353 protein-coding genes, 6 tRNA genes and 3 pseudogenes are annotated in these 401,573 nt (G+C 65.0%); 192 read left to right on the top strand and 170 right to left on the bottom strand.

Translation table 11 applies throughout. The features are described from left to right. Window positions 1-134: 134 nt before the first annotated feature. Window positions 135-452: a hypothetical protein gene (locus tag QUG03_RS14325; RefSeq protein WP_107799994.1), complete on the bottom strand. Its 318-nt coding sequence runs from the start codon at window positions 450-452 to the stop codon at window positions 135-137. 270 nt (window positions 453-722) lie between these two features. Here QUG03_RS14325 and QUG03_RS14320 point away from each other — a divergent pair, with 270 nt between their 5' ends. Together QUG03_RS14320 and QUG03_RS14315 are read left to right on the top strand one after the other, a co-directional pair. Further along, window positions 723-1,973, top strand: a complete 1,251-nt coding sequence (locus tag QUG03_RS14320) for an MFS transporter (protein ID WP_107799993.1) — start codon at window positions 723-725, stop codon at window positions 1,971-1,973. Window positions 1,974-2,073: 100 nt separating this feature from the next. Beyond that, complete coding sequence (locus QUG03_RS14315) at window positions 2,074-3,471, top strand: NarK family nitrate/nitrite MFS transporter (RefSeq protein ID WP_107799992.1); 1,398 nt, start codon at window positions 2,074-2,076, stop codon at window positions 3,469-3,471. Between the two features lie 126 nt (window positions 3,472-3,597). Here QUG03_RS14315 and QUG03_RS14310 read toward each other — a convergent pair whose 3' ends face one another. Next, on the bottom strand, window positions 3,598-4,530 hold the full coding sequence (locus QUG03_RS14310) for a PAS domain-containing protein (RefSeq protein WP_107799991.1): 933 nt from the start codon (window positions 4,528-4,530) through the stop codon (window positions 3,598-3,600). Window positions 4,531-5,144: 614 nt separating this feature from the next. On the opposite strand from QUG03_RS14310, the gene QUG03_RS14305 reads away from it, so the two are divergent. Further along, window positions 5,145-6,473, top strand: a complete 1,329-nt coding sequence (locus tag QUG03_RS14305; RefSeq protein ID WP_235089667.1) for a sodium-dependent transporter — start codon at window positions 5,145-5,147, stop codon at window positions 6,471-6,473. A gap of 186 nt (window positions 6,474-6,659) precedes the next feature. Continuing rightward, a complete protein-coding gene (locus QUG03_RS14300; protein WP_500820290.1) occupies window positions 6,660-8,504 on the top strand; it encodes a methyl-accepting chemotaxis protein in 1,845 nt (614 codons plus the stop codon). On the opposite strand, the gene QUG03_RS14295 is transcribed toward QUG03_RS14300, so the two are convergent. The 4 genes from QUG03_RS14295 to QUG03_RS14280 all read right to left on the bottom strand — a co-directional run bounded on the left by QUG03_RS14295 (window position 8,501) and on the right by QUG03_RS14280 (window position 12,406). Further along, window positions 8,501-9,505, bottom strand: a complete 1,005-nt coding sequence (locus QUG03_RS14295) for an ABC transporter ATP-binding protein (RefSeq protein WP_500820289.1) — start codon at window positions 9,503-9,505, stop codon at window positions 8,501-8,503. The two genes, QUG03_RS14300 and QUG03_RS14295, sit on opposite strands and share 4 nt — an antisense overlap. A 12-nt stretch (window positions 9,506-9,517) precedes the next feature. Further along, a complete protein-coding gene (locus QUG03_RS14290) occupies window positions 9,518-10,336 on the bottom strand; it encodes an ABC transporter permease (RefSeq protein WP_107799988.1) in 819 nt (272 codons plus the stop codon). After that, the gene (locus QUG03_RS14285) at window positions 10,333-11,244 is read right to left on the bottom strand and encodes an ABC transporter permease (RefSeq protein WP_107799987.1); all 912 of its coding nucleotides are present in this window, start codon (window positions 11,242-11,244) and stop codon (window positions 10,333-10,335) included. The genes QUG03_RS14290 and QUG03_RS14285 overlap by 4 nt, the downstream gene beginning before the upstream one ends. A gap of 67 nt (window positions 11,245-11,311) precedes the next feature. Continuing rightward, window positions 11,312-12,406, bottom strand: a complete 1,095-nt coding sequence (locus QUG03_RS14280) for an ABC transporter substrate-binding protein (protein WP_199225895.1) — start codon at window positions 12,404-12,406, stop codon at window positions 11,312-11,314. Between the two features lie 209 nt (window positions 12,407-12,615). Between QUG03_RS14280 and QUG03_RS14275 the strand changes: the two genes are divergently transcribed. Continuing rightward, window positions 12,616-13,350 (top strand): GntR family transcriptional regulator, encoded by a 735-nt coding sequence (locus QUG03_RS14275; RefSeq protein WP_500820288.1) that lies wholly within the window; start codon window positions 12,616-12,618, stop codon window positions 13,348-13,350. Between the two features lie 40 nt (window positions 13,351-13,390). Further along, entirely contained in the window at window positions 13,391-14,389 is a 999-nt protein-coding gene (locus QUG03_RS14270) for an asparaginase (protein ID WP_107799984.1), read from the top strand. A 318-nt stretch (window positions 14,390-14,707) separates the two neighbouring features. Here the strand turns inward: QUG03_RS14270 and QUG03_RS14265 are convergent, their stop codons facing one another. Next, window positions 14,708-14,917: a hypothetical protein gene (locus tag QUG03_RS14265; RefSeq protein WP_227107275.1), complete on the bottom strand. Its 210-nt coding sequence runs from the start codon at window positions 14,915-14,917 to the stop codon at window positions 14,708-14,710. Here QUG03_RS14265 and QUG03_RS14260 point away from each other — a divergent pair. The 7 genes from QUG03_RS14260 (at window position 14,904) to QUG03_RS14230 (ending at window position 19,600) form a co-directional block, all read left to right on the top strand. Continuing rightward, window positions 14,904-15,443 carry an AAA family ATPase gene (locus tag QUG03_RS14260; protein ID WP_500820287.1) on the top strand — a complete coding sequence of 180 codons (540 nt, stop codon included), beginning with the start codon at window positions 14,904-14,906 and terminating at the stop codon, window positions 15,441-15,443. The two genes, QUG03_RS14265 and QUG03_RS14260, sit on opposite strands and share 14 nt — an antisense overlap. Before the next feature lie 200 nt (window positions 15,444-15,643). Beyond that, window positions 15,644-15,859 (top strand): RNA-binding S4 domain-containing protein, encoded by a 216-nt coding sequence (locus QUG03_RS14255; protein ID WP_107799982.1) that lies wholly within the window; start codon window positions 15,644-15,646, stop codon window positions 15,857-15,859. Next, window positions 15,856-16,044 (top strand): oxidoreductase-like domain-containing protein, encoded by a 189-nt coding sequence (locus QUG03_RS14250; protein ID WP_019101808.1) that lies wholly within the window; start codon window positions 15,856-15,858, stop codon window positions 16,042-16,044. Before QUG03_RS14255 ends, QUG03_RS14250 begins: the two co-directional genes overlap by 4 nt. A gap of 2 nt (window positions 16,045-16,046) precedes the next feature. Next, window positions 16,047-16,916, top strand: a complete 870-nt coding sequence (locus QUG03_RS14245) for a 3',5'-nucleoside bisphosphate phosphatase (RefSeq protein ID WP_227107281.1) — start codon at window positions 16,047-16,049, stop codon at window positions 16,914-16,916. A 5-nt stretch (window positions 16,917-16,921) separates the two neighbouring features. Then, window positions 16,922-17,542, top strand: coding sequence for an L-threonylcarbamoyladenylate synthase (locus QUG03_RS14240; protein ID WP_107799980.1), 621 nt, complete (start codon window positions 16,922-16,924; stop codon window positions 17,540-17,542). 47 nt (window positions 17,543-17,589) lie between these two features. Beyond that, window positions 17,590-18,228: a site-2 protease family protein gene (locus QUG03_RS14235; RefSeq protein WP_107799979.1), complete on the top strand. Its 639-nt coding sequence runs from the start codon at window positions 17,590-17,592 to the stop codon at window positions 18,226-18,228. 175 nt (window positions 18,229-18,403) lie between these two features. After that, a complete protein-coding gene (locus tag QUG03_RS14230; protein ID WP_107799978.1) occupies window positions 18,404-19,600 on the top strand; it encodes a tryptophan--tRNA ligase in 1,197 nt (398 codons plus the stop codon). A 673-nt stretch (window positions 19,601-20,273) separates the two neighbouring features. Here the strand turns inward: QUG03_RS14230 and QUG03_RS14225 are convergent. The 4 genes from QUG03_RS14225 to QUG03_RS14210 form a co-directional block, all read right to left on the bottom strand. Then, complete coding sequence (locus tag QUG03_RS14225) at window positions 20,274-20,741, bottom strand: YbaK/EbsC family protein (protein ID WP_486636746.1); 468 nt, start codon at window positions 20,739-20,741, stop codon at window positions 20,274-20,276. 72 nt (window positions 20,742-20,813) lie between these two features. Continuing rightward, on the bottom strand, window positions 20,814-21,602 hold the full coding sequence (locus QUG03_RS14220) for a methyl-accepting chemotaxis protein (RefSeq protein ID WP_500820286.1): 789 nt from the start codon (window positions 21,600-21,602) through the stop codon (window positions 20,814-20,816). A 35-nt stretch (window positions 21,603-21,637) separates the two neighbouring features. Continuing rightward, the gene (locus QUG03_RS14215; RefSeq protein ID WP_500820284.1) at window positions 21,638-21,940 is read right to left on the bottom strand and encodes a PAS domain-containing protein; all 303 of its coding nucleotides are present in this window, start codon (window positions 21,938-21,940) and stop codon (window positions 21,638-21,640) included. Between the two features lie 125 nt (window positions 21,941-22,065). Continuing rightward, the gene (locus QUG03_RS14210) at window positions 22,066-22,554 is read right to left on the bottom strand and encodes an Lrp/AsnC ligand binding domain-containing protein (RefSeq protein ID WP_107799975.1); all 489 of its coding nucleotides are present in this window, start codon (window positions 22,552-22,554) and stop codon (window positions 22,066-22,068) included. 136 nt (window positions 22,555-22,690) lie between these two features. On the opposite strand from QUG03_RS14210, the gene QUG03_RS14205 reads away from it, so the two are divergent. The 4 genes from QUG03_RS14205 (at window position 22,691) to QUG03_RS14190 (ending at window position 32,185) form a co-directional block, all read left to right on the top strand. Further along, window positions 22,691-23,998, top strand: a complete 1,308-nt coding sequence (locus QUG03_RS14205; RefSeq protein ID WP_488906697.1) for a D-amino acid dehydrogenase — start codon at window positions 22,691-22,693, stop codon at window positions 23,996-23,998. Window positions 23,999-24,000: 2 nt separating this feature from the next. Continuing rightward, complete coding sequence (gene alr, locus QUG03_RS14200) at window positions 24,001-25,068, top strand: alanine racemase (protein ID WP_500820283.1); 1,068 nt, start codon at window positions 24,001-24,003, stop codon at window positions 25,066-25,068. A gap of 322 nt (window positions 25,069-25,390) precedes the next feature. Beyond that, on the top strand, window positions 25,391-27,001 hold the full coding sequence (locus QUG03_RS14195) for a ShlB/FhaC/HecB family hemolysin secretion/activation protein (RefSeq protein ID WP_500820282.1): 1,611 nt from the start codon (window positions 25,391-25,393) through the stop codon (window positions 26,999-27,001). Window positions 27,002-27,247: 246 nt separating this feature from the next. Then, window positions 27,248-32,185, top strand: coding sequence for a hemagglutinin repeat-containing protein (locus QUG03_RS14190; protein ID WP_500820281.1), 4,938 nt, complete (start codon window positions 27,248-27,250; stop codon window positions 32,183-32,185). Window positions 32,186-32,252: 67 nt separating this feature from the next. Here the strand turns inward: QUG03_RS14190 and QUG03_RS14185 are convergent, their stop codons facing one another. From QUG03_RS14185 to QUG03_RS14155, 7 genes and pseudogenes are all read right to left on the bottom strand, one after another. Further along, window positions 32,253-33,113: a pirin family protein gene (locus tag QUG03_RS14185; protein WP_500820280.1), complete on the bottom strand. Its 861-nt coding sequence runs from the start codon at window positions 33,111-33,113 to the stop codon at window positions 32,253-32,255. Between the two features lie 26 nt (window positions 33,114-33,139). Then, window positions 33,140-33,988: a pirin family protein gene (locus tag QUG03_RS14180; protein WP_488906700.1), complete on the bottom strand. Its 849-nt coding sequence runs from the start codon at window positions 33,986-33,988 to the stop codon at window positions 33,140-33,142. A gap of 130 nt (window positions 33,989-34,118) precedes the next feature. Then, window positions 34,119-34,793: pseudogene (locus QUG03_RS14175) on the bottom strand (GntR family transcriptional regulator). 154 nt (window positions 34,794-34,947) lie between these two features. After that, a tRNA-His gene (locus tag QUG03_RS14170) sits at window positions 34,948-35,023 on the bottom strand. Between the two features lie 48 nt (window positions 35,024-35,071). Continuing rightward, window positions 35,072-35,147: transfer RNA gene (locus QUG03_RS14165), tRNA-His, on the bottom strand. 36 nt (window positions 35,148-35,183) lie between these two features. After that, window positions 35,184-35,260: transfer RNA gene (locus QUG03_RS14160), tRNA-Arg, on the bottom strand. A gap of 23 nt (window positions 35,261-35,283) precedes the next feature. After that, window positions 35,284-35,360, bottom strand: a tRNA-Pro gene (locus QUG03_RS14155). A gap of 229 nt (window positions 35,361-35,589) precedes the next feature. Between QUG03_RS14155 and folD the strand changes: the two genes are divergently transcribed. The 3 genes from folD to QUG03_RS14140 all read left to right on the top strand — a co-directional run bounded on the left by folD (window position 35,590) and on the right by QUG03_RS14140 (window position 38,057). Beyond that, window positions 35,590-36,441: a bifunctional methylenetetrahydrofolate dehydrogenase/methenyltetrahydrofolate cyclohydrolase FolD gene (gene folD / locus QUG03_RS14150; RefSeq protein WP_253315249.1), complete on the top strand. Its 852-nt coding sequence runs from the start codon at window positions 35,590-35,592 to the stop codon at window positions 36,439-36,441. Between the two features lie 162 nt (window positions 36,442-36,603). Next, on the top strand, window positions 36,604-37,467 hold the full coding sequence (gene purU, locus QUG03_RS14145) for a formyltetrahydrofolate deformylase (protein WP_048410466.1): 864 nt from the start codon (window positions 36,604-36,606) through the stop codon (window positions 37,465-37,467). Between the two features lie 8 nt (window positions 37,468-37,475). Beyond that, a complete protein-coding gene (locus QUG03_RS14140) occupies window positions 37,476-38,057 on the top strand; it encodes a hypothetical protein (RefSeq protein WP_107799966.1) in 582 nt (193 codons plus the stop codon). Window positions 38,058-38,136: 79 nt separating this feature from the next. Here QUG03_RS14140 and QUG03_RS14135 read toward each other — a convergent pair whose 3' ends face one another. From QUG03_RS14135 to QUG03_RS14125, 3 genes are all read right to left on the bottom strand, one after another. Continuing rightward, entirely contained in the window at window positions 38,137-38,607 is a 471-nt protein-coding gene (locus QUG03_RS14135) for an NUDIX hydrolase (RefSeq protein ID WP_048414591.1), read from the bottom strand. A 174-nt stretch (window positions 38,608-38,781) separates the two neighbouring features. Then, the gene (locus tag QUG03_RS14130; RefSeq protein ID WP_500820279.1) at window positions 38,782-39,603 is read right to left on the bottom strand and encodes an undecaprenyl-diphosphate phosphatase; all 822 of its coding nucleotides are present in this window, start codon (window positions 39,601-39,603) and stop codon (window positions 38,782-38,784) included. A gap of 77 nt (window positions 39,604-39,680) precedes the next feature. Further along, window positions 39,681-40,298, bottom strand: a complete 618-nt coding sequence (locus tag QUG03_RS14125; RefSeq protein ID WP_107799964.1) for a UPF0149 family protein — start codon at window positions 40,296-40,298, stop codon at window positions 39,681-39,683. Window positions 40,299-40,451: 153 nt separating this feature from the next. Here QUG03_RS14125 and cysS point away from each other — a divergent pair, with 153 nt between their 5' ends. The 4 genes from cysS (at window position 40,452) to QUG03_RS14105 (ending at window position 44,980) form a co-directional block, all read left to right on the top strand. After that, window positions 40,452-41,825 (top strand): cysteine--tRNA ligase, encoded by a 1,374-nt coding sequence (gene cysS / locus QUG03_RS14120; protein ID WP_500820278.1) that lies wholly within the window; start codon window positions 40,452-40,454, stop codon window positions 41,823-41,825. A gap of 113 nt (window positions 41,826-41,938) precedes the next feature. Continuing rightward, the gene (gene rpmE, locus QUG03_RS14115; RefSeq protein ID WP_043593861.1) at window positions 41,939-42,154 is read left to right on the top strand and encodes a 50S ribosomal protein L31; all 216 of its coding nucleotides are present in this window, start codon (window positions 41,939-41,941) and stop codon (window positions 42,152-42,154) included. Between the two features lie 134 nt (window positions 42,155-42,288). Then, a complete protein-coding gene (locus QUG03_RS14110; protein WP_500820277.1) occupies window positions 42,289-43,215 on the top strand; it encodes a hypothetical protein in 927 nt (308 codons plus the stop codon). 109 nt (window positions 43,216-43,324) lie between these two features. Next, the gene (locus tag QUG03_RS14105) at window positions 43,325-44,980 is read left to right on the top strand and encodes an ArnT family glycosyltransferase (RefSeq protein ID WP_474455917.1); all 1,656 of its coding nucleotides are present in this window, start codon (window positions 43,325-43,327) and stop codon (window positions 44,978-44,980) included. A 131-nt stretch (window positions 44,981-45,111) separates the two neighbouring features. Here QUG03_RS14105 and QUG03_RS14100 read toward each other — a convergent pair whose 3' ends face one another. The 7 genes from QUG03_RS14100 to QUG03_RS14070 form a co-directional block, all read right to left on the bottom strand. Beyond that, window positions 45,112-47,070 (bottom strand): acetoacetate--CoA ligase, encoded by a 1,959-nt coding sequence (locus tag QUG03_RS14100; RefSeq protein WP_500820276.1) that lies wholly within the window; start codon window positions 47,068-47,070, stop codon window positions 45,112-45,114. Between the two features lie 53 nt (window positions 47,071-47,123). Next, window positions 47,124-48,035, bottom strand: coding sequence for a hydroxymethylglutaryl-CoA lyase (locus tag QUG03_RS14095; protein WP_253315254.1), 912 nt, complete (start codon window positions 48,033-48,035; stop codon window positions 47,124-47,126). Window positions 48,036-48,047: 12 nt separating this feature from the next. Next, window positions 48,048-48,560, bottom strand: coding sequence for a GyrI-like domain-containing protein (locus tag QUG03_RS14090; RefSeq protein ID WP_500820275.1), 513 nt, complete (start codon window positions 48,558-48,560; stop codon window positions 48,048-48,050). A gap of 5 nt (window positions 48,561-48,565) precedes the next feature. Beyond that, window positions 48,566-50,533 carry an acetyl/propionyl/methylcrotonyl-CoA carboxylase subunit alpha gene (locus QUG03_RS14085; RefSeq protein WP_500820274.1) on the bottom strand — a complete coding sequence of 656 codons (1,968 nt, stop codon included), beginning with the start codon at window positions 50,531-50,533 and terminating at the stop codon, window positions 48,566-48,568. Between the two features lie 26 nt (window positions 50,534-50,559). After that, window positions 50,560-51,345 (bottom strand): enoyl-CoA hydratase/isomerase family protein, encoded by a 786-nt coding sequence (locus QUG03_RS14080; protein ID WP_500820273.1) that lies wholly within the window; start codon window positions 51,343-51,345, stop codon window positions 50,560-50,562. A gap of 18 nt (window positions 51,346-51,363) precedes the next feature. Then, window positions 51,364-52,962: a carboxyl transferase domain-containing protein gene (locus QUG03_RS14075; protein ID WP_081547843.1), complete on the bottom strand. Its 1,599-nt coding sequence runs from the start codon at window positions 52,960-52,962 to the stop codon at window positions 51,364-51,366. 109 nt (window positions 52,963-53,071) lie between these two features. Continuing rightward, window positions 53,072-54,241, bottom strand: a complete 1,170-nt coding sequence (locus QUG03_RS14070) for an isovaleryl-CoA dehydrogenase (RefSeq protein ID WP_081547845.1) — start codon at window positions 54,239-54,241, stop codon at window positions 53,072-53,074. 141 nt (window positions 54,242-54,382) lie between these two features. On the opposite strand from QUG03_RS14070, the gene QUG03_RS14065 reads away from it, so the two are divergent. The 6 genes from QUG03_RS14065 to QUG03_RS14040 all read left to right on the top strand — a co-directional run bounded on the left by QUG03_RS14065 (window position 54,383) and on the right by QUG03_RS14040 (window position 57,619). Continuing rightward, window positions 54,383-54,832, top strand: coding sequence for a YaiI/YqxD family protein (locus QUG03_RS14065; RefSeq protein ID WP_500820272.1), 450 nt, complete (start codon window positions 54,383-54,385; stop codon window positions 54,830-54,832). Between the two features lie 363 nt (window positions 54,833-55,195). Then, window positions 55,196-55,756: a PAAR domain-containing protein gene (locus tag QUG03_RS14060; protein WP_500820270.1), complete on the top strand. Its 561-nt coding sequence runs from the start codon at window positions 55,196-55,198 to the stop codon at window positions 55,754-55,756. Between the two features lie 5 nt (window positions 55,757-55,761). Further along, on the top strand, window positions 55,762-56,322 hold the full coding sequence (locus QUG03_RS14055) for a hypothetical protein (RefSeq protein WP_500820269.1): 561 nt from the start codon (window positions 55,762-55,764) through the stop codon (window positions 56,320-56,322). Next, window positions 56,319-56,585, top strand: a complete 267-nt coding sequence (locus QUG03_RS14050; RefSeq protein ID WP_500820268.1) for a hypothetical protein — start codon at window positions 56,319-56,321, stop codon at window positions 56,583-56,585. Before QUG03_RS14055 ends, QUG03_RS14050 begins: the two co-directional genes overlap by 4 nt. Window positions 56,586-56,734: 149 nt before the next feature. Next, a complete protein-coding gene (locus QUG03_RS14045; protein WP_500820267.1) occupies window positions 56,735-56,896 on the top strand; it encodes a hypothetical protein in 162 nt (53 codons plus the stop codon). 303 nt (window positions 56,897-57,199) lie between these two features. Next, entirely contained in the window at window positions 57,200-57,619 is a 420-nt protein-coding gene (locus tag QUG03_RS14040; protein WP_500820266.1) for a hypothetical protein, read from the top strand. Window positions 57,620-57,947: 328 nt separating this feature from the next. Here the strand turns inward: QUG03_RS14040 and QUG03_RS14035 are convergent, their stop codons facing one another. From QUG03_RS14035 to QUG03_RS14020, 4 genes are all read right to left on the bottom strand, one after another. Beyond that, window positions 57,948-59,162: an L-lactate MFS transporter gene (locus tag QUG03_RS14035; protein ID WP_500820265.1), complete on the bottom strand. Its 1,215-nt coding sequence runs from the start codon at window positions 59,160-59,162 to the stop codon at window positions 57,948-57,950. A 396-nt stretch (window positions 59,163-59,558) separates the two neighbouring features. After that, the gene (locus QUG03_RS14030) at window positions 59,559-60,287 is read right to left on the bottom strand and encodes a LytR/AlgR family response regulator transcription factor (RefSeq protein WP_048410449.1); all 729 of its coding nucleotides are present in this window, start codon (window positions 60,285-60,287) and stop codon (window positions 59,559-59,561) included. After that, the gene (locus QUG03_RS14025) at window positions 60,281-61,951 is read right to left on the bottom strand and encodes a sensor histidine kinase (protein ID WP_199225893.1); all 1,671 of its coding nucleotides are present in this window, start codon (window positions 61,949-61,951) and stop codon (window positions 60,281-60,283) included. Before QUG03_RS14025 ends, QUG03_RS14030 begins: the two co-directional genes overlap by 7 nt. A 498-nt stretch (window positions 61,952-62,449) precedes the next feature. Then, window positions 62,450-62,959, bottom strand: coding sequence for a MarR family winged helix-turn-helix transcriptional regulator (locus QUG03_RS14020; protein WP_500820264.1), 510 nt, complete (start codon window positions 62,957-62,959; stop codon window positions 62,450-62,452). 129 nt (window positions 62,960-63,088) lie between these two features. Here QUG03_RS14020 and QUG03_RS14015 point away from each other — a divergent pair. Further along, window positions 63,089-63,972, top strand: a pseudogene (locus tag QUG03_RS14015) (EamA family transporter). A gap of 45 nt (window positions 63,973-64,017) precedes the next feature. After that, a complete protein-coding gene (locus QUG03_RS14010; RefSeq protein WP_500820263.1) occupies window positions 64,018-64,635 on the top strand; it encodes a nitroreductase family protein in 618 nt (205 codons plus the stop codon). Between the two features lie 119 nt (window positions 64,636-64,754). Here the strand turns inward: QUG03_RS14010 and QUG03_RS14005 are convergent, their stop codons facing one another. Next, complete coding sequence (locus QUG03_RS14005) at window positions 64,755-65,153, bottom strand: MerR family transcriptional regulator (RefSeq protein WP_107799948.1); 399 nt, start codon at window positions 65,151-65,153, stop codon at window positions 64,755-64,757. Between the two features lie 147 nt (window positions 65,154-65,300). Between QUG03_RS14005 and QUG03_RS14000 the strand changes: the two genes are divergently transcribed. Together QUG03_RS14000 and QUG03_RS13995 are read left to right on the top strand one after the other, a co-directional pair. Beyond that, complete coding sequence (locus tag QUG03_RS14000; protein ID WP_500820262.1) at window positions 65,301-66,989, top strand: AMP-binding protein; 1,689 nt, start codon at window positions 65,301-65,303, stop codon at window positions 66,987-66,989. 93 nt (window positions 66,990-67,082) lie between these two features. Next, window positions 67,083-67,754: a UPF0149 family protein gene (locus tag QUG03_RS13995; protein ID WP_146176675.1), complete on the top strand. Its 672-nt coding sequence runs from the start codon at window positions 67,083-67,085 to the stop codon at window positions 67,752-67,754. A gap of 90 nt (window positions 67,755-67,844) precedes the next feature. Here QUG03_RS13995 and QUG03_RS13990 read toward each other — a convergent pair whose 3' ends face one another. The 4 genes from QUG03_RS13990 to QUG03_RS13975 form a co-directional block, all read right to left on the bottom strand. After that, a complete protein-coding gene (locus QUG03_RS13990; RefSeq protein WP_500820261.1) occupies window positions 67,845-68,267 on the bottom strand; it encodes a hypothetical protein in 423 nt (140 codons plus the stop codon). Window positions 68,268-68,699: 432 nt separating this feature from the next. Then, a complete protein-coding gene (nemA, locus tag QUG03_RS13985; RefSeq protein ID WP_107799944.1) occupies window positions 68,700-69,800 on the bottom strand; it encodes an N-ethylmaleimide reductase in 1,101 nt (366 codons plus the stop codon). Between the two features lie 48 nt (window positions 69,801-69,848). Next, complete coding sequence (locus tag QUG03_RS13980; protein WP_107799943.1) at window positions 69,849-70,589, bottom strand: NADPH-dependent oxidoreductase; 741 nt, start codon at window positions 70,587-70,589, stop codon at window positions 69,849-69,851. Window positions 70,590-70,680: 91 nt separating this feature from the next. Then, window positions 70,681-71,277, bottom strand: a complete 597-nt coding sequence (locus tag QUG03_RS13975; RefSeq protein ID WP_107799942.1) for a TetR/AcrR family transcriptional regulator — start codon at window positions 71,275-71,277, stop codon at window positions 70,681-70,683. Between the two features lie 345 nt (window positions 71,278-71,622). On the opposite strand from QUG03_RS13975, the gene QUG03_RS13970 reads away from it, so the two are divergent. The 8 genes from QUG03_RS13970 (at window position 71,623) to QUG03_RS13935 (ending at window position 80,869) form a co-directional block, all read left to right on the top strand. Continuing rightward, window positions 71,623-72,465 (top strand): ChaN family lipoprotein, encoded by an 843-nt coding sequence (locus QUG03_RS13970; RefSeq protein ID WP_500820260.1) that lies wholly within the window; start codon window positions 71,623-71,625, stop codon window positions 72,463-72,465. Between the two features lie 94 nt (window positions 72,466-72,559). Next, entirely contained in the window at window positions 72,560-73,327 is a 768-nt protein-coding gene (exbB, locus tag QUG03_RS13965) for a tonB-system energizer ExbB (protein ID WP_500820259.1), read from the top strand. Then, a complete protein-coding gene (gene exbD / locus QUG03_RS13960; RefSeq protein ID WP_107799940.1) occupies window positions 73,328-73,747 on the top strand; it encodes a TonB system transport protein ExbD in 420 nt (139 codons plus the stop codon). 1 nt (window position 73,748) lies between these two features. After that, window positions 73,749-74,513: an energy transducer TonB gene (locus tag QUG03_RS13955; protein ID WP_500820258.1), complete on the top strand. Its 765-nt coding sequence runs from the start codon at window positions 73,749-73,751 to the stop codon at window positions 74,511-74,513. An 86-nt stretch (window positions 74,514-74,599) separates the two neighbouring features. Next, on the top strand, window positions 74,600-76,735 hold the full coding sequence (locus QUG03_RS13950) for a S9 family peptidase (RefSeq protein ID WP_500820257.1): 2,136 nt from the start codon (window positions 74,600-74,602) through the stop codon (window positions 76,733-76,735). Window positions 76,736-76,894: 159 nt separating this feature from the next. Beyond that, complete coding sequence (locus QUG03_RS13945; protein WP_500820256.1) at window positions 76,895-79,150, top strand: TonB-dependent receptor domain-containing protein; 2,256 nt, start codon at window positions 76,895-76,897, stop codon at window positions 79,148-79,150. Window positions 79,151-79,320: 170 nt separating this feature from the next. Continuing rightward, window positions 79,321-80,169, top strand: a complete 849-nt coding sequence (locus tag QUG03_RS13940; protein WP_107799937.1) for a 5'-nucleotidase, lipoprotein e(P4) family — start codon at window positions 79,321-79,323, stop codon at window positions 80,167-80,169. 136 nt (window positions 80,170-80,305) lie between these two features. Further along, window positions 80,306-80,869 carry a MarR family winged helix-turn-helix transcriptional regulator gene (locus QUG03_RS13935; protein WP_107799936.1) on the top strand — a complete coding sequence of 188 codons (564 nt, stop codon included), beginning with the start codon at window positions 80,306-80,308 and terminating at the stop codon, window positions 80,867-80,869. Between the two features lie 10 nt (window positions 80,870-80,879). Here the strand turns inward: QUG03_RS13935 and QUG03_RS13930 are convergent, their stop codons facing one another. Next, complete coding sequence (locus tag QUG03_RS13930) at window positions 80,880-81,359, bottom strand: VOC family protein (protein ID WP_500820255.1); 480 nt, start codon at window positions 81,357-81,359, stop codon at window positions 80,880-80,882. Window positions 81,360-81,656: 297 nt separating this feature from the next. Between QUG03_RS13930 and pgaA the strand changes: the two genes are divergently transcribed. The 4 genes from pgaA (at window position 81,657) to pgaD (ending at window position 87,823) form a co-directional block, all read left to right on the top strand. Then, on the top strand, window positions 81,657-84,080 hold the full coding sequence (pgaA, locus tag QUG03_RS13925; RefSeq protein ID WP_500820254.1) for a poly-beta-1,6 N-acetyl-D-glucosamine export porin PgaA: 2,424 nt from the start codon (window positions 81,657-81,659) through the stop codon (window positions 84,078-84,080). Further along, window positions 84,080-86,038: a poly-beta-1,6-N-acetyl-D-glucosamine N-deacetylase PgaB gene (pgaB, locus tag QUG03_RS13920; protein ID WP_227107375.1), complete on the top strand. Its 1,959-nt coding sequence runs from the start codon at window positions 84,080-84,082 to the stop codon at window positions 86,036-86,038. Before pgaA ends, pgaB begins: the two co-directional genes overlap by 1 nt. A 67-nt stretch (window positions 86,039-86,105) precedes the next feature. Beyond that, window positions 86,106-87,353 (top strand): poly-beta-1,6-N-acetyl-D-glucosamine synthase, encoded by a 1,248-nt coding sequence (pgaC, locus tag QUG03_RS13915; RefSeq protein WP_500820253.1) that lies wholly within the window; start codon window positions 86,106-86,108, stop codon window positions 87,351-87,353. After that, window positions 87,350-87,823: a poly-beta-1,6-N-acetyl-D-glucosamine biosynthesis protein PgaD gene (pgaD, locus tag QUG03_RS13910; RefSeq protein ID WP_107799932.1), complete on the top strand. Its 474-nt coding sequence runs from the start codon at window positions 87,350-87,352 to the stop codon at window positions 87,821-87,823. The genes pgaC and pgaD overlap by 4 nt, the downstream gene beginning before the upstream one ends. Before the next feature lies 1 nt (window position 87,824). On the opposite strand, the gene QUG03_RS13905 is transcribed toward pgaD, so the two are convergent. Further along, window positions 87,825-88,400: a YIP1 family protein gene (locus QUG03_RS13905; RefSeq protein ID WP_500820252.1), complete on the bottom strand. Its 576-nt coding sequence runs from the start codon at window positions 88,398-88,400 to the stop codon at window positions 87,825-87,827. Window positions 88,401-88,482: 82 nt separating this feature from the next. Here QUG03_RS13905 and QUG03_RS13900 point away from each other — a divergent pair, with 82 nt between their 5' ends. Further along, window positions 88,483-88,905: a MarR family winged helix-turn-helix transcriptional regulator gene (locus tag QUG03_RS13900; RefSeq protein WP_486636772.1), complete on the top strand. Its 423-nt coding sequence runs from the start codon at window positions 88,483-88,485 to the stop codon at window positions 88,903-88,905. A gap of 115 nt (window positions 88,906-89,020) precedes the next feature. Here QUG03_RS13900 and QUG03_RS13895 read toward each other — a convergent pair whose 3' ends face one another. Continuing rightward, on the bottom strand, window positions 89,021-89,773 hold the full coding sequence (locus QUG03_RS13895) for a substrate-binding periplasmic protein (protein ID WP_500820251.1): 753 nt from the start codon (window positions 89,771-89,773) through the stop codon (window positions 89,021-89,023). An 80-nt stretch (window positions 89,774-89,853) separates the two neighbouring features. Beyond that, window positions 89,854-90,459 carry a LysE family transporter gene (locus QUG03_RS13890; protein WP_488877869.1) on the bottom strand — a complete coding sequence of 202 codons (606 nt, stop codon included), beginning with the start codon at window positions 90,457-90,459 and terminating at the stop codon, window positions 89,854-89,856. A 100-nt stretch (window positions 90,460-90,559) separates the two neighbouring features. Between QUG03_RS13890 and QUG03_RS13885 the strand changes: the two genes are divergently transcribed. Then, window positions 90,560-91,432 carry a LysR substrate-binding domain-containing protein gene (locus QUG03_RS13885; protein WP_107799927.1) on the top strand — a complete coding sequence of 291 codons (873 nt, stop codon included), beginning with the start codon at window positions 90,560-90,562 and terminating at the stop codon, window positions 91,430-91,432. Window positions 91,433-91,574: 142 nt separating this feature from the next. Here QUG03_RS13885 and QUG03_RS13880 read toward each other — a convergent pair whose 3' ends face one another. The 4 genes from QUG03_RS13880 to rtcR form a co-directional block, all read right to left on the bottom strand. Then, window positions 91,575-91,979 (bottom strand): hemerythrin domain-containing protein, encoded by a 405-nt coding sequence (locus QUG03_RS13880; protein ID WP_488877868.1) that lies wholly within the window; start codon window positions 91,977-91,979, stop codon window positions 91,575-91,577. Beyond that, on the bottom strand, window positions 91,976-93,067 hold the full coding sequence (locus tag QUG03_RS13875; protein ID WP_500820250.1) for a DUF8744 domain-containing protein: 1,092 nt from the start codon (window positions 93,065-93,067) through the stop codon (window positions 91,976-91,978). The genes QUG03_RS13880 and QUG03_RS13875 overlap by 4 nt, the downstream gene beginning before the upstream one ends. Continuing rightward, window positions 93,064-93,396 (bottom strand): metal-sulfur cluster assembly factor, encoded by a 333-nt coding sequence (locus QUG03_RS13870; protein ID WP_107799924.1) that lies wholly within the window; start codon window positions 93,394-93,396, stop codon window positions 93,064-93,066. Before QUG03_RS13870 ends, QUG03_RS13875 begins: the two co-directional genes overlap by 4 nt. Window positions 93,397-93,474: 78 nt before the next feature. Continuing rightward, a complete protein-coding gene (gene rtcR / locus QUG03_RS13865) occupies window positions 93,475-95,079 on the bottom strand; it encodes an RNA repair transcriptional activator RtcR (RefSeq protein ID WP_500820249.1) in 1,605 nt (534 codons plus the stop codon). A 548-nt stretch (window positions 95,080-95,627) separates the two neighbouring features. Here rtcR and QUG03_RS13860 point away from each other — a divergent pair. The 4 genes from QUG03_RS13860 to QUG03_RS13845 all read left to right on the top strand — a co-directional run bounded on the left by QUG03_RS13860 (window position 95,628) and on the right by QUG03_RS13845 (window position 100,058). Further along, a complete protein-coding gene (locus tag QUG03_RS13860) occupies window positions 95,628-96,854 on the top strand; it encodes an RtcB family protein (RefSeq protein WP_500820248.1) in 1,227 nt (408 codons plus the stop codon). 144 nt (window positions 96,855-96,998) lie between these two features. Then, complete coding sequence (locus tag QUG03_RS13855; protein ID WP_500820247.1) at window positions 96,999-97,823, top strand: nucleotidyltransferase domain-containing protein; 825 nt, start codon at window positions 96,999-97,001, stop codon at window positions 97,821-97,823. A 104-nt stretch (window positions 97,824-97,927) separates the two neighbouring features. Then, window positions 97,928-98,560, top strand: a complete 633-nt coding sequence (locus QUG03_RS13850; RefSeq protein ID WP_107799917.1) for a lytic polysaccharide monooxygenase auxiliary activity family 9 protein — start codon at window positions 97,928-97,930, stop codon at window positions 98,558-98,560. A 67-nt stretch (window positions 98,561-98,627) separates the two neighbouring features. Beyond that, window positions 98,628-100,058: a carbohydrate-binding protein gene (locus QUG03_RS13845; protein WP_500820246.1), complete on the top strand. Its 1,431-nt coding sequence runs from the start codon at window positions 98,628-98,630 to the stop codon at window positions 100,056-100,058. A gap of 66 nt (window positions 100,059-100,124) precedes the next feature. Here the strand turns inward: QUG03_RS13845 and QUG03_RS13840 are convergent, their stop codons facing one another. Continuing rightward, window positions 100,125-101,159 carry an ABC transporter substrate-binding protein gene (locus tag QUG03_RS13840; protein ID WP_500820245.1) on the bottom strand — a complete coding sequence of 345 codons (1,035 nt, stop codon included), beginning with the start codon at window positions 101,157-101,159 and terminating at the stop codon, window positions 100,125-100,127. Window positions 101,160-101,560: 401 nt separating this feature from the next. Further along, complete coding sequence (locus QUG03_RS13835; RefSeq protein ID WP_227107395.1) at window positions 101,561-102,145, bottom strand: cupin domain-containing protein; 585 nt, start codon at window positions 102,143-102,145, stop codon at window positions 101,561-101,563. Window positions 102,146-102,283: 138 nt separating this feature from the next. Between QUG03_RS13835 and QUG03_RS13830 the strand changes: the two genes are divergently transcribed. Next, entirely contained in the window at window positions 102,284-104,239 is a 1,956-nt protein-coding gene (locus QUG03_RS13830; RefSeq protein WP_500820244.1) for an oxidoreductase, read from the top strand. 6 nt (window positions 104,240-104,245) lie between these two features. Here the strand turns inward: QUG03_RS13830 and QUG03_RS13825 are convergent. Next, a pseudogene (locus tag QUG03_RS13825) lies at window positions 104,246-104,641 on the bottom strand (NAD(P)H-dependent oxidoreductase); the annotation flags it as partial. A gap of 152 nt (window positions 104,642-104,793) precedes the next feature. Next, window positions 104,794-104,865, bottom strand: coding sequence for an NAD(P)H-dependent oxidoreductase (locus tag QUG03_RS13820; RefSeq protein ID WP_370646608.1), 72 nt, complete (start codon window positions 104,863-104,865; stop codon window positions 104,794-104,796). Window positions 104,866-105,074: 209 nt separating this feature from the next. Between QUG03_RS13820 and QUG03_RS13815 the strand changes: the two genes are divergently transcribed. From QUG03_RS13815 to QUG03_RS13790, 6 genes are all read left to right on the top strand, one after another. Further along, window positions 105,075-106,010 (top strand): LysR family transcriptional regulator, encoded by a 936-nt coding sequence (locus QUG03_RS13815; RefSeq protein ID WP_107799912.1) that lies wholly within the window; start codon window positions 105,075-105,077, stop codon window positions 106,008-106,010. A gap of 726 nt (window positions 106,011-106,736) precedes the next feature. Further along, window positions 106,737-107,258 (top strand): hypothetical protein, encoded by a 522-nt coding sequence (locus QUG03_RS13810; protein WP_500820243.1) that lies wholly within the window; start codon window positions 106,737-106,739, stop codon window positions 107,256-107,258. A gap of 166 nt (window positions 107,259-107,424) precedes the next feature. Continuing rightward, complete coding sequence (locus QUG03_RS13805; protein ID WP_048410490.1) at window positions 107,425-107,901, top strand: FKBP-type peptidyl-prolyl cis-trans isomerase; 477 nt, start codon at window positions 107,425-107,427, stop codon at window positions 107,899-107,901. 516 nt (window positions 107,902-108,417) lie between these two features. After that, a complete protein-coding gene (locus tag QUG03_RS13800; RefSeq protein WP_019101444.1) occupies window positions 108,418-108,681 on the top strand; it encodes a type II toxin-antitoxin system Phd/YefM family antitoxin in 264 nt (87 codons plus the stop codon). Continuing rightward, window positions 108,681-108,935, top strand: coding sequence for a Txe/YoeB family addiction module toxin (locus QUG03_RS13795; RefSeq protein WP_081575981.1), 255 nt, complete (start codon window positions 108,681-108,683; stop codon window positions 108,933-108,935). The genes QUG03_RS13800 and QUG03_RS13795 overlap by 1 nt, the downstream gene beginning before the upstream one ends. A gap of 437 nt (window positions 108,936-109,372) precedes the next feature. Beyond that, window positions 109,373-109,618 (top strand): peptidylprolyl isomerase, encoded by a 246-nt coding sequence (locus QUG03_RS13790; RefSeq protein ID WP_500820242.1) that lies wholly within the window; start codon window positions 109,373-109,375, stop codon window positions 109,616-109,618. A gap of 711 nt (window positions 109,619-110,329) precedes the next feature. On the opposite strand, the gene QUG03_RS13785 is transcribed toward QUG03_RS13790, so the two are convergent. The 10 genes from QUG03_RS13785 to QUG03_RS13740 all read right to left on the bottom strand — a co-directional run bounded on the left by QUG03_RS13785 (window position 110,330) and on the right by QUG03_RS13740 (window position 119,226). After that, window positions 110,330-110,764 carry a hypothetical protein gene (locus tag QUG03_RS13785; protein WP_500820241.1) on the bottom strand — a complete coding sequence of 145 codons (435 nt, stop codon included), beginning with the start codon at window positions 110,762-110,764 and terminating at the stop codon, window positions 110,330-110,332. Continuing rightward, the gene (locus QUG03_RS13780; RefSeq protein WP_500820240.1) at window positions 110,754-111,503 is read right to left on the bottom strand and encodes a hypothetical protein; all 750 of its coding nucleotides are present in this window, start codon (window positions 111,501-111,503) and stop codon (window positions 110,754-110,756) included. Before QUG03_RS13780 ends, QUG03_RS13785 begins: the two co-directional genes overlap by 11 nt. Window positions 111,504-111,821: 318 nt before the next feature. Beyond that, window positions 111,822-112,502 carry a hypothetical protein gene (locus QUG03_RS13775; protein WP_500820239.1) on the bottom strand — a complete coding sequence of 227 codons (681 nt, stop codon included), beginning with the start codon at window positions 112,500-112,502 and terminating at the stop codon, window positions 111,822-111,824. A gap of 44 nt (window positions 112,503-112,546) precedes the next feature. Continuing rightward, entirely contained in the window at window positions 112,547-113,221 is a 675-nt protein-coding gene (locus tag QUG03_RS13770; RefSeq protein WP_500820238.1) for a hypothetical protein, read from the bottom strand. A 133-nt stretch (window positions 113,222-113,354) separates the two neighbouring features. Then, the gene (locus tag QUG03_RS13765) at window positions 113,355-114,950 is read right to left on the bottom strand and encodes a 5-guanidino-2-oxopentanoate decarboxylase (RefSeq protein WP_500820237.1); all 1,596 of its coding nucleotides are present in this window, start codon (window positions 114,948-114,950) and stop codon (window positions 113,355-113,357) included. Next, entirely contained in the window at window positions 114,947-116,149 is a 1,203-nt protein-coding gene (locus tag QUG03_RS13760; RefSeq protein WP_500820236.1) for a pyridoxal phosphate-dependent aminotransferase, read from the bottom strand. The genes QUG03_RS13765 and QUG03_RS13760 overlap by 4 nt, the downstream gene beginning before the upstream one ends. A 33-nt stretch (window positions 116,150-116,182) precedes the next feature. Beyond that, on the bottom strand, window positions 116,183-116,878 hold the full coding sequence (locus QUG03_RS13755) for an ABC transporter permease (RefSeq protein ID WP_488906441.1): 696 nt from the start codon (window positions 116,876-116,878) through the stop codon (window positions 116,183-116,185). Window positions 116,879-116,891: 13 nt separating this feature from the next. Continuing rightward, the gene (locus tag QUG03_RS13750; protein ID WP_205465673.1) at window positions 116,892-117,605 is read right to left on the bottom strand and encodes an ABC transporter permease; all 714 of its coding nucleotides are present in this window, start codon (window positions 117,603-117,605) and stop codon (window positions 116,892-116,894) included. Window positions 117,606-117,645: 40 nt separating this feature from the next. Next, window positions 117,646-118,416, bottom strand: coding sequence for a transporter substrate-binding domain-containing protein (locus tag QUG03_RS13745; RefSeq protein WP_488906443.1), 771 nt, complete (start codon window positions 118,414-118,416; stop codon window positions 117,646-117,648). A gap of 18 nt (window positions 118,417-118,434) precedes the next feature. Beyond that, entirely contained in the window at window positions 118,435-119,226 is a 792-nt protein-coding gene (locus tag QUG03_RS13740) for an ABC transporter ATP-binding protein (protein WP_500820235.1), read from the bottom strand. Between the two features lie 489 nt (window positions 119,227-119,715). Between QUG03_RS13740 and QUG03_RS13735 the strand changes: the two genes are divergently transcribed. Beyond that, window positions 119,716-121,134, top strand: coding sequence for a sigma-54 interaction domain-containing protein (locus tag QUG03_RS13735; protein ID WP_500820234.1), 1,419 nt, complete (start codon window positions 119,716-119,718; stop codon window positions 121,132-121,134). Window positions 121,135-121,674: 540 nt separating this feature from the next. Here the strand turns inward: QUG03_RS13735 and QUG03_RS13730 are convergent. After that, window positions 121,675-122,613 (bottom strand): PDR/VanB family oxidoreductase, encoded by a 939-nt coding sequence (locus QUG03_RS13730; protein ID WP_500820233.1) that lies wholly within the window; start codon window positions 122,611-122,613, stop codon window positions 121,675-121,677. Between the two features lie 15 nt (window positions 122,614-122,628). Further along, complete coding sequence (locus QUG03_RS13725; RefSeq protein WP_500820232.1) at window positions 122,629-123,774, bottom strand: aromatic ring-hydroxylating oxygenase subunit alpha; 1,146 nt, start codon at window positions 123,772-123,774, stop codon at window positions 122,629-122,631. A gap of 170 nt (window positions 123,775-123,944) precedes the next feature. Here QUG03_RS13725 and QUG03_RS13720 point away from each other — a divergent pair, with 170 nt between their 5' ends. From QUG03_RS13720 to QUG03_RS13700, 5 genes are all read left to right on the top strand, one after another. Then, window positions 123,945-124,901: a GlxA family transcriptional regulator gene (locus tag QUG03_RS13720; RefSeq protein WP_500820231.1), complete on the top strand. Its 957-nt coding sequence runs from the start codon at window positions 123,945-123,947 to the stop codon at window positions 124,899-124,901. A 196-nt stretch (window positions 124,902-125,097) separates the two neighbouring features. Next, the gene (locus tag QUG03_RS13715; protein ID WP_500820230.1) at window positions 125,098-126,624 is read left to right on the top strand and encodes a fumarate hydratase; all 1,527 of its coding nucleotides are present in this window, start codon (window positions 125,098-125,100) and stop codon (window positions 126,622-126,624) included. Window positions 126,625-126,908: 284 nt separating this feature from the next. Beyond that, window positions 126,909-128,627, top strand: coding sequence for a LytS/YhcK type 5TM receptor domain-containing protein (locus tag QUG03_RS13710; RefSeq protein WP_486636800.1), 1,719 nt, complete (start codon window positions 126,909-126,911; stop codon window positions 128,625-128,627). Then, the gene (btsR, locus tag QUG03_RS13705) at window positions 128,624-129,358 is read left to right on the top strand and encodes a two-component system response regulator BtsR (protein WP_500820229.1); all 735 of its coding nucleotides are present in this window, start codon (window positions 128,624-128,626) and stop codon (window positions 129,356-129,358) included. The genes QUG03_RS13710 and btsR overlap by 4 nt, the downstream gene beginning before the upstream one ends. Window positions 129,359-129,429: 71 nt before the next feature. After that, window positions 129,430-130,206 carry a type 2 periplasmic-binding domain-containing protein gene (locus QUG03_RS13700; RefSeq protein WP_146176666.1) on the top strand — a complete coding sequence of 259 codons (777 nt, stop codon included), beginning with the start codon at window positions 129,430-129,432 and terminating at the stop codon, window positions 130,204-130,206. A gap of 28 nt (window positions 130,207-130,234) precedes the next feature. On the opposite strand, the gene QUG03_RS13695 is transcribed toward QUG03_RS13700, so the two are convergent. The 3 genes from QUG03_RS13695 to QUG03_RS13685 are packed head-to-tail and all read right to left on the bottom strand — an operon-like array spanning window position 130,235 to window position 131,945. Then, entirely contained in the window at window positions 130,235-130,723 is a 489-nt protein-coding gene (locus QUG03_RS13695) for a hypothetical protein (protein WP_500820228.1), read from the bottom strand. Beyond that, window positions 130,720-131,346: a hypothetical protein gene (locus QUG03_RS13690; RefSeq protein WP_500820227.1), complete on the bottom strand. Its 627-nt coding sequence runs from the start codon at window positions 131,344-131,346 to the stop codon at window positions 130,720-130,722. Before QUG03_RS13690 ends, QUG03_RS13695 begins: the two co-directional genes overlap by 4 nt. 11 nt (window positions 131,347-131,357) lie before the next feature. Next, window positions 131,358-131,945, bottom strand: a complete 588-nt coding sequence (locus QUG03_RS13685; RefSeq protein ID WP_500820226.1) for a PAAR domain-containing protein — start codon at window positions 131,943-131,945, stop codon at window positions 131,358-131,360. A gap of 207 nt (window positions 131,946-132,152) precedes the next feature. On the opposite strand from QUG03_RS13685, the gene QUG03_RS13680 reads away from it, so the two are divergent. Next, window positions 132,153-133,961: a carbon starvation CstA family protein gene (locus tag QUG03_RS13680; protein ID WP_500820225.1), complete on the top strand. Its 1,809-nt coding sequence runs from the start codon at window positions 132,153-132,155 to the stop codon at window positions 133,959-133,961. A 482-nt stretch (window positions 133,962-134,443) separates the two neighbouring features. Here the strand turns inward: QUG03_RS13680 and QUG03_RS13675 are convergent, their stop codons facing one another. The 5 genes from QUG03_RS13675 to zigA all read right to left on the bottom strand — a co-directional run bounded on the left by QUG03_RS13675 (window position 134,444) and on the right by zigA (window position 140,047). Further along, complete coding sequence (locus QUG03_RS13675) at window positions 134,444-135,205, bottom strand: methyltransferase domain-containing protein (RefSeq protein ID WP_166451757.1); 762 nt, start codon at window positions 135,203-135,205, stop codon at window positions 134,444-134,446. A gap of 669 nt (window positions 135,206-135,874) precedes the next feature. Further along, the gene (locus QUG03_RS13670; RefSeq protein ID WP_500820224.1) at window positions 135,875-137,212 is read right to left on the bottom strand and encodes a dihydroorotase; all 1,338 of its coding nucleotides are present in this window, start codon (window positions 137,210-137,212) and stop codon (window positions 135,875-135,877) included. Beyond that, complete coding sequence (locus QUG03_RS13665; RefSeq protein WP_166451759.1) at window positions 137,213-137,773, bottom strand: LbetaH domain-containing protein; 561 nt, start codon at window positions 137,771-137,773, stop codon at window positions 137,213-137,215. A 151-nt stretch (window positions 137,774-137,924) separates the two neighbouring features. Beyond that, the gene (gene folE2, locus QUG03_RS13660) at window positions 137,925-138,809 is read right to left on the bottom strand and encodes a GTP cyclohydrolase FolE2 (protein WP_500820223.1); all 885 of its coding nucleotides are present in this window, start codon (window positions 138,807-138,809) and stop codon (window positions 137,925-137,927) included. After that, window positions 138,806-140,047 (bottom strand): zinc metallochaperone GTPase ZigA, encoded by a 1,242-nt coding sequence (zigA, locus tag QUG03_RS13655; RefSeq protein ID WP_500820222.1) that lies wholly within the window; start codon window positions 140,045-140,047, stop codon window positions 138,806-138,808. Before zigA ends, folE2 begins: the two co-directional genes overlap by 4 nt. A 310-nt stretch (window positions 140,048-140,357) precedes the next feature. Here zigA and QUG03_RS13650 point away from each other — a divergent pair, with 310 nt between their 5' ends. From QUG03_RS13650 to QUG03_RS13610, 9 genes are all read left to right on the top strand, one after another. Beyond that, window positions 140,358-144,059, top strand: coding sequence for a nitrate reductase subunit alpha (locus QUG03_RS13650; protein WP_500820221.1), 3,702 nt, complete (start codon window positions 140,358-140,360; stop codon window positions 144,057-144,059). Further along, window positions 144,056-145,606, top strand: coding sequence for a nitrate reductase subunit beta (gene narH / locus QUG03_RS13645; RefSeq protein ID WP_107798999.1), 1,551 nt, complete (start codon window positions 144,056-144,058; stop codon window positions 145,604-145,606). Before QUG03_RS13650 ends, narH begins: the two co-directional genes overlap by 4 nt. A gap of 11 nt (window positions 145,607-145,617) precedes the next feature. Then, a complete protein-coding gene (narJ, locus tag QUG03_RS13640) occupies window positions 145,618-146,259 on the top strand; it encodes a nitrate reductase molybdenum cofactor assembly chaperone (protein ID WP_107799000.1) in 642 nt (213 codons plus the stop codon). A 22-nt stretch (window positions 146,260-146,281) separates the two neighbouring features. Beyond that, a complete protein-coding gene (gene narI, locus QUG03_RS13635; RefSeq protein ID WP_235089546.1) occupies window positions 146,282-146,968 on the top strand; it encodes a respiratory nitrate reductase subunit gamma in 687 nt (228 codons plus the stop codon). Window positions 146,969-147,172: 204 nt separating this feature from the next. Beyond that, entirely contained in the window at window positions 147,173-147,499 is a 327-nt protein-coding gene (locus QUG03_RS13630) for a YMGG-like glycine zipper-containing protein (RefSeq protein ID WP_107799002.1), read from the top strand. Window positions 147,500-147,642: 143 nt separating this feature from the next. After that, window positions 147,643-149,622 carry a methyl-accepting chemotaxis protein gene (locus tag QUG03_RS13625; protein WP_500820220.1) on the top strand — a complete coding sequence of 660 codons (1,980 nt, stop codon included), beginning with the start codon at window positions 147,643-147,645 and terminating at the stop codon, window positions 149,620-149,622. Between the two features lie 237 nt (window positions 149,623-149,859). Next, window positions 149,860-150,834 (top strand): GTP 3',8-cyclase MoaA, encoded by a 975-nt coding sequence (gene moaA / locus QUG03_RS13620; RefSeq protein ID WP_500820219.1) that lies wholly within the window; start codon window positions 149,860-149,862, stop codon window positions 150,832-150,834. A 10-nt stretch (window positions 150,835-150,844) separates the two neighbouring features. Further along, complete coding sequence (locus QUG03_RS13615) at window positions 150,845-152,779, top strand: type IV pili methyl-accepting chemotaxis transducer N-terminal domain-containing protein (RefSeq protein WP_107799005.1); 1,935 nt, start codon at window positions 150,845-150,847, stop codon at window positions 152,777-152,779. A gap of 69 nt (window positions 152,780-152,848) precedes the next feature. Continuing rightward, on the top strand, window positions 152,849-153,517 hold the full coding sequence (locus QUG03_RS13610) for a response regulator (protein WP_500820218.1): 669 nt from the start codon (window positions 152,849-152,851) through the stop codon (window positions 153,515-153,517). A 52-nt stretch (window positions 153,518-153,569) separates the two neighbouring features. Here the strand turns inward: QUG03_RS13610 and kdpE are convergent, their stop codons facing one another. The 7 genes from kdpE to QUG03_RS13575 all read right to left on the bottom strand — a co-directional run bounded on the left by kdpE (window position 153,570) and on the right by QUG03_RS13575 (window position 162,324). Next, on the bottom strand, window positions 153,570-154,271 hold the full coding sequence (gene kdpE, locus QUG03_RS13605) for a two-component system response regulator KdpE (protein ID WP_319792925.1): 702 nt from the start codon (window positions 154,269-154,271) through the stop codon (window positions 153,570-153,572). Between the two features lie 14 nt (window positions 154,272-154,285). Beyond that, window positions 154,286-156,976 (bottom strand): DUF4118 domain-containing protein, encoded by a 2,691-nt coding sequence (locus QUG03_RS13600; RefSeq protein WP_500820217.1) that lies wholly within the window; start codon window positions 156,974-156,976, stop codon window positions 154,286-154,288. Between the two features lie 53 nt (window positions 156,977-157,029). Then, the gene (gene kdpC / locus QUG03_RS13595; protein ID WP_253315319.1) at window positions 157,030-157,602 is read right to left on the bottom strand and encodes a potassium-transporting ATPase subunit KdpC; all 573 of its coding nucleotides are present in this window, start codon (window positions 157,600-157,602) and stop codon (window positions 157,030-157,032) included. A gap of 20 nt (window positions 157,603-157,622) precedes the next feature. Beyond that, window positions 157,623-159,743 carry a potassium-transporting ATPase subunit KdpB gene (gene kdpB / locus QUG03_RS13590; protein WP_500820216.1) on the bottom strand — a complete coding sequence of 707 codons (2,121 nt, stop codon included), beginning with the start codon at window positions 159,741-159,743 and terminating at the stop codon, window positions 157,623-157,625. 22 nt (window positions 159,744-159,765) lie between these two features. Beyond that, the gene (gene kdpA, locus QUG03_RS13585; RefSeq protein WP_253315318.1) at window positions 159,766-161,589 is read right to left on the bottom strand and encodes a potassium-transporting ATPase subunit KdpA; all 1,824 of its coding nucleotides are present in this window, start codon (window positions 161,587-161,589) and stop codon (window positions 159,766-159,768) included. A 2-nt stretch (window positions 161,590-161,591) separates the two neighbouring features. After that, on the bottom strand, window positions 161,592-161,681 hold the full coding sequence (kdpF, locus tag QUG03_RS13580; protein ID WP_019103745.1) for a K(+)-transporting ATPase subunit F: 90 nt from the start codon (window positions 161,679-161,681) through the stop codon (window positions 161,592-161,594). A gap of 451 nt (window positions 161,682-162,132) precedes the next feature. Next, the gene (locus tag QUG03_RS13575) at window positions 162,133-162,324 is read right to left on the bottom strand and encodes a hypothetical protein (RefSeq protein ID WP_146176613.1); all 192 of its coding nucleotides are present in this window, start codon (window positions 162,322-162,324) and stop codon (window positions 162,133-162,135) included. A gap of 307 nt (window positions 162,325-162,631) precedes the next feature. On the opposite strand from QUG03_RS13575, the gene QUG03_RS13570 reads away from it, so the two are divergent. Then, the gene (locus QUG03_RS13570) at window positions 162,632-163,402 is read left to right on the top strand and encodes a sulfite exporter TauE/SafE family protein (protein ID WP_500820215.1); all 771 of its coding nucleotides are present in this window, start codon (window positions 162,632-162,634) and stop codon (window positions 163,400-163,402) included. 407 nt (window positions 163,403-163,809) lie between these two features. Here the strand turns inward: QUG03_RS13570 and alaS are convergent, their stop codons facing one another. The 4 genes from alaS to recA form a co-directional block, all read right to left on the bottom strand. Further along, a complete protein-coding gene (gene alaS / locus QUG03_RS13565; protein ID WP_107799010.1) occupies window positions 163,810-166,443 on the bottom strand; it encodes an alanine--tRNA ligase in 2,634 nt (877 codons plus the stop codon). A gap of 76 nt (window positions 166,444-166,519) precedes the next feature. Next, window positions 166,520-166,978 (bottom strand): SRPBCC family protein, encoded by a 459-nt coding sequence (locus tag QUG03_RS13560; RefSeq protein ID WP_500820214.1) that lies wholly within the window; start codon window positions 166,976-166,978, stop codon window positions 166,520-166,522. 2 nt (window positions 166,979-166,980) lie between these two features. Next, window positions 166,981-167,436, bottom strand: coding sequence for a recombination regulator RecX (recX, locus tag QUG03_RS13555; RefSeq protein ID WP_235089538.1), 456 nt, complete (start codon window positions 167,434-167,436; stop codon window positions 166,981-166,983). 8 nt (window positions 167,437-167,444) lie between these two features. Continuing rightward, window positions 167,445-168,497, bottom strand: a complete 1,053-nt coding sequence (gene recA, locus QUG03_RS13550) for a recombinase RecA (protein WP_043591738.1) — start codon at window positions 168,495-168,497, stop codon at window positions 167,445-167,447. 310 nt (window positions 168,498-168,807) lie between these two features. Between recA and hrcA the strand changes: the two genes are divergently transcribed. The 6 genes from hrcA (at window position 168,808) to recR (ending at window position 174,414) form a co-directional block, all read left to right on the top strand. Further along, window positions 168,808-169,830 (top strand): heat-inducible transcriptional repressor HrcA, encoded by a 1,023-nt coding sequence (gene hrcA / locus QUG03_RS13545; protein WP_107799013.1) that lies wholly within the window; start codon window positions 168,808-168,810, stop codon window positions 169,828-169,830. 130 nt (window positions 169,831-169,960) lie between these two features. Next, on the top strand, window positions 169,961-170,971 hold the full coding sequence (mltB, locus tag QUG03_RS13540; RefSeq protein WP_227107469.1) for a lytic murein transglycosylase B: 1,011 nt from the start codon (window positions 169,961-169,963) through the stop codon (window positions 170,969-170,971). A 73-nt stretch (window positions 170,972-171,044) separates the two neighbouring features. After that, window positions 171,045-172,934, top strand: a complete 1,890-nt coding sequence (dnaX, locus tag QUG03_RS13535; protein ID WP_500820212.1) for a DNA polymerase III subunit gamma/tau — start codon at window positions 171,045-171,047, stop codon at window positions 172,932-172,934. Between the two features lie 7 nt (window positions 172,935-172,941). After that, window positions 172,942-173,280 (top strand): YbaB/EbfC family nucleoid-associated protein, encoded by a 339-nt coding sequence (locus tag QUG03_RS13530; RefSeq protein WP_081547734.1) that lies wholly within the window; start codon window positions 172,942-172,944, stop codon window positions 173,278-173,280. 70 nt (window positions 173,281-173,350) lie between these two features. Beyond that, window positions 173,351-173,806, top strand: a complete 456-nt coding sequence (locus tag QUG03_RS13525) for an Rv1443c family protein (protein WP_500820211.1) — start codon at window positions 173,351-173,353, stop codon at window positions 173,804-173,806. A gap of 5 nt (window positions 173,807-173,811) precedes the next feature. Next, a complete protein-coding gene (gene recR, locus QUG03_RS13520; protein WP_048412399.1) occupies window positions 173,812-174,414 on the top strand; it encodes a recombination mediator RecR in 603 nt (200 codons plus the stop codon). Between the two features lie 256 nt (window positions 174,415-174,670). Here the strand turns inward: recR and hcnC are convergent, their stop codons facing one another. The 4 genes from hcnC to QUG03_RS13500 all read right to left on the bottom strand — a co-directional run bounded on the left by hcnC (window position 174,671) and on the right by QUG03_RS13500 (window position 178,862). Then, entirely contained in the window at window positions 174,671-175,942 is a 1,272-nt protein-coding gene (gene hcnC / locus QUG03_RS13515; RefSeq protein ID WP_107799018.1) for a cyanide-forming glycine dehydrogenase subunit HcnC, read from the bottom strand. A 2-nt stretch (window positions 175,943-175,944) separates the two neighbouring features. After that, window positions 175,945-177,342, bottom strand: a complete 1,398-nt coding sequence (locus QUG03_RS13510) for an FAD/NAD(P)-dependent oxidoreductase (RefSeq protein ID WP_107799019.1) — start codon at window positions 177,340-177,342, stop codon at window positions 175,945-175,947. Continuing rightward, entirely contained in the window at window positions 177,339-177,617 is a 279-nt protein-coding gene (locus QUG03_RS13505; RefSeq protein ID WP_304529379.1) for a (2Fe-2S)-binding protein, read from the bottom strand. Before QUG03_RS13505 ends, QUG03_RS13510 begins: the two co-directional genes overlap by 4 nt. Window positions 177,618-178,166: 549 nt before the next feature. Beyond that, window positions 178,167-178,862, bottom strand: a complete 696-nt coding sequence (locus QUG03_RS13500; protein WP_500820210.1) for a GntR family transcriptional regulator — start codon at window positions 178,860-178,862, stop codon at window positions 178,167-178,169. A gap of 353 nt (window positions 178,863-179,215) precedes the next feature. Between QUG03_RS13500 and QUG03_RS13495 the strand changes: the two genes are divergently transcribed. The 8 genes from QUG03_RS13495 to uhpC all read left to right on the top strand — a co-directional run bounded on the left by QUG03_RS13495 (window position 179,216) and on the right by uhpC (window position 188,947). Further along, window positions 179,216-180,217 (top strand): 4-hydroxyproline epimerase, encoded by a 1,002-nt coding sequence (locus QUG03_RS13495; RefSeq protein WP_227107477.1) that lies wholly within the window; start codon window positions 179,216-179,218, stop codon window positions 180,215-180,217. A 1-nt stretch (window position 180,218) separates the two neighbouring features. Continuing rightward, the gene (locus QUG03_RS13490) at window positions 180,219-181,463 is read left to right on the top strand and encodes an NAD(P)/FAD-dependent oxidoreductase (RefSeq protein ID WP_488878443.1); all 1,245 of its coding nucleotides are present in this window, start codon (window positions 180,219-180,221) and stop codon (window positions 181,461-181,463) included. Window positions 181,464-181,674: 211 nt separating this feature from the next. Continuing rightward, window positions 181,675-183,084: a Na+/H+ antiporter NhaC gene (gene nhaC / locus QUG03_RS13485; protein ID WP_107799024.1), complete on the top strand. Its 1,410-nt coding sequence runs from the start codon at window positions 181,675-181,677 to the stop codon at window positions 183,082-183,084. A 43-nt stretch (window positions 183,085-183,127) separates the two neighbouring features. After that, window positions 183,128-184,003, top strand: coding sequence for a 4-hydroxy-tetrahydrodipicolinate synthase (gene dapA / locus QUG03_RS13480; RefSeq protein WP_500820209.1), 876 nt, complete (start codon window positions 183,128-183,130; stop codon window positions 184,001-184,003). 12 nt (window positions 184,004-184,015) lie between these two features. Further along, window positions 184,016-185,497: an aldehyde dehydrogenase gene (locus QUG03_RS13475; protein WP_107799026.1), complete on the top strand. Its 1,482-nt coding sequence runs from the start codon at window positions 184,016-184,018 to the stop codon at window positions 185,495-185,497. 73 nt (window positions 185,498-185,570) lie between these two features. Next, window positions 185,571-186,704 carry a branched-chain amino acid ABC transporter substrate-binding protein gene (locus tag QUG03_RS13470; RefSeq protein ID WP_107799027.1) on the top strand — a complete coding sequence of 378 codons (1,134 nt, stop codon included), beginning with the start codon at window positions 185,571-185,573 and terminating at the stop codon, window positions 186,702-186,704. A 20-nt stretch (window positions 186,705-186,724) separates the two neighbouring features. Continuing rightward, the gene (locus QUG03_RS13465; protein ID WP_107799028.1) at window positions 186,725-187,525 is read left to right on the top strand and encodes an inositol monophosphatase family protein; all 801 of its coding nucleotides are present in this window, start codon (window positions 186,725-186,727) and stop codon (window positions 187,523-187,525) included. Window positions 187,526-187,597: 72 nt separating this feature from the next. Continuing rightward, window positions 187,598-188,947 carry an MFS transporter family glucose-6-phosphate receptor UhpC gene (gene uhpC / locus QUG03_RS13460; RefSeq protein WP_107799029.1) on the top strand — a complete coding sequence of 450 codons (1,350 nt, stop codon included), beginning with the start codon at window positions 187,598-187,600 and terminating at the stop codon, window positions 188,945-188,947. Between the two features lie 3 nt (window positions 188,948-188,950). Here uhpC and QUG03_RS13455 read toward each other — a convergent pair whose 3' ends face one another. From QUG03_RS13455 to QUG03_RS13425, 7 genes are all read right to left on the bottom strand, one after another. Then, window positions 188,951-190,345: an aminotransferase-like domain-containing protein gene (locus QUG03_RS13455; protein ID WP_158274263.1), complete on the bottom strand. Its 1,395-nt coding sequence runs from the start codon at window positions 190,343-190,345 to the stop codon at window positions 188,951-188,953. 113 nt (window positions 190,346-190,458) lie between these two features. Beyond that, window positions 190,459-191,820: a cytochrome c oxidase accessory protein CcoG gene (gene ccoG / locus QUG03_RS13450; protein ID WP_500820208.1), complete on the bottom strand. Its 1,362-nt coding sequence runs from the start codon at window positions 191,818-191,820 to the stop codon at window positions 190,459-190,461. A 288-nt stretch (window positions 191,821-192,108) separates the two neighbouring features. Further along, window positions 192,109-192,738 (bottom strand): MarC family protein, encoded by a 630-nt coding sequence (locus QUG03_RS13445; protein ID WP_019103674.1) that lies wholly within the window; start codon window positions 192,736-192,738, stop codon window positions 192,109-192,111. Window positions 192,739-192,881: 143 nt separating this feature from the next. Beyond that, the gene (gene dapE / locus QUG03_RS13440; protein ID WP_500820207.1) at window positions 192,882-194,015 is read right to left on the bottom strand and encodes a succinyl-diaminopimelate desuccinylase; all 1,134 of its coding nucleotides are present in this window, start codon (window positions 194,013-194,015) and stop codon (window positions 192,882-192,884) included. Next, window positions 194,012-194,362 (bottom strand): arsenate reductase, encoded by a 351-nt coding sequence (locus QUG03_RS13435; protein WP_500820206.1) that lies wholly within the window; start codon window positions 194,360-194,362, stop codon window positions 194,012-194,014. The genes dapE and QUG03_RS13435 overlap by 4 nt, the downstream gene beginning before the upstream one ends. A gap of 8 nt (window positions 194,363-194,370) precedes the next feature. Further along, on the bottom strand, window positions 194,371-195,498 hold the full coding sequence (locus QUG03_RS13430) for a PilT/PilU family type 4a pilus ATPase (RefSeq protein ID WP_233246666.1): 1,128 nt from the start codon (window positions 195,496-195,498) through the stop codon (window positions 194,371-194,373). A gap of 131 nt (window positions 195,499-195,629) precedes the next feature. Beyond that, complete coding sequence (locus tag QUG03_RS13425) at window positions 195,630-197,312, bottom strand: long-chain-fatty-acid--CoA ligase (protein WP_227107488.1); 1,683 nt, start codon at window positions 197,310-197,312, stop codon at window positions 195,630-195,632. 313 nt (window positions 197,313-197,625) lie between these two features. Here QUG03_RS13425 and rimP point away from each other — a divergent pair, with 313 nt between their 5' ends. The 8 genes from rimP (at window position 197,626) to QUG03_RS13385 (ending at window position 207,745) form a co-directional block, all read left to right on the top strand. Next, on the top strand, window positions 197,626-198,051 hold the full coding sequence (gene rimP, locus QUG03_RS13420) for a ribosome maturation factor RimP (RefSeq protein ID WP_048409119.1): 426 nt from the start codon (window positions 197,626-197,628) through the stop codon (window positions 198,049-198,051). A 51-nt stretch (window positions 198,052-198,102) separates the two neighbouring features. Then, window positions 198,103-199,581 carry a transcription termination factor NusA gene (nusA, locus tag QUG03_RS13415; protein WP_235089524.1) on the top strand — a complete coding sequence of 493 codons (1,479 nt, stop codon included), beginning with the start codon at window positions 198,103-198,105 and terminating at the stop codon, window positions 199,579-199,581. Between the two features lie 39 nt (window positions 199,582-199,620). Further along, window positions 199,621-202,554: a translation initiation factor IF-2 gene (gene infB / locus QUG03_RS13410; protein ID WP_486636818.1), complete on the top strand. Its 2,934-nt coding sequence runs from the start codon at window positions 199,621-199,623 to the stop codon at window positions 202,552-202,554. A gap of 208 nt (window positions 202,555-202,762) precedes the next feature. Further along, window positions 202,763-203,182, top strand: coding sequence for a 30S ribosome-binding factor RbfA (rbfA, locus tag QUG03_RS13405; protein ID WP_107800119.1), 420 nt, complete (start codon window positions 202,763-202,765; stop codon window positions 203,180-203,182). Continuing rightward, window positions 203,179-204,102: a tRNA pseudouridine(55) synthase TruB gene (gene truB / locus QUG03_RS13400; protein ID WP_500820205.1), complete on the top strand. Its 924-nt coding sequence runs from the start codon at window positions 203,179-203,181 to the stop codon at window positions 204,100-204,102. Before rbfA ends, truB begins: the two co-directional genes overlap by 4 nt. A 121-nt stretch (window positions 204,103-204,223) precedes the next feature. Further along, on the top strand, window positions 204,224-204,493 hold the full coding sequence (rpsO, locus tag QUG03_RS13395; protein WP_019104449.1) for a 30S ribosomal protein S15: 270 nt from the start codon (window positions 204,224-204,226) through the stop codon (window positions 204,491-204,493). 193 nt (window positions 204,494-204,686) lie between these two features. Then, the gene (pnp, locus tag QUG03_RS13390) at window positions 204,687-206,831 is read left to right on the top strand and encodes a polyribonucleotide nucleotidyltransferase (RefSeq protein ID WP_107800117.1); all 2,145 of its coding nucleotides are present in this window, start codon (window positions 204,687-204,689) and stop codon (window positions 206,829-206,831) included. Window positions 206,832-207,043: 212 nt separating this feature from the next. After that, entirely contained in the window at window positions 207,044-207,745 is a 702-nt protein-coding gene (locus QUG03_RS13385) for a hypothetical protein (RefSeq protein ID WP_488905297.1), read from the top strand. 79 nt (window positions 207,746-207,824) lie between these two features. Here QUG03_RS13385 and QUG03_RS13380 read toward each other — a convergent pair whose 3' ends face one another. Continuing rightward, window positions 207,825-208,502, bottom strand: a complete 678-nt coding sequence (locus tag QUG03_RS13380; RefSeq protein WP_227107495.1) for a DUF3313 domain-containing protein — start codon at window positions 208,500-208,502, stop codon at window positions 207,825-207,827. Window positions 208,503-208,784: 282 nt separating this feature from the next. On the opposite strand from QUG03_RS13380, the gene QUG03_RS13375 reads away from it, so the two are divergent. The 15 genes from QUG03_RS13375 to QUG03_RS13305 all read left to right on the top strand — a co-directional run bounded on the left by QUG03_RS13375 (window position 208,785) and on the right by QUG03_RS13305 (window position 229,815). After that, entirely contained in the window at window positions 208,785-211,406 is a 2,622-nt protein-coding gene (locus QUG03_RS13375; protein WP_500820204.1) for a family 20 glycosylhydrolase, read from the top strand. Between the two features lie 382 nt (window positions 211,407-211,788). After that, complete coding sequence (locus QUG03_RS13370; protein ID WP_500820203.1) at window positions 211,789-213,003, top strand: aspartate aminotransferase family protein; 1,215 nt, start codon at window positions 211,789-211,791, stop codon at window positions 213,001-213,003. A 159-nt stretch (window positions 213,004-213,162) separates the two neighbouring features. Then, window positions 213,163-214,194: an arginine/ornithine succinyltransferase subunit alpha gene (aruF, locus tag QUG03_RS13365; protein WP_253315265.1), complete on the top strand. Its 1,032-nt coding sequence runs from the start codon at window positions 213,163-213,165 to the stop codon at window positions 214,192-214,194. After that, window positions 214,191-215,225 carry an arginine N-succinyltransferase gene (astA, locus tag QUG03_RS13360; RefSeq protein ID WP_107800111.1) on the top strand — a complete coding sequence of 345 codons (1,035 nt, stop codon included), beginning with the start codon at window positions 214,191-214,193 and terminating at the stop codon, window positions 215,223-215,225. Before aruF ends, astA begins: the two co-directional genes overlap by 4 nt. After that, window positions 215,225-216,685 carry a succinylglutamate-semialdehyde dehydrogenase gene (gene astD / locus QUG03_RS13355; RefSeq protein ID WP_227107501.1) on the top strand — a complete coding sequence of 487 codons (1,461 nt, stop codon included), beginning with the start codon at window positions 215,225-215,227 and terminating at the stop codon, window positions 216,683-216,685. Before astA ends, astD begins: the two co-directional genes overlap by 1 nt. 150 nt (window positions 216,686-216,835) lie before the next feature. Continuing rightward, window positions 216,836-218,182, top strand: a complete 1,347-nt coding sequence (astB, locus tag QUG03_RS13350) for an N-succinylarginine dihydrolase (RefSeq protein ID WP_486636823.1) — start codon at window positions 216,836-216,838, stop codon at window positions 218,180-218,182. Window positions 218,183-218,781: 599 nt separating this feature from the next. Next, the gene (locus tag QUG03_RS13345) at window positions 218,782-220,092 is read left to right on the top strand and encodes a lysine N(6)-hydroxylase/L-ornithine N(5)-oxygenase family protein (protein WP_488878320.1); all 1,311 of its coding nucleotides are present in this window, start codon (window positions 218,782-218,784) and stop codon (window positions 220,090-220,092) included. Then, on the top strand, window positions 220,089-221,141 hold the full coding sequence (locus QUG03_RS13340; protein WP_500820202.1) for an NAD(P)/FAD-dependent oxidoreductase: 1,053 nt from the start codon (window positions 220,089-220,091) through the stop codon (window positions 221,139-221,141). Before QUG03_RS13345 ends, QUG03_RS13340 begins: the two co-directional genes overlap by 4 nt. 6 nt (window positions 221,142-221,147) lie before the next feature. Next, complete coding sequence (locus QUG03_RS13335; protein ID WP_235089505.1) at window positions 221,148-223,166, top strand: class I tRNA ligase family protein; 2,019 nt, start codon at window positions 221,148-221,150, stop codon at window positions 223,164-223,166. Further along, entirely contained in the window at window positions 223,163-224,785 is a 1,623-nt protein-coding gene (locus QUG03_RS13330; RefSeq protein WP_500820201.1) for an AMP-binding protein, read from the top strand. Before QUG03_RS13335 ends, QUG03_RS13330 begins: the two co-directional genes overlap by 4 nt. Before the next feature lie 36 nt (window positions 224,786-224,821). Continuing rightward, window positions 224,822-225,427, top strand: coding sequence for a GNAT family N-acetyltransferase (locus QUG03_RS13325; RefSeq protein WP_107800104.1), 606 nt, complete (start codon window positions 224,822-224,824; stop codon window positions 225,425-225,427). Between the two features lie 35 nt (window positions 225,428-225,462). Then, the gene (locus tag QUG03_RS13320; RefSeq protein ID WP_235089503.1) at window positions 225,463-226,191 is read left to right on the top strand and encodes an alpha/beta hydrolase; all 729 of its coding nucleotides are present in this window, start codon (window positions 225,463-225,465) and stop codon (window positions 226,189-226,191) included. A gap of 132 nt (window positions 226,192-226,323) precedes the next feature. After that, on the top strand, window positions 226,324-227,295 hold the full coding sequence (locus QUG03_RS13315) for a cupin-like domain-containing protein (RefSeq protein ID WP_107800102.1): 972 nt from the start codon (window positions 226,324-226,326) through the stop codon (window positions 227,293-227,295). A gap of 47 nt (window positions 227,296-227,342) precedes the next feature. After that, window positions 227,343-228,560 carry an ATP-grasp domain-containing protein gene (locus tag QUG03_RS13310; RefSeq protein ID WP_500820200.1) on the top strand — a complete coding sequence of 406 codons (1,218 nt, stop codon included), beginning with the start codon at window positions 227,343-227,345 and terminating at the stop codon, window positions 228,558-228,560. 37 nt (window positions 228,561-228,597) lie between these two features. Further along, a complete protein-coding gene (locus tag QUG03_RS13305; RefSeq protein ID WP_227107514.1) occupies window positions 228,598-229,815 on the top strand; it encodes an MFS transporter in 1,218 nt (405 codons plus the stop codon). 174 nt (window positions 229,816-229,989) lie between these two features. Here the strand turns inward: QUG03_RS13305 and QUG03_RS13300 are convergent, their stop codons facing one another. Next, window positions 229,990-230,415, bottom strand: a complete 426-nt coding sequence (locus QUG03_RS13300; RefSeq protein ID WP_107798585.1) for a BLUF domain-containing protein — start codon at window positions 230,413-230,415, stop codon at window positions 229,990-229,992. A 144-nt stretch (window positions 230,416-230,559) separates the two neighbouring features. After that, window positions 230,560-231,255 (bottom strand): GTP cyclohydrolase I, encoded by a 696-nt coding sequence (gene folE / locus QUG03_RS13295; RefSeq protein WP_500820199.1) that lies wholly within the window; start codon window positions 231,253-231,255, stop codon window positions 230,560-230,562. A gap of 496 nt (window positions 231,256-231,751) precedes the next feature. On the opposite strand from folE, the gene QUG03_RS13290 reads away from it, so the two are divergent. The 11 genes from QUG03_RS13290 (at window position 231,752) to QUG03_RS13240 (ending at window position 245,846) form a co-directional block, all read left to right on the top strand. Next, on the top strand, window positions 231,752-233,665 hold the full coding sequence (locus QUG03_RS13290) for a thiamine pyrophosphate-binding protein (protein WP_486636832.1): 1,914 nt from the start codon (window positions 231,752-231,754) through the stop codon (window positions 233,663-233,665). A 31-nt stretch (window positions 233,666-233,696) separates the two neighbouring features. Next, a complete protein-coding gene (locus QUG03_RS13285; RefSeq protein ID WP_500820198.1) occupies window positions 233,697-235,292 on the top strand; it encodes a flavin monoamine oxidase family protein in 1,596 nt (531 codons plus the stop codon). Window positions 235,293-235,561: 269 nt separating this feature from the next. Continuing rightward, window positions 235,562-237,214, top strand: a complete 1,653-nt coding sequence (locus tag QUG03_RS13280) for an ATP-binding cassette domain-containing protein (protein WP_500820197.1) — start codon at window positions 235,562-235,564, stop codon at window positions 237,212-237,214. A 328-nt stretch (window positions 237,215-237,542) separates the two neighbouring features. Continuing rightward, window positions 237,543-237,992: a hypothetical protein gene (locus QUG03_RS13275; RefSeq protein ID WP_107798579.1), complete on the top strand. Its 450-nt coding sequence runs from the start codon at window positions 237,543-237,545 to the stop codon at window positions 237,990-237,992. A gap of 92 nt (window positions 237,993-238,084) precedes the next feature. Continuing rightward, the gene (locus QUG03_RS13270; protein WP_500820196.1) at window positions 238,085-239,080 is read left to right on the top strand and encodes a radical SAM protein; all 996 of its coding nucleotides are present in this window, start codon (window positions 238,085-238,087) and stop codon (window positions 239,078-239,080) included. 27 nt (window positions 239,081-239,107) lie between these two features. Next, window positions 239,108-240,610: a radical SAM protein gene (locus tag QUG03_RS13265; protein ID WP_500820195.1), complete on the top strand. Its 1,503-nt coding sequence runs from the start codon at window positions 239,108-239,110 to the stop codon at window positions 240,608-240,610. Beyond that, window positions 240,607-241,503: a hypothetical protein gene (locus QUG03_RS13260; RefSeq protein ID WP_107798576.1), complete on the top strand. Its 897-nt coding sequence runs from the start codon at window positions 240,607-240,609 to the stop codon at window positions 241,501-241,503. Before QUG03_RS13265 ends, QUG03_RS13260 begins: the two co-directional genes overlap by 4 nt. Before the next feature lie 35 nt (window positions 241,504-241,538). Then, window positions 241,539-242,345, top strand: a complete 807-nt coding sequence (locus QUG03_RS13255; protein WP_500820194.1) for a hypothetical protein — start codon at window positions 241,539-241,541, stop codon at window positions 242,343-242,345. Continuing rightward, complete coding sequence (locus QUG03_RS13250) at window positions 242,329-243,480, top strand: aKG-HExxH-type peptide beta-hydroxylase (protein WP_500820193.1); 1,152 nt, start codon at window positions 242,329-242,331, stop codon at window positions 243,478-243,480. Before QUG03_RS13255 ends, QUG03_RS13250 begins: the two co-directional genes overlap by 17 nt. Next, the gene (locus tag QUG03_RS13245; RefSeq protein WP_500820192.1) at window positions 243,477-244,712 is read left to right on the top strand and encodes an aKG-HExxH-type peptide beta-hydroxylase; all 1,236 of its coding nucleotides are present in this window, start codon (window positions 243,477-243,479) and stop codon (window positions 244,710-244,712) included. Before QUG03_RS13250 ends, QUG03_RS13245 begins: the two co-directional genes overlap by 4 nt. A gap of 9 nt (window positions 244,713-244,721) precedes the next feature. Then, entirely contained in the window at window positions 244,722-245,846 is a 1,125-nt protein-coding gene (locus QUG03_RS13240) for a 2OG-Fe(II) oxygenase (RefSeq protein ID WP_253314091.1), read from the top strand. Window positions 245,847-245,876: 30 nt separating this feature from the next. Here QUG03_RS13240 and QUG03_RS13235 read toward each other — a convergent pair whose 3' ends face one another. Then, window positions 245,877-246,479, bottom strand: coding sequence for a TetR/AcrR family transcriptional regulator (locus QUG03_RS13235; protein WP_500820191.1), 603 nt, complete (start codon window positions 246,477-246,479; stop codon window positions 245,877-245,879). Window positions 246,480-246,591: 112 nt separating this feature from the next. Between QUG03_RS13235 and QUG03_RS13230 the strand changes: the two genes are divergently transcribed. From QUG03_RS13230 to QUG03_RS13220, 3 genes are read left to right on the top strand one after another with little or no spacing between them, the layout of a single operon-like run. After that, entirely contained in the window at window positions 246,592-247,647 is a 1,056-nt protein-coding gene (locus QUG03_RS13230; protein ID WP_500820190.1) for a sugar phosphate isomerase/epimerase family protein, read from the top strand. A gap of 31 nt (window positions 247,648-247,678) precedes the next feature. After that, window positions 247,679-248,557, top strand: a complete 879-nt coding sequence (locus tag QUG03_RS13225; RefSeq protein WP_500820189.1) for an alpha/beta fold hydrolase — start codon at window positions 247,679-247,681, stop codon at window positions 248,555-248,557. A gap of 1 nt (window position 248,558) precedes the next feature. Continuing rightward, entirely contained in the window at window positions 248,559-249,506 is a 948-nt protein-coding gene (locus QUG03_RS13220) for an alpha/beta hydrolase (protein ID WP_500820188.1), read from the top strand. A gap of 212 nt (window positions 249,507-249,718) precedes the next feature. On the opposite strand, the gene QUG03_RS13215 is transcribed toward QUG03_RS13220, so the two are convergent. From QUG03_RS13215 to QUG03_RS13190, 6 genes are all read right to left on the bottom strand, one after another. Next, a complete protein-coding gene (locus QUG03_RS13215; RefSeq protein ID WP_500820187.1) occupies window positions 249,719-250,384 on the bottom strand; it encodes a M15 family metallopeptidase in 666 nt (221 codons plus the stop codon). A gap of 397 nt (window positions 250,385-250,781) precedes the next feature. Then, on the bottom strand, window positions 250,782-251,093 hold the full coding sequence (locus tag QUG03_RS13210) for a DUF1484 family protein (RefSeq protein ID WP_107800302.1): 312 nt from the start codon (window positions 251,091-251,093) through the stop codon (window positions 250,782-250,784). After that, window positions 251,090-252,409: an MFS transporter gene (locus QUG03_RS13205; RefSeq protein WP_500820186.1), complete on the bottom strand. Its 1,320-nt coding sequence runs from the start codon at window positions 252,407-252,409 to the stop codon at window positions 251,090-251,092. The genes QUG03_RS13210 and QUG03_RS13205 overlap by 4 nt, the downstream gene beginning before the upstream one ends. A 12-nt stretch (window positions 252,410-252,421) precedes the next feature. After that, the gene (locus QUG03_RS13200) at window positions 252,422-253,753 is read right to left on the bottom strand and encodes an amidase (RefSeq protein ID WP_500820185.1); all 1,332 of its coding nucleotides are present in this window, start codon (window positions 253,751-253,753) and stop codon (window positions 252,422-252,424) included. Beyond that, complete coding sequence (locus tag QUG03_RS13195) at window positions 253,750-254,421, bottom strand: DUF2848 domain-containing protein (protein WP_107800299.1); 672 nt, start codon at window positions 254,419-254,421, stop codon at window positions 253,750-253,752. Before QUG03_RS13195 ends, QUG03_RS13200 begins: the two co-directional genes overlap by 4 nt. 13 nt (window positions 254,422-254,434) lie before the next feature. After that, window positions 254,435-255,088 carry a GntR family transcriptional regulator gene (locus QUG03_RS13190; protein ID WP_500820184.1) on the bottom strand — a complete coding sequence of 218 codons (654 nt, stop codon included), beginning with the start codon at window positions 255,086-255,088 and terminating at the stop codon, window positions 254,435-254,437. Between the two features lie 18 nt (window positions 255,089-255,106). Here QUG03_RS13190 and QUG03_RS13185 point away from each other — a divergent pair, with 18 nt between their 5' ends. From QUG03_RS13185 to QUG03_RS13175, 3 genes are all read left to right on the top strand, one after another. Next, window positions 255,107-255,346 (top strand): hypothetical protein, encoded by a 240-nt coding sequence (locus QUG03_RS13185; RefSeq protein ID WP_500820183.1) that lies wholly within the window; start codon window positions 255,107-255,109, stop codon window positions 255,344-255,346. A gap of 880 nt (window positions 255,347-256,226) precedes the next feature. Further along, a complete protein-coding gene (locus QUG03_RS13180) occupies window positions 256,227-256,748 on the top strand; it encodes a hypothetical protein (protein ID WP_488905322.1) in 522 nt (173 codons plus the stop codon). A gap of 45 nt (window positions 256,749-256,793) precedes the next feature. Further along, a complete protein-coding gene (locus QUG03_RS13175; protein WP_107800295.1) occupies window positions 256,794-257,426 on the top strand; it encodes a LysE family translocator in 633 nt (210 codons plus the stop codon). Window positions 257,427-257,597: 171 nt separating this feature from the next. On the opposite strand, the gene QUG03_RS13170 is transcribed toward QUG03_RS13175, so the two are convergent. The 5 genes from QUG03_RS13170 to QUG03_RS13150 all read right to left on the bottom strand — a co-directional run bounded on the left by QUG03_RS13170 (window position 257,598) and on the right by QUG03_RS13150 (window position 265,251). Further along, window positions 257,598-260,000, bottom strand: a complete 2,403-nt coding sequence (locus tag QUG03_RS13170; RefSeq protein ID WP_500820182.1) for a M66 family metalloprotease — start codon at window positions 259,998-260,000, stop codon at window positions 257,598-257,600. Window positions 260,001-260,648: 648 nt separating this feature from the next. Further along, the gene (locus QUG03_RS13165) at window positions 260,649-261,275 is read right to left on the bottom strand and encodes an LbetaH domain-containing protein (RefSeq protein ID WP_107800293.1); all 627 of its coding nucleotides are present in this window, start codon (window positions 261,273-261,275) and stop codon (window positions 260,649-260,651) included. A gap of 78 nt (window positions 261,276-261,353) precedes the next feature. After that, the gene (locus QUG03_RS13160) at window positions 261,354-261,923 is read right to left on the bottom strand and encodes a cysteine dioxygenase (RefSeq protein WP_107800292.1); all 570 of its coding nucleotides are present in this window, start codon (window positions 261,921-261,923) and stop codon (window positions 261,354-261,356) included. 175 nt (window positions 261,924-262,098) lie between these two features. Further along, window positions 262,099-263,433, bottom strand: coding sequence for a DUF3422 family protein (locus QUG03_RS13155; RefSeq protein ID WP_500820181.1), 1,335 nt, complete (start codon window positions 263,431-263,433; stop codon window positions 262,099-262,101). Window positions 263,434-263,793: 360 nt separating this feature from the next. Beyond that, entirely contained in the window at window positions 263,794-265,251 is a 1,458-nt protein-coding gene (locus tag QUG03_RS13150) for an NCS1 family nucleobase:cation symporter-1 (RefSeq protein WP_500820180.1), read from the bottom strand. Between the two features lie 314 nt (window positions 265,252-265,565). Here QUG03_RS13150 and QUG03_RS13145 point away from each other — a divergent pair, with 314 nt between their 5' ends. Continuing rightward, window positions 265,566-266,300, top strand: coding sequence for a GntR family transcriptional regulator (locus QUG03_RS13145; protein WP_253314103.1), 735 nt, complete (start codon window positions 265,566-265,568; stop codon window positions 266,298-266,300). Between the two features lie 26 nt (window positions 266,301-266,326). Then, window positions 266,327-267,058, top strand: coding sequence for an aspartate/glutamate racemase family protein (locus QUG03_RS13140; protein ID WP_500820179.1), 732 nt, complete (start codon window positions 266,327-266,329; stop codon window positions 267,056-267,058). A gap of 61 nt (window positions 267,059-267,119) precedes the next feature. Here the strand turns inward: QUG03_RS13140 and QUG03_RS13135 are convergent, their stop codons facing one another. From QUG03_RS13135 to QUG03_RS13125, 3 genes are all read right to left on the bottom strand, one after another. Further along, window positions 267,120-267,872 (bottom strand): hypothetical protein, encoded by a 753-nt coding sequence (locus QUG03_RS13135; RefSeq protein ID WP_500820178.1) that lies wholly within the window; start codon window positions 267,870-267,872, stop codon window positions 267,120-267,122. 14 nt (window positions 267,873-267,886) lie between these two features. Next, window positions 267,887-268,249 (bottom strand): 5-carboxymethyl-2-hydroxymuconate Delta-isomerase, encoded by a 363-nt coding sequence (locus QUG03_RS13130; RefSeq protein WP_227107564.1) that lies wholly within the window; start codon window positions 268,247-268,249, stop codon window positions 267,887-267,889. Between the two features lie 155 nt (window positions 268,250-268,404). After that, window positions 268,405-268,623 carry a hypothetical protein gene (locus QUG03_RS13125; protein ID WP_107800286.1) on the bottom strand — a complete coding sequence of 73 codons (219 nt, stop codon included), beginning with the start codon at window positions 268,621-268,623 and terminating at the stop codon, window positions 268,405-268,407. Between the two features lie 314 nt (window positions 268,624-268,937). Between QUG03_RS13125 and QUG03_RS13120 the strand changes: the two genes are divergently transcribed. Genes QUG03_RS13120 through QUG03_RS13110 form a run of 3 tightly spaced genes read left to right on the top strand, consistent with a single transcriptional unit; the run spans window position 268,938 to window position 271,064 of the window. After that, window positions 268,938-269,597, top strand: coding sequence for a helix-turn-helix domain-containing protein (locus tag QUG03_RS13120; RefSeq protein WP_107800285.1), 660 nt, complete (start codon window positions 268,938-268,940; stop codon window positions 269,595-269,597). A 4-nt stretch (window positions 269,598-269,601) separates the two neighbouring features. Next, a complete protein-coding gene (locus QUG03_RS13115) occupies window positions 269,602-270,321 on the top strand; it encodes a VUT family protein (protein WP_199225913.1) in 720 nt (239 codons plus the stop codon). Beyond that, complete coding sequence (locus QUG03_RS13110; RefSeq protein WP_107800284.1) at window positions 270,318-271,064, top strand: metallophosphoesterase; 747 nt, start codon at window positions 270,318-270,320, stop codon at window positions 271,062-271,064. Before QUG03_RS13115 ends, QUG03_RS13110 begins: the two co-directional genes overlap by 4 nt. 52 nt (window positions 271,065-271,116) lie before the next feature. Here the strand turns inward: QUG03_RS13110 and QUG03_RS13105 are convergent, their stop codons facing one another. From QUG03_RS13105 to QUG03_RS13075, 7 genes are all read right to left on the bottom strand, one after another. Beyond that, window positions 271,117-271,575: a hypothetical protein gene (locus QUG03_RS13105; RefSeq protein ID WP_107800283.1), complete on the bottom strand. Its 459-nt coding sequence runs from the start codon at window positions 271,573-271,575 to the stop codon at window positions 271,117-271,119. 175 nt (window positions 271,576-271,750) lie between these two features. Then, the gene (locus QUG03_RS13100; protein WP_227107566.1) at window positions 271,751-272,662 is read right to left on the bottom strand and encodes an AraC family transcriptional regulator; all 912 of its coding nucleotides are present in this window, start codon (window positions 272,660-272,662) and stop codon (window positions 271,751-271,753) included. A gap of 79 nt (window positions 272,663-272,741) precedes the next feature. After that, on the bottom strand, window positions 272,742-273,251 hold the full coding sequence (locus tag QUG03_RS13095) for a GNAT family N-acetyltransferase (protein WP_107800281.1): 510 nt from the start codon (window positions 273,249-273,251) through the stop codon (window positions 272,742-272,744). A gap of 1 nt (window position 273,252) precedes the next feature. Continuing rightward, complete coding sequence (locus tag QUG03_RS13090; RefSeq protein ID WP_500820177.1) at window positions 273,253-273,816, bottom strand: putative glycolipid-binding domain-containing protein; 564 nt, start codon at window positions 273,814-273,816, stop codon at window positions 273,253-273,255. Window positions 273,817-273,901: 85 nt separating this feature from the next. Next, window positions 273,902-275,092, bottom strand: a complete 1,191-nt coding sequence (locus QUG03_RS13085; protein ID WP_235089442.1) for an MFS transporter — start codon at window positions 275,090-275,092, stop codon at window positions 273,902-273,904. Window positions 275,093-275,123: 31 nt separating this feature from the next. Then, on the bottom strand, window positions 275,124-276,470 hold the full coding sequence (chrA, locus tag QUG03_RS13080; RefSeq protein ID WP_107800278.1) for a chromate efflux transporter: 1,347 nt from the start codon (window positions 276,468-276,470) through the stop codon (window positions 275,124-275,126). Between the two features lie 2 nt (window positions 276,471-276,472). Beyond that, a complete protein-coding gene (locus QUG03_RS13075; protein ID WP_227107571.1) occupies window positions 276,473-277,402 on the bottom strand; it encodes a chromate resistance protein ChrB domain-containing protein in 930 nt (309 codons plus the stop codon). Window positions 277,403-277,545: 143 nt separating this feature from the next. Between QUG03_RS13075 and QUG03_RS13070 the strand changes: the two genes are divergently transcribed. Further along, window positions 277,546-277,986: an anti-virulence regulator CigR family protein gene (locus QUG03_RS13070; RefSeq protein WP_227107573.1), complete on the top strand. Its 441-nt coding sequence runs from the start codon at window positions 277,546-277,548 to the stop codon at window positions 277,984-277,986. Window positions 277,987-277,996: 10 nt separating this feature from the next. On the opposite strand, the gene QUG03_RS13065 is transcribed toward QUG03_RS13070, so the two are convergent. Together QUG03_RS13065 and QUG03_RS13060 are read right to left on the bottom strand one after the other, a co-directional pair. Next, the gene (locus tag QUG03_RS13065) at window positions 277,997-278,461 is read right to left on the bottom strand and encodes a GNAT family N-acetyltransferase (protein WP_227107575.1); all 465 of its coding nucleotides are present in this window, start codon (window positions 278,459-278,461) and stop codon (window positions 277,997-277,999) included. Next, window positions 278,454-279,563 carry a methyl-accepting chemotaxis protein gene (locus QUG03_RS13060; protein WP_305883544.1) on the bottom strand — a complete coding sequence of 370 codons (1,110 nt, stop codon included), beginning with the start codon at window positions 279,561-279,563 and terminating at the stop codon, window positions 278,454-278,456. Before QUG03_RS13060 ends, QUG03_RS13065 begins: the two co-directional genes overlap by 8 nt. Before the next feature lie 220 nt (window positions 279,564-279,783). Here QUG03_RS13060 and QUG03_RS13055 point away from each other — a divergent pair, with 220 nt between their 5' ends. After that, entirely contained in the window at window positions 279,784-280,572 is a 789-nt protein-coding gene (locus QUG03_RS13055) for a DinB family protein (protein ID WP_500820176.1), read from the top strand. 136 nt (window positions 280,573-280,708) lie between these two features. Here QUG03_RS13055 and QUG03_RS13050 read toward each other — a convergent pair whose 3' ends face one another. The 12 genes from QUG03_RS13050 to QUG03_RS12995 form a co-directional block, all read right to left on the bottom strand. Then, window positions 280,709-281,476, bottom strand: a complete 768-nt coding sequence (locus QUG03_RS13050; RefSeq protein ID WP_500820175.1) for a type 2 periplasmic-binding domain-containing protein — start codon at window positions 281,474-281,476, stop codon at window positions 280,709-280,711. An 84-nt stretch (window positions 281,477-281,560) separates the two neighbouring features. After that, window positions 281,561-284,254, bottom strand: a complete 2,694-nt coding sequence (locus QUG03_RS13045; protein ID WP_500820174.1) for a nitrate reductase — start codon at window positions 284,252-284,254, stop codon at window positions 281,561-281,563. A gap of 16 nt (window positions 284,255-284,270) precedes the next feature. Continuing rightward, the gene (nirD, locus tag QUG03_RS13040) at window positions 284,271-284,600 is read right to left on the bottom strand and encodes a nitrite reductase small subunit NirD (RefSeq protein WP_048409167.1); all 330 of its coding nucleotides are present in this window, start codon (window positions 284,598-284,600) and stop codon (window positions 284,271-284,273) included. A 7-nt stretch (window positions 284,601-284,607) separates the two neighbouring features. Further along, window positions 284,608-287,040, bottom strand: a complete 2,433-nt coding sequence (gene nirB / locus QUG03_RS13035) for a nitrite reductase large subunit NirB (protein WP_500820173.1) — start codon at window positions 287,038-287,040, stop codon at window positions 284,608-284,610. A 19-nt stretch (window positions 287,041-287,059) separates the two neighbouring features. Then, on the bottom strand, window positions 287,060-288,262 hold the full coding sequence (locus QUG03_RS13030; protein WP_500820172.1) for an MFS transporter: 1,203 nt from the start codon (window positions 288,260-288,262) through the stop codon (window positions 287,060-287,062). 302 nt (window positions 288,263-288,564) lie between these two features. Then, window positions 288,565-289,662 (bottom strand): CmpA/NrtA family ABC transporter substrate-binding protein, encoded by a 1,098-nt coding sequence (locus QUG03_RS13025; protein ID WP_107800269.1) that lies wholly within the window; start codon window positions 289,660-289,662, stop codon window positions 288,565-288,567. 16 nt (window positions 289,663-289,678) lie between these two features. After that, window positions 289,679-290,269 carry an ANTAR domain-containing response regulator gene (locus QUG03_RS13020; protein WP_107800268.1) on the bottom strand — a complete coding sequence of 197 codons (591 nt, stop codon included), beginning with the start codon at window positions 290,267-290,269 and terminating at the stop codon, window positions 289,679-289,681. A 217-nt stretch (window positions 290,270-290,486) separates the two neighbouring features. Next, window positions 290,487-291,809, bottom strand: a complete 1,323-nt coding sequence (locus QUG03_RS13015) for a glycoside hydrolase family 19 protein (protein ID WP_500820171.1) — start codon at window positions 291,807-291,809, stop codon at window positions 290,487-290,489. Between the two features lie 439 nt (window positions 291,810-292,248). Then, window positions 292,249-292,470 (bottom strand): hypothetical protein, encoded by a 222-nt coding sequence (locus tag QUG03_RS13010; protein ID WP_048409173.1) that lies wholly within the window; start codon window positions 292,468-292,470, stop codon window positions 292,249-292,251. Between the two features lie 9 nt (window positions 292,471-292,479). After that, entirely contained in the window at window positions 292,480-292,749 is a 270-nt protein-coding gene (infA, locus tag QUG03_RS13005; RefSeq protein ID WP_019104365.1) for a translation initiation factor IF-1, read from the bottom strand. A 407-nt stretch (window positions 292,750-293,156) separates the two neighbouring features. Next, window positions 293,157-296,435 (bottom strand): sensor domain-containing protein, encoded by a 3,279-nt coding sequence (locus QUG03_RS13000; RefSeq protein WP_500820170.1) that lies wholly within the window; start codon window positions 296,433-296,435, stop codon window positions 293,157-293,159. Between the two features lie 202 nt (window positions 296,436-296,637). After that, the gene (locus QUG03_RS12995; RefSeq protein ID WP_107800265.1) at window positions 296,638-298,086 is read right to left on the bottom strand and encodes an aminotransferase-like domain-containing protein; all 1,449 of its coding nucleotides are present in this window, start codon (window positions 298,084-298,086) and stop codon (window positions 296,638-296,640) included. A 230-nt stretch (window positions 298,087-298,316) separates the two neighbouring features. On the opposite strand from QUG03_RS12995, the gene QUG03_RS12990 reads away from it, so the two are divergent. The 7 genes from QUG03_RS12990 to QUG03_RS12960 all read left to right on the top strand — a co-directional run bounded on the left by QUG03_RS12990 (window position 298,317) and on the right by QUG03_RS12960 (window position 303,797). Then, on the top strand, window positions 298,317-299,024 hold the full coding sequence (locus QUG03_RS12990) for a LysE family translocator (protein WP_227107592.1): 708 nt from the start codon (window positions 298,317-298,319) through the stop codon (window positions 299,022-299,024). Window positions 299,025-299,094: 70 nt separating this feature from the next. Next, complete coding sequence (locus QUG03_RS12985) at window positions 299,095-299,646, top strand: isochorismatase family protein (RefSeq protein ID WP_107800263.1); 552 nt, start codon at window positions 299,095-299,097, stop codon at window positions 299,644-299,646. Between the two features lie 108 nt (window positions 299,647-299,754). Continuing rightward, window positions 299,755-299,973 carry a DUF1737 domain-containing protein gene (locus QUG03_RS12980; protein ID WP_449727709.1) on the top strand — a complete coding sequence of 73 codons (219 nt, stop codon included), beginning with the start codon at window positions 299,755-299,757 and terminating at the stop codon, window positions 299,971-299,973. After that, window positions 299,960-300,868, top strand: coding sequence for an EamA family transporter (locus QUG03_RS12975; RefSeq protein ID WP_500820169.1), 909 nt, complete (start codon window positions 299,960-299,962; stop codon window positions 300,866-300,868). The genes QUG03_RS12980 and QUG03_RS12975 overlap by 14 nt, the downstream gene beginning before the upstream one ends. Next, on the top strand, window positions 300,858-301,775 hold the full coding sequence (locus QUG03_RS12970; protein WP_107800260.1) for a GlxA family transcriptional regulator: 918 nt from the start codon (window positions 300,858-300,860) through the stop codon (window positions 301,773-301,775). Before QUG03_RS12975 ends, QUG03_RS12970 begins: the two co-directional genes overlap by 11 nt. A 109-nt stretch (window positions 301,776-301,884) precedes the next feature. Continuing rightward, entirely contained in the window at window positions 301,885-302,526 is a 642-nt protein-coding gene (locus tag QUG03_RS12965) for an LPP20 family lipoprotein (RefSeq protein ID WP_227107597.1), read from the top strand. Then, window positions 302,526-303,797 carry a flagellar assembly protein T N-terminal domain-containing protein gene (locus QUG03_RS12960; RefSeq protein WP_235089432.1) on the top strand — a complete coding sequence of 424 codons (1,272 nt, stop codon included), beginning with the start codon at window positions 302,526-302,528 and terminating at the stop codon, window positions 303,795-303,797. The genes QUG03_RS12965 and QUG03_RS12960 overlap by 1 nt, the downstream gene beginning before the upstream one ends. 69 nt (window positions 303,798-303,866) lie before the next feature. Here QUG03_RS12960 and QUG03_RS12955 read toward each other — a convergent pair whose 3' ends face one another. The 4 genes from QUG03_RS12955 to sgrR form a co-directional block, all read right to left on the bottom strand. Further along, window positions 303,867-304,283: a RidA family protein gene (locus tag QUG03_RS12955; protein ID WP_500820168.1), complete on the bottom strand. Its 417-nt coding sequence runs from the start codon at window positions 304,281-304,283 to the stop codon at window positions 303,867-303,869. A 34-nt stretch (window positions 304,284-304,317) separates the two neighbouring features. Continuing rightward, the gene (locus tag QUG03_RS12950; RefSeq protein WP_500820167.1) at window positions 304,318-305,532 is read right to left on the bottom strand and encodes a cyanate transporter; all 1,215 of its coding nucleotides are present in this window, start codon (window positions 305,530-305,532) and stop codon (window positions 304,318-304,320) included. Then, complete coding sequence (locus QUG03_RS12945; protein ID WP_107800256.1) at window positions 305,529-306,074, bottom strand: MarR family winged helix-turn-helix transcriptional regulator; 546 nt, start codon at window positions 306,072-306,074, stop codon at window positions 305,529-305,531. Before QUG03_RS12945 ends, QUG03_RS12950 begins: the two co-directional genes overlap by 4 nt. A 108-nt stretch (window positions 306,075-306,182) precedes the next feature. Further along, window positions 306,183-307,865: an HTH-type transcriptional regulator SgrR gene (gene sgrR, locus QUG03_RS12940; RefSeq protein WP_500820166.1), complete on the bottom strand. Its 1,683-nt coding sequence runs from the start codon at window positions 307,863-307,865 to the stop codon at window positions 306,183-306,185. Between the two features lie 17 nt (window positions 307,866-307,882). Here sgrR and QUG03_RS12935 point away from each other — a divergent pair, with 17 nt between their 5' ends. Beyond that, complete coding sequence (locus QUG03_RS12935) at window positions 307,883-308,188, top strand: hypothetical protein (protein WP_146176695.1); 306 nt, start codon at window positions 307,883-307,885, stop codon at window positions 308,186-308,188. A gap of 8 nt (window positions 308,189-308,196) precedes the next feature. On the opposite strand, the gene QUG03_RS12930 is transcribed toward QUG03_RS12935, so the two are convergent. The 8 genes from QUG03_RS12930 to tgt all read right to left on the bottom strand — a co-directional run bounded on the left by QUG03_RS12930 (window position 308,197) and on the right by tgt (window position 318,917). Beyond that, window positions 308,197-310,575, bottom strand: coding sequence for a chitinase C-terminal domain-containing protein (locus QUG03_RS12930; protein ID WP_500820165.1), 2,379 nt, complete (start codon window positions 310,573-310,575; stop codon window positions 308,197-308,199). Between the two features lie 365 nt (window positions 310,576-310,940). Next, window positions 310,941-311,762 carry an MBL fold metallo-hydrolase gene (locus tag QUG03_RS12925; protein ID WP_500820164.1) on the bottom strand — a complete coding sequence of 274 codons (822 nt, stop codon included), beginning with the start codon at window positions 311,760-311,762 and terminating at the stop codon, window positions 310,941-310,943. A gap of 3 nt (window positions 311,763-311,765) precedes the next feature. Then, complete coding sequence (mutL, locus tag QUG03_RS12920) at window positions 311,766-313,661, bottom strand: DNA mismatch repair endonuclease MutL (protein WP_500820163.1); 1,896 nt, start codon at window positions 313,659-313,661, stop codon at window positions 311,766-311,768. A gap of 69 nt (window positions 313,662-313,730) precedes the next feature. Then, entirely contained in the window at window positions 313,731-314,375 is a 645-nt protein-coding gene (locus QUG03_RS12915) for a DedA family protein (RefSeq protein ID WP_107800251.1), read from the bottom strand. Window positions 314,376-314,482: 107 nt separating this feature from the next. Then, complete coding sequence (gene secF, locus QUG03_RS12910) at window positions 314,483-315,418, bottom strand: protein translocase subunit SecF (protein ID WP_107800250.1); 936 nt, start codon at window positions 315,416-315,418, stop codon at window positions 314,483-314,485. Between the two features lie 9 nt (window positions 315,419-315,427). Further along, window positions 315,428-317,275 carry a protein translocase subunit SecD gene (secD, locus tag QUG03_RS12905; protein WP_107800249.1) on the bottom strand — a complete coding sequence of 616 codons (1,848 nt, stop codon included), beginning with the start codon at window positions 317,273-317,275 and terminating at the stop codon, window positions 315,428-315,430. A gap of 68 nt (window positions 317,276-317,343) precedes the next feature. Beyond that, window positions 317,344-317,670 carry a preprotein translocase subunit YajC gene (gene yajC, locus QUG03_RS12900; protein ID WP_043633815.1) on the bottom strand — a complete coding sequence of 109 codons (327 nt, stop codon included), beginning with the start codon at window positions 317,668-317,670 and terminating at the stop codon, window positions 317,344-317,346. A gap of 131 nt (window positions 317,671-317,801) precedes the next feature. Beyond that, window positions 317,802-318,917, bottom strand: a complete 1,116-nt coding sequence (tgt, locus tag QUG03_RS12895; protein WP_107800248.1) for a tRNA guanosine(34) transglycosylase Tgt — start codon at window positions 318,915-318,917, stop codon at window positions 317,802-317,804. Window positions 318,918-319,077: 160 nt separating this feature from the next. Between tgt and QUG03_RS12890 the strand changes: the two genes are divergently transcribed. The 11 genes from QUG03_RS12890 (at window position 319,078) to QUG03_RS12840 (ending at window position 327,406) form a co-directional block, all read left to right on the top strand. Then, window positions 319,078-319,154 (top strand) — tRNA-Val (locus QUG03_RS12890). Between the two features lie 175 nt (window positions 319,155-319,329). Further along, the gene (thrS, locus tag QUG03_RS12885; RefSeq protein WP_500820162.1) at window positions 319,330-321,231 is read left to right on the top strand and encodes a threonine--tRNA ligase; all 1,902 of its coding nucleotides are present in this window, start codon (window positions 319,330-319,332) and stop codon (window positions 321,229-321,231) included. 41 nt (window positions 321,232-321,272) lie between these two features. Beyond that, complete coding sequence (gene infC, locus QUG03_RS12880) at window positions 321,273-321,797, top strand: translation initiation factor IF-3 (protein ID WP_081556240.1); 525 nt, start codon at window positions 321,273-321,275, stop codon at window positions 321,795-321,797. 167 nt (window positions 321,798-321,964) lie between these two features. Then, window positions 321,965-322,162, top strand: coding sequence for a 50S ribosomal protein L35 (gene rpmI, locus QUG03_RS12875; RefSeq protein WP_019103239.1), 198 nt, complete (start codon window positions 321,965-321,967; stop codon window positions 322,160-322,162). A 12-nt stretch (window positions 322,163-322,174) separates the two neighbouring features. Next, window positions 322,175-322,534, top strand: coding sequence for a 50S ribosomal protein L20 (gene rplT / locus QUG03_RS12870; protein WP_019103240.1), 360 nt, complete (start codon window positions 322,175-322,177; stop codon window positions 322,532-322,534). Window positions 322,535-322,689: 155 nt separating this feature from the next. Then, window positions 322,690-323,673, top strand: coding sequence for a phenylalanine--tRNA ligase subunit alpha (pheS, locus tag QUG03_RS12865; protein WP_107800246.1), 984 nt, complete (start codon window positions 322,690-322,692; stop codon window positions 323,671-323,673). Window positions 323,674-323,694: 21 nt separating this feature from the next. Continuing rightward, the gene (gene pheT / locus QUG03_RS12860; RefSeq protein WP_500820161.1) at window positions 323,695-326,052 is read left to right on the top strand and encodes a phenylalanine--tRNA ligase subunit beta; all 2,358 of its coding nucleotides are present in this window, start codon (window positions 323,695-323,697) and stop codon (window positions 326,050-326,052) included. Between the two features lie 75 nt (window positions 326,053-326,127). Then, window positions 326,128-326,430, top strand: a complete 303-nt coding sequence (locus QUG03_RS12855; protein ID WP_019103243.1) for an integration host factor subunit alpha — start codon at window positions 326,128-326,130, stop codon at window positions 326,428-326,430. Beyond that, entirely contained in the window at window positions 326,411-326,776 is a 366-nt protein-coding gene (locus QUG03_RS12850; protein ID WP_107800244.1) for a MerR family transcriptional regulator, read from the top strand. The genes QUG03_RS12855 and QUG03_RS12850 overlap by 20 nt, the downstream gene beginning before the upstream one ends. Window positions 326,777-326,794: 18 nt before the next feature. Then, a tRNA-Pro gene (locus QUG03_RS12845) sits at window positions 326,795-326,871 on the top strand. A gap of 235 nt (window positions 326,872-327,106) precedes the next feature. Further along, window positions 327,107-327,406 (top strand): putative quinol monooxygenase, encoded by a 300-nt coding sequence (locus QUG03_RS12840; protein ID WP_227107613.1) that lies wholly within the window; start codon window positions 327,107-327,109, stop codon window positions 327,404-327,406. A 175-nt stretch (window positions 327,407-327,581) separates the two neighbouring features. Here QUG03_RS12840 and QUG03_RS12835 read toward each other — a convergent pair whose 3' ends face one another. After that, complete coding sequence (locus tag QUG03_RS12835) at window positions 327,582-329,171, bottom strand: hypothetical protein (protein WP_500820160.1); 1,590 nt, start codon at window positions 329,169-329,171, stop codon at window positions 327,582-327,584. A 79-nt stretch (window positions 329,172-329,250) separates the two neighbouring features. After that, window positions 329,251-329,817, bottom strand: coding sequence for a GNAT family N-acetyltransferase (locus tag QUG03_RS12830; RefSeq protein WP_500820159.1), 567 nt, complete (start codon window positions 329,815-329,817; stop codon window positions 329,251-329,253). Window positions 329,818-329,896: 79 nt separating this feature from the next. Between QUG03_RS12830 and QUG03_RS12825 the strand changes: the two genes are divergently transcribed. The 3 genes from QUG03_RS12825 to QUG03_RS12815 all read left to right on the top strand — a co-directional run bounded on the left by QUG03_RS12825 (window position 329,897) and on the right by QUG03_RS12815 (window position 333,291). Next, window positions 329,897-330,673 (top strand): helix-turn-helix domain-containing protein, encoded by a 777-nt coding sequence (locus QUG03_RS12825; RefSeq protein WP_500820158.1) that lies wholly within the window; start codon window positions 329,897-329,899, stop codon window positions 330,671-330,673. 86 nt (window positions 330,674-330,759) lie between these two features. Next, window positions 330,760-332,163: an NAD(P)/FAD-dependent oxidoreductase gene (locus QUG03_RS12820; protein ID WP_500820157.1), complete on the top strand. Its 1,404-nt coding sequence runs from the start codon at window positions 330,760-330,762 to the stop codon at window positions 332,161-332,163. Window positions 332,164-332,193: 30 nt separating this feature from the next. Beyond that, window positions 332,194-333,291 carry a polyamine ABC transporter substrate-binding protein gene (locus QUG03_RS12815; RefSeq protein WP_227107621.1) on the top strand — a complete coding sequence of 366 codons (1,098 nt, stop codon included), beginning with the start codon at window positions 332,194-332,196 and terminating at the stop codon, window positions 333,289-333,291. Here QUG03_RS12815 and QUG03_RS12810 read toward each other — a convergent pair. Then, entirely contained in the window at window positions 333,269-334,024 is a 756-nt protein-coding gene (locus tag QUG03_RS12810) for an AraC family transcriptional regulator (protein WP_500820156.1), read from the bottom strand. The two genes, QUG03_RS12815 and QUG03_RS12810, sit on opposite strands and share 23 nt — an antisense overlap. 141 nt (window positions 334,025-334,165) lie before the next feature. On the opposite strand from QUG03_RS12810, the gene QUG03_RS12805 reads away from it, so the two are divergent. Beyond that, window positions 334,166-334,561, top strand: a complete 396-nt coding sequence (locus QUG03_RS12805; protein WP_500820155.1) for a nuclear transport factor 2 family protein — start codon at window positions 334,166-334,168, stop codon at window positions 334,559-334,561. A 191-nt stretch (window positions 334,562-334,752) separates the two neighbouring features. Here the strand turns inward: QUG03_RS12805 and fabI are convergent, their stop codons facing one another. Beyond that, window positions 334,753-335,541: an enoyl-ACP reductase FabI gene (fabI, locus tag QUG03_RS12800; protein WP_488877311.1), complete on the bottom strand. Its 789-nt coding sequence runs from the start codon at window positions 335,539-335,541 to the stop codon at window positions 334,753-334,755. Between the two features lie 225 nt (window positions 335,542-335,766). On the opposite strand from fabI, the gene trxA reads away from it, so the two are divergent. From trxA to QUG03_RS12785, 3 genes are all read left to right on the top strand, one after another. After that, complete coding sequence (gene trxA, locus QUG03_RS12795) at window positions 335,767-336,093, top strand: thioredoxin TrxA (protein ID WP_039755088.1); 327 nt, start codon at window positions 335,767-335,769, stop codon at window positions 336,091-336,093. Window positions 336,094-336,216: 123 nt separating this feature from the next. Further along, window positions 336,217-337,473: a transcription termination factor Rho gene (rho, locus tag QUG03_RS12790; protein WP_043591613.1), complete on the top strand. Its 1,257-nt coding sequence runs from the start codon at window positions 336,217-336,219 to the stop codon at window positions 337,471-337,473. Between the two features lie 183 nt (window positions 337,474-337,656). Then, window positions 337,657-338,325 (top strand): CoA pyrophosphatase, encoded by a 669-nt coding sequence (locus QUG03_RS12785; protein ID WP_500820154.1) that lies wholly within the window; start codon window positions 337,657-337,659, stop codon window positions 338,323-338,325. On the opposite strand, the gene QUG03_RS12780 is transcribed toward QUG03_RS12785, so the two are convergent. After that, on the bottom strand, window positions 338,303-340,183 hold the full coding sequence (locus tag QUG03_RS12780) for a sensor domain-containing diguanylate cyclase (protein ID WP_500820153.1): 1,881 nt from the start codon (window positions 340,181-340,183) through the stop codon (window positions 338,303-338,305). The two genes, QUG03_RS12785 and QUG03_RS12780, sit on opposite strands and share 23 nt — an antisense overlap. Before the next feature lie 86 nt (window positions 340,184-340,269). Beyond that, the gene (nadC, locus tag QUG03_RS12775) at window positions 340,270-341,115 is read right to left on the bottom strand and encodes a carboxylating nicotinate-nucleotide diphosphorylase (RefSeq protein WP_235089409.1); all 846 of its coding nucleotides are present in this window, start codon (window positions 341,113-341,115) and stop codon (window positions 340,270-340,272) included. A gap of 100 nt (window positions 341,116-341,215) precedes the next feature. Between nadC and QUG03_RS12770 the strand changes: the two genes are divergently transcribed. Together QUG03_RS12770 and QUG03_RS12765 are read left to right on the top strand one after the other, a co-directional pair. Further along, window positions 341,216-341,890 (top strand): energy-coupling factor ABC transporter permease, encoded by a 675-nt coding sequence (locus tag QUG03_RS12770; RefSeq protein WP_500820152.1) that lies wholly within the window; start codon window positions 341,216-341,218, stop codon window positions 341,888-341,890. A gap of 33 nt (window positions 341,891-341,923) precedes the next feature. Then, window positions 341,924-342,304 (top strand): MAPEG family protein, encoded by a 381-nt coding sequence (locus QUG03_RS12765; RefSeq protein ID WP_107800231.1) that lies wholly within the window; start codon window positions 341,924-341,926, stop codon window positions 342,302-342,304. Between the two features lie 11 nt (window positions 342,305-342,315). Here the strand turns inward: QUG03_RS12765 and QUG03_RS12760 are convergent, their stop codons facing one another. The 5 genes from QUG03_RS12760 to QUG03_RS12740 form a co-directional block, all read right to left on the bottom strand. Next, on the bottom strand, window positions 342,316-342,927 hold the full coding sequence (locus tag QUG03_RS12760) for an HAD family hydrolase (protein ID WP_107800230.1): 612 nt from the start codon (window positions 342,925-342,927) through the stop codon (window positions 342,316-342,318). A 44-nt stretch (window positions 342,928-342,971) separates the two neighbouring features. Further along, entirely contained in the window at window positions 342,972-343,997 is a 1,026-nt protein-coding gene (gene murB / locus QUG03_RS12755) for a UDP-N-acetylmuramate dehydrogenase (protein WP_500820151.1), read from the bottom strand. Next, the gene (locus QUG03_RS12750; RefSeq protein WP_235089406.1) at window positions 343,994-345,400 is read right to left on the bottom strand and encodes an MATE family efflux transporter; all 1,407 of its coding nucleotides are present in this window, start codon (window positions 345,398-345,400) and stop codon (window positions 343,994-343,996) included. The genes murB and QUG03_RS12750 overlap by 4 nt, the downstream gene beginning before the upstream one ends. Before the next feature lie 138 nt (window positions 345,401-345,538). Next, window positions 345,539-345,838, bottom strand: coding sequence for a hypothetical protein (locus QUG03_RS12745; RefSeq protein WP_107800227.1), 300 nt, complete (start codon window positions 345,836-345,838; stop codon window positions 345,539-345,541). 327 nt (window positions 345,839-346,165) lie between these two features. Beyond that, window positions 346,166-346,924: a hypothetical protein gene (locus QUG03_RS12740; RefSeq protein WP_500820150.1), complete on the bottom strand. Its 759-nt coding sequence runs from the start codon at window positions 346,922-346,924 to the stop codon at window positions 346,166-346,168. A 203-nt stretch (window positions 346,925-347,127) separates the two neighbouring features. On the opposite strand from QUG03_RS12740, the gene pcnB reads away from it, so the two are divergent. The 7 genes from pcnB to QUG03_RS12705 all read left to right on the top strand — a co-directional run bounded on the left by pcnB (window position 347,128) and on the right by QUG03_RS12705 (window position 352,524). Continuing rightward, on the top strand, window positions 347,128-348,486 hold the full coding sequence (pcnB, locus tag QUG03_RS12735) for a polynucleotide adenylyltransferase PcnB (protein WP_107800225.1): 1,359 nt from the start codon (window positions 347,128-347,130) through the stop codon (window positions 348,484-348,486). Further along, the gene (folK, locus tag QUG03_RS12730) at window positions 348,487-348,975 is read left to right on the top strand and encodes a 2-amino-4-hydroxy-6-hydroxymethyldihydropteridine diphosphokinase (RefSeq protein ID WP_107800224.1); all 489 of its coding nucleotides are present in this window, start codon (window positions 348,487-348,489) and stop codon (window positions 348,973-348,975) included. It begins immediately after the preceding gene. A gap of 14 nt (window positions 348,976-348,989) precedes the next feature. Then, complete coding sequence (locus tag QUG03_RS12725) at window positions 348,990-349,625, top strand: deoxynucleoside kinase (protein ID WP_081545536.1); 636 nt, start codon at window positions 348,990-348,992, stop codon at window positions 349,623-349,625. A 205-nt stretch (window positions 349,626-349,830) separates the two neighbouring features. Then, entirely contained in the window at window positions 349,831-350,622 is a 792-nt protein-coding gene (gene panB / locus QUG03_RS12720; protein WP_107800223.1) for a 3-methyl-2-oxobutanoate hydroxymethyltransferase, read from the top strand. Between the two features lie 25 nt (window positions 350,623-350,647). Next, complete coding sequence (panC, locus tag QUG03_RS12715; protein WP_227107637.1) at window positions 350,648-351,481, top strand: pantoate--beta-alanine ligase; 834 nt, start codon at window positions 350,648-350,650, stop codon at window positions 351,479-351,481. A gap of 22 nt (window positions 351,482-351,503) precedes the next feature. Beyond that, window positions 351,504-351,884 (top strand): aspartate 1-decarboxylase, encoded by a 381-nt coding sequence (panD, locus tag QUG03_RS12710; protein ID WP_107800221.1) that lies wholly within the window; start codon window positions 351,504-351,506, stop codon window positions 351,882-351,884. A 226-nt stretch (window positions 351,885-352,110) separates the two neighbouring features. After that, the gene (locus QUG03_RS12705) at window positions 352,111-352,524 is read left to right on the top strand and encodes a GFA family protein (RefSeq protein ID WP_107801915.1); all 414 of its coding nucleotides are present in this window, start codon (window positions 352,111-352,113) and stop codon (window positions 352,522-352,524) included. Between the two features lie 7 nt (window positions 352,525-352,531). On the opposite strand, the gene rraA is transcribed toward QUG03_RS12705, so the two are convergent. The 4 genes from rraA to rsxB all read right to left on the bottom strand — a co-directional run bounded on the left by rraA (window position 352,532) and on the right by rsxB (window position 356,025). After that, window positions 352,532-353,020, bottom strand: coding sequence for a ribonuclease E activity regulator RraA (gene rraA / locus QUG03_RS12700; protein ID WP_227107638.1), 489 nt, complete (start codon window positions 353,018-353,020; stop codon window positions 352,532-352,534). 114 nt (window positions 353,021-353,134) lie between these two features. Continuing rightward, on the bottom strand, window positions 353,135-354,616 hold the full coding sequence (locus tag QUG03_RS12695; RefSeq protein WP_500820149.1) for a DegQ family serine endoprotease: 1,482 nt from the start codon (window positions 354,614-354,616) through the stop codon (window positions 353,135-353,137). A gap of 69 nt (window positions 354,617-354,685) precedes the next feature. Then, window positions 354,686-355,333, bottom strand: a complete 648-nt coding sequence (gene nth, locus QUG03_RS12690; RefSeq protein WP_048413849.1) for an endonuclease III — start codon at window positions 355,331-355,333, stop codon at window positions 354,686-354,688. After that, window positions 355,330-356,025, bottom strand: coding sequence for an electron transport complex subunit RsxB (gene rsxB / locus QUG03_RS12685; RefSeq protein ID WP_235089400.1), 696 nt, complete (start codon window positions 356,023-356,025; stop codon window positions 355,330-355,332). The genes nth and rsxB overlap by 4 nt, the downstream gene beginning before the upstream one ends. A gap of 232 nt (window positions 356,026-356,257) precedes the next feature. On the opposite strand from rsxB, the gene QUG03_RS12680 reads away from it, so the two are divergent. After that, window positions 356,258-358,147, top strand: a complete 1,890-nt coding sequence (locus tag QUG03_RS12680) for a methyl-accepting chemotaxis protein (protein ID WP_253314134.1) — start codon at window positions 356,258-356,260, stop codon at window positions 358,145-358,147. Window positions 358,148-358,220: 73 nt separating this feature from the next. Here the strand turns inward: QUG03_RS12680 and acs are convergent, their stop codons facing one another. From acs to QUG03_RS12665, 3 genes are all read right to left on the bottom strand, one after another. After that, window positions 358,221-360,185 (bottom strand): acetate--CoA ligase, encoded by a 1,965-nt coding sequence (gene acs, locus QUG03_RS12675; RefSeq protein WP_500820148.1) that lies wholly within the window; start codon window positions 360,183-360,185, stop codon window positions 358,221-358,223. A 110-nt stretch (window positions 360,186-360,295) separates the two neighbouring features. Beyond that, window positions 360,296-361,975 carry a cation acetate symporter gene (locus QUG03_RS12670; protein ID WP_107800216.1) on the bottom strand — a complete coding sequence of 560 codons (1,680 nt, stop codon included), beginning with the start codon at window positions 361,973-361,975 and terminating at the stop codon, window positions 360,296-360,298. After that, window positions 361,972-362,283, bottom strand: a complete 312-nt coding sequence (locus QUG03_RS12665) for a DUF485 domain-containing protein (protein ID WP_107800215.1) — start codon at window positions 362,281-362,283, stop codon at window positions 361,972-361,974. Before QUG03_RS12665 ends, QUG03_RS12670 begins: the two co-directional genes overlap by 4 nt. Window positions 362,284-362,734: 451 nt before the next feature. Between QUG03_RS12665 and QUG03_RS12660 the strand changes: the two genes are divergently transcribed. The 5 genes from QUG03_RS12660 (at window position 362,735) to QUG03_RS12640 (ending at window position 367,427) form a co-directional block, all read left to right on the top strand. After that, window positions 362,735-363,628 (top strand): LysR family transcriptional regulator, encoded by an 894-nt coding sequence (locus QUG03_RS12660; RefSeq protein ID WP_500820147.1) that lies wholly within the window; start codon window positions 362,735-362,737, stop codon window positions 363,626-363,628. A gap of 116 nt (window positions 363,629-363,744) precedes the next feature. Further along, a complete protein-coding gene (locus tag QUG03_RS12655) occupies window positions 363,745-364,215 on the top strand; it encodes a hypothetical protein (RefSeq protein ID WP_146176693.1) in 471 nt (156 codons plus the stop codon). 393 nt (window positions 364,216-364,608) lie between these two features. Continuing rightward, window positions 364,609-365,262, top strand: coding sequence for an ABC transporter ATP-binding protein (locus QUG03_RS12650; protein ID WP_500820146.1), 654 nt, complete (start codon window positions 364,609-364,611; stop codon window positions 365,260-365,262). Beyond that, window positions 365,259-366,623, top strand: coding sequence for an ABC transporter permease (locus QUG03_RS12645; RefSeq protein ID WP_500820145.1), 1,365 nt, complete (start codon window positions 365,259-365,261; stop codon window positions 366,621-366,623). The genes QUG03_RS12650 and QUG03_RS12645 overlap by 4 nt, the downstream gene beginning before the upstream one ends. A 33-nt stretch (window positions 366,624-366,656) precedes the next feature. Further along, complete coding sequence (locus QUG03_RS12640; RefSeq protein ID WP_500820144.1) at window positions 366,657-367,427, top strand: outer membrane lipoprotein-sorting protein; 771 nt, start codon at window positions 366,657-366,659, stop codon at window positions 367,425-367,427. Window positions 367,428-367,442: 15 nt separating this feature from the next. Here QUG03_RS12640 and ppk2 read toward each other — a convergent pair whose 3' ends face one another. Continuing rightward, window positions 367,443-368,294 carry a polyphosphate kinase 2 gene (gene ppk2, locus QUG03_RS12635; RefSeq protein WP_199226031.1) on the bottom strand — a complete coding sequence of 284 codons (852 nt, stop codon included), beginning with the start codon at window positions 368,292-368,294 and terminating at the stop codon, window positions 367,443-367,445. A 382-nt stretch (window positions 368,295-368,676) separates the two neighbouring features. Here ppk2 and QUG03_RS12630 point away from each other — a divergent pair, with 382 nt between their 5' ends. From QUG03_RS12630 to QUG03_RS12595, 8 genes are all read left to right on the top strand, one after another. Next, a complete protein-coding gene (locus QUG03_RS12630; protein ID WP_253314138.1) occupies window positions 368,677-369,348 on the top strand; it encodes an ABC transporter ATP-binding protein in 672 nt (223 codons plus the stop codon). After that, window positions 369,345-370,721 carry an ABC transporter permease gene (locus tag QUG03_RS12625; RefSeq protein ID WP_500820143.1) on the top strand — a complete coding sequence of 459 codons (1,377 nt, stop codon included), beginning with the start codon at window positions 369,345-369,347 and terminating at the stop codon, window positions 370,719-370,721. Before QUG03_RS12630 ends, QUG03_RS12625 begins: the two co-directional genes overlap by 4 nt. Window positions 370,722-370,743: 22 nt before the next feature. Then, on the top strand, window positions 370,744-371,514 hold the full coding sequence (locus QUG03_RS12620; RefSeq protein ID WP_500820142.1) for an outer membrane lipoprotein-sorting protein: 771 nt from the start codon (window positions 370,744-370,746) through the stop codon (window positions 371,512-371,514). 2 nt (window positions 371,515-371,516) lie between these two features. Beyond that, a complete protein-coding gene (locus tag QUG03_RS12615) occupies window positions 371,517-372,749 on the top strand; it encodes a hypothetical protein (RefSeq protein ID WP_500820141.1) in 1,233 nt (410 codons plus the stop codon). Window positions 372,750-373,014: 265 nt separating this feature from the next. Then, window positions 373,015-374,301: a serine hydrolase domain-containing protein gene (locus QUG03_RS12610; protein ID WP_107800205.1), complete on the top strand. Its 1,287-nt coding sequence runs from the start codon at window positions 373,015-373,017 to the stop codon at window positions 374,299-374,301. Between the two features lie 156 nt (window positions 374,302-374,457). After that, the gene (locus QUG03_RS12605; protein ID WP_500820140.1) at window positions 374,458-379,005 is read left to right on the top strand and encodes a PAS domain S-box protein; all 4,548 of its coding nucleotides are present in this window, start codon (window positions 374,458-374,460) and stop codon (window positions 379,003-379,005) included. A 185-nt stretch (window positions 379,006-379,190) separates the two neighbouring features. After that, a complete protein-coding gene (locus tag QUG03_RS12600) occupies window positions 379,191-380,255 on the top strand; it encodes a beta-N-acetylglucosaminidase domain-containing protein (protein WP_500820139.1) in 1,065 nt (354 codons plus the stop codon). Between the two features lie 153 nt (window positions 380,256-380,408). Further along, window positions 380,409-380,822, top strand: a complete 414-nt coding sequence (locus QUG03_RS12595) for a hypothetical protein (RefSeq protein ID WP_227107660.1) — start codon at window positions 380,409-380,411, stop codon at window positions 380,820-380,822. Between the two features lie 108 nt (window positions 380,823-380,930). On the opposite strand, the gene QUG03_RS12590 is transcribed toward QUG03_RS12595, so the two are convergent. Both QUG03_RS12590 and QUG03_RS12585 read right to left on the bottom strand, forming a co-directional pair. Next, window positions 380,931-384,776 (bottom strand): EAL domain-containing protein, encoded by a 3,846-nt coding sequence (locus QUG03_RS12590; protein ID WP_500820138.1) that lies wholly within the window; start codon window positions 384,774-384,776, stop codon window positions 380,931-380,933. 204 nt (window positions 384,777-384,980) lie between these two features. Then, window positions 384,981-385,739 carry an SDR family NAD(P)-dependent oxidoreductase gene (locus tag QUG03_RS12585; RefSeq protein WP_107800199.1) on the bottom strand — a complete coding sequence of 253 codons (759 nt, stop codon included), beginning with the start codon at window positions 385,737-385,739 and terminating at the stop codon, window positions 384,981-384,983. A gap of 127 nt (window positions 385,740-385,866) precedes the next feature. Here QUG03_RS12585 and QUG03_RS12580 point away from each other — a divergent pair, with 127 nt between their 5' ends. Further along, complete coding sequence (locus QUG03_RS12580) at window positions 385,867-386,766, top strand: LysR family transcriptional regulator (RefSeq protein WP_107800198.1); 900 nt, start codon at window positions 385,867-385,869, stop codon at window positions 386,764-386,766. Between the two features lie 226 nt (window positions 386,767-386,992). Beyond that, window positions 386,993-387,910 (top strand): bestrophin family protein, encoded by a 918-nt coding sequence (locus QUG03_RS12575; RefSeq protein WP_107800197.1) that lies wholly within the window; start codon window positions 386,993-386,995, stop codon window positions 387,908-387,910. Window positions 387,911-388,021: 111 nt separating this feature from the next. On the opposite strand, the gene QUG03_RS12570 is transcribed toward QUG03_RS12575, so the two are convergent. The 4 genes from QUG03_RS12570 to QUG03_RS12555 form a co-directional block, all read right to left on the bottom strand. Beyond that, window positions 388,022-388,594: a cysteine hydrolase family protein gene (locus QUG03_RS12570; protein WP_486636882.1), complete on the bottom strand. Its 573-nt coding sequence runs from the start codon at window positions 388,592-388,594 to the stop codon at window positions 388,022-388,024. Between the two features lie 25 nt (window positions 388,595-388,619). Continuing rightward, window positions 388,620-389,078 (bottom strand): MarR family winged helix-turn-helix transcriptional regulator, encoded by a 459-nt coding sequence (locus QUG03_RS12565; protein ID WP_500820136.1) that lies wholly within the window; start codon window positions 389,076-389,078, stop codon window positions 388,620-388,622. A 78-nt stretch (window positions 389,079-389,156) separates the two neighbouring features. After that, entirely contained in the window at window positions 389,157-389,567 is a 411-nt protein-coding gene (locus QUG03_RS12560; RefSeq protein WP_107800194.1) for a VOC family protein, read from the bottom strand. A gap of 40 nt (window positions 389,568-389,607) precedes the next feature. Beyond that, window positions 389,608-389,931 (bottom strand): thioredoxin family protein, encoded by a 324-nt coding sequence (locus tag QUG03_RS12555; RefSeq protein ID WP_107800193.1) that lies wholly within the window; start codon window positions 389,929-389,931, stop codon window positions 389,608-389,610. Window positions 389,932-390,084: 153 nt separating this feature from the next. Here QUG03_RS12555 and QUG03_RS12550 point away from each other — a divergent pair, with 153 nt between their 5' ends. Further along, window positions 390,085-390,444, top strand: coding sequence for a translation initiation factor Sui1 (locus QUG03_RS12550; RefSeq protein WP_500820134.1), 360 nt, complete (start codon window positions 390,085-390,087; stop codon window positions 390,442-390,444). Between the two features lie 192 nt (window positions 390,445-390,636). Here QUG03_RS12550 and QUG03_RS12545 read toward each other — a convergent pair whose 3' ends face one another. The 3 genes from QUG03_RS12545 to QUG03_RS12535 form a co-directional block, all read right to left on the bottom strand. Then, complete coding sequence (locus tag QUG03_RS12545) at window positions 390,637-394,527, bottom strand: amino acid adenylation domain-containing protein (RefSeq protein ID WP_500820133.1); 3,891 nt, start codon at window positions 394,525-394,527, stop codon at window positions 390,637-390,639. Window positions 394,528-395,230: 703 nt separating this feature from the next. Further along, window positions 395,231-395,704, bottom strand: coding sequence for a single-stranded DNA-binding protein (locus QUG03_RS12540; protein ID WP_107800189.1), 474 nt, complete (start codon window positions 395,702-395,704; stop codon window positions 395,231-395,233). A gap of 47 nt (window positions 395,705-395,751) precedes the next feature. Continuing rightward, window positions 395,752-397,113 (bottom strand): MFS transporter, encoded by a 1,362-nt coding sequence (locus QUG03_RS12535; RefSeq protein WP_253314424.1) that lies wholly within the window; start codon window positions 397,111-397,113, stop codon window positions 395,752-395,754. Between the two features lie 177 nt (window positions 397,114-397,290). Between QUG03_RS12535 and uvrA the strand changes: the two genes are divergently transcribed. The 3 genes from uvrA to QUG03_RS12520 form a co-directional block, all read left to right on the top strand. Next, window positions 397,291-400,122, top strand: coding sequence for an excinuclease ABC subunit UvrA (gene uvrA / locus QUG03_RS12530; RefSeq protein WP_500820132.1), 2,832 nt, complete (start codon window positions 397,291-397,293; stop codon window positions 400,120-400,122). Between the two features lie 142 nt (window positions 400,123-400,264). Continuing rightward, a complete protein-coding gene (locus QUG03_RS12525) occupies window positions 400,265-400,711 on the top strand; it encodes a VOC family protein (RefSeq protein ID WP_081545504.1) in 447 nt (148 codons plus the stop codon). A gap of 341 nt (window positions 400,712-401,052) precedes the next feature. Beyond that, window positions 401,053-401,573 (top strand): cysteine peptidase family C39 domain-containing protein (locus QUG03_RS12520; protein ID WP_500820131.1); only part of this gene is annotated, 521 nt, incomplete at its 3' end.

The following is a 401,573-nucleotide window of genomic DNA, read 5'->3' as shown; positions in this document are numbered from 1 at the left end:
CATGTGAAAGTAGGACACCGCCAGACGCCCCATTGCAAAGCCCAGCTCAATCGAGCTGGGCTTTATGCATTGTGCTGTTGAACGGCGACACGGAAGCCTCCCCAAAGGGAGGCTTTGTTGCGTCCGCTGTCCGCTTACTTTTTGAGTTTGGCGGCTTTGCTCGCCGCCGGTTTGACTGCAGGGGTTTCCTGCGCTTTCGCCTGTCTGTCCGGTGCGATCTCGGTCAGCAACTGCTCCAGCAGTTTGCTGCGAGAGGCGATGTGATGGTCGAAGCGCCAGTCTTTCAGCAGGTCGATGGCGACGTCGAAGTAGCGCATGTCGATATCGTAGAGCAGGCTGAGGTCGAAAGAGCGGCCCATTTCCAGTGCGGTCGCCAGTTCCTTGAGCACTTGCATTTGCTGCGGGTCATGTCCTTCTTCGATGAAACGGCGAATCTTCTTGGCGGCATTCATGGGGGAGGCTCCCTTGTTGGCAATGCGCCTATCTTAGCCAATGTCGCCGGGGCTGTAACTTGCATTGGCGCAAAGCCGGACGGCTACGCCGCCTTCCCTCCCTTCTGCGGCATCGCCGCTGTCCTGAATACCACCCAAAAGAACTATTTCGATTAGATCGTTTTTCCTCGGTCTTGCCCACGTCTGGCGAATGGGTTTCCCGGCGCGCGAGCAGTATGGTGTGAGTATGGAGTTGGACTGACCGGCCGCCAGGCCGCTGAGGGAGGAAAGATGACATCCGCGGCGTACAAGCAGTATTCAGTGCTGGCCGTCAGCACTTTTGCTTTCACCGTCTGTTTCATGGTGTGGATGATGATGGGCGTGGTGGGCATTCCGGTGAAGCAGCAACTGGGGCTGAACGAGACCGAGTTCGGCATTCTGGTGGCGATGCCGGTGTTGTCGGGTTCGCTGGTGCGGGTGCCCTTGGGGATCTGGACCGACCGCTATGGCGGCCGCATCGTTTTGTTCTGCCTGATGCTGAGCGCGGTGCTGCCGATTTATCTGATGGAGTTCGCCTCCCAGTATTGGCATTTCTTGCTGATTGGGCTGTTCATCGGCTTGGCGGGCGGCAGTTTTTCGGTGGGCACGCCCTATGTGGCGCGCTGGTTCGACGCGCGGCATCAGGGTATGGCGATGGGCGTGTTCGGCGCGGGCAATTCCGGCGCGGCGGTGAATAAATTCGTGGCGCCGGCCTTGATCGCGCTGGGCGGCTGGACGCTGGTGCCCCAGGTTTACGCCGGGGTGATGCTGGCTGCGGCGCTGCTGTTTTGGTTTTGCAGTTATCACAATCCGGCGCACTTGAGCGGAGGGAGCCAGCGTTTCGTCGATCAACTGCGGGTGATGCGCGATCCCCGGGTTTGGCGCTACTCGCAGTATTACTCGGTGGTGTTTGGCGGCTATGTGGGCTTGTCGCTGTGGCTGACCAAGTATTTTGTCGGCGAGTACGGCTTTGATATGAAAACCGCGGCTTTTCTCGCCGCCTGTTTTTCCTTGCCGGGCGGCGTACTGCGCGCGATTGGTGGCTGGATGTCGGATCGCTTCGGCGCGTACCGGACCACCTGGTGGGTGATGTGGGTGTTATGGGTGTGCTTCTTCGTCTTGTCCTATCCGCAGACCGAGATGGTGGTGGCCACCGTCAAGGGACCGTGGAGCCTGCATATCGGTTTGAATTCGGTGCTGTTCACCGCGGTGCTGTTCATCGCGGGCGTGGCGATGGCGGTGGGCAAGGCTTCGGTGTTCAAGTTCATCGCCAATGATTTTCCCGACAATATCGGCGCGGTGTCCGGCGTGGTGGGCCTGGCCGGCGGACTGGCCGGTTTCGTGCTGCCGATTTTGTTCGGCGCGCTGGTGGACCTCGCCGGGGTGCGTTCCAGCTGTTTCATGCTGCTGTACGGCACGGTCTGCGTCAGCCTAGTCTGGATGCATTACTCGTTCAAGCCGGTGGCCGCGGAGCGTTTGCGTCTGGCCACCGCCAGTCGTTGAGTTTGAGTTGCATGGCGGCGCCTTGACGCGCGCCGCCTTTAAAAGATTGTCAAATAGCGCTGGTCTGGCCATGACTCGGGCCGGCGGGGAGGGTTGAGTCATGTCTTATGTCATCAAACGGTGGGAACCGGAAAGCGCCGAGTTCTGGCAACAAGAAGGCCAGAGCATTGCGCGGCGCAATTTGTGGATTTCGATTCCGTGTCTGACGCTGGCTTTCGTCATTTCGGTATTGTGGAGCGTGGTGACCTTGAACCTGCCGAACGCGGGTTTCAATTACACCAAGGATCAGCTGTTTTTGCTGACGGCGCTGCCGGCGCTGTCCGGCGCGACCTTGCGCATTTTTTATTCCTTCATGCCGTCCATAGTGGGCGGGCGCAAATGGACGACCTTGTCCACCGCCTCGCTGTTGATTCCGGCGATATGGCTGGGCTTTGCGGTGCAGGATCCCACGACGTCTTATCCGGTGATGCTGGCGATCGCCTTGCTGTGCGGGCTGGGCAGCGGCAATTTCGCCAGCTCCATGGCCAATATCGCTTATTTTTTCCCCAAGGCGCAGAAGGGCGCGGCCAATGGCTTGAACGCGGGTTTCGGCAACCTCGGCGTGTCCTTGGCCCAGTTCGTGATTCCGCTGGTGGTGACCGGCGGCATGTTCGGTGCCTTTGGCGGCGATGCGCAGCATTATGTCAAGGATGGGGTGGAAAAGAGCTTGTGGCTGCAGAACGCCGGCTTCGTCTGGGTGCCGTTCATTGTTTTGGCCACGGCGGCGGCCTGGTTCGGCATGAACGATCTGGCGGACGCCAAGGCCTCGTTCACAGAGCAGGCGGTGATTTTCCGCCGCAAGCATAATTGGCTGATGTGCTGGCTGTACATCGGCACTTTCGGCAGCTTCATCGGTTTTGCCGGCGCTTTCGCCCTGTTGACCAAGACACAGTTTCCGGAGGTGCCGGTGGCCAAGTTCGCCTTTATCGGCCCCTTGCTCGGCGCCCTGGTGCGCCCGATAGGCGGCGTGATCTCGGACAAGCTCGGCGGCGCGCGGGTGACCATGTGGGTGTTCGCGGTGATGGCCTTGGCGGTGGTGGGGGTGTTGCACTTCCTGCCGGCGCATGACGCGGCCGGGCAGTTGAGCGGCGGCAGCTTTGCCGGCTTCTTCGCCATGTTCCTCTTGCTGTTCACCATGGCCGGCGTGGGCAATGGTTCGACTTACCGAATGATTCCGACCATCTTCACCACCGGGCGGCTGCGCGCGGCGGCCGGTCGCGGCGAAGACGCGCGCAAGCAGGCCGAGGCGGATGGGGTCAAGGAGTCGGCCGCGGCTGGCGGCTTCATCAGTGCCATTGGCGCTTACGGCGGCTATTTCATTCCGCAGAGCTTTGGCGCGTCCATGAAGGCGACCGGCGGCGCGGAGCCGGCACTGTTGTGCTTCATTGTTTTCTATATCAGCTGCATCGCCTTGTGCTGGTGGTTCTATGCGCGCAAGAACGCGGAAGTGAGTTGCTGACAGGCTAAACGGCCGATGGAAACGAAACCGGCGAGGCGTCAAGACGATGCCTCGCCGGTTTGTCTTTATATAGGGCTGAAGCCGTTTGGCTTGAGCGCGGCGCTCCTGCCTAGCCGGACAGACGCTTCAGGGCAGTTTGACGATGTAGTTGGGACCGCCTTCCCGCGCTTTTTGCAGCGCTTCGTTCAAGCGTTCCAGCATGGGTTTGGGCGTGTTTTCGCTGCCGCGCAGAGCGCTCAGCCCGACGCAGGCGGCCGCCTTGCGCTCTTCTCCCTGGTAGACGAAGCTGAGCTGGCGCAGCGATTTGATCAGCCTGCGCGCCAGTTCGTTGGCGCCGCTTACGCCGGTGTTGGGCAGCAGAATGATGAAGGCGTCGTCTTCGCGCTGGGCCACCAGATCGCTGTCGCGCGTGCTTTGCAGGCACAGGCTGCCGGCCAGGCGCAGCAAGTGGCGGTGCGCCGAGCCCTCGTCAAGCTCCGGCATCGGCTCGGGCACGTTCATCAGGCTGAGGATCAGGCCGGAGACGGCGCCGCCGTAGCGGCGCGCGCGGCCGGTTTCGGCATGGGCGGCGGAGAGCAGGCGGTGCATGCCGGCCACGCCGGTCAATTTGTCGTCGTCGGCTTGCTTGTCTTCCGCGCGCAGGCTTTTCATCAGGCTGATCGAGCGCTCCACCAGATTGCGCTCAAAATCCAGCAACTGGCTCATGACCTTGGTTTCCGTCCGGTCGCTGAAGCTGTAGACCAGCATGAGCGCGCCTTCCAGCTCCACCTCGCGCAGCGACATCTGCACCTCGAAGCGGCGTCCGCCGCTGGCTTGCAAGGAGAGCGAGCGGTTGTAGATCATGCTGGTGCGGCGCAGTTCGCCGGCCAGCAGTTCGCTGTCCGCGGGGTCCGGCAGAAAGCGGGAGAAGGGCTGGCCAATCAGATCGCCGTGCGGAGTGGCCAGCAGGATGGCGGCCAACTGGTTGGCGCTGACGATCTGGCCGTCTGCGGGAAGCGCGATGATCAAGGCGCCCTGTACGGTGTCGATCAGCGATTGGAAGGCTTGCAGTATCGCCATAGGGGCTCTCCGTAAGTCGCGTGAGGCCGGCGAGTTCGCTCCTGGCGTGGCCAGGCGCGTAGCAGTGGGGCCGCTGGTCTTAAAGCGGCTGACAAACTCCAGGCGCCGCGTGGCATCGGCTCGCCGTCTTGCTTGCGCTGTCCGGCCGGCGCGCCTTGCTTGCCGCGTGGAACTGTTTTTTGTCCGCCGCTCTAAGTGTATTCCCTGAGTACAGATATTTCATGCTCAACTTAATTGAGAGTGGATTGTCATGCCCATCTTTGCCGGGAAATGACCGTACTTGCGCTGGGAGTCGGAATTAATTGCCTGCGTACGCTGGAAATTGCCATCAATCATGGTAAATTCGTGTTTGTACGCAAAATACACTAGCGAGAACCGTAGCCCGTCGCCACCCCTGACGCGGCTTTCGGCCCGCCCACACGGCGGTTTTCTCTCCCTTGCCCGGCTTGCCGGGTCCCTTCCGTTCGCTCCCGGGCTTCATGATCTGGCCTGGCGCGAGCCGCGCCTTACCGGCGCAAAACAGCACCTTTGCCGCTGCGGCGATCGCGTTTGGGCGCGGGCGTCGATCTCGGCGATTCAAGAACAAATATTCGGACAAAGAAGCAGACTGCATCATGGCAAGATCACAATGGGGCTCGCGCCTCGGTTTCATCCTCGCTGCCGCCGGCTCGGCCATTGGGCTGGGGGCGATCTGGAAATTTCCCTATGTCGCCGCCACCAATGGCGGCGGCGCCTTCCTGTTTATTTACCTGGGCATTTGCCTGACGCTGGGCCTGGCCCTGATGCTGGCCGAGATGGCCTTGGGGCGCGCGTCCAAGGCCGGCGCCGTCGGCGCTTTCCGGCAGTTGGCCGGCGGCGGCTGGCCCGTCATCGGTTATATGAGCGTCTTGGTGTGTTTCCTGATTCTGTCCTTCTACAGCGTGGTGGGCGGCTGGACCATCGCCTACATCGTCAAGGCGCTGGGCGGCGGCATCATGACGTCGGACGCCAAGACTCTGGGCGCCATCTTCAGCGGCTTCATCAGCGATCCGCTGGAGCCCATTGCCTATCACGCCGGCTTCGCCTTGCTGACGGTGTGGGTGGTGGCCGGCGGGGTGCAGAAGGGCATTGAAAACCTGTCCAAGTTCCTGATGCCGGCCTTGTTCGTGCTGATGCTGGTGCTGATCGCACGCGGCCTGACGCTGCCGGGCGCTTGGGAAGGCGTCAAGTATTTCGTGGCGCCGGATTTCTCCAAAGTCAGCAGCGCCATGCTGGTGGACGCCTTGGGGCTGGCCTTCTTTTCGCTGTCGCTGGGCCTGGGCATCATGATCACCTACGGTTCTTACGTCAGCAAAGAGTCCAATCTGCTGGGTTCGGCCCTATGGGTGATCGCCTTGACGGTGGCCACCTGCTTCCTGGCGGGCCTGATGGTGCTGCCGGCGGTGTTCGCCTTCGGCTTCGACCCCTCGGCGGGTCCGGGCCTGACCTTCATCACCATGCCGGCGGTGTTCGCCCACCTGCCGCTGGGGCAGGTGTTCGCGGTGATGTTCTTCTGCCTGCTGCTGCTGGCGGCGCTGACGTCTTCGGTGTCCTTGCTAGAGGTGGTGACCAGCTTCGCGATGGACGAGTTCGGCCTCAAGCGCACGCAATCCGCCTGGGTGATGACGCTGGGCATTTTCCTGCTGGGCATACCCGCTTCGCTGTCGCTGGGCGTGTGGAGCGATTACCTGCTGTTCGGCATGAGCTTTTTCGATTTTCTGGATTACCTCACTTCCAAGCTGCTGATGCCGGTGGGCGAGCTGTTGCTGGCCTTGTTCGTGGGCTGGAAGGCTTGGCCTGTGGTGCGCCGCGAGTTGAGCGGCGACGGCGCCGGCCGCGGCATGCGCCTGATGCGCGGCTTCTGCATGGCGATGGCGCCGGCCTTGATAGGCTGGATCATGATCGCCAGCCTGCGCGCGGCCTGATTGCCGCCGCCCCGCAACCCGCCGCTTTCGCGGCGGGTTTTTCTTTGCGCGCTCGCCCTGCCTGCGCGCGTCTCATGCCACTGTGTTTGCCTTGTCCAGCCATTGCCTATAGTTAGAGCGGTTGGCCGCTGCGTCAGGGTTGGGCTCCGGCGGTCCTTGGTCCATGGCTTGCGAACAGGATACCCGATGCACTTCCGTCTGAAGCTGGTGCACAAGCTGGCCTTGTTGATCGCTCCGCTGGTGCTGCTCTTGCTGTGCGGGGCCTTGTGGTTTGCCTTTACGCAGTGGCGGACGGTACAGGCTTTGCAGCGCGACCAGGCGCTGGTGGACGATGTGCAGCAAGTGGGGGCGCTGATTCACGCCTTGCAGATCGAGCGCGGCCTTAGCAACCGCTATCTGAACGAGCATAAGCCGATGCCGGCCGTCTTGCCGCGGCAAAAGGCGCAGGCCGACGCGCTGTTGACCCGCTTGCGCCAGCCGCCGGGCGACGAGTTGTCGCGCAAGGCCGGCCTGTTTCTTTCCCAGCAACTACCGGCGGCGGAGCTGCTCTCGACCTTGCGCCGCGATGTGGCGCAGCGCCATATTTCGCCGCTGCCGGCGTTTGAACGCTACACCGAAATCATCGAGCGGCTCTCCAAGGTCATCACCCTGTTCTATTCGCAAAGCGAGGACGTGCGCGCCTTGGTGCAGCAATGGTCCGCCTTGCACTGCCAGACGGAGTACACCGGCCGCGCCCGCGGCTTGATCGGCGGAGTGCTGGCGGTGGGCAGTTTCAATATCAACGAGTTCCGCCTGGCCAGCGGCATGGTGTCGCAGGAGGCGCTGTGCCGCAGCCTGTACCGGCAGAACGACGGCGACGAACGTCTGCTGGCCCAGGCGATGGACGCGAGCGGGGCGTACGAGTCGCTGCGCGACGCGGTGCTGGCGCGCGGCCCGGGCGCGATGCAGAGCTTGTCCAGCGAAGAGTGGTTCGACGTGGCCAGCCGGCGCATCGATGCTTTGCTGGAGGTGCAGAACGCGGTGTTGATCCGGATCCGCGACGCGCTGGCGGCGCAGCAGTCCGCCGCGCGCTGGCAAAGCTGGCTGGCGTTGGCGGTGTTGGCCGGGGTGTTGCTGCCCATCGCCGCCGCGCTGCTGCTGGCGCGCAGCATCCTGCGGACCTTGGGCGCGGAGCCGGACGAGGTGGCGCAGGGCATGCGGGAGCTGGCCGGCGGCCAACTGGACTTCCGGCTGCGGCTGGCTTCGTCTGACGACAACAGCCTGGCCGCGCACATCCGCCAGATGGGGCGGAAGCTGAGCGGGGTGATTCTGCAGGTGCAGCAGGACGCGGACGCGGTGGCCAATGCCTCGCTGCAATTGAACAGCGCATCGCAGGGCCTGTCCGACAGCGCCTGCCGCACTTCTTCCGACATCGAGCAAACCAGCCACGCGGTGGACGAGATCGCCGGGCAGATGTTCGCGATGGCTCGCGACGCCAGCCGCAGCGGCGATGTCGCCAGCGAAGCCGCGCGTCAGGCCGAGGAGGGCAGGCGGGTTGTCGGCGAAACCATAGAGGCGATGCATGTGATCGCCCAGCGTACCGACATCATCGACGACATCGCCTATCAGACCAATTTGCTGGCGCTCAACGCCGCCATTGAGGCGGCGCGCGCCGGCGAGCTGGGCCGCGGCTTCGCCGTGGTGGCCGACGAGGTGCGCAAGCTGGCGATGCGCAGCCAGACCGCGGCCAAGGAGATCGGCCAGGTGGCGGCCGGCAGCGTGAGGCTGGCGGAAGAGGCCGGCAAGAGCCTGAGCGCCATCGTCGAATCCAGCCAGCAAACCCGGCAGCTGGTGCGGGACATCTCCAAGGAGGCCGTGGCCCAGGCGCAGCACGTGGGCGGCATCAATCAGGTGATGCAGGGCTTGAGCCAGCTGTCCCAGGGCAACGCCGCCGCCAGCGAGCAATTGTCGGCGGCGGCGCAGGAAGTGTCGCAGCGGGCCGGCAGCCTGCGCCGGCAAATGGCCTATTTCCGGCGGCCAACCGACGTTTAGCGCACTTCGCGCATATCGTCGCGCTGGACGCGCAGCCGCACAGGTGCGCCGTCGGTCAGCAAATCCGCCGGGTTGCGGTTCAGCCGGTCCACCTGCAGCAGCGCGCCGGCGCTTTCCACCTGATAGCGGACGACATTGCCCAGCAACTGGCGCTGCTTCACCACCGCCGGCAGGCTGTCCGTTTCCGCGCTGTCGCCGGGCAGCAATTGAATGGACTCCGGGCGGATCGCCAGATGGCCCTGGATGTCCAGGCCGAACAGCGCCCGGCTGTCGCCGGCGGACAGCAGATTGTAATTGCCCATGAAGCGGGCGACGAACTCGGAGGCCGGCTGGGTGTAGATGGTTTCGGCGGCGCCCTCCTGCTCCACCTTGCCCTGATTCATCACGAAGATGCGGTCGGACAGGGTCAGCGCTTCTTCTTGGTCGTGGGTCACGAAAATAGTGGTCAGTCCCAGCCGGCGCTGAATGTCGCGGATCTGCTCGCGCAGATTCTTGCGGATGCGCGCGTCCAGCGCAGACAGCGGCTCGTCCAGCAGCAGAATGCGCGGCTCCACCACCAGCGCGCGCGCCAGCGCCACCCGCTGGCGTTGGCCGCCGGAGAGCTGGTGCGGGTAGTGGCCCTCCTTGCCGGACAGCTCCACCAGCGCCAGCGCGTCCGCCACCTTGCGGCGGATGTCGGCGGCCGGCCGCTTCTGCATCTTCAAGCCGAAGGCGATGTTTTCGCCGGCGTTCATATTGGGAAACAGCGCATAGCTCTGAAACACCATGCCGATGCCGCGCTTTTGCGGCGCGCAGGCGGTGATGTCCTCGCCCTGCAGGCGGATGGCGCCGCCGCTGGGGGTTTCGAAGCCGGCGATCATGCGCAGCACCGTGGTTTTGCCGCAGCCGGACGGGCCGAGGAAGGTGACGAACTCGCCGGCCTCCACTCGCATATTGAAGTCGTGCACCACCGTGTGCTGGCCGTAGCGCTTGTTGAGGTGCCGGATGTCCAGGTATGCCATATGGGGTCTCTCTTATTCTGTCGCCGTCGCCTCGCGCAGCGCGCGACGGTGACGGCCGGCCACCTGCAGCAGGCCCATGGCCGCCCAGGTGATCAAAAAGGCGATGATGGCCAGCGCCGCCGGCTCGTAGGCGCGGTTGGCGCCGATCAATTGCAGATAAGGGCCGAAGGCCGGCCGCGCCAGCAAGCTGGCCATGGTGAATTCGCCGATGACGATGGCGAAGGTCAGAAAAGCGCCGGACAGCAGCGCGGATTGGATATTGGGGAAGATCACCCGCAGCAGAATCACCCGCCAGCCGCCGCCCAGGCTTTGCGCCGCCTCGGCCAGCGAACGCACGTCGATGGCGGACAGGCCGGCGTCGATGGAACGGTATAGATAGGGCAGGGCCAGCGTCACATAGCTGCAGACCAGCAAGAGATCGGTGCCGCGCTCGCTGCCGGTCAGGGGCAGCCAGGCGTCGCTGCCGAACAGGCGCAGATAGCCGAACACGATGACGATGGCCGGAATCACCAGCGGCAGCAAGGTGATGAACTCCACCAGCGGACGCAGCCGCGGCAGGCGGAGCTGGATCCAGAAGGCGGTGGGCGCCACCAGCAGGAGGCCGATGACGATGGTGAACACGGCCATCAGCGCGGAATAGGCGAAGCTTTGCTGAAAGCCGGGGTCTTGCAGCACCAGCTTGTAGGCTTCGAAGCTATAGCCTTCGCGCAGCATCTTCAGGCTGAACTCGAAGGTGGCCAACAAGGGCAGCAAGAAGTACAGGCCGCCGGCGACGACGGCGATCCAGGCGCCCAGGCGCGACGACGGTTTGTGGACAGGCTGGCGTTTCATGCCCGGCTCCTTTCCGCGCGGCCGCGCAGCCAGATGTAGGCGGCGTTGGACAGGCCGGTCACCACGATCATGCCCAAGGCCAGCGCGTAGCCCAGGTTCTGGTCGTGCAGCACATCGCCGCGGATTTGCGCGTACAGCAGGATGGTGACGATGTTGAGCGAGCTGCCGGTCAGCGCGTAGGCGGTGGCCACCGCGCCGAAGGCGTTGGCGAACAGCAGCAGCGCCGCGCCCAGGATGCTGGGCCACAGCACCGGCAGCGCGATGCGGCTCCAGTAGGCGAAAGCGGAACCGCCCAGGCTGTCGCAGGCCTCGCGCCATTCGGTTTTAAGGCCGTCTATGGCCGGGCTGACGATCAGCACCATCAGCGGAATCTGGAAATACAGATAGGTCAGCGTCAGGCCGCTGAAGCTGAGAATGCTGAAGCCGCCGGCGTAGAGGTCGAAGTCCAGATAGCGGCGCAGCAACACCGTCACCAGGCCCATGCGGCCCAGCGTGGCCAGGAAGGCGAAGGCCAGCGGCACGCCGGCGAAGTTGGACGCCACGCCGGAAAAGGTGGCCAGCGTCGGGCGGATCCAGTCCGGCAGCCGGCCGCGGATCGCCGCCAGGGCCAGCAACAGGCCGAAGGCCGCGCCCAAGAGCGCGGAGGCGGCGCTGATCTGCAAGCTGATCTTGTAGGCGTCGAGAATCGCCGGCTCGAACAGCCGGGCGATATTGTTCAGCGTGAAATGGCCGTCGGCGTCCTGGAAGGCGCCCAGCAGCAGTCGGGCGGTGGGTAGCAGCAGGAAGAGCAGCGCAAACAGGAAGAACGGCGCCACGCCCAGCCAGGACAGCGAGACGAAGCCGCCACCGGCGCGGCGCGGCGACGCCGGGCCGGAACGGCCGGCGAGAGAGTCGGAAGATGCGGACATGAGGGCGTGTTTCCAAAGAGAGCCCGCGCGCGGCGACAGCGCCGCGCGCCAAGGGGATGAGGCCGGCTTACTTGACGTTGCTGCCCACCACGCCGTCCCACTGCTTGGTGATCACCGCCTTGTAAGCCTCTTGCTGTTCCAGCGTCGGGAACAAGGCCTTCTTATAGGCGGCGGCGTCCGGCATCCGGCTCAGCAAGTCCTGCGGGATTTTCTTGCGCGCGGCCAGATCGTTGAAGCGGGTGGGGTGGCAATAGCCCTTGAGCCAGGCCAGTTGGCCTTCGTCGGAGAACAGGTATTCCTGCCACAGCTTGGCGGCGTTGGGGTGCGGCGCGTAAGCGCTGATGCCCTGGGCGTAAACGCCGGCCACCACGCCGCTCTTGGGCACCACCACTTCCACCTTGGGGTTGCCCTTCAAGGTGTCGCGGTCGGCCAGCGCGTTGTAGTCCCAGCGGATCACGATGGGGGTGCTGCCCTGGGCCAGCGAAGCCGCCTTGCCGATCACCGGCACGAAATTGCCGCTCTTGTTCAACTGCGCGAAAAACTTGAGGCCGGCGTCGGCGGCCTTGGCCACATTGCCCTTGGACTGGGACAGGCCGGCGGCGAACACGCCCTGGATCGCCTGGTTGGCGGCGCGCGGGTCGCCGGCCAGCGCCACCGCGTTCTTGTACTCCGGCTTCAGCAGGTCGCTCCAGTCGGTCGGCGTCTTGGCGACCAGATCCTTGTTCACCTCGAAGGCCAGCACGCCGTAGTAATCGCCGTACCAATAGCCGTCCTTGTCCTTGACGCTGTCCGGAATGGTTTTCCAGTTGGAGACTTTGTACGGCTGCAACAGGCCGGCGGCCTTGGCTTGCGGGCCGAAGGACAGGCCCACGTCGATCACGTCCGGCGCCTGCGGGCCCTTATTGTTCTTGTTGGCCTTGATCGCCTCCAGTTCGTCGGCGGAGCCGGCGTCCGGATTGAGTTCGTTCACCTTGATGCCGTACTTGGCCTTGAAGCCGGCGATCACGCCGCCGTAGCCGCACCAGTCATGGGGCAGGGCGATCACGTTCAGCTCGCCCTCTTTCTTGGCGGCCTGGATCAGCGCGCTCAGATTATCGGCAAAAGCGGTGTTGGCCAGCAGGGCCAGCGCGCCCAGAACGGCGCAGCGCAACGGTGTATTCATGGCATCCATCCCTTTGGACTAGGTCAAATAAAAGCGATGCTGATGGTATTCCGTGTAGATGACATTCCGGTTTAGCTCGCATGGCAGTTTGATTGCATGTCGGTGACAAATCGGCGCAAGGCCGGCCGGCGGTGCTGGCGGCCAGTCATTTCCTTGTCATTTTTTCTTGGTAAAAAGCCGGCGGAGACCTGATTGCTGGACTAGTCCTGATGCCTGAATCGAAACCGCTTTCCCAGGCCGCGCGCATCCGCGCCGCCTTATTGCAGCAAATCGACGGCGGCCTGCTGCGGCCGGGCGGCCGCCTGCCGTCGGAGCGCGCGCTGGCGGAGTTGTTCGCCACCACCCGCATCACCTTGAAGGAGGCCTTGGGCGTGCTGGAGGCCGAAGGGCGGGTCTACCGCGAAGAACGGCGCGGCTGGTTTCTCGCGTTCCCGCGGCTGGAATACGCGCCGCTTTACGGCAACCATTTCCAGCGCATGGCCGACGCCCAGCAGCGCGCGGCGGAAACCCGGCTCTTGAGCGTGGAAACCGTTCTGGCCTCGCCCGAGCTGTGCCGGGCGCTGGCCGTGCCGCCGCTCAGCTCCTTGTGGAAAATCTGCCGTCAACGCAGCCTGGACGGCCGGGTGGCGCTATACGTGGAGCACTTCCTGAAACCGGAGCGCTTCCCGGACATCCAGGAGCTGGATTTGAGTCAATCGCTGACCGGTTTGTACCGCCGCCATTACGGCATCGAATACGCGGCGGCGGCTTTCGACATCCTGCCGGCGGCGGCGCAAGGCCGCGTGGCGCAAGCGCTGATGCTGGCCGAGGGCAGCCCCGTTCTGCTGGTGCGCCGGATCAATCGAGACGCCGCCGGCGAGACGCTGGACTGCGATTACGAGTACTGGCGGAACGACGCGGTGCGTCTGCGCGTGGACAGTCCTGCCGCGGTCGCGGCGAATTGAGCTACCATCGCGGCATTGGACACTGTTTGCAGGAGATCGCATGAGCCGCGTTTTAGTGTTGTACACCGGTGGCACCATAGGCATGACCGAAACCCCGGACGGCCTGGCGCCGTCTCCAGGCCTGTTGCCCGGCTTGCTGGAGCGTTTCCGCCGGCCCGGCCTGGATTTCGACGTGGTCGAGTTCGACGAGTTGATCGACTCCTCCGCCATCGAGCCGCGTCACTGGAACCGCATCATCGCCGCGCTGGCCGAGCGTTACGGCGACTACGACGGCTTCGTCGTCATCCACGGCACCGACACCATGGCCTATACCGCCGGCGTGCTGGCCTTCGCTCTGCGCGGGCTGGGCAAGCCGGTGGTGCTGACCGGCGCGCAGCTGCCGCTGCTGCACCCGCGCTCCGACGGCTGGAACAATGTCGCCGACGCGCTGGAGGCGGCCTGCCAGCCTGAGCTGCGCGAAGTCGTCATCGCCTTCGACCGCCTGCTGCTGCGCGGCAGCCGCGCCCGCAAGCTGGATGTGGAGCATTTCGCCGGCTTCGGCTCGCCCAACGCCGAACCGCTGGCCCGCTTCGCCATCCATCCGCACTGGAACAAGGCCGCCTGGTTGCCGGGGCAGGGCGAATTCCAGCCCAAGGCGCTGCGCGAAGACCTGAATATCGCCTGCCTGTTCCTGAGCCCGGGGCAGGGCGCGGCGCTGGCCGGCCGCCTGATGGCGGACCCGATGTTGGACGCGGCGGTGCTGATGAGCTACGGCAGCGGCAACGCGCCGGCCGATCCGGCGCTGCTGGACGGGGTGAAGGCCCTGACCGCGCGCGGCGGCGCCGTGCTCAACATCACCCAGGCGCCGCGCGGCGCGGTGGAGGTGGGCGCTTACGCCGCCAGCCAGCCGCTGGCGCGCGCCGGCGCGGTGGCCGGGGCGGACCTGACGCCGGAAGCGGCGCTGGCCAAGCTGCACGTGCTGCTGTCCGCCGGTCTCAGCGGACAGCAACTGGCGGCGCAATTGGCTAAGCCCTTGCGTGGCGAGATGAGCGCGCATTAAGACGCCGTGCGCGATCCGGGCTGCTCATTTTTTGAGCGGCCTTTTTTTGTGCCGGTTTTTCAGAGTCTTGCCGCGCTTGTCCACAACTCGCCCACACGGCTTTGCACCTTGGGTGTGGGCAAACGGGAAAATGGGCGCGACGGGGCCGGGCCGGCGATGGAAGGCGTGCGGCGCATGCCGTCGTCTTGAGTTTGCGCTGATTTTTGCTTAAAAAATAAGCAAAAGAAAATGCGCTTGGCGGAACAAGGACTTGGCCGCTTTATCCACAATTGTCCCACATGGCTTTTCACGCTGGATGTGGGTAATCCATCGGTCTGCCTATTTTTTGATCTTCACGGTCAAATCCATTTTGCGGCAAGGGCTTAGCTTCCTTGTCCACAGCTGGCGCACAGGGCTGTCCCCTTTGCTTGTTGAGAACAGCGGCCCGGCTGTTGATAGCGCGGCAAGCGGCGTATAATTGACCGCTTTTCCGTATTTTGAGAGCAGCCGGATGTCAGAAGGCGCGGCGCGGCCGTTGAAGATCGCCATCGTGGGGCCGGAGTCCTGCGGCAAGACCACGCTGGCGCGCGCGCTGGCGGCGGCGCTGAACGAGGCGGGCATCGCCGCAGCCTGGGTGCCGGAATACGCGCGCGATTATTTCGCCGCGCGGCCGTACCGCTCCACGCCGGAAATCATAGAGGAAGTGGCGCGTGGACAGTTGGCGGCGGAACAGTCCTTGGCCGGCGGCGTCCAAGTTTTGTTGTGCGACACCACCGCCTTGAATTGCAAGATCTGGAGCGAAGTGGCGCACGGGCATTGCAGCCCCGGCTTGCTCGCGCTGTGTCGGCCCGGCGATTACGCCTTGACCCTGCTGGCCGAGCCGGACATCCCCTGGGAGCCGGACCCGCTGCGCAGCCACCCGACCCAGCGCGATTGGCTGTTCGGCCTCTACCGGCAGGCGCTGCAAGACGCGGGCGTTGACGCGACGCGGGTGAGCGGCGCGCATGAAAGGCGCATGGCTCAGGCGCGGGCGGCGTTGGCCGCCCTCTGGTCGGGCGAGTTGCCTAAATTTTGAGCGCAAAGAATAAAGCGCTGGAAATTCAGCAAATTGCCGCAATTATCCACAACAGGCCCACAAGCTTGTCCTGCCATGGCGTGGATAGTTGTCGGCGATAGATTAAAAAATAAGCGACAGTAAAAAGGCTTGAAAAATGAAGGCGCTGCGGTTCTTGTCCACAGCCCGCTCACAGCCCTGTCCCAATCGAGTGTGCAAAAATGAACGAAACCTTTGAATTGAGCGGCGAATACATCGCCTTGTGCGACCTGCTGAAAATCTGCAATGTCTGCGATTCCGGCGGCGCCGCCAAACATTTCATCGCCGAAGGCAATGTGCGAGTGGACGGCCAGGAGGAACTGCGCAAGACCTGCAAGATCCGCGCCGGCCAGCAGGTCAGCGGCGAAGGCTTTTCCATCCGCGTCGTGGCGGCATGAACGACGACGACTTCGACCCGCCGCCGGAAGCGCCCGAGCCCCCGCCGGACGACGCTTGCTGCGGCAGCGGCTGCGACCCGTGCATCTGGGACAGCTATAACGCCTTGATGACGGAATACCGCGCCAAACTGGCCGCCTGGGAGTTGCGCGAAGCCGCGCGCCAGGCCGCCGCCAACGGACAATAAGCATGGCCAGCATCGATCTGCATTTCCACTCCCACGCCTCCGACGGCGCTTTGCCGCCGGAGCAGGTGATCGCGCGCGCCGCCGAGCGCGAAGCCACCCTGGTGGCGCTGACCGACCACGACTGCACCCACGGCCTGGCCGCGGCGCGGGCCGAGGCGGCGCGCCAGGGCCTGGCCTTCCTCAACGGCGTCGAAGTCTCTGTTACCTGGGGCAAGCACACCGTGCACATCGTCGGCCTGGGCATAGACCCGGACCAGCCGACCTTGGCCGCCGGCCTGCAATCCATCCGCGACGGGCGCGTCAACCGCGCGCGGCAGATGTCGGACGAACTGGTCAAGGTGGGCATTCAGGGCGCGTTCGACGGAGCGATGGCCTTGTGCGACAACCCGGAAATGATAGGCCGCACCCACTTCGCCCGCTTCCTGGTCAATAGCGGCCAGGTCAAGGACGTGCGCACCGTGTTCCGCAAATTCCTGACGCCGGGCAAGCCCGGCTACGTGGCGCACGAATGGGCCGGCCTGGAAGACGCGGTGGGCTGGATTCTGGCCGGCGGCGGCGAGGCGGTGATCGCCCATCCCGGCCGTTACGATATGGGCCGCACCCTGATAGAGCGGCTGATCAACGATTTCAAGCAGGCCGGCGGCCGCGGCATCGAAGTGGCCAGCGGCAGCCACAGCCTGGACGATATGCACAAGTTCGCCTTGCTGGCTGACCGCCACGAACTGTACTCCAGCGCCGGCAGCGATTTTCACGCCCCAGGCGAGGGCGGCCGCGACGTCGGCCGCACCGACGACCTGCCGCCGATCTGCAAACCCATCTGGGACGCGCTGGCCGCGCGCATCATTCGGCCGGCGGACCCGGCACAAGGCTGACCCACATGGCACAGTTTTTCATGATCCACCCGGACAATCCGCAAGCGCGGCTGGTGCGCGAAGCGGTGAAAATCCTGCGCGAGGGCGGGGTGGTGGTCTATCCCACCGACTCCTGTTACGCCTTGGGCTGCATGTTGGGCGACAAGCCGGCAATGGAGCGCATCTTGGAGATCCGCCAGCTGGACCTGCGTCACCACCTGACCCTGGTCTGCCACAATCTGTCGGAGCTGGCCAATTACGCCAAGGTGGACAACAGCCAGTTCCGCATGTTGAAGGCCGCCACCCCCGGCAGCTACACCTTCATCCTGCAAGCCACCCGCGAAGTGCCGCGCCGCACCCTGCACCCCAAGCGCTCCACCATCGGGCTGCGGGTGCCGGACCACAAGGTGGCGCTGGCCCTGCTGGAAGAGCTGGGCGAACCCATTCTGTCCTGTACCCTGATGCTGCCCGGCGACGAGGAACCGCTGACCGACCCGTATGAAATCCGCGAGCGGCTGGAGCACGCGGTGGACGCGGTGATAGACGGCGGCTGGTGCGGCACCGAGCCCACCACCGTGATCGACATGACCGAGGGCGTGGAGCTGCTGCGTCGCGGCAAGGGCGACCCGTCGCCGTTTGGTCTATAAACTCCGCTTTTGCCTCCCGACACCGTTTTCAACCCACAAGAGACATCATGGGCGACATTAACCTGATCCAGAAAATCACCATTTACGCGCTGCCGGTGCTGTTCGCCATCACCCTGCACGAGGCCGCCCACGCTTACGCCGCGCGCCGTTTCGGCGACAGCACCGCCTATATGATGGGGCGGATGACGCTGAACCCGCTCAAGCACATCGACCCGATCGGCACCGTGCTGCTGCCCTTGCTGTCGGTGACGCTGGGCGGCTTCATCTTTGGCTGGGCCAAGCCAGTACCGGTCAACTTCGGCGCGCTGCGCAAGCCGCGCGAGCACGGCCGGCTGGTGGCCGCCGCCGGGCCCGCCTCCAATCTGCTGATGATGCTGATGTGGGTGCTGCTGTTCAAACTGGCCATTGGCATGGATACCAGCTACAGCGAGCCGCTGGCGCTGATGAGCCAGGCCGGCATCGGCATCAATATCTCGCTGATGCTGCTCAATCTGCTGCCCATCCTGCCGCTGGACGGCGGCCGCATCGTGGAGAGCTTTCTGCCGCCCGGCATGGCCTGGAAGTACGCCAAGCTGGAGCCTTACGGCATGTGGGTGCTGCTGGCCTTGATCTTCACCGGCCTGCTGACCACCATTTTGCGGCCGTTCTACGGCCTGATGTACGGCCTGGTGCGCGCCCTGATCTAAGAGTGTGTTTACGATCTTGCGAGTTAGAGCGAGACAAGGCGTACACCCCGTGTAACGCTCCACGACGCGCAGCAGATCGTAAACCGACTCTCAAGCGCCTGGCTCACCCCAATCCTGACGCGCCGGACTTCGTTTCCGGCGCGGTCGCGCTTATTTTCTGAAACGGAATTCAAACATGTTCGCCAACCGCATTCTCTCCGGCATGCGCCCCACCGGCAGCCTGCACCTTGGCCACTACCACGGCGTGATCAAGAACTGGGTGCAGCTGCAAAGCACTCACGACTGCTACTTCATGGTGGCGGACTGGCATGCGCTGACCACCAATTACGACGACGTCTCCATCATCGGCAAGAGCGTGTGGGACATGGTGATAGACTGGCTGGCCGCCGGCGTGGACCCGGAACAGGCCACCGTCTTCATCCAGTCCAAAGTGCCGCAGCACGCGGAACTGCACCTGGCGCTGTCCATGGTGACCCCGCTGTCCTGGCTGGAGCGCGTGCCCACCTACAAGGACCAGATCGAAAAACTGTCCACCAAGGACCTGGGCACTTACGGCTTCCTCGGCTACCCGCTGCTGCAGGCCGCCGACATCCTGATCTACAAGGCCGGCCTGGTGCCGGTGGGCGAAGACCAGGTGCCGCACATCGAACTGACCCGCGAAGTGGCGCGCCGCTTCAACAACCTGTTTGGCCGCGAACCCAACTTCGAAGAACTGGCCCGCGCCGCGGTGAAGAAGATAGGCAAGGCCGGCAAGGAGTTCGACCGCCTGCGCACCGCCTATCTGCAAGACGGCAACGCCGAAGCCTTGGCCGGCGCGCGCGAAATCCTGGCCGCCAGCCAGAATCTGGGCGCGGCGGACCGCGAGCGGCTGTTCGGCTGGCTGGAGAACAAGGGCAAGAGCATTCTGGCCGAATGCGAGGCGATGCTGACCGAGGCGTCCAAGATGCCGGGCCTGGACGGCCAGAAGATGTCCAAATCCTACGGCAACACCATCACCATGCGCGAAGACCCGGCCACCGTCACCAAAAAAGTGCGGGCGATGCCGACCGATCCGGCCCGCGTGCGCCGCACCGATCCGGGCAGCCCGGACAAATGCCCGGTATGGCAGCTGCACCAGGTGTACAGCGACGCCGATACCCGCGAATGGGTGAAGCAGGGCTGTACCAGCGCCGGCATCGGTTGCCTGGACTGCAAGCAACCGGTGATAGACGGCGTACTCCGCGAACAGCAGCCGATGTTTGAACGCGCCGAGCAGTATCTGAGCAATCCCAAGCTGGTCAAGGAAGTGGTGGCCGCCGGCAACGCCAAGGCCGAGCAAGTGGCGCGCGCCACCATGCAGGACGTCAAGGCAGCGATGGGGCTGGGCTACTGAGCGCCTTCGTCTGGATGGATGTGAAACGCCCGGCTTGCCGGGCGTTTTTCTTGGCATGGCGGACGCCGGCGGCGCGGATCGCGCCGTCTTGACTTATCCATTGGCCTCGCCAACAATCCCCGCGTGCCGTCGCAATCTCGGCACAAGGGGTTTAGCAGCCCTTCTTGCATCTTGGCAGACCAAGCGACTTCGTCGTGGCTTGGTTTGTGTCGGCGCACGCGTACATGGCAGGCGCTGGCGGGGAGCCCCTCGTGGGCTGCCGGTTCCAAGATGCCGGTCTGCTAACCCTGTCAGGTGCCTGCCGCTCCCGTTTAGCAGCGGGAAGCAGGCTTAACCCATCTTGGAGGTGTAAGTCATGATTGATTCGAATCGCGTTCCGCGAACCTTGTTTTCCCTTGACCCTGACAGTCTGAAAGCCGGCTACCGCCGCGCCTAAGCGCTGACTCCTGGCTGCGTCTGCTCGGCCTGTATGTCGCCGCACCGTATGGCAAGACGGTGGCGGCGCCTTGGTTGGGATGCGCGGGCGTCTCAATAGCGCGCCGGCCTGGCGTGGCAGGCGGCGGGGATTCCGCCGCGGGAAAGCTTGAGCCGTCGTTTGGCGACAAACGGCGGCTTTTTGCATCGGTTCGGCCGCGCGGCTCGGGACGAGGCGCAGCGGAGCGTAAACCGCTTCCTAGGCAAAAGCCTGGCACACATCCACCCAGTCGGCCTGGGTGATGTGGTGCAGCTGCTGCGGCGACAAGCGCACCGCGCTGTGGACGGCGCCGGCGGCCGGCAGCACTTCGTCGTAGGCCTGTAGCGACACGTCCAGATAGACGGGCAGATCGGTGGCGAGGCCAAACGGGCAGACGCCGCCCACCGGGTGGCCGGTGATGGCCTCCACCTCGTCCGGCGGCAGCATCTTGCCCTTGCCGAAGGCGTCCTTGAACTTGCGGTTGTCGATGCGGGCGTCGCCGCGCGCCACCAGGATCACGTCGCGGCCGTCGTTCAGGCGGAAGGCCAGGGTCTTGGCGATGCGGCCGGGCTCCACGTCGTGGGCGGCGGCGGCTTCCGCCACGGTGGCGGTGCTGACTTCCAGCTCTATGATGGGGATGTCCAGCTGACGGGCGGCGAAAAACGCCTGGACGGACGCTAAGCTCATGTCTGGCCTCGAAGCGAAGGGTGGAGCGTTTCATTATTCCGCCCCATCCTTTGCTTGTGAAGCGTTTTTACTTCAGTCCTGCCGGGTGATGTCGCTGAGCTTATCGGCGATATCCTGCGAGGTGGCGGCCTGTTCTTCCGAGGCGTTGGCGATTTCCACCACGAAATTGCGCATGGTGTTGATCTCGCCGACGATGGTTTGCAGGGCGCCCTCGGCGCGCTGGAAGTCGTTTTCCGTGGTTTGAACCTGTTCGCGGCCCTGTTCGATGGCGCGCACGTTTTGCTGCACCTCGCCCTGGATCGCGCGGATCATGTCGCCGATTTCCTGGGTGGCCTTGGTGGTGCGTTCGGCCAGCTTGCGCACTTCGTCCGCCACCACGGCGAAGCCGCGGCCCATCTCGCCGGCGCGCGCCGCCTCGATCGCCGCGTTCAAGGCCAGGAGATTGGTCTGATCGGCGATGTCCTTGATCACGTTGACGATGTGGCCGATGGCTTCCGAGCGCTGGCCCAGCGAGACCAGGCTGTCCGCGGTCTGGCGCACCATGGCGCCCACCTGCTGCATGCCCTGATTGGTGTCGCTGACGATGGCCATGCTTTTCTTGGCCTCGCCCAGCATCAGCTCTGAGGATTCGGAGGCGGCGGCGGTTTGCACCGCCACGTTCTGGATGGTGGCGCTCATCGCCTGCATGTTTTCGGACAACTCGTTGATGCGGACCTCCAGGAAGTCGCGGCGCTGATTGCCCTGGTCCTGCAATTGCTGGGCGAGCATTTCGGCGGATACGTCCTGGAAGCTGGCCATGAAGCACAGCAGTTGATCGGGGTGGGCGGAGTCCCAGATCGGAAACACCTTGGTCTTGAACATGACTTCGCCCACCGGAATCATCGCGATATGCTGGTCTATCTTGCGGCTGGCAGGTCGGCCAGGATGCGGCGGTTGTACTCCGGATCGCGGTGGAATTGGTGGATGCTGTGGCCGTGGGCGTGGTTGACGTCGACGCCGGCGCGGAATTTCTGGTTCATCATTTCTCGATGCCGGCTCAGGATGTCGCGCGCGGTCTTGTTCATATAGAAGATCGCATTGTCGCGGCTGGTGTCGCACAGCATGATCAGATTGTCCGCGTGGTCCAGCACGCTTTCCAGTTGGCGCACCTGCCGCGCCGCGTCCGCGGTCTTGTCGACCGCCTTCATGAAGCCGAACATCCTCATCTCCCGCCTAGGTAGTTTTACGCTAGCAACAGCTGCTTGTGGTTTGGCTGAGGCGGGAGGGGAATGCAAGCCTTTTTTGATTTAAATCAAATACAAGAGTGTGATTTTAAACGGCTAATTTATTCTCCCAGCGGCAGAAGCAAGGTCTCCTTGACCTCTTCCATCACCACATAGCTTTTGGACTCCTTGGCCGAGGGCAGTTGCAGCAGGATGTCGCCCAGCAGCTTGCGGTACATCGACATGTCCGGGATGCGGGCCTTGATCAGGTAGTCGAATTCGCCGGAGACCAGGTGGCATTCCAGTATTTCCGGGATGCGCATGATTTCGCGGCGGAAGGCGTCGAAGATATTGCCGGATTTGGCTTCCAGCTTGATTTCCACGAACACCAGCAGCGCCGCGCCCATCGCGTGCGGATTGAGCCGGGCGTAATAGCCTTCGATGATGCCGTCGCGCTCCATCCGCCGTACCCGCTCGGTGCACGGCGTGGTGGAAAGTCCCACCTTTTCAGAGAGTTCCGTCATCGAGATGCGGCCGTTTTTCTGCAACAGGCGCAGGATTTTCAGATCGGTTTTATCCAGCGCTTTGTCGCCGCTTGAACTTTTCTTCATGTTTTCACTATGTCTATGAAAGTTTGCAGTTTAAAAATCTGTAGTCTGACGCTACTTTGGTGAAAAAACCCAGTGTTTCATTAATATACTACGCAAAATCACTATAGCCATGTAGTGCTGCAAACGGAGAGAGAAAATGAAGGTGATCGTGCTGGGCGGCGGTGTTCTGGGCGTGTCCACGGCTTGGTATCTGGCCAAGGCGGGCTGCGAGGTGACGGTGCTGGAGCGCCAGGAAGGCGTGGCTTTGGAAACCAGTTTCGGCAACGCAGGCCAGATTTCCCCCGGATACTCCACGCCCTGGGCCGCGCCGGGCATTCCGCTGAAGGCGGCCAAATGGCTGTTCCAGCGCCACGCGCCGCTGGCGGTGAAGCCGGACGGCAGCCTGTACCAACTGCAGTGGATCGCCAAGATGCTGGCCAACTGCAATGAAGACGCTTACGCGGTGAACAAGAGCCGGATGATGCGTCTGGCCGAATACAGCCGCGACAAGATGAAAGAGCTGCGCGCCGAAACCGGCATCGGCTACGAGGCGCGCCAGGGCGGCACGCTGCAGCTGTTCCGCAGCCAGGCCCAGGTGGACGGCGTCAGCAAGGATATCGCCGTGCTCAAGGAGTGCGGCGTGGATTTCAAAGTGCTGGACCGGGACGGCTGCGCCGAGGTGGAGCCGGCGTTGGCCAGCGTCAAGCACAAGCTGACCGGCGGCCTGCAACTGCCCAACGATGAAACCGGCGATTGCAATCTGTTCACCGCCCGCCTGGCCGAGATGGCGCGCGCCAAGGGCGTTGAGTTCCGCTTCGGCGTAAGCGTGGACGGCATCGAGAGCGACGGCAAGCGCATCACCGGCGTCCGCGTCGGCGACGATCTGCTGACCGCCGACCATTATGTGGTGGCGATGGGCAGCTTCTCCCGCGACATGGTCAAGACGCTGGGCATTGATATTCCGGTTTACCCGGTCAAGGGCTATTCGCTGACCGTGCCGATCACCAATCCGGCCGGCGCGCCGGTGTCCACGGTGCTGGACGAAACTTACAAGGTGGCGATTACCCGCTTCGACGACCGCATCCGCGTCGGCGGCATGGCCGAGTTGTCCGGCTACGATCTGTCGCTGAACCCGCGCCGCCGCGAAACGCTGGAAATGGTGGTGGGCGATCTGTACCCGAACGGCGGCGACATCCCGGCCGCCAGCTTCTGGACCGGTCTGCGGCCGATGACGCCGGACGGCACGCCCATCGTCGGCGGCACCCGCTTCGCCAATCTGTCGCTGAACACCGGCCACGGCACCCTGGGCTGGACCATGGGCGCCGGCTCCGGCAAGGTGCTGGCCGACATCATCACCGGCGCCAAGCCGGAGATCAGCCTGGACGGTCTGTCCATGCAGCGCTACGCCAAACAGGGCGAAACCCTGGTGGTGCCGGCCGCCCGGCCGGCCGTGGCGGGCGCCTGAGCATGCGGCCGCTGATCGCCACCATCCGCACCCAATACCTGCGCGACAACTATCTGCTGGCCAAGCGCCAGCATGGCGGGCGGGTATTGGCGGTGCTGAAGGCCAACGGCTACGGCCACGACGCGGCGCGTTGCGCCCAGGCGCTGGCCGATGTCGCCGACGGTTTCGCCGTCGCCTGCCTTGAGGAGGCGCTGCACCTGCGCGCCGCCGGCGTGAGCGCGCCCATCCTGCTGCTGGAAGGCGTTTTCGAGGCGGCCGAGCTGGCCGAAGTCGAGCGCCACCGGCTGTGGCTGGTGGTGCAGAGCGAAGAACAGCTGCGCATGCTGGAAGAGGCCCAGCCGGCCGCGCCGTTCCGCGTCTGGCTGATGCTGGACAGCGGCATGCACCGCGAGGGCTTTTTGCCGCGGCATTACCGCGCGGCCTGGGAGCGTTTGCAGGCCAGCGGCAAGGCGGAGAACATCGTCAAGATGACCCACTTCGCCCGCGCCGACGAGCCGACGGTGCCGATGACCTTGGCGCAGATCGAAAGCTTCGACGCCGCCACCGCCGGCCTGCCGGGGGAGGAGAGCGTGGCCAATTCCGCCGGCATCCTGTGTCATCCGCGTTCGCGCCGCGACTGGGGCCGCGCCGGCATCCTACTTTACGGCGCCAGCCCGCTGCCGGCGGGCTTCCCGGAGGGCGATGAGCTGAAACCGGTGATGCGGCTGAGCAGCCGCATCTTCGGCGTGCGCGAGCTGGCCGCCGGCGAGCCTATCGGCTACGGCGACAACTTCGTTACCGAACGGCCGACCCGGGTGGGCCTGATCGCCGGCGGCTACGCCGACGGCTATCCGCGGCTGGCGTCCAGCGGCAGCCCGGTGGCGGTGGACGGCCGCCGTTCGCGCATCATCGGCCGGGTGTCCATGGACATGATTACCGTGGACCTGAGCGACTTGCCCGCCGCCGGCATCGGCAGCGAGGTGGAGTTGTGGGGCGACGCGGTGTCGGTCAACGAGGTGGCCGCCGCCGCCGGCAGCATTTCCTATGAATTGCTGTGCAATATCAAGCGCGCCCACTTTGTGTTCGAATAAGTTTTTTCTGATCTTCTGAAAGATATTTCAGAATCAAACGACTAAGCGGAAAGCCCGGCCATTGGCCGGGTTTTTTTATTCGTATTGAATTTTATGTTGCGCTAAGGCCGCAAGGCTGGCATCAAGTCTGGGTAATAGTGTCATTATTTGATAATTATTCTCATTAGTCTGGACGCGTCATGGAATTTCTGTTTTCCTTTATTTAAAAATAGTTACGAATCCGATGATGATTAAATATAAAAAACCATCTCCAGCTCGGCTCTGGCGGATGGCGGGGATCGTTTGTTGGGGCGTGGCGGCGCAGGCCGCGGAAGTGCCCGGCATGTCTGGCAGCATGCATCAGCAAATGGAAAACGATTCGCGGCGCCTGTTGCAGGACAACAGCCGCCGTTTCGACGCCATCATTCAGCAGCAGCGGCTGCGGCAGATGCAGCCGGACAGCAATATGATGCGGAGGCCGCAAGCGGCCGATATGAGCGAGCTGGACTGCCTGCGCGTCAAGGGTGTGCGTCTGGCCGGCATCAAGCTGTTGAGCCGCAAGGAAGTGGCCTCGCTGGGCGAACTGGCCAGCGACTGCCTGAACAATGAAGAGTTGAACCGCTTCAGCCGCAGCTTGACCCAGCTCTATCTGAAAAAGGGCTATATCGCCGCGCGCGTGGCGGCCGAAGGGCCGGACGAGCAGGGCGTGCTGACCTTGCGCGTGCACGAAGGGCGGGTGGAGAAGATCGTCAGCGACGACCGGCGCAGCAATCCGGCCACCTTGTTTCCCGGCGTGGTCGGCCGGCCGCTGAACATCCACGACGCCGACCAGGGCCTGGACCAGGCCAACCGCCTGCCGTCCAGCAAGGCGACGCTGGACATCCTGCCCGGCGAAACCGTGGGCGGCTCCATTCTGAGCCTGCGCAACAATAAGGACGCGCCCTGGCGCTTGAACTTCAACGCCGACAACACCGGCCGCGACAGCACCGGCCGGGTGCAGGCCGGCGTGGGCCTGTCCTGGGACAGCCCGCTGGGTCTGTCCGATTTCGTCAGCGTGTCGGCGCAACGCACCAGCAACGACAATGCGGTGCGGCACAGCCGCAGCGAATCGCTGTTTTACTCCCTGCCTTACGGCTATTGGACGTTCAGCGCCTTCGCCAGCCGCGCCGATTATCTGAACACGCAACAGCTTCCCAATAATCTGGTGCAACTGTCCGGCAGCACCGCGCAGAGCGGCCTGCGCGTGGATCGGGTGCTGAGCCGCGGCCAAAACCAAACCACCTCGCTAATGGCGCAGCTAATCCATAAGCGGGTGCGCAATTATATTCAGGATACGGAGTATGCAGTATCCAGCCCCACGTTGAGCGTGGCCGAGTTGGGCCTGTCCCGGCTGCAATTGCTCAGCGGCGGCGTGCTGATCGCGGACGCCGGCGTGCAGCGAGGCACGCGCTGGCTGGGCGCGAATGCGCCGGATCCGCGTGTACCGGATGGTCCCAATCCGCAGTTCACCAAGTGGAAGGCTTCGCTGAACTGGTTTCAAAGTCTGGGCCTGCCCGGCGGGCCGTATCAGCTCAATAGCGCGCTGACCGGCCAGACCAGCCGCGATTATCTGCCCGGCGTCGAGCAGATGGACGTGTCCGACGCCAGCGCGGTGCGCGGTTTTCGCCGCAACTTTCTGGCCGGGGAAACCGCCTGGTCCTGGCGCAATACCTTGTCGCGCCGCTTTGAGCTGGCCGGCGTCGGCGTGACGCCGCGTATCGGTCTGGACGGCGGCCGGGTGCTGCCACTTGGTTCGGTCCAGCAGTGGCAAGGCATTGCCGGCGCCAGCCTGGGCCTGGCTTTCAGCTACCGCAAGGCCAGCCTGGACCTGGAATACAGCCGGCCCTTGTACAAGCCCGCCGGCTGGCAGCAGGAAGGCCATCAGCTGTTCGCCAAGCTGGCGCTGTCCTGGTGATGCTTTTGGCATTTATTTTTTATCGTGAATATTTTTTGAAAGAAATTAGCTGCGACGGCGACTAAGCGATATTGGCAGTATTTCATTTGAATTGATTTAAAAAGAGACGTAGATTCGAAATCAAACGTATGTTTCATTGTGGGCGGATCCGGCTGGCAGGCTGGAGATGCCCACGGAACATGGGGCGTTTGGATAGACGGTTTTGGACCGGATCTGCTTGTTCTCTGAATGAACGGGACTCAAATCATGAAGAAAAAAATAAATTTCGGCTTATCGGTAACGGGGAAAGTGGCCGCGGCGCTGACTCTGGCGTTTTGGGCGGTGGAAGCCGCGATGGCGGCCGGCATCGTCGCCGGCGGCAACGGCGCGCAGCCGCAGGTGAGCAATGCCGCCAACGGCGCGGCGGTGGTCAATATCGTGGCGCCCAGCGCCGCGGGCCTGTCGCATAACCAATACCAGGATTTCAACGTCGGCAAGCCCGGCGCGGTGTTCAACAACTCCGCCGCCGGCGGCCAATCGCAGCTGGCCGGCCAGTTGGGCGCCAACGCCTTGCTGGGCGGGCGCGAAGCCAGCGTGATCTTGAACGAAGTGATCAGCCGCAACCCGTCCTTGCTGTTGGGCAAGCAGGAAGTGTTCGGCAAGGCCGCCGACTATGTGCTGGCCAACCCCAACGGCATCACCTGCAGCGGCTGCGGCTTCATCAACACGCCGCGCGCTTCGCTGCTGGTGGGCAACGCCAATATCGAAAACGGCGCCATCGCCTCCTTGCAGGCGGCGATGAACGGCAACGCGCTCAGCGTCAACGGCGCCGGTCTGAGTGGCGTCAACGTGCTGGACCTGATCGCGCCGCGCATCGATGTGCGCGGCAATGTCGCCGCGCGCGAGCAGCTTAATGTCCGCGCCGGTTTCAACCTGGTGGATTACCAGGGTCAGGACGCCAAGGTGCTGCGCAGCGATAAGGCGCCGGAAGGCGTGGGCTCGCTGGACAGCGTGTTCCTGGGCGCGATGCAGGCCGGCCGCATCAATATCATCAGCACCGCCGACGGCGCCGGCGTCAATGTGGGCGGCAACCTGAACGGCGCGCAGGAAGTGTCGGTGGACGCGCGCCAGGGCAAACTGGCGCTGGAAGGCGCGCAGATCCGCGCCAGCGAAGGCAAGGTGGCCCTGGCCGCGCGCCAGATCGACAGCCGCGGCCGGGCGGAAACCTCCACCACCCAGGACAGCGGCCACGACGAGAGCTGGTTCATCTGGAAAACCGGTGAAACCAATACCGCCAGCAATGGCAGCGATACCCGCATCAAGCGCAGCGTCATCAGCGCGCGCGACGATGTGAGCCTCAGCGCCGGCGACTCGGCGACCTTGGCCGCCACCGACATCAGCGGCCGCAATGTGGCGCTCAGCGGCAAGGATTTGACGCTGGACAGCCAAGTGGCGGACAGCGCGTCCAGCAACAGCAATCACGCCTGGAAAAACTCCTGGGCCTATAACCGCGACCAGAGCGAAACCAGCCAGCGCCAGGAAGGCGTGCGCATCCGCGCCGAGCAGGACGCCACGCTGACCGCGGCGGCGACGGCGGCGGACAACCAGGCGGTGGACGGCGCGCAGCCGCGCGGCCAGATCGCCATCCGCGGCGGCAGCGTCAGCGCCGGCCAGGACATCCGCCTGCAGGCCGACGGCGGCGTGAAGCTGAGCGGCGTGACGGAAACCGATACCCGCAGCGACCGGGGCAACCGCAAGAACGACGGCGCCAGCCTGGAAACCGGCTCTTGGGACCATGCGTCCAGCGAGCAGCGCCTGGCGCAAAGCCAGTTGCGCGCCGGCCGTGATCTGGATATCCGCGCCAGCGGCGACATCGACGCCAAGGCGGCCAAGCTGGCCGCCGGCCGCGACGCCTCCCTGGGCGCGGGCGGCGCGCTCGGCCTGGGCGTGCAGCAGACGACGAACCAGAACAGCCAGCGCAACGACCAGGTGTACTGGGGCGGCATCGGCGGCGGCGGCAACCGCGACAACGGCAAGACCGACACCGTCAACAACGGCAGCGATCTGACCGCCGGCGGCAAGCTGACGCTGCGCGGCGACAGCGTGGCGATCGCCGGCAGCCGCGCCCGCGGCGAGCGGGACGCGGTGGCGATCAGCCGCAACGGCGACATCAGCATCGACAGCGTGGTCAACCAATCGCAAACCCGCACCGATCAGCGTAGCGGCACCGCCTTCAACATCACCAAGAGCAGCAGCAAGGGCAATGCCAGCCAGCAGCAGGCGGTCAACGCCGAGCTGAAGTCCGACACCAATCTGAGCATCCAGTCCGCCAAGGACGTGGCGATCAGCGGCAGCCAGGTGCGCGCCGGCGGCGAATTGAACGTGGCCGCCAACGGCGACATCAAGGTGGCGGCGTCGCAGACCCGCGACAAGGTAGAGAGCAAGGACACCGAGCTGGCGCTGCGCGGCGTCGGCGACATCACCGGCGACAAGCAGTACCGCGGCGGCGTGCGCATCGAGCACAGCAGCAGCAGCGTGGACCGCGACGCGACCCAGAACCAGGCGGCGACGTTGTCCGGCGACAAGGTGGCGCTCAATGCTCAGGGCGATCTGACGGTGACCGGCTCCAAGCTGAACGCCGGCGCCGGCGGCGCGGCCCTCAGCGGCCAGAACGTCAGCCTGAACGCGGCGCAGGACACGGTGAAGGAAAGCAAGAGCAGCAGCGTCACCGGCGGCGGCCTCTATATCGACGCCGGCCTGGACAAGACCGGGGTGGCGTTGGGCGTGGACCAGAAGAACAGCCGCAGCCAGTCCGACAGCAGCACGGCCCAGGTCAGCGCGATCAACTCCAAGGGCGGGGTCAGCATCGTCGCCGGCAACGGCGACGGCGACATCCGCAACCAGGGCGCCCAGGTCAAGGCTGATGGCGACATCAAGCTGGCCGGCGGCCGCATCGACAACCAGGCGGCCAACAGCAGCCAGAAAACCACCTCCGACAGCAGTCATTGGGGCGTGGAAGTGGGCGTCAACGCCGATTACAGCGGCGTGACCCGTCCGCTGGTGGCGGCAGGCGAGAAGGTGGCCAAGGGCGATGTGATCGGCGCGGCCGGCGCGGCCGGCGATCTGGGCGCGGCCAATCTGGGCGTGGATGTCGGCGTCAAGGCCGGCGTCGGCTCGGAAACCCGCCAGTCCAGCACCGCGCAGGCCAGCAGCCTGAACGGCGGCAATATCAAGGTGGACGCCAAGGCTGGGCTCAGCGATCAAGGCACCCAGTATCAGGCCGGCAACACGGTGGAGATCAAGGCGGACAGCCATCAGTTCAGCGCCGCGGCCAATACCCAGAGCCAGAGCGGCAGCAAGACCGAGGCCGATGTCGGCGTGCGCGTCTACACCACCACCGGCGAGGATGTGAACGTCAAGGCGGCCGGCAGCGGCAGCACGGTGACGAGCGCCTCGTCCAGCTCCACCGCGGTCACCGGCGGCATCCGCGCCGGCAACGGCGTCAAGGTGGACGTGGACAACAACGCCGCTTACCAGGGCGTGGCCATCGTCGGCGGCAAGGGCGCGGCCAGCGTCAACGCGGGCGGCGATCTGAGCTTCAGCCAGGCCAACAACAGCAGCAGCAGCGAGCAGCGCACCGTGGGTGGCAAGGCCAATCTGGCCATCACCACCAGCCCGATCGAAGGCGGCGGCAAGAATGTCGGCGGCAGCGGCGCGGTGGCGGTGAACGTGGACAAGCAGCAAGCCAAGTCCAGCACCGCCGTGACCGGCGGCGTGGACGCCGACGCCGGCGTGAGCTTGACGGCCGGCGGCAAGCTGGGTCTGCAGGGCGATAAGATCGCCAGCCGCGGCGACGTGACGCTGCAGGGCGACAAGGTGGAGTTCAAGGCCGCCGAATCCAGCGCCGACAAGTCCGGCAGCCAGTGGGGCTTCGATCTCAAGGCCGGCGGCAGCCAGAGCAATGGTCAGGAAAAGGCGAGCAAGGGCTTCAATGTGGGCGCCGGCGGCAATTACGCCAGCACCGACGAGTCCAGCCGCAGCCAGACCGGCGGCAGCGTGGTCAGCGGCGGCAAAGCCAGTATAGCGGCCGGCAGCGGCGGTATCCGCCTGAGCGGCACCCAGGTGCAGGGCGACAGCGCCAAGCTGGACAGCCAGGGCGATATCCGCCTGGAGTCGGCGCAGTCCAGCAGCCAGCGCAACAACTGGAGCGTGGCCGGCAATATCGGCGGCGGCAACAAGGCCAGCAGCGACAAGGAAAACGGCCAGATCAAGCCTGACAGCACCAAGAACGTGCATGACATCAAGGCTGGCCTGGAGGTGAAGGTGGATCAACAGGACAAGCTGAGCAACGCCAACGCCGCCGTGACCGCCAAGCAGCAAGTGGAACTGAACGCCGAAGGCAACGCCACTCTGGCCGGCGCCAATGTCAGCGGCAAGACCGTCACTGGCCAGGTGGGCGGCAAGCTGGCGCTGGAGAGCCGTCAGGACCGCGACAACAGCGTGAAGGTGGACGTGGCTCTGGGCGTCAACAGCTCCAACGGCAAGGAGGCCAGCCTGGTCGATCAGGCCGCCGACAAGGCCGGCCCGCTGAAGGACAAGGTGAAAGAGAAGGGCACCGAACTGGTCAACGCCGCGTCCGACAAGGTGAAGGAGAAGTACGACAGCCTGGCCTTCAACAAGGGCCTGAAGGAAGACACCACCAATGCGGTGAGCTTCAACGCCAACAGCGAAACCGTCACCCTGCCCGAGCAGCCGACCTCCGGCCCGGCCAAGTCCGGCACCCTGGATACCCTGGCGCGCAAAGGCGGCAACACGTTGAAGGACAAGCTGCTGAACGCCCAGGACAAGGGCACCGAGCTGAAGGCTGACGTGGACGTCAGCGTCAAGCGCGACAACTCGGTGGGCGTCGTTACCGGCATCGCCGGCGCCGACGGCGTGACCCTGCAAGTGGGCGGCAAGACCCAGCTGACCGGCGCGACCGTGTCGTCCGCCAACGGCAAGGTGGACCTGGGCGATTCCAAGGTGGAAACCGCCGACATCGCCACCGAGCGCTACAAGGGCGGCGGCGGGGTCAAGCTGAACAGCACCCCGTCAGGCATCCTGAAGCAGGCGGTCAGCGACGTGACTTCCGGCAAGGCGCCGCTGATCCGCGCCGAGCATGAGAATACGCCGACCGTGGTGAAAGGCGGCATCCAGAGCAAGTAAGACGCTTGATCCAAGCGAAAACCCCCGCCGGGCAACTGGCGGGGGTTTTGTTTTGGAGTGGCTGTTATTACAGGGGAATGAACTCGGTCTCGCCCGGCACCATCGGGAAACGCTGGGCGATCCAGTCCGCGCGCGCCTGGGCCAGCCGCTCGCGGCGGCTGGACACGAAGTTCCAGTCCAGATAGCGCGGGCTGGCCGGCGGCGTGCCGCCCAGCAGCATCACCCGGCTGTCGCGCCGCGCGATCAGTTCGCCGCCCTGGCCGGTTCGCAGCAGGCCCAATTCGTTGGCGTTCAGCGCGGCGCCGTCCACGTCCAGTTCGCCGGCGGCGACATAGGCGGCCAGTTCGTCCACGCCTTCCGGCAGCGCCAAGCGCGCGCCGGCCGGCATGGCGGCGCTGGCGTAGAACACCGGCAGCGGATAGGCGACCGGCGAGCGACGGCTCCAGCCTTCGCCCATCAGCAGGTTCAGTTCCACTCCGTCCTGGTTCCAGTGGGGCAAGTCCTCGGCCGGGTAATGCGCGAAGGCCGGCGCGCATTCCTCCAGTTCATCCGGCAGCGCCAGCCACAGCTGCATGCCTTCCACCGCCACGCCTTGCTGGCGAATGTCGGCCGGCACCCGCTCGGAGTGGGTGATGCCGCTGCCGGCGGTCATCAGGTTGACCGCGCCGGGCGCGATGCGCTGCACCGTGCCCAGGCTGTCGCGATGCATCATCGCGCCGGAGAACAGATAGGTGACGGTGGCCAGGCCGATGTGCGGATGCGGCCGCACATCGCCGGCGCTGCCTTCGGCGGCGAAACGGGCCGGGCCCATGTGATCGAGAAACACGAAGGGGCCGACGCGGCGCGCCTGGCGGGTGGGCAACAGCCGGCGCACCGGAAAGCCGATGTCGCGGTCCAGGCTGGCGATGGTTTGGGTAAGCAGCGGCATGGCGGCTCCAGCTTAGGGTTTGAGGGTCAGAAGCGGCCGTCCCGAAAATCGGCTATCGCTTCTTCCACTTGTTCGCGCGTATTCATCACGAAGGGGCCCCATTGCGCGATGGGTTCGCCCAGGGGCTTGCCGGCAATCAGCAGCAAGCGGCTGTCGGCCGCGGCGCGGAGGCTGACGCCGTCGCTGTCGGCGCGGTTGTCCAGTACCGCCATCTGCCTTGCCTTGACGCCGCGCTGTTGCGCGCCGACGGCGATCTCGCCCTGATAAACATAGAGGAAGGCGTTGTGGCCGGCGGGGATTTCCAGCGTCTCTTCGCTGCCGGCGTCCAGCCGCAGGTCCAGGTACAGCGGTTCGGTGGCTTCGCGTTCCACCGCGCCGGCCTGGCCGCGCCAGTGGCCGGCGATCAGTCGCGCCTCGCCTTGGGCCGGCGCAGACGGAATCTCGGCGGCGGGGATGTCGCGATACCACGGCGCGCACAGCTTGCGCTCCGCCGGCAGGTTCAGCCACAGCTGGAAGCCGTGCATCAGGCCATCCTCTTGTTCCGGCAGTTCGGAATGCACGATGCCGCGGCCGGCGGTCATCCATTGCACGCCGCCGGGGCCGAGCAGGCCTTCGTTGCCGGTATTGTCGCGGTGGCGCATGCGGCCGGCCAGCATATAGGTGATGGTTTCGAAGCCGCGGTGCGGATGGCTGGGAAAGCCGGCGATGTAGTCGTCGGGATTGTCGGAACGGAATTCGTCCAGCATCAGGAAAGGGTCCAGCCGCCTTTGCAGATCGGAGCCGAGCACGCGCAGCAGGCGCACGCCTGCGCCGTCCGACACCGCCTGGCCGTTGACCAGGCCTTCCGCTTCCCGGCTGATGAATGGGTGTTGCATGGCCATGTCTCCCTGTGGGGCCGGACTGGCGTCCGGCGGTTTACATGGCCGGATTATTGCGCGCCGCCGACGCGCTTGATAGCGCAAAGAATTGCGCGTCAGATTCAAAAAATCTGAACGCGCAGCGGCCTCAACTCAGGGCGGCTTGCTGGCTCTGTCCGCGCAGATAGTCTTCCAGCGCGTGGCCGGCGGACAGGATGTGGAAGCGGATGAATTCCGCCGCCTCGTCGGCCTTGCCCTGGCGGGACAGCTCCAGCAGCTTGCTGTGCTCCTCGTGCGCCCGCTCCATGGTGCGGGTGAACAGGATCTGCATCCGGGTGTAGCGGTCGGTCTTGTTGTGCAGCTGCTCGATCAGCGCCAGCGTGTTGGGCCGCTTGGCGGCGCGCTACAAGGCCAGGTGGAAGCGGGAGTTCAATTCCCCCCAGTGGCGCACGTCGTTGTTGCGCAGCGCTTGTTCGAATTCGCGCAGGGTTTGCTGGGCCAGATCGTGATCGGCCTTGGTGTGACAGGGGATGGCGGCTTTGAGCACCGAACCTTCCAGCATCGCGCGGATTTCCAGCAGCTCCAGCACGTCTTCCAGCGACAGCTTGGACACCAGCGCGCCCTTGTGGTCGATGATCTGGATCAGGCCTTCGGCTTCCAGCTGGCGCAGCGCCTCGCGCACCGGCACCCGGCTGACGCCGTATTCATTGGACAGCGCCTCTTGGCGCAGTTGTTGGCCATCGGCGAACTCTCCGGAGAGAATGCGCTGGCGCAGGGATTCGGTTACGGCACTGGTGAGCGTCTGGCGCTTGATCGGCTGCATGGTGGTCATGGTGGTGGGTGTCGTCGTCAGTCAAGCGGTGTCATGCAAATGTATTCGATTATACGGAGCTTGAACTGTCAGACAAGGCCCAAAACTGACCTTATGAGTCGCTAAAATGAAAAAACCCGGCATTTGGCCGGGTTTTTTTAAGATTTGGGGTGGATGATGGGGCTCGAACCCACGACAACAGGAATCACAATCCTGGACTCTACCAACTGAGCTACATCCACCGCCGAAAGCGGTGAGCCGACGCCATGAGGCGGCAACTTTAAATAGGGTGGGGTGGATGATGGGGCTCGAACCCACGACAACAGGAATCACAATCCTGGACTCTACCAACTGAGCTACATCCACCACTGAAAACAAGCACTGCATTGTACCACAATTACTTGGCGCGCCCGACAGGACTCGAACCTGTAACCCCCGGCTTAGAAGGCCGGTGCTCTATCCGGTTGAGCTACGGGCGCTCGGTCGGGCTTCGCCTTACTGCTGGTCGGGGCGGCGGGATTCGAACTCGCGACCCCCTGATCCCAAATCAGGTGCGCTACCAGGCTGCGCTACGCCCCGACGACAGAGACCGCAACTATACGGATGGCGATTTGGGCTGTCAACACCTGTTTGTAATTAAATTGCGGCCGGCCAGGGGCGCGATATTGGCCGGGCGGCGGGCTGGGCGGCACTTCCCTTTATTTATCTTGATCTTAAGTAAGTTTTGTTGCGCAGCGGCATTTCGGAGGCCGCCGAAAAATGCGAGAATATGCGCCTTCTTTTTCAGCCTCTATTATGGAACCGGCCCATGGCAGCACAACTGATTGACGGCAAAGCGGTAGCGGAAAAACTGATCGCCAAGGTGGGCGAGGGCGTGCAGGCGCGCCTGGCCGCGGGCAAGCGCGCCCCGGCGTTGGCGGTGATCCTGGTGGGCGAGGACCCGGCGTCCGCGGTCTACGTGGGCAGCAAGAAGCGCTCCTGCGAGAAAGCCGGCATCCGTTCGCTGGCCTATGATCTGCCGGCCGATACCAGCCAACAGGCGCTGCTGGACATCATCGACCGCTTGAACGCGGACGCGGAGGTGGACGGCATCCTGGTGCAGCTGCCGCTGCCCAAGCAGATCGACCCGCAGGCGGTGATCGAGCGCATCGACCCGAAAAAGGATGTCGACGGCTTCCATCCCTATAATATGGGCCGGCTGGCGATCAAGATGCCGTTGCTGCGTCCCTGCACCCCGCGCGGCGTGATGACGCTGCTGGAAGAATACGGCATCGATCCCAAGGGCAAGAAAGCGGTGATCGTCGGCGCGTCCAATATCGTCGGCCGTCCGCAGGCGCTGGAAATGCTGCTGGCGCGCGCCACGGTGACGGTGTGCCACAGCGCCACCGCCGATCTGGCCGCCGAAGTGGCCGCCGCCGACATCGTGGTGGCCGCGGTGGGCATCCCCAACTTCGTCAAGGGCGAGTGGATCAAGCCGGGCGCGGTGGTGATCGACGTGGGCATCAACCGTCTGGACAGCGGCAAGCTGTGCGGCGACGTGGCGTTCGCCGCGGCGGCCGAGCGCGCCGGCTTCATCACCCCGGTGCCGGGCGGCGTCGGCCCGATGACGGTGGCCACCTTGCTGCAGAACACTCTGGATTCCGCCAATATGCACGCTTGAACGGCGCGCCGTTCAGCCCAAAACGCCATCGCCGCTTCCGCTGCGGCGGCGTTTTTGTTTTATCGGCGCGCGATAGGGCCGGCGCTTGCAAACAAAGCGAGACGCTGGCGGCCCGGCTATCGTAAAATCGACGGTTTTAGTTAGCAGTAAGCAAATCCGATCATGAGTCAAGACAAGCAATCGGCCACGCTGTTGATCAGCGCGCCGGACAAGAAGGGCCTGGTGGCGGCCATCGCCAACTTCCTGATGACCTACAACGCCAACATCATGCACGCGGACCAGCATCAGGACACCAGCGAAAACCTGTTCCTGATGCGGGTGCAGTGGGATGTGGACGGCTTCACCCTGCCGATGGAGAACTTCGCCGCCGCCTTCCAGCCGATTGCCGACGAACACGCGATGAACTGGAAGGTGTCGCTGTCCACCCGCAAGCCGCGGATGGCCATCTTCGTATCCCAGTACGAGCACTGCCTGGTGGACCTGATGCACCGCTGGCGCATCGGCGAGCTGGACTGCGAGATCCCGCTGGTGATTTCCAATCACGAAACCTGCCGCCGGCTGGTGGAATTCAACGGCATTCCCTTCCATGTGATCAAGGTCACCAAGGACAATAAGGAAGAGGCCGAGGCCGAGCAGTTCCGCCTGCTGGAAGAGGCCGGCGTGGACTTCATCGTGCTGGCCCGCTATATGCAGATCCTGTCCCAGGGTTTCGTCGAGCGCTATCCGGACCGGGTGATCAACATCCATCACAGCTTCCTGCCGGCATTCGACGGCGCCAAGCCTTATCACCGCGCGTTTGCGCGCGGGGTGAAGCTGATCGGCGCCACCAGCCACTACGTGACCGAGGATCTGGACGAGGGCCCGATCATCGAGCAGGAAGTCACCCGCATTTCTCACCGCGACGAAGTGGACGACCTGATCCAGAAAGGCCGCGACCTGGAAAAAGTGGTGTTGTCGCGCGCCGTGCGCTGGCATATGGACAACCGCGTGCTGTCCTATAACAACAAGACGGTAGTCTTTGACTGAGAGCGGACATGCGCCTGCTGATTGACGATGTGGTGGATTTGCTGCGCTTCCGGGTCAAGCCCCTGGGCGAGTATCAGTATCCGCGCTGGCAGACCCTGTTGTTCCTGATCGCGCTGGGCCTGGTGGCCAGCGCCGACACCGCTGAGCTGGGCAACAACCTGACCGGCCGCATGCTGTTCATGGTGTTGTTCACGCTGGCGGAAACCCTGTGTTTCGCCGGCTTCATCGGCCTATGGCTGCGTTTTGCCAAGTGGGACGGCCATGGTTCGCTGTTCGGCCTGGTGGCGGTGGCCAGCGGCCTGCAGTTCGTGGAACCGCTGACCAGCTGGCTGCCGGACGACGCGGCGCTGGCGGTCAACGGGGTGTTGTCCATCTTCGGCATTCTGGTGTTGGTCAACGCGCTGGCCGTGGTGTCGGGCATTCACCGGCTGCGGGTGGCGCTGGGGGTGTTGTTGTTCGCGCCGGTGGCCATGGTCTTGCTGGCCGGGGCCTTGTCGCTGGGTTCGGCGGCGGGCTGGGTGGATTTGCCCGCCGGCGTGGCCGACGCCGCGCGTGGAGCGGAGAGCTCGGCGCCCGCAAGCGGCATCTGAGCCGCAGGCTGAAAAAAGAACAGGACATGCCAAGGCATGTCCTGTTTTGCATGGAGGGCGCGTGAACGGGCCGGCGCGCTCAATCCACCTTGGCGATGTAGCGGGCCAGGCCCAGCAGCGCGCGCAGCGCGTCGCCCTTGGCGGTGACTTCGCCGCGCAGCCGCGCGTAGCGGCGCAGGATGGCGCGGCCCTCTATGAACAGGTCCATGTCGGTGTCCGGCGAGGACACCAAGGCGATGCGTTCGATTTCCCCCTGCGGGCGCGGCTGGCCCTGCGCGATGCACAGGTAGACCTTGTGCGCGTTGAACGGGGTGATGTGATCGAACAGATACAGCATGGAGTTGATGCGCAAGCCGGTTTCTTCCCGCACTTCGCGGATCAGCGCCTGGGAACGCAGTTCGCCGCGGGCGGCCTTGCCGCCGGGAAGATTGTAGCGGCCGCCTTTGGCCGCGGTGACCAGCACGCCGTCGGGCAGTTCGATAATAGCGGTTGCGCGCCTGGCCAGGTCAGCCGGCAGGCGCTCGTTTCTTTTTTCTTCCAAAACACTCATTCTTCAAAAAAATTAGTTAGGGCCACCGGCGAGAGTGGCCCTGGATATTATTTTTCCATTCTAAAGCACTAGACCGATCAGTCCAATAAGCTGTGCTCAAAATTTACTCATATATCTGATTTGAATGAGATAAATCGTTCAGCCATTCAAATTGAAACCATGCGGTTTCCGCGCTCAAAGCAGTTTGGCCAATAAACCGCCCAGACCCACCAGCAGGCAGTAGTAGCCAAACGGGCGCAGCGACTCGATTTCGCTTTTCTTGAAGTAGCGCATCAGGAAGGCGGTGCTGGCGTAAGCGCAGGCGCCGGACAGCAGGCCGCAGGCCAGCAGCATTCCTGCGGAAACCTGGCTGTGCGCCAGCTTGGGCACTTCCAGCACGCCGGCGGCGGCGATGATGGGGGTGGCCAGCAGGAAGGAGAAGCGCGCGGACGAGGCGTAGTCCAGGCCGTGGGCGAGGCCGGTCACCAGGGTGGCGCCGGAGCGGGAGAAGCCGGGCAGCAGGGCCAGGGCCTGGCCCGCGCCTATCTTGATCGCGCCGGAGAAGCTGAGCCGCTCCAGGTCCAGATGGGCTTGCTTCCGTTTCAGGCGGTCGCCCCACAGCAGGAGCAAGCCGTTCAGGCTGAGGAAGATCAGCACCGCGGTGGTGCTGGTGAACAGCGCGCGCAGCTGTTTTTCCAGCAGCAGGCCCAGCAAGCCGGCGGGGATGGTGCCGGCGATCAGCAGCCACATCAGCCGGGCGTCCGGATTGGAGGCCTTGCCGCCGGCCTTGAGGAAGCCGCCTATCAGTTGTAGCCAGTCGCGGCGGAAGTACAGCAGCAGCGCGGCGGCGGTGCCCAGGTGCAGCACCACCATGAAGGGCAGGAAATCCGGGCTCATGCGGTTGATGGACCAATGCAGCCAGTCCGGTATCAGCACGCCGTGGCCCAGGCTGCTGACGGGAAAGAGTTCGCTGACGCCCTGTATGACGGCGAACAGCAGGGCTTCGATAGGGTTCATGGCGGGTCCTGTGGCGGTGGGAGGCGGCTTGCGCCGGCCTGCTTATCAACGCCGCCGCCGCGGACCGGTTGACCGGCTCAGTTGCGCTGCCGGCGTTCCAGCGCTTGTTCCTCCTCTTCCAGCCGCCGGCGAATGGCGGAGAAGAAGCGGTGGATGCCGTGCACGGATTCGGACAGCTCGGCCAGGCATTGTTGGCGCCGCTCGGGCGTCAGCGCGGGCATTTGCACTTCCGGGTCCGGATTGCGCTCGAAAGCCAGGGTCAGGATGGGCTCCAGCAGCGGCGCCTGCTCCGGATCGTCGAACAGCAGGCCCCAGTCCTCGTTCAGCAATTGCATGCCTTCGGAAAAGCCTTCGGCCCAGTCGTTGCCGCGGATCTCGCCGGCGGCGTCCGCTTCCAGCCAGGGTTGGAAGGCGTCGTCCTCGCGCAGCGCGGCGGAGACGTCCAGCCAATGCCCCATCAACAGTTTGGCGAACTGTTCCAGCGCCTTGTCGCTGGGAAAGGCGGCATCGTCGTCGAAGGCGTCGCCGATGATGGCGGGCAGGCATTCTGTCGGCTTGATCGGTTCCGGGCCGCAGAGCAGGGCGGCGAAGAAGCCGTCCAGATGTTCCAGATTCATGCCTTGCTGCGGCAGGAAGCGGTTCAGGGTGGCGGCCAGGCGTTGGTAGTCGGCGTCGGAAAGCGGGGTATGGCTCATGGCGGACCAGGGCTAGGGAGAAAAGCCCATTATCCGCCATCTGGCGGCCCAGCGCACCGCCGGCCGCGCGGCGCGTCGCAATCACGATGCGGAGGGCTTGACGGCTCTGTTACAATCGTTCTTTTTTGACCCAACCTCCAATAGGTTTCCATCATGTTGACCGTGTATAACACCCTGACCCGCCAGAAAGAAGAGTTCAAACCCATCGAGCCCGGCAAGGTGTGTATGTACGTGTGCGGCATGACGGTCTACGACCTCTGTCATATCGGACACGCGCGCATGTTGGCGGCCTTCGACGTGATCTATCGCTGGCTGGACGCGTCCGGCTACGACGTCACCTATGTGCGCAATATCACCGATATCGAGGACAAGATCATCAAGCGCGCCGCCGAGCGCGGCATTCTGCCGCAGCAGTTGGTGGAAGAGACCATCGCCGACATGCGCCAGGACGCCGCCGCGCTGAGCCTGTTGCCGCCGACGTTCGAGCCGCGCGCCACCCAGCATGTGCCGGGCATGGTGGCTATGATCGAAAAGCTGATCGCCAACGGAAAGGCCTACGCCGCGGACAACGGCGATGTGTATTACGCGGTGCGCGAGTTCGAGGGCTACGGCAAATTGTCCGGCCGCACCCTGGACAAGCTGCGCGCCGGCGAACGGGTGGAAGTGGACCCGCACAAGCGCGATCCGCTGGACTTCGTGTTGTGGAAAGCGGCCAAGCCGGGCGAGCCGTCCTGGGACAGCCCGTGGGGCGCGGGGCGTCCGGGCTGGCATATCGAGTGCTCGGTGATGAGCTGTCATCATCTGGGCGAGCAGTTCGACATCCACGGCGGCGGCGAGGATCTGCAATTCCCGCACCATGAGAACGAAATCGCCCAGTCCGAGGGCGCCCATGGCCACCAGTACGTTAATTACTGGCTGCACAACGGCTTCATCAATGTCGACGGCGAGAAAATGTCCAAATCGCTGGGCAATTTCTTCACCATCCGCGACGTGCTGGGCCATTTCGACGGCGAGGTGATCCGCTTCTTCATCGTGCGCAGTCATTACCGCAGCCCGGTGAACTACACCGACAGCATCCTGGTCGACGCCAAGCACGGCCTGACCCGGCTCTATACCGCCTTGCGCGGCCTGGAGCTGCCGGCCTCCGCCGGCATAGACTGGAAGGACCCGTTCGCCGCGCGCTTCCAGACCGCGATGAACGACGACTTCAATTCTTCGGAAGCGGTGGCGGTGTTGTTCGAGCTGGCCGGCGAAGTCAACAAGAGCCGCGATCCGCGTCAGGCGCGCCTGCTGAAGGATCTGGGCGGCGTGCTGGGCCTGCTGCAGCGCGACCCGGAAGACTTCCTTAAGGGCGGCGCCGGCGACGAGGAGTTGTCGGCCGAGGCGGTGGAAGCCTTGATTCAGGCGCGCAAGGATGCGCGCGCCGGCAAGAACTGGGCGGAGTCCGACCGCATTCGCGATGAGTTGACCGCCAAGGGCATCGTGCTGGAAGACAGCGCCCAGGGCACGGTCTGGCGCCGCGCCTGAGCCGCCGTTGACAGTGGATTTGGCACTTGTCAAGCGGCGGCAAAGCGCGGATAATCGATAGTTTCGCAAGCAGTACAGGCAAATCCCCTGTACCCGATTTGAAAGGAAGACACATGAAAACCGATATTCACCCGACTTACAAAGACCTGACCGTTACCTGCTCCTGCGGTAGCCAGTTCGTGACCAAGTCCACCATGTCCAAGGACGCGTTCGGCATTGAAGTTTGCTCCAACTGCCATCCGTTCTACACCGGCAAGCAAAAGATCGTCGACACCGCCGGTCGCGTTGACAAGTTCAACCAAAAGTTCGGCGGCTTCTTCAAGCGCTAAGCGCCGAGGATACGTTGGACACCCAGAAAAAGGCAGCTCAGGCTGCCTTTTTTCTATGATTCCGGCGCGGCGGCGGCAGGGTTTGGCAGATTCCGGCCGGCGGCGCGCGTACCTATATCTGCAAGGTTGAGGCCATGGCGATCCACATCGTTTACCTGTCCCACGGCGGCAAGAAATACTACGACCAGACCCGCTTTTCCGTGTTGAGCCTGTTGAATTTGCTGCTGAAGCAGCAGCGGCAGGACGTGAAGATCATGGTGTACACCGACGCGCCGGACAGCGTGCCCGCGCATCCCCTGGTCCGCACCGAGACCCTGAGCCGGGCGCAGTTGCAGGCGTATCGCGGCCAGTTCGACTATGTGCACCGCATCAAGCTGGAAGTGATGCTGAAGGCGGCGCGCGAACTGGGCACCGCCGTCTTGTACGTGGACTGCGACACCCGCTGGCTGCGCGTGCCGGACGAGCTGTTCGCCCGGCTGGAAGCAGGCAACGCCAGCTGCATGCACGTCAACGAAGGCGTGTTCGGCCCCGGTTTCTTCCCGGACTATCTGGCCGCGGTGGACAAGCACGGCGCCGAGCTGCGCAAGATGGGCGTGGCCGACGTTCAGGGCCTGGCGATGTGGAACGCCGGCGTGGTCGGCGCTTCCGCCGGCATGGTGCCCTTCTTTGAAACCGCCTTGCGCATCAACGACTTCCTGCTGCCGCGCGTGGAAGCGCGCAACTGGACAGAGCAGCTGGCCTGGTCGCTGGTGGCCTGCGACGGCCGTCAGCCGCTGGCGCTGGGGGATGCGCTGCATCATTACTGGAACTACAGTTACGAGGCGCCGCTCTACCTGGCTGAAGTGTTCGCCGGCATGGCGCCGGACTGGGATGTGGCGCGCCAGTCCCAGTACTGCGGCGAATTCGCCTGGGACGAGGCGAGGCTGAAGACGATACAGGCCGATCCCGATCACAAGCGCCAGCGCCGCCGCAACAAGTTGCGCAACTCCATCGCCAAGCGCAAGGTGGATTGGCGCATTCTGATCGCTCGCTTGCGCGGCGCTTTGCCGTCGGCTGATTGAAAGGGGCCTCGAACAATCGTCGCGAGCGGTTCGAGAGCAAGGCGCGCCGCAGCGCTCGGGCCGCGCGGTAGATCTTTCGAGCTCCCCTGAAACTGTTTGAACGAGACTCATGCTCACTTATTCGGAACAATCCCAAACCCTGGCCAAGCCCACGGAAAAACCGTGGATTCTGCTGCTGCTGTGCTTTGTCTGGCTGTGGCCGGGCATCTTGGGCCACGATCCGTGGAAGCCGGACGAGCCCTTCGTGCTGGCGGCGGTGCAGGGCATGCTGGACACCGGCAACTGGCTGCTGCCCACGGTGCAAGGCGCGCCCTATCTGGATAGCCCGCCGCTGTATTACTGGGTGGCGGCCTTCATGGTCAAGCTGCTGTCTCCCTGGCTGCTGGCGGCGCACGACGCCGCGCGGCTGGCCACGCCCTTGTTCATGGCGCTGGCCTTGCTGCTGGCCGGCATGGCCGGCCGCGATCTGATCGGCCGTCGTCACGGCCGCAGCGTGGTGATGGTGCTGATAGGCTGCGTCGGCCTGGTGGAAACCGGCCATCAGCTGACCTCGGTGGTGGCCGGTTTCGCTGGCTTCGCCGCCGCCTTCTACGCGCTGTCGCTGACCCTGCGTTCGCCCGGTCTGGCCGGCGCCTTGCTGGGCGCGGCCAGCGCGGCCATCTTCCTCAGCGCCAGCCTGATGGAGCTCTTGCTGCTGTGGATGGTGGTCTTGCTGCTGCCGGCCTTCTCCGCCTGGCGCAGCAAGCAATACGCGATCACCGTGCTGCTGGCCTTGCTGATCGCCGCGCCCACCTCCCTGGTGTGGCCGCTGGCGCTGGCCAAGAGCCATCCGGACGCGTTCAATCTGTGGTGGAACGAGTACTCGCTGGGCCAGCTCAACGGTTTTGGCCGGGTACAGCTGTTCCACGACTTCGGCTACTACAGCCTGAACGCCTTGTGGTTCGCCTTCCCGGCCTGGCCGTTGGCCGCCTGGACCTTGTACCGCAACCGGGAACGGCTGGATCAGGCGCGCTTGCAATTGCCGCTGATGTTCTTCGCCGTGGTGTTGATCCTGCTGACCTTGTCCAGCCGTCCCAATATGACTTACGCGATGCCGCTGCTGCTGCCGCTGTCCTTGCTGGCGGCGGTGGAGCTGGACAATCTCAAGCGCGGCGCGGCGGCCTTCCTCAACTGGTTCGGCCTGATGACCTTCGGCTTCTTCGCTATCCTGGTGTGGGCCGGCTGGGCGGCGATGAACTTCGGCTGGCCGCGGGGCCTGGCCGGGCGCGCCCAGTATTTCAGCCCGTATTATCAGGAGCACGTGTCCAGCCTGGCCGCGGTGTGCGCGGTGATCGCCACCCTGGTGTGGCTGTGGGCGCTGACGCGCAAGCATTTGCGCGGCCGCCAGGCCATCAGCAACTGGGCGGCGGGCCTGACCCTGCTGTGGGGTTTGGGCATGACCTTGTGGCTGCCGTGGTTCGACGCCGCCAAGAGCTACCGTCCGGTAGTGGAGCGGATGATGAAGGCGCTGCCGGCCAACGCCGCCTGCGTGGCGACCGAGAGCCGCAATCAGCTGGCGCTGATCAGCTGGCGCTATTACGCCGGCCTGGACCTGGTGTCCTATCCGGCGGGCAACGCCTCGCCCTGCGACTACCAGCTGGTGGTGCGCTCGGAGGACGAGGGCATCGCCGAGCCGGGTTGGGAAGTGCTGTGGTACGGCTCCCGGCCGCGCGAGCAGAATATGATGTTCGCGCTATTGCGGCGCATTCATCCGCATGAGCAATAAGAGCGGCGAGCAAACCCCCTGACGTGCGTGGCGCGCCTTGCCCCAGCGGTAAAACCGGGTTTTGTTAAGCAGGCTAAAAACCCCCGCATTCATTAATCAATGCGGGGGTTTTTCATGGGCCGCGCATGGGCTCAGCTTTGCAGTTCGTCCAGGTTCTCGAACAGCTTCAGCGCTTCCGGATTGGCCAGCGCGGTGAGGTTGCTGACCGGCTGGCCGTGGATCACGTTCTTCACCGCCAGCTCGACGATCTTGCCGCTGATGGTCTTGGGGATGTCGGCGACGGCGATGATCTTGGCCGGCACGTGGCGGGGGCTGGCGCCGGTCTTGATCTGCGCCTTGATCCGCTGCTGCAGGTCTTCGTCCAGCCGCGCGCCGGCGCGCAGGCGCACGAACAGCAGCACGCGCTCGTCGTCCTGCCACTGCTGGCCGACGGCGATGCTTTCCAGCACCTCGTCGAAAGCCTCCACCTGGCGATAGATCTCCGCGGTGCCGATGCGCACGCCGCCGGGATTGAGCACCGCGTCGGAACGGCCGTAGATGATCATGCCGTCGTGGGCGGTGAGTTCGGCGTAGTCGCCGTGGCACCAGATATTGTCGAAACGGCCGAAATAGGCCTGGCGGTACTTGCCGCCGTCGGGATCGTTCCAGAAGCCCACCGGCATCGACGGGAAGGGGCGGGTGCACACCAGCTCGCCTTTTTCGCCGCGCACCGGCCGGCCGTACTCGTTGTAGATGTCCACCGCCATGCCCAGGCCGCGGCATTGCAGCTCGCCGCGGTAGACCGGCAGGCTGGCGCAGCCCAGCGCGAAGCAGGACACGATGTCGGTGCCGCCGGACACCGAGGCCAGATTGATGTCGGCCTTGATGTTGGCGTAGACCCAGTCAAAGCTTTCCGCCACCAGCGGCGAACCGGTGGAGAACACCGCGCGCAGCGAATCCAGCTTCCATTCCCGGACCGGCGCGATGCCGCTCTTGCGCAGGCCGTCTATGTATTTGGCCGAGGTGCCGAAGTGAGTGAAGCGCTGCCGCTCGGCGTAGTCCCACAGCGTGCGGCCTTCGCCGACAAAGGGCGAGCCGTCGAACAGCATCAGCGCCGCGCCGGACGCCAGGCCGGACACCAGCCAGTTCCACATCATCCAGCCGCAGGTGGTGAAGTAGAACAGGCGGTCGCCATGGTGCACATCGCCGTGCAGCTGCTGTTCCTTCAGATGCTGCAGCAAGGTGCCGCCGGCGCCGTGGACGATGCACTTGGGCTTGCCGGTGGTGCCGCTGGAATACAGGATGAACAGCGGGTGCCGGAAGGGCCGCCGTTCAAAGCTCAGCGCTTGCGCTTGATACGCGGCGGTGAAGTCCGTCAGGGTGATGGCCTTGGGCACGTTTTCCGCGAACACGCCGGTTTCGCCCAGATAGGGCACCACGATGATTTGCCGCACCGAGGGCAGCGCCTCGGCCAGCGCCGCCATCTTGGCGCGGATGTCCACCGCCTTGCCGGCGTACCAATAACCGTCCGGGCAGAACAGCAGCTTGGGCTCGGTCTGGCCGAAGCGCTCCACCGCGCCGTCCGCGCCGAAGTCCGGCGAACAGCTGGTCCACACCGCGCCCAGGCTGTTGGCGGCCAGCATCGCGGCGATGGTTTCCGGCATATTGGGCATGAAGCCCGCCACGCGGTCGCCGGCCTGAATGCCGGCGCCGCGCATCGCTTGTTGCAGCAGCGACACCTGGGCGCGCAGCTCGCGCCAGCTCCAGCGCCGTTGCAGCTTGTCCTCGCCCCAGAACACCAGCGCGTCGCCGTCGTCGTCGCGGCGCAGCAGGTTTTCGGCATAGCTCAGCCGCGCCTCTGGGAAGAAGCGGGCGGCCAGCATATTGTCGCCGTCGCTCAGCGCGGTGGCGCCCTTGTCGCCGATCACGCCGCAGTAATCCCAGACCAAGGACCAGAAGCGCGCCGGGTCGGCCACGCTGGCGCGCCACAGTTCGGCGTAGCCGTTCAGTTTGCGGTCGTAGGACAGTTCGGCCAGCTTGGCGAAGGCGGTCAGGTGGGCGCCGGCCAGGCGGCCGGCGGAGGGGGTCCAGATGGGCGTGTCGGGGGTCATGCTTTCTCCTGATATTTTCTCCGCGCGCCGGCCCATGGACGGGCGGCGGCTTGTTATTGCTCCGGCCTGGCGCGGCGCTTGTCGCCGACGGCGTGCGCCAGCTTGGAGGCCGGCAGCTTGCCCAGCGCGCCGGCGATGAACCAGGCCGTGTCCACCAGCGCGGCCAGGTCGACGCCGGTGTCGAAGCCTTCGCCCTGCAGCAGATAGACCACGTCCTCGGTGGCGACGTTGCCGGAAGCTCCCTGAGCATAAGGGCAGCCGCCCAGACCGGCAACCGAAGAATCGAATGTCATCATTCCTGCGCGCAAACACGCATGAATATTGCTGATGGCCATGCCGTAAGTGTCGTGGAAGTGGCCGGCCAGCTGCGACATTGGCACAGTCTTGCTCACCGCTTCCAGCATCGCCAGCACGCTGGACGGCGTGCCCACGCCTATGGTGTCGCCCAGAGAAATCTCGTAGCAGCCCATGTCCAGCAGCCGCGCGGCCACCTCCGCCACCTTGGCCGGCGCGATGCGGCCCTCGTAGGGACAGCCCGCCACGCAGGACACATAGCCGCGCACCGGCACGCCGGCCGCCTGCGCGCGCGCCATCACCGGCGCGAAGCGCTGCAGGCTTTCGGCGATGCTGGCGTTGATATTGCGTTGGCTGAAGCTTTCGCTGGCGGCGCCGAACACGGCGATTTCGCGCGCGCCGGCCGCCAGCGCCGCGTCCAGTCCCTGCTCATTGGGCACCAGCACCGGGTGGGACACCGGCCCGGCCAGGTCCAGGCCGGCCAGCACCTCGGCGCTGCCGGCCATTTGCGGCACCCATTTGGGCGAGACGAAGGCGCCGGCTTCTATGGTGCGCAGGCCGCTGGCGGCCAGGCGGCGGATCAGCTCCAGCTTGACGGCGGTGCTCACCGGCTGTTTTTCGTTTTGAAGCCCGTCGCGCGGACCCACTTCCACTATCTTCACTTGCGGCACTTCGGCTCTCCGTTAGCGGCGGCGCGGCTGCACCGGGATGTAAATGTCCATCTGGCGTTGCGGCAGCCCCGGCGCGCAGCGGCCGTCGTAACGCTCGAAGGAGCCCAGCGGCGCTTGCTCCCATTGCTTGGAGGCCGGCAGCCAGTCTTGCATGATGTAGCGCCAGGCCGCCTGGATGGCCTGGCCGAACTCGGCGTCGCTGCCGGCCGGCTGGGTGGTGAACACCGCGTACTTGGCCGGCGGCGTGCGCCGCTGCGCGCAGCCGGGCGGCAGCGGCAAGGGCTGGGCGCACTCCATCCCTATCATATAGCCGAAGCGGCCGCTGTCCGGGTCGAAGTCGTGGATCAGCCCGTATTCCGCGGCGTCGGCGCGGCCCAGCGCCGCCAGCAGCGGCTGGCGCAGCGTGGCCGCGTATTCGCCCCAGAACTCGGGAATCTGGCGCAGATTGTCGCCGTTCTCCATCCGGGTGGCGATGCTGTAGCCGGCCAGATTCAGGCCGGGATGATTGATGATGATGGGGTCCATGGGTGTCACTCCGCTTCGAAGTCGACCAACTCGTCGCCGTCGTTGACCTGCTCGCCGGTGCCGAAATAGAAAGCCTTGACCACGCCGTCCGCCGGCGCGGGGATGGTGTGCTCCATCTTCATCGCCTCCAGGATCAGCAGCGGGTCGCCCTTGTTGAGTTTGACGCCGGTGGCGGCCAGCAGGGCGACGATGCGGCCCGGCATCGGCGCTTTCAAATGGGTTTCGCCGTGAACCTCCTCGGCGGCCACCGCCAGCGGGTCCAGCCACTGCGCTTTCAGCCGGCTGCCGGCGGCGAACAGCACCCGTTGCGGGCCGCTGCGGGCGACGACGGCTTCCCGTTGTTGATCGCCCAGCCGCGCGCGCAGCGTTCCGCCGTCCAGGCGGCCGCTGGCGGAGAACAGCCTGCCGGCGGCGGCGATCTCGCAGCCGTCGCCCAGATGGCGCAGCGTCACCGGATAGTCCTGGCCGGCGATGAGGAACACGAGCTTGCGGCTAAGCGCGCCGTTGAGCCGCCAGCCGGCGGCCACCGGGAAGCCGCCGGGCGCGGCCAGCGCCTCGGCCAGCGCCAGCAGCGCCAATTGCTCCGCGTCCGGCGCGGCGGGCGGCGGCAGCAGCGCGTCGTGGTGACGGGCGATCAGGCCGGTATCCACCTGGCCGCCGGCGAAGCTGGCGTGCTGCACGATGCGGCGCAGGAAGGGGATGTTGGTGGTGACGCCGGCCACCTGGTAATCGGCCAGCGCCGCGTCCAGCCGTTGCAGCGCCTGGCGGCGGTCCTCGCCCCAGACAATCAGCTTGGCGATCATCGGGTCGTAGAAGGGCGAGATGCTGTCGCCGGCGACGACGCCGGTGTCGATGCGCACGACGGCGGATTCCGCCGGCGCGCGCAGGTGGTAGAGGGTGCCGGTGGCGGGCAGGAAGCCCTTGTCCGGGTCTTCGGCGTAAATGCGCGCCTCGATGGCGTGGCCGCTGATGCTGAGCTGCTCCTGGGCCAGCGGCAGCGGCTGGCCGCTGGCGACGGCCAACTGCCAGGCCACCAGATCCTGGCCGGTGATCATCTCGGTGACCGGGTGCTCCACTTGCAGCCGGGTGTTCATTTCCATGAAGAAGAAGCGGCCGGGGCTGCCGTCGGCCAGCACTTCCATGATGAATTCCACGGTGCCGGCGCCGACATAGCCCACCGCGCGGGCGGCGGCGCAGGCGGCCGCGCCCATCGCTTCGCGGGTGGCCGGCGGCAAGTCCGGCGCCGGCGCTTCCTCCAACACTTTCTGGTGGCGGCGCTGCACCGAGCAATCGCGCTCGAACAGATACACGCATTGGCCGTGACGGTCGGCGAACACCTGGATTTCCACATGGCGCGAGCGCGGCAGGTATTTCTCCACCAGCACCTTGTCGTCGCCGAAGCTGGCGCGCGCCTCGCGCTGGCAGGAGGCCAACGCCGCTTCGAAGTCCGCGGAAGCTTCCACGATGCGCATGCCCTTGCCGCCGCCGCCGGCGCTGGCCTTGATCAGCACCGGGTAGCCGATGGCGTCCGCCTGGCCGCGCAGGAAGTCCGGCTCCTGGCGCTCGCCGTGATAGCCGGGCACCAGCGGCACCCGGGCTTGCTCCATCAGCGCCTTGGCCGCGGATTTGCTGCCCATCGCGGCGATGGCGGAGGCGGGCGGGCCGATGAAGGCGATGCCGGCGGCCTCGCAGGCGGCGGCGAAGTCCTCGTTTTCGGACAGAAAGCCGTAGCCGGGGTGGATGGCTTGCGCGCCGCTGCGGCGGGCGATGTCCAGGATCAAGTCCCCGCGCAGATAGGATTCCGCCGCCGGGGCCGGCCCCAGCCGGTAGGCCTCGTCGGCCAGCTTGACGAAGCGGGCGTCGGCGTCGGCGTCGGAATGGACGGCGACGGTGGCGATGCCGAGCGCGCGCGCGGTCTTGATCACGCGGCAGGCGATCTCGCCGCGGTTGGCGATGAGTATTTTATTGAACATGGTCCGTCCCTTGTTTCTTGTTCGTGTCATGACCAGTTCGGCGCGCGTTTTTCGAAGAAGGCGGCCAGGCCCTCGCGCGCCTCGGCGCCGGCGCGCACGCTGGCGATCTGGCCGGCGGTGTCCTCCAGCAATTGATCGTCCCAGGGCGAGCCCTCGCGCAGCATGGCCAGCAAGTCCTTGGCCGAGGACAGCGCCTGCGGCGCGCCCTGGGCCATTGCCTCGGCGATGTCGGCCACGCGCGCGTCCAGCGCCTCCGCCGGCACCAGCTCGTGCACCAGGCCGATGCGCAGCGCGGTGGCGGCGTCGATGCGCTCGGCGGACAGGAAATAACGCCGCGCCTGACGCCAGCCTATCGCGTCGGCCACATAAGGGCCGATGGTGGCCGGCACCAGGCCCAGCCTCACCTCGGTCAGGCCGAACTTGGCGGCCTCGGTGGCGATGGCCACATCGCAGACCGCTGCCAGGCCGGTGCCGCCGGCCAGCGCCGCGCCGTGGATGCGGGCGATCACCGGCTTCTTGCTGCGGTAGATGCTCTTGAGCATGGCCGCCAGCCGCTGCGCGTCGGCCAGGTTCTGCTCCTCGCCGTAGCCGGCGGCGCGGCGCATCCAGTCCAGGTCCGCGCCGGCGGAAAAGCTCTTGCCGCGGCCGGCCAGCACGATGGCGCGGCAGTCCGCCTGCAATTGCAGATGGGTGAAGGCGGCGGTCAGCTCGGCGATCAGGGTTTCGTTCATCGCATTGTGAACGTCCGGCCGGTTCATCCAGATCGTCGCGGTCTTGCCGCTGTGTTCGATTTCAAGCGTGGTGTAGCTCATCGGTATCGCCTTTCGCCGTCACATCCGGAACACGCCGAAGCGGGTGCTTTCCACTGGCGCGGACAAGGCCGCCTCCAGCGCCAGGCTCAGCACTTCGCGGGTTTGCGCCGGGTCTATCACCCCATCGTCCCACAAGCGCGCGCTGGCGTAATAGGGGTGGCCCTGACGTTCGTACTGCTCGCGCACCGGCGCTTTCAGCGCCTCTTCCTGCTCGGCGCCAAAGGCGTCGCCCAGTTGTTCCTTCTTCACCTGAGCCAGCACGCCGGCCGCCTGCTCGCCGCCCATCACCGAGATGCGGCTATTCGGCCACATCCACAGGAAGCGCGGCGAATAAGCGCGGCCGCACATGCCGTAATTGCCGGCGCCGAAGCTGCCGCCTATCAGCACGGTGAACTTGGGCACGCGGGCGCAGGCCACGGCGGTGACCAGTTTGGCGCCGTCCTTGGCGATGCCGCCGTTCTCGTACTTCTTGCCCACCATGAAGCCGGTGATGTTCTGCAGGAACAGCAGCGGAATGCCGCGCTGGCAGCACAGCTCGACGAAGTGCGCGCCCTTGAGCGCGGACTCGGAGAACAGGATGCCGTTGTTGGCGATGACGCCGACGCGGTAGCCGTTCAGCCGGGCGAAGCCGGTGACCAGGGTGGCGCCGTAGTTTTGCTTGAACTCGTCGAACTCGGAGTCGTCCACCAGCCGGGCGATGATCTCGCGCACATCGAAGGGTTTTTTCGGGTCCGCCGGGATCACGCCGTAGATTTCCTCGGCCGCGTAGCGCGGCGGGCGCGGCTCGGCGCGGTCCAGCTCGCCCTGCTTGCGCCAGTTGAGGCCGGACACGATGCGGCGGGCGATGGACAGCGCGTGGGCGTCGTTTTGCGCCAGGTGGTCGGCCACGCCGGACACGCGGGCATGCACGTCGCCGCCGCCCAGCTCCTCCGCCGTCACCACCTCGCCGGTGGCCGCCTTCACCAGCGGCGGGCCGCCCAGGAAGATGGTGCCTTGTTCCTTGACGATGACGGTTTCGTCCGACATCGCCGGCACATACGCGCCGCCGGCGGTGCAACTGCCCATCACCACCGCGATCTGCGGAATGCCGGCGGCAGACAGATTGGCCTGGTTGTAGAAGATGCGGCCGAAGTGCTCGCGGTCCGGAAACACCTCGTCCTGCAAGGGCAGGAAGGCGCCGCCGGAATCCACCAGATAGACGCAGGGAAGACGGTTGTCGCGCGCAATCTCTTGGGCGCGCAGATGCTTCTTCACCGTCATCGGGTAATAAGTGCCGCCCTTGACCGTGGCGTCGTTGGCGATGATCAGGCAATCCACGCCGGCGACGCGGCCGATGCCGCTGATCAGGCCGGCGCCGGGCGCGTCGTCGTCGTACATGCCGAAGGCGGCCAGCTGGGACAGTTCCAGGAAGGGCGCGCCGGGGTCCAGCAGCAGATCGATGCGCTCGCGCGGCAGCAGCTTGCCGCGGGCGGCGTGCTTGGCGCGCGCCTTGTCGCCGCCGCCCAGCGCGGCCTTGGCCACCTTGTCGCGCAGATCGGCCACCAGCGCGCGCATTTTGTCGGCGTTGGCCTGGAAATCCGCCGCGCGCGGCGAGAGTTTGGATTCGAGGATGGGCATATCGTTTTACCTTGTCATTCGCCGTCGACGAAGCGTGCGGTCAGTGAGCATTGGGCTTGCCGGGTGGGGCTGAAGCGCAACGCGGCATCAGGCACTGTATCCGCCGCGATTACCGGGTTTCCGCCATCAGCTCGCGGCCTATCAGCCAGCGGCGGATTTCGCTGGTGCCGGCGCCGATCTCGTACAGCTTGGCGTCGCGCAGCAGGCGGCCAGTCGCGTATTCATTGATATAGCCGTTGCCGCCCAGGCACTGGATGGCGTCCAGCGCCATCTGAGTGGCGCCCTCCGCCGCGTACAGGATGGCGCCGGCGGCGTCCTTGCGGGTCTGGCGGCCGGTTTCGCCGCGGTCCAGCGCCTGGCCCACCGCGTAGACATAGGCGCGGCTGGCGGACAGCTTGACGTACATGTCCGCCAGCTTGCCCTGCATCAGCTGGAAATCGCCGATGGCCTGGCCAAACTGCTTGCGGTCGTTCAGGTAAGGCACCGTGATGTCCATGCAGGCCTGCATGATGCCCAGCGGGCCGGCGGCCAGCACCGCGCGCTCATAGTCCAGGCCGCTCATCAGCACCTTGACGCCGTTGCCTTCGCCGCCCAGCACATTGGCGTCCGGCACGAAACAGTTGTCGAAGAACATGGGGTAGGTGTTGGAGCCGCGCATGCCCAGCTTGTCCAGCTTGCTGCCGTGGCTGAAGCCGGCGAAGCCGCGCTCCACGATGAAGGCGGTGATGCCCTTGGCGCCGGCGCTGACGTCGGTCTTGGCGTAGACCACCATCACGTCCGCGTCGCCGCCGTTGGTGATCCACATCTTGCTGCCGTTGAGCAGATAGCCGCCGTCGGCCTTGTCGGCCTTCAGCTTCATGCTGACCACGTCGGAGCCAGCGTTGGGCTCGGACATCGCCAGCGCGCCGACATGCTCGCCGGACACCAGCTTGGGCAGCAGCCGACGCTTTTGCTCGTCGTTGCCGTTCTTGTGGATCTGGTTGACGCAGAGATTGGAGTGCGCGCCGTAGGACAGCCCCACCGAGGCGGAGGCGCGGCTGATTTCTTCCATCGCGATCATATGGGCCAGATAGCCCATCTGGGTGCCGCCGTACTGCTCGTCCACCGTCATGCCCAGCAGGCCCAGGTCGCCGAACTTGCGCCACAGATCGGCCGGGAACAGGTTGTCGCGGTCGATGTCGGCGGCGCGCGGGGCGATTTCGCTTTGGGCGAAGTCGCGCGCGGTTTCACGCAACATGTCGTAGGTGTCGCCAAAGGCGAAGCGCAGGCTGCTGTACATGGTTTCTCTCCTCTGATGGGCGCGCGTAATTCGCGTGATATGCTCTATCATTACTTACGTTTACGTAAGCGTCAACATGGCGACGACGGAAACCGGCGTGAAACCGTTATCATGGCCGGGTTTGCATGCAGAGAACAGACAATGACGATATGGGTGGACGCGGACGCCTGCCCCAAGGTGATCCGCGAAACATTGTGCCGGGCGGCGCAGCGCACCGGCGTGGAGCTGGTGTTTGTCGCCAATCAGCTATTGACGGTGCCGAAAGCGCCCAATATCCGCGCCTTGCAAGTCCCCAAGGGTTTTGACGTGGCGGACAACGAGATTGTCCGCCGCATCGCGGCGAATGATCTCTTGATCACCGGCGACATCCCCTTGGCGTCCGAGGCCTTGGGCAAGGGCGCGCAGGCGCTGAACTGGCGCGGCGACGTGTATTCGCCGGACACCATCGCCGCGCAGCTGACGATGCGGGATTTCATGGACACGCTGCGCGCCAGCGGCGTGCAGACCGAAGGCCCGCCGCCTTTGAGCCAGGCGGACCGTCAGGCTTTCGCCCGCCAGCTGGATATCTGGCTGGCCAAGTGGCGGGGCTGAGGCGGCTGGTGTTAGCCTCCCCACCTTCAACGCCGCATTTACCATTTTCCTGGGTTTGAATCCGCTGCGCGGATGATGATTTAGGGCCGGTTCCGCTGTGACCGAGCGAGGCAAGCGCTGTGTCACGAGGGAATAAACGGAAAGGGGAATTTGGCCGAGCCCCCTGAAATACAGCGCCATCAACCTATTCAATCGCTGATTTAGATATTCATTAAATGAAGTGTCTGATAACTTGATATAAAAGTTAGAACTTCCGCGGGCCTATTTGGGACGAAGGCGGCTGTGCTGCCATTTTGGACAGTATCCTTTAAATGTGAATATGCTAACAATGTTTGGGGCATAACATTTTTGGCCTAGCTGAAGATGATACGATACTGGATATTACAGGGCGATCCGACTTCAAGTGGTGGGGTCGTAGTCGAAGCGACAGCCAAGGTTCGTGCTAATCCCGGCGACGGGGGCACAAGGCCGGTAGCTCTAATTGGAGGCTTGGCAACTTGTGGACTGTGTGGAAGCCCTGGAAAGATTATTGCGGCCTCTCCCCGCGTTTCGTGGATTCCTAAATTTAACGGCGTAGATGTGGCGCTGAGTGGCGACTATGTAGCCTGCAAGTGCGAGCGGCTTCCTGTTCTGATAAATACTTCTTACAAACAGTCGGTGAGCATTCATTCAGATGGCGTGGCTACTGTTCAGCCCCCATTTCAAGAGGTGCTCTCAAGTACTGGTGCCGCAGCAGCCTCCCTGTTTAGTGATAGATTCCAAGTCATTGATCAGCAGACAGGAAAGCCCGCAGCCTTTCAAAAGTATGCGATCCTTAGAGAAGGCGGTGATTTAGAGTATGGTGTAACTGATGAAAATGGGCATACCCATATTACTTCGAACGAGGTTGAATCGGAAGAACTAAACATCTACTTGGAAGGCTAAACTAAATGGCTAACTCACCCCCAAATCAATGCGTAATAGAACCAAAGAGCGGTAAAGAGCTTTTTCTGATTGCCAAGCGCTCAACCACACCGATAGATAACACAGAAGCCAAAAAGATATTTTTAAAGAGGGAACTGATAGAGGTAATTGTTAGCGATTCTCGCCTTTTAAGCTTGGGCTCACAGTGGGGGCATGTTGCTATTGTAATAGACGGTAAAGTATATTCGCGTTCTACTAGCGTGTACTTTACCACTACATATAGTGATTATATTTCCAGAAACTCTTATAGGGATTCGGCTGGGCTTTTATTGTCTGTTTCGAGTCGCGAAAAAAATATTGTCAAGAGAGAACTGGAGCGAAGGGTTGCAGTGAATGACAAGTATAGCCTTTTCTCTAACAGCTGCTCTTCTAACGTGGAAGATGTTTTGGAGATGATAAACATTTTGGCCCATGACCCTAGATGGATACCCTATTCTGTTACCCCTGCTGAAATTCTCGCTGTTGTTGGAAAGTCGAATCGATTTGTTAAGAAAAACATGTATCCTAAAAAAGTGTCAGCTCCATGAGATTTTTTTGTATTTTTATTTTGTCATCAATTTTGGTGGGGTGCACAATTGAGACTAATAAAATTTATGTGGCACAGAAATCTATAACCGTTTACAAAACAGCTACAGATGGTGGGAGTGATATTGCGTTTGTGCTTATGGCCGGGGATGAGTGCGAGTTTGTTGGAGAACAACAAAACAAGGTTTATTTATTCAAACAAGTACGCTGTGGAAGTAGGGACGGCTGGACAGCAGATTGGATGGAGTTTTCATTGAAGGAATGAAAAGCCACTTTTTATTAATGCGCTGGTTGCAATAGCCTCGGCAGGGGTAACGACTATCTACTTTTAATTTCAATACCCAAGATTTTGAGGTGAGAAGATGGAGGTTGAAGTTTGTCAAGTAAAAAATGAGGAAAAATGTTTACTCTTCTATGGAATTGATTGATGTTGGGCTTAAAATCAAAAATGGAGATAAGCGGTTTTTTATAAATGAGAATAGTCTTTTATTTGGTGAGCCAACAGCAGATTTGTTGTGGTATAAAAAGCTAATCTTGATGTGCCCAGAAAAGGGCGTTGGTTGGATTCAACAGTGAAGGATGAAGGATCCTAATCGTTTAAACCATTAGGAGAAGGGAGGGGAAGGTGAGCCTCACTCCAGTGAAAGCACAAATGCTGTTTGACTGTAATGTCCAGTTGGTCGCACTATCTGATGCGGAGGGCGTAGTCTTTCCTGAGAAAGTGGGTGGAGAGCGCTTCCCCAGCATCCTATTTACGAAAATACAAAACATCTCAATGCTCGCAGTGTATCTGAATGCCTTGGATGCCATGATTTCCTATCGAAGTATTTCAAATGGAGAACTGTTTGTCCCCTTTGATTTCAGAGGCTTAGATATACGGTGGCTGATGTTTGGGGCGCGCCGCTGCACTTGGCAATTAATCATGCTTATGTGGTACATCAGGGAAAGATCGTTGTGAGTGAAGAGGGCTATCCCTTCATGCTTTGTGAGGTTCAGCAGTTCGCATTTGATGTGAGTCTATTAAGCCAGGAAAAGAAAGCAACCCTTAAAATTAGTTCAAAAGTGATTGATCATATCAATGATTGTTACAATAAAGTTGATTGTCCGGATGAAGTTTCTGACTTGTACTTTGAAATGAATAATTGGAGCTATATAAAGCTAGAAGAGGCAGCGGAAGAAGCGCTTTCTCTGATGCCAGAAACAATGTCTGTGCGTGGGGAAGAATTGAAAGGACTGGTGGGGAGTCAGTTTGCAATTTATGATCCGTTTAATAAGGCGTGGCTTTTTGGTGAAGCGTAATGCTAAGTTAAATTGATCATGCGATATTTGAGCACTCTATTTGGGGTGCATTTTTTTTTGCCTGCTGAAAGGAGGTGGTATGAGTGATTGAGTTTAACTTTAAGATGAAAATGTTAAAGGTTACTCCAGCGGCTGGTGTTGCAACAACGTCCATTCTGGGTATTCCATTGCTGGATTAGGGTTACATAGTGACTGGTCTATACCGACTGCGCAAAGCTACCTTCCTGCCCGTCGCTAACCCCGGCAATGCAAAGCATCATCCGCGCAGCGGATTCAATCAAACAACAACGCCCCCAAAGCGGGGGCGTTGCAGAGAGCGATGCGGGAATCAGGCCTTGCCCAGATGCGGCTCGGCTTCTAACTCCGCTTCCTTGCTGCTGCCCGGCTGACGGATGGTCAGCGAGAACAGCAGCGCGACGATCAACAGCGCCAGGATCAGATGGAAGGTGGCCAGGAAGCCGCCGAACAGCGAAGCGACGATGGAGCCGACGATGCTGCCGATGCCGAAGCCCAGATAGATCACGCCGTAGTTCTTGGTCAGATTGTTGAGGCCGAAGAAATCGCTGACCAGCGACGGGTAGACGGTGATGGTGCCGCCGAAGCTGAAGGCGACGCAGGCGATGGCCAGGAAGAACAGAGTGGCGTTCAGCGGCACGAACAGCAGGGTCAGCATGCCGGCCAGCGCGGCAATCTGAGCGATGGTGATCACCCGGATGCGCGGCATCTTGTCGGAGAGAATGCCCAGCACCAGGCGGCCGGACAGATTGGCCACCGCGATCACCGCCACGGCGTTGGCGGCGGTCAGCGCCGGCAGGTGCACATAGCTTTCGCCGATGTCCTTGGCCACGCCGATCACGTACAGGCCGCTCATGCACACGGTCAGGAACATCAGCGCCAGCATCCAGTACTGCGGTTGGCGCATCGCCTCGGCCAGGGTGTAGTCATGGCTGGCGTTCTGCTGCGCGGCGGCTTGCTGCTGCGGCGCGTCGCGCATCAGCAGGCTGCCGGCCACCACCATGGCCATGGCGATCAGGCCCCACAGCTCAAAGGTGGTTTCCAGGCTGAAGCGGGCCAGCAGCGCCAGATTGATGTATTTGAAGCCCAGGCTGCCCAGGCCGTAAGCGCCGATGGCGCAGGCGGACACCAGGCCCTTGCGCTCCGGAAACCATTTGACGCAGTTGGACAGCGTCAGCAGGTAGCCGGCGCCGTCGGCCAGGCCCACCAGCACGCCGGCGCACAGATAGAGCATGACCAGATTATTGGCTTGGGCGGTGAGGAAGAAGCCCAGGCCCAGCATCAGGCCGGCGCCCAGGGTGACGCGCTGCACGCCGAAGCGTTCTTGCAGTTTGCCGGCCAGCGAGGAGGCCACCGCCAGCGCCAGGCTGAGCAGGCCGAAGGCGAAAGCCACCTGGCTGACCGGCTCGGACAGCTTGGCGGAGAGTTGGGCGTTGAACAGGCTCCAGGTGTAGACGGAGCCCAGAGCGAATTGGGTGAGGACGGTGCCGGCCAGGGTACGGTAGCGGATGGTGTTTGAGGCGTTCATGGCGCTGCTCGCTTAAAGTCATTACTGTTGGTGTGACTATAAGCCTGTGCTTATGTAGGGGGCGCGGCGGCGGCATGAGATGCAGGCAGCGCGGAATGAAGTGCAGACGGCGGCGAACCAGTTGCAGGCCCTGAAAATGGCGCGCGTGAGTGGATGGCATTTCCATTGCCAAGCCGGCTTGCCAATGGAATGTCTGGCCTTAGGGCCTGTTCAAAATCTTGCGAGCCAGAGCGAGACAAGGCGAAAACGGCTGAGAAAGCGGAGTGTATATAGGGTACATGAGCATTTCGAAGCCGGTTTCAACGCCGTATCGCCGCAGCGCAGCAGATTATGAACAGGTTCTTATTCAGGAGCCGGCTGGCAGCCGGTTTGATGCGCCGCTCGGGCGACCAACGCTCAAAGATGCATCAACTGCCGGAAGGCTTTGATATTGCTGCGGCTGACCGGAATCTCGGCTTTCAGGTCGTACAGCTTGATGATGTAGGTGCTGTTGAGCCAGGGCGCGATTTCGCGGATTTTGTGGATGTTGACGCAGTAGGAGCGGTGGCAGCGGAAGAAGCTGTCGGCCGGCAGGCGGGCGACGAATTCGCTGATGCTCATCGACATCACGTAGCGGTCGTGCGCGGTGTAGACCAGGGTGACTTTCTCGTCGGCCTCGGCGTAGTAGATCTGCTCGCAGGGGGTGACGATGATGCTGTCGCCCTTGACCAGGTTGACGGTGCGGCTGGCGGCCGGGGCTTCGGCCGGCGCGGCGGCGGCCGGCGGCGTCTGCGCTTCCAGCTTGGCCAGCAGATTGATGATGCGGGCCTCGTTGTAAGGCTTCAGGATGTAGTCGAAGGCCTCCACCTCAAACGCTTCCACCGCGAACTCCTTGTAAGCGGTGACGAAGACGATGCGCGGCGGCCGCGACGATTTGTGCAGGTTCTTGGCCAGCAGCAGGCCGTCTATGGATGGGATGTTGATGTCCAGGAACACCACGTCCACCTCGTGTTCCTGCAGGAATTTGAACGCTTCCAGCCCGTCTTCCACGCTGGCGACGATGTCGATGCGGCTGTGTTCGCGGATCAAATAGGCCAGCTCTTCGCGCGCCAGGTATTCGTCTTCCACGATCAGGGCTTTCAGCATGTCGGCTCCTCGGCGGCGGGCAGGTCGAAACAGACGGCGGTGCCGGGCTCCAGCCGGGTCAGCCGCAAGCCCTCGCCGTACAGCAGCTTGAGCCGCTGGTTGACGTTGCTCAGGCCGATGCTGCGGCTGGACAGCGTGCCGGCGGCCACGCCGTCCAGCACTTCCTGGCTGACGCCGTAGCCGGTGTCGCGCACGCAGACATGCACCTTGGCGCCGTCGCGCTTGACCGCGATGCTGACCCGCCCCGGCTCTTTGCGCGGCTGGATGCCGTGCAGGATGGCGTTTTCCACCAGCGGCTGCAAGAGCAGGCTGGGGATGCGCACGTGCACGTCGTCGATGTCGAAGTCCACCGTCAGCTTGGCGCCGAAGCGCGCCTGCTCTATCGCCACGTAGTCGCGCACTTGCTGCAGTTCTTCCTGGATGTCGATCAGCCGGTCGCCCAGCGACAGGTTGTAGCGCAGGTAGTCCGCCAGGTTGGCGATCAGTTGGCGAGCCTGCTGCGGCTGGATGCGGATCAGCGAGGAGATGGCGTTCAGGGCGTTGAACAGGAAGTGCGGGTTGATCTTGCTTTGCAGCGCGCTGAATTCCGCCTTGCGCGCCATTTCTTCCAGCTGTTTGACCCGCGACACTTCCATCTGGGTGGAGATCAGCTGGGACAGGCCCACCGCCACTTCGCGCAGCGGCGTGCTGATGCCGTGGCTCTTGCGGTAGAAGATTTTCAGGGTGCCGCTGACGCCGGCCTTTTCGCGCAGCGGGATGATGATCACCGAGTGGAAGTCCGCCAGGTGGTATTGCTGCAGATTGTTCTCGATGATGATCTGGTCGCCGGCAATGGCCTGGCGGGTGATGGCGCCGATGGCGGAGTGCTCGTCCATCTCGTAGTAGTCCTTGCCCAGGCCCACATAGGCCAGCACGTCCGAGGTGTTGGTGATGGCCACCGCGTCGGCGTCCAGCTGGTCGCGGATCACGGTGCAGACCTGGACCATGGCGTCGCGGTCCAGGTTCTGGAAATAGGGCAGGGTGCGGTTGGCGATGGTCAGCGCCAGCTTGGCCTGGCGCGCGGCCAGCAGTTCTTTTTCGTCGTTCAGGTCTTGCACCAGCTTGATGATCAGGCCGACGCAGACGGTGCCGACAATCATCGGGAAGGCGATGTGGCTGACGATGGGCACGCCCACCGCCGGCTCGGTCAAGAGCAGGATCAGGCCCATGGTCAGCCCTTCGCACAGCATGCCGGCCAGGATGCCGTACAGCCACAGCCTCCCCCGGTCGGCGCGGCAGTGTATCCAGGTGGCCAGCAGGCCGGCGCAGACGCTGGAGATCAGGCAGGGCAGCGAGGTGTAGCCGTTGATGTCGATCAGGTAGCGGTGCAGGCCGGAGACGATGCCGGCCGGTATCCCCACCCAGGGGCCGAACAGGATGCCGCCGGACAGGATGGCGATGATGCGCACATTGACCAGGGAGCCGTCCACCGGAATGCCGGTATAGGTGCTGAACACGGCGAACAGGCAGAACAGCAGCGACACCGCCGCCAGTTCGGCCGGGCTGTGGTCCTGTTTGCGCAGCAGGTGTTGAAACGGGCGGGTGCGGGTGAGGAAGAACAGCGCCATCAACATCAGCGCCGCCCGTTCGAACACCGCCAGCAGCATGGCTTGGTTTTCTATCATGGCGTCGGGAGTGGAGCGGCCGCGCCCGCTGGGGCCGGCCTCAAGCCCTGATTTTAAGCCATGCGGCGGGCTTTGGCCGCAGGCGGGCGCAGATTAGGCGGGCGTCATGACGGGAGCAGCTCTTATGGGCCGGATCACGGCTGTTGTACGTAGGTTGATGCATTGCGCAGATACGCAGGAAACCATGGATTCGATGCGCCCCTGGTCCCTTCAAGCCTGCCGTCGGGTGGCAGGCCCGAGGTTTTAAGCGGCTGCTTTGTTTGAGCGATTTGACGTTAGCAAATCGCGAGTTCAGCCGCGCCTCGGGCCTGACGGGCCCCGACGGGGAGCCGGAGGCCTGGCTTGCAGGGCGGCCTTTAGGGTAAAGGGAGATTTGGCCGCGCAAATCTCCCTTTCCGTTTGCCGGGCGGAACCGGCCCTAAATCATCATCCGCGAAGCGGATTCAATAGCCACAACGCCTTATCTCATTCTTACTCGCCGCGCTTTGAACAGGCATCTTAAGGGCGTGGTTCAAGCGCTGCCAGCAACTCCGCCAGCTTGCGGTCCAGCGCGTCCTGGCTGCGCTGGTTGAGGCCGGACAGGATGGCGTGCTCATTGGCCACGTGGGCGGTGACGGCGCGGTCTATCAGTTCCAGCCCGCTCTCGGTCAAGCGCACCAGGGTGCTGCGCGCGTCCTCGGCGCAGGCGGCGCGTTCGATCCAGCCCTTGCTTTCCAGCACTTTCAGCCGGTGGGTCATGGTGCCGGAGCTGATCATCAGCGAGGAGAACAGCGCGGTGGGCGCCAGGCTGTGCGGCGCGCCGGCGCGTCTGAGCGTGGCCAGCACGTCGAACTCCCAGCCGCTGAGGCCGAATTGCTCGAAAGTGGCGTCCAGCCTGTGCTGCAGCAGCACGGAGCAGCGGCGCAGCCGGCCGATCAGGCCCATCGGCGCCACGTCCAGGTCCGGCCGTTCCCGGTGCCATTGCGCCAGGATGGCGTCCACGGCGTCGCCGGCGTTCTGTTGCGTCATGCGCATTCCTTTATCTTGAATTCAAGATTTTATTTGTCTTGAATTCAAGGCAATGTTATCTTGAATTCAAGTCAGTTTTCGATGCGATTATAAGCGATTGCGAAAGGAATGCCCATGTCTGCGCGCCTGATGGCCTCCCGTTGGAGCGATGTGTTGTTGACCGCGCTGGCTCCGGCGATCTGGGGCTCCACCTATATCGTCACCACCCAGCTGCTGCCGCCGGACCGGCCGTTCACCGCCGCCTTGCTGCGGGTGTTGCCGGCCGGCTTGTTGTTGATCCTGGCCAGCCGCCACTTGCCGCGGCGCGGCGAGTGGGGCCGTCTACTGGTCTTGTCCGCCTTGAACATCGGCGTGTTCCAGGCGCTGTTGTTCGTGGCCGCCTATCGCTTGCCGGGCGGCCTGGCCGCGGTGCTGGGCGCCACCCAGCCGCTGCTGGTGATGGGCCTGGCCTGGGGGCTGGACGGCCGCCGCCCGGCGCGAGTGGCCGCCTGGGCCGGCATCGCCGGGGTGGCGGGCATGGCGGCCTTGCTGCTGTCGCCGGGCGCGGTCTGGGACGGTGTCGGCATGTTGGCGGCGCTGGGCGGCGCGGTGGCGATGGCCAGCGGCACTTATCTGACCCGGCGCTCGCCGCCTTGACCGGCTGGCAACTGGCCCTGGGCGGGCTGATGCTGGCGCCGCTGGCCTGGGCGCTGGACCCGGCCTTGCCGGCGCTGGGCGCGACGCAGTGGCTGGGGTACGGCTATCTCTGCCTGTTCGGCGCCTTGCTGGCCTATTTATTGTGGTTTCGCGGGCTGGCGCGGCTGCCGTCGGTGGCGGTGTCCTCGCTGGGCCTGCTCAGCCCGCTGACGGCGGTGCTGTTGGGCTGGCTGTTGCTGGGGCAGGCCTTGGGGCCCTTGCAGCTGGCGGGCCTGGCCACGGTGCTGGCCAGCGTGCTTGCGGTGCAGCGCAGCATGGCCGCGCCGCCGCCGGCGGAGAAGCAGATCATGGCCGGCGCGGCGCGCGCGCGGTCTTGAGCGGTAATGGAATCAATCAGCAGCAATCAGATAAGGAGTCTGTTCATGAAGAGCGCTTTGCAAACCCTGCTGGACCAGCGCGTGTCGGCCAATCACTTCGACCCCTCCCATGTGTTGGCGGACGCGGAGATCGAGCAGTTGCTGAACGCCGCCACCCGCGCGCCGTCGGCCTATCATTTGCAGAACTGGAAGTTCGTCGCGGTGCGCAGCGCCGAGGCCAAGCGCCGTTTGCAGGCGGCCAGCTACGGCCAGCAAAAAGTGGCGGACGCGGCGGTGACCTTCATCTGCTGCGGCACGCTGAACGCGCATCGCGGGCTGGAGGCGTCGCTGCGGCCGGCGGTGGAGGCCGGCATTCTGCCGCCGGAGGTCGGCGACAGCTGGCTGCGCGCGGCGGAGAACGCCCACCGGGACGACGCGCGCGCGCAGCGCGACGAGGCGATCCGTTCCGCCTCATTGGCGACGATGGTCTTGCTGCTGGCGGCGGAGGAACGCGGCCTGGCCAGTTGCGCGATGGGCGGTTTCGACGCGGCCGCGGTGGCGCGGGAGTTTGGCCTGGGCGCGGACGAGTTGCCGGTGATGCTGGTGACGGTGGGGAGGGCGGCGGCCGGCAACTGGCCGCAGAAGCCGCGTCGGCCGGTGGCCGAGGTGATGGTGTGGGCTTGATGGCCTGCTTGATCGTGAACTGGTTTTGAGAGCCAGCTCAATGTCCGCGTGGTACATGAGCATTTTGAGCTCGGTTCCAACGCGGTATCGTCGACGCGCAGCAGATCGTAAACAGGTTCTCAGGCGCTGCGCGCGGCCGGCGGCTGCGCCAGCACCGTGCGGCAGTGGCTTTCCAGGCGGGTGATTTCTTCCAGCACCGCGTCGATGTCTCGGCGCTGTTCTTCCAGCAGGCGGCGGCGTTCCAGCACCAGGTCCAGCAGTTTTTGCGACTGGCTGGCTTCGTCGTGGGCCTGCTCGTACAGGTCCAGGATTTCGCGGATGTCGGACAAGGACAGGCCGATGCGCTTGCCGCGCAGGATCAGCTTGAGCCGGGCGCGGTCGCGGCGGTTGAACACCCGCTGGCGGCCGTCGCGCTGCGGTTCTATCAGGCCCTGTTCCTCGTAGAAGCGGATGGTGCGCAGGGTGACGTCGAAGTCGCGCGCCAGGTCGGAGATGCTGAAGAATTCGGGTTCGGTCATGGTGTGTTCCAGGGCAAGCGGCGATTGTAGCTTTTTTTTAACGCGTTCTCAGCCCTAGCATGATTTACGTTTACGTAATCGTCAACTTGTGGGATGAATGAAAAAAACAAAAGCGATGCGTACCGTCCACCAGGAGAGAGAGATTCGATGACCTTGCCCAGCTATGTCCACGGCGCCAGTCCGCAAGCCTTGATCGGCCAGACCATAGGCCAGTTGTTCGACCAGACCTGCCGCGAGCACGGCCGCCGCGAAGCGCTGGTGGTGCGCCATCAGCAAATACGCTGGAGTTACGAGGAATTGCGCGAGCAGGTGGACCGGCTGGCCTGCGGCCTGATCCGGCTGGGACTCAAGCCCGGCGACCGCATCGGCATCTGGTCGCAGAACAACGCGGAATGGGTGTTGACTCAGTTCGCCACCGCCAAGGCCGGGCTGATCATGGTCAACATCAATCCGGCCTATCGCCGCTCCGAGCTGGAATACGCGCTGAGCAAGGTGGGCTGCCGCGCATTGATCCTGTCGCCCAGCTTCAAGAGCAGCGACTACCTGGCGATGGCGGCGGATCTGCTGCCGGAGCTGGCCGGCAGCGAGCCGGGCCGGCTCAAGTCCGCCGCCATGCCGCAGCTGGAAATCGTCATCCGTCTGGGGCGGCAGCGCACGCCGGGCATGTTTAATTTCGCCGATCTGATGGCCGCGCCGTCGGCCGAGGAGAAAGCCGGGTTGCAGCGCTTGGGCGAGACGCTGCAGTTCGACGACGTGATCAATATCCAGTTCACCTCCGGCACCACCGGCAGCCCCAAGGGCGCCACCCTGACCCATCACAACATCCTGAACAACGCTTACTTCGCCGGCGCGGCGATGGCCTTCGGCCCGGACGACCGGCTGTGCATCCCGGTGCCGCTTTATCATTGCTTCGGCATGGTGCTGGGCACCTTGCTGTGCCTGAGCCACGGCGCGGCCATGGTGTTTCCGGCGGAGAGCTTCGACGCGCAGGAGGTGTTGCGCACGGTGCAGGAGGAGGGCTGCACCGGCCTGCACGGGGTGCCGACGATGTTCATCTCGGTGTTGGATCGGCCGGACTTCTCCGATTACGACGTGTCCACGCTGCGCACCGGCATCATGGCCGGCAGCCCGTGTCCGATCGAGGTGATGAAGCGGGTGACCAGCCAGCTCAATATGAGCCAGGTGACCATAGGCTACGGCATGACCGAGACCAGCCCGCTGAGTTTCCAGAGCGCCACCGACACGCCGCTGGACAAGCGCGTGGCCACGGTGGGGCGCATCCATCCGCACGTGGAGGTGAAGATCGTGGACGTGGAAGGCCGCATCACGCCGCGCGGCCAGAGCGGCGAGTTGTGCACGCGCGGTTATTCGGTGATGCCCGGTTATTGGGGCGACCCGGCCAAGACCGCGGAGGCGATAGACGCCGCCGGCTGGATGCGCACCGGCGATCTGGCGGAGATGGACGCGGACGGCTACGTCAACATCGTCGGCCGGGTCAAGGACATGGTGATCCGCGGCGGCGAGAACATCTATCCGCGCGAGGTGGAGGAGTTTCTCTACCGCCATCCCAAGATTCAGGACGTGCAGGTGATCGGGGTGCCGGACGAGCGCTTCGGCGAGGAGTTGTGCGCGTGGATCCGGCTGCGCGACGGCGAGAGCGCCGACGCCGACGAAATCCGTGCTTTTTGCCAGGGGCAGATCGCGCATTACAAGATTCCGCGTTACATCGAATTCGTCGATAGTTTCCCGATGACCATCACCGGCAAGATTCAGAAATTCGTCATGCGAGAGAAGATGAAGGAGAAGTTGGGTCTGGCGGACGGCAAAACCGCCTGACCCGTCTCAAACAATGGGAGCAAAAGCCCCGGCTTGCCGGGGCTTTTTGGCTTACAATGCCGCCAGACTGATCTTTAAGCTGAGGAATCCATCATGACTACCGTATTCAACGACGCCGATCTGCTGCGTCTGGAAAACCTGCTGACCCCCTTGTCCGCCAGCGGCAGCACCATGCGCCCGGACGAAGTGCAGGGCTTTTTCGCCGCGCTGGCGTGCGGTCCGGACGCGGTGGACGCCGATTTCTGGCTGGAAGAAGTGCTGGGCGACGCGCCGGCCTTTGAAAACGCGGACGACGCGGCGGAACTGAAAACCCTGTTGCAGAAGCTGTACGACGCCACCGCCGCCGCGCTGGCGGCCGGCGATGAGCTGGATCTGATCCTGTACGCGGAAGACGACAGCGACAGCGACGAGCCGGACTACTGGCCGTGGGCCAACGCCTTCCTCTACGCGCTGGACGTGGTGGACACCGATTGGTTCGAAGTGGCCGACGAGGACGAGGGCTTTGAAAGCCTGATGATGCCGATGCTGGTGTTGGGCGGCGCTTTCGAGCAGGAAGACGGCGAAGACCTGCTGACCTTCAGCGACGAAGAAGTGGAAGGCTACAAGGAAGAAATGCTGGAAGCGCTGGCCGCGGTCCACACCTACTGGCGCGCCAAGGAGCAGGCGCCCAGTACCGTGCGCCGCGAAGGCGACAAAGTGGGCCGCAACGACGTCTGCCCGTGCGGCAGCGGCAAGAAGTACAAGGCCTGCTGCGGCCGCAACTGATTGTCCCGCGCGTTGCGCCGGGCGTTAAAAAAAGGAAGCCGGGAGGCTTCCTTTTTTCATGCCGGCGCGCCTTGGCGCTTGCTGAAATTGTTAAGTACCGGCCGCGGTGGCGGGCTTTAGCGCGCGTTCCGCGGCCTCCCGGGCGTTGAGCCGGTCGATGTAATCGAATACGTCCAGCAGCGAGGTGGTCAGCGCCAGCACTTGCTCAAGCAGGCTGAAGAAGCCTTCCCAATAGCCTTTGGCGGCGCTGTCGTCGCTAAAGTCTATGTCCGCGGCGATTTGGGCGAGCAGGTTTCGCAGCCCGTCGTCGGGATTGTCCTGCAGATACTTGATGAAATGTCCTGCGAATTCGCGGCCCAGCAAATGCGCGGCGTGTTGGTCGTCTATGGGCGGAACTTGCCAGCAATGAACGCCGCGCCGGTTGGACGCGTTGGCTGCAAACGGCAATTCCGCGCGGGACGTCGGGTCCGGGTCTGGACGGTAATGGCGGCGGGATGGGGTTTTGATCGACATAATCACCTCCGTGTAGCGGTTTTTCATTGCCACCCCCACGGCCAAGCGGAGGTGGCAGACCGAACAGGGTTGGCCGACCGGACTACACGACTCCGGCACACCCGCTAAGGTGTCCCCACCCGGCCCGCCATTGTGAGCGCGCACGAGTGCAGCGATCCAAACGCAAAGCTCAAGCGCTTGTTCGCAGTGTAGTTCGCCGGACGGCCAAGTCCGGTGCCGCGAGGAACGGCACGGCAGCGATTGTGCACAGTTGCCCGCTGCCCGGTCAAGGCGCAGGCCGGGCGTTAAAAGCCCGTCAATGCTCGCTTACGCGGCCGGTATCGGCCGCGGGCGGAAAATAGCCGGCCGGCAAGCCCGGATGGGTGCGGCCATGAAAAAGCGGCGCGCTCCCATGGGGGAGGCGCGCCGCGTGCCTGGCGGTGAGTGGTGGGCTTAGCCGTTCAGCGCCGGGTAGTCGGTGTAACCGCGCGCGTCGCCGCCGTAGAAGGTGGCCAGGTCCGGCGGGTTCAGCGGCGCGCCGCTTTGCAGGCGTTCGGCCAGGTCCGGGTTGGCGATATAGCTGCGGCCAAAGGCGGCGGCGTCGATATAACCTTGGCGGATCAGGGTTTCCGCCTTTTCCGCGGTGTAGGCGCCGGCGCCTATGATTACGCCCGGATAACGCTGGCGCAGCGCCTGGCGGAAGCCCTCGTCCAGCACTGGGCCGCCGGCCCAGTCCGGTTCCGAGATGTGCAGGAAGGCCAGTTTGCGCTTGGCCAGTTCCTCGGCCAGGTAGAGCGCCATCTCCAGCTGATCGGTATTGCTGATGCCGTTGAAAACGCCCAGCGGCGAGATGCGGATGCCCACGTGCTCGGCGTCCCATTCCGACACCACCGCGTCCACCACTTCCAGCAGGAAGCGCGCGCGATTGGCCACGCTGCCGCCGTATTCGTCGGTGCGGACATTGGCCTGCGGCGACAGGAACTGGTCCAGCAGATAGCCGTGGGCGCCGTGGATTTCCACCAGGTCGAAGCCGGCGCGGCGCGCGTTGTCGGTGGCGCGGCGATAGTCTTCCAGGATGTCGGCCAGTTCGGACACTTCCAGCGCGCGCGGGGTGTCGCACTGCTCGCGCACCAGGCTGCCGTCGGCGGCGCGGATATTGGTGCGGCTGTCGGCCTGGATCGCCGACGGCGCCACCGGCGCTTCGCCGTCCGGCTGCAAGGAGCGGTGGGAAATGCGGCCGGTGTGCCACAGTTGCAGCGCGGTCAGGCCGCCCTTGGCGTGCACCGCGGCGTTGACCTTGGTCCAGGCCGCCACTTGCGCCTCGCTGTAGATGCCCGGCGCGCCGGCGTAGCCCTTGGCGGTGGGGGAGATGTGGGTGCCTTCCGCCACGATCAGGCCGGCACCGGCGCGCTGGGCGTAATAGGTTTCCGCCAGCGCGGTGGGCACGTCGCCCGGCTCGGTGTTGCGCAGCCGGGTCAGCGGCGCCATCGCCACGCGGTTTTTCAGGGTCACGGCGCCTACGCGCAGCGGGGTGAACAGTTTGTCGGCTTGCATTGCGATGTCCTTGGCTCTATTTAAGCGGGGAAAAGTGGGCGGGCGCGATCACAGATCGAAACCGAAACCCTGTTTGCGCGCCACCGGCGCGACCTGCGGAAAATACACGTTGCGGTAATACTGCGCGGTGTTGGCGGACCAGGGCTGGCCGTCGGCGCGCTGAATGCTCTTCCAGTAATCCATGATGGACGCGTCGTACTGCGCGATCATAGCCGGCAGTTCCGCAGCCTGGTAGCGTTCGCGGTGCACAAAACTGGCGCGCGGCAGCCGCGGCTTGACCGCGCTGTCCTGATCGGCGTAGCCCAGCACCACGCCCACCAGCGGGAAGGTCAGTTCCGGCAGCTCCAGCAGTTCCACCATGGCTTGCGGGTCGCGGCGGATGCCGCCGATGGGCACCACGCTCAGGCCGGCGGAACGGGCCGCGGTCATGAGGTTGCCCAGGGCGATGCCGGCGTCCACCGCGCCGACGGCGAAGGCTTCCACGCTGTTGTGGATCACTTGCTCGGCGCCGGCTTTTTCCACGCCGATCCGGGTTTTGTAGAAGTCGGGAACAATGGCGACGAAGACCGGCGCCTGGGCGATCCACGGTTGGCCGCCGGCGATTTCGGCGATTTTTTGGCGACGCTCCGCGTCCTGCACCACCACCAGCGACACCTGCTGGCCGTTGATGGAGGTGGGGCCTTTCCAGGCGGCGTCCAGCACCGCGTCCAGCACCTCGGCGGGAATGGGTTTGTCCTGGTAGCTGCGCACGCTGCGGTGCTCTTGCATTAGTTCCAGTGTCGAGTTCATGCTTGGGACTCCTTCAAGTAGACCAGTCGTCTAGTTTTAATGTCAAAATAACCCGCTCCGGGGAGCGGGGGAGGGCGTGGCCTCGCCTTGGCTAGGGCGCGCGCAGAATTTGTTGCGTGTGCGCCATCGCCGCCAACAGCGGCGCGCGCGAATGTTGAGTCTTGAACAGCAGCGCGCTGCCCACCCACAGGCTGTACAGCGCGCTGGCGGTCTCGTCCGGCAGCAGGTCCGCGTCCAGCGAGCCTTCCTGCTGGCCGCGGCGGATGCAGGCGGCCAGATTGCGCACCACGAAACCCATGCCTTCCGCCAGCGCCTCGCGCATCGGCTCGGACAGGTCGGAGACCTCGGCGGCCAGCTTCACCGCCAGGCAACAGCGCTGCGGCTGATCGCAACGGTGGGTTTCCAGCCAGCCGTCGAAATAATGCAGCAGGCAATCGCGGGCGCTGCCGGCGTCCTTGGACAGAAAGCTCACCAGTCTGCCGTCGTATTTCTCAAAATAACGACGCAGCAGTTCCACGCCATAGCCTTCCTTGCTGCGGAAGTAATGGTAGAACGAACCCTTGGGCACGCCGGCCGCGCCGAGGATTTCCGCCAGGCCCACGGCGGAGAAGCTCTTGCCGAGGATGATGGCTTCGCCGGTGGCCAGCAGGTGTTCGCGAGTGTCTGAAAACTGGTTGGGACGTGACATGGGCTAAATTCTACTAGACCGGTCGTCTAGTTTCAAGAAATTTTTCAATCCTTGGAAGAGACGCGCGCTGGCGACAAGGGCGAGGCCGGCGAATCAGGCGGGCTTGGCATGCTTTTGGCATGGTAAATATTGATAATAAGAATCAATTGCAACTACAATGCCGGGTTTTACGCTAAGCGCCTGTTCATGATCCCGCGAGCAAGAGCGAGACAAGGCGAAAACGAGCGAAAAGCGGAAGGTACGCGTGGCACTGAGCATTTTGAGCGGGTGCTCACCATGTAACGCTGCACGAAGCGCAGCAGATTTTTGAACAGGTTCTAAGCCGACGATGCGAGAGGAAACCTTATGAAGTCAATCTGGAAGCTGCTGGCCATCGTCCTGCTGAGCGGCTGCGCGGCCCTGTCTCAGGAGGCCGAACCGGCCGGGGACCCGCCCGGCCGCATTGTGGACCTGCGCAGCGGCGAAGTTTTGCAGCCGGCGCAATTGTTGCAGCGGCTGGCCCCGGCGCCGCGGCTGCTGGTGGGGGAAAAGCACGACAACCGCGAGCACCACCGCATCGAACGCTGGCTGGCGACGGAATTGGCGGCGCGGCGGCCGCAGGGCAGCGTGCTGCTGGAAATGCTGACCCCGTCGCAGCAGGCCAAGGTGGAACAGGCGCAGGCCCGGCTGCGCGCCGGCCAGCCGCTGTCCGGCGCCGCGCTCGTCCAGGCGGTGGATTGGCTGCCGGGCTGGCCGTGGCCCTTGTACGGCAAACTGGCCGAGCATGTGATGCGCGCGCCTTATCCGGTGCTGGCGGCCAATCTGGACAGGAACGAGATGCAGGCGGTGTACCGCAGCCAGGTGCAATTGCCGGGCCAGGCCTCCACGCGGCCTGAGGTGCGCGCCAAGCTGAGCGAACTGATCCGCGAGGAGCACGGCGGGGAGGTCAAGGCCGAGCATCTGGCCTCGATGCTGGCGGTGCAGCAGGCGCGGGACCGGCGCATGGCCGAGCGGCTGCTGGCCGCGCCGGCGCCGGCGCTGTTGATCGCCGGCGCTTATCACGCCGCCGCCGACATCGGCGTGCCGCTGCATGTGCGCGATTTGCAGCCGCAAACGCCGCTGCGGGTGCTGATCCTGGCGGAAGAGGGCATGAAGCTGGACGCGCGCCAGGGCGATTACGCCTGGTTCACGGCGCCGGCCCGGCCTTGAGCGCGGTTGGGCTGCGCTTATATATTGATAATGATTCTCATTACGTATAACATTCTCAACTCGAACAAATAAAACTTCGCTTGGATTTCCGATGATGAACACCATGAAACGAGCGGCGACAGGCTGCGCGCTGGCAGGCGCGTGCTGGCCGCTGACGGCGCTGGCGGAAGCCGGCGCAGCCATGCCGGCCGACCTGAGCGCGCTGGGCATGTACCGCGCAGCCGACCCGGTCGTGAAGACCGTGATCCTGGGCCTGCTGCTGGCGGCGCTGGCCTGCTGGGTGGTGCTGCTGGTCAAGGGCGCGGCGCTGTGGCGCGCCGACCGCGCCACCGGCCGCGCGCTCAGCCTGCTGGGCGAGGCCGCCACGCTGAGCGAGGCCCGCGCCGGCTGCGCCGCGCAGCCGGCGCACGAGCCGGCCCGCGGCTTGCTGGCCGAAGCCGACGCCGAGCTGCGCTTGTCCTCGCCCGGCGCGCCGCGCGACAGCGTGCAGGCGCGGGCGGGCTTCCGGCTGGAGCAATGGCAGGCGGAGCAGGGGCGGCGCTTGGCCGCCGGCATCGGCCTGCTGGCCACCATAGGCGCGGTGGCGCCCTTCGTCGGCCTGTTCGGCACGGTGTGGGGCATCATGAACAGCTTCGTCGGCATCGCCCGCAGCGGCAGCAGCTCTTTGGCCACCGTGGCCCCGGGCATCGCCGAGGCCTTGCTCGCCACCGCCGTCGGCCTGGTGGCCGCCATCCCCGCCGTGGTGATCTACAACCTGTTCAGCCGCGCGCTGGCCCGGCACAAAGGCCGCAGCCAGCAGGCGGCCGGCCTGGCGCTCTTGCTGCTCAGCCGAGAGCTGGACGTCCGCGCGGAGAGCGCTTGAATGGCCGGCGGTTTTCCCAGCAGCCAGGACGAGGGCCTGGCGGAGCTGTCCGATATCAACGTCACCCCCTTCATCGACGTGATGCTGGTGCTGCTGATCATCTTCATGGTGGTGGCGCCGCTGTCCACCGTGGACACCCGGATCGAACTGCCGGCCTCCAGCGCGCGCCAGCAGCCGCGGCCGGACAAGCCCCTTTATTTGACGATGAATCAGGACCGCTCGCTGCAACTGGGCAAGCAGCCGGTGACGCTGGCGGAGCTGGCCGCGCGGCTGGACCGCGACAGCGGCGGCCGTCGCGACACCCCGCTGTTTTTCCAGGCAGACCGCCAGGCGCGCTACGAAGACGTGATGGCGGTGATGGACGCTTTGCGCGAGGCCGGCTATCTGAGCGTCGGCCTGGTCGCCCGCGAGGGCGGCTGAGATGGCCGTCGCCGCATGGGATCGTCCGCCGCTGCCGCTGGCCAGCTGGGGCAACGCCTGTCTGCTGACGCTGGGGGCGCCGCTGTTGGCGCTGCGCCTATACCTGTCCGTGGCCGAGCCGGTTCCGGCCCCGGCCGCGCCGGCCGCCGTGATGCGGGTGTGGGCCGCGGAGGTCAGCGCCGAGCCGTCCAGCCATCCGCTGCCCACCGGCGCGCAGCAAAGCCTGGCCGCCGCCGCCAGCCGGCCCAAGGCCGAGCGCCGTCCGGAGCGGCTGCCCAAACTGGCCGAGGCGGAAGCGCCGCGGCTGTTGGCGGCGCGGCAAAGCCGGGAACAGCCCGCGGACAAGGCGGAGGCGCGGGACAGCGAGCAGGCCTCGCAATCCGCGCCGGCCGCCAGCAGCGCCGCGCCGCGGGCCGACGCCGGGGAGGTCGCCGCCGCGCCGTTCAATAGCGAGGGCGCGGCGCGCGCGCTGAAGCAGAGCTGGGAGGGACGGGTGCAAAGCCATCTGGCGCGTTTCCGCCGCTATCCGGAAGACGCCAGCCGCCGCCGCCGCGACGGGGTGGTCAAGATGAGCTTCGTCGTCGACGCCGACGGCCGGGTTTTGTCCAGCCAGCAATTGGCCGGCTCCGGCACCGCCTCGCTGGACCGCGAGGCCGCCGCCATGTTGCAGCGCGCCCAGCCCTTGCCGGCGCCGCCGGCGGATCTGCTCAAGGGCGGCCGGGTCAGCGTCAGCCTGCCAATGCGCTTCGAGCTGAGCGAATCTTAAGCCCGGTTCCGCTCCCGTCCTGTAGCGCCTATCCATCCGGTTTTTCGCGTCGCCGCCGGCGGCGCGCATCCTGAATCGAGGTTCGCATGAAGTTGAATTCCCATCTGTCCGCGGCGGCGCTGGCCGGCGTCTTGCTGGCGTTCGCGCCGGCCGCGTCCGCGGACGCGCCGCCGCAGGCCGAACGCCGGCCGCAAAAGTTGGAAGCGCACGGCGATGTGCGCGTCGACGACTACGCCTGGCTGCGCGACGACAGCCGCAGCCGGCCGGACGTGCTGGCTCATCTGGAAGCGGAAAACCGCTACGCCGAAGCCCAGCTGGCGGCCGCCGAGCCGCTGCGCCGCACGCTGTTGGCCGAGATGCGGGCGCGCATCGGCGAGCGCGACAGCTCGCTGCCCTTTGTCGACGGCGGCTGGCGCTATCGCGAAAGCTATGCGCCGGGCGGCCAGCAGCCGCGGCTGGAGCGTCAGCCCGCCGCCGGCGGCCGCTGGCAGTTGCTGCTGGATGGGACCGAACGCGCCGCCGGCCAGCGTTACTACCGCTTGGGCGCCTGGAGCGTGGCCGCCGGCCGGCCCATGCTGGCGGCGGCGGAAGACCTGGGCGCGCGCGGCGCCTCGCGGCTGTCGCTGCGCGATCTGTCCAGCGGCCGCTGGCTGCCGGAAACGCTGGAGCAGGCGTCCGGCAGCCTGCAGTGGAGCGCAGACGGCGGCAGCCTGTTTTACGTCAAGCTGCACCCGCAAACCTTGCGTCCCTACCAGCTCTACCGCCATCGCCCCGGCCAGCCGCAGAGCCGGGACGCGCTGGTTTACCAGGAAGACGACGAGGCCTTCTCGCTGAACCTGTCCAATACCGCCTCGCGCCGCTATCTGCAATTGATCGCCAGCAGCGCCGACAGCTCGGAAACCTGGCTGCTGGACGCGCATGCGCCGGACGCGTCGCCGCGGCGTTTCGCCGCGCGCCGGCCGGGCCGCGAATACTATCTGGATCACTACCGCGACCGCTTCTACCTGCGTTCCAACCACGGGGGCGGGCGCTTCGGCCTGTACCGCGCGGCGGCGCCGGGCGCGGATTGGGAGGCGGTGCTGCCGCCCGACCCCAAGCGCGAGCTGGACAGCTTCCAGCTGTTCCGCCGCTACCTGGTGGTTAAGGAGCGCGCGGACGGGCTGACCCGCATCCGTCGCATCGCCTGGCGGGGCGGCGAGGAGCGCAGCCTGGCTTTCCCGGACCCGAGCTACCGCGCCTGGCTGGCCTACAACCCGGACCCGGACAGCGGCCGCCTGCGTTACGGCTATTCCTCGATGAGCACGCCGACCTCCACCTATGAATGGGACATGGCCAGCGGTGGCAGCCGTCTGTTGCAGCGCAAGGCGATCGCCGGCTATCGGGCCGGGGACTATCGCAGCGAGCGGGTCTGGCTGACGATGCGCGATGGCGCGCGCGCGCCGGTGTCCTTGGTCTACCGCAAATCCTTGTTCCGCAAAGGCGGCAATCCCTTGTTGGCTTATGGCTACGGCGCTTACGGCACCAGCATGGACGCCGCCTTCGGCAGCCAGCAGCTCAGCCTGCTGGACCGCGGCTTCGTCTTCGCCATCGTCCACGTGCGCGGCGGCGGGGAACTGGGCGAGGACTGGCACCGCCAGGGCAGGCTGGAACGCAAGAGCAACAGCTTCAACGATTTCGTGGACGCCGGCCGCGGCCTGCTGCGCCAGGGCTACGCCGCGCCCGGCCGCTTGTACGCGATGGGCGGCAGCGCCGGCGGCCTGCTGGTGGCCGCGGCGATGAACCAGGCGCCGGAGCTATTCCGCGCGGTGGTGGCGCAAGTGCCCTTCGTCGACGTGCTCTCCACCATGCAGGACCCTACGCTGCCGCTGACCACGGGCGAGTACGGGGAGTGGGGCAATCCAGAACGGGCCGACGCCTACAGCTGGATCAAGGCCTACAGCCCCTATGACAATGTGGCCGCGCGACGCTACCCACATCTGCTGGTCAGCGCCGGCCTGCACGACGGCCAGGTGCCGTACTGGGAGCCGGCCAAATGGGTGGCCAAGCTGCGCGAGCGGCAATGGCTGGGCCAGCGCCTGTTGCTGTTCACCGACATGACGGCCGGCCATCGCGGCCAGTCCGGCCGCTTGAACCGGCTGGAGGCGGCGGCGCGCGATTACGCCTTCCTGCTGACGGTGGACGCCGAGCCGCCGTCCCCGCCCGCGGCGCAAGCCGGAAGCTAATCTTGATCCCCGCCGCCGGCCGCGCCGGCGGCGGGCTGGAGCCTGTCGCCATGTCCATTTCGTCCCCCGCCTGGCCGCCTGGCCCGCGGCTCTCCTGTTCCAAGCCGTCCGTTTTCGCGCCTGACGCGGCGGACGGCGATCACTGTGGAGAGTTTGCTTGTGAAAAAGAAAATGATGGCCCGGCTGGTCGGCGCCGCGCTGGCGGTGGCAGCCGCTCCGGCCAGCGCGGCGGAGAACGCCGCCGGGCAGGGGAATGTTGAATTCAAACCTTTGGTGGTGTCCGGAGACGCGCTGAGCGACGAGCAGCGCGCGCTGGAGAAACCCGGCGCGGTCAGCAGCCGCGGTGAAAACACCAAGCTGCAATCGCTGGACAGCATCCTGCGCGGGATTCCCGGCACCTATACCCAGATCGACCCCGGCCAGGGCGCGGTCAGCGTCAATATCCGCGGCCTGAGCGGCCTGGGCCGGGTCAACACCATGATAGACGGCGTCAGCCAGAACTATTACGGTTCGGCGCCGTCTTCCTTGAGCCACGGCGCAGCGCCGTCAAGTTCCTTCGGCGCGCTGATCGATCCCAACTTCATCGTCGGCGTCGACGTCACGCGCGGCACCGGCGGCGGCGCCAGCGGCGTCAACGCGCTGGCGGGCAGCGCCAACTTCCGTACTCTGGGCGTGGAAGACGTGATCTTCGACGGCCAACAGCAGGGCGCGCGCCTGAAGTACAGCGTGGGCAGCAACGGCCTGGGCCGCAGCGGCATGGCGGCCGGCGCGGCGCGGACGGAACTGGCGCCCGGCGTGCGCTTCGGCCTGCTGGGGGCGATCAGCAGCAGCTCGATAGGCGGCAATTATCGCAACGCCCAGGGCGTGGACAGCGAGGCCTTCGGCTTCGGCTACGACGAGCACTTCACCCAGAACCCGCAGTCGCAAATGTTCAAGGCCAATCTGCGCGTGGGCGATGTTCACGAGGCGGAACTGTCCGCGCGGCGCTACCGCAACAACTTCGTGCGCCGCGACATCCAGAGCGACGACTTCTACCTGAAGTACAACTACACCCCGCATTCGGAATGGCTGGACTTTTCCGTGCTGGCCAGCCACGGCCGCGGCCGCCAGGCCTATCAGCGCGGTTCCCTGTTCAGCTTCTACAACAGCAGCACCGATAACATCGGCGACGCGCTGGAAGCGCGCAACAGCAGCCGTTTCAGCCTGGCCGGCGGCGACGCCACGCTGAGCGTCGGCGGCAAATGGATGCGCAACCGCTTCACCCGCAATGTGAACAGCATGGTGCAAAGCACCGACGACAACCCGGACGCCAACCAGCAGGCGATAGAAAACAATATATTCGCGCCGGCCGGCCGCCAGGAAATCCGCAGCCTGTTCACCGGCCTGGAGTTCCGCCGCGGCATTTACACGCTGCAGGCGGATCTCAACTACAGCCGCTTCGCGCTCAGCGGCCATAAACCGGCTTGCGATCCGCGCGTGGAATGCTTCCCGCAAGGCGCGGCCGACATCAAGCTGGAAGAAAGCGCGTTCAACCCCTCGCTCTTGCTGTCCGCCGAGATCAAACCCTGGTTCCAGCCCTTCGCCAGCTATGCGCGCACCATGCGCGGGCCGAATCCGCAAGAGGTCTTCTTCGCCAATTCCGGCGGTCAGTCGATGAACCCTTTCCTGAAAAGCGAACGCGCCGAAACCTACCAATTGGGCGTGACGTCGATGTTCCACGGCCTGCTGAGCGAGCGCGACACCCTGCGCACCAAGGCGCTGTTCTACCGCAGCCGCATCGCCGACTACATCTCCAGCCAGGCCTTCAATGTGTGCAAGGGCGGACGCAAGTGCACGCTGGACGAGTTTTGGTCCAATGGTTCCGACGACTACAACGACGGCATGACCATCTACACCAATTCGCTGACCCCGGTGCGCACCCGCGGTTTCGAGCTGGAGGCGGACTACGACGCCGGCTTCGTCTACGCGCGGCTGTCTTACAGCCGTGAGCACACCAGTCAGCCGACCTCCTTCGCCAGCGGCATGTTCTCCGTCGGCAATGTCAGCGAGCTGCCGGACGAGTACTACACGCTGGATCTGGGCAGCCGCTGGCTGGAGCGCAAGCTGGAAGTGGGTGCGCTGTTCAAGCGCGACGGCGCCAACCGCCGGCTGTCGCCGGACCAGTTGCAGGACGACAGTACCAGCGCCTATCTCAAGGAGGAGCAGAAGGCCAATCCGGTCATCATCGACCTCTACGCCAGCTATCGCGTCAACAAGCAATGGCTGATCCGCGCCGGCGTGCGCAACCTGGCCAACCGCAGCTACTCCGAGCCGCTGAACACCTTGAATTCGCTTCCGTCGCAGTCGCCCGATATCTCGCCCAACAGCACGGCGCGCGGCCGCAGTTATATGCTGGCCACCGAACTGCGCTTTTAAGAAGTTGCGTACGATCTGCTGCGCGCCGGCGATACGGCGTTGAAAACGCCTTGTCTCGCCTGAGCTCGCGAGATCATAAACAGGTTCAAAGCCAGGTCGTCTCAGGGTAGATTGTCCAGGTTCCGGCATGACCGGAACCTGGACAAGACCAAACGACAAAGGAGATCTCCATGAACAAGCTCAGCCGCGCGGCCATCGCCGCCTTGTGCGCGCTCAGCGTAGGACACGGCGCGCAGGCCGCCGAGGCCGACAATCGCAACGGCCCGTCCGGCAACGGCGGCAATAATCTGCTGATCGCCGCCGCGGCCTGGAAGCAGACCGCGGCGGAATACCGCGCGCTCTACCATCAGGCTTTCAATCTGGCGCGGATGCGGCTGGATCAGGCGCTGGCGGCGCGCAAGCCCGGCGACAAACCGCTGGCGGTGATCACCGACATCGACGACACCGTGCTCAACGCCGTCAATTACTGGGGCTATCTGATCCAGCAGGACCGGGATTTCTTCGACGACGCGATCTGGGACAAATGGATTCCGGAAAACAAGCTGACCGCCACGCCCGGCGCGCTGGACTTCTTCAACTACGCCCAATCCCAGGGCGTGGAAGTGTTCTACGTCAGCAGCCGCGATCAGGGCGACAAGACCTATGAATACGCTCTGGGCAATCTGCGGGCCGCCGGTTTTCCCTTCGTCGACGAAAAGCATGTGACCATTCTGCGCGACAGCTCCAACAAGGAGCCGCGGCAGAAGGAGATCGCCGCCCAATACCATGTGGTGGCGATGTTGGGCGACAATCTCAATGATTTTCAGCGCAAATACTATGTGAAGGATGTGGACGAGCGCGCGCGCTTGATGGAGGAGGACCGCGAGCTGTTCGGCCGCAAATTCATCCTGATGCCCAATCCCACCGACGGCCACTGGATGCGGGCGATTTTCGGTGACTCCGAGCCGCCGGCCACGGACCGCAACCGCGAGATCTTCAAGAAGGCGGCCAGCAAGTCCGCCTGGAAGCCGGCGCCCTGAGTGGCCGGGCCCGGCGGGCGTTTGCGTCGCGCCGGGCCGGCCACTATGATAGCCGCGGGAGCGCCGCGCGCTGCCCTCGCTTCCGCGGCCGGCAAGGCCCGCCGCGGGTTTGATTCCTCCTCAATGTCTTGAAGCCATGTCCGCCGACGCCACCGCCCCTCTTTCCCCGTCCGATTCTTCCGCCGCGCGCGAACTGGAGCCGGCCATCGCCCCTCATTTGCAATTGCTGGCGCACAGCGCCGGCGAGGAGGTGAGCCGGACCCGCGCCGGGCTCGGCCTGCTGCTGCTGTGGCTGAGCGACGATGTGCTGGGCGCGGTGAACGCGGATTTGCAGGCCTTGGACGTGACCGAGAGCAAGCTGAACGTGTTGATGCTGTTTTCGCTGCAAGAGCAGGGCTGGTGGCGGAACGGGCCGCTGACCCCGTCGGCGATCGCCGATTATCTGGGCGTGACCCGCTCCACCGTCACCGGCCAGCTGGACTGGCTGGAACGGCGCGGTCTGCTGCAACGGCAACTGCGCGACGAAGACCGCCGCAGCCTGGGGCTGAGCCTGACCGAGGCCGGCCGGGAACTGCTGAGACAGGCGCTGCCGGGCTTCTGGCGCGCCTGCCAGCGCCTGACCGAGGCGCTGGACGAGAGCGAATGCGCGGCGCTTTGGCCTTTGCTCGCCAAAGTGTGGTGCCGGCTGAAAGCGGACTGAGGCCGCTTTCTCAGCGCGGCGCGCTGGGCTGAGCGCCGGACGCCGCCAAGGCGTCCGCGCGGGCGCGGTCGCTAGCCTTGCAGCGGCAATGGCCGATCTGGTGCAGCTCTATCAGGTGGCCGGCCGGGTCGCGCAGGAACAACTGCGTCAATTCCGGCGCGGCGACGTTGGCCTGCCGCCAGTGGGCGATGCCTTGCCGCAGCAATTCCGCCTCCGCCTGGGCGATGTCCCGCACCGCCAGCGCCACATGATTGTCCACCGGATCCTGATCCGCGCCCTGAGCGTATGGCGACACGCCGTCGTTGCCCAGCAGATGGATCTGGCAGTCGTTGCCCAGGTCCAGGAAAAACCCGGGCACCCCGGGGATGTGCCAGCGGCCGGCGTCGGCGTCCAGGCCAAGCACGTCGCGGTAAAACGCGCCCATGGCCTCAACCAGGTTCAGAGGCATGCGCAAGCCATGATGGTGCAATTCCAATACTTCGATAGCCATTAGTGTGCTTCCTTAAGTGGAGGGTGACGATAGAGGCGGCCGCCTGTCGCTATATAGTACGTTATACGTATTATACGTCAAGCGTATTTTGAGCGGGACAGACGGAAACCTCAGCCAAGCCAGCAAGCCGCGCGCCAACGGCTATATTGCCTTCATGCAATGCGGGTAGTTTTTCATGCGGATTATTTTAAATAACAAATTTAAATAGAAAAAAAATTTGCTATCTAATTGGATGGAATCTAATATCTGTTTAATGACTTGTAACTTGATGTTGAGATAGACCTTGACGGGCCAAGCATGACGCGAAATCTATTCACCAGCCTGGCGGCTGGTTTGTTGTTGGCCGGCGGCGCGGCGGGAGCGGAAACGCCGGTCTGGAAACAGCCGGAGTACGCGGCGGCCATCGTCCAGGCCCGGGCGGGGCAGACCGCGCCGGCGCTGGCGCTATTGGAGCGGGAGCGCGCGCGTGGACCGCTGCCCGCGCCCTTGCTGGACGATTATCTGACCCTGCTGTGCTGGAGCGGACGCGGCGCGGAGGCCCTGCGGCTGCTGCCCGGACATGAGGCCGAGATGTCGGCGGACACCCTGGCGCGCTTGGCGCGAGCGGCGCGCGATCAGCGCGACGCGGCGGAAGCGACGCGGCTGTACCGCGTGTTGCTGGCGCGTCAGCCCGCGGCCGGCTATCGCGCCGGCCTGGCCATGGCCCAGGCCGAAGCCGGACAGGCCGCCGCCGCGCTGGCCACGCTGGACGCCGCGCCGCCCGGCGCGCCGGCCGACGAACTGGAGCTGAGCCGCGCGCGCGCTTACGTCTTGCTGCAAAGCGGGGACCTGACCCAGGCGCTGGATTATCTGATCCGCGCGCGGACGCGCTTTCCCGGTGACCCGGAACTGGAACGCAGCTATCTGGGCTGCCTGTTGCGCCTGGGCGCGCCATGGCAGGCGGACCAGGCGTCCGTCGCGGATCCCCGGCTGGCTTTGCAGATCGATTTCGACCGCGCGGCGACCTTGAGCCGTTGGGGACGCATTCAGGAAAGCCAGGACAGCGGGCCGGGCCGGCACACGCAAACCGACGCGGCGCTGAAGCTCAATCAGGACATCGCGGCGCGGCCGGAAGCCGCGCGGCCGCCGTTCGCCGCGCTGGCGGCGGACGACCGCGTGCAAATGCTGCAGCAGCGCGGCCTGTCGGCGCAGGCCGTCGCCCTGGACCGGCAGAGCGCCGGCCAGGCGTGGTCGCCGTACGCCCGCGCGGCCTTGGCCGACGCCTATCTCAACCAGCGCCAGCCGCTGCGCGCCGAGGAACTGTACCGCTCGGCGCTGCGCGACGCGCCGCAGGCGGACGAGGCCTTGGATTGGCGCATCGGCCTGGTCTACGCCCTGCTGGAGTCCGGCCAGCACGCGGCCTGCCGCCGGGAACTGACCGCCTTGCAAGCCGCCACGCCCCGGCAGAAGACCGAGCGCGCCAGCGGCCGGCGCGTGTTCAATCCGGCGTTTCAGCGCGTGGCCTTGCTGGACGCGATGGTCACCGCCTATCAAGAGGACACCCGCGGCGGCTGGGAGCGGATGGAAGCCCTGCTGGACGACGCCTCGTTCAATCCGGAGCTGCGGCAGAACCAGGGCAGCCTGGCCCTGATGCGCGGCTGGCCGCGGCGGGCGCGCGGCGTGTTCACCCGGCTGGGCGTGGACGAACCGGACCAGCCGGAAGCGGCGGCGACCGGCTTGGCCGGCGCGGCGCTGGACTTGCAGGAGCTGGACGAGGCGGACCGTCAGTTGCAACGGCTGAACGAACTGGACGTGGACAACGCCGGCGTGCGCCAGTTGCGGGAGCGCGCCCGGCTGGAACGGCGGCCGGAGCTGGTGCTGGAAGGGAAGAAGGATTTGAGCGGTGGCCAGGGCGCGGGCGAGCAGAACGCCTGGGAGAGCTCGGCGCGCTTGTATTCGTCGCCGTTCGGCCACTGGCGCTTGTTCGGCCTGCATCAGCTGCAACGCGCCAGTTATGTGAACGAGACGGCGTCGGCTCGTTACGAGGCGCTGGGCATGGGCGCGGAATGGCGGGGCGAGCAGGGGCGAGGCGAATTCGGCCTGACCGGCCAGATCGACGGCGGACGGCGCGGCGGCGCTTTCGCCGGCTACGACTGGACGCCGGACGACTATTGGACGCTGGGCGCGCGCTTTGAATTGAACAGCGCCGAAGCGCCGTTGAAAGGCCGCCTGGACGATGTGCGCGGCAACCGGACCCAGCTGAGCCTGCAGTACCGCGCCGACGACTACCGCAGCTACGCCTTGCAAGCCGAGGCCCTGTCCTTGTCCGACGGCAATCTGCGCCGCGCCGTGTCCGCCAACTGGGACCAGCGCTGGGTCAGCGGACCGCGTTACAAACTCAACACCATTTTGACGCTGGCGGCCAGCGCCAACGACGCGGTGACGTCCGCCCGCTATTTCAATCCGCGCGCCGACGGCGAGGCCTCGGTGACGGCGATGCAGGAATGGAAGCTGTGGGGCGAATACGAAACCACCTGGCATCAGCGCCTGGGGCTGACGCTGGGCACTTACACCCAGCGCGACTTCGGCGCCGGCGGCGTGTGGGGCCTGCTGTTGGAACAGGAGTGGCGTTGGGGCAGCCGCGGCAGCCTGCGTTACGGCTTTACCCGGGTGCGCCACCCCTATGACGGCAAGGCGGAAGCCGGCAACAAGGTTTATCTCAATCTGGATTGGCGCTTCTGATGAAAATGAAACAATGGCTGGCGGCCCTGACGACGGCCTGCCTGTTGTGGACCGGCTGGGCGCAAGCGGCGGCCGGGCGCTTGGTGATTCTGTGCTACCACGAGGTGGACAAGACCGACAGCGGCGCCTCGGACCCGTTCGCGGTGGACGCCCGCGCGCTGGTGAAGCAAATGGAGTGGATGCGCGGCCAGGGCTACAGCTTCGTCAGCCTGCAACAGGTGCTGGACGACCGCGCCGGCGGCAAGCCCTTGCCGGACAAGGCGGTGCTGCTGACTTTCGACGACGGCTACCGCAGCGTGTACACCAATGTCTATCCGGTGCTGAAGCTGTTCCGGGCGCCGGCCGTGATCGCGCTGGTGGGCAGCTGGCTGGAAGCGCCCGAGGGCAGCCAGGTCAGCTACGGCGACGGCGTGGCGGGGCGGAGCAAATTCCTGAGCTGGGCGCAGATCCGCGAAATGCGGGCCAGCGGCCTGGTGGAAGTGGCCAGCCACAGCTACGCCTCGCATCTGGGCGTATTGGCCAATCCCCAGGGCAATCTGGAACCGGCGCTGACCGCCCGCGCCTTCCGCGCCGGCGGCTATGAAAGCGAATCGGCCTATCTGGCGCGCATCCGCGACGATTTGCGCCGCAACAGCGCGCTGCTCAAGGCGCGGCTGGGCGTGGCGCCCAGGGCGATGGTGTGGCCCTACGGCAGCTACTCGCCGCAAGCGGCGGGGGTGGCGGCGCAGGAGGGCATGCCGGTGACCATGGGGCTGGGCGCGGGCATCAACGTCCGCGACACCCCGCTGTCCTCGCTGCGCCGGGTGTTGCTGGACGCCAATATGGATCTGGGCGATCTGGCTTATCAATTCAAGCAGCTGAACGGCTGGCCGGACGGCGTCCGGCCGGAACCCAGCCGCATCATGCACGTGGACCTGGACTACATCTACGATCCCGATCCCAAACGCCAGGACGAAAACCTGGGCCGGCTGCTGGACCGGGTCAAGGCCATGGGCGCGAGCACCGTTTACCTGCAGGCCTTCGCCGATCCCGACGGCGACGGCGTGGCGCAGGCGCTGTATTTCCCCAACCGCCACCTGCCGATGCGCGCGGACCTGTTCAACCGCGCCGCCTGGCAATTGCAGACCCGGGCCAATGTCAGGGTCTACGCCTGGATGCCCTTATTGGGCTTCGCGCTGCCGGCCGGCCATCCGCTGGCCGGCGAGCGGGTGCTGGCGGAGCAGGGCGGCGGCGCTCAGGCCAAGGTGCAGGGCTATGCGCGGCTGACCCCGTATTCGCCGCCGGTGCGCCAACTGATCCGCGAGATTTACGAAGACCTGGCGCGCAGCTCGCGTTTCAGCGGCCTGCTGTTCCACGACGACGCCACCTTGTCCGACTTCGAAGACGCCGGCCCGGCGGCGCGGCAGGCGCGGCAAGGGCGGGGCCTGGCCGCCAGCGTGGCCGACGTGCGCGCGGACCCGGAACAGATGGCGCGCTGGACGCGCGACAAAACCGCCTTGCTGGACGATTTCAGCATGGAGCTGGCGGCCGTGGTGCGCCAATACCAGCCGGATTTGCGCACCGCGCGCAATCTCTACGCCGAGGTGGTGCTCAATCCGGAGTCGGAAACCTGGTTCGCCCAGTCCTTCGACAGCGCGCTGAGCCGCTACGACCGGGTGGCGGTGATGGCGATGCCCTATATGGAAAACGCGGCCCAGCCCAAGGCCTGGTTGCGGCGGCTGTTCGACAAGGTGGCGGCCAAACCCGGCGCGCTGGAAAAAACCGTGTTCGAACTGCAGGCCGTCGATTGGCGCAGCCGCAAGCCGATTCCCACCGCGGAACTGGCGGCCACGGTGCGCGAACTCAACACCCTGGGCGCGCGGCACATCGCCTACTACCCGGACGACCTGTTCCAGGACCAGCCCAGGCTGAAGACGTTCAAGCGAGTGTTTTCGCTGACGGCGAGGCCGGAAGAATGAAGGCCGGCGGCGGGAGACCGCATGGACGATTGATGACCCGTCGCATCAAGGGGCGAGGAGAAGTGTTGTGAACCTGGCATTGATACTGCTGCTGGCATATGCCTTTTTTTATCCGTTGTTCATGGCTTATCTGTGGATGGTGGGGGCGGTGCATTACTACCTCCACTACGAAAGAAAAGATCCGCCGCTCAATCAGCCGCCGGCGCTGGACTATCCGCCGCTGAGCGTGGTGGTGCCCTGCTACAACGAGGAAGACAATGTGCGCGAGACTTTGGCCTACGCGCTGGCGCTGGACTATCCGGACTTCGAAGTGATCGCGGTCAACGACGGCAGCCGGGACGCCACCGGCGCCATCCTGGACGAACTGGCCGCCGCCCATCCGCGGCTGCGGGTGGTGCACCAGGCCACCAACCAGGGCAAGGCGGTGGGGCTCAACACCGCGCTGGCGCTGGCGCGCCACGAATACCTGCTGTGCATAGACGGCGACGCGCTGCTGGACCCGTACGCGGGCAAATGGCTGATGCGCCATTTCCTGACTTCGCCGCGCGTGGGCGCGGTCACCGGCAACCCGCGCATCCGCAACCGCACCACCCTGCTGGGACGGCTGCAGGTGGGCGAATTCACCGCCATCATCGGCCTGATCAAGCGCGCGCAGCGCACTTACGGCCGATTGTTCACCGTCTCCGGCGTGATCACCGCCTTCCGCAAGACCGCGGTTTACCAGGCGGGCTACTGGAGCGAGGACATGCTGACCGAGGACATCGACATCAGCTGGAAACTTCAGCTCAAGCACTGGAACGTGCGCTTCGAACCGCGCGCGCTGGTGTGGATTCTGATGCCGGAAACCCTGCGCGGGCTGTGGAAACAGCGGCTGCGCTGGGCCAAGGGCGGCACCCAGGCGCTGATGCGCAACGCCTGGGTGCTGCGCACCTGGCGCCACCGCCACATGTGGCCGGTGTATTCCGAGTACTTCCTCAGCGTGGTGTGGTCCTACACCATGGCCGGCATCATCGTCTATTGGCTGCTGAGCCTGGTGTTGGGCGACTGGCTGCCCCAGATGGGCACGCCGTTGATTCCGCGCTGGCACGGCATGGTGCTGGGCGGCACCTGCATGCTGCAATTCATGATCAGCAAGATGATGGACAGCCAGTACGACGCCAAGCTGGGCAAGAACTACTACTGGATGGTGTGGTATCCGCTGGTTTACTGGCTGCTCAACGTCTGCACCACCATCGTGGCCTTCCCGCAGGCGGTGTTCCGCAAAAAGGGCAAGCGCGCGCGCTGGGTCAGCCCGGACCGGGGGGTGAGGGTATGAGCCGGCTGGGAGACGGCCTGATCATCCAGGCCGCGCACAATATGAGCGCCTTGCAGCGGCTGCTGTCCTGGCTGATGACCCTGGCGTGCTGGCTGGCGTGGATCTATCTGTGGCTGCCGGCCCTGGCCTATGTCGGCTACCTGATCTGGGGCCGGGACGTGTTGCCGGCGGCGCTGCGCGCGCAGGACGCGCCGGAGCACCTGGGCAGGCTGCGCGATTACGGCTTCGAAATCGCGCTGATCGGGCTATGCCTGTTGCTGTGGTCGCGCATCAACTACTGGCGCTTCGCCGGCAAGCAGAAACGCAGCCCGATCCCCAACGTCACCCTGGAAAAACTGGCGGAAGACCTGGGCGTGTCTCCGGACGAGCTGCGCGAGGGCCAGGCCGCCAAGGTGGCGGTGGTCCATCATTGCGGCGAGGGCGGCATCGCCCGCATCGAAACCGTGACGCGGCTGCCGCCGCCCGGCTGAGTCACCAGCCGCCGAACAAGGGCAGCAGCACCAAGGCCAGCAACAGCGCCCAGGCGGCCGCGCCGGCGCACAGCGCGCTGTACGCGAAGTGCTGCGACTCCACCTCCTCCTCCAGCCCCAGCATGGCCGGCGCGCCGTGGTAGAGCAGGGCGAAGGCCGCGGCCAGGCCCAGCAGCGCGCCCAGCAGATTGAAGGCGAGATCCGGCGCCAGCAAGGCCAGGCTGGACAGCCACAGCGGCACCGCCGCGCCGGCCGCCAGCAAGAAGCAATCCTTGAAGCTCGCGGCCAGCTTGTGGCTGGCGGCCAGCGTTTGCAGCGTCCAGGCCATCAGCGGCACGGTGGCCAGTTCGGCGACGAAGAACAGCGCGGCGGCGGCGAGCCAGCGCTCTATGCCGGCGTCGGGCGCGTAAAGCCGGCCGTGAGCCAGTCCGGCGTAGCAAATCATCAGGGCGGGCAGCAGCGAGAACGGCAGCACCAGCTTCCACATCAGGCGGCGCGGCGACGGCGCGCGCCCGCGCAACTCGTCCCAGCCGCCGTGGCTGGAAAACAGCATCTTCGGATAATGGCTCAGTTTCATGGCGAAGCTCCTTGAGGACGGGACTGGCATGGCGGGCGGAACATACTCTCAATATGTATCATGATGTGATATAAATTCAAGCATGAATCCCTTTCCAGACTCCCCCATCCTGAGCAAGGCGGATTTTGAACGCCTGTCCGAATTCCGCCATCAACTGCGCGTGTTCCTGCGGTTCAGCGAAGACGCCTGCCGCGGCCACGGCCTGACGCCGCTGCAATACCAACTGCTCTTGCACGTGCAAGGCTATCCGGGCCGCGACTGGGCCACCGTGGGCGAACTGGCCGAGCGGCTGCAATCCCACCACCACGGCGTGGTGGCGCTGGTCAGCCGCTGCGAGGAGCTGGGCCTGGTGCAGCGCCGGCCCGGCCGCGAGGACCGGCGGCAGGTGGAAATCCATCTGACCGAGGCCGGACGCAATCAGGCGCAGGCGCTGGCCGCGCTGCACCGCGACGAAATCCGCCTGCTGCGCGACAAGCTGGCGCCGCCGGGCTTCGACCCGACTTAGATCCGGCTTAGACCCGCTAACAAAACCCCTGATCCTGCGTTGTACGGGTACTGTAGCTTCGCAGAAACTTCGTTTTCTGCGTCGGCGCGTCTCTGCGAGGTTTTGTTCGCGGCTCTCAATCGCCCAGATAGCGCCGGCGCAGCAGCCGCAGCCGGCCGTCGGCGGCGAGGCGGTTCAAGGCCTGCTGTAAACGCCGGGCGCGCTGCGGCGGCGCGGCCGGGTTGAGAGCGAACCAGTATTGGCCGCCGCCGTCCAGCAAATAGGCCGGCGCCGCCGTGCGCGGCGGCAGCTTCAGCTTGTCCAGATGCCAGCGCATCGCCCAGTCCAGCATCGCCACCAGATCGACGCGATCCAGCAGCAGCTTGTTCAGATTGGCCGCGTCGTCCTGGCCGGCGTCCAGCCCTTCGCGCCGCGGGTCCAGCGCCGCCAGCCGGTTGAAGGCGGCGGAGCCGGCCAGCGCTCCCACGCGATAGCGCCGCGCGTCCGCCGCGCCGCTCAGACGGATGTCGCGGCGGGCGGACAGCCGGTACAGGAAGACGCGGCGCGGGCCTATCGGCCCCACCCACTGGAATTGGGCTTCCCGCTCGGGCGTGCGCACCATGGCGAACAACAGCGCGTCCGGCGTTTTTCGCACCGTGGCGTAAGCGCGCAGCCAGGGCTGCACCTCGATTGCCAGGCTAAGCCCGGCTTCCGCCGCGACCAGGCGCAAAACCTCGGCGGCATAGCCCTTGACCTTGCCGTTTTCCACATAGCTGAGCGGCGGCAGGTCCTCGGTATAGGCCTTGATGTCGGCCGCCGCCGCCGTCAGCGCCCAGCATGCGCCGAGCGCCGCCAGCAGCGGGCGGATGAGAGTCCCCGATATGACCATTTCTTGTCCGTTATGCGTGATGGTTCACAGCATGGCAGTTTGCCAGACAAAAGGGCCGGTTTGATGACAAATGGGCGGTTTCAGCGCAGCGCCAGCGCGGCGCCCAGGCCGATCAAGGCGCAGCCTATGACGCGGTTCAAGCCGCGCTGACGGCGCAACATGCCGGCGTGCAGCCGCGGCTGGGTGAACAGCAAGGCCACCAGCGCGAACCAGGCCAGATGGGCGGCGGAGATGAACAGGCCGTAGCCCGCGCGCAGCGACAGCGGCGTGTCCGCGTTGACCGCCTGACTGAACAGGCTGAGCACGAACAGTGAAGTCTTGGGGTTGAGCGCATTGCACAGCAGGCCGGCGCGCAGCGCGGCCCAGGCGCTCTGCCGGCCGCCGCGGGCGGCGGGGCCGGCGGCCAGTGGCGGCTGGACGAAGGTGCGGTAGCCGATGTAGAGCAGGTAGGCGGCGCCCAGCAGCTTGAAGCCGGCCAGCAGCCAGGGCGTGCGGCTGAGCAGCAGACTGACGCCCAGCAGCGCGCACAGCACGTGGAATTGCACGCCCAAAGCGATGCCGAAAGCGCCCAGCAGCCCGTGGCCGCGTCCGTATTGCAGGCTGTTGCGGGTGATGACGGCGAAGTCGGCGCCGGGGCTGATCACGGCGAGCAGGGTCAGCAGGGCTACGGTCAGGAGTTCGTTCATCGCGACAAGGCTTTCAAAGGGAGACGCGGCGATTGTCGCGGGCTTGGCGCGCGGTGAAAATCGATTTATTGTCCTTGCATTGCGTGAGGAAAAATCACAGATGAGCTATCGCATTCCGGCCTTGACCGCCGTTCGCGCCTTTGAAGCCGCCGCCCGCCACGGCAGCTTCGTCAAAGCCGCCGCCGAGCTGTGCGTGACCCACGGCGCGGTCAGCCGCCAAGTCAAGCAATTGGAGGAAGGGTTGGGCGTGGCCCTGTTCGAGCGGCGCAACCGGGCGGTGTTTCTGACCGCGGCCGGCGAAAGCTTCCGCCAAAGCTGCGCCGAGGCGCTGCGCGTGCTGGAGCAAGGCGCGGCCCGCGCGCAAAGGCAGGCGGACGCGCCCTTGCGGCTGTCCTGCGAACCCACCATCGCGATGCGCTGGCTGATTCCGCGCTTGCCGGCCTTCCAGGCCGAACATCCCGACATCGAGCTGCTGCTGTCCGCCGCCGGCGGGAAAGTCGATTTTTCCTCACAGAGAATCGACCTGGCGCTGCGCCGCGACGACAGCGGCTGGAACCTGGGCGACCACGTGGCCGAAGTGGCGCGGGAACGGATGGGGCCGGTGTGCGCGCCGGCGCGGCTGCAGGCCGCGGGCGGAGACTGGCGCGCCTTGCCCCTGCTGCACGCGGACAGCCGGCCGGAAGCGTGGAGCCGCTGGCTGGCGGCGCAGGGAGAGGCGGCGGCGGGGGAGGCCGGACGCTTCGAGCATTTTTACCTCAGCCTGCAGGCGGCCGAGGCCGGTTTGGGGCTGGCCATCGCCTCGCTCTATATGGCGGCGGACGCGCTGGCGTTGGGGCAATTGACGGCGCCGGCCGGTTTTCGCGAGGACGGCTCCAACTATGTGCTGCTGTCGTCGCGGCCCTTCGATGGTGACCCGCGCCGGCGGGCGGTGCTGGATTGGTTGCGCCGGCAGATGGAGCGGAATCTGACTTAAGAACGTGTTTACGATCTCGTGAGCTCAGGGGAGACAAGGCGTTGCGGCGGAGAAAGCGGAATGTACGCGTGGTACATGAGCATTTCGAAAGGGGGCTCACCGTGTCACGCATCCACGATGCGCAGCAGATCGTAAAGCGGTTCTAAGAGCTGAGCGGATCGCCGGCCGGGAGACCCGCCTGAAAGCGTTCGAACAGCTCGCGCTCTTCGAAGCGCACATGGTCTTGCAGCAGCTCGGCGAAGCGCGCCAGCGTCGTCGCTTGCGGCGCGGCCAATTCCGCGATCAGCGCGCGCAGCCGGCGGTGTTCATCCAAGGCCCGGGCGGCCAGCGCCGCGTGTTCCGTCTGCGCCAGTTGCGGCAGCAGCGTCGCTTCTTCTTCCGCGAAATGCGGCTCCAGCGCCTCCGCGCTCCAGGCGCGCAGCGCGGTGGCCAGCTGGGTTTGCCGCTCCGGATCGCCGGATTCGACGGCCAGCCGGGCCTGGCGCGCCATTTTCAAGGCGTGGTGGTGTTCGCGGGACAATTCCAGCAGCGCGGGGTGTCGCTTCATGAGGTGGCTTCTTTCTGGCCTGGCTTCGCCGGCGCGCGGCCGCGCCGCAGGCTGCTCAGTAGCAGGATGATGAAAAACAGCAGGGTCAGCGCATTGAGCAGGCCGGCCGCGCGCCGCCAGGCGAAAGCGCCGTCCAGCATGCCGTACAGCCGCAGCAGCAAGGACAGATGCAGGGCCGCCAAGGGCGCGTAGAACAGCGGGCGGTAAGGCAGTTTCAGCCGCGTCAGCGCCGGAATGATGATGGGCGCGTGGCCGAACACCATGGAAAACACAAAGCCCAGGCCCACCGCGTGCAAGGCCGCGTCGCGCCAGGGATGGCCGGGCAGCAGCGCGCCGGCCAGGCCCAATGCGCCGGTGACGGCCAGCCAGCCGTAGCCGCAGAGCAGGGCGACGGCGATATAGCGGGTCAGCCCGCGCTGGCGCGCATTGCGCCGGGCGATGTCGTGGCGCAGCAGCCAGACGGCCAGCGCCAGCAAGGCCGCCGCGTACAGCCGCAGACCGGCGTCCGGCCGCCATAGCGACAGGACCGCGCCGCCGCCCAGCGTCAGCGCCGCCAGCGCGAAGCCGCGCCGGGCCGTGGAAGACAGCGGCAGCAAGCGGGTCAGTTCCAGCCGTTCGCCGGCAATGGTCAGGATCAGGAAGGCCAGCCACCAGGGCACGGCCGTCTGCAGATCGCCGCCCAGCTGCCAGGCCAGCGCGCCGATCAGCCAGCACAGCGCGGCGGCGGCCAGGGTCAGGGTGAAGGCGGCGGCCTGACGCCGCAGCACCTGGACGCTGCCGGCCAGCAAGACGGCGGCGGCCAGCGTTTGCAGCCACTGCGCCGCCGGCGGCGGCAGGCCGGCGATCAGGCACAGACCGGACAAGCCCGCGGCCGCCGGCGCCAGCAAGGCCCAGCCGCGGTTCAAGGCCACCGCCCGCTCCAGGCTGATCACGCCGCCGAAGAAGGCGCCTATCATCAGCGCGCCGTGCCAGCCGGCCAGCGCCGCGGCGGCGGCCGGCACGGCCCAGCCCAGGCGCGCCAGACCGGCCAGCGCGCCGCAGAGCAGGGCCAGCGCGGCCAGACCCAGCCAGGGCAGCCGGGCCTTCATGCCTGCCAGCCGAAATGGCGGCGGCTGTCCTCGCTCATTCTTTCCGGCGACCAGGCCGGCTCCCACACCAGATTGACGTGGATGCGGCGCTGCGGCGGCAGGCCGTGGGTAAGCGCGAACTCCACCTCGTCCAGAATCATTTCGCCCATCGGACAGGCGGGCGAGGTCATGGTCATCTCGATCAACAGCTGTTCCGCTTGCGGATCGATGCGATAGACCAGGCCGAGGTCGATGATGTTGACGCCGATTTCCGGGTCTATGACCTGGCGCAGCAAGCTGCGCGCCAAGTCCACTTCCTGTTGCTGTTCGGCTGAGAGCGGGTCCGGCATGGTGGTCGCCTTTAAAGGTATATGTTTATTACACCTTATGGATGCTACGCCGGCGGCGGGGAGCGGGCAATAGCCCGTTCAGCCTAAATCGCGGCGGCGCACTCGCTCCCAATCCAGGCCGAAGCGCGCCAGATACTTGCGCAGCCGGTCCGCGTCGTTGGGCTGGGCCTTGAGCTGGCGCGAGGCGGCGAACAGCCGGCGGCCGGCCTCGGACAGCGTGGCGGCGTCGCGACAGACGCGCAACACGCCTTCCAGCTGCATGCGGTCGAACAGGTCCAGCTGCGCCACCCGCTCCGGGTCCAGCGCCGCCAGCGCCTCGTCCCTTGCCTCGTCCTGCGTCTCGTCTTGCCAACCGTGACGCAGCCGCGCGATCTCCTCGCTGACGCCGTCCTCGTCGATGCGGCCGGCGTCGGCCAGCGTGGCCATGCGCGTCACCGAGGCGGACAGCTCGCGGAAATTGCCTTGCCAGCGCGCCTGCGGCGAGGCGGCGAAGGCGAGGTAGGCGCGGCGCGCCTCGGCGTTGAAGCGGGCGCGCAGGCCGTGCTGCTCGGCGTGGCGCGCCAGCTCGAACTCCAGATTGGGTTCGATGTCCTCGCGGCGCTCGGCCAGGCCGGGCAGATCGAAGCTCCACAGATTGATGCGCGCGTACAGGTCCTCGCGGAAGCGGCCGGCGCGCACCCATTGGCGCAAGTCCCGCACCGTGCCGCAGATCAGCTGGAAATTGCTGTGCACCTCGCAATCGCCGCCAAAAGGGAAGAAGCGCTTCTCCTCTATGGCCTTGAGCAGCATCGCCTGCTCGTCCAGGCCCAGCTCGCCTATCTCGTCCAGAAACAACATGCCGCCGTCCGCGCTGCGCAACAGGCCGGCGCGCTCGCCGTGCGCGCCGGTGAACGCGCCCTTCACATGGCCAAACAGGGCGGACATCGCGCTGTCGCCGCGCAGGGTGGCGCAATTGACCTCGACAAAGCGGCCGTCCAGCCGGTGACGCGTCTTTTTCAGCTGGTAGAGCCGGCGCGCCAGCTGGCTCTTTCCGGCGCCGGTGGGGCCGCTGAGCAGGATGGGCGCGTCGGAGCGCACCGCCACCCGTTCGATCTGCTCGATCATGCGGTTGAAGCGCGTGTTGCGGGTGGCGATGCCGGACTTGAGAAAGGACACGGTGTCGTCGCTCTCCTGACGGAAACGTTGCGCGATCTGGTCGTAGCGCGACAGATCCAGGTCGATGAGGCTGACCTCGCCGGCCAGGCGCTGGCCCTGGCGCGCCGGCGAACTTTGCAGCAGCCGCGCCGGCAGGTGGCGGGATTCGGTGAGCAGAAACCAGCAAATCTGCGCCACATGCGTGCCGGTGGTGATATGAACCAGGTAATCCTCGCGCTCGGTGTCGAAGGCGTAGTGCGCGGCGAAGTCGTGCAAGGCCGCGTACATCTCCTCGAAATCCCACGGGTCTTGCAGATTGACCGGATGCAGCCGCACCTCGGTGCCCGGCGACACCGCGGCGATATCCTGCGCCGTCAGTTGCGCCAGCCGCGCATGATGGTTGTCGTGCAGCAACTCCAGCCGCCGCAGCGGCATGTCGGGCTGCGCGCAAATGCCCACCGAGGGCCGCCATTTCTTCCAGCGCTCGGCGCCGTGGCCGCGCCGGTCCAGCACCGTGCCCAGGAAACCAATCGCCACTCTATCGTGCATATATTATCTATTTGGATAATTGAATAGACTATTTTATCAAAAAAGACTTGATGACGGTTTTGCCGAAACCGACGGCGCGGACCTGTGTGGAAGGATTGTTATTGTTAAATCAATGGCTTGAATGTTTAATTTCAAGTTGTCATGAAGCTGGCACGATTCTGGCAATACGCGGAACGGGTGCGGCGGCGCAAGCCTGCCCGCGCCTTGGGGCGAAGCGCGCCGGCGGCGCGCTAAGAACCTGTTCACGATCTGCTGCGCTTCGTGAAGCGTTGCTCGGTGAGCACAAGCTCAAAAATGCTCATGTACCACGAGTACATTCCGCTTTTTCGCTTGTTTTCGCCTTGCCTCGCTCTTGCTCGCGAGATCGTGAACAGGCTCTAAGACCCGCTAACAGAACCCCTGATCCTGCGTTGCGCCTCCTTGTCGCACGACTGGTGCTGTCGCTTCGCAGACACTTCGTTTTCTGCGTCGGCGCGCCTTGGCTCAGGTAGGCAGCGCGGTTTTGTTAGCGGCTCTAAAAACAGATATGCACAAAGAAAGACAAGAATATGACCGTGAATCCCTATCAAACCCTGCTGGCGGCCAACGGCGCGCCCATCAAGATGTGGACGCAAGGCGTGCCTGTGGAAGACGCCGCGCGTCAGCAACTGTTGCAAACCGCGCAACTGCCCTTCATCTTCCGGCACCTGGCGGTGATGCCGGACGTGCATCTGGGCAAGGGCTCCACCATAGGCAGCGTGATCCCCACGGTGGGGGCCGTCATTCCGGCGGCGGTGGGCGTGGACATCGGCTGCGGCATGATGGCGGCGCGCACCACCTTGAGCGCCGCGGACCTGCCGGACCAGCTGGGCGGCTTGCGGAGCGCCATTGAAGCCGCGGTGCCGCACGGCCGCAGCGCCCCCCGCTCCGGCCGCGACAAAGGCGCTTGGCAGCGGCCGCCGGCCGGCGTGGACGCCGCCTGGGCGCGGCTGCTGCCGGGCTTCGACGCCATCGCGGCCAAATACCCCAAGTTGGCGAAAACCAATAACCACCTTCACCTGGGCACGCTGGGTACCGGCAATCACTTTGTCGAAGTGTGCCTGGACGAGGCGGACCGGGTCTGGTTCATGTTGCACTCCGGTTCTCGCGGCGTGGGCAACGCCATCGGCAATCTGTTCATCGAACTGGCCCAGGCGGACATGCGCGGGCATATCGCCAATCTGCCGCACCGCGAGCTGGCCTATTTCGAAGAAGGCAGCCGTCATTTCGACGACTACGTGGAAGCGGTGGGCTGGGCTCAGGACTACGCGCGCCAAAACCGCCTGTTGATGATGCGCCAGGCGGTGGACGCCGCCCGCGGCGTGATAAGCAAGCCCTTCGACGCCGAAGTGGAAGCGGTGAACTGCCACCACAACTACGTGCAGCGCGAGACCCACTTTGGCCGCGAAGTGCTGGTGACGCGCAAGGGCGCGGTGGCCGCCCACAAGGGTCAGCTGGGCATCATTCCCGGCTCCATGGGCGCCAAGAGCTTCATTGTGCGCGGCCTGGGCAATGAGGAAGCCTTCTGTTCCTGCAGCCACGGCGCCGGGCGCGCGATGAGCCGCTCCGAAGCCAAGCGCCGCTTCGACCTGGAAGACCAGCGCCGCGCCACCGCCCATGTGGAATGCCGCAAGGACGCCGAGGTGATCGATGAAATCCCGATGGCTTACAAGGACATCGACGCGGTGATGGCGGCGCAGTCCAGCCTGGTGGAGGTGGCGCACACCTTGCGCCAGGTGGTGTGCGTGAAAGGATGAGCGGCGGTTCATGATCGGGCGCGCGGCGGGGCGGGCCAGCGCGGGAGCGGTTTTTAAGCTTCTTTGCTAGCCGTCCGGCCTGCGCGCGGCGGACATTGAACAGCAGCTAAAGCAAGCCCCTAGGCAGGGCTGGAGACAAAGATAATGCGAGAATTTTTATTTCAACACCCGCTGGAAGACGCGATGCGCGAGCGGGTGCGGCGCGAACTGGACGCGCTGGAAGGACGGCACCGGGTGCGAGTGCTTTACGCCTGTGAATCCGGCAGCCGCGCCTGGGGTTTTCCGTCGCCGGACAGCGATTACGACGTGCGCTTCATCTACGTGCACGAGCCGGAATGGTATTTGCGCGTGATGCCGCAGCGCGACGTGATCGAACTGCCGATCAACGATGAGCTGGACATCAGCGGCTGGGAGCTGCGCAAGGCGCTGCGCCTGCTGCAAGGCTCCAACCCCACGCTGTGCGAATGGCTGCAATCGCCGCTGGTGTACCGGGCGGACCCGCAGGCGCTGCGGCTGCTGCGCGGCCTGGCGCTGGACTTCCGCTCGGACCTCAAGTGTCGCTGGCACTACCTGGCGATGGCGCGCAAAAACTTCGACGCCCATCTGCAGGGCGACAGCGTGTGCCTGAAAAAATACTTGTACGTGCTGAGAGCCCTGCTGGCGGTGCGCTGGCTGGACGCCGGCCGCGGCATGCCGCCGACGCGTTTCGCCCAACTGGCCGCCGGCACCGTCGACGACGCCGAACTGGCCGCCGAGATCAACCGCCTGCTGGCGGTGAAGATCGCCTGCGGCGAGACCATGCGCGGACCGCGCCGCCCGCGGATCCACGCTTTCATCGAGCGGCAGCTGGCGGCGGCGGAACCGGCGCCGGCCCTGGCGCGGCCCAGCGGCGACAACGCGCGGCTTGACCAAGCCTTGTGGCGGCTGGCCAGGCCGCTAGACCATGAGCTGAAATTGGTGTCCAGCTGAAAGGACAGCATTGCGTATTCCATCGGGATAATAAGATGTGGGCGGCGGGCGGTCCGGACTTGCGCCGGACGCCGCCGTCCTGACATCAACCCGGGGGTATCCTGATGAGCTACACCAATGTCGAATCCAGGCCTGGCCAACAGCCGCGCCATGGCCAAGTGTTTAAGCCGGAATCGCGCGGCCAGTTCTGCGTGGACGGCGTCAACGCCCAATGCCCGCTGCAAAGCTGGCAGGTCAACGGCCTGGAAGGCGGCAAATTCTTCCCCGCCGGCGCGGGCGGCCTGCGCGACCCGCTGGCGCCGGACGACGTGGCCAATGTGGCCCCGCCGGCGGACGGCAAGATCGCCAGCGCTGGCCAGGCCTTCGCCGCGGTGCTGGACGAGCAGAGCGCCGAGCGTTGGCACAAGCACCCGGTCAAATCCGGCCAGGCGCAGGAATTCCATTGGAGCTATCACGCCGTCCACCTGACCCGGCGCTGGAACTACTTCATCACCAAGCCCGGCTGGAATCCCAACCAGCCGCTGAGCCGCGCCCAGTTCGAGTCCGAGCCTTTCTATAAAGTGGAACTGACCGCCCAGCCGTACTGGTCCCACGGCGCCGAACTGATGCCGCCGGACCCCACCATCCACAACGTCAGGCTGCCGGAGCGCCAGGGCTATCACGTGGTGCTGGCGGTCTGGGAAGTGGCCGACACCGGCAACGCCTTTTATCAGGTGATCGATTTCGACTTCAGCTGATCGACGCGCTTCGCGCAAGGCGCGGCGGCCTGGGCCGCCGCTGTCGTCTCCATGAAAGGAAGGGCAGATGAATCAATTCGCCAAGCCGGAACGGCGCGCGCTGAGCGACGACGCCTCATTGATGCCGGAGATCGCGGGCAACTTCTTGATGGGCTTCTGGCACAACTGGCCGTCGGAGCCGGGCAACGGCTACCAGCGCGGCCAGTCCGCGGACCTGCCGCTGGCGGAAACCCCGGCCGACTACAATATCGTGGCGGTGGCCTTCATGAAGGGCGCCGGCATTCCCACTTTCAAACCCTACAATCTGAGCGATCAGGCCTTCCGCGAACAAGTGGGCGAACTCAATCGCCAGGGGCGGGCGGTGCTGATCTCGCTGGGCGGCGCGGACGCCCACATCGAACTGCATGCCGGGCAAGAGCAAGCGCTGGCCGACGAAATCATCCGCCTGGTGGAAACCTACGGCTTTGACGGCCTGGACATCGATCTGGAGCAAAGCGCCATCGCCGCCGCAGACAACAGCGCGGTGATCCCGGCCGCGCTCAAACGGGTCAAAGACCGTTACGCCGCCGAGGGCCGCGGCTTCATCATCAGCATGGCGCCGGAATTCCCCTACCTGAAGACCGGGGACAAATACGCGCCTTACCTCGCCGCGCTGGACGGCTATTACGACTTCATCGCCCCGCAGTACTACAACCAGGGCGGCGACGGCGTCTGGGTGGACGAGCTGAACGCCTGGCTGTCTCAGGACAACCAGGAGCAAAAAGAAGACTTTCTTTATTACCTGACCGATAGCCTGATCAACGGCAGCCGCGGCTTCCTGCGCATTCCGGCGGACAAGTTCGCCATCGGCCTGCCGGCCAACAACGACGCCGCCGCCACCGGCTATGTGGCGGACCCCGGCGCGGTGTACCGCGCCTTCAGCCGCCTGGCCGCCGACGGCAATCCCATCCGCGGCTTGATGACCTGGTCCGTCAACTGGGACGCCGGACGCGACGCCGGCGGCCGGCCGTACGACTGGGGCTTTGTCCGCGACTACGCCGAACTGATCCACGGCGAAAGCGGCGGCAACCGGCCGGGCGCGCCGCAAAACCTCAAGGTGGACAGCCGCAGCGACACCGCCATCAGCCTGAGCTGGGAAGCCTCCCAGGGCGGTGAACAGCCGGTGGCGCATTACCAGCTGCACCGCGACGGCCAGCCGGCGGGGGAGACCAGCGCGCTCAACTACCTGGACAGCGGCCTGCGGCCCGGCACCGCCTACCGTTATTTCGTCACCGCGCTGGACGCCGCCGGCCACGCCTCCGGCCCCAGCAACAGCGTGAGCGCCAGCACCAGCGGCGGCGGGCCGGAGCCGGAGTTTCCGGAGTGGTTGAACGAGCACGACTACCAGGTGGATGACGGCGTCAGCTACCAGGGCCAGCTTTACCGCTGCCTGCAAGCGCACCGTTCCAACCCCGGTTGGACGCCGGACGTGGCCTTCACCCTGTGGCGGCTGGCCTGAGCCTAGCCTGGCGGCCCGCCGTTGCGGCGGCGGGCCGATTAAAGTTTGTGGGGTGAGCGGCGCCGCTTACGGCCGCTTGGCCGCCCAACTGGCGAAGCGCTGCTCCAGCGCCTCGCCGTGATCGGTCCAGAAGGCGGCGTCCATCGCCAGCGAACCGGCCATATTGGCCGGGTGGCTGGGCAGCTCGGACTGAACCGCTGCCGGCAACAGGCTGAGCGCTTTGCGGTTGCTGGGGCCGTAGGGCATCTGCTCCGAATACAGCTTTTGCTGCTCCGGCCGGCTGGCGAAGGCGATGAACTTCAGCGCCTCGTCCTTGTTGGGCGAGCCCTTGGGAATGGCCCAGTAGCTGAACTCGCTGATATTGTTGTGCCACACCATGCGCAGCTTGCGGCCCTCGCGCCGCGCCAGGCTGATGCGGCCGTTGTAGGAAGAACTCATCACCACGTCGCCGGACAGAAGGTATTGCGGCGGCTGCGCGCCGCTTTCCCACCACTGGATATAGGGCTTGAGCTGATCCAGCTTGCGAAAAGCGCGGTCCACCCCGGCCGGCGTGGCCAAGGTTTTGTAAACCTCGGCCGGCGGCACGCCGTCCGCCAATAGCGCGATCTCCAGCGTGTAGGGCGCGCCGCGGCGCAATGCCCGCTTGCCGGGGAAACGCTTCACGTCCCAGAAATCGCGCCAGCTTTGCGGCGCGGTTTTCAGCTTGTCCTCGTTGTAAGCCAGCACCATGGAGGCCAGGAACATGCCGATGGCGCAAGGCTGGGCCGCGCCGGGCACAAAGTCGGCCTTGTCGCCTATCCGCCGGTAATCCAGCCTCTCCAGCAAGCCCTCCTCACAGCCGCGCCCCTGCGCCGCGGCGTCCACCTCCACCGCGTCCCAGCGCGAGCGGCCGGTGGCCGCCATCGCCTTGATCTTGGCGAACTCTCCGTTCCAGGCGTCCGCGACGATGCGCACGCCGCTTTGACGTTGATAGGGCGCGTAATAGGCGCGCGATTGCGCCGCCTGGTTCTCGCCGCCGTAGGACACCACCACCAGCTGGTTGGCGGAGGCGACGCCGCCGGCCAGCAGGCAGGCGGCGATGCTCAGATGCGTCAATTTCATGATCGGTCTCCTCTGATGCTGCGTGGCCGGCTTATCCGCGCCGGCCGGGACAGTCTAGGAAGCGATCAAAAAAACTGTAAAATTTATTTTGATTTTATTAAAAAACTGTTGCGGCATCGGCAGGCTTTGAGCGGGCCGGGCGCTGCGCAAGCCCGTACGGGAAAAGACGAAAGCCGCTGAGCGAGCGGCTTTGCTGGGGGCGTGGGTATTTCGACGCGGTACTCGCCGTGCAACGCTTCACGACGCGCAGCAGATCGCAAACAGGCTCTTCAAAGTCTCGCGGGCTAAGGCGAGACAAGGCGAAAACGGCTGAGAAAGCGGAATATACACGTGCTACATGCGCATTCTGAAGATGGTTTCAACGCCGTATCGCTGAAGCGCAGCAGACTTTGGCCTGGTTCTCAGAAGCTGGGCGGAGTAATCACCCATATCACGATGGTCTCGCCGCTGCCCGGATTGCGGTAGCGGTGCGGCTCGCTGCTGGAATAGGCGAAGCTGTCGCCTTGTTCCAGATGAAACTGGCGCTCGCCCACAAACAACTCCAGCGATCCCTTGAGCACAAAGCCGGCTTCCTCGCCGTTGTGGCTGTAGCCCTCGTCGCAGCTGGCGCCGGGCGGGATCAGGCAATGGATCATCTCCAATTGGCGCTGGTTCTTGGGCGTCAGCAAGTGGTCGACGAAACCGCTCTGGTAATCCAGCCGCGGCCGCTGATCGCGGCGCACGATGTAGCCCTTCTCGTCCTCGGCCTGCTCGGCGGCGCCGTTGAAAAACCACTGCACCGTCACCCCCAGGCTGCGGGCGATATTCACCAGCGCGTTGATGGACGGTTGGGCCAGCTCGCGTTCGATCAGGCTGATGTGGCCCACGGACAGGCCGCTGGTTTCGGCCAGCCGGCTCAGCGTCAGGCCCTGGCGTTTGCGCAGTTGTCGGATGCGGGCGCCCAGCTGCAGCGGGGCGTCGGCGGCGGATGTTGCGTTTTTGCTCACGATGAAATCCTGTGCCGCGGCGTGTGTTCGCGGTTCTGACTTGTATTTTATTAAAAAAATTTGCAATAAATTTTAATTTAAGCAAAATCAAACTGCCATAGAGCTGGCGTCCGCCAAACCCGATCAAAGGTCCACGCGATGAGCACCTTGTTCCCCTTGCTGTTCTCCCCGCTGCGCATCGGCCCGGCGCTGCTGAAGAATCGTATCATGTCCACCGGCCACGACACCGTGCTGCCGGTGGACGGCCGGGTCAGCCCGGCGTTGGTGGCCTACCACCGGGCGCGGGCGCGCGGCGGCGTCGGCCTGATCGTGCTGCAAGTCTCCGGCGTCCACGAAACCGCGCACTACACCTCGCACGCCCTGATGGCCACCGACGACAGCTGCGTGCCCGGCTACCGGCAACTGGCCGAGGCGGTACACGCCGAAGGCTGCAAGCTGTTCGCCCAGCTATTTCACCCCGGCCGCGAAATCATGGAAAGCGCCGACGGCCTGCTGAGCGTGGCCTACGCGCCTTCGGCGACCCCCAGCGAGCGCTTCCACGTGCAGCCGCGCGCGCTGAGCCGCGAAATGATAGATGAAATCATCGCTGGCTACGGCGCGGCCGCAAGACGGCTGCGCGCCGCCGGCGTGGACGGCGCCGAGATCGTCGCCAGCCACGGCTATCTGCCGGCGCAATTCCTCAACCCCCAAGTCAACCGCCGTGAAGACGGCTACGGCGGCGACGACGCCGGCCGGCTGCGCTTCCTGCGCGAAGCGGTGGCCGCCGCCCGCGCCGGCGGCGGGCCGGGCTTTGTGGTGGGCCTGCGCATCTCCGCCGGCGAGGAAGAAGGCGAGGGTATGGACGCCGAGCGGGCGCTGGCGGCCACGCGGGCGCTGGAGAGCGAACTGGACTACGTCAGCCTGGTGGCCGGCAGCTCCGCTACCCTGGGCGCGGCTATCCACATCGCGCCGCCGATGGCGCTGCCGGCCGCCTACCTGGCGGCGCAAGCGGCGCGCTTCAAGCGTGCGCTGAGCATCCCGGTGCTGCTGGCCGGGCGCATCAACCAGCCGCAGGAAGCAGAACAACTATTGGCCGGTGGACAGGCCGATGCTTGCGGCATGACCCGCGCGCTGATCTGCGACCCGGAGCTGCCGGCCAAGGCCGAGCAGGGCCGGCAGGAGGACATCCGCGCCTGCATAGGCTGCAACCAGGCCTGTATCGGCCGCTTCCACCGCGGCCTACCCATCTCCTGCATCCAACACCCGCAAAGCGGCCGTGAACTGGAATACGGCGAACTGCGGCCGGCCGCCGCGCCGCGGCGAGTGCTGGTGGCCGGCGGCGGCCCGGCCGGCATGAAGGCGGCGGTGATCGCGGCGCAGCGCGGTCATCAGGTCAGCCTGTACGAAGCCGGCCCGCAACTGGGCGGCCAGGCGCTGTTGGCGCAACTGCTGCCCGGCCGCACGGAATTTGGCGGCCTGATCACCAATCTGGAACGGGAACTGCAACTGGCCGGCGTGGAAGTGAGGCGCAACGTCAGGGTGGACCGCGAACTGGTGCGGCGGCTGGCCCCGGACGCGGTGGTGGTGGCCACCGGCGCGCGGCCGCGCTGGCCGGCGCTGGAAGGCGGCGGCGCCATGCAAGTGCTGGATGCCTGGCAAGTGCTGCGCGGCGAGGCGGTGCGGGGCGGCAAGGTGCTGGTGGCGGACTGGCGCTGCGACTGGATCGGCCCCGGCATCGCGCTGCGGCTGGCCGCCGCCGGCCACCAGGTGAGGCTGGCGGTCAACGGCACCCATGCCGGCGAAGCGCTGCAAATGTATGTGCGCGACCACCTGGCCGGCCAACTGCAACGCGCCGGCGTGACGGTGACGCCGTACGCGCGCCTGTACGGCCACGACGACGACAGCGTGTACCTGCTGCACACCGCCAGCGAGGAAGCCATGGTGGAGAGCGAAGTGGACTGCCTGGTGCTGTGTCAGGGGCACCAGGCCGAGGATGGTTTATGGGAGGAACTGAGCGGCTGCGGCGCCGAACTGCACGCGATAGGCGATTGCCTGGCGCCGCGCACCGCGGAAGAAGCCGTTTATGAAGGCATGCGGCTGGGCTGGCGTTTGTAGCCGCCGTCAGCCGGCGATATGCGCCGTCAGGCCGCTGGCGGCCACCTGCTCGCCCAAAGTGTGGCCGTCCGGGTAATCGCCGCCGTTCTGGCGGCGGAAGGGAATGGGCGCTTCGTCGAACACCCCAAGCAGCCTTTGCCGCCAGGCGTCCTTGGCCGCGTCCATATCGGCGGCGGAAAGACGGTTGGCGTCGTACACCGCATGCGTGGGCAGCACCTCCATGCCGGGGTAGAACAGGCAGCCGTGTGTCACAGGAAACAACAGTTGCTCCAGCGGCCCGTTGATGCCGCGCGGGCCGTAGTCCCGCTCCTGTCCGCCCACCATCGCGGCCAGCATCGCGCGTTTGCCGCTTAGCGCGCCGTCGCCGTAGCGCCAGCGGTTGCCTTCGTTGCGATAGCCATAGGCGAAGCCGTAAAAACCTGTTTACGATCTTGCGAGCTAAGGCGAGACAAGGCGAAAACGGCTGAAGAAGCGGAATGTACATGTTGTACATGAGCATTCTGAAGACGTTTTCAACGCTGTATCGCCAACGCGCAGCTGATCGTGAACAGGTTTTAAGCGTAGACTCGGTCAATCCAACCTTTATGCAAGGCGGGAAGGGCGTACCACCATAGCGGAAACAGCATGATCAACAATCCGTCGCCAGCCGCTTGCGCTGCTTTGCCGCGCCAGCGCGGCGAATTGGGCGGTCAGCGACGCCGGGTCCGGGTGGGCGTGGATGATGAGAGCTTGTCGGTTCATGCGGCCTCCAAGAGTTTCACGGTGGAAAGCCGCCAGTCTGACGCGCGGTCAACTATTCGTGAAATCACGGTTTTTATTGCTTACTATTCATCAGATGGATACCAAACGACTCGACCTCAATCTGCTGGTAACGCTGGAAGCCTTGCTGGTGGAACAGAACGTGACGCGCGCGGCCGCGCGGCTGAGCTTGAGCCAGCCGGCGGTGAGCGCGCAATTGAACCGCCTGCGCGAGTTGTTTGACGACCCGCTGCTGGTGGCCGTCCACCGCGGCATGTATCCCACGGCCAAGGCGCTGGAAATGTTCGAGCCCTTGCGCAAGGCGCTCAACGAAGTGCGCGCCACCGTGGCCGGACATCAGGATTTTGAGCCGGCCAGCGCGGACCTGACCGTGGCCATCGCCTGCACCGATTACCTGCAAGCCGCGCTGCTGATCCCGCTGGCGCGGGAACTGCGCAAAAGCGCGCCCGGCGTGAGGGTGGCGGTGCGCGCGCTGGACCTGCACCGGCTGGAAGCGCAACTGGAGCAGGGCGATCTGGACCTGGCGCTGCTGACCCCGCCGGCCGCCCCGTCCAAGCTGCAAAGCTGCCGTCTGTTCGACGAACACTATGTGCTGATAGGCCGCCGCGACCACCCCACCCTGAAAGAAGGGCTGAGCGTGGAAGAATACGCGGCCTTGGACCACGTCATCGTGTCCTTGGACGGCAACGGCTTCTTCACCCCGGTGGACCGCACGCTGGCGGCGCTGGGCCTGCGCCGCAACGTGGCCTTGTCCGCCGCGTCCTTCCTGTTTGTGCCGGAAATGGTGGCCCAGTCCGACTTTGTCGCGCTGGTGCCGCAGCGCCTGGTGCAAGACCGCGGCGACGCGCTGAAGCAAGTGGAGTTTCCGCTGCCCACGGAAAGCTTTGAAGTGGGCATGGCCTGGCACGACCGCACCCAGCAGCACCCCGGCCATCGCTGGATGCGGGACTTCATCATCACCCTGGTCAATGCGCAGGCGGGGTTGGCGGCGGATGCGGTGCCTCTCTCTTAGACCCGCTAACCAAACCCCTGATCCTACGTTGCGCCTCCTTGCCGTACGACTTGTACGGCCTGCGTCGGCGCGCCTTGGCTCAGGTTCTCTGCGAGGTGTTGTTAGCGGCTCTTAGAACCGGTTTACGATCTGCTGCGCGTCGTGAGACGTGGCACGGTGAGTACCGCTTCGCAATGCTCATGTACCGCGCGTACATTCCATTTTCTCAGCCGCAACGCCTTGTCTCGCCTTAGCTCGCGAGATCGTAAACACGTTCTTAGAACCGGTTACGTTCCGCTGCGCTAATGGCTTGTTCCTGCCGGGGCTGGCGGCTGGTGGGTATCGCCTGCGGCTCCACCCACCCTACCCATGACGAGCGGCCGCGCGTAGGGTGGGTGGAGCGTAGCGATACCCACGCGGAACCCCGCTGCGCCGCACAAGATGATGGCGGCGATCCACCTTACCGGACCCCGCCGGCTTGACGCCCTCCCACTCCTCCTCAACAATAGCCCCCGCGCCGCAGCAATCGCGGCGCTCGGGATTAGCCTCCCGCTTATGAGTTCTTACTGCGGATGCGCTGTTTCCACAGCGTATCCGCTGCCATTGCTTTGCCTATTCGGGCGGGCCATGGCAAGTGGCGCCCTCGCGGGCGCGCCGGCTTTCGTAAGAACTCACCGGTAGGCTAACTCTTGTCATGTGCCCGCCCTGCCGCCTTGCGGCCGGGCCCTTCTGCTCAGGAGGTTGCAAATGGTAAAGCTAGTCCGTCCGGTGCTAGGCATCGAACTCACTCCATCCGCTGCTGAAACCCAAGACGTCCATCAGGACGCTTCTCCACTCCCGCCGCTAGGGCCGCGCTCCCGCTACCGGTTTGCCGGTCCCCACGCCAAAGACCTCAGCCTGCCCTTCATCCGCCGCATCAAAGGCCGCACCTACCCGCATTATTGGCAGCCGGCCGAGGCCAAGGATGAATGTGAAGCCCGCGCCTTGGGCCATCAGTACGCCGCCCATCTGGCGCAGATGCTGAAACTCAACCGCCAGCACTCCGCGCGCGGCCTGTTGTTCCGCATCGCCAGCGATATGGATTTCAGCCAACGCGGCCACCGCCGCCGCATGTGCAAGAGCTTCTTCAACTATCTGGAGTTGTTGTTGAACCTGGGGGTGGAGCAGGTGGACCTGCCGAGGCATGTGGAGGCGGTGAACCGCCTCCATCTCAGCCTGGACGAGTTGGAAGCCTTGCCGCGTAAGTTGGGGCGGAAGAAGAGGGGATAAGCTGGGAAGGGCAGCCGGCCCCGGGAGCGGGGCTGGCTATTGGGGAAGGAGAGGCTTTTCCCAGCAAACAGCCATATCCGTATCCAGCAAACTAAGGGTGTTTCGGTTGACACTCCCTCGCTGAACTGAGAACCTTCCCGCTTCCATTTTTTTGTTATTGCCCGCCATGAAAATCACCGCCAACACCGCCGTCACCCTGCGCATGAAAGTCACCGACAGCCAGGGCTTGGTTTACGACGATGGCAAGAAGCCCGTCTCCTACCTGCACGGCGATTACGACAACCTGTTCGCCAAGCTGGAAGCCGCGCTGGAAGGCCAGGAATCGGGTTTTCAAACCACGCTGGAACTGGCTACCGAAGACACCTTCGGTGAACGCGACGAAGCCCTGGTCACCACCATGCCCAAGTCGGACTTCCCGCCCGGCGTGAAGGTGGGCGGCCAAATCCAGCGCATTGGCCCGGATGGCGAGCCGCGTTATTACTTCGTCACCAAGATCAAAGGCCCCACCGTCTTGCTGGACGGCAACCACCCGCTATGCGGCAAAGCCCTGCGCTTTGTCGTCAAAGTGGTGGACGTGCGCGCGGCCACGGCCGAGGAAATTGCTCACCAGCATGTGCATGGCGAGCACGGGCATCAGCACTGATTTCCCCGCCTCATACAGACAAAGCCCTCCCCATTGGGGAGGGCTTTGTTTTGTCTGGACCCCACCTATTATTTGGCGTTGCTTATCGGCAGGGCGGCATTTTTCGGACTGCGGCCCGCAGGCTCTGACATATTCGGAGATGGAGGCGTGGGCACATGTCACCCGGCGGCGGCGCACTAGGAGGTAGGCCTTGCTTCGGCGTCTGGATAATGCGTACCTATTCATCCAAGCGATGGATGAAGGCGAGTTTATGCAAGATGTTCTTGAAGACGGCGAGGCCGCAGGCCTTGATGAGAATGCTTAGAACGTGTTTACGATCTCGCGAGCTAAGGCGAGACAAGGCGAAAATGGCTGAGAAAGCGGAATGTACATACGGTACATGAGCATTTCGAAGATGGTTTCAACGCTGTATCGCCGACGCGCAGCAGATCGTAAACACGTTCTTAGTGCGTGAACCATGCCGCCTTTGTTGTGCTATGATTTGTACAATCATTGTCGATTTGAGCGAGGAACACCGTGAAAGCGCTTACCTACAGCCACACCCGCCAGCACCTGGCCGAAGTCATGCGTCAAGTGAACGAAGACCGGGCGCCGGTGATCGTCACCACCCAGCGCGGTGAGCCGGTGGTGATCATGTCGCTGGCCGACTACAACGCGCTGGAAGAAACCGCCTACCTGACGCGCTCCCCTGAAAATGCCAAGCGTCTGGCCGATGCGGCGGCAAGGTTTCACAGCGGAGCGGCCAAAGAGAGAACGCTTCTCGAAGACGAGGGCGAGTAATGCAGATCAAGTTTGATGACAACGCATGGGAGGATTACCTCTACTGGCAGCAGAGCAGCAAGCCTACTCTCAAGCGCATCAACGCTCTGATCAAGGACATCCAGCGCAACCCGTTTGAGGGGATCGGCAAGCCAGAGCCGCTTAAGCACCAGTTTGCTGGCTTTTGGTCGCGTCGCATCGATGATGAGCATCGGCTGGTCTACGCTGTCCAGAGCAATGTTCTGACCATCTTGCAGTGCCGCTACCACTACTAAGGCCCGCTAACAAAAGCTCGCAGAGAAGCTGAGCCAAGGCGCGCCGACGCAGGCAGTACAAGTGGTACGACCAGGAGGCGCAACGCAGGATCAGGGGTTTTGTTAGCGGGCCTAAGAACCTGTTTACGATCTGCTGCGGCGTCGTGGACGCGTTACACGGTGAGTACGTCTTTAAAAATGCTCATGTACCACGCGTACATTCCGCTTTCTCAGCCGCAACGCCTTGTCTCGCCTTAGCAAGCGAGATCGTAAACACGTTCTAAGCACAATTGCCAAGGCATTGAGTCCGCTGCGCGGATGATGATTTAGTAGGGTCCGCGGCCTACCGTGCACGGCACACAGTGCGCGGCTACTTTCGTCTCGCAGGATGCCGCCGGCTTGACGCCCTCCCGCTCCTCGACACCTTCGGCGCGCGCGACGAAGCCCTGGTCACCACCATGCCCAAGTTGGACTTCCCGCCAGGTGTGAAGGTAGGCGGCCAAATCCAGCGCATCGGCCCGGACGGCGAGCCGCGTTACTACTTCGTCACCAAGATCAAAGGCCCCACCGTCTTGCTGGACGGCAAGCACCCGCTGTGCGGCAAAGCCCTGCGCTTTGTCGTCAAAGTGGTGGACGTGCGCGCGGCAACGGCTGAGGAAATCGCTCACCAGCATGTGCATGGTGAGCATGGGCATCAGCATTGATAGTACCGGCCTCATACAAACAAAGCCCTTCCCATTTGGGAGGGCTTTGTTTTGCGTGGGCCTGGCGGTTTGAGTGGTAGTGATTTGCTGGTGGGCTGCTCACCATCTATGTTTCTACACTTTCGCTATCGTTTTTCCGACAAGCACGCAAAAGATCTTTTGTTCGTCGCATAGAAGGTCGTAGCGGAAGAAGAAAGGGGTGTGTGTAGGGCTGCACTGCGTCCCAATAGTACCTTGGGGCGCTTTTTTTTAAACAGGCACGTAGAGGGTGCTTATTCAGTAATAGTGGATCATTCTGTGTGTTCGGTATTTTGGAGCTAATGAATGGCTATTAGTTTATGTCTGGGTTGAATGCTTTTTATACGGTCATCAGTGTGTCTAACTGTAATGCGTAGAATGTAGAAATAATTAAAATCAATCTGATTTGATTATTGTTGTCATTGCCTCTGCCTAGTAATATTTATAAATTGGATTTCTATATTTTTGGGTTTGTCTATAATTGCGGAAAATTGAAATTGTGAGTGCCATGCTCACTGAGGTGTATGAGTCTTCAGGTTTGAAGAAGGTCAGCTTTAAGATGGGAGATGGTGGTTAATGTGTTTGTATGAAATTTGGATATTTTTATTTGAATGAAACTACGGTGGGTATGGTGTGGTATAGGGGGTAGGGAAAGGCGTTGGTTGGGTTGAAAATGCTAGAGGATGGTGCATATTAGGTGATTGAAATCATGTCCCCAAAGGCATTGATTAATGCGCCAATAAAGCATAGTAATGGCCCCAACCAGCCTACGGCTTTTCTGGATTTCTCATCCTCTTTGACCGAATCTGGTATGGGCTCATTTTTCTTTTCATAGTGTCTTGAGCTATTGAAGAATTCACCGGTGTCTTGGGAGAGTATTGGAATTAGTAGTCCTTGGCCAATAATTGCAGGTCTCGCGATTAATATGATGCCTACACAACCTATAAGTGCTCCAAATCGTGATAGCCAGTGAAAGTCATTTTTGTATATGCTGATGCTAGCTCCAGAAATGGCAAGGAAAGTAGCTAGTACCATCATTGTGGTGTTATTTGTAAAAAAAAGACGAATTATATTTATAAGAGATTTTATTTTAAATATTGGCGTGATTATGTGGTAATTATGTTTCATCTTTAAACCATTTTCTATCGGCGTGGGTCTTAAATGTCTCCTCGAGAAAATAGTCGACCTTACGTAGGTCTGGTGTATGACGTTCTGCCATAACGTAGTACTGCCAGCTATTAATTTCGGATGGGTGGTTTGACACAATAAGCCCAACCCCAAGGCTGGCACAACAAAATTTTATTTCATCAAAAACATCATCTAGGTTACGATCAATATATGAATTGTGCGGAGGGTCGTAATAAAATAAAACGCTGTAGTTAGAGGCTCTAGTATGAGCAAGTGCCTCATATACGGCGGTTACATCAAACTGGGTTTCAGTATGTTTTACTTCAAACGAAACTACTTCGATAGTTGATGGCGCTGCATATGAAAACTTATGAGCGCATACTGTTGTGAAGTCAGGAGTGCTCCATTTTCCTGATAGTTTTATTTTGTGGGTTTCTTTGAAGTGATATTTTGTAGAGCCGTAGTTGCGATATATTGATTTTGCAATCCATGTCTGTACGTGATGAGCTATGTAAGGGTACGATTTTTTTTCATCACAGATGTTTTTTGTTATTGTCAATCCCCCTCCTTTCCCTGTTGAAATGATGTATTCTTCTTCGTCGTTAATTTCATCTATCAGAGATTTTAGCTCTGCTGGTTTCATGTTGAGCAATGGTGCGATAGTTTTTGCCGTTTTTTCCGGAGCTCCAGAGCATAAGTGACAAATGAGGGATTGGCGATTCATGGTATTGGCTTTCATGATTTAATAATGGGTTGTGGTCTAAGATGAGTTGAAAATAAATGATGGGAAGGTATTTTGGAGTGCTGTGTTTTATAAGTGTGGCTTGAGTTTTGTTGGCTGGTGTTGCAATAAGGAAGAGCCTTCTTGGTTTTGTTGGTGATGGATTGGTTAAAAATTATGTAATATGTGGTGCTTTATTTTTCAGGTGCTCAATTTTGAGTTTTCAAACGTAATATATGCGGATGGGAAATGCCTCTAATGTTGGGGGAAGTAGATCGCTGAGAAATAGAATAGATCACCTAATTTTTCTAACATTAGTTCTTCATTCTTCATTTGTCACCCCCCCGCCGCCACCTTCTCCAAACTCGGCAAGGTATGGGTATACAGCTTGGCCAAGTCCTTGGGGCTGGTGATGGTTTCAAAGTGCTCCATCTTGATGGCCAGGAATTGCCCCTTGCTGCCATTGCGTACTTCGCCCACTTCCATCGCTTTCAGCGCGCTGATCCAGTACCAGTTCTGACCCATGTTTTCCTTATCGCAATAGGCGTACCACAGCGGCAGGCGGAACAGCCGCTCGAAGGTGAGCGCTTTTTTGAGTTCTTCTTCCAGGCTGAGGGTGAGTTCGCCGCACCATGGGGTGTAGTTCTTGGCGTCGATGGCGATCATGCCCAGCGAGGGCAGCAGGAGCAGGAAGTCCGGCCGTTTGGCTGCGCCTTGGAATAGCGAGGCGAAGCTTTCCTTGTTCTGGCAGGTGCCCACATAGGCCAGTTTGTGTTGGTTAAACCAGGCGTTGAGCGCTTTCTCGCCCTCATGGCCTTTTTCCTCCGCCGTGTTGGGGGCGGCCTGGGCTGTAGCGGGCGGCGGATTAGGCGCGGGCGCTTGAGCTGGAACTGGTGTCGCGGCTTGGATAGGCGCCGTTGTTTGCGGCGGGGCGGGCGCGGCGTTGGATGTTGGGGCCGTCATTGTGGATGGTTTCAGTGAAAGGGTTTTTCTGATGCTTGCGAGCGAAAAGGCCATGGTGTCTGCTCAGATTGGGTTGGCTGGGCGGGGGTGGAAGCGATTCATCCCGCTTGCCTCGCTTGATCCGCCTGATACGCCGCCTCACGGTCGCTGAACAGGCCCAGGCGCACCAGGCGGGCGAGGATGGCGCCGCGGCTGCGGCCCAGTTGTTTGGCGATGGCCTGGCTGTCCGGCTGGGCCGGGCTGTGCCACAGGGTTTTCAGTTGCTGGTCGTCGGCCACGGTCCAGACCGCGCCTTGCTTGCCGGCTGTGGGCGGCGCGGCGGGTTTGGTGGGCGGCTTTTCCGCGGCGGCGGGTACGTCCCAGAGTGGCGGCAGGTCCAGCGTTTGCATGCGGGCGTTGTCGGCCTGCATCGCCGCTTGCTGGTGCTCGTACAGCCCCAGGTGGACCAACCGGGAGACGATGGCCAGCGGGCTGCGGCCCAGTTTTTCCGATAGTTGGCGTACCGGTGCGGGGGAGGCTTCCCACAGCAGGGCGAGGCGGTTGTCTTCGGCGATGGTCCAGCGCTGGCCCTGGCGCGCGCCGCCGGGGGCCGCTTGCGGCTCGGGCGCGGTGGGCGGGTCCGCGGCGTGTTGTTTGGCGACGCGCTTGAGTTGCTCGTAATACAGCGCGCGCGCCTTATCCAGCGCCGGGTCCTTGGGGGTGCCCAGCGGGTCGCGCCGGCCGGCCGGGTCTAGGCCCAGGACCAGTTGTTCGACAATTTCGAGTTCTCTCATAGGGATGCCCGGAGCCGGTCTCGCATTGCTTGCGGGGCGGGTGCCGCCGTGGATAAGCCATGTTATCGCCGCGGCCGGGGTCTATGCAAATTGAGTTTGCGGCGCGCGGCCCGGGGCCGGGCCGGCGCGCGCTTTAAGCTTCGATTTCTATCAGGGTGGGATTGGCGGCGGCGGCGGCCTGTTCCAGCGCCTGGCGCAGCAGCGGTTCGGGGGTGCCCAGCGCCAGGGTTTCGGCGCGCCAGCCGTAGGCACGGGCCAGCGCCGGGAAGTCCGGGGTGTAGAGGTCCACGCCCAGCGGTTCCATATCGGCGGCGCGCATCGAGCTTTTGATTTCGCCGTAGCCGCGGTTGTTGAGCAGCAGCACGATCAGGCGGGCGCGGGTTTCCATCGCGGTGCCCATTTCCGCCAGGGTGAACTGGAAGCCGCCGTCGCCGGCCAGGCAGAGCACCGGCCGGTCCGGTTCGGCCAGCGCGGCGCCGATGGCGGCGGGCAGGCCGTAGCCCAGCGCGCCGAAGCCGACGGAGGCGTTGAACCAGCTGTTGCCGCGCGGCGCGCAAAAGCCCAGGTTGCCGGCGTAGACCAGGCGGGTGGAGTCCCCCACCCAGCGCGCTTGCGGCAGGATGTCGCGCACGCGGTGCAGCCAGGCCAGGTCGGCGGCGTGTTCCGGCTCCATCTCGGCGGCGGCCAGGCGGCGGGCGGCGTCGGCGCGCTCTTCGCCCTGGCGGGCGGCGTCGGTCAGTTGCAGCGTCAGCAGTTGCAGGGTTTCTTTGGCGTCGCCCAATAGCGGTAGGTCGGCGCCGCGGCCGCGGCAGAGTTGTTCCGGGTCGATGTCGATGCGGATCAGCGCGCCGGGCAGGCGGAAGCCGCCGTCCACGTACATGTCGAAGTCGGTGGGCCCCAGTTCGCAGCCCACGGCCAGCACCACGTCGCTGGCGGCGATCAGGCGGCGCGCGGCCGGCAGCGAGGGGCTGCAGGACAGGGCCAGCGGGTGGCCGTCCGGCAGCGCGCCTCGCGCGTTGATGGTCATCAGCGCCGGCGCGTCCAGCATTTCCGCCAGCCGGCTCAGTTGCGGCGCGGCCTGGCGCGCGCCGCCGCCTATCAGCAGCAGCGGCCGTTCCGCGCTGGACAGCAGGCGGGCGGCGCGGTCGATGGCGGCGGGGGCGGCCGGCCCGCGCAGCAGCCGCATCGCCGGCGCTTGCGGCGGCGGCAGGCCGTCGGCGGGCGCGGCCATCAGGTCCAGCGGGATTTCGATGTGCACCGGGCGCGGGCGGCCGCCGTCGAACACGGCGAAGGCGCGCGCCAGTACTTGCGGCAGTTCCGCCGCCGCGGTCAGGGTGTGGCTGAAGGCGGTGATCTGGCTGGCCAGCGCGTGCTGGTCCGGCAGTTCGTGCAGGTGGCCGTCGCCGGAGCCCAGCTTGCCGCGCGCGTTGACGCCGGAGATGACCAGCAGCGGGATGGAGTCGGCGTAGGCCTGGCCCATGGCGGTGGCGATATTGGTGAGGCCGGGGCCGGTGATGACGAAGCAGACGCCGGGCTTGCCGCTGACGCGGGCGTAGCCGTCGGCCATGAAGCCCAGGCTTTGTTCGTGGCGGGCGGCGATGTGGCGGATGCCGCTGCCGGCCAGGCCGCGGTAGAGCTCGATGGTGTGGACGCCGGGGATGCCGAACACGGTGTCGACGCCGTAAGCCGCCAGCCAGGCGGTGAGGTAGCTGCCCAGGGTAGCGCTCATGCGGATTCCTTTTGTCTTGGCGCGGCGGCGCGCAGTTGGCCGGCGAAGCGGGCGATGCGGCGGCAGGCTTCGGCCAAGCGTTCGTCGTCCACCACCAGGCCCAGGCGGATGAAGCCGGCGGCGGTGGGGCCGAAGGCGGCGGCGTCCAGCACGGAGACTCCGGTGGCTTCAAACAGCTTCCAGGCGAAATCCCCGGCCTCCAGGCCGCAGCCGCGCACGTCCAGCAGCAGGAACATGCCGGCTTCCGGCAGCGGGCATTGCAGGCCGTCCACGCCGCTGAGCAGGCTGTGGGCCAGGTCGCGCCGCCGCCGGTACAGCGCGCGGACGGGGTCGACGAAGGCGTCGTAGTCTTGCAGCGCCAGCAGCGCGGCTTGCTGGATGAAGCCGGGGATGCCGTAGAGCATGCACAGGGCCAGCGTGCCCATGTGCTGGATCAGCGGGCGCGGGCCGGCGGCCCAGCCCAGCCGCCAGCCGGCCATGGCGTGGGATTTGGACAGGCTGCCCAGGGTCAGCGTGCGTTCCGCCATGCCGGGCAGGGCGGCGATGCTGTGGTGCGGGGCTTCGAAACTGAGGCCGGCGTAGACTTCGTCGGCCACCACCCATAGGTCGTGGCGGCGGGCCAGCGCGGCCACCGCGGCCAGTTCGTCCGGGCGCAGCGCCGCGCCGGTGGGGTTGCAGGGGGTGGCGAGGAAGATCGCGCGGCTGCGCGGGGTGACGGCGGCTTCCAGCGCGGCCAGGTCCAGATGGAAACCGTCCGCGGGTTTGACCGGCACCGGCACCAGCGCGGCGCCGCTGGCGCGGATGCTGGCTTCGTAGGTCAGGTACATCGGTTCCGGCACCAGCACTTCGTCGCCGGCCTGGCACAGGCAGAGCGCGGCGGAGAACAGGCCGTTTTGCGCGCCGGCCACCACGATGACGTTGTCGGCGTCCATCTCCAGGCCGGTGGCGGCGGCGTGGCGGCGGGCGATGGCGGCGCGCAGGTCGGCGCGGCCCTCCACCGGGCTGTAGTGGGTGTCGCCGTCGCGCAGCGCGGCCACGGCGCGTTCAATAATGGGGGCCGGGGTGGCGAACTCCGGATCGCCCACGCTGAGGATGATCACGTCCTCGCCGCGGGCGGCGGCTTGCTGCGCCGCCAGGTGGATGTTCCAGGCATCGACGCGTTCGCCGGCGATGCGTTCGACCAGGGGGGAAAAGCGCATGGGGGTCTCCGTAATAATGAGCTAGGGGCGGTGTCAGAAGGCGGTGCGGACCGGCAGTCTCTTTTCCAGCCTTAGGAAGACGCGTTCTATCAGCCAGGCCAGCGCGAAATAAATCAGCGCCACGGTCAGCAGCGGTTCGTAGGTGCGCAGGGTTTGCGCGCGCACCAGATTGGCCGCGCCCAGTACGTCCATCACCGCCACGGTGGAGGCCAGCGCGGTGGATTTGAGCAGCAGCACGGTTTCGCCGGCCAAGGACGGCAGCAGGATCAGCAGCGCGCGCGGCAGCCAGATGCGCCGCGCCGCGGTCAGCCGCGACATGCCCAGCGCGCGGGCGGCTTCCAGTTCGCCCTTGGGCACGGCGGCCAGGCCGCCGCGCACCACTTCGCCCACATAGCCGGCCACGCTCAACGCCAGCGCCAGCGCCACGTACCAGAAGCCTTCGCGCAGATAAGGCCACAGCAGGCTGTCGCGCAGCGCCGGAAAGCCGGCGAACAGGCTGCCCAGGCCGTAATAGAGCACGTAGATCTGCACCAGCAGCGGGGTGCCGCGGATCAGGTTGGTGAAGGACAGGCTGAGCCAGGCGAGGAAGGGTTGGCGGGACAGCCGGGCAAAGCCCACCGCCACCGCCAGCGCGAAGCCCAGGCCGCCGGAAAGCAGCAGCAATTGCACGGTGACGGCGACGCCGCGCCAGAGCATGGGGCCGTAGTCTTGCAGCCATTGGAAGTTCATGCGGGTCTCCCGTTCACAGCGCCGGCTGCCAGCGGCGGAAGCGGCGTTCAATCAGGCTGAAGCCGGCGTTGGACAGCAGGGTCATCAATAGGTAGATGGCGGCCACGGTCAGATAGAACAGCAGGTACTGGCGGGTGGAGCCGGCGGCCTGCTTGGTGGTGAACAGCAGTTCGCTGTAGCCCACCACGCTGATCAGCGCGCTGTCCTTGATCAGCACCAGCCACAGATTGGCCAGGCCGGCCAGCGCGTAGGGCATCATCTCCGGCAGGATCACGCGGCGGGCGGTCAGCCAGCGGCCGCAGCCGAAGGCGCGCGCGGCCTCGATGTGGCCGTGCGGTATCGCCTGCACCGCGCCGCGCATGATTTCCGCCGCGTAAGCCCCTTGCACGATGCCCAGCACCACGATGGCGGCGGCGAAGCCGTTCACCTCCACCTGCGGCTGGCCCAGCAGCGCCGCCAACGCGTTGATGGCGTCGCCGCCGGCGTAGTAGAGCAGCAGGATGAGCAGCAGCTCCGGCAGCGAGCGGCACACGCTGGTGTAGGCGTTGGCCAGCCGCTTGAGCAGCGGGTGGCCGCCCAGTTTGACGAGAGCGGTGGCCAGGCCGATGAGCAGGCCCAGCGCGAAAGCGCCCAGCGAGATTTCCAGCGTGACCACGGCGCCTTGCAGCAGGGCGGGGCCCCAGTCGCGGACTACGGCGTCGTAGGCTTGTTGCAGTGCATCCAGCATATAGGCTCTCCCTGGGGCGGCTCAGGCGGGCGGGTCGCTGTCACTTGGCGTCCGGCGAGATGTTGACCTTGAAGTATTTCTTCTGGATGGCGTCGAAGCTGCCGTCGGCGCGCAGTTGCAGGATGGCCTGGTCGAACTGCTGCTTGAGCGCGACGTCGGCCTTGCGCAGGCCGGCGCCGATGCCGGGGCCGAACAGCGGGTCCTTGGGCGCCAGGCCTTTGGATTCCAGCCCGGAACCGTCCTTGCCGCCAAGGAAATCGCTGGCGGCCAGCGCGTCCAGCAGCATCAGGTCCACGCGGCCGGCGACGAGGTCGGCGTTCAGTTCGTCCTGGGTGTTGTAGTAACGGATGACGGAGCCGGCGCCGTAGTATTTCTTCAGGAAGTTGGCGTTGGTGGTGGCGGATTGCACGCCCAGGGTCTTGCCCTTCAGGCCGGCCGGGCTGAGGACGGCTTTCTGGCCCTTGGGGCCGACGAACTCGGAGGCGGTGTAGTAATAAGGCAGGCTGAAAGCGATGACTTTTTCCCGCTCCGGGGTGATGGACATGGAGTTGAAGATCACGTCTATCTTCTTGCTGTTGAGCGCGGGGATGATGCCGTCCCAGGAGACTTCGGCGATCTGACAGCTTTGCTTGAGGCGCTGGCACAGCTTGCGCACCAGCTCCACTTCAAAGCCGCTCCACTGGCCGTTGCTCTGCTTGATGGTGAACGGCGGGTAGGGTTCGGCGGCGATGCCGATGCGCAGCGGGTTGGCGGCCGCGGCGGTACAGAACAGGACGGCGAAGGCGGCGATGAGGGCGCGGAATCGGTTCATGGAGTTTCTCCCTGGGTGTCAGGCGTTGACAAACTGGCGGCAGCGTTCGCTGCGCGGCGCGGCGAAAACCTGTTCCGGCGGGCCGGCTTCCTCGATGCGGCCCTGATGCAGGAACAGCACTTTGCTGGACACTTCGCGGGCGAAGGCCATTTCATGGGTGACCAGCAGCATGGTGCAGCCTTCATCGGCCAGCTGGCGTATCACCCGCAGCACTTCGCCCACTCGTTCCGGGTCCAGCGCGGAGGTGGGTTCGTCGAACAGCATCACCGCCGGCCGGGTCGCCAGCGCGCGGGCAATGGCCACCCGCTGTTGCTGGCCGCCGGACAAAAAGGCGGGATAGGCCTGGCGCTTGTCCGCCATGCCCACTTTCTCCAGCAGCGCCTCGGCCAGCGCCACCGCTTCGGCGCGCGGCTGGCGCAGGACGCGCACCGGCACCTCGATCAGGTTTTCCAGCACCGTCATGTGCGGCCACAGATTGAAGTTCTGGAACACCATGCCCAGCCGCGAGCGCAGCCGGTCCACCTGGCGCGGGTCGGCCGGCGCGCGCCGGCCGCGTTTGTCGGTGCGCAGGGCGATTTCCTCGCCGGCGATCAGCACTCGGCCGTCGTCCGGGACTTCCAGCAGGTTGAGACAGCGCAGCAAGGTGCTCTTGCCGGAGCCGCTGGCGCCGATCAGCGACACCACCTCGCCGGCGGAGGCGGCGAAGGAGACGCCGTCCAGCACGACTTGGCCGTCGAAGCGCTTGCGCAGGTTTTCCACCGCGACGATGGGCGCGGGGGGAGGGTGGATGGCGGGGGCGGGGTGATGCATGGGGCTCTCCTCCTTGCGGCTGTGGCAGCCTGCTGTAGTTGTGTGCCGCGCCTGTAGAGTGGCTAACAAATTCCTGATGCTGCGTTGCGCCGACTTGCCGTACTCAAGTACTGCCTGCGTCGGCGCGCCTTGCCTCAGACGTGAAACTGATTTTGTTAGCCGCTCTTAGCGCGACAGTGTAGGCGTGGCAACATCCATGCCAGCGGGTCTGTTTTTTAATTGCATGAATTTAAAAGGTTTTTGCGCTTGCTCGCGGCGACAAAAACCGTCAATACTGCAACTATTCATAAAAGCGCCGAATTCTTGGCGCCCGCAGTTTAAGCGGCTAAGAGCCTGTTCAAAGGCTAGCGAGCGAGGGCGAGACAAGGCGAAAACGAGCGAAAAAGCGGAATGTACACGTGGTACATGAGCATTTTGAGCTTGTTTTTAACGCCGTATCGCTGAAGCGCAGCAGACTTTGAACAGGTTCGTAAAGGAGAAGGGGGAGATATGGACAGGGACCTGAACCAGGGCATTGCGCTGTTTGGCGATTTTTTCGACGCGATCGGCCTGTCGGTGGCCATCATCGACCAGGACGGGCGCTACGCCTATTACAACCAGGAGTGCTCGCAGCTGGACGAATACACCGCGGAGCAGGCGCTGGGGGCCTATCTGCTGGAGCTGTACCCGGAGCTGGACGAGAACAGCAGCACGCTGTTGCAGGCGCTGCGGCAGGGCCGCAGCTACCGCAATCATTACCAGCGTTATCGCAATCCCAGGGGCAAGGCGGTGCATCAGGTGCACACCACGCTGCCGCTGAAGCGCGCCGACGGCCGCATCGTCGGCGCGGTGGAGCTGTCCCGCGATCTGACCGTGGTCAGCCCGCTGCATCAGGCGCTGGTGGATTTGCAGCAGAACGTGGAGGAGGAGGCCGACGGCGGGCTGATGGGCATCATCACCGACGACGCGGCGATGAAGCAGCTGATCCACCAGGCCCGGCGGCTGGCGCGCGCCGATGTGCAGGTGTTGATCCACGGCGAAACCGGCACCGGCAAGGAGTTGTTCGCCCGCTTGCTGCACCAGGAAGGGCCGCGCGCCGAGCGCCCCTTCGTGGTGCTCAATTGCGCGGCATTGCCGGAGCCGCTGTTTGAAAGCACCTTGTTCGGCACCGTGCGCGGCGCCTTCACCGGGGCCGAGGACCGGCGCGGGGTGCTGGAATCCGCCCATGGCGGCACCCTGTTTCTGGACGAGATCAACTCGCTGCCGTTGTCCATCCAGGGCAAGCTGCTGCGCGCCTTGCAGGAGGGCACCTTCAGCCGGGTGGGCTCCGGCGCGGAGGTGCGCGTGGACGTGAGGGTGGTGGTGGCCAGCAACGAGTCGCCGCAGCGGATGCTGGACGAGCGCAAGATCCGGCCGGACCTGCTGTACCGGCTGAACGTGGGCTGTCTGGCGGTGCCGCCGCTGCGCGAGCGGCTGCGGGATATTCCGCTGCTGGCGCAGGCTTTCTTGCGCAAGCATGGCAAGGTCACCGGCCACCGCGTGCAGCGCATCAGCCATGCGGTGATGGAGCGCATGCTGCGCTATCACTGGCCGGGCAATGTGCGCATGCTGGAGAACGTGCTGCTGCGCAGCCTGATCCTGTGCGAGGGCGGGGACGAACTGGATTTCCTGCTGCTGGAGGAAGAGGGCGAAGCGGCGCAGCGGCGCACGGAGGAACGTCGGCCGTCGGCGCCGGCCGCGCCGCCGCCGGACGGCGAGGGCACGCTGGAGCAGCGGATGGCGCGCTATGAGCGCCGGCTGTTGGTGGATTGCCTGGAGGGCTGCGCCAATCTGACCGAGGCGGCGCGCCGGCTGGGTCTGCCGCGCGCCACCTTGCAGTACAAGTTGAAGAAGCACGGGATACAGCTGGCGCGCACAGTGTTGGGATGAGCGGGGCGGGGCATATCCAAAAGAGGCATAGCAATAGGCGTGCTGAACAGCGTAAAGGAGCCATTATGCGCGGCCTGCAAGATCCATGTCAGGCTACGAGTGCAAGCTCTTGCGCCGGCTGTTGGGTTCTGGTCTCTGTAATGGATTTCTGCGTGGGTATCGCTACGCTCCACCCACCCTACCCATGGCGAGCGGCTGCGCGTAGGGTGGGTGGAGCCGCAGGCGATACCCGCCAGCGATCGCGGTTTCCCATATCGGCTGAGCTTTTAACCGTCTCTTAGAGCCTGTTTACGATCTGCTGCGCGTTGTGAAACGTTGCACGGTGAGGACGAGCTCAACATGCTCATGTACCACTTGTACATTCCGCTTTTGGCTCGTTTCCGCCTTGTCTCGCCTTACTCGCGAGATCGTAAACACGTTCTTAGGCCCGCTAGCAAAACCGCGCAGCGTACCTGAGCCAAGGCGCGCCGACGCAGGCAGTACAAGTCGTACGACCAGGAGGCGCAACGCAGGATCAGGGGTTTTGTTAGCGGGCCTTAGTTACAAATCCAGCACCAGCGGTCCGCTCCCCGCCGCCCGCGACACGCAGATCATGATGCGTTCCCGCCGCTCCGCCTCGTTCAAGTATTGGTCGCGGTGTTCGGCGTCGCCGGCCAGCAGCCTGGTCTCGCAGCTGCCGCAATAGCCTTCCCGGCATAGACAGTCCGGCCGCAGCGAGCTCTGCCGTTCTATCGCCGCCAGGATGGATTCGTCGGCGTCCACCCGCAGCCGCAGGCCGGAGCGGGCCAGTTCCACCTCAAAGCCGGCGCTCGCCGCCGCCGTGTCGGCGCTGAAGCGCTCATAGTGCAGCCGGCCGGCCGGCAAGCGCCGAGCGCAGGCGTCCGCCGCCGCCGCGATCAGCCGCTCCGGCCCGCAGACATACACCTGGCTGTCCGCCGGCGCGGCGGCGATCAGCGCGTCCAGGTCCAGCCTGCGGCCGGCCCGGCTCTCGTACAGGCGGATTCTGGCGTCGCCGCGCTCGCTTCGTTCGGCCAGCTGGGCGGCGAAGGCGGCGCCGGCGGCGTCGCGGAAGGCGTAGTGCAGCTGGTAGTTGGCGTCAGCGCCCAGCGCCGCCATATGGGCGATGAAGGGCGTGATGCCGATGCCGCCGGCGATGAACAGCCGCGGGCCGGGAGCGGCGGCCAGCGGGAAACGGTTGGCCGGCGCTTGCACCCGCAGGCGGCTGCCCGGCGCCAGCGCGTGCAGATAACGCGAGCCGCCGCGCGAATCCGGCTCGTGTTTGACCGCGATGCGGTAGACCCCGCCGCCGGGGTCCAGCAGCGAGTAGGCCGCGGGCCGGCCCGGCGGCGGCATCTCCACCACGATGTGGCTGCCGGACGGGCAGGGCGGGGCCGGGCCGTCCAGCGGCCGCAGGGTGAAGGCCTTGACGCCGGCGGCCACTTCTTCGATGGCGCAGACTTCGGTGACGATGGCGGGCATGCGCGGCGCTCCGGTTCAGCCGCGGTAGGCGGCGGCCACCATCTGGTGGAAATGGGCGATGCCGTGCTCGCTGATGCCGCTGCGCTGGCTGTCCGCCATGATGCGGCCCTGGCCGCGGTAGCCGCGAGATTGCAGCCCACGTTGCACGCTTTCCACCAGCCGCAGGTCTTCGGGGCGGAATTCGTCGCGCGCCCAGCTGACGAAGCGGCGCTGTTCCTCGCTCAAATCCTGGTTGAGGAAGAGGATGTCGTAATGCTGGACGGTGATGCCGGCGGATTCCGGAAATTCGTAGATCACCGTCATCGCCGCGTCGCCGGGCACCACGTTGAACATCACGCCGGGCCACAGCCAGTAGCCGTTGAAAGCCTGGTTGGCGGCCTCGCCGTCGAAGGCGTAGCTGCTGTCGCTGGATTGGGCGGCGCCGCGCTGCAAGGTCCAGCGGCCGTGAAGGCTGTGGGTGTAGCCGTCGGTGGACACCGATTGCGAGAAGCTGGGGTGGGCCGGCGCGCAGTGGTAGCACTCCATGTAGTTGTCGACGATGACTTTCCAGTTGGCCGGCGTGGTGGTGACCACGCGCTCGGCTACCTTCAGGTCCGCCACTCGTGGACACACTTGCATGAAGTGCTCGCGCAGGCCGGCGTATTCGACGTCGATGTCCGGCGCGTCCGGGTCCATGTTGACGAAGACGAAGCCGCAGTATTCGGCCACCCGCAACGGGCTCAGGTGACTGCCGGCCCGGTCGAAGTCCGCCACCTGCTCGCAGTTGCGAGCGTGCGCTAGTTGGCCGTCCAGCTTGAAGGCCCAGGCGTGGTAGGGACAGGTGATCACATTCCTGGCTTGGCCGCTGCCGCTGAGCAGCTCATGGCCGCGGTGCGGGCAGACGTTGTAGAAGGCGCGCAGCTCGCCGTCGCGGTCGCGCAGCAGCAGGATGTTCTCGCCTATCACCCGGCGGGTGACGTAATCGTTGGGCCGGGCCAGCTCGCTGCCGTGGCACAGGCAGAGCCAGGATTTGGCGAAGATCTGTTCTTTTTCGTACTGGAACACCTCGTCGGCGGTGTAGCAGCGCGCCGGCAGGGTGTGGGCGCGCTCGATGTCGCTGCAGAAGTCGGCGGGCAGGCGCGGCGCGGCGGGCGGGGGCTGGATGACGGCGTGTTGCTGCATGGCGGGGCTCCTTCAAAAGCCTTGAGTGGGGGACGGCTGTTGATGATTTAACGGTTTGCCGGCGGCGGCGGAGCGGATGGCGGCGACGCTTACTTTTCATTGCGCGCCAATTTGCATTGGCGCGAACTGGGCGCTCGCGCTTATGCTGGCCATTGAGCGTACTGGATTGAATGGGGAGCGCTGTGGTGGACGAATACCATTTCCTGCTGTTGCCGGAGTTTTCCTTCATCGGCTTCGCCGCGCTGATGGAGCCGTTCCGCATCGCCAATCGCTTTCAGCCCGGCGCCAGCCGCTGGCGGCTCTTGTCGGTGGACGGGCAGGCGGTGGCGGCCAGCAACGGCATCGCGCTGATGGTGGACGGCGCGTTGGCGGAGGCCGGGCCGTGCACCTGTCTGTTCGTGGTCAGCAGCTTTCATCCGTTGCGGCATTACACGCCGGAGCTGGGCGCGGCGCTGCGGCGGCTGGAGCGCGGAGGCGTGACCCTGGGGGCGATAGACACCGGCTGTTTCATCCTGGCCGAGGCCGGCCTGCTGCGCGGCGAGACGGTGACGCTGCACTGGGAGGCGATTCCGGCCTTCCGGGAACGCTACCCGCAAGTGACCGCCAGCCAGGAGCTGTTCCTGACCGAGCGGCGGCCCACCTCCGCCGGCGCGGCGGCCGGGCTGGACCTGGCGCTGGCCTTGCTGGCGCGCCGTCACGGCCGCGAGCTGGCGCTGGCGGTGTCCGAGCAATTGGTGCAGGGGCAGATGCGCAGCCCGTCCGAGCACCAGCGCCTGCAGGTGGCCAGCCGCTACCAGGTGCACAACAAGAAGCTGGCGCAGGCGATACGGCTGATGGAGGCGCAACTGGAGGAGCCGTGGCCGCCGGAGGAGCTGGCCGCGCGTTGCGGGACCACCCGCCGCCAGCTGGAGCGCTTGTTCCGCGCGCATCTCAAGGCCTCGCCGGCGGAGTTCTACCGCGCGCTGAGGCTGGACCGCGCCCGCTGGCTGCTGCGCCAGACCGAGCTGAGCGTGGTGGAAATCAGCGTGATTTGCGGCTTTGAGTCGCCGTCTTATTTTTCCCGCGCCTATCGCAAGCGTTTCGACCGCAGTCCGAGGGAGGATCGCGAGGACCGCAGCGGCGCTTGAGAAGCTGCTCTCAGCGGTTTTCGCCTGGTCTCGCGCTTGCTCGCGGGGCTTTGGACCGGTCCGGAGCGGGGGGGCATTGGCTGGCCGCGGATGGTTTTATCGGGTACTGTTGAGGGTTTGGATTGGCGCGGGCGGCGCGCCTCCATAAAATAACAGGGCAAACCCCAAAATCGCCCTACGCTGGAGAAACCCGAAAATGGCCATCATCCGTCAGGAAGACTTCGTGCAAAGCATTGCCGACGCCTTCCAGTTCATCAGCTATTACCATCCCAAAGACTATATCGACGCGCTGCACCAGGCGTATCTGAAGGAAGAGAGCCCGGCGGCCAAGGACGCCATGGCCCAGATCCTGATCAACAGCCGCATGTGCGCGGAAGGCAAGCGCCCGATCTGTCAGGATACCGGCATCGCCGTGGTGTTCCTGAAAGTGGGCATGAAGGTGCAGTGGGACGCTGAGCTGTCGGTGCAGGAGATGGTGAACGAAGGCGTGCGTCGCGCTTACCTGAACCCGGACAACAAGCTGCGCGCCTCGGTGCTGCTGGACCCGGCCGGCAAACGCCAGAACAGCAAGGACAATACCCCGGCGGTGGTGCATTTCGAGATCGTCGAAGGCGACGGCGTGGAAGTGACCTGTGCGGCCAAGGGCGGCGGCTCGGAGAACAAATCCAAGTTCTACGCGCTGAATCCGTCCGACTCCATCGTGGACTGGGTGCTGAAGACCCTGCCCACCATGGGCGCCGGCTGGTGTCCGCCGGGCATCCTCGGCATCGGCATCGGCGGCACGCCGGAAAAGGCGATGCTGCTGGCCAAGGAAAGCCTGATGAGCCATGTGGACATCCAGGACTTGAAAGCCAAGGCCGACAGCGGCGCGGAACTGAGCCGCGTGGAGCAACTGCGCCTGGAGCTGTTTGAAAAGGTCAACGCGCTGGGCATCGGCGCCCAGGGCCTGGGCGGCCTGACCACGGTCCTGGACGTGAAGATTCTGGATTACCCCACCCACGCGGCCAGCCTGCCGGTGGCGATGATCCCCAACTGCGCGGCCACCCGCCACGTGCACTTCCACCTGGACGGCAGCGGCCCGGTCGCGCTGGAAGCGCCCCGTCTGGAAGACTGGCCGGACATCACCTACGACAACTCCAACGGCAAGCGCGTCAACCTGGACGCCATCACCCCGGAAGAGGTGCAAAGCTGGCAGCCGGGCGACGTGCTGCTGCTCAACGGCAAGATCCTCACCGGCCGCGACGCCGCGCACAAGCGCATGGTGGACATGCTGAACAAGGGCGAGAAGCTGCCGGTGGACTTCACCAACCGCTTCATCTACTACGTGGGCCCGGTGGATCCGGTGCGCGACGAAGTGGTGGGCCCGGCCGGCCCCACCACCGCCACCCGCATGGACAAGTTCACCCGCCAGATGCTGGAGCAGACCGGCCTCCTGGGCATGATAGGCAAGGCCGAGCGCGGTCCCACCGCGATCGAGGCGATCAAGGACAACAAGGCGGTCTATCTGATGGCCGTCGGCGGTTCCGCCTATCTGGTGTCCAAGGCGATCAAGGCGTCCAAAGTGGTGGCCTTCGAAGAGCTGGGCATGGAAGCCATTTACGAGTTCGAGGTCAAGGACATGCCGGTGACGGTGGCGGTAGATTCCTGTGGATCCAGCGTGCACAACACCGGCCCGGCCGAGTGGCGCGTGAAGATAGGCAAGATTCCGGTCATCCCCGTCTGAGAACCTGCCTACGATCTGCTGCGCATCGTGGAGCGTTACATGGTGAGTACGACTTCGAAATGCTCATGTACCGTGTGTACACTCCGCTTTCTCAGCCGCAACGCCTTGTCTCGCCTTAGCTCGCGAGATCGTAAACACGTTCTGAGTCCGCATGAAAGAAACGGTCGCCTTCGGCGGCCGTTTTGGTTTGCGCCGGCGGCGCCTGAAAACGGTTTGATCCAGACCAAGGTCGGGTGGTGAACCGTCACCTATGCTCGGTGGCACACCCTTATTGTGCTGCCCGCATGTTGACCGAGTTTTCATTGATCCTGACCTTGTTGCAGCAGATGTGCGTTTACCTGGTGATCGCCTATCTCTTGTCCAAGACGCCGCTGTTTATCCCGCTGACCCAGGTCACCATCCGGCTGCCGCACAAGCTGGTGTGCTATCTGGTGTTTTCGGTGTTCTGCGTGATGGGCACTTATTTCGGCCTGCACATCGACGATTCCATCGCCAACACCCGCGCCACCGGCGCGGTGCTGGGCGGCATGTTGGGCGGGCCGTGGGTGGGGCTGGCGGTGGGTTTCACCGGCGGCCTGCATCGTTATTCGCTAGGCGGCGTCACCGCCGGCGCCTGCATGGCGTCCACCATGGCCGAAGGCCTGCTGGGCGGGCTGGTGCACCGTTATTTCGTGCGGCGCGGCCAGTTGGGGCGGGTGTTCGACCCGCTGGCGGTGGCCGCGGTGGCGCTGCTGGCCGAATGCATGCAGATGTTGATCCTGCTGGCGGCGGTCAAGCCCTTCGCCGCCGCCTGGCATCTGGTGCGCAGCATCGCGCTGCCGATGATGATCGCCAACACCCTGGGCGCGGCCATGTTCATGCGCATCCTGCTGGACCGGCGCGCGCTGGCGGAGAAGTATTCCTCCGCCTTCTCCTCCAAGGCGCTGCAGATCGCCGCCCGCGCCGAAGGCGTGCTGCGCCACGGCTTCGACCGCGACAACTGCATGACCATGGCGCGCATCCTGTACGAGGAGCTGGGCGTGGGCGCGGTGGCGCTGACCGACCGCGAGCGGCTGCTGGCCTTCATCGGCGCCGGCGCCGACCACCATCTGGCGGGCACGCCCATCACCTCGCCGCTGACCCAGCGCGCCATCGCCGCCAACCAAGTGGTGTACGCCGACGGCAATGAGACGCCATACCGCTGCTCCATCAGCCCGGCCTGCAAGCTGGGCTCCTCGCTGGTGATCCCCTTGCGCGGCGAGGACGAACGGGTGATCGGCACCATCAAGCTGTACGAGACGCGCAACAAGCTGTTTTCCGGGATCAACCTGACCCTGGGCGAGGGCATTGCCCGGCTGCTGTCCAACCAGATCCTGCAAGGCAAGTACGAGCAGCAGAAACAGCTGCTGGCCCAGACCGAGATCAAGCTGCTGCACGCCCAGGTCAATCCGCATTTCCTGTTCAACGCGCTCAATACCCTGTCCGCGGTGATACGCCGCAACCCGGAGCACGCGCGCCAGCTGGTGCAATACCTGTCCACCTTTTTCCGCAAGAACCTGAAGCGCTCCAGCGAGATGGCCACCCTGGGCGACGAGATCGACCACGTCAGCGCCTATCTGCGTATCGAGGAGGCGCGCTTCGCCGGCCGGCTGCAAGTGGAGATAGCCGCGCCGGAGGCGGCGCGCCGCGCCGAACTGCCGGCGTTTTCCCTGCAACCGCTGGTGGAAAACGCGATCAAGCACGGCACCTCCCAGCTGCTGGAGCCGGGGCGCATCCGCATCTCCGCCCGCTGCGACGCGCAAGGCCTGCGGGTGACAGTGGAGGACAACGCCGGCCTCTACCACAAGCCGGAACAGAGCGACGGCCTGGGCATGTCCCTGGTGGACCGCCGCATCCGCGCCCGTTACGGCGAGGCCTACGGGGTGGCGGTGGATTGCGCCCCTGAGCTTTACACCCGGGTCAGCCTGCTGCTGCCCTGTCGTTGCCCGCAGGCGGACGCGCGCCGCGCCGGAGCGGCGGCATGAGCGCAGCCGGCCTGCCCAGCGTGCTGCTGGTGGACGACGAGCCGCTGGCGCGCGACGAATTGCGCCAGCTATTGCAGGCCGCCGGCGGCCTGGACATCGTCGGCGAGTGCGGCAACGCGGTGGAGGCCATCGCCTTCATCCATCGCCGCAAGCCGGACGTGGTGTTCCTGGATATCCAGATGCCGCGCATCAGCGGCCTGGAAATGCTGGCGATGCTGGACCCGGAGGCCATGCCGCAAGTGGTGTTCGTCACCGCTTACGACGCCTACGCGCTGCAGGCTTTTGAAGAACACGCCTGCGACTACCTGCTGAAGCCGGTGGACCCGGCGCGCTTGGCCAAGACCCTGGCGCGGCTGCGCCAGCGCGCCGCGTCGCCGCCGGCGGCGGTATGCGCCTTGGCGCCGCTCAGCCTGATTCCCTGCCAGGGCGTCAACCGCATCGTGCTGTGCCGCTTAGAGGAGGTGGCCTATGTCTGCTCCCGGCTCAGCGGCGTTTACGTGGTGGACGCCGCCGGCGTGGAGCGCTTCACCGAGCTGACGCTGCGCACCCTGGAAGAGCGCACCGATCTGTTCCGCTGCCATCGGCAATACCTGGTGCGCTTGTCGGCGATCCGGGAAATCCTGTTCGGCGACAACGGCGTCGCCACCATCCATACGCTGGACGGCCACAGCCTGCCGGTCAGCCGCCGCTATCTGAAGCCCCTGAAGGACGCGCTGGGCATCGCGAGCTAGCGGCCGCCCGTCCAAATGCGCCGCGCATCCCCCTCCGCTGTGCTAAACCTCAGTCCAGGGGGAGACATTCGATGACAAAACAAATGCTGCTGTGCGCGGCCTGGGCGCTGGGCTGCGCGCCCGGCCTGCTTCATGCCTGCAACGGCACGGCAACCCAGGACAGCTCGCCGGACATCAACCGGCCGGATCTGCACGGCATCGCCGTGTTTCTGCCGCAATTGCTGGAGAACAACCAGAACAGCCCGTTCGCCGAACTGCTGCAAGTGGTGGCCAGACATTACAAGGAAGGCAAGATCAGTTTCAGCATAGAGCCGGTCAAGCGCGTCTATCTGGACGCCAGCGACAAGAACGCGGACTTCCGCTTTCCCATCATGAAGGTGAGGGAGGGCGCGGACGACGCCACGCCCTATCAGTTCACCAAGGAGATGCTGGGCAAGGTCACCTTCGTGCTCTACACCCACAAGACCAAGCCGCTGGACAAAGAGGACGTGCTGCGCATGGCCAATCTGGCCAAATACAATATCGAGGCGCCGCCGGTGAACTGGGGCTTTCCCAGCAAGAGCGTGGTCAATCTGGAACTCTCGTTGAAAAAGCTGAATCTGGGCCGGGTGGACGGGGTGCTGTGGGCGCAGGAGGAGGCGGATTATCTGGTGCGCAAGTTCAAGCTGAACAATATCCGCCGCGCCCGTTTCGACGACTACCCGGACGTGCTCTTCCTCAACTGCAACCGCCGCGGCGATTTCGTCCATCAGGCGCTGAACCGGGCCATCCGCGCCGCGCGCGCCAGCGGCGAACTGCAAAAAGCCTACGCCAAGGTGCATAAGCCCTATCAGGACTGGCAGCCCTGAGGGCCTGTAGACTAAAGACGCTGCATCTTTATGTTCTGCCTACGATAAAATACAAAATACGCTTGCCTGTTAGCTCAAGAATGTATGCATATTTGCTCTTTTGAAAGCTACCACTGCGGCCTATGCCATCAAAATTATCCGTTATGCAAAGATATTTCTTCGGACCCTCCTCAAGTAATGCCCAATAAGCTAATTCAACATGAACCACCGGCTTGCTCACCTTTTCTACTCCTGGAAGCAGCGTCGAGCGATTAATAGGCCAGAGTTTGCCCATGTAAAGTACCGCGCCTCCCTTTGGGGAGGTGGCAAAGCCAATGTCAATGCCCTCGTGTTTTACATACTCAGCAGTGTACCCTGGCTTATAGCCATCTTCTTGAATAATTTCATTTATCCGTATTTCAACCGAGCTTATGCCACCTCTAGCCTGTGTTTCTAGGCAACTACTGATCACATTGGCAGATGGCGCTGCGAATAGTGCGGTTGAAATTAAAGCCAATGCAATGCCAAGCGATTTCATTTATATTCCTTCGCCTTGGTAAACCGCAAATAGTCCGTGTTCTGCTTCCAAAAGATTGTTCCCCCATGGGCAGCCGTGGACTCATAGACGTGATCGTAGCGATAAAGCTCCTCCTTGTAAGTTTCTATTTTTCCGTTTGCTTTCTTTTTGGTGACTTTGTGTTTTATAACCAGCTTTGACGACTCATTGATATCATAAATGTTGTGCGATGGGTCGGTAAAACGAATGCCGACCCTTACCTTGAAATGTTTTTTGTAGTTGGATTTAATATCGGCGCCATCCCAAAACCAAGCGCCATTAGATTTGTCAGGGCCATTTGCCAGCGCATTTTCTGCGGCGGCTATAGCGATTTTCATCCCGGCGTTGGCCAGTATGTCCTCGTCTTTTGTCTTTTTAAAGTGGACATAACGCTTATTGCCATCCCCGACTACAAATGAAAAAGATGGTTCACCTGCCACAAACGCGGCCATGCTGGAATAACCCCGAGCATCTCTTTGACGCTTTAGCACGCTGGCCAAGGCGTACATTTCATCGGGACTATCCGCCAGATATGCTTCGCCATACGCCATGGCGGCTAACAGGCGAACCTCCGGGTTTATCCTCGGTTTGGCTATAGCTGTCATGATTTGAGTCCCTAATCACGTTTAGCGGAATCACGCTCCAGCCACATGACGAAGTCCGAGTCCCCTCCTTGGATCGCGTTTGTCTTGCCTGAGTTGAAGCTTCCTTTATGAGTGACGCGCTCTTTGTTTTGATAAAGATCGTAGCGATAGCCTTCAACGGGATGACCGGACTCATCTTCAAGTGTGTACCAATGCTCGATAATCTCATTTTCCAAAGCTGCGGCAGCAGCCGTCGCTACAAGTACAACAGCACGAGCTGTCCCTCCAACGCTTGCCGCACCGCTGGCTTCATAACTACGCCCAACCTCACCCAGTGTTGAGATCAAGGTAGCGCCACAGCTAACTTTGTGTCCTTCCAGTGCCGTTGCTTTACCGTCGATGATCCATGAGGGATCCCCTTCAACAATGACACAGCCAGTATGTCCCTGTTGTGGGCAGCTTACTGGGTCGCCAATCCGAGCGACAGGCTTCCCAAAGAAAGTCGTTGTGGGCGCTGCGCCCGTGACAAAACCGCCATGATCTGTCGGGTCGCCCAAGCGAATCACTCTCTTCATAGCCATATCATCAATATGGTTAATGAAGCAAAAACCGTAGATCATTTTTATTGATTAATCTGCTGGCCTTTTGACTAGTTTTTGAGCTGCGCTCATATGCTCGCGAGTTCGTGAGCTGACGCCTGCCTTGTGCCGCTCGCCCCGCTCTAGCCGCCGCTGGCGACGCCATGCGGCCGCTGAGCCGCTTTCCGCCCCACGGCGGCCGCGCCCGCGCGTAAGTTCCGGGTGAGACTATCACCGGAGCTGACAAAAATGGATCACGCATTGACCTTCGTGATCGCCACCCTTTGCATACTTGCCATTTGCTACCGCCTGTACGGGGTGTTCTTCACGCGCAAGGTATTGGGTGTCGATGATAGCGCCGTGACCCCGGCGCATGAATTAAAGGACGGCAAGGACTATGTGCCCACCAGCAAGTGGGTGGCGTTTGGCGGCCACTTCGCCGCCATCGCGGCGGCCGGCCCGCTGGTGGGGCCGGTGCTGGCCGCCCAGTACGGCTATCTGCCCAGCATGTTGTGGCTGCTGATAGGCTGTGTGATCGGCGGCGCGGTGCACGATACCGTGGTGTTGTTCGCTTCGATGAAGCATCACGGCAAATCCTTGTCGGAAGTGGCCAAGACCGAGCTGGGCCCCTGGGCCGGCTGGTGCACCGGCCTGGCCATGCTATTCATCATCACCATCACCATGGCCGGCCTGTCCATGGTGGTGGTGCACGCGCTGGAGCGCAATCCCTGGGGCGCGTTCGCGGTGAGCATGACCATTCCCATCGCCATCGCCGTCGGCCTGTGGGAGCGCGTCACCGGCAATATGAAGAACGCCAGCTATGTCGGCGTCGCCGCCATCATGGCCTGTGTGTTCGCCGGCCCCTACATCCAGGGCACCGCGCTGGGCGAGCTGCTGACGCTGAAGGCGTCCACCGTGTCCCTGCTGCTGCCCGTCTACGCCTTCTTCGCCACCGCGTTGCCGGTGTGGATGCTGCTGACCCCGCGCGCCTGTCTGTCCAGCTTCATGAAGATAGGCGTGTTCGGCCTGTTGGTGGTGGGCGTGGTGTTCATCAACCCGCAAATCCAGTTCCCGGCCGTTACCCAGTTCATCCACGGCGGCGGCCCGGTGCTGGCCGGCCCGGTATGGCCGTTCATCTCCATCACCATCGCCTGCGGCGCCATTTCCGGCTTCCACGCCTTCATCGGCTCTGGCACCACGCCCAAGCAGATAGACCGCTGGAGCGACATCCTGCCGGTGGGCTTCGGCGCGATGCTGGCCGAATGCGTGGTGGGAGTGATGGCCTTGATCGCCGCCACCGCCTTGCACCCGGCGGATTACTTCGCTATCAACTCCGCGCCGGACACCTTCGCCAAGCTGGGCATGCAGGTGGTGAACCTGCCGCAGCTGTCCCAGGAGATCGGCCTGGACCTGTACGGCCGCACCGGCGGCGCGGTGACGCTGGCGGTGGGCATGGCGGACATCTTCACCCGCATTCCCTGGTTCCATAATCTGGCGTCCTATTTCTTCCAGTTCATGGTGATGTTCGAAGCGGTGTTCATCCTCACCGCCATCGATTCCGGCACCCGCGTCGCCCGTTATCTGATCCAGGACTTCGTCGGCGACGCCTGGGCGCCGCTCAAGCGCACCGATTGGATGCCCGGCGGCATCGGCGCTTCGGTGGTGGCCTGCCTGCTGTGGGGCTATCTGCTGAACTCCGGCGACATCAATTCGGTGTGGGCCTTGTTTGGCGTGTCCAATCAGCTGATGGCGTCCATCGGCCTGATCATCGGCGCCACCATCATCCTGCGGCTGTCGCACAATCGCGCCTACATGATGACCTGCCTGCTGCCGCTGGCTTATCTCTATGTCACCGTCAATTACGCCGGTTACTGGATGATCAAGCACGTTTACCTGAACCCGGCGGCCAAGGGCTACAACCTGTTCAACGCCGCCATCTCCATCGCCATGCTGGCGCTGGGCCTGGTGATCCTGCTGTCCGCCTGCCGCAAGTGGATGGAGCTGCTGGCGCGGCCGGCACCGGATGCGCGGCGCGAACTGGCCGCCACGGAGGCTTGAGCCGCTTGATTAAAATTGGGGTAAGACTTGGCCCGCTGGAAACAGCGGGCTTTTTTTAGGACTTTAGTTCTTCTTTCGATCACATATGGGGGGGCGGGAAGCAAGCAAGGGGTGGACTGCGTAATAGTTATATGGGGTGTAATATTGTTTTTTCTTGCATGTATTAATTTTTGTTAGTGTTTTTCTAAAATTTTAAGAGCAGTGATGGCCCCAGTGATAGCTATTAAAAAGTCTATCGACGTTTTATGTGTGTTGGAAGGTGTAAGAGAGTATGTTAAGGCAATGGTTGAATTAAAGGTGGTGGCGCTTTTCTCTTGAGGTGGAGAAATAATTTTTAGGTAATGTATTTAATGGCCATGGGTGTGATGCCGGTACGAGTGGTATTTTTAATTAATATGTTTTCTATATTTTGTGAGTTTTAGGTAAAATATTTTTGTGTTCTGTTTTAGTGTTGCGGTTCTATGGGGTTTTTTGTTGTAAAGCTATTCTCTATTTTTAGTCGGATTTCTGTTTTTTATTGCAATAATTCTCTTTAGTCCATCAAGGCCAAGAAAACATAGTAGGTGAGAAATGATAGTTGCGGTCCAGAAGGGAAGCCAGGTGGGGAGCTTTGGATGGGGGATTGTATAGATGCAGAAGTGTAGATTGGGGCATAAACTTTTAACTTCATCCAGTATGGCAACTAAAGAGTTTGGATTGTTCCAGGCTTGGTAAATTACAATTGTGCCCAGAGGATTTAGTTGGGCAGAAAAGTATTCGAGAAATTTAGATTGCAGACTGGAGTCTTTGTTGCGAGTAAATGGATAAAATTCAAAACAAAATATGCAGTCGAATTTTCCAATTTTTTCTGAGCTGGGAGAAATGGCTAGGGACTTGAATTCGGCGTTGTGGAAATTTTGCTTTGCATACTCTATGGCATCTTCGGAAATGTCAATTCCAGTAACTTTACTTTTGATGAAGGTATTTGCAAGGGCCGTTGTGGTGTAGCCTAGGCCGCAGCCTGCATCAAGAATGTGGTTTGAATTGGAAAGTTTAAGTCTTTTTTTGATTAATTGTATTTTTCTAATTGGATTGATGTCGTTGTGGGATTTTATTTCGGAGGCTGATTTGTCCCCTGTTAACAGCATTTTTCTATAAGATCCAAAATCATTTTTTGTGTCAATTTCTGAAATATTTTTTATTGAGCGAAATTTTCTTTCGGTTATAGCCAGCTCATCAGGGGTCCACCAAGTTTTTTCTTTCATCTTTAAGGCCTTTTAAGATTGAGTAGATGGTTTTTCTTGAGTGCGGCTTACGGTTTTGCTTCTTCTATAATGCTCTTGTGAAACCAAGAGTGCAGTTAGTGCATTCTAGTTGGTTGCTGTTGCGAGATTGCATCGATGTTATCTGCTATTTTCTGCGGTGAACAGGCGTAGTGCTGGCCATTTTGCTAGGTTTTTTGGGAGGCAATCCATATTCTTGTGGCTATAGGTTGAAACAATACTCTCTTTATTGTTTTTCAAGGTAGTCTTGCTATGCAATAGTGGCCGCCGCACTCACCTCAGATCCGCATCGGCCATCACTCTGCAACTTCACGGCACTAACAGTGCTTGAATTCTATCAATATTGGAATAAGGGGGCGCGGTGGCTCGGCAGCCCGCGAGGGCGGGCTGGTTCCATGTTAGTAAAGCCCTGCAAGGTGCTTGCGGAACTGTCCTGCTAAGGCCGATTGTTAGGTGCAGTAGAACAAAGGCCACGGTGGAATGGCGAAGTGCTGGTGCCAAGAGGCGTTGGAAGTCGATCCAGAAATAGGGGCAGGGTCAGTTGGCCGGACTCTACCTCGTAGGCAGGCTGCTTAGACGAGGCGTAGCTGTAGCGCAGTGGTTGACCCGTGTAGTGTAAGGACTGTTTTATGGCAAACCTGTAACCGGCCCTCAGCGCATAAACCGCAGCGGCAGGCCCTGGCAGTCCGGCTGGATGCGGCCCTGGAACCAAGCCAATTGACCGGAAACGATGGTGGCGCTGACCGCGTGGCGGAAGGCCAGATGCGGGAAGGGGGTCCAGCCGCAATGAGCCAGCAGGGCGTCGCGGCAGACCGGGCGCGGCGCGGGCAGGCGCTGCACCAGCGTCAGATCGGCCCAATAGCCTTCGCGCAGATAGCCGCGTTCGGCGATGGCGAAGCGGGTGGCCACCGCGTGGCTGGTCTTGTCCACCAGTTGCGGCAGCGTCAGTTCGCCGTCGGCCACCAATTCCAGCAGCGCCGGCAGCGCGTGCTGGACCAGCGGCAGGCCGGCCGGGGCCTGGGCGTAGGGCTGCTGTTTTTCCTCCCAGGCGTGCGGCGCGTGATCGGTGCCGATCAGGTCGATGCGGCCGTCGCGCAGCGCCTGGCGCAGCGCGTCGCGGTCAGCGCGGCTTTTGATCGCCGGATTGCATTTGATCAGGTGGCCCAGGCGGGCGTAGTCGCCGTCGTCCAGCAGCAGGTGGTGGACGCAGGCTTCGGCGGTGATGCGCTTGCCGGCGACGGGGCCGGGCCGGAACAGCTCCAGTTCGCGCGCGCTGCTCAGGTGCAGCACGTGCAGCTGGCTGCCGTGGCGTTGCGCCAGCTCCACCGCCAGCCGGGTGGATTGGTAGCAGGCTTCGGCGTCGCGGATCAGAGGGTGCTGGTCCGGCGGGATGTCGTCGCCGAAGCGCAGCCGCCAGGCGGCTTCGCGCTCGCGGATGCGCGGCGTGTGTTCGCAGTGGGTGAGGATGGGCAGCGGGCAAGCGGCGAACAGCCGTTCCAGCGCGGCCGGGTCGTCCAGCAGCAGGTCGCCGGTGCTGGCGCCCATGAACACTTTGACGCCGGCGGCGCGGTTGGGCGGCAGCGCGGCGATCAGCGCTAGATTGTGGCGGGTGGCGCCCAGGTGGAAGCCGTAATTGGCCACCGAGCCGGCGGCGGCGCGGCTTTCCTTGTCCGCCAGCGCGTCCAGGCAGGTGGTGGCCGGCCGGGTGTTGGGCATGTCCATGAAGCTGGTGACGCCGCCGGCCACCGCGGCGCGGGATTCGCTGGCGATGCTGCCCTTGTGCGGCGCGCCGGGTTCGCGGAAGTGGACTTGGTCGTCGATCATGCCGGGCAGCAGCCATTGGCCGGCGGCGTCGATGTCGATGTCGCCGGGGCGGCCGGGCAGGCTGGCATCGATGCGGCGGATGCGGCCGTTGCCGACGCGCAGGTCGGCTTCCCACTCGCGGCCGTCGCTGACCAGGCGGGCGTTGCGGATCAGGATGTCGCTCATTCAGAACTCGTTTTGCAGCGCTTTGTAGCCGCGCACCAGTTCGCTGTTGGCGCGCAGCACGTCTTCGGAGAATTCGGCGGCGGACACGCTGGCCTTGGGCAGGCGCGCGGTGTCGCTGGCCGCGCCTATGCGTTCGGTGGAGGCCACGTAGCAGCCGGCCGGCAGTTCGCAGCCGTCCACCACCGCGTTGTGGCGCACCACGCAGCCGTCGCCGACGCGGCAGTTGAACAGCACGCTGTTGAAGCCGACGAAGACGCGTTCGCCCACGGCGCAGGGGCCGTGGATGATGGAGCGGTGGGCGATGGAGGTGTGCGCGCCGATGGCGACGGCGGCGCCGGCCTTGGAGTGGATGACCACGCCGTCCTGGATATTGGAGTGGGGGCCGATGACGATGGCTTCCATCTCGCCGTTGGCGTCCACTTCGTCGGCGCGGATCACCGCGTAGGGGCCGATGAAGACATGGTCGTGGACGATGATCTTGCCGCAGAGGATGGCGGTCTTGTCGACGTAGGCGGATTCGGCGATCACCGGCAGGTGGCCGGAGGGGTTTTTGCGTATCAAGCGCTGCTCCCTGAGAGAGTGTTCACGATCTGCTGCGCTGCGGCGATACGGCGTTGAGAACATCTTCGAAATGCTCATGTACCGAATGTACATTCCGCTTTCTCCGCTGTTCTCGCCTTGTCTCGCTCTTGCTCGCGAGATCGTGGATTGCTTATGAGAGTTGGCTGGCCGCCACCGCGTCGTGCGGGTGCAGGCTTTCCTGGTGGCGGACGTCGACTCGGCTCAGGCCGTGGCCGGCCAGCGCCGCTTGCAGCCGGCGCGCGGCGTCTTCCACATACATCAGATTGGCGCCGTTGAGCGCGGCGAAAGCTTGTTCGTCGGCGCGCTTGACCGCGGTTTGTACCGGGGTGGCCAGCGCCTGCTCGGCCAGGTCTATGCGCGCCGCCAGCTCCCAGCCGGCGGCGTCGGCGGGGATGTCGAAGCGCAGCCGCGCCTGGCTGCGCTGGCTGTGCGGGGTGGCCAGGGTGGCGTGTTCCAGCAGCCAGTCATAAACCGCGTCGGGCGTGGCCGCGCGCTCCTGTTGGCGGAAGGCGTCGGCGATCAGCCGGCGCGCCAGCGCGGCGGAGCAGGGGCAGGTGGAGGAGTAGGCGATTTCCACCTCGGCCCACAGCCGGCAGCCGTCGCCGTCGAGTTCGGCGCCCAGCGCGGCGGGGTAGGCCTTCCAGCCGGACAGGCCCGGCGTGGCCAGCGCCGGGCGCTGGCACAGCAGTTCGAAGCGGAATTCCGCGCGGGCGGCGTCGCTGCCGCAGTCGGCGTGGCTGTCCGCCATAGCCCGCAGCAGCCGGCTTAGGGCGGCCGGGCTGAGCGGCGCGGCGTCGGCGTGGGCTTGCAGCAGCCGGTAGAGCCGGGACATGTGTATGCCCTTGATCGCCGGCCGGGGCAGGTTGACTTGCACGCTGGCGCGGGCGGCGACGCAGCCGTGGGCGGCGTCCGCCAGCCGCAGCGGCAGCGCGATGCCGTCCATGCCCACCCAGTTCAAGGGCAGCAGCGCGGCGGCGGCGCCGTTGCGCGCGATATCGGGCAGCGGGGCGTTCATGCGGCGTCCTCGGCAAGGGTTTCCAGCGGCGGGAAGGGGTCCGGCAGCAGCGCCCAGGCGGCCGGGCCGGCGGCCATTTCGGCTTCGTCCAGCAGGCAGGCGTCCAATTGACGGCGTAGTTCGGCTTCGTTCATGGCGATGCCGATCAGCACCAGTTCCTGGCGCGCGTCGCCGATGCCGTCCCGCCAGTGGCTTTCTATCTGGCGCAGGCTGTCTTCGTCCTGCGGCCAGTGTTCGCGCGGGGTGGCGGCCCACCATTGGCCGGCCAGTTCGTGGCGGCACACCGCGCCGGCCTGCGACCACAGCTGGGCGTGGGCAGGGCGGCTGGCCAGCCAGAAATAGCCCTTGGAGCGCAGCACGCCCGGCCATTCCCGCTGCGCCAGTTCAAAGAAGCGCTGCGGATGGAAGGGGCGGCGCGCGCGGTAGACGAAGCTGGCGATGCCGTATTCCTCGGTTTCCGGCGTGTGCTCGCCGCGCAGCTCACTGAGCCAGCCGGGGGCGTCGGCGGCGGCGTCGAAGTCGAACAGGCCGGTGTTGAGCACCGCGTCCAGCGGCACCTGGCCGAAGCGGGCTTCGACGATGCGGGCGCGCGGGTTGAGCTGGCGCAGGATGCCGGCCAGCCGTTCCTTGTCCGCGGCGTCGATCAGATCGGTCTTGTTGAGCACGATCACGTCGCAGAACTCCACTTGTTCGATCAACAGGTCCGCCACCGTGCGCTCGTCGGCCTCGCCCAGGGATTCGCCGCGTTGCCGCAGCTGATCGCGCGAGGCGTAATCGCGCAGGAAGTGACAGGCGTCCACCACGGTGACCATGGTGTCCAGCCGCGCGGAGTCGGCCAGGCTGCGGCCCTGCTCGTCGGCGAAGGTGAAGGTTTCCGCCACCGGCAGCGGCTCGGCGATGCCGGTGGATTCGATCACCAGCTGGTCGAAACGGCCTTCGCGCGCCAGCCGCGACACTTCCAGCAGCAGGTCTTCGCGCAGGGTGCAGCAGATGCAGCCATTGCTCATCTCCACCAGTTTTTCCTCGGTGCGCGACAGCGCCGCGCCGCCTTCGCGCACCAGGGCGGCGTCGATATTGACCTCGCTCATGTCGTTGACGATCACCGCCACGCGGCGGCCTTCGCGGTTGTTGAGTATGTGGTTGAGCAAGGTGGTTTTGCCGGCGCCGAGGAAGCCGGACAGCACGGTGACTGGCAGTCTGGCGTCTAGCGCGGCGGAGGAGGAGGGCGTGGGCGTCATGGCATGGGGTCCGATTAGGTGAGGGCGATGCGAGTGGCGAAGGCCTTTGGCTGTTCGCGGTTTTTGTTATGTTATAACATTTTATTTTTCGACGGCAAGGGTCGAATATCGCCACTAGTTCTTTCTGGCTAGTCCGTCTCGCCAAAGTACTAACCGTGACTAGTGCCAATGCGCCGTCCGGCGTCGACCTTCGGCGAATGTCGGCGCTTGCCGGCGCGTTCTAAGCTTGCAATCAAGTGAAAAGGTCCGTTTCCCCCGGTGGCTGGAGCCGCCGGCCCGTGCGGCGCGGACCCCGATATTTGGAGGCAAGATGAGTCACTTTCTCGACCGTTTGAATTTCCTGGGCAAGACCCGCTCCACCTTTGCCAATGGTCACGGCGCCGTCGTCAACGAGGATCGCGGTTGGGAAAACGCCTACCGCCAGCGCTGGCAGCACGACAAGGTGGTGCGTTCCACCCACGGCGTGAACTGCACCGGCTCCTGTAGCTGGAAGGTGTATGTGAAGAACGGCCTGATCACCTGGGAAACCCAGCAGACCGATTACCCGCGCACCCGGCCGGACCTGCCCAATCACGAACCGCGCGGCTGTCCGCGCGGCGCGTCCTATAGCTGGTACGTCTACTCCGCCCAGCGCGTCAAATACCCGATGATCCGCGGCCGGCTGGCCAAATTGTGGCGCGAGGCGCGCCAGACCCTGAGCCCGGTGGAGGCCTGGGAAAAGATCAGCCAGACGCCGGAACTGGCCAAGCAGTACAAGTCCAAGCGCGGCCAGGGCGGTTTCGTGCGCGCCAGCTGGGACGAGGCCAACGAGATCGTGGCCGCCGCCAACGCCTTCACCATCAAGCGATACGGTCCGGACCGCGTGGTGGGCTTCTCGCCGATTCCGGCGATGTCCATGGTGTCCTACGCCGCCGGCAGCCGTTACCTCAGCCTGATCGGCGGGGTGCCGCTGTCCTTCTACGACTGGTATTGCGACTTGCCGCCGGCCAGCCCGCAGACCTGGGGCGAGCAGACCGACGTGGCCGAATCCGCGGACTGGTACAACTCCACCTATCTGATGGTGTGGGGCTCCAATGTGCCGATGACCCGCACCCCGGACGCCCACTTCTATACCGAGGTGCGCTACAAGGGCACCAAGACGGTGGCGGTGTCCAGCGACTTTGGCGAAATGGCCAAGTTCGGCGACATCTGGATGGCCCCCAAGCAGGGCACCGACGCCGCGATGGCAATGGCGATGGGCCATGTGATCTTCAAGGAATTCCACCTCGATAATCCGTCCGGCTACTTCAGCGACTACATCCGCCGCTATACCGACATGCCGATGCTGGTGGCGCTGAAGCAAGACGGCGAGCGCTACATTCCGGACTACTTCCTGCGCGCCTCCCATCTGGAAGGCGGCTTGGGCGAAGACAACAACCCGGACTGGAAAACCCTGCTGATCGACGAAGCCAGCGGCGACATCGTCGCGCCCAACGGCTCCATCGGCTTCCGCTGGGGCCAGGCCGAGGGCAAGGCCGGCAAGTGGAACCTGGAGCAGAAGGACGGCGGCAACGGCCGCGAGGTGTCCGCCAAGCTGTCGCTGATCAAGGAAAGCGACGCGGTGGTGGGCGTGGGCTTCCCTTACTTCGGCGCCGAGCACGATGAACTGCTGACCCGCAATGTGCCGGCCAAGCGCATCCGCCTGGCCGACGGCAGCGAAACCCTGGTGGCCACGGTATTCGACCTGATGGCGGCCAACTACGGCATAGACCGCGGCCTGGGCGGCGGCAACGTCGCCGTCGACTACATGGACGACGTGCCCTACACCCCGGCCTGGCAGCAGAAGCACACCGGCGTGAAGCCGGAACTGGTGATCCAGGTGGCGCGCGAGTTCGCGCAGAACGCCGATCAGACCCAGGGCAAATCCATGGTCATCGTCGGCGCGGCGCTGAACCACTGGTACCACATGGACATGACCTACCGCGGCATCATCAATATGCTGATGCTGTGCGGCTGTATCGGCCAGTCCGGCGGCGGCTGGTGCCACTACGTGGGCCAGGAAAAACTGCGTCCGCAAACCGGCTGGGCGCCGCTGGCCTTCGCCGGCGACTGGAACCGCCCGGCGCGGCAGATGAACGGCACCAGCTTCTTCTACGCCCACACCAGCCAGTGGCGGCATGAAAAACTGGGCGTAGGCGAAATCCTGGCGCCCACCGCCGACGGCCGCATGGCCGGCATGGCGCTGATCGATTACAACGCCAAGGCCGAGCGCATGGGCTGGCTGCCGTCCGCGCCGCAGCTGTCCGCCAACCCGCTGGAGGTGACCCGCGCCGCGGCCGCCGCCGGCCAGGACGCCGCCGCCTACGTGGTGGACGGCCTCAAGTCCGGCAAGCTGGACCTGGCCTGCAACGACCCGGACAACCCGCAGAACTTCCCGCGCAATATGTTCGTGTGGCGTTCCAACATCCTGGGCAGCTCCGGCAAGGGCCACGAATACTTCCTCAAATACCTGTTGGGCACCCAGAACGCGGTGCTGAATTCGGAAGACGACTGCATCAAGCCGACCGAAATCACCGTGCGTCCGGCGGCGGAAGGCAAGCTGGACCTGCTGGTGGTGCTGGACTTCCGCATGTCCACCACCTGCTTGTACGGCGACGTGGTGCTGCCCACCGCCACCTGGTACGAGAAGGACGATCTCAACACCTCGGACATGCACCCCTTCATCCACCCGCTGTCCGAAGCGGTGCAGCCCTTGTGGCAGTCGCGCACCGACTGGGAGATCTACAAGGGCTTCGCCAAGAAGCTGTCCGAGCTGGGCAAGGACTATCTGGGCGTGCAAAAGGACTTGGTGCTGACCCCGCTGATGCACGACACCCCGGAAGAACTGGGCCAGCCCTTCGATCCCAAGGACTGGAAAAAAGGCGAGTGCGAGCCGGTGCCGGGCAAGACCATGCCCAAGATGACGGTGGTGGAGCGCGACTACGGCGCGATCTACGACAAGTTCACCACCATCGGCCCCTTGCTGGAAAAAGCCGGCAACGGCGGCAAGGGCATCAACTGGAAAACCGGCCATGAGGTGGACATCCTGCGCGGCCTGAACCAAGTGGCGAGCCAGGGCGCCGGCAAGGGCCAGCCCAAGCTGGAAACCGCGATCGACGCCGCCGAGATGATTCTGACGCTGGCGCCGGAAACCAACGGCCACGTGGCGGTGAAAGCCTGGGACGCGCTGTCCAAGATCACCGGCCGCGACCACACCCATCTGGCCAAGCCGCGCGAGCACGACAGCATCCGCTTCCGCGATGTGCAGGCGCAGCCGCGCAAGATCATTTCCTCGCCCACCTGGTCCGGCCTGGAAAGCGAAGAAGTCAGCTACAACGCCGGCTACACCAATGTGCACGAGCTGATTCCCTGGCGCACCATCACCGGCCGCCAGCAGTTCTACCAGGATCACCAGTGGATGCGCGCCTTCGGCGAAGGCCTGTGCGTGTACAAGCCGGCGGTGGATCTGAAAACCACCCAGGCGGTGCTGGGCAAGCACGGCAACGGCAATCACGAATTGGTGCTGAACTTCCTGACCCCGCACCAGAAGTGGGGCATCCACAGCACGTACTCCGACAATCTGCGCATGCTGACCCTGAGCCGCGGCGGCCCGAACGTGTGGCTGTCCGAGGACGACGCCAAGAAGGCCGGCATCGTGGACAACGACTGGATCGAGGTGTTCAACGCCAACGGCACGCTGACCGCCCGCGCCGTGGTGTCGCAGCGGGTGCCGCAGGGCATGACGATGATGTACCACGCCCAGGAGAAGATCGTGAACGTGCCGGGCGCGGAAGTGTCCGGCAAGCGCGGCGGCATCCACAACTCGGTGACCCGCACGGTGACCAAGCCCACCCACATGATAGGCGGCTACGCGCAGCTGTCCTGGGGCTTCAACTACTACGGCACCGTGGGCGCCAACCGCGACGAGTTCGTGGTGGTGCGCAAGATGAACTCAGTGGACTGGATGGATAGTCCGGCAGGAGAGCAACAATGAAAATCCGCGCTCAAATCGGCATGGTGTTGAATCTGGACAAGTGCATCGGCTGCCACACTTGTTCGGTCACCTGCAAAAACGTCTGGACCAGCCGCGACGGCGTCGAATACGCCTGGTTCAACAATGTGGAAACCAAGCCCGGCATCGGCTACCCCAAGGAATGGGAAAACCAGGAGAAGTGGAAGGGCGGCTGGGTGCGCAAGCCCAACGGCAAGCTGGAGCCGCGTCAGGGCGGCCGGCTGAAAATCCTGGGCAATATCTTCGCCAACCCCAATATGCCGGCGATAGACGATTACTACGAGCCGTTCACCTACGACTACGAACATCTGCAGAACGCGCCGGAGATGAAGACGCCGCCCACCGCGCGGCCGGTGTCGGTGCTGACCGGCAAGAAGATGAACAAGATCGAATGGGGCCCGAACTGGGAGGACGATCTGGGCGGCGAATTCTCCAAGCGCAGCAAGGACGCCCTGTTTGAGGGCATCCAGAAGGAAATGTACTCGGCCTTCGAGAACACCTTCATGATGTATCTGCCGCGCCTGTGCGAACACTGCCTGAACCCGGCTTGCGTCGCCTCCTGTCCGTCCGGCTCCATCTATAAGCGCGAAGACGACGGCATCGTGCTGATAGACCAGGACAAATGCCGCGGCTGGCGCATGTGCGTGTCCGGCTGCCCGTACAAGAAGATTTATTACAACTGGACCTCCGGCAAGGCCGAGAAGTGCACCTTCTGCTACCCGCGCATCGAGGGCGGCCAGCCGACGGTGTGCTCGGAAACCTGCGTCGGCCGCATCCGCTATCTGGGCGTGCTCTTGTACGACGCCGACAAGATAGACGAAGCCGCCGCGGTGGAAGACCCGAAGAGCCTGTACGAGGCGCAGCTGGGCGTGTTCCTGGACCCGAACGCGCCGGAGGTGATCGCCGAGGCGCAGAAGCAGGGCATTCCGCAAAGCTGGATCGACGCCGCGCAGCGCTCCCCGGTCTACAAGATGGCGATGGAGTGGAAAGTGGCTTTCCCGCTGCACCCGGAATACCGGACCCTGCCCATGGTGTGGTACATCCCGCCGCTGTCTCCCATCCAGTCCGCGATGGAAAACGGCCTGATCGGCGAGAACGGCATCATCCCGGACGTCAAGGACCTGCGCATCCCCATTCAGTACCTGGCCAATCTGCTGACCGCCGGCAAGGAAGAGCCGGTGGTGAAGGCGCTGGAAACCATGGTGGCGATGCGGCGCTATATGCGCAAGAAGAGCGTGGAGAAGGTGTCGGATCCCGCCACCCTCAAGGGCACGCATCTGAACCCGGCCCAGGTGGAGGAGATGTATCAGGTGATGGCCATCGCCAATTACGAAGACCGCTTCGTGATTCCGTCCAGCCACAAGGAGCTGGTGGAAAACACCTTCGAGGACAAGGCGTCCTGCGGCTTCACCTTCGGCAACGGCTGCTCCGGCGGCGAGTCCGAGGCCAGCCTGTTCGGCAAGAAGAAGGCCACTCCCATCGTGTTCCACGACATGCGGCGCGACCGCAAGTCCAATTCCGGTCAGTGAAGGAGAACGCCATGCGCATCTATCAGGCCTTATCGGCGCTGCTGTGCTACCCGGAGCCGGATCTGATCGCGGCGGCGGACGACATCCGCGCCGAGGTGGCGGCCGAGCCGCGCATCGCCCGGCTGCTGGAGCCCTTGCTGCTGTCCTTGGAGGGCGAGGATCTGATCACGCTGCAAGAACGTTATGTGCAGACCTTCGATCGCAACCCCAGCCATTCGCTGCACCTGTTCGAGCATATCCACGGCGAGGACCGCGCCCGCGGCCAGGCCATGGTGGATCTGCTGGCCGAATACCAGGCCCAGGGCCTGGAGCCGGCGGCGAACGAGCTGCCGGACTATCTGCCGCTGTTCCTGGAGTTCCTGGCGCAGTGCCCGCCGGAGGAGGCCGCCCGGCTGCTCTCCGACGCGGTGCACGTGATCGCCCATGTGGCCGGCAAGCTGGCCGACAGCCACTCCCACTACGCCGGCGTGCTGCAGGGGCTGGTGCTGCTGTCGCCGGTGGAGCCGGAAGCGCTGACCGTGCCGCCGGTGCGCGACATGGACGAGATGCTGGAGACCTTCGGCCCCGGCGCGGACGGCGTGGAGCCGCTGCTGAAGCCGGCGCGGCCGGCCATCGCTCCGGTGAACTTTTACCCGCAGCGGCCGCAGGGCTGAATCCCGCTGCCAGGAGAGCAACATGAACTATCTGCACCAATTCGTATTCGGCATCTACCCCTACATCGCGCTGGCGGTGTTCCTGCTGGGCAGCCTGATCCGCTTCGACCGCGAGCAATACAGCTGGAAGAGCGAATCCTCGCAACTGCTGTACCGCGGCCAGCTGCGGCTGGGCAACATCCTGTTCCACCTCGGCATCATCGGCCTGTTCTTCGGCCATCTGGTGGGCCTGTTGACGCCGGTGGCGGTATGGGACGCGCTGGGCGTCAGCCACAGCTTCAAGCAGGTGTTCGCGATGACGGCCGGCGGCATCATGGGCGGCCTGTGTCTGGTCGGCATCCTGATCCTGCTGCACCGCCGCTTCACTTGCGACCGGCTGGCGGCCAACACCACCTGGCGCGACAAGCTGGTGTTGCTGTGGATTCTGGCCACCTTGCTATTGGGCCTCAGCACCATCGCGGTGTCGGCGCAGCATCTGGACGGCCACGAGATGGTGTTGCTGATGAGCTGGGCCCAGCACATCGTCACCCTGCGCGGCGACGCGGCCATCTTCATCGTCGGCGCCTCGCCGGTGTTCAAGGCGCACTTGTTCATGGGCATGAGCTTGTTCGTGATCTTCCCGTTTACCCGTCTGGTGCACGTGTGGAGCGGCTTCGGCGCGGTGACTTATCTGGGCCGGGCCTGGCAGCTGGTGCGGCCGAGGGGTTGATCCGGCGGGTTTGCCAAGATTCAGCATGAGGTCGCGGCGGGGCATCTTTGGATGCTCCGCCGTTTTTCATGCCGTCCGGCTACATATAAATTCGATAAGTTGTGAAGCGATAACAAGAGAGAACAATTCCTAACAATTCGAAACAGCCGGCTGTCAACCAAACGGTTAAGCTGCCTCATCCGTTTAAATTCAGGAGTTAGCCGCATGAAACGCGCACTTGTCATCTTATCGCTGAGCCTGGCCGGTTTGGCCTCCACCGCCCTGGCGGACACCTCCACCATCGTCGGCGGCGCGCTGGGCGGCGCGGCCGGCGCGGCGGTGGGCGAGGCGGTGGGCGGCCGCAACGGCGCCATCATCGGCGGCGCGGTGGGCGGCGCTTCCGGCGCGGCCATCGGCCACGACTACGGCAAGCCGGCGGCGTCGGAACGCCGCGACGACGACGGCCGCCGCTATCGCAAGCACCGCCATCGCCATCACCGCGACAAAGGCTATTTCTGCCCGCCGGGCCAGGCCAAGAAAGGCCGTTGCTGAGCCGCCGCGGCTGTCCAGCCGGCCATTGGCATTAAACCCATTGCAGTATTCAGCATGAACCGGGCTTGATCTATATTGATGGGTGTTGGTTTCCATTGTCATGGAAAGTCAAGAGAAACAGTCGATAGAGATCGGAGCCCGCCATGCTGTCCAGGCTATCCCTCGCCAGCAAGCTGCTATTGCTGCTGCTGCCTTTTTCCGCCGCCCTGATCGGCCTGGCCTCGGTGCTGGCCGTCGATCGCTTCCAGACCCTGTCGGAACTGCAACGCTCGGATCGCCTGATCCAGGTGGCGGCGCGTTCCAGCCAGTTGATCCACGATTTGCAGACCGAACGCGGCCTGAGCAACGGCTTCCTCAACGGCCAGGCCGCCGGCTTGCCGCCGCCCTTGCAGCAGGCGCGCGCGGTCAGCGACAAGGACCTGGCCGCCTTCCGCGACGAGGCGGCCAATCACGCCGCCAGCAGCCTGGCCGGCGATCTGTCCGCCCTGAGCAGTCAGCTGGACGGCCTGTCCCAGCTGCGCGACAGCGTGGAAAAACGCGCGACGCCGGCGGCCGAGGCCTTCGCCGCCTATTCCGGCCGCATCGACGCCCTGATCGGCCTGATCGCCAAGCTGGCGCAGGCCAATAGCGACGGCGATCTGCTGCGCAGCACCGCGGCCTTGCTCAGCCTGCAATGCGAGAAGGAGTTCGCCGGCCGCGAGCGCGGCTACGTCAACGGCGTGCTCAACGGCGGCGTGTTCGATCAAAAAAGCTTTGCCCAGGCGGTGGGCCTCAAGGCCAAGCAGGACGCCTGCGCCGGACAGCTGCGGCTGATGGCGGACGATACGCTGCGCGCCCAGATGGACGCGGTGGAAGGCGGCGACGAGGCCAAGGCCTTGCAGGCGCTGCGCGACAAACTCTTGGGCCAGGCCCTGGGCCAGCCGGCCGGCGTGGCGCCGGCGGCGTGGTTTCAGGCGGCGACCCAGCGCATCGGCGCGCTGAAAACGCTGCAGGACAAGCTGCTGTCCGATCTGGCCGGCCTGGTGGCGGCCAAGGTGTCCCAGGCCCGCGTCGACCTGTGGGTGACGCTGGGCGGCTCCGCCCTGGTGATTCTGGCCCTGGGCGGCCTGGGTTTCGCCATCTATCGCGGCATCCATGTGCCGGTGCAGCGGCTGGAACTGCTGATGACCTCGATGAGCCGGGATTTCGACCTGAGGCCGCGCGCCGACATCCGCGGTCACGATGAAATCGCGCGCATGGGCAAGGCTTTCGACCACTTGGTGGAGGCCTTCGCCCGCACCCTGAACCAAGTCAATCACAACGCCCACTGCCTGGTGGAGGCGGCGCACGCGATGCTGGCGATTTCCCATCGCGCCGCCAAGGCTTCGGAAACCCAGAGTCAGTCGGCGGCCGGCATCGCCGCGGCGGTGGAGGAGATGAGCGCGGGCATCGAGTCGGTCAGCGCCAACACCCGGCTGTCGCTGAACGTGGCGCAGCAGATGCAGAGCAGCGTCAGCGACGGCCGCGAACGCATGCGCAGCACCACGCAGGCGATGAATCAGACTTCGACGGTGCTGGACGACGCCGGCGGCCGGATAGAATCCTTGCAGCAGAAGTCCGAAGACATCCGCTCCATCATCACCGCCATCCGCGAGATCGCCGACCAGACCAATCTCTTGGCCTTGAACGCGGCGATCGAGGCGGCGCGCGCCGGCGAGATGGGCCGCGGCTTCGCCGTGGTGGCGGACGAGGTGCGCAAGCTGGCCGAGCGCACCGGCAAGGAGACGCTGGACATCACATCGCTGATCGAGGACATCCGCGGCGAGACCCAGACCGCCGCCCACCACATGCAGGAGGCGCGCCAGCGCATGGAGTCCGGCCTGGAGCTGGTGGGCCAGACCGTGCACGACCTGGACGAAATCCACCAGGAAGCCAGCGAAGCCGCGGCCAAGAGCCAGGGCACCGCGGTGGCGATGGCGCAGCAGACCGCGGCCAGCGGCGAGGTGGCCAACAATATCAGCGTGATCGCCTCGCTGGCGGAGGAGAATTCCGGCCTGGTGCAAGAGGTGGCGGATTTGTCCGACCGGCTCAACGCCTCGGCCAGCGAGCTGGTGGATCTGGTGGACAAGTTCAAACACGCCTGAGCGCCGATTTACCACGGGGTCGCTCCTGATCGCCGGGCGCGCCTGTTCCCTTCATCCTGCGCTCGCATTTCGCCGGCCGGCCCCTAGTCACAAGTGACTAGGGGCCGGCGTGCTTTGGTTGGACTGCGAATTGTTGGGCTAGCTAGTAAAATGGAATCAGGAAATATCAGATTGGCGGCGACAGCCGGGCCACTTGGTTGCGACTAAGCGGTATCATTGGCTGCCATGGAGGAACTCATGCTTACCGACCGCTTCGGGCGCTCCATCGAATACCTGCGTCTGTCCGTGACCGACCGTTGCGACTTGCGTTGCAATTACTGCCTGCCCAAAGGCTTCAAAGGCTTCGAAGAACCGGCCAACTGGCTGACCTTCGACGAGATAGAACGCGTGGTGGCGGCTTTCGCGCGCCTGGGCACGCGGCGGCTGCGGCTGACCGGCGGCGAACCGCTGCTGCGCCGCAATCTGCCGGAGCTGGCGGCGCGCCTGTCCGCGCTGCCCGGCCTCAACGACCTGTCGCTGACCAGCAACGCCACTCAGCTGGCGCGCCACGCCCAGGCGCTGCGCGCCGCCGGAGTCAGCCGCGTCAACGTCAGCCTGGACTCGCTGCGCCGCGATTGCGTGCACGACATCACCGGCAGCGACAGCCTGCCGCGGGTGATGGAAGGGCTGATGGCGGCCAAGGAGGCCGGCTTTTCTCCGATCAAGATCAATATGGTGGCGATGAAGGACGTCAACGACGCCGACATCGGCGCCATGGTCGCCTTCTGTATCCAGCATGGCTTCGTGCTGCGGCTGATCGAAGCCATGCCCATGGGCGACACCGGCCGCGCCGCCAGTTACCTGGACTTGCAGCCGGTGCTGCGTCAGCTGCAAACCGAATTCGACCTGGTCGAACAGGCCGCCACCCTGGGCGGCGGCCCGGCCCGCTACTGGAAAACCCGGGACGGCGGTTTCTCGCTGGGCCTGATCACGCCCATTTCCCAACATTTCTGCGCCACCTGTAACCGGGTACGGCTGTCCGTGGACGGCACGCTCTACATGTGCCTGGGCCAGGAAGAAAGCTTTGAGCTGCGCCCTCTGCTGCGCGCCGGCGTCAGCGACGCCGAACTGGAAGCGGCGATCCGCACGGCGATAGAACTGAAACCGGAGCGACATGAATTCAGCGAGAAGCCGAAAAAGCTGGTGCGCTTCATGTCGATGACCGGTGGCTAGGGCGACGGCGATGCGGCTGAACGTGTCCCCGGTGCTGGGCGGCCCGCTGGGCCAGCGGCTCAGCGCCAAGATCGTCGGCGTGCTGGCGATTTTTCTCTTGGTGGCGCTGGGTTCCATCGGCGCCACGCTGTGGCTGTCCTGGCAGCAGGAGGGCGGCGCGGCGGCGATCAACGACGCCGGCAGCCTGCGCATGCGCGTCACCCGGCTGGCGCTGGATTTGCAGCTTAGCGGCCAGGACGGCGCGCGCGCCGACGCGCTGCGCCGCGACATGGTCAATTACGAAGCCATCTTGCAGCGGCTGCGCCGCGGCGACCCGGCGCGCCCGCTGCTGGTGCCGCGTCAGGCGGACATCCAGCAGGCGCTGACCCAGGTGGAAACGCAGTGGCGCGAGCAACTGAAACCGGTGTTGCAGGACGCGCTGACGCGGCCCGGCGACAACGCGGCGGAGGCCGCCCGTTTCGCCGAGCGCGTGGCGCTCTACGTGGCGGACATCAACACCTTCGTCAGCGGCATGGAGGCCTACAACGCGCGCAACACCGATTATCTGCGCCTGCTGCAGCTCTTGCTCGCCAGCATGGCGGTGGTGGGCACCGTCGCGCTGATTTATCTGATGCTGCTGATCGTGCTGCGGCCGCTGGACAAGCTGCACCAGGGCATACGCCGGCTGGCGGCCGGCGATTACAGCGTGCGGGTGCCGGTGGAGACCGACGACGAATTCGGCCAGGTCAGCACCGGCTTCAATCTGATGGCGGCCTGTCTGTCCGAATCCCACGCCACGCTGGAAGAGCGGGTGCGCGGCAAGACCGCCAGCCTGCAGCAGAAAAACCAGGAATTGGCGCTGTTGTACGAAATCACCTCCTTCTGCAATCAATCCCAGCCGCTGGAAGCGCTGTGCAAGGGCTTCCTCGCCCGGGTGATGCGCGCCTTCGACGCCGACGGCGGCGCGGTGCGCTTGACCGATCACGGCCAGGGCATGGTGTTCGTGGTGGCCGACGACGGCTTGCCGGAAGGGCTGCTGCGCGAAGAGCATTGCCTGAAAGTGGGCGACTGCCTGTGCGGCGAAGCCGCCGCCAAGGCCGAGAGCCGGGTGGAGAATATGCGCGGCCTGCCGGACAAGCAGTGCAGCCGCGAAGGCTTCCGCGTGGTCAGCGCCTTCCCGGTGGCGACGCAAAACCGCACCTTGGGCATTTTCAATCTGCATTTCCGACAGGCGCGCATCCTGCCGCCGCAGCAGGTGCGGCAACTGGAGATGCTGGGCCAGCACCTGGCGGTGGCGATAGAAAACCTGAGGCTGGCGGCCAAGGAGCGCGAACTGGCGGTGCTGGAGGAGCGCAATCTGGTGGCCCAGGGCCTGCACGACAGCATCGCCCAGGGCCTGTCCTTCCTGAACCTGCAAACCCAGATCATGCGCCAGGCGCTGGACAGCGGCGACCCGGGCCTGGTGGACGACACGCTGGCCTTGTTCGAGGCCGGGGTCAAGGAAAGCTACGACGATGTGCGCGAGCTGCTCAACAACTTCCGTTCCAAATTGTCGGAAAGCCTGAGCCAGGCGGTGAGCAGCCTGCTGGACAAATTCCGCAAGCAGACCGGGATGCGGGTGGAGCTGCGCTCCACCGGAGCCGGCGCGCCGCTGATGCCGGAACAGCAATTGCAGATCCTGTTCATCCTGCAGGAGGCGCTGTCCAATGTGCGCAAGCACGCCGAGGCCAGCCAGGTCACGGTCAGCCTCAGCGACGACGGCGAGGTCTTCGTGCTCAGCGTGCTGGACAACGGCGTCGGTTTCGATCTGGATACCGTGCGCAACAAGGGCGACGGCCATTTCGGCCTGTCCATCATGCAGGAGCGCGCGCAGCGCGCCGGTCTGCAACTGGACATCGAATCCACTCCGGAGGCGGGCACCCTGGTCAGCCTGCTGCTGCCGCGCGCGCGGCGCATGGCCGCTTGAGCCACTGGCGCGGCGGCTAGACAGCTCTCATACTGTCTATATCTGAATTTGAAAGACCCGGACTCGATGATGTCTGAACAGACCATACGCATTTTGCTGGTGGACGATCACACCTTGTTCCGCAGCGGAATCAAGGCCTTGCTGGCGCGCCAGGCGGCTTTCGACGTTGTCGGCGAGGCGGCCGACGGCGCCGAGGGCGTCAAGCTCGCCAAGCAGCTGGACCCGGACGTGGTGTTGCTGGACCTGAACATGCCGGGCATTTCCGGCGTGGAGGTGCTGACCCTGATGCTGCAGGACCAGCCCAAACGGGCGGTGGTGATGCTGACGGTGTCCGAGGAGGCCGACGATCTGACCGCGGCCTTGAAGGCCGGCGCGCGCGGCTATCTATTGAAAAACATCGACGCCGACTTCCTGACCCAGGCGGTGGCGCGCGCCGCCGCCGGCGAATCGGTGATGAGCGATTCGATGACCGCCAAGCTGATGGCCCAGTTCCGCCACGGCGCGGCCGCGCCGGTGGAGCCGGCGGAGCAGGAGCTGGACCGGCTGACCCCGCGCGAACGCGAAATCCTCGGCTTTCTGGCCCAGGGCAAGAGCAATAAGGAGATCGCGCGCAGCCTGGATCTGGCCGAGAGCACGGTCAAAATCCATGTGCAGAACATCCTGAAGAAGCTCAGCCTCAGCAGCCGGGTGCAGGCGGCGGTGTTCGCGGTGGAGAACGGGGTGGGGCGCAGCGCGTGAGCGGCTGCGCGCGGCCCTGGCCCCCATGAACAGCTTCTAAGCGGCGGTCCGCTCAGCCCTCCACCAGCCGATAGCCGACTCCGGTCTCGGTGAGGATGTGGCGCGGCATCGCCGGATTGTCTTCCAGCTTCTGCCGCAGATGGCCCATATAGACGCGCAGATACTGGTTGTGCTCCGAGAACGACGGCCCCCATACCGCCAGCAGCAGTTCGCGATGGGTGATCACCTTGCCGGCGCTGCGTATCAAGGTGGACAGCAGCCGGTACTCTATCGGCGTCAGATGCACCGCCGTTTCCGCCTTGGCCACCTGCCGGTTGACCAGGTCCACCTTGATGTCGCCGAACTGGAACACCTGTTGCGCGGCGGCGCTGCCGTGGGTGCGGCGGCGCAGCAGCACGCGGACGCGCGCCAGGCATTCGGCCACGCCGAAGGGCTTGGTCAGATAGTCGTCGGCGCCGGCGTCCAGCGCGGCCACCTTCTCGGTTTCCTGGGTGCGCGCGGACAAGACCAGGATGGGCAGATCGGTCCATTCGCGCAGCTGTTTGATGGTGTCCTGGCCGTTCATGTCCGGCAGGCCCAGGTCCAGGATCACCAGGTCCGGCTTGCGGGTGGCCACTTCGATCAGGCCTTGCTTGCCGGTTTCCGCCTCGTGGACGGTCAGGCCTTCTTCTTCCAGCGCCGCGCTCAGAAAGCGGCGTATCGGTTTCTCGTCTTCAATGACGACGATGCTGATCGGTGCGTCTTGCATGGTCATGGTTTTCTTTTGAGTTAGGGCGTCTCATCCGGCGGCAGCGCCGGCGCTTGACCGGCCGGCAGGCTGAAGCGGAATTCCGCGCCGTGCGGCGAGCGGTTGCGCGCGCTGATGCGGCCGCCGTGGATTTCCACGATGGAGCGGCAGATCGCCAGGCCCAGCCCCACGCCGGGGGTGCTGGACTCCGCCGCGCCGCGCGAGAATTTGTCGAAGGCGCGCTGTTCCATATTGGGCGGCAGGCCGGGGCCGTCGTCGCTGACCGACACCAGCACCTCCGCGCCTTCGCGCCGCGCCGCCAGCGTGATGCGGCTGCCCGGCGGCGTGTATTTGCCGGCGTTTTCCAGCAGGTTGACCAGCACCCGCTCCAGCAGCACGGCGTCGTATTCCAGCACCGGCAGGTCCGGGTCCAGCTCCAGCCTCAGTTCCCGGCCGCGCAGGCCGCGTTCGGCGGCGCGCAGCGCGCTGCCCACCACCTCGTCCAGCATCTGCCATTCCTTGTTCAGCTTGACGCCGGATTGCAGCCGCGCCATGTCCAGCAGATTGGTCACCAGCTTGTTCATGCGCAGCGCCTCGTCCTGGATGGCGGCGGCGATCTCGGCGCGCTGATCGTCGTCCACATTGGGCGAGCACAGCCGCTCGGACAGGCCGGCCATGGTGGTCAGCGGGGTGCGCAGATCGTGGGACACCACGGACAGCACGCTGTTGCGCAGCCGCTCGGATTCCATCGCCACGATGGCGTCCTGCGCCACTTCCACGTAATGCACGCGCTCCAGCGCCAGCGCGATCTGGGCGGCGCAGGTTTCCAGCAGTCTTTGCTGTTCCGGCAGAAAGGCCTGATCGGTGACTTCCGGCAGCAGCGCGATCACGCCGCGGTTGCGCATCGGCGCGCGCAGCGGCACGTAGAGCGCGGCGTTGGCGGGCAGGGTGTTGGTGCCGAGGCCGGCCGGCTGCTGATGATCGTAAACCCATTGCGCGACGCCGATGTCGGCATGGCCGCGGTCTTCGCCGGCCAGGCGCAGTTCGTCGCCGCTATTGGGCAGGAACAGGTTGACCTTGGCGGCGAACAGCGGCTCCAGCCGGCCGACGGCGGTGTCCACGATCTGGGCGGCGGTCAGCGCGCCGGCCAGTTCGCGGCCCAGATCGTACAGCGCGCGGGTGCGGCGTTCGCGATAGGTGGAGATATTGGCGGCGAAGCGCAGCCGGGCGGTGAGTTGGCTGATGATGGCGGCCACCAGCAACATCACCACGAAGGTCATCAGGTACTGGGTGTCGGTGACGGCGAAGGACATCTGCGGCGGCACGAAGAAAAAGTCGAAGGCCGCCACCGACAGCAGCGAGGCCAGCATGCCGGGGCCGCGGCCGTAGCGCACCGACACCAGCACCACCACCAACAGGTAGATCATGATGTCGTTGGCCAGCGCCACATGGGGAATCAGCAGGCCGGCCAGCAGCGTGGTCAGCAGGCAGGCGACGGCGGCGGCGATGTAGCCGGCGTGGGAGCGCGGGCTGTCCTGCTCTTCGAACAACAGGCTGGCGCCGGTCTTGGCGGCGCCGGCGTCCTCCGCTTCCAAGTCGTGGGCCACCACGTAGAGATCGATGTCGCCGGAGCGGCGGCTCAGCTCGTTGACCAGGGTAGGGCGCCACAGCCGCGACCAGCGGCCGCGGACGGATTTGCCCACCACCAGCTTGGAGACGTTGCGGCTGCGGGCATAGGCCAGCAGGGTGGGCGCCAGTTCGTTGCCGCCCAGCACCGTGGTTTCCGCGCCCAATTCCTGCGCCAGCCTCAGGCCCTTGAGCACGCGGGCGCGCTGCTCCTCGGACAGTTTTTGCTGGCGCGGCGTTTCCACGTAGACGGCGATCCAGTCCGCGTCCAGATTGGCTGCCAGGCGCTTGGCGCTGCGGATCAGCTTGTCGATGCCGGCGCTGGCGCCGACGCACACCAGCAAGCGCTCGCGCGCGTGCCAGACGGGGTTGATGGACTGGTCGGCGCGGTAGGCGCGCATCTGCGCGTCCACGCGGTCGGCGGTGCGGCGCAGCGCCAGTTCGCGCAAGGCCAGCAGATTGCCCTTGCGGAAGAAGTTCTTCACCGCGCGCTCGGCCTGCTGCGGCAGATAGACCTTGCCGGCGGCCAGCCGGCCCAGCAGCTCGTCCGGCGGCAAGTCCACCAGCGCCACTTCGTCGGCGCGGTCGAACACGTGGTCGGGCAGGGTTTCGCGCACCACGATGCCGGTGATCTGTCCGACCACGTCGTTCAGGCTTTCCAGATGCTGGACATTGAGGGTGGTGTAGACGTCGATGCCGGCGGCCAGTAGCTCCTCCACGTCCTGCCAGCGCTTGGGGTGGCGCGAGCCGGGCGCGTTGGAGTGGGCGAACTCGTCCATCAGGATCAGCTGCGGCCGGCGCGCCAGCGCCGCGTCCAGATCGAACTCGGACAGTTCGTGGCCCTTGTAGGCGATCCGCCGCGGCGGCAGCAATTCCAGGTCCGCCAGTTGCGCCTGGGTTTCCTTGCGGCCGTGGGTTTCCACCACGCCCACCAGCACTTGCACGCCTTCCTGGCGCCGGGCGCGGGCCGCAGCCAGCATGGCGTAGGTCTTGCCGACCCCGGCGCAGGCGCCGAAGAATATCTTCAGCCGGCCGCGTTGGGCGTCCAGTTCTTCGCGTTTCAGTTCATCCAGCAGCGCGTCCGGATCGGGACGGATGTCGGGCATGGCTTGTCCTGTTTTTTAGCCGCGGAAGCCGGGGATTCCGCGGCTCGTTCTTATCAGCCGCGCCGCTGGTCCAGCGCCAGGTTCAATTCCAGCACATTGACGCGCGGCTCGCCAAGCAGGCCGAAGGTTTCGCCTATTACCCGGCTCTCCACCAGCTTGCGCAGCGCGGCCGGCTCCATCTTGCGGGCGGCGGCGACGCGCTCCAACTGGTAGAAAGCCGCGGCGGCGGAAATTTCAGGGTCCAGGCCGCTGGCCGAGGCGGTGACCAGGTCCACCGGCACCGGGCCGGTCTGTCCCGGATGGGCGGCGCGGATGCGTTCCACATTGGCCTTCACCGCGTCCAGCTGCGCCGGGTTGGTGGGGCCCAGGTTGGAGCCGCCGGACCCGCCGGCATTGTACGGCATTGGGCTGGTGGCGGACGGGCGGCCCCAGAAATATTGCGGGCCGGTGAAGTTCTGGCCTATCAGCCGCGAGCCGACGATCTTGCCGTCGCGTTCGATCAGGCTGCCGTTGGCCTGGAACGGGAACAGCGCCTGGGCGGCCCCGGTGGTGAGCAAGGGATAGGCGAGGCCGGTGATCAGGGTCAGGCCGCCGAACACTACCAGCAGCGGGCGTAACAGTTTCATTTGCTTTGTCCTTTCAGTGCTCATGCCAGGCTCAGCGCGCCCAGCAGCATGTCGATCAGCTTGATGCCGGCGAAGGGCACCAGCAGGCCGCCCAGGCCGTAGATCAGCAGGTTGCCGCGCAGCAGCTCCGCCGCGCTCTTGGCTTGATACTTGACCCCCTTCAGCGCCAGCGGGATCAGGAACACGATGATGACGGCGTTGAAGATCACCGCCGACATGATGGCCGAGGCCGGGCTGTTCAGGCCCATCACGTTCAGCGCGTTCAATTGCGGATAGGTGCTGGCGAAGGCGGCCGGAATGATGGCGAAGTATTTGGCCACGTCGTTGGCGATGGAGAAGGTGGTCAAGGAGCCGCGCGTCATCAGCATCTGCTTGCCGATTTCCACGATCTCGATCAGCTTGGTGGGGTTGGAATCCAAGTCCACCATATTGCCGGCTTCCTTGGCCGCCTGGGTGCCGGTGTTCATCGCCACCGCCACGTCGGCCTGGGCCAGCGCCGGCGCGTCGTTGGTGCCGTCGCCGGTCATCGCCACCAGCTTGCCCTCGGCCTGATGGCTGCGGATCAGCTTGAGCTTGGCTTCCGGCGTGGCTTCGGCCAGGTAATCGTCCACGCCGGCCTCGGCGGCGATGGCGGCGGCGGTCAGCGGGTTGTCGCCGGTGATCATCACCGTCTTGATGCCCATCTGGCGCAGCTCGGCGAAGCGCTCCTTGATGCCGCCCTTGACGATGTCCTTCAGTTCGATCACGCCCAAGGCGCGATTGCCTTCCGCCACCAAGAGCGGGGTGGAGCCGCGGCGGGCCACTTCATCGGCGCTTTTCGCCAGCGCGTCCGGGAACTGGCCGCCCAGTTCGGCGATGTGGCGGCGGATGGCGTCGATGGCGCCCTTGCGGATCCGGCGGCCGTCGTAGTCTATGCCGCTCATCCGGGTTTGCGCGGTGAAGGGGATGAACGCGGCTTCATGGCTGGCCAGCTCGCGCTGGCGCAGATTGAACTGCTTCTTGGCCAGCACCACGATGCTGCGGCCTTCCGGGGTTTCGTCGGCCAGCGAGGCCAGCTGGGCGGCGTCGGCCAAAGCCTGTTCGCTGACGCCGGGCGCCGGAATGAAGGCCGAGGCCTGGCGGTTGCCCAGGGTGATGGTGCCGGTCTTGTCCAAGAGCAGCACGTCCACGTCGCCGGCGGCTTCCACCGCGCGGCCGGAGGTGGCGATCACGTTGGCGCCCATCATCCGGCTCATGCCGGCCACGCCGATGGCGGACAAGAGGCCGCCGATGGTGGTGGGGATCAGGCATACCAGCAAGGCCACCAGGGTGGTGATGCCGATGGGCGAGCCGGCCTTGGCCGCTTCCACGCTGAACAGCGAGAAGGGCAGCAGGGTGACGGTGACCACCAGGAAGACGATGGTCAGCGCCACCAGCAGGATGGTCAGCGCGATCTCGTTCGGCGTTTTCTGGCGCTTGGCGCCTTCCACCATGGCGATCATGCGGTCGAGGAAGGTTTCGCCCGGGTTGACGGAAATCCGCACCACGATCCAGTCGGACAGCACGCGGGTGCCGCCGGTGACCGAGGAGAAATCGCCGCCGGCCTCGCGGATCACCGGCGCGGATTCGCCGGTGATCGCGGACTCGTCCACCGAGGCCACGCCTTCGATCACCTCGCCGTCCACCGGGATCACGTCGCCGGCTTCCACCAGCACATAGTCGCCCTTGCGCAGGCTGCTGCCGTCGATCACGGTCTTGCCGGCGTCGTGGCTGGGGCCGGACAGCTTCTTGGCCACCACGTTTTTCTTGGCCGAGCGCAAGCTGGCCGCCTGGGCCTTGCTGCGGCCCTCGGCCAGCGCTTCGGCGAAGTTGGCGAACAAGACGGTGAACCACAGCCACAGCGTCACCGCCAGGATGAAGCCGGACGGCGCCTCGCCCTGGCCGGCCAGGGACTGAACCCACAGCGCGCTGGTCAGGATGCTGCCGATGTAGACGACGAACATCACCGGGTTGCGCCACTGGGCGCGCGGCGACAGCTTCTTGAAGGAGTCGACGATGGCCGGTTTCACCAGGCTGGGGTCCAGCATGGATTTGGCCGCGCTCCTGTGGCCCGCTTGAACGGGCTGGGCGGCCGGCAGTTTGGAATGATTGATATCGTTCATTTTATGAGTCCTCCCGCAAGGTTCAGCGACCGCTGATCATCTGCAATTGCTCGACGACCGGGCCCAGCGCCAGCGCGGGAACATAGTTGAGCGCGCCCACCAGCAAGACGGTGCCTATCAGCAGCACCACGAACAGCGGGCCATGGGTGGGCAGGGTGCCGCCGGTGACGGCCAGCCGCTTCTTGGCGGCCAAGGAACCGGCGATGGCCAGGATGGGCACGATCATGAAGAAGCGGCCGAAGAACATGGCCACCGCGGTGGCGACGTTGTAGAAGGGCGTGTTGGCGGACAGGCCGGCGAAGGCGCTGCCGTTGTTGTTGGCGGCCGAGGTGAAGGCGTACAACACCTCGCTGAAGCCGTGGGCGCCGGGGTTGAGGACGCCGGCCTTGCCGGAGGCGGCCAGCACCGCGATGGCGGTCAGCGTCAGCACCAGAACCGGGGTGACCAGAATGGTGATCGCCGTCATCTTCATCTCATGGATTTCTATCTTCTTGCCCAGGTATTCCGGGGTGCGGCCCACCATCAGGCCGGAGATGAACACCGCCAGGATGGCGAAGATCAGCATGCCGTACAGGCCGGAGCCGACGCCGCCGAACACCACCTCGCCCAATTGCATCAGGAAGGTGGGCACCAGGCCGCCGATCGGGGTCAGCGAATCGTGCATGGCGTTGACCGCGCCGCAGGAGGCGGAGGTGGTCACCGCGATGAACAGCGAGGTGTCGATGACGCCGAAGCGGGTTTCCTTGCCTTCCATATTGCCGCCGGCCTGCAAATGGCTGGCCTGCTGATCCACGCCCATTGCGCTCAGCTGCGGCACGCCGGCCTGCTCCGCGCCGGTGGCCGTCACGACCGCGCAGACGAACATCACCGTCATCGCGGCGATGATGGCCCAGCCTTGACGCTGGTCGCCCACCATGCGGCCGAACACGAAGCACAGCGCCGCCGGGATCAGGAAGATGGCCAGGCTTTGCAGGAAGTTGCTCAGCGGAGTGGGGTTTTCAAACGGGTGCGCCGAGTTGGCGTTGAAGAAGCCGCCGCCGTTGGTGCCCAGCAGCTTGATCGCTTCTTGCGAGGCCACCGGTCCCATGGGCAGCGTTTGCTGCTGGGTGCTGGCGTCCGCCATCACCGGCTTGCCGTCGGCGCCCAGGACCGCGTTGCCCTGAGCATCGGTCTTGGCCTGCTGATAATGGGTGGTTTCCACCGTCTGCGCGTTTTTATAGGCGGACAGGTTCTGGATCATGCCTTGCTGGCTGAAGGCCAGCGCGAACACGAAGGACAGCGGCAGCAATACGTAGAGGGTGAAGCGGGTGACGTCCACCCAGAAGTTGCCGATCTTGGCCGAGCCGTGACGGACAAAGCCGCGCACCAGGGCCAGCACCACCGCCGCGCCGGTGGCGGCGGACAGGAAGTTCTGCACCGTCAGGCCCAGCATCTGCACCAGATAGCCCATGGTGGATTCGCCGCCATAGCCTTGCCAGTTGGTGTTGGTGACAAAGGAGATCGCGGTGTTGAACGCGGAATCCGGCGCCACCGCGCCCATGCCTTGCGGGTTGAACGGCAGCCAGCCCTGCAAGCGTTGCAGCAGATACAAGGCCAGCGCGCCCAGCACATTGAACAACAGCAAGGCGACGGCGTAGCCGCGCCAGCCCATGTCTTCGTCCGGCTTGACGCCGGCCAGCCGGTAAAAGCCGCGCTCCAGCGGCGCGAACAGGCGCAGGGGGCCGACATTGTCGCCCTGCATCACGCGGGCGATATAGGCGCCCAGCGGCCAGGCCAGCGCCAGCAGCACCAGCAGGAACAAGCCCAGCTGCAAGGGTGCGGCCGAGCCGATGAAATTGGCGAACATGATTAAAAATTCTCCGGCTTAAGCAGTGCGTAGATCAGATAGCCAAGCAGGCCCAGCGCGATCAGCGCGCTGAGCAGATACCAGACGCTCATTCCTTTTCTCCCAGTTTCCGGCAGCCGGCGACGAAGCCGCAGGCCAGCGCGCCGAACAACAGGACGAGTCCCAGATAGACGACATCCATCATGAAAATCTCCATTTGAATCAGTAATGGAAAGGTACTGAAGCCGGCGTCAAAAACCCGATAAAAGCCGTTGGATAGAGATAAAAATCGCGTAAAAATCGATGGGAAATCGCCGTTTGGCCAAATTCGGACGGATTTCGGCGGGAAAAGGAATTTTCTTTATGCGAGCGGAGGCGGAGACGCAGGGGACAACGGGCGGACGACCGGCGTCGCTGGACGCGGGCGCGGCGGCGGGAAACGAAACGGGCGGCTCGGCACAGGCGGCAAGCGCGCGGTCCGCTTCAAGGCAGGGAGGTTGCGGCGTGGCGTATGGCTGGGCCGCTAACCGTCAACAGGCGGCAAGCCGCCAGTGGGCAAGGTGTTCAGAACAGGTCGTCGCAGCGGTCGGCCAGGAATCGGGCATCGTCCCGATCGTGCGCGCGCTGGCGCACTTTCTGCTGGCGCGACCTCTCAGCATCACTCAACTGAGGCTTGGCGACCGCATAGAGAAAACTCTCGTGCTGGTCTCTAGCCTGCTTTCTGCGAACACTCAGAGGAATACGGGAAGTCATCATCCTTGCACCTCTCGGTCACGTACTTGTGTGAGGCCAGGGCAAACCCTGACCCTTTGACATTGACGCTATTTTCGCGATTTGTAAAGCCCTGTTTGCTTGTGATTAGGAGCAAATCGGACTTGGGCATTCCAGCGGACTCCGCCCACGCTACCGGCGCGATGTTACCGCAGCATGATGGAGCGGGCGTCCGGGGCAAGTCTTTGAGGTAAATCACTTTTCGAATAATGTTGTTTCGAAACGGTATAAATCGTTATATGAAACTGGCGTAGCATGCCGCTATCGAATGGCGCGGCCAAGGAGCGGTTTTATGGAGTGGGGGTATGCGATCGCGGGTTTGGCGGTGGGCTTCATCGTTGGTCTGACCGGCGTGGGCGGCGGTTCGCTGATGACGCCCATCTTGCTGTGGTTCGGCATCTCTCCGGCCACCGCGGTGGGCACGGATCTCTTATACGCGGCCTTGACCAAGATGGGCGGAGTGACGGTGCATCATCGCCAAGGCCATGTCGATTGGCGCATCGCCGGCTGGCTGACCGCCGGCAGCGTGCCGGCGGCCCTGCTGGTGCTGGCCGGCCTGTCCTATCTGCATCTGCCGGAAAAAATGCTGGACACCCTGTTCAAGCTGGTGCTGGGCGTCGCTTTGCTGCTGACCGCCGCGGCCATCCTGAGCAAACCCTTGCTCTTGCGCTGGCTGGGCCGCGCCGGCGCGGCCAGCCCGTCGTTCGAGCCGCGGATAGGCTTGACCGTGGCCACCGGCGTGGTGTTGGGCGTTTTGGTCACGCTCAGTTCCATCGGCGCCGGGGCCCTGGGCACCCTGGCCTTGTTCCTGCTGTATCCGGCCTTGCCGACTTCGCGGCTGGTGGGCACCGAAATCGCCCACGCGGTGCCCTTGACCCTGGTGGCCGGTCTGGGACACGCCGGGCTCGGCAATGTGGATTTTCCGCTCTTGCTCAATCTGCTGGCGGGCTCCCTGCCCGGCATCTGGCTGGGCAGCAAGCTGACGCGGCGGCTGGCGGAGGGCTGGTTGCGGCCGGCGCTGGCGGTGATGCTGGCGGTGATAGGCGGCAAGCTGGTGTTGTGAGCCGCGGCGCGGCATGACGGGACAGGGCGGCTCAGGCCGCCTTTTTTCATGGCCGCGCGCAAAAAAACGCCCTGATCGGAGAGGCGAGCAGGGCTGAAATGCAAACAACAAAAGGAGAAGCCATCATTAAGCCTCTCAATATTAGTATTTCGTAATCCTGATGCCCTTGACCTGGAGCAAGAAAGCGGCGGCAGCCAAGGCCGACGGCGTGGAAGACATAAAAAGACCGCGCAGCGCGCGGTCTGTTGACGAGAGTTGGGAGGCTTAGAACCTGTTTCCGATCTGCTGCGCGTCGGCGATACGGCGTTGAAAACGTTTTCGAAATGCTTATGTACCACGCGTACATTCCGCTTTCTCAGCCGTTTTCGCCTTGTCTTGCCTTAGCTCGCGAGATCGCAAACACGTTCTTACAGCTTAGCCGCCACCCAGGCCTGCACGCCGGCCAAGGCCGCCGCCAGGTTTTCCGGCTGAGTGCCGCCGGCCTGGGCCATGTCCGGACGGCCGCCGCCCTTGCCGCCCACTTGCTGGGCGACGAAGTTGACCAGCTCGCCCGCCTTGAGCTTGGAGGTGAGGTCGGCGGTGACGCCGGCCACCAGCGCCACCTTGCCGTCGCCCTTGGCGGCCAGCACGATGGCGGCGGAGCCCAGCTTGTCCTTCAGCTTGTCCAGGGTTTCGCGCAGCGCGTTGTTGTCCGCGCCCGGCAGTTCCACCGCCAGCACCTTGACGCCGTTGACGTCGGCCGCGCCGTCGGCCAGGCTGTCGCCGGCGGAGGCGGCCAGTTGGCCCTTGAGTTTGGCCAGCTCTTTTTCCAGGGTCTTGACGTTGTCCTGCAAGCTGCCGATCTTGGCGGCCACCTCGTCCAGCGTCTGCGCTTTCAGCGCGCCGGCCGCCTCTTTGAGCAGGGCGTCCTGAGCCTGGATGTGGGCGATGGCGCCTTCGCCGGTGACGGCTTCGACGCGGCGCACGCCGGCGGCGACGCCGCTTTCCGCCACGATCTTGAACAGGCCGATGTCGCCGGTGCGCTGGACATGGGTGCCGCCGCACAGTTCGGCGGAGAAGTCGCCCATGGTCAGCACGCGCACTTCATCGCCGTATTTTTCGCCGAACAGCATCATCGCGCCGGATTTCTGCGCGGCTTCCATGCTCATCACTTCGGCCTTGACCGGCAAGTTGTGGCTGATCACGCGGTTGACCACGCGCTCCAGCTCGGCGATCTGTTCTGCGCTGACCGGTTCGCCGTGGGCGAAGTCGAAGCGGGTGCGCTCCGGATTCACCAGCGAGCCCTTCTGCGCGACATGGTCGCCCAGCACGTGGCGCAGCGCCGCGTGCAAGAGGTGGGTGGCGGAGTGGTTGCGGGCGCTGGCGGCGCGCGCGTGCAGATCGATGGTGGCGGTCACGCTGTCGCCGACGGCCAGACGGCCGCGGGCCAGCTTGCCCTTGTGGCCGAACACCGCGGCCTGGATTTTCTGGGTGTCGTTGACGTCGAACAGCGCGCCGATGCCGCCTTGCAGCGAAATCTCGCCCACGTCGCCGACCTGGCCGCCGCCTTCGGCGTAGAAGGGGGTGTCGTCCAGCACCACGATGCCTTCTTCGCCGGCTTCCAGCGCGGCGACGGCCTCGGTGCCCTTGAACAGCGCCAAGACCTTGGCGTCGGTGCTGGCGGAATCATAGCCGTGGAAGCAGGTGTCGGCGCCGCTGTAGCTGACCTTGCCGGTCATCTTGAAGCTGGAGCCGGCGCGGCCGCGCTCCCGCTGCGCTTCCATCGCGCGCTCGAAGCCTTCCAGATCGGCGTGGATGTCGCGTTCGCGGCAGATGTCGGCGGTCAGGTCCACCGGGAAGCCGAAGGTGTCGTAGAGCTTGAAGATGGTGTCGCCGTCAAGCTTGGTCTTGCCGCCTTCCAGCGCGGAGTCCACCAGGCCCATGCCGATTTCCAGCGTCTCGGCGAACTTGATCTCCTCGGCGCGCAGCGCGTCTTCGATATGCGCCTGCTTCTCGCGCAGTTCCGGATAGGCGTCGCCCATCTCGGCCACCAGATCGGCGACGATCTTGTGGAAGAACAGGCCTTTCTGGCCCAGCTTGTAGCCGTGGCGGATGGCGCGGCGGGCGATGCGGCGCAGCACGTAGCCGCGGCCTTCGTTGGACGGCAAGATGCCGTCGGCGACCATGAAGCAACAGGCGCGGATGTGGTCGGCGATCACTTTGAGCGACGGCACGTCCTGGCTGTAGGCCATGCCGGTTTCGCGCGCGGCGGCGCGCACCAGGCAGGCCAGCGCGTCGGTCTCGTAGTTGGACTTGACGTGTTGCAGCACGGTGGACAGGCGCTCCAGACCCATGCCGGTGTCGACCGACGGCTTGGGCAGCGGATGCAGGGTGCCGGACTCGTCGCGGTTGAACTGCATGAACACGTTGTTCCAGATTTCCATGAAGCGGTCGCCGTCTTCGTCCGGGCTGCCCGGAGGGCCGCCGGCCACGCTCGGGCCGTGGTCGTAGAAGATCTCGGTGCAGGGGCCGCAGGGGCCGGTGTCGCCCATGGTCCAGAAGTTGTCGGAGGCGTACGGCGCGCCCTTGTTGTCGCCGATGCGGATGATCTTGTCGGCCGGCAGGCCCACGCTCTTGTGCCAGATGTCGTAGGCTTCGTCGTCGGAGGCGTAGACGGTGACCAGCAGCTTGTCCTTGGGCAGGTTCAGCCATTGCTCGCCGGTCAGGAATTCCCAGGCGAAGGTGATGGCGTCCTGCTTGAAGTAATCGCCGAAGCTGAAGTTGCCCAGCATTTCGAAGAAGGTGTGGTGGCGCGCGGTGTAGCCGACGTTTTCCAGGTCGTTGTGCTTGCCGCCGGCGCGCAGACATTTCTGGCTGGTGGTGGCGCGGGTGTAATCGCGTTTTTCAAAGCCCAGGAACACGTCCTTGAACTGCACCATGCCGGCGACGGTGAACATCAGCGTGGGGTCGTTGCCGGGGATCAGGCTGCTGGAGGGCACCACCTGATGGTTTTTGCCGGCAAAGAAATCCAGGAATTTCTGGCGAATTTCAGAGGTTTTCATGTTTGATTTCGTAAGATTGCGAATTCTGGGCCGCTTTGGGGGCTTGAACCCAGAGCGGCGCGGACAGCTGATTGTGTCAAGCCGCGCCGGCGCTGGCAAGGGTTTCGGCGCGGCGCTTGAGCGCCTGGTTCATCAATTCGAAACCCTTGCGCGTGTCGGCCAGCAGCGTCTGGCCGAACAGCGGCAGCAAGAGGCCGCTGAAAGTTTCGCCGTGATGCAGGCGGGTGCCGCCGTTTTCCAGCGCTTCCAGGCGAAAACTGTGGCGGCCGCCCAGCAGGCAGGGCAGCAGCGCGCGCCCCAGCCACACCAGCTCCTCCGCCGTTTGCAAGACTTCCAGCCGCGGGCGGAAGGTCAGCCGCGGCCGGCCGGGCGGATGGATGCTGACCACCAGGCGAGACCCTATCTGCTGGCGGCCGTGCAGGCCGACGATGAAGGGGTTCCATTCCGGGTAGGCTGCCCAGTCGCACAGCACGCGCCAGACCGCGGACGGCGCGGCGTCTATGTCGATATGGGTGGCGATGCCGCGCGTTTGCATGCTCAGTCCTCGTCGGCGGGAAAGTCGTCGTCGGCGGCGCCGCTGAGCACCTTGCCGATCACGGACATCGGGAAGCCGCGTCCGGCCAGGAAGCGGATCTGGCGCGCGCGCTCCTGCGGCGTGTCCGGCAGCTGGCCGAACTTCTTCCGCCATTGCGCCTGGGCGGCGGCAAGGTCGTCGCGGCCTTGCAAGGCGTCGCGGATCAGTTCGGCGTCCACGCCGCGTTGACGCATTTCCTGTTGCAGGCGGCGGCTGCCGTAGCGCTGGCCCTTGCTGTCGGCGAACTGCTGGGCGAAACGCTGATCGGACTGCCAGCTGTGTTCGGCCAGATCATCCAGCAAGGCCGTCAATTGTTCCGGGCTCTCCGCAAACGGAGCGAGCCGCCGCTCCAGTTCCCGCCGCGTGTATTCGCGGCGGGACAGGAGATCGACGGCTCGCGCCCTCAGGCTTTTTTCCATTCAGGGAATCAGGCGTCGAGCGCGTCGTCGGCGAACTCTTCGTCCGGCTGGCCTTCGGTGATTTCCACTTTGATGCCCACCGCGTCGCGGATCTTGCGTTCCACTTCAGCGGCGATTTCCGGGTTGGACTTCAGCCATTCGCGGGTGTTGTCCTTGCCCTGGCCGATCTTCTGGCCGTTGTAGGCGTACCAGGCGCCGGATTTGTCGATGAAGCCGTGCTTGACGCCCAGTTCGATGATCTCGCCCTGACGGGAGATGCCCTCGCCGTACAGGATTTCGAAATCGGCCTGGCGGAACGGCGGCGACACCTTGTTCTTCACCACTTTGACGCGGGTGTCGTTGCCGATCACTTCCTCGCCCTTCTTGATGCCGCCGGTGCGGCGGATGTCCAGGCGCACGGAGGCGTAGAACTTCAGCGCGTTGCCGCCGGTGGTGGTTTCCGGGTTGCCGAACATCACGCCGATCTTCATGCGGATCTGGTTGATGAAGATCACCAGGGTGTTGGTGCGCTTGATGTTGCCGGTCAGCTTGCGCAGCGCCTGGCTCATCAGGCGGGCTTGCAGGCCCACGTGGCTGTCGCCCATCTCGCCTTCGATTTCAGCCTTGGGCACCAAGGCGGCGACGGAGTCGATCACGATCAGATCGACGCCGCTGGAGCGCACCAGCATGTCGCAGATTTCCAGCGCCTGCTCGCCGGTGTCCGGCTGCGAGATCAGCAGGTCGTCGACCTTGACGCCCAGCTTTTGCGCATATTGCGGGTCCAGCGCGTTTTCCGCGTCGATGTAGGCGCAGGTGCCGCCCAATTTTTGCATCTCGGCCACCGCTTGCAGACACAGGGTGGTTTTACCGGACGACTCCGGGCCGTAGATTTCCACCACGCGGCCGCGCGGCAGGCCGCCGACGCCCAGCGCCAGGTCCAGACTCAGCGAGCCGGTGGAGACCACTTGCAGGTTTTCGTTGATCTGGTTGTCGCTCATGCGCATGATCGAACCCTTGCCAAACTGTTTTTCAATTTGGGCAAGGGCCGCGGCCAACGCTTTGCTCTTGTCTTCGGATGCCATGCTGTCTCCAGTGTGGGGGGCGCTAAACAAAATGAATGCTCGGCCAGCGGCGGGCCGTGTCCATGGCGGCGGGGAAAACCCGATGCCGGACAGGGGTTTGCGCGGCGCCGGCGGGCTTGCCCCGTCGCGCTCGCGCTTGCCGCGCCGATAGCCGAAAAGATGCCGTCGATTATCTCATAAAGCCTTGGCCAACGGCAGAGCCGCTTGCCGGCGATACCGTCCTTCGGGACGGGAAACCGCGATCTCGCTTGAAAAAGTTGTGATTGCGACCACTTTTACAAGTGTCCACCCTGTGTACAATGAAGCCATCATGATGAACGAACGCGCGCAACACCTGCTCAAGGTCCTGATCGAACGCTACATCGTCGACGGCCAGCCGGTGGGGTCCAAAACCCTGTCCATGCTGCCCGGCGTCGAGCTGTCGTCCGCGTCCATCCGCAATGTGCTGGCGGAGCTGGAGGCGATGGGGCTGATCGCGGCACCGCACACCTCGGCCGGCCGGGTGCCCACCGCGCGCGGCTACCGCATGTTCGTCGATCGTCTGCTCACCATCCGGCCTTTGGAAGAGGCGGCGCTGCACGAGCTGGAACTGAATCTGCAGCCGGACAGCCCGCAGCGCATCGCCCAGTCCGCGTCCTCCTTGCTGTCCGAGCTGACGCATTTCGCCGGCGTGATCGTCACGCCGCAGCGCTCCGACATCGCCTTTCGCCAGATCGAATTCCTGCGTCTGTCCGAGCGGCGGGTGCTGATGATCTTGGTGACGTTGGACGGGGACGTGCAGAACCATCTGCTGACCACCGAACGCGATTACACGCCGTCGGAATTGATAGAGGCCGGCAATTTCATCAACCAGCATTACGCCGGCCAGGGGCTGGATCGTATCGCCAGCCGGGTGGCGGACGAGTTGCGCCAGCTGCAGGGCGACATCGCCGAATTGATGTCGGCGGCGATCCGCCTGGGGCAGAGCTCGATGGCGGCCAGCAGCGCCGCGGTGGTGGTGGCCGGCGGCAGCCGGCTGCTGGAGGTGAGCGACCTGTCCGAGGACTTGTCGCGGCTGCGTCAGTTGTTCAGCGTGTTCGAACGCAAGACCGAGCTGCTAAAGCTGCTGAACCAGGGGCGGGAAGCGCAGGGCGTGAACATTTTCATCGGCGAGGAGTCTGGCGTGATGACGCTGGACGAATGCTCGGTGGTGACCGCGCCTTACCGGATCAACGGCCAGGTGGTCGGCGCGCTGGGCGTGGTCGGTCCCACCCGGATGGCTTACGAGCGGGTGATCCCTATCGTCGACATTACCGCGCGCCTGGTGTCCAGCGCCTTGTCGTTCCGGGCCTAACGCCCGTGCGCCGGCCGTGCGCCGGTTTTGGCCGCCGCAAGGCTTGACGCGAGGTCTGCGGCTATAGTTTTCGCGCCGCGTTCTTCGAGGAGCGCGGCTAAGTCAAAAACGCTTATTCAGAAACCAGCCCATGAAATCTTTGCTTAAACTGGCCCCGTTGGCGGCTCTGTTCTCCTTCCAGCTGGCGCAGGCCGACGCGGCTTTTCTGGCGCGTCCGGACGTGCAGCGCTACATCGACGAGCAAGTGGCCGGCGGCCAGTTCAACCGCCCGGAGCTGGAGGCGGTGTTCGCCAATGTCGAACTCAAGCCCAACATCATCAAGATTCTGGACAAGCCGTCCACCTCGCGCCCCTGGTATCAGTTCCGCAATTCCACGGTGGGGGAAAAGACCATTGCCGACGGCGTGGCGTTCTGGCGCGCCAACGCGGCCGCGCTGACGCGGGCCGAGCAGCAATACGGCGTGGCGCCCGAGCTCATCGTCGCCATCCTGGGCGTGGAGTCCCATTACGGCCGCAACACCGGATCGTTCCGTCTGGTGGACGCCTTGTCCACCATAGGCTTCGATTACCCGCGCCGCGCGGAATTCTTCCGCAAGGAGCTGACCGAGTTCCTGCTGCTGGCCAAGGAGGAGGGCAAGGACCCGCTGACGCTGAAGGGCTCCTACGCCGGCGCGATGGGCTGGCCGCAGTTCATGCCGTCCAGCTTCCGCAAATGGGCGGTGGATTTTGACGGCAGCGGCCACCGCGACATCTGGAGCGATCCGGACGACGCGATCGGCAGCGTGGCCAATTACTTCCAGCGCCACGGCTGGCGCCACGGCGACGACGTGATCCTGCCGGCCAGCGTGCAGCCGGGGCCGCAGATCGATCAGCTGATCGCCGACAAATTCAATCTGCACTACACCGTGGGCGAGCTAAAGAAAATGGGCGTGACGCCGCAGTCGCCGGTGGCCGACGACGTGCCGGCGGTGCTGGTGCCGCTGGAAACGGCGCCCGGCGTCACCGAATACTGGCTGGGCCTCAACAACTTCTTCGTGATCACCCGCTACAACCGCAGCACGCTGTACGCCAAGGCGGTGCAGGAAATCGCGGATCAGCTGCGCCAGCGCTATCTGGCGGGCCAGGCCGCGGCCCAGCCGTGACGCCGCGCGCCGCCCACCGCGGCGGCGCGAAACCTGTCGCCACGCGCGGCAATTGCCATTAAAATCCGCCCCCATGAGCTATCAAGTCCTTGCCCGTAAGTGGCGTCCCAAGCGCTTTGCCGATCTGGTCGGCCAGGAGCACGTGGTGCGCGCCTTGACCAACGCCCTCAAAGAACAGCGTCTGCATCACGCTTATCTGCTGACGGGGACGCGCGGGGTGGGCAAGACCACCATCGCCCGGATTCTGGCCAAGAGCCTGAACTGCGAAACCGGCACCACCGCCGAACCCTGCGGCGAATGTTCGGCCTGTCGTCAGATCGACACCGGCCGTTTCGTCGATCTGCTGGAGATCGACGCCGCGTCCAACACCGGCATCGACAATATCCGCGAAGTGCTGGAAAACGCCCAGTACGCGCCGACGTCCGGCCGCTTCAAGGTCTACATCATCGACGAAGTGCACATGCTGTCCAAGAGCGCCTTCAACGCGATGCTGAAGACGCTGGAGGAGCCGCCGGCCCACGTCAAATTCATTCTGGCCACCACCGATCCGCAGAAAGTGCCGGTCACGGTGTTGAGCCGCTGTCTGCAGTTTTCCTTGCGCAATATGACGCCGCAGCAAGTGGCCGGCCATCTGGCCCACATGCTGGACGTGGAGGGCATCGCCTACGAGACGCCGGCGCTGGCCTTGCTGGGCCGCGCTGCCTCCGGTTCGATGCGCGACGCGCAATCGCTGCTGGACCAGGCCATCGCCTACGGTCTGGGCGAGGTGAAGGAAGACGGCGTGCGCGCGATGCTGGGCGCGGTGGACCGCCGCTATCTGTTCGCCTTGCTGCAGGCCTTGGCCGCCGGTGACGGCCCGCAGCTGATGGCCGAGGCCGACGGCCTGGCCGAGCGCGGGGTCAGCTTCGAAGGCGCTTTGAGCGAACTGGCGGTCTTGTTGCAGCAGCTGGCGCTGATGCAGACCGTGCCGCAGGCGGTTGCCCAGGACGAGCCGGAGCGCGACGCGCTGCAGGCGCTGGCGGACGCCATCGCGCCGCAGGACGTGCAGCTGTATTACCAGATCGCCATCCACGGCCGCAAAGACCTGGCGCTGGCGCCGGACGAGCACGCCGGTTTCAATATGACCCTGCTGCGCATGCTGGCCTTCCATCCGGCCAACGCCCGGGCCGAAGCCGCGCCTCCGCGCCCGGCCGCCGGCGCGCCGGCTCGCCCGCAGACGCCGCAAGCGCAGCCGGTCCCGGCCGCGCCGGGAGGCATTTCGCCGGCCGCGCGGGCCTTGCAGGCCGCCGGCCTGAGTTCGCCGGCGCCGCGACAATCCGCGCCGCAGCCGGTTCAGGACAGCGCGCCGGCGGCGGAACCCGAACCCGAGCCTGCCGCGCCCGAAGCCCGGCCGCCTGCGCCGGCCGCGCCGGTCCGTCAAGCCGCGCCGCCGCCCGAGCCGGAGCCCGAGGAGGAAGACGCGTCGGACGACGGCGACGTCAGTCCCGACGAGGTGCCCTGGGATCAGGGCGCGGCGGCGGACGAGGAGATGCCGTCCTATTTGCAGGCGCCGCCGGAGGAGCCGGCCGACTATCGCTTCGACGGCGACTGGCAGGCGCTGGTGACCGAACTGGGCGTCAAGCTGGGCGCGGCGCGCATGCTGGCCCATAATGCGGTATTGAAGGACTGGGACCAGGAACGCCTGGCGCTGGCGGTGCCGGAGAGCTTCCGCCACATGACCAGCCGCGATTACCAGGACAAGCTCAAGCTCGCCTTGAGCGAGCGCTTTGGCCGGCCGGTGGAATTGGCGGTGACGGTGGAAGAGCTGGGCCTGGAGACGCCGGCGATGAAAGACGCCCGCCATCGGCAGGAGCAGTTGGACATCGCGCGCGAGAATATGAAAAACGATCCGGTGGTGCAGCAAATGGTGCGCGAATTCGACGCGACGCTGCTCATCGAAACCATTCAACCCGTGAAGGAGTGAAACGATTATGTTTGGCAAAGGTGGTATCGCCGGCCTGATGAAGCAGGCCCAGCAAATGCAGGACAATATGAAGAAGGCGCAGGAAGAATTGGCCACGGTGGAAGTGGAAGGCCAATCCGGTGCCGGCATGGTCAAGGTGGTGATGACCTGCTCTCACGACGTCAAGCGCGTCAGCCTGGACGACAGCCTGCTGGACGACGCCAAGGAAGACAAGGAAATGCTGGAAGACCTGATTGCCGCCGCGTTCAACGACGCGGTGCGCAAGGTGGAAGCCACCACTCAGGAAAAAATGTCCGGTTTCTCCGCCGGCCTGAACCTGCCGGCCGGCATGAAGCTGCCGTTCTGATCGCATCGGTTTCGGCATCCGGATGGCTCGGCGCGCGCCGGGCCATTTTTACGTTGTTTCCGAGGTAGCCATGCGCGGATTCGCCCATTTCACCGTGCGCAGCCGGCTGCGCGCCGACGCCGACAGGGTGTGGGCGCACGCCGCCAGCGCCGCCGGCATCAACGACGAGCTCGGGCCCTGGCTCCGCATGCGCTTGCCGGGCGGCGAGCTGCCCGACGGCTTGAGGCCGCCGGTGCGCATCGGACCGTGCCGGATTCTGCTGTTCGGCCTGTTGCCGGTGGAATGCGACGACTTGGAGCTGACGCGGCTGGAGCCGGGCGCCTTCGACGAGCACTCCACCATGCTGACCCAGCGGCGCTGGCTGCACCGGCGGCGGGTGCGCGCCTTGCCCGGCGGCTGCGAAGTGGTGGACCGCATCGGCTTCGCGCCGCGCGCGCCCTGCTTGTTGACACTGCATTACGGCATTTTCCGCCTGGTTTTCGCCTGGCGGCACGCGCGTCTGCGCCGCCGTTTTTCCCGATTGTGAAAGCGATGAAGAATCCTCCCGCTCTAGACCATCTGATTTCCGCCCTGAAAGTGTTGCCGGGGGTCGGACCCAAGACCGCGCAACGGATGGCCTTCCACCTGTTGCAGCGCGACAAGAAGGGCGCGGACAAGCTGGCGCGCGCGCTGGACCGCGCGCTGACCCAATTGACCCACTGCGAACGCTGCAATACCTTCAGCGAAACGCCGCTATGTCCGATCTGCGCCGACGAGGAGCGCCGGCAGGATTTGCTGTGCGTGGTGGAGATGCCGGCGGATCTGCTGACGCTGGAGCAGGCCAAATGCTTCGACGGCCTGTATTTCGTGCTGATGGGCCGCATCTCGCCGCTGGACAATGTCGGCCCGCGCGACATCAATCTGGACAAGCTGCTGGTGAGGGCGGCGGACGGCGCGGTGGAGGAGGTGATCATCGCCACCAATTTCACCGCCGAGGGCGAGGTCACCGCGCATATGATCGCCGAGCTGCTGAAGGAGCGCGGCCTCAAAGTGACGCGCATCGCGCGCGGCATGCCGGTGGGCGGCGAGCTGGAGTACGTCGACCTGGGTACCTTGGCGCAGGCAGTGTACGAGCGCCGCGGCGTAGGCCAGTAAGAAGCTGTTTACGATCTGCTGCGCGTTGTGAAATGTGACACGGTGAGTACCGCTTCGAAATGCTCATGTACCCTCTGTACATTCCGCTTTCTCAGCTGTTTTCGCCTTGTCTCGCTCTAGCTCGCGAGATCGTAAACAGGTTCTAAGAGGGTGGCGCGGCGGGGCAAAAAAAGCAGGCCGGACTAGCCGGCCTGTAACAGAGGAACATCTGAATCAGTGGGACGGCCCGCCGCGGGAGCGACGGGCCGTCGCTGGTTTAGGAGAGCGCCAGTTCGACGGCTTCCTGCACCGTCGGCTTGGCGGCCGGGGCGTTGAAGCGGTCGGCCAGGAAGGGCGTCACGTCCAGCGGCGGCGTTTCGCCGCGCACCAGCGCGTCCAGCATCACGCCGGTGATGGCCGAGGTCAGAATGCCGGTGCGGAAGTGACCGCAGGCGTTCAGATAGCCGTCCACGCCCTGCATCGGCCCGAGGATGGGCAGCTCGTCCGGGGAGCCGGGGCGCAAGCCGGCCCAGCAACGCTTGATGTTGATGTTCTTCATCTCCGGCAGGCAGCGGATCGCGCCTTTGACCAGGCCGGCGATTTCCGGATAGGTGTTGCTGACGTCGAAGCCCTTGTCCTCCGTGGTGCTGCCGATCAGGATTTCGCCGTTGTCCTTCTGCGCGATATAGCAATCGCTGGTGGTGATGCAGCCGCGCAACAGCTTGGGCATCTTTTCCGACAGCACGATCTGGCCCTTGACCGGTTTGACCGGAATATCGACGCCGGTCGCCCATTGGCTCAACTCGGCGGCCCAGGAGCCGGCGGCGTTGATCAGGGTGTGGCAGTGGAATTCGCCGGCTTCCAGCGTCCGCACGCCGGTGACGCGCGAGCCTTGCTTGAGCACGCCGGTGACATTGGTGTTGAAGAATACGTCGACGCCGTTCTGGCGCGCGGCCTCGGTATAGGCGTCGGTCAGGCGGAAGGGGCTGACCTGGTGGTCGCACAGGAATTCCAGCGCGCCGGTGGCCTCGTGGCTGATGTAGGGCTCGTTTTCACGCAGTTGGGCCTGGTCCACCCAGCGCACCTGATCGGACAGGTGGGGAATCTGCGCGGCGATGTGTTCGGCGTAGAGCTGGTCTTCCTCGTCGTAAATCACGAATTTCAGCCCGGTTTCCTCGAACTTGAAATCCATGCCGTGGTTTTCGATCAACTCCTGATGCAGGGCCGGATACAGCGCGTTGGAGGCCAGCGCGAAATTGAAGAAGGACTCCGGCAGGATGTGCGGGGTGCTGGCGTCCACGGCGATGGCGGCGCCGGCCGCCTCGCGCTTGTTCTTGGCCGAGGTCATGCGGAAGAAGATCACGCCGCAGCCCAGGCCCACCGATTCGCCGATCGCCCACAGGCCGCCGGCCGAGGCGCGCGAGGCGTTGCCGGGGCGCTTGGCGTCGATCAGCGCGATTTTCAGGTCTTTGCGTTTGGACAGCTGGTAGGCGCAAGAGGCGCCGATCACGCCGCCGCCGGCGATCACGATGTCGTATTGTCTGCTCATGGTCAGGCCTCTTCGGTTTCGGTTTGGAAGGCGGAGAACGGCAAGGGGTCCAGCGGGAAGCGCGGGCGGATCCAGCCCACGTCCGCCTTGCCGGTGTGCTCGCGCAGGCGGTCGCTGCAATAGCCGACGCACATCTTGCCCTGGCAATCGCCCATGCTGACGCGGGTGCGCATCTTCAGGCTGATCAAGTCCTGCACGCCTTGTTCCAGCGCGGCGTCGATATCCTTGCGCAGCGCGTTCTCGCAGCGGCAGATCACCGTGTCTTCCTGCGGCAGCGTCAGCTGTCCGCTGCCGCGCTGGGTGAAGCTGTCTATGCCCACGCGGAAGCGCAACACTGTTTTCAGTTCCGTCAGGTAGCGCTGGCGGTTTTTCTCGGCCAGTTCGGCGCTGATCGCGCCGCGTTGCTTGAGGATGGACTGGGCGGCGATGCGGCCGCTCAGCATGGCGGCCTCGCCGCCGCGCAGGCCGCCGATGTCGCCGGCCAGGTGGATGTGGGCTTCGCTGCTTTGCTGCCAGCCGTTGATTTCCGGCTTGAGGAAGCCGTCGGCGTCGTAAGCGTGGCGCAGGCCCATTTGCTGGGTCAGCTGGGTGCGCGGAATGAAGCCGTAGCCCACCGCCAGGGTTTCCGTGGCCAGGCTGACCGCGCGGTTCAGGTCCGGCGTCCAGTTGTCGTCGTAAGGCGCGACGGTGACTTCCTGCACCTCTTGCTGGCCGCTCGCTTCCACCACGCCCCAGCCGTAGTGCAGCGGCACGCCGTGGCGTTTCAGGTAGGCCAGCATGCTCAGGCCGTCCAGGAACAGCTGCGGCTTGTTCAGCATGGCCAGGGTTTCCTTGGCGATGCGGCCGAAGGAACTGGCTTCGTAGACGCCCTGAACGTCGGCGCCGGCGCGATGCAATTGACAGGCCACCAGCGGCAGCAGGGGACCGGTGCCGACGATGGTGGTGCGGCCCAGCGGCTTGACCACGCCGCTCTTGATCTGCAATTGCAGGCCGCCCAGCATGATCACGCCGGGCAGGGTCCAGCCGGGGAAGGGCACGCTGCGTTCGTGGCAGCCGGCGGACAGCAGCAATTGTTCAAAGTCGATCTTTTCGACTTTTTCCTGTTCATTCAGCGCGTACAGCCATTGGCCGGCTTCGCCGCCGACGACGCGGGTGTTCAGCTTGATCTCCACCGCGTGGCTGACTTCGGCGAACTGCGCGTGCAGCGCCTGCATGGCGTCGCGGTAGCGCTCGCCCAAATAGTCCAGGGTCACGCCCTGGCGCAGCGGGCCGCGGTAAACCACGCCGCCCAGGCGCGAGGCTTCGTCTATCAGCGTGCAGGGCAGGCCGTGCTTGACCAGCTCGATGGCCGCGGCCATGCCGGCGGGGCCGCCGCCGACGATGATGGGGCGCGCGCTCATTGCAGGCCCTCCAGTTCGATGCGATTGGCCGCGGTTTCCACGGTCATGCCGGGCTGCACCACGGTCTGGCAGGCGCGGCGCTTGTAGCGGCCGTCGATGCGCACCAGGCAGCAATGGCAGACGCCCATGCCGCAATAGGAACCCATGCTTTGCTGGCTGTCGTTGCGGCTGACGCGGCGCAAGCCGACGGCGTTGAGCACGCTGAGCACGGTCTCGCCCTGCGCGGCGGCGACGGTGTTGCCATTGATGTTGATGGCGATTTGATCTTCATTCAATTTCTGAATGTCATATTTTCTGTCTAAATTTGGCATCGAAATAGCTCGTTTTGGTTCTACTGACACGATAAGGGAGCGCCGGATGGAGCGCGGAGTGGACAGTCGCTTCCGGCGGCGAGCGATTTGGTCACGCCTGACTATGGTCAGACAATCAGGCTATTTGGCGATTGCCGTAGCCTAATTATGATGAATCGCTTTTTAATTGTCGCAAGCATTGTTATCGCATTGTATGGGTACAGGCAATGTACAGATTGCTGTGATCAGATGTATACAGATTGGCGGGCGCAGCAGGAGATCGGCAGGCGTTTGTGTTGTGTTTATTTTTGAAAAACAATGACTTGATTGGATTTTGCGCGTGACTAGACCGTTGGAATAATGTATTTTTCTGTTATTTTAATGCGCATAGCATTTTCAAAACTGTGCATTATTTGATTATGATCAAATGGCTAGAAAGCTGATGTCATCATCATTATTTTAGCTGTTGGATATAGTGTGTCTAAAGACTTTTCTGTTTGAAACCAAGTGCTTGCCGCGCTTGGCGGGCGGTATTCAGGCCGGCTTGCGCGCGCCGTGGCCGTTTTCGCCTTGATGCTCCTGGTGCCAGGCCTCCAGGGCTTCTTCCGCGTTCAGAATGTGTTGTCTCAGGAAGGCGGCGGCGCTGACCGCGTCCTTGCGGCGGCACAGTTCGAGCATTTCGCTGTGCTCGCGATGGGCGCGGTCGCTGAAATTGGTCAGCAGAATCTGCATCCGGGTGTAGCGATCGGTGCGATTGTGCAACTGCTCGATCAGCGCCAGGGTTTGCGGCCGGTCGGCCGCCTGGTACAGCGCCAGGTGGAAGCGCGAATTCAGAATGCCCCAGGCGCCGACATCCCGTCGGCGCAGCGCCTCCTCGAACTGCGCCAGCAGCGCGCCGGCCGCGTCCAGATCCGCCTGGGTCTGCCGCGGCACCGCCTCCAGCAACATATCGCATTCCAGCAGCACTCTCACCCGCAGCAATTCCAGCACTTCCGGCAGCGACAGCTGGGCGATCACCGCGCCGCGCCGTTCGGTGATGGCCACCAATCCTTCCGCCTCCAGTTGACGCAGCGCCTCTCGCAGCGGTACCCGGCTGACGCCCAGTTCCTTGGATAGCGCCTCCTGGCGCAGTTGGGTGCCGGCCGGCCACTCTCCCAGCAGGATGCGCTGGCGCAGCGTGTCGGTGGTGGTGGCGGTGAGGGTTTGGCGCGGAGCGGTGGTTTGGGGCATGGCGAAATCGGCGGTTGGAGTTTTCAAATTATCACAGGCGCGGGGAGGGCGGGCAATGGCCGCGTCCAGTCTTTGTTTTGGCATGGATTATGGGCGTGCTTGCTGTAATTTTGTATTCAATTATTCATGGTTTCATCCCTTTTTTAAGGTGTTTTTGAGTTGGCGGCAATGCTGCAATGCAAGGTGATTAAAAAACAACACGCAATAACATGTTGATTTTATTATGAAATTAATTATTTCACATGTAATATAACGCAATATTCTCGCAAGCGCTTGTCTGCTGCGCGCCTCAAAAATTGTATTCAAAAATGAGCGCGGTTAGAGTGGCCCCATCACAAGCGAGGAGCAAGAACATGGCGGTGCGCGAATTCGAATGTCTCGATGGCCATACCTGCGGCAATCCGGTGCGGCTGGTGGTGAACGGCGGTCCGCGGCTGGAAGGGGAGACCCAGGCGGAGCGGCGGCTGGATTTCATCCGCCGCTACGACTGGATACGCACCGGGCTGATGTTCGAGCCGCGCGGCCATGCGCAGATGTCCGGCGCCTTTCTGTATCCGTCGACGCGGGAGGATTGCGACATCGCGGTGCTTTACATCGAGACCAGCGGCTGCCTGCCGATGTGCGGCCACGGCACCATAGGCGTGGTCACCATGGCGCTGGAGCACGGTCTGGTGACGCCGGCCGCGCCCGGGGTGTTGAATCTGGACACGCCGGCGGGCAAGGTGGCGGCAGAGTACCGGATGGAGGGCGACAAGGTCGCCGCGGTGACCTTGACCAATGTGCCGTCCTTCCTCTACCTGCGCGATGTGGAGGCCGAGGTGTCCGCGTTGGGGCGCTTGCGGGTGGACATCGCCTACGGCGGCAATTTCTATCCCATCGTCGAGGCGCAGCCGGGCTATCGCGATATGGCGGATTACTCGCCGGCGCAGCTGGTGGCGATGGGGCGCGAACTGCGCGAATACCTGAACCGGCATTACGACATCGTCCATCCGCTGGACCCCAATATCCGCGGCGTCCGCCATTGCCAGTGGACCGGCGCGGCCAAGAACGCCGGCTCCAGCGCCGCCAACGCGGTGTTGTACGGCGAGTCCGCGCTGGACCGCTCGCCTTGCGGCACCGGCACTTCGGCGCGGCTGGCTCAGCGTCACGCGCGCGGCCTGCTCGCCGTCGGCGAGGATTTCATCCACGAGAGCCTGATCGGCAGCCAGTTCGTCGGCCGCGTGCTGGCGGAAACGCGGGTGGGCGATTACCCGGCCATCGTGCCCTCGGTGCGGGGCTGGGCGCGCTTCACCGGCTACAACCGCATCCTGCTGGACGACGCCGATCCCTATGTCCACGGCTTCGAGGTGGCCTGAGATGAGCGCGCGCGTCATTGTCGTCGGCGCCGGCGTGGTGGGCATCGCCGCGGCGCTGCAACTGCGGCAAGCCGGGCTGGAGGTGTTGCTGCTGGACCGCGGCGAACCGGCGCGGGAAACCAGCTACGGCAACGCCGGCGCGCTGGCGGTCAGCGATGTGATTCCCTTGGCCGAGCCCGGCGTCTGGCGCCGCCTGCCCGGCTGGCTGCTGGACCCGCTGGGGCCGCTGGCGGTGCGCTGGCGCTATTTGCCGACGCTGGCGCCGTGGCTGGCGCGTTTCGCGCTGGCCAGCCGGCCGGCGCGGGTGGCTGCCCTGACCCGCGCGCTGGCGGCTTTGCTGAACCGGGCCGCCGCCGATTACGCGCCGCTGGTGGAGCTGGCCGGGCTGGAGGGCATGTGGCGGCGGCACGGCGCGCTGACCTTGTACCGCGACGCGGCAGAGCTGGAGCGGGCCTTGCCGGCCTGGCGGCGGAAGTCCGAGCACGGCGTGGGCTGGCAGGCGCTGGATCAGGCGGCGGCCCAGGCTTGCGAGCCGGCGCTGCTGGACGGCTGGGCGCGCGCGGTCAAGGTGGCGTCCTGGTCCCATGTCGATGATCCCTATCTGTTCTGCCGGGGCCTGTTCGACGCCTTCATCGCCGCCGGCGGCGGCTTCGAACAAGCGGAGGCGGCGGCTCTGAGCGAAGGCGAGGGCAAGGTTGACGGCGTGGTCTGCGCCGATGGCCGCACGCTGGCCGCCGCCCAGGTGGTGGTGACCGCCGGCATCTGGAGCGATCGCTTCACCCGGCAGTGCCGCTACCGGGTGCCGCTGGAAAGCGAGCGCGGCTATCACGTCAACCTGCCCAAGGCCGGGGTGGCTTTGCGCCATTTCATTCAGTGCGCCAGCGAAAGCTTCGTGATCCTGCCGCTGGCCGACGGCGGCCTGCGGTTGGCCGGCACCGTGGAACTGGCCCACCGCGACGCGGCGCCGGACTGGCGGCGCGCCGAGATCCTGCTGGACAAGGCGCGGCGCATCGTCGGCGATTTTTCCACCGAAGGCATGACGCTGTGGATGGGCAACCGGCCGTCGCTGCCGGACACCGTGCCGGTGATCGGCCCGGCCCCGGATCGCCAGGGCCTGTATTTCGCTTTCGGCCACGGCCATTTGGGCCTGACGCTGGCCGCCACCACCGGCGCGCTGCTGCGCGACATGGTGTTGCGGCGTCCGCCGGATCTGGATTTGCATCCTTACCGCCTGGCGCGCTTTTAGAACGTGTTTTCGATCTCGCGAGTTAGAGCGAGACAAGGCGAAAACGGCCGAGGAAGCGGAATGTACCCGTGGTGCATGAGCATGTCGAAGTCGTTTTCAATGCGGTATCGCAGCAGCGCAGCAGACCGTAAACAGGTTCTGAGCGCCGCGGCCCCTCCGCGCCGGCAGCCTCGACGCCGCCGGCCGCCCACCCGAGCAGAGGAGAAACGCCATGCAACAAAGATCGCCGCGCTTGCCGAGCGCAACCCAGGTTGTCGCGGTGATGGCCGGTTTCATCGCCATCATGTTTCTATTCCTTAACGTGCTGGACCTGCCCATCCAACTGGCGCTGTTCAGCAGCTGGTTCCTGGTGATAGGGCTGGGCAACTGGCTGGGCCGCAGTTACGACGATATGCAGCAAGGCCTGATCCAGGGCATCCACAACGGCATGGTGGCGGTGCTGGTGCTGATCACCGTGGGCGCGCTGATCGGCACCTGGATCGCCGGCGGCGTGGTGCCGGCCATCATCTACTACGGCCTGGCCATCATGAGCCCGCAGATCTTTCTGTGCGCGGCCTTCATCATCTGCATGCTGACTTCGTTGGCCACCGGCACCTCCTTCGGCACCGCCGGCACGGCGGGCATCGCGATGATGGGCATAGGCTACAGCTTCGGCATGCCTTTGCCGCTGGTGGCCGGCGCGGTGATTTCCGGCGCCTATGTCGGCGACAAGATGTCGCCGCTGTCGGACACCACGGTGATGACCGCCTCTCTGTGCAAGGTGGATCTGATCGACCACATCCGTTCGATGATGTGGGTCAGCGTGCCGGCCACCTTGCTGACCGCGCTGTTGTTCCTCGGCGTCGGTTTCTTCTATGTCGACGCCGGCCTGGACACCGGCCGCGCCGATCTGGCGATGCAGGCCTTGGGCTCGCACTTCACCGTCAACGGCTGGCTGCTGCTGCCGGCGGCGGCGGTGATCACGATGTTGACGATGCGGCTGCCGTCCATCCCGGTGATCTGCTCGGGGGCGGTGATGGGCATCGTCTGCGCCTGGTGGGCGCAGGACATGCCCGTGCTGGACGCGGTGCGCACCGCGTACTTCGGCAACCGCACCGCGTCCGACGTGGAGTTTCTCAATACCTTGCTCAACCGCGGCGGCATCGAATCCATGCTCAGCGTGATCGCGCTGATCCTGTTCGCCCTGGGTCTGGGCGGCCTGATGGAACGCGCCGGCATCCTGGAGGTGATCAGCGCCAACTTCCTGCGCTGGGCCAATAATCCGGGCCGTTTGACCGTTTCGACGATTCTGGGTGGCTTCTTCGGCAACTTCTTCGGCGGCGCCGCCTATGTGTCGCTGATCACCGCCAGCACCATCACCGAGCGCAATTACGATCTGCAGGGCATAGAGCGCCGGGTGCTGTCGCGCAATGTTGAAGCCGGCGGCACGGTGACCGCGCCCATGGTGCCCTGGAGTGACGGCGGCGTGTTCATGGCGGCGACGTTGGGCGTGTCCACGCTGCAGTATCTGCCCTTTCTCTGGTACCACCTGCTGGTGATCGCCATCAGCGTGTTCTACGGCTACGCCGACATCGCGATCTGGCGCGTCCGCTCCGCGCCCGCCGCCGCCGCGCCGGCTTGAGCCGCGCGACCTTCTTCCACCCGTAAGTACAAAGGAAACTCCCATGCAAGAACAAGGCATTCTGGTTCCCATCGTCACGCCGTTCGACCGCGACGGCCGCCTGGACCTGGCGGCGCTGCGGCAGCTGATCGAGCGTTTCATCGAGCAAGGCGTCGCCGGCGTCGTCGCCTGCGGCACCACCGGCGAATACTACGCGCTGGACGAGGGCGAGCGCCGCCAAGTGCTGGAGTGCGTGGCCCAGGCGGGCAAGGGCCGGCTGCGGCTGATCGCCGGCGCCAACGACCTGTCCACCCGCGGCGCGATCGCGCGCGCGCGCCAGGCGGCGGAGCTGGGCTACGAGGCGCTGATGCTGGCGCCGCCGGCCTACAGCCTGCCGGACCAGGCCGGCATCGTTGCCCATTTCAAGGCGGTGGCCGCCGCCAGCGCGCTGCCCATCATTCTCTACAACTTCCCGGCGCGCGCCGGGGTCGGCATCGACATCGACAGCGTGGCGGAGCTGAGCCGCGAGCCCAATATCGTCGGCATCAAGGAAAGCAGCGGCGATTTCAGCCGCGCGCTGGCGCTGATCCAGGCGAAATTGCCGGATTTCGAGGTGATCTGCGGCTGCGACGACCAGGCGGCGGATTTTCTGTTCTGGGGCGTGCGCAGCTGGATCAGCGGCGCGGCCAACGTCTTTCCCGGCGAACAGGTGGCGATGCTGAACGCCGCCAAGGTCGAGGACTGGGCGCGGGTGCGCGCGCTGATGGCGGCGATGTATCCGGCGATCCAGGCGATGGAATCCGGCGGCTACAACCAGAAGGCCAAGCTGGGCGTGCGTCGCCACGGCGTCGAGGCCGGCGATGTGCGCCTGCCGCTGCTGCCCTTGCCGGGCGCGGAAGCCAAGGCCTTCCTCGACGCGCTGGCCGCGTTCGATCGTTAACAGGAGACTGAGATGCCATTAAGCAAGGAAACGGTATTCGAGCAGGCCCGCGCCGGGCAATTATGGGCCGGCCTGCTGATCCCCGGCCATGAGGGCAAGGGCGCGCGGCTGGACAATCGGACGCCGATGGACAACAGCCTGATCGGCCATGTCGCCGCCGGCGACGCCGCCGACGTCGACGCCGCGGTGGCGGCGGCGCGCGCCGGCTTCGAGTCCGGCGAATGGTCGCGCCGGCCGCCGGCCGAGCGCAAGCAGGCGATGCAGCGCTGGGTGGCGCTATTGCAAGAACACGTCGAGGAGTTGGCGGCGCTGGACTGCATCGACGCCGGCAAACCCATCACCGAATGCCTGAACACCGATCTGCCGGCCACGCTGGACACCTTCGGCTGGTACGCGGAGGCGATAGACAAGTGCTACGGCAAGGTGGCGCCCACCGGGCCGGAGGCGCTGGGCTTCATCGTCAAGGAGCCGATAGGCGTGGTGGGCGCGGTGCTGCCGTGGAACTTCCCGGCGCAGATGTACGCGTGGAAAGTGGCGCCGGCGCTGGCCGCCGGCAACTCGGTGGTGGTGAAGCCGGCCAAGCAGACCTCGCTCAGCGCCTATCGCATCACCCAGCTGGCGCATCAGGCCGGCATTCCCGCCGCGGCGCTGACCCTGGTCACCGGCTCCGGCCAGTCGGTGGGCGAGGCGTTGGGCCGGCATCCGGACGTGGACATGGTGTCCTTCACCGGCTCCACCGAAGTGGGGCGTTTGTTCCTGCAGTATTCCGCCGAGAGCAATCTGAAGGAAGTGGTGCTGGAGCTGGGCGGCAAGAGTCCGCAGCTGGTGTTCGAGGACGCCGAGCTGGACGAGATCGTCGACGACGTGCTGGCCGCGGCCTTCTGGAATATGAGCGAGAACTGCAGCTGCGGCTCGCGCTTGATCGTCGCCGCCAGCGTCAAGGACGCCTTGCTGGAGAAGCTCAAGCGACGGCTGGCCGGCTGGAAGCTGGGCCTGCCCACCGATCCGACGGTGCAGGTGGGGCCGCTGGTGGAACAAGCCCATTTCGAGCGGGTGAAAGCCTATCTGGACGCGGCCAAGGCCGAGGGCGCGCGGCTGGTGCACGGCGGCCGCATCCACGCCGAGCTGGGCAGCGGCTGGTATATCGAACCCACCATTTTCGACCAGGTCGACGCCAAGATGCGCGTCTTCCAGGAGGAAATCTTCGGCCCGATCCTGGCGGTAAGCACCTTCGACAGCGAGGAAGAAGCGGTGCGCCTGGCCAACGACAGCGTCTACGGCCTGGCCGCCTCGCTGTACACCCGCGACGTCAGGCGCGCGCAGCGCGTGGCCGCCGCCTTGCGCGCCGGCACGGTGTCGGTCAACGGCTTCTCCGAGGGCGACATCACCACGCCCTTCGGCGGCTTCAAACAATCCGGCTTCGGCGGGCGCGACAAAGGCCTTGAGGCGCTGGAGCAATACCAGCAGACCAAGACCATCTGGTACGTGAACTAGCTTGAGGCCCGGCGCCGCCGGCGCGGCGCCGGGCGTTTTGCGCAGCACCCATCCAAAACAAAGGAGAGACGAGATGAAAACCATTTTCCCCCTGCGGGCGGCGCTCGCCGGCGCCGCGCTGCTGATCGGCGCCTGGCCGGCGGCCGCCGAAACCCTGGTCAAGATAGGCTTCGCCTCGCCCTTGTCCGGCCCGCAAGCCCATTACGGCAAGGACAATGAAAACGCCGCGCGGCTGGCGGTGGACGAATTGAACGCGCGCAAGCCGCAGATAGGCGGCCAGCCGGTGCGCTTCCAGTTGCTGGCGGAGGACGACCAGGCCGATCCGCGCATCGGCACCCAGGTGGCGCAACGCTTCGTCGACTCCGGCGTCAAGGCGGTGCTCGGCCATTTCAATTCCGGAGTGTCGATTCCGGCTGCGCGTCTTTACGCCGCCGCCGGCATTCCGCAGCTATCGGTGTCCACCAACCCGGCCTATACCCGGCAGGGCTACCGCACCGCCTTCCGGCTGGTGGGCAGCGACAGCCAGGTGGGCGCTGCGCTGGGCCGCTTCGCGGTGCAGACGCTGAAGGCGAGCAGCATCGTGGTGATAGACGACCGCACCGCCTACGGCCAGGGCATCGCCGACGAGTTCGCCAAGGCGGTGCAGGCCAGCGGCGGCAAGATCGCCCGCCGCGAGTACACCAACGACAAGGCCAGCGATTTTTCCGCCATCCTGACCGCGGTCAAGCCGCTGCGGCCGCAGGTGATCTTCTACGGCGGCGCCGACGCCCAGGCCGCGCCCATGGCCAAGCAGATGAAGCGGCTGGGTCTGGACGCGCGCCTGCTGGGCGGCGACATGCTGCAAACGCCCACCTTCCTCAGCCTGGCCGGCGACAGCGCCGGCGGCCACTTCGCCGGCATTCCCGGCGGCCAGTTGAACGACAGGCCGGCGGGCAAGGCTTTCCGCCAGCGCTATCAGGCGCGTTTCAAGCAGGATGTGGTGAGGCTGGGGCCGCAGTTCTACGACGGCATGATGATGGTGGCGGCCGCCATGCAGCAGGCGGGTTCGGTGGAGCCGGCGCGATTCATGCCGGTATTGGCCAAGCTCAGCTACGCCGGAGTCAGCACCGATTTTTCCTTTGACGCCAAGGGCGATCTCAACAAGGCGGCGGTGACGATTTCCGAAGTCAAGAACGGCCAGTGGACGACACGGGCGGTGATGCAGTGAGGTAGTGAAAGGAGGGTGGGATGAGGCGGTATGCCCAAGGACAATTGGATGAATGGCTGACATTCGCGCGGGAGCTGGTGGCGGACAGCCGCGGCTTGCTGGCTTCCCGTACCGACTGGAGTTCGCAGTTCAAGCCGGACCGCACTCTGGTGACTCAACTGGATCTGGAGATTGAGCAAAAGCTACGCGAGCGCATCCTGCGGCGTTATCCGGACCACGGCGTGCTGGGCGAGGAGTTCGGCGCCAGGGAGCGGGACGCGGAATGGCTGTGGGTGCTGGACCCCATCGACGGCACCGCCTCCTTCATGGCCGGCATGCCGGTCTACGGCAGCCTGATCGCGCTCTTGCATCAGGGCGTGCCGGTGCTGGGCGTGATCGACCAGCCGGCCACCGACGACTGCTGGATAGGCCGTCGCGGCCTGCCCACCTTATTGTTCAAGCGCGACGGCGGCCGCGAATGCCGGACCCGAGCCTGCGCCAGCCTGGAGCGGGCCTTCGTCTCGGTCAGCAGCCCGGATTTTTTCCTGCCGGAAGAAAGGCCGGTATGGCAGGGCTTTTGCGAGCGCACGGGCTGGCGGGTCTACGGCGGCGCTTGCCGCAGCTACGGCCTGCTGGCTTCCGGGCGCACCGACCTGGCGCTGGACGCCGGCCTCAAGCTCTACGACTACGCGGCGATGCGGCCGGTGATCGAGGGCGCCGGCGGCGTGATCAGCGATTGGGAGGGCCGGGCAATCACGCTGGACAGCGGCAGCCGGGTAGTGGCGGCCGGCGATCCGGCCCGCCACCGCGAGGCGCTGGAGCTGATTCAGCGGCTGGCTTGAGGCAAAGCGCGCAAAGACGCGCTGGTCACAACGGCGCCGCCGTCGCGGCGGCGCGGACAGAGGAGAACGCACATGTCGCTGAGAACATGGCTGAGCTGGCTGCGCGCGCAGCCGGAGGCGCCGGTGGACAAGAACCAGGAGGAAATCAACGCCAGCTACCGCCATTGGCGCCTCCACATCATGTTGGGCTTGTACGCCGGCTACGCCGTCTACTATTTCACCCGCCGCAGTTTCAATTCCATCCTGCCGGCGATGTTGGACGACCTGGGCTGGGAGCGGGCCGCCGGCGGCGCCATCCTGTCGATGTTCTACATCGTCTACGGCGTGTCGCGCTTCGTGTCCGGCATGATGAGCGACTTCGCCAATCCGCGTTACTTCATGGGCCTGGGCCTGATCGCCACCGGCGTCATCAACATTCTGTTCGGCTTCAGCAGCAGCTTGCTGGCCTTCACCGCGCTGTGGACGCTGAACGCCTTCTTCCAGGGCTGGGGCTGGCCGCCGTGCGCCAAGTTGATGACGGCCTGGTACTCGCGCAACGAGCGCGGTTTCTGGTGGGCGATCTGCAATACCTCGCACAATGTCGGCGGCGCGCTGATTCCCTTGCTGGCGGGCGCCTTGGCGATGGCCTACGGCTGGCGCTACGGCATGATCGTGCCGGGGGTGATCGGCATCGCCGTCGGCCTGTTGCTGTGCGTCCGCCTGCGCGATCGGCCGGCGTCCATGGGCCTGCCGACGGTGGGAGCCTGGCGGCGGGACGAACTGGAGCTGGAGCAGGAGAGGAATAGCGCCAAGCTGCCGATGTGGCAGGTCTTGCGGCGTTATGTGTTCGGCAACCGTTTCATCTGGCTGCTGGCCGCGTCTTATCTATTCGTCTATGTGGTGCGCATCGGCATCAACGATTGGGGCAACAAATTTCTACAGGAGCAGCATGGCTACGCCTTGCTGAAGGCCAACTCGGCGATTTTCTGGCTGGAGGTGGGCGGCTTCATCGGCACCATCGTCGCCGGCTGGGGCTCGGACCGTTTTTTCCGCGGCAACCGGGTGCCGATGAATATCATCTTCACGCTGGGCATCCTGCTGTCGGTGCTGCTGCTGTGGACCTTGCGGGTGGATCACTACCTGTTGATCGCCGGCAGCTTCTTCTTCATCGGTTTCTTTATTTTCGGCCCGCAGATGCTGATAGGCATGGCGGCGGCCGAGGCCGCGCACAAGGAGTCGGCGGGCGCGGCCACCGGTTTCGTCGGCGTGTTCGGCTATCTGGGGGCGGCGCTGTCCGGCTACCCGCTGGCCAAGGTGACCGACGCCTGGGGCTGGGACGGGTTTTTCCTGGCCTTGTCCGTGACCACCATGCTGTCCGCCGTCTTGCTGCTGCCCCTGCTGGGGCAGCGCAAGCGGGTCAAGCTGGCGGATGAGCGGATCTGAGGCTCAGCGGACGTTGGCCGGGCTGAGCAGCTCGGCCAGCAGGGGGACGCCGGAGCGGTGTTGCAGCGGATCGAAGAAGCTGAAGTTCAAGCGCATCGCGTTGCCGGTGTCCTGTCCCGGGGTGTGGAACATCTGGGACGGCGCGAAGTGCAGCCCCTGTTGCATCGCCATCGGCAGCAGGCGGCGGCAGTCGACGCCGGGCGGCAGCTCCACCCACAGGAAGTAGCCGCCCTGCGGCCGGGCCATCCGGCAGTCGGCCGGGAAATGGGCGGAGATCTGCTGTTGCAGCGCGGCCAGATTGTTTTGCAGACGCTGGCGCAACAGGCTGAGCATGTCCTCGTGATGGCCGCCGGCCAGCAAGCGCGCCAGCGCCATCTGGCTGGGCAGCGGGGTGGCCAGCGAGCTGCACAGCTTGAGGCCCAGAATGCTGTCGCGGAAGCGTCCGGCGGCGATCCAGCCCACGCGATAGCCGGGGGCCAGCGATTTGCTGAAGGAGGAACAGTGCAGCACGCTGCCGCGCTGATCGAAAGCCTTGAGCGGCAAGGGCGCGCCTTCGCCGAAGTACAGCTCGCGATAGGTGTCGTCCTCGATGATGGGCACGCGGTGGCGTTCCGCCAGTGCCAGCAGCGCGGCTTTTTGCGAATCGCTCATCACCTGGCCGGTGGGGTGCTGGAAATTGGGCATGGCGATGATGCCGGCCGGCTGGTGCTGGATCAGCAGCGCTTCCAGCCGCTCCAGGTCCAGCGGCTGCCCCGGCGGACAGTTGAAGCCGACGGCGCGTAGTTCCAGGTGTTCCAGTTGTTCGAAGATGGGCGGGAAAGCCGGGGTGATCACCAGCATGCAGTCGCTGCCGCTGAGGCGGGCCACCGAGCGGATCGCCAGGTTCAGCGCCTCCATGCCGCCGCAGGTGATCAGCATTTCCTCGCCGTCCAGCTCCACGCCCTGGGCGAGATAGCGCAGCGCCAGTTCTCGGCGCAGCCCCTCGTAGCCCTCGCTGTCGGTGCTGGACAAGGCGTAGCGGTAATCGCTGAGCGCGCGAGTCAGCGCGCGGGTCAGCGGCGTGGTGTTGATCAACACCGGGTTCATGAACGGGCAGCCCCAGGGCATGGGCAGTGCCATGGTCAGGTGCTCGGCGCGGAACTCGCCCGGGTGGTCCGGCAGCGGCGGCGATTGGCGCAGCGACAGCGAGGACAGGCCCAGCACCCGGAAACCGGAGCGGGGCAGGGACTCGATCAGGCCTTGTTTCTCCAGCTCGGCGTAGGCGCGTTGGGCGGTGGTGATGCTGACCTTGTGGTCCAGGCATAGCTTGCGCAGCGAAGGCATGCGATCGCCGGGGCGCAGATGGCCTTGCTCGATGGCATGGCGAAAGCGCTGGCTCAGTTGACTGGTCTTGCTCATTGTATTCCTGGCGGTTGAGCCGCGGCGGCGTTGCGCCGCGGCATGACTCCTGATGGACTGCCTAGGGCCGCCGACGTTTGCTTGGCGCTGAAAAACATCGGCGGGTCCTAGATTCATTCGCCGATGAAGCTGGATTTTTCCCTGATCATACTACCGTCATGGCTCAGCGAGCTGACCACGAAGTAGATGTCGTGCGCGCCGCGGGTGGCGTGCTCGGGCTCGGCCTGCACTCGCACGGTGACGGTCTCGGTGCGGGTGGGCGCGACTTCGACCACCTGGCCCGGCTTGTCCAGCCTCAGGCTGGGCAGGCCTTCCACCTGGATCTTGAAGCGCTGCGCCTGTTCGCTGGTGTTGATCAGCTTCAGGTTATAGCTGTTTTCCAGCAGACCGTCGTCGGTGGCGCGCACCAGGACCGCGCGGTCGCGCAGCACGTCCACCTTGAACGGTTTTTTCAGGATCAGCGCGGTGGTGGACAGGGCGATGATGCCGGCCAGCAGGCTGGAGTAGACGATGACCCGCGGGCGATGGCTGCTGCTGGGGCGTTCCGGCTTGCCGGCGGCTTCCAGCGCGGCGGCGCTGGTGTAGCTGATCAGCCCGCGCGGCGCATGGATCTTGTCCATTACCTGATCGCAGGCGTCGATACAGGCGGCGCAGCCTATGCACTCGTATTGCAGGCCGTTGCGGATGTCGATGCCGGTGGGGCAGACCTGGACGCAGATGCCGCAATCGATGCAGCTGCCGCGCGCCTTGTCGGCCGCCTGCTTGCTCTTGCCGCGCGGTTCGCCGCGGCGGTTGTCGTAGGAGATGATCAGGGTGTCGTTGTCGAACATCGCGCCCTGGAAGCGCGCGTACGGGCACATGTGCAGACAGACCTTCTCGCGCAGCACGCCGGCCAGCAGCCAGGTGAAACCGCCGTAGAACAGGATCCAGAAGCTTTCCCACGGGCCGTAGGCCAGGCTGGGCGCGGCGGCGGCCAGCTCGCGCACCGGGGTGAAGTAGCCGACCAGAGTGAAGCCGGTGATCAGCGAGAACAAGCCCATCAGCCCGTACGACAGCGTCTTGCGCGTGAACTTGTTCACGCTCATCGGCGCCGCGTCCAGTTTGCGGCGGGCGTTGTGATCGCCCAGGGTCAGCCGTTCTATCCACAACATGATCTGGGTGTAGACTGTCTGCGGACAGCTGTAACCGCACCAGAGCCGGCCGGCCAGCGCGGTCCACAGGAACAGGCCCAGCGCGCAGATCACCAGCAAGGCGGCGAAAAAGATGAAGTCCTGCGGCCAGAAGGTGAGGCCGAAGATCAGGAAGCGATGTTGTTCCAGATCCAGATGCACAGCCTGCCTGCCGTTCCACTGCAACCAGGGCAGGCCGAAGAACGCCAGTTGGGTAGCGAGAACCATGAACACCCGAACGTTGTTGAAGCGGCCGGTGGTCAGGCGCGGATAGATTTTGATGGGGACGGCTTGCTGGCTAGACATGGCAAAATGACCATTGGATGAAAACCCCTTATTAGTACTGCTTGGGATCGGTACAAACAATGAACAGTTGTCTTTGAAAATGTGTATACAGAGCCGTCTGTCTATATACAGATGCGGGCTTGGGCTTGAGCGTGGACATGGAAAACCCCAAGTAAAAACAAGGGGTTTTCCATGCGGCGAACGGGCGGAGCCCGGATATTGCCCCGCTTTGTCTGGTATTGAACGCCAGGCGCTGTGCTGATCGCCTCAGCACAATAATCCTGCCGAGTTTGTGGGTTTTTTGGGATTTTATCGTGCAAGCTGCGGAAAAAGCCGGTAAATCCCATCCACGATGATTTCCACCGACACCGCCGCCAGCAGCATGCCCATCACCCGGTTGACGATGTTGATGCCGGTCTGCCCCAGCAGGCGGGACAAGGGCGAGGCCAGCACCAGCGCGCCGTAGCAGGTGATGGCCACCAGCAAACTGCTTACCAAAAGGTAAACCACCTGTACCCACGACGAGGCCGTCGTCGCATAGATGATCACGGTGGAGATGGTGCCCGGCCCGGTCATCAGCGGGATGGCCAGCGGCACCACGGCGATATTGGTCTTGGTTTCCGCTTCCTCGCGCTCCACCTTGGTGGTCTTGGTCGGTCCCGGTTTGGCGTTCATCAGCGCGATGGCGATCAGCATCACCAACAGGCCGCCGCCCACCTGAAAAGAGCCGACGCTGATGCCGAGAAAGCGCAGCAGGGTCTCGCCGACGACGGCGAACAGGCAGAGCACGATGGCCACGGCGATGGCCGTGGTCTTGGCGATCTTCTTGCGCTCCAGCTGGTTGGAGGTGGGCGTCAGGCTGATGAAGATGGGAATGGCGCCCAGCGGATTGACCAGCACCAGCAGCGCGATGAATATTTTTGCGATTTCGACTTCCATGGTTCGGATCATACCTTTCGCTGGAGGCCGCCGCATTCAGGCGGGAGACGAGAAGCGTCGACGCCGCGCCACGGCGGCGTGCCGCAAAGCAAAAAAACCGGCCGCGCCAGGCGCAACCGGTTTCAGCATAGCCGGAATTCGGCTTAGTCAGTGTTCAGCAGCAGTTCCAGCGTGTGGCGATAGATGGCGGACAAGGGCTCGACATCGGCCGCCTCCACGCACTCGTTCAGCTTGTGGATGGTGGCGTTGACCGGGCCGAACTCCACCAGCTCGCGCGCGATGCGCTTGATGAAGCGGCCGTCGGAGGTGCCGCCGGTGGTGGAGAGCTCGGCCCGGCGGCCGGTGGCGTCGGCGATGGCGAGGCCAAGCGCCTCGGTGAGCTTGCCCGGCTGCGTCAGGAAAGGCTGGCCGGACAATTGCCAGTGCAACTCATAGCTCAGGCCGTGGCGGTCCAGAATGGCGCAGACGCGCTCCTTCAGCGATTCCGCGCTGCTCTCCGGCGAGAAGCGGAAGTTGAAGCGGATGTCGCAATGGCCGGGAATGATGTTGCTGGCGCCGGTGCCCGCATGGATGTTGGACACCTGCCAGCTGGTGGGCGGGAAAAAGGCGTTGCCCTCGTCCCAGCGCGTCTCCGCCAGTTCGGCCAGCGCCGGCGCCATCAGGTGAACCGGGTTCTTGGCCAGGTGCGGATAGGCGATGTGGCCCTGGATGCCGTGCACGATCAAATGGCCGGACAGCGAGCCGCGGCGGCCGTTCTTGATGGTGTCGCCCAGCGCCTGGTCCGAGGTGGGCTCGCCGACGATGCAATAATCTATGGTTTCGCCGCGCGCCTCCAGCGCGTCCACCACCTTGACGCTGCCGTCCACCGCCACGCCTTCCTCGTCCGAGGTGATCAGGAGGGCGATGGAGCCGGGGTGTCTGGGATGGCGGGCGACGAAGTCTTCGCAGGCGGTGACGAAGGCGGCCAGCGAAGCTTTCATGTCGGCGGCGCCGCGGCCGTAGAGCAGGCCGTTGCGGATGGTGGGTTCGAAGGGCGGGCTGTCCCATTGCTCCAGCGGACCGGTGGGCACCACGTCGGTGTGGCCGGCGAAGCAGACCAGCGGAGCTGCGTCGCCGCGGCGGGCCCAGAAGTTGTCGACCTCGCCGAAACGCATGCGCTCCACGCGAAAGCCTATGGCTTCCAAGCGGGCGATCATCAATTCCTGGCAGCCCTGGTCGCGCGGGGTGACCGAATCCAGCCGGATCAGCTGCCGCGCCAGTTCTAAGGTTGCGCTCATTTCAGCAGGCGCTCCGCCCAGTCGGCTTCGACGAAGCCGACGCTGATCTTGCCGCCGGCGTCCAGCACCGGGCGCTTGATCACAGAGGGATTGGCCTGCATCAAGGCCAGCGCGGCCGGCAGTTGCTCGGCGCCGGCCTTGACCGCGTCCGGCAGCGCGCGCCAGGTGGTGCCCTGGCGGTTGATCAGCTTGGCGAGGCCGACCGCGGCGGCCCAGCGCTCCAGGCTGGCGGCGTCCGCGCCTTGTTTCTTGAAATCATGGAAGTGGTAGTCGAGGCCGTTGTCGCTCAGCCATTGGCGCGCTTTTTTGACGGTGCTGCAATTGGGTATGCCGTAAAGAGTAATCATGGGTGGGTTTACAGGTCCAGTTTGATGCTGTCGAAGCTTGGCGGCTCGCCGCCGGCTTGCTTATCGTCGCCGCTCGCCGCTTTTTCCTTGCTCTGATTGATCAACCAGTACAAGTTGGTGGGCGAGTCGGCGTTTCTCAGGGCCTCGTCCAGGCTGATGCGCCCCGTGCTGTAGAGCCGGTACAACGCCTGTTCGAAGGTTTGCGAGCCATCGCTCATGCTGCTTTCGATGGCCTCCTTGATTTTGTCTATCTCTCCGTTTCGGATCAACTCCGAAATGCGCGCGGTGTTGATCAGGATTTCGATTGCCGGCACCCGGGCGCCGTCCACCGTGGGGATCAGCCGTTGCGAAACCACCGCCTTCAGCGCGGAGGACAGGTCCATCAGCAAGGCGGCGCGGCTTTCCGCCGGGAAGAAATTGATGACCCGGCTCAGCATGTGATAGCTGTTGTTGCCGTGCAGCGTGGAGATGCACAGATGGCCGGACTGGGCGTAGGTCACCGCCTGGGTTAGGGTTTCCGGGTCGCGGATCTCGCCTATCATCAGCACGTCCGGCGCCTCGCGCATCGCGTTTTTCAGCGCGCGGGCGTAGGAGAGAGTGTCGAAGCCCACTTCGCGCTGGTTGACGATGGACTTGTCGTGGCGGAACAGGAATTCGATCGGGTCTTCCACGGTGAGGATGTGGCCGCTCATGCTCTGATTGCGGGTTTGCAGCATGGCCGCCACGGTGGAGCTTTTGCCGGAACCGGTGGAGCCGACCACCAGGATCAGGCCGCGCTTGAGCTTGATCAGTTCGCTGAGCACCGGCGGCAGCTGCAAATGCTCCAGCGACGGAATATTGGGCAGGATGTAGCGCACCACCATGCCCACGGAGCCGCGTTGCCAGAAGATATTGATGCGGAAACTGCCGAGGCCGGGCACCGGGTGGCCCAGGTTCATTTCGCGTTCCTGTTCGAAGACGCCGATTTCCTCTTCGCTCATCAGGCTGTAGGCCAGCTGTTTGACCATGTCTGCGGTCAGCGGTTTTTCGTTCATCGGCAGCAGCTCGCCGTTCTGCTTGATCATCGGCGGGGAGAAGCTGGTGAAGAACAGATCGCTGGCGCGGCGTTCGGCCATCAATTTGAAAAACGGCAGCATCAACATAATCGTGCACCCGAAGCGGCAAGGTTTATCAATGGAACGGTTCTTTTAAAGTGTAGCCGGCCCGCGCCCAAAAAAAACGCCGCCCGACAGCGCGGGCGGCGGCGATTTCATGGCGTCCGCATGGATCAGGCGGGTTTGGCGCCGCTGTTCTCATCGCGCAGCGCGCGGCGCAGAATCTTGCCGACATTGGTCTTGGGCAGCTCGTCGCGGAATTCCACCAGCTTGGGCACCTTGTAGCCGGTCAGATTGTCGCGGCAGTGCTGGATGATGTCTTTTTCCGTCAGCGCGCGGTCTTTGCGCACCACGAAGACCTTGACCACCTCGCCGGACTTGTCGTCCGGCACGCCGATGCAGGCCACTTCCAGCACGCCGGCGTGGCCGGCCACCACGTCTTCGATCTCGTTGGGGTAAACGTTGAAGCCGGACACCAGGATCATGTCCTTCTTGCGGTCCACCAGTTTGACGAAGCCGTCCGGCGTCAGCATGGCCATGTCGCCGGTGGCGAGGAAGCCGTCCGGGCTCAGCACCTTGGCGGTTTCGTCCGGGCGGTTCCAATAGCCTTTCATCACCTGAGGGCCGCGGATGCACAGCTCGCCCTGCTCGCCGGGGGCCACTTCCTCGCCCTCGGGGCCGCGCAGCTGCATCTCGGTGGAGGGCACCGGCACGCCGATGGTGCCGTTGTAGGCGGCGAGATCCAGCGGATTCATGCACACGGCCGGGCTGGCCTCGGTCAGGCCGTAGGCTTCCACCAGGGTGACGCCGGTCACTTGCTTCCACTTGTCCGCCACCGCCTTTTGCACCGCCATGCCGCCGCCCAGCGCCAGGCGCCAGGTGGAGAAGTCGAGCTTGGCGAATTCCGGATTGTTCAGCAGCGCGTTGAACAGGGTGTTGACCCCGGTCATGCAGGTGATCGGGTACTTGCCCATTTCCTTGATGAAGCCGGGGATGTCGCGCGGATTGGTGATCAGGATGTTGAGCGCCCCCACTTCGGTGAACACCATCAGATTCGCGGTCAAGGAGAAGATGTGATAGAGCGGCAGCGCGGTGACGATGATTTCCTGTCCCGGGCGGATCACCGGCTTCACCCACTCGCCGGCTTGCAGCATATTGGCGACGATATTGCGGTGAACCAGCATCGCGCCCTTGGAGACGCCGGTGGTGCCGCCGGTGTATTGCAGGAAGGCGATGTCGTCGTGGCCCAGCTCCACCGGCCGGTAGGGCGCGCGCGCGCCGCGGGACAGGACGTCGCTGAAGCGGACATGGCCGGGCAGGCGCCACGGCGGCACCATCTTCTTGACCTTGCGCACCACGAAGTTGACCAGCATGCCCTTGGCGAAGCCCAGCATCTCGCCGATGGAGGCCACGATCACGTGCTTGACCTGGGTGCGCGGCAGCACCTGTTCCAGCACGCTGGCGAAGTTCTCCAGGATCACGATGGTTTCCGCGCCGGAGTCCTTCAGCTGATGCTCCAGCTCACGCGGGGTGTACAGCGGATTGACGTTGACCACGGTGCCGCCGGCGCGCAAGGTGCCGAACACCGCGACCGGATATTGCAGCAGATTGGGCATCATCACCGCCACGCGGTCGCCCTTCTGGAGCTTCAGCTCATGCTGCAGATAGGAGGCGAACTGGCCGGAGAGCTGGTCCATCTCGCGGTAGCTGAGTTCTTTGCCCATGCAGGCCAGGGCGGGGCGGTCATGGAATTTCTTGACGCTGCGGTCGAAGACTTCGACCACGGATTGAAACTGGTTGATGTCGATTTCGTGAGCTACGCCCGGCTGGTAGTTTTTGAGCCACACCTTTTCCATAAATCCCGGTTTCTCCATCGTGCTGGTTAACGAGAGTCGCGCCAGCGTATCGCGCGCCGGCGGGCGTCGTACCTATTTGGTGACTATATATTTGTTATGTCGCGGCGGCTTGGCCGCTCATGACGTCAAACTGCTGTTTGAGTGCCCGGTAATGTACCGTAACTGGAACCGCTCGCAAAGAAGTCCGGCGCAAACAGCCGTCCGGTCCCGTTGGAGGCGGGCGGTTCGCCGGTTTTCTTTTTCAATGGAATAGGTTACAATCGCGTCGGTTAGGGATGGGCGTTTCGCCCATTTTTTATTTGTGGAAAAAGCAATGGATGTTCGTTTGCTGCTGGAAAACACCCTGCCGGGTCTGGGCTACGAGTTGGTCGATTTCGAAATGACCCCAGGGGGCGGTTTTCGCGTTTTTATCGACAAGCCGGGTGGCATCACCGTGGAAGATTGCGTCCAGGTGAGCAATCACTTCACCCGCCTTTTCATGGTCGAGAACATCGACTACGAGCGACTCGAAGTGTCTTCGCCGGGCTTGGACCGTCCGCTGAAGAAAGAGGCTGATTTCGTCCGCTTCGCCGGTAAGCTTGCCAAGATCAAGACGCGCATGCCGATCGAGCAGCAGAAGAAATTTACCGGTCGTCTTGCCGGGGTCGAGGAAGACTCTGTGAAGCTGGATGTGGATGGCCGCATCGTGGCGATTCCGTTTGCCAATATCGACAAGGCCAGGCTGGAGCCTGAGTTTTGATGTCTGGACGGCCATAAGCCACGCAAAAGGACAAAAATCGGAGAGGAATGAATGAGTCGCGAGATTTTGTTGCTGGTGGATGCCCTGGCGAGCGAAAAGAATGTCAGCAAGGATGTGGTGTTCTCCGCCCTTGAGATGGCGCTTGCCTCGGCAACCAAGAAAAAGTTTACCGATGACGAGATGGACGTGCGCGTCGAAATCGACCGCCACAGCGGTCAATATCAGACCTTCCGCCGCTGGTTGGTGGTGGAAGACGAACTGCTGGAATCGGAAAGCAAGGAAATCGGCGTAATCGACGCGCGCGAGCGCGATCCGCGCATTGAAGTGGGCGCGTTCATCGAGGAGCCGATGGAGGCGGTGGAGTTTGGCCGCATCGGCGCGCAAACCGCCAAGCAAGTGATCCTGCAACGCATTCGCGACGCTGAGCGCGAGCAGCTGCTGAACGAGTTCCTGCAGCGCCGCGAGCACCTGGTGACCGGCACCATCAAACGCATCGAGCGCGGCAACGCCATCGTGGAATGCGGCAAGCTGGAAGCGGTGCTGCCGCGCGATCAGATGATCCCCAAGGAAAACCTGCGCGTGGGCGACCGCGTCAAGGCTTTCCTGTTGCGCATCGATCGTCTGGGTCGCGGCCCGCAGCTAGTGCTGTCGCGCACCTCTCCGGATTTCCTGACCAAGCTGTTCGAGCTGGAAGTGCCGGAAATCGACGAAGGCCTGCTGGAGATCAAGGCCGCCGTGCGCGACGCCGGCATGCGCGCCAAGATCGCCGTCAAGGCCAACGACGCGCGCATCGATCCGCAGGGCACCTGCATCGGCATGCGCGGTTCCCGCGTTCAGTCGGTCAGCCAGGAGCTGGGCGGCGAGCGCATCGACATTGTGCTGTGGGCGCCGGAACCGGCTCAGTTCGTGATCAACGCGCTGTCGCCGGCTGAAGTCAGCCGCATCATGGTGGACGAAGACAACCACAGCATGGACGTGGTGGTGGAGGAGGAGCAACTGGCGCTGGCCATCGGCCGCAGCGGCCAGAACGTCAAGCTGGCCGCCGAGTTGACCGGCTGGTACCTCAACATCATGACCGTTGCCGAGGCTGAAGAAAAGCATCAGGCGGAAGACGCCGCCGTGCGTGATCTGTTCGTGAACGCCCTGGGCGTGAGCGAAGACGTCGCCGCCGTACTGGTGCAAGAAGGCTTTGCCGCTTTGGAAGAAGTGGCGTATGTGCCGATTGCGGAGATGCTGGAGATTGAAGGGTTTGATGAGGAGCTGGTCAACGATCTGCGCATCCGCGCACGTGACGCTCTTTTGACACAGGCTATTGCGTCCGAAGAAAAGGTGGAAAGCGTTTCCGATGGCCTGCGCGATATCGAGGGCCTGGACGCCGAGCTGGTTCGCAAGCTGGCCGAAGGCGGCGTGATCACCCGCGACGATCTGGCCGATTTGGCCGTGGACGATCTGGTGGACATGACCGGCATGGAGGCCGAGACCGCCCGCGCCGTCATCATGAAGGCGCGCGAGCACTGGTTCGACCAGTAAGGCCTGTCCGGAAAGAATTTACAGAATTTGGGAAGACGCATGGTTTTGACAAACGTAAAACAATTTGCCAGTGAGCTTAACCTCACACCGGAACGCCTGCTGGAACAGCTGGGCGCGGCCGGCGTGAGCAAACGCTCGCCGGATGACGCGCTATCCGCGCAAGACAAGTCCCAGCTTCTTGACTATCTGAAGCGCTCCCACGGTGCGCGCGACGAAGAGTCGCGCATCGCCCTGACGCGCAAGTCCACCAGCGAGATCAAGACCGCCGACGGCAGCACCGTCAAGGTGGAGACCCGCAAGAAGCGCTTCGTGGTGCGTCCGGAAGAGGCGTCCGCGGCTCAGCCCGCCGCGGCCGAGTCCAGCCCGGTGGAGCCGGTGAAGGCGCCGGAACCGGCGCCGGCTCCGGCGGTGGAAGCCAAGCCCGAACCGAAACCGGAAATCAAGCCCGAGCCCAAGCCGGAACCGGCTCCGCAAGCCGCGGAAGCCAAGCCCGAGCCCAAGCCGGCTGAAGCGCCGCGCCAGGAAGCCGCCAAACCGGCCGCTCCCAAGCCGGCCGCTCCGGCGCAGCGTCCGACCGTGGCCTCCATCCTGAGCCCGGAAGAAATCGCCGCTCGCGAAGCCGAGGAAAAGCGCCAGGCCGCTTTCCGCGCCCGTCAGGAAGCGCTGATGCGCGAAAAGATCGAGCGCGAAGAGCGCCGCCAGGCCGCGCGCCAGGCCGCCTTGCAACCGCCGCCGGCTCCCGAGCCGGTGCGCGCCGCTGAGCCGCCGGCTCGCCGCGAAGAACCGCGCCGCGACGACCGTCGTCCGGCCGGCGCCGGCGACAACCGCGGCCCGCGCCCGGCTGGCGACAACCGTGGCCCGCGTCCGGCTGGCGACAACCGCGGCCCGCGCCCGGCTGGCGACAACCGTGGTCCGCGCCCGGCTGGCGACAACCGCGGCCCGCGTCCGGCTGGCGATAACCGCGGTCCGCGCCCGGCTGCTGCCGGCGCGCCCGGCGCCCCGGCGGTTCCGGCCACCGTGGCCGGCCGTCCCGACGCCAAGAAAGGCGGCGGCGGCAAGAAGGGCGGCGATCGCTGGGACGAAGGCAAGAAGGGCGGCCGCGGTCTGAGGACCAAGGGCGGCGATGCCGGCAACGACTGGAAATCCCGCGGCGGCAAGAACCGTCACAAGCAGAACAATCAGCACGCCTTCCAGGCGCCGACCGAACCCATCGTGCATGAAGTGCTGGTGCCGGAAACCATTTCCGTCGCCGATCTGGCGCACAAGATGGCCGTCAAGGCCGTCGAGGTGATCAAGGCGCTGATGAAGATGGGCATGATGGTGACCATCAACCAGGTGCTGGACCAGGAAACCGCGATGATCGTGGTGGAAGAAATGGGTCACGTGCCGAAGGCGGCTCAGGCCGACGATCCGGAAGCCTACCTGGAACTGGGCGGCGCCGAGTCCGCGGTGGAAGTCGTGGAACTGCCGCGCTCCCCGGTGGTGACCGTGATGGGTCACGTCGACCACGGCAAGACCTCGCTGCTGGACTACATCCGCCGCGCCAAGGTCGCCGCGGGCGAAGCCGGCGGCATTACTCAGCACATCGGCGCTTACCACGTGGAAACCCCGCGCGGCATGATCACCTTCCTGGACACCCCGGGTCACGAAGCGTTTACCGCGATGCGTGCCCGCGGCGCCAAGGCCACCGACATCGTGGTGCTGGTGGTGGCGGCCGACGACGGCGTGATGCCGCAAACCATCGAAGCCATCCACCACGCCAAAGCGGCCAAGGTGCCGATGGTGGTGGCGGTGAACAAGATCGACAAGCAGGGCGCCAACGTCGAGCGCATCCGTCAGGAACTGGTATCGCATGAAGTGGTGCCGGAAGACTGGGGCGGCGACACTCAGTTCGTCGAAGTGTCGGCCAAAATGGGCCAGAACATCGACGCGCTGCTGGAAGCCATCCTGCTGCAAGCCGAAGTGCTGGAGCTGAAGGCTCCGGTGGAAGCGCCGGCCAAGGGCATCATCGTCGAGGCTCGCCTCGACAAGGGCCGCGGCCCGGTGGCCACCTTGCTGGTTCAATCCGGCACCCTGAAGAAGGGCGACGTGGTACTGGCCGGCACCGCCTTCGGCCGCGTCCGCGCGATGATGGACGAAAACGGCAAGGCCATCGAATCCGCCGGTCCGGCGATTCCGGTGGAGATCCTGGGTCTGTCCGACGTGCCGCAAGCCGGCGAAGACGCGATGGTGCTGACTGACGAGAAGAAGGCGCGTGAAATCGCCCTGTTCCGCGCCGGCAAGTTCCGCGACGTGCGTCTGGCCAAGCAGCAGGCGGCCAAGCTGGAGAATATGTTCGCGCAGATGGCGGAGGGCGAGGTGCAAACCCTGTCCATCATCATCAAGGCCGACATGCAAGGTTCCTACGAAGCGCTGGCCGGCAGCTTGCAAAAGCTGTCCACCGACGAAGTGCGCGTGGGCATCCTGCACTCCGGCGTGGGCGGCATCTCGGAATCCGACGTCAACCTGGCGATCGCCTCCAAGGCCATCGTGATCGGCTTCAACACCCGTGCCGATGCCGCCGCCCGCAAGCTGGCGGAGAGCGAAGGCGTGGACATCCGCTACTACAACATCATCTATGATGCGGTGGACGAAGTGAAAGCGGCGCTGTCCGGCATGCTGGCTCCGGAGAAGAAAGAACAGATCCTGGGCACGGTGGAAATCCGTCAGGTGATCCCGGTGTCCAAGGTGGGCAATATCGCGGGTTGCATGGTGACCGACGGCATGATCAAGCGCACCGCTTCGATCCGTCTGATCCGCAATCACGTGGTGGTGCACACCGGCGAACTGGATTCCCTGAAGCGCTTCAAGGACGACGTGAAGGAAGTGAAGCAGGGCTACGAATGCGGCCTGATGCTGAAAAACTTCAACGACATCCAAGAAGGCGACCAGCTGGAAGCGTTCGAAATCGTGGAAGTGGCGCGCTCTCTGTAAGCGAGACGCCAAGGGCGGGCGCCGGTCTGACCGTGAGGTCGGCGGGCGCTCGCCTTTTTTCTTGTTTGAATTAGCCACGGAAGTACACGGAATGAATGGCGCTGAATGAGGGGGCCTGATTCGGTGGACAAGGGGGCGCCGCCGATGCGCGCTTTCCGTGCCGTTCCGTGTGCTTCCGTGGCTAATTAATCAATTTATTGGAAATGCTATGGCCAAAGCCAAAAAAGGTTTCTCCCGTTCCGACCGCATCGCCGAGCAGATTCAGCGCGAACTGGCGGAACTGACCCGCAAGGGCCTGAAAGATCCGCGCGCCGGTTGGATCACCATCACCCTGGTGCAAGTGACCCGCGACTATTCGCACGCCAAGGTGTTCTACACCGTGATGGACGAGAAGACGCGCGAAGCCACCCAGGAGGCGCTGGAAAGCTCGGCCGGCTATCTGCGCTCCGAGCTGGGCCGCAGCATCAAGATCTTCACCACGCCGCAGCTGCACTTCGTCTACGACGAATCGGTGGAGCGCGGCATGCATATGACCAGCCTGATCAATCAGGTGGCGCGCGAGGACGCCGAGAAGTTCGGCGGCCAGGAAGCCGCGGCCGGCGAGGACGGCGCCGAGGGCAAGGAATGAGCAAGCCGCGCAGCAATCGCCGCCTGATAGACGGCGTGCTGCTGATCGACAAGCCTTACGACATCTCCAGCAACGGCGCGCTGCAAAAGGCGCGCTGGCTGCTGAACGCCGCCAAGGCCGGCCATACCGGCGTGCTGGACCCGCTGGCCACCGGCCTGCTGCCGGTCTGCCTGGGCGAGGCCACCAAGTTTTCCTCCTATCTGCTGGACGCGGACAAGGGCTACCGCGCCACGGTGAAGTTCGGCGTGGTGACCACCACCGGCGACGTGGAGGGCGAGGTGGTGTCCGAACGTCCGGCGGCTTTCGACCGCGACGGCCTGCTGGCGGCGATGGCGGCCTTCTGCGGCGAAATTTCCCAGGTGCCGCCGATGTATTCGGCGCTCAAGCATCAGGGCAAGCCCTTGTACGAGTACGCGCGCGCCGGCATCGAGATCGAACGCGAGGCGCGGCGGGTGCATATCCGCAAGCTGGAGTTGATCAGCCTGGACGGCGACACCGCGGTGATCGACGTGCTGTGCAGCAAGGGCACCTATATCCGCACTCTGGCCTGCGACATCGGCGAAGCCCTGGGCTGCGGCGCGCATCTGACCGGCCTGCGCCGCACCGCCACCGGCGGTTTTTCGCTGGACGAGGCCTTGCAACTGGCGGATATCGAAGCGCTGGAAATGCCGCAGCGCGAGGCCTTGCTGTTGCCGGCGGACATCCTGGTGCGCCATCTGCCCGAGGCGGAACTGGCGGCCGAGGAGGCCGGTAAATTCATGCACGGACAGCCCGTGCGTTTTACCGAAAAATGTGCGAAAATGCAGCGTTTCCGGATTTACCGCGAGGGAAGCCGGGAATTCTTGGGGCTGGGCGAGGCGCGCGACGATGGTCGCCTGCATCCGATCCGGCTCCTGGCGAGCAAGACGGCGACGTCTTGAACGCCGACGGCCGCAAGGCCGCTTTACCGGAGTGTTGATGGGTTGTCAGGGTTTAGGCCATGGCTGCTCGCTGCACTTGTCGGGTTGAAAGACCCCTACTGATAATTTGGAGTTACCCCAAATGGCAATGACCGCCGCTCAAAAAGCAGACATCGTTAAAGACTTCCAGCGCAGCGAAGGCGACACCGGTTCGTCCGAAGTGCAAGTGGCTCTGTTGACCGCTCGCATCAACGACCTGACCCCGCACTTCAAAGCCAACACCAAGGACCACCACAGCCGTCGTGGCCTGTTGAAGCTGGTAAGCCGTCGCCGTCGTCTGCTGGATTACCTGAAGCGCACCGATGCCGATAGCTATCGCGCATTGATCGCTCGCCTGGGCCTGCGCAAGTAAGGTTGGGTTTTGGAAAAGTCGCAGCGTGCTGCGACTTTTTCATGCCGCATGCAAGATCGCGAGCATTATTGCTGTAACAACGGGGGGAGCCTCTAAAAATTCGGATCGGCGCTGTTGGTCGGAATTTTTAGGGGTTCCCGTTGTTTTTTCGGCTTGCGATTATTTGTCACACACAAAGAAATAGGGAAACCCTGTGTTCAATAAAATCACCAAGTCTTTCCAGTACGGCCGTCACACCGTCACCCTGGAAACCGGCGAAGTCGCCCGTCAGGCGTCTGGTTCCGTCATCGTCTCCGTTGAAGACACCGTCGTGCTGGTCTCCGTGGTGGGCGGCAAGAACGTCAAGCCGGGCCAGGACTTCTTCCCGCTGACCGTGGATTACCTGGAGCGCACCTACGCCGCCGGCAAGATCCCGGGCGGTTTCTTCAAGCGCGAAGGCAAGCAGTCCGAGAAGGAAGTGCTGACCAGCCGCCTGATCGACCGTCCGATCCGCCCGCTGTTCCCGGAAGGCTTCTTCCACGACGTGCAGATCGTCGCCACCGTGATGTCGCTGAATCCTGAAGTGGATTCCGACGTTCCGGCGATGATCGGCGCTTCCGCCGCTCTGGCCATTTCCGGCCTGCCGTTCGCCGGCCCGATCGGCGCCGCCCGCGTGGGCTACGCCAATGGCGAATACATCCTGAACCCGACTCGCACCGAGCTGGCCGCGTCCGAAATGGACCTGGTGGTCGCCGGTACCGAGCGCGCGGTGCTGATGGTGGAATCCGAAGCCAAGGAACTGCCGGAAGCCGTGATGCTGGGCGCCGTGGTGTTCGGTCACGAGCAGATGCAAGCCGCGATCAAGGCCATCAACGAACTGGCCGACGAAGTGAACCCGGTGATGTTCGACTGGGCCGCTCCGGTGGCCGATGAGGCGCTGATCGCCCAAGTGCGCGCCATCGCCGGCGAGCAACTGGCCAACGCCTTCCGCCTGCGTCAGAAGCAAGCCCGCACCGTGGCGATCAACGAAGCCTGGAGCGCGGTCAAAGCCGGTCTGATCGACGAAAACACCGACACCCTGAAGGCCAATGAGATCAAGGGCATCTTCAAGGGCCTGGAAGCCGAAATCGTTCGCGGCCAGATCCTGGCCGGCGATGCGCGCATCGACGGTCGCGACACCCGCACCGTGCGCCCGATCAGCATCCGCAACAACGTGCTGCCGCGCACCCACGGTTCCGCGCTGTTCACCCGCGGCGAAACCCAAGCCATGGTGGTGACCACGCTGGGCACTAAGCAGGACGAGCAGATCATCGACGCGCTGGCCGGCGAATACACCGAGCGCTTCATGCTGCATTACAACTTCCCGCCGTACTCCACCGGCGAAGCCGGCCGCATGGGCCCGCCGAAGCGCCGTGAAATCGGCCACGGCCGCCTGGCCAAGCGCGCGCTGGTTGCCGTGCTGCCGCCGGAATCGGAGTTCGGCTACTCGATGCGCGTGGTGTCGGAAATCACCGAATCCAACGGCTCCTCGTCGATGGCTTCCGTGTGCGGCGGCTGCCTGTCGCTGCTGTCCGCCGGCGTGCCGCTGAAGGCGCACGTGGCCGGCATCGCCATGGGTCTGATCCTGGAAGGCAACCGCTTCGCGGTGCTGACCGACATCCTGGGCGATGAAGATCACCTGGGCGACATGGACTTCAAAGTGGCCGGTACCGCCGCAGGCGTGACCGCGCTGCAGATGGACATCAAGATCCAGGGCATCACCAAGGAAATCATGCAGGTGGCGCTGGATCAGGCCAAAGAAGGCCGCATGCACATCCTGGGTCTGATGAAGGAAGCCGTGGACGGCCCGCAAGAGCTGTCCGCTCACGCTCCGCGTCTGTACGTGATGAAGATCAACCCGGACAAGATCCGCGAAGTGATCGGCAAGGGCGGCGAAACCATCCGCTCCATCACCAAGGACACCGGCTGCGAGATCAATATCGAGGAAGACGGCACCATCACCATCGCTTCGGTCAGCAACGAAGGCGCGGAAGCCGCCAAGAAGCGCATCGAAGAGATCACCGTTGAAGTGGAAGTGGGCAAGGTGTACGAAGGCACCGTGGTCAAGATCCTCGACAACAACGTCGGCGCCATCGTGTCCATCCTGCCGGGCAAAGATGGTCTGGTCCACATTTCCCAGATCGCCAACGAGCGCATCAAGAACGTGGCCGACTATCTGAAAGAAGGCCAGGTCGTGAAGGTCAAGGCCATCGAAATGGACGACCGCGGCCGCATCCGCCTGTCCATCAAGGCCCTGCTGGAAGAAGAAGCCAAGACCGCGCAGGCGACTGCCGATTCCTTCGGTCTGAAAACCCAGTAAGCCAGCCTGAGCGCCGCTCCGATACGGAACGGCCGCCGGCTAGCATCACCCCCTGCCATGGCAGGGGGTTTTTTTACGTCCGCTTTTAGCGCTTGCTTATTGCCGTCATGTAGGGTCTTTATGTTTGTCGTGCTAACTTACATGTCTTTTGATTGGAATGTTATGCATGAAAATGACAAAATGAGAGGCTTTTGAATATTAGGAATGGGTTGATGATGAGAAAATTATTGTTTTGCGCCTTGGTGTTCAATCTATTGCTAGCCAATGTCGGTATCGCCGAAAGTTTGAAAACCCGCTATGGCACGGTTTCTGAAGATGGCGCTGGCCAACTGCACTTAGGCAAGAAACTACTGCATGACGCGGATGGTAATAATATTTATCTGCAAGGAAGCTTTCAGCTCAAGGACAAGGATGTGGTCTTGTTCAATAGCCATTGCGGTGGCAGCGGCTGTGAGGAGCAAAGCTTTTATCTGCTGACGGTAAGCAAGGGAGGTGCTAGCAAAAAATTCAAGCTGGGGGATTTCTCCATGGGTGCCGAGGCGACTGCCCGTGTTGAAGGCGAACGTTTGAAAGTGGTTTTCAGTCCGGAAAACGGTAGACAGGAAACCGTGGTTTTTGATGGTGAAAAGCCGGCGAAGACGGTTAAGCGCATCAAGTCCAAAGCGGAACTCAGCAAGGAGAACTGCCAGTGGGTTTATAAGTACGCCGATTCATGTGTGGACGCCGGTCAAAACGGAAATGATTGTAATGCGAAGCTGCGCGATAATTTTCCCGGCTGGAGCGCACGCGGTATCGCCGAGCTTGACGATAGCTACAAGCCGGCGGCCTTCGATAAGGCTTGCCGTTCAATGTGTCTGGCCAAGCGTAAGAATATGGGCTTTGATGCTTTTGCCAAGAGCGTGTGCAAATCGTGATGTTCTAGCTTCTAAAGAGAGCTTGGATATAAAAATGCCGGTACCCGTGGAAGGGGCCGGCATTTTTCATGGTCAGCGTTCAGGGCTGGGCCGGCTTGATCGCCATCCCGCGCGCCAATAGCCGGGCGCTGTCGCGGCACCAGTCGTCGATCAGGCTTTCCAGGCTTTCCAGCTTGACCGCCTCGCCGCGCTGGCGGCTCTTGTCGCTTTTGCGCAGATTGACGCTGCCGGCCAGCAGCTTGCCGTTATTGGCGTCTTCCAGTTGTCCCATGCTGGCCACCTTGGTCAGATAGGGTTCCTTGCCGGCGGCCAGCCGGCCCAGATTGAACACCGCCTTGATCGGCAGGATGTCCAGCGGCTCCACGCCCGGCCGTTCCTGAGCCATGCCGGTGACGGCCACGCGCAGGCGGGCGCTGTCCGGCAGCGCCTCGCGGCTGACCGGGATGCCGACCTTGTGCAACTCCTCGGTCATCCGCCGCTGAAAATAGGCGGCGATCCGGTTTTCCTCGCCGCTCTGCAGCAATTGCCAATCGCCGTCAGCCTGGTGGCGCATGAAGTACAGCGGTTCCACCACGATGGATTTGTAAGCGCTCAGCTGCGCGTCCGGCGCCCGGTACAGCTTTTGCGAGGCGTCGCGGTCCGCGGCCTTGAAGGCGGTCAGCGGCAGGCTGAACACGGTCTGCGGGGCCGCGGCGTCTTGGGCCAGAGCGGGCAGGGCGGCCAGCAACAGCAGGCCGAAGGTGAGGGTCTTGCGCATGAGGCGTTCCTGTTTCATGGGGTATGAGGCTTGCGGCGATGCTTGCGGCAACCGCGGCTAGACCGGCGGCGCGGCGCGGGCGTTCCCCGGCTTCACACATCTTTGCATTCCGCCATCATCATGCTAGCAGCCGGCCAGGGCGATGCGCGATTTTGATCTTGAGCATTGAATACCACATTAATACCAGTTAGCCTGTGCCCACGGTGGCATGCGGATGACGATTGGGAGTCGCGGCGATAGCGTTTCGCCGCGCGGCGCGCCACGCAAATCGCAGAGGTGAGCATGAGGACGAAACAACTATTGGCGGCGGGCCTGTTGTCGGCCAGCGCGCTGGCTTGGGCGCAGCCGGATGTCGCGGCGATGGCGCGGGACCTGTCGCTGGCGGTGGCGGTGGACAGCAATAAGGGCGCGGCCGCCGGCGCGCGCTGCGTGGAACTGGGCGCGGACTGGGGCAGTTGTCTGAAAGGGCGGCTGATCCTGCAAAACCATGGCTCGGTCGCGGTGCCGGCCAAGGATTGGACCTTGTATCTGCACAGCATCCGGCGGCTGTTGAAGCTGGACAGCCCTGACTTCGAACTGAGTCATCTGACCGGCGATCTGTACCGGCTGACGCCCAAGCCCGGCTTCGCCGGCATCGCCGCCGGCGCCAAGCTGGAACTGCCCTTGGTGGCCGAGTACTGGATGTTGCACAACAGCGACGTGTTGCCGCGGCCCTACCTGGTAACCGACGGCCAGGCGCCGGCGGTGCTGGCGCGCAATGACGACGACGACGCCAGCTATCTGCTGCCGCTGCCGGGCGATGAATGGAAGTCGCCGGCGGGCGAAGCGCGGCCCCTGATGGACGCCGCCGAGCGTTATCGCGAATTCGCGCGCCGCGGCCCGCAACTGGCCGCCGCCGATGTGGCCGCGCGGGTGATTCCCGCCGCGCTGCGCGTCAAGCCGGACGGCGGCAAGACGGCGGCCGCGGGGCTGAGCTGGCGGCTGTCGGCGCTGGCTCCGGACGCGCGCGCGGCGCTGGCGCAACGCAGCCGCCAGCTGGGCCTGGCCGGGCAGGGCCTGCCGGTCAGCGGCGCGGTGGTCAAGGGTTTGCCGGCCGACATCGCCGTCGCCGGCGGTTACCGCTTGCGGGTGGGGCGCGGCGGCGCGCGCATAGACGCGCATGACGCCGCCGGCCTGTTCTACGGCGCGCAGACCCTGCTGGGCCTGATGCCGCAAGGCGGCGGCGAGATCCCGACGCTGACGCTGGAGGACGCGCCGCGCTACGCGCACCGCGGCTTCATGGTGGACGTGGCGCGCAATTTCCGTCAGCCGGCCACGCTCAAGCGCCTGATCGAGCAGATGGCCGCCTACAAGCTCAACAAGCTGCATCTGCATCTGTCCGACGATGAAGGCTGGCGCTTGCAGATCAACGGCCTGCCGGAATTGACCGAGGTCGGCGCGCGCCGCTGTCACGATCTGAACGAGGACCGCTGTCTGCTGCCGCAACTGGGGTCCGGTCCGGACAACCGTTCCGGCGGCGGCTATTTGAGCCGCGAGCAGTATGTGGAATTGCTGCGTTACGCCAAGGCGCGCTTCATCGAGGTGATTCCGGAAATCGACATGCCGGCGCACGCGCGCGCGGCGGTGATGGCGATGGAGCGGCGTTATCGCCACCTCAGCCAGTTGGAGCAGCCGGAAGCCGCCTCCGCCTACCGGCTGATCGATCCGCAAGACCGTTCCAACACCTTGTCGGTGCAATTCTACGACCGTCACACCTATGTCAATCCCTGCGTGCCCGGCGTGCCGCGCTTCGTCGACAAAGTGGTGTCGGAAGTGGCCGCCATGCACCGCGAGGCCGGCGCGCCGCTGGCGGTCTGGCACTTTGGCGGCGACGAGGCCAAGAACATCTTGCTGGGCGGCGGTTTCCAGGACCTGTCCGGCCAGGACCCCGGCAAGGGCAAGATCAAGCTGGCGGAGCAGGACAAGCCCTGGGCGCGCTCGCCGGCCTGCCGCGCGCTGCTGGCGGAGCGGCCGGGGAAAACCGTCGCCGATCTGCCCTTGCAGTTCGCCGAGGACGTCAGCCGCATCCTGGCGCGGCACGGCATCGCCACGATGGGCGCCTGGCAGGACGGTTTGAAAGGCGCGAAATCGCCCAAGGACTTCGCCACCGCCAAGGTGATGGTCACTGAGTGGGACGCCTTGTTCTGGGGCGCGGCCAAGGAAGCGCACGAGTTCGCCAACAAGGGTTTTGAGACCGTGCTGGCGATGCCGGATTATTTGTACTTCGACTTCCCCTATGAGTTGAACCCCAAGGAACGCGGCTATTACTGGGCCTCGCGTGCCACCGACAGCTACAAGGTGTTCAGCTTCGCACCGGACAATCTGCCGCAGAACGCCGAGGTGATGACAGACCGTCAGGGCAAGGCCTTCGAAGTGCCCAGCGAGGCCGGGCCGGCGCGCTTCGCCGGCATCCAGGGCCAGGCCTGGAGCGAGGTGATGCGCAGCGACGCCCAGTTTGAATACATGGCCTATCCGCGGCTGTTGGCATTGGCCGAGCGCGCCTGGCACCGCGCGGGCTGGGAACGGCCTTATCGCCAGGGCGAGCGCTATCAGCTGGGCGTCAGCCATCTGGTGGACCGCGCGGCCTTGAACCGGGATTGGCAGCAGTTCGCCGCAGTGCTGGGTTGGCGCGAGGCGGCCAAACTGGAGCGCGCCGGCATCGGTCTGCGCATCGCGCCGCCGGGCCTGGCGAGCGGGGCGGCGGCGGTGCTGACGGAGTTCCCCGGCCAGGCGCTGCAGTTCTCGCCGGATGGGCGCAACTGGACGCCGTACCGGCCGGGCCTGGGCGCGGAAGCGCCTTATTGGCGCGGCATCAGCGGCGACGGCGCGCGCTTTAGCCGGCAGGAGGCGCGCGGCGGCGACTGAGCGCCGATGCGGGCAAGACAGGGACGCTCGGGCCGCCGGCCCGGGCGTTTTTCATGGTTGAGCGGTTTCCCGGCGTTGATAAGACAATAGAGTTGATCTATCTTGATGATCCCGCAGCGCGCCGGAGGGCGGCGTTTACAGCCGGATTGAGCACAGTTGCCCTCTGTAATGGATGTTGTCGGACAAAATTTATTGCGCTGTATCAAAGAATGTATACGCCGGTGTCGCAAACCGGATATGGATTTGCGACGGGCTTACCTTAGAATCATTGAAACTTCATGAAATCATCGATAAAGCCGGCATCACGACCGGTCCGGCCAGCCGCTTGGGATTTCATGATACGGATAAGAAACGACGATAGAGCAGGAAGGGAACCATCAAGATGAGCAATACTGTAACGCGCGCCGATTTCGACCAGGTCATGGTCCCCAATTACGGTCCGGCCGGTTTCATCCCGGTCAAGGGCCTGGGTTCCCGCGTATGGGACCAGAGCGGCCGCGAATTCATCGATTTCGCCGGCGGCATCGCCGTCAACTCGCTGGGCCATTGCCACCCGCAGCTGGTGGCGGCCTTGACCGAGCAGGCTTCCAAGCTGTGGCATGTGTCCAATGTGTTCACCAACGAGCCGGCCTTGAAGCTGGGCAAGCTGCTGACCGAGTCCACCTTCGCCGAGCGCGTGTTCTTCTGCAACTCCGGCGCGGAAGCCAATGAAGCCGCGTTCAAGCTGGCGCGCAAATACGGTTCCGATCACTTCGGCCCGGAAAAGAACCAGATCCTGGCCTGCAAGAACTCCTTCCACGGCCGCACCCTGTTCACCGTCAGCGTCGGCGGCCAGCCCAAGTACACCGAAGGCTTCGGCCCGGTGCCGGGCGGCATCGCCCACTTCGAATACAACGACATCGAATCGCTGAAAGCGGCCATCTCCGACCAGACCTGTGCGGTGGTGATCGAACCCATCCAGGGCGAGGGCGGCGTGATGCCGGCCGACAAGGCCTTCCTGGAAGCCGCGCGCCAGCTGTGCGACCAGCACAACGCGCTCTTGGTGTTCGATGAAGTGCAAAGCGGCGTCGGCCGCACCGGTTCGCTGTTCGCCTATCAGGAATACGGCGTGACCCCGGACATCCTCAGCTCCGCCAAGGGCATAGGCGGCGGCTTCCCGATCGGCGCGATGCTGACCACCGAGAAAGTGGCCAAGAGCTTTGGCATCGGCACCCATGGCTCCACCTACGGCGGCAACCCGCTGGCCTGCGCGGTGGCGCACAAGGTGCTGGAGCTGGTCAAGGAGCCGGCGGTGCTGGACGGCGTGCGCGCCAAGCACCAGTGCTTCGTCGACGGCCTGAACGCGATCAACGCCAAATACCAGGTGTTCAAGACCGTGCGCGGCATGGGCCTGCTGCTGGGCTGCGTGCTGACCGACGCTTACGCCGGCCGCGCCAAGGAGTTCCTGAAAGCCGCTGAAAAGCAGGGCCTGATGTTGCTGGTGGCCGGCCTGAGCGTGGTGCGCCTGGCGCCGTCGCTGGTGATCGAGGATCAGGACATCGACGAAGGCCTGGCGCGTTTCGACGCGGCCATCGCCGAACTGGTCGCCGGTCGATAAGCGCCCGCGGCACTGATTCCGGGCGGCCGCCGGCCGCCCTTGCTCCAAGACACAATACCGTTATCCGCCCACGCTCCCGCCCCTGGCAGGCGCGCGGGTGATGCTGCGCCGCGGTCCCGCCGCGGCCCGGCCGGATTTCAGCGATAGGGGAGATGTCCCATGCTTACCGTGCGTCCCGTCCGCACCTCCGATCTGCCCGCCATCGAACGCATGGCGGTGGCCAGCGGCATCGGCGTCACCAGCTTGCCCAATAACCGGGAAAAGCTGTTCGAGCGCATCCAGCAGTCCGTGTCCGCCTTCGAGCACGAGGCCACCGGCGACTCCGGCTGCGAATACTATATGTTCGTGCTGGAGGAGGGCGGCCAGGTGCTGGGCACCGCGTCCATCAACGCTTCCGCCGGCTTCGACGAGCCCTTCTACAGCTACCGCAGCGAAATCTTCGTGCACGCCTCGCGCGCGCTGAAGGTCAACAACCGCGTGCACGTGCTGAATATGTGCCACGACCTGACCGGCATGGTGCAGCTGTGCGGCTTCTACGTGGACGGCCATCTGGAGCCCTTGGCCGCCGAGCTGCTGTCGCGCGCCCGGCTGCTCTTCATCGCCAGCAAGCGCGAGCGCTTCGGCCGCCGCGTGATCGCGGAGATGCAGGGCATTCACGACGACGCCGGCCAGTCGCCGTTCTGGAACGCCATCGGCCGCCGCTTCTTCAATATGGATTTCCTGCAGGTGGAACAGGCCTTCGTCAGCCACAGCAAGACCTTCATCGCCGAGCTGATGCCCAGCTATCCGATCTACGTGCCCTTGCTGCCGGACGAGGCGCAGCATGCCATCGGCCAGATCCACGCCAGCTTCGAGCGCTCCTGCCAGCTGCTGTGCAATGAGGGTTTCGAAGCCGACAACTATATCGACATCTTCGACGGCGGCGCGGTGCTGACCGCCGAGGTGGACCGGCTGAAAACGCTGGAAAACAGCCGCTGCTACCCGGTGGAAGTGCTGGCCAGCCTGCCGGAGCAGGCGCAGCCGCAGTTGTTGAGCAATCTGGAGTCCAGCGAGTTCGCCGCCGCGGTGTGCCGCGTGGCGGTGGTGGACGGCGTGGCCTTCATCAATCCCGACGCCGCCCGCGCGCTGGGCCTCGCCAGCGGCGGCCAGGTTCAAGTGGCCGGGTTGCAGCAGAAGGAGTCCGCAGCATGATGTTCATCCGCCCCGTAGCCCACAAGGACCTGGACGGCCTGATGAATCTGGCGCGCAGCGCCGGCGTCGGCCTGACCTCGCTGCCGGTCAACGAAGAGCGGCTGTCGCGCCGCATCGCCCGCTCGGTGCTGTCTTTCGCCGGCGAGCTGGACAAGGCCGACCAAGGCTATGTCTTCGTGATGGAAGACGGCGCCACCGGCGCCATCGCCGGCATCTGCGCGCTGGAAGCCGCGGTGGGCCTGAAGGAGCCGTGGTACAACTACCGCGTCGGCACCATCGTCCACGCGTCCGAGGAGTTGGGCGTGTATTCGCGCCACGACACCTTGTTCCTGTCCAACGACCACACCGGCTATTCCGAGCTGTGCACGCTGTTCCTGCACCCGGACTACCGCGCCAACCGCAACGGCGGCCTGCTGTCCAAGAGCCGCTTCCTGTTCCTGGCGCAGTTCCCGCAGCTGTTCGGCAAGCTGGTGGTGGCCGAGATGCGCGGCGTGTCCGACGAGGCCGGCCGCTCGCCGTTCTGGGAGGGCCTGGGCCGCCACTTCTTCTCCATAGACTTCGCCCACGCCGATTACCTGACCGGCGTCGGCCAGAAGGCCTTCGTCGCCGAGCTGATGCCCAAGCATCCGGTCTACATCGACTTCCTGCCGCCGGAGGCGCAGGCGGTGATCGGCCAGACCCATGAAAACACCCGCCCGGCGGTGGCGATGCTGGAATCCGAAGGCTTCCGCTACGAGGGCTATGTCGACATCTTCGACGCCGGCCCGACGGTGCAGACCTATACCAGCGAAATCCGCGCGGTGAAGGAAAGCGCGACGGTCGCGGCGCGGCTGGCGGACCCGCTGCCGGAAGGCGACAAGAACTTCTACCTGGTGTCCAACGACTCGCTGGCCGGCTTCCGCGCCGTCCTGGCCGAGACGCTGGCGCCCACCCATGAAATCCTGCTGACGCCGGAACAGGCGCAGGCGCTGAACGTGGAAGAGGGCGGCCATCTGCGCTGCGTCGCGCTCTACCCCAAGGAGAATGCATAGTGAGCAGCTTATTCATCAACGGTCAGTGGCAGGAAGGCGCCGGCGCGGCGCTGAGCAAAACCAATCCGGCCGACAATAGCCCGCTATGGCAGGGCCGCGCCGCCGACGCCGCCCAGGTGGACGCCGCTGTGGCCGCCGGCCGCGCCGCGTTCAAGCACTGGGCGCGCACGCCGCTGGACGCGCGCGTGGCGGTGGCCAAGCGCTTTGGCGAACTCCTGAGCGCCAATAAGGACGCGCTGGCCCGCGTCATCGCCCAGGAAACCGGCAAGCCCTTGTGGGAAGCGCAGACCGAAGTGACCACCATGGTCAACAAGGTGGACATCTCGCTGAAGTCCTACCACGAGCGCACCGGCGAACGCGCCGCCGCCATGGGCGACGCCCAGGCGGTGCTGCGCCACAAGCCGCACGGCGTGGTGGCGGTGTTCGGCCCTTATAACTTCCCCGGCCACCTGCCCAACGGCCACATCGTGCCGGCGCTCTTGGCCGGCAACGCGGTGATCTTCAAGCCGTCCGAACTGACGCCGTGGACGGCGCAGGAAACGGTGCGCTTGTGGGCCGAAGCCGGCCTGCCGGCCGGCGTGATCGCGCTGCTGCAAGGCGCGCGCGACACCGGCGCGGCCTTGGCCGGCCACGCCGGCATCGACGGCCTGTTCTTCACCGGCAGTTCCGCCACCGGCGCGCTGCTGCACAAGAACTTCGCCGGCCATCCGGACAAGATCCTGGCCTTGGAAATGGGCGGCAACAATCCGCTGATCGTGGAGGGTGTCCAGGACATCGACGCCGCTGTCCACCACATCGTCCAGTCCGCCTTCGTCTCCGCCGGCCAGCGCTGCACTTGTGCGCGCCGGCTGCTGCTGCCGCAAGGCGCCTGGGGCGACGCGCTGCTGGCGCGGCTGGTGGAGGTGGCGGCCAAGCTGCGCGTCGGCAAATACGACGCCGAACCGGCGCCCTTCATGGGCGCGGTGATCTCCAGCGCCGCCGCCGAGGCGCTGCTGCAAGCCCAGGCCGCGATGCTGGCGGCCGGCGGCAAGGCGCTGCTGGAGATGCGCCGCTTGACGCCGGACGCGGCGCTGCTGAGCCCGGGCATCATCGACACCACCGCCGCCGCGCGTCCGGACGAGGAATACTTCGGCCCGCTGCTGCAAGTGATACGCTACGCCGATTTCGATCAGGCCATCGCCATCGCCAACGACACCCGCTTCGGCCTGGCCGGCGGCGTGCTGTCCGACGAGCGCGCGCTGTACGAACGCTATCTGCTGGAAAGCCGCGCCGGCGTGGTGAACTGGAACAAGCCCTTGACCGGCGCGTCCAGCGCCGCGCCCTTCGGCGGCGTCGGCGCCTCCGGCAACCATCGCGCCAGCGCCTATTACGCCGCCGACTACTGCGCCTACCCGGTGGCCTCGCTGGAATGCGACAGCCTGACCGTGCCGGCGCAGCTGTCTCCCGGCATGGTGTTTTAAGAGCGCCCCCTCTCCCCCGCCCCTCTCCCCTTGCGGGAGAGGGGCGGGGGAGAGGGGGCGTGTAGTCAACGCAAAAGAGTTAGGTGGCGAGAAGGGGCCAGATGGCCGTCCCGCCATTCAGATGGATTGAGGCAAGGGAGCATTCTCCAAATGAACGCCTATGAAGTGAATTTCGACGGCCTGGTGGGCCCGACCCACAATTACAGCGGCCTGTCCTTCGGCAATGTGGCGTCCACCAGCAACGTCAGCGCCGCGTCCAATCCCAAGCTGGCCGCCAAGCAGGGCCTGGCCAAGATGAAGGCCTTGCACGACCTGGGCTTCAAGCAGGGCGTGCTGGCCCCGCACGAGCGTCCGGACGTGGCCAGCCTGCGTCTGCTGGGCTTTGGCGGCAGCGACGCCGAGGTGGTGGCGCGCGCCGCCAGGGAAGCGCCGGCCATCCTGGCCGCGGCCTGCTCGGCCTCCTGCATGTGGACCGCCAACGCCGCCACCGTCAGCCCGTCCGGCGACACCGCCGACGGCCGCGTGCATTTCACCCCGGCCAATCTGAACAATAAATTCCACCGTTCGATCGAGCATCCGACCACGGGCCGGCTGCTGCGGGCGATGTTCGCCGACGAGTCCCGCTTCGCCGTGCATCCGGCGCTGCCGGCGCAGATGCACTTCGGCGACGAGGGCGCGGCCAACCACACCCGTTTCTGCGCCGAGTACGACGGCGCGGGGGTGGAGTTCTTCGTGTTCGGCGCGGCGGCTTTCGACGCCCGCTATCCCAAGCCGGCCAAGTTCCCGGCGCGCCAGACCCTGGAAGCCTGCCAGGCGGTGGCGCGCTTGCACGGCCTGAGCGCGGAGCGCGTGGTCTACGCGCAGCAGGACCCGGACACCATAGACGCCGGCGTGTTCCACAACGACGTGATCTCGGTGGGCAACCGCCAGGTGCTGTTCCACCACGAGAAATCCTTTGTCGACCAGCACAAGGTGCTGGCCGAGCTGAGCGCCAAGCTGGCGGCGGTCGGCGGCCGCTTCGTGTCGGTGGAGGTGCCGGCGGCGGAGGTCAGCGTCGAGGAGGCGGTGAAGAGCTATCTGTTCAACAGCCAGCTGCTGTCCAAGCCGGACGGCAAGATGATCATCGTGGTGCCGGAAGAGTGCCGCAATCAGCCGCGCGTCTGGGCCTACCTGGGCAAGCTGGTCGCCAGCGGCGGTCCCATCGACGAGGTCAAGGTGTTCGATCTCAAGCAAAGCATGCAGAACGGCGGCGGCCCCGCCTGCCTGCGGCTGCGCGTGGCGCTGTCGGCGGCGGAAATCGCCGCGCTCAATCCCAAGGTGCTGATGAGCGACGCGCTGTTCGCCACGCTCAACGGCTGGGTGGATCGCCATTATCGCGATCGCCTGAGCAGCGAAGACCTGGCCGATCCGCAGCTGCTGATCGAAAGCCGCACCGCGCTGGACGAGTTGAGCGGCATCCTGGGCCTGGGTTCGGTGTACCCCTTCCAGCTGGTTTGAGCCACCATCAAGCCCCCTGATTACAAGTCAGAGGCTCTAGCAAAACAGGCCGGGATTCCCGGCCTGTTTTGCGTTTGAAGCGGCGGCGTCCGCCCGGATGCGCCGCTCTTGTCGTCGGGATGATGACAGCCTTTCTTTCACCGAAAACTGTCCTGATTAATGGTATCTATTTGACGAATATCATCTATTTTTGGTTTTTAATGTTGTTTGACATGACAAAAGTCATGTGATAACTTGAATGACATTGGAATATATTGATCGATACGGCTTGCGGATTTCGGCCTCTTAGCCACGGAGGACGTGGGTTTGCGGCGCGGCCGTCCGCGGCGGCGCAGCGGATTGGCGTTTGGCGAGGGCGGAGACGAAACGAGGCCTGAGGCGTTTCTACAACGGGATACGGCCTGGCCTTTGGTACTGGTCTGGACGAAATAGCGGAGGTTCATGCCGGAGCGGGCGGCGTTTCGCCCCCGGCGATGTTTTGGCGGTTTTGCGGTTGTTGTTGATTGCGAATGAGAGTGCCGGTTGGATTTTCCGCCGCTGCGATACGCAGTTCATCGCGGCTCCTTTTGTCTTGCATACACTTCAAGTGCCAATACACCATGAAATATCACTGCATCGGCATCGGCAGCGGGCCGTCCAATCTGAGCGTGGCTTCGCTCTTGCATGGCCAGCACGACATCAAGAGCATCTTCTTCGAACAGAAAGCGGCGTTCACCTGGCACGACGGCATGATGATTCCCGGCGCGGGGCTGCAAGTCTCCCTGTTCAAGGATCTGGTCACGCTGGCGGACCCGACCAACCGCTTTTCCTTTGTGTCCTATCTGCATCAGCACGGCAGATTGCTGCAGTTTCTCAATGCGCGTTTCGATCAGGTGTCGCGGCTGGAGTTTCGCGACTATCTGAAATGGGCGGCAGAGAGCAACGGCAATATCTGCTTTGGCGAGCGGGTGCTGGAGGTCGATTTCGACGGCGGCGCCTTCGTGGTGCAGACCACGAAGCGAAGGGTGCAGGGCGACAACGTGGTCGTCGGCGTCGGCATTGTGCCGGAGGTGCCGGACTTCGCGCGCTCCTGTCTCGACGACAGCACGCATTTCCACGTCAATGAGTTCGCCGCCAAGGCCGGCGTCGCGGCGGGCAAGCGCGTGCTGGTGATAGGCGGCGGCCAGTCCGGCGCCGAGGTGGTGCTGGATTTGCTGCGCCGCGGCGGCGGCCAGGCGCCGGCGGCGCTGAGCTGGCTGTCGCGGCGGGAGAATTACTTCCCGCTCGACGATTCCCCGTTCACCAACGATCTGTATACGCCCACCCATTCCAATTATTTTTACGAGCAGGACGAAATCTTCCGCAGCGCCTTCATCAAGCGCAATCTGCTCAGCAGCGACGGCATTTCCGAATGCACCTTGCGCAGCCTCTACCAACAGATCTACTCGCTGCGCTTCATCGAACGCTCGCCTATCGACATCCGCCTGCTGCCCTTCCGCGAGGTGCGCGCCATCGGCCGGAACGGCGAGCGCTGGTCCATCGCCGCCCGCCATCTGGGCGCCAACGCGCCGGAAACGCTGGAAGCGGACGTGGTGATCTGGGCCAGCGGCTTCAAGCCGGCGCCCACGCCCTTCCTGCAGCCGCTGCGGGAGCGCCTGGAGCGCGAGGGCGAGGAAATCGCCGTCGACCGCGATTACGCGGCGCTGGGCAAGCTGCCGCGCAATCGCAGCCTGTTCATCCTGAACGCCATCCGCCAGCAGCGCGGCCTGGCCGATCCCAATCTCAGCCTGACCGCCTGGCGCAGTCAGATCGTCATCAACCGCATGCTGGACGCGCCGCGCGCCGGCGATGTCGACGCCGCCTTCGTGTCCTGGGCGCCGCTGGCCTCGGCGCGCGCGGACGAGCGCAAGAACAAGAGGGAATGGGCATGACGGCGCCCCGCATCGTCGTCGTCGGCGGCGGCATCCTCGGCTGCACGATAGCCGCGCGCCTGCTGGAGCGCGAGCCGCGGGTCCGGCTCACCCTGGTGGACCGCGGCCTGGTCGGCGCGGGAGCGTCGATGTATTCCGCCGGCGTCCATTTCCCGGTGGGACGCTCCGAGCGCGTGCGCCAACTGAGCGCGGCCAGCGCGGATTACTACCAGACCTTGCGCGCCCGCCATCCGCAGCTGCCCATGCACGGTTTCGACTTTTTCGTCGCGGCCGGCGCGGCCGACGCCGATGAGGTCCGCGCCCGCTGCGCCGGCCTGCTGCCCTTGTCGGCGGAGGAACAGTCGCGCGTCGCGCCGGATCTGCCGGCCGGCCGCGAGCTGTGGCGGATGCCGGATTGCCATGTGACGGATGTGCAGGGGCTGGCCTTATGGCACGCGCAGCGTCTGCGTGGCCGCGCCGAGGTGTTGGAAGGCGTGGGGGTCGAGGCGCTGGACGAGAGCGCCGACGGCGCTCGCCTGAGCTTGTCCAGCGGCCGGGAGCTGGCCGCCGACGCCGTGGTGCTGGCCCCCGGGCCGTGGGTCAACGAGGGCTGCTGGAGCGGGCTGACCGCCGGGCTAGGCGTCCGCGTCAAGAAAGTGGTGGCCCTGCATCTTCAGCGGCCGGCGGAGGAGGGGGCCGCGCTGTTCTTCCCCGCCGAGGACGCTTTTCTGGCGCCGCTGCCGCACCGCGGGCATTGGCTGTTCAGCTACACCTGCCAGCAATGGGACGTGTCGCCGGAGCAGTGCCGGCAGGCAGGGGTGGAGGCTCGCGAGATCGCCGAGGCGCGCGAGGCGCTGCGGGGCGTCGCGCCGGCGCTGGCGCCGCTGCTGAGCTCGGGCCGGGTGTTCTGCGACGCCTACAGCCCAAGCCGCGAGCCGCTGGCGCAATACCTCGGCCGCCATCGACGCGTTCTGTTTGTCGGAGCGTGCAACGGCTCCGGTTACCGGCTGGCGCCCGGCGTCGCCGCGGAAGCCGTCGCCCTGCTCAATCACACTCTCACCAAGGGATAGCCGATCATGCACATCATAGAATTGAACGAAGCGCAGCGGTCGCCGGCTTTCGGCATCGAGATGGCGTCCATCGCCGGCCTGGGCGAGCAGGAGCAGGTGCGGCTGGCCTACGGCGTCGTCGAGCCCGGCGGGGAAAGCCAGCCACACAAGCACGACGAGCTGGAAGCCTTTCTGATTCTGAGCGGCGAGGGCGTCATCGACGCCGACGGCCGCTCCCAGCCGGTGCGCGCCGGCAGCCTGGTGCTGTTCAAACCGTTTGAAAAACACGTGTTGCGCAATACCGGCGGGCAGCCGCTGCGCTTCTGCGACTTCTACTGGCGGGACGCGGCCAAACGCGAGGCCGCCGCGCAGGACAACGGCGCCGCGCGTCTGAAAGGGCGGCCGGTATTCGTGTTTTCCACGCCGCCCACGCCCAACGGCGATCTGCACCTTGGCCATCTGTCCGGGCCCTATCTGGGCGCCGACGTCTATGTGCGCTTCCTGCGCGCCAGCGGACACGAGGCCTACCACCTGACCGGCAGCGACGATTACCAGAGCTATGTGGTGGGCCGCGCCCGCCAGGAAAACAGCAGCCCTCAGCAAGTGGCCAGCCATTATTCGGCGGCGATCCAGTCCACGCTGGATCTGATGGACATCCATCTCGATCAATACACCGTCACCACCCGGGACCCGGCTTACGCGGCCGGCCTGCGCGATTTCTTCTCGCGCCTGGTGCGGGGCGGCGCGCAGCTGCGTTCCGACGCGGCGCTGTTCGACGCCGAAACCGGCGATTATCTGTACGAGGTGGACGTTTCCGCCAAGTGTCCAAGCTGCGGCTCGCCCTGCGGCGGCAATATCTGCGAGGAGTGCGGCGAGCCCAACAACTGCGTGGATCTGGACGCGCCGCGTTCGCGGCTGTCGGACGCGACGCCGGTCACCGGCGCCATCCGCCGCTACATGATCAATCTGTCCGCCTTCAAGGACGCGGTGGAGCAGCATCAGCGCCTGGGCAAGGTGTCGCCGCGCCTGCAGCAATTGGCTGAGCGGGTGCTGGCGCGCAAGGACTATTGGGTGCCCATCACCCATCCGGCGCAATGGGGCGTGCCGCCGGCGGAGGAGGTCGAGGGCGAGCAGGTGATCTGGGTGTGGCCGGAAATGGCTTACGGCTTCCTGTACGGCATCGCCGAACTGGGCGGCCGGCTGGGCAAGCCCTGGCAAGCCGACCGGCCGCAGCCGGACTGGAAGATCGTCCACTTCTTCGGCTACGACAACAGCTATTACCACTCCATCCTGTACCCGGCCTTGTACCGGATGGCCTTCCCGGACTGGCAGTGCGACATCGACTACAACGAGAACGAGTTCTACCTGCTCGACGGTCTGAAGTTCTCCACCAGCCGCCGGCACGCGGTATGGGGCAAGGACATCCTGAGCCCTGACAGCGTGGACGCGGTGCGCTATTACCTGGCGCGCACGCGCGGCGAGCAGGAGCGGACCAATTTCACGTTGGAGGATTTCCATGCGTGCGTGGAGCGGACGCTCTTGGGCCAGTGGCAGGCCTGGCTGAGCGGCCTGGGCGAGCGCTTGCGGCAGGATTTCCAGCAACGCGCGCCCGACGCCGGCAACTGGACCGCCGCTCACACCGCCTATTTCGACGCGCTGAGCAACCGGCTGACCAGCCTGAGCACCCATTACGGCGCAGACGGTTTCACGCTCAACCGCGTGACGGAAGAGCTGGACGGGCTGGTGGCCGGCGCGCTGCGCTTCGCCAAATCGAACGAGCGCATCCGTCGGAATCCGGCGCTGCGCGACGAGTACCGGACCGCGGTCGCGCTGGAGCTGGCCACGGCCCGCCTGCTGGCTCAGGCCGCCGGCCCGCTGATGCCGCGCTTCGCCCAGCGCCTGGGCCGCGCCCTGGGCATGGAAGGCGTCGACGTCTGGCCGGAAAGCGTGGAGCTGTCGCCGCCGGGCGCCGCTCTGGACTTGGCAGAGCAGCGCTTTTTCACGCCGCTGCGCCGGGCGGGCGCGGCGGAGGAAGGGCGGTCATGAGCGAGATGAGGTCTCAAGCGCCGCGCGGCCCGGACGTCGATCTGGTCAACGCCGTCGCGCTGCGCGGATGCGATGACGAGCGACATGTGATCCGCTTCCGGCAAGACGGCGTCGTGCGCGCCTGGACGCTGGCCGAGCTGGACCGCAAGGCGGCGCGCGTGGCCCGGCGCTTGCATGCGCTGGGCCTGCGTCCGCGCGACCGGGTGGGCATTTTATCGCGCAATCGGATCGAATTCGTGCTGCTGGATCTGGCCGTCCTGAAACTGGGGGCGGTGACCGCCGGCTTCGAGGCCGGGCGTTTCGAGCCGGCGCGCATCGTGGACCTTTACGGCTTGAAAGCCTTGTTCGCCGAGGGCGTGGACCGCTCGGGCGCGGTGTTCGACATCGCCGAAGTCCAGGCCTGGGCCGAACACGCCGAGGCGGACGCGACGGAGCGACCCTTGCACGCCGGCTACGACCCGGCCGACGTGCTGGCGATCAAGTTCACCTCGGGCAGCACCGGCGCGCCCAAGGGCCTGGAAGCCACCGTCGCCAGCGTCAACAGTTCCATCAATGAAGTGCAGGCGATGTTCGGGCATGGGGACGGCGACAATCTGCTGGTGTTCCTGCGGCTGGCCTTGCTGCAGCAGCGCTACTGGATTTATTCGGCGCTGGCGTTTGGACACGACCTCACGCTTTCCGATCTGGATCAGGCGCTGGACATGGCCAAGGCCTGCCGGCCCACCGTCGTCATGGGCGTGCCGGGCTTTTACGAAGCCTTGCGCGCCAGCCTGTCGCAGCGGCACGGGGACGCCGATTCCGCCGCCCGCGGCGCGCAGATACAGGCCGCGCTCGGCGGGCGCGTCCGTTATCTGTGGACCGGCTCCGCTCCGGCCAGCCGGACGGTGCTGGAATTCTTCAACCATGCCGGCGTGCCGCTGTACGAGGGATACGGCAGCAACGAGGCCTGCATCGTCGCCAAGAACCATCCCGGCGCCTTCCGCCTGGGCAGCGTGGGCAAGGTGCTGCCCAACAAGTCCATCCGTTTCGACCAGGACGGCGTCTTGATCGTGGCCAGCCGCCATCCGGTCAACTGCCGCTATACCTGGTGCGATCCCGGCGTCAGCGAAAAAAGCTTCCTGCCCAGCGCCGAGGTCAAGACCTGGGATCTGGGCCATGTGGACGAGGATGGTTTCCTGTACATCCACGGCCGCGTGGACGACGTCTTGACCATGGCCAGCGGCCGCAATGTGCTGGCGAGGCCGCTGGAGGAGGGCTTGCGCCGGCACCCGGACGTGCACGAATGCGTGTTGTACGGCACCGGCAAGCCCTTCATCACGGCCATCCTGTCCCCGGCCTTGGCCGGGGCGGACGCCGAGGCTTTGCGCCGGCATATCCGGGCGCTGAACGAGGATGTTTTCCAGGAGGCGCGCATCCTGGCGGCGCTCATCGTCGACGAGCCGTTTTCCATCGAGAACGGCCTGCTGACTTCTCAATTCAAGCCCAAGCGCAAAATGATTCATCAGCGCTATATGGCGCAGCTGGACGACATCTATGCGCGCCACGCGCGGACGCCGGAAGCGTTTTCGGCGGACGCGGCGTATGTGCGGGATGGCCGGGCGCCGCAGCCCTCTTTCTGATACGCGGCCCGCTTAAACCTATGCAAGGAGCGATACATGACTTGGCGTAATTTGAAGGACCTCACCCTGGAAAACGAACGCGTGCGCTTGCGCCGGATTCAGATCGGCGATTACGCGGCGTTCGAGCGCATCGTGTTCGAGCCCGCCATCTGGGAGTACTTCGTCGCCCGCATCCAGACGCCGGACGATCTGGGCCGCTTCGTCGAGCAGGCGATACAGGACACGCTCAACGGCAGCCGCATCGTGTTCGCCATCATCGACCGCCAAACGGACCGCATCGTCGGCAGCACCGCTTACGGCAATCTCGCCGAGGGCGAGCGCCGCCTGGAGATAGGCTGGTCCTGGCTGTGCCGGGACGCGCGGCGCACCGGCATCAACCGCGCGGTCAAGTTCGAACTGCTCAAGCACGCGTTCGAAGCGCTGGAATGCGAGCGCGTGGAGTTCAAGACCGATGTGCTGAACGCCGGCGCGCGCGCGGGCCTGGCCGGCATCGGCGCGACGGAGGAAGGCGTGCTGCGCAGCTTCAACTTCATGCCCGGCGGCCGTCGCCGCGATGTGATCTATTACAGCGTGCTGCGCCAGGAATGGGAGCGGGTCCGCGCCGAACGCTTCCCGGCGCTGGCCGCCGCGGCAAGCCGTTGAGCGGCCGGGCCGGCATCAAGATGGACGCCCCCGACATGTCCGCGAGCCCGCAGATGAAAACCGAAGACTTCGTCTTTAGCGCCGGCGAGCACTGGCTGGCCGCCACCCGCGTGCAGCCGGACGCCGGCGCGGCAAGCAGCGTCCTCACCCTGCACGGGCTGGGCCAGACCGCGAACCGGCACACCATACGCTATGTGCTGGACCACCTGGCCGGGCACGGCCTGGGCTCGGTGTGCTTTGAATTCTCCGGCAACGGCGACAGCAGCGGGGCGCTGGAAGAGGCCTGCCTGCGGCGTCGTTACGAGGAAACGCTGGCCGCCGCGGAACACCTGGACAAGCGCGAGCCGCTGACCCTGATCGGCACCAGCATGGGCGGCCATCTCGCCGCCTGGGTCGCGCCGGTGCTGAAGCCCGCCTGCCTGGTGCTGTTCTGCCCGGCAAGCTATCCGGCCGACGCCGCCGAATCCCGTTTCGACGGCGGCCTGGCCCGTCCCGGCCCCTATCCGGACTCCCCGGCCTATGCCGGCCTGCGCGAATTCAGCGGCGACTTGCTGATCATAGGCGCCGGCAAGGACGCGGTGGTGCCCGCCGAGACGCTGGACGGCTATCTGGCCGCGGCCATGAACGCCCGCAGCAAGAAGATGGTCTGGCTGGACGACTGCGAGCATTTCATCCATCGCTGGCTGCCGCATCAGGACGCTTTGCGGCCGCAAGTGCTGACGACGATAAGGGACACCATTCTGCGGGCGCGCGCCCGCCAATAAGACCCACTAACAAAACCCCTGATCCCATGTTGCGCCGCCTTGTCGTACGACTTGTACTGTCCGCGTCGGCGCGCCTTGGCTCAGGTTTTCTGCGAGGTTTTGTTAGCGGCTCTAAGTCTATTGGAGGAATCCATGCAACACGCTCCCGTTCTGATCGAAGCGAATATCCTGAAGCGGCGCGATGTCGCCAGCCTGGAGATCGTTGAAAACGCGTTCTCCAGCGGCCCCGTCGCCGAGGCCTTGCGCCGGGCGCCGGGCATCGAGCGCCGCCGGGGCTTGAGCAAGGAGGCGTTCGACCGCGAATACCGCCACCAGCAGCGGCCGGTGATTCTGGAAGGCTACGCCGCCGACTGGCCGGCGGTGCGCCATTGGAGTTTCGAGCATCTGGCCAAGCGCTGCGGCGCGACGCCGGTGGTGGTCAACAGCTATAGCAGCCAGCGTTCCGCCCAGGCCAGCTTCGCCGAGTTCGTCGACATGCTGATGCGCAACGAGGGGCCGGAGGCGACGCCCATCTATCTGCAGGAATGGTATTACCAGGCCTCCTGCCCCGAGCTGGCCGCGGACATGCCGGAACTGGACATCGCCCAATACGATTTCCGCCGCGATCTGTACGGCGAGGTGATTTCCACCAATCACCAGCTCTGGCTGGGCCAGCGCGGCGGCGTCACCCGGCTGCATCAGGACTCCTACACCATCGACGTCATGCATGTGCAGCTGGTGGGGGAAAAACACTGGACCGTCTTGGGGCCGCAGGCGATGTTGCCGGAAACGGAGACGGGGGGGGCCGATCTGCAAGCGCTGGCCGACGATCCCGCCGCCCAGCTGATGCAATGCACGCTGAAGCCCGGCGACGTGCTCTATCTGCCGGCGCTGTGGTTCCACCGCATCAAATTGCTGAGCAACTCCATCGGCCTGGGACGGAAGTGCCTGGACCAGGCCAATCTGCAAACCCATATCCGGCAACGGATGGCGGAGCTGCTGGCGCTCGCCCTCAATCCGGAAGAGGTCAAGCTCACCCATCCCGAACTGTTCAATGTGGTGATGATGCGCAACCGGGTCTGGGCCAAGCGCATGGGCATCGATTTGTCGAAACTGCGCCCATGATCCGGCTTTCGCCCCGCGGTGCGGGACACCTCATCAGGAGAAAATAAATGAAGCAAGCGCATGTATTGGTTGTCGGGGGATTGAACCACACGCTGGACAGGCTGGAGCAATTGGGCGGCCGCTATTCGATGATGCAGATCCCTGAGCGCGTCAATGAGCGCCAGTACGGCGCGGCGGTGCGCTACGCGGTGATGGATTACGAAGACATGGAGGAGGTCTTGCTGCTGGCGCGCGCCTGGCACGCCAAGGACCCGTTCGACGCGGTGGTGTCCTTCACCGAATACGGCCTGCATCCGGCGTCGCAATGCGCGATCGAGCTCGGCGTCGCCGGCGACAATCTGGAAGCGGTGCTGAACACGCGCGACAAGATCAAGATGCGGGAGCTGCTGGGCCGCCACGGCCTGAGCCCGGTGCGATACCAGGTCTGTCAAAGCCTGGACGACGCGAGAAGCTTTTTCCGCTCGCTCAACGGCGAGGCCATGGTGCTGAAGCCGTATGCCGGCGGCCTGAGCGAGGGCGTGTTCTTCGTGGATGAGGACGCGCATCTGGAGGCGCGCTGGAACGGCTCCCGCGCGGTGATGGACGGGCCGCTTCTGGCGGAGGAGTTTCTGCACGGCCCGGAGTACAGCGTGGAATCGCTGTCCATCAACGGCCGGCATGAGATCGCGATGATCACCGAGAAAGAGGTCACGGCGCTGCCGCGCTTCATCGAGCTGGGCCACCAGGTGCCGGCGCGGCTGGACGAGGCGCAGCAGGCGGCGGTCAAGGCCTTGGTCAGCCGTTTTCTGGACGTCATCGGCCAGAAAACCGGGCCCGCGCACACCGAGATCCGCCTGACGCCGTCCGGGCCCAGGATCATCGAATCGCAAACCCGGATAGGCGGCGATCAAATCTGGGAAATGTGCGAGCTGGTCAGCGGCGTCAACCTCACCGGCGAGACCATCGCGGCGCTCACCGATCTGCCGCGGCCCGAACGCAAGCCGGCGGCCAAGGCCGCCGCCATCCGCTTCTTCTCCTACGAAAACGCCCGCATTCTGGACGTGAGCGGCGTCGAGCAGGCGAAAAGCGCCCAGGGCGTGATCCGGGTGGAATGCCAGCTGCACGCCGGCCTGCGCTGCGAGACGCTTAAATCGTCCAATTCCCGCCAGGGCTACGCGCTGTGCGTGGGCGACTCGATAGAGCGGGCCGTCGCCAACGCGGAGGCCGCGCGCGACGCGGTGCGGGTGGAGTGGGAAGCGCTGAGCGCGGAGCAGGGTGGACTTTGAACCGTTTCTTGGACAACTCGAATAAAGACAGGCAAGCATGAACTCGCATCCGGTCCGGCGCAGCGTGTTGTACATCACCGCGCATTACATCATGACCTATCTCGGCTACTACGGCCTGGTCTCCACCCTGGTGGTCACGCTCAACAAGGCCGGGTTCAGCGCCGAACGGATCGCCATGCTGGTCATCCTGTTCACCTTGACGACCAAGGCAGCGAAGATACCGCTGGCGCCGTGGCTGGACCGGATGGCGGCGACGAAGTCCGTGCTGATAGGCTGCGTCATGGCCGCGGTCGGTTTCTTGCTCTTGTATTCGGCCAAGGATTTTTATTTGACCGCCTGTGCGCTGGCCCTGTCCGGCACCGGCATTTCCATCAACGCGCTGGCGAGCAAGCAGCTGGCCGCGGCGACCAGCGATATGATGGACAACCGCGCCAAGCTGTTCTCCATCACCTATATCGGCATCAATATCGCGGCGGCGGCGGCGGCGCCGCTGGCTCTGTACCTGGCGGCCAAGGGGCAGTACCAGCTGGTGTTGATCGGCATCGCCGTCTCCTACTGTGTGGCCGGGGTGGTGACCTTCCTGAACTTCGGCAAGCTGGGCATGAAGCGCCCCGGCGGCGGCGCGCCGTCGTTTCTGGCTTATTGGAAGCTGCTCTACGTGCCCGGCATTCCCCCCTTCCTGCTGATCAATTTCTTTTGCTGGCTGCTGTACGGCCAGCTGTTCAACGTGCTCGCGCTCTATGTCTCGGAAACGCTGGCCCAGCCGGGCAAGCTGGGCTGGCTGTACACCCTGAACGCCTTGCTGGTGATCGGGCTTCAGCTCTTGGTCACCCATCTGGCCCACCGCTGGAGCGGCGGCAAGCCGCTGGGCATTGTCCGTTCCTCCTACGCCACCTTCGCGCTGGCCTTCATCATGCCCTTCATGCTTCCGGGCTATACCGGCGCGCTGGCCTTCGTGCTGCTGTTCACCTTCGCCGAGATGATGTTCGCGCCCAGCATGGACGTGCTGCTGCTGTCCTTGATCGGCAAGGAGAGCCGGGCGGTCGCTTACAGCGTGCTGTCCATCAGCACCGCGCTGGGGGAGTCGCTGGGCGGGGGCATGGGCGTCGCGGTTTACCGCTGGATGGCGGATTACGGCCATGCCGGCCAATTCTGGCTGGCGCTCGCCGGCTTGTCGCTGCTGTGCATCGCCGTCGCCTATGTGTTGCAGGAGTCGAGCGCCGGCTTGCGCGCGCAGGCGGCGGGCGCGGCTTAGAACCTGTTTACGATCTGCTGCGCGTCGTGAGACGTGACACGGTGAGTACCGCTTCGAAATGCTCATGTACCGTGTGTACACTCCGCTTTCTCAGCTGTTTTCGCCTTGTCTCGCCTTAGCTCGCGAGATCGTAAACACATTCTGAGCGACGCGCAGCAGAGCGTAAACCGCTATTCAGTGGCGGATCTGGGTGCTGCCGGCCTCGGCCAGCGCCTCCAGCAATAGGGCGGTGCTGGCGCCGGGCAGGCTGAACGGGTCCAGGCGCGCCTGGGCGGAATAGCGCAGCAGCAGCGAGGCGTTGAGTTTTTCCATCATCACCTCCGCCATGCTCCAGTTGGCGAAGCGGCGTTGCTCCATTTCCTGGTAGTCCAGCAGCGTCAGGCATTGATGGCGCGGATCATGGGCCAGTTTCTGGTACAGCAGATTGACCTCGGCGCGGCCGCCTTCCAGCGATTGCACGAATACGTCCTTGCTGTAGCACAGCACCCCGGTGATGCCCTGGGCCGGATTGTATTTGCGCGCGGCGATCATGATGTCGTCCACCAGATCGCTGTCTATGGATTTGTGCGCGCGGCTGCAGTAGGTCAGGCGTACCAGCATGATGTGCCCCTTGGATGCGAAGAAGCCGCGCCAGACCGGCGCGGCCTCGTTTCATCTTAGTCGCTGCGCGCCGTCTTGCCGCTGACCTTAAAACCTGTTCAAGACCTTGTCCCGAGCTTGCCCGAGAGACGGTGAACGGGCTCTTTATTTATGCATCAGGGACAGGAATTCGCGGCGCAGATTGGCGTCGCTGAGGAAGGAGCCGCGCATCACGCTATTGGTCATCTTGCTATTGCTGTCCTTGACCCCGCGCCAGTGCATGCAGAAGTGGTCGGCCTCCATCACGATGGCCAGGCCGTCCGGCTGCAGCTTCTTCATCAGCAGGTCCGCGATCTGGGACACCGCCTCTTCCTGGATTTGCGGCCGGGTCATCACCCAGTCTATCAGCCGCGCGTACTTGGACAGGCCGATCAGATTGGAATGTTCGTTGGGCATCACCCCCACCCAGACGCGGCCGATGATGGGGCACAGATGGTGGGAGCAGGCGCTGCGCACCGTGATCGGACCCACGATCATCAACTCGTTGAGCTTCTCCACATTGGGAAACTCGGTGCTGGCCGGTATCTGCACATAGCGGCCACGGAAGACTTCCTTGATGAACATCTTGGCCACGCGCTTGGCGGTGTCCTGGGTGTTGTGGTCGTGCTCGGTGTCGATGACCAGGCTTTCCAGCACGGCTTTCAGTTTCTCCTGAACCTCGGATTGCAGCAGGTCCAACTCGCCGTCTTCGATGTGGGCGGCGATATTGTCGTTGGCGTGGAAACGGACGCCGGCTTGCTGCAGGCGGCTGCGGATGCGTTGTGAGACCGGCAGATGGTCAACGGTATTGGTCTTGTTCATTGTGTTGGCAGTCTCGGATGCTTATTTATCATTTTGGCGCCGCCATGGCCGGCGGCTCTATCCATTGCGCATGACTTGGGGCAGGGCAGGCGGTGGGCGCCTCCCTGAAAGGCGGCGTGCTTGGAGCCTGGCCGATGCGACAGGAACGCTCCATGTTAGCACAAGCAAACGAAGCGCATCCGCAGCCGATGCGCCTAGTAGAAACCCTTAGCCCGTCAGGGCTTGACGCGGGAAGCCCTTAATTTGGCGGGCATGCAAAGTCAATGCCGGCGGCTGGCCATACAGGATATTGCTGTCCTTTTGGACGGGGTTGGGCGCGTGGCGGCGCCTCTCGCCGCGCCGGCGCAAGCCTTGTTGGCCGGAAGCGGGCGCGCCGCGCGGCGCAGCGTCCGTCCGCATTGGCGTTTTCGACACAGAAATTATCCGGATTGAATTTCCTCCCGCCTGGATTACCACTCACATAAGAACGAAAACTTATGGAGAGAGGCGGGACGGAATGAATAGCCAACAGCAAAACAGCCGGCAGCGCTGGGCCCGGGACTATGTGTTCGACGCATTGAGCCAATTGGGCATCCATCGCATTTTCGGCGTGCCCGGCACCAATGAGATTCCCATCATCGACGGCACGTCCTACCCGGAAAACCAGGTGGAGTACATCGAGTGCCTGCACGAGAACATCGCCATGGGCGCGGCCATGGGCTCGGCGCGGATGACGGGCAAGCCCGGCGTGGTGGTGGTGCACGTCACCCCGGGCATCGCCCACGGCATCGGCAATCTGTTCAACGCCTGGCGCTCGCAGGCGCCGCTGGTGATTCTGTGTTGCCAGCAGCAGAACGAGCTGGTCACGCAGGAGCCGCTGCTGGCCTCCAATCTGGTGGACCTGGCGCGGCAATACACCAAGTGGGCGCATGAGGTGCGCACCGAGCAAGAATTGCCGATGGTGTTGCAGCGCGCCTTCAAGGAAGCGATGGCGCCGCCCAACGGGCCGGTGTTCGTCGCCATTCCCTGGGAGTTCACCATGCGGCGCATCGGCGACGGCGACCGCCTGCCGGGCATTACCCGGATCTCCCCGCATTTCATCGCCGACGCCGACGCCATCCGTCAGGCGGCCGTCATGCTGCGCGAGGCGGTCAACCCGCTGATCGTGGTGGGCGACGCCGCCGGCTACGCGGAGGCCTGGCCGGAATTGCAGGCGCTGGCGGAGTTGATCGGCGCGCCGGTGTCGCTGCAAACCTTCAGCAGCCTGGCCAACTTCCCCAATGGCGATTACCACTGGCAGGGCGAACTGCCCGGCGGGCAAAAAGATCTGCAGCAAGTGTTCGCCGGCCACGACGTCGCCTTTTTGTGCGGCTTCAGCAACCAGGCTCAGGTCACGGTGTTCAAGTACAGTGACGGCCCCTTGATTCCGCCCTCGGTGCGTCAGGTGTATCTGAGCAACAACAGCTGGGACATCGGCAAGAACTACTACGGCGAATGCGCGCTGTTCGGCGACATCAAGGCCACCCTGCCGCTGCTGAACCGGGAGATCGGCGAGCAGCCGTCGGCGGCCGCGCGGCAGCGCAATGAGCTGTTGCGGCAAAAAGCCGAAGCGCGGCGCTTGCAATGGGACGTTTATCTGCGCGAGGCGATGCAACAGCAAGAAATCTGGGCGGTGGTGATCGCCGACGCGCTGCGTCTGGAAATCAGCGAACGCCGGCTGGAAAAGCAGTTCGTCTACGTGCACGAAGCGGTGTCGGACCCGGCGCCGTTCCAGTACCTGCTGCCCTTCACCGAAGAGGCCGCGGCACCCATCAGCTACTACTGCGTCGGCGGCGGCTCCTTGGGCTGGTCCATGCCCGCCACCCTGGGCATCAAGCTGGAAGCGCAAGGCTGCCAGGGCATAGACACCCGTTTCGTAGTGGCGGCCACCGGCGACGGCTCCTCCTTGTTCTATCCGCAAACCTGGTGGACCGCTCAGCATCGCCAGCTGGGGGTGCTCTACATCATCACCAACAACCACGAATACCACACCCTGCAAATGGGCCTGCAACAAGTGGAGGCGATGTACGGCGACGCGCCGGGCTACGGCTGGCAGGCGCGCACCCAGGACCCGGAATACCTGCGCATCCACCGGCCCAAACCGGATTTCGTCGCCTTGGCCCAGGCTTTCGGCGGCATGGAGGGCGAGGTGGTGGTCCATCCCGAGGCGGTGCGCGCGGCGGTGCGGCGCGGGCTGGACCACGCGCTGGCCGGCCGCGCCTATGTGCTGGACATGCAGACCGTGGGCCTGGATCAGCCGCCGCCCACGCCGCAGCAGGCCAACGCCCGCTACCGCCATCAGCCGAGGCTGGATTGCTTCCATGTCCCGGACGGGGACGGCCAGCGCAATACGGACAACGGCCAGCCGGCCAATGTGCCGGTGATTTTCTGATCCCGGCTCCACATAGCGAGGACGAGCAAACATGGCTAGCGAAAACATAGACATCGCCATTGTCGGCGGCGGCGTGTCCGGCGTGTACAGCGCCTGGCGGCTGCAACAACACTATCCCCAGAGCAAGATCGCGGTGTTCGAGGCCAGCGACCACATCGGCGGACGTCTGCTGTCGGTGCGGCCGCCGGACATTCCTGACATGGTGGCGGAACTGGGCGGCATGCGCATCCTGCCGGAAGTGCAGCCGCTGATTTACGACCTGATTCAGGAATTGAATACGCTGTTGCCGGCGCCGGAACAGATCGAGCTTTACCGCTTTCCGGTGGACGAGCCGCAAAACATCGCCTATCTGCGCGGCGTCTATCTGCGGCTGCAAGACTTCACCACCCAGCCGGACAAAGTGCCGTACCGGCTCAACTTCCTGGACCGCGGCCAGACCGGCGGCGCCGTCATCATCGACGCCATCGAGCAAATCGTGCCCGGCATCACCAATAAATCGCTGACCGAGGAAGAACGCCGGCAGATGGCGCAGAACGCCAGCTTCGGCGGCGTGCCGCTATACCAGCAAGGCTTCTGGAACGTGCTGTTCCGCGTGATCACCGGCGAAGCCTATCAATACGCCGAAGACACCGGCGGCTACGACACCACCTTGTGCAACTGGAACGCCGCCGACGCCATTCCCTGGTTTCTGTCGGACTTCGGCGTATCGGCCCAGTACATGGGCTTTTGCAACGGCTTTCAGCAAGTGCCGCTGGTGTTGGCGCAATTGTTCGAACAGGCCGGCGGCGAGGTGCGGCTGGAGGCCCCGGTCAGCGGCGTGACTCGCAGCGAGTCGGGCTTCCAGTTCCAGGTCCAGGGCCGGACGATATCCGCCAAAACGCTGATTCTGGCGATGCCGCGCCGCGCGCTGGAGCTCTTGTCCGCCACCAGCCCCTGGCTGCAGGAGGCCGCGCGCTTCCAGCAACTGGCCGCCAGCGTCACCCCGCGGCCGCTGTTCAAACTGTTCACCACCTACAACAGCCCCTGGTGGCTGAATACGGGTTACAGCACGGCGGACGGCGACTACGTGCCGGTCAAATCCGGCCGCTCCGTCACCGATTTGCCGGTGCGCCAGACCTATTACTGGCCGCGCAGCAACGGCCTGCCCGCCTTGCACGGCCACGCCATGTTGCTGGCCAGCTACGACGACGGCGACAACACCGGCTTTTGGGACGGTCTGCGCGGCCGCCGTCACAGCGCGTGGAAGAAGGGGCTGGAGGTGGCCGAGCTGGCGGATCCCTTCATCGGCGCGGACGACCAGGTGCGCGCCAAGGAGCTGAGCTGGCACCGCTACAAGGCTCCGCGGATGATGACCGAGGAAGTCACCCGCCAACTGACGGTGATGCACAGCCTGTCCTACACGCCCAAAGTGCGCAACGCCGCCTTCCGCGACTGGGGCGACGACCCGTACGGCGGCGGCTGGAACAGCTGGAACATCGGGGTGAAAAGCTGGGAAGTGAAACGGCAGATCATCCAGCCGCTGGACGGCCAGCCGCTATACGTGTGCGGCGAAGCCTATTCCGACGCCCAGGGCTGGGTGGAGGGGGCTTTGCAGACCGCGGACATGATGTTGGCCAAGCTGGTCTGAGAACCTGTTTTTGGCCTGCCGCGCGCCGGCGGGACCATCAGACGGGAGGCGGAAGCGTTTCCGGGAGCGGGACAGGCAGGCCTGTCCCGCTTGGCGCGCGCCCCGGCGCGCGCTACCATGACGGTTTGCCGCCGCGCCGGCCCCTTGCGCGGCCCCATTCTTTCCCGAGGTCTTCGTCCGATGCGCCATTGATGCCGCCGTCCTCCTGGACGGCCACGTTCTCCGCCCCCTGCGCGCAGGGGAATGTTCGGCATCCTTTGGAAAGCTTCATGACGCCTATCCATCTCACTTTGGACGACGTGTCCTATCAACTGCCCGACGGCAGGATTCTGTTCAGTCATCTCAATATGGCGTTTCACGCTCAGCGCATCGGCCTGGTGGGCCGCAACGGCGTGGGCAAGACCGTGCTGGCGCGTTTGTTGGCCGGAGAACTGCGGCCCAGCGCCGGCCGCTGTCTGCGCGGCGGGACGACGCATTATCTGGCGCAGCGGGCCGGCGCGCCCCGGGGCGACACCGCCGCCGGCCTTGCCGGACTGCAAGGCGCGCTGGACGCGCTGGCGCGCATCGAGGCCGGCAGCGTCGACGCGCGGGATTTCGAACGGCTGGCCGAGCGCTGGGATCTGCGCCAACGCTTGGAGCGGGAATGGCGACGTTTCGGCCTGGGTCATCTGCGCCCGGAAACGCCGGCCGACGCGCTCAGCGGCGGCGAAGCCGCGCGGGCGGCGCTGTGCGGGGCCATGCTGTCCGACGCCGACTTCCTGATCCTGGACGAACCCAGCAATCATCTGGACCGGGGCCAGCGGCAAGCGCTGATCGAACAACTGTCTCTCTGGCCGCGCGGCCTGCTGGTGATCAGCCACGACCGCCGCTTGCTGGCCGGCATGGAGCGCATCGTTGAACTGTCGCCGCAGGGCCTGGCCGGCTACGGCGGCGCTTACGATTTTTACGCCGAACACAAGGAGCGGGAGCAGGCGAGGGCGCTGCAAACGCTGGAGCAGCGCAAACAGGAGCGCTTGCGCGGCCAGCGGGCGCTGCGCGAACAGCAGGAGCGGCAAGAGCGGCGGCAGGCCCGCGGCGAACGGCGCGGCCGCGAGGCCAACCAGGCCCGCATCCTGTTGGACCGACAGCAGCAGCGCAGCGAGGACAGCGCCGGCAAGCTGCGGCGGCAACAGGCCGCGGCGCGGGAAGCGCTGGACCAGGCGGTGCGCGAGGCCGCCCGGCGGGCGGAGGACGACGCGGCGGTCGTCGTGCACGCCTTGCCGCAGGGGCCGGCGCTGCCGCGCGTCGCCGTCGCGCTGGACGAGGTGGCGCTGCCGTTCGCGCCCGAGGCCACGCGCCGGATTCACCTCAGCCTGGGCGGCGGGCGCCGCATCGGCGTCGTCGGCGCCAACGGCTGCGGCAAGTCCACCTTGCTCAAGGTGTTGGCCGGACGATTGCGCCCGCTCGCCGGACAGGCGCGGGCGCCGGCCGCCTGCGCCTATCTGGCTCAGGATCTGGACGGACTGGACCCCGGGCGCGGCGCGATCGAGCAATTGCTGGCGGCCAATCCCGCGGCGGGGGAAAGCCGGCTGCGCATGTTGCTGGCCCAATTGGGCCTGGACGCCGAGCGGGCGACCCGGCCCTGCGGCCGGCTCAGCGGCGGGGAACGGCTGAAGGCGGCGCTGGCCTGCGTGCTCTACGCCGATCCGCAGCCGACGCTGCTGCTGTTGGACGAGCCCAGCAATCATCTGGATCTGCCGTCGCTGCAAGCGTTGGAGGCGATGTTGCGCGCTTACCGCGGCGGCCTGCTGGTGGTGTCGCACGACGACGCTTTTCTGGACGCGCTGGATCTGGACGGCTGGCTGACGGCGGACGAGGACGGCTGGCGGCTGCTGGACGGAAGGGAGCGGCCGGAGCGCGCCATCGATAAAAGTTCGTTTTAGGTAATTTAACGTACAGATATACTAAAAACGCATGAATATAGTTAAAGCGCTGACGAAAACCGTCGGCGCTTTTTCATTCCAGTGACACGCAGGCCGGCTGGATGACGAGGCGGATGGGCGAGGCATTTGGGTGGGTGCGGAGATTCCCCTGGGGCGCGGCGGCCGCTTTGCGGCTCAGCGGCAATAGCCCTTTGCCGGCAAGAAGCCGATTGGGAGCGCGGACCGCATAGTGCCTCCAGTCGCAGCACGCGCCGCCGCTTTCCGCTCCATCCAGACGAGGGCGCCGCCAAGCAGGCCTCGGTCACAGAGCTCAAGCCAGGAGGACACCATGGCCCAACCGGAAGTGAACAAACTGCTGATGCGCGCGGTGAGCGATAACGATTTCCGCGTCAAGTTCTTGTCGGACCCCATCGCCGCGGCGAAGGACGCCGGCGCCAACAGCGCAACGGTCGCCGAATTGAAAAAGATCGACGTCGCGCGCTTGCGCGCCCAGTTCGACCACCTGACCCGGGTGTCCGGCGATTTGCTGGCCGGCTCGGTGGTGGCGGCCGGGCATAGCCGCGACTGGAGCGACCGCAGCAATATCCACGACAATGACGGCCATATCCACGACAAGGCGGCCAGCGTGTTTTCCCCGGGCGATCTGGTCACCAATCCGGCGGTGTCCACCACGCTGAACCCGGCGGCGGTGCGCGACGCGCTCAAGGACCCGCTGGTGCTCAAGGAAATTGAAAACAACCCCCAGATCAAGGCGGCCTTGAAACGCGGCGTCAAATAGCCCGCGCGGCGGAGCGGACCCCGGCGCGGCCAGCCGCGTCGGGACGGATTTCCTGGCGGCCCGCTTGCGGGCCTCTTCGTGGGGCGACGGCGATGATCATCCGGCTGACGGCTTCCTGCAACAATAAGTGCTTCTTCTGCATCGTGGACGACGAGATCGCCCAGCGCGCCTTCCGGCCGCTGGCGGAGATCGTGGCCGAGCTGGACCAGGCGGCGCCGGACGAGGAGGTGGACATCTTCGGCGGCGAGCCCACCATAGACCCGGTGTTCTGGGAGGTGCTGCGCGAGGCCTTGAAAACCGGCCGCCGCGTCAGCCTGGCCTCCAATGTACGGCTGTTCTCCCACCGCCCGTCGGCGGAGCGGCTGGCGGCCATGGCCGACGGCCGGCTGGAAGTGCGCACCAGTCTGATGGGCCACAGCGCGGAATTGCACGACAAGCTCAACGGCGTGCGGGAGGGCGCGTTCCGGCAAACCCTGCAAGGCATCCGCCGCCTCAGCGAACTGGGCTTCGACATCCAGACCAATATCGTGATCCTGGCGGAAAACGTGGAACACCTGCTCGCCACCGGCGTGACCGCGGTGGAGGCCGGCTCGTCGCGCCTCAAGTTCAGCGGCACCGTGCGCACCGGCAAATTCATCGACTCCATCGCCGATCCGGCGCTGGTGCGCGAACGGCTGCGCACCATCGTGCCGCTGTTCCGCGCGCTGGGCGTGCCGGTGACGCTGGAGAAACTGGCGCCCTGTCTGATACCGGATTTCCTCGATCTCTTGATCCGGGACTCCGATCCGGCGGTGGACACCCATCCCTGGTACGAGAAAACCCGCGCCTGCCGCGCCTGCCGGCTGGCCGACGCCTGTCCGGGCGCCGAGCGCGGCGCGCTGATCCGCCACGGCCGGGACTGGGTGCGGCCCCTGGCCGAGATCCCGTCGGAATTGATAGACGAGGTGCGCGTCGCCGCGCTGGAGCGTTATCAGCCGCGGCGCGACAAGCCCTTCTTGCGCGTGCTGTTCGATCACCAGGACCTGTCCTCGCTGGGCGTCATCGCCAGTTTCTCGCGCCAGCATCCGCAACTTTATCTGATCGCCTGAACCCGCCACCCGTTTGCGAGGCCCGCCATGAACCACGTCGTCACCCCGATCCGCCCGATTGAAGCGCGCGCGCCGCGCGCCGCGCCCGCCCAGCCGGACCGGGCCGGCATGGAGGACATCTTCGCCGACTTCCGGCTGCGCGACCGCTGGAAACCCAATTACCGCGCCCGGGACGTGGGCGACGGCGTGTTCCTGTCCAGCGACCAGGGCAGCTGGGCGCTGTTGAGCCGGGAGGAGTACCGCGCGCTGCGCAGCATCGCCCTGCCCGCGGCGCTGCACGATCTGCTGGAAGAGCGCGGCCTGATCCTCACCGCGCGCAACGCCGGCAGCGTGATGCGGGCCTATGAAGACTGGTCCGCCAATTATTTTCCCGGCACCGCCTTGCACATCATCGGCATGACGCGGCGCTGCAATCTGCGCTGCGCCTACTGTCACGCCGCCGTGGTGCGCGACAGCTCGGACCCGGCCCGCTACGACCTGGACGAAGCCACCGCCCGCGCCATCGTCGACTTCGCCTACCAATCGCCGTCCTCGCGCATCCATTTCGAATTCCAGGGCGGCGAAGCCACGCTCAACTTCGGCGCGGTGCGCTATCTGCACGCCTACGCGATGATCAAGAACCTGGCGCACAAGCGCGCCCTGTCCTTCTCCATCGTCAGCAACGGCGTGGAGCTGCCGGACGAGGTGCTGGACTACCTGGCGGCCAGCCGCATCAACATCACCACCTCCATCGAGTTCGACGCCGCGGAGCATCCGTCGCTGCGCGTGGACTGGGACGGCCGCGGCCATTGGGACGACATCCGCCGCAACCGCGCCCGCATGCGAGAACGCGGCCTGGACGTGCCCTCGCTGATCGTGGTGGGGCGCAACAATCTGCACAAGCTGCGCGACTACGTCGATTTCGCGGTGGCGGAAGGACAGTCGTCCATCTTCTTCTCCCCGGTGCAGAAAATGGGTTTCGCCAAGGGGAAGTGGGACAGCGTGGGCATGGGGATGGACGAGTTCTTCGACGCCTGGCGCGACGCGCTGGACTACATCTTTTCGCTGTGGGACCAGGGCATCCTGCTGGAAGAACGCTATTTTTCGCTGGCGCTGGAAAAGCTGTTCAACAACCGCGACGTCAAATACGTGGACTTCCGCAACCCCAGCGGCATGGTGCTGGGCAATCTGGCCTACGACCATCTGGGCAACGTCTACGGCTGCGACGAAGGCCGCGGCCACGCCGATTTCCGCATCGGCAATGTGCACACCGACAGCTACGCCGACGCGGTCACCTCCGACAAGGCGCGCCAGCTGGTGTCCTACTCGCTGCGCGAGCACGACGCCTGCCAGGTGTGCGCCTACCGGCCTTATTGCGGCGTGTCCCCCATCGTCAGCAAGGGCGAGACCCACTCGCTGGACCCGCAGCCCTTGACCAGCTCCTGCTGTCAGCGCACCCGGCATCTGTTCGACTTCGTGGTGAAGCTGATGCGCGAACGGCCGCAGCGCATCGACCAGGCGCTGACCATCATCCGGATGAGCACCCAATGAGCGCCCGGGACCGGATCGCCGGCGAACTGCAAGCCGGCGGAGAAGGCGCCCGCATCGCGGTGGAGGCGCTGGCGGTGCTGGCCGGCCTCAAGCCGCTGGCGCGCTTCACCGCCGGCCGCGACAGCGCCGCGCGGCTGTGCGCGCTGCTGGACGCCTGCGGCCTGCGCCACGGCCGATACGTGCCGCCGCCGGACGACTGGGGCTACCGCCACGCCACCGCGGAGGAACGCGCCGCCTTCAGCCGCAACGACGCGCGCGTCTATTACGCGCTGGACGCGGAGGCCCTGGAGCGGGGGCTGGACGCCCAGCGGCGGCAAGACAATGTGGCGCTGGGGCGGGCGCTGGGCTACCCGGCCTGCTGCATCGCCGCCAACGAATACTTCGGCGCCGCGCCGATGACCGACCTGCTGCGGGTGGCGCGCACTCCGGGCGGGCGCGACTGGCGGCTCAATGTCTTCCTGACCGAGATGGAAGTGGGCCGCGGTTCGCCGTACTACCTGATTTCCCACTTTCCCTGCCATCTGGGCTGCCGCGCCAGCGTCGACTACGCCGCGGCGCTGCTGGAGGTCCTGCGCGACGCCGCCCCGGCCTTCGCCGCGCAACTGGAGCGCCTGTTGCCGCTGCCGCTGCTGCTGCGCGACGAGGAAGAGCCGCCGGAGGCGCGGCGTTACGGCAATTTCGGCGCCCAGCTCTACGGCGGCGCCGTGGGCGACGCGGTGTTTTATCAGGGCTGGCGGCCGCTGCGTTCCAGCGACCGTCTGCCGGAGGCCCGGCTGGATCAGGGCGATTGCATTGCATGGCAGGAGGAGGACTTATGCGTGCTCAGCGCGCGGAACGGGCGCGAAGTGGCGAGACTGCCCACGGAACGCTGGCATCTGGTGGCGTTTCAATAAGGGCGTCCGCCTCGCCCGAACGCTTGCGCGCCGCCTTGCCGCAGCTGACCCAGGCGGCGCGGGTGGACCTGGCGCTGACCCTGGCCGGCGCCAAGCCGCTGGCGCGGGTGTCCTGCGCCTACCGCGAGGCGGAGTCGGTGATCGGCGCACTGCGGCGGCTGGGCTTGCACGCCCGGCGCTGGGAGCGGGCCTTGCGTCCGGCGGTGGCGGACGCCGACGACTACGTGGTGTCCGCCGTGGCCAGCGACGAGACGGCCGCGCCGGACGCGCGCGCCTTCGTCTTCGCCGCCCGCGACGGCGAACTGGCGGAGCTGGCCGCGCGTTTCACCGACAACGACGTCATCGCCGGCCGCCTGCTGGGCTATCCGGATTGCTGCGTGCAAGCCTATCTGGCGCATCGCGATCATCATCACGCCCGCCTGGAGCCGGCTTTCGCCGGCGACGGCGGCGCGCAGCCCTACTGGACCAACACCATGCTGGACGTGTTCGGCTGGCATCTGCTCAGCCACTTCCCCTGCCGCGCCGACTGCGCGGCCAGCCGCGATCAGGCGATGCGGCATTGGGAGGCGCTGTGCCGGCTAGACCCCGGCTTCGGCCTGGCCGCGGTACGCCATCTGCGCAGCCTGGTGCTGCGCCATCCGCGGCTGGGGCTGGTTTACGGCCAGCCGCTGGCGGACGGCGGCTTGCGGCTGCTGGGCGGCTCCGCCGCCTTCCGCGCCGCGCTGGGCGGCGCCGAACGGGTGAGCCGCCGGCCCGGCGGGCTGGCGGGCGGCGATTTTGCCGTGAGCGGGCTGGAAACCTTCGACTTCACCGCGGGCAGCGACGATGTCCACCCCGTTTGACGATCTCGCCGCCAGCGCCGCCTGCCCGGGCGATCCGGACGGGCTGGCGCTGCTGGAAAGCTGCGCGGCCCGGGCCTGGCGGCAAAGCCTGAGCGTCTTCCTCGAGCGCGTCGCGCCGGCCATCGCCTTGCCCGGCGGCGCGGCGCGGGCGCTGCGCGAGCTGGCCCAGGCGGAGCCGGATTTCGAACGGCTCTGGCACCCGGCGCTGGGCGCGCTGGCCCAGGCCGAGCGCCAGCCTCGCGCCGGCTTTCTGTTGGCCTGCGCCTTGGAAATCGCCTGGCACGCGCACCTGAGCGGGGTGGCCGGCGAATGGCGCGCGCGCTGGAGCCCGCCGCGCACCCTGGCGCTGCCGGATCGGATCGCCGACGTCCGCGCGCTCAGCGTCGTCGCGGACGGGCGGACGCTGACGCTGAAGGCCGCCGGCGCGGACGGTTCGCGGCTGGCGCTGAGCGCCGCGGCGGCGCCATGGGGCGGGGCGGGCAGAAGCCCCGTTCTGGCTGCCTATCCGGTGCGCACCCCGGACGATCGCGAGCAGGCCGCCGGCGAGCCGGACGCGGCGGCCGGACGGGCGCTGGCCGCCGGGCTGGCCTTGATCGAGCAGGGCGCGCCGGCCTACGGACCCTGGGTGCGCCGCCTGGTGCGCCAGGTCCGGCCGCTGAGGCAAAGCGGCGGCCTGGTGTCCAGCTGGAGCAGCCTGCACTATCCGGGGCTGGTGTCGATGACGCTGTTCGCCTCGCCGCTGGACATGGCGGAAACCCTGGTTCACGAAGCCAGCCATCAGCACTTCCACTTGCTGGACCGGTTGTTCCCCTTGAGCGAGCGCGGGGCGGAAGAATGGCTGTATTCCCCGGTCAAGCGCTGTCGGCGTCCGGCCCTCATGCTGTTGCTGGCCTACCACGCCTTCGGCAATGTGGCGCTGTTTTTCGACGCCTTGCGGCGCAACGGCCGCTTGGTGGACGCCGACTGGCGCCATCACATGGCGGACTTGCGCGACTGGCTGCCGCGCATGGCCGCGGAACTGGAACGGGCGCGCAGTCTGAGCCCGGCAGGGCGGCGCTTCCTGGACGCCTTGCAGTTGCCATTGCGGCCGCTGCTGAAGCCGGCGGCGTGCCCGATCGAGGAGATCGCGCGATGACCCCTGAAATCGCCCGCGCTTATTCCAGCCCCTTCGAAGCCTTCGACGAGGACTGGCACGCCGGCTGGACGCGGCAGCTGCGCGGCCGGCAGTTGAACGCCTTTCTCGAGCATTGGCGGCCCTTGCTGCAGCGCCACGCGCCCGGCATCGCCCCGGCCTTGTCGGAGATGGCCGCCGCCATGCTGTCCGCGGGCGGCGCCAACGCGGCCGAGACCGCGCGGCTGACCGAGCTGGCCGCGCATCCGTTTTGCAATCTGCAAGCGCTGCGAGACGAAGAGGCCCGCCAGCCGGACCTGTTGCTGTCGCGCGCCCTGCAATGCGCGCTGCACTGGACCGCGCACCGGCCCGGCCGCGAATTCCACCTGCGGCTGTCCCGGCCGCTGGCGCTGGGCTTCGCCGGCTACGCGCTGCCGGCCGCCGTCGCCTACCGCGTCAGCGGCGACGCGCAAAGGCTGGAAATCCGGCTGGACACTGCCGCGCACACGCAGCGCGGCTGCGCTTTCGAGCGCGAGGGCGAGAGCTGGCGCAGCGTGACGGGGCCGGCGCGCAAACTGCCGGCCGTCGCCCTGGGCGAGGCCGGGCCGGACATCGTGCTGCGGCCCTTGCCGCGCAGCCTGCTGAACCCGGACCCGGAGGTCGTCCTACCCGGCCCGGGCTGCGCCGCCACCTTGAACCGGGCGATGACGCTGATCGCCTGTCATTCCCCTGCCTACCACCGCTGGATCGCCCGTCTGCTGCGCGTGGTGTCCCCGCTGCGGCTGGAACCGGGCAAGTTCAACAGCGAAAGTTATTCCATGCTCAACGGCGCGCTGTACATGACCATCCATCCGGACCCCTTGCGCTGCGCCGAAACTCTGGTGCATGAGGTCAGCCACGATTATCTGCACCAGCTCGCCGCCATGGGCGCGCTGAGCGATCCCTCGCTGGGCGAAACCTTCCATTCCCCGGCGCGCGGCGCGCAGCGGCCGACGCTGGGCATCCTCAAGGCCCACCACGCCTTCGTCAACGTGCTGATTTTCTACTACCGGCTGATCATGGCCGGCGTCGCGGTGCACAGCGAGCTGGCGCGCAATGTGTCGGAGCTGGAAGACTGGCGCGCCCAGATGGAAGAATCTCTGGCCCGGGCGCGGGCGCTGACCGCGCTGGGACAGGCTTTGTGGCGGCCGCTGGCGCTGAGGGCGGACCAGTTCCGCGCCTTGGCCGGCCGCGACGTCGCGGCACATTGCGCATAGGGGGCGATCATGTTGGAAAACGTGCTGTTCTTCGAGCAACCGTACCGCCACTTCCTCTGCTTCGACACCTTCGACGAGACGGTGGCCCAACAGGCGGACGCGGTGCTCAGAGGCCCGCTGCCCTGGGAGGAGCGGGTGGGGGATTTCTTCGTCACCTACCGGCTGGATCTGCGCCGGCTCTATCAGCTGCGGCCGGACGCGCCGGCCTTTGTGCGCGAGGAGTTTCTGGACGCCTTGCGCGAGCAGATGCAAATCCTGTTCGAGGTGCCGCTGTCCGCGGACGACATTCAGGTGCTGGGGCACCGCATGGTGCCGGGCCAGCGCATCGGCGTGCATAACGACAATCCCGGCCTGGGCTACGAAGGCTACCGCGTGGTGGTGCAATTCACCCGCGATCACCGGCCGGAAGACGGCGGCTTGCTCAATATCCACGCCGGCGACGAGCCGGAGGCCGTCTACCAGAGCATCCGGCCCTATCCCAATATGGCCTTCGGTTTTGAGATGAGCGCGCATTCCTACCACTCGGTGTCGGCGTTGACGCGACAGCCGCGCGACGCGCTGATCTTCAATTTCTGGCACCAGGGCAACACCCCGGCGGTGGAGCGCCGGGTGCGGCAAACCCTGGCGCAGCTGTTTCCGGACGCGGCGCTGGCCGCATCCGATCCCGGCGAGCGCGGCCTGCACCGCGACGGCGACGTTTCGGATGCGCCCGATTGGCCGGCGCCGAGCGCGGCGCAAGCGCTGTTGGCGGAGTGGGGGCTGGGCGGCGCGGCGCAGGCGGCCGGCCTGCTGCTGGCCGCCGCCCGTTCCGGTGCGCCGGAACCCGTCCGCGCGCCGGAAGTGAGCGCGGCCCTGGCGCGGCTGGGATTCGCGCCCGGCGCGCCGCTGCCGGCCAGCGAGGCCATACACGCCGCCGCCCAGGTCAACGTGGGCTTGAGCACCGATCCGGACACCCTGCGCGCCGCGCTGGTGTTGGCGGTGTGGGTGGCCAGCGCGCCCAGCCGCATGTTCACCCACGAGCATTGGCGCCGCTGCGCCGCCCAGGTTCGTCCCTGGGCGCACCGCTTGCCGATACGCGTGATGCATTTGGCCGAGACGCTGTTCCCGGAATGGCCTCAGACCGGCGCGGGGTAGGAGGGCCCGGCCGACGCGCCGAGCGCCGGCTCAGGCCTTGACGGCCGCCGTCCAAAGCGGGGCCATGGCGACGCGTACCGAAGCCAAGAGCCGCTCGCGCGGCACGCCGTCGCGCGCCTGCACCGAGATGCCGTGCAATTGCGCGGCGTAGAAATCGCCCAGGGCGTCCGCATCGGTGTCCGGCCGCAGCTGGCCGTCGGCCACGCCGCGCCGCAGCCGGTCTATCACCGATTGCGTGCGCTGATGGCGCTGCGCCCGCAGCCATTCCAGCACCCCGTCGTTCTGCTCCGAGCAATTGGTGGCCGCCGACACCACCATGCAGCCCTGCGGCGCGTCATGCCGGGTGTAGAGCATGACCGCGTCGCGCAGCATCCGCTCGATGGCGGCGGCCACATCGCTCTCCTGGCGCAGCGCCAGATCGGCGAAGCCGCCGTCCCCGGCGGCGTAGCGCGCCACCGCCTCGCGGAACAAACCCTCCTTGCTGCCGAAGGCCGCGTAAATCCGCGCCGAGGCGATGCCCAGCGCCGCAACCAGATCCGACATCGACGTGCCCTCGTAGCCGCGCCGCCAAAAGGCCAGCATCGCCTGTTGCAACGCCTGTTCCCGGTCAAACTCCCTAGGCCTGCCCGCCATCTTTCCGCCCCGCTCGATTGTTCTTGGGCGGAATTTTATCGCGCTCCGCCGTTGACGTGTAGCCTTGGCGTCGCCTATTATTTGTCGATCGACAAACAATTAAGGGCGACACATGAAAACACTCAAGGGACCCAGCCTGCACCTGGCTCAATTCGGCGCGGATCAAGCCCCGTTCAACAGCCTGGACGGCATCGCCGGCTGGGCGGCGCGCACCGGCTTCAAGGCCTTGCAGGTTCCGGCCTGGGACAGCCGCTTCATCGACGTGGAACTGGCCGCCGTCAGCCAGGACTATTGCGATGAAATCACCGGCACGCTGGCCGCGCACGGCCTGCGGATCAGCGAGCTGAGCACGCATATCTTCGGGCAACTGGTGGCCGTGCACCCGGCCTACGACGCGATGTGCGACAACTTCGCGCCGCCCGGCCTGCGCGGCAAGCCGGAGGCGCGCACCGCCTGGGCGCTGCAGCGCCTGCGGATGGCGGCCCAGGCCTCGCGGCGGCTGGGGCTGAGCGAGATGGGCACGTTTTCCGGCTCCTTCGTCTGGCCGTATCTGTTCCCGTTTCCGCAGCGGCCGGAAGGGCTGATCGAAACCGCCTTCGAGGAACTGGCGCGGCGCTGGCTGCCCATCCTCGACGCCTGCGACGAACACGGCGTCAACCTGTGCTATGAAATCCATCCCAGCGAAGACCTGCACGACGGCGCCAGCTTCGAACGCTTTTACGAGCAAGTGGGCGGGCATGCGCGCTGCAAGATGCTGTTCGACCCCAGCCACCTGGTGCTGCAGCAACTGGACTACCTCGCCTTCCTGGACATCTATCACGAGCACATCCGCATGTTCCATGTGAAGGACGCCGAATTCCGGCCCAACGGCCGGCAAGGCATTTACGGCGGCTACAGCGGCTGGATGGAGCGCGCCGGGCGCTTCCGTTCGCTGGGCGACGGCCAGGTGGACTTCAAGGCGATCTTCTCCAAGCTGGCGCAATACGACTACGAAGGCTGGGCCACGCTGGAGTGGGAATGCTGCCTCAAGGACCAGGAAGACGGCGCGCGCGAGGGCGTGGACTTCATCAATCGCCACATCATCCACGTCACCGAGCGCATCTTCGACGACTTTGCCGGCGCGGCGGTCGATCAGGCTCAGATCCGCGCGATGCTGGGCATCGCCTGACTTCCATCCACTTTTCACTGCGAGACTACAGATGTCGGCACTTCCTCTGATCGATACCGAACCCGATTTCACTCACAACTATGTGCGGCTGGACGGCCAGCGCGTCCACGTGGTCACCGCCGGCGCGGGCCGCCCGGTGCTGCTGGTCCCCGGCTGGCCGCAAACCTGGTTCGCCTGGCGCCACGTGATGCGCGCGCTGGCCGCGCGCGGCTTCCAGGCCATCGCCGTCGACCCGCCGGGCACCGGCTTGTCCAGCCGGCCGGACAGCGGCTACGACACCGGCGCCGTCGCCGCCGCCTTGCATCAGGTGATGCTGCGGCTCGGCCACGCCAGCTACCAGGTGGTGGGCCACGATGTGGGCATGTGGGTGGCTTACGCGCTGGCCAGCGACCATCCGGGAGTGGTCAGCCGGCTGGCGCTGACCGAGGCGGTGATACCCGGCCTGGCGCCGGCGCCGTCTATCTTCGCGCCGCCGGAGGAAAACATCTTCCTGTGGCACTTCATGTTCAACCAGCTGGCCGACTTGCCGGAAACGCTGATCGCCGGGCGCGAGCGCGCCTATCTGGACTTCATGTTCCAGCGCTGGTCGTGGCGGCGCGACCGGGTGGCGGCGGAGGTGTATATCGACGCCTACTCGTCGCCGGGCGGCTTGCGCGGCGGCTTCGCTTATTACCGGGCCATTCCCGAAACCATTCGCCAGAACCAGCGGCGCGTGCAAAGCAAACTGACCATGCCGGTGCTCGCCATCGGCGCCGAGCACGCCACCGGCAACGCTCCGCTGGACACCATGCGTGGCCGGGCCGACGACTTGCGCGGCGTGGTGATTCCGGATTGCGGCCACTTCATCATGGAGGAGGCGGCCGAAGAGTTCATCGCCGAGCTGCTGCCCTTCCTGGAAAGCGAGGACTGAGATGCCCTTGGATAGCAAGATCCAGCAGTGGCTGGAACAGGCGGCGGGCGATGCCGCCGCGCCGGCGGACATGGCGCAGCTGAGCGCCGACACCGACGTCGGGCTGCGCCAACTGCACGGCCCGCTGGAACCCGTTGCGCGGGTGGAGGTGTTCCAAGTGAAGGCGCGGGACGGCTACCCGCTGCGCGTGATCGGCTATTGGCCCGAGGCCAGCGCGGCGCGCGAGGCGGCGCAGCCGGCGCTGGTCTTCGCCCACGGCGGCGGCTGGTGCCTGGGCTCGGCCGAGGTCTACGACAACCCCTGCCGCGCGCTGGCCCAGGCCACCGGCTGCGTGGTGCTGTCCGTCGATTACCGGCTGGCGCCCGAGCACCGCTATCCGGTGCCGCTGCACGATGTGTACGACGCCTTGTGCTGGGCGTTTGAACACGCGCAAGCGCTCGGCCTGAACCCCAAGCGGCTGGGCGTGGCCGGGGACAGCGCCGGCGGCAACCTCGCCGCCGCGGCCTGCCTGCTGGCGCGCGATCAGGCAGGCCCGTCCATCGCCCATCAACTGCTGATCTACCCGGCCTTGAGCCACAAGATGGACAGCGCCTCCTACCAGGCTTACGGCGACGGCTATTACCTGACGCGCGAGCTGATGCGCTTCTGCTACTCCACCTATCTGTCCGCGGAGGCGGAGGGGGCGTCGCCCTATGTCTCGCCGCTGCTGGCGACCCGCCTGGACGGCTTGCCGAGCGCGACCATCCTGACCGCCGAGTTCGATCCCTTGCGCAGCGAGGCGGAGGACTACGCCGCGCGGCTGAACGCGGCAGGCGTCAAGGCGACGGCGCGGCAGCTGGACGGCATGGTCCATGGCTGCATCCACATGAAGGGGCTGACGCCGGCTGCCGGCGCGCTGTTCGACATCGCCGGCGGCGAGGTGAGGGCGGCCTTGGGCGTGGACGGCTGACTGCGTTTCAAGCGACGGCCGCCAGGCGGCGTAGTTCAAGGCCCAGGAGATGGGGATGGCTACGCCAGGCGGTGGATGCGGCCTAAGACCCATTAACAAAACTCCTGATCCTGCGTTACGCCTCCTTATGGAGTCATGTTCGCATGAAGAGGCGTGACGACAGGTTCACTCAAAATTTCGAATTCACTTTCATCAACCGTTCAAAGAGCGATCTAAATATGAATGGGGCCAAATATTGCGTTGGATTTTTCAGACATGAAAGCCCAGTAGCGATCTCCAAAAGACCAATGCCACCATTCAAATGGATAATTTATAAAACCAGCTTGCGTCATCGCATCAAACAATTGCTTACGGTTGAGTTGCTGAGTGGAGTTCAATTCATCAAAGTATGAGTGGCAAGCTCCGTTAGAGCTTTTCTCATCTTCATCATATGCGCAGCCCATATCTAGCTCATTGCCCTTTTTATCTATTAATGTAACATCCACGGCGCCTCCGGTGGGGTGGCCCGCAACGATGGGCGGTGCGATAAGGTGCGATGCTATTTTTTCAACTTCTTTGATTGATAGATTGGGTTTCTCAATGAGCAAGTCGTTAACGTAGCCGTCAAACAGTGTTTTCTGTAAATGATAGGGACGGTATGACTCTTTTATTAGGATGGACAAGTGTTCAGGAAGCGCGTCAGCTACTGTTTTAAGCCGTTCGGCAACAGAGCGTCTGGCAATGAAATTTGCCTGATAACCCAAGCAACTGGCGTTTTCAGTGGAAGTGTCTGCATAAATTTTTTTATGTATGTTTTCTATTGAAATCATGGGCTCGTGACACTCTTGAATTAAAATGTCGGCGATGCGTGGGTCAGACAGCGGTATCTTTTTTGACATTTTTAATCTCTTTTGGCCTGGCATGAGTTTTGGATTCGTCCACAACTGGGACAGAAGGCATGACACCCCCTAGTGCTAATGCCGCACCAATGGAGTCATCTGGGTTTTCTAAAATTCATGTCAAACGGAAGTTGATATGCTTCGGTAATCTGTGCAATTCGTCGGGATTTTTTTTGACCAAGGTCGCAGTGTCTTGTTCCGGTAGCCGCAGTCATAGTTGGTGCGGTTGTAGTCGGTTTTTTCTTGATAGGGTCTACGGAAGCGGTGTAACTGCCGGTAGATGATATGAAAATTACATCGTCTTGACGGATGCGTATTTAGAGCGTCTTTGCTTGCAAGACTTTAACACCGGTTTTGAGCGCCAAGGAGCGCTGGGCGCTCCCTGGCGATGGCCCGGCTACACCAGGCGGTTGATGTGGTTCACGCCATGATTCAAGCGTTGTAGCACCGGCTCCAGCAGCGCCACCGCCTCCTCGCTGCTGAACAGCAAGGGTTCGTCGCGGCGTTGCAAGAGAGTCATGATGGCTTGCAGGCCGGTCTGAGCGGAACGGATATCGATCAGACCTTGCAATAAACAGGCATCCATCTCCGCGCATTGCTGGGCCAGCTGTTGGCCCAAGTGAGGCAGCGCGGTGTTGTCCCGCGTATCGAGCAGGTTCCGGTTCAACTGCTTTAATTGCTCCAGCACCGGTAGTTCGTCTTGCTTCATGACCGGGCCTCCTGCGGGATCAGCTTCGCCTGTGGTTTTTGGATGAACAAGATGATCAGCACCGCCGCTGCCGCCTCCAGCAGCGCAACAAAATACAAGCCAGCGCTCAAGTTGCCGGTACTGGTTTTCAGAAAGCCGATCATATACGGCGCAACAAAGCCCGCCAGGTTGCCCACCGAGTTGATCAGCGCAATGCCGCCGGCCGCGGCGGTGCCGGCAAGGAACAGCGAGGGCAGGGCCCAAAACACCGGGAAGGCGGCCAGAATGCCGACCGAAGCCAGGGTCAGCGCCAACAGCGCCAGCCAGGTGTTGTGAAGCAGCGCCGCGGTCAGCACCAGGCCCAGGGCGGCAATCAGGGCCGCGACGGCGCAGTGCAGGCGACGTTCGCCTACCTTATCGGAGTGCGCGCCGTTCCAGACCATGGCGATGATGCCGGCGAGGAAAGGCAGCGCCGAAATCAGGCCGATATTGAGGGTGCCTTGGATGCCGAGTTCCTTGATGATGGAGGGGGACCAGAAGGCGATGGTGGCGTTGCCGCTGACGATGCAGAAGTAGATGGCGGCGCAGAGCCAGACATAGGGGCTGGTGAAAGCGGCTTTCAACGACGACTGCTTGTTGGGGTCGCGCTGATCCGCTGCGATGTCCTGGCGGATGGCTTCTCGTTCCGTCGGACTCAGCCAAGCCGCTTTGGCCGGCGTTTCCGGCAAGTAGCGCAGCACCGCCAGGCCGGCCAGAACCGAGGGCGCGCCTTCCACGATGAATAGCCATTGCCAACCCTGCCACTGGTTCAAGCCGTCCAGACTGGACATGATCAGCCCGGCCAGCGGGCCGCCGATCACCCCGGCAATGGCGAAGGAAGTCATGAACAGGCCATTGATGCGGGCGCGTCGGGCGAGAGGGAACCAATAAGTCAGGTACAGCACCACGCCGGGGAAGAAGCCGGCCTCGGCGGCTCCCAGCAGAAAACGCAGCACATAGAACTGAGTCGGGGTCTGCACCAGGGCCATCGCCATGGAGATGGCTCCCCACAAGATGGTGATCCGGGCCAGAGTCTTTCGCGCCCCGACTTTTTCCAGATACAGGTTGCTGGGGACTTCAAACAGGAAATAGCCGATGAAGAAAATGCCCGCGCCCAAGCCGTAAATGGCCTCGCTGAACTGTAAGTCGTTCAGCATCTGCAACTTGGCGAAGCCGATATTGACCCGGTCAATCCAAGCCAGGATAAAGAGCATGATCAGGAAGGGGATAAGCCGCAAGGTGGCTTTGCGGTAGGCATTGTTCCGCTCGTCGGGAGTCACTCGCAGGGTCTTGTCCATTGCCGTTCTCCTTTAGGCATGGGCCAGCGCGGATTCAATGCTGGCGGCTAGTTTCAGGGTGTGATGATCGCGGTTGTAGAGCCCGCTCACGCTCAGGCCGATTTGCGGCGTCAAGGGGAGGCTGACCGCGCAGCCATCCAGCAGGTTGATGATGCTGGTGTTGCGTAGCACCAGGCTGTTCAAACGGGTGAACGTGGCGTCGTCCTCCAATTCGGCCAGCGTGGGCGGGAGAATCGCCACGGTGGGCATCAGCCAGGCGTCGGCCATGGACAGGCGGCGGGTGGCGACGGCTTGCAGCGCGCGGCGCTGTTCGAGTATGTCCAAGTAGTCGGCTGCGCTTTGACTGGCGCCCGCGCGGATGCGGCGGGCGATGCGCGGATCATAGGAGCCGCCGTCTTTTCCTGTCAGCCGCGCGTGATGCCAGCGCCAGGCTTCGGCTGCGACTAGGCCGCCCTTGGCGTTGATGTCGGCGATCTGTCGCAACTCGGGGAAGTCGAAGCGGATGATTTTGGCTCCGGCACGGGATAAGCGGGACAGGGCTTGCTCAAAGGCCTGGGCCACGGCGGGATCAAGCTGATCGGCGACATAGTCTTCGCTTACATAGAGCCTGCGCCCATTGAGGCTGGGCAGAATGTCTTGGGAGAGCGCAGGTGTCCCGCCAACCCGAAGCACGGCGTCCATCATCGCGCAGCAGGACACGGAGGAGGCGAGCGGCCCAATCGAGTCCAGCGACGGCGACAAGGGCAGGCAGCCTTGTTGCGGCACGCGCCGCGCGGTGGGCTTGAAGCCGGTCAAGCCGCAAAAAGCGGCGGGGATGCGGAGCGAGCCGCCGGTATCGGTGCCCAGCGCGGCGGCGCTCATGCCCTGCGCCACGCTGACCGCTGCGCCGGAACTGGAGCCGCCGGCAATGCGCGTCGGATCGCCGGGGTTGATCGGGGTGCCGTAGTGCGGGTTCAGTCCCAGGCCGGAGTAGGCGAACTCGCTCATATTGGTGCGGCCGAGCAGCACCGCGCCGGCTGCGCGCAGCCTGGCTACCGCCTGCGCGTCTTGGCGGGCCGGCGGCTCATTCTTCAGCACCACGGAGCCGGCGGTGGTGACTTGGCCCCGGACGTCGAACAGGTCTTTGACCGATATCGGGATGCCGGAGAGAAAAGAGGGATAGTGCTTGGCCGCATCAATCTTGTGGGCGGCGGCCAGCGCGGACTCCGCATCAAGCTGAAGGAAGGCGACGCCGCCATCCTCCCGGTGACGGTGAATCGCGTCGAGCGCGTGTTCGGTCAGCGCCACGCTGCTGGTGCGCCCCTGGCGCAAGGCCAAGTGCAGCTGCGTCAAGGTCGGCCTCATGTCGCCACCTCCAGCGTCTTGACGCGGTAAGCGTGGCGCAGCGTGCGCCCCAGCACCGGGTCATGCAGTTCCATTTCAAACGCTTCGCCATGGCCCAAGGAGCCGTTTACCGCCAAGGTGCCGCAAAACAGTACGCTGCCTGTCGGCAGCGGCCGGCCCTGGCCATAGCGTTCGATCAAGAGCCGCGGATGCAGCAGCTGCGCGGTGCCGCCCTGCTGGTACAGCTCGCGTACGCCATTGCGTTCCCGCCAGCATCTCATCAGCAGTTGGTCCCAGTGCGCGACGACTTCATTGAAACGCCAAAGCTCGGCGCTGATCGGCTTGGCGCACATCTGTTTGGAGACCGTCACATCATAGGCTTCCACCTGGCGGTCGGTGTGATCGGAGCCGACGCCGACGAACAGGCCGTCGGCATCGGCGAACAGCACGCATTCGACTTCGCCGGAGGAGTTTTCGCGCGGCACTTCCAGTTCGGCGGCGGTCGTCAGCAACTGGTGCGACAAAGGATAGAAACAAGGCGTGCTTGCCGGGGGGCGCACCCCCAGCGCTTCCAACTCGCGGATATGGTGCTCCACCGCGTGTTGATCCCGCCCGGCCCAGCCGGCGATGATTAATTGCTGTGGGGAAAACCTACGTGGGCCTTGGCCGACGACATGAAGTTCCAACATGGCTGCCTCCTGGCTAGATACTGCGGGTGGTATTGCGCTTGAACTCCTCGATGTGGTGTTGCATCAATGCTTGCGCGCCGGCGACGTCCCTGCGTTCAAACGCCTCGACAATGGCGAGGTGCTCGCGGTGGACCTGCTCAAGATGGTCGGGGGCGGAGAGGGACAGGAACCAGAAGCGAGCCTGTTTTTCGTGAAGGGCGCGTAGCAATTCGGCCAGCGTGCTGTTGCGCGCGGCGGCGGAGATGGCCATGTGGAACGCCACATCCAGTGCGGCCAGACCGGCGATGTCGCGCTGAGCGATCATGTCGGGAGTGCGTTCAACGATGGACCGCATGGCGGCAATCTCGCCGTCCGTTGCGTTGTTGACCGCCAGCCCGACGCAGAACACCTCGTTTAGCGTACGCACGGCGACCAGCTCCATTAGCAGATCAAGCGACAGCGGGGTAATCAGCAAGCCCTTGCGCGGCAGAATCGCCACCCAGCCATCCACCTCCAGCCGATGCAAAGCCTGATTGATCGGTCCGCGGCCCAGTCCCAACAACTCCATGATGCGAGACTCGTTCTGGACTGCGCCGGGCGTGAATCCAGGCTCGCAATGGATGATTCGGTGTTTGATTTCCGCATAGGCCGATTCTCGCTGCGCGGCGCCCTTGGTGATGTTCGTCATCTTGATTCGCACTCGTGAATGATGAGTGAATCAACCCTGATCTATCAGGCTGCGGATGGTCAAGCCAGCGTGGTCCGCGTGATCTTAAACAGGCCTCTCCGTGATGACGGTTTCGCTTACGGCCTCAAGCGGTGCCTGCTGAACTTCGGCATAAAGGTGTTGGAAGCGGGCGGCGTAGTCGTCCAGTACCTGGATGGACAGGCCCGCCAACAAGTACTGATGGGAGGCTGGGGGCGTTTGGGACTGGAGGGCGGCTAGGGTGGAGCGTAAGAGGGCGAAGCAGTTGAAGGCCATGGCGCAAGCGTCCAAGGTTTGGGACAGCTGGCGCTGTTGTTCCTGGCTTGGGGCCGGGGGCGGTTTGGCGAGAGTCGAGGGAGAGGTCATTGCGGTCTCCAAGTCAGCGTTGGAAACCTGTCCGGCGAGACTTGGACAGGCGCGTGACAAGGTTGGAAGACCGGTATCCTAGATCAAAGACCGGTAGTTCACGAGGAACTCCCTGCCACGGCCTGTCCGAATGGGCACAGCGTGGCAGCAGACGTAGTTGTGCCAAAGCTGACACAAACGAGTCTGCGATCTAGGATTTTTGGGCTTCCAAACCCTGCGCGGCGTTATTGGGCGCTGCGCGACACAAAGGGTACTGAGGCGGGGGTGGGGCGTCAAGCTGATGGCGGGGCGGATTGTTTTTGTTGGGACTAATGGATTGGGGAACGACAGGGGTTGGCCGTTTAAGGCTGGGGCGCAGGCGTCAAATTTAGTGGGTTCTGTGGGAAAAGTTGTAGAAGTTCGGACTTGATCTGGCAGCCTTCCGTTTTGACGGCGCCCGATTGTCAGTTCAAATCAGAACTTTTACAGATGAGCGCTTTCATCGCCTGTGCCCGGCTAGCGGCCAGTTCCGCGTCGGCTTTGAACAGCTTGATCAGAGCGTTGTCATTTATTGTTGTGCTCAAGTAGGTGCATCTCTTGTTTCGCTGGACCCTGCGCGCCTGGCCCGGGCTGCCGCCCTTCCACCTGCGGTTTGCGGGCGGATTGAAGGTCGGGGCGGAATTAGGGCATCATGTGCGGCCCGCGTCGTCATGCCGGCCGGGCTCGGCGGGCGTGGTGGCCTAGCATGGATATTCCGCAATTGTAACTTTGAGCGATGACAGATCAACGCCCTTGCACTCAAACCCTGCTGACGGGTTTTCGCATCGTATTCCGCCTCCAGCTCATAGTGTTGGCGGTATCCTGCGTGATGAGCTGGCTCCAGTACCATGACCCGCATGGCAGCATGCATCAGGATTTGACCGGGAGCGGCGTGCTGCTGCTGGGCATCAATCTCATGGCTTTTCTTATCGGCTGTAGCGTGTTCCTGCAGCGGGTGCGGCTGGATTGGGTTGGCCGCAAGATCGCTTATGTGGGTGTGGAAACAGAATATCGCTGGCGCGAGGTTGATGTTGCCGCTATTGATGCCATCCGTTTTCTGACGCATGGTCAGGGCAATAGAGGGGCGGTGGATCGTCTGTGGCTGAAAGCCGACGCCCATCCGCGTGGTGGCTTGGTGCTGCTCGATTCTCGCATCCGCCCGCTGTTCTGGCGGCGGCCCTCGCCCTTCTTCTGCGCGGTGGTGGATTTCGTCAGGGAGCAGAATCCCGAGGTCAGCCTGCCGCAAGCGCTGGTGTAGTGTTGTAGCCGCGCAATGGCGGCTTGATTTCATTTGGGAACGACGATGCCGGAATACTCGAATCTGCTGGCCTTTGCGCTGGTCTCCTTGGGCATGGTGGCCACCCCGGGGCCGAATATGATGTATCTGATCTCGCGCTCCATTTGCCAGGGCAAGCGGGCCGGGCTGATCTCCTTGTCCGGCGTGGCGCTGGGCTTTGTGTTCTACATGTTGTGCGCGGCGCTGGGCATCACCACCTTGCTGCTGGCCATCCCCTATGCCTACGACGCTTTGCGCTTGGGCGGCGCGGCGTATCTGCTGTATCTGGCGTGGCAAGCGCTCAAACCCGGCGGCAGCTCGCCCTTCCAGCTGCGCGAGCTGGCGCCGGACAGCGACCGCAAGCTGTTCATGATGGGGTTTCTGACCAATCTGCTGAATCCGAAAATCGCCGTGATGTATCTGGCCCTGTTGCCGCAGTTTCTGTCCAAGGCCGGCGGCGACGTGTTGTCCCAATCGCTATTGCTCGGGTTCACGCAAATCCTGATCAGCGTCAGCGTCAACGCCTTGATCGTGCTGAGCGCCGGCGCCATGGCCGCGCTTCTGGTCCGGAAACCGGCCTGGGGCGTGGTCCAGCGCTGGATCATGGGCACGGTCTTGGGCGGCCTGGCGGTCAGGATGCTGTTTGAAAAGCCGCGCTGACGCGATTGAGCGCTTGCCGGCGAGAAAAACAATGCGGCGGCCCCGTTGAATGGGGCCGCCGCATTGTTTCAGCCTAAGAACCGGTTCATGGCCTGCCGCGCGTCGGCGGGATGGATGGACAAGAGCGTTGAAAACCGCTCTTGCTGGCCAGGCGCTTAGGCGGGGGGAGCCTTACTGCAACACGCCGTTGATCGTGTAGCGCAAAGTGCCGCTCGCCGCGGGAACCGCCTTGCTGGCCAGCGCTTTTCCGCCGCAAACCACTTTCGCGTTTTGCGGCTGCAAGGCGCTGGGCACGTTGACGTGGAATTTGTTCATCACCTCGCCGTTGACGCGCGTGCTTTGCAGTTTGAACTTCAGCTGCCCGCTGGCGGTGTCGACCTGCAACTGGCATTGCGCGGAGGACGCCGACGCGCCGTCATCCGGGTAGCTATAGCCGTAAGCGCCGCGCAGGGCCGGGTAAATATAGGAGGTGAGTTTCATCTCCGGGTCGTAATACCCCAGCAAGGTGGTGACCGGCACGCCAAAGCGCTGCGGCTTGCGGTCGGTTTCGATGGACTGCGTCTTGACCCACAGCCGGCCGTCGGACACGAAGTGATTGTCCCCGCTGCGGCCCGTTATCGTAAACGTCTGGCCGGGCGCTAGCAGGCTGGTGGCGTAGGTGGCGCGGTTGTCTATGGTGATGAGCTTGCCCTTGTTGGCGGCGCTGGCCGCCGGCGCCTTGACCTCCCGCGTCCAATAGCCGTCTTCCATCTTGATCAGCGCGCGGTCAGCCTTGCCTATCGCCTCGGCGAGATAGGCCTCGCTCAGTTTTTCCAGCGGCACGGTCGCCGTGTCCGGCGCGATCCGGTGAGGGTAGGGCTGCATGCTTTGGCTGGACGCGTTCCACAGGCTGAAGCCGGTGGCCGAGGCGGGGTCGAACACCGGCTTGCTCTCCAGGAACTGCTGAATCCGCTTGGCCACATAGGGCGTATACAGTGTGAAGCGGTTGACGGCGCTCATCGGGCTGCCGCCGGCCATGGCGTCCAGGCCGTAACTGCGGCCGGCGAAGGGCGTTTGGCAGGGTTTGCCTTCCGGCATGCAAGTGTCTTGATTGCTGACGACGCCGCTGAAGTTGGGAAGGAAGCGCTTGAGGTCCGCATCCCAGCCCCAGCTGGAGTTGATTGCCCCGGCGGGACGGTGAACCGAACCGTCGAAACCGCCGACATAATGGCCCAGACCGTAGTTGTGGCCCACTTCGTGGCTGAACTCGTTGCCCAGGGACGCGTCCAGCGTGACCACGCCGCCGCCGCCGGAGCCGCCGTGCACTTGCACGCCGTTGGCGTATCGGCCCTGGCTGTTGTGCGCGGTCAGCAAGGCGGCGGTCAAGGGGAAGTCCGCCCCGCGGCCGGCCGTGCTGTTGACGCCGTAATTGGCGTAATTGATGCCGGTGGAAATCAGTTCCTTGCCGATGTCCTCCCGCATGGTGCCGGTATGCCAGCCGCCCTCGCTGGGGTCTTGTTGAGTCAGCCGGCTGCCGTCCGGCAGCATCACTTCTTTCAAATGGACGGGTTCGTACTGGGCCACCAGCAGTTGATTGAGCGGAACGGTTTGCAGGTACTCGCGATGCGCGCCGGGATCGTTGGCGAAGGCGAAAGCCCGGCGCGGCTCCACCAGCATGCCGATGTCTATGGTGTTGATCAGCAGCTGGGTGGCCGGGCCCACTTCAAGCTTGGCCAGGGTGCCGGATTTCGACGCGTGGCTGAACTGCAGGGACATGCCCGGCTTTACCCAGGCGGCCGGCAGGACGGCGCTCCAAAGGTTTTGCGCGTAGACGATCCGGTTGTTGTCCAGCTCTCCTTGGCGGAACCATTGGCCGTTGACGTATTTGAACAGCAGGGTGTCGCCGCGGCTGACGTCCACCGCGCGCGAGCTGTAGCGCACCGTGGAGCCGTAACCGGCCTGGGACTGGAAGCGGATCATCTTGCCTTCGAAGGAGGCGTCGGCGGGCAGATAGGCGGTCTTGACCCAGCTGCCGTCCGCGGTCTGGATATTCACCATGGCGTTGGCGCCGAGCTTGCCGCGCAGGAAGGCGCCGTTGGGGTCGTCGAGCTTGGCCAGATCGGCATTGCTGCTGATGGTGGTTTGAGCGCCTGACGGCGGCGTGAAGTCAATGCCGCCTTCCGGCGCGCCGTCGACGAAATACGCCGTCTTGGGCTGTTTGTCGGGCGGATTCAGCGACAGCGTGCCCAGCGTGGCGCCGCTCTTGTCCTTGACGGCGACTTGCAGCGGCTTGTCGGCGCTGATGGCGGAAATCGGGCGCAGCATCAGCAAGGCTTGGCGTCCTGCCACCAAATGCGGCTGGCTGTCTCCGGGAACGCCGGAGCCGGCCGGCATGATCTGGCTTTGGGCGACGGACACCTCGCCCTCAAAGGCGCCGCTTAGATCATTGCGCGGCGCGACGGCGTTGAACGGCCAGGCATTGGCGACGGCGGCATAGCCGGCGGCCTGCCCGGCCAGCTGTTTTTGCGCGTCGTCTTCATTACAGCCAAATAAAGAAACCCCGATCAGCAGACTTGGAATAATAGCTAGGCGCATGTTCTCTTTCCCTTATATGAATGAGGGTGGTTGACATTTGGATCCATAGCCGCGCAGCTATCAGCAGTGACTGGACCTTATGCGGTAAGTTTCTGGATGGGGGTGGTTTTTGTGAATAATGCCGATTATTTTAACGCGGCATTTTGTTTTAAAGATGACTGTATTTATTGGTTTTTTCGTTGTGGATGCTTGGAGGTTAATTGCGGCGTGGCGGTTTTCCGTCTATTTGATCCCGCCGTGTTTTGGCGGTTTGATCGTCCCAGGTTTTAAAGGACGGCAGCTTGTTTGATGTGAATAGAGAGAGCGGTGTTTTCTTGGCTTTTATGGAAGACGAAATTGTTCTTTCATTGATTTTCCGGCAGTTTGATTGTCAATGAAATAATGACAACGCCAAGAGGCTTAGCGATGACAACAGCGCTTCCTTACGGCGTTGAAACCCGCTTCAAAATGCTTATGCGCCAGGTGTGGATTCCGCTTTCTCCTCAGCGGTTTTCGCTTTGTCTCGCTTGTGCTCGCGAGACTGTGAACCGGCTCCAAGGCCCGCCTCCTCTTGGCGTTCGGCTAGCCGAATAAAGGCCGGCCGCCGGTGGGAGGCGTCGCAGGCCGGTTCGGCCGCCGCGGGATGTGAAGGGCGGTGCGGTCTTGGACTCAGTCCAGCTCCGGGTCTTGCTCCACCAATTCCAGGCGCGCCACCACCGCGTGCGGCGGCAGCAAGGTGCCGGGAGACAGCACGGCGTTGGCGCCGATGCGGCTGTGGTCGCCCACCAGGGCGCCGAATTTCTGCGTGGGCAGGGTCCAGGCCTGCTGGCGGCAGCGCAGCGTGATGGTCTTGTCGCGGCGCTCGTTCCAGTGGTTGGCGATGACGGCGCCGGCCTCCATATTGATGTCCGCGCCCAGCACGGAATCGCCGACGAAGTTGAAATGGGCCAGCCGCGAGTAGGGGCCGATGACGCAGGTTTTGAGTTCGCAGCCCGGTCCCACCGTCACGTCGTTGGCCAGCGCCACGCCGCCGCGCAGATAGGCGTGGGCGGCGATGCGGCAATTGGGGCCGATCAGCAGCGGGCCTTTGAGGACGGCGCCGGCTTCGATCGAGGCGCTGCGGTGGATGGCGATGTCGCCGTCCACCGCCCAGTGCGCCGGGTCCAGCAAGGCGTTTTGCCGCGCCAGGCTGTCGGGCAGCCGGCCAAGCCAATGCCACGGCGGCTGGGCGCGGTCCAGCCAGGGAAAGTGGGTGAGCAAGTCGGCGAACAGCTCGGCGGCGAGGGCGGAGGACATGGTTGAGCCTGTTGCGTAAGGAGATTTGTATTGTAGGGCCGGCGGCGCGAGGCGGCCAGAAGGCCGGCCGTCGCGGCTTCAGATTTCGTAGACCCAGCTGATGGAGTCGCCGGGGCGCTCCACTTGGGAGGATTCCAGGCTGAACAGTTCCATTTTGCGCAGCGGCGGCGAATACAGATGCAGGGTGACCAGGTCTTCGCCGTAGGGCTGGAGGTTGGAGATCTGGTGGATGTCCAGATGGCTGTTGACGGTCAGGCTGCCGCTTTCCAGGCGGTGGGATTCCACCGCGTACACCAGGCCGTGATCAGTGCGTTCGAACACGGTTTCGGTGGCGGCGCCTTGCAGCACGCGCAAGCCGCACAGGCTGCCGCGGTGGTTGTGGATGCGGCTGCGCTGGGTGCTGCGCCAACAGAGCAGCAAGAGTTCGCACCAGGGGCTGAGGTAGATCTGGTTGCGGCGGTAGCGTTCGTCGCTGAATTGGCGGAAGGGCTGCAAATCGTCCGGGCCGAGTTGCAGCGAATCGTGAAACAGCCGGATCTGCTCGATGTTCAGATTGGCCTGGTAGGCGTCCAATTGCCGCAAGGAGGCGGCCAGGCTGGGGCTGAGGGGGAAGGCGGACTGCGCGGCGGCGCATAAGGTGTCGTTCATCGGTTTCTCCTTTGGCCGGCGCGGCCGCGGACAGTGGGTTCTGTCCGTCGGGCTGGAGCGCGGGCGGCGTTTTTCTGACTGGGCCCGCGCCGGCAAAGTTCGCGGCGGCGGGGCCGCGGCTATGGATTCGGTATAGCCGATGGGGCCGCGGCCCGGCTGCCTGAATGGGCAGGTTTCAGCCGCTCGGCACGCCGGACGCCTCGCCGTGGCGCCGCAGCGCGGAGCGCGTGCGACGCAGGCCCAGGGCGATGGCCAGCGCCAGCAGCGGCACCGCGGCGGCGGTGGCCAGCTCCACGTTGAGCGGCAGGCCGGCGGCCTTGGCGCCTTTGAGCAGATAGCCGATCAGGCCGGCGCTGTAATAGGTGATGGCGGCGATGGACAGCCCTTCCACGGTTTGCTGCAGGTGCAGCTGCATGGCGGCGCGGCGCTCCATCGAGGTGAGCAGTGCCTGGTTCTGCCGTTCGCGGCGGATGTCCACGCGGGTGCGCAGCAACGCGGTGGCGCGGTTGACCCGCGCCGCCAGTTCGCGCTGGCGCGCGGCCACGGCGCGGCAGGTGTCCATGGCCGGCGCCAGGCGGCGTTGCATGAATTGCTGGAAGGGCTGCAGGCCGTGAATCCGGCGCTCGCGCAGCTCGGCGACGCGGCTGCGGACAATGTCGTAATAGGCGAGGGAGGCGTTGAAGCGGTGATCGGTGCGGGACAGCGCGTTTTCCGTCGCGCCCGCGAGCTCGGTCAAGCGGTGCAGCAGTTGGGGCTCGCTGTCGGCGCCGGCGCCGCTCATGGCGCCGGTGAGCTCGGCCAGCTCCTCGTCCGCCTTGGCCAGCTCCGGGGCGATGCTCTTGGCCACCGGCAGCGCCAACAGGGCCAGCATGCGGTAGGTTTCCAGCTCCAGCAGGCGCTGCAACATGCGGCCGGCCTGGCGGCGGCCCATATAGAGGTCCGCCAGCAGATAGCGGGAGAAGCCGTCCGGGTGGATGCGGAAATCGGTGTAGGCGCGGCCGGCGCCGTCGCCTATCTCCGCGCCCGCCAGATCGTGGCCGTTGAAGCACTGAGCGGCCAGATCCTCGATGCGCAGCGGCAGCGCGCCGGGCGGCAACAGCGCGGCGTGGGCGGCCACCAGCACATTGCCGGGCAGCAGCGGCAGCCAGGCCGCCGGCAGCGCTTGCAGCGCGGGTTGGGCGAAGGGGCTGGTTTCCGCGCCGTGGGCGAGGATGGTGAAGCTGGAAAATTCCCCGTGCCGTTCCCAGCGCACGCGGCCAAACGCGGCGTCCAGCTGAAACTGGCCGGTCCCGACGTCGGGCGCCGGCTGTCCCAGTTGCAGCGCCAGTTCCCGGCATAACCAGTTTTCCTGTTCGCGGCTGATGTGGCGGTGCAGATAGGCCAGATAGCTGACGCGGTTGTCGGAGGCGATCTGCAGCGCCGGCCTGGCGTGGGCTTCGCGGTTGAGTTGCCGGCGTTGCGGATGTTCGTTGAGGCGGAGGCGGGGCGGATCGGAGAGTTCGGCGGTCATGGCGGGCTCCGGTTGCGGGCGGGCAGTCTTCAGCATAAAGCGTTTTATGCTGCAATGCAGCATATTTTGACGCCGGATTGTTTCGCCATGAATAAAGGGCGGCCGCGGCCGCCCTTTAGTTTTGTTCTCGGTCTTTAAATCCGCGTTTTGCCCGCCTTGCCTTGGGTTGATCACCGTTCAGCTTAAACCCGCTCACAAAACCCCTGATCCTGCGATGCGCCCCCTTGTCGTACGACGGGCACTGTAGTTTCGCGGAAACGTCGTTTTAGCTGCGCGGCTACAAGGTCGTCTGCGTCGGCGCGCTGGGGCTCGGCTTATCCACGAGGTTTTGTTCGCGGCTCTGAATCGGGCGCTGGTCTGTTATGGCTGGCTGGCGACGGCGTCAGGCGCAACCAGGGCAAGCGTCTTGCCGTGCCGCCTCATCAGCAGGTAGTAAGTCGATAAGCCCAGCCCGCAGCCGATGAACCAATTGAAGTTGGCAAGCGTTTCCCATGAGCTGAAGGTAATGATCAGGCCAATGAGCACGGAAGGGGCCAAGGCGTAAAGGGCTTTGGGGTTGACGCCGTTTTGATACCAGTAACGGCCTCCGGGCTGATTGCTGTAGAGGTCGTCGACGTGGATGACGCGATGACGGATGAGGTAGAAATCGGCAATCAGGATGCCGAACAAGGGACCGATAAAAGCGGCCAGCACGTCCAGCGTATAGTGGATGACCTGAGGGGAGTTGAACAGATTCCAGGGCGTGATGAAAATCGAGGCGAAAGCCGCGATGAAACCGCCGGTCCGCCAACTGATGTGCTTGGGGGCGATATTGGAAAAGTCGAAAGCCGCGGAAACGAAATTGGCCACGATGTTGATGCCAATCGTGGCGGTGACGAAAGTGAAGCCTCCCAGCACGGCGGCCAGGGTATTGTCGATCTTGCTGACGGTTTCGATGGGATCGGTAATCATGCGGCCGAATACGGTCAGGGTTCCGGAAGTGATGACCACGGTGACGATGGAAAAGGCCAGGAAGTTGACCGGCAGGCCCCAGAAATTGCCGCGTTTGACCTCTTTGAACGTTTTGCCGTAACGGGAAAAATCGCCAAAGTTGAGCATGGGGCCGGAAAAATAGGAGACCACCAGGGCGGTGGCGATCGCCATCTGACCCAGGGCGAGGAGGCCCTGATGGCTGGTTTCGCTCAGCGTGGGGCTGATATTGGCGGGGCCCGCCCGCCAGACGACCCACGCCGCGAGCAGCAGCATGACGGCGTATACCGCGGGGCCGGCCCAATCGATGAATTTGCGGATGGACTCCATGCCATGCCAGAACACGATGGCCTGCAGCGTCCACATGATCATGAATCCCAGCCAGCCAAGGTAGGACAAGCCCAGCAGACTGCCGTGGGCAAGAACTGCGAGCTGAGGGAAGAAGCGCAGCAGTATGATGTTGAGCGCGCTGGATGCCAGGAAGGTCTGGATGCCATACCATGCCACGGCGATCAGCCCGCGGATGACGGCGGGCACGTTTGCGCCGTATACGCCGAAAGACATGCGACAGACCACGGGGTAAGGGATGCCGGCTTGCTGGCTGGGTTTAGCCACCAGGTTGCAGAATAGGTTGACCAGGCAGATGCCGATCAGCAGGGAGAGCAGAACCTGCCAGACATTGAGGCCTAGAGCGAACAGGCTGCCGGCAAACACATAGCCTCCAACGCTATGCACGTCCGACATCCAGAAGGCGAAGATGTTGTACCAGTTCCAGTTCTGCTGCTTGAGAGGTCCGAGATCTTCGTTGTATAGCCGGTCGCTATAGCGGGCGGGGTGTTGCTCTGACATAGGGTGACTCCTGGTGGGGGTGAGTCGCTCCTTTTTTTGTCTACGATTTTTTTATTTTCGCATACAAAATAAAGGATGATTTACTATGGTTTTGCAAGGCTCCATGGCTATCCATGGCCTAACAAAACATCTCTGCAGCAAACCACATGCCAATCCGCTGATTTTAATGATTTTTTCTTATTGAACACTGATGGCGCATTGTATTTTGCGTTTTTTATTGTGTACAATATTATTGTTGATTGTGAACAATTTTTGTTGTTTTGATGGTCGGCGTCGTTTTGCGCCGCGGATGGGACAGGGAAAGGGAGGGGAGGGTGTCGGAGCGCAGCAAGGAGGAGGACGCGGCTTTGGACGAGGTCGGCGCCAAGGATGCGTTGGTCTACGAGCATTTGCTGACGGCCATTTACGAGGCGCAGTTGCCGCCGGGCACTAAATTGCCGGAGGATGCGCTGGCGGAGGCGTTTGGCGTCAGTCGCGCAGGGGTGCGCAAGGCCTTGCAGCGCCTGTCGATTGCGAGGCTGGTTGATTTGCGTCCGAATAGAGGGGCTTCGGTGGCGGAGCCGACGGTGCAGGAGTCGCGTGATGTTTTCGCCGCCAGAAGGTTGATCGAGTGCGGCGCTTTGCCGCTGGCCATGGCCAATTTGCGCAAGGAAGATCTGTCCGCGCTGGCGGACGCGCTGCGGCAAGAGTGCAAGGCCCAGCACGAGCAGAACCGGTCGGCGGCCATTACGTGGTCCGGCGCCTTTCATCTGCGGCTATTGTCCATCGCCGGGAATCAATTATTGACCGATATCCTGCATGAATTGATTGTGCGCAGCTCTTTGATCATTGCCCGCTACGGCGCGCCGATTGCCGGTTCATGCCGCCATGCCGATCATCAGCAGATTCTAGAACTGATGGAGAACGGACAGGCGGATGAGGCGGTGGAATGGATGCGGCGTCACCTCGACGCCGTGGAGGGCAACTGTCGGTTTGAGGAAGAGAGCGCCGGCGGGCCGGATTTGAAGGCGGTGTTGCACGGTATCGCCAAGCGGCGCAGCGGCCGATAAATGGCGTTTGCGCATGGAGCGTGCTCATGAAGATTTGCGTGATTAATCCTAATACGACCGCGGATATGACCGAGCGTATCCGTTTGGCGGCGGTGCGGGCGGCCAGGCCTGACACTTTGATTGTGGCCAGGAATCCAGAGGATGGACCGGTGTCGATCGAGTCGCATTTCGACGAGGCGGTCAGTGTGATCGGGGTGTGCGAGGAGATCAGGGAGGGCGCGCGGCAAGGCTACGACGCTTACGTGCTGGCTTGTTTTGGCGACCCCGGTTTGAACGCGGCGCGGGAGCTGGCGCGCGCTCCGGTGGTGGGGATCGCGCAGGCCGCTTTTCAGATGGCGTCCTTGATCGCCACGCGTTTTTCGGTGGTCACCACATTGGGCCGAATGTGCGTGATCGCCGAGCATTTATTGCATAGCTACGGCTATGCCCATCTTTGCCGGCGGGTGCGCGCCGCCGAGGTGCCGGTGCTGGATCTGGAGCGAGAGCCCGATATCGCTTACCGGCTCATCGTCGAGGAGGCGCGCAGGGCCCGAGACGAGGATGGCGTCGGCGCCATTGTGCTGGGGTGCGCCGGGATGGCGGATCTGGCTCCCCGTATCGGAGATGCGATCGGCCTGCCGGTTGTGGAAGGAGTGGGCGCGGCGGTGGCGTTGGCGGAGTCGCTCGTCGCCCTGGGTCTGCGGACCAGCAAGACGGGCGACCTGGCGTTCCCTCCGCCAAAGCATTTTTCCGGGCGCTTCGCCGCTTTTTCGCAATAGCGCGCGGGCTCCAATGAAAACAGGGCGGCTTTGGCCGCCCTGTTGGTTTGGCGCGTCGGTTTCAGTCCGGCAGGTTCAGCGCCGCCGCGCCCCTGGCGTCGAACCAGGCCACGCCGCTGCCCAGCATCGCCTGGCCGTTGCGCACGAACAGATTGTGCGCCATCGCCTGCTTCAGCTGTTCCAGATAGGCGGGAGTGAAAATGGCGCTCCACTCGCTTTGCAGCTGGCGGGCATTGGCGATCTGGCGGCTGCCGCCCTTGTGGTTGATCCGGAGCGGAAAGTGCACGTAGCGGCTGGCCTGCTGGGCTTCGCCGGCCAAAGCGGCGCGCTGGAAGCCTTGGACTTTGGCTTCGAAGGCGGCGTCGCTTTCTTCGGTGACGTCCTGATACCAGCGGCCTTCGGAGGCCGGCGCCATGTCGCCCATGGTCAGCGCCACCGGCAGGGTCTTGGCCTTCAGCGTCCAGTCGCCGTCCAGGCCCACGCTGTTGTCGAAGCTCAGCGGCTGGCCGTCGGCGCTGCCGTTGCCTTTGAAGCGCAGCTTGAACACGCCGCCGCCCGGTTCGCTGAGTTGCAGGATCTCGCCTTGCAGCTTGCCGCGCAGCGGGATGTCCTTCAGATAGCGGCCGTAGAAGTAGTGGCCGCCGCTGAAGGTTTTGCCGTCCTTCACCAGCAGGCTCATGCCTATGCGTTCCTGTCCCAGCGTGCCTTCCAGATTGACGCGGTCGATGTCGTCGGCGGCGTGGGCGGCGCCGGCCAGGCCGGCGAGCAGGGCGGCGGCCATCAGGCCGCGGGATGCGAGTTTGAGCGCGGTCATGGGATGTTTCTCCGTTAACGGGCGATGAGGCGTTTGCGGTAGCTGGCGCGGTCTATTTCCTGGATTTCCACGCACAATTGCACTTCCATGCCCGGCGGAAGCGCCGCGCTGTCGGCCAGCGCCTGCAGACTCAGTTCGGACAGACGCTGTTTTTCCTCGGGGCTGCGCCCGCCGAGTATGGCCAGTTTGGCGTGGACGAAGCCGCGCGGCAGATCGTGGACGCCGATGCGGCAGGCGTCCAGCGCCACGGCGCGGCTCTTGATGTCGGCTTCTTCGAAGTGGCCGCTGGCCAGCAGCGCGCGGTTGATGTCCAGCAGCGCGTCCGCGGCGGCGAAGCCGGCCAGATTGCCGCTGTACTCCAGTGTCAGATGGGGCATGTGTGAGCCTGTGGTGTTGCGCCGCCTTCCATGCGCGCCGGGAGGGCGATGGAATGGTTGCGCGGCGATCGATACGCCATTGTATTGCAACGGCTCAGTGTACCCAAGCCCGGGACGGGAGAACAGGGGCGCGGCCGGCGGCGCGGCCGGCGCGATCAGGGCTTTTTCGCGGTCCGGATCAGGCTTTGGATGTCTTCGGGCTGGATGATCTCGTGTTCCAGGCTGCGGCTGATCAGCTCCAGCAAATAGGTTTTCTTGAATACCGGGGAGCCTTCCCATTCGCTGCCCGGCTGTCCAAGCACGCTGGACTGGGTAATGATGGCGGGTTCGCCGTCAATCACGTCCAGCGCGAATTCATCTTCTGAAATTCTCATTTAAGCGCTTTCCTCTGCATTGCGTCGTGGCGGGCTTTTGCGTCGCGTTGATTGTTCTTATTAATATTTTTCTTCTTTTAAATTTATGGTTCGCGAGTATCTTGCGCCTGCCTCGAATGATATAGTGTTGCAAAATTATTATATTGTCTTTTTGTTTAAAAGAGTAGTGACGGAATTACAAAAGATAGTCTGATAAAAACAATATCGTTTGATGCTTGCGCCGGGTTTGGCGCTTGCGTTTAAAATGGGCGTGCATGTTTGGACGTGAAATTAAAAATGGAATCGAAACGGATTCGACTTGCATGGAGGGCTGAATGAGCAGGGCGGTGTGGAAAGAAGAGGCCGAGAATGGCGCTTTGTTGAGCAAGGCGTCGAAAAACCTGACGTGTCTGATGGGGCGCGCCGGCGTCGACGCCGCGCAATTAAGCGAGGCGATAGGCCTGGGCGTGGCGACGATCAACAATATCAAGCGCGGCGTGGGCAATCCCACCTTGCTGACCTTGATGGAGCTGGCCCGGTTTTTCGATGTCAGGCTCAGCGATTTCGTGGAGAGCGATCTGGGGCGCGAGGCCGGCGACAGCCCCGCGGCCATGGCGGTGCCCTTGATCAAATTCACCGAACTGACCCTGTTTTTTGACGGAATGATTATCGAGCCGGAACGGTATTTTGTGGATGCCGCCGGTTTCGACGCCGCGGACGCGTTTGCGGTGTTGTTGAACAATGATTCGCTGTTTCCCGGTTTTTCCCAGGGCAGCGTTTTCATCGTGGCCCGGCAGGAGCGCCCGGCGGACGGCGATGTGGTCTTGGTCAGCATGGCCGGCCAGCAGCCTTGTTTCCGGCGGGTGTTCATCGACGGCGAGCATTGTCTGTTTTCAAGCATTTCCTTGATGCACGATTTGCAGCCTTTGGTGTGCCGGGATTTCAAGGTGCTTGGCGTGGCGGTCAAGGCGATTAAGACTTTTAGCGCAGGATGAAGGTGTGGAACAGTTCAGAGTTTACGGATTGATTGTGGGTTTGTCGGTGACCATCATGGTGGTCTGCGATTCGCTGGTGTACAAGACGCTGGATATTTACGGCTTGAAGATCACCGCCAGCGGCATCGTGTTTTCGCTTTGCTATCTATTGTCCACGGTGTCCACCGAGGTGTACGGCTATAAGCTGGGCGGACGCACGGTGTGGATTCTGGTGGCGTGCCAGACCTTTTTCGTTCTGATCATCAATGGCTTCGCCTTGCTGCAGCCGGATAATAACGAGATTTCCAAGCAGTACTACCTCTTGTTCAACGAATTTTGGCGGGTGATGGTGGGCACCTGGATCTCGGTGCCGGCCTCTTATTTTTGCAATGGCTTCGTCGTGTCGCGGATGAAGGTCTTTTTCGCCGGCCGCTTCTTTTTCATCCGCTATGTGATCGCGTCCATGCTGGCCCAGGCGGTGCTGTTGACCACGGCCTATCCCATCAGCCTGTCGTCGCGCTATAGCGGGCAGGAACTGCTCAACATCATCGCCACCACCTGGTCTTACAAGGTGTTCGTTTCCATCGCCTTGCTGCCGGTGGGCTATTACCTGGTGGGCGTGGTGAAGCGGATAGAAAAGACCGATTACTTCGACTGGAACGTGTCCTACAACCCCCTGGCGGTGTTCAAGGAGGACGGCGAAGACGTCAAGAGAAACAAATACGCGATGGAGGAAGGACGATGAGGGCCGCGCAGATATCCGACACGCATCTGTTCGCCGAGGCCGGCGGCCAGTTGATGGGCTACGACACTTACCGCGAGTTCGACCGGGTGCTGAGCCAGCTGGAGCGGCGGCATGCGGCGGAGCTGGACGCCGTTCTGGTCACCGGGGACATTTCTCAGGATGAGAGCGCGGCTTCCTATGAGCGCTTCGCGCAGCGGCTGGAAAGAACGGGCCTGCCGGTGTACTGGCTGGCCGGCAATCACGACGCCGCGTCCTTGGCGGCCGAGGTGCTGGGCCGCTACCCTTTCATGCGGCCGCTGGAGCGCCTGGAAACGGCGGACTGGCTGTTGTTGGCGCTGGATTCGGTGCGGCCGGGCACGGACGACGGCCATATCGACGAGCGCGCCGCCGCCGCCTTCCGGCAACGGCTGGCCGGGGCGGATGCCGCCGGCAAGCGCTGCGCCGTGCTGTTGCATCATCATCCGGCGGCGGTGGGCACGCCGCTATTGGACAGCTGCATGCTGCAGGACACGGAGCGGTTTTGGGAATTGATGGCGGAGACGCCGCGTTTGCAAGTGCTGTTGTGCGGCCACGCGCATGGGGATTACCGGCTGGAGGCGCGCGGCGTGGCGCTGGAAGTCTGTCCGGCCAGCTGTTTTCAGTGGCGCAAGGGCACGGCGGCGCTGGACACCGTGGACGCGCGCGGCTACAAGCTGCTGGAGTTCGACGCGGCCGGCTTCCGCAGCCAGACCGTGATGATTTAGCGCCTGTTTTCAACGCCGTATCGCCGACGCGCAGCAGCCTATGAACAGGCTCTTAGCGCGGCCGGGCCCGCCGGAGCGCCAGCACCTTGCCCGAGCCGTCCGCCGCCGGCGTGTCCTGGCGGCGGGCTTCCGCCGCCGCGCGGCTGATGTGGCCGGAGACGGCGCGGCCTTTTTGAAAACCGGTGGCGTAGGCGATCTTGCAAACTTCCTGCGGGGGCAGGTCGGCGAAATAATCGATGTTTCGACAGATGCTTTCGCCGGAAAAGGTTTCGCTATTGCCGTGCAGATGAATCCGGTATTGATTGCCGCGCAGTTCTTCCTCCACCTTGCAGCGCTTTTCTTCTTCTTTCCTATGGTTTTCCAATAGCGCGATTTTTATCAGGTCTCGCGGCCGGATGGCGGACAGGAGCTGATTGCTGGCCAGGATGTCCGCGTGGGACAGCTTGACGAAGTCGTGGCTGCCGTAAAGCTTGAACAGGTAGAGATATTCCTTGGAGTTCTTCTTGAGCATTCTGTCGCACAATACCAATTGGTAGGGCGGATTGAATACGCTGATGATCCATTTTTTTATTCGAGTCAGAAAACGAGCGCGCATCGTGCATTACCCCTGCATTTAACGCGCTCTAGTTTACCCAAAGCCGACAAAAGGCGCTTGAGGGAATGTTTTTGGAATATCCTGATCCTTATTATTTTAACGGCGCGGCGGATCCGATTTTCGGCGCAGGCGTTTGCAGCGGCAGAAACAAATCGCAGACGGCTTCGTTTTCCGCCACGTCCGGGTAGAAACGCACGCGCTGGAGAAACAGCGGGTCATCGCGCGGGGTTTCGCCGCTGGCGGGCAGCCATTCCGCGTACAGGCGGCGCGCGAGGGCGGCCAGCGCGTCGTCGGAGCCGATGTGGCGCAGCCGGGCGCAGCGTCCGGCGGGAATCAGCGCGGCGCGCACCCCTTGGCGGTTGGCGGCGATATCGCCGTCGAAAGCGGCGCAGAGGCCGAAGCGGTAGTCCGCCGGCGCGCAGTCGTCCGGATCGGCGTACAGCAGGTTGTAGGTGGCGGCGGCGCTGGGCGGCAGGCGGTGTTCCCGCCGCCAGGCGATGAAGTCGCGCAGGCTGTCTCCCAAGAGCGCGGGGTCGCCGCGGTGTTCCAGCAGGGCGATCGGGGTGGCGGGGAAGTCGACGATGTCGACGGCGAGCGGGATTTGGCGGGATGGCATGGAACGGCTCCTCAGTTGGGATAGGGCGTGGAAGTGCTGATGCCAAGGCCGCCAGCGCGGCCGCCGCCTAAAGGCGGACGGCGTCTGGCCCGTCGCCTGCCGGAAAGCGCGGGCAAAGGCCTCCGGGCTGCGGTAGCCGCTGTCCAGCGCGATGTCCAGCACGGCGCAGCGGCGGAAGGCCAGCCGCTCTCCGGCGCGGCGCAGCCGGCAGAGCCGCACGTATTGGTGCAGGCTGAGGCCGAAGCGGGCGCGGAACAGGCGGTGGAAATGGAAGCGCGAGCAGGCGGTCACTCGGCTGAGCCGTTCCAGGCTCAGGTCGGCGTCCAGATGGGCGTCGATATAGGCCAGCGCCTTGTCCAGGCGCGGGCTGGCGGTGTCGTGCTGCATGCTTTCCTCCTTGGCGCCGCCAGTCTAGCGCGGCCGCGCCGCCGCGCGCCTGACCGATCTTGCGGTGTTGTCGGACACCTTAAAGCAGCGGTTTCTGCATCGCCACGCGCCGCCTGAGGCCGTGCTCGGCCTCGGCGCGCAACAGGGCTAGCAGGAAGGGCGGGCTGTCGGCGGGGTCTAGGGTCAGGAAACCGCGTTTGTGGTAGTAGGGCGCGTTCCAGGCCGGGTGTTCGAAGGTGGTCAGCGTCAGCCGGCGCAGGCCCAGCCGGCGCGCGGCGGTTTCCGCGTGCGCGATCAGCGCCGAGCCCAGGCCCCGGCCCTGATGCTTGGGGCAGACGTCCATTTCCTGCAGGTGCAGGCTGTCGTCGTGGCGGCGCGCCAACAGGAAGCCGTGGACGCCGTCGGCGTCGGCGGCCGCCCACAGGAGTCCGGCCGCGCAGGCGGCGGCCAGTTCGTCGCGGGGCAGCGTGTCGCCGGCCAGCGCCGGCGGCAGGTCTTGCGGGTCGAAGCGGGCGGCGGCGGCGCGTTCGATTTCGGCCAGCCGGGCAAAGTCTGCCGGCGCGGCCGGACGGATGCGCGGGGCGTTCATGTCAGCGCACCTCCCGCCACAGGCCTTGGTAGTCGCGCAGCAGGCCGTCCGGGGTGAGGCTGAGTTCGGCCTGGAACGCGCCTTGCCGCGATTCGTAGCGGTAGCCGATCTCGGACAGGCGGGTGTAGCGCTGCGGCAGCGGCGCCAGGGTCAGCGCCGGGAACTGCAGCCAGGCGGCGTTCAGTTCCAGCGCCGCGCCGATCTCAAGCCGGCCGCGGCGGATGGGCAGCAGATTGGTGGCCGGGGTGAAGGCCAGGTCGATGTCGACGCAGCCTTGCACTTGCGGCTGTTCCGCGCCGTTGAGCCGCCAGCGGCCTTCGGCGTCGGTTTCCAGCCGCAGGGCGATGGCTTCCGCGCCGCGGTAGCCGTTCACCTCGACGCGACGGGTGCTCCAGTCCGGCGCGCAGTCCACCTGGTATTGCAGCAGGCAGTTGACGCCGTCTTCGACGAAGACGGCGCAGCCCTTGAGGCGCGGGCCTTGCTCGCTCTGTTCAAGCGCTGCGTAGTCGTGGCCGGAGGCGTCCAGCCGTTGCCAGACGATGGAGGAGACGAAGGTGTGGGACATGCGGCGGCCTTGCTGTTTTTATGATGGCGTATTTCACCGCATTGTCCTGTTGCTTGTCCATGGCGGGCATTGCCCGATCCGGTGTTTATGCGGCCTGGCCGGCCAGCCGCCGTTCCCGGCTATGCCACAGCAAGGTGGCCGCCAGCGCCAGCGCGGCCAAGGCGCCGCCGGCGACGAAGGTGCTGGCGCTGCCGTGGCGGTCCCACATCCAGCCGGCCAGCACGCTGGCCAGCAGCAGGCACAGGCCGCTGACCAGATTGAACAGGCCGAAGGCGGTGCCCTTCATATCGGCCGGCGTTTCCTCCGCCACCAGCGTGGCCAGCAGGCCCTGGGTGAAGCCCAGGTGCAGCCCCCACAGGGCGATGCCGGCCAGCGTGACGGCGACGGAGCCGGACAGCGCCAGCGTGACGTCGGCCAGGATCAGGATCAGCAGGCCTGTCGCCAGCAGCGCGCTCTTGCTGCAGCGGTCGGCCAGCACCCCCACCGGGTAGGCGGTGAGCGCGAAGACCAGGCTCATCACCACCATCACCAGCGGCAGCCAGCTCAGCGGCAGGCCGTGGCGCTGCGCCAGCAGCACCAGGAAGGCCTCGCTGAAGCGGGCCAGGGTGAACAGCGCGCCGATGGCGACGATCCACCAGTAGCGGCCGGAAAAGCGGCGCAGCAGCGCCAGGCGCAGCGGCGAGCGGAAGGGCTTGCGTTCGCCGCCGTCCGGCTCGCGCACGCCGGCCGCCAGCAGCAGCACCGCCAGCAAGGCCGGCAGGCAGGCCCACCACAGCACTTGCTGGATGTCGTCCGCCAGCCAGAACATCAGCGCGATGCCCAGCAGCGGGCCGGCGAAGGCGCCGACGGTGTCCATGGACTGGCGCAGGCCGAAACAGGCGCCGCGGATGGCCGGCGGCGAGACTTCGGCCACCAGCGCGTCGCGCGGCGCGCCGCGTATGCCCTTGCCCACGCGGTCCATCAGCCGCGCGGCCAGCACGGTTTCGGCGCTGTGAGCCAGCGGGAACAGCGGCTTGCTCAGCGCCGCCAGGCCGTAGCCCAGCAAGAGCAGGCCTTTGCGGCGGCCCCAGTAGTCGCTGATGGCGCCGGAGAATACGCGCAGGATCAGCGCGGTGGCCTGGGCCAGGCCTTCGATGACGCCCAGGGTCAGCGCGCTGACGCCCAGGGTGGAGACCAGGAAGACCGGCAGCAGCGCGTGGATGATCTCGGAGGACATGTCCATGCACAGGCTGACCAAGCCCAGGGCCCAGATGGTGGCGGGGATGCGGGGCTGCATGCGGGAGGCCTTTCTCGATGGGGGAATGCGTTCACGGCAGGCGCCACAGGCTGAGCAGCAGGCCGGCCAGCGCCGCGCCGGCTATCACCGGCATCGCCTTGACTTGTTTTTTCAGCAGCGCCCAGGCCGCCAGCGCGGCGATGGCGGCGGCGGCCCCGTCCACGCCGCCGCGCCAGCCTTGGGGCCACAGCACATGCCAGCCGAAGAACAGGGCGAGGTTGGCGATCACCCCGACCACGGCGGCGGTGACGGCGGTCAGCGGCGCGGTCAGGCGGATCTCGCCATGGCTGTGTTCGATCAGCGGGCCGCCGGCCAGGATGAAGACGAAGGAGGGCAGGAAGGTGAACCAGGTGACCAGCGCCGCGGCCAGCGCGCCGGCCAGGAACAGGTGCTCCGGGCCCAGCAGGGCTTTGGCGTAGCCGCCGACGAAGCCGACGAAGGCCACCACCATGATCAGCGGCCCCGGCGTGGTTTCGCCCAGCGCCAGGCCGTCCAGCATCTGGCCGGCGCTCAGCCAGCCGTAATGCGCCACCGCGCCCTGGTAGACATAGGGCAGCACCGCGTAGGCGCCGCCGAAGGTCAGCAGCGCGGCCTTGGTGAAGAACCAGCCCATCTGGGTGAAGCCGCCGTGCCAGCCGTAGGCGGCTGTCAGCAGCGCCATCGGCAAGCTCCACAGCAGCAGGCCGGCCAGCGCCGCGCGGCCCAGCCGTAGCCAGGAGAAGCGGGCGTGCGCCGGCGGCGGGGTGTGATCGTCGATCAGCGCCGGGCCGTAATGCGCGTCCGCGCCGCCGTGGCCGCCGGCCTGGAACCAGCGCGGCCGCAGCCGGCCGGCCAGCGCGCCGATCAAGGCCGCCGCCAGCACGATCAGCGGGAAGGGCGTTTGCCACAGCGCGATGGCGCACAGCGAGGCCAGCGCCACGCCCCACAGCCAGGGCCGTTTCAGCGTGCGTGTGCCGATGCGCCAGGCCGCCTGGGCCACGATGGCGACCACCGCGGGCTTGATGCCGTAGAACAGGCCGGCGATCCAGGCCAGGTGGCCGTAGGCGATGTAGACCCAGGACAGCAGCACCAGCAGGAAGAAGGACGGCAGCACGAACAGCGCGCCGGCGGCGACGCCGCCCCAGCCGCGGTGCAGCAGCCAGCCGATATAGGTGGCCAGTTGCTGCGCTTCCGGCCCGGGCAGCAACATGCAGTAATTCAGGGCGTGCAGGAAGCGGCGTTCGGAAATCCAGCGCCGGCGCTCCACCAGCTCCTGGTGCATGATGGCGATCTGGCCGGCCGGGCCGCCGAAGCTGATCAGGCCCAGCTTGAGCCAGAAACGGAGCGCTTGCCGGAAGCCGACGGGGGCGGGCGCGGCGTCGCGGGGGCTGGGCGGCATGATCAGCTCTCCTTGGCGAACTGTTGGTAGAGCCCGTCCCAGATATGGGCGGCGGCGCTCAGCAATTGGTCGTCGTCGCTCAGCGCGGCGCGCAAGCCGGCCAGCACGGTTTCCACGCCGCTGGCTTCCGGCGGCGCCGCGCCGCCCACGTCCAGATAATGGACCAGCTCGGCCAGCCTTCGCAGCGGGGGCGCGTCCAGACCGAAGCTGGCCAGCAGCACCTCGAAGCTGACCTTGTCGCCGACATGGGTGAAGGCGGCGCCGTCGAAATCGAAGCCCAGCGCCTCCGGCGGGCAGTCGCCGGGCGCGGCCAGCCACAGGATGCGCGCCTGCGGGTCGATGAAGCGGCGGATCAGCCAGGCCGAGGCCAGCCGGTCCACCCAGGGGCGGCGGCGGGTGGCCCAGGTCCGGCCTTGGTGCTCGGCCACGGCGCGGCGCGGAATCTGCATGTCCAGACTATGGGGCTCGCCCGGCGACAATTGCAGCTGGATGGCGGTTTCCAGCTGTTGCAGCGCGGCCTGCGCCTGTTGCTGGCCGGCGCCGGGGAAAAAATCGATGGCGGCGACGCCGGCCAGGGCCTTGCTCAGCCGCCGCCATTGTTTCAGCCGCTCGGCGGCGTTGTCGGGGTCCAGCCCGCTCAGTTGTTCCTGGATGTCCTGCCGCAGCTGCTGATAGTCGGCGTCGCGCTGGAACAGCGGCGGAAAATCGCTGCCGTCCAGCGGCCGGCAGGCCAGCAGCCGCGCGACACCGCCGTGTTGTTGGATGTCGGAGGCGATGGCCTCCAATTGTTGCAGCCGGGCGTTGCTGCCGGGCAACAGATAGGCGCCGTCGCGCAGCGCGGCGGAGCCGCAGGCTTTCAAGGCGCGCCAGGCGCGCATGCGCGCGGTGGCGTTTTCGGTGGGCAAAGAAGTGATCAGCAGCAGCCAGTCCATGATGCGCTCCATTTTTTTGTAGCGTATTCTACAATTATGTAGCGATCAATATATTTTATCGGACGCGAGATAACGTTGGACTCAAGCTTGGCCGACGCGTGGTCGATAATCTAAATCGGGCTCAACAGAGACGGGAGACGAAGATGAAGCGATGGAAGCAATGGTCTGTGTGCTTGTTGGCGGCGGCGCTGGCGGCACCGGCGCTGGCCAATCCGCCGGAAGGCAAGGGCCAGGGGCATGGCCAGGGGCAGGGCAAGCACAAGGATAAAGACAAGGACAGGGAAGCGTCGCCGGAGCGGTCGGACCGGGATTTGGTGGCGGCGGGCATCAGTGTCGCCGCCGCGCGGCGCCTGGCGCTGGATTCCGGGGTGACCGGCTATAAATCCTTGCCGCCGGGCATGCGCAAGCGCCTGGCGCGCGGCAAGCCGCTGCCGCCCGGCATCGCCAAGCAGGTCTTGCCGGCGCCCTTGCTGAGCCAGCTGCCGCGCCACCCCGGTTACGAGTGGCGGGCGGTGGGCGCGGACCTGGTGCTGGTGGCGGCCAGCGGCTTGATCGCGGATATCTTGCTGGACGTGCTGCGCTGATCCGGCCGGCTTACAAGATTTGGCGGTAGATCACCGCGTCCGCCAGCTCCGCCACCTGGTCGTACAGGCGGCGCGCGACGAGGTTGTCGCCGGCGGTGCGCCAGTAGAGCATGGCGGCGCCGTCGTCGCGCGCCCGTTCCGCGGCGGCAAGCAGCAGCGCGCGGGCGACGCCGCCGCCCCGCGCCGCCGGCGCCACGTATAGATCCTGCAGATAGGCGCTGTCCTGGATCTGGATGGTGCTGCGGTGGTAGAGCAGGTGGGCGATGCCCAGCAGCGCGCCGTCGGCGACCGCGGCCAGCCCGCGCACCGGCTCCTCCGGCGCGAGCAGGCGGCGCCAGGTTTCCCGGTCCACCTCCTCGGGCAGGGCGCTGACGCCGACGCGGCCGTAGAAGGCGTTGTAGTCGCGCCATAAGGGCAGCCAGCCGGCGTGATCGCCGGCTTGCAGCGGGCGGATGGAGAAGACGGCCTCAGCCATGGCGCGCTTCCGTTTCGCCGGCGCCGGCCATGTGTTCGAGGCCGGCCAGCACTTGCAGGCTGGCGGCTTCCATCATCGCGACATGTTCCACCGCGGCCCGGCTGTCGCCGTCGGCGTGGGCGCGCAAGGCGTCCAGCGCCGCGGTGTGCACCTTGGCGTGCGGCGCTTCGATTTCGCGGAAGCCGGGCAGGTGGGAGAAGCCGGCGCGGCCCTCGCCTTCGTAATACCACTTGCCGAAGCGGCAGTGCTGATGCGAGCCGAAGTGGCCGATGTCCTCGTCCGACAGGCCGAACATCACCTGGTAGACGCGGAATTTGTAGATCAGGTGGTCCATCTTGGCCAGTTCGCAGAAACCGCGCAGCGCGGAGGCGGCGATGCTGCCCTCCATGCTGGTGGACATGTCCAGCAATTGCTTCATGGTGCCGGCGGCGGCCTCGCCGTCCTGGCTGAAACCGGCGGCTTGTTCCGCCAATTGCTCCATCTGGCTGCGGCTGCCGGCGCTGTCGCCGCGGATCTGCTCCACCAGCTTGGCGATGTCGGCGGTGGCGGTGGCGGTGCGTTCGGCCAGCTTGCGCACTTCGTCGGCCACCACGGCGAAGCCGCGGCCTTGCTCGCCGGCGCGCGCCGCTTCGATGGCGGCGTTCAGGGCCAAGAGATTGGTCTGGTCGGCGATGTCGCGGATCAATTGCACGATGCCGCCCACCTCCTGGGCGCGGGCGTCCAGTTCCCCCACTTTTTCCGCCGCGCCCTGCGAGGCGCCGGCCAGTTTGGACAGATCGGCGGCGATCTGGTCTATGGATTGGCGGCTGCGCAGCGAAATGCCCTGAGCGGCGACGGCGCGGTCTTTTTCCCGGCTCATCACGCTGGAGAGGGTGGCCAGCGACTGCTGGGTGTCGGTCATCGATTGGGCGAAGGCGGAGAGGTTGGCGATCAGTCCGTTCAGTTCCTGAACTTTGGCCTGACTGGCGGCCAGCTGGCGTTCGGCTTCATCGGCGCGGCTGCGGGTGTGTTGCAGTTCCTGGCGCATTCGCTCCGCCTCCTGGCTGAGTTGCAAGCGCTCCGCCTGCTCGCGCGCGGCCTTGTCCTTGTTCCGGAACCACATTCCATTCTCCTCTTGAAGCCGGACCGGCACAGGCAGGCATGGCTTGCGCTTGCATGTCGCCGGGTGATTTTAAATAAACGTTTAGCATTATCCGAATGCCGTCATGAATCTGCAATCATTTGTCTTGTTTAAGTTTGATTAATTATGACAAAAATCAGACTTGACGCTTGTTGCGCCGTTTACTAAGGTATCATTTTGATACGTTAAATAAGAGGCTCTTATGCACTCCCGTTTTGATGTCTTTCGCGAACAGGCGTTGGGCCGCCAGTTGGAGGCTTTGATCGACACGCCGCAGCGTTATGTGGAATACGCGGCCTTGTCGCGCGCCGAAGTGCCGGCGATTGCGGCCATCGTCCACGATGTGCGCCAGCTGTTTCCGGAAGTGGAGGCGGACGCCAGCGCGCGCCAGTTTTGCGGCGCGATGGTGGCGGAGGTGATGCGCCGCCATTATCACGAGGTGTTGCGGCCGCGCGGCCGGGTACCGGGCGGTTATTTCACTTACGGGGTGGTGTGGACGCCTAGGCCGCAACAGTTGGATTGGGAGCAGCGGCTGGAGGCGCTGCGGGCGATGCCGGCCCAGTTGGCGGCGGCGCTGCGCGTGATTCCGGCCGCGGACTGGCGGCGGCGGCCGGACGGCATCGATTTTGCCGCGGTGGAGCATGCCTGCCATCTGCGCGATCTGGACCGGATTTTCTGCCAAAGGGTGGCAAGGGTATTGACCGAGGACATGCCGGATATTCCGTCGGTAGACGGCACTGAAATGTCGCGCGAACTGGCTTATCTGGAGCAGGACGGCTCAGCGGCCCTGGACGATTTCCTGGCCGGGCGGCGGCATTTGCTGACAGCGCTGGCCGGCGCCGAAGCGGCCCAGCGCGGGCGGCTATGCCTGTTTGGCGGCGAGCGGCGGATGAGTCTGGAGGATTTGGCCGAGGACATGCTGCAGCACGACCGCGCCCATTTGCTGGAGGTGGAGGAGCTGACGGCGGAGTTGGGCGGCGAGTCGGTTTGAGCGCCGGCCCGGCTCAGAGTCGGTTGACGATCTGCTGCGCGTCGGCGATACGGCGTTGAGAACGGCCCTTGTACACTCCGCTGCTTCCGCCGCAAGGCCTGGTCTCGCCTTGGCTCGCGAGATGGTAAACGCCCTCTCAGGGTTGTTGGTACCAGGGGCGGCGCAGCAGCGCGGGCAGCAGGGTTTCGCGCAGTTTGCCTATCTGCTGCCACAGGCAGCGCGCCAGGGCCGGATTGTCCCGGTGCCAGCGCTTGCCCAACACCAGATAGTAGTCTTTGCGCGACAGCGGCGGCTGCAGGCGGACGATGCCGGCCTGCGGGTGGTCTTCCAGATAGCGGTCGCCGATGTGGTTCTGCGTGGCGTAGGCGGCGATGTGGCGCGCCAGCAGTTTGCGGAAGTTCATCTCGGTGTCTTTGGCGGCCTCCACCTGGGCGCCCTTGGCGCGTAGATCGTCGGCGATGGACCAGCCGGCGTTGACGCCGATGGCGCCCAGCGCCGGCAGGTTCTTGCCGTTCCAGGCCGGCGGCGCGTTTTTCAGCGCGTACAAGGAGTAGGCCAGCGTGGTCAGCCGGTAGCGCGGGTCGGGTTCCTCGCCCTGCATCGGGTAATCGAAATAGGCTTCGCGTTCTTTGTTGTGGGAGAACATGAAGGCGGCGTCGTGCTGATCGTGCTGCATCTCGGTGAGCAGGCGCTTGCCCGGCAGCCGCGATAGCTTAAGCGCGATCCGGCAGCCTTTGGCCGCCGCCTGCGCCATTTCCACCACCGCGCCGGGGTGGGGCGGCATTTGATCGCCTTCGCCGCTCATATACGGGTCCGAGGCCACCGCGCCGTAAACCATGTCCAGCGTCGTCGCCGCCGCCGGCTGCGCGGCCAGCGCCGCGATCAGCAGTCCTATCTGTTTCAAGCCCAATCCACGCATCCATCGCTATCGCCTGCGCAGAGGGTAACAGCGCCGGACTCCCTTAGCATAGAGTTCCGCGCCGGGGTTTCAATATTCCCGTTCCGCCTGTCGCGCCAGCATGCGTTTCAGCTCCGGCAGACAGGAGCCGCAAACGCCGCCGCAACCCAGCCGCGTCTTGAGTCCGGCCAGGTCCGCGCCGTCGGCGATGGCCGCCTGGATGCGCTCGGCGTCCACTTGCAGGCAGTTGCAGACGATGCGCGCGGCGGCGGGCACGGCCGCGGCGCCGGGGACCAGCGCGCTGAGCCGGCTGCCGGGCCAGGGCCGGCCGCTTTGCATCGCGGCCAGCAGCCGCGCGCCGTCGTCCTGGCCGCCGGCGAAGACGTAGGCCCAGGGCGCGTCGTCGCGCCAGGCGATGCGTTGTTCCAGGCCGCGGCGCGCGTCGCTGAAGGTTTGCAGCTGCGGGCCGCCGTCCAGGTCCAGCAGCCAAGTCAGCTCGGCCAGCCAGTCCGGCCGCGGCTGGGCGTGGGCGGCGTTCAGCACCAGGATGTCCGGCGGGCGCAGGCTGAGCGCGGCGTAGCCGCAGCCGGCCAGCAAGGGCTGCAGCCGCGCGCGCAGCGCCGGCAGGTCCGGGTGGCGGCTGGCGGCGCGCACCCGCCACGGCAGTTCGGCGCGTTCCACCCGCACCGCGGCGTGCTTGAGTTCGGGCTGGAACGATTGCGGGTCCACCGCCGGCGAGCAGGCCTGGTTGACGCCGCCGCTGTCCAGATGCTGGCCGCTCCAGTGCATGGCGGCGAACACGCTGCCGCCCGGCAGTTCCTCGCAAAGCGCCAGCGGCAGCACCAGACCGCCGCGCCGGCTTTCCACCCTGACCAGTTCGCCGGCCTGGAGGCCGCGGCGGGCGGCGTCGGCCGGGTGCATGTCCAGCGTCGGTTCCGGCGCGTGGGAGAACAGCCGCGCCACCCGGCCGCTGCGGCTCATGCCGTGCCATTGGTCGCGCAGCCGGCCGGTGAGCAGGCGGAAGGGGTAATGGGCGTTGACCGCGTCCGCCGGCGGCCGGTAGGGCGTGGCGTGGAACAGCGCGCGGCCGTTGGCGGTGGCAAAGCGGCCGTCCTCGTAACGCCGAGCCTGGCCGGCGGCCGCGCCGGCCGGGAACGGCCATTGCTGCGGGCCGTCCCGCTCCAGCCGCGCGTGGCTGAGGCCGCTGAGGTCCAGATCGCGGCCGGCGGTCAGCGCCGCGTGTTCGGCGAACACCGCCGCCGGTTCGCTGCGTTCGAACAGGCTGGGCGCGTCCGGGTAGAGCAGCCGTTCCAGCCGGCGGCCCACTTCGGCGGCGATCCAGCCGTCGGCGCGCGCTTCGCCCGGCGGCGGCACGGCGGCGCGCACCCGGCTGATGCGGCGTTCGGAATTGGTGACCGTGCCTTCTTTTTCGCCCCAGCTGGCGGCGGGCAGCAGCGCGTCGGCGCAGGCGGCGGTGTCGGTGTCGGCGTAGGCGTCCTGGACGATGACGAATTCGGCCTGGGCCAGGGCCTGGCGCGCTTGCTCCAGGTCCGGCAGCGAGTGGGCCGGGTTGGTGCAGACTATCCACACCGCCTTGACCCGACCGGCCTTGAGCGCGTCGAACAGCGCGATGGCCGGCAGGCCGGGGCGGTCGGAGAGCCGCTCCGGCGGCACGCCCCAGTGGGCGGCCACTTCGGCGCGGTGTTGCGGGTTGGCGATATCGCGGTGGGCGGCCAGCATGGTGGCCATGCCGCCCACTTCGCGGCCGCCCATGGCGTTGGGCTGGCCGGTCAGCGAGAACGGGCCGGCGCCGGGGCGGCCGATCTGGCCGGCGGCCAGGTGCAGATTGATCAGCGCCAGGTTTTTGGCGGTGCCGTGGCTGGACTGGTTCAAGCCCATGCAGTACAGCGACAGGCTGGCCGGGCTGCGGCCGAACCATTCGGCGGCGGTGGTCAGGTCGGCCTCGGCGATGCCGCACAGGCCGGCGGCCTGGCGCGGCGAATAGTCGCGCAGCAGGCGCTTGAGCGCGTCGAAGCCCTCGGTGTGGGCGGCGATGTAGCTCTCGTCTATCAGCCCTTCCCAGATCAGGTGGTGCAGCATGCCGTTGAACAGCGCCACGTCGCTGCCGGGCTGGATCTGCAGATGCAGGTCCGCCAGCGCCGCGGTGTCGGTGCGGCGCGGGTCCACCACGATCCACTTGCGGTCCGGCCGCGCCGCCTTGGCGACCTCCAGCCGGCGGAACAGCACCGGGTGGGCGTAGGCCGTATTGCTGCCGGCCAGCAGCACGCAATCGGCCAGGTCCAGGTCCTGGTAGCAGGTGGGCGGGCCGTCGGCGCCCAGCGCCAGCTTGTAGCCGCTGACGGCGCTGGACATGCACAGCCGGGAGTTGGTGTCGATATTGTTGCTGCCGATCAGGCCCTTGGTCAGCTTGTTGAACAGGTAGTAATCCTCGGTCAGCAGCTGGCCGGAGGCGTAGACCGCCACCGCGTCCGGCCCGTGGCGGCGGATGACGCCGGCCAGCCGCTCGGCCACGGTGTCCAGCGCGCTGTCCCAGTCCACGCGCCGGCGCGCGGCGTCGCGGGTCAGCCGCAGTTCGGGGTGCAGCGCGCGGCCGGACAGGCTGGCGCAGCTGTCCGCCAGCGCCAGGCCCTTGGTGCACAGCCGGCCGTGGTTGGCCGGGTGGGCCAGATCGCCTTCCACGCCGGTGACGCGCGCGCCGTCGCTGTGGATCAGCACGCCGCAGCCGACGCCGCAGTAACAGCAGGTGGAGGGGGTGGTGGTCATGGCGCGGTCCCCGGGTTCACAGTTGCAGGTAGACGTCGCCGTCCCGCAGGCTGACCGGGAAGCGTCGCGCGCAGCCGCGGTCAGGCGCCTGGGCTTCGCCGTCGTCCAGATTGAGGGTCCAGCCGTGCAGCGGGCAGGTGACCGCCGCGCCGTGCACCAGGCCCTGGCTCAGCGGGCCGCCCTTGTGCGGGCAGCGGTCCAAGAGCGCGAACACTTGCTGCGGCTGCGGCCGGAACAGGGCGATGTCGCCGTCGTCGCGCGCCAGCACGCGGCTGCCCAGCAGCGGGATGTCGTCCAGCGCGCAGATGCGCAGCCAGCGGGAGGAGGGGGGCGGGGTGGGTTCCATGGCGGCCTCAGGCGATGACTTTCAAGGGGATGTATTCCTGGCGCTGCGCGCCGGCGATGCGGGCGGCCCAGGGGTCGGGCAGGCCTTCCAGCGCGAACAGCAGCCGCTGGTACAAGGCCTGGCGGTTGGCGGCGTCGTCCACCACCCGCGCTTTGACGTAATCCAGGCCGACGCGGGCGATGTAGCGGACGGTGCGGTCCAGGTAATAGCCCTCCTCGCGGTAGAGCTGCAGGAAGGCGCCGCTGTATTCCTTCACTTCCTCGGCGGTCTTCACCTTGCACAGGAATTGCGCCACCTCGGTCTTGATGCCGCCGTTGCCGCCCACGTACAGCTCCCAGCCGGAGTCCACCGCGATCACGCCCATGTCCTTGATGCCGGCTTCGGCGCAGTTGCGCGGGCAGCCGGACACCGCCAGCTTGACCTTGTGCGGCGCCCACATATTGGCCAGCATGGTTTCCAGGTCTATGCCCATCTGGGTGCTGTTCTGGGTGCCGAAGCGGCAGAATTCGCTGCCGACGCAGGTTTTCACGGTGCGGATGGATTTGCCGTAGGCGTGGCCGGATTGCATGCCCAGGTCTTTCCAGACATCGATCAGGTCTTCCTTGCGGATGCCCAGCAGGTCGATGCGCTGGCCGCCGGTGACCTTGAGCATGGGAACCTGGTATTTGTCGGCCACATCGGCGATGCGGCGCAGCTCGGCGGCGTTGGTGACGCCGCCCTTCATCTGCGGGATCACCGAGAAGGTGCCGTCCTTCTGGATATTGGCGTGCACCCGCTCGTTGACGAAGCGGCTTTGCGGATCGTCCACCGCCTCGCGCGGCCAGGTGGACAGCAGGTAGTAGTTGATCGCCGGGCGGCAGCTGGCGCAGCCGTTGGGGGTGCGCCATTCCAGGAAGTGGTAGACCGCGGCGTGGTCCAGCAGGCGGTGGTCGCGGATGGCCTTGCGCACCTCGGCGTGGCTGTGATCGGTGCAGCCGCAGACGGCCTTGGTCTTGGGCGCTTCCTGGAAGCTCGCGCCCACGGTGTTCATCAGGATCTGTTCCACCAGGCCGCTGCAGGAGCCGCAGGAACTGCCGGCCTTGGTGCATTGCTTGACCTCGTCCAGGGTGAATAGGCCGTTCTCCTTGATCGCTTTGACGATGGCGCCCTTGCTGACGCCGTTGCAGCCGCAGACTTCGTCGCCGTCCCGCATGCCGGCGGCGCGGCTCTGGCCTTGGACGCCGACGTCGCCGATGGCGGTTTCGCCGAAGATCAGCCGCTCGCGCAGATCGCCTATCGCGCGCTGTTCGCGCAGCAGCTTGAAGTACCAGGCGCCGTCGGCGGTGTCGCCGTACAGGCAGACGCCGATCAGCTTGTCCTCGCGCAGCACCAGTTTCTTGTACAGGCCGCCGGCCGGGTCGGACAGCACGATCTCTTCGCAATCGCCGCCGCCGATGAAGTCGCCGGCGGAGAACAGATCGATGCCGGTGACCTTGAGCTTGGTGGCCATCACCGAGCCCTGGTAGCGGCTGCTGCCCAGTTGGGCCAGATGGTTGGCGCAGACCTTGGCCTGTTCAAACAGCGGCGCCACCAGTCCGTAGCAGACGCCGCGGTGGCTGACGCATTCGCCCACCGCGTAGATGCGCGGGTCGAAGGTCTGCAGCGCGTCGCTGACCACCACGCCGCGCTCGCAGTGCAGGCCGGCGCCGGCGGCCAGCGCGATATTGGGGCGGATGCCCACCGCCATCACCACCAGCTTGGCCTCCAGGGTTTCGCCGTCGGCGAGCTTCGCGGCGGCCACTGCGCCGCGCCCGTCGTCCAGCAGCGCGGCGGTCTGGCGGCCCAGCAGGAAGCGCAGGCCGCGCGCTTCCAGCGAGGCCTGCAGCAACTGGGCGGCCGCGGGGTCCAGTTGTCTTTCCAGCAGCCAGTCCGCCAGGTGGACCACGGTGACGTCCATGCCGCGCTGTTTCAGGCCGTAGGCGGCTTCCAGGCCGAGCAGGCCGCCGCCTATCACCACCGCCCGGCCGCCGCCGGCGCTGGCGGCCAGCATGGCTTCGGTGTCGCGGATGTCGCGGTAGCCGATGACGCCGGCGAGATCGCGGCCCGGCAGCGGCAGCATCACCGGCAGCGAGCCGGTGGCGAGCAGCAGCCTGTCGTAAGGGGCGACGCTGCCGTCGTCGGCGCGCACCAGGCGGCGCGCGCGGTCCAGTTCCACCACGGTCTTGCCGGTGTAAAGGCTGATGCCGCGTTCGGCGTACCAGGCGCGCGGATTGAGCACGATGTCGTCGAAGGTCTGTTCGCCGGCCAGCACCGGCGACAGCTGGATGCGGTTGTAATTGGGGTGCGGCTCGGCGCCGAACACGGTGATGTCGTACAGGTCCGGCGCCAGCGTCAGCAGCTCTTCCACGGTGCGGATGCCGGCCATGCCGTTGCCGACCACCACGAGTTTGGGTTTGGTCATGATGGATGTCCTCGCAGGTTCAGAGCCGGGCGCTGGCGAGAGACCAGCCGGCGCGCCAGCGCTGGCGCAGCCCGGCCAGGCCGGTCCAGCCGGCCAAGGCCAGCGCGGCGTACAGCCACAGTCCGATGGCGTAGCCGCCGCTGGCCTGCTTGATCACGCCCAGGCCGGCAGCCAGCAGGAAGCCGCCGACGCCGCCGGCCATGCCGATCAGGCCGGTGACCGCGCCGATCTCGCCGCCGAAGCGCTGCGGCACCAGCTGGAACACCGCGCCGTTGCCGGCGCCGAGGCAGAGCATGGCCAGCACGAACAGCAGCAGCGCGCCGCCGGCGCCGCCCGCTTCCAGTCCGGCGGCGAACAGCAGCGCCGCCACCGCCAGGTAGACGGCCAGCAGCGAGCGGGTGCCGCCGACGCGGTCCGCCAGCACGCCGCCCAGCGGCCGCATCATCGAGCCGGCGAACACGCAGGCGGCGGTATAGAGCCCGGCGGTCTTGGCGTCGAAGCCGAACTGGTCGTGGAAATAGCCGGGCAGCGCGCTGGCGAAGCCGGCGAAACCGCCGAAGGTGATGGCGTAGAACAGCATCAGCCACCAGGCGTCGCGCTGGGCCAGCACCGCCAGATAATCGGCCCAGCGCTTGGGCGGCGGCGCGCCCGGCGCGTCCTTGGCCAGCCGGGCGAACAGCAGCAGCGCCAGCAGCAGCGGCAGACAGGCGAGGCCGAACACGTTCTGCCAGCCAAACTGCAGCGCCAGCGCCGGCGCGAACAGCGCCGCCAGCACGGTGCCGGAGTTGCCGGCGCCGGCGATGCCCAGCGCCGTGCCCTGATGCGCCGGCGGATACCAGCGCGAGGCCAGCGGCAGCGCCACGGCGAAGGAGGCGCCGGCCACGCCCAGGAACAGGCCCAACAGCAGCGCGCCGCCCAGGCTGGAGAGGCCGACGCGCCAGGCGGCGAGCAAGGCGGCGATGACGACGATCTGGGCGATCAGCCCGGTGCGCTTGGCGCCGATGCGGTCCGCCAACATGCCGACGGCCAGCCGCAGCAGCGCGCCGGCCAGGATGGGAGTGGCCACCATCAGCGCGCGTTCTTGGGTATCCAGGTCCAGCGCGGCGGCGATGGGCACCTGCAGCGGGCCCAGCAGATACCAGACCATGAAGCTGAGGTCGAAGTAGAGAAAGGCGGACAGCAAGGTGGGCTTGTGCCCGGTGTGCCAGAAAGAACGGTCCATGCGAAACTCCTGTGCCGCGAGCGGCCGGGGGCCGGCCAAAATAAAAACGGCGTTCGCTCCTCGGTGATAGCAGGAGCGGACGCCGTTGTCCGTTGCCGTCCCGGCCGCCATTGGCCGGACAAGCATTTGGGGTGGGCGGGGCACGTCTTTGTGCCAGGCCCGGCTTGACTTATGCAAACGCCGTGCCAGCCTCCGCGCGCCGGAAATCCGGGTTTCGCGTGGATTCGCGGCGGGAAGCCGCACCGCGCTGGTGCGAAAATAGCCGGCCGCGCACTGAGTTTGTGCGTTGCAACATGCGGGGCTTAATCCAGCAGACGCTCCGTCGCCGGGTAGCGCGGCCGTCCGTCCCACTCCACGCCGTCGCACAGCCGGCTGCGGCGCTGCGGCCGGGCCGGCGCGGGCAGGCCCAGCGCGTCCGCCGCCTGCCGGTAAAGCCGGCTCTGGCTCACCGCGGCGGCCACGGCCTGCGCGTCCTCGTCGCCGCGCAGCCAGCCCCAGCGCCGGAACTGGTCGATGAACCAGACGCCGTCGGACGGATAGGGATGGTTGACCCGGCCCTGGTCGAAGAAACGCAGTGCCGACGCCCCGGCGGCGGCTGAGGGCAGGGTGGCGGCGATCAGCGTTTCCGGCAGGGCGATATGCTCCGGCCGCGCCAGCCAGCGCGCCGCCTGGCGGCGGTTTTCGCCGTGCTCCAGCCAGCGGCAGGCCTCCAGCAGCGCCATGATCAGCGCGGCGGCGGCGGCCGGTTCTTCTTGCGCGAAACCACGGCGGCAGAGCAGGGCTTTTTCCGGGTGGCCGGGCCAGATCTCGCCGCTGGCGACGGCGATGCGGCCGGCCTGGCGCGCCGCCGCCTGCTGGTGCCAGGGCTCGCCGGCGCAAAAACCGTCCAGCTGGCCGGCTTCCAGCGCCGCGCCCATCTGCGGCGGCGGAATCACCACCAGGCGCGCGTCGCGCAGCGGGTCCAGGCCTTGCGCCGCCAGCCAGTAATTGAGCCACAACGCGTGGGTGCCGGCGGGAAAGGTGTGCGCCAGCGTCAGCGGCGCGCCGCCTTGGCGGACGCGGCGCGGCAAGGCCTGCTGCGGCGCCGCCGCCAGAGCGTCGGCCAGCGGATGGCTGAGGGTGATGGCCTGGCCGTTCTGGTTCAGCGTCATCAGCAGCGCCATGTCGGCTTGCGGGCCGGCGAGGCCCAGCTGCATGCCGTAGGCCAGGCCGTACAGCGCCGCGGCGGCGTGCAGGCGGCCGTCCAGCAGCTTGTCGCGCACCGCGCTCCACGAAGGCTGGCGCAGCAATTCCAGTTCCAGGCCGTGGCGGCGGTCCAAGCCGAGCTGGCGCGCGACGATCAGCGGCGCGCTGTCGGTCAGCGGCAGATAGCCCAGGCGCAGGCGGTGGGGGACGGTCATGGGGTTTCCTCGCGGCTCAGCCTAGCAGTTCGGCGGCCTGGATCAGTTGTCGGGCGAGATCGGCGACGCGCAGGCCCTCGCGCATCGCCTGCCGGCGCAGCGCCTGGTAGGCGTCGTTTTCGCTGAGCCGGCGCTTGTCCATCAGAATGCCCTTGGCGCGCTCGATCAGCTTGCGTTCGGCCAGTTGCTGTTCCGCCGCCGCCAGCCGCTGTCGCAGCCGGGCGTCCTCGGCGAAGCGGGCGCGGGCCAGGTCGATGATGGGCGCCAGCCGCGCCGCGTCGGCCTGGTCCACCACATAGGCCGCCACGCCGGCGTGGACGGCGGCTTCTATGGTGGGCAGGTCGCCCTGGTCGGCGAACATCACCACCGGGTGCGGCGCGATCTCGCCCAGCAGCGCCAGCTGCTCCAGGGTGTCGCGCGACGGGGATTCGGTGTCCACGATCACCACGTCCGGCCGCAGCCGCTCCACCGCCTGCAGCAGCGCGGCGGCGCCGTCCACCTCGGCGACGACGGCGTAGCCGGCGCGCGCCAGCGCCTGGCGCAGCGAGGCGATGGTTTTGGCGTGGTCGTTGACCAGCAGCAGGCGCAGCGGCGGAGGCGTGGACATTGCGGCACCGGGGAGAAGGGACGGCTTGGCTGAAGCAAGCGCCGTGCCCAAGGGAATTCTTGACGCGATTTTTAGCGAGGACGGGGCCGGATTGACGCGGCGTTTAGCCGCGATGGCTTATCGTTGAACGGAGACAAGGCCAATGGACAGGAGGTGAAACACGGGTGAACAACAGTCGTTGGCGAGGCCGGCCCCGCGCGAGCGGAGCCGGCCGATTTCATTTGAGTTTGACGTTCCAGTTGTCCTCGACGCAGCGCTGGTAGTTGCCGGCTTGCAGCGCGCTGTACGGGGTCTGGTAGTTCACCAGCTGGCATTTGTAGTCATTGCCCCATTTCCAGTCCTTTTCCCAATAGATGTTGTAGGCGGCGGAGCTGGCGGCGCTGAAGCGCTGCATATTGGCGCAGGACAGCTGCTCGTTGCCGTAGTCCCAGCCCAGGTCCTTGGCGAACTGGCGGTAGTAATCGATGCGGTTCTGCGCCGCCTGGCGCTCGGTGCCGCCGCCGCACTCGGCGTTGATGATCTGGATGGTGGTGGCGAAGTTGTTGCCGGCGCCGGCGGCCTTGTCCGCGGCGTTGGGCGCCCAAGTGCCGTCCAGCACATGCAGCATCGACGGCTTGGGCGGCTGCGGGAAGACGAAGAAGAAGGTGGCCGAGCTCAGGTTGAGCCAGGTGGAGGCCACCAGGTCCGGGTTCTTCAGCAGCACGGATTGGTCGCCGTCGTGCATGGCTTGGGAGAAGGGGCCGTAGTTGTAGTTGTAGGACAGCTGCTTGGCGCCGCGGCCGAAGTACTTTTTCCAGCTGCCGTCGGCGTTCTTGCCGCAGGTCCACACCTTGTTGAACACCGGATCGGCGCATTCGGTGTTGTAGCCGCAGCCGGGGCCGGTTTCGGCGCAGCCCATTTCGCGCAGGTATTTCAGACCTTGCCGCCATTCCGGCACCGTGTCGCTGCGGTTGTGGTCGCCGGTTTCCTGAGCGAAGTGGGCGAACATGGTGGCCAGGCTGTGGCGGCAGATGGCGTCGCCGTCGCGGCCGTCGCCGTAGTCGTCGCAGATGGCGGGGAACTTGGCGATGGCCTGCAAGAAGCGCTGGTAGCTGTAGCTGGCGTCGCGGCGGGAGAAGTAATACTCCCACTTGCTCGCCGGCAGCAGGCGCTCCACCCGGCGCACGTTCAGCGGGTTGGCGGCGCGGCCGGGCGTCACCTGTTCCACCTGGGCGTTGGGCAGGGTGCGGATCGAGGCTTTGACGTTGCGGAAGAAGGGGGTGTCGGTCAGGGCGGCTTCGTATTGCAGCGCTTGCTGCAGCGTGGGCGGCTGAGGCTGGCCCGGTTCGGCCAAAGCCGTGGCCTGGGCCGCCGCCGGCGTCCAGCTGCCTCTGGGATTGGCGGCCGGCGTTTCGGCGCGGGTGCGCCATTTGGCCTGCCAATCCTGGCCTTGCCATTGGACTTGCTGTCCGGCCTGATAGACGGCGCCGGCGTTCCAGGGCGCGGCGAGGGCGGCCTGGCAGGCCAGGCTCAGCAGCAGGGCGGTGAAGGGTTTGCGCATGTTGGCTCCTGTTGTCGGGCTGCCGGCGCGGGGGACGCCGCGCGAAATCATCGCAGCCGTTTATGGGGGCCTCGACACACCCGCTGCGCGGTCCGATGGCCTCGCTCAGTCACAGGCTTCTGGCTTTGCCTTGCGCGCGGTCTCGGTGCTTGTGTTCTGATGTCAGAGGACGCGTCTTGCTCTTGAACGGATCGCGGCGGTTTTCGAGGTTGCCCTAGATGGTTTTCTGCCGCGCGCGACGCACGGCATAGATACCACTATGGAACCAATTTTTGATATGTCAAACGACTTTTTGAAGGAGAATGGGATTGACGCGGCCATGCGGCCGGCGCGCGGCTAAGCCGGAAGGGGCGAAGAAGGCGGAAGCGGCCGCGGCGGGCGCCGGGGTGAGATCCCGGACGGGTGCGGCGTTGAGCGTCAATCGGACCGTGCGGCCGTCTCAGGGACGAGAGGCGTTGATCCAGGCGTCGTGCGGGTAGCTGGCGGAATCCAGGCCCAGTTCCGACGAAAAAGTGACGTGACAGTGACGTCCTACTGCATTGACCGCAATCACGGTAAATGTGATTGCGGCGCTATCGTGTTGTTCGGCGATGTAATCGCCGGGTTTGAGTTCATTGACTCGCAAATGTTGCTCCAGGGCATGACCGCGATAGCGGGTCATGCCGGCAGATCAACGGCGTCGGTTGTGATGGGGGCGAGGCGTGCCGCCGCCGGCCGGCGCCGTCGGATGACGGAAATTGATGCGGCCCTTGGTCAAGTCGTAGGGCGACATCTCTACAGTGACGCGGTCGCCTACCAGAACGCGAATACGGTGCATCTTCATCTTGCCCGAGCCATAGGCCAGGATTTCGACGTTGTTGTCCAGACGCACGCGGAAGCGGGACTCGGGCAACATTTCAATGACAACACCTTCCAGTTCGATCATGTCTTCTTTGGACATTACGATTCCTTTCTAATACGGTAGGCCAACAGCCACAGCGGCAGTCACATGGACTGCCGCGAGCGGGTGCTATTGGCGCGTCTATTCGGTAACCAAGCTAGGGAGGGGCTGGCTTCACAGGCAGCCCTCAGGCAAGGCGGAGCGTCCGACAGGCAGCTGCCGGAACGATCAGAAAATCTGAGGCGAACGGTATTATATATCTAACGCACTGATTTGTCAGAAAAATACAAGAATTTATCCGGCAATGGCCGAATCAGACGCGGCGATGAGGCGGTTTTCACAAAAAAATCAGGGAGATGGATTTATCCGTCGCCGTCGCCGTTGTGTTGAAAATCGCATTGGCAAGCGGGTTTCAGCGCCCTTGTCCCGCTATCCCGCCTAAGCGCGGCGGGTCGTAAACCGGTTCATTAGAGGCGGAGCGGGGCCGCGCCGCCTTTCTTGACCAGTTCGGCGAATTCGTTTTCTGGCATCGGCCGGGCGTAGAGAAAACCTTGGCCGTGCTCGCAACCGGCGTCCAGCAGGAAGCGGCGCTGGGCTTCGTTTTCCACGCCTTCGGCCACCAGGCCCAGGTGCAGGGTTTTGGCCAGCGAGATGATGGCCAGGCTGATGCTGGTTTCGTGCTCGCGGTCCGGCAGGCCGCGCACCAGCGATTGGTCGATTTTCAGTGTTTGCACCGGCAATTGGCGCAGATAGCTGAGCGAGGAATAGCCGGTGCCGAAATCGTCGATGGACAGGCCGACGCCCAGTTGGCGCAGCTCGCGCAGCACCGACAGATGCGCGTCCGGATTGCTCATTACGAAGCGCTCGGTGATTTCCAGTTCGATCTGCTGCGGCGGAACCCGGCAGTCGCGCAGCGCCTGCTTCAGGGTTTGCAGAATGGGCGCGCGCTGGATTTGCGCGCCGGCGATATTGAGGCTGAGCACGCCCGGCGACAGGCCGGCGTCCTTCCAGCGGCACAGAATGCCGCAGGCGTGGCGGATCAGCCAGCTGCCGATCGGGATGATCAGGCCGGTTTCCTCTGCCAGCGGAATGAAGGTGTCCGGCCCGATCAGGCCCCGGCTCGGGTGCTGCCAGCGCAGCAAGGCCTCGGCGCCGATCAGGGCGCCGCTTTGCAGATGATATTTGGGCTGGAACACCAGGAAGAGTTCGCGCCGCTCCAGCGCCAGGCGCAGCTCGCGTTCCTGTTCCACCCGCAGCCGCGCGCGCTGGGTCAGCTCCTCGGTGTAAAAGCGGAAGGCGCCCTTGCCGTCGTTCTTGGCCTGGTACATGGCGGCGTCGGCGTTGCGCATCAGCGTTTCCGCGTCCTGGCCGTCGCGCGGGTAGATGCTGATGCCCACGCTGCAGCCCACTTCCACCTCCTGTTCTTCCAGGCGGAACGGCCGGGCGCAGGCTTTGACGATCTTGTTGGCGATGTCGATCACCGGATTGTCGGCTTTCTGGTTCTCCAGCAGGATCAGGAATTCGTCGCCGCCGATGCGGGCCACGGTGTCGTTGGCGCGCAGGCAGTCCTTGAGCCGGGCGGCCACTTCCACCAAGAGGCGGTCGCCGGCGCCGTGGCCGCGGGTGTCGTTGATCTGCTTGAAGTTGTCCAGATCGATGAACAAGACCGCCACGCGGCGGCGTTCGCGTTTGGCGGTCTGGATCGCATGTTCCAGCCGCGACAGGAACAGCAGCCGGTTGGGCAGGGTGGTCAGCGAGTCGTAATGCGCCAGCTGCGCCATTTCGGCGGCGGATTTCTTGATCTGGGCGATGTCGGAGAACACGCCGACGTAGTTGCGCACCGCGCCGTCGGCGTCGCGCACCGCGGTGACGGTGAGCCAGGCCGGCGCCACGCTGCCGTCCTTGTGCCGGTTCCAGATTTCGCCTTGCCAGCGGCCGTGTTCCGCCACGGTCTGCCACAGCCGGCGGTAGAAGCCGGCGTCGTGGCGCCCGGAATGCAATAGGCGCGGGCTCTGGCCCAAGAGGTCGGCGCGGGCGTAGCCGGTGAGCGCGCTGAAGGCCGGGTTGACGTCGAGGATGCGCAGATCGGCGCCGGCGATCATCACCCCTTCCAAAGTGTGTTCGTAAACGGCGGCGGCCTGCTGCAGGGTCTGTTCGCGGCGCTTGAATTCGCTGATGTCCTGCAAGGTGCCGCTCAGGCGGACGACGCGGCCGCGGCCGTCCTGTTCCAGCGAGATGTGATGGCGCACGTGGCGGTCGCCGCCGTCCGGCAGCAGGATGCGGTGGTCAAGCTGCGCGGTTTCGCGCCGGCGCAGCACTTGGCGCAGGCAGCGGCGCAGCGGCGGCCAGTCGGCGGGCGGCAGCAAGGCGGGCAAGCGCGCCAGCGGCGGCGGGGGCCGGGCGGGGTCCAGCCGCCACAATTGATACAGCTCTTCCGACCAATGCGGGGCGGCGTCGCCGCGCCGCCATTCCCAATGGCCTATCCGCGCCTGGGCCAGTGCCTCGCTCTGACGGCGTTGAGCGTCGCTGTGGTATTGGCTGCGCTCCAGGAAGTTGGACAGCATGTCCGCCACCGATTGCAGCATGTGTTGCTCTATCCACAGCCAGCTATGCGGCGTCGGCGCGCTGACCGCCAGCACGCCGCGCCAGCATTGGCGAGGCCGCAGCGTGGCCAGCAGCGCGCTCTGGCCGTTGTCGCCCAGCAATTGGCGCAGCGCGGCGGCGGCTTCCGGCGCGTCGGCGCTGTCGTTCAGTTGCAAGGTGCGTTGCTGGCCCAGCTGTTGTTCCAGCCAGCAGAGTTTGGAGCGGGGGATGGCCGGGGCCTCGGCCGGCGGTCCGGCCGCCCGCGCCTCGTTTCGCCATTCTCGGGCGATGCGCACTTGCTTGCCTTCGGCGTCGAGCAGGGCCAGCAGGCAGCGGTCGGCGCCCAGGAATCGTCCCACGCGCTCCAGCAGGCCGCTCATGCGCGCCCACAGCGGTTCGGCCGGTTGGCTGGCCAGTTCGGCGGACAGGCCGGCCAGTTGCGCGAGGATGTCCAGATGGCGGGTCAGCAGTTGCTCGGAGGTGAGCCGGTCGGTGGCGTCGTGGAAGGTCAGCAGCAGGCAGTCCTGGCCTTCGGCCCGCAGCGGCCGCGCGCGGATGTCGGCATGGCCGGCGTCGCCGTCCGGCCGGCGCAGCGGGGTGGCGGCGATCTGGCTGGGTTTGTCCTTGGGCAGGGCCAGCAGCGGCCGCAGCGCTTCGGCCAGCCCGCTGTCGGGCGCCAGCGCCGAGAGCGCGAGGGGATAGGCGGGCGGCTCGGCGAGGCCCAGCAATTCCATCAGCGCGGCGTTGGCGTACAGCACTTGCTGGCCGCTGGGCTCCAGCAGCAGCACGCCGTCGTCCAATTGCTCCAGCATGGCCTGGGCCGGCGGCGGCTGGGGTTTGGCGGCGGCGCTCAGCGCCGGTTGCAGCAGCTGCCGCCCCAGGCTGTGGGTCATGTCGGTGAGCATCTGCCGCGCCTGTCGTCCGGCGGCGCTGTCTTGCGGCAGCGCGGGCTGGGCGGCCAGCGCGGACAGCATCTGCGCTTCGCCTATGGCGTGGCGCAGCGCGTAATCGCGCACTTGCTCCAGCTGGCGCAACAGGCTGTCCAGCGACGCGCCGGCGGCGAAGGCGGCGTCGTAGCGGTTCAGCAAGTCGCGCAGACGGCGTTGGTGTTTGCCGGCGGCGGGCCCGCTATCGGCGGCGGCTGGTTTCTTGATCGTCGGCATGAAGTCTCTTTCTGCGCTCGCGCCCGCTGCGGACGCGGTCAGGTCTTGCTTCATTGTTAGGCATGGATTTCAAAAAGGCCAACCACTTAATAGCTATATGAGTGGTTCATAAAAACGCCGGCGCGTCTTGAACATGTCTTTGCGCGCGGCGGGGCGCGGACTTGCGCGGGATCCGCCGCCGGCGGGCGTTGCCGGCGGGGGTTTATGAACGCCGGAGCAGGCCGGCCAGTTCGCCGACGCGCGCCAGCGCCGCCAGATAGCGGTCGTCCAGCGGATAGCAGCAGGACAGCCGCAGCGCGTTGGGATAGCGGCCGCTGGGGGAGTACAGCGGGCCGGGCATGATGCTGATCTTTTCCGCGATGGCGGCGTGGAACAGCGCCACCGCGTCGATGTCCTCGGGCAGTTCCACCCAGATCAGGAAACCGCCGGAAGGCGCGGTGGCGTGGGTGCCGGCCGGGAAGTGGCGCGCGATCATGCCGCGGACTTTTTCCACGTGGGCGGCGTAGCGCCGCTTCAGCGCGCGCAGATGATGGTCGTAGCCGCCGGACTCCAGAAAGGCGCCCAGGGTTTCCGCCAACACCGCCGGCTCCGCCACCGAGGAGGCGAATTTGAGCTGGCGCAGCGCGTGGCCGAAGCGTCCGCCCTCCATCCAGCCGATGCGGAAATCGGGCGCCAGGGTCTTGGTGTAGCTGGAGCAGACGATGACCCAGCCTTCGTCGTCGAAGGCCTTGACCGCAGGCGACAGGGTGTCGCCGAACTGCAGCTCGGCGTACAGCGCGTCCTCGATCAGCGGCACTTGGTGGCGGGTGATCAGCCGCGCCAGCCGTTTCTTGGCCTCCAGCGGCATGGTCGCGCCCAGCGGATTGTGCACATTGGGCATCGCCACCAGCGCGTTGATGCGCTTTTCCGCCAGCAAGAGTTCCACCGCGTCGATGGACAGGCCGGTTTGCGGGTCGGTGGGAATCTCCACCGTTTTCAGGCCCAGGCTGGCGATCAAGGGCAGCAGGTTGAAATAGGTGGGCGATTCCAGGCCCACGGTGTCGCCGGGGCGGGTCACCGCGCGCAGCGCCAATTGCAGCGCTTCCATGCAACCGTGGGTGAGCACGATGTCCTGAGCTTGCAGGGTCATGCCCAGTTCCAGGCCGCGGCGCGCGATCTGGGTGCGCAGCCGCAAGGAGCCCGGCGGCAGCGCGTAGCGGCTGATCATGCCGGGCTGGCGGCGCAGTATCTGTCCCATCAGCCGGCCCAGCTTGCCGCCGGGGTAGAAGTCGCCGCCGTGCGGACAGGCCAGCGCCAGGTCGATGTAGTCCTCGTTCTGTTGCGCCTCCAGCACGGTGTCGATCAGGCCCAGCACCTGCGGGCGGGTGGGCGCCGCCGGGCTGCTGAGGGTGGCGGCCGGCCGCGCCGGCGACGGCAGCCGCGCCCGCACGTAGTAGCCGGATTGCGGCCGGGCCTCGATCAGGCCGCGGTCTTCCAGCACCCGGTAAGCGGCCACCACGGTGTTCAGGCTGAGCTGGCGGCTTTGCGAGGTGCGCCGCACCGACGGCAATTTGGCGCCGGGCGGCAGCGTGCCGCGCTTGATGGCCAGCGACAGATCGTCGGCCAGTTGCTGATACAGCGTGGGGGCTTGGGGGGCGACAATGGGTTCCATGAGCACAGCTTGCCGCGCTTGGGCGGTGGTAGACAGACACAGTGCCCATGATAGGCGATGGTGACAGTTTGAGGAAACGCCGCGCTGTCACCACCGCGAAAGGTGACAGCTGCGGCTGTCGGCGCGGCGAGGCGCTGCGTAGCATGGATTGGGAAAGCGGGGCCGCGTCGGCCCCATGCATCGTCATACCGCGCCGCCGGCCGGCGCGGAGCAAGAAAGTGAAGCCCGTCATGCCCGAATTCGCCCTACTGTCCTACGTGGCGGTGATGTCCATCACCCCCGGCCCCAATAACCTGATGCTGACCGCGTCCGGCGTCAATTTCGGCTTTCGCCGCACCATCCCGCACATGCTGGGCATCAGCCTGGGCTGCGCTTTCCAGGTGTTCCTGGTAGGCAGCCTGCTGTCGCTGCTGCTGGACGGCATCCAGGCCGCGCGGTTGCCGCTGGCCCTGCTGGGCTGCGCTTATCTATTGTGGCTGTCCTGGAAGATCGCCCGCGCCGGCCAGCCGGAGGCGGGCGCGGCGGCGCGCCCGCTGGGCTTTGTCGGCGCGGCGCTGTTTCAATGGCTGAATCCCAAGGCCTGGGTGATGGTGATCAACGCCGCCATCCTGTTCATGCCGGCGGCGGACGGTCAGCGCTGGCTGGGCGCGGCCATGCTGGCGGCGGTGTTCGCCGTGGTCAATCTGCCCTGCATCGGCGTCTGGGCCTGGGCCGGCGAGCGCTTGCGCGCCTGGCTGGCCAGCCCGCGCGCCTTGCTGGGTTTCAATCTGAGCATGGGCGTGTTGATGGCGGCCACCGCGCTGTGGCTGTTGTACGACGAATTCCAGCCGCAGGGCCCGGCGCGGGCGGCCGAGGTCGCGGCCGCGCCGGCGCCGCCGCGAGCGGTGGGCACGATGTCCGTTTTTGACAGCGGCTTGTCCGTAATCAGCGTTAAATAAAGGCGGGAGAGTCCGTAGCATTCGGGCTGTGTTCAATAGCGTCCGGCCCGGACGCGAGGGAGAAACCGCCATGAAGAAAACCGCCTTGCTGGTGATTGACGCGCAAGAGTCGTTCCGCCACCGTCCGTATTGGAAGGAAGACGAGATCCCGGCCTTTCAGGACAAGCTGCAGCAATTGATCGCCGGCGCCGAGAGACTGGGCGCGCCGGTGATCAACATTCTGCACGAAGACGGCGACGCCGCCTTTTCCGCCGAGTCCGGCCTGGTGCGGCCGCTGGAGTGGCTGCGCCACCGGCCGGCCGCCACCTTCGTCAAGCACGTGCACAACGCCCTGACCGATTCCGGCCTGCAGCCCTGGCTCATCCGCCACGGTATCCAGCGCTTGATCGTGTCCGGGATCCGCACCGAGCAATGCTGCGAAACCACTACCCGGGTGGCCTCGGACTTGGGCTACGAGGTGGATTTCGTCACCGAGGCCACGCTGACTTTCGACATGAGCCATCCGCATAGCGGCCAGGTGTTCAGCGCGGCGGAGATTCGCGCCAAGACCGAGCTGGTGCTGGCCGGCCGTTTCGCCGACGTCGTCAGCGTGGAGCAGGCGCTGGCCAAGCTGGCGCGCTGAACGGCGGGTATTTGATCATCGCCATCTCGACTATCTGATGTTACCGTAAAGCGATATCCAAAATGAATGCGGCGGGCGCGGCCCGCCGCGCAGCCATGGGAGAATTGCATGCAGCCCACCCTTCCGCCCGACGACATGCCGGTCTACCGTCTGCTGACCGGCCCGGACGACGCCGGCTTCTGCCGCCGCGTCAGCGAGGCGCTGGCCCTGGGCTACCGGCTGTACGGCTCGCCGGCGGCCACCTTCAACGGCGAGCGCGTCATCGTCGCCCAGGCGGTGCTGTGGCCGGGCGCGCAGGCTCAGGGAGGCGGCGATGCCGTGGAGTGATCTCTTGCAGGCGCTGGCCATCGTGCTGGTGTGGGGCGTCAACTTCGTGGTGATCAAATGGGGCGTGTCCGATGTGCCGCCCTTGCTGCTGGGCGGCCTGCGCTTCTGTCTGGCCGCGGTGCCGGCCTTGTTCTTCATCCGCCGGCCGGCGCTGCCGTGGCGCTATCTGCTGGCCTACGGCCTCAGCGTGGGCGTCGGCCAGTTCGCCTGCCTGTTCACCGCGATCAAGCTGGGCATGCCGGCCGGCCTCGCCTCGGTGGTGCTGCAATCGCAGGCTTTCTTCACCCTGATCCTGGCCGGGCTGTGGCTGCGCGAGCGCTGGCAGGCCAGCCAGATGGCCGGCCTGCTGCTGGCCCTGGGCGGCCTGGCGCTGATAGGCCTGAGCAAGGGCGGCAGCATGACGGCGGTGGGCCTGGGTCTGACCATCGCCGCCGCCTTCAGCTGGGCATTGTCCAATGTGGTGGTGAGGCAGATGGGCCGCGCCGGCTACAGCGTGCAGCCGCTGGGCCTGGTGGTGTGGTCCAGCCTGGTGCCGCCGATTCCGTTCTTCCTGCTGTCCTGGTGGCTGGAAGGGGGCGAGCGCATCGCCGCCGCCTTGGCGCATTTCACGCCGCAGGCGCTGTTCGCGGTGGCCTACCTGGCTTTTGTCGCCACTCTGTTTGGCTATGGCTTGTGGAGCCGGCTGCTGTCGCGCCATCCGGCCGGCAAGGTGGCGCCGTTTTCCCTACTGGTGCCGGTGGTGGGCGTGCTGGCCTCGGGCCTGCTGCTGGGCGAGCGCCTGAACGCGCTGCAGGCGGCCGGCAGCCTGTTGTTGCTGGCCGGGCTGGCGGTGAACGTGTTCGGCGCGCGCTGGCTGGCGCGCTGGCGCGCGGGAGCGGCGACGCGTGGCGCTTGATATCTTTTTCGTACTGCCGCCCAATCTGCTGCTGGTGGATCTGGCCGGCCCGGCCGACGCTTTTCGCATCGCCGCGCAACTGGGCGCGCCGTTCCGGCCGCATTACATCGCGCCGGCGGCCGGCGTGCCCACCTCGCTGGGCCTGAGCCTTGAAGGCGCGGCGCCCTTGCCGGACGCGCTGCCGGACGAGGCGCTGGTGGTGATCAGCGGCGCCGCGCATTCGATCGAGGCCTATGCGCGGCCGGAGGCGCGCGAGATCGTGCGCTGGCTGCGCCGCCGGGTGGACCCCGGCCGCCAGCGCGTGGCCAGCATTTGCTCAGGCAGCCTGCTGGCGGCGGAAGCCGGCCTGCTGGACGGCCGCCAGTGCACCACTCACCACACCCTGCTGCAGCGTTTGCAGCAACTGGCGCCGCAGGCCAGGGTGCAGCAGAACCGCGTCTTCGTGCAGGACGGGCCCATCAGCAGCAGCGCCGGCATCACCGCCGGGGTGGACCTGGCGCTGCAATTGATCGCGCAGCTGGCCGGCCCGGCGCTGGCGCGGGACGTGGCGCGCCACATGGTGGTGTATTTCCGCCGTTCCGCCGGGGATCCGGAGTTGTCGCCGTGGCTGACGCACCGCAACCATTTGCACCCGGCGGTGCACAAGGCGCAGGACCTGATCGCCGCCGATCCGGCGCGCGGCTGGCGGGTGGAGGACTTGGCCGGCCAGGTGCACGTCAGCGCCAGGCATTTGTCGCGCTTGTTCCGCGAGCACGCCGGCGTGTCGGTGCACGACTATCACACCGGGCTGCGCCTGGCGCTGGCCAGCCAGTGGCGCGGCGCCGGCCTGTCCAAGGAGAAGGCCGCGCTGGCGGCCGGATTTTCCTCGGCGCGGCAATTGAACCGGGCCGACGCCGGCGGCCATTGATGCGGGCGGGATTTTGTTTTTATTCAAGTTTTGCATAGGAATGCCGATGTTGCGGTTGACGTTCGCTTAGATCGCTTCATAATTCGAGCAATATCCAACGGTATTTGCCATGAAAACGATTCCCAGTGTTGCCTGCTTCCTGTCCGTCTTGCTGGGCTTGTCCGCCTGCGCCACCGCCGAGCGTCCGCCGCTGGCCGCCGAGGCTCCGCGCGCCGCGGCGGGGATGACGCCGAGCGGCGTCGGTTTCGTCGGTCCTGGCATTGAAACCGAAGCGCCCAAGGTGGTGGTCAAGGAAGTGAATCCCTATCAGCCCATTGTGGTGCGGGTGGTGGGCAGCGGCGCGGCGCCGTACACCTCCAGCCTGACACCGTCGCAGCGCAAGCTGCTGGCCTTGCGCGCCGCCCGGCTGGACGCTTTCCGCGCCATCGCGGAACAGGTGCAGGGCATGAAGCTGGTGGGCAACAGCTCGGTGTCGAACATGATCGCCAACAGCGATAGCTTCCGCACCTATGTGGACGCCTATCTGCGCGGGGTCAACATCGTGTCCAACAGCATGAAGCCGGACGGCACCAGCGAGGCGGTGGCCGAGATCACGCTGGATCAGGACTTCTACAAGCAGTTCCGCCAGGCGCTGGACAAGACCGGCAGCGTGATGAAGGCTTCGCAGGAAAACGCCACGTCCGGCCTGCAGTGCGCCGAGGGCAATTGCGGCGCGGCGCGTTACAACAGCAACTACTACATGGCTCAATGATGCGGTTTCGTTTCCGTACCCTGCTGGCCGCCGCGTTTGCGGCGGCTTTTGTTTGTCCGGCCGGCGCCGAGATCATGCGCGCCGAGGGCGTGGCCTCGTTGGACAACGGCGTCGCCGCCGCGCGCGAGCAAGCGCTGCAGGACGCGCTCAAGATGGTGGCGCTGCGCCAGGGCGCGCGGGTGGAGGCTTCGCAGGGGCTGGATTACGGCAGGAGCAGCGAGTCCGGCACGCTGACGCCGCTGGCGCCGGCGCAGGGCGCGGTCAAGGTGGTGAAGGAGTTTCAGCAGGGCAAGCTCTACCATGTGCTGGTGGAGGTGGACACCGCCAAGCCGTCCGGCGCCGCGCGCGGCAAGGAGGCCGCCTGCGCGATGCCGCCGGGCCGCAGCCTGCGCCGCAAGATCGTCACCACGTATTTCCAGGTGGACCGCCCGGCAGAGGCGTCCGACATGCCGGAGCTGGCCACCGGCCTGCCCACCGAGCTGTCGCGGCGGCTGGGCGCCAACCGCATGTACAGCCTGTTGGACGCCAACACGGTGTCGGTGCTGGCGGATGCGCGCGTGGCCGAGCCGGCCGCCGGCGCGGAGATCGTCCGCCGCATCGGCCAGTCCGAGGACGCCCAGTTCGTGGTGGCCGGGCGGGTGCTGGCCACCGGCGCCACCGCCAAGGGGCTGCGCAAATCGCTGTACGAGTCCAACAACACCAGTCAGCAGGGGACGTTCTACAACGGGCCGTTCGCCGGCCTGTTCGGCGGCGGGGTCAAATACGTGCCCACCGAGCGCCAGTTCGACGCCGAAGTCTGGGTGTACGACGCGCTGACCGGCGCCTTGCTGGCCCGCGAGCGGGTGTCGGAGCTGGCCAAGGGCGAAGTGACGCCGAATCCGCCGCGGCCCTTCGCCTCGGCGGCGTTCTGGCAGAGCGATTACGGCCAGGCGGTGAACCGGGCGCTGGATCAGGCGGTGAGCAGGATAGGCGAGGTGATTTCCTGCATTCCGTTCTCCGCCCGCATCGTCAAACTGGCCGGCCCGCGCCAGGTCTACATCAACGCCGGCTCGCTGGACGGCGTCGCCGTCGGCGATAAATTCCTGGTCTATCAGCGCAAGAGCGCGCAGCCGGTGCGCGATCTGATCTCCGGGCGCGAGCTGGGCGTGCCGGAAACCCTGGCCGGCGACGTCGTCATCAGCCAGGTACAGCCCAATTTCGCCGTCGGCGCGGTGCAGGCGCCGGGCAAGGTGGAAGAAGGCGATTACGTGCGCTTCATGCCGCGGCGCTGAGCGCGGCCGCCAATGAAAAAAAGCCCGCCTTCATGGCGGGCTTTTTTGCGTCGGATTTGCGTCGGAGAGTCAAGCGGGCAGGAAGGCGGTGGCCTCGATTTCGAACAGCATGCCGTCCAGCGCCAGCCGCGGCACCGGGATCAGCGTGCAGGTCGGCGTTGGCAGCGCGCCCCAGGCGGCGGCCAGTTCCGCGCCGAAGGCGCGCAGCCGCGTTTCGCTGTGATCGACGATCAGCACCGTCAGCTTGGCGACATGGGCGAGATCGGCGCCGCCGGCGGCCAAGGCGGTGCGCAGATTGGCCAAGGCCTGGCGCACTTGCGCCTCGAAACCGTCGGCCAGTTCGCCGGCGGCGTTTTCACCGCCCTGACCGGCCACCAGCAGCATGCGGCTGCCGGCGTCGACGATGGCCAGATGGGAATAGCCGTTGGGCGCCGGGTCGTACAGACCGGCGGGATTGCTCAGGTGGAAGGGAACGGTTGTGCTCATCGACTTTCTCCTGTGGTGTGCCGCCGTCCCGGGATCAACGGGGCTGCGCGGCGACGACGGCCGGGTTTTGCATCGCTTCGGCGTAGCCCTGGGGCGCGAAGCGGCGGGTCAGCACCAGCAGGCTGGCGATCAGCAGCGCCAGGCACAGCCAGGCCAGATTGAAGCTGGAGGTGGCGTCGCGGATCCAGCCGGCGGCGAAGGGCGCCACCGCGGCGATCAGATAGCCTATGCCCTGCACGAAGGCCGACAACTGGCCGGCGTTGCGCGCGTCCTCGTAGTGGTGCAGCGTCAGAATCATGGTCAGCGGGAACAGGCCGCCCACGCCCAGGCCCAGCAGCGCCACCCACAGCAGCAGCAGGCCGCCGTGCGGCGCCAGCACCATGCCCAGCAAGCCGGCCAGCACCGCCAGCAACACCAGGGTCAGCCAGCCGCGCATATCATGACTGCGCGCCGACAACAGCGGGATGGTCAGGCCGGACACCACTTCCATGCCGGTCATGAAGCTGAGCATCAGGCCGCCTTGCTGCTGGCTCCAGCCCAGCTGCACGAACAAGGCCGGCAGCCAGGCCAGCGAGCTGGCGTAGACCGCGGTGCCGATGCCGAAATAAAAGGCCAGCAGCCAGGCGCGCGGAATCCGGCTGAATTGCGGAGCGCGCGCGGTGGAGCCGCCGCCGGGAGCGCGGCGCGGCGCGCTCAGCAGCCAGCAGGGCAGCGCCAGCGCCGCCAGAGCGGCCCAGGCGGCCAGGCCGTTTTGCCAATGCGCGCTATGCGCGGCCAGCCACGGCGCGCCGGCGGCGGCCAGGGAGGCTCCGCCCATGATGGCGGTGATGTAGAAGCCCATCAGCGCCGAGACCTTGTGCGGGAAATATTGCTTGATGAAGCCGGGAATCAGGGCCTGGGCCAGCGCGATGCCGATGCCGGCCATCAGCGCGGTGGCCAGCAGCGCGCCGAAGCTCGCCGGCAGCCAGCGCAGCGCGCTGGACAAGAAAATCAGCAGCAGGGCGATGACCACGCCCTGGCGCGCGCCGGCGCGGCGTTCCAGCCAGCTGCCCAGAAAGGCGCCGGCGCCCATGGTGGCCACCGGCAGCGTGGTCAACAGCGAGGCGTCGCTAAAGCTCATGCCGGTGGCGTGGCGCAGCTGGTCCAGCAGCGGGCCGATGGCGGCGAGGGCGGGGCGCAGGTTCAGGCCCACCAGGATGATGGACAGCGCCAGCCACAGCGGGCGCTGAACGGAGGTGTCTTGCTTCATGAAGTTTTGCTTTCGGTGGGGAGGGGGCGAGCTTGGGGCGTCGCTTCGGCTTGCGCTTCTCCGGGGAAGCTTTGCAGCCACTGGCTCAGCAGCGCGGCCAGTTGTTCGCGTTGCGGCGCGGCCAGCGCGGCCAGCGCGGTGTCCTGGGTGGCGATGTGGGCGCTCATCGCGCGCTCAATCAGCTCCAGTCCGGCCGGACTCAGACGGATCAGCATGCCGCGGCGGTCCTTGGGGTCGGGCAGGCGCTCCACCCAGCCGGCGCTCTCCAGCCGGTCCAGGCGCTTGCTGACCGCGCCCGAGGTCAGCAGCAGCGTGGTGTAGAGCATGGTGGGCGATAGCTGGTAGGGCGCGCCGGCGCGGCGCAGCGTGGCCAGCACGTCGAACTCGCCGTCCTTGAGTCCGAAGCGGGCGAAGTTGTCGGCCAGCGCGCGCTCCACATGGGTGACCAGCCGCGCCAGCCGGCCGATGACGCCGATGCTGGCGCTGTCCAGATCGGGCCGCTCGCGCCGCCACTGGGAGATGATGGTGTCTATCTTGTCCATGGGGGGCGATTATGTCATGGATATGTATTCCTGGGAAGATATTTTACTTAAAGTATCTTTATGTGAAATTATTCGCGCGGCATCAGGCGACCCCGCGTTTGAACCGCTTCAGCCGTCCGCTTGCAGCCAGGCGGACTTGAAATCAAACCAGCCCAGGCTGTTGAGGCGCACGCCCTGCATCTGGGCCGGCCCTTGCAGCCGCAGCCAGTTGTGAAACAGCGGCAGCATCCAGCGTTGCTGGACCACGGCGGCGGACAGATCCTGGGCGCGGAACAGGCCCTGGCGCCAGCTCTGATGCCACTGCGCCAGCGGCAGCGCCGGCTCCAGGCATCGGCGCAGCAGCGGGGTGCCCAGCACCCAGGCGGCCACCGAGTATTCCGGCCGGGTGGCGAAGTTGACCGAGCCCAGCCACACATCGGCGTCGGCCCGGCCCTGCTCCCAGTCGGCGTAGGGCAGAGCGAGGCATTCCAGCGTCACGCCGTGGGGCCGCAGGCAGCGCGCCATCGCGGCGGCGATCAATTGGTACTCCGGATGCTGCTCGTAATACGCCAGACGCAGCGCGCTCAGACCGTCCGGCGGCTTCAGGTTCAAGGCCGGCTGGGCGTGGTGCCAATTGGGCAGCAGGCCGGCGGCCGGCGCCCAGTACTGACGCACCGCCGGCGCGGTTTCATGGATCACGGCCAGCGGCGCCAGGGCCTGGGCCAGCCAGTCGCGCAGCGCGGCGTCGTGCAGACGCGGGGAGCGGCCGTCGGCGAGCAGGAAGTAGACGCCGGACTCCAGCGCCATTTCGGTCTGCACGCTGGGCTCGCGCGGATTGATGCGCACTTCCAGGCCGCAGACCTGGCCGTTGCCGTGCTCCAGTTGTTCGCCCAGTTCCGGCATCATCCAGATGTCCACCTGGTCCAGCAGCGCGCGGTAGCCGAAGTAATCGTCGAAGGCCTGCAAGCACAGCCGGTGGCGGGTGTTGGCGGCGACGCGGTAAGGGCCGGTGCCCACCGGGCGCGAGGCGAAGTCGGCGCGGGCGGCGTGGTCGGCCGGCAGGATCAGCGCGGCGCTGTCGGCCAGCAGCCAGGGCAGCCATTGGTCGGGCTCGCTCAATTCCAGCGCCAGGCTGCGCGGCGACAAGGGCCGCACGGCTTGCAGATGGGAGAACAGCGGCTGCGCGCGCAAGCGCAGCAGCGAGGCCTGGACATCGGCGACGCTCAGCTCGCGGCCGTCGTGCCAGCGCACCGCCGGTCGCAGGTGGAAGTGCCATTCCAGCGGGCCCTGCTGGCTCCAGTGATGGGCGAGATCGCCTTCCACTTCCCCTTTTTCCTCATTTATCCGGCTCAGTCCGTTGAAGATCTGGCCGACCAGATGCCGCTCGGAACGGCGCAAGGGCGTGCCGGGGTAGAGGTTGGGCAAGGGCCGGTAATAAGGCACGCCCAATACCTGGCGGTCCTGGCTCCAGCGTTTGCCCAGCCGCGCCAACAGCAAGGGCGCCAACTCGCCGCGGTCGTCGCCCAGCAAGTCCACCGCCTGCTCCACCCGGCCCTGTTCCAGCAATTGCGCGGCGCGCTCCCGCTGCAACTGCTCCGGGGCTTGCAGAAAGCGCAGTTGCGAGCGCATGCCGCGCCCGGCTTGCGCCTGCCACGCTATCCAGCCTTGCGCCTGCATCTGTTGCAGCAGGCTGCGCATGTGGCGACGCGTGCAAAACAGCAGGTCGGCCAGCTGTTGCAGCGAGACGGCCTTGGTCTGGCCGGCGAAGTGATGATGGAGCTTCTGGTATTGCTGGGCGAGCCGCGCGGACATAAGAGGAAGTTTCCTGATTGAAAGTCAGCAATTTTTATTGCCTCATATTGCGCCGACAATACTCGCATCCACAGCGGGAGTCCACAGCGATGAAAACCGATCCGACCTTCTTGTTTTACCAGCGTTTTCTCGACGGCAAAAAGCCGGTGTTCGGCTTGACGCCGCAGGCGGCGCTGGAGCGTTTGAACGAGTTGATGCAATGGCGTCCGCCGGCGGACGGCGGCGCAGAAAAAAAGCCGGGCGAACCCGGCTTGGAAGGTACTGAGGAGAACGAGGGAATTCAGAACCCGTTCAAAGTCTGGCGAGCCAGCGCCAGACATTGAAGCGGATCTCAGCGTAGGTAAGGCAGGTAGGGCGCCTCCTCGCGGATGGCGTAAGTCTTGCCGCCCAAAGTCACGCTGAAGTTGCGCGGGCCGGAGATCGGCAGATAGTAGACCACGGCCAGGCTGACGCTCTGGCCCGGCGCCAGCGACTGCCACGACGGCAGCTTGACCGAGACGCGATGGGCGTCGCCCTTCAGGCCGCCGATATTGTTGCCGCTATGGCCGACGCTGATCACCTTGAGTCCGAAGCCGGACTGGTCGGCGAAGTTGGACGGCGCCGAGGTGGGCACGTCGAACTGGAACTCGGTGCCGCCGGGCAGGGTGCTGCCGGAACGGTTGGTGATGGTCAGCTTGGGGTTGATCGGATAATTGCTGTCGCCCAGCGCGTAGCCGTCCAGCGAGAAGCCGACGTCGATGGCGGCGGTGGCGGCCGGGGCGGCGGCGGCGGGCTTGACGCTGACGGCGGCCGGTTTGCTGAAAGCGTTGTACAGCAGGCTGGTCAGCGTGGTGCCGATGAAGTACTCGCCCTTGCCGCCGTTGCGCTCCTGTTTCCAGTCGTAGTCGCCGGCCAGTTCCCAGAACATCACACCGCCGACGTTGTTGGCGTCGACCCAGGCGGCTTTCTTGGCGATGGACTGCTCATCCTCGGTGGACAGGAACACTTTCTTGCCGGCGTTCCACAGCCACGGCGCGCTCAGGGTGTCGTTGTAGAAACGCTGATAGCTGCCGCTGAGCTGGTTTTCCGGCTTGCTCGGGTCCAGATAGGCGGACAGATAGCTGCCGCCCTGGTTTTTCTCCAGGTTCTTGGCGTGCCACATCGGGTTGGAGCCGGCGCCCACCTCACGGCCTTGTTCGTCCAGGTCGTGCCACAGATTGTCTATGCCCACCGCGCCGTCGCCGCAGGTTTTCAGGCCGGTCGGGCAATTGCCGCCCACCGAAGTGCCCCACAGGCCGTTGCTGCCGCCGTTGACGTTTTTCCAGCCGCGGGTGTAGTAGGGCACGCCGATATTGACGCGCGCCGCCGGCAGGCCGCCGCGGTAGTAGTGGTAGGACCAGTCGGTGTTCAGATAGCCGATGCCGCCGTATTGCGCGGTGGTGTACACGCTCCAGCGCGCCAGTTCGGCGTCCTTGCCGTCGTCGTAGAGCGCGGCGTTGGGGCCGACGAACTCGTTCCAGGCGCCGTGCAGGTCATAGGACATCACGTTGACGAAGTCGAAGTTGCGCAGGCTCTGGAAGGCTTCCATGCCGCGCAGCAGATAGCCGGAGGCCGGCACCGCGGCGGTGAGCTGGTAGTAGCGGCCGTCCTGGGAGGCGGCGCGGTCCAGCCGTTCGCGCAATGTCCGCGTCAGCGCGTTGAAGCCCTTGTTCAGCGAACCGCGGCGGGCGTTGGCGACGCTCCAGTCCAGCGGATTGCCGGCGTCGTTCATCGAGGTCGGGTATTCGAAGTCGATGTCCACGCCGTCGAAGCCGTATTTGCGCAGGAAGGCGACGGCGGAGTCGGCGAAGGCGTCGATGCCGGCCTGGTTGACGCTGCCGTCGGCGTTGATGGTCATGCTGTAGAAGCCGCCGCTGTTGACGCGCTTGCCGTCAGCGCCGAAATAGCCGCCGGTCTCGGCCCAGCCGCCCACCGAGACCAGGGTTTTGACGCCCGGGTATTTGCGCTTGTACTGGGTCAGCAGGTTGAAGTGGCCTTTATAGGGCAGGCTGGCGTCCATTTCCGCGCCGGGCACGCCCGGCCAGCTCATGTCGGTGGCCGGGTTGCCGGGATTGTTTTCGCCCACCGACAGCCGGTTGTTGCCGTCCACGTGGGCGAAGGCGTAGTTGATGTGGGTGAGCTTGCCCCAGGGGATGTCGCTGGCGAGGTAGGCCGGCTGGCCGTTCTTGCCGGTGCGCCAGCTGGTGAAGTAGCCGATCAGCCGCTTGCGGCTGCCGTTGGCCAACTGCTCGGCGCCGCCTTTCTGGTAGGCCGCGCAATACGGCACGTCCACGCCGTCGGTGCGCGCCAGCCCTTCCGGCCGGCACAGCGCGTTGCCGGTGGGCGGAGGCACTTGCACCAGCGGCGGTTCGGTCGGGTTGCCGCCGCCGTCGCACTGGCCGATCAATTTCCATGGACTGGCGTCGCTGGCGGAGGGCGTATTGCCCTGGGTCCACCATTTGGCCTCCCAGGTCTGGCCCTGGTAGCTGACGCGCTGGCCGCCGGTGTAGATCGAGCCGGCGCTCCAGGCCGGGTCGGCGCAGCTGGCGGCCGCGGTTTTGATCAGGCCGTCGCGGGCGGCGGATGCCGGCGCCTTGGCGGCGGTGGGGGCGTGCTGGGTGGCCAGCAGCGCGGCGCCGGCCACGGCGGTGCCGGCCAGGCCGGTTTTCAGCAGCAGTAAGGCTTTGCTCACAGTCCATCTCCTTCTTGGAAAAAGGCGGGGCGAAAGGCCGGCGCGGCGCGCCGACTTGTATTTAAGTTGTATTAAAGTTGTATGTAAGTGGTATTGGACATAAGCATGTGCAGGGAAGGACTAAGCACACACCTGTTCTTTTTTTCAGGTGTATTCGCGCCGTTTTTTGCTAGCGCCCGGACGAAGACGGACGCGCTGAGCGCGGCGGGACGGCCAAAGCCCGCAGCGGCGGCGTTTATGCGGTTTGGAGGCGGGAGAAGGAGACGGAGCGGCGGTTGGAATGCTGCAATGCGGCACGCCGACCGTGAATAATGGCGGAAAGAGCGAACTGTCGTTTTTCCGCGGCAGGAACTGTCGAAACCGGTTTAGTCGAAGCTCAGTTGACTGCCGGCGGCGATGGCGTGCTGGCGCGCCAGCGCGTGACGGGCGTAGCCGGTGCAGTGACAGGCGTACAGGCCCTCCGGCGCCAGTTGCTGGAAGTAGCGGCGGGTCCGCCAGACGCGCCACGGCGCCGCGCTGCGCAGGTGGAAACCGCCTATCACCGCGTGGACGCGCGGCTCGGCGCAGACTTCGCGCGCGTAGTCGACGATGTGGCGGATGCCGGAATGGGCGCAGCCGCTGAAGACAATCAGGCCTTGCTCGCCGCGGTAGACCAGGGCCGAATCGTCGGCCACCGGGTCCGGCCGGTGGCCGCTCGCGTCGACGAGGCGGCCCAGGGTGCCGCGGCCTTCGGCGTGGCGCCGCCGTGGTATCTGGCCGAGGAAGACGTAGCGGTCGGCGAAGGCGTGGGGCCGGGCGTGCAGTTGCAGCTCGAAGCTGGCTTGCAGATCGGCTTCGGCGAGCGGCGAGCCCAGCTTGCGCAGCGTGATGGGCCCCAGCCGCGCTTCGCGCGCTCGGAAGGCCTCGGGATGGGCCAGCAGCGGCAGCGGCGGCGCCGCGCGCTGGCGCAAGAGCCGGCTGAGCGCCGGCAGGCCGCCGCTGTGGTCGTAATGGCCGTGCGACAACACCACCTGGCTCAGCGCGGCGAGGTCGACGCCCAGCTGGCTGGCGTTGCGCAGCAGCGCGTCGCTGCGGCCGGTGTCGAACAGGATGCGGTGCGGGCCGTCCTCGATCAGCAGCGCGAGGCCGGGCTCGGCGATCAAGTCCGGCCGCAGGCTGTGGTTTTCCGCCAGTACGGTGACGCGCATCGCTTATTGACCGCGCATGAACAGCTTGTCCAGCTCGCGCATCGACAGCCGGGTCCAGGTGGGGCGGCCGTGGTTGCATTGGCCGGAGCGTTCGGTGGCTTCCATATCGCGCAGCAAAGCGTTCATTTCCGGCAGCGTTAGCTGGCGGTTGGCGCGCACCGCGCCGTGGCAGGCCATGGTGGCCAGGAGCTCGTTGCGGCGCTCGGTCAGCACCTGGCTGAGGCCGAACTCGCGCACATCCTTCAGCACCGCGCGCGCCAGGTCCACCGGATTGCCGTCCTTCAGCCACACCGGCACGCCGCGCACGGCGATCTGGGTGGGGGACAGCGGCGCCAGTTCCATGCCCAGCCGCTTCATCTCCTCGCCATGTTCGTGGGCGGTGGCCACCTCCATGCGATCGGCGGCGAAGGACACCGGCAGCAGCAAGGGCTGCATCGGGATGGTGTCGGCCTCCAGCGCGGTTTTCAGCTGTTCGTAGACGATGCGTTCGTGGGCGGCGTGCATGTCCACCAGGATCAGCCCGTCTTCGCACTGGCTGAGGATGTAGACGCCGTGCAGCTGAGCCAGCGCGAAGCCCAGCGGCGGAACGCCGTCCGCGCTTTGCGGCAGCGCGGCCACGCGTTGCGGCGGCAGGCTGTATTCCACCGGTGCCGGCGCGGCGGGCTGGGCGCGTTCTTCCTCGCGCAGGCCGCCGAACAGCTTGTCGTAGATGCCGGTGGCTTCCCTGGCCACGTGCAGCGGCATCGCCTGCTGCTGGTAGCGGAAGGCGGGTTGTCCCCCGGCCGGGTCGGAGGAGGGCGCGGCGGGCCGGTTGAACGGCTTGTCGAACAAGGGCGCGGATTCGCCCTGGGCCAGCGCGGGCTCGGCCGCCTCATCGGCGCCGGCGATCTGAACGGTAGGCGCGGCGCCGGCGGTGGTGCTGGCCAAAGCCTTGTGCACGCTGTGGAACAGGAATTGGTGGATGGCCTGCGATTCGCGGAAGCGCACTTCGATCTTGGTCGGGTGCACATTGACGTCGACGCCGGACGGCTCCATGGTCAGGAACAGCGCGTAGGCCGGATGACGATCGTGGTGCAGCACGTCGCGGTACGCCTGGCGCAGCGCGTGCAGCGCGGTCTTGTCGCGGACGAAGCGGCCGTTGACGTAGAAGTACTGGGCGTCGCGGCTGGCCTTGGAGTAAGTGGGGGAGGCGACGAAGCCGCTGAGCGTCAGCGGGCCGGCGGCGGTGTCGATCTCGATGGCGGCGGCGACGAAATCCTTGCCCAGCATTGCGGCCACGCGTTCGGCCAGGCTTTGCGCCGGCAGGCGCCAGATCACCCTGCCGTTGTGGCGCAGCATGAACTCCACATGGGGGTGGGCCAGCGCGATGCGCTCGAATACCGCCTCGCAGTGCGCGTATTCGGTGTTCTCGCTTTTCAGGAATTTGCGCCGCGCCGGGGTGTTGAAATAGATGTCCACCACCTCGACGCTGGTGCCGGGCGCGTGGGCGGCCGGCTCCACCGGGTGCAGCGCGCCGTCGATGGCGATGAGCTGGTGGGCGTGTTCGGCGTCCGGCGGCCGGCTGACCAGGGTCAGCCGCGACACCGAGGCGATGCTGGCGAGACCCTCGCCGCGGAAACCCAGGGTGGCGACGTTTTCCAGATCGTCCAGCGAGGCGATTTTGCTGGTGGCGTGGCGGTCCAGCGCCAGCGCCAGGTCTTCCGCCGCGATGCCGCCGCCGTTGTCGGTGACGCGCAGCAGCTTGATGCCGCCCTGGGCCAGGTCCACCGTGATCTTGGACGCGCCGGCGTCCAGGCTGTTTTCCAGTATTTCCTTGAGCGCGGAGGCGGGGCGTTCCACCACTTCGCCGGCGGCGATCTGGTTGACGAGGTGGTCGGGCAGGCGTTGGATGCGTTTCATGGGCGGCATTGGGGCGTGATGTCAAAGCAAAAGGCCGCGCTACGGCGGCCTTGTCGATTCTACTACGGATCAGCCGCGGGCGGCCGCGCGCTTGTGGCGCCAGATTTCAATCAGTCCCGGCAAGAAGGAGACCAGAATGATGCCGAAGATCAGCAATTCCAGGTTCTTGCGCACGAAGGGCAGGTTGCCGAAGAAATAGCCGGCATAAGTGAAGCCGACCACCCAGGCGATGGCGCCCACCACGTTGTAGCGCAGGAACTGCGGGTAGTGCATCTTGCCGATGCCGGCGACGAAGGGCGCGAAGGTGCGCACGATGGGCACGAAGCGGGCGAAGATGATGGTTTTGCCGCCATGGCGTTCGTAGAAGGCGTGGGTCCGGTCCAGGTATTGCGGCTTCAGGATGCGCGGAAACTTGTCGAACAGCTTCATGCCGACGTTGCGGCCGATGGCGTAGTTGGTTGCGTCGCCGAGGATGGCGGCGACGATCAGGAGCAGCACCAGCAAGTGCGGGTTCATCTGGCCCATGGCCGCCAGCGCGCCGGCGACGAAGAGCAGCGAGTCGCCGGGCAGGAAGGGGGTGACCACCAGTCCGGTTTCGCAGAACACGATCAGAAACAGAATGGCGTAGATCCAGGGGCCGTAGGCGGCCACCAGCTGGGACAGATGAGTGTCGATGTGCAGGATGAAGTCGATCAGAAAAGTGATGGCTTCCATGATGTCGTTGCGCTCGGTAAGGGTGCTGCTCGGGTTGAAAGTAAAACTGGCCGGACAAGCCGGCCAGCAATCAGAACCTTTTTAAATGAGGCTCATGAGGGAAGTGATCAGACGACCGCTTCTTCTTTTGGTTTCACCGGCTTGATCATATGTTCGCGCTTCACGCCCAGCCACAGGGCGATCGGGCTGGCGACCAGCACCGAGGAGTAAATGCCGAACACGATGCCGATGGTCAGCGCCATCGCGAAGCCGTGCAGCGCCGGGCCGCCGAACAGCAGCATGGACACCACCATCATCTCGGTGGAGAAGTGGGTGATGATGGTGCGGCTCATCGTGGCGGTGATGGCGTTGTCGATGACTTCGGCCACGCTGTGGCCCTTCATGCCCGGCTTGCGGAAGTTCTCGCGAATCCGGTCGAACACCACCACTGATTCGTTCACCGAGTAGCCCAGCACCGCCAGGATGCCGGCCAGCACGGTCAGCGAAAACTCCCAGCGGAAGAAGGCGAAGCAGCCCAGGATGATCACCACGTCGTGCATGTTGGCGATGATGGCCGCGATGGCGAAACGCCATTCAAAGCGGATGGCCAGGTAGATCATGATGCCCACGCACACCAGGATGGTGGCGGTCAGACCGTGGGTCACCAGTTCCTCGCCCACGCTGGGGCCGACGAAGTCCACTTTGCGCAGTTGCACTTGAGGATCGCCGGCCTTGAGCATGGCCATCACTTTTTCCGACAGCTGGGCGGAGGTGACGCCCGGCTTGTTGGGCAGGCGTATCATCACGTCGCGGCTGCTGCCCAGGCTCTGCACTGTGGATTCGCCCAGCTTGAGCTCGTCCACCTTGTCGCGGATGGCGCCCAGGTCGGCGGACTGCTGGTACTGCACCTCCAGCACGGTGCCGCCGGTGAATTCCACGCTGTAGTTCAGGCCGCGGGTGGCCAGGAAGAAGATGGCCAGGATGAAGGTCACCAGCGAGATGGTCGTGGTGAGCCGGCCGTAGCTCATGAACGGGATGTCCCGTTTGATGCGGAAAAGCTCCATATCCGGTCCTTATCCTTTGTTTTCCGGTTTCCACACCTGGCCGATGGCCAGCGTGGTCAGTTTGCGGCGGCGGCCGTACCACAGGTTGACCAGGCCGCGGGAAATCACCACCGCGGAGAACATCGAGGTCAGGATGCCCAGGCTGTGCACCACGGCGAAGCCGCGCACCGCGCCGGAGCCGAAGATCAGCAGCGCGAGGCCGGCGATCAGCGTGGTGACGTTGGAGTCCAGAATGGTGTGCCAGGCGTGGGTGTAACCGGCCTGGATCGCCGAATGCGGCGGCACGCCGTTGCGCAGCTCCTCGCGGATGCGCTCGTTGATCAGCACGTTGGCGTCGATGGCCATGCCCAGCGCCAGCGCGATGGCGGCGATGCCGGGCAGGGTCAGCGTGGCCTGGATCATGGACAAGAGCGCCAGCAGCAGGAAGACGTTGATCGCCAGCGACAGCGCGGAGAACACGCCGAACATGCCGTAGTACAGGACCATGAAGGTGGCGATGGCGGCAAAGCCCCACAGCGTGGCGTGGAAGCCTTTCTCGATGTTTTCCTGACCCAGGCTCGGGCCTACGGTGCGTTCTTCGACGATGTTCATCGGCGCGGCCAGCGAACCGGCGCGCAAGAGCAGGGCGGTGTCGTTGGCTTCGGCCGGGTTCATGCTGCCGGAGATCTGCACGCGGCCGCCGCCGATTTCGGATCGGATCACCGGAGCGGTCACCACTTCGGCGCGGCCTTTTTCCACCAGCACCATCGCCATGCGGCGGCCGATGTTCTCGGCGGTCACCTGACGGAAGATGGAGGCGCCGGCGGAGTCCAGATTGATGTGGACGGCGGGCGCGCCGTTTTCGTCGAAGCCGGCCTGGGCGTCGTTGATATTGTCGCCGGTCAGTTCAACGTCCTTGCGCACCAGAATCTTCTGCACGCCGCGGGAAGAGGCTTCGTCCAGCAGCTCGTAGCCGGCCGGCACGTTGCCGGCCATCGCGTCGGCCATCTTGCTCGGGTCGTCTTCCACCATGCGCACTTCCAGCGTGGCGGTGCGGCCGATGATGTCCTTGGCGCGGGCGGTGTCCTGGATGCCGGGCAGCTGCACCACGATGCGGTTGGGGCCGTTCTGCTGAATGATGGGCTCGGAGGTGCCCAGCTCATTGACGCGGTTATGCAGCGTGGTGATGTTCTGTTTGACCGCGTCGCCCTGGATCTTGGTGATCTCTTCCGGCTTCAGGGTCAGCGTCAGCCGGTAGTTGCCGTCGTCGCTCTTGACGGTGAGCGAGGGCAGGCTGCGGTAGACCACGTCCTGAGTGGCCTTGAGCGTGTCGGCGTCGCGCAGCTGCACTTCCAGCGTATTGCCGTTGCGCTTGATCGCGCCGTAGCGGACTTTCTTGTTCTTCAGCTCGCGGCGCAAGTCGCCGGCGTAGCGTTCCATCGTCTTGTCGATGGCGGCCTTCATGTCCACTTCCAGCAGGAAGTGCACGCCGCCGCGCAGGTCGAGGCCGAGGAACATCGGATGCGCCTTCAGGCTGGTCAGCCAGGCGGGGGAGGCGGACAGCAGATTAAGCGCGATGATGTAGTTGTCGCCCAGCGCGTGCTGGATGGCGTCGCGCGCCTTGAGCTGGGTGTCGGCGTCCTTGAAGCGGACTCGCAGGCTGGTTCCGTCGAGGAACAGGCCGTCGGGAGAGATGTTCTGCGCTTTCAGCGCCTCTTCCACGCGCGTCATCACGGCGGTGTCCACCGGAATGGATTGGCGCGAGCTGGAGACCTGGACCGCGGGAGTCTCGCCGTAGAAATTGGGCAGCGTGTAGATCGCGGAAAGGATCAGGGCCACCGCAATGACGAGGTATTTCCAAAGAGGGTAGCGGTTCATGTTTTAGTTCGGGAAAAGAAAATGAACCGGCCACCGGCAGCGCGCTGCGGTGGCCGTCGGCTGAATCCTTACAGCGACTTCAGCGTGCCTTTTTCCAGCTTGGCGGAAACCGAGCCGCGCTGAACGGTGATTTCCACGCCGTTGGCGATTTCCAGAGTCAGGAACTGTTCGCCGATCTTGGCCACGCGGCCGACGATGCCGCCCTGGGTGGCGACTTCATCGCCCTTCTGGATTTCCGACAGCATCTTCTGATGCTCTTTCATGCGCTTCTGCTGCGGGCGCACCATCAGGAACCAGAACAGCACGAAGATGGCGATCATGGGCAGGAAGCCCATCAGGTCGAAACCTCCTACTGCGGCGCCGGTGTTGGCGAAGGCGGGGCTGATAAAGGACATCAAACTACTCCCTTAGATTATGTATTGTTATGGCTGGTCGAAATAAACGGACCATTGTAGCCATGCTGGTCCGCTTTTTCCAATGCTTGCGACGGTCAGGCCTGTGACAGGCCGACCGCGCAGGTGGTTCCTCAGTTGACGCCGCGGGCGCGCTTGGCGGCGAACTCCAGGCGGAAGTCCTCGAAACGGTCTTCCTCGATGGCGCGGCGCATCTGGCGCATCAGCTCCTGGTAATAATGCAGATTGTGTATGGTGTTGAGGCGGGCGCCCAGAATCTCGCCGACGCGGTGCAGATGATGCAGGTAAGCGCGGCTGAAGTTGCGGCAGGCGTAGCACTCGCATTCCTCGTCCAGCGGCTTCTTGTCGTCCTTATAGCGCGCGTTCTTGATCTTGACGTCGCCCCACTGGGTGAAGATCCAGCCGTTGCGCGCGTTGCGCGTCGGCATCACGCAATCGAACATGTCCACGCCGTTGGCCACGCCGTGCACCAAATCCTCCGGCGTGCCCACGCCCATCAGATAATGCGGTTTCTCCGCCGGCAGCATGTCCTTCAACTCGGTCAGCATCCGGTACATCTCAGGCTTGGGCTCGCCCACCGACAGGCCGCCGATGGCGATGCCGTCGAAGCCGACCTGCATCAGGCCTTCCAGCGATTCCTGGCGCAAATCGGTATAAAGGTTGCCCTGGACGATGCCGAACAGCGCATTGGGGTTTTTCAGATCGTCGAAGGCGCGGCGCGAGCGCTCTGCCCAGCGCAAGCTCATCTGCAGCGACTTCTGCGCGGTGGCGTGATCCACCTGGCCCGGCGTGCACTCGTCCAGCTGCATCACGATGTCGGAGTTGAGCACGGTCTGGATCTTCATCGAGATTTCCGGGCTCAGGAACAGCTTGTCGCCGTTGATCGGGCTTTGGAAGGTGCAGCCTTCCTCGGTCAGCTTGCGCATATCGGACAGGCTGAACACCTGGAAGCCGCCGGAATCGGTGAGGATGGGTTTGTCCCAGCCGATGAACTCGTGCAGGCCGCCGAACTGTTCGACGATCTCCAGGCCCGGGCGCAGCCACAGGTGGAAAGTGTTGCCCAGAATGATCTGGGCGCCGATGTCGTTCAGCTCGACCGGGCTCATCGCCTTGACCGAGCCGTAAGTGCCCACCGGCTGGAACACCGGCGTCTCCACGGTGCCGTGGTTCAGCTCCAGCGTGCCGCGCCGCGCGCCGCCGGAGGTTTTATGTACGGTAAACTTCAGCATGATTCGGGGATTGCTCTGGTATGTTTGTTTAGCAAAATCAGCCGGCTAGTATACCGTAAGCCGCGCCCGCTGGGGCTTTGTCGCGGTTTCTTCCTCGCGGCGGATGAAAAAAACGCTTGCCAAGCGTAGCGGGCTTGTTTAGTATTCGCAGCTCGACGACAGGCACGTAGCTCAGCTGGTTAGAGCACCACCTTGACATGGTGGGGGTCGTTGGTTCGAGTCCAATCGTGCCTACCAAAATTCAAACGCATGGAGCGTTACAAGTGTCCAACTTGCGAACTACCACAACCCGACATACTCACGCTAGCTGAGCCTTGCGGGTTGTTCCATGCAAAAAAAGTGCGGCTCAGGCCGCACTTTTTTTTTATCCTACGCTTTCTAAAAATTTCTCTCTCGCCTTGTTGGAGTTGACATGCCAGACATTCGCTTGCCGGACGGCTCGATCCGTTCGTTCGATAAACCGGTAACGGTTCATGAAGTGGCCGCATCCATCGGCGCAGGCTTGGCTCGCGCGGCGCTCGCTGGTCGCGTGGACGGCGCGCTGGTGGACACCTCTTACGCCATCGACCGCAATGCCGACCTGGCCATCGTCACCGACAAGGACGCGGACGGCCTGTCCATCATCCGCCACTCCACCGCCCACTTGCTGGCCTATGCGGTGAAGGAGCTGTTCCCGGAAGCCCAGGTCACCATCGGGCCGGAGATCGAAAACGGCTTCTACTACGATTTCGCCTACAAGCGCCCGTTCACGCCGGAAGACCTGGCCGCCATTGAAAAGAAAATGGCCGAGCTGGCGAAGAAAGACATCCCGGTGGAGCGTTACGAGCTGCCGCGCGACGAAGCCATCGCCTACTTCAAGAGCATAGGCGAGGCCTATAAGGCCGAGATCATCGAATCCATCCCGCAGGGCGAAGTGCTGAGCCTGTACCGCGAGGGCGAATTCACCGACCTGTGCCGCGGCCCCCACGTGCCGTCCACCGGCAAGCTCAAGGTGTTCAAGCTGATGAAGGTGGCCGGCGCCTACTGGCGCGGCGACAGCAAGAATGAAATGCTGCAGCGCGTTTACGGCACCGCCTGGGCCAAGAAAGAAGACCTGGACGCCTATCTCTATATGTTGGAAGAGGCGGAAAAGCGCGACCATCGCAAGCTGGGCGTGCAACTGGACCTGTTCCACCTGCAGGACGAGGCGCCGGGCATGGTGTTCTGGCATCCCAAGGGCTGGCAGCTGTGGCAGAGCGTCGAGCAATACATGCGCGAGAAGCTGAACCGCGAAGGCTATAAGGAAATCCGCACCCCGATGATGATGGACGCCCATCTGTGGGAGCGTTCCGGCCACGCCGCCAACTACCGCGAGAACATGTTCATCACCGAATCGGAAAAGCGCGACTACGCGGTCAAGCCGATGAACTGCCCGGGCCATGTGCAGGTGTTCAATAGCGGCCTGCGCTCTTATCGCGATCTGCCGCTGCGCTACGCCGAGTTCGGCTCCTGCCACCGCAACGAGCCGTCCGGCGCGCTGCACGGCATCATGCGCGTGCGCGGCTTCGTGCAGGACGACGGCCACATCTTCTGTACCGAAGACCAGATCAACCAGGAGGCCAAGGATTTCCATCGCCTGGTGATGGAAGTGTACGAGCGCTTCGGCTTCGACAAGGTGGCGATCAAGCTGGCGTTGCGTCCGGAAAAACGCATCGGCGAAGAAACCACCTGGGACAAGGCGGAAGAAGGCATGCGCGAAGCGCTGCGCGCTTGCGGCGTGGAGTGGGAAGAGCTGCCAGGCGAGGGCGCGTTCTACGGCCCCAAGATCGAATACCACATCAAGGACGCGCTGGGCCGTTCTTGGCAGTGTGGCACCCTGCAGCTGGACTTCATGCTGCCGGAGCGTCTGGACGCCGAATACGTGGCCGACGACAACAGCCGCAAGCGTCCGGTGATGCTGCACCGCGCGGCGCTGGGTTCGCTGGAGCGCTTCCTCGGCATCCTGATCGAAAACCACGCCGGCGCCTTCCCCTTGTGGCTGGCTCCGGTGCAGATGGTGGTGATGAATATCACCGAAGCGCAGGCCGAATACGCGGCCAATGTGGCCGCCAAACTGCGCGAACATGGCTTCCGCGTTGATCTTGACTTGAGAAACGAGAAGATCGGCTATAAAATTCGCGAGCACAGTCTGCAAAAGTTGCCGTATCAGATCATCGTCGGCGACAAGGAGAAGGCTGGCGAGTTGGTTGCCGTACGCTCCCGCGGGGAAGACCTGGGGCAGCTTACGCTGGATGCGCTGATTGCGCGCCTCAAGGCTGAGATGCCTGGGGCCTGATTCCGGCGACGGCAGGCATTGAGTTTAGATTAATAGGAGATTTGGCTATAGCTCAGGAACGCGAAGCACGGATCAACGGCGAGATTACCGCCCGTGAAATTCGTCTGGTAGGTAAAGAAGGTGAGCAGATTGGTGTTGTCAGTCTGCGTGAGGCAATGGCGCTGGCGGAGGAAGGCGATGTGGATCTGGTGGAGATTTCCCCGACCGCGCAGCCTCCGGTATGCAAGCTGATGGACTACGGCAAGTACAAGTACGAGCAGTCCAAGAAGCGTCACGAAGCCAAGCAGAAGCAGAAACAGGTTCAGATCAAGGAAATCAAGTTCCGTCCGGGCACCGACGACGGCGACTACAACGTCAAGTTGCGCAACTTGACCCGATTCCTGGCTGACGGCGACAAAGCCAAGGTCACCCTGCGCTTCCGCGGTCGTGAGATGGCCCACCAGAACATCGGTTTGGAGTTGCTTAAGCGTGTCGAAGCCGATTTGTCCGAAATTGCGGTGGTTGAGCAGTTTCCCAAGCTGGAAGGCCGCCAGATGGTCATGATGATTGCGCCGAAGAAGAAATAATCGGTATAATCATCAAACTGACACGGCAGGGTTCGCTCTGCCGTGTTGATTTTGTAGGTCGGCAACGATCTGCCCAAAAGCGTGACACGATGGTTTTTCAAGCGTTTCCGGATTCGTTCGGCAGCCACCTCGCGTCTAATCTAATCAAAATTCAGCAGGAGCAGTCCATGCCGAAAATGAAAACCAAGTCGAGCGCGAAAAAGCGTCTCAAAGTACTGGGCAATGGTGGTGTAAAGCGCTCTTACGCGTTCAAGCGTCACATCCTGACCAAGAAAACCACCAAGAACAAGCGCCAACTGCGTGGTACTACCATGGTAGATAGCACCAATATGGCCTCTGTTCGCGCAATGATGCCCTACGCTTAAGGAGACTAAGATATGCCACGCGTAAAACGCGGTGTAACCGCTCGTGCTCGTCACAAGAAAATCCTCGCACTGGCGAAAGGCTATCGCGGCCGCCGGAAGAACGTCTATCGCATCGCCAAACAGGCGGTGATGAAAGCCGGTCAGTACGCCTACCGTGACCGTCGTCAGAAAAAGCGTCAGTTCCGTCAACTGTGGATTGCTCGTATCAACGCAGCTGCTCGTGAAAACGGCCTGCCGTACAGCAAATTCATGAACGGCCTGAAAAAAGCCTCTATCGAAATCGACCGCAAGGTCCTGGCCGACCTGGCCGTGTTCGACAAGCCGGCTTTTGCACAGATCGTCGAAAAGGCGAAAGCAAGCCTCGCTGCTTAATCGCCCGGACGGATCAAAAGGGAGGCAATCTTGCCTCCCTTTTTTTTGATGCGGCCCGGCCGCAGGCATGACTCAAGATCAAGACGGTTGGCCAGACTCGCCCGAGTGCTGGGGCGCGTGTGGCCAGCTTTCTTTCGCATACGGTGTGGAACACGATGAACAACGTTGACGCGATTCTCCAATCCGGTCTGGCCGCGGTAGCCGCGGCGGCCGATCTTCTTGAACTGGAGCAGGTCAAGGCCCGCTATCTGGGCAAGAGCGGCGAGTTGACCGAACTCCTGAAACAGCTGGGCAAGCTGCCCGCCGAAGAGCGCAAGGCCGCCGGCGCCACCATCAATGTGGCCAAGCAGGCTTTTGAGGCCGCGCACAAGCAGCGCCTCGACCAATTGAACGCCGCCAAGCTGGAGGCGCAACTGGCCGCCGAGGCGCTGGACGTGACCCTGCCGGGGCGCGGCAGCAACGGCGGCGGCCTGCACCCGGTGGCGCTGACGCTGGAGCGCATCGCCGGCCTGTTCCGCACCATGGGTTTTGAAGTGGCGGACGGCCCGGAGATCGAAACCGATTTCTACAATTTCCAGGCGCTGAACATCCCGGAAAACCATCCCGCGCGCGCGATGGCCGACACCTTCTACGTGGAAGGCGGCGACGTGCTGCGCACGCATACCAGCCCGATCCAGGCGCGCTTCATGATGAACAATCAGCCGCCTATCAAGATCGTGGCCCCGGGCCGCGTATACCGCGTGGACTCCGACGCCACCCATTCGCCGATGTTCCACCAGATGGAAGGCCTGTGGGTGGAAGAGGGCGTGTCCTTCGCCGACCTCAAGGCGGTGGTGACCGACTTCCTGCGCCGTTTCTTCGAGCGCGACGATCTGCAAGTGCGCTTCCGTCCGTCCTTCTTCCCCTTCACCGAGCCCTCGGCGGAAATCGACGTGCTGGGCGAGCGCGGCTGGCTGGAAGTGGGCGGCTGCGGCATGGTGCACCCCAATGTGTTGCGCAATGTCAACATCGACCCGGAGCGTTACACCGGCTTCGCCTTCGGCATCGGTCTCGATCGTTTCGCCATGCTGCGCTATGGCGTCAACGACCTGCGGCTGTTCTTCGAGAACGACCTCAACTTCCTGAGACAGTTCAACTGATCGCGTACGGAGCCGAATACTATGCAATTTTCCGAACAATGGCTGAGAAGCTGGGTTAATCCGTCGCTGAGCACCGACGAGCTGTCCTACCTGCTGACCATGGCGGGCCTGGAGGTGGAAGAAGTCAACGCCGCCGCGCCGGCCTTCAGCGGCGTGGTGGTGGCCGAAGTCAAGGAAGTGGCCCAGCACGAAAACGCCGACCGCCTGCGCGTGACCAAGGTGGACGTGGGCACGGGCGAACTGGTGCAGATCGTCTGCGGCGCGCCCAATGTCGCCGTCGGCCTGAAAGTGCCGTGCGCTTTGCCCGGCGCCGCGCTGCCCGGCGATTTCAAGATCAAGCCGACCAAGATGCGCGGCGTCGAATCCAACGGCATGCTGTGCTCCGGCAAGGAGCTGGGCGTGCCGGACGAGGCCGACGGCCTGCTGGTGCTGCCGGCCGACGCGCCGGCGGGGCAGAGCATACGCGACTACCTGGGCCTGGACGACCAGCTGTTCACGCTGAAAATCACCCCCAACCGCGCCGACTGCCTGTCCATCTGCGGCATCGCGCGCGAAGTGGCGGCGCTGACCGGCGCAGAACTGGCGCCGGTGGCCATTCCCGCGGTGGCCCCGGTCATCGACGACGCGCTGTCGGTGAGCATAGACGCCGCCGCTGGCTGCGGCCGCTACCTGGGCCGCGCGCTCAAGGGCGTCAACGCCGCCGCCGCCACGCCGGAATGGATGCGCCGCCGCCTGGAGCGCGCCGGCCTGCGTTCGATTTCCGCCGTGGTCGACATCACCAACTACGTATTGTTGGAACAAGGCCAGCCGATGCACGCCTTCGACCTGGCCAAGCTGGACGGCGGCATCGTCGTGCGCATGGCCAAGGACGGCGAAGAGCTGCTGTGCCTGAACGAGAAAACCGTCAAGCTCAAGTCCGATTACATGGTGATCGCGGACCAGACCAAGGCGTTGGCCATCGCCGGCATCATGGGCGGCGAGCACAGCGGCGTCACCGCCGCCAGCACGGATATTTTCCTGGAAAGCGCCTTCTTCGCGCCGGAAGCGATCGCCGGCAAGGCGCGCGAGCTGGGCTTCGGTTCCGATTCTTCCTTCCGTTACGAGCGCGGCGTGGACTTCCAGCTGCAGCGCGAAGCGATGGAACGCGCCACCCGCCTGGTGCTGGACATCTGCGGCGGTCAGCCGGGTCCGGTGGTGGAGGCCGTGGCCGAACTGCCGCGGCGCGGCGAGGTCACGCTGCGCGTGCCGCGTTGCGCCAAGTTGTTGGGCGTGAGCTTGAGCAGCGCGCAGATCGGTGAAATTCTGGGCCGGCTGGGCCTGGCGCACCGTCTGGACAGCGAAGTCTTCACCGTGGAGGCGCCGTCCTTCCGCTTCGACATCGCGATCGAGGAAGACCTGATCGAGGAAGTGGCGCGGGTATACGGCTACGACGCGATCCCCGCCGACGCGCCGCGTTCCGGCATGCGCATGCTGGCGCAGCGGGAAGAGCTGCGGCCGCGCGATCAGATCCGCCATCTGCTGGCGGCGCGCGACTATCAGGAAATCGTCAGCTACGCCTTTGTCGACGAGGCCTGGGAGCGCGATTTCGCCGCCAACGAGCAGCCGGTGCGCCTGATCAACCCGATCGCTTCGCAGATGAGCGTGATGCGCTCCACGCTGATCGGCGGCCTGGTGGACGTGCTGGTGGGCAACCTCAACCGCAAGCAGCCGCGCGTGCGCGTGTTCGAAGTGGCGCGCGTGTTCAAGAAATCCGCCGACTGGTTCGATCAGCCGGAAAAAGTGGCTGGCCTCGCCTGGGGTCCGCGCTTGCCGGAGCAATGGGGCGTCAAGGCTGAACGCGTCGATTTCTTCGACGTCAAAGCCGATGTCGAAGCCCTGTTGCACCCGCGGCGCGCGGATTTCTGCAAGGCCGCGCATCCGGCCTTCCATCCGGGCCGTTGCGCCGAAGTGCTGGTGGACGGCGTGGTTGTCGGCGTGATCGGCGAACTGCATCCCAAGTGGGCGCAGCAATACGATCTGCCCAGCGCGCCGGTGCTGTTCGAACTTGACCTGGCGGCGGCGGAAGCGCGGCAGCCCATCAAGGCGCAGCCGGTGAGCAAGTTCCAGGCGGTGCGCCGCGATCTGGCGCTGGTGGTGGACGAGGCGGTGGAAACGGCCCAATTGCTGGCCTGCTTCGCCAAACACGGCGCCGCCATCGTCAGCGAAGTGGCTTTGTTCGACGTTTATCGCGGCAAAGGCGTGGAAGAGGGCAAGAAGAGTCTGGCCTTCCGCGTGATGTTGCAGGACAATAGCCGCACGCTGACCGACGAAGACGTGGAGCCGGCGCTCAAGGCCCTGCTGGACGGCGTTGCCGCCGAGCTGGGCGCTCAGTTGCGCTGAGCCCAAGGCGTGGAGCCCGCCGCGGAGTCGGCGGGCTTTTGAATGATTAGAAATATTGATGTGTGAGAGGGTGACATGACTTTGACCAAGGCTGAGCTGGCCGACATGCTGTTCGATCAAGTAGGTTTGAACAAGCGTGAAGCCAAGGACATGGTTGAATCGTTCTTTGAGGAAATTCGCCAGGCCCTGGAGTCCGGCGATTCCGTCAAATTGTCCGGTTTCGGCAATTTCCAATTGCGCGACAAGCCGCAGCGTCCGGGTCGCAACCCCAAGACCGGGGAAGAGATTCCCATCACCGCGCGACGTGTGGTAACGTTCCACGCTAGTCAGAAACTCAAGGGAATGGTCGAGCAATTCCATGCCAACAAGCAAGGCTGATCTGCCGCCGATACCGTCCAAGCGCTACTTCACCATTAGCGAGGTGAGCGAGCTCACCGGCGTCAAGCCGCATGTGCTGCGCTATTGGGAGCAGGAATTTTCCCAATTGCGCCAGGTGAAGCGCCGCGGCAACCGCCGTTATTACCAACATCACGAAGTGTTATTGGTCAGGCGCATTCGCGGTCTGTTATATGACGACGGGTTTACCATCCACGGCGCCCGCCAGCGTCTGGGCGCGGACGGCCAAGAAGTGCGCCCGGCAACGGCCCAGGAGGTCAGGACCGAGTTGGAGGCGATTTTGGAATGGCTTGATTCAGGGCTTGGCAAAAATCAAAAAGCAGTTTAGAATACGTTTCTCTCGAGTCGGGGCGTAGCGCAGCCTGGTAGCGCACCTGCATGGGGTGCAGGGGGTCGGAAGTTCGAATCTTCTCGCCCCGACCAAAGAATTCCAAAAGTATCAAATATTTAAAAGCTCTGCGTTTGCAGAGCTTTTTTTATTTTCCCCTCCAAATATTAGAAATCCTTCTAATTCCATCCCCTTCAATGAGTCGAGTTCGGCGGGCGATTTTTATTGCCCGATAGACGGCGGCGAACCATTTGTTTCTGCGCCTGCCGTATTCCTGTGGCCGCCGCGGAGATGCGCGGCGGCGTATCGCCGACTTTTGTGAGGATTGCCATGTTGCATGTAGTAGCCGTGATTACCGCCAAGCCGGGCCAGCGCGCCGTGATTTTGCGCGAGTTGAATGCGATCGTGCCCCTGGTGCGCGAGGAAGAGGGCTGCATCGAGTACGGCCCGGCGCTGGACCACGCGGATTCGCCGCAGCCATATGGCGCGGACAGCCTGGTGGTGATAGAGAAGTGGACCAGCAAGGCGGCCTTGGACCGCCACCTGGACGCGCCGCCGCTGCGCGCCTTCGTCGCCGCGACCGAGGGCGCGGTGGCCGGCCTGGCCGTGCATGTGCTGAACCCGGCCTAAGAACCTGTTTACGACCTGCTACGCGTCGGCGATGCGGCGTTGAAAACCGCCTAGAAATGCTCATGCACCACGAGTGCATTCCGCTTTCTCAGCGGTTTTCGCCTTGTCTCGCCCTCGCTCGCGAGACGCTGAACAGACCCAAACGCTGCTTACCGTTCCCCGCCGGCCTTGCCGGCTATTTTTCTGGGCGGATGTCGGTCAGAGGCGCTTCGATGGGCAGCCGTTGCAGCTCGCTGTTGAAAAAGCTGCGCTCGCCGCGCCTCAGCGACGGCAGCAAGGCCTGGAGGCGGGACAGCGCGTCCGCGGCCTCCCGGCCGGCGCCTTGCTCATGCAACAGGAACCAGGCGGCTTCCAGCAATAGATTGGCTTGTTGCAGAGGAGGGAAGGCGGCGTTGCCGGCGAGTTGCTCGTCCAGCGCCAGGACCGCCGCCGAGGACCAGCGACTGAAGCCCTTGGCCGGAGACAAGGAGGCGTGCAAGGGCTGCAAGGCCGCGATGGCGTCTTCCAGCGCCAGCGGTTGCTGGGCGCGGAAGGCCGAGAGGCTGCGCGAACGCGGCGGCGGGCAGTTGCCGCGGGCGATGCGCAGGATGAAGATCAGATTCCAGGCTGAGCCGCTGCCGTAGCCGAAGCGGTCGCAAATCCATTCGGACAGCCCAAGCCAGCGCATCGCCTGCAACTGCACCGCGCCCACGCGTTGCTCGCGTTCCGGGTCGACCAGCCCCTGCTGCCAGAACAGCCACAAGCACCAGCCGATATTGGCGGCCACATGTTGGGCGGCGTCGATGGAGTCCGCCTCGTAAGCCGCTTCCAGCGCGCCGCTCAAGGCTTGCAGCGCCGCGCCGGCCTCGTCCCGTTGGCGCGCGGCGCCGGCGCCGCTGGTGGCGGCGTGCTTGTGCAGCAGGGCCAGCAGGTTCAGGCATTCGAAGCGCACGCGCGGGTTGTAGCGGAAAACCGGCTGCAGCTCCGGCGAGGTTTGCAGGTGTTCCAGCGCGGTCCGCGCCGCGTCGGCGTCGCCTTGGGAGTAACGCTCCCAGGCTTTGACGATGCAGGCCATCGCGGCGAAGGTGGGATGGGCGTGATGGACGCTGCCGGCGTCCAGCACTCGGTCCAGCCGCTTCAGCGCGCTGCGGCTGCCGTCCAGTTGAGCGCTGCGGCGCAGGGCCAGGCTTTCTTTCATCAAGGCCAGCGCTTGCTGAAAATCGTCTCCGGCGACTTGACGCGCGACGTGGAAGGATTCCGCCACCTGGCGGCTGGGGCGGCGTCCGAAGCCGTCGTATTCGTCGCGGATGGCCTGCGCCATCTGTTGCCAAAAGCGCATGTCGCGCATCAGATAGGACAGATCGCCGGCCGAGCTTTCCGGTTTTTCCCGTCGAAGACCGAGGAAGTGCTCCAGCCAATCCCGCTCCACCTCGACGCCGCCGGCGCGGAAACGCAGCCGCGAGGCCATGTCGGCCGTCAGCCAGAACGGACCGCGGCTGCGTCCGTTCAGCGGCAGGGTGTCGATGGGCCGGCCGCGCGCGGCGCCCCAGCCGGCCTGCACGCCCCAGCGGGCGAAGTCGGCGAACGCGCGCGAGATCAGCATGCGGATATTGTTCTGGCCGGGAAAGCCTAGCCGCAGGGCGGCGGCGGACACCGCGCCGTCGCCGAACTGCTGAGCGTGCCAGAGCCGGGTCAGCAGCCAGACGGATTGGCCGCGGGCGGCCTCGCCCTTGACGCGGTAGGGGGCGGACAATTCGATTTCGATGAGGTCGGGAGCTTCTGTCATGGTTGGAATGGGGGCTGAGCAGGAGGCCGGCAAGGCGGGGAGCGCTTGCCGGCGAGGGGGCGATGTCGCCGCGGGGCGCTTACCACAGCCGGTCGATGTCCCCCGGATGGAGCGCGATCTCGCAATCTTCGAAACGCGACGCCAGCCGCCTGGCCTTGTCGCTGAAAAAGCAGGCCATGGTCGCCTTGTCGAACTGGCTGCTGGGGAAGGGCGCGGCCGGCGTGCCGCCGATCAAGACGGCGCCCGGCAGTTCGCTCCAGCCGCAGCTTTGGTAAAAGCGCCGCAGGGGGCGGTCGCAAGTGAAAATGCCGAGATCGGCGCCGTTGGCCTGCATGGTTTCGCGCGCGGAGGCGGCCAGCAGCCGGCCCAGGCCGCGGCTGCGGTCCTCGGGCTGGGTGACCATGCAGCTGATGCCGCTGGCCTGGAAGTCCTCGCCGGCGTGGCGCAGCGTTTTGTTGAGGATGTCCAGCGCCGACAGCACCCGGCGGTTCTCCACCAGCAGCAGCGACAAGGGCGCGAGCGCCGGGTCGTGGATGGGCTCGGGACCGGCCGGCGGCTCCCCGGGCCAGGCCAGGCTTTGCAGCGCCAGCACTTGCATGCGCAGTTCCGCGGGCACTTCCGCTTCGGGGAAGATCAGTATCTCCATCGGCTGGCTCTCCTCGCAATGGACGGGTATGGTCGAGCTATATGATAACAGCCGCCAAGGGCGCGGGAGAGAGACAGTCATGGCGGAAACGACGGCCGGCCCGCGGGCGGCTTGGGATGCCGAGAGCCGGGCCACCTGGGAGGTGGCGCGGCGCTACCACGAGTGCTGGCGCGCGCGCGACGCGCGGGCGGCGCTGGCCTTGTTTCATCCGGAAGTCGAATACTGCGATTTCTACCGCAATCTGACGCTGACTTACGCCGATTTGCCGGCCTATCTGGCCGAGAGCATGCCGGACGGCGGCAAGGAGAGTTTGCAGCACACCGACCGCATCCGCGTCGACGGCGACACCGCCTTCATCCAATACCGCTATGTGATCCGGCTGGCCTCCAGCGGCAAACTGGCCAGTTTTCAAGGCGGCGAGGCGATCCGGGTGCGGGACGGCCTGATCGTCTCCGTCCATGAGTACTGTACGCCGGTGCGTTTGAGCGGGGAGCGGGCCGGCGATCGCATCGGCTTGAACCCGCAGCGGCTGGCGCGGCTGCTAGCGGACCTGCAAGCCTATTTCGCCGAACAGCGACCCTATCTGGACTGCGAGCTGAGCCTGGGCCAGGTGGCGCAGGCCACCGGCTACACCCGCAATCAGATCTCCCACGTCTTGAACCAGGCGCTGGGCCTGAGCTTCTACGCCTGGCTCAATCAGCAACGCGTCCGCCATCTGCTGGCGCTGCCGCGGCCGCCGGCCGCTCCGCTGGACATGGCCTTCGCCGTGGGCTTCAAGTCCGCCTCCACGTTCTACAAGGCTTTCCGTCTGGAAACCGGCACCACGCCGCAGCGCTACTTTTTCGCCGATTCCTAGCGGTCCCGCGCGCACGACGCGGCGCGGGCGCCGGCTTAGTCTGTTCGGGTCCGCCCCAGGTTCGGGGCTATCGCCAAGGAGTATTCATGGGGATCGAGTCCCAAGCCTGTCTGTGGCTGGATCAAAGTCCCGCGGCGCGGTCCTGGCCGCCGTTGACGCAGTCGGCCCGCTGCGACGTGGCGGTGATCGGCGGCGGCTACACCGGCCTTTGGACGGCTTACTACCTCAAGCGCATGGCGCCGGAGCTGGACGTGGCGGTGTTGGAGGCGGAAACCTGCGGCTACGGCGCGTCCGGACGCAACGGCGGCTGGCTGATAGGCGGGTTGGCCAATCAGGACGTCCATTTGCTCAGTCTGGACGGCGAGCGGCGCGAACACGCGCGGCGGCGGCTGTTCGGCATCGTCGACGAAGTGGCCGCGGTGTTGGCGCGCGAAGGCGTCGAATGCGATTTCGCCCATGGCGGGGTGCTGTACGCGGCGGCGCGCTATCCGGAGCAGGAAGCGATGGGACGGAACTGGCTGCACGAGCTGCGGCGGGCGGGCCACGGCGAGGCCGACTTCCGTTGGCTGGACCACGAGGAAGCCCGGGCGCAGCTGGGCGCGAGAGACGTGCGCGGCGGGGTGTTCTCCCCGCATTGCGCGGTGGTTCAGCCGGCCCGGCTGGCGCAAGGCCTGGCGCGGGCCGCGGCGCGACTGGGCGTGCGCATTCACGAGCATAGCCCGGTGCGCCGGCTGGCTCCCGGAGTGGCGGGGCTGGACGGCTGCGACTTGAGCGCGGACGTCATCGTGCCGGCGCTGGAGGGCGCGGCCGGGCAGTTTTCGCGTTTGGGCCGTTGCCTGCTGCCGGTGCAGAGCCTGCTGCTGGCCACCGAACCGCTGTCGGCGGCGCAGTGGGACGAGATCGGACTGGGGCGCCGCCAGGCTTTCGGCGATTTGAGCCGGATGGTGACTTACGGCCAACGCAGCGCGGACGGTCGCCTGGTGTTCGGCGCGCGCGGCGGTTACCGGCTGGGCGGCCGCGCGCAGTGGGACTTCGACCCTAACGGCGCCGAGTTCGCCTGGCGCGAGCGCTTGCTGCGTCGGCTGTTCCCGGCCTTGGGCGCGACGGCGGCGCCCTACCGCTGGGGCGGCACGCTGGGCGTGGCGCGCGCTTTCACGCCCTACGCCTTGTTCGACCGGCGCGCCGGCATCGCCATGGCCGGCGGCTACGGCGGCGAGGGCGTGGGAGCCGCCAATCTGATGGGGCGCACGCTGGCGGAATTGATTCTGGAGCGCGACGGCGATCTGGCTTCCATGCCCTGGGTCATGCCGGAAGGGCGTTTGGAGCGGGTGCGCCGCTGGGCGCCGGAGCCGGTGCCGTGGCTGGGTTATCACCTGGTGCGCAGCGCTTACGGGCTGGAAGAGAAACTGTGCGCCGACGGGAGCGCGCCGGCCTGGGCCCGGCGCGGCGCGGGCAAGCTGGCGGCGGCCCTGGAGGCTTTGCTGGCCTGATGGCCGGCGCGCGATATCGGGAGAACATTCATGTGGCGACGCATTGGGGTGGGGATCTGGGTCTGCTGCCTGGCCGTTCCGGCGCAGGCGGCCGAAGAGAAGGTGCTGAACGTCTACAACTGGAGTCATTACATCGGCAAACAGACCTTGCGGCGTTTCGAGAGCGAGACCGGCATCAAGGTGCGTTACGACGTATACGACAGCAATGAAATCCTGCAAGGCAAGTTGCTGACCGGCCGCAGCGGCTACGATGTGGTGGGACCGTCGATGAGCTTCCTGGCCAATCAACTGGCGGCGGGCGCCTTCCGGCCGCTGGACAAGGGCAAGCTGCCCAATTACCGCCAACTGGACCCGGCGCTGCTGCGGCAACTGGCCGCGGCCGATCCCGGCAACCGTTACGCGCTGCCCTATCTGTGGGGCACCACCTCGGTGGCCATCGACGAAGACCGGGTGAGGCGGGCGCTGGGCGGCGCGCCGCCGCCGGCCGACGCGCTGGCCCTGTTGTTCGACCCGGCTTACGCGTCCAAGCTGCGCGGCTGCGGCGTTTCCATGATGATGTCCCCCAGCCAGGTGGCGGTGCAGGCCTTGATCTATCTGGGCAAGGACCCTGGCCGGAACCGGCCGGAGGATCTGCCCGCCGTCGCCGGCCTGCTGCGCGCGGTCCGGCCCTATGTGCGGGTGTTCACCTCCACGCCCATCAATGATCTGGTCAACGGCGAGCTTTGCGCGGCGATGATCTATTCCGGCGACGCCTACATCGCCGCGCGTCGCGCAGGCGAGGCCAAGAGCCCGCGCAAGATCCGCTACCTGCTGTCGCCCAAGGGCGCGGAGTTGTGGGTGGACACTTTCGCCATCCCCAAGGACGCGCCGCATCCGGACAACGCGCATCGCTTCCTCGATTTCATGATGCGGCCGGAGGTGATGGCGGAAATCAGCAATGAATTGTTCTATCCCAACGCCTTGCCGGCGTCGCGGCCTTTGCTGGATGGCGCGCTGACGGCGGACCGCAACCTCTATCCGGACGCGGCCGGCATGAGCAAGCTGCGCGGCCAGGGACGGGTGCCGCCGGCGCTGCAAAGGGAGCGGGTGAGGCTGTTCAATCAGTTCAAGAACAATAGCTATCGCTGAAGTGCTCCGAGGGCCGGCCCAGCAATTGGGCCGGCGTGCGGCCGAAAGTCTGTCGGAAGGCGGCGATGAAGGCGCTGGGGCTGTCGTAGCCGCAGCGCCAGGCGGCGGCGCCGACCGGCTGGCCGGCCGATAGATATTCCAGCGATTTCAACAGCCGCAGCCGACGGCGCCAGGCCTGGAAGCTGAGGCCGGTCTGCTCCGGAAACAGACGGCTCAGGCTGCGTCCGCTGAGGCCGGCCCATTGCGCCCAGTCGTCGCGCGAGCGCGGGTCTTCGGGGGCCTCCGTCAGCGCGTCGGTGACCCGGCGCGCGCGCCGGTCTTGCGGCAAGGGCAGGCTCAGGCGCAAGGGCGGGCAGTGTTCCAATTCATCCAGCAAGACCTCCAGCAGCCGCTGTTCTCTGGGAAGAGGCGGAGCGGAAAAATCCAGCGCGCGCCGCATGATGGCGGGCGGCAGCGCGTCGCAGGAGATGGCTTGCGCGTCGGCCGGCAGCCGCGCGCAGGCCGCGGCGGCGAAGTGCAGGCTGATGCCGTCTATCAGGCCGTGGCGGTGCGAGGCGTGGCGCACGCCGGGAGGAATCCAGGCCAGGTGGCCGGGCGGCAGCCAGAGCCGGCCGCCGTCGGTGGCGATGTTCAGCACGCCGCGGCGCAGCAAGCTGAGCTGGCCGCTGTCATGGCTGTGCCAGGCTTCGGGGTCGGCGTCGTCGTGACGGATGCGGGCGGCGGCGAGCAGCATGGTTTGGCCTGTTTGAGATATTGAATGACATTGTAGCGATAACGCGCCATCAGCGCCGGGACGGATACTGGCCATTGTGGCGGGACGGGCTTCGGCCGCGCCGCCCATCGTCGATACCACCCCTCTATAAGGAGTCAAACCATGCAAGACAGCGCTATCGCCGTGGTGCGCGAATTATTCGAATGCGCATTGCTGCGCCCGGAACTGGACGAAAACCGTTTGGCGAAGCTGGTCCATCCTGATTACCGCCAGCAGGCGGACGGCCGCAGCTTGGATTACGCCGATTTCATCAAGCATTTGCGCCATCTGAAGCAGACGTGCAGCCGGGTCGATCTTGAAATCCTGAGCTGGGCGGAGCAGGGCGAGCGTGTGTTCACTCGCCATCGCGTCGCCGCGGACAAGCGGGACGGCGGCCGGGTGAGCATGCTGGTCATCGCCGAATTCAGCGTGCGAGACGGCATGGTGCGCGCCTGCGACGAACTGACGCATATGCTGAGCGGAACGACCGAGGACCGGGATCTGGGGTCCCGTCACTGATGCGGGCTTGACCGGGTTCGCAAGCGCCCGGCGGCCTGCCGGGGCGGATCGTCGTCCTGGAGGCCGTTGAAGTCCGCGGCGCAGTGAGTGCCGCTTATTGGGGCTTCATCATCCCGGAGCGGATGGCGGCGCAGCGGCGAGGGCAAAAAAAATGGACCCGGCGGGTCCATTTTCATTTGGAGGCGATCGAATCAGGCGTCCGGCACATTCAGCGAGTTGATGCTGAAGCCGGCGTCGACATAAGTGATTTCGCCGGTGATGCCCGAGGACAGATTGGACAGCAGGAAGGCGGCGGTATTGCCCACTTCCTCGGTGGTGACGTTGCGGCGCAGACAGGATTGTCCGGCGGCCATGGCCAGCAGCTTGGAGAAGCCGGAAATGCCGGCGGCGGCCAGGGTCTTGATCGGGCCGGCGGAAATGCCGTTGACGCGGATGCCGTCCTTGCCCAGGCTGGCGGCCATGAAGCGCACCGAGGCTTCCAGGCTGGCCTTGGCCAGGCCCATCACATTGTAGTTGGGGATTGCGCGCACCGCGCCCAGGTAGGACAGGGTCAGCAAGGCGGCGTTGCGGCCCTGCATCATCGGGCGCGCGGCCTTGGCCAGCGCCGGGAAGCTGTAGGCGGACACATCGTGGGCGGTCTGGAAGGCTTCGCGGCTCAGCGCGTCCAGGAAGTCGCCTTCCAGCGATTCGCGCGGGGCGAAGGCGATGGCGTGGACCAGGCCGTCCAGGCCGTCCCATTCCTTGCCGAGATCGGCGAACAATTTATTGATTTCTTCGTCGTTCTGCACGTCGCAGCGGAAAACCAGCTTGGAGCCGAAATCCGCGGCCATTTCACGCACGCGGTCTTCCAGTTTGTCCACCACATAGGTGAACGCCAGTTCCGCGCCTTCGCGATGACAGGCCTGGGCAATGCCGTAAGCGATGGAGCGGTTGGAGATCATGCCGGTAATCAGAATCTTTTTGCCTTGCAGAAAGCCCATTTGGAGTCCTTCTCGGAATAAACAGCTGCGCATTATACCGAAGCCGGGGCGTTTCAGCAGCGGCATTGTCGGCCAGGTAGGACGCTTTCCGGTGGTATATAAGGAAAGAGCGAAGCGCGGAGCGCGCCGCGCGCGCCGGATTTCCGGTTGCCCCGGCACTCCGCGCTTGCTACCATCACACATCAATTGCAGTAGTTGCGCCACCATATAAATAGCGAGGAAACCATGAGCGATCTGATCCACCACGTAAGCGATGACAGTTTCGATACCGATGTTCTGAAAGCCGACCTGCCGGTGCTGGTCGATTACTGGGCCGAGTGGTGTGGTCCGTGCAAGATGATCGCTCCCATCCTGGACGAAGTGGCCAAGGAATACGAAGGCCGCCTGAAAGTGGTCAAGCTGAACATCGACCAGAACGAGCTGACGCCGCCGAAATTCGGCATCCGCGGCATCCCGACGCTGATGATTTTCAAGGACGGCCAGGTTGCCGCCACCAAGGTGGGCGCGCTGGCCAAGAGCCAGTTGACCGCCTTCATTGACAGCCAACTGTAAAGCGTCTATTCTCCAGCAAAATCTCAAAACGGGTAGCGATTGACGCGTTGCCCGTTCCATTTTTACGCCACCCTCCGAATTCAGCGTTCCGCTAAATCGTTACCGAGTCGACCTACGGCTGCTATGCACTTATCTGATCTAAAACATCTTCATGTTTCCGAACTCGTTGAAATGGCCATTTCCAACGAGATCGACGGGGCCAACCGACTGCGCAAGCAGGACTTGATCTTCGCCTTGCTGAAAAACCAGGCCAAAAAAGGCGAGAGCATTTTCGGTGAAGGTACCCTGGAAGTGCTGCCGGACGGTTTCGGTTTCCTGCGCAGCCCGGACACCTCCTACCTGGCCGGCCCGGACGACATCTATGTCAGCCCGTCGCAGATTCGTCGCTTCAACCTGCATACCGGCGATTCGATCGAAGGCGAGATCCGCACCCCGAAAGACGGCGAGCGTTACTTCGCGCTGGTCAAGGTGGACAAGGTCAACGGCGAAGCGCCGGAGAACTCCAAGCACAAGATTCTGTTCGAGAACCTGACGCCGCTGTTCCCCACCGAGCAGTTCAAGCTGGAACGCGACATCCGCGCCGAAGAGAACATCACCGGCCGCATCATCGACCTGATCTCGCCGATAGGCAAAGGTCAGCGCGGCCTGCTGGTGGCGCCGCCGAAGTCCGGCAAGACCGTGATGCTGCAGCACATCGCCCACGCCATCACCGCCAACCATCCGGAAGCGGTGCTGATCGTGTTGCTGATCGACGAGCGTCCGGAGGAAGTGACCGAGATGCAGCGTTCGGTCAAGGGCGAAGTGGTGTCTTCCACCTTCGACGAGCCGGCCACCCGCCACGTGCAAGTGGCCGAGATGGTGATCGAGAAGGCCAAGCGCCTGGTGGAACACAAAAAGGACGTGGTGATCCTGCTGGACTCCATCACCCGTCTGGCGCGCGCCTACAACACCGTGGTGCCGGCCTCCGGCAAGGTGCTGACCGGCGGCGTGGACGCCAACGCGCTGCAGCGCCCGAAGCGCTTTTTCGGTGCCGCGCGCAATGTGGAAGAGGGCGGCAGCCTGACCATCATCGCCACCGCGCTGATCGATACCGGCAGCCGCATGGACGATGTGATCTATGAAGAATTCAAGGGCACCGGCAACAGCGAAATCCATCTGGAACGCCGCATGGCCGAGAAGCGCATCTTCCCGGCGCTGAACATCAACCGTTCCGGCACCCGTCGCGAAGAGCTGCTGATTCCGCAGGACCAATTGCAGCGCATCTGGGTACTGCGCAAGCTGCTCTACCCGATGGACGATCTGGAGGCGATGGAATTCCTGCAGGACAAGATCAAGGCCACCAAGTCGAACCAGCAGTTCTTCGACTCGATGCGCCGCTGAGCGGAAATGCTCGCAAGAATGCCAGGCTGCCAGCCTGGCATTTTTTTTGCCCGCGTCGGCCGGCGTCGTTCAGGCGCCGGCGCGCGGGTTTTTTGTTAATACCGATGGCGGCGCCGACAGCGGGGCCGCGATTTAGCCTAAGATGGAGCAAGAACATCGCCGGCGCGTTGGCCCGGCGAGCGGATGACGGCAGGGGACAATAAAATGTGGTCGATGGAGGCGGGAGAAGCGGCCGACTGGATTGCCGGTCGGCTGTCGGCTTATGACTTTACCGGCAGGGTGGGCGATTTCAGCTTCCGTCCGGCCGACGGCGGGCTGCGGCCGGCGGCGGTGCTGGTGCCGCTGGTGTGGCGGCACGAGGGGCCGACGGTGATGTTGACCCGTCGCGCGGAGAACCTGCCGGCGCACGCCGGCCAGGTCAGCTTTCCGGGCGGCAAGCTGGAGCGGGACGACGGTTCGGCCGAGCGCGCCGCGCTGCGCGAAACGCGGGAGGAGACCGGGCTGGCGGAAAGCCATGTCCGGCTGCTGGGCCGCTTGCCGGATTATGTGACGATTACCGGCTTCGTGGTGACGCCGGTGGTGGGTCTGGTGTTGCCGCCGTTCGAACTCAGCCCGGAGCCGGGCGAGGTGGCCGAGGTGTTCGAGGCGCCGCTGCCGCTGCTGATGGATACCGGCGCCTACCAGCGCCACAGCCATCAGGGCGACGACGGCCAGCTGCGGGCCTATCTGTCGCTGGATTGGCAGCGCCACCGCATCTGGGGCGCCACCGCGGCGATGTTGTGGCTGCTGTCCGACGCCTTGGGCGTGGCCGGGCAGGAGCCGCCGCCGTTCAGATCATGTCCAGATCGTTGAAGAGGATGTTGCGGCCGGCGACCTTGGCTTCGTAGAGCAGGCGGTCGGCGCGCGCCAGCATCAGTTCCGGCGTGTCGTGCGGCCGCCAGTCGGTCAGCCCGCCGCTGAAGGTCACGCTCTGGTCCACCAGCGGGAAGCGGGTCTGGCTCAGCACCACCTGGACCCGTTCCATCACCTTTTGCGCGTCGCGCAGACGCGTGCAGGGGAAAATCACCAGGAATTCCTCGCCGCCCACCCGCGCGCTGATATCGGTGTTGCGCGTGGTGTCGGTCAGCGCATTGGCCACCGCCACCAGCACATTGTCGCCGGCCTGGTGGCCGTGGCGGTCGTTGAATTGCTTGAAGTGGTCGATGTCGAACACCGCGATGGTCATCGATTGGCCGTAACGCTCGCAGCGGCTGATTTCATCTTTCAGCATCATGTCGGCGTAGCGCCGGTTGTACAAATGGGTCAGCGGATCGGTGGCCGCCATTTCGCTCAGTTGCTGATTGCTTTCCTGCAATTGCTGCTCCAACTGCTTGCGGCTGGAAATATCGTAGAGCGCCACCAGCGTGGACGGCGGGGTGCGTTCGCCCAGGGGCCGCAGCGAGACGATGACCCAGAGCCGGCTGTGGTCCTCCAGCTCCAGTTCCATTTCCTGATTCTCTATCTCCTGGCCGGCTTCCAGCCACTGCTCCAGCGGCTGTAGTCGAAAAGGCAGGTTGAGGATGTCCGAATCCTCCTTGGTGCCCGGCGCGCGCGGCGGCAGTTGCAACATGGCGCGCGCCAGCGCGTTGGCCCGCTGGATGCGGCGGGTTTTGGGGTTGACCAGCAACAGCGCCAGCGGCGCGGTGTCCAGGATCAGCTTCGCCTCTCCCTCGCTTTGCCGGATCAGATCGGTGCTGCGGCTCAGCAGGGTGTGCTGGCGCAGATTGGACAGATAGTTGCGCAGGGCCAGCAGCGTCATGCCGGCGATGAACAGCCAGCCCAGCAGGGCCAGCATCGCCTTCTCCTGCACCGAGCGGGTGAAATCCTTGCGGGCGAGGCCCACGGCCACTTGGAAGGGATAGCGGCCGGTCTGGCTCTGGCTGTACAGGCGGGTGACGCCGTCGATATTGGACGGCGCGCTGAATTGCGCCTGATTGCCGTCGCGGCTGAGCAGCTTGGCCGGCTGCAGCGGCCGGAATTGTCGCTCCAGTCCCTTGGGGGGCTTGGGCCAGCGCGCCACCATCAGCTGGCGTTGGTCCAGCACCAGGATCTCCCCGTGCTCGCCCACGGTGACGCGCGAGACTTCGTCCTGGAAAAAATTATTGGCGATGACGCCGGCGGCCATGCCGATGACGTTGCCGCCTTCGTCGCGCAGCTTGCTGGCCAGGACGATGCCGTGTTGTTCGGGATTGTACTGGGCGGCGGTGTAATTGTTTTCCGGGTCTTCGTTGCGATGCAGCCAGCGGCAGAATTCATTGTGAGGCTGGCGCACGATGGCGGCCTGGCGGCTGGTGAAGATGGCCTGGCAGGCGCTGTCTATGATTTCGATCCGGCTCAGATAGGGCGCCAGCTGCAGTTGCTGCTGCAGCTGCTGATACAGCTTCTGCTGTCCTTCCTCGCCGCTTGTGCCGGTGTGAAGCAGGGTCTGGACCTGCGGCAGCTGGCTGCTGCTTTGCAGGATCAGGCCGGCTTCGCTGATGCCGGCGGCCAGCCGTTCCGCCAGCAATTGGCTGAGGCCGTTGGCTTGGCGCAGCGCGTTTTCCTCTTCCTGGTGATAGGTGTTGAGCAGTTCCAGGGCCACCAGCGCCAGCGTGCCGAGCAGGAAGAGGATGGAACCCCAGATCGCATAGCGTGCCGGGCGTTTGTTCCGTTTGCGGAGGTTGAAGTCCATGACGCTCGTTATTGGGGGTTATGAACCAGTTATAGCGCTAGGCGGCGGAGTATGACAGGGGCCCGCCGCCGGGCCCGGACGGCGCCTCAGGCCGCGGTGAAGCGCATGGAAAGATCGACGGCGCGGACGTCCTTGGTCAATTTGCCCACCGAAATGCGGTCGACCCCGGTTTCCGCAATCGCGCGCACGGTGTCGAAGTCCACGCCGCCGGAGGCTTCCAGCTGGGCGCGGCCGGCGGTCAGCCGCACCGCTTCGCGCATTTGCTCCAGCGACATATTGTCCAGCAGGGCCAGCTTGGCGCCGTGGAGCAGCGCTTCTTCCAGTTGCTCCAGCGTTTCCACTTCGATTTGCAGGCTGACCTCGGCCGGGGCCAGCTGTTGCGCGGCCCGCAGCGCGGCGGCGATGCCGCCGGCGGCCATGATGTGGTTTTCCTTGATCAGGATGCCGTCGAACAAGCCGACGCGCTGATTGTCGCCGCCGCCCGCGGTCACCGCGTATTTCTGCGCCAGCCGCAGGCCGGGCATGGTTTTGCGGGTGTCCAGTATCCGGGCGCGGGTGCCGGCCACGGCGTCTACGTAGCGGCGGGTTTCGCTGGCGACCGCGGACAGGGTTTGCAGGAAGTTCAGCGCGGAGCGCTCCGCGGTCAGCAGCGCGCGGGCCGGGCCGTCGATTTGGCACAGCACGGCGCCGGCGGCGACCTGCTCGCCTTCGGCGGCCAGCCATTCCACCCGGCAGCGGGGATCGACCTGGCGGAAGCATTCGTCGAACCAGGCCTGGCCGCACAGCGTGGCCGCTTCGCGCGCCGTCACCCGCGCCGCGCCGGCGCTGTGTTCGGGAATCAGCAGGGCGGTCCAGTCGCAACGGCCGATGTCTTCGGCCAGGGCGGCGGCGACCTGCTGGGCGATCAGGTGAGGGGCGGGCAAGGCGGGCATGCGGGACTCTCCAAGAAAACGTCATTGTACCCAATGGCGGCGGATTGGTGCGCGTGCTCTGGTATCATTCGAAATGGATATATAAGCCGATAGGTAGGCCATGGATTTGCCCGCATCGTTTTTCCCCGACGCCGCGCTTTGGCTGAGCAACGGCGCGGCTTTGTCCTTGTTGGCGCTGGCGGCGCGGCGGGTGGCCTGGCGCGGCCTGCCCTTGCCGGCCTGCAACGCCTGGATGGGCGCCTGCGTGCTGGCGCTGGCCTTGTGGCTGCTGCGCGGCGGCGTGGCCCCCGGCCTGTCCTTCCATTTGCTGGGCGCCGGCCTGTTCACCTTGATGATGGGGCCGTGGCTGGCCTTGCTGGCGCTGGCGCTTCCCTTGCTGGCATTGGCTGTGAGCGGACAGGCCGATCCGCAGGCGCTGGGTCTGAACTATCTGAGCATGATCGTGCCGCCGGTGGCGCTGTCGGCCGCGGCGCTGCGTTTGAGCCAGCGCGCCTTGCCCAGCAATCTGTTCGTTTACGTCTTCGTCAACGGCTTCCTCGCCGGCGGAGCCGGCATGTTCGCCGCCGGCTTGTCGGGTTTGCTGGCCTTGGGCCTGGCCGGCGCCTATCCCTGGGACCAGTTGTTGGAGGAGACGCTGCCGTTCTATTTTTTACTGTCGTGGTCGGAGGCCTTCACCACCGGCTTGTTGGCGGCGGTGCTGGTGGTTTACCGGCCGGAATGGGTGGCGACCTTCGACGACGGGCGCTATCTGGGACACAGGCGCCGCTCGCCGTGAGCGGGCGGCCTTTTACACGCTAAAGGAGAAACCATGCCCTTCGCTTTATGGAGCATTTTGCTGGCGGCCTTGCTGCCCTTGATCTGGGCCGGGGTGGCCAAGGCCGGTTCGCGAGTGGACAACCACAAGCCTCGGGAGGCGATGGCCCAGGCCAGCGGTTACCGGCTGCGCGCCAATTGGGCGCAGCAGAACGCCTGGGAGGCGTTCCCGACTTTCGCCGCGGCGGTGTTGGTGGCTTGGGGGATGCATGTGCCGCCGGCGTTTCTGGACGCCGCCGCCGCGGTTTTCATCGCGGCGCGGATCGCGCACGGCTTGCTGTATCTGGCCGACCGGGCGGCGCTGCGTTCCCTGTCCTGGTTGATCGGCCTGCTGACGGTGGTGGCGATTTTCTGCAAGGCCGGCGGGGTGTTCTAGCGCGGTTAGGCCTAATCCAGCCAGCCGTTGGCGCGCAGCGCGGCCTGCACCTGGTCCAGGCCCTTGGTGTGGAAGGCCTGCCAGCCGGCGCGGCGGGCGGCGTCCACGCATTCTATATTGTCGTCGAAAAAGGCGATGCGCTGCGGGGCCGCGCCCAGCTCGTCCTGCACATGGCGGTAAACCGCGTCGTCCGGCTTGCGCAGGCCGATCAGGTGGGAGGCGAACAGCCGGTCGAAGCGGTGCAGCAGATCGAATTCGCGTTCGATCTTGCCCCAGTGCAGCGCATTATTGTTGCTGAGCACGGCCAGGCGGTGGCGTTCGCCTAGCCGGGCCAGCATCTCCGCCGCGCCGGGGTAGGCGCCGCGCAGCCAGCTGTCCAGTTGCGCGGTCATGTCCGCCGCGCCGATGTCCAGTCCCAAGTGCTCGGCCATCGCCGCGCTGAAGGCCTCCGGCGTGCAGGCGCCGGTGTCCAGTTCGGCGATCCACGGCGTTTCCATCCAGAAGCGCCGGGCCTGTTCCGGGTCCAGCTTGCCCTGGGAGAGCCGCACCAGCGGATCGATGCCGTTCCAGTCCACCAATACTCCGCCCAGATCGAATACCAGCACATCTACGCTTGAATGCATTGCTTAGCCTTTTGTCTAGGGCGCGAACGGCTCGCGCCTGCAGTTTAGAGAACGATGGGTTCCGGCTCCAGTTCCACGCCGAAGCGTTGACGGACTTCCGCGCGCACCTTGTCGGCCAGCGCGCGCATCTGCTCGCCGCTGGCGGCGCCGTAGTTGACCAGCACCAGGGCCTGGCGCGCGTGCACGCCGGCGTCGCCGTCGCGATGGCCTTTCAGCCCGCACTGATCGATCAGCCAGCCGGCGGCCAGCTTGACCTTGCCGTCGGCGGCCGGGTAGTGCGGCAGCGTCGGATGGCGCGCCAGCAGCGCCTGCGCCTGTTCCGCCGGCAGTACCGGATTTTTGAAGAAGCTGCCGGCGTTGCCCAGCTCGGCCGGGTTGGGCAGTTTGCTCGAGCGGATGCGGATCACCGCGTCGCTGACGTCTTGCGGCGTGGGCGCGGCAATGCCGGCGGCGTCCAGTTCTTGCTGGATGTCGCCGTAGCCGGTGCGCAGCCGCGGCGCGCGCGACAGGCGGAAACGCACGGCGGTGACCAGCAGGTGGCCGGCGGCCTCGTGCTTGAACACGCTGTCGCGATAGCCGAAGCGGCAGTCGGCCTTGCTTAGCGTCAGTTCGGCGCCGCCGCGCTCTAGATCGGCGCAGACGACTTGGTGGATGTGGTCCTTGGCCTCGACGCCGTAGGCGCCGATGTTCTGGATCGGGCTGGCGCCGACGGTGCCGGGAATCAGGCTGAGGTTTTCCAGGCCGTACCAGCCTTGCTCCAGGGTGTGGAGCACGAAATCGTGCCAGTTTTCGCCGGCGGCGGCCTCGACGATCACGTCCTCGCCGCTCTCCTCCAGCAGACGGACGCCGCGCAATTCCAATTTGACCACCAGGCCGGGGTAGTCGCGGGTGAACAGCAGATTGCTGCCGCCGCCCAGCCACAGCACCGGCCCGGCCCGGTAGGCCGGGCTGTCCAGCAGCGCCGGCAGCTCCGAGAGCGCGTCCAGCCGGCAGAAGTCGCGCGCGCGCGCGTCCATGCCGAAGGTGTTCAGCGATTTGAGCGGATGATGGTGGCTGAAGCTCAGGCTCATGGCGCCGGTTCCGTTTGAAGTTGTCGATGCAGGCGTCGGCGGCTTTCGCCGGCCAGGTAGCGGGTCAGGAATAGCGCGGCCACGCTCAGGCTGATCACCAGCGCGGTCCAGAAGCCGAACACGCCCATGGGCTTCTTGCTCAGCCAGTCGGTCAGGCCCAGGGTGATGCCCAGGCCCAGGCCGACGCACCAGAACGACAGGATGTGAATGATCATCGGCACCGTGGTCAGCTTGTAGCCGCGCAGGGCGCCGGAGGCGATGGTCTGGGCGGCGTCGGTCAGCTGGTAGACGGCGGCGAACAGCAGCAGGGTGGAGCCCATCGCGATCACGCGCGGGTCCGGCGTGTACATGCGCATGATGGGCTCGCGGAACAGCAGCACCACCAGCATCGCGCAGAAGGCCATGCTCAGGCCCAGCAGCAGGCCGACGCCGGAGCTGAAGCGCGCGGCGCGGTAGTCGCCGGCGCCGACGTGGTGGCCGACGCGAACCGACATCGCGGTGGCCACGCTCTGCGGCAGCATGTAGATGATGCTGGAAAAATTGAGCACGGACTGGTGAGTGGCCACCACCACGGTGCCCAGTTCGGCGATCAGCAGCGCGATGAAGGAGAACAGGCTGACTTCCACGAAAAAGGACAGGCCGATGGGCACGCCCAGCTTGAGGAAGCCGCGGTACATGCGCCAGTCCGGGCCGCGCAGCCGCTCCAGCAGCCGGAACTGGCGGAAGTTGCGGTGCCAGCTGACATAGGCGAGCAGGGCCAGGCAATTGAACCAGAACACGATGCCGGTGGCCCAGCCGCAGCCGGCGCCGCCCAGCTTGGGCAGGCCGAACAGGCCGTGGATCAGGATGTAGTTGAGCGGAACGTTCAGCGCCAGCGCCAGCAGGCTGACCACCATGATGGCCTTGGGGCGGCCCAGGCTGGACGCGTAGGCGTGCAGCGCGCGGTGGGTCATCGCCGCCGGCATGCCCACGGCGGCGCCGGTGATGAAGAGCATCACCTTGTCGGTCACTTCCGGCGGCAGGTGCAGCCATAGCCGCAGCGCCGGCTCCAGCGCCATCATCATCGCCGCGCCCAAGAGGCCGATCAGCAGGCCGAACCACAGGCCCTGGCGCGCGGTGTCCTTGAATTTGTCGTGCTCGCCGGCGCCCAACTGGTGGGCCAGGATGGGATTGAGCGCGGTGACGATGCCCATCAGCGTGACGTAGAAGGTGATGAAGACGCTGGCGCCCAGAGAGACGGCGGCCAGGTCGTCGGTGCTGACGCGGCCGGCCATCACCGTATCGACGAAGGCGGTGGCCACCTGGGCGATCTGGGCGATCATCATCGGCAAGGCCAGCCGGCTGATTTGACGGGCTTCCAGCAGCACGGCCCCGCGCGGGGCGCGATTGATTTCAAACAGCATGGGAGTAGGGCGGGATGGCACGGAGAACTGGCCATTATACCGGCTGCGGGGCGGGCTTGTCTTTGTCGCGCCATGACAATGGGGCGACATGGCGCGTGCCGGGAACGCAAGGCGCTCCCGGCGGCGCGGGAGACGGGGTCAGAAGCGCGCGGGCGGGTCGCGGCGCAGATCGCAGCTGATCAGCAGCTCGCCGCCGAAGCGGGCGTTGATGCTGAGCGCGTCCAGCAGGGAAATGTCCCGCACGGTCAGTTGTTCGCCGTTGCGGTCCAGGTCATAGCCCAGTTCATGGGCGAAATCCGCCAGCTGCTGCAGGGCGGGGGCGTCGGCCGGCGTGAGCGGAGAGGCGCTCAGGCTGCCGCAAAGGGGGCGAGGTCTTCCCACGGCGTCGAAATTGGCAAAAGAAAAATCGGTATAGCTGTCTTGCAGGCAGTCGTACATGGCGGTTCTCCAGTCGGTTCGGTCGCGGTTCGCGCGCCGGTCCTGGGTATCGCCGGCGACGCTTTAGCAGGATTTTTGGGCGCCCTGCAAGTTGTCATTAACTCGGCGCCAGCCGCGCATGCCCGAAATGGAAACGGGGCGCGGCTCATGCATCGATCCGAAGCGACGGGTCCGCTTAACTGCCTGTACGGGTAAAACAAAACCCGCCTACGACTAAGAGCGCAAGCGGGTTGACCGTTTTAACGCTTTAGCTGGCATTTGTTAAGCGCCCGCAAGCTGTGTCAAATCGGCGCATGAACGTCAGCCTATGCCTTTGGCTTTTGGCTGTCAATCCCCTTGCGGGGCGTCCGCGGGCCAGTCGGCCAGCCAGCCGCGCCAGTGCGGCTCCGGCTGCGCGGCGACGACGGCGCGCAGGCCTTGCCTACAGGCCTGGTGGGCGCCTGAGTCCAGCGCGCCCTCCACCCATTGCTGGCGCAGCCACAGCAGATGGCAGCTGGCGGCCTGGCGCGCATTGTGTTCCGCGAGCGCGCCGACGTCGCCGGCGCGGTACAGTTCCCAGCGCCGCGGGCCGTTGAGCTCGGCCTCGCCGGGCAGGCCGCACAGCCGGGCCAGTTCGCCCTGCGGGGTGGCCAGCTCCGCGTGGCCGCCGCTCAGAATCTCGCTCAGCGAGACCTGGGACGAGCTGTCCGCTCCAGCGCGCAGCTGTTCCGCCAGCGGCAGGCCCAGCGCCAGCGCGCGGTGGCGCAGCACCGGCAGTTCCAGCCGCGCGCCGTCCCAGCTGACCAGCCGCGCCCGGCTGTCGCGCAGCAGGTTCAGCCAGTCCGCCAGCATCGCGGCCTCGTCGCCTGCGTCGGCGGCGAGCCCTTGGACGAGACGGGTTTGCCCATCCTGTTGCAGCACGCCGGCGATGGCGACGACGCGGTGCAAGTGGAAGGGGATGAAGTCGGTGCCGCTCTGGGCGCGACAGCGCTGCAGCACGAAATCGGCGACGTCGGCCTCCCCGATTTCGCCGTCCAGCTGGTAGAGCTGGCGGATGGCGGGCACGTTGGGAATGGTCTGGAGATGAAAGCTGAGAGTAGGGCGCACGGGAGGGGTCTTGTCGGAGTCGGCGAATCGGCAGCGATTGTATGCCTATCGCCGATGGGGGGCAATTGGCGGCCATGGGCGCTTCGATGCGGCGGGATATGGCGGCGAATTGTATTTTCTGCAAAGAATAGGGATATAATCGCCGGCTTGACTACCTACTAGTCTTGCGAATCCTGGCATTCCAAGTCGACTATCTTCTCATAATGATCCGCAAGTTTATCCGTAAAGTACTGGACCTGCCCGCCGGCATGGGCAAGCGCCGCACCAAGGCGCGCGTGATTCCTCTGCCGCAACACGGCATCCGCCGAGACCAGCTCAGCTCCGCTGCGCTGAAAGTCACCACCCGACTGCAGGAGGCCGGTTTCGCCGCCTATGTGGTGGGCGGAGCCGTGCGCGACTTGATGTTGGGCGTGTCGCCGAAGGATTTCGACGTCGCCACCAACGCGACGCCTGAGGAAGTGCACCGGGTGTTCCGCCGCTCCCGCATCATCGGCCGGCGTTTCCGCATCGTCCACGTGATGATGGGACCGGAAACCATCGAGGTGACCACTTTCCGCGGCGGTTCGGTGGACGACACCAATGAAACCGGCCGCATCATGGCCGACAACAGCTTCGGCAGCCAGGAAGAGGACGCGCACCGCCGCGACTTCACCGTCAACGCGTTGTTCTACGATCCGTCCGACGAAACCGTCATCGACTATCACCACGGCGTCAAGGACTTGCGCGCCCGCAAGCTGGTGATGATAGGCCAGCCGGCGCGCCGTTATCAGGAAGACCCGGTGCGCATGCTGCGCGCGGTGCGCCTGGCGGCCAAGCTGGGCTTCGATATCGACGAGGCCACCCGCAAGCCGATCCGCACCCACGCCCATCTGCTGAAGAAAGAGCCGCCGGCGCGCCTGTTCGACGAAATGCTCAAGCTGCTGATGTCCGGCCAAGCCTACGGCTGCCTGAAAAAGCTGCGCGAGGAAGGCATGGCGCGCGGCGTGTTCCCGCTGCTGGACGCGGTGCTGGACGATAAGGGCGACGACCTGTTCTTGAAGCTGGGCCTGGAAAGCACCGATCAGCGCATCCGCGCCGACAAGCCGGTGTCGGTGGGCTTCCTGCTGGCCACCCTGTTGTGGAAGCAGGTGCATCAGCGCTGGCAGAAGCGCCTGAACGCCGGCGACCGCGCGGTGTACGCGCTGGCGCAGGCGATTGCCGATGTGGAGTCCGAGCAGGACAACGATTTCGCCATTCCGCGCCGTTTCAGCGTGACCATGCGCGAAATCTGGATGCTGCAGTCGCGTTTCGACAGCCGCAGCGGTCAGCGCGCTTATCGCTTCCTGGAGCAGCCGCGCTTCCGCGCCGCTTACGATTTCTTCGCCCTGCGCGGAGAAGCCGGCGAGGTGGACATGAAGCTGGTGTCCTGGTGGAATGACTTCCAGCGCGCCGACGAGGACGAACGCGAGCAGCTGCTGGACATCGCCAAAGCCAGCGGCGAGCCGGACCCGGCCAAGAAACGCCGCCGCCGCCGCCCCGCCAATCGTCGCAAAGCCGCGGACGAGCCGGGCGGAGAGGCCTAAGTGGCGCAGGCCTTCATCGCGCTGGGCAGCAATCTCGAGCAGCCGGCGGCGCAGATCCGCGCCGCGCTGGCCGCGATCGCCGCCTTGCCCGACACCGCGCTGACCCGGCAGTCCGCCCTGTACCGCACCGCGCCGGTGGGCTATGCCGATCAGCCGGACTTCATCAATGCCGTGGCGGAAGTGGACACCGCGCTGGCGCCGCGCGAATTATTGCGCCGGCTGCTGGCGATAGAGGCCGAGTTCGGCCGGGTGCGCACCTTCCGCAACGCGCCGCGGGTGCTGGATCTGGATCTGCTGTATTACAGCGGCGTCGCCCTGAGCGACCAAGACCTGACCCTGCCGCATCCGCGCATGCATCTGCGCGGCTTCGTCATGATCCCGCTGGCGGAGATCGCTCCCGATCTGGCGCTGCCGGCGCTGGGCACGGCCGGCGAACTGGCCGCAGGGCTGGCCGATCAGGGCGTGGAGCGCCTCAAAACAACTAGCTAATAAGGAAGCGAGCGATGAGTCAATTGCGTTATGTCGTGGTCGAAGGGCCGATCGGCGCGGGCAAATCCTCTCTGGCGCGCCGACTGTCGGAATACTGGGGCGTGCGCCTGCTGGCGGAAGATCCCGCCGCCAACCCCTTCCTGCCGCGCTTCTACCGCAACTTGCCGGCCCACGGCCTGTCCACCCAGCTGTCCTTCATGCTGCAACGCGCCGAGATGGCCAAGAGCATGCTGGACGGCGAACTGCTGGCCAGCCCGTTGGTGTCGGACTTCCTGTTCGAAAAAGACGCGCTGTTCGCCAAGATCAATCTGGACGAGGCCGAGCTGGCGCTGTACAAGCGCCTGGCGGGGCTGGCGATGCCCGAGCATCCGGTGCCGGATCTGGTGATTTATCTGCAGGCTTCCGAAGAGAACCTGCTGAGCCGGGTGGCCGCGCGGGCGGCGGAGTACGAAGTCAATTTCCCAGAAGGCTATCTGAAGCGCGTGCATCAGGCCTATAGCGAGTTTTTCCATCAGTACGAGGCCGCGCCATTGCTGATCGTCAATACCGATCATCTGAATCTGGTCGACGGCGACGAGGACTTCGAACTGCTGATCCGCTGCATCAGCGAGGCGCGAGGCCAGCGCAACTATTTCAACAAGAGCGTCTGAGCCGCCGAGCGCTCAGAGCCGGTTTGCGATGATGCGAGCCAGGACGGGTGACGGCCTTGCGGCCGAGACGGCGGAAGGGCCCAGCCCCGTCCGCGCGTTTCGACGCCGCGCTCGCCGCGCGACCTTCCTGAGGCGCAGCAGATCGTAAGCGGGTTCTAGGCGTCCCGCCGGTCGATACGGACGACTGAAACGAGGAAGAACGGGCATGAAAATTACCGTCAACACCCTGCAGAAAATGGCGCAGGAAGGGCAGAAGATCGCCATGCTGACCTGTTACGACGCCAGCTTCGCCGCCTTGCTGGAACAGGCCGGCGTGGAAATTCTGCTGGTGGGGGATTCGTTGGGCATGGTGGTGCAGGGCATAGATTCCACGCTGCCGGTGGCCGAGGAGGAAATGCTCTATCACGTGCGTTGCGTGGCGCGGGGCGCCAAGCAGGCGATGGTGCTGGGCGACATGACGTTCGGCGCCTATCAGGAAAGTCCGCAGCAGGCGTTCGCCCACGCCGCCCGCATCATCCAGGCCGGCGCGCATATGGTGAAGCTGGAGGGCGGCGCCTATATGGCCGACACCACCCGCTTCCTGGTGGAGCGCGGCGTGCCGGTGTGCGCCCACATCGGCCTGACGCCGCAGTTCGTCAACACCTTCGGCGGCTATCGGGTGCAGGGCAAGAGCGAGGAAGACGCGCGCCGCATCGTCAACGACGCCAAGGCGCACGCCGAGGCCGGCGCCAGCCTGGTGCTGATGGAGTGCGTGCCGGCCGAGCTGGCGCGCGAGATCACTGAGTCGATTTCCGTGCCCACCATAGGCATAGGCGCCGGCGTCGACGTGTCCGGCCAGGTGCTGGTGCTGCACGACATGCTGGGCGTGTATCCGGGCAAGAAGGCGCGCTTCGTCAAGGACTTCATGAACCAGGCGGGCAGCATCCAGGGCGCGGTGCAGGCCTATGTGCAGGCGGTGAAGGACAAGTCCTTCCCGGCGGCGGAACATACTTTCTGATCGGCCCGGTCCAGGACATCAAGCAATGGAAATCATTCGTACCGTGGCGCAGATGCGCGCCTGGCGTCGCCAGGCGGGCAAGCTCGCCTTCGTGCCCACCATGGGCAATCTGCATGCCGGCCATCTGGCCCTGGTCAAGGCGGCGCGCGAGCGCGCCGACAAAGTGGCGGTCAGCATCTTCGTCAATCGGCTGCAGTTCGGCCAGGGCGAAGACTTCGGCGCCTATCCGCGCACCTTCGACGCCGATTGCGACAAGCTGCGCGCCGCCGGCGTGGACGCCTTGTTCTTCCCCGAGGAGCAGGAGCTGTATCCGCGCGTGCGCCAGGACTTCAACGTGGAGCCGCCGAATATCCAGAACGAGCTGTGCGGCGCCTTCCGTCCCGGCCACTTCCGCGGCGTCGCCACCGTGGTGACCAAGTTGTTCAACATCGTGCAGCCGGACCTGGCCTGTTTCGGCAAGAAGGATTTCCAGCAGCTGCACGTGATCCGCGCGATGGTGGAGGATTTGAACTCGCCGATCGAGATTGTGCCGGTGGACACCGGCCGCGCCGACGACGGCCTGGCGCTGTCCTCGCGCAACGGCTATCTGAGCGCGGAAGAGCGCGCCGAGGCGCCGCGCCTGTATCGCAATCTGACGCAGGTGCGGCAGCGGCTGCAGGACGGCGACAATGATTACGCGGCGCTGGAGCAGGGCGCGCGCGACGATCTAGCCCAAGCCGGCTGGACCGTGGATTACGTGGAAATTCGCCAGGCCGACACCCTGGCGGTGGCGCACGCCGGCGAAAAACGCCTGGTGGTGCTGGCGGCCGCCCGACTGGGGCGCACCCGCCTGATCGACAACATCGAAGTGTTCCGCTGATCAGCGGACGAAGGATGCAATCATGCAGCGCAATATGCTCAAATCCAAGCTTCACCGGGTAACCACAACGCACAGCGAGTTGCACTATATCGGCTCCTGCGCCATCGACGAGAACCTGCTGGAAGCGGCCGACATTCTGGAATATGAAGAAGTGCAGATCTGGAACGTCACCAACGGCGAGCGCTTCGCCACTTACGCGATCAAGGCCGAGCGCGGCTCCGGCACCATCTCGGTCAACGGCTCCGCCGCGCGCCGCGCCGCGCCGGGGGATTTGCTGATCATCGCGTCTTTCGCCCAGTACGAGGCCGCCGAGCTGAAGGATCACCAGCCCAAGCTGGTGTTCGTGGACGCCGGCAACCAGATGACCGAGGTCAAGGGCGCGACCCCGACGCAGGCGGCCTGATCCGCTTCCGGTTTCGCCAGCCAGCGGCCGCCTTAGGGCGGCCGTTGTTTTTTTGTTGCAGCACAGCATCCATTCCGGGGCCGGAGCCGGTTTATTTCGGCTTGGCGCTTGGCGCTGGCGCGGGCGGTGAATCATATTTAAAAAGCGGCGTTGTCTGGCTGCCGGCTTGAGCCGGCCCGGCAACCGCTTCCTGATCCATCGTCAATCCAGCAGCGAGGGAGGCATCATGAGCGCAGGCCAGAATCTGACCGGGGGCTGCTTATGCGGCGCAGTGCGTTACCGTTTGCGCGCCGAGCCTTACGATGTGGTGCATTGCCATTGCAAAAGCTGTCGTCGCGCCAGCGGCGCGGCCTTCGTCACCTGGTTCACCGTACGCGTGGCCGATCTGGACTGGCGCGGGGAAAAGCCGGTGCTGTATCACTCCTCGGCCGCGGTCAGCCGCGGTTTCTGCCCGCATTGCGGCTCCACCCTGACGTATCGCCATGAGTCGGACCCGGAGGAGCTCGACATCACCGTGTCCTCGCTGGACCACCCGGAGCGGGTGGCGCCGGCCGGCCATATCTGGTGGGAGCAGCACCTGCCCTGGGGCAGCCCCGCCGCGCAACAGGAATTGCCCGTCTATCAACGCAGCGAGGCCTGAGGCGCGGTCACTTGGTTTGATGCAGCGCGCCGGGGGAGACCACCACGCCGTCTTCGTCGGCGTACAGCCAGTGGCCGGGGCTGAAACGCGTCTGGCCGAACTCCACGCTCAGATTGCGCTGGCCTTCGCCGCGCTTCACCGATTTGCGCGGGTGGGTGCCCAGCGCGCGTATGCCCAGCGCCAGCTTGTTCAGGGCGGCGGAGTCGCGGATGCAGCCGTTGATCACCACGCCGGCCCAGCCGTTGGCCACCGCCAGCACGCCCAATTGGTCGCCCAGCAGCGCGCAGCGCAGCGAGCCGCCGCCGTCCACCACCAAGACCTTGCCGGCGCCGTGCTGACTCAGCGCCTCCCGTACCAGGCTATTGTCCTCGAACAGCTTCAGGGTTTCGATGCGGCCGAAAAATCGGGCCTGGCCGCCGTAGCGTTGCAGCGAGGGCGTCAATACCTGCAATTGTTCGTCGAACTGATCGCATAGATCGGCGGTGTGAAAGTCCATGGCGGCTCTCCTGTGGCGGACGCGAAAGCTCAATCCTAACAGCGCGGGCGGTATGCCATCAAAATGAAAAAGCCGCCTGACGGCGGCTTTGGGCAATGCGGGTCGAGACGACGCTTATTCCAGCCGCAAGGGCACGAACAACACGGCCTCGTTGCGGCGCACCAACAAGGCGATATGGCCCTTGGTGCTGGCCAGCGCTTTTTCGAAGTTGGCGATGGTGGAGACTTCCACCTGGTTCAAGCCCAGGATCACGTCGCCGGCCTGCAGGCCGGAACGAGCGGCCGGACCTTGCGCCTTCTGGATCAGCAGGCCGCCGCGCACGCCCAGCTCCGAGCGCTGGTTCGGCGTCAGCTCGCTGAGCGTCAGACCCAGTTTGCCGAACTGGAAGCCTTGCGGCGAGCTTTCTTCCTGAGACTGCTGCGCGCTCGGCGCTTCCTGCGCCAGTTCCGCCAGCGTGGCTTCCAGATCCTTTTCCACGCCCTTGCGCCACACCGTCAGCTTGATCTTGGTGCCCGGCTGCAGCGAGCCGACCAGCACCGGCAGATCCTTGGAGCTTTCTATGGACTTGCCGTCCAGTTTCAGGATGATGTCGCCGGCCTGCAGGCCGGCGCGAGCGGCCGGTCCCTTGGGATCGACGCGCACCACCAGCGCGCCGCTGGGGCGCGGCAGACCGAAGGACTGCGCCAGCTCCTGAGTCACTTCCTGGATATTGATGCCCAGCTGGCCGCGGCTGACCTTGCCCTTGGCCTTGAGCTGGTCGACCACGCTCATCGCCAAATCGATGGGGATGGCGAAGGAGATGCCCATGAAGCCGCCGGAACGGCTGTAGATCTGCGAGTTGATGCCCACCACTTCGCCGCGCAGATTGAACAGCGGACCGCCGGAGTTGCCGGGGTTGATCGCCACGTCGGTCTGGATGAAGGGGACGAAGTTTTCGTCCGGCAGGCTGCGGCCCTTGGCCGAGACGATGCCGGCGGTGACGGTGTTGTCGAAGCCGAAGGGCGCGCCGATGGCGGCCACCCATTCTCCGACTTTCAAGTCCGCCGGGCTGCCGATCTTGACCACCGGCAGATCCGCCGCCGCCACTTTCAGCAGCGCCACGTCGGTGCGCTTGTCCACGCCGACCAGCTTGGCGCGCAGTTCGCGCTTGTCGGTCAGCATCACCTTGACCTGCTGGCTGTCCGCCACCACATGGGCGTTGGTCAGGATGTAGCCGTCGGCGCTGATGATGAAGCCGGAGCCGAAGGAGACGCTTTCTTCCTGCGGCTGTTCGCGCTGAGGCGGATGATTGGGGATGAAGCGGCGGAAGAAGTCGTACAGCGGATCGTCTTCCGGCACCGGAATCGGCAGATTGCTGGGTTGGGAGGCCCCGCTGTCTTCGCGGCTGGCCTGGATATTCACCACCGCCGGTCCGTCGCGGCTGACCAATTGAGTGAAGTCCGGCAGCAACATGGCGACGCGGCCATCCTGTTGCGCGGGAATGGCGACCGGCGCGGGCTGGGAGTTGCCTTTGAAGAAGCGCTCGACCTTGTCGCAGCCGGACAGCAACGAGGCTGCGAGCAAGGCGCCAACCAGGGTGCGCAGATACGTTGTCACAGGCTATCCTTTTAGGTTGATGTCTATGCGGAAAATAAGGGCGGAACCGGAGTTTTTCCAGTATTTGATTCAGTTGTCTTTAATCATAACGGTTTTTGCCGGATATTCGCAGAGGTCGGCAATGACGCAGCGCTCGCATTCCGGTTTTCTGGCTTTGCAGACATAGCGTCCGAGCAGGATCAGCCAGTGATGCGCATCGACTTTGAATTCGTCAGGGATGTATTTTACCAGTTTATCCTCGACTTCTCGCACGTCTTTGCCGGGCGCGATCCGGGTGCGGTTGGACACCCGGAAAATATGGGTGTCCACCGCGATGGTGGGCTGGCCGAAGGCGGTGTTCAGCACCACATTGGCCGTTTTGCGGCCGACGCCGGGCAGCGCCTCCAGCGCCTCGCGGGTTTGCGGCACCTCGCCGCCGTGCTTTTCCAGCAGCAGGTGACAGGTGGCGATCACGTTCCTGGCCTTGGTCTTGTACAAGCCTATGGTCTTGATGAAGTTGGCCAGCGATTCCTCGCCCAGCGCCAGCATGGCCGCCGGCGTATTGGCCACCGGATAGAGCCGGCGCGTGGCCTTGTTGACGCCGACGTCGGTGGCCTGAGCCGACAGCAGCACCGAGATCAGCAGTTCGAACGGGCTGCTGTATTCCAGCTCGGTGGTGGGATGCGGATTGGCGTCGCGCAGGCGGGTGAAGATTTCTTTGCGTTTGACGGCGTTCACGGCTTGTCCTTGTCTGCTTGTTCGCGGGCGGCGCGCATGGCGGCGGCGCGCTCCATCGCCTTGCGGATCAATTCGTTCTTGTCGGCCGCCGGCGCGGGCGCGGCGGAAACGGTCGGCGCGGCGGCGGGGGAGGCCGGCGCCGCGTTCACCGCCGCGCGCTCGGCCAGGCGTCTGGCCTTGTCCGCCTGATCGCGCGCCTTGCGCGCCTGCCGCCGTTCATAACGGACGCGGGCCTGGGCGGCGCGGGCCATGAGTCGCTCGCGCTCGCCGTCGGCCGGGTCGGCCACCGGCTCCAGGTCGATGCAGTCCACCGGACAGGGCGCCAGGCACAGTTCGCAGCCGGTGCACTCGGCGGCGATGACGGTGTGCATCTGCTTGGCGGCGCCGACGATGGCGTCCACCGGACAGGCCTGGATGCACAGGGTACAGCCGATGCAGCTGTCTTCGCGTATCACGGCCAGCGCGCGCGGCTTGGGCTGCGGGCCGTCGGCGGCGAAGGGAATGATGTCCCGGCCCAGCAGTTCCGCCAGCGCCCGGATGCCGTCGTCGCCGCCCGGCGGGCAGCGGTTGATCGGATCGCGGCCTTCCGCCAGCGCCTCCGCATACGGGCGGCAGCCGGCGTGGCTGCATTGTCCGCACTGGGTCTGGGGCAGTAGGGCGTCTATCCTTTCGACGAGTGTGATCACGGGCATGCTGTGGGATTCCGCTTCAAAAACCGCTAATTATCGACGCTAGGGGCCGCGGCTTCAACTCCCGGCGCGGACTAGGCTTCGGGAGGTCCTTGCCGGCGCGCGCGCTTGAAGCGGGGAATCGGGCCTCGCCGGGGGCGCGGCGCGCGATTTTCGTAAAAAACAAAGCGGCGGGGCTTGGAGCGGCGCGCGGGTGCGCTATGGTGAAAATACTCACTTTTCCGGACCGTCCGCCATGAAAATCGCTCACAAAGCCGGCCTGATTTCCGCGCTGGTGCTGGCCGTGACCTTGTCGACCCTGTCCTGGATGCAATACCTGAGCGTTGCGGACAGCATACGCGCGGGTAAAGAGCAGGAAGTGACCCAGACCAGCCAGGTGCTGGCCGAGCAGATCGCCAATTGGTTGAACGGCAAGCTGGCTCAGATCCAGCTGATGTCGGAGACCATAGACGCCGGTTTCAGCAACGAGCGCATTTTGGAGGTTTTCCAGCGGCCCATGCTCAAGAACGAGTTCAAGCTGGTGTTTGGCGGCTTGGACAGCGACGGCAAGAGAATCTCCAACGATCCGTCCTGGAATCCTCCTCCCACTTGGGACGCCCGCAAGCGGCCATGGTATCCGGTGGCCAAGGCGGCCGCCGGCGTCGGCCTGACCGATCCCTATCCCGACGCCGCGTCCGGCGAGATCCTGATTTCGGCGGTGGCCAAGCTGACCGACAAGGGCGCGTTCAAAGGCGCTTTCGGCGGCGACCTCAGCCTGAAGTCGGTTTCGGACGCGTTGAACACCGCCACCTTCAACGGCGCGGGCTACGCCTTCCTGCTGTCCGCCGACGGCAAAATCATCAGCCACCCGGACGCCAAGCTGAACGGCAAGAGCGTTGCGGAGTTGTTCGGCGGCAAAGCGCCGGCCCTGGACGGCAAGGTGCAGGAGGTGGAGGTCAACGAGCAGCGCCTGATGGTGGCGTTTCAGCCGCTGTCGCATCTGCAGCCGGCCAAGTGGCTGGTGGGCGTGGTGCTGGACGAGGGCAAGGTAATGGCCGAGGCCAAGCAGATAGGCTGGCGCGGCTTTTGGGGCGCGGTGATAGGCGTGCTGCTGAGCATGGTCATCCTCAGCACGCTGATGCAGCAGATCCTGCGGCGCCCCTTGCAGCAGCTCAAGCAGTCGCTGACCGAGCTCAACAGCGGCAACGGCGATCTGACGCGGCGCATAGACGAAAGCTCCCGCGACGAATTCGGCGAGGTGGCGAAGGAGTTGAACCGCTTCATCGCTTATCTGCAGCGGCTGATCGGCGATATCCGCCAGATTTCCACGCGCGTCCACCACGGCGCCGAGCAAAGCGCGGAAGAGGCGCAACAGAGCAGCGGCGAGGCCAGCCGTCTGCAAAGAGAGCTGGAGCAACTGGTGGCGTCCATCGGCCAGATGGCGGAGGCGTCCGGCGAAATGACGTCCAACGCCGGCGCGGTGGCCGAGGCCGCGCGGCAGGCGCACGAGGAAACCGGCAGCCGGATGGCGCTGGTGACGCAGTCCAGCCAGGCGATACGGCGTTTGGCCGACACCCTGGAGCAGACCTCGCTGTCCATGAACGAACTGGCCGAATTCAGCAAGAACATCGAATCCATCGTCAGAGTGATCACCGGCGTGGCCGAGCAGACCAATCTGCTGGCGCTGAACGCCGCGATCGAAGCGGCGCGGGCGGGGGAAATGGGACGCGGCTTCGCCGTGGTGGCGGACGAGGTGCGCAAGCTGGCTTCGCAAACCCAGGAGGCGACGCAGGAAATCCGCAGCATGATTGAGCAACTGCAGCGCGGCGTGAACGAGGCCCGGGACAAGATGGATGAAAGCCGCGATTGCGCCAGCAACACGGTGAAGGACGCCGAGCAGATCAGCGAGATGCTGACGCGCATCCGGGACGTGATCTCCGACATCAACGCCAAGAACAGCGACATCGCCGGCGCGGTGAGCCGCCAAAGCCAGATGACGCGGGACATCAACGACAGCGCGGGCAGCATTCAGCACATCGGCCAGCGTGTAAGCGACGCGGCGCAAGTGCAGTTGCGGCATTGCCAGGGCACCGCCGCCGACGTGGCCGAACAGGACGAGATGATCTCGCGCTTCCGGCTGGAGTAGCGCTGGGACGGATAGGCGGGAGGCATGAAAAAGCCGGAGCCGCATGGCGGCCCCGGCGCGGCGAATCTGGCGTTTATAGTGGCTGTTGCAGCTGTTGCAGGATTTGCGGGTTTTCCAGCGTGGACACGTCCTGGGTGATTTCCTCGCCCTTGGCGATGGAACGCAGCAGGCGGCGCATGATCTTGCCGGAGCGGGTTTTGGGCAGGTTCTCGCCGAAACGGATATCGTCCGGCTGGGCGATCTTGCCGATTTCGTGCGCCACCCAGTTTTTCAGCTCGGCCGCCACTTTCTTGGCTTCCTCGCCCTGAGGGCGAGCGCCCTTGAGCACCACGAAGGCCACCACCGCCTCGCCCTTGACCTCGTGCGGCTTGCCGACCACGGCGGCCTCCGCCACCAGCGGATTGGCCACCAGCGCGGATTCTATCTCCATGGTGCCCAGGCGGTGGCCGGACACGTTCAGCACGTCGTCGATGCGGCCCATGATCCAGAAATAGCCGTTCTCGTCGCGGTTGGCGGAGTCGCCGGCCAGATAGTACTGGCCGTTGAACTCTTCCGGGAAATAGGTTTTCTTGAAGCGTTCCGGATCGTTCCAGATGGTGCGCACCAGGCTGGGGAAGGGCTTCTTGATCACCAGGAAGCCGCCGCGGCCCGGGTCCACCTGAGCGCCGGACTCATCGACGATGTCGGCCATGATGCCCGGCAGCGGCAGCGTGCACGAGCCGGGTTTGGTGGCCACCGCGCCCGGCAGCGGCGAGATCTGGATGGAGCCGGTCTCGGTCTGCCACCAGGTGTCGACAATCGGGCAGCGGCCGCCGCCCACGGTTTCGTGATACCAGATCCAGGCCTCGGGGTTGATCGGCTCGCCCACGGTGCCGAGCAGGCGCAGGCTGGACAGATCGTGCTGCTTGGGCAGGTCCGCGCCCAGCTTGATCAGCGAGCGGATGGCGGTGGGCGCGGTATAGAAAATGCTGACCTTGTGCTGTTCTATCATGCGCCAGAAGCGGGAGGCGTCCGGATAAGTGGGCACGCCCTCGAAGATGACCTGGGTGGCGCCGTTGGCCAGCGGGCCGTAGCAGATATAGCTGTGGCCGGTGATCCAGCCCACGTCGGCGGTGCACCAGAACACGTCGTTGGGCTTGTAGTCGAACACCCAGCGGAAACTGTTGGCCGCGCCCAGCAGATAGCCGGCGCTGCTGTGCTGGATGCCCTTGGGTTTGCCGGTGGAGCCGGAGGTGTAGAGGATGAACAGCGGATCCTCGGCGTTCATCCACTCCGGTTCGCATTGTTCCGGCTGGCCGCTGACCAATTGATGCCACCACACGTCGCGGCCCTCGCTCCAGGCCACCTCGTTCTGGGTGCGCTGGTAGGCGACCACGTGTTTGACGCTGTCGCAGCCGTCCATCGCCAGCGCTTCGTCCACCGTGGCCTTCAGCGGCACGCTCTTGCCGCCGCGCAGGCCTTCGTTGGCGGTGATCACCAGCTTGGCGCCGGCGTCCTGGACGCGGTCGCGCACCGCGCCGGCGGAAAAGCCGCCGAACACCACGGAGTGGATGGCGCCGATGCGGGCGCAGGCCTGCATCGCCACGACGGCCTCGATCACCATCGGCATGTAAATCACCACGCGGTCGCCCTTGCTCACGCCCAGGCTCTTCAGGCCGTTGGCGAACTGGCAGACGCGGCGGTGCAGCTCGGCGTAAGTGACGCGGGTGACCGCGCCGTCGTCGGCTTCGAAAATCAGCGCGATGCGGTTGGCGTTGACCGGCAGGTGGCGGTCCAGGCAGTTGTAGGAAACATTGAGCACGCCGTCGTCGAACCACTTGAAGAACGGCGCCTGGCTATCGTCCAGCACGCGGGTGAACGGTTTTTTCCAGGAGATCTGATCGCGCGCCAGATCGCCCCAGAACGACAGGTAATCGGCGTCCGCCTGCTCGCACAGCGTGTGGTACGCCTCGATGCCGGAGATCGTCGCCTTTTGGCGGAAATCGTCGGAAGGCGGAAAGCTGCGGGTTTCCTTGAGGACGGATTCTAGCGTGGACATAAACTTCTCCTGGATTAACGGTGTAGCGATGCCGCCGCTCCGGAACCGCTGGAGCGGCGCGGTGGGTTGTAAAGGCAGGCCGACATCCTCGGCCCGGCCTTATGTCATTGTCAATGTTTGGAGGCGCCGGACGCGCCGATGCCGGTCATCGCGCGCACGAACTGGGCTTCGAACTTGGCTTTTTCCTCGTCGGCCTGGCGGGACTTGTCCAGCACCGAGATCAGCCAGGTGGAAACGAAGGCCAGAGTCATCGAGAAGATGGCCGGGTTCTTGTACGGGAACACCGCGTGCTCGTGCTTGAGCACCTCCACCCAGACCGTCGGACCCAGCACGATCAGCACCACCGCCGACAACAGGCCGATGAAGCCGCCGATCACCGCGCCGCGCGTGGTCAGCCCCTTCCAGAACATGGAGAGGAACAGCACCGGGAAGTTGGCCGAGGCGGCGATGGAGAAGGCCAGGCCCACCATGAAGGCGATGTTCTGTTTTTCGAACACCAGGCCCAGCACGATGGCCACCACGCCCAACACCACGGTGGTGATCTTGGACACGCGGATCTCGTCGGCCTCGTTGGCCTTGCCCTTCTTGATCACGCTGGCGTACAGATCGTGCGACACCGCCGACGCGCCGGACAGCGCCAGGCCGGCCACCACCGCCAGGATGGTGGCGAAGGCCACCGCGGAGATGAAGCCCAGGAACATGTCGCCGCCCACGGCCTCGGCCAGGTGCACCGCCGCCATATTGTTGCCGCCGATCAGCTGGGTGACGGATTTGCCGTTCTTGACCACGGTTTCCATCATGCCCGGCTGGTTCAGCACCAGCATGATGGCGCCGAAGCCGATGATGAAGGTGAGGATGTAGAAATAGCCGATGAAGCCGGTGGCGAAGAACACCGATTTGCGCGCTTCCTTGGCGTCGGACACGGTGAAGAAGCGCATCAGGATGTGCGGCAGGCCGGCGGTGCCGAACATCAGCGCCAGGCCCAGTGAAATGGAGTCGATCGGATCGGCCTTGCCCGGCGCCATGATGGCGACGCCCTTGCTATGCGCGGCCACCGCTTTTTCAAACATGACTTCCGGGCTGAAACCCACGGTGGCCAGCACCATGATGGCCATGAAGGTGGCGCCGGAGAGCAGCAGCACCGCCTTGATGATTTGCACCCAGGTGGTGGCCAGCATGCCGCCGAACAGCACGTAGCACACCATCAGCACGCCCACCATCAACACCGCCGAGCTATAGCTCATGCCGAACAAGAGCTGGATCAGCTTGCCGGCGCCCACCATCTGCGCAATCAGGTAGATGGCGACCACCACCAGGGTGGAGGTGGCGGCGAAGCTGCGCACCGGCGTCTGTTGCAAGCGGTAGGAGGCGACGTCGGCGAAAGTGTATTTGCCCAGATTGCGCAGGCGTTCCGCCACCAGGAACAGGATGACGGGCCAGCCCACCAGGAAGCCCATCGAATAGATCAGGCCGTCGTAGCCTTTTTCGAACACCATCGCGGAAATGCCGAGGAAGGACGCGGCGGACATATAGTCGCCGGCGATGGCGAGACCATTCTGGAAACCGGTGATGCCGCCGCCGGCCGCGTAAAAGTCGCTGGCGGACTTGGTGCGGCGCGCGGCCCAATACGTGACGCCCAGAGTGAAGGCCACGAAGAGCAGGAACATGATGATGGCGTGCCAGTTGGTGGCCTGTTGCTTGACATCGCCCTCAATGGCCCCGGCCGCCATGGCCAAGGAGGGCAGCAGAAGGCCGGAGACGCAGGCCAGTTGCAAGACGCGTTGCTTCATTGTTTGGACTCCTCGACGATTTGCTGGTTGAGCAGATCGAACTCGGTGTTGGCGCGGCGCACATAGATGCCGGTCAGCGCGAAGGCCGAGACGATGATCAGCACGCCGATGGGAATGCCCACCGTCATGGTGGCGCCCGCGCTGACGGGATGGCCCAGCGTAGCCGGCGAGAACGCCAGCACCAGGATGAAGCCGTAGTAGATGACCAGCATGACTAGGGTGAGCTGCCAACCCAGGCTGGTTTTCTTGTGCACCAGTTCCTTGAATTTGGGGTTGGACTGCACTTTCTTGAGTATGTCCTCGTTCATTGCATCCTCCTTTGTGGTCGCGACTTGGGTTGTCGCTGCTGAAAACATAAGGGAGGTGACGGAGGCGAATCTAATCGCTTTTTTTGATGCGGAAAATTATTCAGGCCGATGATGCAGTGCAAAAAATAAATAAAATCAATAACTTGGATTAGAATTTTTGCTCTTAATTCGGCGGCGAAATAGGGCTGATCGAACCAAAAAATCCAGGCCCGGACTGGGCGTCGCCGTCGCGGCGCGCCTTGCCGCAAATGCTTGGTGGGGCCGGCGGCGGGGCATAAAGCGCTTGTTATTTAGCCGGCATTGCGCCGAAAATGGCTCGCACAAGAGAAAACCATCATCGGCCGGGCTTAGCTCAGGCCGCCGCATCCGCCGCAGACCCGCCATCATGCCGCCCATGCCTGCCGCGTACGGCGATCCGGCCCGCCGCCAAGCATCCAAGTCAGGGGAGAACATGGAAATCTATCAGTTGCGCACCTTTGTCACCGTCGCCCAGCAAGGGCACCTGACACAGGCCGCCGAATTGCTGCACCTGTCGCAGCCGGCGGTCACCGCGCAAATCAAGGCCCTGGAAGAAGAAGTGGGCATGCAATTGTTCGAACGCAGCGCGGGCGGGGTGTCGCTGACCCGGACCGGCCAGGAATTGCTGCCGCAGGCGCAGGCGATACTGGGCGCGGCCAGCGGCATCATCAACCACGCGCGGCAATTGAAGGGCCAGTTGTCAGGCAAGGCGCGGCTAGGCGTCACCCTGACGCCGGACACCTTGAAGATCGGACCCTGGGTGGCGGGCCTGGTGGAGCGTTATCCCTTGCTGGACATCCAATTGCGCCACGGCGTCACCGTGGATGTGCTGAACCTGGTGCGCAAGAAAGAACTGGACGCCGGCTTCTATCTGGGCAAAAACCCCTATGTGAACGTCTCCACCGTCAAGCTGGCGGAATTGCCGTTCCGCATCGTCCTGCCCGCCGGCTGGGCGTCGCGTTTGGCCGGCGGCGGCTTGAGGGAATTGGGCAAATTGCCGTGGATCGGCATTTCGCAGTTTTCCAGTCTTTCCAAAATCACCGCGGAGTTGTGGCGAGAACTCAACATTTCGCCTAAGAAGGTAGCGGAGTGCGATCATCTCGACGCCATCCTTGAATTGGTGGCCTCCGGGGTGGGGGTGGCGCTGGCGCGGGAAGAGGCGGCGCAGGCCTGGCAAGACGCCGGCAGGTTGACAGTGCTGCCGGATGTGCGCAAATTGGCCGAGTTGCAATTCGTCTACCCGGCGGACCGGGCGGGCGATCCCGTGTTGGAAACCTTGTTGCAAGAATTGCTGCAGGTGTGGCGTTTGCCCGCCGTTGCGGCTTAGAACCTGCTTGTGATCCGCTGCGCGTCTTCAGGGCCGCGGCGCCTTCCTTGCAAGCAGGCGCTTAGGGCGGCTGCCGCGAGACGAGGCGGCCCGCCGGGTTTGATCGAGGAGTGGCAATGACCCGTAGTTGGTTGATCGGCGCGATGGAGAGTTACCGCAGCGCAGTGGAGCGCGGCCAGCAGCGCATGCTGGACGCCCAGCACGAGGCCTGTATCGTCTGGTGGTCGGCTTTTGCGCCGGCGTATCCGATGTCCCAGGGCGATTTGGAGCGCAGGCTGGACGACACCCTGTTGGTGGGCGCCAATCTGGTGCAGGCGCAAGCGGATACTCAGCGCGATTGGATGTTGCTGACCGAGCGTTGGCTGTCCGAGATGAACCGCGACGTGCAGGCCAGGCTGGACGCCGCCAGCGACGACGCGCCCTCGCTGCACCCGCTGTGTCGCGCCTGGCAGGTGGGCAGCCTGTCCGGCACCGCCTTGTCCAAGGTTTCCCGCCAAGTGGGACATTTCGCCGCCACCAGCCTGTCGTCCACGCCCTTGCGCGCCGCTTGCGACGCCAGGCGGGTGTGGAAGCGACAACGCTCCTGATTCTCTTTCCCATAACACTAGCGCACGCCATGCCTCGATATCCATCGAGGCATTTTGTTTTTATATCGAGTGCGGCGTTGTCTGATTTGAAGCCGGGACTGCATGGAGTGCGTGGCCTGGCTGTATTTGGTTTGATTTTTAATATTAATTAGAGTTTTATTTAAGAATTTAATTTTTTAATTTATAGGACGTTTTGTTGGTTTATTGCTTTGTTTTTCAATTGAAAATTTAGAGCGGGTTTTCAGGTATATTCAAGCGGTATCAGTGGTGGAACCTGTTCAAAGCTTTGCGCAGCGCGGCAGACCTTGAAACGCTTCGCGAAATTGGACGGCGCCGATTTTCAAGGAGCGGGCGATGGCGGCGGAAATGCGCGGCGTATTTAAAACATACCGGATGGACCAAGTGGAAGTGCCGGCTTTGCACAATGTGGAATTGAAAGTGGCCGCCGCCCGATTCACTGTTTTGGCCGGGCCGTCCGGCAGCGGGAAAAGCACGATTTTGCATTTGCTGGGAGGCGTGGACCGGCCCGACCGCGTCGAGGTTGTCGTCGCCGGGCAGAGCATGGCGGCCTTGAGCGACGACGCGCTTAGCGATTTTCGCGCTCGCCACCTGGGCTTTGTGTTTCAAAGCTTCAATTTGCTGCCGGTGCTGTCCGCGTTGGAAAACGTGGAATATCCGCTGCGGCTGCAGGGCGCGCCGGCGGCGCGGCGCAAAGCGCGGGCGCTGGAGATGCTGGCGGCGGTGGGCTTGGCGGACAAGGCGGCGCACCGGCCCGGCCAGTTGTCCGGCGGCCAGCGCCAGCGGGTGGCGATTGCGCGCGCGCTGGTGCACGAGCCGGCGCTGGTGTTGGCCGACGAGCCCACCGCCAATCTGGACAGCGGCACCGGCGCCGCCATCCTGGCGCTGCTCAGGCAGTTGCAGCGCGAGCGCGGCGTGGCGGTGGTGTTCTCCTCGCATGATCCGCTGGTGATCGCGGCGGCGGACGAGCGTTATCGGGTCAGCGACGGCCGGGTCCGCGCGCTGGCCGCCGGGGAGGCGCCGGCATGAATGTTCTGCAACTGGCCTGGCGCAATCTATTGCGCAATCGCCGCCGCACCTGGGCAAGCGCTTTGACCATGGCGGTGGGCATGGCGGGCGTGCTGTTGTTCGGCGGCTATCAGCGCGCGGTCCAGTACGGGCTGGAAACGGCTTTTGTCCGCAAGCTCGGCCATTTGCAGGTGCAGCATCGCGATTATCTGCAATACGGCAGCGGCAACCCGGCCGCTTACGGCATCCGCGACTACCGGCGCATCCAGCGCGAGATCGAGTCGGACCCGGAACTGAAGGGCATGTTGGCGGCCGTCACGCCGACCTTGACGCTGGGTGCCATCGCTGGCCATTACGCCAGCGGCACGTCGCGCACGGTGCTGGCGCAAGGCAGCGAGCCCGAAGGCCAGAACCGCTTGCTGCGCTGGGACGCGCGCGGTTTGCGCCAGGCGGCCAAGCCGATGGCCTTGACCGGCAGCGACGCCAACGCCGCGGTGCTGGGTGGCGGCGTCGCCAAGACTCTGGGGCTGTGCCTGTCCGACGGCGACCGGGCTTGCGCGGCGGCGGCGGCGGAAGGCGAGGGGCTGCCGCCGGACCTGGCGGCCTTGACCGGGCCGGCGCGCGCGGCGGACGGCAAGCGGATCGAACTGTTGACGGCCACCGCCGCCGGCGCGCCCAACGTCGCCCGTTTGCGGGTGTTGGGCGTGGAGCGGCAGGGCGCTCGGGAATGGGACGATGTCTATGTGGGCCTGCATCTGTCGCAGGCGCAACGGCTGCTGTACGGCGAGGGAGAGCCGATGGCGACGGCGATCTTGCTGCAGCTGAAGAGCAGCGGGCAGATCGAGGCCGCACGCCGGCGGCTGCAGCAGCTGTTTCAAGCCGGTTTGAGCGCGCAGCCGTTGGCGGCCCACGATTTCGCCGCGCTGCAGCCGCTGTACGAGCGCATCGTCGGCATGTTCGGCGCCATTTTCGGCTTCATGGCGGCGCTGATCGCCAGCGTGACGCTGTTCACCACCGGCAACACCATGAATATGGCGGTGATGGAGCGTACCCGTGAAATCGGCGCGCTGCGCTCCATCGGCCTGAGACGCGGCGGCGTCCAGCGGCTGTTCTTGTGCGAGGGCGCCCTGCTGGGCGTCATCGGCGGTTTGGGCGGCCTGCTGCTGTCGCTGGGCCTGGCCTGGCTGATCAACCGCGCCGGCCTGAGCTGGCTGCCTCCGGGCGTGGTGGATCCCAGCCCCATCCTGATCCGGATCTGGGGCGAGACGCCGCTGCTGGCTTCGTGCATGGGCGGTTTGATGGCGGTGGCGCTGCTATCGTCGTGGTGGCCGTCGCGCCGGGCGGCGCGCTGGAACATCGTCGACGCCTTGAGGCAGGCCTGAGTCGGCATGGCGGATGAGGGAAGGGAGCGGAAAATGAAGCGCGCGCGCATATTGGGCTTGGTTTTGCTGGGCTGGCAGGGTTTGGCCTGGGCCGCGCCGGACGCGCAGCAGATACTGGCCTGGAGCGACGAGGTGCGCAATCCGGGCAAGTCTTTCAGCCTGAAGGTCGACCTGCTCAGCTATAAGCAAGGCAAGCCTAGCGAAGCCAGCTCGCTGGTGTTGTATTCACGGGCCGATCCGCGGCGCGGCCAGTTTCGCAGCCTGTTGCGCTTTGTCAGCCCCAGCCGCGACGCGGGCAAGCTGACCTTGAAAAGCGGCAAGGATTTATGGGTGTTCGACCCGGCGAGCCAGGCCAGCGTGCCGATTTCGCCGCAGCAACGACTGCTGGGCCAGGCGGCCAACGGCGACGTGGTGACGGTGAACTGGCCCCTGGACTATCTGGCCACCCTCGCGGCGGAGGAAACCGTGATGGACGGCGACCGCCAGCCGCGCGCCAGCTACAAGCTGCGGCTGAGCGCGAGGCGGCCGGACGTGACTTATCACGCCATTGAGCTGTGGGTGGATCGCGACGGTTACCGCAGCCGCAAGGCGCAGTTCTACGCCGCCAGCGGCGAGTTGCTGAAAACGGCTTATTACCGCGGCTACCGCCAGGCCCTGGGCCGGGACCGCCCCACTGAAACCGTCATCATCGACGGCCTCAATCCGCAGTGGGTAACCGTGATGCGCAAGAGCGGTTTCGCTTGGCGCGAGGTGCCCGAGGCCTGGCTGCAGCGGGATTATCTGCCGCGGTTCCGGGTGGAGTGAGTGGCGGCGGTACGCTCAAATCCGCAACAAGGCGTCGCTGTCCTCCGCGTCCATGGTGTGCGGCTCGCCCACCAGCAGCGGATCGGCCGCTCGGGCGACGCGCGCGTCCTTGTCCGGGTAGTCCAGCCGGGACAGGAAGTAGCGGATGCAGTTGAGGCGGGCCCGCTTCTTGTCGTCGGATTTCACCACCGTCCACGGCGCGTCGCCGGTATGGGTGTGGAAGAAGGTCGCTTCCTTGGCCGCGGTGTAGTCGTCCCATTTGTCCAGCGACTGTATGTCTATGGGCGACAGTTTCCAGTGCTTCAAGGGATCGTCGCGGCGGGAGATGAAGCGGCGCAGCTGTTCCTCGCGGCTGACCGAGAACCAGAACTTGAACAGACGGATGCCGCTGTTGACCAGCATGCGCTCCAGTTGCGGCGTCTGGCGCATGAACTCCAGATATTCATGCGGATGGCAAAAACCCATCACGCGCTCGACGCCGGCGCGGTTGTACCAGGAGCGGTCGAAGAAGACGATCTCGCCGGCGGTGGGCAGGTGTTCGATGTAACGCTGGAAGTACCATTGGCCGCGCTCGCGGTCCGACGGCTTTTCCAGCGCCACCACGCGCGCGCCGCGCGGGTTCAGGTGTTCCATATAGCGTTTGATGGTGCCGCCCTTGCCGGCGGCGTCGCGGCCTTCGAACAGGATCACGATCTTCTGGCCGCTTTCCTTGACCCAGTTCTGCACTTTCAACAGTTCGATCTGCAGCGCCTGCTTCTGCAACTCGTACTCCGGGCGGCGCATCCGCGTGCGGTAGGGGTAGCTGGCCGGCAGTTCGGCGCTGACGCTGTCCTCCGCGCTGCCTTGCGGCGCGGCGGCCACTTGCAAGGCCACCGGCTGCTGACTGACGGTTTCGATGGCTTGCACCGATTCCTGGTGCGCGCGCTCCACATTGTTGCGGCGGTGGGAGGCGGTTCGGCGCGGCGGCTTGACGGCCGGCGGCTGGGCGTCGGCGTCCGCTTCCGCGGGCAGGGGGGCTTGGGGCTGGTTTGTGTTTTGTGTCATGCAAGCTCCTTTGCGAGGGATAAAACCATGCTACTCCCATGGAAAACCGGTGTCGATGCGCGCGCTTTGGCGCGGCCGGAACACCGTTGGAGTCCGCAATGGGCGTTTTGTCACAAGGCAAAGCTTTTCATGCCGATTTCATGCATATTCATGCCATTGTGTTTTGACGGCGGAGCGGACTATGTGGGCGGTTGAGGTGAACGGGGTGTCTAAAAGCTACTGGATGGAGCAGGTGAGGGTGCCGGCGCTGGCCGATGTCAGCCTCAAGATCGCCGCGGCGCGCTTCACCGTGCTGTCCGGCCAGTCCGGCAGCGGCAAGACCACGCTGCTGAATCTGATCGGCGGCATAGACCGCGCCGACGTTGGAGAAATCGAGGTGGCGGGACAGGCGCTGAACCGTTTGAGCGATGACGCGCTCAGCGATTTTCGCGCGCGCCACATCGGCTTCATCTTCCAGAACTTCAATCTGATGCCGGTCTTGTCGGCTTTCGAGAACGTCGAATACCCACTGCAATTGCAAGGCGTGCCGGCGCGGCAGCGGCGCGAGCGGGCGCTGGAGATGTTGGCGGCGGTGGGCTTGGCGGACAAGGCGGCGAACCGGCCCGGCCAGCTGTCCGGCGGGCAGCGCCAGCGGGTGGCGATTGCGCGCGCGCTGGTGCACGAGCCGGCCTTGGTGCTGGCCGACGAACCCACCGCCAATCTGGACAGCCAGACCGGAGCGTCCATCCTGGCCCTGTTGCGCCAATTGCAGCGAGAACGCCGAGTGGCGGTGGTGTTCTCCTCGCATGACCCGCAGGTGATCGCGGCGGCGGACGAGCGTTACCTGGTCAGCGACGGCCGGGTCGGCGTCTTGAACGCGGGGGAGGCCTTGGCGTGAACACCTTGAAACTGGCTTGGCGCAATCTGCTGCGCAACCGTCGCCGCACCTTGGCGACCTTGTCCACCATGATCATAGGCCTGGTGGCGGTGCTGCTCTTCGGCGGTTACAACCGCACGGTGCAATACGGCTTGCAAACCGGCATGGTGCGCGCGGGCGGCCATCTGCAGGTGCAGCACCGGGATTACTTCCTGTACGGCAGCGGCAATCCGGCCGCTTACGGCATCCGCGACTACCGCGCGGCGATGCGGCTGATCGAGAACGATCCGGTGCTGCGGCCCATGCTGACCGTGGTCACGCCCACGCTGAGCCTGGGCGGCATCGCCGGTCATTATTCCGCCGGCGCCTCGCGTACGGTGATTGCGCGCGGCAGCGAGGTGGACGCCCAGAACCGCTTGCGGCGCTGGGACGATTACGGCTTCAACGACAAGCGCAAGCCGGTGGCGCTGACCGGCACCGCGCCGAACGCGGCGGTGATAGGCACCGGGGTGGCGCGGGTGCTGCAACTGTGCGCGGCCTTCAAGCTCAAGGATTGCGCGCCGCCGCCGGCTCCGCCGGGCGGCAAGGACCTGCCGGCCGATCTGGAGGCCTTGGCCGCGGCGGCGCCGCCGGCCAGCGTCCGCGACGATCAGATCGAACTGCTGGCCGCCACCGCCGCCGGCGCGCCCAATGTGGCCCGTCTGCAAGTGGCCAAGGTGGAGAGCCAGGGCATCAAGGAGCTGGACGATATGTATGTCGGCCTGCATCTGCGCCAGGCGCAACAGCTGGTGTACGGCCAGGGCGAGCCGATGGCCACCGCCATCGTGTTGCAGCTGCGGCACACCGCGCAGATTCCGGAGGCCGAGGCGCGTTTGCGTCAGCTGTTCGCCACCCGCTTGCGCGGCCAGCCGCTGGCGGCGCACGACTTCGCCACGCTGCAGCCGCAATACGGCCAGATCACCGGCATGTTCGGCACCATTTTCGGCTTCCTGGCGGTGTTGATCGCCTGCGTGGCGCTGTTCACCATAGGCAACACCATGAATATGGTGGTGCTGGAGCGCACGGTGGAGATCGGCACGCTGCGGGCGATGGGCCTGCGCCGCCGCGGCATCCAGCGGCTGTTCCTGTGCGAAGGCTGGCTGCTGGGCCTGGGCGGCGGGGTGCTGGGCATCGCGCTGGCGCTGTTGCTGGCCTGGCTGATCAATCACGCCGGGCTGACCTGGCTGCCGCCGGGGCAGGTGGACCCCAGCCCCATCCTGGTGCGGGTATGGGGCGAGTGGCGGATGATGGCGGTGACCGCCGGCGGTTTGATGGCGATGGCGCTGCTGTCGTCGTGGTGGCCGGCGCGGCGGGCGGCGGCGGCCAATATCGTGGAGGCTTTGCGTCATGCGTGAAACGTTTGGAATCTCTACCGGCATGAAGACGACACGCTGGGCCGCGTTGAGCGTTGCCCTGTGGGCGGCGTCGGCGCTGGCGGCGCCGGACGCGCAGACCATCCTGGCCAATAGCGACGCGGTGCGCAATCCGGAACGCTCTTTCGGGCTGGTGGTGTCCCTGGTCAGCTATAAGGACGGCAAGCAGAACGAGGCCAGCGCGCTGGCGGTGTATTCGCGCGCCGATCAGAAAAGCGGCCAGTTCCGCAGCCTGCTGCGTTTCATCAATCCCAAGCGGGACGCCGGCAAGCTGATGCTCAAGAGCGGCAACGATCTGTGGTTTTTCGATCCGGCGAGCAAGGCCAGCGTGCCGATTTCGCCGCAGCAGCGGCTCTTGGGCCAGGCGGCCAACGGCGACGTGGTCACCGTCAATCTGGCGCTGGACTATCAGGCGGCGCTGGCCGGCGAGGAAACGATACTGGACGGGGACCGCCAGGCGCGGCTTTGCTACAAGTTGCGGCTGAGCGCGCGCAATCCCGGCGTCACCTACCACGCCATCGATCTGTGGGTGGACCGCGACGGCTACCGCAGCCGCAAGGCGCAGTTCTACGCCGAAAGCGGCGGTTTGCTGAAGACCGCGTATTACCGCGCTTACCAGCCGGTGCTGGGACGCGAGCGCCCAACCGAGACCGTGATCATAGACGGCCTCAATCCGCGCTGGATCACCGTGCTGCGCAATAGCCAGTTCGCCTGGCGCGAGGTGCCGGAAGCCTGGCTGCAGCGCGATTATCTGCCGCGCTTCCGGGCCGAATGACGATGCGGCGGCTGGCGTTTGGGCTGGCGCTGGTCTGCGCCGCCGCGCGGGGCGCAGACGCGTCGCCGGAGGAGGACGCGCTGCGGCTGGCCGATCAGACCCGGATGGAGGATGACAAGCCGCGGGATCTGAAGCTTCAACTGGAGGCCGCCGCCTTGTCGCCGCGGCCGGGGGAGGACGGCCAGCGGCTGTCCTTCGATCTGCGCTGGGACGGCCGGCTGAGCCCGGCCTGGCGCGGCGTGCTGGCCAACCGGCTGGATTGGCGCTTCGCCGGCTCGCCGCGGCGGGACCACGGCGTCAACACCTTGAAGGAAGCGTATCTGAGCCGCGAGTTCGGCGTCGAGACGATGATGGACCTGGGGCGTATCAATACCCGCTACGGCGTGGCCGTCGGCTACAACCCCACCGATTTTCTCGGCGCGGGCACCGTGCGCTCGGTGGTGTCCGCGGACCCGGACAGCCTGCGGCAAAACCGCTTGGGCAACGCCATGTTGCGCTGGCAGAAGCTGTGGGACCGCGGCTCCTTGACCGCGATCTGGTCGCCCAAGCTGGGGTCGGGGCCGAATCCGGACGGCGCCAGCCTGGACTGGGGCGCCAGCAATCCCCGGCAGCGGCTGCTGTTGGCCGGCAGTTATCGCTTTGCGGAGAACCTCAATCCGCAATGGCTGCTGTTGCAGGAGCAAGGCCGTTCGCCTCAGCTGGGCTTCAATCTGTCGCGCGTGCTCGGCGACGCCACCGTGGTTTATCTGGAATGGGCCGGCGGCCGGCAGCGGACCGATTGGAGGCAAAGCCTGGGACGGCCGGACTCTGCCTGGCGCAATCGCCTGTCCGGCGGCTTGAGCTGGACCGGCGCCAATAAGCTGAGCCTGACGCTGGAGGGACAGCAGGACGGGGCGGCGCCGGACCGGGACGAATGGCGCGCGTTGCGCGCGAGGCCCGCGCTCTACGGCGCTTATCGGGCGGGGGTGGGCGCCGGCGGCGGTCTGCCTACCCGGCGCGCCGCCTTGCTGCGCGCGCATTGGCAGGATGCGCTGGTGGACGATCTGGACGTGACCGCGATGCGCAGCTTCGACCTGGTGGACCACAGCGGCATGAATTGGGCGGAGGCCCGCTATCACCTGGGGCCGGCGGATCTGGCCTTGCAGTGGCAACGCTTCGACGGTGCGCCGGACAGCCGTTACGGCGCCAGCCCGGCGCGGCGGGTCTGGCAAGTGCTGTTCGACTATTTCTTCTGAGCGCCTGTTCACGATCCGCCGCGCTGCGGCGAAGCCTTGCAAACCCCTTCGAAATTCCCGTGCCTCGTACGGCTATTCCATTCTCTCCGCCGCAGCGCCCTGTCTCGTCCCGGCTCGCGACCGCGCGGACAGCCCTGAGTCGGCGCGCGCGATGACCGCCGCGTCGCGGGAAGGCATGGCGAGCGGCGGGGAAAGCAACCATAGTGATGTGTGGGCGACGCGATGTCGCTAGGCGTCGATAGGATCCTGACGGAGGGGGACGGGCATGGGCATGAATACGGCGGCCGCTTTGCAAACGTATCTGCGTTCCTGGAATACGGCGGGCTGCCTGCACGGCGTGGCCGCCGTCTCGCTGGCCGACGGCGAACGGGTGGCGGTGGCCGGCGGCATGGCCGATCCCGGCCTGGGCGTGGCCAACGAGAAGGACACCGTGTTTCGCATCGGCTCGCTGAGCAAGAGCTTCACCGCGGCCGCCTTGCTGCAGCAGGTGGCCCAGGGGCGGCTGGAGCTGAGCGACAGCCTGGAGCGCTTCTTCCCCGATTTCCCCAATGCGGCGGGCATCAGCCTGCATCAATTGCTGAATCACAGCGCCGGCACCGCCAATTTCACCAGCGCGGCCGAGTATTGGCCGACGCGGATGCGGCTGGCGCACCGGCCGCAGGAACTGCTGGACTGGGCGCACGCCTTGCCGCCGGCCTGCCCGCCCGGCATCGCCCACGCTTACAGCAATACCGGCTATTTGTTGCTGGCGGCCATTGTGGAGCGGGTCGCGGATCAGGACTTCGCCAGCTATCGGCAGCAATACCTGTTCCGGCCGCTGGGCCTGGAGCGCACCTATGTCGACGACGGCCGCGTCATCCTGCCGCAAGCCGCGCGCGGCCTGCATCCGGGAGCGCCATGGCGCTACGCGGAACCTATGGACATGTCGGTGGCCTGGGGCGTTTACGATCTGGCCTCCAGCGCCGGCGATCTGTGCCGCTGGTTGGAGGCCCTGCAGCGGGGAGAGGCGTTGCCGGCCCGGCTGGCGGCCTTGATGCTGGACGTGGGGGCCTTGGAGTATGCCTACGGGTTTTACGGCGAGGACTGGACGCTGGCCGGCCGCCGGCAGCGGCTGGCCCAGCATTTTGGCGACGTCAACGGCTTCTTCGCCTTCATGAGCGTCTTGCCCGGCGGCGGCGGTGTGGTGGCGCTGACCAACGCCTTCGGCTCGCCGGTGGAGCGTTTGGGCAGGGATTTGGCGCGCATCGCCAGCGGAGAAACGCTGGAAGCGCTGCCGCCGCCGGGACGGCAGCAGCCGGACGAGCAGTTGTTCGTCCCCGGTCGCTATGAGAACGGGGAAGGGGCGTGGCTGGAGTTGTTTTACAACGAGCACGGCTGCTATGCGCGCAGTCCGCGCCGTTACGATCTGCCCATCGCCTACCCGTTGACGGTGACGGCGCAGACGCCGCAACTGGCGCGCGCCGCCGTGCTGCCGGAGACCTTGTTGATAGAGGAAGGGACCTTGCAATGGTGCGACGCGGAGGGGGTGACCAGGCGTCTGCGGCGGCAGTAGGCGGTTTGTCCGGCGGGATGGCGTGGTCTATCGTGAGAACAGACAAAACCAAGCCAGCTTTCGAGTCGAGGCCGAGAATTGACGGACTTTAAACAAGGGGCGCGGGGGTGGCGTTTCCGGGCCTTTCTCGCTGTCTTTCCATGGCGCGCGTGCGGGATGGGGGTTCTGGTGCCCTTGCTGGCCCTGTCCGCGCAATGGCTGTTGTGGGACTGGGTCCGCCCTTACGCCTGGTTCCTGTTTTATCCCGCCGTCTTCCTCTCCGCCATGCTGGGCGGGCTGGCCGGCGGCCTGGTCGCCACCGCCTTGTCGGTGCCGCTGGTCTGGTATCTGTTCATCCCCCCGCAATGGAGCTTCGCCATCGCCCGGCCGGCGGATGCCGCCTCCATTGTCCTGTTCGCGCTGTGCGGCTTGATGTTGAGCCTGTTCAGCCAGCGCCTGATCAGCCGCCGCTCGCGCTGGGCGGAGAGCGAACTGACGCGTCAGCAGGCCTTGTTGCACGCCATCATCGACAACTCCACCGCGGTGATTTTCGTCAAGGACGTGGACGGCCGCTATTTATTGGTCAACCAGCGCTATCCCGAGTTGTTCCATATCAGCGCGGAGGCTATGCGCGGCTTGCGCGACGAGGATCTGTTCCCGCCTGAGGTGGTGGCCAGTTTGCGCAGCGCCGACTTGGAGGTGTTGAGCAGCGGGCAGGCGCGCGAATACGAGGAGACGGTGCCGCAGGACGATGGCCCGCACACCTATCTGGTGTACAAGTTTCCCCTGCGCGATGCCAAGGGGCGAGCCTACGCGGTGTGCGGCATCGCCTCCGACATCAGCGCGCTCAAGCGCGCCGAGGCGGAACAGAGGCAGCGGGAGGAGTGGCTGCGGGAAATGAGCGCCATCGCCCGGGTGGGTGGGTGGTGGTTCGATCCCGCCAGCGGGGACGGCGGCTGGACCTCGGAAGTGGCCCGCATTCACGATCTGCCGGCCGACGAGCCGATCAACACCCGCATTGGACTGAGTTTTTTCCACGGCGAAGACCGACAGCGCATCGAGGAGGCCGTGCGCCGGGTGGTGGCGGAAGCCGAACCCTATGATCTGGAGTTGCAACTGCTGAGCGCAAGCGGCCAGCGCAAATGGGTGCGCGTGTCCGGCAGACCGGTGCTGGCGGACGGCAAGGTGGTGTCGGTACGCGGCGCGATGCAGGATGTGTCCGAGCGCAAGGCCATGGAAAACGCCTTGCTGGAGAGCGAGGAAAGGCTGTCGCTGTTCATCGAGCACGCGCCGGCGGCGCTGGCGATGTTCGATCGCGACATGCGTTATCTGGCCGCCAGCCGCCGCTGGCTCGACGATTACCGTTTGGACGGCGAGACGCTCATCGGCCGATCCCACTATGAGGTATTTCCGGAAGTCCCCGCCGTCTGGCGGGAGGTGCATCGGCGGGCGCTGGCCGGGGAGGTGATACGCGAGGAGGAGGACCGCTTTCTGCGCCTGGACGGCGCGGCGCAGTGGCTGTGCTGGGAAGTGCGGCCATGGCATGCGCGCGACGGATCCATCGGCGGCATCGTGATATTCACCGAGGACATCACCGTCCGCAAATCCATGGAAGAAGAGCGCCACCGGCTGGCGGAAGCGCTGGATCAATCGGCGCAGCCGGTGGTGATGACCGACGCGGCCAAGAACATCTTGTACGTCAACGCCGCGTTCGGCGAACTGATGGGGTATCCGATGGGCGATTTGCTGGGCTCGTCGATCTCCCGCTTCATCCCGGACGACCCGGCAAGGAGGGCGGAACGGGCGGCGCTGGAACGGCAGGTGGTGGAACAAGGGCGCTGGAGCGGCGAACTGGCCCGCGTCGCCCGCAACGGCGAAATCATCCCGGTGTACGCTTCCGTCACCGCCATGCACGATCTGTCCGGCGCGTTTTGCGGCTTTTTCGGCACCTATAACGATTTACGGCCGTTGCGTGAAAAAACCCAGGCGCTGGCCAGCGCCGAAGCGCGGTATCGCAGCGTGCTGGATCATGCGGCCGACGCGGTCTTGGTGGCGGACGCGGAAGGGCGTTATCAGTACGCCAATCTGCAAGCCTGTCAGCTATTGGGCTATGAGGAAGCGGAAATCCTGGCGATGCGGGTGGGCGATTTCAGCGTCGACTCCGCGGCGGGCGATGCGCAGTCCTTGTTCCGGCGCCTGCTGTCCGACGAGCAGCTGAGCGCCGAGATGCTGTTGCGGCGCAAGGACGGCGCCGAGGTGCCGGTGGAAGTGAACGCGATCCGCCTGCCGGACGGCGGGGTCTACGGCGCTTTCCGCGACATCACTCTGAGACGGCAGGCGGCGGAACGGATCCGTCAGCTGTCGATGGCGGTGGAACAGAGCCCGGAGAGCGTCGTCATCACCGATCTGGAGACGCGGATCGAATACGTCAACGAAGCCTTTGTCCGCAATACCGGCTACAGCCGGGAAGAAGTGATGGGGCGAACGCCCAATCTGCTCAAGTCCGGGCTGACCCCGGCGGAAACCTATGCCGAACTCTGGGAGGCGCTGCGGGCCGGCAAGCCGTGGAAAGGCGAGCTGTTCAACCGGCGCAAGGACGGCAGCGACTATGTGGACTTCGCCCATATCTCGCCTATCCGTCAGCCGGACGGCAGAATCAGCCATTATCTGTCCTTGCAGGAGGATATCAGCGAGAAAAAACGCCTGGGCCTGGAACTGGACCAGCATCGTCATCATCTGGAAGAGTTGGTGGCGATGCGCACCGCCGAGGTGCGCGCCACCAGCGCCAAACTGCAAACGACCCAGTTCGCCATGGACAGCGTGGGCATAGGCATACATTGGGTGGACGTCGCCAGCGGGCGGCTGATCTACGTCAACCGCTACGCGGCGCAATTGCTGGGCTACGACATCGAAGACATGCTGCGCCTGAACGTGTCCGACATCGTGCCCGACACCACGCCCGACCTTTACGCGCGCACCGTGGAGCGCCTGCGGCAACAGAGCCGGGCGCAGTTCGAAACCTGGCAAAGAACGCGGGACGGGCGGCTGGTGGCGGTGGAGATGATTTTGTACTATTTGCCGGACACGCCGGGCGCCTCGGACACCATCATCGGTTTCGTCACCGACATCACCCGGCGCAAGGAAACCGAGCAGGCTCTGGTGCGCGCCAAGGAGGACGCGGAAGCGGCCAATCTGGCCAAGAGCGCCTTCGTCGCCAATATGAGCCATGAAATCCGTACGCCCTTGAACGCCATCATCGGTTTCACCCACTTGCTGATGCGCACCCAGCCGCGGCCGGAGCAGCAGGCCAAGCTGGAAAAGGTGCTGGTGGCCAGCGGGCATCTGCTCTCCATCATTAACGACATTCTGGATCTGTCCAAGATCGAAGCCGGCAAGTTGTCGCTGGAGCGGACCGACTTCTCCGTCGGGGCGCTGTTCGACCATGCGCGGTCGCTGATCGACGAAGCGGCGCAGGCCAAGGGCTTGCGCGTGGAGATCGATTACGCCGGCGTGCCGCCGTGTCTGCGCGGCGATCCCACCCGCCTGCGCCAGGCCTTGCTCAACTACGCCGGCAACGCGGTCAAATTCACCGAGCGGGGCACGATAGCCCTGCGCGCCCGGCTGCTGAGGAGCGAGGGCGAGCGCCTGCTGCTGCGCTTCGAGGTGCGCGACACCGGCATAGGCATTCCCGCCGACAAGCTGGCCGGCCTGTTCCAGGCGTTTCAGCAGGCGGACGATTCCACCACCCGCAAATACGGCGGCACCGGCCTGGGGTTGGCGATCACCCAGCGGCTGGCGGCCTTGATGGGCGGCGAAGTGGGGGTGGAACGCCGGGAAGGACAGGGCAGCGTGTTTTGGCTGACCGCCTGGCTGACCCTGGGGCGGAGCGTGGCGGCCGAGCCCGCCGGCGTGGAGCCGGACGAGGTGGAGGCCGAACTGCGCTTGCGCGCGGACGCGCGGGTGCTGGTGGTGGAGGACGACGTGATCAACCAGGAAGTGGCGCTCTGGCTATTGGGCAGCGTCGGCCTGAGAGCCGAGCTGGCGAGGAACGGCCGCGAGGCCGTGGAGTGCGCCGCCGCGAGCGAATACGATCTGGTGCTGATGGACGTGCAGATGCCGGAGCTGGACGGCTTGGAGGCGACGCGCCGGATCCGGGCCATGCCGAGCTGGGAGCGGGTCCCGATTCTGGGCATGACCGCCAACGCCTTCGACGAGGATCGCCAGCGTTGCCTGGAGGTCGGCATGAACGACTTCGTGGCCAAGCCGGTGGACCCGGAACAGCTGTTCGGCTTGCTGCTGAAATGGCTGCCGTCGATGATTCCGCCCGAGAGGATCCGCGTCGATCCGACGCCGGAAAGCGGGCGCCGGGAACAGTTGATGAGGCTGCCCGGCGTGGACCTGGAGGCGGGCCTGCGCATCGTCGGGGACGACCTGGAGCGTTTTGAGCGCTTGCTGCGCAAATTCGCGGGCATGCACCGCGACGACTTGGCCAGGCTGCAGGGCCTGGCGCGGGCCGAGGAGGGCGAGGAGGCATGCCGTATCGCTCATTCGCTGAAAGGCGCCGCCGGCTCCTTGGGGCTGGTCCGCATCCAGACCGAGGCCGCCGCGCTGGAAGCCGTCTTGCGGCAAGGGCGGCTTGAGGAGGCTATGCCCGGCATGCAGGCGCTGGGCCTGGAGCTGACGGCCTTGTGCGCGGCCCTGGACGCCTTGCCGGCAATGGCATAAGCGCGCCAGATTCTGGCCTTTTCATGCAACTTGGCGCAGCTTATTGAGTCAATCAATAGGATGAAGTCATTTTTTCCGATGGCCGGCGGCCATTCCGGTCGCCGGCCGGGCGCGAAGATCCGGCCTGGCGTTGGACGCGAGGCAGGCTGGCGCCGATGCGCCGAGGACGCGGAAGGTTTCTCTACATGAATATCCCTTTAGGCACTATCGAAGGCTTCTACGGCAAGCCGTGGAATTGGGCGCAGCGGGAGCTGCTGGTCACCACGCTGGCGGCGCACGGCTACCGTTTCTATCTGTACGCGCCCAAAGCGGACGCGTATCTGCGCCGCCAGTGGCAGCTGGACTACCCGGCTGAGCAGGAGGCTAGGCTGGCGGCGTTCGCCGCTCATTGCCGGCGGCAGGAGGTTGGTTTCGGCATGGGGCTGAGCCCGTACGAAGCGTATCTGGATTTCAACGACGAGGCCCGCCAGGCGCTGGCGCGCAAGCTGGAGCAACTGCAGCGCATCGGCGTCAGCCAACTGGCCATCCTGTTCGACGATATGCGCGGCGATCTGCCCGATCTGGCGGAGCGCCAGGCGGAGATCGTCGCCTGGGTGCGGCAGCGCTGCACGGTGGAGCGTTTGTTGGTCTGCCCCAGCTATTATTCCAGCGATCCGGTGCTGGACCGGGTGTTCGGCCAGCGCCCGGCCGGCTATCTGCAGCAACTGGGCCAGTGGCTGGCGCCGGACATCGATATTTTCTGGACCGGCGAGGAGGTGTGCTCGCGCGAAATCTCGCCTGGACACCTGCTGCAAGTGGGCAAATGGCTGGGCCGCAAGCCGGTGTTGTGGGACAACTACCCGGTGAACGACGGCGCGCGGATGTCGCAATACCTGCACCTGCGCGGCTTCACCGGGCGGTCCGCGGCCAACGCCGAGCTGCTGGCGGCGCATGGGATCAATCCGGCGCAGCAAGCCGCGCTCAGCCTGATTCCCGCGCTGACGCTGGCGGACAGCTACCGCTTGGGGCCGCGCTATCAATACGGCGCCTCGATGCGCCGGGCGGCCCAGGTGGTGGCCGGCGAGGAACTGGCCGACATGCTGTGGCGGGATCTGCTGCTGCTGCAGGACGTGGGGCTGGATCAACTGGGCGAGCGCGCGGCGGAACTGCGCGCGCGTTACGCGGCGGTGGAGCACCCTTGCGCGCACGAAGTGGTGGCCTGGCTGGATGGCGAGTATCGGATCAGCGAGCTTGAGGTGCAGACTCAGTAGGGAGGCTACTTGGCGTTACATGCCTTTACAACTGACTAACAGACGGGGGCGGGCCGGGACGCCTAGGATGAGCAGCAAGGAAACACCAAAGCCTGGCGTCGCGGCCGCACTGAGCAGACGGACGCCCCCCTGACCCGACTGGAGAATGTCATCATGAAAAAACTGAGCCTGATCGTACTGTCCGCCGCTTTCGCCCTGAGCTCCGCCGCCGGTTTCGCCGCCGAAGCCGCCAAGCCGGCTTCCGCCCCGGCCGCCAAAGCCGCTCCCGCCGCCAAGAAAGCGCAGCACAAGGCGGTGAAGAAGCACGCTTCCGCTCCGGCGCAGAAAGCCCAGGCGGCCAAGGCGGAAGCCTCCGCCCCGGCCAAGGCCGCCAAGAAGCCGGCGCAGCACAAGAAGCACGTCGCCAAGAAAGCCCACAAACAAGCGGCCTCCGCTCCGGCTCAGAAAGCGCAAGCGGCCAAGGCGGAAGCTTCCGCTCCGGCCAAGGCCGCCAAGAAACCGGCGCAGCACAAGAAGCACGCTGCTAAAAAGACCCACAAGAAAGCCGCGGCTTCCGCAGCCAAGTAAGCTGAAAGAGGCCGCGCTCAGCGCGGCCCGAACGGGGACGAAGGGAGGCTCAGGCCTCCCTTTTTGCATGCGCGCGGCGTGGATCGGGCGCCGTCCGGCCGGGCGGAATCAGCCCGCCGGCGCGGTGGCGGGGGGCTGCACGGTGTTGAGCAGCGGGGCGCAGGGATCGGGCCGCTCGCGCCAGAAGCGGCGTTCCAGCTCCGCCGCCGGCAGCGGTTTGCTGAACAGATACCCTTGCAGGGTGTCGCAGAACATATACGTCAACGCGGTGGCTTGTTCGTCGGTTTCCACGCCTTCCGCCACCACCCGGAGCTGCAGCGAATGGGCCAGCGCGATGATGGCGCCGGTCAGCGTCATCGCGTCCTGATCGTTCAGCATCGCGCGGACGAAGGACTGGTCGATTTTCAGCTCCTGGGTGGGCAGCTTGGCCAGATAGGACAGCGAGGAATAACCGGTGCCGAAATCGTCGATGGAAATGCCCACTTGCATGTCGCGGATGCGGCGCAGCGTTTCGCCGCAGGTGTTCAGATTGTCCAGCACCACGGTTTCGGTGATTTCGATGTCTATGCCCGGCACGGCGGCGCCTTCGCTCAAGGCCTGTTGCAACTGTTCGGAGAAATCGGCCTGGCGCAGTTGCAGCGGGGAGACGTTGACCGCGATGCGCGGCGCCGGATAGCCGGCCTCCAGCCAGCGCAGATGGTCGCGCGCGGCCTGACGCAAGGCCCAGACGCCCACCTCCAGGATCAGGCCGGTTTCCTCCAGCAAGGGGATGAATTGCGCCGGCGACACCAGGCCGCGCTCCGGGCTCTGCCAGCGCAGCAGCGCCTCCACGCCGACAATCTGCCGCGACACCGCGTCCACTTTGGGCTGGTAGTGCAGCACGAACTCCTGGCGCTCCAGCGCCAGACGCAGCCGGTTTTCCAGCTCCAGCGTCACCGCGGCGCGTTCGCTCATCTCCTGACGGTAGAACAAATAGCGCTCATTGGTGCTTTGCGCCAGCTTGAGCGCGGCTTCCGCGTTCTCCAGCAGGCTTTCGGCGTCGGCGCCGTCTTCCGGGAAGATGGCGATGCCGAATTTGGCCGACACGCGCAATTGCTTGTCCAGGATGGCGATGGGCTGGGCGACGCAGTGTTCCTGCAATTGCATCACCTGACGCGCGATGTCCTCCTCGCTCTTGACCTCGGGGATGATCAGCGCGAAGCGGTCTATCTTGACGCAGGCCAGCAGCCGGGCCTCTTCGGTAAACGACTCCAGCCGCGCCGCCAGCAGGCGCAGCACCTGGTCGCCGGCCCAGCGGCCGTAGACGTCGTTGATGGATTTGAAGTGCTCGATGTCGAGGAAGATCACCGCCAGGCGGCGCTGTTCATGGTGGCTGGAGCTGATTTGCTGCGCCAGGCGCTCGTGGAACAGGCTGCGGTTAGCGAGGCCGGTCAGCTCATCGTAGTAGGACAGGAAGTGCAGCCTTTCCTCTTTTTCGATGTGATCCAGCGCGAAAGCGATGTCGCCGGCCAGTTCGGCCAGCAGCTGCATTTCCTCGTGGTCGAAGGCGTTGGCTTCGTTGGAGCACAGCGTCAGCGAGGCGGCGCGTTGTCCGGGCAGCGGCAGCGGCAGGCAGGCCAGCGAGCGGATGCCTTGCGCCAGCAATTGCTCGCGCGCCGCGTAGGGCAGTGGCGAGCCAAGCTGATTGCAGACGATGTTGCCGCCGCTGGCGATGGCGGCGGCGGACAGTTGCAGCAGCGCGTCGGCGTTGGGAGGCGGCTCGGTCTGTCCTTGCAGCGCGGCGATGCGGTGTTCGCCGTCGCTCCGGTCCAGCATGCTGATCCAGACCAGTTTGAACGCGCCGCTCTGGGTGGCGATGCGGCAGGCTTCGCGAAACAGTTCCTGGCGGTCGTGGCAGCGCACGATCAACATATTGATGCCGCTGAGGATGGCGTAAACGCGGTTGAGCCGTTCTATGCGCAGCCGCAGCATGGAGTGCTGCAAGGTGATGGCCAGTTGCTGGGCGAAGGCCCGGGCGATCTCCAGATGCTCGAAGCCATGCTGGGCAACCTCCTGGAAGGCCAGGTTCAAGGAGCCCAGCAACTGTCCTTCCGCCATCAGCGGCAGCCGCAGATAAGCGCGCACGCCGTGGCTGCGCAGCCATTTGACCAGCGCCGGCGGCTGCGCCAGCGTGGTGATGTCGTGCACGAAGCTGGGCTGTCCGCGCTTGAGTTGCTCCAGATCGCTCAAGCCATAGCTGGAGAAGGGGAAGCGGCTGTCGATCGGGATCTCGTCCTTGGCGTCGCACTCCAGCGCCAGGAAGATGGTTTCCTCGTGCCTCCAGTCGAACACCGTGGCCGACGCGCCCCAGAACGGCACCAGTTGCGCAAGCATGCGCAAGGCCTCCTGCGCGGTTTGCTGCGGGCTGGCGGCGGACAGCAGGGTCAGGCCCATGTCGCGCAGCGACTCCAGCTGCTGGCTGTGGCGTTTGAGCTCCTGTTCGGTTTTCAGCCGCAGGGTGATGTCGCGCATGATGGCGGTGTAATACTTCTGGCCTTCCACCTCCAGCTGGGACACCGAGGCTTCTGCGTAGAACTCGCTGCCGTCGGCGCGCAGCCCGCGCACGCCGCCGGCCGGCGCCAGGCTGCGGCTGACCGGGCCGTTCTGGCCGAAGCCGTGGATCCGCTGAGCGTGGCCGGGCCGGAGCGCTTCCGGCACCAGCATGTCTATCTGCCGGCCCAGCACCTGCTCGGCGCGATAGCCGAATGCCTGTTCCGCCGCGGGGTTGAACAGGATGATGTTCAGATCGGCGTCGATGGTGACGATGGCGTCCATCGCGGTGTTGATGATGCCGGCGCGTTGCATCTCGCTGAGGCGGATCGCCGTGACATGCGTTTGCAACTGGTCCAGCATCAAGTTGAACTGGCGCGACACCGCGCGCAATTCTTGCGGTCCCAGTTCCGGGGCGCGCGCCTGCGCGTCGCCGTCGGCCACCGCTTGCGCGGTTTCGGCCAATCGGCGCGCCGGCCGCGTCAGCGCGCGGCTGAAGCTTTGCGCCAGCAAGCCGCAGAGCAGCAAGGTGACGATGCCGCTGGCCGCGCTCCAGCGCAGGCGGCTGTAGTAGGGCGCGAGCACCTCTTGTTCCGGCAGCGCGGCGATGATCAGCCAGTTGGCCTGGGAGAATTTGCGGTAGGAGTAAAGCCGCGACACCCCGTCGCGGCCGACGCCCAGTTCGAAACCGGAGGCGTTGCCGCGGATGCGAGCGATGGTGCGGGCGACGTTGATCGAGGTTTTGCCGTGCCACAGCGCGGGATCGGGGTAACGCAACAGAAAAGCCGCTTGCGAGCTCAGCACCGCGATGGTCAGCTTGCGGTCCAGCGTCGAGGGTAAGACCTGGGCCTGCAGCGTCAGCAAGTCCATTTGCACGGTCAGCAGACCAATGGGCCGGCCTTGTTCGTCGCGCACCGGATAGCTGGGCATCATCACCCAGCGCTGGGTGGCGGGCTCCAGCAAGGGCTCGCTGAGCATCAGTCCGGGCGCCGCCAGCGCGCGTTGGAACCAGTCGGCCTTGGTCGGCGGCGTTCTGACCGCGGGATTGGACGCGTGGCTGCAGACTTGCAGGCCGGTGGCGCTGCTGAGCGTCAGTTGGGTGGCGGAGGGAAAGCTCAGCGCGATGTCGCGGAACGCGACGGCGCATTCATCGAAGTCGAAGCGACGTATCGGCGTCCGCCTGCTCAACTGCGCCAGCACGCGTTCCAGTTCCGTGATCTTGCTCGCCAGCGCCTGGTCCACCTGGTCGGCCAGCACGCGGGTCTGATCCTGAGCGGCGTCGCGCATGTCGCGGGCCGATTCGAAGGCGCCGATGCCGATCAGCGCCGCGGCGGGCAGCAGGCAGGCCAGCGCGAACAGCAGCAACTGAGCGCGCAAGCCCAGTCCGCTGACGAAGGACAGAATGCGGTTCAGGCCTGCGCGCATGTGGCGGGTACTCTCCGGGGCTGGGGATACTCAAAAATTAGTTCCTGTCGCCGGAGGGGGCAAGTCATATGTATGCCAAATGCGTTGCCTGGGCCGCGGGCGTGCGGCCGCCCCCGCGCAAGCCTTGCCAGGAAAGGCTTTCACGGGGGAAACCCGGTGCTAAGTACTTACACTTAGACGGCTGGGGAGGGCGGCTTCCAACGCTCAGAGGAACATGCCGCCGGAGGCTTCCACGCGCTGACCGTTGACCCAGGCGGCGCCGTCGCTGAGCAGGGTGGCGATGGCGCCGCCGATGTCGTCGGGCCGGCCGACGCGGCCCAGCGCGGTTTGCGCGGCGATATGGGCGTTGACCTGTTCGTTGTCGCGCACCAGGCCGCCGCCGAAGTCGGTTTCAATCGCGCCGGGGGCGATGACGTTGACCGCGATGCCGCGCGGCCCCAGCTCCTTGGCCAGGTAGCGGGTCAGCACCTCCACGCCGCCCTTCATCGCCGCGTAGGCGGCGTAGCCGGGCAGGGCGAAGCGGGTCAGGCCGGTGGAGACGTTGAGAATGCGGCCGCCGTCGGCGATCAGCGGCAGCAGTGTCTGGGTCAGGAAGAACGGGCCTTTGAGCTGGATGTTCATCAGTTGGTCGAACTGCGCCTCGCTGGTGTCGGCGAAGGCGGCGTGGATGCCGATGCCGGCGTTGTTGACCAGAAAATCGAAGTCGGCGCGTTGCCATTGCTCGGCCAGCGTCTGGCGCAGCCGCTCGGCGAAGGCGGCGAAGCCGGCGCTCTGGCCGACGTCCAGCGCCAGCGCGGCGGCCTGGCCGCCCAGTGCTTGAATCTCGGCGACCACCGCCTCGGCGTCGGCGGCGCGGCTTTGGTAGGTGATGACGACGTCCACGCCCTGGCGCGCCAGGTGCAGGGCCGCGCTTTTGCCCAGGCCGCGGCTGCCGCCGGTGATGACTGCGATTTTCTTGCTCATGGGAATCTCCTGTAGGGGGCGGGTGCAGGCTTGGACCCGATGAGCTTAGTTTATTGTATGGTTTTTGATAAACAAATATGATTATTTAAATTATAGTGTTCGTATATTGATAACAATTGGCGGCGGCATGAACAAGCTGGAAGCGATGCAGATTTTTGTCCGGGTGGCCGAGTTGTCCAGCTTCACGCAGGCGGCGGACAGCTTGGGCCTGCCCAAGGCCAGCATCTCGGTGGCGGTCAAGCAGACCGAATCCTGGTTGGGCGCGCGCTTGCTGCACCGGACCACGCGCAAAGTGCAGATGACCCAGGACGGGCAGGCTTTTTACGAGCGTTGCAAGGATGTGTTGGCGGACATGGACGAGTTGCAAAGCATGTTCCAGCGCGGCGAGGAGGCGCTGGGCGGGCGGCTGAGGGTGGACATGCCCAGCGGCGTGGCGCGCTACCAGGTATTGCCGCGGCTGGACGAATTCCTGCAGCGCCACCCGCGTTTGGAGCTGGAGCTGAGCAGCACCGACCGCAAGGTGGACATCGTGCGAGAAGGTTTCGATTGCGTGCTGCGCGTGGGGGAGCTTGGCGACTCCAGTCTGGTGGCGCGGCCGCTGGGACGTTTTCGGCAGCTCAATTGCGCCAGCCCCGGCTATCTGGCGCGTCACGGCGCGCCGGCCGGCCTGGAGGACCTGGCGCGGCACCGGCTGGTTCACTATGTTTCCACCCTGGGCGCGCGCCCGGCCGGCTGGGAGTGGCGGGACGGCAACGGCAGCCATTGGCTGGCGATGGCCGGCAGCGTCATCGTCAACAACGCCGACGCCTACCAGGCCGCCTGTCTGGCCGGGTTGGGCCTGATTCAGGCGCCGGAGTCCGGCGTGCGCCATTTGCTGGACAGCGGCGAACTGGTGGAAGTGCTGCCGGACTACCGCGCCGCGCCGATGCCGGTCACGCTGTTGTACGCCCACCGCCGCAACCTGCCGCGCCGGGCGCAGGTTTTCATGGATTGGCTGGCGGAGGCGCTGGCGCCGCATCTTGTGTGAATCGGGCGCAAACATGGCGGCGCAGGGCCAAGCTGCCCTATCATGGGGGCCGGTCAACCATTTTAGAACCTGTTTACGATCAGCTGCGCGTTGGCGATACGGCGTTGAAAACCTCTTCGAAATGCTCATGTACCGTGTGTACATTCCGCTTTCTCGGCGGTTTTCGCCTTGTCTCGCCTTGGCTTGCGAGATCGTAAACACGTTCTTACTTCGTCATATTCCCGCCATGATTGTTAGATCCACTTCTTCCTGGCTGCGCCTGTTGTTTGTCTGGCACGGTTCGGTGCTGCCGCGCATCATGCCGCGCCTGCTGCTGGTCTTCTTCATTTCCATCGCCGCCGCCGCCGTGCGCGGCTGGTGGCTGAGCGAACACGCGGACTCCGCGCTCAGCATTCCCGCCTTTACCTTGATGGGGGTGTCGCTGGCCATCTTCCTGGGTTTTCGCAACTCGGTCAGCTACGAGCGCTTTTGGGAGGCGCGCAAGCTGTGGGGCAGCTTGCTGATCGTCAACCGCTCGCTGGCGCGGCAGGTTCTGTCGCTGGCGCCGGACAATGCGGACGCGCGGCGTCTGATAGACGGCTGTTGCGCCTTCGCCTACGCGCTCAAGGCGCAGTTGCGCGGAGACGACGCCGACGCCCATCTGCGTCGTTTGCTGCCGGAGGAGATTCTGGACAAGGCGTTGGCGGCGCGCTTCAAGCCGGCGCTGATCCTGTCCTGGCTAGGGCAATTGGCCGCGCGCATGCGCGGCGACGGCGTGTTGGGCGATATGCAATGGCATGCGCTGGACCGTAATCTGAACTCGCTGTCGGAAGTGCTGGGCGGCTGCGAGCGCATCGCCTCCACGCCCATTCCCTTCACTTACCGGGTGCTGCTCAACCGCACCGTCACGGTGTACAGCCTGCTGTTGCCGGCCGGCCTGGTTACCAGCATAGGCTGGCTGACGCCGGCGATCGCGGTCTTCATCGCCTACACCTATCTGGCGCTGGAAGTGATAGGCGAGGAGCTGGAGGAGCCATTTGGCAAGGAGGGCAACGACCTGCCGCTGTCCGCGCTCTGCCACGGCATCGAAGCCTCCTTGCGCGAGATGCAGGGCGAGGAAGTGGCGGCTCCGGCGCCTTCGCAGCAGGGCATTTATCTGTATTGAGCCATCGAGCCGCATAGCTTAGAACGTGTTTACGCTCTAGCGAGCTAAGGCGGGGCAAGGCGTACTCATCGTGCCGCATCTCACGAAGCGCAGCAGGTCGTAAACAGGTTCTTACAGCGCGGCCAGCTCGTCCAGGCTGATGATGCGGGCTATCGTCGCCAGCTGGCGCATCGAGATCTGATGCTCTTCCTCGCTGGCGGCGGCGCAGCCGTCCTCCAGCACCAGCACCTGGTAATCGCGGTCGTGAGCGTCGCGCGCGGCGGCCTGCACCGCCCAAGTGCTGCTGACGCCGGACAGGATCAGGCGTTCGATGCGATGGGCGCGCAGCACCGCTTCCAGCGAGGTGGCGTAGAAGGCGCTGACGCGCGGCTTGATCACGATGGCATCTTCTGGCCTTACGTCCAGCTCCGGGTGGAAGGCGGTGCCGGGGCCGGACAGATCCAGCGCGCCGAATTCGTGAGCGCGGCCGAACAGCGGCGAAGCCTTGGGTTGTTCCACATAGGAGGGCGCGAAGCCCACTTTCACCTGCGCCACCAGCCAGCGGCGGCGGCGCGCCTCGGCGATGGCCTGGTTGGCGGCGGCGATGACGCCGCGTTGACGCGCGTGCTCGGCGCAGCGGGCGACCTTGCCGCCGTCCATCATGATGTCGCGGATATAGTCCAGTCCGATAAAAGCGGTGTTCATCGCTGAGTTCCTTATGGCGTATTGATCAAGACCGGCGAACGGCCGGCGTTTCTGTTGCGGCCAGTTCCGCCAGCAGCTCGCCGGCGGCGAGCAGCAGTTCCAGGTGCTGCGGCGGCAGTCCGGCCAGCGCGGCGCGCAGCCAGTCGTCTTTGCGCAGGCGGTGAGCGTCAAGGACCTGGCGACCGGCGCCGCTCAGGCGAATCCGGACTTTGCGGCCGTCATTGGGGTCGCCGGCGCGCAGAATCAGACCGCCGGCGTCGAGTTCGCGCAGCAGGCTGGCCAGGTTGGAACTGCGCAGTTTTTCCGCGCGGGCCAGCGCAGACGGCGTTGCGGCGCCGTCCGCGCGTTCGATGCTGGCCAGCAGCGAAAGCTGGGCAAACGGCAGTTCGTCGTCCTGGGCCTCCTGGCGCAAACGGCGCGTCAAGGCCATCAGTTGCAGGCGCAGCCGGGACACGGCCTCCGCCGGGATCGATGAGTTAGGCATTTTTCTATTTTAACATAGCTATGTTTGTATAGATAAATCGGCGAGAAAACGGCGCCGCCAGCGACGCCGAGGCCGGCTCTAGCCTTGTTTCTGACAGTTGCTCATCCAGCGTATGCCGAAGCGGTCCACCAGCATGCCGAAGCGGGCGCCCCAGAAGGCGTCGTGCAGCGGCTCGTTGATCTGGCCGCCCTGGGCCAGGGCTTCAAAGATCGCGGTCTGCTCCGTCTCGCTGTCCAGCATGAAATTCAGCGTGATGTTTTCACCGATGGCGGGCGTGCGGCCCGGCATGCCATCGGAGGCCATGAAATGAACGCCTTCGGCTTTGAACTCGGCGTGCAGAATCTTGTTCTTGGCCTCGTCCGGGCTGGGGAAGTCCGCGTCGCCGAAGCGCATCAGCGCCACGATTTCGCCGTTGAAGCATTGGCGGTAGAAGGCCAGCGCCTGTTCGCACTGGCCGTGGAAGTTGATGTAGGGCAGCAGGGTTTTCATCAGGGAGACTCCTGGTGGGGGGGGGAGGGGCGGCCGTGTTTCAGGCTTGCAGGCATTGCCGCAGCGCATTGTTGACGGCCTCCACCGTTGCCGGCCGGGTCAGGCGAGCGGTTTCCTGGCCGTGGCGCAGGAAAATCAGCGTAGGCCACAGCTTGACGCGGTAGCTGCGTCCCAGGCGGCGGCCCGGCCCGTCTTCGATTTGCAAATGACGGACGTCGGGATAGGCCGCCAAGGCTTGTCGAATCAGAGGCTGAGCCGCCTGGCAGTGGCCGCACCAGGGCGCGCCGAATTCCAGCACGGTGACGCCGGGCTGGGCATCCAGTTCGGCGCGTTCCGGCGCCGGGTCGCGATAAAGCTTGTCCATGGTCAGGCTGGGGCAAGGGTGGATTTTAAATATGCCAAAGGACTTACGTATTTGCTAGCGCCGTGATGAGAGGGCTGGGGGGGCGGGCTTGCCAAAGCCGGGCAAAACCGCGACGATGCAGGCCGTTTCATCAATGGCTCGGGGTTTGAACTCATGAAATCGCGCAATGTTTCCGGCGGCTTGGTGTATTCCACCGAACACGGCCGCATGTGTCCGCAGTGCGGCTTTGCCGTCGCCCAATGCCAATGCGGCAAGCAGGAGGCGCCGGCCGGCGACGGCGTGGTGCGGGTGCGCAGGGAAACCAAGGGCCGCAACGGCAAGGCGGTCACCGTGATTCAGGGCGCGCCGTTGAACGCGCAGGAACTGGCGCAGCTGGGCAAACAGCTGAAAAACGCCTGCGGCAGCGGCGGCACGGTCAAGGATGGCGTCATCGAGATCCAGGGCGATCATTGCGAGCAGGTGCAGGGCTTGCTCAAGCAGCGCGGCTGGACGGTGAAGCGCGCCGGCGGCTAGACGCGCTCCAAAGCCTGTAGCGCCTTGTCGGAGACGAGGCGGCGGGAATGCTTTTCACCGTACGGCCCTGCCGCTTTTTCAGCGGCAGGGCCTTGTCTCGCGCTGGCTTGCGAGGTTTTGGAACAGCGGCTTGGGATTGCGCCGGAATGAAAAAGCCCGCGGCGTGCCGCGGGCTGGGCGGGGCGATGGAGCTTAGGCCGGCTGCGCCTGCCGCTGCGGGCTGGGGCTGAGCGGCGTCCGTCGCTGCAGCTCGGCGGCGAATTGCGCGCCGAATTGTTCCAGGTACTGGCGTTGCAGCAGGCATTCATGCGGCGCGTTCACCTCGTACTCAATCAGCTTGCCGGTGACGTAGGGCTGCCAGAGCGACGGCTGCTGGTCTTCGGGGCGCAGGATGTCGGTGGTGGCGCGGATGAAGATCAGGTCGCCGTCGTAACGCTGGTAGCGGCAGCGGGCGAGCAGTTCCAGCATCAGCTTGGAGTCGTTCACCAGCCGGGTCAGAAACTCCTCGCCGACCTGGCTGCCGCCCAGCGCTTCTTCCATTGCGCTCTTCAGCCCCTTGATGCCGGCGCGTGGCGCGCCGACGATGGCCCGGGTCATGCGGGTGATGATGGTGGCGTCGTCCAGTTTCAGCGAGGCTGGCCCGCCCTGCAGCGGATAGCTGTCGAACATGCACAGGAAGCTGACTTCGTGGCCGTCGGCCTGCAGCATGGCGGCCAGGCGCAGCGCCAGATTGCCGCCCACCGACCAGCCCGCCAGCTGATACGGCCCCTGCGGCTGCACCGCCTGGATGCGTTGCCGGTACTCCTCCGCCAGTTCGTCCAGCGATTCGACGACGCGTTCCGGGTCGCGCAGTATCGGCGACTGGATGGCGTACAGCGGCTGGTCCTCGGGCAGGAAGGGCAGCAGGCCGGCATAGGGCCAGGCGATGCCGCCGCCCGGGTGAATGCAGAACAGCGGCGGGCGGCCGCCCTGGACGCGCAGCGGCAACATGGCGTCGAAAGGATCGCTGAAAGCGGCGGGCCGTTGCAGGCGCAGGGCCAGCTGGCGCGGCGTGGGGGCGGCCAGGAAGTCGGCGATGCCCAGCGAGACGCCGAAGGTTTCCCTGACGCGGTTGATCAGTTGCAGCCCCAGCAGCGAATGGCCGCCCAGCGCGAAGAAATTCTGATTGGCGTAGACCTCGCCGCATTCCAGCGCCGTTGCGAACAAGCGGCACATGATTTCCTCTTCAGGCGTGCGCGGCGGAGCCTGTTCGCCGTCGTCCAGCAGCGTCGGCGTCGGCAGCTCGCCGGTGGCCAGCTTGCCGTTGGGCGTCAGCGGGAAGACGGGCACCACCATGATGACGCTGGGGATCATATGATGCGGCAATTGCCGGCTCAGCGCCTGTTTCAGGCCTTCGCTGTCCAGGTCCAGCTGTTGGTTGGCCACATAGCCGACGATGGCCGGGCCGTGGGGCAGGTCCCGCAGCAAGGCGACGGCGTCCTCTACGCCGCCGCAGCCCAGCAGGGCGTTCTTGATTTCGTCCAGCTCGATGCGCAGCCCGCGCAGCTTGATCTGATTGTCCTGGCGGCCCTGATAGTGGATGCGGCCGGTGTGGTCGAAGAACACGCGGTCGCCGGCCCGATACATGGTGTCGGCGGGGTCCAGCAGATCGGGAACGAAGCCTTTGGCCGTCAGCTCCGGGCTGTTGCGGTAACCGCGGGCCACGCCGGGGCCGCCGATGAACAGATCGCCCCAGGCGCCGGGCGGCAGCAGCCGCTGCCGCGGGTCCACCACATAGAGCCGGGTATTGGCGGTGGCGGGTCCGATGGACAGGTCGCCGTCGCCGTAGTCGGCGTTGATCGAGGTGGCGAAGGAGGTTTCGGTCGGTCCGTAGACATTGAGCAGGCGGCAGTGGGAGAAGCGCGCCAGCAGCGCCGGCGTGCAAGGCTCGCCGCCCAGCATCAGGACGGTGTCTTGCGGGAAGTCCTCGGTCTGGTGGTAGGCCAGCAGGCTGGGCGTCATGACCACGAGCTTGATGTTTTCCCGTTTGACCAGCGCGGCCAGCGGTTTGCCGGGCGCGCTGGCGACTTTGTCGCAGATGACCAGGGTGGCGCCGGCCAGCAGCGTCATCATGATTTCCAGCACCGACATGTCGAAGCCGGCGGCGATGAATTGCAGCACGCGCTGGCCGGCTTGCAGCCCCGCCGCCCGGATGGCGGTGTCGGCGATGGGCACCAGGTTGCGGTGGCTTACTTCCACGCCCTTGGGCTTGCCGGTGGAGCCGGAGGTGTAGATCAAATAGCCGGGCGCGGCGGGGTCTACGCGGGGAAGCGGTAGGGTGGCCGGCGGCAGCGCGTCCAACGCCGCGGCGTCCAGGAGCAGCTGTTTTTCCGGCGCGATCCCTGCCTTGACGGCGCCGCCGCCGGCGACGATGACCGCGGCCGGCGAGGCGTCGGCCAGAATGTATTCGATGCGGGCTTCCGGCAGGTCGGGGTCCACCGGCACATAGCCTGCGCCCAGCTTGAACAGCGCAACGGCCGCGACCGCCCACTCTATGCTGCGCGACACGATGACGGCGACATCGTCCCCGGGGCGCACGCCGCGCGTCAGCAGCAGGCTGGCCAGGCGGTTGGCGCGCTCGTCCAGCTCGGCGTAGCTGAGTTCGCGCTCTCCCTGGCGCAGCGCCGGCCGATGGGCGTGGCTTAGCGCAGAGGCGGCGAAGGCGTCGGCGAAGACCGGTTGCGCGTCGGCGCGCGCCGGCAGCGGATAGCGGCGTTCTCGTTCGCCCGGCAGCAGCAGTTGGTAATCCGCGGCGAGGGTTTCCGGGTTGGCGACGAAATGCTCGAGCAGCAGGATCATCCGCTGATAGTGCAGTTCCAGCGCCTCTAGCGGGTAGAGATCGGCGTTGGCGTTGAAGCCTATCTCCAGCCGCCCGTCGGCGTTGCGGTCGAAAATGTCGATGCCGAGATGATCGGCCGGACCGTTGGCGACATTCTGCACCGTGGCTTCGCAGCCGTCGAAGCTCACTTCCTGGTCATAAGCCACGATATTGAGCAGGGTGTTGAACAGTGGCTTGTGACCGCGTTCCGCGTACAGGTCGCGGATCATGGCCTCCGAGCGGTAGCCCTGATGCAGCAGATGGCGGCGCAGCTGGCGCTGGATGTCCGCCGCAACCGACAGCACCGTGGCCTCCGGCGCGAAGGAGATGCGCAGCGGCAGGATGTTGGCCACCATGGCCGGAATCTCGCGCAGGGCTTTCAGCTGACGGGCCGCCACCGGCATGCCCACCGCCAGTTCGCTCTGGCCGGTCATGCGGTGCAGATAGGTGGCGCAGGCCGCCAGCAGCAGGCTGGACAGACGCAGGCGGTGTTGGCCGGCGGTTTCCCGCAGCCCGTCCACCGCCGCGCCGGAGAAGGCCTTGCGCAGGCGGTTCAGCTTGCGCAGGGGCGCGTCGCCGGGGACCAGTTGGGTGGCGTCGGGCAGGTCCAGGCAGTATTGGCGCCAGTAAGACTGGTCCTTGAGATAGGACTCGCTCTGGCGATAGGCCTGTTCCGCCTCGAACACCTGGCTCAGCGGCTGCGCCGGCAGCGCTTCGATGGCTTCGCCGCGCGCCAGCCGGACATAGCAATCGGTGATGTGCTTGAACAGGATGGCGTGGCCGAAACCGTCCACCACCAGATGGGAGCCCAGCTCTATCATGCGGTGGCGACGGTCGCTCAGTTTGACGATCAGATACCGGATCAGCGGTTGTTGGGCCAGGTCCATATCGTCGGCCAGCAAGCCGTTCAGCATGGCGGCGTAGGCCTGCTCGGGGTCCGCTTCATCCGATAGGTCGCGCCAGGAGAAATAGGCGTCGTGCAATTCGGGACGCAGGTGTTGCCGGTATTGGCCGGTGACCGCGTCCGTCTCGAAGGCGGCGCGCAGGGTTTCCACTTGTCTGCACACGGTCTTGATGGCCTGTTCCAGCAGCGGGGCCTGCAAGTCGCCGGTGAATTCGATCACATCGCACAGGTGATAATGGAGATTACGGCCTTCCTGGCCGATGGCCAGGCAGACTTCCTGCTGGGCGGCGCTCAGCGGGCAGATCGATTTATCGTCTAGCATAATGTTTCCAATATGGTTTTTACAGTTGTTGATGTTTATTTAAAATAAAGTTAAGGGCGAATGAAGGCGCGACAAAAAAGAAGGACGCGTCGCCGCTATCGTTGCGGCTTTAGTACGGGATGGGTTTTACGGGCGGCGGATAGGCCCGGAGAGGGGCGGGTCGGTTGGCGACGCCGTGGATTGGCGTGGCTGACGGAGTACGGTGCGCGATGCGGCGTTTTTCATGGGTGCCCTGCACATGTCGTATAAGACAGGCCGAATATGTCGGTTTGATAATACGTGGAAATTATATCAATACAGCATGAAATTGACACAGTAAAATTCACTCGACATATGTCGGCGAAGTGGATTTGTCTCATTTGTGCAAACGCACATTTTGAGAGCGTCGATATCGGCTCAAGTACAGCCAAAGCTAGACACGGCAGGCGCTTAATGTTCCGAGATAGTACGATGCGGCGCAGCAAGCTGCGCCCTGGCTTGGCGGCGGACAGGGGCGGCGGGAGGGCGATGCATGCCGATTGGCGAACAGAGGAGGACGCTGACGCGCTTACCAGCGTGGTGTTCAAGTCCGGCTTGCCTCCGGCCCGGATAAGCGGGGCGGGCGGGAGTTAGGGCGAAACAGCAAAGAAAAAGACCGAAATCCGGCGCCATCCGCTGACGGCGCCCTGTATTTCGGTCTTGTTTGACAGTGACGATCCGGTGTTTAGAACGGAATGTCGTCGTCCATGTCGTCCAGTTGCTTGGGCGCCGGGCGCTGCTCCTGGCGGCGCGGCGCGGGCGGGGCTTCCTGGCGCGGGGCCGGGGCGTTGTAGCCGTAACCATCGTCCATGCCGCCGCCGCTCATGCCGCCGCCGGAACCGCCCATTTCATTGCGGCCGCCCTGCAGGCTCAGTTCATTGACGCGCACGTCCGGGGACAGGCGTTTATTGCCTTCTTTGTCCTGCCATTCGCGCAGGGTCAGTTGGCCGTAAACAGTTACTTGCTGGCCTTTTGCCAGGTAGTTCTTCAGCGATTCACCGCGCTTGCCCCATACCTGGCAGCTGAACCAGTTGGTGCTCTTGCGCTCGCCAAAGCCGATGTCGCTGGCTACGCGGAACGACAGTACCGGCTCACCGCTGGGGGTGTAGCGCAGTTCGGCGTCGGCGGCCAGACGGCCGTCAAAGGTGATGCTGTTCATCAGATGTCTCCGAATAAAAATCTAAATATTTGGCCTGTCGCCGCAGCTCAGAACGTGGCTCCGATCAGGCGCTGCACCGTCGCCTCGTCCCACTGCCGCTGCGATACCTTCAGGTAGGCCACGCGGTCTTCCAACACGACCACGGCTTCATGCACGCCGGTCACGCCGGCCAATTGGCGGGACAGGTCGCCGGCGTCGCCACGCCAGTCCTCGCCGATGTGATACATCACCGAGCGCACCGGCTTGGGCGGCCGCATGGCCAGCGACCACAGCAGCCAGGTGAGCATCAGCAGGCTGGTGAAGCCGAACACGCCGGCCGGACCGTAGCGGGTGTACAGCCAGCCGCCGACGGCCGCGCCCAGGAACAGGCCAAGGGATTGGGCGGTATTATACACGCCAATCGCGGTTCCCTTGGCATCCGCCGGGGCGATCTTGGAAATCAAGGACGGCAGCGTGGCTTCAAGAATATTGAAGGCGATGAAATACAGGCCCAGCCAGGCCACGATCTGCCAGAAGCTGTCCAGCGCCATCGCCATGCCCAGTTGGGCGGCGGCCATCAGCGCGATGGCGCCGACGAAGACCTGCTTGAGCCTGGCCTTTTTCTCGCCGTAGATGATGGCCGGCACCATCAGCAGGAAACCGATCACCGTCACCGGCAGATACACCTGCCAGTGTTGGGTCTTGTCCAGATGCGCGGTCTTGATCAGCGCAAAGGGGATGGTGACGAACATCGCCATCTGCGCCGCGTGCAAGGCGAAGATGCCGTAATTGAGCTGCAGCAGCTGCGGGTCTTTCAGCACCGCCGGCAGCCGTTTGGCGTTGGCCTCGGTGTCGGAGTGGAAGCGGGAGCTGACCGGGTCCGGGATGATCAGCCAGACGCCGATCAGCGCCGCCAGCGACAGCACGCCGGTGAGCGCGAAAATGCCGTTGACCCCGATGTATTTGGCCAAGAGCGGCCCCAGCACCAGGCTGGCGGCGAAGGTGGTGCCGATGGACATGCCTATCATCGCCATCGCCTTGGTGCGGTTTTCCTCGCGGGTCAGGTCCGCCAGCAGCGCGGTGATGGCGGCGGAAATGGCGCCTGCGCCCTGGATGACCCGGCCCACGGTCAGGGTGGCGATGTCGTGGGCGCCGGCGGCGACGAAGCTGCCCAGCGCGAACAGCAGCAAGCCGCCGTAAATCACCTTCTTGCGGCCTATCTTGTCGGAGAGCATGCCCAGCGGCAGTTGCAGCAGGGCCTGGGTCAGGCCGTAACTGCCCAGCGCGATGCCGATCAGCGTGTGATTGTCCGCGCCTTCCAGGGTTTGGGCGTACAGGGCGAATACCGGCAGGATCAGGAACATGCCCAGCATGCGCAGGGCGTAGATGCCGGCGAGGCCAAGGCTGGCCCGGAGTTCTGTTGCGTTCATTCTTGTGTGCGTCGTTTGTGTTGCTGGCGGGCTGCGGCCTGCGGGCCGCGCCCCATGGTTCTAGTAACGGTCCGGCGCCGTTCCGGATGACGCCGCGCGTTAAAGACTGGTGGAGTCAGACTTGCCAAGTCAGGTATATTAACAGGTTCCCTGACCGACGGTGAGTTACGCTCCAATATGGACAGCATTCGCATTCGCGGCGCACGCACGCACAATCTGAAGAACATCAACCTGGATTTGCCCCGCCACCAATTGATCGTGATTACCGGCCTGTCCGGCTCCGGCAAATCCTCGCTGGCCTTCGACACCCTGTACGCGGAAGGGCAGCGCCGTTACGTGGAAAGCTTGTCCGCCTATGCGCGCCAGTTCCTGCAATTGATGGAAAAGCCGGACGTGGACCTGATCGAAGGCCTGTCGCCGGCGATCTCCATCGAACAGAAGGCCACCAGCCACAACCCGCGTTCCACCGTGGGCACCGTCACCGAAATCCACGACTACCTGCGTCTGCTGTACGCGCGCGTCGGCGAGCCGCACTGCCCGGAGCACGGCGTGCCGCTGTCCTCGCAAACCGTCAGCCAGATGGTGGACCATGTGCTGGCCTTGCCGGAGGAAAGCCGGGTGATGATCCTGGCCCCGGTCATCGTCGGCCGCAAGGGGGAGAATCTGGACTTGTTCGAAGACCTGCGCGCCCAGGGCTTCGTGCGGGTGCGGGTGGACGGCGAAGTGTTTGAACTCGACGCCGTGCCCAAGCTGGACAAGAACAAGAAGCACACCATAGAAGTGGTGATAGACCGCCTGAAAGTGCGCGAGGACATGAAACAGCGGCTGGCGGAAAGCTTTGAAACCGCGCTGCGCCACGCCGAGGGCCGCGCCATCGCCGTGGAAATGGACAGCGCCAAGGAGCACTGGTTTTCCGCCAAGTTCGCCTGCCCGGTGTGCTCCTACAGCCTGCCGGAGCTGGAGCCGCGGCTGTTCTCCTTCAACAACCCCATGGGCGCCTGCCCCAAGTGCGACGGCCTGGGCGAAATCACCTTCTTCGATCCGCGCCGCGTGGTGGCGCATCCGGAACTGAGCCTGGCCGCCGGCGCGATCAAGGGCTGGGACAAGCGCAACCAGTTCTATTTCCAGATGCTGATGGCGCTGGGCGAGCATTACGGTTTTTCCGTGGCCGAACTCGCCTTTGAAGACCTGCCGGAAAAAGTGCGCAACGTGGTGCTGCACGGCTCCGGCCGCGACAGCATCGAGTTCAGCTATATGTCGGAGAAGGGCACCAAATTCAGCCGCGCGCATCCGTTTGAGGGCATCATCCCCAATCTGGAGCGCCGCTACCGCGAAACCGACTCCTCCGCGGTGCGCGAGGAACTGGCCAAGTACCAGAACAACCAGCCCTGCCCGCACTGTCAGGGCTCGCGGCTGCGCCTGGAGGCGCGCCATGTCTTCGTCGGCGACAAGACGCTGTACGAGATCAACCAGATGCCGCTGAAGGACACCGCCGGCTTTTTCGCCCAACTGGCTTTCAGCGGCCAGAAACAGGCGGTGGCGGAGAAAATCGTCAAGGAAATCAGCGAGCGGGTGTCCTTCCTCAATAATGTGGGCCTGGACTACCTGAACCTGTCCCGTTCCGCGGACACCTTGTCCGGCGGCGAGGCGCAGCGCATCCGCCTGGCCAGCCAGATCGGCTCCGGCCTGACCGGGGTGATGTACGTGCTGGACGAGCCGTCCATCGGCCTGCATCAGCGCGACAACGACCGCCTGCTGACCACCTTGATGCGGCTGCGCGATCTGGGCAATAGCGTGATCGTGGTCGAGCACGACGAAGACGCCATCCGCGCCGCGGACTACCTGGTGGACATGGGGCCGGGCGCCGGCGAGCACGGCGGCGAAGTGCTGGTGGCCGGCACCCCGGCGGAAGTGGCCGCCTGCGCCCATTCCGTCACCGGCGATTACCTGTCCGGCCGCCGCCGCATCGCGCTGGGCGGCGAGCGCCGCGAGGTGGATCCGGAGCGCATGCTGCGCCTGATCGGCGCCAGCGGCAACAACCTCAAGCACGTCACCCTGGACCTGCCCTTGGGCATGCTGGTGTGCATTACCGGCGTGTCCGGCTCCGGCAAGTCCACGCTGATCAACGACACCCTGTACAAGATCACCGCGCGCGAACTCAACGGCGCCAGCGAAGAACCGGCGGCCTACCAGGACATCCAGGGCCTGAAGCAGCTGGACAAGGTGATCAACGTAGACCAGAGCCCGATCGGCCGCACCCCGCGCTCCAACCCGGCCACCTATACCGGGCTGTTCACCCCCATCCGCGAACTGTTCGCCGGCGTGCCGCTGTCGCGCGAGCGCGGCTACGGGCCGGGGCGCTTCTCCTTCAACGTCAAGGGCGGCCGCTGCGAGGCCTGCCAGGGCGACGGCGTGATCAAGGTGGAAATGCACTTCCTGCCGGATGTCTACGTGCCTTGCGACGTATGCCACGGCAAGCGCTACAACCGCGAAACCCTGGAAGTGCAATACAAGGGCAAGAGCATTCACGAAGTGCTGGAAATGACGGTGGAACAGGCGCTGGACTTCTTCAGCGTGGTGCCCACCGTGGCGCGCAAGCTGAAAACGCTGATGGATGTGGGCCTGGGCTACATCCGGCTGGGGCAGAGCGCCACCACCCTGTCCGGCGGCGAGGCCCAGCGCGTCAAGCTGGGACTGGAATTGTCCAAGCGAGACACCGGCCGCACCCTGTACATCCTGGACGAGCCCACCACCGGCCTGCATTTCCATGACATCGACCTGCTGTTGCAAGTGCTGCACCGCCTGCGCGAAAGCGGCAACACCGTCGTGGTGATCGAGCATAATCTGGACGTGGTCAAAACCGCGGACTGGCTGATAGATTTGGGGCCGGAAGGCGGCGCCGGCGGCGGCCAGATCATCGCCACCGGCACGCCGGAACAAGTGGCGGCCAATCCGGTCAGCCATACCGGGCGCTATTTGCAGCCTTTGTTGCAGCGCGAGCAAGGCTGATGGCAATCAAGTACAATGCGCGGATAGACAGCTTGCTGTTATAAAGAAATACCGGCGGCGGCAAGGGGCGAACAGCGTCGCCAGCCCAGCTGGACGGCGCGTCGCCCAAGGGCCATCGCATCAAAAACAATATGAGGAAGTCATGCTGACTTTAGGCAAGATCGATCACATCCACATTCGTGTGACTGACGTGCCCAAGGCCCTGAAATGGTATCAGCGCGTGCTGGCCATGGCCCCGGACCCGCGCTACAAGCACATGCGCGAAGGCCCGCACGGAGCGGTGATGTTGGCCAATGCCAACGGCGCGGTGCGCCTGGCGGTGAGCGAAGACAAGAGCGGGGCGGCCAATCACCAGGGCGACATCGCCTTTGTGGTGAGCGGCCAAGATTTTCTGGAGTGGATAGACCAGCTGGCCGGCGAGCGCGTCACCAATCGCGACGGCCAGACCATCGCCCGGGACTCCGTGCGCGACCATCGCTTTTTCTGCTCGCTGTCCTTTGTCGATCCCTTCGGCAATCCGTTCGAGATCGTCAGCTACGATCACACCTGGTTGGTGGGCAAGCTCAAGCTGAACGAACAGCTGGAGTGACAACCGTCATCCGAAACTAAAACCGCCGGTCTTGCGCCGGCGGTTTTTTATTGCCTGTTTGTGTTCTTTTTGTGTTTTTTTTATGATGTTAATCATGTCTGTATCGATGAATTTCCTCTCAATTATTATTAATTTCTTGTTAATTGTTGCGAAATAGATTGTTGTATTTGTCGCAGAGACTTTGCCGGATATTGACTAGATACATTGACGGCATATGACATTGGTGGGCAAATTCTCGCAAATCGTAAATTTGTGTTGCCGCCATGGAACTTTCCACATCTTTTCCCGAGCTTTCGTCTGAGGACTCCGATCAAGCGCTTTCAGCACGGCAGGATCTGGGCTTGCTCGGCCTGGTCTTGCTGGCCCAGTTCCACGGCGTAGCCGCCGACCCGGCGCAACTCACCCACCAATACGGCCGCCAGGCCGAACCCTTCAGTGAAACCGACCTGCTGCTGGCCGCCAAAGGCCTGGACCTTAAAGCCCGCATCGTCAAACAAAGCCCGGACCGCCTCAGCCTGACCGCCTTGCCGGCGCTGGCGCTGCGGCCGGACGGCGAACACTTCATCATCGCCCGCTGCGACGGCGACAAAGTGCTGATCCACGACCTCAAGCACGGCCGGCCGCAAGTGCTGAGCCAGGCGGAGCTGACGGCGCGCTACGCCGGCCGGCTGCTGCTGATGGCCTCGCGCGCGTCGGCGGCGGGGGCCTTGGCCAAGTTCGACTTCACCTGGTTCGTGCCGGCCATCGTCAAATACCGCAAGCTCTTGCTGGAAGTGCTGGCGGTATCGCTGGTGTTGCAGCTGTTCGCGCTGGTGACGCCGCTGTTCTTCCAGGTGGTGATGGACAAGGTGCTGGTCAACCG

It is taken from the genome of Chromobacterium sp. CCUG 30098 (assembly GCF_059916605.1).
Note: the sequence above shows the minus strand (reverse complement) of the source record. Positions and strands in the feature narration are given on the sequence as shown.

Coding starts and splice junctions, on each gene's coding strand:
- QUG03_RS13095 (WP_107800281.1), bottom strand. CDS start 273,251: ATGAACGCCCCGCGCATCCGTCCGGCCGCGCCGGCAGACTTTGCCCGG.
- QUG03_RS14100 (WP_500820276.1), bottom strand. CDS start 47,070: ATGACCCCCGACACGCCCATCTGGACCCCCTCCGCCGGCCGCCTGGCC.
- QUG03_RS13125 (WP_107800286.1), bottom strand. CDS start 268,623: ATGAGAATTTCAGAAGATGAATTCGCGCTGGACGTGATTGACGGCGAA.
- QUG03_RS14030 (WP_048410449.1), bottom strand. CDS start 60,287: ATGCTGAAAGCCCTGATCGTGGAAGACGAATACCTGGCGCGCGAAGAG.
- QUG03_RS14035 (WP_500820265.1), bottom strand. CDS start 59,162: ATGAACGCCTCAAACACCATCCGCTACCGTACCCTGGCCGGCACCGTC.
- QUG03_RS12600 (WP_500820139.1), top strand. CDS start 379,191: ATGAATATCCCTTTAGGCACTATCGAAGGCTTCTACGGCAAGCCGTGG.
- QUG03_RS12575 (WP_107800197.1), top strand. CDS start 386,993: ATGATTGTTAGATCCACTTCTTCCTGGCTGCGCCTGTTGTTTGTCTGG.
- dapA (WP_500820209.1), top strand. CDS start 183,128: ATGCAAGAACAAGGCATTCTGGTTCCCATCGTCACGCCGTTCGACCGC.
- QUG03_RS13955 (WP_500820258.1), top strand. CDS start 73,749: ATGGCCGTCGCCGCATGGGATCGTCCGCCGCTGCCGCTGGCCAGCTGG.
- QUG03_RS12645 (WP_500820145.1), top strand. CDS start 365,259: ATGAATGTTCTGCAACTGGCCTGGCGCAATCTATTGCGCAATCGCCGC.
- QUG03_RS13700 (WP_146176666.1), top strand. CDS start 129,430: ATGACAAAACAAATGCTGCTGTGCGCGGCCTGGGCGCTGGGCTGCGCG.
- narJ (WP_107799000.1), top strand. CDS start 145,618: ATGCGCATCTATCAGGCCTTATCGGCGCTGCTGTGCTACCCGGAGCCG.
- sgrR (WP_500820166.1), bottom strand. CDS start 307,865: ATGTCCGCGCGGCTCGCCCAGCAATACCAGAAGCTCCATCATCACTTC.
- QUG03_RS13135 (WP_500820178.1), bottom strand. CDS start 267,872: ATGACCGCGCTCAAACTCGCATCCCGCGGCCTGATGGCCGCCGCCCTG.
- QUG03_RS13975 (WP_107799942.1), bottom strand. CDS start 71,277: ATGTCACGTCCCAACCAGTTTTCAGACACTCGCGAACACCTGCTGGCC.
- QUG03_RS14070 (WP_081547845.1), bottom strand. CDS start 54,241: ATGTACAGCAGCCTGCGCTTCGCCTTTGGCGACACCTACGACATGTTG.
- rplT (WP_019103240.1), top strand. CDS start 322,175: ATGCCACGCGTAAAACGCGGTGTAACCGCTCGTGCTCGTCACAAGAAA.
- QUG03_RS14025 (WP_199225893.1), bottom strand. CDS start 61,951: ATGATAGAAAACCAAGCCATGCTGCTGGCGGTGTTCGAACGGGCGGCG.
- QUG03_RS13855 (WP_500820247.1), top strand. CDS start 96,999: ATGCGAGAATTTTTATTTCAACACCCGCTGGAAGACGCGATGCGCGAG.
- QUG03_RS13380 (WP_227107495.1), bottom strand. CDS start 208,502: ATGCGCAAGACCCTCACCTTCGGCCTGCTGTTGCTGGCCGCCCTGCCC.
- QUG03_RS13680 (WP_500820225.1), top strand. CDS start 132,153: ATGGATCACGCATTGACCTTCGTGATCGCCACCCTTTGCATACTTGCC.
- btsR (WP_500820229.1), top strand. CDS start 128,624: ATGAGCGCAGCCGGCCTGCCCAGCGTGCTGCTGGTGGACGACGAGCCG.
- QUG03_RS13105 (WP_107800283.1), bottom strand. CDS start 271,575: ATGCTCAAGAAGAACTCCAAGGAATATCTCTACCTGTTCAAGCTTTAC.
- QUG03_RS12850 (WP_107800244.1), top strand. CDS start 326,411: ATGCCAACAAGCAAGGCTGATCTGCCGCCGATACCGTCCAAGCGCTAC.
- QUG03_RS13435 (WP_500820206.1), bottom strand. CDS start 194,362: ATGATTACTCTTTACGGCATACCCAATTGCAGCACCGTCAAAAAAGCG.
- QUG03_RS13230 (WP_500820190.1), top strand. CDS start 246,592: ATGAAAACACTCAAGGGACCCAGCCTGCACCTGGCTCAATTCGGCGCG.
- QUG03_RS13430 (WP_233246666.1), bottom strand. CDS start 195,498: ATGCTGCCGTTTTTCAAATTGATGGCCGAACGCCGCGCCAGCGATCTG.
- yajC (WP_043633815.1), bottom strand. CDS start 317,670: ATGTCCTTTATCAGCCCCGCCTTCGCCAACACCGGCGCCGCAGTAGGA.
- QUG03_RS13330 (WP_500820201.1), top strand. CDS start 223,163: ATGAGCGAGATGAGGTCTCAAGCGCCGCGCGGCCCGGACGTCGATCTG.
- QUG03_RS13805 (WP_048410490.1), top strand. CDS start 107,425: ATGAAAATCACCGCCAACACCGCCGTCACCCTGCGCATGAAAGTCACC.
- QUG03_RS13560 (WP_500820214.1), bottom strand. CDS start 166,978: ATGCAAACGCGCGGCATCGCCACCCATATCGACATAGACGCCGCGCCG.
- QUG03_RS13385 (WP_488905297.1), top strand. CDS start 207,044: ATGATGAGAAAATTATTGTTTTGCGCCTTGGTGTTCAATCTATTGCTA.
- QUG03_RS13895 (WP_500820251.1), bottom strand. CDS start 89,773: ATGGTCATATCGGGGACTCTCATCCGCCCGCTGCTGGCGGCGCTCGGC.
- QUG03_RS12805 (WP_500820155.1), top strand. CDS start 334,166: ATGCAAGACAGCGCTATCGCCGTGGTGCGCGAATTATTCGAATGCGCA.
- QUG03_RS13210 (WP_107800302.1), bottom strand. CDS start 251,093: ATGAAGCAAGACGAACTACCGGTGCTGGAGCAATTAAAGCAGTTGAAC.
- QUG03_RS13260 (WP_107798576.1), top strand. CDS start 240,607: ATGAGCGCCCGGGACCGGATCGCCGGCGAACTGCAAGCCGGCGGAGAA.
- QUG03_RS12785 (WP_500820154.1), top strand. CDS start 337,657: ATGACGGCAGGGGACAATAAAATGTGGTCGATGGAGGCGGGAGAAGCG.
- QUG03_RS12650 (WP_500820146.1), top strand. CDS start 364,609: ATGGACCAAGTGGAAGTGCCGGCTTTGCACAATGTGGAATTGAAAGTG.
- astB (WP_486636823.1), top strand. CDS start 216,836: ATGAACGCCTATGAAGTGAATTTCGACGGCCTGGTGGGCCCGACCCAC.
- QUG03_RS13045 (WP_500820174.1), bottom strand. CDS start 284,254: ATGACCACCACCCCCTCCACCTGCTGTTACTGCGGCGTCGGCTGCGGC.
- QUG03_RS13345 (WP_488878320.1), top strand. CDS start 218,782: ATGAAATATCACTGCATCGGCATCGGCAGCGGGCCGTCCAATCTGAGC.
- QUG03_RS14195 (WP_500820282.1), top strand. CDS start 25,391: ATGTCTGGCAGCATGCATCAGCAAATGGAAAACGATTCGCGGCGCCTG.
- QUG03_RS13970 (WP_500820260.1), top strand. CDS start 71,623: ATGAAGTCAATCTGGAAGCTGCTGGCCATCGTCCTGCTGAGCGGCTGC.
- QUG03_RS12605 (WP_500820140.1), top strand. CDS start 374,458: ATGGGGGTTCTGGTGCCCTTGCTGGCCCTGTCCGCGCAATGGCTGTTG.
- QUG03_RS12855 (WP_019103243.1), top strand. CDS start 326,128: ATGACTTTGACCAAGGCTGAGCTGGCCGACATGCTGTTCGATCAAGTA.
- QUG03_RS12960 (WP_235089432.1), top strand. CDS start 302,526: ATGCGGTTTCGTTTCCGTACCCTGCTGGCCGCCGCGTTTGCGGCGGCT.
- QUG03_RS12535 (WP_253314424.1), bottom strand. CDS start 397,113: ATGAACGCAACAGAACTCCGGGCCAGCCTTGGCCTCGCCGGCATCTAC.
- rsxB (WP_235089400.1), bottom strand. CDS start 356,025: ATGCCCGTGATCACACTCGTCGAAAGGATAGACGCCCTACTGCCCCAG.
- folD (WP_253315249.1), top strand. CDS start 35,590: ATGGCAGCACAACTGATTGACGGCAAAGCGGTAGCGGAAAAACTGATC.
- QUG03_RS13780 (WP_500820240.1), bottom strand. CDS start 111,503: ATGAAAGCCAATACCATGAATCGCCAATCCCTCATTTGTCACTTATGC.
- moaA (WP_500820219.1), top strand. CDS start 149,860: ATGCTTACCGACCGCTTCGGGCGCTCCATCGAATACCTGCGTCTGTCC.
- QUG03_RS12830 (WP_500820159.1), bottom strand. CDS start 329,817: ATGGAGATACTGATCTTCCCCGAAGCGGAAGTGCCCGCGGAACTGCGC.
- QUG03_RS13285 (WP_500820198.1), top strand. CDS start 233,697: ATGGCTAGCGAAAACATAGACATCGCCATTGTCGGCGGCGGCGTGTCC.
- QUG03_RS14060 (WP_500820270.1), top strand. CDS start 55,196: ATGATACGATACTGGATATTACAGGGCGATCCGACTTCAAGTGGTGGG.
- QUG03_RS12525 (WP_081545504.1), top strand. CDS start 400,265: ATGCTGACTTTAGGCAAGATCGATCACATCCACATTCGTGTGACTGAC.
- QUG03_RS12680 (WP_253314134.1), top strand. CDS start 356,258: ATGAAAATCGCTCACAAAGCCGGCCTGATTTCCGCGCTGGTGCTGGCC.
- exbD (WP_107799940.1), top strand. CDS start 73,328: ATGGCCGGCGGTTTTCCCAGCAGCCAGGACGAGGGCCTGGCGGAGCTG.
- QUG03_RS13845 (WP_500820246.1), top strand. CDS start 98,628: ATGAATCAATTCGCCAAGCCGGAACGGCGCGCGCTGAGCGACGACGCC.
- QUG03_RS14290 (WP_107799988.1), bottom strand. CDS start 10,336: ATGAAACGCCAGCCTGTCCACAAACCGTCGTCGCGCCTGGGCGCCTGG.
- tgt (WP_107800248.1), bottom strand. CDS start 318,917: ATGCTGAAGTTTACCGTACATAAAACCTCCGGCGGCGCGCGGCGCGGC.
- QUG03_RS12585 (WP_107800199.1), bottom strand. CDS start 385,739: ATGAGCAAGAAAATCGCAGTCATCACCGGCGGCAGCCGCGGCCTGGGC.
- QUG03_RS12610 (WP_107800205.1), top strand. CDS start 373,015: ATGGGCATGAATACGGCGGCCGCTTTGCAAACGTATCTGCGTTCCTGG.
- QUG03_RS12550 (WP_500820134.1), top strand. CDS start 390,085: ATGAAATCGCGCAATGTTTCCGGCGGCTTGGTGTATTCCACCGAACAC.
- QUG03_RS13950 (WP_500820257.1), top strand. CDS start 74,600: ATGAAGTTGAATTCCCATCTGTCCGCGGCGGCGCTGGCCGGCGTCTTG.
- QUG03_RS12640 (WP_500820144.1), top strand. CDS start 366,657: ATGAAGCGCGCGCGCATATTGGGCTTGGTTTTGCTGGGCTGGCAGGGT.
- QUG03_RS13075 (WP_227107571.1), bottom strand. CDS start 277,402: ATGGACTGGCTGCTGCTGATCACTTCTTTGCCCACCGAAAACGCCACC.
- nhaC (WP_107799024.1), top strand. CDS start 181,675: ATGCAACAAAGATCGCCGCGCTTGCCGAGCGCAACCCAGGTTGTCGCG.
- aruF (WP_253315265.1), top strand. CDS start 213,163: ATGCTTACCGTGCGTCCCGTCCGCACCTCCGATCTGCCCGCCATCGAA.
- QUG03_RS13685 (WP_500820226.1), bottom strand. CDS start 131,945: ATGATCTACGGTTTTTGCTTCATTAACCATATTGATGATATGGCTATG.
- QUG03_RS13740 (WP_500820235.1), bottom strand. CDS start 119,226: ATGCATCACCCCGCCCCCGCCATCCACCCTCCCCCCGCGCCCATCGTC.
- secD (WP_107800249.1), bottom strand. CDS start 317,275: ATGAACCGCTACCCTCTTTGGAAATACCTCGTCATTGCGGTGGCCCTG.
- QUG03_RS13470 (WP_107799027.1), top strand. CDS start 185,571: ATGAAAACCATTTTCCCCCTGCGGGCGGCGCTCGCCGGCGCCGCGCTG.
- QUG03_RS14135 (WP_048414591.1), bottom strand. CDS start 38,607: ATGAGTGTTTTGGAAGAAAAAAGAAACGAGCGCCTGCCGGCTGACCTG.
- QUG03_RS13160 (WP_107800292.1), bottom strand. CDS start 261,923: ATGAACGACACCTTATGCGCCGCCGCGCAGTCCGCCTTCCCCCTCAGC.
- QUG03_RS14205 (WP_488906697.1), top strand. CDS start 22,691: ATGAAGGTGATCGTGCTGGGCGGCGGTGTTCTGGGCGTGTCCACGGCT.
- QUG03_RS13510 (WP_107799019.1), bottom strand. CDS start 177,342: ATGAGCGCGCGCCCCATCATCGTCGGCGGCGGCCCCGCCGGCATGGCC.
- QUG03_RS14075 (WP_081547843.1), bottom strand. CDS start 52,962: ATGCCCATCCTCGAATCCAAACTCTCGCCGCGCGCGGCGGATTTCCAG.
- murB (WP_500820151.1), bottom strand. CDS start 343,997: ATGAGCCTGAGCTTCAGCCACCATCATCCGCTCAAATCGCTGAACACC.
- QUG03_RS13140 (WP_500820179.1), top strand. CDS start 266,327: ATGAAGATTTGCGTGATTAATCCTAATACGACCGCGGATATGACCGAG.
- QUG03_RS14140 (WP_107799966.1), top strand. CDS start 37,476: ATGCGCCTGCTGATTGACGATGTGGTGGATTTGCTGCGCTTCCGGGTC.
- QUG03_RS12815 (WP_227107621.1), top strand. CDS start 332,194: ATGTGGCGACGCATTGGGGTGGGGATCTGGGTCTGCTGCCTGGCCGTT.
- QUG03_RS13675 (WP_166451757.1), bottom strand. CDS start 135,205: ATGAAAGAAAAAACTTGGTGGACCCCTGATGAGCTGGCTATAACCGAA.
- QUG03_RS13110 (WP_107800284.1), top strand. CDS start 270,318: ATGAGGGCCGCGCAGATATCCGACACGCATCTGTTCGCCGAGGCCGGC.
- rpsO (WP_019104449.1), top strand. CDS start 204,224: ATGGCAATGACCGCCGCTCAAAAAGCAGACATCGTTAAAGACTTCCAG.
- QUG03_RS13530 (WP_081547734.1), top strand. CDS start 172,942: ATGTTTGGCAAAGGTGGTATCGCCGGCCTGATGAAGCAGGCCCAGCAA.
- QUG03_RS13000 (WP_500820170.1), bottom strand. CDS start 296,435: ATGCCGACGATCAAGAAACCAGCCGCCGCCGATAGCGGGCCCGCCGCC.
- dnaX (WP_500820212.1), top strand. CDS start 171,045: ATGAGCTATCAAGTCCTTGCCCGTAAGTGGCGTCCCAAGCGCTTTGCC.
- QUG03_RS13710 (WP_486636800.1), top strand. CDS start 126,909: ATGTTGACCGAGTTTTCATTGATCCTGACCTTGTTGCAGCAGATGTGC.
- QUG03_RS14065 (WP_500820272.1), top strand. CDS start 54,383: ATGACGATATGGGTGGACGCGGACGCCTGCCCCAAGGTGATCCGCGAA.
- QUG03_RS12780 (WP_500820153.1), bottom strand. CDS start 340,183: ATGGACTTCAACCTCCGCAAACGGAACAAACGCCCGGCACGCTATGCG.
- QUG03_RS13340 (WP_500820202.1), top strand. CDS start 220,089: ATGACGGCGCCCCGCATCGTCGTCGTCGGCGGCGGCATCCTCGGCTGC.
- recX (WP_235089538.1), bottom strand. CDS start 167,436: ATGGAAAAAAGCCTGAGGGCGCGAGCCGTCGATCTCCTGTCCCGCCGC.
- dapE (WP_500820207.1), bottom strand. CDS start 194,015: ATGAGCGCAACCTTAGAACTGGCGCGGCAGCTGATCCGGCTGGATTCG.
- narI (WP_235089546.1), top strand. CDS start 146,282: ATGAACTATCTGCACCAATTCGTATTCGGCATCTACCCCTACATCGCG.
- QUG03_RS13995 (WP_146176675.1), top strand. CDS start 67,083: ATGACTACCGTATTCAACGACGCCGATCTGCTGCGTCTGGAAAACCTG.
- QUG03_RS12565 (WP_500820136.1), bottom strand. CDS start 389,078: ATGCCTAACTCATCGATCCCGGCGGAGGCCGTGTCCCGGCTGCGCCTG.
- QUG03_RS14050 (WP_500820268.1), top strand. CDS start 56,319: ATGAGATTTTTTTGTATTTTTATTTTGTCATCAATTTTGGTGGGGTGC.
- QUG03_RS13815 (WP_107799912.1), top strand. CDS start 105,075: ATGGATACCAAACGACTCGACCTCAATCTGCTGGTAACGCTGGAAGCC.
- QUG03_RS14230 (WP_107799978.1), top strand. CDS start 18,404: ATGTTCGCCAACCGCATTCTCTCCGGCATGCGCCCCACCGGCAGCCTG.
- QUG03_RS13465 (WP_107799028.1), top strand. CDS start 186,725: ATGAGGCGGTATGCCCAAGGACAATTGGATGAATGGCTGACATTCGCG.
- QUG03_RS12980 (WP_449727709.1), top strand. CDS start 299,755: ATGCAGCCCACCCTTCCGCCCGACGACATGCCGGTCTACCGTCTGCTG.
- QUG03_RS14300 (WP_500820290.1), top strand. CDS start 6,660: ATGCACTTCCGTCTGAAGCTGGTGCACAAGCTGGCCTTGTTGATCGCT.
- QUG03_RS14320 (WP_107799993.1), top strand. CDS start 723: ATGACATCCGCGGCGTACAAGCAGTATTCAGTGCTGGCCGTCAGCACT.
- QUG03_RS13860 (WP_500820248.1), top strand. CDS start 95,628: ATGACCGTGAATCCCTATCAAACCCTGCTGGCGGCCAACGGCGCGCCC.
- QUG03_RS13085 (WP_235089442.1), bottom strand. CDS start 275,092: ATGCAGCCCCGCATCCCCGCCACCATCTGGGCCCTGGGCTTGGTCAGC.
- trxA (WP_039755088.1), top strand. CDS start 335,767: ATGAGCGATCTGATCCACCACGTAAGCGATGACAGTTTCGATACCGAT.
- QUG03_RS13010 (WP_048409173.1), bottom strand. CDS start 292,470: ATGACCCGCTATCGCGGTCATGCCCTGGAGCAACATTTGCGAGTCAAT.
- QUG03_RS12825 (WP_500820158.1), top strand. CDS start 329,897: ATGGCGGAAACGACGGCCGGCCCGCGGGCGGCTTGGGATGCCGAGAGC.
- QUG03_RS13200 (WP_500820185.1), bottom strand. CDS start 253,753: ATGAGGCCGACCTTGACGCAGCTGCACTTGGCCTTGCGCCAGGGGCGC.
- QUG03_RS13720 (WP_500820231.1), top strand. CDS start 123,945: ATGGGGAGCGCTGTGGTGGACGAATACCATTTCCTGCTGTTGCCGGAG.
- QUG03_RS13810 (WP_500820243.1), top strand. CDS start 106,737: ATGGTAAAGCTAGTCCGTCCGGTGCTAGGCATCGAACTCACTCCATCC.
- QUG03_RS13980 (WP_107799943.1), bottom strand. CDS start 70,589: ATGAACTCGACACTGGAACTAATGCAAGAGCACCGCAGCGTGCGCAGC.
- QUG03_RS13150 (WP_500820180.1), bottom strand. CDS start 265,251: ATGTCAGAGCAACACCCCGCCCGCTATAGCGACCGGCTATACAACGAA.
- QUG03_RS13745 (WP_488906443.1), bottom strand. CDS start 118,416: ATGAACCGATTCCGCGCCCTCATCGCCGCCTTCGCCGTCCTGTTCTGT.
- QUG03_RS13730 (WP_500820233.1), bottom strand. CDS start 122,613: ATGCCCGCCATCGTCACCGAAGTCTGCGCCATCGAAGAAGTGGCCGCC.
- pheS (WP_107800246.1), top strand. CDS start 322,690: ATGAACAACGTTGACGCGATTCTCCAATCCGGTCTGGCCGCGGTAGCC.
- QUG03_RS12660 (WP_500820147.1), top strand. CDS start 362,735: ATGGAAATCTATCAGTTGCGCACCTTTGTCACCGTCGCCCAGCAAGGG.
- QUG03_RS13300 (WP_107798585.1), bottom strand. CDS start 230,415: ATGCTGGTACGCCTGACCTACTGCAGCCGCGCGCACAAATCCATAGAC.
- QUG03_RS13795 (WP_081575981.1), top strand. CDS start 108,681: ATGCAGATCAAGTTTGATGACAACGCATGGGAGGATTACCTCTACTGG.
- QUG03_RS13445 (WP_019103674.1), bottom strand. CDS start 192,738: ATGGAAGTCGAAATCGCAAAAATATTCATCGCGCTGCTGGTGCTGGTC.
- pgaB (WP_227107375.1), top strand. CDS start 84,080: ATGAAAATGAAACAATGGCTGGCGGCCCTGACGACGGCCTGCCTGTTG.
- QUG03_RS13290 (WP_486636832.1), top strand. CDS start 231,752: ATGAATAGCCAACAGCAAAACAGCCGGCAGCGCTGGGCCCGGGACTAT.
- QUG03_RS13575 (WP_146176613.1), bottom strand. CDS start 162,324: ATGATGACTTCCCGTATTCCTCTGAGTGTTCGCAGAAAGCAGGCTAGA.
- QUG03_RS14325 (WP_107799994.1), bottom strand. CDS start 452: ATGAATGCCGCCAAGAAGATTCGCCGTTTCATCGAAGAAGGACATGAC.
- nadC (WP_235089409.1), bottom strand. CDS start 341,115: ATGCCCGCCTTGCCCGCCCCTCACCTGATCGCCCAGCAGGTCGCCGCC.
- QUG03_RS13270 (WP_500820196.1), top strand. CDS start 238,085: ATGATCATCCGGCTGACGGCTTCCTGCAACAATAAGTGCTTCTTCTGC.
- QUG03_RS13185 (WP_500820183.1), top strand. CDS start 255,107: ATGATGAGTGAATCAACCCTGATCTATCAGGCTGCGGATGGTCAAGCC.
- QUG03_RS13475 (WP_107799026.1), top strand. CDS start 184,016: ATGCCATTAAGCAAGGAAACGGTATTCGAGCAGGCCCGCGCCGGGCAA.
- QUG03_RS14180 (WP_488906700.1), bottom strand. CDS start 33,988: ATGCAACACCCATTCATCAGCCGGGAAGCGGAAGGCCTGGTCAACGGC.
- QUG03_RS14250 (WP_019101808.1), top strand. CDS start 15,856: ATGAACGACGACGACTTCGACCCGCCGCCGGAAGCGCCCGAGCCCCCG.
- QUG03_RS13030 (WP_500820172.1), bottom strand. CDS start 288,262: ATGGACCGTTCTTTCTGGCACACCGGGCACAAGCCCACCTTGCTGTCC.
- QUG03_RS14110 (WP_500820277.1), top strand. CDS start 42,289: ATGGCGATCCACATCGTTTACCTGTCCCACGGCGGCAAGAAATACTAC.
- QUG03_RS13175 (WP_107800295.1), top strand. CDS start 256,794: ATGCCGGAATACTCGAATCTGCTGGCCTTTGCGCTGGTCTCCTTGGGC.
- ccoG (WP_500820208.1), bottom strand. CDS start 191,820: ATGTCTAGCCAGCAAGCCGTCCCCATCAAAATCTATCCGCGCCTGACC.
- astA (WP_107800111.1), top strand. CDS start 214,191: ATGATGTTCATCCGCCCCGTAGCCCACAAGGACCTGGACGGCCTGATG.
- QUG03_RS14085 (WP_500820274.1), bottom strand. CDS start 50,533: ATGTTCAATAAAATACTCATCGCCAACCGCGGCGAGATCGCCTGCCGC.
- QUG03_RS14000 (WP_500820262.1), top strand. CDS start 65,301: ATGACCTTGCCCAGCTATGTCCACGGCGCCAGTCCGCAAGCCTTGATC.
- QUG03_RS14245 (WP_227107281.1), top strand. CDS start 16,047: ATGGCCAGCATCGATCTGCATTTCCACTCCCACGCCTCCGACGGCGCT.
- QUG03_RS14010 (WP_500820263.1), top strand. CDS start 64,018: ATGAAGAGCGCTTTGCAAACCCTGCTGGACCAGCGCGTGTCGGCCAAT.
- QUG03_RS13500 (WP_500820210.1), bottom strand. CDS start 178,862: ATGCCCCAAACCACCGCTCCGCGCCAAACCCTCACCGCCACCACCACC.
- mltB (WP_227107469.1), top strand. CDS start 169,961: ATGAAATCTTTGCTTAAACTGGCCCCGTTGGCGGCTCTGTTCTCCTTC.
- QUG03_RS13130 (WP_227107564.1), bottom strand. CDS start 268,249: ATGCCCCATCTGACACTGGAGTACAGCGGCAATCTGGCCGGCTTCGCC.
- kdpC (WP_253315319.1), bottom strand. CDS start 157,602: ATGAAACTGTTACGCCCGCTGCTGGTAGTGTTCGGCGGCCTGACCCTG.
- QUG03_RS13890 (WP_488877869.1), bottom strand. CDS start 90,459: ATGAACGAACTCCTGACCGTAGCCCTGCTGACCCTGCTCGCCGTGATC.
- QUG03_RS13275 (WP_107798579.1), top strand. CDS start 237,543: ATGGCCCAACCGGAAGTGAACAAACTGCTGATGCGCGCGGTGAGCGAT.
- rpmI (WP_019103239.1), top strand. CDS start 321,965: ATGCCGAAAATGAAAACCAAGTCGAGCGCGAAAAAGCGTCTCAAAGTA.
- rraA (WP_227107638.1), bottom strand. CDS start 353,020: ATGGACTTTCACACCGCCGATCTATGCGATCAGTTCGACGAACAATTG.
- QUG03_RS12995 (WP_107800265.1), bottom strand. CDS start 298,086: ATGGAACCCATTGTCGCCCCCCAAGCCCCCACGCTGTATCAGCAACTG.
- QUG03_RS12655 (WP_146176693.1), top strand. CDS start 363,745: ATGACCCGTAGTTGGTTGATCGGCGCGATGGAGAGTTACCGCAGCGCA.
- QUG03_RS13610 (WP_500820218.1), top strand. CDS start 152,849: ATGTCTGAACAGACCATACGCATTTTGCTGGTGGACGATCACACCTTG.
- QUG03_RS12545 (WP_500820133.1), bottom strand. CDS start 394,527: ATGCTAGACGATAAATCGATCTGCCCGCTGAGCGCCGCCCAGCAGGAA.
- kdpE (WP_319792925.1), bottom strand. CDS start 154,271: ATGACCATGCAAGACGCACCGATCAGCATCGTCGTCATTGAAGACGAG.
- QUG03_RS12770 (WP_500820152.1), top strand. CDS start 341,216: ATGGATTTGCCCGCATCGTTTTTCCCCGACGCCGCGCTTTGGCTGAGC.
- QUG03_RS13785 (WP_500820241.1), bottom strand. CDS start 110,764: ATGAAACATAATTACCACATAATCACGCCAATATTTAAAATAAAATCT.
- QUG03_RS12595 (WP_227107660.1), top strand. CDS start 380,409: ATGAAAAAACTGAGCCTGATCGTACTGTCCGCCGCTTTCGCCCTGAGC.
- QUG03_RS14125 (WP_107799964.1), bottom strand. CDS start 40,298: ATGAGCCATACCCCGCTTTCCGACGCCGACTACCAACGCCTGGCCGCC.
- alaS (WP_107799010.1), bottom strand. CDS start 166,443: ATGAAAACCTCTGAAATTCGCCAGAAATTCCTGGATTTCTTTGCCGGC.
- QUG03_RS12965 (WP_227107597.1), top strand. CDS start 301,885: ATGAAAACGATTCCCAGTGTTGCCTGCTTCCTGTCCGTCTTGCTGGGC.
- QUG03_RS12725 (WP_081545536.1), top strand. CDS start 348,990: ATGAGTCAATTGCGTTATGTCGTGGTCGAAGGGCCGATCGGCGCGGGC.
- QUG03_RS13120 (WP_107800285.1), top strand. CDS start 268,938: ATGAGCAGGGCGGTGTGGAAAGAAGAGGCCGAGAATGGCGCTTTGTTG.
- QUG03_RS13315 (WP_107800102.1), top strand. CDS start 226,324: ATGCAACACGCTCCCGTTCTGATCGAAGCGAATATCCTGAAGCGGCGC.
- truB (WP_500820205.1), top strand. CDS start 203,179: ATGAGCAAGCCGCGCAGCAATCGCCGCCTGATAGACGGCGTGCTGCTG.
- QUG03_RS14055 (WP_500820269.1), top strand. CDS start 55,762: ATGGCTAACTCACCCCCAAATCAATGCGTAATAGAACCAAAGAGCGGT.
- folE2 (WP_500820223.1), bottom strand. CDS start 138,809: ATGAACGCCCCGCTGCCCGATATCGCGCGCAACGGCGCCGCCGCCGCG.
- nusA (WP_235089524.1), top strand. CDS start 198,103: ATGAGTCGCGAGATTTTGTTGCTGGTGGATGCCCTGGCGAGCGAAAAG.
- rimP (WP_048409119.1), top strand. CDS start 197,626: ATGGATGTTCGTTTGCTGCTGGAAAACACCCTGCCGGGTCTGGGCTAC.
- QUG03_RS13600 (WP_500820217.1), bottom strand. CDS start 156,976: ATGCCCGACATCCGTCCCGATCCGGACGCGCTGCTGGATGAACTGAAA.
- QUG03_RS14310 (WP_107799991.1), bottom strand. CDS start 4,530: ATGGCGATACTGCAAGCCTTCCAATCGCTGATCGACACCGTACAGGGC.
- QUG03_RS13930 (WP_500820255.1), bottom strand. CDS start 81,359: ATGGCTATCGAAGTATTGGAATTGCACCATCATGGCTTGCGCATGCCT.
- QUG03_RS14090 (WP_500820275.1), bottom strand. CDS start 48,560: ATGGACCCCATCATCATCAATCATCCCGGCCTGAATCTGGCCGGCTAC.
- QUG03_RS14305 (WP_235089667.1), top strand. CDS start 5,145: ATGGCAAGATCACAATGGGGCTCGCGCCTCGGTTTCATCCTCGCTGCC.
- QUG03_RS13305 (WP_227107514.1), top strand. CDS start 228,598: ATGAACTCGCATCCGGTCCGGCGCAGCGTGTTGTACATCACCGCGCAT.
- infA (WP_019104365.1), bottom strand. CDS start 292,749: ATGTCCAAAGAAGACATGATCGAACTGGAAGGTGTTGTCATTGAAATG.
- QUG03_RS12570 (WP_486636882.1), bottom strand. CDS start 388,594: ATGAACACCGCTTTTATCGGACTGGACTATATCCGCGACATCATGATG.
- QUG03_RS13570 (WP_500820215.1), top strand. CDS start 162,632: ATGGAGTGGGGGTATGCGATCGCGGGTTTGGCGGTGGGCTTCATCGTT.
- QUG03_RS13875 (WP_500820250.1), bottom strand. CDS start 93,067: ATGAAGGCCCGGCTGCCCTGGCTGGGTCTGGCCGCGCTGGCCCTGCTC.
- chrA (WP_107800278.1), bottom strand. CDS start 276,470: ATGCCGCCCAGCCCCCGCGACGCCGCGCCCGCCCCCGTCGGCTTCCGG.
- QUG03_RS13225 (WP_500820189.1), top strand. CDS start 247,679: ATGTCGGCACTTCCTCTGATCGATACCGAACCCGATTTCACTCACAAC.
- nirB (WP_500820173.1), bottom strand. CDS start 287,040: ATGACCAAACCCAAACTCGTGGTGGTCGGCAACGGCATGGCCGGCATC.
- QUG03_RS13310 (WP_500820200.1), top strand. CDS start 227,343: ATGAAGCAAGCGCATGTATTGGTTGTCGGGGGATTGAACCACACGCTG.
- QUG03_RS13165 (WP_107800293.1), bottom strand. CDS start 261,275: ATGTCCTCCGCCCTCGCCGCCGAGCTGTTCGCCGACTTGCTCACCCAC.
- QUG03_RS12925 (WP_500820164.1), bottom strand. CDS start 311,762: ATGCGCGTCACCGTACTGGCGGAAAACCACAGCCTGCGGCCGGACTTG.
- QUG03_RS12820 (WP_500820157.1), top strand. CDS start 330,760: ATGGGGATCGAGTCCCAAGCCTGTCTGTGGCTGGATCAAAGTCCCGCG.
- QUG03_RS13375 (WP_500820204.1), top strand. CDS start 208,785: ATGAGGACGAAACAACTATTGGCGGCGGGCCTGTTGTCGGCCAGCGCG.
- QUG03_RS13245 (WP_500820192.1), top strand. CDS start 243,477: ATGACCCCTGAAATCGCCCGCGCTTATTCCAGCCCCTTCGAAGCCTTC.
- QUG03_RS14080 (WP_500820273.1), bottom strand. CDS start 51,345: ATGAGCTACACCACGCTTGAAATCGAACACAGCGGCAAGACCGCGACG.
- QUG03_RS13900 (WP_486636772.1), top strand. CDS start 88,483: ATGAATCCCTTTCCAGACTCCCCCATCCTGAGCAAGGCGGATTTTGAA.
- QUG03_RS12560 (WP_107800194.1), bottom strand. CDS start 389,567: ATGAAAACCCTGCTGCCCTACATCAACTTCCACGGCCAGTGCGAACAG.
- QUG03_RS13525 (WP_500820211.1), top strand. CDS start 173,351: ATGCGCGGATTCGCCCATTTCACCGTGCGCAGCCGGCTGCGCGCCGAC.
- pgaA (WP_500820254.1), top strand. CDS start 81,657: ATGACGCGAAATCTATTCACCAGCCTGGCGGCTGGTTTGTTGTTGGCC.
- QUG03_RS12555 (WP_107800193.1), bottom strand. CDS start 389,931: ATGGACAAGCTTTATCGCGACCCGGCGCCGGAACGCGCCGAACTGGAT.
- QUG03_RS13070 (WP_227107573.1), top strand. CDS start 277,546: ATGAAGCGATGGAAGCAATGGTCTGTGTGCTTGTTGGCGGCGGCGCTG.
- QUG03_RS13020 (WP_107800268.1), bottom strand. CDS start 290,269: ATGTCCACGCCTCCGCCGCTGCGCCTGCTGCTGGTCAACGACCACGCC.
- QUG03_RS14020 (WP_500820264.1), bottom strand. CDS start 62,959: ATGACGCAACAGAACGCCGGCGACGCCGTGGACGCCATCCTGGCGCAA.
- QUG03_RS13425 (WP_227107488.1), bottom strand. CDS start 197,312: ATGGAAAAGGTGTGGCTCAAAAACTACCAGCCGGGCGTAGCTCACGAA.
- QUG03_RS14215 (WP_500820284.1), bottom strand. CDS start 21,940: ATGTTCGGCTTCATGAAGGCGGTCGACAAGACCGCGGACGCGGCGCGG.
- QUG03_RS14285 (WP_107799987.1), bottom strand. CDS start 11,244: ATGTCCGCATCTTCCGACTCTCTCGCCGGCCGTTCCGGCCCGGCGTCG.
- QUG03_RS13830 (WP_500820244.1), top strand. CDS start 102,284: ATGAGCACCTTGTTCCCCTTGCTGTTCTCCCCGCTGCGCATCGGCCCG.
- QUG03_RS12945 (WP_107800256.1), bottom strand. CDS start 306,074: ATGGACAAGATAGACACCATCATCTCCCAGTGGCGGCGCGAGCGGCCC.
- QUG03_RS13370 (WP_500820203.1), top strand. CDS start 211,789: ATGAGCAATACTGTAACGCGCGCCGATTTCGACCAGGTCATGGTCCCC.
- QUG03_RS12950 (WP_500820167.1), bottom strand. CDS start 305,532: ATGAAGCAAGACACCTCCGTTCAGCGCCCGCTGTGGCTGGCGCTGTCC.
- QUG03_RS14295 (WP_500820289.1), bottom strand. CDS start 9,505: ATGGCATACCTGGACATCCGGCACCTCAACAAGCGCTACGGCCAGCAC.
- QUG03_RS12765 (WP_107800231.1), top strand. CDS start 341,924: ATGCCCTTCGCTTTATGGAGCATTTTGCTGGCGGCCTTGCTGCCCTTG.
- QUG03_RS13325 (WP_107800104.1), top strand. CDS start 224,822: ATGACTTGGCGTAATTTGAAGGACCTCACCCTGGAAAACGAACGCGTG.
- QUG03_RS13220 (WP_500820188.1), top strand. CDS start 248,559: ATGCCCTTGGATAGCAAGATCCAGCAGTGGCTGGAACAGGCGGCGGGC.
- hrcA (WP_107799013.1), top strand. CDS start 168,808: ATGATGAACGAACGCGCGCAACACCTGCTCAAGGTCCTGATCGAACGC.
- QUG03_RS14255 (WP_107799982.1), top strand. CDS start 15,644: ATGAACGAAACCTTTGAATTGAGCGGCGAATACATCGCCTTGTGCGAC.
- QUG03_RS14185 (WP_500820280.1), bottom strand. CDS start 33,113: ATGCCGCTGCTTACCCAAACCATCGCCAGCCTGGACCGCGACATCGGC.
- nirD (WP_048409167.1), bottom strand. CDS start 284,600: ATGGAACCCACCCCGCCCCCCTCCTCCCGCTGGCTGCGCATCTGCGCG.
- QUG03_RS12990 (WP_227107592.1), top strand. CDS start 298,317: ATGCCCGAATTCGCCCTACTGTCCTACGTGGCGGTGATGTCCATCACC.
- pheT (WP_500820161.1), top strand. CDS start 323,695: ATGCAATTTTCCGAACAATGGCTGAGAAGCTGGGTTAATCCGTCGCTG.
- QUG03_RS13625 (WP_500820220.1), top strand. CDS start 147,643: ATGCTGTCCAGGCTATCCCTCGCCAGCAAGCTGCTATTGCTGCTGCTG.
- QUG03_RS12760 (WP_107800230.1), bottom strand. CDS start 342,927: ATGCATTCAAGCGTAGATGTGCTGGTATTCGATCTGGGCGGAGTATTG.
- QUG03_RS13235 (WP_500820191.1), bottom strand. CDS start 246,479: ATGGCGGGCAGGCCTAGGGAGTTTGACCGGGAACAGGCGTTGCAACAG.
- pgaD (WP_107799932.1), top strand. CDS start 87,350: ATGAGCCGGCTGGGAGACGGCCTGATCATCCAGGCCGCGCACAATATG.
- QUG03_RS14130 (WP_500820279.1), bottom strand. CDS start 39,603: ATGAACCCTATCGAAGCCCTGCTGTTCGCCGTCATACAGGGCGTCAGC.
- QUG03_RS12580 (WP_107800198.1), top strand. CDS start 385,867: ATGAACAAGCTGGAAGCGATGCAGATTTTTGTCCGGGTGGCCGAGTTG.
- QUG03_RS13755 (WP_488906441.1), bottom strand. CDS start 116,878: ATGAACTTCCAATGGCTGCAAGACTACGGCCCCATGCTCTGGCGCGGC.
- QUG03_RS12985 (WP_107800263.1), top strand. CDS start 299,095: ATGAAGAAAACCGCCTTGCTGGTGATTGACGCGCAAGAGTCGTTCCGC.
- QUG03_RS13025 (WP_107800269.1), bottom strand. CDS start 289,662: ATGACCGTCCCCCACCGCCTGCGCCTGGGCTATCTGCCGCTGACCGAC.
- kdpF (WP_019103745.1), bottom strand. CDS start 161,681: ATGAGCGTCTGGTATCTGCTCAGCGCGCTGATCGCGCTGGGCCTGCTT.
- QUG03_RS13065 (WP_227107575.1), bottom strand. CDS start 278,461: ATGGCTGAGGCCGTCTTCTCCATCCGCCCGCTGCAAGCCGGCGATCAC.
- QUG03_RS12590 (WP_500820138.1), bottom strand. CDS start 384,776: ATGCGCGCAGGCCTGAACCGCATTCTGTCCTTCGTCAGCGGACTGGGC.
- QUG03_RS13880 (WP_488877868.1), bottom strand. CDS start 91,979: ATGAAGCGACACCCCGCGCTGCTGGAATTGTCCCGCGAACACCACCAC.
- QUG03_RS13100 (WP_227107566.1), bottom strand. CDS start 272,662: ATGCAGCACGACACCGCCAGCCCGCGCCTGGACAAGGCGCTGGCCTAT.
- alr (WP_500820283.1), top strand. CDS start 24,001: ATGCGGCCGCTGATCGCCACCATCCGCACCCAATACCTGCGCGACAAC.
- QUG03_RS13650 (WP_500820221.1), top strand. CDS start 140,358: ATGAGTCACTTTCTCGACCGTTTGAATTTCCTGGGCAAGACCCGCTCC.
- QUG03_RS14190 (WP_500820281.1), top strand. CDS start 27,248: ATGAAGAAAAAAATAAATTTCGGCTTATCGGTAACGGGGAAAGTGGCC.
- QUG03_RS13670 (WP_500820224.1), bottom strand. CDS start 137,212: ATGAGCGACATCCTGATCCGCAACGCCCGCCTGGTCAGCGACGGCCGC.
- uhpC (WP_107799029.1), top strand. CDS start 187,598: ATGTCGCTGAGAACATGGCTGAGCTGGCTGCGCGCGCAGCCGGAGGCG.
- QUG03_RS13055 (WP_500820176.1), top strand. CDS start 279,784: ATGCACTCCCGTTTTGATGTCTTTCGCGAACAGGCGTTGGGCCGCCAG.
- QUG03_RS14275 (WP_500820288.1), top strand. CDS start 12,616: ATGCCTGAATCGAAACCGCTTTCCCAGGCCGCGCGCATCCGCGCCGCC.
- kdpA (WP_253315318.1), bottom strand. CDS start 161,589: ATGTTCGCCAATTTCATCGGCTCGGCCGCACCCTTGCAGCTGGGCTTG.
- QUG03_RS13790 (WP_500820242.1), top strand. CDS start 109,373: ATGCCCAAGTTGGACTTCCCGCCAGGTGTGAAGGTAGGCGGCCAAATC.
- QUG03_RS13455 (WP_158274263.1), bottom strand. CDS start 190,345: ATGAGCAAGACCAGTCAACTGAGCCAGCGCTTTCGCCATGCCATCGAG.
- QUG03_RS13170 (WP_500820182.1), bottom strand. CDS start 260,000: ATGCGCCTAGCTATTATTCCAAGTCTGCTGATCGGGGTTTCTTTATTT.
- QUG03_RS13885 (WP_107799927.1), top strand. CDS start 90,560: ATGAGCTATCGCATTCCGGCCTTGACCGCCGTTCGCGCCTTTGAAGCC.
- QUG03_RS12915 (WP_107800251.1), bottom strand. CDS start 314,375: ATGGAAGCCATCACTTTTCTGATCGACTTCATCCTGCACATCGACACT.
- recR (WP_048412399.1), top strand. CDS start 173,812: ATGAAGAATCCTCCCGCTCTAGACCATCTGATTTCCGCCCTGAAAGTG.
- QUG03_RS13940 (WP_107799937.1), top strand. CDS start 79,321: ATGAACAAGCTCAGCCGCGCGGCCATCGCCGCCTTGTGCGCGCTCAGC.
- QUG03_RS13735 (WP_500820234.1), top strand. CDS start 119,716: ATGGACAGGGACCTGAACCAGGGCATTGCGCTGTTTGGCGATTTTTTC.
- QUG03_RS13750 (WP_205465673.1), bottom strand. CDS start 117,605: ATGCTGGATGCACTGCAACAAGCCTACGACGCCGTAGTCCGCGACTGG.
- QUG03_RS13180 (WP_488905322.1), top strand. CDS start 256,227: ATGACAGATCAACGCCCTTGCACTCAAACCCTGCTGACGGGTTTTCGC.
- nemA (WP_107799944.1), bottom strand. CDS start 69,800: ATGCAAGCCGACAAACTGTTCACCCCGCTGCGCGTAGGCGCCGTGACC.
- QUG03_RS13760 (WP_500820236.1), bottom strand. CDS start 116,149: ATGCGCTTTTCCCCCCTGGTCGAACGCATCGCCGGCGAACGCGTCGAT.
- QUG03_RS14265 (WP_227107275.1), bottom strand. CDS start 14,917: ATGGCGATCTTCAACGGCCGCGCCGCGCCTTCTGACATCCGGCTGCTC.
- recA (WP_043591738.1), bottom strand. CDS start 168,497: ATGGCATCCGAAGACAAGAGCAAAGCGTTGGCCGCGGCCCTTGCCCAA.
- QUG03_RS14210 (WP_107799975.1), bottom strand. CDS start 22,554: ATGAAGAAAAGTTCAAGCGGCGACAAAGCGCTGGATAAAACCGATCTG.
- QUG03_RS13265 (WP_500820195.1), top strand. CDS start 239,108: ATGAACCACGTCGTCACCCCGATCCGCCCGATTGAAGCGCGCGCGCCG.
- QUG03_RS13775 (WP_500820239.1), bottom strand. CDS start 112,502: ATGGCCTTTTCGCTCGCAAGCATCAGAAAAACCCTTTCACTGAAACCA.
- purU (WP_048410466.1), top strand. CDS start 36,604: ATGAGTCAAGACAAGCAATCGGCCACGCTGTTGATCAGCGCGCCGGAC.
- infB (WP_486636818.1), top strand. CDS start 199,621: ATGGTTTTGACAAACGTAAAACAATTTGCCAGTGAGCTTAACCTCACA.
- mutL (WP_500820163.1), bottom strand. CDS start 313,661: ATGAAACGCATCCAACGCCTGCCCGACCACCTCGTCAACCAGATCGCC.
- QUG03_RS12840 (WP_227107613.1), top strand. CDS start 327,107: ATGTTGCATGTAGTAGCCGTGATTACCGCCAAGCCGGGCCAGCGCGCC.
- QUG03_RS13770 (WP_500820238.1), bottom strand. CDS start 113,221: ATGAGAGAACTCGAAATTGTCGAACAACTGGTCCTGGGCCTAGACCCG.
- QUG03_RS12810 (WP_500820156.1), bottom strand. CDS start 334,024: ATGCTGCTCGCCGCCGCCCGCATCCGTCACGACGACGCCGACCCCGAA.
- panB (WP_107800223.1), top strand. CDS start 349,831: ATGAAAATTACCGTCAACACCCTGCAGAAAATGGCGCAGGAAGGGCAG.
- QUG03_RS13060 (WP_305883544.1), bottom strand. CDS start 279,563: ATGTGGTTCCGGAACAAGGACAAGGCCGCGCGCGAGCAGGCGGAGCGC.
- QUG03_RS13090 (WP_500820177.1), bottom strand. CDS start 273,816: ATGTCCCACACCTTCGTCTCCTCCATCGTCTGGCAACGGCTGGACGCC.
- QUG03_RS12540 (WP_107800189.1), bottom strand. CDS start 395,704: ATGAACAGCATCACCTTTGACGGCCGTCTGGCCGCCGACGCCGAACTG.
- QUG03_RS13155 (WP_500820181.1), bottom strand. CDS start 263,433: ATGACCGCCGAACTCTCCGATCCGCCCCGCCTCCGCCTCAACGAACAT.
- zigA (WP_500820222.1), bottom strand. CDS start 140,047: ATGACGCCCACGCCCTCCTCCTCCGCCGCGCTAGACGCCAGACTGCCA.
- QUG03_RS12620 (WP_500820142.1), top strand. CDS start 370,744: ATGAAGACGACACGCTGGGCCGCGTTGAGCGTTGCCCTGTGGGCGGCG.
- QUG03_RS13630 (WP_107799002.1), top strand. CDS start 147,173: ATGAAACGCGCACTTGTCATCTTATCGCTGAGCCTGGCCGGTTTGGCC.
- QUG03_RS13015 (WP_500820171.1), bottom strand. CDS start 291,809: ATGCGCAAACCCTTCACCGCCCTGCTGCTGAGCCTGGCCTGCCAGGCC.
- QUG03_RS13335 (WP_235089505.1), top strand. CDS start 221,148: ATGCACATCATAGAATTGAACGAAGCGCAGCGGTCGCCGGCTTTCGGC.
- panD (WP_107800221.1), top strand. CDS start 351,504: ATGCAGCGCAATATGCTCAAATCCAAGCTTCACCGGGTAACCACAACG.
- hcnC (WP_107799018.1), bottom strand. CDS start 175,942: ATGAGCAGACAATACGACATCGTGATCGCCGGCGGCGGCGTGATCGGC.
- QUG03_RS13190 (WP_500820184.1), bottom strand. CDS start 255,088: ATGACGAACATCACCAAGGGCGCCGCGCAGCGAGAATCGGCCTATGCG.
- exbB (WP_500820259.1), top strand. CDS start 72,560: ATGAACACCATGAAACGAGCGGCGACAGGCTGCGCGCTGGCAGGCGCG.
- kdpB (WP_500820216.1), bottom strand. CDS start 159,743: ATGAACGATATCAATCATTCCAAACTGCCGGCCGCCCAGCCCGTTCAA.
- QUG03_RS13320 (WP_235089503.1), top strand. CDS start 225,463: ATGTCCGCGAGCCCGCAGATGAAAACCGAAGACTTCGTCTTTAGCGCC.
- QUG03_RS13690 (WP_500820227.1), bottom strand. CDS start 131,346: ATGACAGCTATAGCCAAACCGAGGATAAACCCGGAGGTTCGCCTGTTA.
- folE (WP_500820199.1), bottom strand. CDS start 231,255: ATGAACAAGACCAATACCGTTGACCATCTGCCGGTCTCACAACGCATC.
- QUG03_RS13725 (WP_500820232.1), bottom strand. CDS start 123,774: ATGCAGCAACACGCCGTCATCCAGCCCCCGCCCGCCGCGCCGCGCCTG.
- QUG03_RS13240 (WP_253314091.1), top strand. CDS start 244,722: ATGTTGGAAAACGTGCTGTTCTTCGAGCAACCGTACCGCCACTTCCTC.
- QUG03_RS13935 (WP_107799936.1), top strand. CDS start 80,306: ATGTCCGCCGACGCCACCGCCCCTCTTTCCCCGTCCGATTCTTCCGCC.
- QUG03_RS13905 (WP_500820252.1), bottom strand. CDS start 88,400: ATGAAACTGAGCCATTATCCGAAGATGCTGTTTTCCAGCCACGGCGGC.
- QUG03_RS14270 (WP_107799984.1), top strand. CDS start 13,391: ATGAGCCGCGTTTTAGTGTTGTACACCGGTGGCACCATAGGCATGACC.
- QUG03_RS12670 (WP_107800216.1), bottom strand. CDS start 361,975: ATGAAGCAACGCGTCTTGCAACTGGCCTGCGTCTCCGGCCTTCTGCTG.
- thrS (WP_500820162.1), top strand. CDS start 319,330: ATGCCAGACATTCGCTTGCCGGACGGCTCGATCCGTTCGTTCGATAAA.
- secF (WP_107800250.1), bottom strand. CDS start 315,418: ATGGAGCTTTTCCGCATCAAACGGGACATCCCGTTCATGAGCTACGGC.
- QUG03_RS14005 (WP_107799948.1), bottom strand. CDS start 65,153: ATGACCGAACCCGAATTCTTCAGCATCTCCGACCTGGCGCGCGACTTC.
- QUG03_RS14240 (WP_107799980.1), top strand. CDS start 16,922: ATGGCACAGTTTTTCATGATCCACCCGGACAATCCGCAAGCGCGGCTG.
- QUG03_RS14280 (WP_199225895.1), bottom strand. CDS start 12,406: ATGAATACACCGTTGCGCTGCGCCGTTCTGGGCGCGCTGGCCCTGCTG.
- pcnB (WP_107800225.1), top strand. CDS start 347,128: ATGATCCGCAAGTTTATCCGTAAAGTACTGGACCTGCCCGCCGGCATG.
- rho (WP_043591613.1), top strand. CDS start 336,217: ATGCACTTATCTGATCTAAAACATCTTCATGTTTCCGAACTCGTTGAA.
- QUG03_RS13615 (WP_107799005.1), top strand. CDS start 150,845: ATGCGGCTGAACGTGTCCCCGGTGCTGGGCGGCCCGCTGGGCCAGCGG.
- QUG03_RS13695 (WP_500820228.1), bottom strand. CDS start 130,723: ATGAAATCGCTTGGCATTGCATTGGCTTTAATTTCAACCGCACTATTC.
- QUG03_RS12665 (WP_107800215.1), bottom strand. CDS start 362,283: ATGAACGAGGACATACTCAAGAAAGTGCAGTCCAACCCCAAATTCAAG.
- QUG03_RS14235 (WP_107799979.1), top strand. CDS start 17,590: ATGGGCGACATTAACCTGATCCAGAAAATCACCATTTACGCGCTGCCG.
- rpmE (WP_043593861.1), top strand. CDS start 41,939: ATGAAAACCGATATTCACCCGACTTACAAAGACCTGACCGTTACCTGC.
- panC (WP_227107637.1), top strand. CDS start 350,648: ATGGAAATCATTCGTACCGTGGCGCAGATGCGCGCCTGGCGTCGCCAG.
- QUG03_RS14220 (WP_500820286.1), bottom strand. CDS start 21,602: ATGTTCAAGACCAAGGTGTTTCCGATCTGGGACTCCGCCCACCCCGAT.
- QUG03_RS13215 (WP_500820187.1), bottom strand. CDS start 250,384: ATGTCAAAAAAGATACCGCTGTCTGACCCACGCATCGCCGACATTTTA.
- QUG03_RS12835 (WP_500820160.1), bottom strand. CDS start 329,171: ATGACAGAAGCTCCCGACCTCATCGAAATCGAATTGTCCGCCCCCTAC.
- QUG03_RS14225 (WP_486636746.1), bottom strand. CDS start 20,741: ATGAGCTTAGCGTCCGTCCAGGCGTTTTTCGCCGCCCGTCAGCTGGAC.
- QUG03_RS12955 (WP_500820168.1), bottom strand. CDS start 304,283: ATGAGCACAACCGTTCCCTTCCACCTGAGCAATCCCGCCGGTCTGTAC.
- QUG03_RS13495 (WP_227107477.1), top strand. CDS start 179,216: ATGGCGGTGCGCGAATTCGAATGTCTCGATGGCCATACCTGCGGCAAT.
- QUG03_RS12975 (WP_500820169.1), top strand. CDS start 299,960: ATGCCGTGGAGTGATCTCTTGCAGGCGCTGGCCATCGTGCTGGTGTGG.
- uvrA (WP_500820132.1), top strand. CDS start 397,291: ATGGACAGCATTCGCATTCGCGGCGCACGCACGCACAATCTGAAGAAC.
- QUG03_RS13250 (WP_500820193.1), top strand. CDS start 242,329: ATGTCCACCCCGTTTGACGATCTCGCCGCCAGCGCCGCCTGCCCGGGC.
- QUG03_RS13990 (WP_500820261.1), bottom strand. CDS start 68,267: ATGTCGATCAAAACCCCATCCCGCCGCCATTACCGTCCAGACCCGGAC.
- QUG03_RS13870 (WP_107799924.1), bottom strand. CDS start 93,396: ATGCCGGACCCGCTCTCAGCCGAACAGCAACAGGAAGTGGACTTGGCG.
- QUG03_RS13490 (WP_488878443.1), top strand. CDS start 180,219: ATGAGCGCGCGCGTCATTGTCGTCGGCGCCGGCGTGGTGGGCATCGCC.
- QUG03_RS12750 (WP_235089406.1), bottom strand. CDS start 345,400: ATGCTGTTTGAAATCAATCGCGCCCCGCGCGGGGCCGTGCTGCTGGAA.
- QUG03_RS13765 (WP_500820237.1), bottom strand. CDS start 114,950: ATGAGCGCTACCCTGGGCAGCTACCTCACCGCCTGGCTGGCGGCTTAC.
- QUG03_RS13840 (WP_500820245.1), bottom strand. CDS start 101,159: ATGAAATTGACGCATCTGAGCATCGCCGCCTGCCTGCTGGCCGGCGGC.
- QUG03_RS13195 (WP_107800299.1), bottom strand. CDS start 254,421: ATGTTGGAACTTCATGTCGTCGGCCAAGGCCCACGTAGGTTTTCCCCA.
- QUG03_RS13850 (WP_107799917.1), top strand. CDS start 97,928: ATGAGCTACACCAATGTCGAATCCAGGCCTGGCCAACAGCCGCGCCAT.
- QUG03_RS13280 (WP_500820197.1), top strand. CDS start 235,562: ATGACGCCTATCCATCTCACTTTGGACGACGTGTCCTATCAACTGCCC.
- QUG03_RS12745 (WP_107800227.1), bottom strand. CDS start 345,838: ATGTACGACTGCCTGCAAGACAGCTATACCGATTTTTCTTTTGCCAAT.
- fabI (WP_488877311.1), bottom strand. CDS start 335,541: ATGGGCTTTCTGCAAGGCAAAAAGATTCTGATTACCGGCATGATCTCC.
- rbfA (WP_107800119.1), top strand. CDS start 202,763: ATGGCCAAAGCCAAAAAAGGTTTCTCCCGTTCCGACCGCATCGCCGAG.
- QUG03_RS14045 (WP_500820267.1), top strand. CDS start 56,735: ATGGAATTGATTGATGTTGGGCTTAAAATCAAAAATGGAGATAAGCGG.
- QUG03_RS14315 (WP_107799992.1), top strand. CDS start 2,074: ATGTCTTATGTCATCAAACGGTGGGAACCGGAAAGCGCCGAGTTCTGG.
- QUG03_RS12615 (WP_500820141.1), top strand. CDS start 371,517: ATGCGGCGGCTGGCGTTTGGGCTGGCGCTGGTCTGCGCCGCCGCGCGG.
- cysS (WP_500820278.1), top strand. CDS start 40,452: ATGTTGACCGTGTATAACACCCTGACCCGCCAGAAAGAAGAGTTCAAA.
- QUG03_RS14105 (WP_474455917.1), top strand. CDS start 43,325: ATGCTCACTTATTCGGAACAATCCCAAACCCTGGCCAAGCCCACGGAA.
- narH (WP_107798999.1), top strand. CDS start 144,056: ATGAAAATCCGCGCTCAAATCGGCATGGTGTTGAATCTGGACAAGTGC.
- QUG03_RS13715 (WP_500820230.1), top strand. CDS start 125,098: ATGGCCATCATCCGTCAGGAAGACTTCGTGCAAAGCATTGCCGACGCC.
- QUG03_RS12705 (WP_107801915.1), top strand. CDS start 352,111: ATGAGCGCAGGCCAGAATCTGACCGGGGGCTGCTTATGCGGCGCAGTG.
- QUG03_RS13205 (WP_500820186.1), bottom strand. CDS start 252,409: ATGGACAAGACCCTGCGAGTGACTCCCGACGAGCGGAACAATGCCTAC.
- acs (WP_500820148.1), bottom strand. CDS start 360,185: ATGTCCACGCTAGAATCCGTCCTCAAGGAAACCCGCAGCTTTCCGCCT.
- rtcR (WP_500820249.1), bottom strand. CDS start 95,079: ATGCACGATAGAGTGGCGATTGGTTTCCTGGGCACGGTGCTGGACCGG.